403 protein-coding genes, 15 tRNA genes, 3 rRNA genes, 11 pseudogenes and 1 riboswitch (2 of these 433 only partly in view) are annotated in these 461373 nt (G+C 41.7%); of the genes and pseudogenes, 180 read left to right on the forward strand and 252 right to left on the reverse strand.

The genetic code is table 11. The features are described from left to right. Positions 1 to 293: the 5' portion of a SulP family inorganic anion transporter gene (locus tag AC4MC0_RS14335; RefSeq protein WP_201953845.1), read on the reverse strand. It extends 1162 nt beyond the left edge of the window; 293 of the gene's 1455 nt are visible here — the first part of the coding sequence; its start codon is at positions 291 to 293; the stop codon falls past the left edge of the window. A gap of 405 nt (positions 294 to 698) precedes the next feature. On the opposite strand from AC4MC0_RS14335, the pseudogene AC4MC0_RS14340 reads away from it, so the two are divergent. After that, positions 699 to 2033: pseudogene (locus AC4MC0_RS14340) on the forward strand (ISNCY family transposase). 203 nt (positions 2034 to 2236) lie between these two features. Here the strand turns inward: AC4MC0_RS14340 and AC4MC0_RS14345 are convergent. Beyond that, positions 2237 to 3217, reverse strand: a complete 981-nt coding sequence (locus AC4MC0_RS14345) for a YagK/YfjJ domain-containing protein (protein ID WP_491887135.1) — start codon at positions 3215 to 3217, stop codon at positions 2237 to 2239. Between the two features lie 73 nt (positions 3218 to 3290). On the opposite strand from AC4MC0_RS14345, the gene AC4MC0_RS14350 reads away from it, so the two are divergent. Beyond that, positions 3291 to 3686 (forward strand): transposase family protein, encoded by a 396-nt coding sequence (locus AC4MC0_RS14350; protein WP_205667034.1) that lies wholly within the window; start codon positions 3291 to 3293, stop codon positions 3684 to 3686. Then, entirely contained in the window at positions 3634 to 4104 is a 471-nt protein-coding gene (locus AC4MC0_RS14355; RefSeq protein WP_005399975.1) for an IS5/IS1182 family transposase, read from the forward strand. Before AC4MC0_RS14350 ends, AC4MC0_RS14355 begins: the two co-directional genes overlap by 53 nt. Positions 4105 to 4372: 268 nt before the next feature. Here AC4MC0_RS14355 and AC4MC0_RS14360 read toward each other — a convergent pair whose 3' ends face one another. Continuing rightward, positions 4373 to 5830 (reverse strand): hypothetical protein, encoded by a 1458-nt coding sequence (locus AC4MC0_RS14360; RefSeq protein WP_335997744.1) that lies wholly within the window; start codon positions 5828 to 5830, stop codon positions 4373 to 4375. Between the two features lie 191 nt (positions 5831 to 6021). Here AC4MC0_RS14360 and AC4MC0_RS14365 point away from each other — a divergent pair, with 191 nt between their 5' ends. The 4 genes from AC4MC0_RS14365 to AC4MC0_RS14380 all read left to right on the forward strand — a co-directional run bounded on the left by AC4MC0_RS14365 (position 6022) and on the right by AC4MC0_RS14380 (position 8573). Further along, complete coding sequence (locus AC4MC0_RS14365) at positions 6022 to 6402, forward strand: hypothetical protein (protein WP_335997742.1); 381 nt, start codon at positions 6022 to 6024, stop codon at positions 6400 to 6402. 484 nt (positions 6403 to 6886) lie between these two features. Next, entirely contained in the window at positions 6887 to 7276 is a 390-nt protein-coding gene (locus AC4MC0_RS14370; protein WP_335997740.1) for a hypothetical protein, read from the forward strand. Positions 7277 to 7294: 18 nt separating this feature from the next. Next, positions 7295 to 8263 carry a hypothetical protein gene (locus AC4MC0_RS14375; protein ID WP_201953634.1) on the forward strand — a complete coding sequence of 323 codons (969 nt, stop codon included), beginning with the start codon at positions 7295 to 7297 and terminating at the stop codon, positions 8261 to 8263. A 37-nt stretch (positions 8264 to 8300) separates the two neighbouring features. Beyond that, the gene (locus tag AC4MC0_RS14380; protein WP_183173548.1) at positions 8301 to 8573 is read left to right on the forward strand and encodes a pyocin activator PrtN family protein; all 273 of its coding nucleotides are present in this window, start codon (positions 8301 to 8303) and stop codon (positions 8571 to 8573) included. Here AC4MC0_RS14380 and AC4MC0_RS14385 read toward each other — a convergent pair. Then, positions 8557 to 9705 carry a site-specific integrase gene (locus AC4MC0_RS14385; protein ID WP_201953631.1) on the reverse strand — a complete coding sequence of 383 codons (1149 nt, stop codon included), beginning with the start codon at positions 9703 to 9705 and terminating at the stop codon, positions 8557 to 8559. The genes AC4MC0_RS14380 and AC4MC0_RS14385 overlap by 17 nt on opposite strands. A 133-nt stretch (positions 9706 to 9838) precedes the next feature. Here AC4MC0_RS14385 and dusA point away from each other — a divergent pair, with 133 nt between their 5' ends. Continuing rightward, positions 9839 to 10861, forward strand: a complete 1023-nt coding sequence (dusA, locus tag AC4MC0_RS14390; protein WP_418655259.1) for a tRNA dihydrouridine(20/20a) synthase DusA — start codon at positions 9839 to 9841, stop codon at positions 10859 to 10861. A 62-nt stretch (positions 10862 to 10923) separates the two neighbouring features. On the opposite strand, the gene AC4MC0_RS14395 is transcribed toward dusA, so the two are convergent. The 11 genes from AC4MC0_RS14395 to AC4MC0_RS14445 all read right to left on the reverse strand — a co-directional run bounded on the left by AC4MC0_RS14395 (position 10924) and on the right by AC4MC0_RS14445 (position 24679). Further along, positions 10924 to 11433, reverse strand: coding sequence for a hypothetical protein (locus tag AC4MC0_RS14395; RefSeq protein WP_126038156.1), 510 nt, complete (start codon positions 11431 to 11433; stop codon positions 10924 to 10926). A gap of 64 nt (positions 11434 to 11497) precedes the next feature. Further along, complete coding sequence (locus AC4MC0_RS14400; RefSeq protein ID WP_335997735.1) at positions 11498 to 12607, reverse strand: DUF695 domain-containing protein; 1110 nt, start codon at positions 12605 to 12607, stop codon at positions 11498 to 11500. A gap of 94 nt (positions 12608 to 12701) precedes the next feature. Next, the gene (locus tag AC4MC0_RS14405) at positions 12702 to 13469 is read right to left on the reverse strand and encodes a tRNA threonylcarbamoyladenosine dehydratase (protein WP_335997734.1); all 768 of its coding nucleotides are present in this window, start codon (positions 13467 to 13469) and stop codon (positions 12702 to 12704) included. Positions 13470 to 13598: 129 nt separating this feature from the next. Continuing rightward, positions 13599 to 16352, reverse strand: coding sequence for an aconitate hydratase AcnA (gene acnA, locus AC4MC0_RS14410; protein WP_335997732.1), 2754 nt, complete (start codon positions 16350 to 16352; stop codon positions 13599 to 13601). Positions 16353 to 16479: 127 nt separating this feature from the next. After that, positions 16480 to 17295: a TatD family hydrolase gene (locus tag AC4MC0_RS14415; RefSeq protein WP_335997755.1), complete on the reverse strand. Its 816-nt coding sequence runs from the start codon at positions 17293 to 17295 to the stop codon at positions 16480 to 16482. 12 nt (positions 17296 to 17307) lie between these two features. After that, entirely contained in the window at positions 17308 to 18258 is a 951-nt protein-coding gene (locus AC4MC0_RS14420) for an RsiV family protein (protein ID WP_335997730.1), read from the reverse strand. A gap of 47 nt (positions 18259 to 18305) precedes the next feature. After that, positions 18306 to 19124 (reverse strand): hypothetical protein, encoded by an 819-nt coding sequence (locus tag AC4MC0_RS14425; protein WP_491887136.1) that lies wholly within the window; start codon positions 19122 to 19124, stop codon positions 18306 to 18308. Positions 19125 to 19215: 91 nt separating this feature from the next. Then, the gene (locus tag AC4MC0_RS14430; RefSeq protein WP_005400798.1) at positions 19216 to 20805 is read right to left on the reverse strand and encodes a peptide chain release factor 3; all 1590 of its coding nucleotides are present in this window, start codon (positions 20803 to 20805) and stop codon (positions 19216 to 19218) included. Positions 20806 to 21026: 221 nt separating this feature from the next. Next, positions 21027 to 22988 (reverse strand): DUF3732 domain-containing protein, encoded by a 1962-nt coding sequence (locus tag AC4MC0_RS14435; RefSeq protein WP_286431964.1) that lies wholly within the window; start codon positions 22986 to 22988, stop codon positions 21027 to 21029. After that, positions 22985 to 23470, reverse strand: a complete 486-nt coding sequence (locus tag AC4MC0_RS14440) for a three component ABC system middle component (protein WP_286431966.1) — start codon at positions 23468 to 23470, stop codon at positions 22985 to 22987. The genes AC4MC0_RS14435 and AC4MC0_RS14440 overlap by 4 nt, the downstream gene beginning before the upstream one ends. After that, positions 23471 to 24679: an ABC-three component system protein gene (locus AC4MC0_RS14445; protein ID WP_286431968.1), complete on the reverse strand. Its 1209-nt coding sequence runs from the start codon at positions 24677 to 24679 to the stop codon at positions 23471 to 23473. Positions 24680 to 24944: 265 nt separating this feature from the next. Between AC4MC0_RS14445 and AC4MC0_RS14450 the strand changes: the two genes are divergently transcribed. From AC4MC0_RS14450 to AC4MC0_RS14460, 3 genes are all read left to right on the forward strand, one after another. Next, positions 24945 to 25029 (forward strand) — tRNA-OTHER (locus AC4MC0_RS14450). Between the two features lie 9 nt (positions 25030 to 25038). Next, positions 25039 to 25806: a hypothetical protein gene (locus AC4MC0_RS14455; RefSeq protein ID WP_286431970.1), complete on the forward strand. Its 768-nt coding sequence runs from the start codon at positions 25039 to 25041 to the stop codon at positions 25804 to 25806. Between the two features lie 51 nt (positions 25807 to 25857). Beyond that, complete coding sequence (locus AC4MC0_RS14460) at positions 25858 to 28560, forward strand: ATP-dependent DNA helicase (RefSeq protein WP_286431972.1); 2703 nt, start codon at positions 25858 to 25860, stop codon at positions 28558 to 28560. Positions 28561 to 28607: 47 nt separating this feature from the next. Here the strand turns inward: AC4MC0_RS14460 and AC4MC0_RS14465 are convergent. Continuing rightward, positions 28608 to 29072, reverse strand: a pseudogene (locus AC4MC0_RS14465) (recombination directionality factor); the annotation flags it as partial. Between the two features lie 156 nt (positions 29073 to 29228). Here AC4MC0_RS14465 and AC4MC0_RS14470 point away from each other — a divergent pair. Continuing rightward, positions 29229 to 30008, forward strand: coding sequence for a TorF family putative porin (locus AC4MC0_RS14470; RefSeq protein ID WP_010115581.1), 780 nt, complete (start codon positions 29229 to 29231; stop codon positions 30006 to 30008). A 45-nt stretch (positions 30009 to 30053) separates the two neighbouring features. Here the strand turns inward: AC4MC0_RS14470 and AC4MC0_RS14475 are convergent, their stop codons facing one another. Further along, positions 30054 to 30269 (reverse strand): hypothetical protein, encoded by a 216-nt coding sequence (locus AC4MC0_RS14475; protein ID WP_004733097.1) that lies wholly within the window; start codon positions 30267 to 30269, stop codon positions 30054 to 30056. 10 nt (positions 30270 to 30279) lie between these two features. Next, positions 30280 to 31695 (reverse strand): glutamine synthetase family protein, encoded by a 1416-nt coding sequence (locus tag AC4MC0_RS14480; protein WP_286431975.1) that lies wholly within the window; start codon positions 31693 to 31695, stop codon positions 30280 to 30282. A gap of 331 nt (positions 31696 to 32026) precedes the next feature. Here AC4MC0_RS14480 and AC4MC0_RS14485 point away from each other — a divergent pair, with 331 nt between their 5' ends. Together AC4MC0_RS14485 and AC4MC0_RS14490 are read left to right on the forward strand one after the other, a co-directional pair. Beyond that, the gene (locus tag AC4MC0_RS14485; protein ID WP_286432002.1) at positions 32027 to 32341 is read left to right on the forward strand and encodes a transposase family protein; all 315 of its coding nucleotides are present in this window, start codon (positions 32027 to 32029) and stop codon (positions 32339 to 32341) included. Positions 32342 to 32447: 106 nt separating this feature from the next. Continuing rightward, positions 32448 to 32759, forward strand: coding sequence for a transposase family protein (locus AC4MC0_RS14490; RefSeq protein ID WP_491887137.1), 312 nt, complete (start codon positions 32448 to 32450; stop codon positions 32757 to 32759). 50 nt (positions 32760 to 32809) lie between these two features. Here AC4MC0_RS14490 and AC4MC0_RS14495 read toward each other — a convergent pair whose 3' ends face one another. From AC4MC0_RS14495 to kdpA, 5 genes are all read right to left on the reverse strand, one after another. Continuing rightward, positions 32810 to 33523 (reverse strand): response regulator, encoded by a 714-nt coding sequence (locus AC4MC0_RS14495; protein WP_010115588.1) that lies wholly within the window; start codon positions 33521 to 33523, stop codon positions 32810 to 32812. A gap of 27 nt (positions 33524 to 33550) precedes the next feature. Further along, a complete protein-coding gene (locus AC4MC0_RS14500; protein ID WP_286431979.1) occupies positions 33551 to 36199 on the reverse strand; it encodes an ATP-binding protein in 2649 nt (882 codons plus the stop codon). A gap of 206 nt (positions 36200 to 36405) precedes the next feature. Next, complete coding sequence (gene kdpC / locus AC4MC0_RS14505; protein ID WP_374956031.1) at positions 36406 to 37008, reverse strand: potassium-transporting ATPase subunit KdpC; 603 nt, start codon at positions 37006 to 37008, stop codon at positions 36406 to 36408. A 19-nt stretch (positions 37009 to 37027) separates the two neighbouring features. After that, the gene (gene kdpB / locus AC4MC0_RS14510) at positions 37028 to 39070 is read right to left on the reverse strand and encodes a potassium-transporting ATPase subunit KdpB (RefSeq protein ID WP_004281624.1); all 2043 of its coding nucleotides are present in this window, start codon (positions 39068 to 39070) and stop codon (positions 37028 to 37030) included. Positions 39071 to 39081: 11 nt separating this feature from the next. Next, on the reverse strand, positions 39082 to 40806 hold the full coding sequence (gene kdpA, locus AC4MC0_RS14515) for a potassium-transporting ATPase subunit KdpA (RefSeq protein WP_286431982.1): 1725 nt from the start codon (positions 40804 to 40806) through the stop codon (positions 39082 to 39084). A gap of 313 nt (positions 40807 to 41119) precedes the next feature. Between kdpA and AC4MC0_RS14520 the strand changes: the two genes are divergently transcribed. Next, positions 41120 to 41917, forward strand: a complete 798-nt coding sequence (locus tag AC4MC0_RS14520; protein ID WP_491887138.1) for an undecaprenyl-diphosphate phosphatase — start codon at positions 41120 to 41122, stop codon at positions 41915 to 41917. 55 nt (positions 41918 to 41972) lie between these two features. Here AC4MC0_RS14520 and AC4MC0_RS14525 read toward each other — a convergent pair whose 3' ends face one another. The 14 genes and pseudogenes from AC4MC0_RS14525 to AC4MC0_RS14590 form a co-directional block, all read right to left on the reverse strand. Then, complete coding sequence (locus AC4MC0_RS14525) at positions 41973 to 42908, reverse strand: recombination directionality factor (RefSeq protein WP_286431984.1); 936 nt, start codon at positions 42906 to 42908, stop codon at positions 41973 to 41975. Positions 42909 to 43103: 195 nt separating this feature from the next. Further along, a complete protein-coding gene (locus AC4MC0_RS14530; protein ID WP_286431985.1) occupies positions 43104 to 44162 on the reverse strand; it encodes a YqaJ viral recombinase family nuclease in 1059 nt (352 codons plus the stop codon). 206 nt (positions 44163 to 44368) lie between these two features. Continuing rightward, the gene (locus AC4MC0_RS14535) at positions 44369 to 45400 is read right to left on the reverse strand and encodes a DUF932 domain-containing protein (protein ID WP_286431987.1); all 1032 of its coding nucleotides are present in this window, start codon (positions 45398 to 45400) and stop codon (positions 44369 to 44371) included. 20 nt (positions 45401 to 45420) lie between these two features. Next, complete coding sequence (locus AC4MC0_RS14540) at positions 45421 to 45699, reverse strand: hypothetical protein (RefSeq protein ID WP_286431989.1); 279 nt, start codon at positions 45697 to 45699, stop codon at positions 45421 to 45423. Positions 45700 to 45799: 100 nt separating this feature from the next. Further along, complete coding sequence (locus tag AC4MC0_RS14545) at positions 45800 to 46138, reverse strand: hypothetical protein (protein WP_148334566.1); 339 nt, start codon at positions 46136 to 46138, stop codon at positions 45800 to 45802. A 16-nt stretch (positions 46139 to 46154) separates the two neighbouring features. Then, a complete protein-coding gene (locus AC4MC0_RS14550; RefSeq protein ID WP_286431991.1) occupies positions 46155 to 47096 on the reverse strand; it encodes a YagK/YfjJ domain-containing protein in 942 nt (313 codons plus the stop codon). A 262-nt stretch (positions 47097 to 47358) separates the two neighbouring features. Continuing rightward, positions 47359 to 48003, reverse strand: a complete 645-nt coding sequence (locus tag AC4MC0_RS14555) for a hypothetical protein (protein WP_491887139.1) — start codon at positions 48001 to 48003, stop codon at positions 47359 to 47361. Continuing rightward, entirely contained in the window at positions 48000 to 48905 is a 906-nt protein-coding gene (locus AC4MC0_RS14560; protein ID WP_491887140.1) for a hypothetical protein, read from the reverse strand. The genes AC4MC0_RS14555 and AC4MC0_RS14560 overlap by 4 nt, the downstream gene beginning before the upstream one ends. 181 nt (positions 48906 to 49086) lie before the next feature. Then, positions 49087 to 49287, reverse strand: a pseudogene (locus tag AC4MC0_RS14565) (tyrosine-type recombinase/integrase); the annotation flags it as partial. 32 nt (positions 49288 to 49319) lie between these two features. Further along, positions 49320 to 50489 (reverse strand): hypothetical protein, encoded by a 1170-nt coding sequence (locus AC4MC0_RS14570; protein ID WP_286431995.1) that lies wholly within the window; start codon positions 50487 to 50489, stop codon positions 49320 to 49322. A 300-nt stretch (positions 50490 to 50789) separates the two neighbouring features. Continuing rightward, positions 50790 to 51992 (reverse strand): tyrosine-type recombinase/integrase, encoded by a 1203-nt coding sequence (locus AC4MC0_RS14575; RefSeq protein ID WP_491887141.1) that lies wholly within the window; start codon positions 51990 to 51992, stop codon positions 50790 to 50792. Positions 51993 to 52208: 216 nt separating this feature from the next. Further along, positions 52209 to 52277: pseudogene (locus tag AC4MC0_RS14580) on the reverse strand (hypothetical protein); the annotation flags it as partial. 167 nt (positions 52278 to 52444) lie between these two features. Beyond that, the gene (locus AC4MC0_RS14585; RefSeq protein WP_151835550.1) at positions 52445 to 54523 is read right to left on the reverse strand and encodes a bifunctional diguanylate cyclase/phosphodiesterase; all 2079 of its coding nucleotides are present in this window, start codon (positions 54521 to 54523) and stop codon (positions 52445 to 52447) included. 263 nt (positions 54524 to 54786) lie between these two features. Then, a complete protein-coding gene (locus AC4MC0_RS14590) occupies positions 54787 to 56982 on the reverse strand; it encodes a carboxy terminal-processing peptidase (RefSeq protein ID WP_151835549.1) in 2196 nt (731 codons plus the stop codon). A gap of 241 nt (positions 56983 to 57223) precedes the next feature. On the opposite strand from AC4MC0_RS14590, the gene nagZ reads away from it, so the two are divergent. Then, positions 57224 to 58240, forward strand: coding sequence for a beta-N-acetylhexosaminidase (nagZ, locus tag AC4MC0_RS14595; protein WP_176537144.1), 1017 nt, complete (start codon positions 57224 to 57226; stop codon positions 58238 to 58240). Positions 58241 to 58398: 158 nt separating this feature from the next. After that, complete coding sequence (locus AC4MC0_RS14600; RefSeq protein WP_178928675.1) at positions 58399 to 59274, forward strand: class I SAM-dependent methyltransferase; 876 nt, start codon at positions 58399 to 58401, stop codon at positions 59272 to 59274. A 57-nt stretch (positions 59275 to 59331) separates the two neighbouring features. On the opposite strand, the gene AC4MC0_RS14605 is transcribed toward AC4MC0_RS14600, so the two are convergent. Further along, positions 59332 to 60663, reverse strand: coding sequence for an alpha/beta fold hydrolase (locus AC4MC0_RS14605; RefSeq protein WP_279734939.1), 1332 nt, complete (start codon positions 60661 to 60663; stop codon positions 59332 to 59334). Positions 60664 to 60970: 307 nt separating this feature from the next. Here AC4MC0_RS14605 and AC4MC0_RS14610 point away from each other — a divergent pair, with 307 nt between their 5' ends. The 3 genes from AC4MC0_RS14610 (at position 60971) to pta (ending at position 66129) form a co-directional block, all read left to right on the forward strand. Then, positions 60971 to 62236 (forward strand): glutamate-5-semialdehyde dehydrogenase, encoded by a 1266-nt coding sequence (locus tag AC4MC0_RS14610; RefSeq protein ID WP_168158291.1) that lies wholly within the window; start codon positions 60971 to 60973, stop codon positions 62234 to 62236. A gap of 478 nt (positions 62237 to 62714) precedes the next feature. After that, positions 62715 to 63932 carry an acetate/propionate family kinase gene (locus AC4MC0_RS14615; protein WP_004979078.1) on the forward strand — a complete coding sequence of 406 codons (1218 nt, stop codon included), beginning with the start codon at positions 62715 to 62717 and terminating at the stop codon, positions 63930 to 63932. 55 nt (positions 63933 to 63987) lie between these two features. After that, on the forward strand, positions 63988 to 66129 hold the full coding sequence (gene pta, locus AC4MC0_RS14620) for a phosphate acetyltransferase (RefSeq protein WP_335997723.1): 2142 nt from the start codon (positions 63988 to 63990) through the stop codon (positions 66127 to 66129). Positions 66130 to 66623: 494 nt separating this feature from the next. Here the strand turns inward: pta and AC4MC0_RS14625 are convergent, their stop codons facing one another. Next, positions 66624 to 67121 (reverse strand): MreC domain-containing protein, encoded by a 498-nt coding sequence (locus tag AC4MC0_RS14625; RefSeq protein WP_171455640.1) that lies wholly within the window; start codon positions 67119 to 67121, stop codon positions 66624 to 66626. 354 nt (positions 67122 to 67475) lie between these two features. On the opposite strand from AC4MC0_RS14625, the gene AC4MC0_RS14630 reads away from it, so the two are divergent. Further along, positions 67476 to 68507 (forward strand): PM1805 family lipoprotein, encoded by a 1032-nt coding sequence (locus AC4MC0_RS14630; protein WP_335997719.1) that lies wholly within the window; start codon positions 67476 to 67478, stop codon positions 68505 to 68507. Positions 68508 to 68562: 55 nt separating this feature from the next. Here AC4MC0_RS14630 and AC4MC0_RS14635 read toward each other — a convergent pair whose 3' ends face one another. Together AC4MC0_RS14635 and AC4MC0_RS14640 are read right to left on the reverse strand one after the other, a co-directional pair. Further along, positions 68563 to 69072, reverse strand: coding sequence for a DinB family protein (locus AC4MC0_RS14635; RefSeq protein ID WP_058868915.1), 510 nt, complete (start codon positions 69070 to 69072; stop codon positions 68563 to 68565). 109 nt (positions 69073 to 69181) lie between these two features. Then, complete coding sequence (locus tag AC4MC0_RS14640; protein ID WP_279665010.1) at positions 69182 to 70087, reverse strand: DMT family transporter; 906 nt, start codon at positions 70085 to 70087, stop codon at positions 69182 to 69184. 179 nt (positions 70088 to 70266) lie between these two features. Between AC4MC0_RS14640 and AC4MC0_RS14645 the strand changes: the two genes are divergently transcribed. Continuing rightward, positions 70267 to 71136 carry a helix-turn-helix transcriptional regulator gene (locus AC4MC0_RS14645; protein ID WP_279693379.1) on the forward strand — a complete coding sequence of 290 codons (870 nt, stop codon included), beginning with the start codon at positions 70267 to 70269 and terminating at the stop codon, positions 71134 to 71136. A 22-nt stretch (positions 71137 to 71158) separates the two neighbouring features. Here the strand turns inward: AC4MC0_RS14645 and AC4MC0_RS14650 are convergent, their stop codons facing one another. Next, positions 71159 to 71464 carry a hypothetical protein gene (locus AC4MC0_RS14650; protein ID WP_227509185.1) on the reverse strand — a complete coding sequence of 102 codons (306 nt, stop codon included), beginning with the start codon at positions 71462 to 71464 and terminating at the stop codon, positions 71159 to 71161. Between the two features lie 770 nt (positions 71465 to 72234). Between AC4MC0_RS14650 and AC4MC0_RS14655 the strand changes: the two genes are divergently transcribed. Then, positions 72235 to 73761: a fumarate hydratase gene (locus tag AC4MC0_RS14655; protein ID WP_279693352.1), complete on the forward strand. Its 1527-nt coding sequence runs from the start codon at positions 72235 to 72237 to the stop codon at positions 73759 to 73761. A 102-nt stretch (positions 73762 to 73863) separates the two neighbouring features. Next, a complete protein-coding gene (locus tag AC4MC0_RS14660; RefSeq protein ID WP_125273927.1) occupies positions 73864 to 74412 on the forward strand; it encodes a DUF2059 domain-containing protein in 549 nt (182 codons plus the stop codon). Positions 74413 to 74417: 5 nt separating this feature from the next. Here AC4MC0_RS14660 and AC4MC0_RS14665 read toward each other — a convergent pair whose 3' ends face one another. From AC4MC0_RS14665 to tig, 4 genes are all read right to left on the reverse strand, one after another. Continuing rightward, positions 74418 to 75134, reverse strand: coding sequence for a DUF2846 domain-containing protein (locus AC4MC0_RS14665; protein WP_104222100.1), 717 nt, complete (start codon positions 75132 to 75134; stop codon positions 74418 to 74420). Positions 75135 to 75292: 158 nt separating this feature from the next. Then, positions 75293 to 76603: an ATP-dependent protease ATP-binding subunit ClpX gene (gene clpX / locus AC4MC0_RS14670; protein ID WP_058868910.1), complete on the reverse strand. Its 1311-nt coding sequence runs from the start codon at positions 76601 to 76603 to the stop codon at positions 75293 to 75295. Between the two features lie 28 nt (positions 76604 to 76631). Continuing rightward, positions 76632 to 77237 (reverse strand): ATP-dependent Clp endopeptidase proteolytic subunit ClpP, encoded by a 606-nt coding sequence (gene clpP, locus AC4MC0_RS14675; RefSeq protein WP_004692427.1) that lies wholly within the window; start codon positions 77235 to 77237, stop codon positions 76632 to 76634. Between the two features lie 192 nt (positions 77238 to 77429). Then, a complete protein-coding gene (gene tig, locus AC4MC0_RS14680) occupies positions 77430 to 78761 on the reverse strand; it encodes a trigger factor (protein ID WP_004979052.1) in 1332 nt (443 codons plus the stop codon). Between the two features lie 275 nt (positions 78762 to 79036). On the opposite strand from tig, the gene AC4MC0_RS14685 reads away from it, so the two are divergent. The 9 genes from AC4MC0_RS14685 to rdgB all read left to right on the forward strand — a co-directional run bounded on the left by AC4MC0_RS14685 (position 79037) and on the right by rdgB (position 91053). Further along, positions 79037 to 81313, forward strand: a complete 2277-nt coding sequence (locus tag AC4MC0_RS14685) for a TonB-dependent receptor domain-containing protein (protein WP_335997707.1) — start codon at positions 79037 to 79039, stop codon at positions 81311 to 81313. Positions 81314 to 81643: 330 nt separating this feature from the next. Continuing rightward, positions 81644 to 83869, forward strand: a complete 2226-nt coding sequence (locus tag AC4MC0_RS14690; RefSeq protein WP_335997705.1) for a TonB-dependent receptor — start codon at positions 81644 to 81646, stop codon at positions 83867 to 83869. Positions 83870 to 83985: 116 nt separating this feature from the next. After that, a complete protein-coding gene (locus tag AC4MC0_RS14695) occupies positions 83986 to 84669 on the forward strand; it encodes a Fe2+-dependent dioxygenase (RefSeq protein WP_205667206.1) in 684 nt (227 codons plus the stop codon). 49 nt (positions 84670 to 84718) lie between these two features. Further along, complete coding sequence (locus tag AC4MC0_RS14700) at positions 84719 to 85825, forward strand: alpha-hydroxy acid oxidase (protein WP_205667207.1); 1107 nt, start codon at positions 84719 to 84721, stop codon at positions 85823 to 85825. Between the two features lie 357 nt (positions 85826 to 86182). Next, the gene (gene leuA / locus AC4MC0_RS14705; RefSeq protein WP_335997701.1) at positions 86183 to 87880 is read left to right on the forward strand and encodes a 2-isopropylmalate synthase; all 1698 of its coding nucleotides are present in this window, start codon (positions 86183 to 86185) and stop codon (positions 87878 to 87880) included. A gap of 101 nt (positions 87881 to 87981) precedes the next feature. Next, the gene (gene metX / locus AC4MC0_RS14710; protein ID WP_125273957.1) at positions 87982 to 89142 is read left to right on the forward strand and encodes a homoserine O-succinyltransferase MetX; all 1161 of its coding nucleotides are present in this window, start codon (positions 87982 to 87984) and stop codon (positions 89140 to 89142) included. Then, positions 89142 to 89735 carry a methionine biosynthesis protein MetW gene (gene metW, locus AC4MC0_RS14715; protein ID WP_004979039.1) on the forward strand — a complete coding sequence of 198 codons (594 nt, stop codon included), beginning with the start codon at positions 89142 to 89144 and terminating at the stop codon, positions 89733 to 89735. Before metX ends, metW begins: the two co-directional genes overlap by 1 nt. After that, positions 89732 to 90322: a tetratricopeptide repeat protein gene (locus tag AC4MC0_RS14720; RefSeq protein WP_004692440.1), complete on the forward strand. Its 591-nt coding sequence runs from the start codon at positions 89732 to 89734 to the stop codon at positions 90320 to 90322. The genes metW and AC4MC0_RS14720 overlap by 4 nt, the downstream gene beginning before the upstream one ends. A gap of 104 nt (positions 90323 to 90426) precedes the next feature. Further along, positions 90427 to 91053, forward strand: a complete 627-nt coding sequence (rdgB, locus tag AC4MC0_RS14725) for an RdgB/HAM1 family non-canonical purine NTP pyrophosphatase (RefSeq protein ID WP_126038238.1) — start codon at positions 90427 to 90429, stop codon at positions 91051 to 91053. 119 nt (positions 91054 to 91172) lie between these two features. Here the strand turns inward: rdgB and AC4MC0_RS14730 are convergent, their stop codons facing one another. After that, the gene (locus tag AC4MC0_RS14730; RefSeq protein WP_335997697.1) at positions 91173 to 92057 is read right to left on the reverse strand and encodes an AEC family transporter; all 885 of its coding nucleotides are present in this window, start codon (positions 92055 to 92057) and stop codon (positions 91173 to 91175) included. Between the two features lie 158 nt (positions 92058 to 92215). Between AC4MC0_RS14730 and tatA the strand changes: the two genes are divergently transcribed. The 4 genes and pseudogenes from tatA (at position 92216) to AC4MC0_RS14750 (ending at position 96157) form a co-directional block, all read left to right on the forward strand. Further along, positions 92216 to 92440 carry a Sec-independent protein translocase subunit TatA gene (tatA, locus tag AC4MC0_RS14735; protein ID WP_005400828.1) on the forward strand — a complete coding sequence of 75 codons (225 nt, stop codon included), beginning with the start codon at positions 92216 to 92218 and terminating at the stop codon, positions 92438 to 92440. An 18-nt stretch (positions 92441 to 92458) separates the two neighbouring features. After that, positions 92459 to 92708, forward strand: a pseudogene (gene tatB, locus AC4MC0_RS14740) (Sec-independent protein translocase protein TatB); the annotation flags it as partial. Positions 92709 to 92916: 208 nt separating this feature from the next. After that, on the forward strand, positions 92917 to 93702 hold the full coding sequence (tatC, locus tag AC4MC0_RS14745; RefSeq protein WP_335997696.1) for a twin-arginine translocase subunit TatC: 786 nt from the start codon (positions 92917 to 92919) through the stop codon (positions 93700 to 93702). A 196-nt stretch (positions 93703 to 93898) separates the two neighbouring features. Beyond that, positions 93899 to 96157 carry a PhoX family protein gene (locus AC4MC0_RS14750; RefSeq protein ID WP_335997694.1) on the forward strand — a complete coding sequence of 753 codons (2259 nt, stop codon included), beginning with the start codon at positions 93899 to 93901 and terminating at the stop codon, positions 96155 to 96157. A 42-nt stretch (positions 96158 to 96199) separates the two neighbouring features. On the opposite strand, the gene AC4MC0_RS14755 is transcribed toward AC4MC0_RS14750, so the two are convergent. Further along, a complete protein-coding gene (locus AC4MC0_RS14755; RefSeq protein ID WP_335997692.1) occupies positions 96200 to 96982 on the reverse strand; it encodes an NRDE family protein in 783 nt (260 codons plus the stop codon). Positions 96983 to 97075: 93 nt separating this feature from the next. On the opposite strand from AC4MC0_RS14755, the gene lgt reads away from it, so the two are divergent. The 3 genes from lgt (at position 97076) to AC4MC0_RS14770 (ending at position 98744) form a co-directional block, all read left to right on the forward strand. Then, complete coding sequence (lgt, locus tag AC4MC0_RS14760) at positions 97076 to 97888, forward strand: prolipoprotein diacylglyceryl transferase (protein WP_004979021.1); 813 nt, start codon at positions 97076 to 97078, stop codon at positions 97886 to 97888. Between the two features lie 100 nt (positions 97889 to 97988). After that, positions 97989 to 98372, forward strand: a complete 384-nt coding sequence (locus AC4MC0_RS14765; RefSeq protein ID WP_335997689.1) for an AzlD domain-containing protein — start codon at positions 97989 to 97991, stop codon at positions 98370 to 98372. Between the two features lie 3 nt (positions 98373 to 98375). Further along, positions 98376 to 98744, forward strand: coding sequence for a hypothetical protein (locus AC4MC0_RS14770; protein WP_151835538.1), 369 nt, complete (start codon positions 98376 to 98378; stop codon positions 98742 to 98744). A gap of 39 nt (positions 98745 to 98783) precedes the next feature. Here the strand turns inward: AC4MC0_RS14770 and AC4MC0_RS14775 are convergent, their stop codons facing one another. Beyond that, positions 98784 to 99293, reverse strand: a complete 510-nt coding sequence (locus AC4MC0_RS14775; RefSeq protein WP_087011366.1) for a CHAP domain-containing protein — start codon at positions 99291 to 99293, stop codon at positions 98784 to 98786. Between the two features lie 527 nt (positions 99294 to 99820). Here AC4MC0_RS14775 and thyA point away from each other — a divergent pair. The 5 genes from thyA to msrA all read left to right on the forward strand — a co-directional run bounded on the left by thyA (position 99821) and on the right by msrA (position 103567). Beyond that, the gene (thyA, locus tag AC4MC0_RS14780) at positions 99821 to 100663 is read left to right on the forward strand and encodes a thymidylate synthase (RefSeq protein ID WP_004692464.1); all 843 of its coding nucleotides are present in this window, start codon (positions 99821 to 99823) and stop codon (positions 100661 to 100663) included. Between the two features lie 116 nt (positions 100664 to 100779). Beyond that, the gene (locus AC4MC0_RS14785) at positions 100780 to 101292 is read left to right on the forward strand and encodes a dihydrofolate reductase (RefSeq protein WP_058868893.1); all 513 of its coding nucleotides are present in this window, start codon (positions 100780 to 100782) and stop codon (positions 101290 to 101292) included. Between the two features lie 26 nt (positions 101293 to 101318). Further along, a complete protein-coding gene (locus AC4MC0_RS14790) occupies positions 101319 to 102371 on the forward strand; it encodes an Lnb N-terminal periplasmic domain-containing protein (RefSeq protein ID WP_335997682.1) in 1053 nt (350 codons plus the stop codon). A 95-nt stretch (positions 102372 to 102466) separates the two neighbouring features. Beyond that, positions 102467 to 102925, forward strand: a complete 459-nt coding sequence (locus AC4MC0_RS14795) for an META domain-containing protein (RefSeq protein WP_335997680.1) — start codon at positions 102467 to 102469, stop codon at positions 102923 to 102925. Positions 102926 to 103039: 114 nt separating this feature from the next. Continuing rightward, entirely contained in the window at positions 103040 to 103567 is a 528-nt protein-coding gene (msrA, locus tag AC4MC0_RS14800; protein WP_005400840.1) for a peptide-methionine (S)-S-oxide reductase MsrA, read from the forward strand. A gap of 57 nt (positions 103568 to 103624) precedes the next feature. Here msrA and AC4MC0_RS14805 read toward each other — a convergent pair whose 3' ends face one another. The 5 genes from AC4MC0_RS14805 to AC4MC0_RS14825 form a co-directional block, all read right to left on the reverse strand. Continuing rightward, positions 103625 to 104029, reverse strand: a complete 405-nt coding sequence (locus AC4MC0_RS14805; RefSeq protein WP_004692473.1) for an ExbD/TolR family protein — start codon at positions 104027 to 104029, stop codon at positions 103625 to 103627. After that, on the reverse strand, positions 104029 to 104652 hold the full coding sequence (locus AC4MC0_RS14810) for a MotA/TolQ/ExbB proton channel family protein (RefSeq protein WP_004692475.1): 624 nt from the start codon (positions 104650 to 104652) through the stop codon (positions 104029 to 104031). The genes AC4MC0_RS14805 and AC4MC0_RS14810 overlap by 1 nt, the downstream gene beginning before the upstream one ends. Positions 104653 to 104671: 19 nt before the next feature. Beyond that, positions 104672 to 105439, reverse strand: coding sequence for an energy transducer TonB (locus tag AC4MC0_RS14815; RefSeq protein ID WP_005400841.1), 768 nt, complete (start codon positions 105437 to 105439; stop codon positions 104672 to 104674). Between the two features lie 215 nt (positions 105440 to 105654). After that, a complete protein-coding gene (gene purU, locus AC4MC0_RS14820; RefSeq protein WP_004692478.1) occupies positions 105655 to 106521 on the reverse strand; it encodes a formyltetrahydrofolate deformylase in 867 nt (288 codons plus the stop codon). A 71-nt stretch (positions 106522 to 106592) separates the two neighbouring features. Beyond that, complete coding sequence (locus tag AC4MC0_RS14825; RefSeq protein ID WP_335997676.1) at positions 106593 to 107294, reverse strand: TetR/AcrR family transcriptional regulator; 702 nt, start codon at positions 107292 to 107294, stop codon at positions 106593 to 106595. Positions 107295 to 107410: 116 nt separating this feature from the next. On the opposite strand from AC4MC0_RS14825, the gene AC4MC0_RS14830 reads away from it, so the two are divergent. The 4 genes from AC4MC0_RS14830 (at position 107411) to AC4MC0_RS14845 (ending at position 111283) form a co-directional block, all read left to right on the forward strand. Then, positions 107411 to 108859: a coniferyl aldehyde dehydrogenase gene (locus AC4MC0_RS14830; protein ID WP_335997674.1), complete on the forward strand. Its 1449-nt coding sequence runs from the start codon at positions 107411 to 107413 to the stop codon at positions 108857 to 108859. A gap of 159 nt (positions 108860 to 109018) precedes the next feature. Continuing rightward, entirely contained in the window at positions 109019 to 109255 is a 237-nt protein-coding gene (rpmB, locus tag AC4MC0_RS14835; protein ID WP_000048256.1) for a 50S ribosomal protein L28, read from the forward strand. Positions 109256 to 109267: 12 nt separating this feature from the next. Further along, the gene (rpmG, locus tag AC4MC0_RS14840; protein WP_003654787.1) at positions 109268 to 109423 is read left to right on the forward strand and encodes a 50S ribosomal protein L33; all 156 of its coding nucleotides are present in this window, start codon (positions 109268 to 109270) and stop codon (positions 109421 to 109423) included. A gap of 144 nt (positions 109424 to 109567) precedes the next feature. Further along, the gene (locus AC4MC0_RS14845) at positions 109568 to 111283 is read left to right on the forward strand and encodes a cation:proton antiporter (protein ID WP_004692484.1); all 1716 of its coding nucleotides are present in this window, start codon (positions 109568 to 109570) and stop codon (positions 111281 to 111283) included. A 58-nt stretch (positions 111284 to 111341) separates the two neighbouring features. Here AC4MC0_RS14845 and AC4MC0_RS14850 read toward each other — a convergent pair whose 3' ends face one another. From AC4MC0_RS14850 to AC4MC0_RS14870, 5 genes are all read right to left on the reverse strand, one after another. After that, positions 111342 to 111620 (reverse strand): hypothetical protein, encoded by a 279-nt coding sequence (locus AC4MC0_RS14850; protein WP_004692486.1) that lies wholly within the window; start codon positions 111618 to 111620, stop codon positions 111342 to 111344. Between the two features lie 105 nt (positions 111621 to 111725). After that, positions 111726 to 112229 carry a DUF6586 family protein gene (locus tag AC4MC0_RS14855; RefSeq protein ID WP_159127131.1) on the reverse strand — a complete coding sequence of 168 codons (504 nt, stop codon included), beginning with the start codon at positions 112227 to 112229 and terminating at the stop codon, positions 111726 to 111728. A gap of 210 nt (positions 112230 to 112439) precedes the next feature. After that, on the reverse strand, positions 112440 to 112700 hold the full coding sequence (locus tag AC4MC0_RS14860) for an RNA recognition motif domain-containing protein (protein ID WP_004692489.1): 261 nt from the start codon (positions 112698 to 112700) through the stop codon (positions 112440 to 112442). Positions 112701 to 112798: 98 nt separating this feature from the next. Then, positions 112799 to 114787: an ATP-dependent helicase gene (locus tag AC4MC0_RS14865; protein ID WP_335997669.1), complete on the reverse strand. Its 1989-nt coding sequence runs from the start codon at positions 114785 to 114787 to the stop codon at positions 112799 to 112801. A gap of 155 nt (positions 114788 to 114942) precedes the next feature. Beyond that, positions 114943 to 116097 (reverse strand): glycerate kinase, encoded by a 1155-nt coding sequence (locus AC4MC0_RS14870; RefSeq protein WP_201707129.1) that lies wholly within the window; start codon positions 116095 to 116097, stop codon positions 114943 to 114945. A gap of 303 nt (positions 116098 to 116400) precedes the next feature. Here AC4MC0_RS14870 and AC4MC0_RS14875 point away from each other — a divergent pair, with 303 nt between their 5' ends. Then, on the forward strand, positions 116401 to 116850 hold the full coding sequence (locus tag AC4MC0_RS14875) for a carboxymuconolactone decarboxylase family protein (RefSeq protein ID WP_004692501.1): 450 nt from the start codon (positions 116401 to 116403) through the stop codon (positions 116848 to 116850). 82 nt (positions 116851 to 116932) lie between these two features. On the opposite strand, the gene AC4MC0_RS14880 is transcribed toward AC4MC0_RS14875, so the two are convergent. The 7 genes from AC4MC0_RS14880 to AC4MC0_RS14910 all read right to left on the reverse strand — a co-directional run bounded on the left by AC4MC0_RS14880 (position 116933) and on the right by AC4MC0_RS14910 (position 123584). Beyond that, complete coding sequence (locus AC4MC0_RS14880; protein ID WP_201707128.1) at positions 116933 to 117502, reverse strand: HdeD family acid-resistance protein; 570 nt, start codon at positions 117500 to 117502, stop codon at positions 116933 to 116935. Positions 117503 to 117621: 119 nt separating this feature from the next. Then, positions 117622 to 118380 (reverse strand): hypothetical protein, encoded by a 759-nt coding sequence (locus tag AC4MC0_RS14885; RefSeq protein ID WP_335997664.1) that lies wholly within the window; start codon positions 118378 to 118380, stop codon positions 117622 to 117624. 47 nt (positions 118381 to 118427) lie between these two features. Next, positions 118428 to 118874: an NUDIX hydrolase gene (locus AC4MC0_RS14890; RefSeq protein ID WP_004692506.1), complete on the reverse strand. Its 447-nt coding sequence runs from the start codon at positions 118872 to 118874 to the stop codon at positions 118428 to 118430. Between the two features lie 96 nt (positions 118875 to 118970). After that, positions 118971 to 121613: a type I DNA topoisomerase gene (gene topA, locus AC4MC0_RS14895; protein WP_114836436.1), complete on the reverse strand. Its 2643-nt coding sequence runs from the start codon at positions 121611 to 121613 to the stop codon at positions 118971 to 118973. A 36-nt stretch (positions 121614 to 121649) separates the two neighbouring features. After that, the gene (locus tag AC4MC0_RS14900) at positions 121650 to 122099 is read right to left on the reverse strand and encodes an ammonium transporter (protein ID WP_114836437.1); all 450 of its coding nucleotides are present in this window, start codon (positions 122097 to 122099) and stop codon (positions 121650 to 121652) included. 70 nt (positions 122100 to 122169) lie between these two features. Beyond that, entirely contained in the window at positions 122170 to 123159 is a 990-nt protein-coding gene (locus tag AC4MC0_RS14905; protein ID WP_335997658.1) for a hypothetical protein, read from the reverse strand. Between the two features lie 179 nt (positions 123160 to 123338). Further along, on the reverse strand, positions 123339 to 123584 hold the full coding sequence (locus AC4MC0_RS14910) for a SlyX family protein (RefSeq protein ID WP_104221822.1): 246 nt from the start codon (positions 123582 to 123584) through the stop codon (positions 123339 to 123341). Between the two features lie 35 nt (positions 123585 to 123619). Between AC4MC0_RS14910 and AC4MC0_RS14915 the strand changes: the two genes are divergently transcribed. Both AC4MC0_RS14915 and AC4MC0_RS14920 read left to right on the forward strand, forming a co-directional pair. Continuing rightward, positions 123620 to 125506, forward strand: coding sequence for an ATP-binding cassette domain-containing protein (locus tag AC4MC0_RS14915; RefSeq protein ID WP_279739424.1), 1887 nt, complete (start codon positions 123620 to 123622; stop codon positions 125504 to 125506). 245 nt (positions 125507 to 125751) lie between these two features. Beyond that, entirely contained in the window at positions 125752 to 126690 is a 939-nt protein-coding gene (locus tag AC4MC0_RS14920; protein ID WP_279739425.1) for an LpxL/LpxP family acyltransferase, read from the forward strand. 290 nt (positions 126691 to 126980) lie between these two features. Here the strand turns inward: AC4MC0_RS14920 and AC4MC0_RS14925 are convergent, their stop codons facing one another. Continuing rightward, on the reverse strand, positions 126981 to 128090 hold the full coding sequence (locus tag AC4MC0_RS14925; RefSeq protein ID WP_201707123.1) for an endonuclease/exonuclease/phosphatase family protein: 1110 nt from the start codon (positions 128088 to 128090) through the stop codon (positions 126981 to 126983). A 185-nt stretch (positions 128091 to 128275) separates the two neighbouring features. On the opposite strand from AC4MC0_RS14925, the gene asd reads away from it, so the two are divergent. From asd to truA, 5 genes are all read left to right on the forward strand, one after another. Next, complete coding sequence (gene asd, locus AC4MC0_RS14930) at positions 128276 to 129394, forward strand: aspartate-semialdehyde dehydrogenase (protein ID WP_004692521.1); 1119 nt, start codon at positions 128276 to 128278, stop codon at positions 129392 to 129394. A 141-nt stretch (positions 129395 to 129535) separates the two neighbouring features. Next, positions 129536 to 130903 (forward strand): type IV pilus assembly protein FimV, encoded by a 1368-nt coding sequence (locus tag AC4MC0_RS14935; protein WP_058868878.1) that lies wholly within the window; start codon positions 129536 to 129538, stop codon positions 130901 to 130903. A 65-nt stretch (positions 130904 to 130968) separates the two neighbouring features. After that, entirely contained in the window at positions 130969 to 132261 is a 1293-nt protein-coding gene (fimV, locus tag AC4MC0_RS14940) for a T4P machinery localization factor FimV (RefSeq protein WP_335997650.1), read from the forward strand. Positions 132262 to 132310: 49 nt separating this feature from the next. Beyond that, positions 132311 to 133279: an asparaginase gene (locus AC4MC0_RS14945; protein ID WP_335997648.1), complete on the forward strand. Its 969-nt coding sequence runs from the start codon at positions 132311 to 132313 to the stop codon at positions 133277 to 133279. Positions 133280 to 133291: 12 nt separating this feature from the next. Beyond that, positions 133292 to 134089 carry a tRNA pseudouridine(38-40) synthase TruA gene (truA, locus tag AC4MC0_RS14950; protein ID WP_335997646.1) on the forward strand — a complete coding sequence of 266 codons (798 nt, stop codon included), beginning with the start codon at positions 133292 to 133294 and terminating at the stop codon, positions 134087 to 134089. Between the two features lie 57 nt (positions 134090 to 134146). Here truA and AC4MC0_RS14955 read toward each other — a convergent pair whose 3' ends face one another. Further along, complete coding sequence (locus AC4MC0_RS14955; RefSeq protein WP_335997644.1) at positions 134147 to 135154, reverse strand: AraC family transcriptional regulator; 1008 nt, start codon at positions 135152 to 135154, stop codon at positions 134147 to 134149. Between the two features lie 230 nt (positions 135155 to 135384). Between AC4MC0_RS14955 and infA the strand changes: the two genes are divergently transcribed. The 3 genes from infA to AC4MC0_RS14970 all read left to right on the forward strand — a co-directional run bounded on the left by infA (position 135385) and on the right by AC4MC0_RS14970 (position 136684). Next, entirely contained in the window at positions 135385 to 135606 is a 222-nt protein-coding gene (infA, locus tag AC4MC0_RS14960; RefSeq protein ID WP_004692529.1) for a translation initiation factor IF-1, read from the forward strand. 142 nt (positions 135607 to 135748) lie between these two features. Beyond that, on the forward strand, positions 135749 to 136138 hold the full coding sequence (locus AC4MC0_RS14965; RefSeq protein ID WP_335997642.1) for a hypothetical protein: 390 nt from the start codon (positions 135749 to 135751) through the stop codon (positions 136136 to 136138). A 117-nt stretch (positions 136139 to 136255) separates the two neighbouring features. Continuing rightward, positions 136256 to 136684 carry a hypothetical protein gene (locus AC4MC0_RS14970; RefSeq protein WP_234304101.1) on the forward strand — a complete coding sequence of 143 codons (429 nt, stop codon included), beginning with the start codon at positions 136256 to 136258 and terminating at the stop codon, positions 136682 to 136684. A 54-nt stretch (positions 136685 to 136738) separates the two neighbouring features. On the opposite strand, the gene leuB is transcribed toward AC4MC0_RS14970, so the two are convergent. From leuB to leuC, 4 genes are all read right to left on the reverse strand, one after another. After that, complete coding sequence (gene leuB, locus AC4MC0_RS14975) at positions 136739 to 137818, reverse strand: 3-isopropylmalate dehydrogenase (RefSeq protein ID WP_125280802.1); 1080 nt, start codon at positions 137816 to 137818, stop codon at positions 136739 to 136741. A gap of 37 nt (positions 137819 to 137855) precedes the next feature. Further along, positions 137856 to 138416 carry a hypothetical protein gene (locus tag AC4MC0_RS14980; RefSeq protein WP_335997639.1) on the reverse strand — a complete coding sequence of 187 codons (561 nt, stop codon included), beginning with the start codon at positions 138414 to 138416 and terminating at the stop codon, positions 137856 to 137858. Between the two features lie 99 nt (positions 138417 to 138515). Beyond that, positions 138516 to 139166, reverse strand: coding sequence for a 3-isopropylmalate dehydratase small subunit (leuD, locus tag AC4MC0_RS14985; RefSeq protein ID WP_335997637.1), 651 nt, complete (start codon positions 139164 to 139166; stop codon positions 138516 to 138518). A 21-nt stretch (positions 139167 to 139187) separates the two neighbouring features. Then, on the reverse strand, positions 139188 to 140621 hold the full coding sequence (leuC, locus tag AC4MC0_RS14990; RefSeq protein ID WP_148826790.1) for a 3-isopropylmalate dehydratase large subunit: 1434 nt from the start codon (positions 140619 to 140621) through the stop codon (positions 139188 to 139190). Between the two features lie 495 nt (positions 140622 to 141116). Between leuC and AC4MC0_RS14995 the strand changes: the two genes are divergently transcribed. Together AC4MC0_RS14995 and AC4MC0_RS15000 are read left to right on the forward strand one after the other, a co-directional pair. Beyond that, positions 141117 to 141353: a DUF2061 domain-containing protein gene (locus AC4MC0_RS14995; protein WP_004692541.1), complete on the forward strand. Its 237-nt coding sequence runs from the start codon at positions 141117 to 141119 to the stop codon at positions 141351 to 141353. Between the two features lie 159 nt (positions 141354 to 141512). Next, complete coding sequence (locus AC4MC0_RS15000; protein ID WP_004692542.1) at positions 141513 to 142370, forward strand: LysR family transcriptional regulator; 858 nt, start codon at positions 141513 to 141515, stop codon at positions 142368 to 142370. A gap of 58 nt (positions 142371 to 142428) precedes the next feature. Here the strand turns inward: AC4MC0_RS15000 and AC4MC0_RS15005 are convergent, their stop codons facing one another. From AC4MC0_RS15005 to AC4MC0_RS15015, 3 genes are all read right to left on the reverse strand, one after another. Beyond that, positions 142429 to 142935: a DUF2628 domain-containing protein gene (locus AC4MC0_RS15005; RefSeq protein WP_176537100.1), complete on the reverse strand. Its 507-nt coding sequence runs from the start codon at positions 142933 to 142935 to the stop codon at positions 142429 to 142431. A gap of 70 nt (positions 142936 to 143005) precedes the next feature. Beyond that, positions 143006 to 143251 carry a DUF2789 family protein gene (locus tag AC4MC0_RS15010; protein ID WP_004978928.1) on the reverse strand — a complete coding sequence of 82 codons (246 nt, stop codon included), beginning with the start codon at positions 143249 to 143251 and terminating at the stop codon, positions 143006 to 143008. 212 nt (positions 143252 to 143463) lie between these two features. Continuing rightward, entirely contained in the window at positions 143464 to 144114 is a 651-nt protein-coding gene (locus AC4MC0_RS15015) for an HAD family hydrolase (protein ID WP_005400870.1), read from the reverse strand. Positions 144115 to 144296: 182 nt separating this feature from the next. Here AC4MC0_RS15015 and AC4MC0_RS15020 point away from each other — a divergent pair, with 182 nt between their 5' ends. Further along, on the forward strand, positions 144297 to 144779 hold the full coding sequence (locus AC4MC0_RS15020; RefSeq protein ID WP_004692547.1) for an RNA pyrophosphohydrolase: 483 nt from the start codon (positions 144297 to 144299) through the stop codon (positions 144777 to 144779). Positions 144780 to 144860: 81 nt separating this feature from the next. After that, positions 144861 to 147158 carry a phosphoenolpyruvate--protein phosphotransferase gene (gene ptsP, locus AC4MC0_RS15025; protein ID WP_004978924.1) on the forward strand — a complete coding sequence of 766 codons (2298 nt, stop codon included), beginning with the start codon at positions 144861 to 144863 and terminating at the stop codon, positions 147156 to 147158. 6 nt (positions 147159 to 147164) lie between these two features. Here the strand turns inward: ptsP and AC4MC0_RS15030 are convergent, their stop codons facing one another. After that, positions 147165 to 147353, reverse strand: a complete 189-nt coding sequence (locus AC4MC0_RS15030; RefSeq protein ID WP_004649914.1) for a DUF7230 family protein — start codon at positions 147351 to 147353, stop codon at positions 147165 to 147167. Positions 147354 to 147541: 188 nt separating this feature from the next. After that, positions 147542 to 148156, reverse strand: coding sequence for a LysE family translocator (locus AC4MC0_RS15035; RefSeq protein ID WP_005400871.1), 615 nt, complete (start codon positions 148154 to 148156; stop codon positions 147542 to 147544). A 150-nt stretch (positions 148157 to 148306) separates the two neighbouring features. On the opposite strand from AC4MC0_RS15035, the gene AC4MC0_RS15040 reads away from it, so the two are divergent. Together AC4MC0_RS15040 and AC4MC0_RS15045 are read left to right on the forward strand one after the other, a co-directional pair. Then, positions 148307 to 148759: an Lrp/AsnC family transcriptional regulator gene (locus tag AC4MC0_RS15040; RefSeq protein ID WP_005400872.1), complete on the forward strand. Its 453-nt coding sequence runs from the start codon at positions 148307 to 148309 to the stop codon at positions 148757 to 148759. A 282-nt stretch (positions 148760 to 149041) separates the two neighbouring features. Next, positions 149042 to 150178 (forward strand): DUF389 domain-containing protein, encoded by a 1137-nt coding sequence (locus tag AC4MC0_RS15045; protein WP_335997628.1) that lies wholly within the window; start codon positions 149042 to 149044, stop codon positions 150176 to 150178. A 6-nt stretch (positions 150179 to 150184) separates the two neighbouring features. On the opposite strand, the gene AC4MC0_RS15050 is transcribed toward AC4MC0_RS15045, so the two are convergent. Further along, the gene (locus AC4MC0_RS15050; protein ID WP_335997626.1) at positions 150185 to 151837 is read right to left on the reverse strand and encodes an acyl-CoA dehydrogenase family protein; all 1653 of its coding nucleotides are present in this window, start codon (positions 151835 to 151837) and stop codon (positions 150185 to 150187) included. A 78-nt stretch (positions 151838 to 151915) separates the two neighbouring features. On the opposite strand from AC4MC0_RS15050, the gene AC4MC0_RS15055 reads away from it, so the two are divergent. The 4 genes and pseudogenes from AC4MC0_RS15055 to AC4MC0_RS15070 all read left to right on the forward strand — a co-directional run bounded on the left by AC4MC0_RS15055 (position 151916) and on the right by AC4MC0_RS15070 (position 154340). After that, positions 151916 to 152536 carry a TetR/AcrR family transcriptional regulator gene (locus tag AC4MC0_RS15055; protein WP_335997624.1) on the forward strand — a complete coding sequence of 207 codons (621 nt, stop codon included), beginning with the start codon at positions 151916 to 151918 and terminating at the stop codon, positions 152534 to 152536. 194 nt (positions 152537 to 152730) lie between these two features. Beyond that, positions 152731 to 153254 (forward strand): annotated as a pseudogene (locus AC4MC0_RS15060) (PAAR domain-containing protein). Further along, the gene (locus tag AC4MC0_RS15065) at positions 153244 to 153942 is read left to right on the forward strand and encodes a hypothetical protein (protein WP_004692561.1); all 699 of its coding nucleotides are present in this window, start codon (positions 153244 to 153246) and stop codon (positions 153940 to 153942) included. The pseudogene AC4MC0_RS15060 and the gene AC4MC0_RS15065 overlap by 11 nt, the downstream one beginning before the upstream one ends. Further along, positions 153939 to 154340, forward strand: coding sequence for an NF045616 family extracytoplasmic (lipo)protein (locus AC4MC0_RS15070; RefSeq protein WP_335343051.1), 402 nt, complete (start codon positions 153939 to 153941; stop codon positions 154338 to 154340). Before AC4MC0_RS15065 ends, AC4MC0_RS15070 begins: the two co-directional genes overlap by 4 nt. A gap of 137 nt (positions 154341 to 154477) precedes the next feature. Here the strand turns inward: AC4MC0_RS15070 and katG are convergent. The 3 genes and pseudogenes from katG to AC4MC0_RS15085 all read right to left on the reverse strand — a co-directional run bounded on the left by katG (position 154478) and on the right by AC4MC0_RS15085 (position 159172). Then, positions 154478 to 156670 (reverse strand): annotated as a pseudogene (gene katG, locus AC4MC0_RS15075) (catalase/peroxidase HPI). Between the two features lie 437 nt (positions 156671 to 157107). Beyond that, complete coding sequence (locus AC4MC0_RS15080; RefSeq protein WP_078425250.1) at positions 157108 to 158163, reverse strand: MBL fold metallo-hydrolase; 1056 nt, start codon at positions 158161 to 158163, stop codon at positions 157108 to 157110. 70 nt (positions 158164 to 158233) lie between these two features. Next, the gene (locus AC4MC0_RS15085) at positions 158234 to 159172 is read right to left on the reverse strand and encodes a cation diffusion facilitator family transporter (RefSeq protein ID WP_335997619.1); all 939 of its coding nucleotides are present in this window, start codon (positions 159170 to 159172) and stop codon (positions 158234 to 158236) included. 318 nt (positions 159173 to 159490) lie between these two features. Here AC4MC0_RS15085 and hcaR point away from each other — a divergent pair, with 318 nt between their 5' ends. Then, positions 159491 to 160390: a DNA-binding transcriptional regulator HcaR gene (hcaR, locus tag AC4MC0_RS15090; protein ID WP_335997617.1), complete on the forward strand. Its 900-nt coding sequence runs from the start codon at positions 159491 to 159493 to the stop codon at positions 160388 to 160390. A 302-nt stretch (positions 160391 to 160692) separates the two neighbouring features. Then, the gene (locus AC4MC0_RS15095) at positions 160693 to 161370 is read left to right on the forward strand and encodes a DUF1345 domain-containing protein (protein WP_078390414.1); all 678 of its coding nucleotides are present in this window, start codon (positions 160693 to 160695) and stop codon (positions 161368 to 161370) included. A gap of 260 nt (positions 161371 to 161630) precedes the next feature. On the opposite strand, the gene AC4MC0_RS15100 is transcribed toward AC4MC0_RS15095, so the two are convergent. Both AC4MC0_RS15100 and AC4MC0_RS15105 read right to left on the reverse strand, forming a co-directional pair. Next, positions 161631 to 162299, reverse strand: coding sequence for an HAD-IA family hydrolase (locus tag AC4MC0_RS15100; RefSeq protein WP_333654998.1), 669 nt, complete (start codon positions 162297 to 162299; stop codon positions 161631 to 161633). A gap of 180 nt (positions 162300 to 162479) precedes the next feature. Next, the gene (locus AC4MC0_RS15105; protein ID WP_078388580.1) at positions 162480 to 163418 is read right to left on the reverse strand and encodes an RluA family pseudouridine synthase; all 939 of its coding nucleotides are present in this window, start codon (positions 163416 to 163418) and stop codon (positions 162480 to 162482) included. A 757-nt stretch (positions 163419 to 164175) separates the two neighbouring features. On the opposite strand from AC4MC0_RS15105, the gene AC4MC0_RS15110 reads away from it, so the two are divergent. The 5 genes from AC4MC0_RS15110 to AC4MC0_RS15130 all read left to right on the forward strand — a co-directional run bounded on the left by AC4MC0_RS15110 (position 164176) and on the right by AC4MC0_RS15130 (position 170152). After that, positions 164176 to 167661: an Rne/Rng family ribonuclease gene (locus AC4MC0_RS15110; protein ID WP_335997613.1), complete on the forward strand. Its 3486-nt coding sequence runs from the start codon at positions 164176 to 164178 to the stop codon at positions 167659 to 167661. 170 nt (positions 167662 to 167831) lie between these two features. Beyond that, positions 167832 to 169673, forward strand: a complete 1842-nt coding sequence (locus AC4MC0_RS15115) for a long-chain-acyl-CoA synthetase (RefSeq protein WP_335997610.1) — start codon at positions 167832 to 167834, stop codon at positions 169671 to 169673. A gap of 130 nt (positions 169674 to 169803) precedes the next feature. Continuing rightward, positions 169804 to 169879, forward strand: a tRNA-Lys gene (locus AC4MC0_RS15120). Between the two features lie 19 nt (positions 169880 to 169898). Continuing rightward, positions 169899 to 169974: transfer RNA gene (locus AC4MC0_RS15125), tRNA-Lys, on the forward strand. A 102-nt stretch (positions 169975 to 170076) separates the two neighbouring features. After that, a tRNA-Lys gene (locus AC4MC0_RS15130) sits at positions 170077 to 170152 on the forward strand. 143 nt (positions 170153 to 170295) lie between these two features. On the opposite strand, the gene AC4MC0_RS15135 is transcribed toward AC4MC0_RS15130, so the two are convergent. Then, positions 170296 to 170940: a hypothetical protein gene (locus tag AC4MC0_RS15135; protein WP_335997608.1), complete on the reverse strand. Its 645-nt coding sequence runs from the start codon at positions 170938 to 170940 to the stop codon at positions 170296 to 170298. A 284-nt stretch (positions 170941 to 171224) separates the two neighbouring features. On the opposite strand from AC4MC0_RS15135, the gene AC4MC0_RS15140 reads away from it, so the two are divergent. After that, positions 171225 to 171500, forward strand: coding sequence for a PspC domain-containing protein (locus AC4MC0_RS15140; protein ID WP_004692583.1), 276 nt, complete (start codon positions 171225 to 171227; stop codon positions 171498 to 171500). Positions 171501 to 171594: 94 nt separating this feature from the next. On the opposite strand, the gene AC4MC0_RS15145 is transcribed toward AC4MC0_RS15140, so the two are convergent. Beyond that, positions 171595 to 172692 (reverse strand): HPP family protein, encoded by a 1098-nt coding sequence (locus AC4MC0_RS15145; RefSeq protein ID WP_058868850.1) that lies wholly within the window; start codon positions 172690 to 172692, stop codon positions 171595 to 171597. A gap of 172 nt (positions 172693 to 172864) precedes the next feature. On the opposite strand from AC4MC0_RS15145, the gene AC4MC0_RS15150 reads away from it, so the two are divergent. The 4 genes from AC4MC0_RS15150 to glyS all read left to right on the forward strand — a co-directional run bounded on the left by AC4MC0_RS15150 (position 172865) and on the right by glyS (position 176623). Continuing rightward, a complete protein-coding gene (locus AC4MC0_RS15150; RefSeq protein WP_058868849.1) occupies positions 172865 to 173155 on the forward strand; it encodes a hypothetical protein in 291 nt (96 codons plus the stop codon). A 19-nt stretch (positions 173156 to 173174) separates the two neighbouring features. After that, on the forward strand, positions 173175 to 173459 hold the full coding sequence (locus AC4MC0_RS15155; RefSeq protein ID WP_126038396.1) for a hypothetical protein: 285 nt from the start codon (positions 173175 to 173177) through the stop codon (positions 173457 to 173459). Positions 173460 to 173564: 105 nt separating this feature from the next. Beyond that, positions 173565 to 174554, forward strand: coding sequence for a glycine--tRNA ligase subunit alpha (glyQ, locus tag AC4MC0_RS15160; protein WP_004978878.1), 990 nt, complete (start codon positions 173565 to 173567; stop codon positions 174552 to 174554). Then, a complete protein-coding gene (gene glyS, locus AC4MC0_RS15165) occupies positions 174554 to 176623 on the forward strand; it encodes a glycine--tRNA ligase subunit beta (RefSeq protein WP_335997602.1) in 2070 nt (689 codons plus the stop codon). Before glyQ ends, glyS begins: the two co-directional genes overlap by 1 nt. A 45-nt stretch (positions 176624 to 176668) precedes the next feature. On the opposite strand, the gene AC4MC0_RS15170 is transcribed toward glyS, so the two are convergent. Further along, the gene (locus AC4MC0_RS15170; RefSeq protein ID WP_335997600.1) at positions 176669 to 178477 is read right to left on the reverse strand and encodes an AAA family ATPase; all 1809 of its coding nucleotides are present in this window, start codon (positions 178475 to 178477) and stop codon (positions 176669 to 176671) included. A 212-nt stretch (positions 178478 to 178689) separates the two neighbouring features. Between AC4MC0_RS15170 and AC4MC0_RS15175 the strand changes: the two genes are divergently transcribed. The 3 genes from AC4MC0_RS15175 to AC4MC0_RS15185 all read left to right on the forward strand — a co-directional run bounded on the left by AC4MC0_RS15175 (position 178690) and on the right by AC4MC0_RS15185 (position 180630). Further along, the gene (locus tag AC4MC0_RS15175; protein WP_004978867.1) at positions 178690 to 179079 is read left to right on the forward strand and encodes a hypothetical protein; all 390 of its coding nucleotides are present in this window, start codon (positions 178690 to 178692) and stop codon (positions 179077 to 179079) included. A gap of 299 nt (positions 179080 to 179378) precedes the next feature. Next, positions 179379 to 179900, forward strand: coding sequence for a hypothetical protein (locus AC4MC0_RS15180; RefSeq protein ID WP_201707112.1), 522 nt, complete (start codon positions 179379 to 179381; stop codon positions 179898 to 179900). Positions 179901 to 180066: 166 nt separating this feature from the next. Further along, a complete protein-coding gene (locus AC4MC0_RS15185) occupies positions 180067 to 180630 on the forward strand; it encodes a hypothetical protein (protein ID WP_201707111.1) in 564 nt (187 codons plus the stop codon). 50 nt (positions 180631 to 180680) lie between these two features. Here the strand turns inward: AC4MC0_RS15185 and AC4MC0_RS15190 are convergent, their stop codons facing one another. The 3 genes from AC4MC0_RS15190 to AC4MC0_RS15200 form a co-directional block, all read right to left on the reverse strand. Next, the gene (locus AC4MC0_RS15190; RefSeq protein WP_335997596.1) at positions 180681 to 181637 is read right to left on the reverse strand and encodes a 2-hydroxyacid dehydrogenase; all 957 of its coding nucleotides are present in this window, start codon (positions 181635 to 181637) and stop codon (positions 180681 to 180683) included. Positions 181638 to 181760: 123 nt separating this feature from the next. Then, a complete protein-coding gene (locus AC4MC0_RS15195) occupies positions 181761 to 181955 on the reverse strand; it encodes a hypothetical protein (RefSeq protein WP_004692607.1) in 195 nt (64 codons plus the stop codon). 133 nt (positions 181956 to 182088) lie between these two features. After that, on the reverse strand, positions 182089 to 183375 hold the full coding sequence (locus tag AC4MC0_RS15200; RefSeq protein ID WP_335997593.1) for a hypothetical protein: 1287 nt from the start codon (positions 183373 to 183375) through the stop codon (positions 182089 to 182091). Positions 183376 to 183497: 122 nt separating this feature from the next. On the opposite strand from AC4MC0_RS15200, the gene AC4MC0_RS15205 reads away from it, so the two are divergent. Beyond that, positions 183498 to 184277, forward strand: a complete 780-nt coding sequence (locus AC4MC0_RS15205) for a class I SAM-dependent methyltransferase (protein ID WP_335997591.1) — start codon at positions 183498 to 183500, stop codon at positions 184275 to 184277. Between the two features lie 12 nt (positions 184278 to 184289). Beyond that, a complete protein-coding gene (locus AC4MC0_RS15210; RefSeq protein ID WP_335997589.1) occupies positions 184290 to 184850 on the forward strand; it encodes a hypothetical protein in 561 nt (186 codons plus the stop codon). A gap of 58 nt (positions 184851 to 184908) precedes the next feature. Here the strand turns inward: AC4MC0_RS15210 and AC4MC0_RS15215 are convergent, their stop codons facing one another. From AC4MC0_RS15215 to AC4MC0_RS15225, 3 genes are read right to left on the reverse strand one after another with little or no spacing between them, the layout of a single operon-like run. Next, positions 184909 to 185319: a GFA family protein gene (locus AC4MC0_RS15215; RefSeq protein WP_004978849.1), complete on the reverse strand. Its 411-nt coding sequence runs from the start codon at positions 185317 to 185319 to the stop codon at positions 184909 to 184911. A 58-nt stretch (positions 185320 to 185377) separates the two neighbouring features. After that, entirely contained in the window at positions 185378 to 186589 is a 1212-nt protein-coding gene (locus AC4MC0_RS15220) for a TIGR03862 family flavoprotein (RefSeq protein ID WP_335997587.1), read from the reverse strand. A gap of 3 nt (positions 186590 to 186592) precedes the next feature. Next, a complete protein-coding gene (locus AC4MC0_RS15225) occupies positions 186593 to 187252 on the reverse strand; it encodes a class I SAM-dependent methyltransferase (RefSeq protein ID WP_171263841.1) in 660 nt (219 codons plus the stop codon). An 86-nt stretch (positions 187253 to 187338) separates the two neighbouring features. Here AC4MC0_RS15225 and AC4MC0_RS15230 point away from each other — a divergent pair, with 86 nt between their 5' ends. Together AC4MC0_RS15230 and AC4MC0_RS15235 are read left to right on the forward strand one after the other, a co-directional pair. Then, positions 187339 to 187512: a DNA gyrase inhibitor YacG gene (locus tag AC4MC0_RS15230; RefSeq protein WP_004692619.1), complete on the forward strand. Its 174-nt coding sequence runs from the start codon at positions 187339 to 187341 to the stop codon at positions 187510 to 187512. A 165-nt stretch (positions 187513 to 187677) separates the two neighbouring features. After that, positions 187678 to 187857, forward strand: coding sequence for a hypothetical protein (locus AC4MC0_RS15235; protein WP_005400904.1), 180 nt, complete (start codon positions 187678 to 187680; stop codon positions 187855 to 187857). Between the two features lie 51 nt (positions 187858 to 187908). Here AC4MC0_RS15235 and AC4MC0_RS15240 read toward each other — a convergent pair whose 3' ends face one another. The 5 genes from AC4MC0_RS15240 to AC4MC0_RS15260 form a co-directional block, all read right to left on the reverse strand. Continuing rightward, positions 187909 to 188553, reverse strand: a complete 645-nt coding sequence (locus tag AC4MC0_RS15240; RefSeq protein WP_078388563.1) for an MBL fold metallo-hydrolase — start codon at positions 188551 to 188553, stop codon at positions 187909 to 187911. Between the two features lie 12 nt (positions 188554 to 188565). Further along, the gene (gene hemH / locus AC4MC0_RS15245; RefSeq protein ID WP_335997582.1) at positions 188566 to 189588 is read right to left on the reverse strand and encodes a ferrochelatase; all 1023 of its coding nucleotides are present in this window, start codon (positions 189586 to 189588) and stop codon (positions 188566 to 188568) included. Between the two features lie 69 nt (positions 189589 to 189657). After that, on the reverse strand, positions 189658 to 190683 hold the full coding sequence (locus AC4MC0_RS15250; RefSeq protein WP_087011252.1) for a DUF4062 domain-containing protein: 1026 nt from the start codon (positions 190681 to 190683) through the stop codon (positions 189658 to 189660). 131 nt (positions 190684 to 190814) lie between these two features. Beyond that, positions 190815 to 191684, reverse strand: coding sequence for a glutamate racemase (murI, locus tag AC4MC0_RS15255; protein WP_279697794.1), 870 nt, complete (start codon positions 191682 to 191684; stop codon positions 190815 to 190817). 47 nt (positions 191685 to 191731) lie between these two features. Beyond that, a complete protein-coding gene (locus AC4MC0_RS15260) occupies positions 191732 to 192343 on the reverse strand; it encodes a DUF1285 domain-containing protein (protein WP_335997578.1) in 612 nt (203 codons plus the stop codon). A gap of 191 nt (positions 192344 to 192534) precedes the next feature. Between AC4MC0_RS15260 and AC4MC0_RS15265 the strand changes: the two genes are divergently transcribed. Then, complete coding sequence (locus AC4MC0_RS15265) at positions 192535 to 194247, forward strand: electron transfer flavoprotein-ubiquinone oxidoreductase (RefSeq protein WP_242760003.1); 1713 nt, start codon at positions 192535 to 192537, stop codon at positions 194245 to 194247. Positions 194248 to 194409: 162 nt separating this feature from the next. Here the strand turns inward: AC4MC0_RS15265 and AC4MC0_RS15270 are convergent, their stop codons facing one another. After that, entirely contained in the window at positions 194410 to 194853 is a 444-nt protein-coding gene (locus tag AC4MC0_RS15270; RefSeq protein ID WP_335997575.1) for a hypothetical protein, read from the reverse strand. Positions 194854 to 195246: 393 nt separating this feature from the next. After that, a pseudogene (locus AC4MC0_RS15275) lies at positions 195247 to 196326 on the reverse strand (Imm71 family immunity protein). Positions 196327 to 196371: 45 nt separating this feature from the next. On the opposite strand from AC4MC0_RS15275, the pseudogene AC4MC0_RS15280 reads away from it, so the two are divergent. Continuing rightward, positions 196372 to 196729 (forward strand): annotated as a pseudogene (locus AC4MC0_RS15280) (4Fe-4S dicluster domain-containing protein); the annotation flags it as partial. Positions 196730 to 196864: 135 nt separating this feature from the next. Here the strand turns inward: AC4MC0_RS15280 and AC4MC0_RS15285 are convergent. The 7 genes from AC4MC0_RS15285 to tusA form a co-directional block, all read right to left on the reverse strand. Beyond that, positions 196865 to 197797, reverse strand: a complete 933-nt coding sequence (locus AC4MC0_RS15285) for an IS5 family transposase (RefSeq protein ID WP_114392660.1) — start codon at positions 197795 to 197797, stop codon at positions 196865 to 196867. A 185-nt stretch (positions 197798 to 197982) separates the two neighbouring features. After that, positions 197983 to 198255, reverse strand: a complete 273-nt coding sequence (locus AC4MC0_RS15290; protein WP_336000906.1) for a hypothetical protein — start codon at positions 198253 to 198255, stop codon at positions 197983 to 197985. A 1059-nt stretch (positions 198256 to 199314) separates the two neighbouring features. After that, positions 199315 to 199491 (reverse strand): hypothetical protein, encoded by a 177-nt coding sequence (locus AC4MC0_RS15295; protein ID WP_491887142.1) that lies wholly within the window; start codon positions 199489 to 199491, stop codon positions 199315 to 199317. 55 nt (positions 199492 to 199546) lie between these two features. Further along, a complete protein-coding gene (locus AC4MC0_RS15300) occupies positions 199547 to 199918 on the reverse strand; it encodes a hypothetical protein (protein WP_491887143.1) in 372 nt (123 codons plus the stop codon). A 91-nt stretch (positions 199919 to 200009) separates the two neighbouring features. Next, positions 200010 to 200780, reverse strand: coding sequence for a hypothetical protein (locus tag AC4MC0_RS15305; RefSeq protein WP_301437043.1), 771 nt, complete (start codon positions 200778 to 200780; stop codon positions 200010 to 200012). Between the two features lie 3 nt (positions 200781 to 200783). Further along, complete coding sequence (locus tag AC4MC0_RS15310; protein WP_491887144.1) at positions 200784 to 203579, reverse strand: type VI secretion system Vgr family protein; 2796 nt, start codon at positions 203577 to 203579, stop codon at positions 200784 to 200786. 171 nt (positions 203580 to 203750) lie between these two features. After that, entirely contained in the window at positions 203751 to 204008 is a 258-nt protein-coding gene (gene tusA / locus AC4MC0_RS15315) for a sulfurtransferase TusA (protein WP_004692640.1), read from the reverse strand. 212 nt (positions 204009 to 204220) lie between these two features. Here tusA and AC4MC0_RS15320 point away from each other — a divergent pair, with 212 nt between their 5' ends. After that, complete coding sequence (locus tag AC4MC0_RS15320; protein ID WP_004978829.1) at positions 204221 to 205060, forward strand: CorC family transporter; 840 nt, start codon at positions 204221 to 204223, stop codon at positions 205058 to 205060. Further along, complete coding sequence (gene lnt, locus AC4MC0_RS15325; RefSeq protein WP_335998370.1) at positions 205057 to 206616, forward strand: apolipoprotein N-acyltransferase; 1560 nt, start codon at positions 205057 to 205059, stop codon at positions 206614 to 206616. The genes AC4MC0_RS15320 and lnt overlap by 4 nt, the downstream gene beginning before the upstream one ends. Before the next feature lie 66 nt (positions 206617 to 206682). On the opposite strand, the gene AC4MC0_RS15330 is transcribed toward lnt, so the two are convergent. From AC4MC0_RS15330 to gspF, 4 genes are all read right to left on the reverse strand, one after another. Further along, a complete protein-coding gene (locus AC4MC0_RS15330) occupies positions 206683 to 207021 on the reverse strand; it encodes a tRNA-binding protein (protein ID WP_281963779.1) in 339 nt (112 codons plus the stop codon). Between the two features lie 159 nt (positions 207022 to 207180). Then, entirely contained in the window at positions 207181 to 207516 is a 336-nt protein-coding gene (locus AC4MC0_RS15335) for a hypothetical protein (protein WP_004978824.1), read from the reverse strand. Positions 207517 to 207799: 283 nt separating this feature from the next. Then, positions 207800 to 208237, reverse strand: coding sequence for a type II secretion system major pseudopilin GspG (gene gspG / locus AC4MC0_RS15340; protein ID WP_058868821.1), 438 nt, complete (start codon positions 208235 to 208237; stop codon positions 207800 to 207802). Between the two features lie 33 nt (positions 208238 to 208270). Next, entirely contained in the window at positions 208271 to 209476 is a 1206-nt protein-coding gene (gene gspF, locus AC4MC0_RS15345; RefSeq protein WP_151835666.1) for a type II secretion system inner membrane protein GspF, read from the reverse strand. Between the two features lie 152 nt (positions 209477 to 209628). Here gspF and AC4MC0_RS15350 point away from each other — a divergent pair, with 152 nt between their 5' ends. From AC4MC0_RS15350 to AC4MC0_RS15380, 7 genes are all read left to right on the forward strand, one after another. After that, positions 209629 to 211851 carry a primosomal protein N' gene (locus AC4MC0_RS15350; protein WP_010325795.1) on the forward strand — a complete coding sequence of 741 codons (2223 nt, stop codon included), beginning with the start codon at positions 209629 to 209631 and terminating at the stop codon, positions 211849 to 211851. Positions 211852 to 211933: 82 nt separating this feature from the next. Then, on the forward strand, positions 211934 to 213775 hold the full coding sequence (locus AC4MC0_RS15355; protein ID WP_491887145.1) for a monovalent cation:proton antiporter-2 (CPA2) family protein: 1842 nt from the start codon (positions 211934 to 211936) through the stop codon (positions 213773 to 213775). 50 nt (positions 213776 to 213825) lie between these two features. Continuing rightward, a complete protein-coding gene (gene hslO, locus AC4MC0_RS15360; protein WP_004978815.1) occupies positions 213826 to 214701 on the forward strand; it encodes an Hsp33 family molecular chaperone HslO in 876 nt (291 codons plus the stop codon). A 199-nt stretch (positions 214702 to 214900) separates the two neighbouring features. Beyond that, positions 214901 to 215353 carry a DUF2147 domain-containing protein gene (locus AC4MC0_RS15365; RefSeq protein ID WP_058868816.1) on the forward strand — a complete coding sequence of 151 codons (453 nt, stop codon included), beginning with the start codon at positions 214901 to 214903 and terminating at the stop codon, positions 215351 to 215353. 143 nt (positions 215354 to 215496) lie between these two features. Next, on the forward strand, positions 215497 to 216450 hold the full coding sequence (locus AC4MC0_RS15370) for a DnaJ C-terminal domain-containing protein (RefSeq protein WP_078388551.1): 954 nt from the start codon (positions 215497 to 215499) through the stop codon (positions 216448 to 216450). Between the two features lie 10 nt (positions 216451 to 216460). Then, positions 216461 to 216817 carry a chaperone modulator CbpM gene (locus AC4MC0_RS15375; protein ID WP_004978810.1) on the forward strand — a complete coding sequence of 119 codons (357 nt, stop codon included), beginning with the start codon at positions 216461 to 216463 and terminating at the stop codon, positions 216815 to 216817. A 73-nt stretch (positions 216818 to 216890) separates the two neighbouring features. Next, positions 216891 to 217151 carry an HP1242/YdcH family protein gene (locus AC4MC0_RS15380; protein WP_004692664.1) on the forward strand — a complete coding sequence of 87 codons (261 nt, stop codon included), beginning with the start codon at positions 216891 to 216893 and terminating at the stop codon, positions 217149 to 217151. Positions 217152 to 217271: 120 nt separating this feature from the next. Here AC4MC0_RS15380 and AC4MC0_RS15385 read toward each other — a convergent pair whose 3' ends face one another. The 3 genes from AC4MC0_RS15385 to rpsO form a co-directional block, all read right to left on the reverse strand. Next, on the reverse strand, positions 217272 to 218507 hold the full coding sequence (locus AC4MC0_RS15385) for a magnesium transporter CorA family protein (protein ID WP_335998379.1): 1236 nt from the start codon (positions 218505 to 218507) through the stop codon (positions 217272 to 217274). A gap of 142 nt (positions 218508 to 218649) precedes the next feature. Further along, the gene (gene pnp, locus AC4MC0_RS15390; RefSeq protein ID WP_171355061.1) at positions 218650 to 220737 is read right to left on the reverse strand and encodes a polyribonucleotide nucleotidyltransferase; all 2088 of its coding nucleotides are present in this window, start codon (positions 220735 to 220737) and stop codon (positions 218650 to 218652) included. A gap of 260 nt (positions 220738 to 220997) precedes the next feature. Next, positions 220998 to 221267 (reverse strand): 30S ribosomal protein S15, encoded by a 270-nt coding sequence (rpsO, locus tag AC4MC0_RS15395; RefSeq protein WP_004692669.1) that lies wholly within the window; start codon positions 221265 to 221267, stop codon positions 220998 to 221000. A gap of 251 nt (positions 221268 to 221518) precedes the next feature. Here rpsO and AC4MC0_RS15400 point away from each other — a divergent pair, with 251 nt between their 5' ends. Then, positions 221519 to 222817, forward strand: coding sequence for a serine hydrolase domain-containing protein (locus AC4MC0_RS15400; protein ID WP_335998382.1), 1299 nt, complete (start codon positions 221519 to 221521; stop codon positions 222815 to 222817). A 688-nt stretch (positions 222818 to 223505) separates the two neighbouring features. On the opposite strand, the gene recD is transcribed toward AC4MC0_RS15400, so the two are convergent. The 3 genes from recD to AC4MC0_RS15415 are packed head-to-tail and all read right to left on the reverse strand — an operon-like array spanning position 223506 to position 232766. Further along, positions 223506 to 225290, reverse strand: a complete 1785-nt coding sequence (gene recD / locus AC4MC0_RS15405) for an exodeoxyribonuclease V subunit alpha (RefSeq protein WP_335998416.1) — start codon at positions 225288 to 225290, stop codon at positions 223506 to 223508. Positions 225291 to 225329: 39 nt separating this feature from the next. After that, positions 225330 to 229082 (reverse strand): UvrD-helicase domain-containing protein, encoded by a 3753-nt coding sequence (locus AC4MC0_RS15410; RefSeq protein WP_335998384.1) that lies wholly within the window; start codon positions 229080 to 229082, stop codon positions 225330 to 225332. A 3-nt stretch (positions 229083 to 229085) separates the two neighbouring features. Beyond that, positions 229086 to 232766, reverse strand: coding sequence for an exodeoxyribonuclease V subunit gamma (locus tag AC4MC0_RS15415; RefSeq protein WP_335998386.1), 3681 nt, complete (start codon positions 232764 to 232766; stop codon positions 229086 to 229088). Positions 232767 to 232944: 178 nt separating this feature from the next. Between AC4MC0_RS15415 and AC4MC0_RS15420 the strand changes: the two genes are divergently transcribed. Further along, positions 232945 to 233487 carry a hypothetical protein gene (locus tag AC4MC0_RS15420; RefSeq protein ID WP_335998387.1) on the forward strand — a complete coding sequence of 181 codons (543 nt, stop codon included), beginning with the start codon at positions 232945 to 232947 and terminating at the stop codon, positions 233485 to 233487. 55 nt (positions 233488 to 233542) lie between these two features. On the opposite strand, the gene pap is transcribed toward AC4MC0_RS15420, so the two are convergent. Next, positions 233543 to 234970, reverse strand: a complete 1428-nt coding sequence (gene pap / locus AC4MC0_RS15425) for a polyphosphate:AMP phosphotransferase (protein ID WP_335998388.1) — start codon at positions 234968 to 234970, stop codon at positions 233543 to 233545. Between the two features lie 195 nt (positions 234971 to 235165). On the opposite strand from pap, the gene AC4MC0_RS15430 reads away from it, so the two are divergent. From AC4MC0_RS15430 to AC4MC0_RS15500, 15 genes are all read left to right on the forward strand, one after another. After that, positions 235166 to 235870 (forward strand): DUF8198 family protein, encoded by a 705-nt coding sequence (locus AC4MC0_RS15430; protein WP_058868808.1) that lies wholly within the window; start codon positions 235166 to 235168, stop codon positions 235868 to 235870. 167 nt (positions 235871 to 236037) lie between these two features. Beyond that, positions 236038 to 236982, forward strand: a complete 945-nt coding sequence (gene ubiE / locus AC4MC0_RS15435) for a bifunctional demethylmenaquinone methyltransferase/2-methoxy-6-polyprenyl-1,4-benzoquinol methylase UbiE (protein ID WP_335998389.1) — start codon at positions 236038 to 236040, stop codon at positions 236980 to 236982. Between the two features lie 23 nt (positions 236983 to 237005). Beyond that, positions 237006 to 237677 carry a ubiquinone biosynthesis accessory factor UbiJ gene (locus AC4MC0_RS15440; RefSeq protein WP_335998390.1) on the forward strand — a complete coding sequence of 224 codons (672 nt, stop codon included), beginning with the start codon at positions 237006 to 237008 and terminating at the stop codon, positions 237675 to 237677. Positions 237678 to 237689: 12 nt separating this feature from the next. Further along, positions 237690 to 239309, forward strand: coding sequence for an ABC1 kinase family protein (locus AC4MC0_RS15445; protein WP_004692684.1), 1620 nt, complete (start codon positions 237690 to 237692; stop codon positions 239307 to 239309). A gap of 162 nt (positions 239310 to 239471) precedes the next feature. Continuing rightward, complete coding sequence (locus AC4MC0_RS15450; protein WP_335998391.1) at positions 239472 to 240548, forward strand: patatin-like phospholipase family protein; 1077 nt, start codon at positions 239472 to 239474, stop codon at positions 240546 to 240548. Between the two features lie 261 nt (positions 240549 to 240809). Beyond that, positions 240810 to 242096 carry an FAD-dependent oxidoreductase gene (locus AC4MC0_RS15455; protein WP_491887146.1) on the forward strand — a complete coding sequence of 429 codons (1287 nt, stop codon included), beginning with the start codon at positions 240810 to 240812 and terminating at the stop codon, positions 242094 to 242096. Positions 242097 to 242284: 188 nt separating this feature from the next. Further along, positions 242285 to 243067: a bifunctional phosphoribosyl-AMP cyclohydrolase/phosphoribosyl-ATP diphosphatase HisIE gene (hisIE, locus tag AC4MC0_RS15460; RefSeq protein WP_004978775.1), complete on the forward strand. Its 783-nt coding sequence runs from the start codon at positions 242285 to 242287 to the stop codon at positions 243065 to 243067. 11 nt (positions 243068 to 243078) lie between these two features. Then, entirely contained in the window at positions 243079 to 244581 is a 1503-nt protein-coding gene (locus AC4MC0_RS15465; RefSeq protein ID WP_078388536.1) for an AAA family ATPase, read from the forward strand. 38 nt (positions 244582 to 244619) lie between these two features. After that, positions 244620 to 245984, forward strand: coding sequence for an ATP-binding protein (locus AC4MC0_RS15470; RefSeq protein WP_279689897.1), 1365 nt, complete (start codon positions 244620 to 244622; stop codon positions 245982 to 245984). Positions 245985 to 246346: 362 nt separating this feature from the next. Continuing rightward, positions 246347 to 249187 carry a monovalent cation/H+ antiporter subunit A gene (locus tag AC4MC0_RS15475; RefSeq protein WP_078388534.1) on the forward strand — a complete coding sequence of 947 codons (2841 nt, stop codon included), beginning with the start codon at positions 246347 to 246349 and terminating at the stop codon, positions 249185 to 249187. Between the two features lies 1 nt (position 249188). Then, positions 249189 to 249554, forward strand: coding sequence for a Na+/H+ antiporter subunit C (locus tag AC4MC0_RS15480; RefSeq protein WP_004692695.1), 366 nt, complete (start codon positions 249189 to 249191; stop codon positions 249552 to 249554). Further along, a complete protein-coding gene (locus tag AC4MC0_RS15485; RefSeq protein WP_078388533.1) occupies positions 249554 to 251362 on the forward strand; it encodes a monovalent cation/H+ antiporter subunit D in 1809 nt (602 codons plus the stop codon). Before AC4MC0_RS15480 ends, AC4MC0_RS15485 begins: the two co-directional genes overlap by 1 nt. 2 nt (positions 251363 to 251364) lie before the next feature. Continuing rightward, on the forward strand, positions 251365 to 251886 hold the full coding sequence (locus AC4MC0_RS15490) for a Na+/H+ antiporter subunit E (protein WP_005400935.1): 522 nt from the start codon (positions 251365 to 251367) through the stop codon (positions 251884 to 251886). Next, positions 251883 to 252158 carry a monovalent cation/H+ antiporter subunit F gene (locus AC4MC0_RS15495; RefSeq protein WP_004692700.1) on the forward strand — a complete coding sequence of 92 codons (276 nt, stop codon included), beginning with the start codon at positions 251883 to 251885 and terminating at the stop codon, positions 252156 to 252158. Before AC4MC0_RS15490 ends, AC4MC0_RS15495 begins: the two co-directional genes overlap by 4 nt. Before the next feature lie 11 nt (positions 252159 to 252169). After that, positions 252170 to 252568: a Na+/H+ antiporter subunit G gene (locus AC4MC0_RS15500; protein ID WP_078388531.1), complete on the forward strand. Its 399-nt coding sequence runs from the start codon at positions 252170 to 252172 to the stop codon at positions 252566 to 252568. A 46-nt stretch (positions 252569 to 252614) separates the two neighbouring features. Here AC4MC0_RS15500 and AC4MC0_RS15505 read toward each other — a convergent pair whose 3' ends face one another. The 11 genes from AC4MC0_RS15505 to tpiA form a co-directional block, all read right to left on the reverse strand. Next, positions 252615 to 253106: an 8-oxoguanine DNA glycosylase OGG fold protein gene (locus tag AC4MC0_RS15505; RefSeq protein WP_279739486.1), complete on the reverse strand. Its 492-nt coding sequence runs from the start codon at positions 253104 to 253106 to the stop codon at positions 252615 to 252617. A gap of 192 nt (positions 253107 to 253298) precedes the next feature. Beyond that, complete coding sequence (locus AC4MC0_RS15510) at positions 253299 to 253703, reverse strand: ribosome-binding factor A (RefSeq protein WP_004978763.1); 405 nt, start codon at positions 253701 to 253703, stop codon at positions 253299 to 253301. Next, a complete protein-coding gene (gene infB / locus AC4MC0_RS15515; RefSeq protein WP_335998393.1) occupies positions 253703 to 256402 on the reverse strand; it encodes a translation initiation factor IF-2 in 2700 nt (899 codons plus the stop codon). The genes AC4MC0_RS15510 and infB overlap by 1 nt, the downstream gene beginning before the upstream one ends. Before the next feature lie 9 nt (positions 256403 to 256411). Then, positions 256412 to 257896 carry a transcription termination factor NusA gene (nusA, locus tag AC4MC0_RS15520; protein ID WP_004692706.1) on the reverse strand — a complete coding sequence of 495 codons (1485 nt, stop codon included), beginning with the start codon at positions 257894 to 257896 and terminating at the stop codon, positions 256412 to 256414. Between the two features lie 39 nt (positions 257897 to 257935). Beyond that, positions 257936 to 258460 carry a ribosome maturation factor RimP gene (rimP, locus tag AC4MC0_RS15525; RefSeq protein WP_004692708.1) on the reverse strand — a complete coding sequence of 175 codons (525 nt, stop codon included), beginning with the start codon at positions 258458 to 258460 and terminating at the stop codon, positions 257936 to 257938. Between the two features lie 228 nt (positions 258461 to 258688). Further along, positions 258689 to 258765, reverse strand: a tRNA-Met gene (locus AC4MC0_RS15530). Positions 258766 to 258854: 89 nt separating this feature from the next. Beyond that, a tRNA-Met gene (locus AC4MC0_RS15535) sits at positions 258855 to 258931 on the reverse strand. Between the two features lie 73 nt (positions 258932 to 259004). Further along, positions 259005 to 259081, reverse strand: a tRNA-Met gene (locus tag AC4MC0_RS15540). A gap of 49 nt (positions 259082 to 259130) precedes the next feature. Continuing rightward, a tRNA-Leu gene (locus AC4MC0_RS15545) sits at positions 259131 to 259215 on the reverse strand. Positions 259216 to 259268: 53 nt separating this feature from the next. Further along, entirely contained in the window at positions 259269 to 259598 is a 330-nt protein-coding gene (gene secG / locus AC4MC0_RS15550) for a preprotein translocase subunit SecG (protein WP_004692710.1), read from the reverse strand. Between the two features lie 13 nt (positions 259599 to 259611). Continuing rightward, positions 259612 to 260403 (reverse strand): triose-phosphate isomerase, encoded by a 792-nt coding sequence (gene tpiA / locus AC4MC0_RS15555; RefSeq protein WP_335998395.1) that lies wholly within the window; start codon positions 260401 to 260403, stop codon positions 259612 to 259614. A 280-nt stretch (positions 260404 to 260683) separates the two neighbouring features. On the opposite strand from tpiA, the gene pilB reads away from it, so the two are divergent. Genes pilB through coaE form a run of 4 tightly spaced genes read left to right on the forward strand, consistent with a single transcriptional unit; the run spans position 260684 to position 265119 of the window. Beyond that, on the forward strand, positions 260684 to 262396 hold the full coding sequence (gene pilB / locus AC4MC0_RS15560) for a type IV-A pilus assembly ATPase PilB (RefSeq protein WP_234304143.1): 1713 nt from the start codon (positions 260684 to 260686) through the stop codon (positions 262394 to 262396). 30 nt (positions 262397 to 262426) lie between these two features. Continuing rightward, the gene (locus AC4MC0_RS15565) at positions 262427 to 263653 is read left to right on the forward strand and encodes a type II secretion system F family protein (protein ID WP_335998396.1); all 1227 of its coding nucleotides are present in this window, start codon (positions 262427 to 262429) and stop codon (positions 263651 to 263653) included. After that, positions 263653 to 264513 (forward strand): prepilin peptidase, encoded by an 861-nt coding sequence (locus tag AC4MC0_RS15570; RefSeq protein WP_335998397.1) that lies wholly within the window; start codon positions 263653 to 263655, stop codon positions 264511 to 264513. Before AC4MC0_RS15565 ends, AC4MC0_RS15570 begins: the two co-directional genes overlap by 1 nt. Positions 264514 to 264519: 6 nt before the next feature. Further along, positions 264520 to 265119 carry a dephospho-CoA kinase gene (gene coaE / locus AC4MC0_RS15575; protein WP_335998398.1) on the forward strand — a complete coding sequence of 200 codons (600 nt, stop codon included), beginning with the start codon at positions 264520 to 264522 and terminating at the stop codon, positions 265117 to 265119. Between the two features lie 13 nt (positions 265120 to 265132). On the opposite strand, the gene AC4MC0_RS15580 is transcribed toward coaE, so the two are convergent. The 3 genes from AC4MC0_RS15580 to ppnP form a co-directional block, all read right to left on the reverse strand. Beyond that, positions 265133 to 266050, reverse strand: coding sequence for a DMT family transporter (locus AC4MC0_RS15580; RefSeq protein WP_335998399.1), 918 nt, complete (start codon positions 266048 to 266050; stop codon positions 265133 to 265135). Between the two features lie 32 nt (positions 266051 to 266082). Next, a complete protein-coding gene (gene rlmB, locus AC4MC0_RS15585; protein ID WP_335998400.1) occupies positions 266083 to 266832 on the reverse strand; it encodes a 23S rRNA (guanosine(2251)-2'-O)-methyltransferase RlmB in 750 nt (249 codons plus the stop codon). Between the two features lie 142 nt (positions 266833 to 266974). Continuing rightward, positions 266975 to 267298, reverse strand: coding sequence for a pyrimidine/purine nucleoside phosphorylase (gene ppnP / locus AC4MC0_RS15590; RefSeq protein WP_125280995.1), 324 nt, complete (start codon positions 267296 to 267298; stop codon positions 266975 to 266977). 391 nt (positions 267299 to 267689) lie between these two features. Between ppnP and recN the strand changes: the two genes are divergently transcribed. The 3 genes from recN (at position 267690) to ruvX (ending at position 270454) form a co-directional block, all read left to right on the forward strand. Further along, positions 267690 to 269351, forward strand: a complete 1662-nt coding sequence (recN, locus tag AC4MC0_RS15595; RefSeq protein WP_279681118.1) for a DNA repair protein RecN — start codon at positions 267690 to 267692, stop codon at positions 269349 to 269351. A 112-nt stretch (positions 269352 to 269463) separates the two neighbouring features. Beyond that, a complete protein-coding gene (locus AC4MC0_RS15600; protein ID WP_004692720.1) occupies positions 269464 to 270018 on the forward strand; it encodes a YqgE/AlgH family protein in 555 nt (184 codons plus the stop codon). Next, on the forward strand, positions 270011 to 270454 hold the full coding sequence (gene ruvX, locus AC4MC0_RS15605) for a Holliday junction resolvase RuvX (RefSeq protein ID WP_062035179.1): 444 nt from the start codon (positions 270011 to 270013) through the stop codon (positions 270452 to 270454). The genes AC4MC0_RS15600 and ruvX overlap by 8 nt, the downstream gene beginning before the upstream one ends. 123 nt (positions 270455 to 270577) lie before the next feature. Here ruvX and AC4MC0_RS15610 read toward each other — a convergent pair whose 3' ends face one another. From AC4MC0_RS15610 to AC4MC0_RS15620, 3 genes are read right to left on the reverse strand one after another with little or no spacing between them, the layout of a single operon-like run. After that, positions 270578 to 271585, reverse strand: coding sequence for an HlyD family secretion protein (locus AC4MC0_RS15610; protein ID WP_279734003.1), 1008 nt, complete (start codon positions 271583 to 271585; stop codon positions 270578 to 270580). A 35-nt stretch (positions 271586 to 271620) separates the two neighbouring features. Beyond that, positions 271621 to 271827: a DUF1656 domain-containing protein gene (locus tag AC4MC0_RS15615; protein ID WP_004978737.1), complete on the reverse strand. Its 207-nt coding sequence runs from the start codon at positions 271825 to 271827 to the stop codon at positions 271621 to 271623. A 2-nt stretch (positions 271828 to 271829) separates the two neighbouring features. Next, on the reverse strand, positions 271830 to 273911 hold the full coding sequence (locus AC4MC0_RS15620; protein WP_279734009.1) for an FUSC family protein: 2082 nt from the start codon (positions 273909 to 273911) through the stop codon (positions 271830 to 271832). A 448-nt stretch (positions 273912 to 274359) separates the two neighbouring features. Here AC4MC0_RS15620 and AC4MC0_RS15625 point away from each other — a divergent pair, with 448 nt between their 5' ends. Further along, positions 274360 to 275130: an IclR family transcriptional regulator gene (locus AC4MC0_RS15625; RefSeq protein WP_004692725.1), complete on the forward strand. Its 771-nt coding sequence runs from the start codon at positions 274360 to 274362 to the stop codon at positions 275128 to 275130. A 6-nt stretch (positions 275131 to 275136) separates the two neighbouring features. Here the strand turns inward: AC4MC0_RS15625 and AC4MC0_RS15630 are convergent, their stop codons facing one another. Then, on the reverse strand, positions 275137 to 275769 hold the full coding sequence (locus tag AC4MC0_RS15630; protein ID WP_125273383.1) for an alpha-ketoglutarate-dependent dioxygenase AlkB family protein: 633 nt from the start codon (positions 275767 to 275769) through the stop codon (positions 275137 to 275139). A 128-nt stretch (positions 275770 to 275897) separates the two neighbouring features. Here AC4MC0_RS15630 and AC4MC0_RS15635 point away from each other — a divergent pair, with 128 nt between their 5' ends. Further along, positions 275898 to 277700, forward strand: a complete 1803-nt coding sequence (locus AC4MC0_RS15635) for an ABC transporter ATP-binding protein (RefSeq protein WP_335998401.1) — start codon at positions 275898 to 275900, stop codon at positions 277698 to 277700. A 53-nt stretch (positions 277701 to 277753) separates the two neighbouring features. Then, positions 277754 to 278164, forward strand: a complete 411-nt coding sequence (locus AC4MC0_RS15640; protein WP_125273384.1) for a hypothetical protein — start codon at positions 277754 to 277756, stop codon at positions 278162 to 278164. A 107-nt stretch (positions 278165 to 278271) separates the two neighbouring features. On the opposite strand, the gene pgsA is transcribed toward AC4MC0_RS15640, so the two are convergent. From pgsA to lpxO, 6 genes are all read right to left on the reverse strand, one after another. Next, complete coding sequence (pgsA, locus tag AC4MC0_RS15645; RefSeq protein WP_004692729.1) at positions 278272 to 278859, reverse strand: CDP-diacylglycerol--glycerol-3-phosphate 3-phosphatidyltransferase; 588 nt, start codon at positions 278857 to 278859, stop codon at positions 278272 to 278274. Positions 278860 to 278965: 106 nt separating this feature from the next. Beyond that, positions 278966 to 279760, reverse strand: coding sequence for a thioesterase family protein (locus tag AC4MC0_RS15650; RefSeq protein WP_004692730.1), 795 nt, complete (start codon positions 279758 to 279760; stop codon positions 278966 to 278968). A 113-nt stretch (positions 279761 to 279873) separates the two neighbouring features. After that, positions 279874 to 281673: an excinuclease ABC subunit UvrC gene (uvrC, locus tag AC4MC0_RS15655; RefSeq protein WP_151835698.1), complete on the reverse strand. Its 1800-nt coding sequence runs from the start codon at positions 281671 to 281673 to the stop codon at positions 279874 to 279876. 161 nt (positions 281674 to 281834) lie between these two features. Then, positions 281835 to 282179, reverse strand: a complete 345-nt coding sequence (locus tag AC4MC0_RS15660) for a DUF2185 domain-containing protein (RefSeq protein ID WP_125273386.1) — start codon at positions 282177 to 282179, stop codon at positions 281835 to 281837. 155 nt (positions 282180 to 282334) lie between these two features. Further along, positions 282335 to 282742, reverse strand: coding sequence for a PH domain-containing protein (locus tag AC4MC0_RS15665; protein WP_058868779.1), 408 nt, complete (start codon positions 282740 to 282742; stop codon positions 282335 to 282337). A gap of 218 nt (positions 282743 to 282960) precedes the next feature. Then, on the reverse strand, positions 282961 to 283875 hold the full coding sequence (gene lpxO, locus AC4MC0_RS15670) for a lipid A hydroxylase LpxO (RefSeq protein ID WP_335998402.1): 915 nt from the start codon (positions 283873 to 283875) through the stop codon (positions 282961 to 282963). Between the two features lie 479 nt (positions 283876 to 284354). Between lpxO and fadB the strand changes: the two genes are divergently transcribed. Together fadB and fadA are read left to right on the forward strand one after the other, a co-directional pair. Next, complete coding sequence (gene fadB / locus AC4MC0_RS15675; protein ID WP_335998403.1) at positions 284355 to 286508, forward strand: fatty acid oxidation complex subunit alpha FadB; 2154 nt, start codon at positions 284355 to 284357, stop codon at positions 286506 to 286508. A gap of 12 nt (positions 286509 to 286520) precedes the next feature. Further along, on the forward strand, positions 286521 to 287693 hold the full coding sequence (fadA, locus tag AC4MC0_RS15680; RefSeq protein ID WP_004692736.1) for an acetyl-CoA C-acyltransferase FadA: 1173 nt from the start codon (positions 286521 to 286523) through the stop codon (positions 287691 to 287693). A 51-nt stretch (positions 287694 to 287744) separates the two neighbouring features. Here the strand turns inward: fadA and AC4MC0_RS15685 are convergent, their stop codons facing one another. The 3 genes from AC4MC0_RS15685 to tehB form a co-directional block, all read right to left on the reverse strand. Beyond that, entirely contained in the window at positions 287745 to 289157 is a 1413-nt protein-coding gene (locus AC4MC0_RS15685) for a VWA domain-containing protein (RefSeq protein ID WP_335998404.1), read from the reverse strand. Beyond that, positions 289145 to 290632, reverse strand: coding sequence for an AAA family ATPase (locus AC4MC0_RS15690; protein ID WP_335998405.1), 1488 nt, complete (start codon positions 290630 to 290632; stop codon positions 289145 to 289147). Before AC4MC0_RS15690 ends, AC4MC0_RS15685 begins: the two co-directional genes overlap by 13 nt. A gap of 131 nt (positions 290633 to 290763) precedes the next feature. Then, positions 290764 to 291636 (reverse strand): SAM-dependent methyltransferase TehB, encoded by an 873-nt coding sequence (gene tehB, locus AC4MC0_RS15695; protein WP_335998406.1) that lies wholly within the window; start codon positions 291634 to 291636, stop codon positions 290764 to 290766. Positions 291637 to 291918: 282 nt separating this feature from the next. Between tehB and AC4MC0_RS15700 the strand changes: the two genes are divergently transcribed. Continuing rightward, positions 291919 to 292617 (forward strand): YidX family protein, encoded by a 699-nt coding sequence (locus tag AC4MC0_RS15700; protein ID WP_335998407.1) that lies wholly within the window; start codon positions 291919 to 291921, stop codon positions 292615 to 292617. Positions 292618 to 292674: 57 nt separating this feature from the next. On the opposite strand, the gene AC4MC0_RS15705 is transcribed toward AC4MC0_RS15700, so the two are convergent. The 3 genes from AC4MC0_RS15705 to AC4MC0_RS15715 form a co-directional block, all read right to left on the reverse strand. Beyond that, the gene (locus AC4MC0_RS15705) at positions 292675 to 292947 is read right to left on the reverse strand and encodes a hypothetical protein (protein ID WP_005400961.1); all 273 of its coding nucleotides are present in this window, start codon (positions 292945 to 292947) and stop codon (positions 292675 to 292677) included. Positions 292948 to 293059: 112 nt separating this feature from the next. Next, a complete protein-coding gene (locus tag AC4MC0_RS15710; protein ID WP_335998408.1) occupies positions 293060 to 293809 on the reverse strand; it encodes a hypothetical protein in 750 nt (249 codons plus the stop codon). A 147-nt stretch (positions 293810 to 293956) separates the two neighbouring features. Beyond that, positions 293957 to 294472 carry a hypothetical protein gene (locus AC4MC0_RS15715; protein ID WP_004692745.1) on the reverse strand — a complete coding sequence of 172 codons (516 nt, stop codon included), beginning with the start codon at positions 294470 to 294472 and terminating at the stop codon, positions 293957 to 293959. Positions 294473 to 294708: 236 nt separating this feature from the next. On the opposite strand from AC4MC0_RS15715, the gene AC4MC0_RS15720 reads away from it, so the two are divergent. Further along, entirely contained in the window at positions 294709 to 295392 is a 684-nt protein-coding gene (locus tag AC4MC0_RS15720) for a DsbA family oxidoreductase (protein WP_004978697.1), read from the forward strand. 104 nt (positions 295393 to 295496) lie between these two features. Here AC4MC0_RS15720 and AC4MC0_RS15725 read toward each other — a convergent pair whose 3' ends face one another. Next, a complete protein-coding gene (locus AC4MC0_RS15725; protein ID WP_004978694.1) occupies positions 295497 to 295697 on the reverse strand; it encodes a dodecin family protein in 201 nt (66 codons plus the stop codon). 459 nt (positions 295698 to 296156) lie between these two features. On the opposite strand from AC4MC0_RS15725, the gene AC4MC0_RS15730 reads away from it, so the two are divergent. From AC4MC0_RS15730 to AC4MC0_RS15745, 4 genes are all read left to right on the forward strand, one after another. After that, positions 296157 to 296318 carry a hypothetical protein gene (locus AC4MC0_RS15730; RefSeq protein WP_004692748.1) on the forward strand — a complete coding sequence of 54 codons (162 nt, stop codon included), beginning with the start codon at positions 296157 to 296159 and terminating at the stop codon, positions 296316 to 296318. Between the two features lie 276 nt (positions 296319 to 296594). Then, entirely contained in the window at positions 296595 to 296774 is a 180-nt protein-coding gene (locus tag AC4MC0_RS15735; protein ID WP_017397192.1) for a hypothetical protein, read from the forward strand. A 10-nt stretch (positions 296775 to 296784) separates the two neighbouring features. Further along, positions 296785 to 298869: a hypothetical protein gene (locus AC4MC0_RS15740; RefSeq protein WP_491887147.1), complete on the forward strand. Its 2085-nt coding sequence runs from the start codon at positions 296785 to 296787 to the stop codon at positions 298867 to 298869. 77 nt (positions 298870 to 298946) lie between these two features. After that, positions 298947 to 300098 carry a hypothetical protein gene (locus tag AC4MC0_RS15745; protein ID WP_335998410.1) on the forward strand — a complete coding sequence of 384 codons (1152 nt, stop codon included), beginning with the start codon at positions 298947 to 298949 and terminating at the stop codon, positions 300096 to 300098. A gap of 181 nt (positions 300099 to 300279) precedes the next feature. On the opposite strand, the gene htpG is transcribed toward AC4MC0_RS15745, so the two are convergent. The 5 genes from htpG to AC4MC0_RS15770 all read right to left on the reverse strand — a co-directional run bounded on the left by htpG (position 300280) and on the right by AC4MC0_RS15770 (position 306062). Beyond that, complete coding sequence (htpG, locus tag AC4MC0_RS15750) at positions 300280 to 302199, reverse strand: molecular chaperone HtpG (protein WP_335998411.1); 1920 nt, start codon at positions 302197 to 302199, stop codon at positions 300280 to 300282. Positions 302200 to 302297: 98 nt separating this feature from the next. Next, the gene (locus AC4MC0_RS15755; protein ID WP_259234692.1) at positions 302298 to 302642 is read right to left on the reverse strand and encodes a lysozyme inhibitor LprI family protein; all 345 of its coding nucleotides are present in this window, start codon (positions 302640 to 302642) and stop codon (positions 302298 to 302300) included. 160 nt (positions 302643 to 302802) lie between these two features. Continuing rightward, entirely contained in the window at positions 302803 to 303387 is a 585-nt protein-coding gene (locus AC4MC0_RS15760; RefSeq protein WP_078425774.1) for an OmpW/AlkL family protein, read from the reverse strand. A gap of 318 nt (positions 303388 to 303705) precedes the next feature. Then, complete coding sequence (locus AC4MC0_RS15765; protein ID WP_004978663.1) at positions 303706 to 305076, reverse strand: Na+/H+ antiporter family protein; 1371 nt, start codon at positions 305074 to 305076, stop codon at positions 303706 to 303708. Between the two features lie 101 nt (positions 305077 to 305177). Next, positions 305178 to 306062: an alpha/beta fold hydrolase gene (locus tag AC4MC0_RS15770; protein WP_335998412.1), complete on the reverse strand. Its 885-nt coding sequence runs from the start codon at positions 306060 to 306062 to the stop codon at positions 305178 to 305180. Positions 306063 to 306178: 116 nt separating this feature from the next. Between AC4MC0_RS15770 and AC4MC0_RS15775 the strand changes: the two genes are divergently transcribed. Then, the gene (locus tag AC4MC0_RS15775) at positions 306179 to 306664 is read left to right on the forward strand and encodes a DUF4442 domain-containing protein (RefSeq protein ID WP_004978660.1); all 486 of its coding nucleotides are present in this window, start codon (positions 306179 to 306181) and stop codon (positions 306662 to 306664) included. 47 nt (positions 306665 to 306711) lie between these two features. Here AC4MC0_RS15775 and AC4MC0_RS15780 read toward each other — a convergent pair whose 3' ends face one another. Together AC4MC0_RS15780 and AC4MC0_RS15785 are read right to left on the reverse strand one after the other, a co-directional pair. Further along, entirely contained in the window at positions 306712 to 307068 is a 357-nt protein-coding gene (locus AC4MC0_RS15780) for a DNA transfer protein p32 (protein ID WP_058868762.1), read from the reverse strand. A gap of 149 nt (positions 307069 to 307217) precedes the next feature. Next, positions 307218 to 307757 carry a hypothetical protein gene (locus tag AC4MC0_RS15785; RefSeq protein ID WP_335998413.1) on the reverse strand — a complete coding sequence of 180 codons (540 nt, stop codon included), beginning with the start codon at positions 307755 to 307757 and terminating at the stop codon, positions 307218 to 307220. Positions 307758 to 307905: 148 nt separating this feature from the next. On the opposite strand from AC4MC0_RS15785, the gene AC4MC0_RS15790 reads away from it, so the two are divergent. Further along, a complete protein-coding gene (locus AC4MC0_RS15790; RefSeq protein ID WP_335998414.1) occupies positions 307906 to 308769 on the forward strand; it encodes an IS982 family transposase in 864 nt (287 codons plus the stop codon). A 297-nt stretch (positions 308770 to 309066) separates the two neighbouring features. On the opposite strand, the gene AC4MC0_RS15795 is transcribed toward AC4MC0_RS15790, so the two are convergent. From AC4MC0_RS15795 to AC4MC0_RS15935, 29 genes are all read right to left on the reverse strand, one after another. After that, positions 309067 to 309627 carry a hypothetical protein gene (locus tag AC4MC0_RS15795; RefSeq protein WP_491887148.1) on the reverse strand — a complete coding sequence of 187 codons (561 nt, stop codon included), beginning with the start codon at positions 309625 to 309627 and terminating at the stop codon, positions 309067 to 309069. Between the two features lie 81 nt (positions 309628 to 309708). Beyond that, positions 309709 to 313908, reverse strand: coding sequence for a DNA-directed RNA polymerase subunit beta' (gene rpoC / locus AC4MC0_RS15800; RefSeq protein ID WP_010325734.1), 4200 nt, complete (start codon positions 313906 to 313908; stop codon positions 309709 to 309711). A 141-nt stretch (positions 313909 to 314049) separates the two neighbouring features. Further along, positions 314050 to 318138 (reverse strand): DNA-directed RNA polymerase subunit beta, encoded by a 4089-nt coding sequence (gene rpoB, locus AC4MC0_RS15805; RefSeq protein ID WP_078425779.1) that lies wholly within the window; start codon positions 318136 to 318138, stop codon positions 314050 to 314052. A gap of 301 nt (positions 318139 to 318439) precedes the next feature. Further along, complete coding sequence (gene rplL / locus AC4MC0_RS15810; RefSeq protein WP_004692767.1) at positions 318440 to 318805, reverse strand: 50S ribosomal protein L7/L12; 366 nt, start codon at positions 318803 to 318805, stop codon at positions 318440 to 318442. Between the two features lie 48 nt (positions 318806 to 318853). Next, complete coding sequence (gene rplJ, locus AC4MC0_RS15815) at positions 318854 to 319360, reverse strand: 50S ribosomal protein L10 (RefSeq protein WP_004692769.1); 507 nt, start codon at positions 319358 to 319360, stop codon at positions 318854 to 318856. Between the two features lie 301 nt (positions 319361 to 319661). Then, complete coding sequence (rplA, locus tag AC4MC0_RS15820) at positions 319662 to 320357, reverse strand: 50S ribosomal protein L1 (protein ID WP_010325731.1); 696 nt, start codon at positions 320355 to 320357, stop codon at positions 319662 to 319664. A gap of 3 nt (positions 320358 to 320360) precedes the next feature. Then, positions 320361 to 320789 carry a 50S ribosomal protein L11 gene (gene rplK, locus AC4MC0_RS15825; protein WP_004668262.1) on the reverse strand — a complete coding sequence of 143 codons (429 nt, stop codon included), beginning with the start codon at positions 320787 to 320789 and terminating at the stop codon, positions 320361 to 320363. 118 nt (positions 320790 to 320907) lie between these two features. Beyond that, a complete protein-coding gene (nusG, locus tag AC4MC0_RS15830; protein WP_004692772.1) occupies positions 320908 to 321441 on the reverse strand; it encodes a transcription termination/antitermination protein NusG in 534 nt (177 codons plus the stop codon). Positions 321442 to 321448: 7 nt separating this feature from the next. Further along, positions 321449 to 321889: a preprotein translocase subunit SecE gene (gene secE / locus AC4MC0_RS15835; protein ID WP_004692774.1), complete on the reverse strand. Its 441-nt coding sequence runs from the start codon at positions 321887 to 321889 to the stop codon at positions 321449 to 321451. A gap of 76 nt (positions 321890 to 321965) precedes the next feature. Next, positions 321966 to 322041, reverse strand: a tRNA-Trp gene (locus AC4MC0_RS15840). 48 nt (positions 322042 to 322089) lie between these two features. Then, positions 322090 to 323280: an elongation factor Tu gene (gene tuf / locus AC4MC0_RS15845; RefSeq protein ID WP_004692776.1), complete on the reverse strand. Its 1191-nt coding sequence runs from the start codon at positions 323278 to 323280 to the stop codon at positions 322090 to 322092. A gap of 146 nt (positions 323281 to 323426) precedes the next feature. Further along, positions 323427 to 323501, reverse strand: a tRNA-Thr gene (locus AC4MC0_RS15850). A gap of 17 nt (positions 323502 to 323518) precedes the next feature. Continuing rightward, positions 323519 to 323594: transfer RNA gene (locus AC4MC0_RS15855), tRNA-Gly, on the reverse strand. 41 nt (positions 323595 to 323635) lie between these two features. Next, a tRNA-Tyr gene (locus AC4MC0_RS15860) sits at positions 323636 to 323719 on the reverse strand. Between the two features lie 54 nt (positions 323720 to 323773). Continuing rightward, positions 323774 to 323849, reverse strand: a tRNA-Thr gene (locus AC4MC0_RS15865). A gap of 98 nt (positions 323850 to 323947) precedes the next feature. Next, on the reverse strand, positions 323948 to 325441 hold the full coding sequence (gene trpE / locus AC4MC0_RS15870) for an anthranilate synthase component I (RefSeq protein ID WP_336000124.1): 1494 nt from the start codon (positions 325439 to 325441) through the stop codon (positions 323948 to 323950). A 111-nt stretch (positions 325442 to 325552) separates the two neighbouring features. Then, positions 325553 to 326221 carry an HAD-IA family hydrolase gene (locus AC4MC0_RS15875; protein WP_336000122.1) on the reverse strand — a complete coding sequence of 223 codons (669 nt, stop codon included), beginning with the start codon at positions 326219 to 326221 and terminating at the stop codon, positions 325553 to 325555. An 85-nt stretch (positions 326222 to 326306) separates the two neighbouring features. After that, entirely contained in the window at positions 326307 to 327050 is a 744-nt protein-coding gene (locus tag AC4MC0_RS15880) for an FHA domain-containing protein (protein ID WP_114837594.1), read from the reverse strand. An 87-nt stretch (positions 327051 to 327137) separates the two neighbouring features. After that, complete coding sequence (gspD, locus tag AC4MC0_RS15885) at positions 327138 to 329495, reverse strand: type II secretion system secretin GspD (protein ID WP_336000118.1); 2358 nt, start codon at positions 329493 to 329495, stop codon at positions 327138 to 327140. Positions 329496 to 329534: 39 nt separating this feature from the next. Continuing rightward, complete coding sequence (locus AC4MC0_RS15890) at positions 329535 to 330359, reverse strand: type II secretion system protein N (protein WP_336000116.1); 825 nt, start codon at positions 330357 to 330359, stop codon at positions 329535 to 329537. Further along, the gene (gene gspN, locus AC4MC0_RS15895; protein WP_336000126.1) at positions 330359 to 331069 is read right to left on the reverse strand and encodes a type II secretion system protein N; all 711 of its coding nucleotides are present in this window, start codon (positions 331067 to 331069) and stop codon (positions 330359 to 330361) included. Before gspN ends, AC4MC0_RS15890 begins: the two co-directional genes overlap by 1 nt. Before the next feature lie 197 nt (positions 331070 to 331266). Further along, entirely contained in the window at positions 331267 to 331590 is a 324-nt protein-coding gene (locus tag AC4MC0_RS15900; protein WP_004692786.1) for an H-NS histone family protein, read from the reverse strand. 151 nt (positions 331591 to 331741) lie between these two features. Then, the gene (locus AC4MC0_RS15905; protein WP_159153593.1) at positions 331742 to 332170 is read right to left on the reverse strand and encodes an acyl-CoA thioesterase; all 429 of its coding nucleotides are present in this window, start codon (positions 332168 to 332170) and stop codon (positions 331742 to 331744) included. Positions 332171 to 332177: 7 nt separating this feature from the next. Beyond that, the gene (locus tag AC4MC0_RS15910) at positions 332178 to 333371 is read right to left on the reverse strand and encodes a heme biosynthesis protein HemY (protein ID WP_336000111.1); all 1194 of its coding nucleotides are present in this window, start codon (positions 333369 to 333371) and stop codon (positions 332178 to 332180) included. Between the two features lie 4 nt (positions 333372 to 333375). Next, a complete protein-coding gene (locus AC4MC0_RS15915; protein WP_336000109.1) occupies positions 333376 to 334218 on the reverse strand; it encodes a hypothetical protein in 843 nt (280 codons plus the stop codon). Continuing rightward, a complete protein-coding gene (locus AC4MC0_RS15920; protein WP_336000107.1) occupies positions 334215 to 334994 on the reverse strand; it encodes a uroporphyrinogen-III synthase in 780 nt (259 codons plus the stop codon). The genes AC4MC0_RS15915 and AC4MC0_RS15920 overlap by 4 nt, the downstream gene beginning before the upstream one ends. Positions 334995 to 335006: 12 nt before the next feature. After that, positions 335007 to 335927, reverse strand: a complete 921-nt coding sequence (hemC, locus tag AC4MC0_RS15925; protein WP_336000104.1) for a hydroxymethylbilane synthase — start codon at positions 335925 to 335927, stop codon at positions 335007 to 335009. Positions 335928 to 336047: 120 nt separating this feature from the next. After that, positions 336048 to 336788 carry a LytR/AlgR family response regulator transcription factor gene (locus tag AC4MC0_RS15930; RefSeq protein WP_010325718.1) on the reverse strand — a complete coding sequence of 247 codons (741 nt, stop codon included), beginning with the start codon at positions 336786 to 336788 and terminating at the stop codon, positions 336048 to 336050. Positions 336789 to 336839: 51 nt separating this feature from the next. Next, a complete protein-coding gene (locus AC4MC0_RS15935) occupies positions 336840 to 337994 on the reverse strand; it encodes a sensor histidine kinase (RefSeq protein ID WP_336000101.1) in 1155 nt (384 codons plus the stop codon). Here AC4MC0_RS15935 and argH point away from each other — a divergent pair. Beyond that, complete coding sequence (argH, locus tag AC4MC0_RS15940) at positions 337985 to 339418, forward strand: argininosuccinate lyase (protein WP_058868743.1); 1434 nt, start codon at positions 337985 to 337987, stop codon at positions 339416 to 339418. The genes AC4MC0_RS15935 and argH overlap by 10 nt on opposite strands. A gap of 12 nt (positions 339419 to 339430) precedes the next feature. After that, a complete protein-coding gene (locus AC4MC0_RS15945) occupies positions 339431 to 339703 on the forward strand; it encodes an oxidative damage protection protein (protein ID WP_004692798.1) in 273 nt (90 codons plus the stop codon). 402 nt (positions 339704 to 340105) lie between these two features. Here AC4MC0_RS15945 and phoU read toward each other — a convergent pair whose 3' ends face one another. Together phoU and abuO are read right to left on the reverse strand one after the other, a co-directional pair. Further along, the gene (phoU, locus tag AC4MC0_RS15950; RefSeq protein WP_004692799.1) at positions 340106 to 340822 is read right to left on the reverse strand and encodes a phosphate signaling complex protein PhoU; all 717 of its coding nucleotides are present in this window, start codon (positions 340820 to 340822) and stop codon (positions 340106 to 340108) included. Positions 340823 to 340912: 90 nt separating this feature from the next. After that, on the reverse strand, positions 340913 to 342241 hold the full coding sequence (abuO, locus tag AC4MC0_RS15955; RefSeq protein WP_336000097.1) for a multidrug efflux outer membrane protein AbuO: 1329 nt from the start codon (positions 342239 to 342241) through the stop codon (positions 340913 to 340915). 280 nt (positions 342242 to 342521) lie between these two features. Between abuO and AC4MC0_RS15960 the strand changes: the two genes are divergently transcribed. The 6 genes from AC4MC0_RS15960 (at position 342522) to gluQRS (ending at position 348984) form a co-directional block, all read left to right on the forward strand. Further along, the gene (locus tag AC4MC0_RS15960; RefSeq protein ID WP_279677175.1) at positions 342522 to 343574 is read left to right on the forward strand and encodes a hypothetical protein; all 1053 of its coding nucleotides are present in this window, start codon (positions 342522 to 342524) and stop codon (positions 343572 to 343574) included. Between the two features lie 69 nt (positions 343575 to 343643). Continuing rightward, positions 343644 to 343771, forward strand: a riboswitch (TPP riboswitch). 144 nt (positions 343772 to 343915) lie between these two features. After that, positions 343916 to 345808, forward strand: a complete 1893-nt coding sequence (gene thiC / locus AC4MC0_RS15965; protein WP_183174223.1) for a phosphomethylpyrimidine synthase ThiC — start codon at positions 343916 to 343918, stop codon at positions 345806 to 345808. A gap of 75 nt (positions 345809 to 345883) precedes the next feature. Beyond that, on the forward strand, positions 345884 to 346504 hold the full coding sequence (locus AC4MC0_RS15970) for an NUDIX domain-containing protein (protein WP_336000092.1): 621 nt from the start codon (positions 345884 to 345886) through the stop codon (positions 346502 to 346504). Between the two features lie 10 nt (positions 346505 to 346514). After that, positions 346515 to 347312, forward strand: a complete 798-nt coding sequence (gene cpdA, locus AC4MC0_RS15975) for a 3',5'-cyclic-AMP phosphodiesterase (protein ID WP_491887149.1) — start codon at positions 346515 to 346517, stop codon at positions 347310 to 347312. 209 nt (positions 347313 to 347521) lie between these two features. Beyond that, a complete protein-coding gene (gene dksA, locus AC4MC0_RS15980; protein ID WP_004692816.1) occupies positions 347522 to 348049 on the forward strand; it encodes an RNA polymerase-binding protein DksA in 528 nt (175 codons plus the stop codon). 2 nt (positions 348050 to 348051) lie between these two features. Further along, the gene (gene gluQRS, locus AC4MC0_RS15985) at positions 348052 to 348984 is read left to right on the forward strand and encodes a tRNA glutamyl-Q(34) synthetase GluQRS (protein WP_336000089.1); all 933 of its coding nucleotides are present in this window, start codon (positions 348052 to 348054) and stop codon (positions 348982 to 348984) included. Between the two features lie 216 nt (positions 348985 to 349200). On the opposite strand, the gene ftsW is transcribed toward gluQRS, so the two are convergent. The 5 genes from ftsW to AC4MC0_RS16010 all read right to left on the reverse strand — a co-directional run bounded on the left by ftsW (position 349201) and on the right by AC4MC0_RS16010 (position 354318). Then, entirely contained in the window at positions 349201 to 350397 is a 1197-nt protein-coding gene (gene ftsW, locus AC4MC0_RS15990; protein ID WP_004692818.1) for a putative lipid II flippase FtsW, read from the reverse strand. Positions 350398 to 350416: 19 nt separating this feature from the next. After that, positions 350417 to 351763, reverse strand: a complete 1347-nt coding sequence (gene murD / locus AC4MC0_RS15995) for a UDP-N-acetylmuramoyl-L-alanine--D-glutamate ligase (protein ID WP_336000087.1) — start codon at positions 351761 to 351763, stop codon at positions 350417 to 350419. 159 nt (positions 351764 to 351922) lie between these two features. Continuing rightward, a complete protein-coding gene (locus tag AC4MC0_RS16000) occupies positions 351923 to 352174 on the reverse strand; it encodes a DUF6587 family protein (RefSeq protein WP_336000085.1) in 252 nt (83 codons plus the stop codon). Between the two features lie 27 nt (positions 352175 to 352201). After that, positions 352202 to 354061 (reverse strand): ferrous iron transporter B, encoded by a 1860-nt coding sequence (feoB, locus tag AC4MC0_RS16005; protein WP_279697266.1) that lies wholly within the window; start codon positions 354059 to 354061, stop codon positions 352202 to 352204. Then, positions 354058 to 354318, reverse strand: coding sequence for a FeoA family protein (locus tag AC4MC0_RS16010; protein ID WP_010325703.1), 261 nt, complete (start codon positions 354316 to 354318; stop codon positions 354058 to 354060). Before AC4MC0_RS16010 ends, feoB begins: the two co-directional genes overlap by 4 nt. Positions 354319 to 354497: 179 nt before the next feature. Here AC4MC0_RS16010 and xerD point away from each other — a divergent pair, with 179 nt between their 5' ends. The 4 genes from xerD to thrC all read left to right on the forward strand — a co-directional run bounded on the left by xerD (position 354498) and on the right by thrC (position 358990). Further along, positions 354498 to 355415 carry a site-specific tyrosine recombinase XerD gene (gene xerD / locus AC4MC0_RS16015; RefSeq protein ID WP_336000082.1) on the forward strand — a complete coding sequence of 306 codons (918 nt, stop codon included), beginning with the start codon at positions 354498 to 354500 and terminating at the stop codon, positions 355413 to 355415. A gap of 126 nt (positions 355416 to 355541) precedes the next feature. Continuing rightward, positions 355542 to 356351 (forward strand): DsbC family protein, encoded by an 810-nt coding sequence (locus AC4MC0_RS16020; protein ID WP_004692830.1) that lies wholly within the window; start codon positions 355542 to 355544, stop codon positions 356349 to 356351. 129 nt (positions 356352 to 356480) lie between these two features. Beyond that, positions 356481 to 357785 carry a homoserine dehydrogenase gene (locus AC4MC0_RS16025; RefSeq protein ID WP_010325700.1) on the forward strand — a complete coding sequence of 435 codons (1305 nt, stop codon included), beginning with the start codon at positions 356481 to 356483 and terminating at the stop codon, positions 357783 to 357785. A gap of 65 nt (positions 357786 to 357850) precedes the next feature. Then, the gene (gene thrC / locus AC4MC0_RS16030; protein ID WP_004692833.1) at positions 357851 to 358990 is read left to right on the forward strand and encodes a threonine synthase; all 1140 of its coding nucleotides are present in this window, start codon (positions 357851 to 357853) and stop codon (positions 358988 to 358990) included. A gap of 86 nt (positions 358991 to 359076) precedes the next feature. Here thrC and AC4MC0_RS16035 read toward each other — a convergent pair whose 3' ends face one another. Further along, a complete protein-coding gene (locus AC4MC0_RS16035; RefSeq protein WP_131772994.1) occupies positions 359077 to 360132 on the reverse strand; it encodes a serine hydrolase family protein in 1056 nt (351 codons plus the stop codon). Between the two features lie 215 nt (positions 360133 to 360347). On the opposite strand from AC4MC0_RS16035, the gene gacA reads away from it, so the two are divergent. The 3 genes from gacA to AC4MC0_RS16050 all read left to right on the forward strand — a co-directional run bounded on the left by gacA (position 360348) and on the right by AC4MC0_RS16050 (position 364010). Next, a complete protein-coding gene (gene gacA / locus AC4MC0_RS16040) occupies positions 360348 to 360983 on the forward strand; it encodes a response regulator transcription factor GacA (RefSeq protein WP_004692836.1) in 636 nt (211 codons plus the stop codon). A 21-nt stretch (positions 360984 to 361004) separates the two neighbouring features. Next, positions 361005 to 362573, forward strand: a complete 1569-nt coding sequence (locus AC4MC0_RS16045; protein ID WP_335999463.1) for a sensor histidine kinase — start codon at positions 361005 to 361007, stop codon at positions 362571 to 362573. A 72-nt stretch (positions 362574 to 362645) separates the two neighbouring features. After that, on the forward strand, positions 362646 to 364010 hold the full coding sequence (locus AC4MC0_RS16050) for a sigma-54-dependent transcriptional regulator (RefSeq protein WP_418655270.1): 1365 nt from the start codon (positions 362646 to 362648) through the stop codon (positions 364008 to 364010). A gap of 4 nt (positions 364011 to 364014) precedes the next feature. Here the strand turns inward: AC4MC0_RS16050 and AC4MC0_RS16055 are convergent, their stop codons facing one another. The 4 genes from AC4MC0_RS16055 to lptF all read right to left on the reverse strand — a co-directional run bounded on the left by AC4MC0_RS16055 (position 364015) and on the right by lptF (position 369053). Continuing rightward, positions 364015 to 365190 carry a S41 family peptidase gene (locus AC4MC0_RS16055; RefSeq protein WP_335999467.1) on the reverse strand — a complete coding sequence of 392 codons (1176 nt, stop codon included), beginning with the start codon at positions 365188 to 365190 and terminating at the stop codon, positions 364015 to 364017. A gap of 18 nt (positions 365191 to 365208) precedes the next feature. After that, entirely contained in the window at positions 365209 to 366756 is a 1548-nt protein-coding gene (gpmI, locus tag AC4MC0_RS16060; protein ID WP_279043183.1) for a 2,3-bisphosphoglycerate-independent phosphoglycerate mutase, read from the reverse strand. Between the two features lie 123 nt (positions 366757 to 366879). Further along, entirely contained in the window at positions 366880 to 367950 is a 1071-nt protein-coding gene (gene lptG, locus AC4MC0_RS16065) for an LPS export ABC transporter permease LptG (protein WP_131229848.1), read from the reverse strand. A gap of 2 nt (positions 367951 to 367952) precedes the next feature. Beyond that, positions 367953 to 369053, reverse strand: coding sequence for an LPS export ABC transporter permease LptF (gene lptF / locus AC4MC0_RS16070; protein ID WP_010325691.1), 1101 nt, complete (start codon positions 369051 to 369053; stop codon positions 367953 to 367955). Between the two features lie 158 nt (positions 369054 to 369211). On the opposite strand from lptF, the gene AC4MC0_RS16075 reads away from it, so the two are divergent. Genes AC4MC0_RS16075 through blhA form a run of 3 tightly spaced genes read left to right on the forward strand, consistent with a single transcriptional unit; the run spans position 369212 to position 371727 of the window. Beyond that, a complete protein-coding gene (locus tag AC4MC0_RS16075; RefSeq protein WP_335999472.1) occupies positions 369212 to 370660 on the forward strand; it encodes a leucyl aminopeptidase in 1449 nt (482 codons plus the stop codon). Continuing rightward, positions 370653 to 371060, forward strand: a complete 408-nt coding sequence (locus AC4MC0_RS16080) for a DNA polymerase III subunit chi (protein ID WP_078425943.1) — start codon at positions 370653 to 370655, stop codon at positions 371058 to 371060. Before AC4MC0_RS16075 ends, AC4MC0_RS16080 begins: the two co-directional genes overlap by 8 nt. 31 nt (positions 371061 to 371091) lie before the next feature. Continuing rightward, positions 371092 to 371727 (forward strand): cell division protein BlhA, encoded by a 636-nt coding sequence (blhA, locus tag AC4MC0_RS16085; RefSeq protein WP_335999475.1) that lies wholly within the window; start codon positions 371092 to 371094, stop codon positions 371725 to 371727. Between the two features lie 85 nt (positions 371728 to 371812). Here the strand turns inward: blhA and AC4MC0_RS16090 are convergent, their stop codons facing one another. The 7 genes from AC4MC0_RS16090 to glnK form a co-directional block, all read right to left on the reverse strand. After that, entirely contained in the window at positions 371813 to 372361 is a 549-nt protein-coding gene (locus tag AC4MC0_RS16090; RefSeq protein WP_004692848.1) for a VTT domain-containing protein, read from the reverse strand. 145 nt (positions 372362 to 372506) lie between these two features. Next, positions 372507 to 373166: a riboflavin synthase gene (locus tag AC4MC0_RS16095; RefSeq protein WP_335999477.1), complete on the reverse strand. Its 660-nt coding sequence runs from the start codon at positions 373164 to 373166 to the stop codon at positions 372507 to 372509. Positions 373167 to 373189: 23 nt separating this feature from the next. After that, the gene (locus AC4MC0_RS16100) at positions 373190 to 374488 is read right to left on the reverse strand and encodes a DNA adenine methylase (protein ID WP_004692850.1); all 1299 of its coding nucleotides are present in this window, start codon (positions 374486 to 374488) and stop codon (positions 373190 to 373192) included. Then, positions 374485 to 375588: a bifunctional diaminohydroxyphosphoribosylaminopyrimidine deaminase/5-amino-6-(5-phosphoribosylamino)uracil reductase RibD gene (ribD, locus tag AC4MC0_RS16105; RefSeq protein WP_335999480.1), complete on the reverse strand. Its 1104-nt coding sequence runs from the start codon at positions 375586 to 375588 to the stop codon at positions 374485 to 374487. Before ribD ends, AC4MC0_RS16100 begins: the two co-directional genes overlap by 4 nt. A gap of 14 nt (positions 375589 to 375602) precedes the next feature. Continuing rightward, positions 375603 to 376061 carry a transcriptional regulator NrdR gene (gene nrdR, locus AC4MC0_RS16110; RefSeq protein WP_004692852.1) on the reverse strand — a complete coding sequence of 153 codons (459 nt, stop codon included), beginning with the start codon at positions 376059 to 376061 and terminating at the stop codon, positions 375603 to 375605. A gap of 151 nt (positions 376062 to 376212) precedes the next feature. After that, positions 376213 to 377616 (reverse strand): ammonium transporter, encoded by a 1404-nt coding sequence (locus tag AC4MC0_RS16115; protein ID WP_183174236.1) that lies wholly within the window; start codon positions 377614 to 377616, stop codon positions 376213 to 376215. A 59-nt stretch (positions 377617 to 377675) separates the two neighbouring features. After that, on the reverse strand, positions 377676 to 378014 hold the full coding sequence (gene glnK / locus AC4MC0_RS16120) for a P-II family nitrogen regulator (RefSeq protein ID WP_004281042.1): 339 nt from the start codon (positions 378012 to 378014) through the stop codon (positions 377676 to 377678). A gap of 275 nt (positions 378015 to 378289) precedes the next feature. Between glnK and AC4MC0_RS16125 the strand changes: the two genes are divergently transcribed. The 7 genes and pseudogenes from AC4MC0_RS16125 (at position 378290) to AC4MC0_RS16155 (ending at position 385229) form a co-directional block, all read left to right on the forward strand. Further along, positions 378290 to 378517: an accessory factor UbiK family protein gene (locus AC4MC0_RS16125; protein WP_004692854.1), complete on the forward strand. Its 228-nt coding sequence runs from the start codon at positions 378290 to 378292 to the stop codon at positions 378515 to 378517. Positions 378518 to 378582: 65 nt separating this feature from the next. Continuing rightward, positions 378583 to 379422: pseudogene (locus AC4MC0_RS16130) on the forward strand (YifB family Mg chelatase-like AAA ATPase); the annotation flags it as partial. 256 nt (positions 379423 to 379678) lie between these two features. Beyond that, positions 379679 to 380512, forward strand: coding sequence for a vWA domain-containing protein (locus AC4MC0_RS16135; protein ID WP_068557572.1), 834 nt, complete (start codon positions 379679 to 379681; stop codon positions 380510 to 380512). Next, a complete protein-coding gene (locus AC4MC0_RS16140) occupies positions 380512 to 381240 on the forward strand; it encodes a hypothetical protein (RefSeq protein WP_068557570.1) in 729 nt (242 codons plus the stop codon). Before AC4MC0_RS16135 ends, AC4MC0_RS16140 begins: the two co-directional genes overlap by 1 nt. A gap of 9 nt (positions 381241 to 381249) precedes the next feature. Then, a complete protein-coding gene (locus AC4MC0_RS16145; RefSeq protein WP_068557568.1) occupies positions 381250 to 382968 on the forward strand; it encodes a hypothetical protein in 1719 nt (572 codons plus the stop codon). A gap of 81 nt (positions 382969 to 383049) precedes the next feature. Next, positions 383050 to 384084 carry a hypothetical protein gene (locus AC4MC0_RS16150; RefSeq protein WP_068557566.1) on the forward strand — a complete coding sequence of 345 codons (1035 nt, stop codon included), beginning with the start codon at positions 383050 to 383052 and terminating at the stop codon, positions 384082 to 384084. 359 nt (positions 384085 to 384443) lie between these two features. After that, on the forward strand, positions 384444 to 385229 hold the full coding sequence (locus tag AC4MC0_RS16155; RefSeq protein ID WP_068557564.1) for an AcrVA2 family anti-CRISPR protein: 786 nt from the start codon (positions 384444 to 384446) through the stop codon (positions 385227 to 385229). A gap of 457 nt (positions 385230 to 385686) precedes the next feature. On the opposite strand, the gene AC4MC0_RS16160 is transcribed toward AC4MC0_RS16155, so the two are convergent. The 14 genes from AC4MC0_RS16160 to AC4MC0_RS16225 all read right to left on the reverse strand — a co-directional run bounded on the left by AC4MC0_RS16160 (position 385687) and on the right by AC4MC0_RS16225 (position 405610). After that, positions 385687 to 387033 (reverse strand): hypothetical protein, encoded by a 1347-nt coding sequence (locus AC4MC0_RS16160; RefSeq protein WP_068557562.1) that lies wholly within the window; start codon positions 387031 to 387033, stop codon positions 385687 to 385689. Continuing rightward, positions 387033 to 391925, reverse strand: a complete 4893-nt coding sequence (locus tag AC4MC0_RS16165) for an AAA domain-containing protein (RefSeq protein ID WP_068557560.1) — start codon at positions 391923 to 391925, stop codon at positions 387033 to 387035. Before AC4MC0_RS16165 ends, AC4MC0_RS16160 begins: the two co-directional genes overlap by 1 nt. 884 nt (positions 391926 to 392809) lie before the next feature. Beyond that, positions 392810 to 394102 (reverse strand): type VI immunity family protein, encoded by a 1293-nt coding sequence (locus AC4MC0_RS16170; RefSeq protein ID WP_068557583.1) that lies wholly within the window; start codon positions 394100 to 394102, stop codon positions 392810 to 392812. Between the two features lie 18 nt (positions 394103 to 394120). Continuing rightward, positions 394121 to 395134: a nuclease gene (locus AC4MC0_RS16175; RefSeq protein ID WP_068557558.1), complete on the reverse strand. Its 1014-nt coding sequence runs from the start codon at positions 395132 to 395134 to the stop codon at positions 394121 to 394123. A 15-nt stretch (positions 395135 to 395149) separates the two neighbouring features. Beyond that, positions 395150 to 395674: a PAAR domain-containing protein gene (locus tag AC4MC0_RS16180; RefSeq protein ID WP_227541503.1), complete on the reverse strand. Its 525-nt coding sequence runs from the start codon at positions 395672 to 395674 to the stop codon at positions 395150 to 395152. 59 nt (positions 395675 to 395733) lie between these two features. Further along, positions 395734 to 395898, reverse strand: a complete 165-nt coding sequence (locus tag AC4MC0_RS16185; RefSeq protein ID WP_164743260.1) for a hypothetical protein — start codon at positions 395896 to 395898, stop codon at positions 395734 to 395736. A gap of 266 nt (positions 395899 to 396164) precedes the next feature. Next, entirely contained in the window at positions 396165 to 396773 is a 609-nt protein-coding gene (locus tag AC4MC0_RS16190) for a sortase family protein (RefSeq protein ID WP_068557554.1), read from the reverse strand. 723 nt (positions 396774 to 397496) lie between these two features. Further along, complete coding sequence (locus tag AC4MC0_RS16195; RefSeq protein WP_068557550.1) at positions 397497 to 398027, reverse strand: hypothetical protein; 531 nt, start codon at positions 398025 to 398027, stop codon at positions 397497 to 397499. After that, complete coding sequence (locus tag AC4MC0_RS16200; RefSeq protein ID WP_068557548.1) at positions 398020 to 399306, reverse strand: AAA family ATPase; 1287 nt, start codon at positions 399304 to 399306, stop codon at positions 398020 to 398022. The genes AC4MC0_RS16195 and AC4MC0_RS16200 overlap by 8 nt, the downstream gene beginning before the upstream one ends. A 402-nt stretch (positions 399307 to 399708) precedes the next feature. Further along, positions 399709 to 401106, reverse strand: a complete 1398-nt coding sequence (locus AC4MC0_RS16205) for a hypothetical protein (protein ID WP_068557546.1) — start codon at positions 401104 to 401106, stop codon at positions 399709 to 399711. Then, complete coding sequence (locus AC4MC0_RS16210) at positions 401103 to 402185, reverse strand: TniQ family protein (RefSeq protein WP_068557544.1); 1083 nt, start codon at positions 402183 to 402185, stop codon at positions 401103 to 401105. The genes AC4MC0_RS16205 and AC4MC0_RS16210 overlap by 4 nt, the downstream gene beginning before the upstream one ends. Beyond that, entirely contained in the window at positions 402182 to 403066 is an 885-nt protein-coding gene (locus tag AC4MC0_RS16215) for a TniB family NTP-binding protein (RefSeq protein ID WP_068557542.1), read from the reverse strand. Before AC4MC0_RS16215 ends, AC4MC0_RS16210 begins: the two co-directional genes overlap by 4 nt. Then, a complete protein-coding gene (locus AC4MC0_RS16220) occupies positions 403063 to 404973 on the reverse strand; it encodes a TnsB C-terminal domain-containing protein (protein WP_068557539.1) in 1911 nt (636 codons plus the stop codon). Before AC4MC0_RS16220 ends, AC4MC0_RS16215 begins: the two co-directional genes overlap by 4 nt. Beyond that, complete coding sequence (locus AC4MC0_RS16225) at positions 404963 to 405610, reverse strand: TnsA endonuclease N-terminal domain-containing protein (RefSeq protein WP_491887150.1); 648 nt, start codon at positions 405608 to 405610, stop codon at positions 404963 to 404965. The genes AC4MC0_RS16220 and AC4MC0_RS16225 overlap by 11 nt, the downstream gene beginning before the upstream one ends. A 206-nt stretch (positions 405611 to 405816) precedes the next feature. On the opposite strand from AC4MC0_RS16225, the pseudogene AC4MC0_RS16230 reads away from it, so the two are divergent. After that, a pseudogene (locus AC4MC0_RS16230) lies at positions 405817 to 406467 on the forward strand (ATP-binding protein); the annotation flags it as partial. 70 nt (positions 406468 to 406537) lie between these two features. Here the strand turns inward: AC4MC0_RS16230 and AC4MC0_RS16235 are convergent. Together AC4MC0_RS16235 and AC4MC0_RS16240 are read right to left on the reverse strand one after the other, a co-directional pair. Then, entirely contained in the window at positions 406538 to 407308 is a 771-nt protein-coding gene (locus tag AC4MC0_RS16235) for a TorF family putative porin (protein WP_201953254.1), read from the reverse strand. A gap of 346 nt (positions 407309 to 407654) precedes the next feature. Continuing rightward, positions 407655 to 408425, reverse strand: a complete 771-nt coding sequence (locus AC4MC0_RS16240; protein WP_058868714.1) for a TorF family putative porin — start codon at positions 408423 to 408425, stop codon at positions 407655 to 407657. A gap of 459 nt (positions 408426 to 408884) precedes the next feature. Between AC4MC0_RS16240 and AC4MC0_RS16245 the strand changes: the two genes are divergently transcribed. Continuing rightward, entirely contained in the window at positions 408885 to 410210 is a 1326-nt protein-coding gene (locus AC4MC0_RS16245) for an OprD family outer membrane porin (RefSeq protein ID WP_010325681.1), read from the forward strand. Positions 410211 to 410312: 102 nt separating this feature from the next. On the opposite strand, the gene ppa is transcribed toward AC4MC0_RS16245, so the two are convergent. Both ppa and AC4MC0_RS16255 read right to left on the reverse strand, forming a co-directional pair. Then, entirely contained in the window at positions 410313 to 410840 is a 528-nt protein-coding gene (ppa, locus tag AC4MC0_RS16250; RefSeq protein ID WP_058868713.1) for an inorganic diphosphatase, read from the reverse strand. Between the two features lie 118 nt (positions 410841 to 410958). Next, on the reverse strand, positions 410959 to 411363 hold the full coding sequence (locus AC4MC0_RS16255; RefSeq protein WP_005401007.1) for an MAPEG family protein: 405 nt from the start codon (positions 411361 to 411363) through the stop codon (positions 410959 to 410961). 107 nt (positions 411364 to 411470) lie between these two features. Here AC4MC0_RS16255 and AC4MC0_RS16260 point away from each other — a divergent pair, with 107 nt between their 5' ends. Beyond that, entirely contained in the window at positions 411471 to 411851 is a 381-nt protein-coding gene (locus AC4MC0_RS16260) for a hypothetical protein (protein WP_058868712.1), read from the forward strand. Between the two features lie 47 nt (positions 411852 to 411898). Here AC4MC0_RS16260 and AC4MC0_RS16265 read toward each other — a convergent pair whose 3' ends face one another. The 6 genes from AC4MC0_RS16265 to AC4MC0_RS16290 all read right to left on the reverse strand — a co-directional run bounded on the left by AC4MC0_RS16265 (position 411899) and on the right by AC4MC0_RS16290 (position 420726). Beyond that, positions 411899 to 413578, reverse strand: coding sequence for an AMP-binding protein (locus tag AC4MC0_RS16265; protein WP_004692881.1), 1680 nt, complete (start codon positions 413576 to 413578; stop codon positions 411899 to 411901). 148 nt (positions 413579 to 413726) lie between these two features. After that, the gene (gene parC, locus AC4MC0_RS16270; protein WP_058868710.1) at positions 413727 to 415946 is read right to left on the reverse strand and encodes a DNA topoisomerase IV subunit A; all 2220 of its coding nucleotides are present in this window, start codon (positions 415944 to 415946) and stop codon (positions 413727 to 413729) included. A 535-nt stretch (positions 415947 to 416481) separates the two neighbouring features. Beyond that, the gene (gene niaP / locus AC4MC0_RS16275) at positions 416482 to 417801 is read right to left on the reverse strand and encodes a niacin transporter NiaP (RefSeq protein WP_279701669.1); all 1320 of its coding nucleotides are present in this window, start codon (positions 417799 to 417801) and stop codon (positions 416482 to 416484) included. A gap of 102 nt (positions 417802 to 417903) precedes the next feature. Next, a complete protein-coding gene (locus AC4MC0_RS16280) occupies positions 417904 to 418548 on the reverse strand; it encodes a trimeric intracellular cation channel family protein (RefSeq protein WP_004692884.1) in 645 nt (214 codons plus the stop codon). A gap of 59 nt (positions 418549 to 418607) precedes the next feature. Then, positions 418608 to 419075, reverse strand: a complete 468-nt coding sequence (locus tag AC4MC0_RS16285) for a YchJ family protein (protein ID WP_335999507.1) — start codon at positions 419073 to 419075, stop codon at positions 418608 to 418610. 70 nt (positions 419076 to 419145) lie between these two features. Beyond that, on the reverse strand, positions 419146 to 420726 hold the full coding sequence (locus AC4MC0_RS16290; protein WP_004692886.1) for a TerC family protein: 1581 nt from the start codon (positions 420724 to 420726) through the stop codon (positions 419146 to 419148). A gap of 335 nt (positions 420727 to 421061) precedes the next feature. Between AC4MC0_RS16290 and AC4MC0_RS16295 the strand changes: the two genes are divergently transcribed. Then, positions 421062 to 421682 carry an LOG family protein gene (locus tag AC4MC0_RS16295; RefSeq protein WP_491887151.1) on the forward strand — a complete coding sequence of 207 codons (621 nt, stop codon included), beginning with the start codon at positions 421062 to 421064 and terminating at the stop codon, positions 421680 to 421682. Positions 421683 to 421741: 59 nt separating this feature from the next. On the opposite strand, the gene AC4MC0_RS16300 is transcribed toward AC4MC0_RS16295, so the two are convergent. After that, complete coding sequence (locus AC4MC0_RS16300; protein WP_004692891.1) at positions 421742 to 422716, reverse strand: hypothetical protein; 975 nt, start codon at positions 422714 to 422716, stop codon at positions 421742 to 421744. A 166-nt stretch (positions 422717 to 422882) separates the two neighbouring features. Continuing rightward, positions 422883 to 424787 (reverse strand): choice-of-anchor I family protein, encoded by a 1905-nt coding sequence (locus AC4MC0_RS16305; RefSeq protein ID WP_491887152.1) that lies wholly within the window; start codon positions 424785 to 424787, stop codon positions 422883 to 422885. A gap of 163 nt (positions 424788 to 424950) precedes the next feature. Between AC4MC0_RS16305 and mdtD the strand changes: the two genes are divergently transcribed. The 4 genes from mdtD (at position 424951) to AC4MC0_RS16325 (ending at position 429310) form a co-directional block, all read left to right on the forward strand. After that, complete coding sequence (gene mdtD / locus AC4MC0_RS16310) at positions 424951 to 426345, forward strand: multidrug transporter subunit MdtD (protein WP_005401015.1); 1395 nt, start codon at positions 424951 to 424953, stop codon at positions 426343 to 426345. 98 nt (positions 426346 to 426443) lie between these two features. Next, complete coding sequence (locus AC4MC0_RS16315; protein WP_373863446.1) at positions 426444 to 427229, forward strand: glycoside hydrolase family 25 protein; 786 nt, start codon at positions 426444 to 426446, stop codon at positions 427227 to 427229. 134 nt (positions 427230 to 427363) lie between these two features. After that, complete coding sequence (gene dinB / locus AC4MC0_RS16320; protein ID WP_335999514.1) at positions 427364 to 428425, forward strand: DNA polymerase IV; 1062 nt, start codon at positions 427364 to 427366, stop codon at positions 428423 to 428425. A gap of 528 nt (positions 428426 to 428953) precedes the next feature. Next, positions 428954 to 429310 (forward strand): RidA family protein, encoded by a 357-nt coding sequence (locus tag AC4MC0_RS16325; protein ID WP_335999516.1) that lies wholly within the window; start codon positions 428954 to 428956, stop codon positions 429308 to 429310. Between the two features lie 62 nt (positions 429311 to 429372). Here the strand turns inward: AC4MC0_RS16325 and AC4MC0_RS16330 are convergent, their stop codons facing one another. Next, positions 429373 to 429915, reverse strand: coding sequence for a DUF2726 domain-containing protein (locus AC4MC0_RS16330; protein WP_010325668.1), 543 nt, complete (start codon positions 429913 to 429915; stop codon positions 429373 to 429375). Between the two features lie 382 nt (positions 429916 to 430297). Further along, positions 430298 to 432703 (reverse strand): YgiQ family radical SAM protein, encoded by a 2406-nt coding sequence (locus AC4MC0_RS16335; RefSeq protein ID WP_335999519.1) that lies wholly within the window; start codon positions 432701 to 432703, stop codon positions 430298 to 430300. On the opposite strand from AC4MC0_RS16335, the gene AC4MC0_RS16340 reads away from it, so the two are divergent. Then, entirely contained in the window at positions 432702 to 432929 is a 228-nt protein-coding gene (locus AC4MC0_RS16340; RefSeq protein WP_335999521.1) for a hypothetical protein, read from the forward strand. The genes AC4MC0_RS16335 and AC4MC0_RS16340 overlap by 2 nt on opposite strands. A gap of 271 nt (positions 432930 to 433200) precedes the next feature. Here AC4MC0_RS16340 and AC4MC0_RS16345 read toward each other — a convergent pair whose 3' ends face one another. The 9 genes from AC4MC0_RS16345 to def all read right to left on the reverse strand — a co-directional run bounded on the left by AC4MC0_RS16345 (position 433201) and on the right by def (position 444030). Further along, entirely contained in the window at positions 433201 to 434493 is a 1293-nt protein-coding gene (locus AC4MC0_RS16345) for a M20/M25/M40 family metallo-hydrolase (RefSeq protein ID WP_224217055.1), read from the reverse strand. A 243-nt stretch (positions 434494 to 434736) separates the two neighbouring features. Then, positions 434737 to 434851: ribosomal RNA gene (gene rrf / locus AC4MC0_RS16350) — 5S ribosomal RNA — on the reverse strand. Positions 434852 to 435026: 175 nt separating this feature from the next. After that, positions 435027 to 437920: ribosomal RNA gene (locus AC4MC0_RS16355) — 23S ribosomal RNA — on the reverse strand. A 420-nt stretch (positions 437921 to 438340) separates the two neighbouring features. Further along, positions 438341 to 438416 (reverse strand) — tRNA-Ala (locus tag AC4MC0_RS16360). A 68-nt stretch (positions 438417 to 438484) separates the two neighbouring features. Further along, positions 438485 to 438561 (reverse strand) — tRNA-Ile (locus tag AC4MC0_RS16365). A 61-nt stretch (positions 438562 to 438622) separates the two neighbouring features. Continuing rightward, a 16S ribosomal RNA gene (locus AC4MC0_RS16370) occupies positions 438623 to 440160 on the reverse strand. The 16S, 23S and 5S rRNA genes sit together here with 2 tRNA genes alongside, the layout of an rRNA operon. 714 nt (positions 440161 to 440874) lie before the next feature. Beyond that, complete coding sequence (locus AC4MC0_RS16375; RefSeq protein WP_335999895.1) at positions 440875 to 442896, reverse strand: TonB-dependent copper receptor; 2022 nt, start codon at positions 442894 to 442896, stop codon at positions 440875 to 440877. A 72-nt stretch (positions 442897 to 442968) separates the two neighbouring features. Beyond that, positions 442969 to 443406, reverse strand: a complete 438-nt coding sequence (locus tag AC4MC0_RS16380) for a DUF2946 family protein (protein ID WP_078389804.1) — start codon at positions 443404 to 443406, stop codon at positions 442969 to 442971. A gap of 90 nt (positions 443407 to 443496) precedes the next feature. Then, a complete protein-coding gene (gene def, locus AC4MC0_RS16385; protein WP_205667332.1) occupies positions 443497 to 444030 on the reverse strand; it encodes a peptide deformylase in 534 nt (177 codons plus the stop codon). 120 nt (positions 444031 to 444150) lie between these two features. On the opposite strand from def, the gene AC4MC0_RS16390 reads away from it, so the two are divergent. Genes AC4MC0_RS16390 through tsaC form a run of 3 tightly spaced genes read left to right on the forward strand, consistent with a single transcriptional unit; the run spans position 444151 to position 447076 of the window. Next, on the forward strand, positions 444151 to 445305 hold the full coding sequence (locus AC4MC0_RS16390; protein ID WP_335999890.1) for a LysM peptidoglycan-binding domain-containing protein: 1155 nt from the start codon (positions 444151 to 444153) through the stop codon (positions 445303 to 445305). Positions 445306 to 445327: 22 nt separating this feature from the next. Continuing rightward, positions 445328 to 446461, forward strand: a complete 1134-nt coding sequence (gene dprA, locus AC4MC0_RS16395; RefSeq protein ID WP_335999888.1) for a DNA-processing protein DprA — start codon at positions 445328 to 445330, stop codon at positions 446459 to 446461. A 45-nt stretch (positions 446462 to 446506) separates the two neighbouring features. Continuing rightward, positions 446507 to 447076, forward strand: coding sequence for an L-threonylcarbamoyladenylate synthase type 1 TsaC (gene tsaC, locus AC4MC0_RS16400; RefSeq protein WP_335999886.1), 570 nt, complete (start codon positions 446507 to 446509; stop codon positions 447074 to 447076). A gap of 399 nt (positions 447077 to 447475) precedes the next feature. Here the strand turns inward: tsaC and AC4MC0_RS16405 are convergent, their stop codons facing one another. Further along, positions 447476 to 448396 (reverse strand): DMT family transporter, encoded by a 921-nt coding sequence (locus AC4MC0_RS16405; RefSeq protein ID WP_335999884.1) that lies wholly within the window; start codon positions 448394 to 448396, stop codon positions 447476 to 447478. A 336-nt stretch (positions 448397 to 448732) separates the two neighbouring features. Between AC4MC0_RS16405 and AC4MC0_RS16410 the strand changes: the two genes are divergently transcribed. The 6 genes from AC4MC0_RS16410 (at position 448733) to AC4MC0_RS16435 (ending at position 452815) form a co-directional block, all read left to right on the forward strand. Then, positions 448733 to 449287: a PM1805 family lipoprotein gene (locus AC4MC0_RS16410; RefSeq protein WP_078426304.1), complete on the forward strand. Its 555-nt coding sequence runs from the start codon at positions 448733 to 448735 to the stop codon at positions 449285 to 449287. A gap of 123 nt (positions 449288 to 449410) precedes the next feature. Further along, positions 449411 to 449956 (forward strand): glutathione peroxidase, encoded by a 546-nt coding sequence (locus tag AC4MC0_RS16415; RefSeq protein ID WP_004984048.1) that lies wholly within the window; start codon positions 449411 to 449413, stop codon positions 449954 to 449956. 198 nt (positions 449957 to 450154) lie between these two features. After that, positions 450155 to 450538 (forward strand): RcnB family protein, encoded by a 384-nt coding sequence (locus AC4MC0_RS16420; protein ID WP_078426311.1) that lies wholly within the window; start codon positions 450155 to 450157, stop codon positions 450536 to 450538. A gap of 135 nt (positions 450539 to 450673) precedes the next feature. Further along, on the forward strand, positions 450674 to 451264 hold the full coding sequence (locus AC4MC0_RS16425; RefSeq protein ID WP_335999880.1) for a PM1805 family lipoprotein: 591 nt from the start codon (positions 450674 to 450676) through the stop codon (positions 451262 to 451264). 90 nt (positions 451265 to 451354) lie between these two features. Further along, complete coding sequence (locus AC4MC0_RS16430) at positions 451355 to 451798, forward strand: AAA family ATPase (protein ID WP_335999878.1); 444 nt, start codon at positions 451355 to 451357, stop codon at positions 451796 to 451798. A gap of 81 nt (positions 451799 to 451879) precedes the next feature. Further along, entirely contained in the window at positions 451880 to 452815 is a 936-nt protein-coding gene (locus tag AC4MC0_RS16435) for a hypothetical protein (protein WP_335999876.1), read from the forward strand. Positions 452816 to 452846: 31 nt separating this feature from the next. Here AC4MC0_RS16435 and AC4MC0_RS16440 read toward each other — a convergent pair whose 3' ends face one another. The 11 genes from AC4MC0_RS16440 to AC4MC0_RS16490 form a co-directional block, all read right to left on the reverse strand. Further along, entirely contained in the window at positions 452847 to 453167 is a 321-nt protein-coding gene (locus AC4MC0_RS16440; protein WP_168159508.1) for a hypothetical protein, read from the reverse strand. Between the two features lie 357 nt (positions 453168 to 453524). Beyond that, the gene (locus tag AC4MC0_RS16445; RefSeq protein ID WP_058868679.1) at positions 453525 to 453944 is read right to left on the reverse strand and encodes a F0F1 ATP synthase subunit epsilon; all 420 of its coding nucleotides are present in this window, start codon (positions 453942 to 453944) and stop codon (positions 453525 to 453527) included. Positions 453945 to 453970: 26 nt separating this feature from the next. After that, on the reverse strand, positions 453971 to 455365 hold the full coding sequence (gene atpD, locus AC4MC0_RS16450) for a F0F1 ATP synthase subunit beta (RefSeq protein ID WP_004684425.1): 1395 nt from the start codon (positions 455363 to 455365) through the stop codon (positions 453971 to 453973). 26 nt (positions 455366 to 455391) lie between these two features. Continuing rightward, a complete protein-coding gene (gene atpG / locus AC4MC0_RS16455) occupies positions 455392 to 456261 on the reverse strand; it encodes a F0F1 ATP synthase subunit gamma (RefSeq protein WP_201702154.1) in 870 nt (289 codons plus the stop codon). 88 nt (positions 456262 to 456349) lie between these two features. Continuing rightward, positions 456350 to 457894 carry a F0F1 ATP synthase subunit alpha gene (atpA, locus tag AC4MC0_RS16460; protein ID WP_004684423.1) on the reverse strand — a complete coding sequence of 515 codons (1545 nt, stop codon included), beginning with the start codon at positions 457892 to 457894 and terminating at the stop codon, positions 456350 to 456352. A gap of 44 nt (positions 457895 to 457938) precedes the next feature. After that, positions 457939 to 458475 carry a F0F1 ATP synthase subunit delta gene (locus AC4MC0_RS16465; RefSeq protein WP_201702152.1) on the reverse strand — a complete coding sequence of 179 codons (537 nt, stop codon included), beginning with the start codon at positions 458473 to 458475 and terminating at the stop codon, positions 457939 to 457941. Positions 458476 to 458487: 12 nt separating this feature from the next. After that, positions 458488 to 458958, reverse strand: coding sequence for a F0F1 ATP synthase subunit B (locus AC4MC0_RS16470; RefSeq protein WP_004684420.1), 471 nt, complete (start codon positions 458956 to 458958; stop codon positions 458488 to 458490). A gap of 38 nt (positions 458959 to 458996) precedes the next feature. Then, positions 458997 to 459242 carry a F0F1 ATP synthase subunit C gene (atpE, locus tag AC4MC0_RS16475; RefSeq protein ID WP_000424060.1) on the reverse strand — a complete coding sequence of 82 codons (246 nt, stop codon included), beginning with the start codon at positions 459240 to 459242 and terminating at the stop codon, positions 458997 to 458999. An 84-nt stretch (positions 459243 to 459326) separates the two neighbouring features. Beyond that, positions 459327 to 460202, reverse strand: a complete 876-nt coding sequence (gene atpB / locus AC4MC0_RS16480) for a F0F1 ATP synthase subunit A (protein ID WP_004684418.1) — start codon at positions 460200 to 460202, stop codon at positions 459327 to 459329. A 107-nt stretch (positions 460203 to 460309) separates the two neighbouring features. Next, on the reverse strand, positions 460310 to 460708 hold the full coding sequence (locus AC4MC0_RS16485; protein WP_004684416.1) for an ATP synthase subunit I: 399 nt from the start codon (positions 460706 to 460708) through the stop codon (positions 460310 to 460312). A gap of 171 nt (positions 460709 to 460879) precedes the next feature. Then, positions 460880 to 461373, reverse strand: partial view of a metal ABC transporter solute-binding protein, Zn/Mn family gene (locus AC4MC0_RS16490; RefSeq protein ID WP_201702150.1) — the 3' portion only. The gene runs 346 nt beyond the window's last position; only the last 494 of its 840 coding nucleotides appear in the window; the start codon falls outside the window, past its right edge; the stop codon is at positions 460880 to 460882.

The following is a 461373-nucleotide window of genomic DNA, read 5'->3' on the forward strand; positions in this document are numbered from 1 at the left end:
ACACCAGTTAAAATCGTTGCAGCAAGCAGATATTCAAGCCCATGTTCTTTGACCAATGTGACCATAAGCAGTGCCATCGCACCTGTGGCTGCTGAAATCATAGCTGGACGACCGCCAACAAAAGAAATAACGACAGCAATACAGAAGGATGCGTATAAACCTACTTTAGGATCTACACCTGCAATAATTGAAAATGCGATAGCTTCAGGGATTAATGCAAGACCGACAACAAGTCCTGCAAGCACATCTCCACGGATGTTAGAGAACCATTGTTCTCGTACATTAGATAACATAAACATAGCCTGTTTTTTAATTTTTCAGATAGGCTAGTGATGTGATATATACAACACACAAGCGACTACACCACATCACTAGACAGTGATGAGTTATTTACTGATTAAAGAGGTAAATAAACTTAAGGTGGCGTAAGTGTCATAAATTCAGTGCATTGTTTGAGAGAAAATATCAGAGCAAGGATAACAGCTCGGTATCATTATATCTACCCTAACCATTTTGTAGAAGCTGCTTATTCAGCTAAGAAAGTTGTCAATTTGCATTCTAAAAAACTGTGCATTTAACATAATAGAGCTTATACGAAGTACTGATGTTAGAACCCATTTAAAGTGTCTATATTCTCACCAATAAAAATGTCTAGTTTATGATGGTTTTTATCACCATGGACTGGATATAAAATATAGATGCTGATCACTATGTCTGACAAAGAAATTCAACGTCTTGCAGTTCTGCAAGACGTTCGAGATCATCGTATTACCCAAGTCCGTGCTGCTGAAATCCTGAATCTTTCTACCCGTCAAATTACCCGGTTATTACAGAAGCTCAATCAAGATGGTGTTTCAGGCATGACTCATGCAAGTCGTGGTCAACCGGGCCATCATCGCCATGATGATTTATTAAAATCGCAATGTCTTTCAATTATTTCTGAACATCTGCTTGGATTTGGACCCACCTTGGCCCATGAGAAGCTCAGTAGCATGTTTGATCTGAATATCCCGATAGAAACAGTTCGGCGCTGGATGACGGCCAATGGGCTCTGGATTCCGCGATCCAAACGAATGAAACGTCCATACCAACCACGCTATAACCGTGATTGCTTCGGTGAACTGATCCAGATTGATGGCTCATATCATGACTGGTTTGAAGGCTGTTCCGCCAAATGCTGCTTGCTGGTTTATATCGATGATGCCACTGGAAGGTTGTTGCATTTGCGCTTTTGTGAGGCGGAAACGACCTTTGACTATATGCTTTCCACTAGAGCCTACATTGAGTAATATGGCAAGCCTTTGGCCTTTTACAGCGATAAACACTCGGTATTCCGAGTGAATCAGAAATCGAGCCAAGACAGCAAGATCACGCAATTTGGGCGGATTCTGAATGAGTTAAACATTGATATTATCTTCGCCAACTCACCGCAAGCCAAAGGTCGCGTAGAACGTGCCAATAGAACCCTTCAGGACCGTCTGATCAAGGAGATGCGCCTGGAAGGCATCGGTTCGATTGCCGAAGCAAATGCCTGGCTGCCCTGCTTTATTGAGCATTTCAATCAGAAGTTCGCCAAGTGTGCGAGAAACTCGAAGAACTTGCATCGCCCTTTAACGGAATCTGATGCTGAACTAGATGATATTTTTACCTGGCAGGAACCACGTAAGGTCACCAAGAATCTGACCCTGACCTATGACAAATGTATTTATATGCTTGAACCGGCTGAATTGAACCAGAAATTAGTTGGGCAATACATTTCATTTCTGGAGTATCCGGATGGGACTGTGGCTCTCATGCATGAAGGACGAAAGCTCAACTACAGCATTTTCAATAAATTGGCTGGGCTACAGCAAAATGAAGTGGTTGAGAATAAACGATTAGGTTCAGTCCTGGCGCATATCCAGCAACAACACGAAGAGTTAGAAAAACAGAATAAACGTTCCCGGGCCAAGAAAAGTATGCCGAGTCGTAAAGCTCAGAAAGCTATCATTGAACAAAGAAATTTAAATCCTGTGCTTGACTCTTGTGGTTAAAAACAGGACATTTTAAATGGTTTATCGCATAGACATTTTAATTGGTGAATAACAACTGATGCTTATGATGCTATTTCACGAGAAATTTTCTACATCAAAGACTGGCTTTTTATTTCAATCCGCAATTTAAACACAAGCTTATCAAACTAATTCATTCTACATAGCATGTGTAATGCTGTAATACATTACACATGCATTCTGTATCAAGGGTATGCTTCACATAGTTTGAAACCAACACATTCCTTTAAAACGTTTACGGTACAGCCTCGACGTTTATCAATCTCATACTGCCCTTTACCAAAGCTACGCATTCTCTGTGTTTTAACTCGTAAATGCTGCTGGTCTTTTTCTGGATTGACCAGATACATTGCAGCATTAATTGCATTTTGTACCTGTTCAGGCTTGTTACGGTGGATCATACCAATGCCTAAAATGCCTTTTTGATTAAAGCGTTCTTTGTATTCAGGAGAGTTTGAAGTAAAGACGTAACCTTTACTCTCTGTTATCTTAGTCCAACATTGCCCAACCTGTATGGCCATACCGAAATCTTTTTGGTGTTTATGTCCGTCGTAGATAAGCAATACATGGCAGTGATACCCCTTTTTCTCACCCTGCTCTATTGCCCATGCGTAACCCTGTAAGTCTTTAAAGCAAGTATCTTGATTCTGTACACGGTTAATGAAGATGCGTAGGTAATGATTAAACTGTTCTATACCAACTTCATGCTGATGATCTAGTGCTATACTTAAATCAATGCGTATAAACAGCAATTTCGAGTAGTGTTTAGTCAGTTGAATTAGGTACTCTTCTAAACCATTACGATTTCTTTTTTCTTGATTCTTAAACCCTAGTAACTCTAAATTAACATCCTGAGAATAAGCTAAAGCATTGTTCCATAAGTAACGCAATTCGAAATTACTTAAATCATCAATGCCCTTATGTCCTAACAATATTTTATCTAATGAACATACCATTCTCTTAAAGACACAGATACTCTCACTGTACTTCAAATGAAGTTTATAAACTGCTTTGAACTTAGGAACTAGATCATTCAATATATTCTTAAATAAAGTTTCATTAAGTTCATTTTTATAGATTGACTGTATAAACTGATCTACATCAATCAAGACTTTTGATTCGTTATCATTTGATAGCATTAAGCACATATAATAGATCTCTTTCATAAATCAAAATACGACCTATCTATTGCTGATTATTTGTACCGAAGAATCTTAAACATTCAGGCATAATCTTTGAATGAAATACATCTATTCAAAGAAGCTTTCTGAAACACAGTTTAAGCGATATACCGGCATCTCATGGTCAACCTTTAATTTAATGGTTGAGCAATTGAAAAAGCATGTTCCTGCCAAAGGTAGACCATCTAAATTAAGCCTAGAAGATCAGATTCTCTTATGCTTAAGCTATTGGCGTGAATACCGAACATTATTCCATGTCGCAACAAGTTATGGCGTGTCAGAGCCCACTGCTTCAAGAATCGTACACCATGTAGAGGACTGCCTCATCAAGTCCAATTTATTTAATTTACCAAAGCATTTGCCTGAAGGCGAAGGTATTGACTGGAATGTGGTGATCGTAGATGCCACAGAAATTCCAATACAAAGGCCTAAAAAAACAGAAGAAAAGCTATAGTGGTAAGAAGAAGGCACATACTTTCAAAGTTCAAGCCATTGTTCATTATAAAACTCAGCAAATTCTGAGTTTATGCACAAGTCGTGGTGCTGTACATGATTTCGAACTTTTCAAACGCAATTTGAATCAGATTCCTGCAAGTGCCTTTATACTTGCAGATAAGGGTTATCAAGGAATTTACACAGTGTATCGAAATAGCCTATTGCCATTAAAAGCAAAAAAACGCTGCAAACTAGATCCTGAGCTAAAGCTTTACAATCGAGAAATTAACAAAAGAAGAATTGGCATTGAGCATGTATTTGGCAGTTTGAAAACCTTCAAAATCCTTGCTGAGCGATATCGCAATCGAGGAAAAAGATTGGGATTGAGGTTCAATCTAATTGCTGGGATCTATAATTTGGAACTGAGTAAAAAATGATTTATGAAAGAGGTCTAATATCCTAGTGAATGTTTAACACATATCACTAGGCATTAAGTTATCTTTTACATACAAATAAATGGTATGTAATAAACCTAAGTGGTTAATATAATAAATATACCAATGCTAAGATATATATTTCATTATATTAAAAACCCACTAAGAACAATAAAATAAAGTACACTTATCTATGAAAACCAAAGATTGTATATCTCTGTGTATTGCATAGAATCCAAGCTAACAACACAAGCTAAAGTTACGTGAGCCTTCACCCAATAGACCTGCCAAAGATAGCTGTAAATATAGCTCCCACACCTAGGGGAGTATGGCTTTCAGCTACCTTCCTACAATTTTCATAATCAATATAATATGCGCTAAGCTTTGACTTGATTTTACCTTTAAAATCTTTTAAAGGTAATTCATAACATAATCCTGAATCTCTGTGCGTGATTCTTAAATGTGTGAATTTGCTTGTTGAGCTTTCTAATACTTTAACAAATTCGCAGCTAAGATCTTCCTTTTCATTTAGAATTGAAATTATTTTATCTTTCAGACTTGATATTTTATAATTTGGTTTGTTTTTAAAAAACTCTGCCTTGTCACTTTCTATCTGTCTTTTTATTTTAAGCATTTCATCATCATTTTTTTCTTCACCCATTGAGACATTACTAATTTCAAAAATATTGTATTCTTGGATTGTTTGACTATCTAAATCATCTAATTTAAAATCTAAAACATCATCAATATATATCAAACTAATCAATGCACTGACAACCTCATCAGCTCTACTTAATGTAAAACCATAATTTTGGTTTTCAAATCTATCAATCTGAATTAATAGGCTATCCAATATTTTATGTAACTTCACTTGATCTGATGTATATTTTATCTTCTCATTTTTCCCTTTTCTAAGATAATCAATTCTCATAGCTGGAAAATCCAACAAAAAACTCTTTATAATTTTTAAAAAGTTGCTCGAGTCTTCCATTAAACTTATATTAAATGAAAGATATTGTGGATCAAAATCACATTGTTCTAAATTTTTAAAATTACTTCCTCTTGTTCTAGGTACTGGCTTTTTATAATTATTGATTTCTCTAATACTATTAGCAATATCTTCAACACTTGGTTGATTATAACTATTTTTATTTTCAATCTTATTTGAACTATTTTCATATAAATGATAATTGATAAATAAAACCACATAGTCTCGCAATAATTCGTCAATAGTCCAATCAGGTAATAGATTTGGTAAATACCATCCTTGCTCATTTAACAATTTTCTTAACATATCTTGAAAAAATAAGATCTCTATATTTTCTGAATAGTCATCCACTGCTCCCCAAAAGTCGTCTCGGAATTCTTCAAATTTCGATTTTAATTGATCCTTTGTCAAAATATCAGGGCACAAATATATATCAAATGATTTAAGCTCATTCGTCTGAATGAAATCCAATAACAGATCTATTAACTTACGATCAAACAATATAGTTTTTACATCTTGCAGTAGCTCTTTGTCCGTTTCGTATTTTTTATTTATTTCTAATGCATCTTTTATAACTAAACCTAGATTATGTATTAATCCAGCGACAATCTGTTTAAGCCTTGGATAAAAATGTGGGAAACACATTTGAAATCTTTTAATTTCAAATGCTTGAATCACCAATTGGGTAACCATAGGATGCCCAATACTATAAATTGGATGTCTAAAAGTAGCCTCGTCCATAAAAGTCCCTTAAAAAATTCCGAATTGTTTTCCTTAAAAAAGAATTATAACCAAATCACAATTCGGGGATAGATCATAAGTATGCCAGCCAGAATTCAATTACTGTCATTAGTCTCAATATTGAATTTAACCTGAGGACTTCTTTTGATTTAATTTTTCTGGAAGCATTCTTAGAATCCATATCTAAGATATTGAAATTAAATATTAAGCAAAAGGTTATAGAAGTGAATCTGAATAAGATAGTTCAAAAACGTAACATCAAAAGTATTATTGCTGTTGACTCAAAAAATACTTTTGCATTAAAGCCTTTCACATTAGAGAAATTCCTTGATGCTTTTGAAAAGCAGCATGGCGATACATCCTTAATCGACAAAAACCACCATACAGCAAGACTTTCAGATACTCAGATTTCTTATGATGTTGATTTGCAGCGCCAATACTTATTGCCCGAAAACGCTCAATTGTTTTTGATTTTTCGATGTTTTCGTCTCGTCAACTATATTAAAACCATGAATTTGGCTTGTGCTTATCTTGAAGACATACCCAGTACAGGCGATTCAGCGAAAACCTAGATGGGTTGTAAATGATTGCACATTCCTCAGACTACTTAAGGAAATTATTACTCTAATTCTAGAATCAAAAAACACTCAATATGTATGCATACATTATTCATGTGTAATGGCTACTTTCGAGAGGTTCAGGCCTTATTTATCAGAGTTTTTAATTTTCTGGAATACACCTGCCGTACCTATCACAATCGATAGCAGCGAAAAAAAAAGTCTTGCTGAGTTACTCAACACAGTCACTAGGGAATTAAGTGAACAAATACAGAGTGACACATTTAAGACATCTATCAAACAAAATACGAGAGGGGCTGAAGGTCGGATTAAAAGTGCACAAAAGTACTTACCAACTTTGCGAAACGAAAACCTGAGCTTAATCGTGATATGCGCAGATTTGATAATCGACTCAAAAGTTAACGAAGGACATATTGATGAATCGAATAATGTTTTTGATCTATTTAAGCGTGCCTTAGGAAGGACTAAACGACTTAGTATGATAGGTTTTATTTGGAAGTTAGAGCGTGGCTTTGACAATAACTTTTACTATCACTGTATTTTCTTTTTAGAAGTGAATAAGGACATGACAGCACTTCAAATGACAGAAATGATTATTGAGCTATGGAATAAAAAGCTTCGTGACCAAGGCTACATCCCACTGTTATCTAGCCAACTATCGCATTTCAAAGATCTTGCGGTTGGGCATGTCGACTCTAGTGATGATTATACCTATGAACAATTGTTCAACCTTATACGTTATCACTGCAAGAAAGACCAGTTCATCGTACATAAAAGTATGTCAGGTAAACCAACCTTTGATACAGGACGCTCACGCTCAATACGCCTACATTTAGGTCGTCGAGCACGCATTTATAAATTTAATTAATTTTATTAGGTATTAAAAATGAACGCAATGAACTCACCCAAGATTCAAAATTTTGAGCTTCACATGCAAAGCTATTTTAGCTTGCAATCAGCGAATCTAGGCTCACCTATAAAGCATGCTTTTATCGAATTGGTTAAAGATGTAAAAGCAATAGAAAGTGATAAATTTAAGCTATTTACAGACAGGCATCAAAAGCTGCTTAATCCAAGAGTCAATACATTTTTGGCTAATCTACATGTATTTTCTCAACAGTCTGCTTTATCCGATTTTGCATTCGCCAAAAACCCATATTTACAAGTTCTATTGGATGAAAGCCATAATCACATTCACCCTGCTTTCTGGAGCAGCCAAATGCCCAATATGACACCTAAAGACTACTTCATTGGTTTATTAAACCGCATAGGTGAAGACATCAGAAAAAATAAATGTGCTTTGAAATGCGCTTCTTGGAAAAAAGAACTCGCTATTCAAACCAATCAGCAAAAAACTAATGTTGATAAATTGCTTAAAAAGCACAAGCAAATGAAGTGTGAATATATTGAACTTCCCTTTGTTCCAGATCGCACTCTATGCGTTAACCTTACTCCAGAACAAAAGGAAGCCTCTTATCCCACCGTATTAAAATCATTCTTAAAAATGTGTCATGGAGCTGAAGGACTTCAGGGCAAATTATGTGAACTGCAATGGCGTTTTGTTAAAGGCTTAGATGGTGTACCAACTGCTCATATTCTTATGTATGTGGTTGGGGACGATATTAATTACGCACCTCTTCTAAGTAACAACTGGAACAAAGTCTGTATTGAAAAAGGTCTTTGTACTCACTCCTCACAAATTCAGATTCGAAGCATTCATTGTTATCAAGGTAATGGTCTTGCTAGTAAACACTGGAAAAACTTAATTGATTCTTGCCAAGCCCCCCTAGAGTTTTACCGTTACAAGGCAAATGGTTTGAGCCATGTCTGGAAGTCCTATACGGGAAATATCTGAAATTTAAATAACCTAATATTTTTCAAGGAATTGATTAATGGGAGTTTTGAAAATTGATACATCAGACTATCTATTTATGAAGTATCGCTCTATGACCATTGAACTGATGACAATTGTTGCAGACTATTATCCTCATCTTAGTAAAGCTGAAGCACTGAGAAAGGCGAATAATCAAGAGTTCCCTTTCTCAGTTTTTAAAATAGATCAAAGTAAACGTGCACCTTTTTTAGTGCACATTAAAGATCTGGCAGATATTTTAGACAGTAAGTATTCAGAAGCTTCAAAAGATTTTGCTACGTTTCATCGATGAGGCGTAGCACCTCTTCTAACTGCATAGTATTTCTTCTTGCCTTCACTGACACATAACGCTGTAAACTACTCCAAGAGTCATGCAAGCTCACCTTCTGAATCTCAGGAATAGTAAAGCTCTGTTCGGCTAAGCGTGTACAGCCTTCATGTCTCAAGTCATGAAAGCGTAAATCATCAATACCCAACATTTTACAAGCATCTCTGAACTCTTTACCCAAACTTTTAGGATTTAAAGGTAATAGTAAGTTTTCATCATGCCCAAGCTTCAACATCCGTTCACGAACTTCTGACTGCTTTAACCTTTTAATCATTTCCTTACAAGGATCAAGGACATCAAATAATTTATGATTGCCTTTGGAGCCATTGGGATTCTTTAGATCATGTACTTTCCATGTAGAATGATGTGAATCATAATCCCGCAGATGCAGTCGTGTTAATTCAGCTTCACGTCTGCATGAAAAAATAGCAAACCACATAATCAAATGCATTGGATATTTAGATCCATAACGGTTTAGCTTCCATCGTTCTGTAAAATACTTAGTCAATGCAATCAGCTCATCGGTCGAAGGGAGTCGGTCTCTTTTTTGACTGGAGGAAATTTGACGTGTTTTTCTTAACTGAGCTGTAGCCTTATCAAAGCCATTTAAATCAATATCCATTTCCCACATAACAGCAGCATGAGAAAGCACACCACGGATATGTAAAAGCTCATGTTGCTGCGTACTAGTCGCAATAGGCTCAAGTTCCAGATGAGGAACTCCTCCCTTCCTTAAAGCAACATGCTCGGCCAAATGTACTGATTTTATTTTTGTGATAATATTGCGCGCAATTGGTAGCTTCTTAATTAAGAGCAGAGAATAGCGTTTCGTCCTTCCGTACTCGCTCCCGACTTCATCCAAATATTTATCTATGGCATCTGATAAAGTCAGATCAATCAGCTTTTCTTTGCCAAGTAAAATATCAGGATTTTCTTGAATTTCGACTTCTCGTTTTTTAACCCAGTTTTCAGCCAACTTCTTTGAGTGAAATGTTTTACTTTCAGAGAAAGTAGGAAAGCCCTTTCGATTGACTCGAATCGCAGCACGATAGTTAACTTTACCATCTGCACCTTTCCTTGCTGTAATTGACCCCATAATTTACACCACAACCTGTTTTTCTGATTATGGTGTAAAATTTGGTGTAAATGCAAACCGATTAACCCACCTAAACACAGGTTAAGACAGATTCGCGCAGGTTGCGAAACATAGATTAAAGGTATGATTTTTAATGACTATTATCAAAAACATTGAAAACACTCAATCTCCGCGAATCAGTGTTGCACCGATGATGGATTGGACGACCAAAGACTATCGTTTCTTTGCGCGTTTATTTAACCCGAATGTCATCCTTTATACCGAAATGGTGACCACTGGCGCGATTCTGTTTGGCGGTGCAAATCGACATCTCGATTACAACAATGAAGAACACCCGATCGTTTTACAACTCGGTGGCTCAAACCCTAAAGACTTAGCCACTTGTACCAAAATGGCACAAGACTGGGGCTATGATGAAGTCAACTTAAATGTCGGCTGTCCAAGTGACCGTGTACAAAACAATAAAATTGGTGCATGCCTCATGGCAGAACCGGACCTCGTTGCAGAATGTATCGCTGAAATGCAAAATGCCGTCGATATTCCAGTGACGGTAAAGCACCGTATCGGCATTGATGATATGCAGTCTTATGAAGAGATGCTGCATTTTGTCGATACCGTAGCCAAAACAGGCTGTAATAATTTTATTGTACATGCACGTATTGCATTACTTCAGGGACTTTCTCCTAAAGAAAATCGTGACGTTCCGCCACTGCGTTATGACGATGTCTATCGTTTAAAGCAAGAACGTCCAAACCTACTGATTGAAATTAATGGTGGAATTAAAACTTTTGCAGAAACACAAGCACATTTAGAACATGTCGATGGTGTGATGATTGGTCGTGAGGCCTATCATAATCCCTACCTTTTGGCTGAACTTGGTCAATTGTGGAATTTGGATCTACCTGATCGTTTTGAAATTATCGACCAAATGCTGCCGTATATTGCAAAGCGTATGGCTGAGGGTGCGCCATTATCGATTATCACGCGCCATATTCTTGGGCTATTCCAAAACCTTCCGGGCGCTCGCAAGTGGCGTCAGGCTTTAAGTGGTGGTAATGCCAAGACTTTTGCCGATGTTGAAAATGCAATTCTTAACATTAAAGACGCGATGCAACGCACCGAAGATTATTTAAAAGAACACACTCTAGCCCAGTAATTTAGAACGTTGATCTAAAAGAAAAAAGCGAAGCATCTGCTTCGCTTTTTTATGTTTCATCGTTATAGCCGAGTGCACGCTTTCGCTAAAGCACGCTTTTGTATATTGGTGACACATTTTATTTTTTCAGTTTTAAAATCATAATAATAGGAAATATATTTTCCTGAAAGATACTCACTAACAATTGGCTCTTTTCTAAAATAAGCCGTGGTTATACAGTGGTGTAAATCAGGCGTGGCATTTACTTTGATCTGTTCAACAAATTGACTTTGCTGAAGAATTTTATCCTGTAATTTTAAAATACGATTCATATTTTGGAACTCTGCGGACTGAGCCATCTGTTGTATATTTTTAAAATGACAAGCCTTCGTGACATCATCATGATGCTGATGCATTGACCAAACCAATAATGACTGTATATCACTCATCATTTCTTTGGCTTCATTGACCTGATTTAAAACATAAAAATGACGAACGGTTGAATAAATAGCATATACAACACCGCAACTCAAAATGATCCCTAAAGCCACTATTTTAACATCAAGTTTGGAATGCCCTGAAAGATCAGTCATTGAGTTACTTTATCCCATTATATTTTAAAAGTGCTTCAGGCGAACTCGTCTTTTATATAAGAGATTAACCCGTAAATTTACTCAGAGCACGCCAGTATTTGTCTTTAAACAGACTGACCTCTATTTCAAAGTTGCCTTTATATTTTTCAATTACTTGATCAATGACTTTGGATGGCTTTCTAAACTCTTTACACGCAAAATATATGGTTCTTAAGTGATTACCCGTTTCACGGCCTATATTTAAATAGCCATCCACATCTTTCAACTCTTGTAATAATGCGTCTTCTATCAAATTCAGTAGTTCATAATCTGTAGACGCAGGCATGCCATTTGAATACTGACCATCATAGGAGATTTCAATCAACATCATCCATGGATGTGAGGCTTTTTGATCCCATGTTAAAAGTGTACGATTTAAAGTCGCCAGCAACGGTAGACCTTCATTGGTTTCACCTTCCAAACTGACAAATTCATCGGCATCCGTATTTGAACGGGTAATTTTGTCTAATCTTGAAATTTCACTACTTTTTAAAATTAAAATGTTTTTGAGCAAGTGAATCGGTAGCAATTCGTTTTCGGCATCTTGCTTAGACTGGACAGAAACATTGTCCAATTTGGTGACCGCATCGTACTCACCCAAATAGTTATCGAGGAAAATATACACAGCCTGTAAAAACGCATCGTTTTCAGCTGCATTATATTCATCATGTACTACAACCAGATCTATCTCATCGGGATACTCGGCTTGCTGATTAAAATAAAAAGATAAAGTCTGCTGACTAAACTCATAACCATGCATATTAATCCCGACTTGATGAATATCGCTTTCAGGTTTAAGCGCAGTAAACTTCCACCCTGCAATCTCAGGTGCAGCAGCAATCAGCTCTTCCACAAAGACAATATTTGGAATGATGCCATCAGGGGTAAGAATTAATTCAGCTGTTTGTGGGGTTAACATGCCCGTCAGAAAAAAGATGCCGCAATGGACTTTTTCCAATTCAGGCGTCAATCGATCAAAGAAATCTCGCTCGATTTCAGTTTTACTGCCTTGATTCACAATGTGGTGAAAATGCTGTTGATGCTGCTGAAACGATTGCCAAAATGCAGTATATGCATTTTCATTCGCAGGCGTTTTTTGTTTTTGAGAACCCCATAATTTTTTTAAAAAACTCATTTTTTCTCTTTTTTCTATTGGTTTCAATATTTTTGTGGTCTACGGACTGTATCAATATATCGATTTATACAGTCCAATTAAACCTAAAACAGTCTTATTGTTTCGCTTTCATTCCATCTAATTTTTTCAGTACTTCCGCCACTGCCACCATCGCAAAGCTTGAAGTCACCACCACCGCAGAACCATAGCCACCACAGCGTAGGCCTGCACTTGGACACACATCTGCACTGGAAAATGGATTATCAATCGAATACACACAGCTAATGCCGAACTTTTCTTTTGGTTTTTTACAAATCCCCATGCCACGCAACTGGGTTCGAAGCTTTGCCAACATGGGATCTTGTTCGGTTTTAGACAAATCAGCCACTCGGATTTTCAATGGGTCGAGCTTACCACCCGCTCCCCCTGAAACAATTAATGGAATTTTATTAAAACGACAGTGCAACATCAGTGCTAATTTAGCTTTGACGTCATCAATACAATCTAAAATTAAGTCTGGTCGATGTTCTAAAATTTCTTTGACGTTTTCTGGAGTCAAATAGTCATCGATCAAATTGATTTTGATCCGTGGATTGATGGATCGACAACGCTCGGCCATCACTTCAATTTTTTCATGGCCCAAGGTTGAGCTCATGGCTGGCAGTTGACGGTTAACATTCGAAGCCGCAATCGAGTCCATATCAACCAGTGTTAATTCACCGACTCCTGTACGCGCTAAAGCCTCGACTGCCCACGAACCTACACCACCAATCCCGATCACCATCACATGACTTTTTTCATAATATGAAAAGACTTCGTCTCCATAAATTTTGGCTACACCAGCAAAACGGCGGTCATATTCATCATGTTGCAGATCAGTCATGCGTACATCTATATCGGTAAAATCGTGTTCATTTTACCTGAATACGACCTTGGATTGAATGTAGGCTGAAAGATTTCATCGCTACAAATAAGAAAGCCCTGCTACTGACAGGGCTTTATTTCATTGAGATTAGGCTGCAATTAAATTACGCAGTACATAATGCAAAATGCCGCCAGCTTTAAAGTATTCCACCTCATTCAAGGTATCAATACGGCACAACACTGTAAATTGGTCTTGGCTGCCATCTTCTCGAAGCACCTGAATATCCAAAGTTTGATGCGGCTGAATATCATCCGACAGTCCATGAATCGAAAGTACTTCACGACCTGCTAAATTTAAGGATTGGCGCGTTTGTCCATCGACAAATTGCAATGGCAATACTCCCATACCAACCAAATTCGAACGGTGAATTCGTTCAAAACTTTCGGCAATCACCGCTTTAACCCCCAATAAGTTCGTGCCTTTGGCAGCCCAGTCACGTGATGAGCCTGTGCCATACTCTTTCCCAGCAATAATGATTAACGGCGTATGTTGCTGCTGATAAAACATAGAGGCATCATAAATCGGCAAGGTTTCTCCTGTTGGAATATAGATCGTGTTTCCACCTTCTTCTCCACCGAGCATTTCATTTTTAATGCGGATATTGGCAAAAGTGCCTCGCATCATCACCTCATGGTTCCCACGTCGAGACCCGTAAGAGTTGAAGTCTTTGGGTTCAACCCCTTGCTGTTGCAAATAGCGTCCTGCGGGGCTGTCTTTCTTGATATTACCCGCTGGGGAAATATGATCGGTGGTGACCGAGTCTCCAAGCACAGCCAAAATACGTGCCTGTTCAATATTGGTAATCGGTTTCGGTGGCTGACCAATCTCTTCAAAAAATGGCGGGTGGCGAATATAGGTTGAATTCTCTTGCCAAGCATAGGTCTGACTTTGAGGAATCTGAATCTCCTGCCATGCTGCATCACCATCAAATACTGCGGCATATTCTTTATGGAACATCGCGGTATTTACGCTCTGTAGCGCATGATCAATTTCAGCCTGACTCGGCCAAATATCCTTCAAGTAGACTGCTTGCCCATCTTTGCCGAGGCCAATCGGTTGCGTGGTCAGATCTGTACGGATATTGCCCGTCAAACCATAAGCCACCACCAAAGGCGGCGAAGCCAACCAGTTGGTTTTCACCAGAGGATGCACACGCCCTTCAAAGTTACGGTTGCCTGAAAGCACTGAAGCGACATTGAGATCATGGCACTGAATGGCTTCTTCAATCGGTTCAGGCAGTGGTCCAGAGTTGCCGATACACGTGGTACAGCCATAGCCAACCAAGTTATAACCCAACTCATCCAAATACGGTGTTAAACCTGCCGCAGCCAAATAGTCGGTCACTACTTTAGAACCAGGTGCAAGCGAACTTTTCACCCACGGTTTACGCTGTAGGCCTTTTTCAATGGCTTTTTTGGCAAGAAGTCCCGCGGCTAACATCACGCTGGGATTGGACGTATTGGTGCATGAGGTAATGGCTGAAATGACCACATCACCATGGTTCAAGGGATAAGATTTTCCATCAATAGTGCAAGATGGCTCCTCATGCGGTAGATTGGCTTTTTTAGCTTCAACAGCTGTGCCACCGCCTTCATTTTCTAAACGCTCTTTGGCCTCTTTAGCTGGCTTGAGATTTAGTTCCATCAAATCATGAAAAGTTTTAGGTACATCTGCTAGCAAGACACGATCTTGCGGACGTTTAGGGCCTGCCAAACTGGCCTGCACTGTACTCATGTCCAAGCTCAAAGTATCGGTAAAAACGGGTTCATCACCTGCATTTCGCCATAAGCCCTGCGCTTTACTATACGCTTCAACCAAATCAATCCGTTGTTGCTCACGACCCGTCAACGCTAAATAGGCCAAGGTCACGTCATCAATGGGGAAGAAACCACAGGTTGCACCATATTCAGGAGCCATATTGGCAATAGTTGCGCGGTCAGCCAAAGGCAAGTCAGCCAAACCATCGCCATAAAATTCGACAAATTTACCAACCACGCCTTTTTGGCGTAGCATTTGTGTGATGGTTAAAACCAAATCCGTTGCGGTAATACCTTCATTGAGTTTCCCTATGAGTTTGAAACCGATGACTTCAGGAATCAACATGGATACAGGCTGCCCGAGCATCGCCGCTTCAGCTTCAATCCCGCCAACACCCCAACCGAGCACGCCTAAGCCATTGATCATGGTAGTATGCGAATCTGTTCCCACCAAGGTATCAGGGAACGCAAAAGTTTGTCCCTCATCCTCCCCCAGCCATACCGCTTGAGCCAAATACTCTAAATTGACTTGGTGGCAAATTCCTGTACCGGGCGGGACAACGCTAAAGTTATTAAAGGCCGATTGTCCCCAACGCAGAAATTGATAGCGCTCACCATTGCGTTGCATTTCAATTTCGACATTTTCAGCAAAGGCATCTTTATCCGCAAAATGATCGACCATCACGGAATGGTCAATCACCAAATCGACAGGGGACAAGGGATTTATCAAATTCGGATCGCCACCCGCTTGTGCCATTGCGGCACGCATGGCAGCCAAGTCAACCACGGCAGGAACCCCTGTGAAATCCTGCATCAGCACACGTGCAGGCCGATATTGAATTTCTTGATCAGAGCTTCTGGTTTTTTGCCAATCGACTAGGGCTTGAATATGCTCTACTTTTACACTTTTTTGATCTTCAAAACGGAGTAAATTTTCGAGTAAGACCTTTAAAGACTTGGGTAATTGATCAATATTACCCAATGTTTGGGCGGCTTGAGGGAGGTTAAAAATTTGATAGGATTTTTCACCCACCGTGAGTGTTTGTAATGCATTGAAACTATTGATTTTGCTATATCTGGCCATTCTGTTGCCCTCCCAGTATTGGCGAATTTATTTATTATGATGTTCTTTCTTTAATGTAAGCCTGTTTAGAAAAGAATGTGTTCCCTTTTGGTTATCTTATTTTTATCGAGATTATTGTCTTATTCTTCTAAAATTTTAAATGCAATGCAGCCAATGAGTTTTGCCAGAGTTGAGCTGCTAGCGAGCGCTCAGACTGATCCAGTGTCTGTGCGAGACTCTCCAAAACATAAGGTAAATTCACTGGCGTATTGCGGGTACGGTGCTCAGTCGATGTTTGACAACACAACGGCGTCATATCAGGACAGTCCGTTTCAATCACCAAATGTTCACTACCAAGTGCTTGCACCACTTGATGCAATTTTTTGGCGTTTGGATTAGTGATTTGCCCTGTCACCCCAATTTTAAAACCGAGTTTGACCAAGGCCTTGGCTTCTTCCACCCCACCACTAAAGGCATGAGCGATACCACCAAATTTGAATTTTTGGGCTTTTAAAATGGCAATGCTTTCTGCATGTGCTTTGCGAATATGTAATAACACTGGCTTTTGATATTGCTGAGCAAGTTCCAGTTGTTCAGAAAAATAAGATTGCTGCTTGGCGAAAAGTGCAGGCTGTTTATGCTCTTTTAAAAAGGTGTCTAAACCAATTTCCCCCACAGCCACACAGTCCTGCTGCTGCAGGACCTGCTCTAAACGTTGTAAGTGTTCAGTCTGATGCTGTTCGATATAAAACGGATGTAAACCTGGGGCAAGATAAGAGCATGGAACATTCTCCCAGCTTTTGAGTTGCTGATGGGTCTGAATCAGCGCATCAAATCGCGATTCAAGAAAACCAATAAGGACCAGTGCCTCTACCCCAACACATTTTGCTTGCTCGGCCAAATGCTGCCGATCAGTATCAAAATCGGCAACATCAAAATGAGTATGAGTGTCGAACAGAGGCAAGCTCATGCTTGATTAGCTCTTGGCTTCTGAAGCAGCCTGTGCGCTCTGTTTGGCTTTGGGTAAATACTCAGGCTTTAAAATTTTCTGGAGTTGATCATAGCCAAGAGTTAAGCGCGGTAAACCCACCACATAAGGGCCAATTTCATACTCGCCATATTGCAAAATCAGACCTTCAGTGCCCAAGTAATAATTGTTACTCAAGCTAAACTTCCACGCTTGCTCATATTCATCGACATTGGTCGCTAACTTAGAGTCGACGACCCAAGTACGAAAGGCTTCATGCGCTACTCTATTTAACGCTGCCTTCTGATTCGGCAACAATAGATCATCCAAACTCACCAGCTTTTGCTGCTTCAAGTCAAAATTATAATAATGCTGTGACGATGAACCATGTGCACCGCCTAAGTAGCTGCTGGTGTTCAATACCACCGTGGCCAAAGGGTCTTTGGCATTTAAAATTTTCGGCTTAATCATCAAACTAATTTGATGGTTAGAACTTAAGGCTTTCAACTCTTGGTCTAAACCCAGAAAAGCAGCCAAATAAGGTTGAACTTGTTTCTCTAGTTTCAGTTTAGGGGTGATGACTTGGCCCACTACTGCAGGTTCAGAACTTGCCGCCACCGCACTTGATGCCGTGCTATCAGAACTGCTATGCATCGGCGAAATATCAATAATCTGCGAGAGATCTTTCACAATTTGTTGATCAATAAAATCATCAATAAACGCTTGATTACTTTGTAAACGATCAATGTTTAATTCTGGGCAAGCATTGCCATCACATTCAGGTAATTCGAATTGTAATTTTTCAGTGTCACCGACCAGCTTTAAGGCTGTTTCTGCCTCTGAAGCTGCTGTTGTTTGCGTTGCAGGAGTTTGAGGCTCTTTATCTTTTGGTTGGCAGGCTGTCAAACTGATGGCAGCTGCAAGTACGCTGATTGTAAATATTGTTTTGCTTTTTAACATAAATAACCTATTACCTTGTGAAGCCAGCTCTTGCTTTGGCCAATGCACTAAAACAACTGGGTATAGACATCGGCTTTTAATGCCTGTTGAGTTTGTGCTTTCGTCAAATAAATATCAAGCTGAGTGCCATCTTTTACAATCTCATGAGTCCGATAGTGTAAACCAATGCCCTCTTGGTCAAAAAACCAATCTGCTTGCCCCCAGTACAACTTCGCTGGTGCAGATTTTCGCACTTCAAGTTCTTGTTTCTTCAACCAGTCTTGATACGCTTTTTGCACTAACACATTCATCGCCAGTTGCTGTTTCGGATGAATTAAATCTAATAATGCCACCGTTTTTTGGTTTTTACGATCTGCAACAAAGAAATAATAACGTTCCTTAACATTTACATTCTCTTGATTGGTATCAACCCCAATTTGCATGAGCACAAACTGATTGCGCTGATACGGTATACGCGTATACATCGCCAAGCTATAAGCCTTGTTACCCTTGAATTCAGCTTGCCATGTATCCGACTTTTTCACATAGGCATTAATGGCCTGCTGTAAGTTCATGTCTTGTTTTAAGCCAATTTGATCTTGAATCACTCGAGCCTGACTTTTGGCAATCCATTGGTTTAACCACGGATCTGCCGTTGTTAAACTTTGCAGATCTAATTCAATACAATTCTTGGTTTCACAAAATGGCTGTGCAATATCAGCCGCTTGTTGCTGAATATTTAAATATGGTAACACTTCAGCCCGCTCTGTTTTAAATACCGAGCCTTTGGCATCTGTGTCTGTTTCAGATTGTTTAGAGGAGTCACATGCCGTCAATAAGACAGTCAAACTCACCAATATTGTATAAATAGCCTGTTTCTGCAACATGCGTCTTCCATGAAATTCATGATTAAAATTAAAGTATCTTGCATAATAAAACAGCTTCACGAAGAAGCTGTTTTATTTTTTAACATCCCGATTAGTGTTCGCGGGTATTGCGGAACACGATGTCTGGATAACGCTCTTGCATCAGTTGTAAGTTCACACGACTCGGTGCCAAGTAGGTCAAGTGACCACCACCATCTACCGATAATTGGTCATGTGCTTTTTTCTTAAATTCATTGAATTTTTTGTCATCGTCACATGACACCCAACGCACAGTGTTAATGCTCACAGGCTCGTAGACGCAGTCGACTTTGTATTCTTCTTTCAAACGGTATGCCACCACTTCAAACTGAAGCACACCTACCGCACCGACAATCAAGTCATTGCTGTTTTGCGGCATGAAGACCTGTGTTGCACCTTCTTCCGAAAGTTCTTTTAAGCCTTTTTGTAACTGCTTCGATTTCAATGGATCTTTCAAACGTACACGGCGGAACATTTCAGGGGCGAAGTGCGGAATACCCGTAAATTGCAATTTTTCACCTGAGGTGAAGGTATCACCAATTTGAATCGTACCGTGGTTATGTAAACCAATAATGTCGCCCGGCCATGCTTCTTCTAGATGCTGGCGATCACCAGCTAAGAAAGTCAAAGCATCACTAATACGCACATCTTTATCCAGACGCACATGCTTCATTTTCAAACCTTTTTCATATTTGCCTGAACAAATACGCATAAAGGCAATACGGTCACGGTGTTTCGGGTCCATATTGGCTTGAATTTTAAAAACAAAGCCAGTAAAACCTTCTTCAGTCGCTTCAACCAAACGATTTTCTGTTGGGTGTGCTTTAGGTTCAGGCGCATAGTTGCTAAATGCATCTAACACATGGTCTACACCAAAGTTACCTAATGCTGTACCAAACAATACAGGCGTTTGACGACCCGCAAGGAACTCTGTGCGGTCTAAAGGCTCATTGGCCATTTGCACCAACTCTAGAGACTCTTCAAATGCCGCCCAAGCCAGCTCACCGACTTTTTCACGTAAGTCTGGATAGTCATAACCATCACGGACTTCGATTTCGGTAATGGTTGAACCAAAACCTGCTTTATACACATAAAACTTTTCTTCGATCAGGTTAAACACCCCAGCGAAGTCGCGACCGGTACCGAGCGGCCAAGTGATCGGCACACATTTAATTTTGAGAACGTTTTCAATTTCATCCAACAGCTCTAAAGGCTCACGGATTTCACGGTCCATTTTGTTCACAAATGAAATGATCGGTGTGTCACGCATACGACACACTTCCATCAGTTTCACGGTACGATCTTCAACACCTTTTGCACCATCGATTACCATCAAAGCTGAATCGACTGCCGTTAAGGTACGATACGTATCTTCCGAGAAGTCTTCGTGTCCCGGCGTATCCAGCAGGTTGATCATCTTGTCTTTAAATGGAAACTGCATCACAGAGGTCGTGATCGAAATACCACGTTCTTTTTCCATTTCCATCCAGTCCGAAGTGGCTGCACGGTCCGATTTACGGCTTTTCACCATACCTGCAATCTGAATGGCCTGTCCCCACAACAGCAATTTTTCTGTCATGGTGGTCTTACCAGCATCGGGGTGGGAAATAATAGCAAAAGTTCTGCGAGCCGCTACTTCTCTAGCTAATTGATCTTTAAACATAAGGGAAATCTTCAATATGTACACAGTTTTGTACACACTTCTAAATGTGTATCAAGCCAGTGAAGTGATAACTTAAAATTGGCGCAATTGTAGCAGATTTCAGCTGATAATCATTAACTCACTACGAACCCTATTCCCAGATATTTTTAATATAAACGATCAATTAACTTTGTCTCCTCTAAGCTTAGCTACTACAGTGAAATTTAAAAACGATTAATCTATTATTTCTTTAAATCTTTCCTAACTGCCCAGTCCAGGGGGATTAAAGCTCTGTGCGATCCTCTCCCCCATCGTTCCTTCGTTGCATCTACATATTTTTTATCTTTTGAAAAATAAGCATGTTCAAGTAAAATAACCTGCAATCCTTTTATTTTTGCAGTTTCATTAAAAATAAATTCAATATGTTTCTCTAGAGCATTAATATCTTCATCATTGTCACTCCCGAATATCACATTTTCATCTTTTAGTGTCGAAGGGAAATAAGGTCGACTGATTTGATCTAAGAATAAGACACCAGGCACTGAGGTTTTTTGTGTTTCAAAATACTTATGCAGTGCAAAAGCTAGAGAAATATGAATTGCTAAGTAATTTTGATCTGAACCTAAATCTGACATTTTAAGGATAGATTCTGTTTCATTTTCTATTATACTAATTTCAGGTTTTAAGGCATTAAAATCTAACTCAGCATTTACACATGGTGCAACTGTTGGTAGTAATTGAAAATTTTCGGTGGCAAATTTAGAAATCTTTAATTCAGCTCTTCTCAATTTTATTTCTTTGGAGCTTTTATCAATTTGTGCTTCAATTTCTTGAATCTCTGCAGATAATACATCTAAATCAACTCCTTCCTGTATATCCTCTTGAAAGGTCTCTAAAAAATATGATATCCGCCCTCTGAGATGTGCTTGTTGTTTAGAATGGTCATCATATTGTCTCATCTCTTCTGTCTGTCTATACCAAGACTGAATTTTTGAATCGACATGAGATAACATAGCATTTAAATCATTTAATTTATCATTTAAATTATTTTCTAAAAGAATCAGCTTAGGCTCGACTCTTTTAATTGAAATATTCTCATCTCTAATTTGCATTAGAGTAGATTTTAAATGCTCCGCCATTGAAATTCCAATCTTTGACTCAGACTTACAAACCGGACATTGTTCAGGAATATTAGAAAGATTAAAGTGATTTACTAATTCCAACTTATTTAATTGTCTTGCTACTGTTCCTTTATAACCTGATGCCTCAAGAATAACTTTTTTTGTAGCATTTAATTTACTATATAGCTCGGTTATTTCATCAAGGAGAGCTTTCCTTTTAATATTTAGTAATGATATCTCACTATTATCGGGGTAATTAATAAATTGAGTTTCAACTTTTAAAATTTCTCTGAGATTTTCTATGATGTCGCTTAGACTGTTTTCATCACTTGTGAAAACATTTAAACCTAATCTTTTTGCTTCTTCTAAAAAATTTCTTGCTTTACTTATTGAGTCTTCTTGCGACCTTAAAGTCAAATTTTTCTTATTCTTCTCTAATTCTAAACGACTTTTTAGTTTTTTTAGTTGTTGTTCAAGATAAATACTTTCTTCATTCGATATATTAAGATAATAAGGCAAAGCTGCTAAAAAATCTTTAGACTTTTCAGCATCATCCATGCTATGAAATAGAAGTGACTCACTATCAATAACTTCTTTCGTGATCAGTAAAAATGGCGTTATATTTCGAATTGAGGCCTTACCAAGAGTTTTTCCAGTAAAGTTATTTTTTCTTTGGATATCACCTATTCCGAATACCTTTTCTATATAGTCCTTCGCTGAATCAAGTGTACACGCGCCATCTAAATCTTTATATTTTTTAGATATCTCCAAATTTCGCCCTGATCTCACAAACATTTTTGAACTTGTCTTTTGCCCAACCGGTGGTATTACTCTGGCTGTAATAAGTTCTTCAGCACCTGCTACCCATTTAACTCCTACACAAATACTTCGTCTACGAATATGAGCAGCTAGTTCACAAGTGCTAGATCCTAAACAATAATCAAGAGCTTTAATAACTGCTGTTTTACCTGTACCGGATGCACCAGTAATAATATTTACAGTATTTAAATCAAAATCTATTTCTCTAATTTCTTCGCCATTTGAATTAAAAAAGAAAATTTTACTAATATTCCAACGATTCAAACTGTTAACCCCATAATATCAAAGACTGCCTTAGTTGAACCTGCCTCTGCAAACCAACATCCCAACCTCTCAGCGCACTTAACTACTCTCAACAAATCACTATCAATTTTCCTGATTTTTGATTTTTTAAAACTATTAAACCCAAGTGATAATTGAGCCTTTTCAGTAAGCTCTAAATATCCAGAAAAACATCCAAATTGAAGTGCTTCAGTAACAATATCTAAACTACCATTCAAGCGAATATGAATATCAAGATCGTAGTTCGGACTTCTTTTTAACCACTCTCTTAAACCAGTTGTCTTATTGGTACCATCAAATAAAAGAATATAATCATCTGATAATAAAAGGGGTAAGGCCACATACACTAATGGCAGATCAGGAGACCTATTTACTGTACGGATATAAGCATCAACAAAAGTTTCAAGAAGTAACGCACAAAACGCAGGATTCATCTCCGCATAAATATCATGTGAAATTTTCATTTATTTACTTAAATTTTTCATATATTCAGGATGCCATCCTACAGTTAAATTTATAGCTAACACTTGATAAGAGCCACGAATATAATATGCAGCAGACCAACTTTCAGCAAACGGTCTTATTAAATTTGGGGCGTCATTATGTGTCCACCGTAACAAGTTTAATCCTTCATTACATTTTTCATTATCATCACTATTTTCAGAGTCTTCGCACATTGTAGTGTGTTTATCTTCCCAATACTCTTGTAATAGAACATCGTATTCATGAATTCTAGATGACATACCTGGATTTGATCTAACCCATTTAGAACGCTGTTCTCTAGCCCTCCACTCTTCACGAATTGCTTTGGTTTTATCAGATTGTCGACCTTTTACTAAATCAATTTGAGCTATTAATCTTGTATTAGGAATATGCCCATCAGGTACCTCACTTCGCTCAAATTCAGGTAACAGTTTTTCATGTTCAATTTCAGCTGAAATTTCCATAATTTTTGATTGCAATTCATTTCTTAAAATATATCTTTCCCGAATACCACTTAAAGAGTAAATGACTTGTCTATCCCACCACTCTACTAATTTTTCTACAATATTTTTTTTATATAAGGATGGAAAAAGCGTCAGCTTTTCTTCTATCGATGTTTCGATTTGATTAATATTTGGTGATCTTGATATTACCATGACACGATCAAATAGATTTTTCCTTTGCCCACCTGTTAAGCTTAAGAAAGCTTCACAACCATCCTTACGATCTGCATGCGGTAAAGTTTTTTTCTTTTGTTTTTGTGCTATTTCCCTTTCTGTTACAACTCTTGTAGCTTCTTGTTCTAAAGCATTCAAAAGGCTATTTCTGTTTTGTGTCAAATCAATTAATACATTTAATGGATCCGTTTTACTGATTCCACTTACTACAACTAGATGAAACTTTGTTTCGGATAAAGAAATCTTCGGAAGAATATCCACCCAAGCTTTTATCGTCTTCCATAAGGACTTTGATTTAATAGTTAAAGCTGGTGGATTCGATTTAATAGAATGTTTTAACTGGTACAGTAAATTTTGACCATTTTCATCTAATTGAATGTCATCCAAAGTTTCAATAGAGATAGCGGCATTATCTGTTGATAAGTTTAGTAAAGTATCTAATGCATACAAAGATTGATAGAAAAAACCCAAAGCCGATGCTTCTGCCGAATGATCAGCATTTTTAATACTCATTCATCGCCCCATCAATATCAATAAAAACTTTGAAAAAAAGTATCTTAACACTTGTAAAGCATATTTATTAACCACCTATAGTCTAAAAGTTAAAATTCATGTTTCTTCTAGTTGTATATTTCTACTGAATTTTCTTATATTTCTTTGTTTTTTTTACTATCATTAATAGAAAAATATTGCTCCGCTATTAGCTTTGAAGTATAAATAGCTAAAGAGCTTACACTCATACCGTGTTTAAAAAGAACGTAAAATATCAAAGGATTATGTGCAGAAGTTAATGGTTAAACGCCGGCCGATTAAAGCAGTACTCTTAAAGCCGGAGTCTGGGTTCGATTCCTAGCTGTACACCAATTAAGCTTATGAAAACACCAGCCTATAAGCCGTTTATCGACTCAGTTGGAAAAACTGTTCACCATCTTAATACTATAGCAGTAGGTCTATCCGGTGTTGAAGTGGGTAAGTGTACCAAACCTGAAGAACTTAATATTTCTTGGAATCCTTCAAATATAAAACATTCGAGCCGCGATGCTCGCCAATTTACTTTAAAAGCAACAATTGTATTTGTTGCAGAAGAACTATGCACCTATAACTCTCTAATTATAGGATCTCCTAATATTGGCAATATAACTCTACCTAAAGATGCTGATAGAAGCCAAAAACACTTAGCACTGACTGAACATCTCAAGATTAACGATCCTGCTTTACAGTTGGGTCCATTACTTTTGATTCACTGGCGAAATAGAATTATTCATAGAAAATCTACAGCATCTCTCACAGCATCTCAAATTATGGCTTTAAAAGATGCTAATAATCAAATTAAAGACAATTATAAACATCTATGTAGTTATAAATTATTAGAAGATTTTAATATTGGTCTTCCTACATTAAAAGACGTTTCTTCATTAATTGCAATGACGATCAATTATGTACATGCTGTCGAAAACCATATACCAGAACCAGAATCTAAGGAAGATTTAGAAAATTGGCTAAAAAACTTAGATTTATATAATGAATATGAAAGAGCTCAAAGAGTTGCATTAAGCAAACATAATCCTTTAGGTTATATGACAAATTTCTTTAATACTCAATGCCCTAAATTATTAACAGCCTACAAATTATTTTGTTAATTTTTTAAAATCTTATAACAAAACTTTTTAAAATTTTAAAGGGGTATTAAAATGTCGTCTGTTTTATTACAAATACAAAATGCTGATACGGTAATTTGCCAAAATATTGAAGCATTAAAAGATCAAAGAAAGATACTTTCACAGAACATTCTTTCACAACTTAGAAACTTAATTGAAGGCATTGCGGTAGCATTACAATCTAATTCTCTAAATACTGAATTTAGTTATCCTTTAATTGAGTCAGGATTATCTTTTGTTAAAGGGCAATCTAAATATAATTTTCTTGGAAAATTTCATAAACTACTTCAAATAAGTGCTTCACACTATACGTTAGATGGTGATTCTTCAGAAAGACTGATGTTAAAGTATTATGAGTATCTTTATAGAATAAGAAGCTTATTAAATCAAAAATTCAATGTTTCAATACTTAGAAATTTAGAGCTATTTCCTGTTGATTTAGATCCATCTCTTCGTGAATATCATGAAAAAATTTCGGAAAAAATTAATTATATTAATCAAACAAAATCTAAAGCTTATAGAGTAGATAAATATTATATTCATAAGACACGCCCATTTTATATTAATGGGTCTGTCTATTATGAAGTAACTTTTTACCGCGCTTTTAATAAAGTTAATAAGCATGATCGAATAATTGCTTTTACAAGCATCGATATTTCTAAAGATTATGCTTGTAATTTAGCACTTCAAAATGAATCAATTGAAGTACTGGGATATAATATGCCAATTATAATTATTCGTAATTGGGAAATATCAATTCGACAATGCGAATTTAACAACTATGCAAAGATTCTAGGATCAAGAATACAAGTCAATACCAAATCTAATGAATATAGATTTTTAATGGCTTGGCTAACCGAAAGATCAGGAAATTTATTAGACTTAATCGAATTAAATGAAAACTTATATAATCAAATTAAATCACAAGCACTAAATAATGATTTAAATAATATTCAAATTTTTAGAATAATAGACAAGGTGAGAATTTTATATACAAACCAATCACCTGGTTGTAAAACCCTTAGATATTTAATGTTCAAAATGAATAATCAGATAATAAAATCTCAACATGATTCTCGTGGATGCCCATTATTATCAAATCTAAATTTATCTTATAGTTGTATTCCTTTTGAGAAAATGCCTTTTTGTACATCATTAAGAGGGCATAATCCTAAATTAATAGATTTAATAGAAAGCTTAGATTTTAGTGCATGCCAAGAAGAATTTCTAGCAAGACGTATAAAAAATAATATTGAACAAAAAGGTATACTTTACACTCCTTTAGAGGATATACAAAATTTTAATCTGATTGACGATTTAATTAAAAAATACAACAATCAACTCTACTACAAACATAGAGAAAATAGAAAAATAATAACTGATAAAGGTCATATTTTTATTAATCAATATGAAAATGACACCTACACTATTGTAAATAAGCTTCAAGAGTTTTCTAAAGAAGGTATTGCCGGTTATACTCAGGCTGTCGATCGATGGCTAAGTTCTACACCGATTTCGATCGATGATCCTGTAAAAGTTGATACATTAAAACAATTATTTGGTGACTCTAAAGTAGCTATTATTTATGGTGCTGCGGGTACTGGCAAATCAACTATGGTTGACCATATAGCTCATTACTTTAATGATAAGAAAAAACTATTTTTAGCGCATACAAACCCAGCTATAGACAATCTAAAACGTAAAATAAGTGCTCAAAATTCAGAATTTAGCACCATTAGAAGCCATATCAGTAAGCAGAGTTCTTCTACAGAATATGATCTACTTATTATTGATGAATGCAGCACTGTAAGTAATACCGATATCTTAGATGTTTTAAATAAAACCTCTTTTAAACTCTTAATATTAGTCGGTGATGTATATCAAATTGAATCAATTCAATTTGGCAATTGGTTCAGCACTATTAGATCATTTATACATAAAAAATCTGTTTTTGAATTAATTACCCCTTATAGAACATCAAATCAAAACCTATTAAGTTTTTGGGGAAAAGTAAGAAATATTGAAGATGATATTGCTGAATTAATGGTACGTAATCAATATACAACCATATTAGATAATAATTTATTCGAAAAACATTTTCATGATGAAATTATCTTATGCCTTAATTATGATGGACTATATGGCATTAACAATATTAATCGCTTTCTTCAGAGTAGTAATCCAGGAAAATCAGTTACATGGGGCATAACCACTTATAAAGTTGGTGATCCTATTTTATTCTCTGAGACTGAAAGATTTAGACCTGTTATCTATAATAATTTAAAAGGAAAAATTATTGATATTGTAGAAATTAATAGTGGAATTCAATTTGATATTGAATTAGATAGACCATTAACTGAGTTCGATGTCTATGGAACCGAGCTTGAATGGCTTAGAGATTCAATTGTACGTTTTTCAGTATTTCTCTCTGACAATAGTGATGATGATGATGATTCACTTAATACTATTATTCCATTTCAAGTAGCTTATGCTGTTTCAATTCATAAAGCACAAGGGCTTGAATATGATTCTGTAAAAGTTGTTATAACTGATGCAAATGAAGATGAAATAACACATAGTATTTTCTACACAGCTATAACTCGTGCTCGTGAAAACTTAAAGATTTTTTGGACCCCTGAAACACAGCACAATGTTCTGAAAAAACTATGTCGCACTAATAATGCTAAAGATGTTCATTTACTTGCAAGTCGAAAAAAATTAACAACTATTAATTAAATTTATTTTAAGAGTTAGAGGAGAGACTAGTCTCTCCTCTATACATATTAAATTAAAGCCGTCACTGATCCTTTCAATCCCTGCTGAATATTAAATTCAGTCTGAGTTTCCTCAATCTGCTGATCAAACTCTTCAACCACCTCCGAGCCTTCCTCCATGTCTACGTCCATCCTTCCATTCCCAAAGCCCTTCCTTGCAGTAAAGTCCAAAGCCTCCTGATAAAACCCTGCCTGCTTACTCTGCTCATCCATTTGCTTCGCCTGCATAATCGCTTCATTCAAGCTAATCCCTTCTCTTAAAGTCAGATCCACGTAATAGACTGGCTGACGATAGCTCTGTGTCGTACTCTTACCACGCAATATCAACTGCAATGGGAGGCAAGATAACAAACCATTAGACGCTGCATGGTAATAACTCAGTCGCGCAGCCAAAGTCCGAATACTGTTAAAGCCTGTGGTTCTAAAAATAAAGGGGTCAAATTCATCTAACTTATTAAAGTTCATATGCAAACGTCTTTTAGACAATATGAATACTGATTTTTATTACTTTAAAAAATATTCATCTTAAATTTTATACTTATTTTACGCAAAATTTACGATAATTTTATTATATATCAATAAATTAAACCATAACATACATTACTTCAATGACTACTAATTTAAAGTGTTATGAAAAAATTATACCATCTACTTTTTAGCCTTATACCGCTCTATTCAAGTTATGCTTTTGCTACGGGAGATGAAAGCTCTCCCGCTTTAAGCTTTTCAGGTAATGTATCATTGGCCAGCGACTACCGCTGGCGCGGCCAAACGCAAACCCAGAATGATCCGGCCTTGCAGGGAAACTTTGTTTTAAGCCATGCTTCAGGATTTTATCTTGCTGCATTTGCATCGAATGTTGATTTTGATGACGAAGTAAATTTAGAACTGGATCCCCAGATCGGCTATACAGCGCCAATCGCGCTAGGTTCAATCCATCCTGCAGTTGATCTTGGCATGCTGCGCTACAATTACATCGGCAACAGCGATTTAAATTATAATGAATACTATTTCAAAATGATCTTTAATGCGTTGCTGCATCAGAACGATAGCTTTACACCAAGCATAAGCTATACCTATAACTATGGCGGCAAAGCTGCCAGTGACAGTATAGGTAAAGATATCTCAAATTGGTATTTTAATGTCTTATATGCTACACCGATTGCTCAAACTAATTTTGGCACAAATGTTAGCTTAGGTTATTCCAAAGCAAATCAGGACATTTATGGTTCTGAAGCAAAAGACCATTTTTTTGATTGGAAAATTGGTGCAACTTACCGCTATAACCCAATGGGAATAAATGCAGAATTAGCAGCGGTTGGTAGTAATTTAAAAACCAAAGACTTTACAAGTCAAAATAAAAAAGGGGTAAAAACTGAAGCAGTATTCACCCTGACTAAATCTTTTTAAAAGTTAAATGCCAATAGTATCAGCAATACTATTGGCATAATTATTTTACTTGAGTAATTTCAATATATGATCTATCTCACTTCGATTAAAACCTCTTTCTTTAAAAATAGTATGAATTATTTTTTTCATACTTTTTGACGCATACTGGTATTTCTTTACTAAAATGTCAGAATCAATTTCCTGTAAACTATACTTCAAATATAATTCTTCATTGAGCTTCTGATTTCTAGCATCATCTTCATTATTTATCGTGTTATACATTTTTAAGCAGTTAAATATCCCAATGTTGTTCGATCAAAGTAATTTGGCTGTACATATACTGATGCTCAGCACGTTTAACTGCACACCATAATTCCATAAATCTTTTGCCGAGATATTTTTGCAAAACAGTATTCCGGTGAAAACATGTTAAAGCATCCAGCTGATTCGTACTTAAAAAGTGTGGCTGATGTTTATTTTTTATCTGAGTGGCTTGCTGTGGAATTTCCAGATTCTGTGTCAACCCATGCAGTGTGCCGATCAAAATCAGGGCTGCAGTTAAATAAGGATTGCAATCCGCACCTGCAACACGATATTCCAAGCGTTGATTTTCATTGTCCGAACATGGTATGCGAATGGCCACATTGCGGTTATTCACGCCCCAATTAGCTTCTAAGGGCACATGGTTTCCAGCTTTAAACCGGCGGAATGAGTTTACATTCGGGGCAAGCACGGCCATGGACGGCGGCAGCAAGACTATCAGCCCGCTGATCGCCTTTAATAATTGCCGTGACGGTAAAGGATTCTGCTTCATGCTGAAAATATTCTGCTGGTCTTGATTTAACAAACTCATGTGAAAGTGCATGCCGCTGCCCGCTTTATTCAGATCAGGCTTAGCCAAAAAGCTTGCATGTAACCCATGTTCTACAGCGACTTGCTTAATGGTGCGCTTTAGCATCATGATCTGATCGCATAGCTTCAAAATATCACCGCTATGCTGAATATTAATTTCGTATTGCCCGGAAGATGATTCCGAGACTAAGCCTGTAATCTGAATCCCCTGCAAAAGGGCAATCCGTTCAATTTCATCCAGAACGTCTTGATATTTATCTTGCACATTCACATCAAAACATTGATTTAAATAAATCTGATTGGAGCCAGATTTTTCATTGCTGTCAAATAAATAAAACTCCAATTCTGCGGCCATGCAAGGATAAAAGTTTTGATCATGCAGCGCTCTTAAACTTTTTTTTAAAATATTGCGCGGTTCAACTTCGCAATCTTGATGATTGTCATCTTTCATGGTTAGGAATAACTGTGCATTGGACTCTGGATTTAAAGCGCAGGGCTGCAGGCTTCCCAATATAGGTTTACATAAATAATCCGGCTCACCGATCGATTTTCCTAAACCCGATTCTTCAATCACTTCTCCATCAAGACTCATGGCATAAATAGACATTGGGAAATAACAGCCTTGTGCAATATTTTTTAGACCGACAATATCTATGCGCTTGCCGCGGACATGACCATTCAAATCGTGCAGGCAAATCTCAACATGACGGGTATTGGGATAGCGCTGCAGATAGTTTTCGATTTCTTCTGAAAATAGAATATCTTCAATATCGCAGCATTGACGCGCAGATGGCATGGATTCAGGGACCGCTTCTTCGTCAGCTATATTATGTCTAACCATGAGTAAATTACTCATTATTTTGTCCTGTTAAATATTAACAATGATCAAAATAAAACAAGTTCTACCGAATGTAACGTAAATAAACCGTAAAAAAGCACCCAACTAATATGATTATTTTTTAAACTATTAAAACCACGAAAAAGCTAATTTAAAATAAGTTAAAACATAAAAATAACAATAGATCTTTTTCATAAATCAAAAAACGATCTTCTTTTTGGTTAATATTTGCACTCCGGATTTCTTAGCATTCGTGCATAATCTGCGGATGAAATACATCGATTCAAACAAGCTTTCTGATCCTCAGTTCAAGCGATAGACAGGCATCTCATGGTCAACTTTCTATTTGATGGTTGAGCAATTGCAGAAGCATGTCTCTGCCAAAGGCAGACCGCCCAAGTTAAGCCTGGAGGATCAGGTTCTGCTCTGTCTGAGCTATTGGCGGGAATACCGAACCTTATTTCACGTTGCGACGAGTTACGGGGTTTCAGAGCCCACAGCCTCAAGAATTGTCCGTCATGTTGAAGACTGCCTGATTCGGTCCGATCTGTTTAATTTATCCAAAGATTTACCCGAGGGCAAAGGCATCGACTGGAATGTTGTGATCGTGGATGCCACGGAAATTCCAATCCAAAGGCCTAAAAAAACAGAACAAAAGCTATAGCGGCAAGAAAAAGACCCATACCTTTAAAGTACAGGCCATGATTCACTACAAAACTCAGTAAATTCTGAGTTTATGTACCAGTCGCGGTGCAGTGCATGATTTCGAGTTGTTCAAACGCAATTTAAACCAGATTCCTTTTGGGGCTTTTATCCTTGCAGATAAAGGCTATCAGGGGATTTATGTGTTGTATCCGAATAGCCTGTTGCCATTAAAAGCCAAAAGACACTGTAAACTGGATCCTGAATTGAAAATCTATAATCAAGAAATCAATAAAAGAAGAATCGGAATTGAGCATGTATTTGGCAGCCTGAAAACCTTCAAAATCCTTGCTGAGTGTTATCGAAATAGAGGTAAAAGGCTTGGTTTGAGATTCAATTTAATCGCTGGAATCTACAACTTGGAACTGTGCAAAAAATGATTTATGAAAGAGGTCTAATTACTCATGTAAAATAAATGACATATTTAATATTAATAAATCTTCAAAAATCGCAAACCCACTCCCGGTTCAGTAATAATATATTTAGGCTGCACAGCATTATCATTTAACTTCACTCTTAATTTAGCAACCAGAATCCTTAAATAATGCGTATCTTCTTGGTGCGTTGGCCCCCACAGCTCTTTCAGTATTTGCGGCTGGGTAATCAATTGGCCTTTATTTTTCGCCAATAAATTCAGCAGCTGATATTCTTTGCGCGTTAAGGAGAGCAATTGTTGATTTAAAAAAACCTGCCGTTTGGAAAAATCGATTTTTAATACGCCATCATCAAAAATTGTCGTATAAACAGTACTATGCTGATGCTGCCTAAGCAGTACACGAATGCGCGCCATCAGCTCCTGAACACTAAACGGCTTGGTCACATAATCATTTGCGCCAGCATCCAGAAGCTTCACTTTTTCTTCTTCATTTGCCCGCACAGACAGCACTATCACTGGAACGTGCGACCATGTGCGAAGCTCAGACAAAACCTCATAACCATCCAAATCTGGCAAACCCAAATCGAGGATCACTAAATCCGCACCTTGCAAAGCTAGGAGTTCCAAGCCCTTTTGGCCATTTTCAGCCAAAAGCGTTTTATAGCCTTGCGCTCTGAGTGCTATATCCAAGAATTTTCGAATCTGATTTTCGTCATCAATAATCAAGACATTGGTCATGGAGCTGGCTGATTCATTCTGTTCTGGCATTTTCCCACCTAAAAGCTGCTAGATGCTTTAAGTAATTTGCTGAATAGGAAGCTGTATGCGGATACATGTTCCTTGATTGTTCTTGCCTGATGATGCCATGATTTTCCCCATATGCGCACCCACAATCGCTTTCACAATCGTCAAGCCCAATCCTGTACCATATTGCCCGCGGTCACCGCGCTGCATGGTATAAAACATGTCAAAAATGCGTTCCCGCTCACCTTCCGGGATACCCTGCCCCTTATCAGTTATGGCAATTTCGATCTCATTTTCATTCACCTGCTGCACCTCAATCATCACAGCTTTATTCTCTGGTGAAAATTTTGCGGCATTTTCCAGCACATTAAAAATGGCCTGTTCAATCAAGGCGGCATGTACAAATAAACTCAAAGATTCTTGAGGCGCACGCACTTCAACCAATGCATCTGGCATATAACGGTTTAAACGGCGCACTGCTGAACCGATCAGTTCATCAACTCCAATCCAGTCCCGCTTCAAGCTTAAGCCTTCATGGCCTAAACGGGTCATATCCAGTAGGTTTTGAATATAGCGGTCTAAACGCTCCCCCTCTAAATGAATCGCTTCCAGCAAGCTGTCCTGATCATTTTCATTCATGGAATGGCGGTAAGTGCTCAAAGTATCCGCTGCTCCAATCATCGACGCCAAAGGCGAGCGTAAATCGTGCGATACGGATGATAATAATGCCGAGCGCAATTTTTCCGTTTCAGAATTCACATTGGCTATTTCCAAAGCCTTGGTCAGCTGGGTGCGGAAAATCGCCTGCGCAAGATACTCTACCATGAGTTCAGCGAGCTGTTTTTGCTCCGTATTGATTACTGCTTGCACATCTTTAAGTTTCAACCCCACCACGCCTAAGCATTGCTTGGAAGCCAATAAGGGCAAAAACCACCACTCATTTTCCGTCAAGGTTTGGGTAAAGCGACCGGACGGTTGATGGTTTTTGAATGTCCAATCGGCTGAAATTTTTTCTTTATTACTCATGATAGTGGATGATGCTTGAGTTGCTGCAGTATCTGGGAAATACAGCCAGACATCTGCATTGAGATTTTTACTCAGGCTATGTTCAGCAATCTCCTTGATTTGTGCCAAATCTAATGCTGTGGACAGCTTCTGCCCTAAATCCTGCATAATGCTGTTATAACTGTTCGCCGTTTTGAGTGCAGTCACCTGCTCTTTCAAACGTGACGCTAATCGGCTCGAAATTAAAGCCGCGCCCAAAAATGCAATCACGGTGACAATCCCCTGATGTGCAGAAATTTGAAATGTAAATTGCGGGGAAATAAAGAAAAAATTATAAGCTAGAAAGAATAGGATGGCTGAAAAAGCTGCAGCCAGCATCCGTGTTTTTGATGCCACAAAAACCACAGCGGTGATAAAAATCACCGAAAGATCTTCAATCCCTAAATACTTTTCCCCTAAGCTTGCAATCACAATGCTGATGACCGTGGTGGCTAGTACGTACTGTATTTCTCTTAGCGACAAGAATGCCCTTTGAGTGAAAAAGGACAGATGCTTATTCTCTGCAATAATCGGCACAATACTGAGTTCAAAACTGGGCCGGTATTGCAACAACTGATCAATCAAATTGAGCCTTAAATTCAGAGAAAACTTTTGCGGAGCCGCTTGCGCTAAAACTAAGGTTGAAATGCCGCGGTCCATCACATAATCAAATAAAGTTTTAGCATGTTGCTGGCCGTGAAGGACTTCTGTCATTCCGCCCATTTGACGCGTTAAGTTTAAAGCCCGTTCTATTTCACGGCTTTGCGAGTTTTCCTGTTTATTCATGATTTGCGTATCATGAGAAAAAGCAACAACCGTCCAGTTTGCCACACGATGCTCGGCAATACGACATCCAGTCCGAACTAAAGCTTCAGAATGCCCTTTACCATCAATCATAATTAAGACATGATTTTTTAAGGGGATTTGAGCAAGTCCTTGTATGGCGAAATTTTCGCGTACATCATTATCAACATAATTGGCAACGGTTTGCATTGCCAGTTCACGCAGTGCCGTTAAGTTGGAGCTGTTGAAAAATCGCTGTAAGGCCTGTTCCGCTTGCTCAGGCACATAAACCTTCCCCTGGTTTAAGCGCTCCAACAGCTCATTCACAGGCAAATCAATTAAGCGGATATCTCGAATCCGTTCGAACACTCGGTCTGGCACGGTTTCAGTGACACGAATCCCAGTGATTTGATATACCACATCATTCAAACTTTCCAAATGCTGAATGTTCATGGTGGTAAAAACATCAATACCAGCATCTAATAATTCATTGATGTCTTGCCAGCGTTTTTCATGACGGCTGCCGGGCATATTAGTGTGGGCAAATTCATCCACCAAAACAATACTGGGCTTTTTATCCAAAACGGCATCTAGATTCATTTCCTCCAGATGCTGCCCTTGATATTCAATAGCCTTTCGCGGAATTATATCTAAACCAGAAATTAAATTTTCAGTTTCTCTACGGCCATGCGTTTCTACATAGCCAATGACGATATTAATGCCCTGCAGCGCCAGTTCATGCGCACGAACCAGCATGGCAAAGGTCTTTCCCACGCCCGGAGCTGCGCCTAAAAAAATCGTCAGCCGCCCAGACTGATAACGCTGTGTATGTTGCAGCAAAACATCGGCTTTATTGGTTCGTTGATCAGTCATAGAAGTAATCTTTATTTATTGCTTTAAAAAAATGTTTTTAAATTCATTTAAATGCGTCTAAAGTCAGCTTGGCTATTGCTGGGCAATATGGATGCCACCGTTGGGCGGAGGTATAGAACATCCCCTCGCCCAACAATCGTATGTAACTTAATTCAAATTATTTAATAGCGTTCAATCACTATATTTTAATCTTCAAGCCATTCATATCACTTCCCGCCCCGATCCAAAGCCAAATTCAATTCAAGCACATTGATACGTGCCTGCCCTAAAATCCCAAAAATCGGCTGAACCGTATGCGACTGAATCAGTTTTTCGACATTCTGTTCAGGCATATGCCGTGCATGGGCAATCCGCTTCACTTGAATCATGGCTGATTGCACGCTAATTTCAGGGTCGATGCCGCTGCCTGAAGCGGTGACCAGATCCGCAGGAATTTTAGATTTTTCAATCTGTTCCTTCGCTGCGATTCGATTCAGCCGTTCCTCTATGGCTTTCTGCAGTTCAGGATTGGTTCTCGCCATGTTGCTTCCGGCCATCGCCATAGGATCATAATTTGCGGCAGATGGACGCGGATGGAAATATTGAACTTGGGCAAAAGGCTGTGCCACTAAGCGTGAACCGATCACTTGATTATTTTCGACAATCAAGCTGCCGTTGGCTTGTTTTGGAAAGAGCATTTGTCCTAAGCCGGTTGCAGCAGCACTATATACAAAGCCGCATAAGCCTAGAGCAATGATGGTCATTCCAAACGAAGCGCGCAGTTTCTCACCCCATGATGAGTCTGCCAATTGATGATTTTGCATATTCACTTTGTCATCCTCAAAAAATTTATAGGGCCAAGATTGGACTGATCAGCAGATCAATCGCTTTAATGGCAATAAACGGTAGCAGCACCCCGCCCACACCATAAATCAGCATGTTGCGGCGCAATAATTGGGTAGATGTCGAAGGTTTGAATTTCACACCGCGCAGTGCAATTGGAATCAGCAGAGGAATAATGATCGCATTAAAGATCAGCGCAGACAGGATGGCACTTTCAGAACTGCCTAGTTGCATGACATTTAACACATGCATTTGCGGAATTGCCGCGACGAATAATGCCGGCAAAATTGCAAAATACTTTGATACATCATTCGCCAAGGAAAAGGTGGTTAATGCACCGCGAGTAATCAGCTGCTGTTTGCCTATTTCAACCACAGATAGCAATTTGGTTGGATCAGAATCTAAGTCCACCATATTGCCTGCTTCTTTGGCTGCTTGCGTTCCCGAGTTCATGGCTAAGCCAATATCTGCTTGGGCCAACGCCGGTGCATCATTAGTACCGTCACCGACCATCGCTACCAAATGTCCTTTGTTTTGCTCGGTTCGAATGCATGTGAGTTTATCTTCTGGTTTCGCTTCAGCGATATAATCATCCACACCAGCCTCTGCTGCGATGGCCGCTGCTGTGAGCGGATTATCTCCGGTCACCATCACAGTTTTAATGCCCATTTCACGTAAGCGCGCAAATTTTTCTTTAATGCCTTGCTTAATCACGTCTGATAGTTCAATGACACCCAACAAATTCTGGTCTTTAGCCACGACCAGTGGCGTTGCCCCTTTTGAAGCTATTTGTTCTACGCGCGCTTTCAGTTCGGCATGATTTTCAAGGTTTTGCGAAGCGAATTTAAGAATGGCATCCATAGCGCCTTTACGCACTTGATGACCATCCGCCAAGTTAAGGCCTGAAATGCGTGTGGACGCATTAAAAGCGATAAATTCAGCCTGTTCAGGCTCGGCCACTCTTTCACCTTGCTCTTTGGCCAAAGCAACCACCGATTTACCTTCTGGCGTTGGATCGGCCAAAGAAGTCAGTACCGCCGCTTGGCGAAGTTCAGACTCCGTCACTCCTGTTAAGGGATAAAAAGCAGTCGCCTGACGGTCACCGTAAGTAATAGTTCCGGTTTTATCGAGTAGTAAAACATCTATATCGCCTGCAACTTCAACCGCCTTGCCTGATTTGGCAATCACATTGGCTTTGAGCGCTCTGTTCATCCCTGCAATTCCAATAGCTGGCAATAAGCCGCCGATGGTGGTTGGAATCAAGCAGACCAATAGCGCCACCAATAAAATCGGGCTGATTTCAATATGCAGGAAATGTCCAATCAACGGCAGGCTGACCACGACGATGATAAAAGTCACAGTCATCACGGTCAGTAAAATACCTAAGGCAATTTCATTCGGTGTTTTTTGACGGTTTGAGCCTTCGACTAAAGCAATCATTCGGTCGAGAAAGCTATTTCCCGCCTCTGCGGTCACTTGCACGATGATCCGGTCGGTTAAGACTTTGGTTCCGCCAATCACCCCAGATTTATCTGTGCCCGCTTCACGGAGTACCGGCGCAGATTCACCTGTTACTGCAGCTTCATTGATCGTAGCAAAGCCCTGAATTATTTCACCATCTGCGGGAATCAATTCCCCTGCACGCACTTCAATCAAGTCATGCATGTTCAATTCAGCCGCTGAAATCTGCACCCCATCCATATCATCTTTAGAATGGATCCGGCGCGCCGTCAAATTCTGACGCGCTTGACGCAGGGATGACGCCTGTCCGCGGCCTTTGGCTTCAGCAACCGCTTCGGCATAATTGGCAAAGAGAACCGTCACAAATAAAATCAACGTCACCAATAAGCCAAAAACCAAACTAGATTGACCTAGAATTGTACTAACCAGTGTAATCAGCGTCCCAAGCCAAACGATGGCCATCACCGGATTTTTAATCACATGCTGCGGCAGCAGTTTAATAAAGGCATTTTTCCATGCTTCAGCTTGAAATAAGGTTGAAGCTATGGTGTTTTGCTGTGTTTGAACAGTGTGTTTTGAATGATTCATTGTACTCACCCTTAACCTTGAACCAATAACAGATGATCAGCAATTGGCCCCAAGACCAGGGCTGGCATAAATTGCAATAAGGTCAACATCACCACAATGGCAATTAAAGTCAGTGCGAATGTTGGCGTTTCGACTTTTAAACTGCCGCTGCTTTCAGGTGCTTGGCGTTTAGCAGCTAAACGTGTAGCGATGATTAAAGGAATAATTAATGTCGGGAAACGGCCGAGCAATAAAGCAATACCGCATGTGACATTCCACCACACGGTATTGTCTGATAGCCCTTCAAAGCCTGAGCCATTGTTGGCAAATGCAGACACATATTCGTACAGCACTTGAGAAATGCCGTGGTATTGCGGATTACTGTTGCCCGTCAATTCAGGAAAAAATACAGTTATTGCTGTTAAACCAAGAATGACGATGGGTTGGATCAAAATCACAACAGCGAGCAGCTTGATTTCACCGGCTTCAATTTTGCGGCCAAACAATTCTGGGGTGCGGCCGGTCATTAAGCCTGCAATAAAGACTGCTAAAAACAGATAAATAATGAATTGCTGTAAACCACAGCCAATCCCGCCCCAAATGGCATTGATCAGCATATTGGACAATTGCACCATACCTGTGAGCGGTGCAGATGAATCATGCATCATATCCACTGAGCCGTTATTGACTTGGGTGGTGACCGCTGACCACAAAGCAGATGATGCCTCGCCAAAACGCACTTCTTTACCTTCCATGGCGGAAAGCAATGTCGAAGTCGATGAAAGGCTTTCTGACCAGATAGCGCTAGTCGCAGAAATGATCGACATCAGCAGCATTGAAGCAAAGACCAAGCCTGCGAATTTGGCGCGTTTGGTGAAAAAGCCCAGCATAAAAATCACCGAAACAGGGATCAGTAAAATCGCAAGCATTTCCAGAAAGTTTGACAATGGTGTCGGATTTTCCAAAGGTACACTGCTGTTCGGACCATACCAGCCACCACCATTACTGCCCAATTGCTTAATTGCTACCATGGGCGCAACAGGGCCTAAAGGTATTTTTTGCGTTGTTAAGTCGCTGCTTTGGTCGATGACTTGAACTTCTGGGCCGCCTTGAAAAGTCGATGGTACGCCTTGGCTAGTGAGCAATAATGACCAAACCATGCATAAAGGAATCAGAAAGCGGAACGTCGGACGAATCACATCGGCCCAATAGTTGCCGACATTAATTTGTTGCACTTTATGCTTAAAGCTGGTCTGTTGATCGGTTTCAGAAAGTGCATTGGATTGTTTGTAGAACAGTGCTCGAACTGTAGCCACCACCATCGCCAGGCCCATCATCGGCGTGATGATCTGCAAGCCGACAATGCCGACCATTTGCGATAAATATGACAGTTGCGCCTGTCCTGAATAGTGCTGCTGGTTGGTATTGGTCAGAAACGAAATCATGGTATGCAGCGCCAAATCCCATGACATATTCGGTGCATGGTTTGGGTTCAACGGCAGGCTGGCTTGAACCATAAATAGAGTCCAAGTCACCAAACCGATCACTGCACAGCTCATGATAAAATTGAATGAATAGGTTTTGACATTCATCCCCCGTTTGGGATTGATTCCTAAAACCGCGTAAATGGGCTTTTCAATCCAATTGAATAGAGGATCAATTTTCATATCGCGGTTGTGCATAATTGCTGCGAGGTATTTACCCAAGGGATAAGCCAGAACAAAGACAATGGCTAAAAGCAAAGCAAACTCTAACATGGCATTTCACTCCTATGTTTCAGAGCTGAAATCTGCTTAAAGAAGTTGAAATAAGATATATTTTGATTGTTTTGTACAACGCAATTTTTTTGATGCTGTACCTGCTGATGCGCGTGAATGACCGCACTCATGTTTTTCATCCTAAGTATTGGGATATTCCACTATCTAGTATGAAAAATAAAACCGTAAAGTCTCTATCCATAACTTTGGATGCCGCGTAAAGAAAGCGTAAAAATTTGGCTCAGTGAATTTATAAATGCAGAAAAATATCTTAAAAGTGATGGCTATTATTATTCTGTGACTCACTTTATTTATGGATATAATTTCAGTACTTAAAGCCTTATTTTTAGGTTTTATAGAAGGTTTAACGGAGTTTTTACCCATTTCCAGTACTGGTCATTTAATTTTATTTGGCCATTTAATTGATTTTCATTCAGACTCAGGCCGTGTCTTTGAAGTTGTCATTCAACTGGGCGCAATCTTAGCCGTTTGTTGGCTCTACCGTAAAAAAATTATTAATCTACTACATGGTTTTATATCAGGTGATTACCATGCGAGACGTTTTGCGATAAATGTCTTCATTGCATTTATTCCTGCAGTAGTGATCGGAGTTATAGCTGTTGATTTTATTAAACAAGTTTTATTCAGTCCTTCGGTTGTTGCATATGCACTGATTATTGGTGCACTGTTAATTTTTGCTGTAGAAGCTAAAAATTTTAAAGTCCAAACCATTGAGGCAACCAATATTGGATTCAAACAGGCCATTGTTATTGGTTTGGTTCAATGTCTTGCGATGATTCCGGGGACTTCACGGTCTGGTGCAACCATTATTGGGGGGATATTGGCGGGTTTATCACGTAAAGCAGCTACTGAATTTTCTTTTTTCCTTGCCATACCAACAATGCTTGGTGCCGCTACTTATGACATATTTCGCAACGTTGATGTTTTAACTTCAGAAAATTTATTGAATATTTCCGTAGGCTTTGTAACCGCATTCATCGCAGCTTTGCTTGTGGTAAAAGCCATGGTTAAATTTGTAGAAAAACATACTTTAAAAGTTTTTGCTTGGTATCGTTTGGTATTAGGTTCAATCATCTTATTTATTTTTTAATACAAGCAAAAAAATAAATAAATTAAAGAGAACTCGCTGTTCTCTTTAAGTTTTTTTAATTTACAACCCGTACATTCTGCTGCAAGCTTTTCTGAATCTCTTGTACAACACCCTCTCCCTGATGGAACTTAGGCCCTGATTTAGATCCCTTTTTGGTTCTAGTTTGCAGGGGTTCAGATTCAATAAGTTCATCTATATCAAACTCCTTAACTACCTCCAAGCCTTCCTCTATATCGACCTCCATCCTTCCATTCGCAAAACCCTTCCTTGCCGTAAAGTCCAAAGCCTCCTGATAAAACCCAGCCTGCTTACTCTGCTCATCAATTTGCTTCGCCTGAATAATGGCTTCATTCAAACTAATCCCCTCCCTTAAAGTTAGATCCACGTAATACACCGGCTGACGATAGCTTTGTGTCGTACTCTTACCTCTTAAAATGAGTTGCAACGGCAGGCAAGACAGCAAACCATTTGATGCCGCATGGTAATAACTCAGCCGTGCAGCCAAAGTACGGATACTGTTAAAGCCTGTAGTTCTAAAGATGAAGGTGCCAAACTCATCCGATTCATCTAAGTTCACATGCACACGACCATAGGGCTTGCAGTTCCCTCCTTGAGCCAATGGACATAAATCAGGGGATGGACAGGGAAGTTGCTCCACGCCTTGATTGGTTAAACGTTGGCAGGTTTCTCCATTACCGACACAGACAGGTCTTCCAGTCTGTCGGTCAAACAGGCTGTATTCTGCACGCAGGTTTAAATCAGGATCATTAAAGATCATTCTGACAGGGATTGAACGTAGCTTCTGATTCGGAGCATTCGCTCGCAGCTGATCATCCAGTGGATGTCTAACCCAGCCTTCTTTGCTTTGAATCTGGGAAGTAATGGTGAACTGGTCATCCTTTTCCGGTAGGCGTTTGCCATTCTTCTCGATCATCCGACCGATACTGATCCGTCCAAGTATTGGAGGAGTAATTGCTAAACCTTTAATCATGTTGATATTCCTTAATGTATTACCTTACAAATTTGGGTCTATGTATGTAGGTCAGAACAAGGACCAAATAAGTTACCCAAAGAATGTAGAGCCAGATAAAGTGCTACAGAGATCGCGACCGATTTGCTCTCTACCGAAGGGTAGAGAGCGGGGAGCGATTTTTGTGAATTTTTGATTTGGTGCTGTAGATAGGACTTAGTCGGTATAGATGTTAAATCGACGACTGCCTTGCTTTTGAAGTGGATAAAGCTCTATGAGTTCAGGCTGGTGCTGAAGCAATGCCTTGGTATTGAGACTGATAGAATCCTTGGCTTTCTTCCAGACTACTGAGCCATGAGTAAAGACAGCCCTTTCCTTGTCTTGCATCATCATCTGAATTTCATGTTTAAGTTGGTCAAAGCGTTCCTGTTGATGCTGAATCTCTTCCTTCATTTTGATGAGCTGGTCGAACATCAAATTGGCATTTGGATTCTGAGACAGATCCTCTACGGTTAAAGGTACATGCGCTGGATAAAGTTGTTGAATCGCTTTAGCTGCGGATTCACTTGCATCCACGGATGGTGGTGTATCCTTTTCAACGCATTCCCAGAAATATCGTTCTGCTTGAACAATATGTTCAATCACGGATTCTGATCGTGTCACTTTGAAGATCTTGGTTTCATGCCCACAGATCAAGACACAAACATGCGCTGCCTGTTTACCAGTCACCGCCAGTTGATGTTGTACCTGACAAAGCACATATAAAGGCACACCATCACGCCACAATTTTGCTCCATGCTCACCTGCTGTTTTGCATTCAAGAATCTGAACTTCGTCGCTTCCTACAACATAGTAATCCAAGTTTGCTAACATGAAATACTTATCAGGATCAGGGTGCTGTAATACAGCATTGACTCGACGAACTTTATTATTGGTGTGCATGCTGTAATACTCAGCCACTAAAGGTTCGAGCTGTTTGCCCCAATACAGAGGTGCTATACCTGAGCTTTCATCTTCTATGGATTGAGTCTGACGACCTGTTTTGATCAGCCAAAGCTCTAACATGGACATGTAGGGATTTAAGCCACATGCTGTTGCTGCATCACTGCTGCCAATGCCTTGTTTACGGACTTCAAGCCAATCTTGATACGCCATATCTTTGGTGTTGACTAAGCGTTTTGCAGAACTAGCTCGTTTAGGTGTAGTTAATGGATTTAATGCAGTTTGAACACCTGCCTGTACATTCTGATTTGAAATCGGTGCGATTTGATTCATGGTTCTATCCTTATAAATTTCAGTTTTTGTAAAAAAGAAGCGCATAAAAAAGCCATACCCGACACGAGGTCGGGTATGGCGATATGCATGCTGATTCAGATTATTGAGATTATTGATTATGAGTAGTAAGTAGAGAGAGTTACGTGTGTGCTGTACTCAGCGATTGTTGAGACTTGCGGGGTTAAGATTGGATGGATTACATGAGCTTAGGCTATCAAAGATAAAGCCTGTTCCAGTCCACGTTGCTTAAGACCTGCGCCTGCACCAAACCAAGCTGAATCAAGACGATGATCGGTACTCATGGCACGTCGTTCATGATCCACAAATTCTGTAATCGAACACAGTAAACCATACGCCGTATCTTTAGCTGATGACAATTCAGCACCACGTCCTTGCCCATTGAACATGTCCAAAGCTTTATTCATGGCACGACCATTTGGTTCAGGCTTTTTCTCTTGAGCTTGCTGCGCGACATTACGATAAAACTGAATGATGTTTTCTTCAGGATCGGAAACTGACATGGTGCTGTTGTTGAATACGGCATCAAAATAAGATTTAGCTTCCTGCTGACTCACCTTACGCTGTGTGAGCTGTTTCATTTCATACATGTGCTCATCCCATACACGAACTGAAATACCCAATTGCTGTTTCACTTTCTCTGCATCAAACTTGGTACTATGTGGGACCTTCACTACTCCAGCACTACTGCTCTGCCCACGTAGCGCAATAGCTAAAGTGTTGTTACAGACTACTCGGATACTGGTGAACTGTGCTGTCGTTGCCAAAGTGCCATCACACGCAGTAGCCAGCAGGATATAACCATTACTGACATCCTTAGACTTTAAAGCGGAACTTTGACCTGTACGTGCCAAAGCCCAGAACTTCTTCCCACCTTTCAAAACCCCTGCGGTTTCTAACTCAAAGCCAGATTGCTCAGTCAGATCCCGGTAGAACTCCAGAATCTCTTTAGGCTGAACTTCCTGATAACGCTGACTGACTACAGATAAAGGCGCATATGTATCTGAGCGATACAAGACACGCTGCTCTTCAAAAGGCATGATGATGCTCTGACCACGTTCATTTTGTGCCATGTAGCTGACATTGGAGGATTCAATCCGCCAGTCCATCCCGGCTTGCTGTGCCCAAACTTCCAGTGGTTGATTCGGACTTAGCTGATTGCCTAGACCATGCCAAGGGGTTTCGCCAACATAGGCGATTTGTTCGATTTGATGTGCCATCGTTTTTATCTCCTAGATTATTAGCGAAAGTTCTGCTGACAGTGGTTGCAATGGTAATAGGTCATAGTGATCGGCTTTTTAGGCTCATCAAACATGCTACTAAATAGGCCACCAATGACTGCACCTGCAATACCACCAATGAATGGAGATACAGGCAGTGGCAAACTCTTTGAAATGGATGCACCAATGGTTGCGAATGAAGCTGATGCTGCTAGACCTGTAGAATCAGATCCACTCACCTGCTGATTGACAACCTGAATGACTTGATTCGATAAGCAATAAGGGCAATTTAAACTCATAATATATACCTCTAGAAATGACAAAGGCTCACCGATGGGCAAGCCTTGCAAAGTTAAAAAAACTCGTTTTCATCTAGATAATGTATATCTGAGATTATTTTCAGATCAGATTATATAGGATCTCTAATCTTTGCTTTTTATAGATATTAAAGGCAACATTGAAACCAGTCTTTACTTCCTCCTCCGCTTCCTCATAAGTACAGTCTCTTGAAATATAAAAAAGCTCGATCAATTGCTCTAGATCCAAAGAAAGAGTGAAAGCCTCCTTATCATTGAATGTGTCTTTGCCAGGAACCCATAATTTTTTGATTTGCTCGATATGACCTATAGTTAAATATTTCAGCTTATGTGTTTTCATTTCACTTTTGAGGATAATAGGGAAAATCCAATTATCCTCAAAAGGATTATCATTACAATAGCTTATATTCCGTTTTAGCATTTAATCAGCGGAATGACTATTCACTTTTCCATTTTAGTCGTTCTAATGTCTTATCTACCCCTCGTCTCGAAGGTTTATAGAATTTGCCATGACCAAAGGTCTGCATATTCTTTACTTTTATCCTGAGATATTGTTCAATTTTAGCTGGCTCAGTAAAATAACGTACTATTTTTAGAACATTAGCTCGTTTTCCCTCATCCTGTCTATTTACACGACCAAGAGCATCATTGCCCGTAGCCTTGTAACTGTCACGATTTTTGGCAGTATTACAGTTATACCCTATTCCAGTCTCATCTGTGATCTTCTTCCAAGTATCAATAATACAGTCTGCAACGTAACGATCTGCTTGTACTTTATTACCATCATAGAACAACAGGAAGTGAGCGTGATATCCTTTTTCAGTGCCTTGTTCTAGGGCATAGATATATCCCTGTAAATCATTGAAATGGCGATCCCCATCCTGTAATCGATCCAATAGTTTTCGAATATCTTTTCTGAAATCTGATATATCAATAAAGGTACGTTTATCCTGTCTGTAAGAAAGATCAACACGAATAATAGCCAACTTAGAATAATGCTCCAGTAACATTTCCGTGTACTCTAGAGCTTTACTTCGATTTCTTAACTCATCTTGTTTAAATCTCTGTACCTCCCGTTGATGCCTTTTTTCAAACTTATCAAAAACAGACTGAACATCATAAAAACTCAGCTCAGCTAATATTGAGCTATCTATAACATCTGATTCCAAATTTTGTTCTAATTCCAACATGAGTTCGATCATAGCTTCGTTATAGGCTGAATATCTTAAATCTGGATTATATTGGTCTTGCAGTTCTTTGAGTAAATCACCTAATCCAGACCAGTAACCATCCCATGGTTCTGTACGATTAATAGTATCCTCTACAAAGTTCTCAATTGCAGTAATAAGAGGTGAATGATTGATTCGAGTTTGTTCCATTGCTATGTACCTGTAGTTATTACATAGCAATAGGGCTAATTAATAAGAAATTACATATAGGCTTAAATTAGATAAGAGCTCTATATAATTAATATGTATATAAGTCCATATATTTAATAGATATTATTATATAGCTTTATATTACCCACTAAGACTTCATCTACAAATGCAGTGATTCATTAGGCTTTCATAGTCATATTTCTATTCGTGTACACGTTTTGCCGATCATATTGTGAAGCGACAACTTTTTATACCCATCTTCTCAAATTTCTGTATCAAACTTTCGCGTGCCTCTGCTAAATCTACTTCGAATTTCTTCATCATCAGTAAGTTCTAAAAATTCCTGATATACAAAAAAAGGTAATATTTTCTTTTCAAATACGTTCCATCCATCACGATCATTTACTTCAAGTAATATCTGAGAAGGTAAATCTAAATGTCTCATTAATGGAACTGGCTGTATTTCAATTTCAGGCAATTTTTCATTTTCAAAGATTAATCTTCCTCTATGTTCTATTAATTCAGCAGCATAATTTTTAAATTCTTGCCTAATATTTCGAATACTACCATTAATTTTGCTTTCACCTACTTGTAGCAAAGTATCGCTATCTATTATCAATACAATATCTTGGAACCATTGATCATCATGTTTATCCCAAAAATAAAAAAAGTTTAAATATCCTTCAAAACCTGCCACAGGCTTACTTGCCTTCTTATTTAGTTCACTAAAAAAATCTTTAAATTGATCTAGGGTAATTTTGTGGTTCTCAGCACTCAAAAAAATTTGAAATCTATAGAGAGTAATATTACTAGATCTATAGCTTTTAAAATAAGTAATAGCTTCTTGTAATTTTTTCGAATACTTATTAACGGCTATCTTGAAATTTTCAGCATTTATTCCGCTCACAGTATCATTAAAAGATTTTTTCTGCTTGACATCGATAATTGAAATGTTGGTCGCTTATCAAATTCTCCTTTACTTATTGCATTTTTAAGATCACACACAATATCATTAAGTTCGTTTAGAGGTTTAAAGTAAATTTCCTGATTTAGTAAATTACGTTCCCGCCCAGTATGCCTGTCACGTGAAAATTTATAATCTTCCATAAATTTTAAGAATAATTGAATATGTGAGGACAGGTATCTCCCTCCATTCATTGCACGTATAGTGTTTAGATTCTCAAATAAGTACAGTAATTCATAACCTAAAGCTGTTATACGCTTTTGGACCTTTTCCAATGGCTCCCTATCCAAATCTTCTGCACTTTCATCATCAAACATATAAGCTGGTGTGGCGTTATAAGCTAATACTAGTACAAATCGTTCAAGGCGAGAAAGCAATCTAACAATATCATTTTGGTCACTTAATATCCCGCGTATTATTTCTACGTACGTATTATTAGGGCTATCCGTTTTATAAAAATCTTTACCAAGTTCAGCCTGTAGCTCAGTATAAATAAGCTCAATCACATTCAAATACTGTTGAGCAAATTTTACTTTTTGACTTAACTGTAAAGGTTTTCTATTAGGATCAATTAAATCTCGTATCTTTTGAAATTGTCTTGAAGGATGATCCTTTTCATCTTTGATTGATCGCCTGTTCTCAATGCGATGACTCGTCTCCTTTAAGCTTGCTAATACTTTATCAAAACGACTATCTAATAAAATTTTGTCCACTAGTAACGATGCAAGATTGTCAATTTTATCATCAAGAGCTATAACAAAATTTTCGTCTTCGCAACTATCTAATTCATCAACTGTATCTATTACGTCATTTTCAGTATCGTTATTAACTTGCTCTAATTCCATATGCTTTTAAGTAAATTACTACTTTCACCCCTGATCAGACCCTTTAAAATAGCACTTCAATTCCTAGATTACAAACCATTAATTCCTAATAATTTTTACCCCGATTCCTAGGTTTTTCACTATAAATTCCCAGCCCAAAATTAAATATCAGGTAAAAAAAAAACCACGCTCAAAGGCGTGGCTATACAATCCATTCTTTCACTTGTTTCTCATACAACTTCAGCAACCTTACTTTCTCATCCCAGTATTGCGCTCGGTTATATGCCGAGCAAATTCTATTCTTTGGCGCATGAGCAAGCTGGCGTTCAATGACATCTGAATTAAACAGATTCGAATCATTTACAACTGGACTGAATAGCACTCTCAAATAGTGTTTGTTCATTCAACCTGTATAAATAAGCATGCTCTAATATTTTAAAGTTTAGCCTTAGCTGCTTGTAACTGCTTCTTAAAGAATGCATTAGAATTTGGATTATAGTAAAAATCATGAATGAACACTCTTTCATTCATTCCATACATTTTTTCTTCAACCAAGCACTCTACAGTTATACGTATAAGCGTGTAAATGTCATAGACACGATCGTAGCAGTCAAATATAGTTTTTTCAGACACAGAGAAACCAAAGTCAGCTAATTTTTTTCTTGCGAGCTTGGTACATGAGATATCCGAATCTAAAATATATTGAGGGGACTCTTTGAACAATGGCTTATCGAGATTATTACCTTTCTTAAGGATTAAATGCCATGCACTAATTAAGGCAATCCAATTAGCCAAGCTATCTGAGAAAATGGGATTATGTCCTAATCGCTCTTCAATATTTATAAGAAACTTTTTCAGATCATTCTTAGTCTTTAAAGTATGAAATCCCTTATATTCAATTCCCTTTAATGAATTAGCTTTCCCCCTAGCCTTAATAGCAGCTGCTACTTTTTCATAATCTTCTAAAGCATTTAAGTTAATAGTCTGCTCTTCGAAGGAATACTCTGCAATCAAGTTATTTTTAAAAACTTCAAATTCTAAAAATAACATTGCCCGATAGAAAAGTTTATTTAAAAAACTATCATTGATGACTTTATTCTTTTTTTGATATTTAGCTAATATTAAAAAATTAAAATCTAGAAATTTACTAAGTACCCCTATAGTTATATTATCGTACTCAAAATATAGAACTTGACTAACAATTTTAAAAGCAGCAGCACTAGTAATTGACTGGATTGGAGTTTGGATTAATATTTCATTTAAATCTTGCTTATAATGATCTATTTTAAAACCCACAAACTCTATTTGTTGAATTAGGTAGGCACGATATTTTTCTTGCATTTGAACATAGATATCATCTTCAATTAATTTACCCTTTCCAAAAGTTAACTCAAAATCTACTCCGATCAATAATAAATGTTTGTAATGTTCCCTTATCAAAACGCCCTCAGACCTACGATAAGCCAATGAATCAATAGTAGCTAATAATTTACTATATATACTTAACTTCTCTTCTGAGAAGCCCTGCATGGCTACAACATCATGAAAATATAAATAATCTAATAGTCTGACTGTGCTGTTTTGAAAATCGTTAAGTTTTGGCATAAGTGTGTATTCTTAAAAAAGTTCCCCTTATTTTAGAATTATTACCCATTTCATCTTATTTACAATGATTTCAATTTATTTCATTGGTAATTAAAAATGTCGTACCTGACGTCCAAACAAGTGCGTGAAAGATTTAATATCAAAGCAGCTGCTACATTATGGAGATGGCAACAGCCAACCCAAAAAATGTTTGCAGAGCCATTCCCTCAACCGATAAAAGCAGTAAAGGGCTCTACAAGTCTTTGGGACCGAAAGCAAATAGAAATATGGGAAGCTAAATTTTTCAGAAATAACGAAAGCCTAACTAGTTAGGCTTTCCAATTTTTCCCACCATTGCTTATAAGCTATACCCATCTCTTTTTGATAATCGTGATAATCATAAGTCCCTTGCTCTCCAGGCATGGTATGGCCAACCATTAACTCTGCAATATCACGCGATGTGAAACGACTAAAATGAGTACGAGCGGTACGTCTTAAATCATGCATAGACCAATGCTTCATCTCAACACCATATTGTCTTCTTGCATATTGCATGACATTATACGGAAGCTTACCTGGGCCATTTTGCCCAAACATCTCTCTAGTCCCATTATTCACAAACATATAGATGGAATTATTCAGCTCCATAGCTTGCTTAATGAAAGGCTCAATCTCAGGCAAAATCGGTCTAAGAAGAGGTCGATTCGTATACTTACCTGTTTTATGATTTTCAGGTGGCACAGTCCAAATTTTGCGTTCAAAATCGAAGTCTGTTTTTTTCGCCATCCTCAGTTCACTATACCTATTCGCATAGAAGAGACAGATTTTGATAAACAGCGCATTCTTCAATGCCATTCTAGATTTATCACAAATTTTCCAGATTAGTGCTACCTCATTATCTTCAAGAATTCGGTCTACTTTATTCTTTTTAATATTAAGATCACGTTTGCCTGTTATATGACGTATCGGGTTATTCTCAATCAGCCTACGATTTACACCCCAGTCTAAACACTGTTTTGTATTTGTTAATAGTCGATCAGTAATTGATGCAGACTTCTCAAAATGGTCTTCTAGTAACTCTAACCACATATGTAGTGTGATTTGATTTGCTGGCAAAGATCCATATTTAGGAAAGACATACAGCTCAAAAGACCGCAATTGTTGTTGTGCATTTTTCTTATTCGCCCTGCAGTATTTTTCATGCCATTCTAAATAGAGCTCCTTAAAAGTTAGTGCATTAGTCAACTTATGAACTTCTAATTTTTTATGTACTCTTGGATCATGTCCTGCCTCTAGAACACCTTTCATTTTTTGCAACTCTTGCCTAGCTTGCAATAATGTAAGGTTTGGGTAAGAGCCTAAGTCTAGGCGAGCTTGCTTACCCTCATATCTGAAGCGCATTTGAAAAGTGATCTTGCCTTTAGGTGAGACACGTACACTCAAGCCATCCCTATCAGGTTCGATATGTTGCTCAGCCCTAGCCTTACCTAAATTCTTTTTAAGCCATGTGTCCGTAAGTGGCATTTCACACCTGTGTACAAAATTTTGAATCAGAAAAAATAATATTAAATATGTACACATTCATGTACACATAACTTCTGAATAAACTTAATGCAACTTGAAATGTCATGCAATGGGTATAAAAAATAAATTTAATTAAAATACTGTAAATTATAGAAATATTGAATTATTTTCGAATGCTTTTGAAATGGGTTGGAATAAGATGAATTATAGTGTGTTATTTGGGTGGGAAATAATCGCAAAGGTGCGACGCTGCGCAACTTGCGCGGCTAATTCATTTTTAAACATAAATTAAATCTGCAATTGATCATAGCCTTCATGATCGATACGACCACAAAGCCCTATAAAAGAAATTCTAAATTGGGCTAATTGTATCCGAATACCGCTTGAGCTTCTATTGTCTTTTATCAAGCGAAGCGAGAAAGCACCTCACGCCAAAGCGTTTCAATGAACGGTTAATTGAAATAAGTTGATGATGTGTACTCAAACTCTTCTAAGCGCTTAACATCCATAGGCATACCCAACAAATAGCCTTGTAATTGCTGACAGCCTAACCGTGATAAAATTTCCATTTGCAGAGGACTTTCAACACCTTCTGCCGTCACGACTAAACCCAAACGAATCGCCAGATGAACAATACTTTCTAAGATCATTTCATCTTTTGAACCAACGGTCAGCTCATGAATAAAGCCACGATCAATCTTCAACTCATCCACAGGAAGGTTTTTTAAATATAAAAAGCTGGAATGTCCTGTCCCAAAGTCATCAATCGCCAAACGAATCCCCATTTCACGTAAACGCTGTAAGGTACGAATGCTGCCTTCGATATGGTGCATGGCCGTACTTTCAGTGATTTCAATAATTAAATGATTTGGGTTGACTTTATACTTATCAAAAAGATGCTCAAGATTATTAAATAAATGCTTATGCTCAAACTGCACCGCCGATAAATTCACGGCAATCGGATACAGTTCAATTTTCTCTCGTTCCCAAATTTGTAGTTGCTTACATGCTTGCTCCAGAGCCCAATATCCCATTTGGATGATCAACCCCGTTTTCTCTGCGCCTTTAATAAACATATTGGGGGTCAGCAAGCCTAAAGTCGGATGCTTCCAGCGAATCAACGCCTCGACTCCACAAATCCGTTGATCTTGGATGGTAAATTTAGGCTGGTAATACAAAACAAACTGTTGTTCTTCTACGGCTTTATATAAGTCATTGATTAGCTTAGTTTGGCTTTTCGCTTCTTGTTGGTCAAAACTGTAGTTAAAAATAGAATAGGTATTTCTTCCCTGATATTTTGAGGTCAGCATCGCTGCATCGGCATTAATCAGTAAATCCTGCAAATTACTACCATGTTCAGGATACATCGCAATACCAATACTCGCAGACACATTAATTTCTTTACCCGCAATCAAAAAGCTATCTTGAATCAACTCCAGCACGTGCTCCGCCATTTGGCACGCTTGCTCATGCGTCGCCTGTTCCAGCACCATCAGAAACTCGTCCCCACCAATTCTGAGAATTTTTTCATTTTTACTTAAGTGGCGATGAATCCGAGTGGTTAGTTGAACCAATAATTGATCCCCAACATGATGCCCAAAGACATCATTTACGGCTTTAAAACGGTCTAAGTCGATATATAAAAAGGCAATGCTTTCATTGCGGAAGCGTTGATCTGTAAACAAAAAATGGGCATATTCCGCCAAATACAATCGATTGGGCAGCTTGGTTAAATTATCCTGTACCGCCTGATTTGCCAACTCTTTATTGGCCAGAGAAAGTTGAATATTGCGCTCTTCTAAACGCTGCTCCAACACCGCAACAACAAATGCCGCCACCAAAATCAAACAGGTAATAAAGATAACAACAAATAAAACAATGCTTTGACCTGCTTCAAGGGGCATCACCAGCTTGTCACTATGGGTTGGATAGAACGAGACTGCTAGCATACCGGTATAATGCATACTCACGATGGTCAAGGCCATCATCCCTGCAACATACCATTGGTACAACAGTTTCTTACTGACTGCACTTTTATATTTAAAGATCAGCCAAAAGCTTAAACCCGAGCCACTAATCGCAATTAAGATAGAGAAAACTGTCAGCAAGGGATCGTAAACACTCTGATAGCCCTCAATAATCAGCCCCATCATGCCAGTATAATGCATGCCCGAAATACCAAGCCCCATCAATACCGACCCCAAAACCAATCTTAAAAAAGGTAAGGTCTGACGCGTGGTCAACCAAATTGAAAAAACAGATGCAATAAAAGCAATAAAAAAAGAAAGAATTGTCAGTGCAGGGTCAAAATAACTATGCGTCGGCAAATCACAAGCCAACATACCCACAAAATGCATGGCCCAAATGGCACAGCCTAAGAAAAAACTACTGAGTAAAATGAGCACTGTTTGAAATTTTTTACGCCAAGTACGAAATAATAAGCGTTCGGTCGACACTGCAAAAAAACACGCCAACAATGCCACAACTATTGAACCTAATACCAAACTAAAATCGTAATGCACATGCATCATATAAAATGTCCGTATTAATTTCTCTTTTTCTTCATTTATATCCTTTTTATCAAAGGCGAAAAGCATTGCTACCCGATTAAGAATCTTATACAAACAGGTTCAGGTCAAGAAAAAAACATAGAAATCTTATTAGAATTTATAGATTTATTTTACCTTGAAGATCGGTTTGGTAACCCGCCAAACCCGCATTTGTGTTTTGAATCACAATTTAAATAAAAAGCCAGTCGAAACTGGCTTTTTAATACATTGCGTCAGAGATTAAACTATTTTGCAGTGCCTTTTTGCAACTTGGCATAATCTAATAAGACATTTGCAGATTCAGTCACAAATGCTTCCTCTTCAGGCAATGCAGGACGCTGATTCGCTTTCATTTTAGCGCGTGCTTCAACCAAAGCTTCCATAGAAGCTTGATAGCTTTCCCAGTTTGCATAAGGCTTTTGCCCTGCAATCTGACGGCGCTTGTTTTCCGAGTCTAAAGTCTGTTTTTCCAGTGCCAACAATTCAGCTTTACGTTGATCAATATCTAAAACCACACGTTTTTGATCTTCGGTCTTTTTCGAGATGTCTTTACGCTGTTCAAGATAGTTAAACTGCGGGTCGACTTTAACACGTGCTTGCGACAGCTCACCTAAACGTTTTACATACGGTGCAATACTGCCTTCACGTTTAAATGGTGCGGTTGGAATAGTGTCCCACTCAAGCGCATTTTTCGCTTTACGCTCACCAAACTCTTCATTGTAAATGTCTACCAATTTCACGTCTGGAATTACGCCTTTGTTTTGCGTACTGCCACCCGTTACACGGTAAAACTTACGTTGCGTTAGTGTCGCTTGACCATGCGCCAAGTTATCGAGCTGAACTTGTGCAGTTCCTTTACCTGTGGTGGTGCTACCAATCACAATGCCACGTTCATAGTCTTGAATCGCAGCAGAATAAATTTCACTTGCAGACGCAGATGCTAAATTCACCATCACTGCCAGCGGACCCGCATAGGTTTGCGCACCATTGTCATCGTCTTCGAAAACGCTCACATTGCCGTTACCATCTCGAATTTGCACCACAGGACCTGACTTAATCACCTGTCCAAGCATACGCGCCACTTCTTCAAGTGATCCCCCTGGGTTATTACGTAAGTCGATAATAATCCCTGATACATTCTTGGCCGCTAAAGTTTTCAGCGCATTGTTGGTATCTTCAGATACAGAACGATATTCTGTGCCCGCACGACGTGCACGATAGTTCAAATAAAAAGACGGAATTTCAATCACACCAAAGGTGTATTGTTGTCCATCACGCGTTACATTCACGGTACGTGAACGTACCCCAGCATCTTCTTCTTGAATGACGTCACGGGTAATGGTCACATTACGCGCTTGGCTCATCGACGCACCCGAGCCGAGTAAACGTATGGTGACTTTGGTACCACGTTTACCACGGATTAAGCCCACAATTTCATTGCTCGGCCAACCGATGACATCCACCATTTTTTCACCATCTTGCGCTACACCAATGATGCGGTCGCCCGACTTCACCTGTCCAGACTTGCTTGCTGGACCACCTTCCACAATGGTTTCGATTTTGGTGTAGTCTTCATTGCCCCGTTCAGGTCGAATCGACACCCCAATCCCTTCAAGTTGCAAAGTCGTCTGACGATTCAATTCCATTGCATCGACAGGCGGGAAATAGTTACTGTGCGGATCATAGGTAAGCGTCATCGCATTGAGTGTTTTGTCTAACACATCATCGCTTTTCACTCGTGAAATACGTTCTAACTGGCGCGTATAACGCTTAGTTAAAGTCTGTACTGGGGTTAAATCTTCCGAGCTAGTGAGATCTTGTCCATTGGCCAATTCTGGGTTGGCTTTAAGCGCTTTTTGCTTCGCCAACTCTTCTTCTTTACTGATGGTCAAATTAATCAGCTGCGAAACCAACATTTTGTTCCAATGCTGACGTTGCGCCGCTTCATTGGCAAAATACGGTGCCTTTTCACGATCCGTTTCGATATAAACGTTGGCTTGTTTTAAATTCTGCGGCTTTTTCAGCTCATCCAGCATATAGGTATAAAACTGGGTCAAACGATCTCGATACTGTGCATGAATCGTATACGGTCCACTTAAGTCACCTGCTTTTAAAGCCGCACCTAAGTTTGAGCCATATTTACGCTTATAACTCTCTACTTCAGAGGCAAGAAACAGCGAATGGTCTGGATCTAAACTGTCCAGATAGAAATCGAGAATACGCGCCGATGTTTTCGCATCTAAACGTTGATTGAGATAATGTTGACGGTCAACCAAGGTCGCCAGTTGACGAGACACCAAAGCCTGCTCCTGCGACGGAACAATAGCTTGTTTGGTTACAGCGGTAGTTTCAGTCGCTGCAATGGCTTCATTAATGGCATGAGTGAAAAAAAATCCACCCGTTGCAATTGCAACCGCACAAGCAATGGTTTGAAGTTTCATAAATAATTCTTAGTTCCTTGGTTTTTGACCAAAATTACAATGTCATTTTTCGACATGAATTGAGAATATTCAAAATCTTAAACAACTTAATCTGTTTATGTCGTGTAGTTTTATCATAATCTGTGCTGACAAAATGTAGCAAATCATTGCAAAATTCGGGTATTGTTTTCGACGACCTGTTTCGCTCACCTTTCAGAGCCAAAACAGTCACTGACCAAAAAATCAAATACGGACACCCAATATGATTGGCGCATTGATGCTCGACATCGCAGGCACAGAACTTACTCAAGAAGATATTGCACTATTACAAGCACCGCAAGTCGGTGGCATGATTTTATTTGGACGAAATATTGAGTCTCCTGCACAAGTTCGCGCCCTAACCGACCACATGCGCCGAATTCGTCCTGATATTTTGATTGCTGTCGATCAAGAAGGCGGACGTGTGCAACGCTTAAAACAGGGCTTTAGCCTACTTCCAGCCATGGGTAAGTTTGGCGAGCTATTCTTAAGCGAACCTGAAAAAGCCTTAAGCTTGGCAGAACAATCTGGCTGGTTGATGGCGACAGAAGTGCTTGCAGTCGGTATCGACTTTAGCTTTGCCCCTGTACTCGATTTAAATGACATCAGTGATGTGATTGGTGACCGTGGCTTTGCCAAAAATATTCAAGACATCGTACCGCTGGCCAGTGCGTTCCTAAAAGGGATGAAAGCCGCAGGCATGGCATCGACAGGCAAACATTTCCCCGGCCATGGTTCAGTCAAAGCAGACTCGCATGTCGCAGCAGCCATCGACTCACGCACATATGATGAAATTTATGCCAAAGATATGCAGACCTTTATCAAACTGATGCCACAGTTGGATGCACTCATGCCTGCCCATGTAATTTATAACCAAGTCGATCCAAATCCAGCAGGTTTTTCACCGTATTGGATTCAAACCGTTCTACGTCAACAACTGGGCTTTGATGGTGTCTTATTCTCAGATGATTTAAGCATGCAAGCCGCATGTGTTGCAGGCGGTGCAGATGCACGCATTCAAGCCGCACTCCATGCAGGCTGTGACATGGGACTGGTATGTAATGACCGAGCAGCCGCATGTGTAGCCTTGGAGGGGATCAGCCAACTGGCGCTGCCAAACCAAGCTCGCTTAGAACGCATGCGTGGTCAGATTCCAAATATCAGCGTTCAGTCGAAGCTGTATTTAGGTGAAGATTGGGCCAAAGTACGCGACCAAGTGGAACTGTTTAGATTAAGTTAAGCACTTCATCTTTGACCATTTCAACCACGATATTTCGGACAAAGGGACATCACAAGATGTCCTTTTTTCATTATGATAAACTCAAAATAAATCAACAGGCTTGCTCTGCATTGCCCAAACAACAACGCTAAAATAACAAAATATCAGGTACGGATACCATGACAGATGCTTTATCGGCTCATCGCCACATCTCTTTTACTGCGCACTATACAGGCTATATTTGGTATAGCATGGGCATCTCACATCCTGTATTTGCCACCCGCAAAGGGAAGTTACTGGCCAAACTAGTGCATCCACTCGAAAGCTGGGCTGAGAAATATGTCGGTGGCAGTATGCGCACGACCTTAAAACAGCGTCATCAAATGATTGATGATCACCTCAGCACACTAATCCAGCAGCATCCAAACTTACAAGTTTTAGAAATTGCCAGTGGCCTGTCCCCACGCGGCTGGAGCTTTCGCCAACAGTATCCTGAGATTGACTATCGTGAACTCGACTTACCAGACATGGCACAAATGAAAACTCAGGCCTTAAAACAGATCGATCAGACCAGTCCAACGGTTCTCTCCGCCGACTTATTTAGCGCAGATTTTGCCCGTGCCTTTGAGGTGTTTGACCCAAACCGCCCTTTGGTGGTGGTGAGTGAAGGTCTGATCAACTACTTTAGCAAAAACATGCTCGCTCAACTTTTACAAGGCATTGTCCAATACGGACAGCAGTCTGATCAGTTATATTATCTGACTGACCTCTACCCTGAACCTGTGAAAAATAAGCTGGCTAATTTTATCTGGAGCAGTAGCAAGCTTTTAAAATGGATGTCTCGTAGCGCCTTTGGCTTTCACTTTGTCAGTCCGCCTGAAGCGGCTCAGTTTTTCAAACAAGTAGGCTTCCACACTGTTACCGTTCACCAACCCACTTTAGCTTTCAATAGCACTCAGTCTGACACTTCAAACTTAGATCAGCAGGATCACTTAGGCGACTTGGTCTGGTTGATACATAGCCAATGGCAAAAGCCCAATCAACCCGAGCAATAAACTTAGTCCCCATAAAAAACAGCGATGACACGCTGTTTTTTTATTTTTGACTTTCACTTAACTCACGGCTTCGAGCAACGTCTGTTCTTGTTTCTGACGCCCCACAAAGCGAAGCAGTCGCTCCGCGAGTTCAAAACTGCCATGTTTAAATAAGGCACGAAGGTGCGGTCCATCTTCGGCAAAAATTAAACATTCAATCTGAAACTCGCCTTCGTCATCGCTCAAGTGCAAAGCTAAATCACGCGGATATTTAGCCGCCACAGCAGCCAAGTCTGACTCAAAACGTAAAAGCACCCCAAAGTAGTTCAAATCCATCACTTCTGTCGCAATCACCAAATCCGAATGGCGATAGCTTAAAAAGGTTTCAGGGTGTTGAATCTGAACCCGCTCTTCACCACGGCGCTCCATTTCCAACATTTGTGCTCGACTAAAGGGGATAATCCCGTCTAAGTGTTGAATGGACTCGTCCTTCAGAAACGTCGCAAACAAATGCATGGTTTCTTTACGGCGTTGTAGCTGTGGCACATGGTCTGCATTGGCAATTTGCGCATATTCCATGTCAGGACATTGCAATGCAAAATTGGCATTTTCATGTGGCAAAGTAAAACTGTCATATTGTCCACAGGCCACCAAGACTTTACACTGTGGAATCGGCACATCGGTGAGGCGAAGCAAACGATTGCAGTTGATTTCATAGCGCTCTTGTTCTGTTGCGGTAAACTCCGCCATCTGTCTGAAGAACAAACGCTTGGCTGTGGGTGACATTCTGGTTTTATCCATTTTGGCATGATTGACCAAATACAAAATCACGGCCTGACCAAATTCATCCATGCGTTGTTCACGCATTAAATGTAACGACTCTTCCAGCAACATCCGCCAACTTTTACGGGTCTTTTGCATCACTCCCATTAAAATCATACGATCAATCAGCTCTGGTCGTTGATCGGCCAGACAAGACGCCACCACTGAACCCAGTGACATGCCCATCACTGAAACTTTGTCTAATCCTTCAATATCTAACCAAACACCGAGCATTTTCGCAAGATCACCCAGTTCTAAAGTGCCCGCAGACAAGCCTGTATCGATATTACGAATTTGTTGATTGGCACCCATTGAAGGCAGATCAATCAGGACAATCGGACCGGCATCGAGCAGTTGCTCAACACAGTATTTGTAGGAATTAAAGTTTTGAAATGCCCCGCCGATAATCACGATAGGCGTGCGATGGAATGACTCTGGCCGAGCAATCGCCATGTATTCGACTTTCCAGCCCTCAATCCATGTGCTTCGTGCAGGTTCTTTAAAGCTGTTACGATGGTAAACATCAAAAAAACCTAAGCGTAAATTCGCATCATCTAGCTCGGCATCCATTTGAATCATAGAATTCATGTTCTTTCCCTCTACTCTTGCCTATACTTTTTGTTTTGCAAGAAATGTACGATCACACCTGTCAACGGCAACAGGGTGTTCAGTGTTGTAATAATTATGCAAGGACTTCATGTCCTAAAATTCATTCTATACAGAGCACTGTTTTACACGCAACAGATTGTGTAACCGCTCATCATGTTTTAGATAAAAAACAATTTCAAAAATATGTATAAGTCCGCCTCTACACTGGATTTTTCATGTAGAGACTATGCGGTCGAGTGTTAGGCTGTTACTATCTTCTGTGAAATTTCTAAGTGATCAAACCGCTATGCAAGAGTCGATTGAACAATATATGCAAACGGTAGGACAGCAAGCACGTCAAGCTTCTCGTATTTTGGCGCGTGCCTCTACCGAAACTAAAAACAATGCGTTGTCAGCTATTTATACTGCTTTAGTCAACAGTGAGCCCACTATTTTAGCGGCGAACCAAGCAGATATGAACAAAGCGCACAGCAACAATTTAGACAGTGCTTTACTTGATCGCTTAGAACTGTCTCCCGCACGCTTTAAAGGCATGTTGCAAGGCTTAAAAGATGTGATTGGCCTCAAAGATCCTGTCGGTGAAATCACCGACATGGCCTATCGTCCGTCAGGAATCCAGCTCGGTAAGATGCGCGTTCCTTTAGGCGTGGTTGGCATGATTTACGAGTCTCGCCCAAATGTGACCTTAGAAGCCGCCTCTTTAGCACTGAAGTCGGGTAATGCCATTATTTTACGTGGTGGTTCTGAAGCGCTCGAATCCAATAAAGCCATTGCTGAAGCCATCCAACGCGGTTTAAAACTGGCGGGTTTACCTGAACATGCGGTTCAAGTCATTAACACCGCAGACCGCGCAGCCGTGGGGCAACTGATTACACTCACTGAATTTGTCGATGTGATTGTTCCACGTGGAGGCAAAGGCCTGATTGAACGTATCAGCAATGAAGCCCGCGTCCCTGTGATTAAACACTTGGACGGGAACTGTCACGTTTATGTTGAAGCACAAGCTGACCTACAAAAAGCCCTACCGATTGCGCTCAATGCAAAAACTCACCGTTATGGCGTGTGTAATGCAATGGAAACCTTGCTGGTCGATGAAAAAGTCGCAGATGAGTTTTTACCGCGTGTCGCTGAGCTCTACACTGAAAAACAAGTGGAGTTGCGCGGCTGTGCTGAAACTCAGCGCATTTTAGGTGCGGCAGTCAAAACGGCAACCGAAGAAGATTGGTACACCGAATACCTCGGTCCAATTTTAGCAGTGAAAGTGGTGTCTGGTATGGAAGAAGCGATTGAGCATATCAACAAATATGGCTCACACCATACTGATTCGATCATTACAGAAAACTACTCTCTAGCTCGCGAGTTCTTGGCTGCTGTTGATTCGAGTTCTGTCATGATCAATGCCTCGACCCGTTTTGCCGATGGTTTTGAATATGGCTTAGGTGCAGAAATTGGCATCTCAACCGATAAAATCCATGCCCGTGGCCCAGTCGGCTTAGAGGGCCTGACTTCACAAAAATGGATTGTGTTTGGTGATGGTCAAATTCGCCAATAGCGCGTCCAACTCATTTTAAAGCATGATGCTCAGCCCTCTTAAGAGGGCTGAGCATTTTTTATATATAAACATTCTCTGCCTCTGCGAATCCTTAAAATCTAGAGGAAATCATGCTTTTTTTGATGGTCACATTGATTGTGCATGTGATTATGTGTGGGTCTAAAATGAAATATCAAAAATAAACAGGAACGCCACAATATATTCAGCTCTTTTCAGCAGATAGCGTGTTATTTTTAAAGGGTTAAAGCTGATGAATAATTCAGCATCATTTCATGAATAAATGAAAATCATGAACCGATAAATTTTAATTATTATTCATCAGACGGTCGATAGTGCTTAAGTCTAATCACCTAAAGTCTATCTTGGACTAAAAATATACACATGATACAACATAAAAAATGATCAAGATTGCATAAGAACGTACTGCATGAAGATCAGTTCTAGGACGGATAATTCAATTAGAATCAGGTATTAAAACGTGTCTACATCAGTATTAGTAATTAACTGCGGATCTTCATCAATCAAATATGCGCTCGTTTCTGAACGTCGTGAAGATCGTATTTTCGGTTTAGCTGAGAACTTAGGTTCTGCTGACGCTCGTATCAAAGGCATTACTGCGGGTGGTCAACCCCTTGAATTGTCTATTCCACATGCCGATCATGAAAAAGCATTGGAAACCATCTTAGAACGCCTTTCACATTATAACCCTCAAGCCATTGGTCACCGCGTAGTACACGGCGGTACATTGACCAAAGCTGAGCTTTTAACAGAAGAAATTGTCGAACGCATTCGTGCAGCAACACCACTCGCTCCATTACACAACCCTGCACACTTGGTTGGGATTGACGCCACGATGCGTTTATTCCCAGAACTACCACAAGTGGCGGTATTTGATACAGCATTCCACCAAACCATGCCTGCACATGCTTATCGCTATGCTGTGCCAAAATTTTTATACACTGAACACAATGTCCGTCGCTATGGCTTCCACGGTACAAGCCATGCTTATGTGTCTGAACGCGGTTCAGAACTGGCAGGTAGCTTCAAACAAGGGGGCTGGTTAACTGCACACTTGGGTAATGGTAGCTCTACTTGTGCAATTTGGAATGGACAAAGTGTCGACACCTCAATGGGCTTAACTCCACTTGAAGGTGTCGTGATGGGCACACGCAGTGGTGATGTCGATCCAAGCTTACATAGTTTCCTTGCCAACAACTTAGGTTGGGATATTTATAAAATTGATAAAATGTTGAATAGCCAATCGGGCTTACTCGGCCTGTCTGATCTATCAAATGACATGCGTACTTTGATTGAAGCCTCTGAACAAGGCAATGAAGATGCGACTTTAGCTATTGAAGTGTTCTGCTACCGCCTCGCAAAATCATTGGCTGCACTGAGCTGCGGTCTACCACGTCTTGATGGCTTGTTCTTCACGGGTGGTATTGGCGAGAATTCGGCATATATTCGTGAAAAAACAGTCGCTTTCCTACCGCACTTTGGTTTTAACTTGAGTAAAGAAGCCAATGACAGTTTAAAACGCGGTACCGAAGGTCGTATTGATACAGGTACAGGTCCACAAATTTGGGTTGTGCCGACTGATGAAGAAGGCCGTATTGCCAAAGAAACTGCATCCGTGGCCGATGAGGTGATTCAAACTGCTGCAAAAAAGTCTGAAGACAATGTAGCGATCGCTTAAGCGGTCGTTACATTCCCTCAAGTCTGTTTTAAATTATTGTATGACGAATAAATATATGAAAACGATTTTACTTGTGCCCACTGGGGAAGGCGTCGGCTTAACATCCGCTTGTCTGGGTTTGGTTTATGCGCTGGAATGCCAAGGTGTTAAGGCTGGATTTTTAAAACCTTTTTCTCAAGAACTGACCACAGGTGCAGACCGTACCACAGCGCTCTATCACCATGTTTCAAAAAATGAAACCGTTGAACCAATTAGCTATCACACCATTTTGCAACAACTCAGTGCAGGTGAAAATGATGAGTTGCTTGAGGATGCGGTTCGTTTGCACCGCGCTATTGCGCGTAAGCATGACCTGATTATTGTTGAAGGCTTAGTCCCGAATAGCCGAGATTCTTTTGCCTCTGAGCTAAATGCACAACTTGCGCAAGCACTCGATGCCAAAGTTATTATTGTCAGCAATGCAGACATTAATAAACCAAGTGCGACGGCTGAAAAAGTCGATAGCCAACTACGCTACTTTGGCGGTGCCAGTTCTGAGCGAACTGCGGGTGTGTTATTGATGCGCACCAAAGGTTTACCCGATGACTCAGCACACATTCCAGTGACGTTTGACCCTAGTCTGCGTTTAATCAGCGATACTAATAAATTTATTATTGAACTCCAAAAAACCCATCCAAAGCTCGGATCAGACAAACTCCCTGTAATCGGCTTGGTTCCATTTAGCAACACACTCAGCGTACCACGCATGTCGGATTTGGCCTCACACATTCAGGCGGAATGGATCAATCAAGGCGATGCGACCCAACGTCGTGTGTTACATAGCAGTTTGATTGCATCGAACATTGAGCATGAACTACATAAGTTTGTCGCAGGCGAGCTGATCATTAGTGCATCAGATCGTATCGATGTGCTATTAGCTTCAAGCTTAGCCAGCAGTAACGGTATACCATTGGCAGGGCTGGTACTGACCGAGCACCATACGCCAAACGAGCAGGTGCTTGCGTTCTGCCAAACAGCGATTAAACAAGGCTTACCAATTTTACATACAACGCTCAGCACGTTCGACACGGCGCAGAGCTTAGCCAATCTCAGCAATGAAATTCCGGTCGATGATACGGAACGCGCTGAACAAGTCACTCGTTTTGTGTCGAGCCATATCAATGAAGAATGGCTAAAGGCAATGTTGAATGGCTCATACCAACCTCGTCTCTCACCTTCGGCTTTCCGCCATGAATTGGTCCAAAAGTCGATTGCTGCGAAAAAGCGGATTGTTCTACCTGAAGGCGATGAGCCACGCACAGTTCAAGCGGCGGCTATTTGCCAATCTCGTGGCATTGCACACTGTATTTTATTGGCGAAACCTGAAGCTGTAGTAGAAGTGGCAAAAGCACGTGGCATCGAGCTTCCACATGACTTAGAAATTATCGATCCAGATTTAATTCGTGAAAACTATGTCGAAAAAATGGTGGAACTGCGTAAAGGGAAACTGAACGAGCTGCAAGCGCGTGAACAGCTGCAAGACACTGTCGTTCTAGGCACCATGATGTTGGCACTCGATCAAGTCGACGGTTTGGTTTCAGGCGCAGTACACACCACAGCCAATACTGTACGCCCAGCCTTCCAACTGATTAAAACAGCGCCTGAGTACTCACTGGTCTCTTCCGTGTTCTTTATGCTATTACCCGATGAAGTCTATGTTTATGGCGACTGTGCGATTAACCCAGACCCAAATACCGAAGAGCTCGCTGAAATTGCGATTCAATCGGCTGACTCGGCAAAGGCCTTCGGTTTAGACCCACGTATTGCAATGATTTCATACTCTACGGGTACCTCTGGTGCTGGAGCTGAAGTTGAAAAAGTCGCTGAGGCAACACGTATAGCGAAAGAACGCCGTCCTGATCTGTTGATTGATGGGCCGCTTCAGTACGATGCAGCATCGGTTGAAAGTGTCGGACGCTCGAAAGCACCTGATTCTAAAGTTGCAGGTCGTGCCAATGTGTTTATTTTCCCAGACCTAAACACAGGTAATACCACTTATAAAGCCGTGCAACGCTCTGCTAATGTCGTAAGTGTCGGACCAATGTTGCAAGGTTTGAATAAACCTGTAAATGACTTGTCTCGCGGGGCTTTGGTCGATGATATTGTGTTTACGATTGCACTCACTGCAATTCAAGCAGAACAACAAGCAACAGCTTAAAGTAACTTGATGTGATCCAAACCATCCAACGGAAAAGTTGGGTGGTTTTTTTATTCTATAGCGCTCTATTCAACGAAATAAACGTTTAGAAAAAGCCAAACACCTTCACAATTATTTATCAATCTATTAGGCTAAAAATCTACTTCCTCACTTAAAATAACAACCCAATAAAAAAGAGGAATACACCTAAAATTGGAATGTAAATCCAGTTTTTTCTTATCCATTGACTGATCTTAAAATCAATAATCCATCCACGGTCACCTTTCCTCATCATCTCTTGATACTACTCATTTGATTTTTTTGATAAAGGAAATAAATTTGCTGTGTAAATTGGAAGTAATAACCCACCAACTATCAATAAACAACCAACTATTGAAAGAAATGAAAGCTCCATTATTTTCTTCTCTTGAACTGTCTTAAATTATAATTTTGCGATCGCTACAGTAATCACCTCAATCAATACAGGATTTGAGACCTTCTCATCTTTTATCCTGCTATCGGTCCAGTTTTTCTTTAAGCCTCGCTTGATATCTTTCGTATTCTTCAATTTGTTTTTCATATTCATTATATTTTCTGATTTTTTCCTGATCTTCTTCATTTTTCTTAATTTTATCTTGATATTCCTTATATTTTTGGGAGTGCCAATATAAAAGATAACCAATGAATACAAGCGCAGGAAAAGTAAAAAGTAATCCAATACCTGCGGTAAATATAGTGCCTATAACAACCAATAACGCAAATATGATTTTGGAGATATGTACCAGAAACATGCCTCTGACTTCTTCATTAAATATCCAATATAAATTGAGAGCTAGGTAACAAAAAAAAGCCAAACCAACCAGAAGTCCTAGAAAAAGCTCAAGTGACTCTGAATTAAAATAAGAGCCAACAAGCCCTGGGATCAGCATAACAAACATAAAAGCTATTGATACTGAAATCGAAATGGATAGACATAAAATAAACCTGAACAATTTATTGATATTTGATTTCACTTTCCCCACTCCCAAATGGTGCAAAATGATCTTGCATTTTTACTTATTAATTTTTCTAAAATAAATTAATTTTCTTTTTAAATTAAGATCTTCGTTAGAGACCTATTTCAGATTTTAGGGTGATTCTACAAGTTGCAAATAGACCTGTAAATGACCACGCATGCCTCTTTGGTCAATGACATCATACTCACAGTTATACTAGAAACTTAAGCTAATTGAGTGGTCTGCCTAATGCTCAACTAATGCATACTTACGCATATCCCAAACACAGATAAAACAGTAAGATTTTACTTTTCAGACACTTAAACAATATACTCAAGAGATATAATTAAATTATAAATCATTGGTCTCATAATGAATAAAAAATTGCTTCCAATTCTAATAGTGACAACATTTTCACTGACAGCATGTAATGAATCTAAGCAGCACCAAACACCGTCAGACTCAACCACAGCATATAAAAACTTAAGTACAGCATATAAAAACTTAAGTACAGCTAATCCAGCTGACATTAAAGCGGATCTTGATGCCCTAGATCAGATTTCGAATAAAAACTCTCAAGCCATTTTGAACGTACAAGATGCACTTAAAGCGGCTCGTCAAAATAAAGAAGTCGATACCATCCCCGCCCTGCTAGAACAACTGAAAACCCATTCTCTTGCGTTTAATACTGCACTAGATGCAACAAACTTCAAAAGCCAAGAAGGCGCTGCGTTACGTGAAAAATTTAAGCAAGTCCATTTACTTGGTGTTGAGCTTGCACAAGAAGATACTAAAAATCCACCACAGATGGATCGCATCACCGGATTAGAAGCGCAAATCAGCGTCATACAACAAAGTTCTGTCAGTGAAATGAGAGCCTTACAACAGATGGTGTACCCTCAACTGAATTCAGGGGCATTAGACAACACACGACAACAACCAAAACCAAATACCGAACCCCATGTCGCGGCTCGTACTGCACCGCAGACCACCTCACATCTGAGTCAAGATAATGCAGCAGACATCAAACATGACCTCATTGCGCTCGGGGCACAATCAAGTGCAGCTAAACAAGAAGCAGAAAACTCAATATGGGAGATAAAACATGCGATGGAAAAAAAAGATCTGCGTGCTCTAAAAACTGCAATTGAAAAATCAAACAAGCGCATTCAAAGTCTGAATCAAAATTACGATATGGTGTCTCTCAAAAGCTCAGAAGTAGCCGCAGCCCGTGAGAAGCTCAAAAAAGACAATAATCTTCAAATTGAAATGGGTGAAATTATCTTATCCACCTCGCCAGATAAACAAAAGTTTGAGGAGTTGCAAAAGAAACGATCCAATTCTCAAAAAATGGTTGAGATTGAGATGGAAGCGCTTCGGATTAAAGCCAATACAGCATCATGATTGGGGCATCGTATCAGCTCGATTCCATTATTTTACAAAACCAACCGCAGCTCTCTTAAACGGGCAGATTTTCTTCTATCAACATATATACCATGTCAATCTCTGGGCATGGATAACCCATTGAAGTTAAAGCCGCTGTCACTTGCCCCCTGTGATGCGTTCCATGATTAAACACATGCAATAATGTAGCAGCATAGGGCAGACTCATTTCTTGTCCGGCTGATGTTTTGTACTGTAAATCATGTCCAAATTTTTCCACATCAACATGTTTTAAAAAATCTATCCAGTTGTAAGCCCTGCTCTCTAACTCAAACATGAGTTTATCTTTATCCCTTTCTACGATGGTATTTAACTTCAATGTAGGAGATGGTTTCGATGAAAACCGAGGAAACCATAGATAATGCTCACCAACAAGCAAGTGATTCAACGTTCCAGAAATACTTTTGAAGAAAAGTCCACATTCAGCATTGAAATCTTCATCAGAGACATTTTTTAAAACTTGGTTTAATTTTTGAGTAGACCACACGTTGTAACGAGCGAATAATTTAAACATTTTTAAATCCATTTATAAAGCCCTGCATGAAGCTCTCTAAAATGAGCATAATACAAAGGATGAAAAACACCTAAATCTTTCATTTCTAAGGCAGAATCGCTTTTGATTTTCTTGCGCACACTCAGCTTCGCTTCAACATTTGACTGAATTTCAACTTGGGCGCTTGAATAAAGAAAATTGCATTACCACATAAAATCAAAATCACCCCAATGACCGCATTGATATGCCATTGATAGCCTTCCCAGATAGTCGAAATCACCAAAGCCACCAACGGAAATAATAAGGTACTATAAGCAGCCTTGCCTGCCCCAATCCGTCCAACCAAATAGAAGTAGGCGGTAAAGCCAATCACTGAACCCAAAATAGCCAAATACAATAAAGCACTCACCGCACTGAATTCCATAGCGGGGAAAAACTCGTCTTGTTTAAATCCAGCAATCAACGCCATCAGGATTGAACCATACAACATGCCATAAGCATTGGTGGTAAAAATATCCAATCCGTTTTTCTGATGACGCGCACTGATCATATTGCCCAATGAAAAACCATAGGTTCCCAACACACAAAGACCAATCCCCATCAGCGTATGATTATTTAAGGTACTCCCTATCACATCATGCCAAAACAAGGCGATGATCCCCAGTCCACCCAACAAAGCCGCAGGATAAAAACGGGTAGAAACCTGTTGTCCAAAGAACAGTTTAGCGTTGAGGGTATTAAAAATGACCGCCATCGAAAAAATAACAGCCTCCAAACCGCTGCTGATATATTGAACCGCATAATAGAAACAAACAAAGTTAAAACCAAAAATACAGCACGCTTGCAACATACAAAATAGATGGTCTTTTACAGCCAGCTTTTGCAGTTTTCGGCACAACACAACAAAAGTAAACAACACCAGAGCCGAAATAAAGAAGCGCCAAAACACGGCTACATTGGTCGATATTCCACTTTGTTGTTGCAGACTTATCGCAATCCATGTCGTTCCCCAAATCACCACAACCAAAGCATATAACAGCGCATTCATACTCTTTAAACCAAACTCAAACCACTCACGCTATTGTGCTTGGTTTAGGTTTCTCATTTCTTGCACCTTCTTGTGGTCACTATCATAAACTTGTGATTTTTTACTGATTTTCGGATATAGATGACAAAATGAAATCAAAGTCCTACACTAAATCTTCCATTTGGCACTGCGTATAGATGATGAAATATCAGATTCTAGATCAATTACAACAACATAAAGCTCAACTCCTCGACTCGGTCGAACTGGGTTCGGGCATGCAGTTGGCCATGTGGCAAAACAACCAAGACCGCGTCAGTGTTTGTAGTAACCACCATACCCTTAGTATGTACATTCAAGGGGGATATCACAGTTATCAAAAGACAGCTCAAGGTTGTCATAATGGCGGTGGGCCAGATCATATGTGCTTGATGCCACAGGACTTTGAGTCAACATGGGATCTGCGCGACCCACTGACTTTTGTGCATCTGTACTACACCGAGCAACATTTACAACGTGTCGCCGAACAGGTGTGGGATCGTGAGCCGAGCCAAATTACTTTAAATCCGCAAAGTTTCGTGGCCGACCCACAGATTGCCATGATCTATCGACATTTTTTACTCAATGGGGCTTGGCAAAACAGGGAAAATCACTTGCAGATGAGTACTGCCACCACGCTGCTGCTCAACCATTTGATTAAAAATTATAGCCATACCGAATGGCAAGTCCCTGAAGTTAAAGGTGGGCTGTCCCCATATAGCCTGAAGCAGTTATTAGAATGGATTGATCAGCATATTCAGCAAAGCTTGACCTTATCAGATTTGGCCGAGCAAACTCAGCTCAGTGAATACCATTTTGCTCATATGTTTAAGCAATCCATGCACATGCCACCGCACCAATATGTGATGCAACGTCGACTTGAACTGGCACACCAAGCTCTACAGCACACATCTGCCAATATGACGGACATTTCGGAACAGTATGGATTTAGCTCCAGCAGCCATTTCAGTCATCGCTTTAAAAAGTACTTTGGCTACTCTCCATCCCAAATGCGGAAAAGTGAGAAAAATTAGATCGGATAAACTCACATTCAGCTTATTTATCTAACATCAAAATAAAGCCCATCATTAAACTCGACATTAAAAAACCGAAAAAAGCACTCATCAAATAAGCTTTCCGACGCTCTTGAGCAGATTGGCTCAGGACTTGATGGCGCATTTCCATATGTTGCTTTTCTTCAAAAATCGTCATCTCGACATCATTTTTAGGCGGAGCTTTTTTCAAAAGCAAAGGCAACATTGCAAGCATCATGCAGTAAAAATTAAATTTAAATATATCTTCGACAATGACATTGCCTGCATGCTTTTGAGCCATTAAATAAAACAGGAAAATAGACCACAAGAAAAAGCATCCGATAAATAGCAAGGCTGAAGTAGAGGAATAGTATTTCATTGTATTTTTTTAAGATTTTAAACTGGAATCTTAAGGCGTTAAACAATTTTTAGCTAGTTGAAGATTTGAAGATTTGAAGATTTGAAGATTTGAAGATTTGAAGATTTGAAGATTTGAAGATTTGAAGATTTGAAGATTTGAAGATTTGAAGATTTGAAGATTTGAAGATTTGAAGATTTGAAGATTTGAAGATTTGAAGATTTGAAGATTTGAAGATTTGAAGATTTGAAGATTTGAAGATTTGAAGATTTGAAGATTTGAAGATTTGAAGAAAGCTTAAAACAAAAAAAAAGAAGATAAAGCTTAAGCCTGATCTTCTTTTTGACCGTACATCCAAGTCGCTGCGATATATACACAAAAGCCCGCAGCCATCACTAAACCTGTCAACATGTTCGATGTCCTATTGTTTGATGAATGCATTATGCGAAAGTTTTATGACAACTTTATGACAGAGTTGTCATATTTAAAATATTATTATTTTTCCAATATATTCAAAATCTTAAATAATAAATCATATTCACGAACCGAATTTAGACATGAAATATTTCATTAAATTCAAGCTTTTTTGTCATATTTACCACCGTTTATAACCTCATTTTCTCATCAATTTTGTTCAACTATTAAACTTTCGCCCAAAGGCTTCGCAAAACATCCACAACCTCGGCATTTTGTCTTATAATTTAGCCCGCTAGCTATCAGCCCGCTCAAGAGATATTTGTATGACCACTATTATCAAGCAAGATGATTTGATCACATCGGTCAAAGATGCGCTTCAGTTCATTTCTTATTATCACCCACAAGACTTCATCCAAGCGATGAGCCGTGCGTATGATCGTGAAGAGAACAAAGCCGCTAAGGATGCGATCGCACAAATCTTAATTAACTCGCGTATGTGCGCAGAGGGTCACCGCCCAATCTGTCAAGATACAGGTATCGTCAATGTATTCGTTGAAGTGGGCATGGATGTTAAATTTGATTTAACTATGAGCTTAGACGATGCAATCAACGAAGGTGTACGTCAGGGTTACTTAGAAAACTCAAACGTACTGCGTGCTTCTGTATTGGCTGACCCAGCTTTTGGTCGTAAAAATACCAAAGACAACACCCCTGCTGTGATCTATCACAAACTTGTTCCAGGCAACAAAGTGGATATTACCGTTGCGGCAAAAGGTGGCGGTTCAGAAAACAAATCTAAACTGGCTATGTTAAACCCATCTGACTCAATCGTGGATTGGGTACTTAAAACTGTTCCAACTATGGGTGCTGGCTGGTGTCCACCAGGTATGTTGGGTATTGGTATTGGTGGTACTGCTGAAAAAGCCATGATGCTTGCGAAAGAATCGCTCATGGAAGAAATCAACATGGACGAATTACTTCGTCGTGGCCCTGAAAATAAAATCGAAGAACTTCGTATGGAAATCTTCGAAAAAGTAAACGCACTGGGTATTGGCGCGCAAGGCCTAGGTGGCTTAACCACAGTTCTAGATATTAAAATTAAAGATTACCCATGTCACGCTGCGGGCAAACCAGTGGGTATGATTCCAAACTGTGCAGCGACTCGTCACGCACACTTCCAACTTGATGGTACAGGTATTGCACACATTCAAGCACCAAAACTTGAAGACTATCCATCAGTCACTTGGGATTCATCAACCTCTAAGCGCGTTGACCTCGACACCATTACCCAAGAAGAAATGAACGCTTGGCAACCAGGCGACACTTTGCTTCTAAACGGTACAATTTATACGGGTCGTGATGCTGCACACAAACGCATGGTAGACATGTTAAACAATGGTGAAGAGCTTCCTGTCGACTTAAAAGGTAAATTCATTTACTACGTGGGGCCTGTAGATCCAGTCGGTGATGAAGTGGTTGGTCCTGCTGGCCCAACAACAGCAACACGTATGGACAAGTTCACACGTCAAGTGCTTGAAGCAACAGGTATGTTCGGCATGATCGGTAAAGCGGACCGTGGTCCTGCAGCGGTTGAAGCAATCAAAGACAATAAAGCGACTTACTTGATGGCAGTGGGCGGCGCAGCTTACCTTGTGTCTAAAGCAATTCGTGAAGCTGAAGTGGTTGCTTTTGCTGACTTAGGTATGGAAGCGATTTACAAATTTGTAGTGAAAGATATGCCTGTATCGGTCGCAGTTGATGTAAATGGCACATCTATTCACGCGACAGCACCAAAAATCTGGCAAGCGAAAATTGGTAAAATTCCAGTAGTCGATGCAGCAGCGGGCTAAAACTTAAGTTTTACTTTTTTGGATACCCTTAACATGCTAAGGTCATGTTAAGGGTATTTTTTACCTACTTTTATAGACTTAATCAAAAAATATAGACCAACAATGAAAAAATTAAATCACATCCTTTGCAGTATTACCTTATGTGTCCTCAGCACAGCTTCTTTTGCCAAACCCGCGACCGAAGCATCGGTAGAGAAGGCGCTCAAACTGGGCGATATTAAAGGCACATTAGCACAGTCTCAGCAAGAAATGCGCCCCATTTATGACCAGCAAGCCGAAGAAATCATTAAGAATATTTTTAAAACATCTACACTCAATAATGAACAACAAAAAGCAGCCAAGCAAATCGCTGAAATCACGGCATCGTTTAGCAGTAAATTGATTTCTGATCCGAAATTTATGCAAATGCTTAAAAATGTATATATGCAGACCTTTACCGAAGAGGAAGTGTTGGCCAACATTCAGTTTCTTGAAACACCTCTAGGCCAGTCTATCAATAAAAAAAGCAGCAAAATGATGAGTGAAATCATGCGCAATAGCATCGCCATGTCTGCTGAAATGATGCAAGATCCAGCTATTCAGCTGGAAATGAATCGTCAAATTGAAAAGACCCTGATACCCTTATTTGAACAAGCCAAAAAAGCACAATAGCTCACTTACCAGGTTAAAGGATTCCACAGCTTAAAGGGTTTCATCAGCTGAACCTCTTCACTTGGGTCATATTTGGCAGGTTTAAGTTTTTGCGCTTTCTTTCGTAACTCACCCGTGTGTTGATCTTCCGCGACAAAGTTGTAGCTGTTGGACTTTAACTGGGTAAATGCAATCTCTTGAATCGCAATTTTTTCAGGTATGACCGCCAAAGGCCCCGAAACATCATGGCGTGTGGATAAGTTCTCTTCATCATACTTGATGAAATAAGACTGCCCTGCTTCTACGCTAAAATCGATATATTTCGGCTTTTGAAAATGGTTAATGCCCAAAGGCCGACTACTGGATAAACGATAAGTCCCTGCGGGCAATTCGACCCAATAATAATGATTGTTCAGCAAGCTTGGAATGCGTTCTTTATTGATAAATAAACTCGAGGCCACAATTTCTTGTCGATTCCATTTTGAGTCTGGACGATACAGATAAACCATCGCCGCTTGTTCATGCTGGGGTTGGACACGCTGAAAACGCTGTCCTAATTTTTGATTGACCCACCCACCTACGCTAAACACCCCGATGCGATACTGCTCAATCATGCCTGGGTCATGTTCAAAATCGACCTCATGGCTGAGAGTTGATGTTAATTCAGGTTGTTCAACTGTCGCTTTTCCATGACAACCCAATAAAATTAAACTGCTTAAAAGCGTAATCGTCATTGCACGCATGACTATTCCTCACGACGTATTTTTTATTTTGATACTGAATTTTTAGTTTTAATCTAGGCATCCCAGCCTATGATGCAGAGTAGCATTCCCTCTTTTTTTTGAATATAAAAAAACGTGTGAAAACACTCGATTTTCACACGTTTCAGATGAATAACAACTTAAGCGGACTTTGAATTAATCACTTTTAAATCAACTTTAGCTGCATCTTTCTGTTCGATTCTTGGTAAACGCTCTGGCTTAAAAAATGGTGCAGCCGTACCGTTAATCACGTCTTCATTCACCACAACTGTGCCAACATCAGTACGACTTGGTAAATCATACATGGTTTCAAGCAGCGTATTTTCTAAAATAGAACGTAAGCCACGTGCACCCGTGTTACGATCCAAAGCTTTTTTCGCCACAGCGCGCAGTGCTGAGTCTTCAAAAACCAGATCAACGTTTTCCATATCAAACAAATGTTGATATTGACGGGTCAATGCATTCTTCGGTTCAGTCAGAATTTGCATCAAAGCTTCTTCGTCTAACTCTTCCAAAGTCGCAATTACAGGCAAACGACCAATAAACTCTGGAATCAGACCAAATTTCACCAAATCTGTCGCTTCAACTTGACGGAACAAATCAGACAATTTCTTGCCTTCATCTTTCTTCTTCACTTCAGCCGTGAAACCGATTCCACCCTTTTCTTGGCGCTGTTGTACGATTTTCTCAAGACCCGAGAATGCTCCACCACAGATAAACAAGATATTTGAAGTATCAATTTGAATGAATTCTTGCTGCGGATGCTTACGACCACCTTGAGGTGGAATAGAGGCAACCGTACCTTCGATCATTTTCAGTAACGCTTGCTGTACACCTTCACCCGACACATCACGCGTGATCGATGGGTTTTCAGACTTACGGGTAATCTTGTCGATTTCGTCGATATAGATGATACCTTTTTGCGCTTTTTCTACATCGTAGTCTGCTTTTTGTAGAAGCTTTTGTACAATGTTTTCAACATCTTCACCGACATAGCCGGCTTCGGTAAGTGTCGTTGCATCAGCCATAGCAAAAGGAACATCGAGAAGACGCGCCATGGTTTGCGCAAGTAAGGTTTTACCCGAACCCGTTGGTCCTACTAATAAAATATTACTTTTCGCAATTTCAACCGCATCGTCGTGTGTATGTCCACCATGTGTCGCTTTAAGACGTTTATAGTGGTTATAGACAGCAACTGACAAGGTTTTCTTTGCCACATCTTGACCAATGACATATTGATCTAATGCCGCACGAATTTCGTGAGGTTTAGGCAAGGGTTTTGCAGCCCAGTCACCCGACTCAACTTGTTGACTGGTTTGCACCAAGTCTAAGCATACGTCCACACATTCATTACAGATGTACGCGTCCTCGCCTGCTATCAGTTTCCCAACTTCAGACTGCGTTTTACCGCAAAATGAACAATGCTTTTGTCCTTGAGGATGTTCGGACATATTCACTCCAATTCTAAACTTTTAAAACTTATGGACGTTTAGATAACACTTCGTCCACGAGACCATATTCTTTTGCAGCTTGCGCTGTCATAAAGTTATCACGGTCAGTATCACGTGCCACAGTTTCATAGTCTTGACCACTGTGCTCTGCCATTAAACGGTTTAAACGTTCTTTAATGAACAGAATTTCACGTGCATGAATTTCAATATCAGATGCCTGACCACGGAAACCACCTAACGGTTGATGGATCATGACACGTGCATTTTCAAGACAATAACGTTTACCCTTTGCACCTGCATTCAGCAAGAAAGCACCCATTGATGCTGCTTGCCCCATACAGTAAGTCACAACATCTGGTTTAATAAATTGCATGGTATCGTAAATCGCCATACCAGCAGTCACCGAACCACCTGGTGAGTTAATGTAAAGATGAATATCTTTATCTGGGTTTTCCGCTTCTAAAAACAACATTTGCGCGACAATCAAATTCGCCATGTTATCTTCAACTTCACCAGTCATAAAAATGACGCGTTCACGCAAAAGACGTGAATAAATGTCAAATGAACGTTCACCGCGAGATGACTGTTCTACAACCATTGGAACTAAGGCATTATCGATAGTTGGAATATACATACGTTTACTTATTCCTAAATTTTTTGTTACTCAACTCATAGTCACAATATGAGGGATAATTGCTGAAAATGCAAAATATTCCCAAGTAAATAACAGATATTTTTTGCATAAGCTTTGTGAACGCAAGGCCTTTTACAAACCTAGATCACAATAAAAAAGGCGCTCAAAGCGCCTTTTTTACTTTAGCTAAACTTAGCCTTGTTGACGAGCTTGTTGCTCTTTCAATAAGTCTTCGTAGCTTACAGCAGTATCCGTTACTTTAGCAGACGCTAAGATGTGATCAACCACTTGGTCTTCTAACACAACAGCTTCGATTTGCGAACGTTGTTGTTTGTCATTTTTGAAGTATTCGATCACTTCAGCTGGATCTTCATAAGAAGAAGCCATGTCTTCGATGTAAGCATCAACACGTGCTTGATCTACCTCAATTTTAGCATCAGCTAAAACTTTGCTTACCAGTACGCCTAATTTTACAGATTTTTCAGCTTGTTCTTTGAACAATTCATCTGGAAGCATGCTTGAGTCAAATGCTTTCGCACCTTGAGCACCAAACTGCTGAGTGAACTGTTGGATCATTTGTTGACGTTGACGGTCAACTTCTTGAGCAACCATAGACGCAGGAAGTTCAACTTCGTTTGCAGCTACAAGCGCATCAAAAGCTGCACCTTTCACTTGATTACGCAAACCATTTTTCACTTCACGTTCCATGTTTTTACGAACGTCAGCTTTTAACTTCTCAATGCCTTCTTCTTCAGTTAGACCGAAGATTTTAAGGAATTCAGCGTCAACTTCTGGAAGTTTTTGTTTTTCAACAAGCTTCACAGTGATTTTGAATTGAGCTGATTTACCAGCAAGGTTTTCAGCTTGGTAGTCTTCAGGGAAAGTTACATCGATAACTTTCTCTTCGCCTTTCTTCATACCAACGATACCGTCTTCGAAGCCAGGGATCATACGACCTGAACCTAAAACAAGTTTAAAGTCTTCTGCAGAACCACCTTCAAACTTTTCACCGTCTACTGAACCTTCAAAGTCGAAAGTAACTTGCATGTCTTTTTTAGCCATGCCTTTCGTTTCAGCCCAAGAAGCACGTTGCTTCTGAAGGTTTTCGATCATTTGATCAACATCTTTGTCGTTTACTTCAGATGCTTTACGTTCAACTTCTAAACCATCAAATTTCACGTTAACTTCTGGATAAACTTCAACAGTCGCTTCGTATACAAGCGCGTCGTCTTTTAATTCAGATTTTTCAATGTTTGGCATGCCAACAGCATTGATTTTTTCTTGTTGGATCGCTTCAAATACTGTGTCACGAATAATGTCGCTTACGACTTCTTGGTAGATACCCGCGCCATATTCACGACGAACAACATTTACTGGCACTTTACCTGGACGGAAGCCGTTGATCTTCACAGTTTTAGCAGTGCGTTTTAAGCGAGCTTCGAACTGCTCGTTAACACGGCTCGTCGGTACAGATACATTTAAACGACGGGTAACACCCGAAACCGCTTCAGAAGTTACTTGCATGGCTTCCTCAATCTTTTGGTAAGAACAATTTTAAAAAGTGCCACATTATATGACAACATTGAACGATATACAAAACACCCGATTGAAACCACATATTTTTTTCTTCATTTATCGTTTTTTATTTTGAATATTTTTAAATCGCTACTGATTAAGCGCAAAGTATTATATTTTTTATGTCTTTTTGTTGCAAATGATAAATATTACCATTAATATTCGCGCTAACTTTTTGATCGTTTTTTTCAATTTTTTTCTCGTCCATCATTGGAACTCTAGTTATGAGTAAGTTTAATCTACACCCTCTTTCATTGGCATTGCTTGGGGCAATCACCGCTCCTGTTTTCGCAGAAACAACAACTGAAGATTCATCGCCACATCAGCTTTCCACCATTGTGGTTTCAGCTGCGGGTTTTGAACAAGATATTAAAAATGCACCTGCGTCTATTACTGTATTAAATCAAGAAGATCTCAAATCCAAACGCGTGAACTCATTAGCAGATGCTTTACGTGGTGTAGAAGGTGTAGATGTTAGCCCTACTGCAGGTAAGACAGGAACACTCAATATTCGTATGCGTGGTATGCCACCTGAATACACTTTAATTTTAATCGATGGTAAGCGCCAAAATAGTGTAGGAAACATTACACCGAATGGTTTTAGCGAATCTAATAATAATTTTATTCCACCAATTTCAGCTATTGAGCGAATTGAAGTCATTCGCGGCCCAATGTCAACTTTATATGGTTCAGACGCTATGGGCGGCGTTATCAATATCATTACTAAAAAAGTGTCTAATGAGTGGACTGGCTCTCTAAACTTAAACGGCACTGTCCTACCAAATAGCTCAGAGTTTGGTAACCAATACGCTGCCGAAATATTTACATCAGGCCCACTAGTAAAAGATTTGGTTGGTTTACAAATCCGCGCACGGAAAGCTGAACGCCAACAATCATATATTAAAGTCCCAGCTGCAAATAGCGAGATCAATACGTTAGCTCAAGGAAATAGTCCGACAAAATCAGATATTGAAACATTTGGTGGCCGCTTAACTTTTACACCACATCCTGATCATAGTTTTGCACTTGACGTTGAAAACACTCAACAATGGTTTGATAACAGTCGTGGACAACTTGGTACATACCTAGATAATAATGGTAAGCCACTAGCGCCCAATAGCACTCAAGGCTATGGACCTAGTCAAGAATATGAACGCACCAAAGCCTATATCTCTCATGAATGGCAAACAATTTTTGGTCGTTTAGAAAGCAGTATTTCTCATGTAGAAACAGAAACTGTTGGACGGCTTTTACCCGCGGGCATGTTAACGACACCAGAAAACCAAAAATTCGTTAATCGTGAATTAAAAAGTGAAGATATCTATTTTGATACTAAATTCACCACGCAAAACATTGAAAATCACAACATTACCATTGGTGGTCAATGGTGGGATGCCAGCCAAAAAGATGGTATTCGTCGTGCCAACCCTGAACTAACTTTTGAGCAATATGGTCTATTTATTGAAGACACGTGGTCTATTTTACCAAACTTAAATTTAACCTTAGGTGGCCGTTTCGATGATCACAGTGCTTTTGGTGATTTCTTTACCCCACGCGCATATTTAGTTTGGAATATGAATGATCAGTGGACTGCTAAAGGTGGTTATGCTGAAGGATATAAAGTTCCGCGCTTAGAACAACTTACCCAAGGTTTATCCAACATTGCTGGTCAAGGACGCACACCAGTTTTAGGTAATATTAATTTGCAGCCTGAAACGAGTGAAAGTACAGAGTTAGGCATTTATTTTGATAACCAACAAGGCTTTAATGCGAACCTAACATTATTCCAAAATAAGACCAAAGATAAAATTACAACATCGGGTGCAAACTATGCACTTACTTTTATTCGACAAAGTGATGTAGACCGGCTGACCAATGATGGTACTTATGTACCTGGTGTCAGCTATGATGGTCGTCCGATCGAGTTTGACTGTACAGGTAATGAAGCAGCCTGTGATGCCAAGTTAAAAGAATGGGGCGTAGACTGGACAACTGCAAAAAATCGTAACTTAACACTTGCACGCCCTTACAACGCAGAAGAAGCTGAGTCACATGGTATTGAAGTTGGTGCCTCATACCAAATTAATAACCAATGGCAAGTTTCTGGCAATTATACATGGACAGAAGGTGAACTAACTGATGCGACAGGTCGTACCATTGATGATGCAGATAATGCTGAACACATGGCTAACCTCTTAGTTAATTACCAACCTGCTGATAATGCATCACTTTGGTTACGTGGTGAATATCGCAGTAGTCAAATCCGAGAAGATGGTAACGTTAAAAACACTTTAGGTGACTATAAAGGCTATACACAATGGCATCTTGGAACCAACTATATAGTGAATGACAATATCGAAGTTGGTGTCGCACTTTATAATATTTTTGATGTCAATTTTGTTGATTATCAATATGTTTCCACTGAAGATGCTTATTATAACCGCTATACAAACACCCAAGAAGGACGACGCGTTCAGCTAAGTACGACCTTTAAGTTCTAAGCTGCATCCAAAACCCTGCTTCGGCAGGGTTTTCTTCGTACATAGCTAATATAGATCCAACATAATTTATACACATTCACTTGAGAAACACCTTCAAACTTAGCTTAAAAATAATGGATTCTAAATTCCAATAATATTATAAAAACATAATCTAATTTTCCAATTTAAATAAAAATCAAAAACTTATATTAAATTCATTACATTATTACATTTATTTTTTCTACACAAATATATCTAAGCATCGACAATTCCAATGTAATAGTTATGCTACAAAAAATAAGAATCATTATTATTCGCATACTAATTTACAACGCTAGAACTAGATTCGTTATGGCCTTCATCAAAACACGTAAAAAGCTGGTTTCTTCAGCAATCGCTTCAACACTCTCTGTGGTTGCAGTCAATGCTGTTGCGCAAGATCAAATCGCGCAATTAGAAACAATTCACACGGAAGCGGCAGCAGAACAAAGTTTGAAAGTAGACAAATCTGCAAACAGCAAGTTCGTTGCTCCCCTACTCGACACACCAAAGTCTGTGTCGGTTATTTCTAAGCAGTTGATTGAAGACACTCAAGTTACAACTTTAAGCGATGCTTTACGCACAGTACCTGGTATCACACTTGGTGCAGGTGAAGGCGGCAACCCAAATGGCGACCGTCCATTTATCCGTGGTTATAACTCTGAAAGCTCCATGTTTGTAGATGGTGTACGCAACTCGACGTCTCAAAACCGTGAAATGTTTGCAGTAGAGCAAGTTGAAGTAATCAAAGGTTCTGCTTCTTCTCTTGGTGGAGCTGGCTCTGTTGGTGGCAGTGTTAACATGATTTCTAAAGTTGCTAAAAAAGGCGATGCTTTAGAAGGTTCTGTTGCTGCAGGTACAGATAACTACCAACGTATTACTTTAGATAGCAATAAAGACTTTGGTAATGGTATTGCAGCTCGTGTTGCTGTAATGGGACACCAGAATGAAAAAGCTGGGCAACATGACGGTGCTGAATACAAACGTGCAGGTATTGCGCCAAGTATTACTTTTGGCTTAGACAGTGATACACGTGCAACATTAAGCTATTACTATTTAAAATCTGATGATACACCTGACTCAGGTGTGCCTTACAATTATGATGCTACAAAGAAAGCAACTGTAGGCAAACCTGTAGATGTAAAACAAGGCATATACTACGGCTTACATGATCGTGATTTCCAAAAACAAGAAAATCAAATTGGTACAATCAAATTAGAACACGATATTAATGATAATTTAACCATCACGAATACTGCTGTTTATAACAAGTCGACAAATGATTACCTTTGGACTCAACCAGACGACTCTAAAGGTAATGTATTAAATGACAAAGTATGGCGCCGTATCAACTCACGTATTACAGATACCGACATCTTTACAGATCAACTTGCGTTAACTGGTAAGTTTAATACGGGTACAATTAAACATAAATTTAATGTGGGTGCAGAATATAGCGACCAAGAGTCTAACAAAGGTAGCTATACAACAACTTACCCAGGTTATGCTGGTACAACAACTGGTGGCTTCAATAGTGATTGTAAAATTAATGATGCATGGTGTACTTCTTTAACTAATCCTAGTTCTAAAGAAGAATGGTTAGGTACAGCTGTAGCGAATCGTAATACGACAACTACCACGACCAAAGTTACTTCAGTTTATTTACTGGATAATATCGAGTTCAATCCACAATGGTTATTGGATTTAGGACTTCGTTGGGATAAGTTCGATACAGAACAAGTGACTAATGCTACAGGTGCTAAGCTTGAAAATAATAAAGACTTTTTCACCTATCAAGCTGGTTTAACCTTCAAGCCTGTTGAAAATGGTTCAATTTATGCAAGTTATGCAACCTCTGCAAACCCTGTAGGTGTCGATGGTGGTGATGGCTCAGAAGCAATTGGCCAAGCCTACATGGATTTAAAACCTGAAGAAGCACGTACTATTGAACTAGGTACGAAATGGGATCTTTTCAATGACCGCTTAAACCTTACTGCTGCTATTTTCCGTACCGAAAAACAAAATACACGTATCCAACTTGATGCTGGCACGTATACCAACGGTGGGGAAAGCAAGGTTGATGGTATTGAGCTTACCGCGACAGGTAAAATTACGGATAAATGGGATATTACTGCTGGATATTCTTACTTAGATACAGAAATGACCAATCCAGGTCCGTCATGTACACGTGCAGGCGTATGTACATATCCTAACCCAGCGAAGGGTAAACAATTACCAAATGTTCCAGAAAATAGTGCAACTCTCTGGACGACTTACAAAGTATTGCCAGAATTAACTTTAGGCGCTGGTGCAATTGCAATGGACAAAGTCTATGGTGATGCTGCAAATACTAAATTTGTTCCAGGTTATGTACGTTACGATGCAATGGCGCGTTATAACGTGAACAAGAATGTGGATCTACAGTTAAATGTCAACAACTTGGCTGATACACGTTATTTCACTAAAGCTTACGCATCTCACTATGCAACTGAAGCTGAAGGTCGTAGCGCAGTACTGTCTCTAAACTTCAAATACTAAGTTTATAACTAAAATCTCTCTTCATCCTGAGATTTGATAAAAATAGCCTCTCATTGAGGCTATTTTTATATATGCTTAAAGACTAAATAGATCTTTCATTTTCAGCAGGTCGTGTTGTGATCCATCATATTCCCAATGTATTAAGCAAAGAACAGGTACAATACTTTCGCCGTGAAATGGCAAAAGTCGAGTGGATTGATGGTAAAAAAACCACAGGATCACTCTCAAAAAATGTAAAACAAAATCAACAGCTCCCCGAAGATCACCCTCTCACTCAACACTTAGGCAATATCATCTTAGAAGCGCTTGGACAACATCCGCTCTTTATGTCCGCGGCCCTACCTTTAGATATTTTGCCACCGTATTTTAACCGCTATGAACAGGGCGAAACTTTTGGCTTCCATGTAGACAATGCCATTCGCTGGGTAGCCGGAAGCAAAGATCGGATTCGTACCGATGTATCCTGCACTGTTTTTCTAAGCGAACCTGACGAATATGAAGGTGGCGATTTGGTAGTAGAAGACACCTATGGCTATCATGAAGTGAAATTACCTGCGGGTGATATGATTTTATATCCATCTACTAGCGTGCATGAGGTAACACCAGTGACCTCAGGCTGCCGTGTCGCTTCGTTCTTTTGGGTTCAAAGTATGATTCGAGATGATGCTGACCGTCATATCTTATTTAATCTTGATCAAACCATTCAGAACCTACGTGTACAACTCGGTGATCAACATCAAGAAGTGGTAAAGCTCACCAGTCTGTATCATAACCTGATGCGCAAATGGGCTGAACTGTAAAACAATCATCCTAGCTCAACGTTAACTACTGTAGCAACTGGATCGTTCCATGACATCAAAAACTTTTTTGCCACCACTCACCCAAATTCCTGTCTCATTGCAAACGATTGCTGACTATGAAATTGAAGCAGAAAAGCATCTGCCTGAGATGGTCTGGCACTATTTGCAAGGTGGTGCTATGGATGAGATCAGTGTTCGGAATAACCTCGCTCAGTTCCAAAACCTGCACTTGATACCACGCATGTTAAGAGATCTCACTCAAGGCAATACGAGCTGTGAAATCTTAGGGCAAAGCTTTCCACATCCTATTTTTGTCGCACCGATTGGACATCAACAGCAGTTTCATCCTGAAGCAGAAGCAGCAACTGCACTGGCAGCTGAAGTACTCGGTAGCAATATGATTTTGAGTACTTTTACCAACACGGACATGCGAACATTCAAACCTGAGAATCCTTACAAATGGTTCCAACTGTACTGGCAAGGTGACCGTGATAAATCTTTGGCTTTGCTGAAGCTCGCTGAGGCACAAAACTTCACCGCTATTGTCATTACTGTGGACTCTCCACATACAGGCATCCGTGACCGTGAACGTCGTGCTTTCTTTCACCTCCCTGAAAACATGCAGCATCCGCACACTCCTGCCCATATTCCACTGCCTGAACTGCAAGAAGGTGATCATCCCGTGTTTAATGGGCTAATGAAAATTGCTCCGACGTGGGACGACATCGCATGGATGGTTCAACAGACTGATTTACCCATCCTGTTAAAAGGCATCGTCAGTCCACTCGATGCACAACTGGCCATTCAACATGGCGTACAAGGCTTAATTGTGTCTAACCACGGCGGTCGTGTTTTAGATACCTGTATTCCTCCACTCAAAGCCTTGCAACTCATCAAAAAAGCCGTTCCGCATGACTTCCCTCTTTTATATGATGGGGGTGTGCGTCGCGGCTCAGATGTGTTTAAGGCTATTGCCTTGGGAGCTTCCGCGGTTTTAGTTGGGCGACCATGTATTTATGGTCTTGCCACTGCGGGTGCATTGGGCGTTGCCCATGTGCTTAAAATCTTAAAAGAAGAGTTTGAGATCACCATGGCGTTGATGGGCACTGCAACACTTGCAGATATACAGCCCGATATGGTCATAGAGTTCTCATAACCTCTTCAACAAAGCGAATGAAATGAATCAAATTCGTAAAATGAAGAAAAAGATCAAACACATCTCAAAAATACACGGAAATATTTCCCCTAAATACCAAATTAAAGGGAAATATTTTTTCAGACACGACTAAAAGCCATAAAAAAAGAAAAATCTTTTCGACCGAACTGGATTAAACTCTTAAATATAACGTTACAAGGTTACTCACGGTAAATCTAAGTCGTATCAAATATTTACGTTTACAAACACCCTGAAGACTCCCTTGTAAATAGAGACCATAGACACAATCTATATAAATAGTAGGTTGCTTTTTATTACCCACTCAAATGCAACCCGTACTATGTAAGGAGTTACCTCATGATGTTGGCTGATCCAAGTAAGAAATATCGTCGCATGTATCAACGTGTTGACTTGCCAGACCGTCAATGGCCAAACAACGAAATTACAAAAGCGCCTATTTGGATGAGTACTGACCTACGTGATGGTAACCAAGCCATTTTTGAACCGATGGATATGGAACAAAAATTTAAAATGTTCCAAATGTTGGTCAAAATTGGTTTCAAACACATCGAGATCGGTTTCCCTTCTGCATCTCAAATTGACTTTGACTTTACTCGTAAATTGATCGAAGAAAATCACATTCCAGACGATGTCTATATCGAAGTTTTGGTTCAAGCACGTGATCATTTGATCCAACGTACTTTTGAGTCTTTAGCGGGCGCAAAACGTGCCATCGTACATATCTATAATTCAAATGCCCCAACTTTCCGCCAAAAAGTCTTAAATGTCGATGTTGCAGGTGCGAAACAATTAGCAGTCAATGCAGCCAGCAAAGTCAAAGAATATGCAGCGCAATATCCTGAAACCGAGTGGGTGTTCCAGTACAGCCCAGAGTGTTTCTCTGCAACCGAATTAGAAGTTGCAAAAGATGTATGTGATGCAGTTACCGAAATTTGGGAAGCGTCACCAAGCAATAAAGTGATTTTAAACCTACCTGCTACGGTTGAAGTTTCGACACCGAATGTTTATGCAGACCAAGTCGAATGGATGCACCGCAACATTGCTCGTCGTGATGGCGTGATTATTTCTGTGCACTGTCACAACGACCGTGGCTGCGGGATTGCTGCCTCAGAATTGGCGATTATGGCCGGTGCAGACCGTGTCGAAGGCTGTGTGTTTGGTAATGGCGAACGTACAGGTAACGTCGATGTCGCTGCGATTGCTTTGAATATGTACTCTCAAGGTGTTGCGCCAAACTTAGATTTCTCAAATATCAATGAAATCATTGCAACGGTAGAAGAATGTACAGGTTTGCCTGTTCACCCTCGCCACCCTTATGCAGGTGACTTGGTCTTCACAGCATTCTCTGGTTCGCATCAAGATGCCATTAAAAAAGGTTTCGAGTTCCAAAAGAACGAAGAAATTTGGGATATGCCATACTTACCAATCGACCCGAAAGACTTGGGTCGCGACTATGATGCTGTAATCCGCGTCAACTCACAGTCAGGTAAAGGTGGTATTGCTTACTTGTTAGAAGCAAATTACAACGTGGTCTTGCCACGTCGTATCCAAATTGAATTCTCTCAAACCGTACAAAAACGTACCGATGAAGAAGGCACTGAAATTACCGCACAAGAAATTTGGAAATTATTCAAAGAAACTTATGTGGACACCAAAGATACGCATTACTCGACTAAGAACTACCGTTTGTATGACAACAACGGCAAACAAGTGGTTGAGCTTGAAATTGAAGTGAATGGTGAAACGCAGCAATTACGTGGCGAAGGCAATGGTCCAATCTCTGCAATGTTGGATGCTTTACAGTTACCAATTGACGTCTTGAGCTACGAAGAGCGTGGTATTAGCTCTGGAGCAAATGCAAAAGCCTTGGCTTTGGTTGAGTTACAAGTCAAAGGCACTGGCAAATCAGCCTTCGGTGCGGGTATTCACGACAACATTGTGACCTCATCGATTGAAGCGATTATTGCGTGTACCAACCGCTTAATTGATCAAGGTGTGTTAAGCACAGATCAAGTGATTGCTGCTGCGGTATAAGTATTAGCAATAATAATTAGCACTAAAATGACTTTAGAAGGATACCCTCAAGTGGTATCCTTTTGTTTATTAATCCCAAAGATTTAAGGCGTATTATTCCTGTGTCTTTTCCTGCTGACTCCGTGGGTATCGTTACTCCACAAAAGTTTACTTTTGAAGAGCCCTTAGAGCTCGAATGCGGTCGTATTCTTCCTCGTTATGAATTGATGGTTGAAACCTATGGGGAACTCAATGCAGATAAATCCAATGCGATTTTAATTTGCCATGCACTATCAGGTCATCATCATGCTGCGGGTTACCATCATGCTGACGATAAAAAACCGGGTTGGTGGGATGCTTGTATTGGCCCAGGCAAAGCGATTGATACTTCAAAGTTTTTCGTGGTTGCACTGAACAATATTGGGGGTTGTAGCGGTTCAACAGGGCCAACTTCGCCAAACCCTGAAAATGATAACCGTCCTTATGGTCCTGACTTTCCTTTAGTCACCGTTCGTGACTGGGTTAAAACCCAAGCTATTTTATCCGATCATCTGGGTATTCAAATCTGGAGCGCGGTAATTGGCGGTTCGCTAGGTGGTATGCAAGCCTTGCAATGGTCGGTTGATTATCCTGACCGTTTGCAAAAATGCGTGATTATTGCCAGTGCTCCGAAACTGTCTGCTCAGAATATTGCCTTTAACGAAGTCGCACGTCAGTCAATTTTGTCTGATCCAGACTTCCATGATGGTCGCTATCTTGAAAATGACAGCTATCCAAAACGTGGCCTAATTTTGGCACGTATGGTCGGTCATATTACCTACTTATCTGAAGAAGCCATGAAGCAGAAATTTGGTCGTGACCTAAAGTCAGGCAAATTTATGTATGGTTTCGATGTCGAGTTCCAAGTCGAAAGCTATTTGCGTTATCAAGGTGAGCAATTTAGCCGTAACTTTGATGCCAACACTTATCTGATTATGACCAAAGCTTTGGATTATTTTGATCCTGCGCGTGAATATGAGCAGTCTTTAGTTAAAGCCATGTCACAGACCAAATGTCAGTTCCTTGTGGTGTCCTTTACCACCGACTGGCGTTTTACCCCACAACGTTCACAAGAAATTGTGGATGCACTGATCACCAACCACAAACCGGTGAGCTATTTAGATATCGACGCTGAACAAGGCCATGACTCATTCCTGTTCCCGATTCCTTTGTATGTAAAAGCATTACGTGCATTTTTGGGTGGTTCTGAACACCTTCAAGCAACATCTCAGGAGGCTGTGTAATGCGTATTGATCATCAACTGGCAGAAAAATGGATCAAACCTGATTCCAGCGTACTCGATTTAGGTTGTGGTGACGGTGAATTACTGGCCCATATGAGCAAAAAGCACAATATTCGTGCATATGGACTGGAAATTGATCAAGAAAAGATTGCAATTGCGGTCGGTCGCGGGTTAAATATTATCCAACAAGACTTAAACTTGGGTTTAAGCCGCTTTGCAGACCAGTCTTTTGACTATGTCGTTATGGCACAAGCCTTGCAAGCGGTAGATGCACCAGATGTTTTATTACGTGATATGGTGCGCGTAGGGAAACAGGCGATCATTACTTTTCCTAACTTTGCCCATTGGAAGACCCGTTCTTTCTTGGCACTGAAAGGAATGATGCCCGTTTCTGAAGCTTTGCCGTACATGTGGTATAACACACCCAATATCCACTTATGTACTTTCCGTGATTTTGAAGCACTTTGTGCGGAAAATAACATCAGAATTATTAATCGACTCGCTGTAAATGGGGATCAACAAGATAGTTTACTCAGTAAACGTCTCCCGAATTTGTTTGGTGAAGTCGCAATTTATCGAGTGAGCGCTCTATGAAAAAACTATTCTTAAGCACGACACTATTGGTTGGACTTTTGAGCATTCAAGCTCATGCAGATTATGTTTCCCCAACCACGTCTGTTGCGAGTCAAGCTGCACAATATTCTGTTATGGATATCAATAGCTTAATTAAAGCAGCAAAAGCGGGTCAGCCTGCTGCGCAGTTCTATCTTGCAACCAAGTATCAACAAGGTAAAGACATCTCTGCAGATGAACGACAGGCCTTTGCTTGGTACAAAGCAGCTGCAGATCAAGGTCTTTCGGCCGCTCAGCTAAATGTTGGTCGTATGCTTGCAGATGGCTTAGGCACTAAAAAAGATGAATCTTTAGCACGTCAATACTTTGAAAAAGCAGCCAGCCGTGGTGATAACCGCGCAAGCTTTAACTTAGCCATGATGGAAGAGCAAAAGAAAAACTACATGGGTGCTTATCAATGGTATGAGCTTTCAACCCGTGATGGCATGCTCGATAATAAAGTGATTACGCTTTCTGAAGGCAAGAAAACAGCCTTGGCGGCAAACTTAACACAAGATCAAATTCGTCAAGCACGTGACCGTGCAGACAAGTGGATTCAAGCTCAATAAGCTTTTATTTCGATACTCAGCACCTTCGGGTGCTTTTTTATTGCCTATCCATGAGTCGGACTTGTTAAAATAACCGCATAATTTTTAAAGCATGGATCTTTCACATGGCATCAACTGATTGGTTATCTCAAGGTACGTTAGTCCTCGCAAGCAATAACAAAGGCAAAATTGCGGAATTTGAAAAATTATTTGCAGAGCTCAACTTACCTGTTGAAGTGATTGCTCAAGGTAAATTGAATATTGAAGATGCCATTGAAGATGGTTTGAGCTTTGTCGAAAATGCGATTATTAAGGCACGTCATGCATCTAGAATTTCTGGAAAACCAGCCATTGCAGATGACTCTGGGATTTGTGTCCCAGTTTTAGGTGGTGCACCGGGGATTTACTCTGCGCGTTATGCAGGTGAACACGGCGATGATGCTGCCAATAACCAAAAACTCTTAGCTGAACTCAAGCCACTGCGTAAAGACGGTCAAGCAATTGAAGGCATGTTTGTATGTGTTTTAGCGTTAGTACAACATGCCGATGATCCTCTGCCGCAAATTTTCCAAGGCATTTGGAAAGGTGAAGTACTCGAGGCTGCACGTGGTGAAAATGGTTTTGGTTATGACCCGCTGTTCTGGTTACCGGAGTTAGGGCTTTCAAGTGCAGAAATGAGCAAAGAAGAAAAAAATAAAATCAGCCATCGTGGTCAGGCGATGCAACTGTTTAAAGCCAGTTTAGAACAATAAAAACCAAGCTGCGCAATGTTACCCATTCTCCCCTCGGGGAGGACGACGGCGAAAGATTTTTCATATTCTCCTCTATCGCCCTTGCGCAGCACTACGCATCTCCAGCTAAAAGTGAGTGCTTAGATCACAGCAAATACATGCAGCAATAAACCATAAATACTCACCACGACACAGCTGATGATCGTACCTGAAGCAATGTATTTTGCCGATGTGCCTGTACCCTGATAATGCGTTTCCAAAGCCACAATATTGGCTGCTGGCGGTAAACAAAACAATAAGAACATGACCCCAATATATTGTTCAATATTAGGAATAGCGAGATAACGATAACTTAACCCACACAGCACCACGCCGCATGCCAATTTTAATAAAGCCGTTTGACTACTTTGCCACAGATCCGCTTTCTCAACTTTGGTGTGCCTCAACCACATGCCCAATACACACATGCCAGAGAAGCTCATACCAAATTTGGCTGCACTATAAATCACATCAATCAGATCATGCTGTGACCAATGTTGCACCCCAACGAAACGAAAAATAAGGGCCAAAATCAAAGCAATCACGGGTGGAGCAAAGAGCACTTTTTTTAAAATAAATGAAAAAGGTAACGGTGTTTGGCTCACAGCCGTAACTGCCCAGAGATTGCCAAAAATAGAGCCACCGATGTATAGCGCCACCATTGCTGGACTAATTTCTGTGCCAAACAACGCAATCGCAAAAGGAAAGCCTAACCATGCCATATTGACATAACTAAAACATAGGGCGCTTAATTTATTCTTTGAAAAGTATAAGAAAAAGTAAAATAAGAGCACTGCCACGACAAAACTGAATAACATCAGACTAATGCTACCAGCCTGATAAAACACCATGTTGTAGACAATAACAATCGGAATAAAGCAACGCGCTAAAAGACTTGAAAAGCCTGTTTTCAACCGTGTTGCCAATGGGGTGGATGCAAGGAATAAACCACTAAGAAAAGCCAACAGAGGGAGCAGCAACGTCACTTCAATATCCTTGAAATTTCACCGAATCATCATACACTGCTTTTTCTCAAAATCTGTGCAAATCGATCGTTTTGTCTTGAAATTGAAACATCATCGTCACCGCAATGTCACACAAGCCTGTTGATATAGGGAAAACGAAAAATGATGAGGATCTACCCATGGCGGGACTATCAATTTGGCACGTACTCATTTTTGCAATTGTGGTTATTCTTCTTTTTGGTACAGCCAAACTTAAGAACTTAGGTAAAGATGTGGGTGGCGCGGTCAAAGATTTTAAAAAATCAATAAAAGATGATGAGGCGGAAGCGGCGCAACTCAAAGAACCTCGTACGATTGAACATCAAGCCAATAGCAGTGATGTCAATTCGACAGTAAAACACTAAGGCTGAGGGTTTGAGATTATGCTCAATATTGGAATGACAGAACTGCTGATTTTCGGCATCATTGCATTATTGGTGCTGGGTCCTGAGAAACTTCCAGAAGCTGCGCGTTTTGTTGGAAAGTGGTATGGCAAAGTAAAACGTATGGTCAGCAATGTTCAAAACGACATCGACCGTGAATTGCGTTTATCTGAATTACGTGAACAAATGCAGCAAGAAATGGCACGTATTCAAGAGCTTGAAGCAAAAATGCAGGCTCAGATGTCTGAAATGAAAAATGAAAAAATCTTTGATGATGCAAAATCATCGACAGACTCAAAACAGGCATCTTTAAACAACTTACAACAGCAGTTTTATCAACCTGTTGAAAATACAGAAAAACAGTGCATGGTACGCATCCCTAAAGCGCCAGTACGGACTGCATCAGCATCTATCTCCCCCATTCAAAATACAATATATACTGAAATGAAGGTCGCGGTATGAGTCAGCCCAATTCTACTCAGCTTCCTCATTTAGCGGTGAAGTCTGAGCAACCTGCATTAGAAGAAATGCCAATTACCAAGCACCTGATGGTGCTGCGTAAGCATCTTTTTAAAATTGTCGGGTTAATTATTGCCTTATTCTTTTGTTTATTGCCTTTTGCCAATCATAGCTACCAAATGCTATCTGAACCCTTACGAGCACAACTTCCAATTAGCTCATCTATGATTGCAACGGATGTTACTGCCACCTTTATGGCGCCATTTAAACTGAACTTTTTTGTGGCGTTGCTGATAGCGATGCCATTTATTTTTTATCAGCTTTGGGCATTCGTAAAACCTGCACTATATGAGAAAGAAAAAAGTTTGGCCTTACCTTTGTTGATTGGCAGTATTTGTCTGTTTTATACTGGCATCAGCTTTGCCTATTTTGTTGCACTGCCGTCAATTTTGCATTTTTTCATCAGTGTGTCGCCGGAAACGGTTGCCCCGATGACGGATATTAATAGCTATCTGACCTTTTGTTTGAAGCTGTTTTTGGTGTTCGGGTTTACCTTTGAAATTCCAATTATTACCCTATTACTGATTTTAATTGGTGTGGTCAGTACCCAGCAGCTGGTCGAGAAACGCCGCTTTATTATTGTGGGTTGCTTCTTTGTGGCAATGTTTGTAACACCCCCGGATGCCCTATCAATGATCATGCTGGCTGTCCCGATGTGGCTGCTGTTTGAACTGGGTTTACTGGCAGGAAAACTGATTGAGAAACGTCGTTTAAAGACTGAATAACAATAACCAGCCAAAACAAAAAAATATCGATTTACTCAGGCAGCTCTGGCTGTCTTTTTGTTTTTTAAATTTAAATAAAATACTAATTTATTTAACTTTAATGAAATATTTTCTTAGGATTACTGTCATATCCCAAGCTTAAAGTATTGAAAACCTCTACACCACCAAGCACTTATTTTTAAATTGGGACTTTTAAATGAACAACTATGAAATGATTCCGTGTCAGGATCTGACCCAAGATTGTAACACTTCAAATAATACGCATTTTCAAACGATTCTTGATCAACATATGAATCGTCGTGGTTTTATTGCAAAAACTACAAGTGGGGCAATGGCATTAGCATTTGCAGCAACAGTAAGTGGTTGTTCAGATGATGATACTGATTCTGGTACTCCTGACGGTAATCCAACTACACCGCCAGACACCACTAACCCAGATCAACATGCATGGAGCGATCTAAAAGCACGTCCGAATAAATTAACCTTTGAACCTGTGAGAAAAAATATAGCGAACTTCTTCAGTGTTCCTGCAGGCTACCAGCTGAAAGTGTTATATGCAGTAGGTGATCCTATTGTAAATGACCCTGCTTATCCAGAAAAAACCGATGCTGTACTACCATCAGGTGCATCTTATCAATTCCGTGCCGGCGATAACCATGATGGTATGAGCTTCTTCGGTATGCATCCAACCAATAAAAATTATGCTGCCAAAGAATCAACACAAGGTTTACTTGTTCTAAACCACGAATACCTACAACTATCTCAGCTCCATACACCAGAAGGTACAAAAGTCATCAATGGCGTACGTCCAGAAGATCAGGTACTCCGTGAAGTGAATGCGCATGGTGTTTCTGTTATTGAGATCAGCAAAGATGCAAATACACAAGACGTTAAAATCAACTTAAATTCTAAATTTAACCGTCGTATTACTGCCGCAACTGAAATGGAAATCCGTGGTCCAGCGCGCGGTTCTGATCTGGTTAAAACCCGATTCTCTCAAGACGGTACTTTAACACGTGGTACCTTTGCCAACTGTGGTAATGGTTATACGCCATGGGGAACTTACTTAACGGCTGAAGAAAACTGGGACGGTTATTTCGCTCGTCAAGCCAATGACACACGTGCCATTGCAAAAGAAGAAATTGCCTTATCACGTTATGGTCGTGGTGGTGCTGATGCCCTTTCTTCGCAATATTTATGGAATACTCCAATTGCCGAGTTAACTGGTGACAAAGATCTGTATGATCGTTGGGATATTTCAGTTAAAGGTGAAAACGCGCTAGCAGACTACCGTAATGTCATGAATACGTGTGGCTTCATTGTAGAGATTGATCCATTTAGCGCGACTACACGTCCAGTTAAACGTACTGCACTGGGTCGTTTTGCACACGAAGATTGCCGCTGTAGTAACCCTATTCCGGGTCAGCCATTAGCGTTCTATATGGGTGATGATGCGACCGGCGAATATATCTATAAATTTGTTTCTGAAGCAGTCTGGGATCCGAAAGACGTCAATGGTGGTTATACCGCTGGTGATAAATATATGGATAAAGGGACATTATATGTCGCTAAATTCAATGATGACGGTACAGGTGAATGGTTAGAACTGACTCATGGCAAAAATGGTTTAACTGCTGCCAATGAAATCTATCCATTTGCAGGCCAAGATGACATCGTCATCAATGCCCGTCTTGCGGCTGACCATGTTGGTGCGACCAAAATGGACCGTCCAGAATGGGTTGCAGTGAATCCCGAAAATGGTGAAGTCTATGTGACGCTTACCAACAACAGTAACCGTGGACGTGCTTACCCAACCGATGCAGCCAACCCACGTAGCTACATCGACTTTATAGGCCCGTCAGCTAGCACCTCAGGAAACAGGAATGGTCATATCATTCGTTTCAGTGAAGCTAAAAACACAGTTAGAGCGACAAGTTTTGCTTGGGATATTTTCCTGTTCGGTGCAGAAGCACGTGCTGCCTCTAACATCAACCTGTCAGGTCTGGATGATTTAAATGACTTCTCCAGCCCGGACGGCATGTGGTTCGATCCGCGCGGGATTCTGTGGATTCAGACCGATGATGGTCAGTACACCGATGAAACCAACTGCATGATGTTAGCAGCACTTCCGGGTAAAGTCGGTGATGGTACTAAAGCAATTGCTTCCAGTACCAAAGCTGAAGGTCAGGAAACCTTTGTCGGTGCCAAGCTGAATAATGATCGGGTTCGCCGTTTCCTTACAGGCCCTTCAGGCTGTGAAATTACCGGTGTGACCATGACACCAGACTACAAAGCGATTTTCGTAAATGTCCAGCATCCAGGGGGCGCATGGCCCGCCAACCAAAGCGATCGTTATAGCCGCTTAGGTAAAGTACCTCGTTCTGCAACCGTAGTCATCACCCGTAAAGATGGTGGTGTAATCGCTGGCGAAGCATTAGAAACAGCAAAAGCATAATCTAGCGACAATAAAAAATGCCGACACCATGTCGGCATTTTTTTATAGCTTAAAGAATACCGTCTGTTCCGTGATTTTTCCTTTACACTCACCCTGTTGCTGCTTTTCAAGCCAAGACCATTGTTCATGGGTCATGCGCAGGAAGTTAGAACAGCGTGTCCCATAAATAGGGCTTTGAATAAAGGTCGGAGACAGTAATTCTTCCATATCCTGACTGATTCCAGTTTGCGGCAACAAGTCTGGAATAATCTTGCGTTCATCCTCCAAAATATCCCAAGCCGTTGTCTCTAAATCACTTTGTAAGATATGGGATTGTTGCAACATCGGTAAGAACTCTTGGGTAAAGCGCTTACGTAAATGTTTGGTTTTTTCCCAATGTTCAGTCATCAAACCATTCGACACCACATACACGCCTTTCGGAAGAACCTGTGGTGCTTCACCTCGATTGCTCATGTAGACCGCCTGATGCCGATCCCCCATAAAAAGATTAAAGCCCGCATAGTCGCATTGTTTTTTCTCTAAAGCTTGTGCAAAACGAATCGGGGTTTGTTCAGACTCCAAAAAGGATTGAATCAAATGTCCACGAGACGTTGGATAGCTGGTTTGATCCTTTCCATCGCGAAAGTTAGTTAAAACTGCCCAACGTCCTGTTGGCGTTATCCCCATCCATGTGCCGCCAGACTGCAAATCTTGCCCTGCAATAATCGGGCTATTTTCCCATTGCTTTAAATGGCTCGAAGGGCGCTGATAGAACTCATCTCGATTTGAAATCAAACACAATGGCATCTCATCCAAGACCTGCCATGCTATTGCCACAATACACATAAACGATACTCATCATCTTTACACATTGAATGTACAACATTTTTCATCTCTTTCAGCTAAAATCTGTTCAAAACATAATGACTAGGAATATGCATGCTGACCTATCCAAATATTGACCCCGTTGCAATAGCACTTGGCCCTTTACAAGTCCATTGGTACGGACTGATGTATTTATTGGCCTTTTTGTTTGCTTGGGGACTTGCAAGCTACCGCGCGAAAGAACGTGGTTGGACACCTGATATGGTCTCCGATTTGATCTTTTATGGCGCTCTAGGTGTGGTTATTGGTGGTCGTGTCGGTTACGTCTTCTTTTATGGCTTTGAGCAATTCCTTGCCAACCCAATTTGGCTGTTCCAAGTCTGGACAGGCGGCATGAGTTTCCACGGCGGCTTCTTGGGTGTAATGCTTGCCATGCTGTTCTGGTGTAAGAAATACAAAATGACTTGGTTCCAAACCCTCGACTTTATTGCGCCATGTGTCCCTACAGGGCTCATGTTTGGTCGTATTGGTAACTTCATTGGCGGAGAGCTTTACGGTCGCCCTGTTGCAGATCCAAACTTTGCACTGGGTATGATTTTCCCAACTGACCCGCTACAGCTAATTCGCCATCCCTCTCAGCTCTATCAGGCTTTTTTTGAAGGGTTATTGTTATTCATCGTACTGTGGTGGTTCAGTTCAAAGCCACGTCCTCGCATGGCGGTTTCAGCGTTATTCCTGATCGGTTATGGTATGGCCCGCTTCATCGTCGAGTTCTTCCGTGAACCTGACAACGGACAGCTGTTCATCGCATGGATGAGTAAAGGTCAATTCCTCAGTCTGCCAATGATTTTGGTCGGCGCGTGGATGATGTGGTATGCCTATCAAAAGAAAATCTATGATTGGGGTCCACAAAAGAATAATGGCTAATCCGATGAGCGGATAAAATATTGGGGGCTTCATTGCCCCCTTTTTTAGGACCAAATTATGCTAAAGTGACATATGTTTGGTTTTTAAATGCATCATTCCCATGCTCGAATTTTGGTTTAATCCCTCAATTTCTATTCTTAAAAAATTACTTATTTTTATCGCAATTGCTGTTGTAACAGGTGTGTTGTATTGGATGGAACCCCTGAGCCTCAATTCCATTTTAATGTTCTTGGGTACTGGGATTGTTTTTCTGATTTGTCGTTACTGCAAAATTCACTTTGCGGCCAAAAATACTACAGGTTTTTTATATCGTCTACTGACTTGGATTCCAATTGCCCTACTTTTGGCACTGATTTTTATGAATATTAAAGATGGTGAGCTGCTGATTCCAGGTGCACAAGGGATTGGTTTTATGGCGCTGGGGATTTGCCTATTTTCCCCTCTATCTCTTTTGCATAGCAATACTCAGCCTGAGTCCAAATAAACCATGTTGAACTTTTGGTATTCTGAACGCTGTAGCCGTCAAATTAAACTCATCGTTTGTATTGCCACTTGCGTGATGATTTTTATGGCAGCACAAGTTCAACAGCTTGGCGCGATTTTTATTGGTTTGAGTCTAGTGATTGGCATTGCAACGCATCTGCTACGCGGTGTGCAATTGAAGATTGCTCAGGACAATCCGTATCGTGAAGGCTTTTCGCGTTTGGTTATTTTTATGCCCCTAATTGCCCTGATTTGTTTGCTCGGCTATTTACCCGCTCAAGATAAAATTGCGCTTGCGCTCCAGTGTATCGGCTTTAGTGGAATTGGTTTATTTTTAGTCTCGATTCACGCGCAGCGTGAAAAAAGAGTTTAATCGGGATGCGGAGTTGCTCTACATCCCGTCAACATCTGCTTAATCCATTCGATAATAGCTGTAGTTCACATTTTGGTTACGATAAACCGCATAACCACTTTGTTTAAAATCAGAAACCCAGCCATTGCCTGAATAAGCGGCAATATGTCCATAACGGTTCTTTGCAGTACGGTCGATAATATAAATATCGCCTTTTTTAGGCTGATCAAAAGATAAGTTGATTTTACGATAACCAATGCTGGTTAAGGTCTTCCCCCAATCTGCCGCAGCCACAGGATGGCTCTTGAAGCGTGCACCCGCAGACTCTAATCCAATGCGAATACTTTTAGCACATTTTTGGGTGCTGGTTTGACGGGTAATATTTCTTAAGAAACCTGTAAATTTTTCAAGATCCACACGCTGATGGTTGCTAATGGCCCTTTCTCGTGCCTGCTTCGAGCTTAAAATATCCGAAGCGGTGACATTTCGCTCTGACTGAGAACGTATTATGATATTGGTTTGCGCAGGCGCATAGACGTCATTCATATTTACGTTTTGATCATAAGGCATACTAAAACCAACTCTCCTCCCAATCATTAGGGGTGTGCAACTTTTCGAGTTCGAAATACTAACCGCTCAGCATTGAACTTTCATGTCGTAAATGTAATATTTTTTTTCAAAATGCAACACAACCTTTCTAAAGTTTTCTTTTCTCTGTACTTTTTGAAACTTAAATTAACTAAAAAAATTTACCCCTTACCCAAGTCCTTTTTCGGCTTAAGCTCAAATTTTTCAACATTGGCTAATGAAGTCCTTAGATATGGAATGGATTGCCCATCTAAACGGCTATCTATTTAGATTCGATACAACTCAATTATTGCAGTTTAAATCCTGCACAAAACCACTTTAACCTGGTTCTCTGTAATAGCTTTCACATAACTTTTATATGAGTAATCATCTTGCCTGACTTACTAATCTCGGGTGCGCAATAAGGCACAATTCAGTATAATCATCCGCAGATTTTATAATTTAGAGTGGAAAGAACAGGCACTTCTATTAAGAGGTCTGTTCCCCCAAAGTGTTTATTTGAGAGTTTTATGAAAACGTATTTAGACCTGCTACAACACATCCTCGATCACGGCGGTGATAAAGGCGACCGTACTGGTACAGGTACGCGCTCAGTATTTGGTCATCAAATGCGCTTTGATCTTTCTCAAGGCTTCCCTTTATTAACCACTAAGAAAGTGCACTTTCGTTCAATCGTGATTGAACTGTTGTGGTTCTTAAAAGGCGATACCAATGTGCAATATTTACAAGATAACAAAGTCAGCATTTGGGACGAATGGTCAACTGCAGAACAAACTGCGCGTTTTGGTCGCCCAGAAGGTGAACTGGGGCCGGTGTACGGACATCAATGGCGTAACTTTGGCGCAACCAAAAAAGCCGATGGTTTGTATGAAAAAGATGGTTTTGACCAAATTGCTTGGTTAGTCAATGAAATTAAAACCAATCCAAACTCACGCCGTCTGATTGTATCGGGTTGGAATCCACAAGAAGCTGGGCAAGTCGCCCTTCCTCCGTGCCACACCCTCTTCCAGTTTTTTGTCCATAACGGCAAACTGTCTTGTCAGCTCTATCAACGCAGTGCCGATGTTTTTCTAGGTGTGCCTTTTAATATTGCCAGTTATGCGCTACTCACGCATATGATCGCGCAAGTCTGCGGTTTAGGCGTGGGTGACTTTGTCTGGACGGGTGGTGATACGCATTTATATGCCAACCATTTTGAGCAAGCAAAGCTTCAGTTAAGCCGTGAACCTTTAGGGCTGTGCCAACTGAAACTCAATCCAGCGGTTAATGATATTTTCGACTTTAAATTTGAAGATATCGAAATCGTGGGTTATGAATCACATCCCGGGATTAAAGCACCGGTTGCTGTTTAAAGCAGATAAAGCCGAATTCAATCTCGCCTTGAATCAGCGGGATTAAGGTTTACCCATAGATATTCTTCCTCTCCTTGAGGAAGAATAAGAAATATGACCCAACATTTGAGCGCGTTATGGCCTTTCAAAACTTAGAAGTTGTACATGTAGTGGCAATGGATCAGCAACACTGTATTGGTAAAGGCAATGACCTACCTTGGCATATTTCAGCCGATCTAAAACACTTTAAAGCCATCACCCAAGGTGGTGTGGTCATTATGGGCCGTAAAACGCTGGAATCGATGGGCCGTACTTTACCCAAGCGTGTCAATTGGGTCATTACTCGCGACACTTCTTGGACTTTTGACGGTACAAAGGTGGCTTACAGCATCGAAGAAGCTTTAGCGCAAGCTGTTGCCGATGTTCAAGCTTCAGAAAAACCAAACAGTATTTTTATCATTGGTGGCGGTGAAATTTTTAAACAGACCATCGACATTGCGGACCGTTTAGAACTCACGCATGTTGAACTCGATGTGCAAGGTGATGCGCATTACCCTGCCATTCCAGCAGCATTCAAAAAAGTCGCATCAGAACAACATATTGATGACAAAACTGGAATTGCTTTTGAGTTCGCAACCTATCAAAAATAAAGCATATTCTTTTTGCTAAAAGCACGATGCACAACATGATCAAAATAGAATTTTGGCGGACACTGGGCTTTGGATTACTCCACACCCTGTTTAGTATTTTTGTCTTGTTCAGTTCAATTTGGCTGTGTTTTGCATTGTGGATTCAAGAGCCTTTGGGCTGGTTGGTCAGCCGTATTTTTATTGGGATCTGGATTGCTTTTGCACTCAGCATTTTGGGTATCTATATCACCCAAAGCTTTTTTGGTCGTCGCCTCGATATCATTCTTTATCTCCTTGGCTTTTTACTGGCGTTGTCTTGGTATTTTAGTTTAGATGCTCGCCAAGACCGCGACTGGCAACCTGAAGTAGCAAAAATCTTGCATTATGAAAAACAAGGCGACCATGTCACCCTTCATAATGTCCGCAATTTCACATGGCACCCTGACGGCTCCTATACTGAACATTGGGATACCCGCTCTTTCGATCTAAATCAAATCACTGGGGTCAATATCATTACCTCATACTGGATGGGGCCACAAATCGCGCATACTTTGGTCAGTTTTGATTTTGCCAATACCGCACCGCTGACCTTTTCCATTGAAATTCGCAAAGAGAAAAATGAAGAATTTTCAGCGATTGGTGGTTTTTTTAGAAAATATGAGCTGAGTTTAGTGGCCTCAGACGAACATGATATTGTCTATACCCGTAGCAATATTCGTCATGAACAAGTCTATTTCTTTCCTGTTCGCCTCGGACAGGCTGAAAGTAAAGCACTGTTTGTAGAGTATTTACATAAGGCAGACGAGCTCGCCAAGCATCCTAAGTGGTATAACACCCTCACCAGTAATTGCACCACCTTGGTGTTTGATATGGTTCAAGCCGTTTCACATGACGCTTTACCAACCGACTATCGTATTTTAGCCTCAGGTTATTTGCCGAATTATTTGTATGATTTAGGCGCGATTAGCCCACAGTGGAATATGAAAACATGGTATCAAAAAGCCTATATCAACCCACGTGTAAGCAAAGAAACAGAGTTAACCAGTCGTGAGTATTCACAGCTCATTCGTCAGGGCCTACCCGTTGACCAAACACGCTAAAGTCTGCAACGAAAAGCTGCAAGTTAAAACTGGCAATCAAGGACAAAATTTGCTTTGATAGTTCAGACGATACATCACAATAAGAGTCTGATCCCATGTTAAAAAAACTGATTGCGAGCAGTCTTTTAGCGAGTAGCTTAATCATGACTGGCTGCCAAACTACACCACCTCCATCCGACACCATTGAAATGGCCAACATTCAACAACTCCAGCAACGGACTTGGATTTTGACGCAAATGGGCAATACCGAAATTAAAACAGCACCCAATGAACGTAATATTCCAAGCCTTCAGTTTTCAGCTGATAACCGCATCAGTGGTGCAGATGGCTGTAACCGCATTATGGGCAGTTATACCGTCGGACGCGATACGCTCACCTTGAGCCAGCTCGCAACCACCCGAATGGCCTGTATCAATAACAGTGCTGTCCCGCAACAGTTCCAAGAAACGCTGGCAAAAGTGACGCATTACCAAGTATTTGGTAAAACTCTGAAACTGCTCGATCGACATGGTAATTTGCTGCTACAGTTTGGCTCTGCCATTCAACCACGTTAAATTGTTTCTATAAAAAGCCTGTAATCACAGGCTTTTTTAATCTGTAACAGACAACATTGTACTGAACAAATCAGCCCTTATATAAACAGATATAAACACAATTAGGATTTTAAAATGCAACAAGCACTCTTTGGTGGTGGATGTTTTTGGTGTGTAGAAGCGGTTTATTTAGAGCTTCAGGGCATACATAAAGTGACCAGTGGTTATGCAGGTGGAGATACCGACAACCCAACGTATGAAGACATTTGTCGTGGCGATACCAACCACGCCGAAGTTATTTTAATTGATTTTGATGAAGCTCAAATCAGCTATGCTCAGCTGCTCGATGTGTTTTTTGCCACTCATGATCCTACGACACTCAACCGTCAAGGCAATGATGTCGGAACACAGTATCGTTCAGTCATTTACTATTTTAATGATGCACAACGTGCTGACGCAGAGCAAGCGATTGCCGACTTAAAGGCAGAAGGTCTCGATATTGTGACCGAACTCAGTCCTGTACCGACGTTCTATTCGGCTGAAGACTATCACCAGAACTTTTACGCTCGTAACCCATCTCAAGGCTATTGCAACTTTGCCATTCCGCCAAAACTAATGAAGCTGCGCTCTAAGTTTCAGGCTTTATTGAAAGACAGCAAATAACTCAATAATTCACCATAAAAAAAAGCGACTTCAAGAGTCGCTTTTTTTAACATCAACTTAGTTATCGCTTACGAAAGCAATATCCGCCAGTCCAGCTTCACTCGCACGAGACATGACTTGTGCGACCATATCGTAACGAGATTCTTTATCTGCACGAAGTTGAACCGTTGGCTTGGTTTCCAACTCACCCGCTTCATTAAAACGCGTTTGTAGTTCTTCCAAGCTAATCACTTGATTATCCCAAGCCACTTCGCCTTTTGCATTAATGCTTACCGTAATGGCTTTAGGTGGAGGATCTACAATATCAGCTGTCGTTTTTGGTAAAGTTAATGGAATTGATGGGTTGGCAACGGTCGCTGTCACCAAAAAGATGATCATCAAAACCAGCATAATATCGATCAGCGGAATGAGGTTCATCTCATTCATGCCAGCATCGTTATCGTCACCCAATTGAAAAGCCATTAAGCTTGACCTCCAACTAAACCTTGTTGAGTCGCTTTACTTTCTACTGCCGCAGGTGCTGAGTCTTGTTGCAACATGGTATCAATGAGCAAGCCGTGTGCTTGGTCTTGAAGCTCATGTGCCAAAGTACGGTTCACACGTGCACAGATGTTATATGCTAACACCGCAGGAATCGCGACAGCCAAACCTAAACCCGTCATGATCAATGCTTCACCCACAGGAGTTGCAACTTGCGCTAAGCCTGCTTGACCACTTTTGCCAACAGCAACAAGGGCATGGAAAATTCCCCATACTGTACCGAACAAACCAACGAACGGTGCAAGCGATGCAATGGTACCTAGAACTGAAACACCTTTCTCAGCATTCGCTTTTTCAGCAGAAATTTGACGAAGGAGTGCTTGTTCTGCAACTGCTTTACGTTGTTCAAAGTTCAGTACAGCAAACTTTGATTTTAACTTAGCTAAAGCTTGTGAAAGTTGAGCATAAGCTTGTTGTTTCAATTGACGTGTACCCATGATACGTAAAACAAAGATGGTCCACGTTGCAATCGACATTGCCAACAAGATGAAATACAGTGTTTTACTGACTGCATCAGCATGTTGCCAATAAACTGAAAAGTTCATACTCGAACTCCTGATAAAGTTAGCGTTTTGTATTCAATTCTAAATCAAATGGTTGCTCAGCCCGAATTGGATAAGCCACACCATTTTCTTTATAAGGTTTAAATTTAGCGCCTTTGACAGCTCTTAAAATCTTTTCATCTAAAGCAGGCACACCACTTGAGCGCGTAATACGGGCATTCACAATCGACCCTTTTTCATTCGCCTCAATCAGCACCACGACTCGACGGTTTTCACCTTGTAAATCTTGATTACTATAAACTGGTTTTGGAGAGCGGCTCCATTGCACACCTGAACCACCAATCGACACCGACTTCGGTGAAGTATCGGCAGGTTCAGCTTGAGTAACAGGTTTCGCTTGCTCTGGTTGCACGACAGGTTTTTCGACTTTTTTCTCTGTAATCGTCGTGGTGACTGTCGGTTTTACTGGAGTTTCGGTTGGTTTAACAACCGGTTTAACCACTTCTGCTTTTTTAACTTGTTGAACCTTTTCTACCTTTTTCGGTGGGGTCGGTTGTGGTTTTTCCACAATCTTCACTTCCTTCGGCTTAGTCGGTTCCTTTTTCGGTTCTTCCTTCGGCTTAGGCGGTAGCGGTTTTGGTGGTTCTTGAATTTTAACGAAGCGAACCTTCAATGGTTCTTTTTCAATCGGTTTGAGTTCAGGAGCTTTCATGTGGTTCACTGCCCACAATACGCCCATATGGCCCACGACAACCGCGATCAAAGCAGCAAGAACTTTCTTTTTCATCGGGTTGGGAGTCTGCATAGGAGAAATAACTGTTGAACTCATTAAAATCGGTGACCTAATTTAAGCGAAGTGGCCACTGGGTTGGTTTCCACTATAACGCTTATCGGTTAGTACAATAAAGTAGCGCAATGATAAATGAGAAGTGTTTTCATTTGCAACTATTAATTTGTCACTTTTTATGGTTTTTTCTAATCATACCTAAACAAAAAAGGCATACTTAATGTATGCCTTTTTCAATCGTGCTTGCAACCAATTTTTTATTGGAAAACGACTGTTTTGTTACCATCAACAATAATACGGTCTTCTAAGTGCCACTTCACTGCACGTGCCAAGACATTACGTTCAACATCCTGACCCAATTCACGTAATTGATCAACCGTAAAGTCATGGTTCACACGCTCTACATCCTGCTCAATGATCGGACCTTGATCCAGATCCGCAGTGACATAGTGCGCAGTTGCACCAATGAGTTTTACACCTTTTTCATGCGCTTGCTTATATGGGTTTGCGCCAACAAAAGCAGGGAGGAATGAATGGTGAATGTTGATCACTTTCATTTCCCACTTCTCGACAAATGCTTCATCTAGAATTTGCATGTAACGCGCAAGTACCAATAAATCATTGCCTTGCATTAATTCATCAATTTCAGCATAAGCTTCGCGTTTGTTGTCCTTCGTTACAGGGACAACTTCAAACGGAATGCCAAAGTTCTCAACCGCTTCACGTAAAGTTTCGTGGTTAGAAATCACTTTGGTAATTTCGCACGGCAAACCACCACGCGCATGACGCCATAACAACTCAAGTAAAGCATGATCTACTTTAGACACCAAAATCCCGACTTTTTTCACGTCGCTGACCAGCGCCAAACGCCATTGCATTTCATAACGCTCTGCTACATTTGCAGCAAAAGTTTGAGTGATGCTTTCTTTACGAGACTGTAAATTGTCTAGTTCAAACTCAACACGCATAAAGTAACGTCCGCCCTGAGCTTCAGTCGCGTATTGATCAAGCGCAGTAATATTCGCGCCTTGATGATACAAAAAGCTCGATACAGCTTGCACGATCCCTGGCTTATCTTCACAAGTAATCAGTAAACGTGCCGTGTTAGCAGTTGTCATATTCATGTCAGTTTAAATCAGTAAAATGAAAATCAAGCCGAGTATTCTAGCGCTTTTTACTCAGCTGTCAAAATACCTTATGGCTTATCATCCGATTTAAATGACGCCAAGCTCGAAAACAGTTCAGATGACCCCATCGTATCCAACAAGCGCTCATACGTCTCACGACTTTCACCACGCAAATAAGCCCCTTCTAAGAACACCATTTGACGGAGTGCCTGCCAAACCCACTTTTCTTCTAATGTATTGGAGTCAGTGATATGACCCGACATATAAAGGAAGTTGGTCCAGTTGGTCAGTACAATCCATAAATTGATAATCAGAGCTTCAATTTCAGACGACGTCATTTGCATCAGACCTGCATCAACAAAGGCCTGATAAATTTTTTGCCCTTGTTGCATCACTTGCCCTGCAAAACGCGGATACATCTTACGGAAGTCTTCATTGTTTTCGACCAAATGATAGACATCACGGTGTAAAAAGCGATAAGCCCATAACTGGCTGCTCAGCACCTGAAAATAACGAATTTTATCATTGGCATCTAACAGACGGTCATCTGGCAAAGCCAGCATCTGTAGCGTTTCGCCTTGATACTGTTCCATGAGCTCTTTGATAATTTCACTTTTATTGCGAAAGTGATAATACAAATTGCCCGGACTCATATTCAATTCAGCGGCAATATGATTGGTCGTAACAGAACGTTCTCCACGCTCGTTAAAAAGCTGCAAACTGAGTTGCAAAATACGTTCTTTGGTTTTCAACGTTTTAGTTTGAGACATCCTAAAATAACCATTCATTCAGTGCATTAGAAGACTAACACATAAAGTAACTTGACTAATTAGAGTAATTACTCTAAAAATTAAACATAAATTGAAATTTGAAATGGTAGTGCGGCATGAACAGTCAAACAAAAACAACTTCATTGACACCACATTCTTATGATATTCAGCACCTACATGATGTGCTTGAACAGCAAAAGCACGCTTATTTACGTTATCCATTGCCAACCGCAAAAGAGCGTATTGACCGTTTGGCACGACTTAAGCGTATCTTAGTTAAGTATCAAGATCAATTTGCAGAGGCAATTAATCAAGACTACGGCAACCGTTCCACCAGTGAAACCAAAATTGGGGAATTACTCACCTGCCTTGAACACATCAAATATTATAGCAAGCATTTAACCACGTGGATGAAACCCTCGAAACGTCACGTTTCCATCATTCACCAGCCAGCTAAAGCATGGGTGCAATATCAACCTTTAGGTGTGATCGGCATTATTACCCCATGGAACTATCCTTTATTACTCTCGATTGGCCCCCTGATTTGTGCTTTGGCGGCAGGCAACCATGCCATGATCAAGATTTCTAGTTCATCAGGCAACTTTGGTCGCATCCTTGAAAAAGCGCTCTCTGAAGCCTTTCCTCAAGAGTTAGTTTCCGTGACCAATGGCGGTGGCGCGATCTCGGATGCCTTTTGTCGTTTGGCTTTTGACAAACTGATTTTCACAGGTTCAACCAACGTCGGTAAAACCGTTATGGCTGCTGCGGCAGAGAACCTCGTTCCACTGATCCTCGAACTTGGCGGAAAATCACCAGTATTAGTACATCCTTCTATTCATTTACGGGATGTTGCGCAGCGGATTGCCGCAGGGAAACTATGGAATGCAGGTCAAACCTGTGTTGCACCTGACTATATGTTCTTGCCTAAAGGTAAAACTGCCGAGTTCATTGAGCACTTCCGCGAGTGTGTGGAAGAGATGTATCCCGACATTCTGCATAATCCAGACTACACCTCGATTATTAATGACCGCCAATACAACCGCTTACAAGGTTATCTCGAAAATGCACGTGAGCATGGAGCACAGGTGGTTGAAATCAACCCAGCCCATGAAACCTTCTCCGATACACGTAAAGTGCCCCCTACACTGTTAACTGGCGTCACGCCTGACATGCGTATTATGCAAGACGAAATCTTTGGACCACTGCTGCCGATCATGGAATATGATCAAATAGACGATGTTATCGAGTTTATTAATAGCCGTCCGCGTCCACTTGCATTATACTACTTCGACTTTGATCAGGCGCGTGCAGATTATGTTGCACAGCGTACTCATTCAGGGCATTTCGGACAAAACACGGTTTTGACCCATGTCGCACAAGACGATTTACCATTTGGTGGCGTTGGTGCATCAGGTATGGGGAAATATCATGGTCCAGAAGGTTTCTTCAGTTTGTCGCATGAACGGTCAGTGATGTCGAATCCCAAGTTATATAGCTTGAAATTCATTCTCCCACCGTTTAACAAACCAATTCACAAGTTGATTTCAAAGACCCTTCTTCGCTAAATGATCAAGGCATGACCTATCGCACGGGTTCATGCCTAGTTTTAATGAAAATCGCTTGTCTTTTAAGCGCATTTTTGGTATAAAACGCCCCTTGAATGATTTCATCCGTTTACTTAATAACTAGCGCACAATCGGTGCTGTCTAGCAATGGAGTTCACCATGTCTAAGGTTTGCCAAGTTACCGGCAAGCGTCCAGTCGTTGGCAACAACGTCTCGCACGCCAATAACAAAACCAAACGCCGGTTCGAGCCGAACCTGCATCACCACCGTTTCTGGTTAGAAAGCGAAAAACGTTTCGTACGTCTTCGTCTAACTACAAAAGGTATGCGTATTATCGACAAATTGGGCATCGAGAAGGTTGTTGCTGACCTACGTGCTCAAGGTCAAAAGATCTAAGGAGTCTGAACCATGCGTGATAAAATTCGCCTAGTTTCTACTGCTGGTACAGGTTATTTCTATACCACAACTAAGAACAAACGTACTATGCCGGAAAAAATGGAAATCAAAAAATTTGATCCAAAAATCCGTCAACACGTAATCTTCAAAGAAGCTAAAATTAAATAATTTTAGTTTTTTGGAAAAAACGACCTGCTTTAGGTCGTTTTTTTTTGCTTTTTTTTCGTTCGACTTGTTAAACTTTTAATCTCTTTTGGCACCATTTGTGCTTTGCTTCTTTTTCACCCTTAACTTTTGCTTAAGGAGTTTTTAGTGCCTCATGACGTAGATCTCATTATATTACTTGCTGTCGGTTTTGGGCTTGCGCTCATTTTCGGCTATCTTGCCGTACGCTTACGCCTTCCCCCACTGATTGGTTATCTGATTGCGGGTATCATTATTAGTCCCAATACCCCTGGTATTGTCGCGGACATTCATCTGGCGAACCAATTGGCTGAACTTGGGGTCATGTTCCTCATGTTTGGTGTGGGCATGCATTTTTCCCTCAATGACTTATTACAAGTTCGCCGCATCGCATTGCCTGGTGCTATTTTACAAATTGCTGTCGCGACCCTGCTCGGAATAGGCGTCAGTATGATCTGGGGATGGAGTTTTGGCTCTGCCTTGGTCTTCGGCTTAAGCCTGTCTTGTGCCAGTACAGTGGTATTACTCAAAGCACTGGGAGACCGTGGTCTACTCAATTCAGTCAACGGTAAAATTGCCGTAGGTTGGCTCTTAGTTGAAGATCTGGTCATGGTCTTGGTACTGGTACTCTTACCCGCAACAGCAGCTCTACTCGGTGGAGAAGCCCTTACAGGCAGTACTGATGACAACATTTGGCTTACCTTAGGCATCACCTTACTTAAAGTCGTAGGCTTCATCGCTTTTATGCTGATCATCGGGAAACGTCTCGTTCCAATGATCATGCAATTTGTCGCTCGCCTTGGTTCGCGTGAACTATTTACCTTAACCGTGGTGGCTGCTGCGGTCTCAATCGCCTTTGGCGCGTACAAAATTTTCGGTGTTTCCATGGCACTGGGCGCTTTCTTTGCCGGGATGGTCGTTAAAGAGTCTGACTTTAGCCATCGAGCCGAAGAAGAGACTCTCCCTCTACGTGAAATTTTTGCCATTTTGTTCTTTGTTGCAGTTGGCATGTTATTTGACCCACGCATCTTAGTGGAACAACCTGTGCATGTGCTTGCAGTCGTTGCAATTATTATGGTCGGCAAAACCATTGCCGCTATGGCACTGGTGCTCTTTTTCCGCTACCCCATCAATACGGCACTCACCGTCGGTGCTTCACTGGCACAGATTGGTGAGTTTTCCTTCATCTTAGCGACACTCGGGGTTTCACTTAAACTCTTGTCCCTAGAAGGGCAAAACCTAATTTTGGCAGGAGCACTCATCTCCATCACCTTAAACAGCTTTGTGTTCTCCGCAATTGAGCCTGTACAACGCTGGATTCGTGAGCGCTCGCATCTAGCACGCTTACTGGAGCGTAGTGGTGACCCACTGGCAATGCTGCCGGATGAAGTTTCACAAGACTACTTACGTGATCAAGTGGTAATAGTTGGGCATGGTGAAGTGGGGCGTCGAATTACCAAACAATTGATGGCCGAAGACATTAAAGTGGTGATTGCGGAAGAAAACCGTGAAATTGTAGAAAACCTGCGTGAAAAAGGCATTGCGGCTGTTTCTGGGATGGCGACAGACCCTGGCGTACTGATTCAAGCCCATATTCAACATGCGCGCCTGTTGGTACTTTCCCCGATGGATATTTTAGATATTCATAAAATCGTGGATATTGCCAAAACCCTCAATCCTGAGATTCAGGTCTTAGTATGTGCTGAAAGCAAAGAAGAAGCCGAAGTGATTCGCCGCGATCAAATTGGTGAAGTTTATTTTGCAAAAGAGGAAATGGCGAAAAATATGAGCAATCATATTTTAAATCAAATTCAGATTGCACATCATCAAGCACCCACCCACTAACCAACCAACACTGGATACAAAAAAACGCACTGTTCAGTGCGTTTTTTTCTTATTCAGCTTAACTAAAGAACTGTGGCTTTTCATCCACAACTTCCGCTTGCCATTCGCCCACTTGTTTTTCAAGTAAGCCGTATAAAGCCGCTTGCACCATCTGCTGAGCAACGACTGTTGTCTGGTCGCCCAATAATGCTTTGAGCTCTTCATTAAACTGGATCGTGACTAAAGGCGCACTCTCCGAACCTGCGTTACGTAGTGCGAGCTCACCACCTTCAAGTTGAACCAATTCTAAAATGGCTTCTTGATTTCCAAATAATTCTTTCAATTGTTCTATAGACATATTTCCTCCATGTTCAACATGGTGGCAAAGGCAGTTGCACTTTGCTTCGCTTAGACTTATTGATATAAGGACAAATTTTCAAACTTCAAGCGTTGGTCATCGCTTTTAGAATTCAACCATCTCATTCCGAAAGCCATCGATCAACGCCGTTAAGTCTCGATGCCACTCACGTAAAATTTTGGTATCGGGTAACCATGCCTGAGGGGTTTGAGTCACTTTGATGATCAGATTCGATGAAGTTTCTGACTCAGGTTCAGGTGTACTCGGCTCTGGCGCATACTGACACAAGCGATAAGCACGTTTTAACTCGGCAATGAAACCTTCTTTCGATAGTTGTTGCATCACAGTCACTTCAGGCGAGACTTGGCCTTTAGCTGCCATATGCTCTTCTATGGACTTCAAGGTTGGGTTAACGTCATTTAAGCGGTAGTAACGGACCAACTCTTGTAGAAACGCAAGCACCGCGCCATGCAAGTGAAACACAGCAGCCTCACGGTAAGCCTGAGCTTGTTGCACATGATCAATTTGTTCTGCTTGTTGACATGAAAGTCGAGCAAAGTAGAGTTTTTGGTTAGTGCGATCAGCATGGTAACGGGCAACACGAGTCATGAAGGGTGTTCCTAAAACTTGATTGTTGTAACAGTTTTCAAGAGTAAACCGAAATTGAAACAATGCACAATCAAAAAATGCATGAACGATGTCAAAGAAATAGATTTCTCTTTCATCACATTTGAGAAAAAAGTTTTATACAACGTATTTAGACAATGGTTTTACAGAGATTTCATGCTAAAAAAAGGAGCATCAATTGCTCCTTTTTACTTATGCTTCTGGCTTCTCAGGCTTATCTTCCGCCTGTTTGACGCGAATACCAGTGCCATGCAAACGTAGTGTATTAAGCCCTTTAATGGCTTTAATCGCTTCACGTGCATGCGGCATTTCAACAAAAGCAAAACCTTTCGATTTACCTGTTGCTGCATCAAGGATTAAATTACATGACGCAACTGTGCCATATTGCTTAAATAATTCAAGCAGTTCAGCTTCAGCCACTGTACGCTCTAAATTACGAACTAAAATTTTCATCTTACAACCTTCAAAAATAGGCAAAATCATCAAAAAGCAATCGCCTACGCTACTTTCTGAACATTGCACAACAAATACCACAATGTAATCTGTTTAGTTTAATCGAGATTAATCCCAAAATCTAAATTAATCGATTGGCGCTCAATTAAAGCACTCTTTACGGTTTGCTGACGAGGCTTATGATGGGTTTCCATGCTACACAAATTTCGGGTCAAATCATTTAAAAAGTAGCTTTCAACTTTACGCCCTTGCTCATCAATCACGTCTCGTGCCCACAGACTTAAATTTTGCTTGGTTAAAATCAGCTCATTCTGAGCACGGGTCAGTGCCACATACAAGACCCGACGCTCTTCTTCGACATCATTAAAATCACCTTGGGCACGTGCATGCGGATATTGCCCCGGGGTGACATTGACGACATAACAGACTTTTTGCTCTGTACCTTTGGCCGAGTGAATGGTAATCAGAGTGACGACATCACTATCTGACTGGCGTTCGATTTCAGAAATCGACACAGGATCAAGCACATATTCCTCTAGAAACTCACTCAATTGGGTATGTTTAGAAGCCAATTGTTTAACCAGTTCAAAGTCACCTTGGCGGCGGTTCCAGTCTTTTTTATAATTTTCAGCCAATTGTGCTTCAATCGCTTGAATACCCAAACCGACGCAAGCCTGTACTTCCTGTTTCAGTACCGTCATTTGCTTCATGATCAACAATGTTTCAGCAGGAATCCGTCCAAATTTTTCTAATTTATCAAAGATCAAATCAAACTCAGGCTCCAGTAAAAGTTGCTGAGCAAGACGGCTTGCACCTACATCTCCCACCCCATTCCACAGAGTGAGAAAACGCATCCATGCAATATCATCGAGAGGATTGGCAATCACGCGCAGCAAACTGAGCAAATCTTTCACATGCGCGGTTTCAAGCAGTTTCATACCCCCAATAAATCGATAGGGGACATTGGCTGCAATACATGCTGCCTCAATATGCCGTGCTGCAAAGCTAGAACGCACCAAGACCATATGATCCGACCATTTACTGCCTTGTAAGTAATGGCGCTCTTTAATGTCGATCGCGATCCATTTTGCTTCATCAAACTCATTTGGGAAAATGTGCATGCGAGGCTTCACGCCCTCACCCCGATGAGCATCTAGGCGTTTGTTATATTGAATCTCAGATTGATCGAGCAGCCAATTTGAAAGGTCTAAAATTTCTTGGGTTGAACGATAGTTTTGCTCCAATTTAAACACCTGAGCATTCGGCACACGGTCTTTAAAATGGTGAATATTTTCAAAATCTGCTCCACGGAAACCATAAATCGACTGTGCATCATCACCGACACAGAACAGGCTCACTTTGTCTTTAAGGGGCTCAAGCAAGGCCCACTGCAAAGGATTGGTGTCCTGCATTTCATCGACCAGCATGTGTTTGCAGAGCGATGCCACATAGTCGGCTAAACCATCTGACTGGTCGAGTGCTGAGACCACGATCGCAAGAATATCGTCATAATCTAAAAAGCTACGCGCACGCTTACGTGTCTCGTACTCTTTCATGATTTCCGCAATTTGATCTTTAAAGGCCAGATGCTCAGGATGCTGTTTTTCTAAGGCATCACTCAACTTTTGACGCGTATTTCGTGCAAAAGAATACAGATCACACAGTTCTTGCGGTTTAGGCAGCTGATTAGGATTTTTCTTGTCATCTTTTCCACGAATCAGGCGGAACATCATCAGTTGATCATCACGATCAATAATTGAAAACTGTTCTAAACCAAAGGCTTTTGGTACACGGCGCAGCAGATACATACAAAAAGTATGAAAAGTCGATGCGCGCAGCCCTTTGGCTTGCTCACCCAAAGCCAGCTCCACTCGCGCCACGATCTCGCTGGCTGAACGACGGGTAAAGGTTAAAATTTGAATTTGGTTGGCAGGAATCCCTTGATCAATTAGGTATGCAGCACGTGCCACAATGGTTTTCGTCTTGCCACAGCCAGCCCCTGCGAGCACCAGACTGTGTTGCGACTCAGTCGTGGCAGCTTGTTTTTGTTGCGGGTTTAATTCATCAATTAGGCTGGCTAAACTCATAATCACTCATCAATTCGTGGATGCTCCTAGTCTAACAAATCTATGACGTCAATATGTGGCTACAGCAACGATTATCCATTTCTGTCTGAAATACACCTTCAAATCTGGGGCTAAGACCTTAGGCTCGAACCGCTTACTGCCTCAAAAATTTAAAATTAAGCTTGCTCAGTATGATTTAAAAGCAAAAGTCGAGTGATGTCCTCACAACTGTTTTGCAAATGCTGTTCTGCATTTTTCAATGCTATTGCTAAATCACAGTCGGGTTCATTGATCGAAACAATTTGACTAAACCCTTCATCAAATAATGACTCAACATCCTCTCCGACACGTCCAGCAAAGGCAATCACTGGTTTATTCAACTGCTTGGCTAACTGAGCCACTGCCCACGGCGTTTTGCCAAACTTGGTTTGGAAGTCGATACTGCCTTCACCCGTAAACACATAATCGGCTTGCTTTATTTTCTCCGCCAGTTGAGTTTGCTCAATCACCCACTTCGCGCCAGACTGAAGCTTAGCGCCTGTAAAGGCCATTAGACCAAAACCTAGCCCTCCTGCGGCGCCTGCCCCCGCAATATTACGTACCTGTGGATTAAGCTGTGTTTCCACCACATCTGCAAAATGACTCAAGTTTTGATCCAACTGCTCAACCATCTCTGCGCTCGCCCCTTTTTGCGGGCCAAACACATGCGATGCACCCTGTGCTCCACACAGCGGATTAGTGACATCGGAGGCAATTAAAACTTGAATCTTTTGCAAGCGTGATTCTAAAGCCTGCATATCGATCCGTTCAATATCTCGTAAATGACCACCACCAACGGGCACGTCCCGCCCTTGTGCATCTAAAAAGCGTACTCCAAGCGCCTGTGCCATACCACTACCTGCATCATTAGTGACACTGCCTCCAAGTGCCAAAATAATTTTGGACACGCCTAGATCCAATGCATGCCGAATCATTTGCCCCGTTCCCAAAGTTGTGGTCAGCAATGGATTTCGCTGTGCGGGCTCAAGCAGATGAATACCATTAGCTTTGGCCATTTCAATAACAGCCGTTTGCCCGCCATCAAATAAGCCCCAATACGTTTTCACTCGTTGTGATGGCAAGGGCCCTGTCACCTCACATTCGACTTTTTGGCCAGCTAAAGATGTTAATAAAGCATCGACTGTGCCTTCGCCGCCATCTGCCATGGGTACATGTATACATACAGCATCAGGGATTATGTTTTGAATTCCGCGCTGCATCGCCGCACAGACCTGCTCTGCAGTCATACTTTCTTTGAATGAATCGGGCGCTAAAATAAAAGTTGTCATCATCCATAATTTTTTTAGAAAATTTAATTTATTAATAACACGATTTATAAATTTCCCGCCCGCATTTTTCTCTTTTCATTGTCCTTGGCACAGTTCTTTGTGATTGAAACTGAATACATCTCGATAAAGACAAAATAGCCTCAATAATTTTTTAATTTTAGCCATCTCTGAATTTTACTGTACGCGTCACCAAAATGGCCACCATAGTCCATTTGGTTTTAATGCATAAATTAAACAAAGTGCGAATCAATTAGCCGATAAAATCATCACTAAACATTCAACGCTCTTTAAAAAAATAGGTGATGTATGCAACGAATCAACTTGGGAAAAGCCGCACCTGAACTGTATAAAACAGTATTAGAACTCGAAAACTTATCCATGCAAAAAGTCCAACAAGCAGGTCTTGAGATTGGGTTTTCACACTTGCTGAAACTAAGAGCCTCACAGATTAACCAATGCGCGTTCTGTGTGCGTATGCATACACAAGATGCCATGAAAGCAGGTGAATCAATGGAACGGATTGCCCTCATCAGTGTATGGCAAGAAAGTGGATATTTTTCCGAAAAAGAACGCGCCGCGCTGATTTTAATTGAAGAAATCACACTCATTGCTCAGCAACATTTCCCCGACTCGGCGTATCAAAAGGCAACAAAAATATTATCCGATGCAGAAGTTTCCGCTATTGAATGGATCGCAATTGTGATTAATACGTGGAATCGTATTGCGATTTCAAGTCAATATGCCGTCAATCCGTAAACCTGCCATTCAGCTTTGCACATGATATAAAGCACACAAAAAAAGGGAGCCTGCATGAGGCTCCCCTTTTTTTAATCATGCTTTATTCAGATTGGCTTGCTGGTGGAATCTGCTTAATGGCTGCCGCCAGAGTCAGATAATTAATCCCTTGGAATAAAATATCAAAAGCAAGGAATAAGCCCAGCACCCAAAATGGAGCATCTGGTGTGGTTAAAATCATAATACCTGCCAGTAGGGTTAAAACACCAGAGAAAAGTGTCCAGCCCCAACCTTGGAATGCTCGAAATAAGATTGCATTAAAGATACGAATGACCCCTGCAATAATCAGGAAAACCGCTAAAACACTGGTCAAGACAATGGCTGTTTTCACAGGTGTGCTAAATGCATAATAGCCCGCGACCAAATACAACACACCAAACAGTGCCCATAGCCAGCGGAAGCCACCCTCAAAAATCTTAAAAGCGGCGATGAAGTGTAGAACACCACCTATCATCATGAGCACGCCAAAGATAAACACCACAGATAAGGTGGCAAAAGGCAAAGCGGCCAAAAGGACGAAACCAAACAACACCAATAAAATCCCTAAAGCCAAATACCATTTACGATTTTCATGGAGTTGATGGCGAACTAAATCATTACCGACTGTTTTCATCTTCTTCTCAAGTTTGATTTTCGTTCACTTAGTTTTAACATGTTTTGCAGCGAACTTGTAGGTTTGAGCTTATCCACACAATCAATCCATGCTGTGGATAAACTCAACATTATCCACAGTTACTTTTTCCACCCAATTTCAATCGCAGTGATCTCATTCACCAATGTTTCATCAATCGACTCAGGCATTTTACTCTGTGTTTGTGAGGTTGGAATGTGCCCAGCCATTAATTCAGCTTTGGTTTGAGGGAACAGCGGTTGTTGATTTGGATATGCATAACCCGCAGGATACATCGGCTGTCCTGTGGCTAAGTCGTATTTATCACTAGCACCAAAGGCATGTAAAAGCTCATGTGCAAGCACGACTTTGTTTTGCTCGGTTTGCTTGGTCGATGCAAATAAATTCACTGAACCGATGCGACCTTTTTGCAAAGCTGTCGAGTGTTTAAGCTCTTTAGTCAGTGCTGGGTCATAATAGTTCAAATACAAAGTAACAGTTGGTGCACCATCTGAACCTTGATGGTTTTTCCATGCATAATAACGGAACTTTAAACTCCACAAGACCGTATCCAATAAACTTGCCTGTTCAGGCACTTTCGGCGGTAGCTGTTTGAGTTCGCGCCCAAGTTGGAAATAAATCGCAATCGGTTGGCCGCGATATGTCGCCGACATCTGCTCTAAATAACCCTGTACCCCTTTTAAGTTTGCAGGCGTCAATTGCTGTATATATTGCTGAGTTGTACCTTGTCCATCAGCATTAACTGGATGGAGTAATACAATAATAGGCTTGCTCCAATCTTGGTTCTGATCCCGATAAGCATTCAAAGCGACCACCAATAAAATCAGCAGTAAGATTAAAATACGAAGTTTTTTCCACATCTTTGATCCCCAATTTTTAATAATTTTTTATCACAATGATCAGCACATTACGTAATTTCTAAATGTATTATAGGTTGTTGTAATACAAAGTTTTCCCAAATAAAGTCGTATAATTTTCTTTGATTTGAAAATATAGCCAAAGTTTTAGCTTCAGATAAGCTGCACCACCGATATTCAGTATGCTCATGATTCAATAGAACAGATTGGTTTTCAGCACAGAAGCCAACAAATGCGGGAATCATTTCAATCACATTCAAGCTTGGCTCATAAAACTGCTCGATGTAATCTGCACTAAATAAACGTTGAGGCTGAATGGCTGTTTCTTCTTTGATTTCGCGAAGTATCGCTTGGCTGGCGGTCTCATTTTCTTCAACCTTTCCTGCGACATGGCACCAATAATCACCTTTAACACGCTTCATCAATAACAGTTTAATTTCACTCTCAATTTTTGACAGTAAAACTGCGGATACAACAACAGAGCGAATAGGAATCATACATTAACCAGAATCTTTTTTTATTTATAGATGTGCATCATATAAAAAATGCCCACCAAAGTGAGCATTTCTTGATTATTTCTAAGCAATTAGAACTTAAGCTTCAACCCATTTTCCATCATTGAACACCAATGACCACTTGGTTTGCTTACCTTCAGGCGTTTCAGAACCAATATATTGCGCTTGATTCTTACGGCTAAATTTGACCAAAGTTGGATTCCCTTCAGGGTCAACATCAGGTGCTTGCAAAATAAACTGATACTTCGGATCAAGCTGATCGGCAACACTACGAAGTTCCGAAACTTTAGGTGCACGTGTTTCACGTACTTTCGGGAACTTACTTGCCGCCAAGAATAAACCAGCCGCCCCATCACGTAATACAAAAAAGTCATCATGCTTGGTTGAACGTAAATGTTCCATCTTAATCGGGTCTACACGCGGAGGTGCAGGCTGACCACTTTTTAAGACTTTACGTGTGTTATCACAGCTTGAGCAAGCAAAATAAGGACCAAAACGACCCGTCTTCAGCTGCATTTCCCCGTCACACTTGTCACATGGAATGGTTGGGCCATCATAACCTTTGATTTTGAACTCACCTTCTTCAAGCTCAAAACCAGCACAGTCGGGGTTATTACCACAGACATGTAGCTTACGACCACCATCGATCACATAACTGTCCATCGCAGTTTCACAGATTGGACAGCGTTTTTTCGACATCAAATCTGCTGTTTCTGCTGCATCATCATCAGAAAGTGCGGCAAGTGATTCAACAGGCGTTAAGTTCAACGTGCCTTTACAACGCTCTTTCGGCGGTAAGTTATAGCCAGAACACCCTAAGAAGACACCTGTGGTTCCCGTACGAATCTGCATTGGGCGGTCACATTCTTTACAGTGAACTGCTCCCACCTCTACTGGTTGATTGCGGCGCATGCCGCCTTCACCTTGCGCATTGGTCAGGCGTTTTTTAAAGTCGCCATAGAAACTGTCAAGCAACTCTTTCCAATTGCGTTCGCCATCAGCCACTTTATCGAGCTGACCTTCTAAGTCCGCGGTAAAGTCATAGTTCATGAGGTTATTGAAACTTTCATCTAAACGATCAGTAACAATCTCACCCATTTTTTCAGCAAATAGACGACGGTTTTCCAGTTTGACATAACCACGGTCTTGAATGGTCGAGATAATCGCCGCATAGGTCGATGGTCGACCTATGCCCTTTTTCTCAAGCTCTTTCACCAATGATGCTTCAGTAAAACGTGCAGGTGGCTTGGTAAAGTGTTGCGATGGATCTAATTTTTCAAGCTTCAGGATTTCACCGACTTTGACCGCAGGCAATAATACATCATCATCTGACTTGTTTTGACCACGGACTTTAGTGAAACCATCAAAGACTAAGGTACGACCTTTGGCTTTAAGTTCAACACCGTTGGCATCCACTAAAATAGTCGATGACAAGTATTCGGCTGATGTCATTTGACACGCGACGAATTGACGCCAAATCAAATCATACAAACGTTGTGCATCACGTTCCACACCCACCAAGCTGTCGCCTTTTAATGCCACATTCGATGGACGAATCGCTTCGTGGGCTTCTTGTGCACCCGCTTTGTTACCATAGCGGTTCGGCTTAGCAGGCAGATATTTCGCACCAAACTCGGTCTCAATATGATGACGCACCATATTCACCGCATCGTCACTCAAAAAGGTCGAGTCGGTACGCATATAGGTAATAAAACCCGCTTCATACAAACGCTGCGCCAACATCATGGTTTTCTTCACAGAGAAACCCAGACGTGTACTGGCTGCTTGTTGTAAAGTCGAGGTGATATATGGCGCGCTCGGATTCACCTTGGTTGGTTTATCTTCACGTGCTGAAACTTTGTAATCTGCGTCTTTAATGAGCTTCAGTAAAGCATCGGTATCGGCTTTATTACGTAGCTTTAAGGCTTTACCTGCTTGTTTGACGGCTTCTAAACGAATCTCATCGGTCTGTGACTTAGTGTCTGCAAAAACTTGCCAGTATTCTTCGGGAATAAACGCACGAATTTCACGCTCACGCTCAACCACCAGTTTAACTGCGACAGACTGAACACGACCTGCCGATAAACCACGGGCAATTTTTTCCCAAAGTAATGGCGAAATCATAAAGCCAACAACACGATCTAAAAAGCGGCGTGCTTGTTGCGCATTAACTTTATCGATATCAAGCCGTGCTGGATGCTTAAATGCATCTTGGATGGCATTTTTGGTGATTTCGTTGAACACCACACGTTGATAACGTGAGTCATCGCCACCAATCACTTCTTTTAAATGCCAAGCAATTGCCTCTCCTTCACGGTCCAAGTCCGTTGCGAGATAGACCTCGTCAACTTGCGAAGCAAGCTTTTTCAGTTCAGCAACCACATGCTCTTTGCCTGGAAGCACTTCATAATGTGCTTTCCAGTCATGCTCAGGATCAACCCCCATACGATTGACCAGTGCATTTTGTGCTTTTTCAGCTTTCTGAGCATCGGTCAGTTTGGTTCGTGTTGCTGGCTTCTTTTCTGCAGTCTTACTAGAACCACCTGTAGGTAAATCACGCACGTGACCCACAGACGACTTCACAATGTAATTCGAGCCTAAATATTTATTGATTGTTTTCGCTTTTGCAGGCGACTCCACAATCACTAAAGCACGCTTTTTCCCAGCCTCAGGAGAATCTGCTGTAGTACTTTTGGATGTGGACCGAGGAGCTTTCGCCATATTAACCGTTAATCCTGTTTCAATGGGTCTGTAAAATTAAAGTTCAGCCAAAGACTGTAAATATGCTTTCATGGCATCTAACTGGGTTGCTCTTAAGTCAGAATGCTCATCCCAATAGAGTCCCACGCAGTTTGCTTGCATATCAATAGCATAAATACCCTTTAATTCAATGGGTAAATGTTTAAACTTGTCATCACCTATAATGAGCTCAAGCTGCTGATCAACAACGCGAGCGCGCATTAAAGGTAGGCGTGCTTCTGGAATCAGGACACTGTAGTACGCCACCATGCTGGCACGGTTTTCCGAAGCCATTGGTATTTTCGTCCAGTCAGGTGCTGCGACTAAACGCGGGTGTAAACCCATCTTGCGCGCTTTATCACGCATTTCACCTAAAGCTTTTTCTCTTGGACTTACACGAAGTCCAAAAATCGAGCCGAGGATGAATAAGATGATAAATCCGACAACCCAAATTCCAGTATTTTCCATAGCACAACCTTTTTATTCCTTTATTAGAGTTGCATAAGCACAATATAAAACGCAAGTTTGAACGATAAAATTAATTTAAGAACATTTCATGACTATATAGAACTTCGTGTCCATTCCAGTAAATATAGCCTTTATCGAGTAACTCTTTCAGTAACATACGCACATCTGACTTCGGAAACATTTGCTCAAGCAAATCACGTAGCGCATAGATATCTTTGGGTTTATTGGTTTTTAACTCACGCAGTTTTCGTGCGACCTCAAGCTGTACAGGGTCAATCTGTGCAAAGTTTTTAAACAACTCTTGTTGTGCGGACTGCGTATCTACAGTTGGTTCAAGCTTATCCACGACACTGTCTTTTTGCAGTTGCTGTAGCGCTTGTTGCATGCTTTGCGGCTGTGTAATTGGGTCTTGTTCATTCAAATTCAGTGCCAACCACTGCTTCAACACTTTTTTACGAAAGCGAATCTGCTCATCATAGCGTTTGATGATTTTGAGATTAATCAACATCCCTACCACCCGCTGCGTCTTTTCAGGTACGAGTTGCAAAATATTACTTATTGAATTTTTTAGACCGTCCAATGTGTTCGGCTTACCTGACATTTCCCCCAAAGCATCACAATATTTTTTGACCATTTTTAAATAAGGCTGATTTTTGATGCTGTCTAAACTGGGAAGATGACGTTGACTTGGTAACGTTTCAGACTGAATGAAGATCAAATTGCTCTGAATATCCGAAGATTGCATTAAGTCCAAAAGTATTTCTGCTGTATTGACCGCAGAGATAATTTCAACCTGCGTTTCTGGCTCAAGCAAAGCCATTAACTGCCCCACCACCACGGCATATTCGAACTCTTTTTGCTCGGCTTTGGGCGTATCTAAAATCACCACTTGACCACTACTGATCCAAGCAGCCAGTTCCGTCAAATCTTGCATTGCATACTCAAATTGACCTTGGCAATGAAACAAATACAAAGTCGGATAATGCTCCACAATCTCGCGCAACAATTTGGCCGTTGGAACATTATTTTCAAGGTCAAGAAGAACAACTTTTTGAGTCATAGGACAGTTTTTATGGGATGCACCAGAAAGCGGGTATTAGAGTAGGAACTGCATCAAAGGTCAAATGATTTCGTCAGTCAAATTGGGCTTTGAGTTGGGTAAAACAAAAAAAGAGACAAGACTCAGCAATATCTTCACCCCACATCACAGCATTTTTTAGCCCCAGACAGCAAATGAACTTAATAATGTGGCGGACGATCAGCCATCGGGTCAAATGTTGCAATTCCATCAGACAAATCTGAAGATTCAACACGTTGATACAAAAATTGCATTTGTTTTTTTAAATCAGCAATTTCCAGTCCTTGAATCACCAATTGTTCATTGAGCTGTTCAACTAAATCATCTAAAAATGCAATTCGGACTTGCAAATCTTCAATGGGTGCGGACAATGGCGCTTGATTATCAATATTTTGTTGTTTAGACACTTCAAGTCCTCATTTGAGATTTTTCAGGAAACATTATGGCCTATATTACTTTAAGGGATGTCCAACTTGCGTTTGGTGGACCTGCCTTGCTCGACGGCGCGAACTTTTCATTGGAGCGCGGTGAACGAGTGTGTTTAATTGGTCGTAATGGTGAAGGTAAGTCTACTTTACTTAAACTGATCGAGGGAAGTTTATTACCCGATTCTGGTGAAGTTTCTCTGCAAAACGGCATCACCATTTCCATGTTGGCGCAAGATGTGCCGATGGACTCGGGTAAAGTGGCGGATATCGTGGCAGACGGCGCAGGTGAAGCTGCAGATGTGCTCAGAGCCTATCATGAAGCCAGTGATGCTTGTGTATTGGGTGATATGGATGCATGCGACCGTATGGGTAACTTGCAACATAAAATGGATATGTTAGATGGCTGGGCTTTAGAAACCAAAGTCAATTCCATTTTAAGCAAAATGGGCCTAGACCCAGATGCTGATTTGGCTGATTTATCGGGTGGTCGTAAGCGTCGTGTGCTGCTTGCTCGTGCACTCCTCACCCAACCCGATGTGCTATTACTAGACGAACCAACCAACCATTTGGACGTTGAAAGTATTGAATGGTTAGAAAAATTTCTACTCGATCAAAATAATTTAACTTTACTGTTCATCTCGCATGACCGTTCATTTGTTGACAGTATTGCAACTCGTATTGTAGAGCTCGACCGTGGCACTTTGCGCAGTTACGAGGGTAACTATTCACGCTACCTCGAACTAAAAGCAATGCAGATGGAAGCAGAAGAAAAGCAAAATGCTCTTTTTGATAAGCGCTTAGCTGAAGAAGAAGTATGGATTCGCCAAGGGATTAAAGCTCGTCGTACCCGTAACGAAGGTCGTGTTCGCGCCCTAAAAGAATTACGTGAACAATCTAAAGCACGCCGTTCACAACAAGGCAAAGTCAGCATGGCAACGCAAGATGCCAATCGCTCAGGTAAATTGGTCTTCGATATTGAACATCTCAGTGTGGCTTTTGGCAATCAAGAACCTATTATCAAAGACTTCTCTGCATTGGTGCTTCGTGGCGATCGTATTGGTCTCGTCGGTGACAACGGTGTCGGTAAAACTACGCTCATCAAAGCTATTTTGGGTGAGATTGAGCATGGCGGATCAGTCAAAACAGGTACACAGCTTGAAGTGGCTTATTTTGACCAATTACGTAATGCACTTGATCTTGAAAAATCAGTGAAAGATAACGTCTCTGAAGGTTCAGATTTTGTCGATGTCAATGGTAACCGTCGCCACATCTACAGCTATTTACAAGATTTTTTATTCTCACCAGAACGTGCACGTACCCCAGTCAAAGCCTTGTCAGGTGGTGAACGCAACCGTATCTTACTTGCAAAATTATTGCTTAAGCCATCAAATTTAATCGTGATGGATGAGCCGACCAATGACTTAGATATGGTGACTTTAGAGCTTCTTGAAGAAATGCTCGGTGGCTACAAAGGTACATTGTTGTTGATCTCGCATGACCGTGCCTTTATGGACAATGTCGTCACATCAACTTGGGTGTTTGATGGTAAAGGTCATATTGATGAATACATTGGTGGTTATCAAGATTATCTTGAACAGCGTCCAGATGACAAAGTAGTCGATCAAAAAAGTGATGTGAAAAAAGCACTTGCAAAAGCAGATGCTGCGCCTAAAAAAGCCAAACTCAGCTATAAAGATCAGCGTGCGCTTGAACAACTACCTGCCGAAATGGAAGCGCTGGAAAAAGAGCAAGCGGAAATCAATGCCTCACTTGCAGATGGTTCATTATTTATTTCAGATGCAGACAAGGCCATGACGTTGTCAAATCGTTTGACTGAAATTGATGAGCTATTGCTGGAAAAACTGGAACGTTGGGAAGAACTTGAAAATTTAACCAAATAATTTTTCATGAGCTCCATAAAATACTCCGCGCAATGCGGAGTTTTTTATGGAGCTCAGCTGAGGGTGCCCACCACCATCGAGAAGATGTCCATCTCTTCCATTTGGGTACGTTCGTCTACATCATCCAAGCCTGTATAACATCACATTTGAAGAGTTCGAACATCGGGTTGATTCTGAACATTGACCCTTCATTCTTGCTTCATGCTAAACTCGAAACATTCTTTTTTTAGCCTTTATCGCAATTTATGAGTTCGAAGCCAGACTATCAACCCGGTGAATTTCAGTGGTCTTTTCTACATCCCAAATATTGGGGCGTTTGGATTGGTATCGTCTTTCTCATGATATTGGCGATTCTTCCATGGGCAATTCAACACCGACTGGCAACCCTCTTAGGCAACCTCAGTTTTAAATATCTGAAGTCGCGACGTAAAACCACCGTTCGTAATCTGGAGGTGTGTTTCCCTGAATGGCCGGCCCAAGAAGTCCTTGAAAATGCGCGTCTGGTTTTTGTCGATCAAATGCTGGGGGTCTTTGAAACGCTGAATGCGTGGTATAGCCCAAAGTGGTTTACCGGCCGTGTCAGTATTGAAGGTTTAGAACATATTCAAAAAGCACAAGCAGAAGGTAAAGGTGCACTGCTTTTAGGAACCCACTCTACTTTGCTCGATGCGGGTGGTTATCTATGCGCGCAGTATTTTGAACCAGATGTGGTGTATCGCCCACAAAATAATCCGCTGCTGGATATGCTCATCTACCGTTGTCGTGCCACCATTTATGCACATCAAATTGATCATGATGACATGCGTGGCTTGGTCCGAAACTTAAAAAATGGCCATGCCATTTGGTATAGTCCAGATCAAGACTTTGGTTTAAAACAAGGTGTTATGGCGCCATTTTTTGGCATTCCCGCAGCGACCGTTACAGCACACCGTCGTTTATTGAAAATGACCAAAGCCGCAGCCATTCCTCTGTATTTTTATCGTGATGGGGACATTAAAAACCCACAATACAAAGTGTTGATTGAACCTGCGGTCGAAAACTTACCCAGTGAAGATGAAGTCGATGATGCGACACGCGTGAATCAAATTATTGAAAATCAACTCCGTATTGCTCCGACTCAATATATGTGGTTCCACCGTCGCTTCAAAACTCGCCCTGCAGGCTATGACAAGATTTATTCTTAACAAAAAAAGAGCTGCTTAAAAAGTAGAACCCGAGTTCTGCGTCCTGCAAAACTCGGGTACATGAGGTTGTGCTTTCAACGTAATTTTTGTTTTATTCGGTGGCATTCCATACCTACATCATATCCATGATGATTTCCATCAGCTTCAACTTCCATACTGGGATGATCCATTCCCGCTCCATCTGCTGATGAGACTAGAATACGGGGATACCAAATGACTAACCATTCGTCAGATTCCCAAATCCCTGTAAGCCATATCCTACACTGATGAAATCCGAGCGCCCCGTATGTTTACTGGTAATCTTTGGCAATTTTATCTGTAACCTGCTTACCTTCTCGTTCCGCTTTCTCAATTCCATCTTCAATCGCCTCCTGCGCCTCTTGCTCATCGGCTTCGGTTTGCTCTAGCTCTTCTTGTACTTGCTCAAACACCCGACCGGTTTGTAGCACCACATATACGGGGAAATGATCTGAACCAATATGGGATAAACGCTGCATCTGCACTAAGGCAAAATCCGTACTGTGAAAAACATGATCCAGTGACCAGCGCAACAAAGGATAGTCGGCATGAAAAGTGTTAACAAAATGTCGTCCAACTCGGGGGTCTAGCAGCCCACTGATCCGTTGAAAAAGTCGTGTCGTACGCGACCACGCCACGTCATTCAAATCCCCCATCACAATGCAACTTTCATCCAAATCTTTAATCTGATCACCAACTATCAATAATTCAGCATCACGTAAAGTAGAGTCTTTGGCTTCGGTCGGACTTGGCGGTTTCGGGTGTAAGCAGTACAGTTGCACTGCTTGTCCTGACCTTAAAATGACCGTGGCATGAATCGAAGGAATTTCATCGCTCAAAATAAACTTAACGTCAATATCTTTAAGCGCTAAACGACTATACAAATGCATGCCATACAGATTATCCAAAGGCACTGCAACCCGATAGGGATAGTCATCTTCCAGTACACTCAAGGCTTGTTCCCAATGTGCATCCGACTCTAAAGTCAAAATTAAGTCTGGTTGATGTTGACGAATCTGTTGCAGCAATAAGTGATATTGAGTATTGGGCGTTAGTACATTCGACACAATTAAAGAAATCTGGCGTTCTGGCTGTAACTCTGTTTTGGCAACCGTTTTGACCTGCTTTTTCCACACAAAGGTATAAGGCAACACCATTTTGAGTTGATAGGCCACTGCCGCAATTAATCCCAGCAAAATGACTTCACGCATCCAATCCCAAGGTGCATCCCAAATCAACATCAAGATAAATGCAATCAACCCCAACGCCAAAATCTGTAAGCGTGGAAAATCTGCACCTCGAAACCACCATTCATCTCGTGGAATCAGTGACCAGAAGCTTAACCAAATCACAACACATGCCAGCAACTCAACCCAGATCATAGATAGCCACTCTTATATTCTTAATTTTTTGTAGATTCATAAATTAATATCAATTTTGCATGTAACATAAACAAGATATATTGCACAATATAATTGCTGTTTTCATTGTGTAGTGCTTGCAGTTAAGCGCTCTTTTGATACACTCGAATCCCCTTTTAATTTTTAACGCACCGAGGCAAAGTGACATGAAAGTAGGTCTGGTCGGTTGGCGCGGGATGGTTGGTTCCGTCCTTATGCAACGTATGGTTGAAGAGAATGATTTTGCTCATTTCGAGCCATTTTATTTCTCTACCAGTAATGCAGGTGGTGAAGCGCCTGCGTTTGGCGGTAAAACTGCCCCAGCACTTATGGATGCATCAGACATTAACAGTCTGAAGCAAATGGATGTCATTATTACCTGCCAAGGTGGCGACTATACCTCAGAAGTTTTCCCGAAGCTCAAAGCGGAAAACTGGACAGGCTATTGGATTGATGCGGCATCTACACTTCGTATGGAAGATGAAGCCATTATCGTACTTGACCCTGTCAACATGAACGTGATTAAAGATGGTTTAGTGAACGGTACCAAAACATTCGTGGGCGGTAACTGTACAGTTTCACTGATGCTGATGGGCTTAGGCGGTTTATTCCAAAACAATTTAGTGGAATGGGCAACCTCGATGACTTATCAAGCAGCGTCAGGTGCTGGTGCGCAAAATATGCGTGAACTGATCTCTGGTATGGGCTATTTGTACAACAATACCAAAGATTTGTTAGATGACCCACGCTCTCCAATTCTAGATATCGACTCTAAAATTGCGGAATTACAACGTGGCGAAGGTTTCCCTTCAGCAAACTTTGGCGTGCCATTAGCAGGCTCACTCATTCCTTATATCGACAAACAATTAGACAGCGGTCAGTCGAAAGAAGAATGGAAAGGCCAAGTTGAAACCAACAAGATCTTGGGCAACCAGCAAATCGTTCCGATTGACGGTCATTGTGTGCGTATTGGTGCGATGCGTTGTCACTCTCAAGCTTTAACATTAAAGCTGAAGAAAGACGTGCCTCTCGATGAAATCGAAGATATGTTACGTAGCGCAAACCAATGGGCAAAAGTGGTTCCAAATACCCGTGAAGCGTCTATGACTGACTTAACACCTGTGGCTGTAACAGGCACATTAACTGTTCCTGTTGGTCGTCTACGCAAATTGAATATGGGCAAAGAGTACTTAGGTGCTTTCACTGTCGGTGATCAATTGCTTTGGGGTGCTGCAGAACCCTTACGTCGTATGCTCCGCATCCTGATTGACTACAAAAATACTTAAGCATTTACCCGCTAAAGTATTAAGCCGATCACACTTGATCGGCTTTTTTTTGTAACCCTGATGTTAACGTTTTACAAATAACACACAACTCGCTAATCTATAATTTTCGCTTTGCGATCTGTGACCGAGCTAAAGATTAAGATGACCGTAAATAACAAATTAAAGATAGCCATTTTAGCCATTATTGCTTCGCAAAATGTGAATGCGATCACTATTGATCCTATTCAAATTCAGTCTGCATCTGGGGAACTGTTGTATGCAGAATTGAACTTTCACGATGCCGATCCGAATGCTCCCATTCAAGCCAGTCTAGCCAGCGCAGAAGATTTGATGTCTCTTGGTGTCATGCATCAGCCACCCAGTAATCTGAACTTTTTTACCCGTCGTACCAGCGCCAGTACCGGTGTGATTACGATTACTTCTTCACGCCCTTTAACTGAAGCAGAACTGAACATTGTCGTCAAAATCAAAGAAGGCAATGCGGCACGGCTACAACATATTAAAACAGCCAATAAACGCTCAGCAGCACTTCAAGCACGCGCGAATAATAATGAAAAAGCCTTAAAACCGGTGGTGATTGTCAACGAAAAAGATATTGCGCTGAACTTACCTGTCAGCACACAATTCAATAGCTTAAAAACAACAGCTGCGCCGACGACAAACACGACGCCCCTCAAACTCAATAACCATACTCCACCAAGCATGAGTGCGACCGCTATTGCAGCACCAACGCAAGTTATTTCAGTAGCCTCTGCACAAATTGCAGCAGCGGCTCAAACTTCAGCTCCACGTGTTGAACCGATTACGCAAGCAAAAAAATCAGCAGATCCGTTGGTGCAAAAGTATGCAGATTCAGTTCAAAAATCAGATGCACCAATTTCTGCACAGGCCAGCCCACAACCTAGTCCATCGACAGCAAAAACAACACCTGCTGCACCTGCAACTACTGCACGCCAAGCCGCACCTCAAAGTGCCCATGTAGTTCGGTCGAATGAATCTCTCTGGGGCATTGCATCGCGTATTGCTGCTGAAGAAAACCTTCCTGTCGGTGAAGTCATGCAACAAATTAAAGCCAAGAATGAACATGCCTTTATTCAAGGTGACATAAACCGTTTACGTCGTGGTGCTAACCTCAATTTAACGGGCCTACAAACAGCAAAATCAGAGCAAAAAGTCTCCGTTTCATCACTTCCAAAACAAAGCTCACAGCAATCTGGCAAGGCGAAATACCGCCTCAATCAAGCCGAGATGAGCTTGGTGGCAGAGAAAGAGCAAGATTCAAGTCACGGTTCTGCCAAGAAGTCGACAGAAAAGAATCAAACATCAAACGAGTTGTCATTAAAAGTTATGACATCTCGTGAAAAAACCGTTAAATTACAGAGAAACGTAACACAATTAGAAGTGGCACTTAATCAGAAAGATCAGAGAATTCAATTACTAAACGCTCGTCTTGCACAATTGCAACAACAATTGAAAGCACAACAAACTGAGAAAAAGCCAACACACTAAAGTGTTATTTTGATTATTTGATTTTGGATGAACTTGCACAAAGACAAGTTCAAAAGGGGTAAAACATGCTTATTTATGTGATTCCATTTATCTTACTATTGGTTGTTGCCATAGTCTTAAAAAAGCGTGAGGCGAGTAAAGAAGCAGAACCAAAAACTCAAAAAACGGTTGCTGCAAAAAATAAAGCCAAAAAAACCAGTTCGTCTAAAAAATCCCCGCAACAAACTCAAGTCGTTAAAGATGTTGTTGCTAAAAAAGCCACAACACCACTTGCTACAGATCTACGTAATAAAATTGAAGGGCAAATTCGCGACCGTAATTTCTTCTCAGCTGAAGCACAAATCAACCAAGCCCTAAATAAAGATAATTCACAACACGAATTATATTTACTGCTGCTCGATATTCACTTGCTCCAAAAAGATGAGTTTGCCATCAGCCAATTGCTGAATCATTTACGTTCTTTAGAACTAGATGATATTTTGGCGCAAGCAGAAGCCAAAAAATCGGATTACGATCAATTACATCAAAATAGCTCTGACACGATTGAGTTTAAACCAACTGAAATTGCACCATCTGCACCAAAACCTGTAGAAGCAACTAATACTGCTGACTTCGATGCCCTGATGTCATCAAATAATCCTGTGCAGGCTTCTGTTATTGAACCGGTTCAAAACATTAAACCGCTTGATTTTGATGCCTCAGCATTTATCACTACAACAACAGCCGCACCTGAACCGAGCATCGAAGTTCAAAGCTTAGATTTTGATATCTCTAGTTTAAATACTCCAAAAGCAGAACCAGCCAAACCTGCTGAAGAACTTAAACCGCTCGATTTTGGTTCACTCTCTTTAGAAAGCACACCTGCTCAACCAGCAGAAACAGCTGCAGCTGACATCCAACCTTTAGATTTTTCGTTCAATCTCGACACAGCGCCGACAACAGCACCAGAAGCAGAAATTTCGCCGCCTGCTGTAGATGAGCGTCCTGAATTTACATTTGATTTTTCAAGCGAATCTACGACTGAAGCAGCAAAAGACATCCCTGCTTTTTCTTTCGATACGGTTAGTCCAAGTGAAGCGATAATAGAAGAAAAACCAGCAGTTGTTACGCCAAGCCTCAGTTTTAGTCTAGAGTCTACTGCACCTGCCAATACGACGGATCAAAGCGATCCTCTGGTGCAGTCTTTCCCTCAACTGAACGAAGTCAATGAAATACACTTAAACCTTGAATTGGCTGAGCAATACATTCAACTTGGCGCTTTCGAAGCTGCACGTGAAATTTTGGTTGAACAAGAACCAAATTACTCTACGGAACAACGTCAGCAAGTCGAACAGTTGCTGAGTCGCATAGCATCCTAAGCCATTTCGTTTTAAACTAAAGCAGTCATCACCGACTGCTTTTTTTATAATGAAAAAAATTGCGCTTATCTATATGGGTGGAACCTTTGGCTGTATTGGCGAACCCTTACAACCAATGCCTGCCGAAAACTTTATTCCCAAGCTCACACATGTCTTGCCGATTCATCTCGACATTGAATGTTTTATTGCACCTGTCATTAAAGACAGTAGCGCCTGTACGGCTGCAGACTGGTTATTGCTGATTCAGCAGATTCAACAATTGCAACTGCAACAATTCCAGCATTTTGTCGTGATTCATGGCACAGATACCTTAAGCTATGCCAGTGCTGTCGCGGCACACTTTATTGCAGATTCCGCACGTGTGGTTTTCACAGGTAGCCAATATCCATTGCTGAATGTTCAAGGCACAGATACCCGTGAATTTAGCGATGCGATTAGTAATTTGAATTTTGCCTTAGATGCAGTGATGAAAGATCCTGTCGGAGTGTATCTAGCTTTCCATCAACAGGTATTGCATGCGCAAACCGCGTTAAAACGACATACCACAGAACTGGATGCTTTTACAGGCGTCATGGCTGAACAGCCGATTCCACATAGCTTAAAAACACACATAGTACAAACAGGTGATGTAGAACAATCCCACCAGTTCAATTGCCTCAACCTGATGATGCAACCTGTTGCCTTAGCGCAACAATTGCAGAATTTGAAAAACCTGCTTACAGCCCCACCACATTTCCTCATTTTGCAAGGTTTTGGAACGGGTAATTTAGCTGTGAATGCCAAGTTGATAGCACTTTTCGATGAATTTTACGCACAAGGCTGTGTTGCTATCTTAAGCACCCAAGTCCCTTTCGGCCGTACTGATCAGCGTTATGCAGTTGCCGCGTGGACAACTCAGGCCAAAATAATTGTTAGTGATTGCCTCGGGCACGCAGATCTGTATGCCAAAGCCCTTAAAATGTATTTACAATACCCCACCGCTGAAGCACGCTTCGGCCATTGGCATGATTTGGGTTAATTTGAGGTACATATGCAACGTTTTGCGATCGGCATTGAGTTTTGTGGAACACACTATCGTGGTTGGCAATCCCAGCAAACAGGTGTGATCAGCGTACAAGAGACGATTGAAAAAGTACTCTCTAAAATTGCCAATGAACCGATTAGCTTACATGGTGCAGGTCGTACCGATGCTGGCGTCCATGCCACCAATATGGTGGCGCATTTTGATAGCTCGGCACTTCGTTCAGAGCGCGGTTGGTTGATGGGTAGCAACAGCCAACTGCCAAAAGATATCTCGATCCAATGGATTAAAGCGATGGATCAAGACTTTCATGCACGCTTCAAAGCGCAGGCACGTCGTTATCGTTATGTGGTCTATAACCACCCGCAACGCCCTGCTCTTATGTATAAACAAGTCACACATGCCTATTATGCGCTAGATGTGGCAAAGATGATGCAAGCCGCGCAAAAGTTCGAAGGCACGCATAACTTTGAAAGCTTCCGTGCAGCCGCATGCCAATCCAATCAACCTGTGCGCCATGTCAGCCATTGTCGCTTAATTCAACATGGTCCATATTTGGTACTCGACATTCAGGCCGATGGCTTCTTGCACCATATGGTCCGCAATATCATGGGCTGCTTACTGGAAATTGGTCAAGGTATGTATGAAGTCGAGCATATTGAAGCTATTTTCGCAGCAGAAGACCGCAAAGCCGCAGGCATTACAGCCCCTCCTGATGGGCTGTATTTCATTCATGCCGACTATCCAGTACAGTTTGAGCTACCAAAGCAGCCGCTTGGGCCGCACTGGCTCAATATGCCTGAATAATTTATTTTTGAATCCTCCCCCTAGCCTGCTTTTTCAAAGAAGGCTAGGGGGGATTTCTTAACGCTGCTTACGCTTGCGATATTCCACTGGGGTTTCATTGGTCCAGCGTTTAAATGCACGATAGAAGGTACTTGGCTCAGAAAAGCCCGTCAAATACACGATACGCTCTACACTTTCAGCCGTATTGGCCAAAAGTTTTTTCGCCAACCGGCAGCGATAATCAGACAAAATTTGCTGGAAGCTAGTATTCGCCTCACTAAGCTGTGTGCGTAAACGTCTTGGGGTAATACTGAGCTGAGAAGCCACTGTTTCAAGTGTGGTTTCGCCACTTTCTAAGGTTGAACCTATCGCGCGACGCACCTCACCCACCAAATCATAGCGGGCTAATTCTTGAAGTTTTTCAATCGCTAACTGCTCATGCAGTTGCAATAATTCAGGTTCCGCCTGCCACAACGGATAAGCCAAAATACTTGGGTCAAAATATAAGCGGGTTTCTTTTTGCCCTAGACTAACAGGGCACTCATATACGCGGAAATACTCATCATCAAACGCGCCTTTACTGAAGTTAAAATCAATATAGATCGGTTCAAAGCGCCCTTCAGTAATAAATTTAAAGAACCGTAAAATACCGGACATTGCACATTCAGAAAAATGTCGATTGACCAAATTTTCAGCCCAAGGTTGTTCCCCATTGGTCAAATAACACCGGTCATCTTCAATCACCAACTTGGCATGAAAGGCATCACTGATCAAGCGCTGATAAGCCAAAGCGCGTTTCAAACCCTCACCAAAGTTTTCCGATGAAATAAACAAATGCTCAATCACTTGGCCACGGTATAAAGGCAGATTTTCACCCAAATGTAGACCGATGTCTGGATCTCGGCTCACCTCTTCTGCCGCCACCCAAAAAGCGTATTGTGCGCTCAAAGGCGTACGCTCATTGGTTTCCATCTGATTTAATGCAACACCAGCCTTTGTTAAAATTTCTTCTGTTGGCAACCCTGAACGACGAATCGCTTGGTAGCCTAATCGCAAGACAATCGATGCATCAGTTAGCTGACCCACGCTAGAACCTTCCTTGTATGTTCTTCATTTATACATAAAACATTAAAATTAGATTAACTGCGATTGACCGAACTGACAACAACTTATACAGTTTTTTTGTTGAAAATATTTATTCCTCTTGTTCGCTTATTTTACTGACAGATGATCAGGCAACCGCCCATTCCGCCTTGTTTTATGCAAAAAAATTGACTATAATTTGCGCCTTTCCAATTTATTCATTCAGGTAGGCTATGGCCAATAAAGAGGAACTCATCGAGTTCGAAGGCGTTGTCACCGAGACGCTTCCTAATACTATGTTTCGTGTACGTTTAGAAAACGGTCATGAAGTGATTGCTCACATCTCTGGTAAAATGCGTAAACACTATATTCGTATTTTGACTGGCGACAGTGTTAAAGTAGAAATGACACCTTATGATTTGTCTAAGGGTCGTATCACTTATCGTGCGCGCTAAGTTTTAGCGAAGCGAAAAAGCCACTTTTTAAGTGGCTTTTTTAATGTCTGCGCTCAGACTAAAACGTTATGAATCAACTATATTCCAAGCAAAAATCAAACTATAATTAAATGAGATAACAACCTAATACGCCAAAACAATAATGAAGACGACTTCAACGAAGCTCGCTATTTTACTGTTCCCAATGCTATGTGTTGCTTGCGCCACAACAAGCCAAACTCAGCTCAACCAAACCTTACAACACTATATCGGACAATCGTCAGATCAAGTTCAAAACCAATTCAACCTCAATAGCATGGGCTATAAAGTGCTCGGTGCTCCTGTACATACCCCAGAGAAACTGACCTACACTCTGTTACGTAATATGCCTATTCCGATGGGAACCCCCAACCTTGGAACCAGTGTCAGTATGGGTGCGCCCATTCCAACACCTTCCAGCGGTAGCCTGAATATTGAAATGAAATGTAAAATTGAGTTCAGACTGCATGATGATCTTGTGGAATCTATTCACTACATCGGCAAAGCGTGTTAACGGCTGCGTTATGTTGAGTCGCCTACATACCGTTTATCTCAAATTACTCGAAACATACTCAAACGAACGTTCAGATATACAATACTAAAAGGGTCTTTCTCTGCTTAGGGGATGATCATGAAGCCCTTTATTGTCAGTTGTTTTAGTTCCATATGTTTCTTACTCCTTCAAGCTTGTAGCAGCTCTCCAGCACAACACCAGACCGTCGTTTCACCCGCTAAAATTGCGCTCCCCGACTATTTAGAACAATATATCGGCCAAGATGTATCGAGCATTCGGCGCGAACTCAACTTACGTCAGCTCGGTTATGAAACCTTAGGTGCGCCGATTCAAACACCAAACCAACTGAGTTATACCATTGTCAGACGGATTCAAATTCCAACCCCTATGCCCACTATGCGTAGTGACAGCAGTGTCGGTGCGATTCCTATTCCCACACATACACCATTTTATGATGTTCAGTTAGAGTGCCAAGTCCACTTTTTATTAAAAGATAATATTGCACAATCAATTCAATATCGAGGCAAAGCCTGCAAAGGTTATTAAATTTTGGGCATAAAAAAACGCAGCGGATGGCTGCGTTTTCAAATTATTTTTGGCTTACTTCAGTGCAGCCACAACCGCCTGCCCCATTTCCGCAGTACCCACTTTGCTCATGCCTTCAGACATGATATCAGCGGTACGCAAGCCTTGATCTAGGACATTGCCTACTGCATCTTCAATCGCTTGAGCAGCAGCTTCTTCACGGAAGGTATAACGCAACATCATAGCTACCGAAAGAATAGTGGCTAATGGGTTGGCAATATTTTGTCCTGCGATATCGGGCGCCGAACCATGACATGGCTCATACATCCCTTTCGCATTTTCATCTAAGGATGCTGATGGCAACATTCCAATTGAACCTGTCAACATCGCGGCTTCATCAGACAAGATGTCACCAAATAAGTTACCTGTCACAATCACGTCAAACTGTTTAGGCGCACGCACCAACTGCATTGCAGCATTGTCGACATACATATGCGACAAGTTAATGTTTGGATAGTCAGCTTCTTTCATCGCCGTTACGGTTTGCTTCCAAAGTTCAGTCACTTCAAGGACGTTGGCTTTATCAACAGAACAGACTTTTCCGCCACGTAAACTGGCCATTTCAAAAGCTACTTTCGCAATACGCTTAATTTCAGACTCAGCATAAACGTCGGTGTTAAAACCTTGTTTTTCACCATTCTCAAGTTCACGAATCCCCCGTGGCTGACCGAAATAAATCCCGCCAGTTAATTCACGAACGATGAGAATATCAAGACCTGCTACAATTTCAGGCTTCAAGCTTGATGCATCTGCCAATTGCGGATACAAAATAGCTGGACGTAAGTTCGCGAATAAATTTAATTCACTACGAATTTTTAACAAACCACGCTCTGGACGGATCGAACGCTCAATGTTGTCCCACTTCGGACCACCCACTGCACCGAGTAAAATCGCATCTGCATTTTTGGCTTGTGCCGCAGTCACATCTGGATAAGGTGAACCGTGTGCATCAATGGCAGCCCCACCGAGTAGGCCCTGTTCCCACGTTAAACCTAAATTGAATTGATCATTAACTCGTGTAAGTACCTGTTCTGCGGCTTTTACAATTTCAGGACCAATGCCGTCACCAGCCAAAATCAAAATATGTTTAGACATGAAATATTCCATTGTTGGTGAGTTCTGACTCACACGATTAAAGTTTTTGTTCTACAAACTCGCCCAAGCCATTTAAGACATTGTAAGGTTTGCAAAAACGACGAATTGTTCTTTGGTTTTGCTTTAAATCGACACATAAAGGGTCAGGTGCAGACATATTCAACAAGCTTCCCTGATGTCGACTGCGTGCACGGAACATTCTAAAGGTGTAGCGTTCCGCAGGCTTAAAACGATGAATGACATGCAGCGTTTCAGCGCGATCGACCGAAACAGGATAGAAGCGAATCACCAGTTCATGTTGCCCCGCTGGCACTGACAGAAACAAGGCATTCGCTTCATTCAAATCATCTCGTTTTAGACGCACGACCTGCTCTCGAATGGCCTCACGGCTAACACGATGATTGTCTGCATCCACAATTTTGATCTGATTCCATCGTTCAAATTCGCAGCTCACCGTACCAGTACAGTAAAGCTGCGCATTATTTTTACTCGCTGGGGTATCCTGAATCCGCTTTATGCTTGCCGTATTCATACTTTGGCAGGCAGTTAATGTTCCCACCAACGCCAGTAGAGCGATACGACTGTAACTCGTCACCATTGTTCAAGCCCAACCTTTACCAGTAGCAAAACGTTTAAAATTCTTTTGCTCGATATTAACAAGAGATGGCCCCAAGCACTAGATGCATCGAATTTTCAATTAAGCATGAATTTCAGCAAACACCCACGGACGTGATGCTTTGGTCTTTTCTTCATAGGCTTTGATGTCATCTGCAACCTGTAAAGTTAACCCAATATCATCCAAACCATTTAACAAACAGTGCTTACGAAATGGATCGACTTCAAATGTGAAGGCTTCACCCGATGGTGTACGCACTTCTTGCGCGCCCAAATCAATCGTTAGCTGATAACCTTCTGTCTCTGCACATTCTTTGAAAAGTTGATCAACAATCTCTTCAGACAAAATCACAGGCAACATGCCATTTTTGAAACTATTATTAAAGAAAATGTCGGCATAGCTGGGTGCAATCACAGTACGGAAACCATATTCTTCCAATGCCCACGGCGCATGTTCGCGGCTTGAACCACAACCAAAGTTCGCACGAGAAATTAAGATGCTGGCCCCTTGGTAACGTGGCTGATTCAATGCAAAATCAGGGTTTTTAGGACGTTTGGAATTGTCTTGTCCCAAAAAACCTTCATCTAAATAACGCAATTCATCAAATAAGTTTTCACCAAAACCCGTTCGTTTAATGGATTTCAAAAACTGTTTTGGAATGATCAAGTCTGTATCGACATTGGCACGGTCTAAAGGTGCAACGATACCCTGTTCAACGGTATATTTTTTCATGTCTATGCTCCCAAGCCCGAATTAAAATGAACGCACATCGACAAAGTGACCTGCAATCGCTGCTGCGGCTGCCATTGCTGGGCTCACCAAATGCGTACGCCCGCCATTGCCCTGACGACCTTCGAAGTTACGGTTAGAGGTCGATGCACAGTGCTCACCGGGTTGTAATTTGTCTGCATTCATGGCTAAACACATTGAACAACCTGGCTCACGCCATTCAAAGCCAGCTTCAATCAAAACTTTGTCTAAGCCTTCAGCTTCTGCTTGAGCTTTGACTAAACCAGACCCTGGAACCACCATGGCTTGTTTAATGGTACTTGCCACTTTTTTGCCTTTGGCAACTTCAGCCGCGGCACGAATATCTTCAATTCGAGAGTTGGTACATGAACCAATAAAAACACGGTCTAACTGAATATCTGCCAACGCCTGACCTGCGGTTAAACCCATGTAGCTATAAGCACGCGTCCAATCATTGCGTTGCACTTCATCTTTGGCTTGTTCTAAAGTTGGTACAGCTTGAGTCACTGGAATCACCATTTCAGGCGATGTACCCCAAGACACTTGTGGCTCAATCTCTTCACCTTGCAATACAACTACTGTGTCAAAATGCGCATCTGCATCCGAATGTAAGGTATTCCAATACGCAACTGCAGCATCCCACTGTGCGCCCTGTGGTGCATATGGACGGTCTTTAACATAGGCAATGGTTTTGTCATCGACAGCGACCATACCCACACGTGCGCCGCCTTCAATCGCCATATTACACACCGTCATACGACCTTCGATCGACATATCACGGAAGACTTGACCACCAAATTCGATCGCGTGACCTGTACCACCCGCAGTACCAATTTTACCAATGATGGCTAAAACCACATCTTTCGGTGTTACGCCCTGACCCAATTGACCATCAACACGCACCAACATGTTTTTCATCTTCTTTTGAACCAAGCATTGGGTTGCCAATACATGCTCCACTTCAGATGTCCCAATCCCGTGCGCTAAACAGCCAAATGCACCATGTGTTGCCGTATGAGAGTCTCCACACACCACCGTCATACCCGGTAAAGTCAAACCTTGCTCAGGCCCGACCACGTGTGCAATTCCTTGACGGACATCATTAATGTCAAACTGCACCACATTAAAGGTTTTACAGTTGTCGTCTAAGGTTTGAACTTGGATACGTGAAGTATCATCTTCAATACCTGCGATTCCTTCCGAACGCTCTTTGGTCGATGTTGGAACGTTATGATCAGGGGTTGCCACATTCGCACTTAAACGCCATGGTTTACGACCCGCAAGTTGTAAACCTTCAAAGGCTTGCGGAGAAGTCACTTCATGTAATAAATGACGGTCGATATAGAGTAAAGCCGAGCCATCGTCGCGTTGTTTTACTAAGTGGTCATCCCACAATTTGTCATACAATGTTTTTGCTTGTTGGTTTTCGCCTGCCATGTCGATTGACTCCACTGGACTGGGTAATTCTTTCATTAAAATCGATTATAGCGACGATTTCACATAAATCTAATTTATCATTTTTATTAATTTAGAAACTTTTTGGAATTATTTTAAATTCATACCTCTTTGTTTCAATCCCTTTGATGACAAGCCCTCACCGCTGGTTTTAATTCAAGCGCTATAGCCTAATTATCAACCTATTGTAGGCCTCGCAGTATATGTCTCTGCTCAGCCATGCAAGGTTTATCCCCTCTAGACCGATGCTTTTGAAGTCCCCCTTCGTTGATGTGAATAGAAAGACAGCGACCTATGCATAGACTAAAGAGTGAAATCTACAGAAGCTTGTTTTCTCAAGTCAAACATCCCAAACAATCTACTCCGTCTCCTTGCATTCAAAAGCCCAATCACGAGCAATTAAAATTTCATTTTGACTTTATTAATGATAATAATTACTATTTACAAATGAAAAGCATTATTGAGAGGGTATTTATCATGGCGAACATTCAGAAATTTGTAGCGAACAATCAGCGCATATTCAAAAAAACCCTAAGCTATTACATCATGCACATTACTGTGGCCATGATTGTGGCTTACTTTGTCACAGGTAACTTATGGATGGCGGTCACCCTCAGCTTATTAGAACCAACCGTTCAAGCCTTCGCATTCTTTTTCCATGAACGTATTTGGGAGAAAAAGAACCGTACTACCGAAGAAAATATTCCTGCTTAAGCCCTTATATCAAGCGCCCTCTCAACTCTCCAAAAGATCACATCAAGTGATCTTTTTTATTTCAGTTCAGATCCAATAAGCTCCCGTTCATTTTAAAGATCGCAATTCATATAAAATTATTTTATAATTTAATTATACTTTCATAACTAGATTATCCTTATGAATCTTGCAGCCTTCGAAGCTTTTGTAAAAGTCATGGAAACCGGCTCTATTTCTTTAGCCGCAGATCAACTCTTCATTACGCAACCTGCTGTAACCAAACGTATTCATAGTTTAGAAGAATATTTTGGTGTGAAACTTTTTGAGTCTGCTGGTCGTGGTGTACAAGCCACACATGCCGCGCATTCACTGCTGCCTAAAGTCAAAAACTGGCTCAATGAACTGGGTGACATTCATCACACCTTGAGTCATGAACAAGGCATGGTCCAAGGCAAACTCAAAATTGGCACCAGTCACCATATTGGTTTACATCACTTGCCGAGCCATTTGCGTAGCTATGTGCAAAGCTTTCCAAATGTCACCTTAGATGTGCACTTTGTCGACTCCGAGCAAGCGCATGAAAAAGTACTGGCTGGCGACTTAGAATTGGCTTTTTTAACGCTTCCACCCAAACTCGATGAACGTTTGCAGTACGTCACCATTTGGGAAGATCCTTTAGTTTTTGTAGCAGCGCCATTTCATCCGCTGGCACAAATGCAAAACTTACAACTCGAAGACCTGATTCAGTACCCAAGTTTATTGCCTGCATCACAAACCTATACCAGCCAAATCACACTAGCAGAGTTTGAAAAACAAGGGCTGAAACCTAAAATCACCATGAGCAATAATCCACTCGAATCGATTCGTATGTTGGCATCGATTGGACTGGGTTGGTCAGTGCTTCCAAAAACGATGATTAACCAAGACCTACAGCAGTTGAATGTGAAGTTCGAAATGAACCGTCAACTTGGTATGGTTTGGCATCCGGGCAGAACCCAATCTCGTGCGGTGCAAGAGCTGATTGCAATGATGAACTAAGCTTTACAAGCATTAAAAAACCATCCACAAGGATGGTTTTTTATTTTGCGCGGGCGAATTAAGAAGCACTAATAGCCAGTGCAACCAGCCCAAGCCAAATCACCAGCAAGATCGAACCTGCTACGATATTTGTACCCCCACGATTTTCTAATTCCGTATTGACGTTGCTATTTCCAAATTGGCGAATTTTGGCAATCTGCTGATCGACATGATGCTTATACAAGGTCTTCCCAAACATTCCAAATGCTACGGCCAAGCCAATATTTGCACCAGAACTTTCAATCCCCAAAAGTATTTCAACCATCCCTATGACCACAATCAAACCAATGGCCATAAAGCCATAACTGTAGATTTTTCGATAAAATAACCAGACCACACCTAAGAAAAAGTCGGCAATATTAAAACCTGCATATTGTTTCCTTGGCGTGATTTTTTCAAATTGAGCTTGATAGTAAGACTCATATTTCACACCTATAAACAGGGCACGATCTTGTTCCAATTGATTAACTGAAGCTACAGAATCTAAAGACGTAGAGTCAGGAAAAGCTTGATGATCGAGAGACATAAATTTCTACTTTTATCTTATTTTTATCAAGAGAGGCAAAGCTTTGATGCTCAGCCTCTTTGAGTTCTACTTATTTTTGGATCAGTGAATCTTCATGCAGGGATTCATTCAACTGGTCTACAATAATGGCCCATTCACCGTCCGATTTAATTTTTTCTGCCAAAAACTGACGTTGCGCTTCAGTCCAATACTCTGCGTCAACAATCGTGGTTTGTGCATTGAGCTGATGCGTTACAATAAACAAGGCGATGGCCTCTTCACTCGCATCTAAACCGAGTTGCTCAAACAGGTGGGTCATTCTTGGTCGTACACTCATATTTTTCTCCACGCTTATGTTCTAATTTTTCATAGTCAAAATAGTTTTAGCCAAGGTTCAACATAGCATATTTGGTTAATTTGCCAAGATCAGCCCACCTATAGCCCGATATTTTATTATCGCTTTACGCACTTTTCATTTTTGACATCGATGCCTTTCAAATAAAAAAGACTGCCCGAAAGCAGCCTTTTCAAACAACTAAAGACAGATACTTAAATCGACCAGTCTTGGATTTCCCATGCCTGCTCTTTAGCCAATGCTTCTAGGCGGTCATCTGGATTGACGGCAATGGCATGGTCAGCATATTCAAGTAAAAAGCGATCATTGATGGAATCTGAATACGCCCAAGACTCGCTAACATCACGCCCTGCAAGCCATTGATCTAAACGCGTCAATTTGCCTTTTTGATAGCATGGTGTATTGATCACTTTGCCCGTGTATTTACCCTCAACCACTTCAGCATTGGTCGCAATAATTTCACTAATCCCAAACTCACGGAAAATTGGTGCGGTAATAAAATCAGAGGTTGCGGTAATGCCAACCAAAGCATGTCCAGCATCGCGGTGCTTTTCAATGGCTGCAAAACCTTCGGGACGCATTTGCGGGCGAATCACTTTGTGCATGAATAGTTCATGCAGTTCAGTCAGGTAGGTATTGTCATGTTGAGTTAAAAATTCAAATACAAATTCATTATAGGCAATCGGGTCGAGCTGCCCTGCTTTGTAGTCTTCATAAAATTTATCGTTCATGGCGCGATGGCGAACTGGGTCGACCAAGCCTTCATTCACCAAAAACTCTCCCCAAGAATGATCTGAATCAGTGTTTAACAAGGTGTGATCGAGATCAAATAGCGCCAATTTCATGAAAATACTCGTAAAAACTGAAATTTAAGAAAAAATTTGTAAATCTATCTCCGCTAGTCGATAGAAATTCGTTAAGATCATAGCAATTTTAACATTTTTAAACTTTGCTTTTTTCGAGTTGGATACAGAAATAAAAATCCCCGATCGCAAAGTCATAAATTACACAATATTTAGGTAGCCAAATGATCGATTCGGAAGGTTTCCGACCCAATGTCGGGATCATTTTGGCAAACGAGTTTGGACAAGTTTTATGGGCAAAACGCATTGGACACAATGCTTGGCAATTTCCACAAGGAGGTATCCAATATGGAGAAACCCCTGAACAGGCACTTTATCGTGAGCTGAGAGAAGAAGTTGGCTTACTGCCCGAACACGTCCAAATTGTAGCGCAAACTAAAGGTTGGCTGCGTTATCGTTTGCCGCACCGATACATTCGTACAGATTCCGATCCCGTATGTATTGGACAAAAACAAAAGTGGTTTTTACTCAAACTCACTGCTCCCGCTCAGAACATTCGTTTGAATTTGTCTGATCCGCCTGAGTTTGACCAATGGCAGTGGGTCAGTTATTGGTACCCGCTGGGACAAGTTGTAAATTTTAAACGCGATGTATACCGCAAAGCGATGGTGGAGCTGTGCAATCAGCTCCCTCAAAAAAAGCCTTAAAAAATCTAGACGTCCTACAGATTTTTTAAGGATCTCTTGTTATAAATAAGTTGGACGCACATTATTTTTGGAGTAGACGCGATGTCGAATATGCAACTGGATACCCTTCGACGCATTGTACAAGAAATCAATGCGTCCACCAGTTTGCATGAATCACTCGACATTATGGTCAACCATGTGGCGGAAGCCATGCATGTTGACGTTTGTTCCATCTATTTACTAGACGAACGCAATCAACGTTATTTATTGATGGCATCGAAAGGTTTGAACCCCGATTCGGTCGGCCATGTTTCACTGCATACCAGTGAAGGCTTGGTCGGTCTGGTGGGACAACGTGAAGAAATCGTCAACCTTGACAATGCACCGAAACATGAACGTTTTATGTACTTACCTGAAACAGGTGAGGAAATTTATAACTCGTTTCTCGGTGTACCGGTCATGTACCGCCGTAAAGTCATGGGCGTGCTCGTGGTGCAAAACAAAGAGTCGCAAGACTTTAGTGAAGCTGCGGAATCATTCCTCGTCACGCTCTGTGCTCAGCTTTCAGGGGTCATTGCGCATGCGCATGCGGTGGGCAATATCGATGTATTTCGTAAACCCAGCAATCTACCTGCCTATAAAACCTTCCAAGGTGTCCCGGGTTCAGGTGGAATTGCATTAGGGCGTGCCGTCATTCTCTATCCCCCTGCGGATTTGGCGGCTGTCCCTGACCGTGAAGCCGATGACATCAGTGAGGAATTAGAACTGCTTGATCGTGCCCTGACCTCAGTGCGTGATGAAATCAAATCACTTGATGACAAAATGCAAGATGCCCTCATGGCGGAAGAGCGCGCCTTGTTTAGCGTGTTCTTACGCATGTTGGATGAAAATGCGCTGCCAGCGGAAATTAAAGAACAAATTCGTGATGGTAACTGGGCACAAGGTGCGGTGCGTATCGTCATCGATAATCACATCGATCTGTTTGAACAGATGGAAGATGACTATCTCCGTGAACGTGCCGCGGACTTAAAAGATCTCGGGCGACGGATTTTGGCCTATTTGCAAGAAGCCGACTCCAGCCACCGTGAACTTACCGATGAAAGTATTCTGATTGGAGAAGAAATCTCAACCGCAGCCTTGGTTGAACTGCCAGTCGATAAAATTGCAGCCATCGTAACTACCGAAGGCGCCATGAACTCGCATATGGTGATTGTAGCGCGCGCACTCGGTATTCCAACCGTTGTTGGTGTCACTGAACTGCCAATTAATACCCTCGATGATGTGGAAATGATAGTCGATGCGCACCAAGGGCGTGTGTTCATTAATCCACCTCGCCGTTTACGTAGTCGCTATAAAGAAATTCAAAAAGAAGAAGAACTGATTGCCAAAGATTTAAAACAGTATGAAACTAAAGATGCCATCACCCCTGATGGTGTCGCAGTCAAACTGTTCGTCAATACTGGCTTGATGATTGATGTGGTCCGTGGTGTACAACGCGGTGCCAAAGGTGTTGGTCTATATCGCTCTGAAATTCCGTTCATGCTGCGTGATCGCTTCCCAGGTGAAGAAGAACAGCGTGCGATTTATCGTCAACAGTTGAGCCACTTTGCCAACAAACCTGTGGTGATGCGTACCCTCGATATCGGTGCAGATAAGGACTTGCCTTATTTTTCAATTGAGGAAGAAAACTCCGCATTGGGCTGGCGCGGCATTCGCTTTACGCTCGACCACCCTGAAATTTTTTCTTCACAAATTCGTGCCATGCTCAAAGCCAGTATTGGTCTTAACAACCTACACATTCTTCTGCCAATGGTGACCAGTGTCAGCGAAGTAGAAGAAGCCTTGTACTTACTGGAGCGTGACTGGGTCGCGGTGCAAGAAGAAGAACAGGTCAAAATCACCAAACCAAAAATCGGGATCATGGTCGAAGTACCAAGTGTCTTATTGCAGATTGAAGAATTTGCCGAGTTGGTTGACTTTTTCTCGGTGGGTTCAAACGACCTAACGCAATATTTACTGGCCGTTGACCGTAATAATCCACGTGTTGCTAATGTCTACTCACATTTCCACCCTGCGGTTTTACGTGCGCTCACCCGCTTAGTCAAAGAGTGTCATAAGTACAACAAACCAGTCAGTATTTGTGGGGAAATGGCGGGCGATCCTTTGTCTGCGATCTTATTGATGGCGATGGGCTTCAATACCCTATCAATGAGCTCAAGCAACATTCTGCGTGTACGCAAAGCCATTTGTCATGTCCCAATGCCAGATGCGGTCGAATTGCTAGAGCGTGCCTTGAAAATGAGTAATCCACTCATTGTGAAAAGTCAGATGGAATATTATTTTAAAACCCATGGTTTGGCCGATATGGTCAAATCCGCAACACGTATTGTGACGGCTTAAAGGTCTTTAAACCCAAAGAAGAGGCATTAAAAAAGGGAGATAATCATCTGAATATCTCCCTTTTTTGTGCTTGTCATAGCCTCGTTTTGCATTTTTCTTTCGGTCTACAAAGACTTGGCTTTGGTTGACTTCATGCATATGTTTAGCCACGAAGTTGTGAATCACAACTTTTGGCTCAGCTTTCTTCTTTGCCATTTTTTTCACCTTGTTGATGTGATCATCTCACTGATGATGCGCTAGAAATTTTACGCCTTTTTGAACGTATTACAAGCGATTTTGGCTGAACCTATATCACCAACTCATCCGCTATTTTCCAATTCAATTACAGGTTATGGCAATGCTTTATTTTGCACTGCCTTTGATCCATATACTTAAAATGTCGCTTAGCCATAAAGCTGCTCTAACAATAAAATCATCGCAATCAACATCATCAATGCCCCTGACACTCGACTGACCACCCTAGCAGCCTGTGGGCGTGTGCCCAAAACTTTCTGCGCACTAAATCCAACCAAGAAATAAACAGCCGCACAACTCATAAGGTGAATTCCCGCCAATAAAACAATTTGAGAGGTGGGCGACAAAGCCGCTTGCGGGTCGATAAAGGGCGGCAATAAAGCCAAAAATAACAGCAGGACTTTCGGGTTTAATCCACTCAAGTAAACGCCTCGAATGTACCATGACTTTGAAGATGCAATGGCAACCTGATCACTGCTAATACTTGCAGGACGCATCGACAGACTCAGCCCCATCCACAGCAAATAAACAGCCCCAACGCCCGTGAGTACTTGAAGCAATACGGGCTGACTGGTCACCAATGTGCCCACACCCGCTGCAACAATCAGTGCCGCCATCAAATGCCCTGTTAATAACCCGGTTACCGCAGGCAAGACTCTTTTGCCCTGTATTCCCGACGAAATAGCATAGGCCCAATCTATACCTGGTGTCATCACAAACAGGATCGAAACACCCCAAAATGCAATCATAATATTCAGTGACATCCCTTTCCTCTCTTATCCATCACCGTTTTGAGGTTTAATCCAATCAAAACATGATCTGTATCAAATAATTTTGAAAGGATATCCTTTAGGCTCTAAAATGTGCTTTCAAATATTTGTGCAATAACACCTAAAAAGGGGAGATTCTTCCACATGGATAAAATTGATAAGAAGATTCTTGCTGAACTACAAGCCGATGGTCGTTTATCTGTTACGGAGTTGGCGCATAAGGTAGGGCTTAGCCTCTCTCCCTGTCACCGTAGAGTCAAAGCCTTAGAAGATACAGGTATTATCAAAGGCTATCGCGCACAGTTGGATATCTCCCAGCTTGGCTTGAATTTCTCCACCATTGTTTTTGTGACGCTCAAAAATGGCGATAAAGATTCGGTACAAAGTCTTGAAGACGCGATTCTTAAGGTTCCTCAAATTGTGAAAGCGCAGCGACTTTTTGGTGACCCCGACTATTTGCTGCATGTCGTGACCTATGACTTAGAAAGTTATCAAAAACTCTATGATGAGCACTTGTCAGCACTGCCAAATGTGCAACGTCTCATCTCTACCATGGTGATGAAAAATATTATTTCCAATCGTAGCGTCTTGTTCTAACAAGAATATGCTCTAGGGTCAGCTAAATACCTGTAATTGATCTGTCTTTTTCTGAATGGCCTCGCGATTTCAAGAAAATCTGTCCTGCTCGGTGCTAAAAAGTCCTTGTTAATGAATGATGTTCAACAAAATCGAGAAGCCTCGCTTCAATAAAAAGAAAGTGGCTAGAACATATTTTAAATTGAAGCGTGAATCATATTATTTCTCACCATTTTTTTGTTTGCTTCCCTTGATAAAAACGCTAGATTAAATCTTAATCACAGACAAAATAAGAGCATCGCCATGCCACTCGGAAAAGACAAAGATGCAACCATTGTGGTCAAAGATACGCCAGACCAAGAAAAGTATGAGTTTCTAAAAGAAAAAATTCGTTATAAGCAGGCCTTGCGCGAAAACTCCAAAAAAATTGACCACCAAAAAGTCCGATTAAACATCCAAGCGGATGCACTGCCAAGCAAAACCTTTTTTATTATGAATGCCTTGGCTGCCGTTATTGCAGGCTATGGACTGCTGTCCAACTCTGCTGCGGTGGTGATTGGCGCGATGTTGGTTGCCATGATGCTGGGGCCGATTTCAGGCATTGCCTTGGCTTTAATTGATAACCGATGGCTGCTGTTTAAAACCGCGTTGTCGACCTTGTTACTTGGCGTTGCAATGATTTATAGCATTGGGATCATTTTAGGGCTGGTGAACTATGACCTACCTATGACCAATGAAATTTTATCGCGCACGCAGCCAACCATTTTGGATTTGATGATTGCTTTAGCAGGAGGTGCCGCAGGTGCTTTTGCCTCAGTATCCCCTCGCCTATCTGTGGCCGTAGTGGGCGTCGCCGTTGCGACAGCCTTAGTTCCACCCTTGGTGGCCAGCGGGATTTTATTTGCACATATGGAATGGAAAAACTCAGCCAATGCGTTTTTACTGGCGGTGACCAATATCTTCGCCATTCAGATTAGCTCATCTTTAGTCCTTTGGATCGCAGGCTTTAGACGCGGTTCCAGCGAAGAAGTGCAAAGCACAGTCAAAGAATTCCTCAAACGTAATACTGTCAGCTTAATGTTCTTGGCACTTTTGGGTATTTATTTATCGTTTAACTTTTATTCTATGCTCAATGCGCGGCTGTACGAAAGCAATACCGAGGCGACCATTAGCACAGAACTCAACCACGCCAATAATATTATTGATACCATCCAATACGATAAAAGAGATGATTTCACTTTAGTCCGTGTCTCTATCCGTGGAGATATTCCGCCTAGCCCAGCGCAAATTGCAGCACTCAATCAAAAGCTATTGCCAGACTTGAACGATAACCCAAGCATTGTTCAAGTCCGCTTTATTCCGATTGATATTATTCAGGCTGAAGACAGCCCCAACGTCAAACTCGAACAAGATGAAGCACAAAAGCTTTCCGTACAATAACATGCTTTAAGCTGCAAATGCTCTATGCAGTAGTCGTTCTACGTCGGGTTGTTTCATCTCAAGCATCCCGACAACCCGACCATGAAATGGACTATAACGGCTTTGAATAAAGCCATCAGCCACATAGTCTGGTACATGCCGTTTCAGTAGGACTGCTTGTGCCAAAATCACCAAACGGCTGACCAAACTGCGCCCCATAAATTGTAGTTCTTCAGGTGCCTGCTGGAACAACTGAAATAGATTTTGCAGCTCTTGTTTCAACTGTTCATCTTGCATAGCCGTGGTGGCCAAATCTTGAAACAGGATTTCAATCGACTCTACATCACGGCTGATAGCACGCAGCACATCCAAACACATGACATTGCCTGAGCCTTCCCAAATGGTATTGACTGGCGCTTCTTTAAAAATACGCGCCATGATGCCGTTGTCGACATAGCCATTGCCGCCAAAAACCTCCATCATTTCCCCTGTCAGCTCAACCGCACGTTTGCATATCCAGAACTTCGACGCTGGGGTCATAATACGTTTCCACGCCACAGACAGCGCATCATCCGTTTCATAGCAGTGTGCCAAGTGGAAACTGAGTTGCATTGCCGCTTCCGTTTCTAAGACTAAATCTGCCAGTACGGCGCGCATCAGTGGTTGTTCAACCAGAAGCTTACCAAAGGCTTTACGCTGACGGGTATAGGCAATGCATTGCACCAAGGCTTGTCTGAGCATGGCAGTACTGCCCACTGAGCAGGTTAAACGGGTGTAATTCGCCATTTCTATAATGGTGGGAATACCGCGCCCAGCGTCCCCAATCATGATGCCCCACGCCTCTTTAAATTCGACTTCCGAGCTAGAGTTACTTCGGTTGCCGACTTTTTCTTTTAAGCGTTGCACATGAATTGGATTCTTGGTGCCATCCTCCAGCCAGCGCGGTACAAAGAAACAGGCCAAACCATCTTGTTCCGTCTTTGCCACCACCAAATGCGCATCACACATCGGTGCAGAGAAAAACCATTTATGCCCTGTCAGCAAATAGGCTTGACCGCGTCCCGACTCTGCGACTGGTACAGCAATGGTTTCATTGGCACGCACATCTGAACCACCTTGCTTTTCAGTCATGCCCATGCCTAGCCAAATCGATTTTTTCTGGCTAATCGGTACATCACGTTCATCGTATTCTGTCGAAAGTAACTTATCGCCGATTTTAGCCCACAGTTCAGGTTCGCGTTGAATCAGTGGAATACTGCCTAAGGTCATCGAATTTGGGCACAAGTTTCCACACTCCACCTGCCCTGCCAAATAAAAACGCGCTGCCCACTCGACCCATTTTGAGGATGAATTGGGCTGATTAAACGGATGTGCATGAGTATCGAACTGACGATTTAACCCCATCCATTTATGCCATGCAGGATGAAACTCGATAAAGTCTTTACGGCGTCCGCGAGCATCAAAGGCGTGTAAAATAGGCGTATGCCTATTGGCGAGATCGGCATAGTCATAATATTCCGCTGAACCAACAACTTTGCCCATCTCTGTGAGTCTTGCCTGATCCTGACTACCATAACGAGTGAGAATTTCTTTTAAAACGGTATCGGTTTCAAACAAGTTGTAATTTTCCAGTTCATCAAATTGATTGCTGATTTGATGGGTCATCCATGCGGTATTCATATCACTTTGCTCTTGTTATGCTGTGCTTTTCATTTCAGTATAGAGAAAAATTGTGTCTGCCATGTTCAGCTTTGTGCTATGAAGAATCCTGAGATCCAAGTCCGCCGTAGACCGCGCCAGTCGCGAGCCAAGCTCACCCAAGAAGCTTTGCAAGAAAGTTTTGTTCGGCTTTTGCATGAGCGCCATGCGCACGAAATTACCATTCGGGAAATTACCGATGTGGCGGGTGTCGGTTTGGGTACCTTTTATGAGTACTTTTCAAAGAAGGAAGATTTGGTTGCATTGACCATTCACCAGCATGTGAAAACTAATGCGGAGCAGCTAAAAAGTTATGCACAAAGCCTGATGGAGTTATCCACAAAATTAACTTTTGAGGACTATTTACAGCAAATTATTCACTTTCAGCTTGAGCAGATTCAGGCTCGACAGTTTCTTTGGGCACAGACTTTTTTGCTGGAACGGCAGATTTCAAATATTGAAAGTTACCGTAAAAGCTATGCCATGATGGTACAAATGTGGCGCAGCATTTTAGAGCCGTCTATACAAGATGATGAACAGCTCAAGCATATGGCTTTAAATATGCAACGAGTGTGTTATGGCTTTGTGTCGCAGACTTTGCTAGTTGAGCCTGAGTTTGAGGAGTGGAAGGAACTTGAAAAGGATATTGTTCAAAGTTTAGGAAAACTTAAGTTTGAATAAAAATAGGCATTCTATTCATTTTTGCGCTTACATTTAAGTTTTAAATAATTGATATATATAACAATATTAAAATTAGGATCGTGTAAGCCCTATAATCTAAAATGGAATCAATATTTCAGGGTATTCCTTGGAATTTTGTATCATTTAATTCTTATGGTTTAATAACAATATCGTTAAAAAATTATAAAAAATAAATGAAAGCATTAATCACAGTAGGTTGTAAAACAGATCATGGTGGAATCATTGTTTTAGGTGACTCATCTTTTTTAGTCGAAGGTAAGGCAGTACATCTTGATGGTATGACTCATTTTGCCCTAAATGTAAAGTTCAATCACGTGCAATAGCTTCTAATCAAGGTTTTATGATCGTGGGTGGAAAAAGCATTGTTGCTGTTGGTGATACCTCTAGTTGTGGATCAAAATATTTAAAAATTTCTGATTTAGCTGTGATGAGTAGTGGGGCTAGTAGTCCAAAAATTGTATCTAATAATACTAATAGTTTTGTAGCTGAACCTAATTTTAAATACGGACAAAAATTTGTACTACAGGATGAGTTAACAGGAGAACCTTTAGCTAATGTATGTTATGAAATATACATGAATGGTGAAACTTTCCACGGTAAAACGGATAAAGAAGGGTTTACTCATTTTATTACTAGTGAAACAGAAGAAGAACTAGAAATAAGAATAATTTTAGAGGATCATGAACATGGCGAATAGAGTAACAGGCAGAGGAAATCCTAAAAATACTGTTTTAAAGAGTATAACTTCTAAATTACAAAAAATAGATGCAGAGATGAAAAATCAAGCTGCTACTATTATTAAAGTCGGAAGTAAAAGACAGTTAACTTCTGGTGAAATAGCTATGTCTCGCCTGATTTTTAAAGATGCAATTGATTACTCTAAGGTCTGGATACATTTAGGTGGCTTAATACATACAAAAACAGGTAATGCCATGACGCCTGCTGGGGAAATCTATTTACCGAAAGATGATTACTTAAAAACACCTGACTATAGCAAAGCTACAGGTGAAAACCGTCATTGGTTTATTCATGAAATGGTACATGTTTGGCAATATCAAATGGGGACATCAACTGGTTGGCTTGGGATAAAACAATTATGTAAAGGAGGATATACTTCGGAGGTCAATTCTGTTGACTCGGACAATGAGTTAGAAGCCTATGACACGGACTTAGGAGGTCGAGATTTAAATAAAAAATTTCAAGATTTTAACTTTGAACAACAAGGTAGAATTATTGAGTTTTGGTTTGATGCTTGTTATTTACAAAAAGTTAATCCCAAACGGGATCATCATCAAAAAAGTTTACAATTATTAGGCTATGTTGAGAAAATATTAAGAGATTTTTTACTTAACCCCTCAAATAAAAATTTATTACCGAAATCGTGATTATGAAAAAAATAATATATAGTTTTGTAGCAATGGTGCTTATAGGTTGTAATCAGCAGAGTCGAGATCTTAATACAAAAATTATTAATGATAATTTATGTCTTTTCACGAATGAATCTAAAGATTATGGAAAAGATAATTTTCTAGTTCATTTTGCAAAAATTGACTTTTCTAAAGAATATCAAAGTGAATATGAAAAATCTTACTCAAAAACAGACTTACCTATTAGTGAAAAAAATTGTATAGCTATCCCATTAGATAAGTTAGAAAAAAATTTAGCTTATACAATTACTTTAAGCACTATTAATAAGTCATTTAACTCTCAAATTTGTATTTTAGAAAATAACAGCGGTATTAGTATTAAACAGGTAGAGGCTGGAAAAAGCACATGTGAATAACTCCTATCGCATTAATCCACTTTAAAATTAACACAATACACACCATACAAAAATAAACTTATAAATCAAATAATATCAGCATCTCATGATCTATAAAAAAACCGCTCTTTCGAGCGGTTTTTTTATTCCAGTGAAAACTACTTCACATCAAAACGGTCTGCATTCATCACTTTCACCCAAGCGGCAACAAAGTCTTTTACAAACTTCTCTTTGTTGTCATCTTGCGCATACACTTCTGCATATGAACGTAAAATCGAGTTTGAACCAAACACTAAATCTACACGTGTCGCCGTCCATTTGGTTGCCCCTGTCGCACGGTCTACAATTTCATAACGGTTTTTACCCACGGGTTTCCAGTTATATTTCATATCCGTTAAGTTCACAAAGAAGTCATTGCTGAGTACACCCACACGAGCCGTCAACATGCCTTCTGGTGTACCTGCATAGTTTGTGCCGAGTACACGCATACCACCAACCAACACCGTCATTTCAGGCGCAGTTAAACCGAGTAATTGTGCACGGTCTAACAACATTTCTTCAGGCTGTACGCTGTAATCTTCTTTGACCCAATTACGGAAACCATCATGTTTCGGGAGTAAATCTTCAAAAGAATAGACATCTGTTTGCTCTTGAGTCGCATCACCTCGTCCTGCAAGGAACGGAACTTTGATATTCACACCCGCAGCATGCGCCGCTTTTTCAACCGCTGCCGTACCGCCCAGTACAATCAAATCCGCAATACTGACTTTTTTCGCAAGGCCCGCCTGAATTTCTTCAAGCTTCGCCAAAACTTTGGCTAAACGCTCAGGCTCATTGCCCACCCAGTCTTTTTGTGGCGCAAGACGGATACGCGCCCCATTGGCGCCACCACGGTAGTCTGAACCACGGAAAGTCCGCGCACTGTCCCAAGCGGTATTAATCAATTCAACCGAAGTTAAACCACTATTCAGCAACTTCGCTTTTAACTCTTCAATTTCAGCTTCAGACAAAACGTAATCGACCGATGGAATTGGATCTTGCCAAATTAGATCATCATTCGGCACATCTGCACCTAAGTAGCGGGATTTTGGTCCCATGTCACGGTGAGTCAGCTTGTACCAAGCACGTGCAAACACTTCAGATAAATAAGCTGGATCTGCATAAAAACGCTCTGAAATTTTGCGGTATTCAGGGTCCATTTTGAGTGCCATATCGGCATCAGTCATCATTGGATTACGACGGACATTGGGGTTATGTGCATCAACAGGTTTGTCTTCCTCTTTGATGTTAATCGGTTCCCATTGTTTCGCACCCGTAGGACTAGTAGTTTTTTCCCATTCATAAGTGAACAGCAGATAGAAAAATTCGTTATCCCATTTGGTCGGGTGTGTGGTCCAAGCCCCTTCTAAACCACTGACCATGGTGTTCGCGCCATTGCCTGTACCTTCAGAGTTATGCCAACCGAGACCTTGAAACTCCACATCAGCGCTTTCGACATCTGCCCCTAAGTTTTGAGCTTTACCATTTCCGTGCGCTTTACCTACGGTGTGACCACCCGCAGTGAGTGCTACAGTTTCTTCATCATCCATTCCCATACGGTCAAAAGTGACACGCATGTCTTGTGCAGTACGAAGTGGATCTTGGACGCCATCAACCCCTTCTGGATTGACGTAGATTAATCCCATTTGTACCGCAGCTAATGGATTTTCAAGCGATTTACGGTCTTGGTCATTGGCATAACGGTTTGCCGTTGGTGCCAGCCATTGACGCTCTTCACCCCAGTAAATGTCTTTTTCGGGTGCCCAAATATCTAGACGACCACCACCAAAGCCAAAGGTTTTCAGACCTGCTTCTTCATAAGCCACGGTCCCTGCAAGAACGATTAAATCGCCCCATGAAATTTTGTTACCATATTTACGTTTGATTGGTCAAAGTAGGCGACGGCCTTTATCGGTGTTGACGTTATCAGGCCAGCTGTTGAGAGGTGCAAAACGTTGGTTCCCTGTGTTGGCACCGCCACGTCCATCTTGTTTACGGTAAGAACCCGCCAAGTGCCATGCGGTACGTACAAACATTCCAATGTAACTACCATAGTCAGATGGCCACCATTCTTGGCTGCTGTTGATGAGTTCACGGAGATCTTGTTTCACCGCTTCTAAATCCAATGATTTGAATGCAGCTGCATAGTCAAAATCAGGATCCATCGGGTTGGTTTTTTTATCATGTTGCGACAGGATGTCGAGATTGAGCGCATTCGGCCACCAATCAGAATTATTGGTGCTGGCTAAACTCGTTTGTCCACCATCTTTCTGGTGAAATGGACAGCCTGATGCTTGCATATTCTGTGTCATGTCGAGCTCCAAATTTGATCATCAAATTATGATTATCATGAACCGTTTAAAGTAATTATTACTGTTCTAACATAGCCTCTTTTGATGACAATCGAAAGCGAGTTTTACGAATAAAAATAATCGGATTCTTCCATGTAAACATTTAAGAAAAAAAGAATTTTAATTTTTCAACAAGATAAGACCCGAGGAAAACACAGCAAAAAGAAAGCATTTTTATACGAGTTTGATGGACATTTTCAATTGAGTTTATCGATCAAAACTCAGACAAACCTTACCAGCAATGTGCGCGGCTCAGATTGAGCAAAAATTAAACAAAAAAGAGGCATACTTTCGGCTTTTTTGATTTTATTTGAAAGATATTTTGGTGATGTCCTTATGGTCTCGGTGATGACTGTTTTTGTCCCAGCCATCACCTAATCTTACATATAAAGCGCCCATTACACGCTTAAACGTCGACCTTCTCTTAAACAGACAAACGGATTCATCAGCTTCGAGCTATTTTTCATCGCCACTTTCAAGTCAATTTCAGGTTGTTCACGGCTTTCATCGGTTAGCTGAAAGGTACGATAGTGAATGGCCATCGAGCATTTGGCATGCAGGTCTTTATGTGCCTGAAAGGCATCTTGCGGATTCATATGCATATAGCGCATCAGCTCACGCGGTTCATACGCCCCGATGGGCAGTAACGCAATTCGCGGTGCGCCAAAACGCTGATGCAGCTCTTTAAAGTGCGGTGAATAGCCCGTATCGCCCGCAAAATAAGCATAGTCAGCGCCACAGTGAATATTAAACCCACCCCATAACGCACGGTTTTGATCACGCAGCCCACGGCCAGAACCATGCTGTGCTGGGGTATAGACCAGTTTTAAATCATGCAGACGCGCCGACTGCCACCAATCCATTTCCAATACTTGTAAGTGCTTGGGTAAATACCATCCATTGCCTAGCCCTGTGTAAATGGGCATGGCGAAACGCTCATACAACCAGTTCAGACTGGCAATATCCATATGGTCATAGTGGTTGTGGCTCAAGAGCACCGCATGGATGGTCGGTAAATCTTCCAAGGCAATGCCAGCAGGCATAACACGGCGAGGTCCCCGCCCTTGCTTCGGGCTGACATGTTCCGCCCATACAGGATCGGTCAATAAGTTATAGGGCCCAATTTGAAGTAATACCGTGGCATGACCCACAAACCACACCTGCCAATCCTTTAAATCGGCATGGGGCCGATCTTGCGGCAAGCTTTTTTTATCGGCATGAAAGTGTGCATACTCTTGCGCCAAATCCACATTCCATGTCGAAGATTTACGCTTAATCAACCATTTCAGCAAGTCGCCTCGGCTACGGCCCTCAGGTCGACGAACCGAATTGACAAAGCGAGTCCCGTTATAATGGTCGGAGTGTAGAAACTGAAATTCGGGCTGTCGCCATGTATGGGACATGGTATTTTCAGTCGGAATTTGATAATGGAGTTCAGTTGATTTTGGCTTCATTTAATGTCGTTATCTTTATTGCAATACACCAGTAACAGGACCAGTTTTGAAAACTGACCTCTACCTTAACCTATTCCAAGCGTCCTTGCATTCGCTCTAACCACACTTTTTTTGATTGTGGCTTCACAAAGAGTGCCACAATTTCAGGATGTTTTTGTTTAATTTTTACTTCAATGCGATTAACACACGCTTCTATCTCATCGGTAGTGAGGTGATCTTCAAATTCTACACTCAACGAGGCCAAAACCTGTTTAGCACCCATTTGCTCGGTCAGTAAGCCATTGGCCGACAGTACGCCTTCATCGTCTTGGGCAATTTTTAAGATATTTTGCCGTACATGCAGGTCTGCGGTCTCACCGAGCAGCAAACCTTTGGTTTCTCGTGCCAGCAGAAAAGCAGACACCGCCAGAACCAGCCCAATCAGAATAGATGCCACCCCATCCAGTGCAGGCATATTTAAACGATGTGTCAAATAAATACCCAGAAAGGCAATCAACAGACCAATTAATGCAGCAGAGTCTTCAAATAGAACTGTAAACGTGGTGGGGTCTTTACTGCGACGAAAGGCCTCAAAATAACCTTGCTGACCTTTCGCCTTACGAAACACTTTCAGAGCAACACACCATGAAATACCTTCACTTACAAATGCAAAGCCAAGTACAACATAATTGATGGTCGGGTTTAAAATGGGTTCAGGATGCAAAATGTGCATGATCCCATTGTACATAGACACCAATGCCCCTAAGGCAAAGACCATAAGAGATACAATGAAGGCCCAAAAATATAGCTCTCGCCCGTAGCCAAAAGGATGATTAAAATTGGCAGGTTTATTTGACTTCTTCAATCCATATAACAGTAAAATTTCGTTTAAGGTATCCACAACAGAGTGAATCGCTTCACTCAACATGGCAGAGCTGTTGGTCAAATAAGCCGCAATAAATTTTACCAGCGCAATGGCTAAATTCCCCAACAGCGCGGCATAGACCACCAGTTTATTTGAATCTGCCATATCGATTTTTAGCCCATATGTTCAATTAAATTATATTTATGTTTTTATCATATCCAATTTCAGCAAAACGCAATTGTATTTTTATGTAGTTCACCTCACCCGATTTTCAGGTGATTGGAATGAACTATTTTCAATATTTAATTAATACCTTTTAGCAATTATTAAACCTGTTATTTCATATACGAAAATCTCAAAAATCAACCCAAGATCATTTATTTTCTCAATAATTGAATCATCTTCACGACATCGTTGTTTATCGATTATACTTTACCTCAGTCATAGTAAGACATTTTTTGGATTAGTCAGTGGGTTATTTATATGGAACTTAGACACCTTCGCTATTTCATTACTGTTGCTGAAGAACTGAACTTTAGTAAAGCAGCACTGAAACTTTATACCGCCCAACCCTCTTTAAGTCAGCAAATCAAAGACCTTGAAGAAGATGTCGGTGTGCAGTTATTGTATCGAACCAAGCGAAAAGTTGAACTCACGGAAGAAGGCGCTGTTTTCCTTGAACAAGCACGTCTAACCCTAGCTCAGGCAGACAAAGCGGTTGCTATGGCACGCCAAGTGTCACAAGCCAAACAGCAGATGCTGCGCATTGGTTTTGTTCCTGTTGCGGAAATGAAAATTTTTCCTTATGTCCTGCCCAATTTACGAGTGCAAAACCCAGAGTTAAAAATTGAGTTATTCAGTATGAACAATACTGAGCAATTGCGTTTGCTGAAAAAAGGGGAGTTGGACATTAGCTTTACACGAAATAATGTCCATAGTGATGAAATCGAAAGCCAGTTTGTACTGCGTGAACCACTCATTTTCCTGTTGCCGAAAGACCATCCTTTGGCCCAATACGAGCGAATTCCGGTTAAAGCATTAAATGGCATTGATTTTATTATTCCCGCAGCCGAGCAGTCACAGACTTTGCACCAGACCATTTTGGAATTTGCCAAAGTGCACAATATCGAATTCAATATTGTGCAAAAAGCCGATAACATTCTATTCAATATCAACGCGATTGGCTTAGGGCTCGGCTGTACAATTTTACCCGGTTACATTGCGCCACTTAGCTTGAACAACACGGTAATTCGTCCACTTGAGGTTGAGCTGCCGTATTTGGATCTGTATGTGAACTATCGTAAACATAACAGCTCCCTAGCAGTGATTAAATTTATAGAATTACTGACTCGGGTATTTTATTTGGATATTAACCGCGAATAAGTCTGCAGTGAGTTCTAATTACTCATCTCATTCGGCGCGCCACTATTTTCTGAATAAATAATTACGCGCCTTTCTCATAGAACTATACTCTGTAAGACAAGCGTATTTTCACCCTTTTGTTTTTAAGCGATGTCGATGACATCTCGCTTTTTCATTTGTATTCTTTTTAAGCTAGGATAGGCTAATAAAAACTGGCTTTTGTCAGGTTCCCTACAACTGAAGTCCGAACACAGACAGGTACTGAAGTAGATCTTGCGACTTTAGCTGCACGAAAAAATAATAAAACAGAGAAGGAGAAGATTATGCCAATGCCCACTTTGCAGCGTTTAAAAACAGCAATGAAATTTCGCCCCTTCTTTTTCATTAGTTTTTTGCTGACTGCTGTTTTTTTTACGCTGCTGAATACATTTACCGACTGGTCTTGGTCGACCAATTTATTGATCAGTTGGAATATTGCCGTCTCAAGTTATTTAATTAAAACCATGACCACCCTGTGGTCCGTTGATCATCGACACATTCTGCAACATGCACAACAGCAAGATGCCAGTAAATGGATCATTCTACTGTTGGTGATCATGACTTTGCTCATGTGCTTAATTGCGATTGTATTGGAGTTGACTCACCTTCCGAATGATCCAACCATCAAATATGGGCACTTAGCGCTGTCCTTACTCACCATTATTAGCGCATGGTTCTTTATGCATACCGTGTTTGCCATTCATTATGCACATGACTATTATCTCGCTCTCGCAGACCAACAAGATGCAGGCTTAGACTTTCCCAAAACGGCTCAACCGACCTATCCCGACTTTTTATATTTTAGTTATGTGATTGGCACTTCTGCGCAAACCGCGGATGTTTCCATTACCTCACGTTCGATGCGTATTCTCAATATTCTGCACATTATTTTAGCTTATGGTTTTAATACCTCTATTCTCGCTATTAGCATCAATGTTGCGGCAGGTTTTATCACGCTCTAAGTACCCTGTTTTTCATTTTTTTGTCATCCGCTCAAATGACAACCATCCAATATAAAGACGATGATTGAAGTCCTTTCGACGAAACCTCACAAAAAAAGCTCCCAATGAAAGAGCTTTTTCAAATCAGAAATCCAACAATTCAATCAACCGTTCATTCGCCTTAAAACATACTAAAGACAAAAGATTTGAAGATGATCGACCTAAAACTGGCAGGCTCACTCAGACCATCTTCCACAGGCTATATATTTAGACGACTCAAGTTAAATCACTTGTTTAAGGTCAACATATTGCAATAAATGCTGCTGCAAGCTCGGCACATCATCCGCGATGGCCAAAGGTTGATATTGTCTGAGCGTTTCAGGTGTATGCACCCCATAACTCACCCCGATTCTCGGCATGGCAATATTACGCGCCATTTCTAGATCATAACTGGTATCACCGACCATAATCGCGCGTTCAGCAGACACACCCGTTTCAGTTAAAATCTCTTCCAACATTAAAGGATGCGGTTTAGATTTAGTCTCACTGGCAGCACGCGTTGTCACAAATAGTGTTTGGCTCTGTGTTTGAGCCAATACTCGATCTAAGCCTTTACGACTTTTACCTGTCGCCACCGCCAACTGTAAACCCGCTTCACGTAAGCCATTCAACATATCGGCTACGCCGTCGAACCAGACATCACCTTTCGAGTTCGCCACATAATGCTCGGCATAGCATTGCAAAATCTCAGTATGTAACTCAGGCACTTGAGGAAATAATCGCTGCGCGACTTCTGGCAAACCTAAACCAATAATACTTTTTGCTGCATCAGCAGTTAAAGGCTGTGCAAATTGCTGCGCGGCAAACAGTAAACTCGCCACAATCTGCCCCACTGAATCAAATAATGTCCCATCCCAATCAAAGATAATCAGTTCTACAGGTTTGTTCATTCTGGGGTTCCAATATTTACTTTTATAAAGTCAATTTACACGATGCATTTGCTACACAATGGCGACAAGGATGTCACCGTTGAGCTGACTTGCATTTCGCTTTAAATCAGTGCTTAAAGCGCGTACAAGACATTCCGTCAACTCAACAAAAGCCATGTCTTAAAATGAAAGGGAAAAGAATTAATCCTTCTTCTGCGCTCTTAACTGCGCCACAATACTCTGCATATCTTCAGGCAAAGGCGCTTCAATCGGTACATAACCAGGGATGTCTAAACGCATTGCATGCAGACATAAACGACGTGGCTTCGGCCCTTTATATTCTGTTTCATGACCATATTTATCGTCACCCACCAGTGGATGACCAATGCTTAAACCATGCACACGAATTTGATGGGTACGCCCTGAAAGTGGTGATGCATAAACTAAGGTTGCATGCATAAAACGCTCAGCCACATTCCACTGCGTTTTAGACTCTTTACCTTCGCTCGATACACGCACACGACGCTCACCATTGGCCAGTTCATAACGGTGCAAAGGCGCATCAATTAACTGCTTGTCTAAACTCACCACACCTTTGACTACAGCAGCGTAAGTTTTCTTAATTTTGTGTTCACGCAACATGTCTTGCAAACTTTTTAACACACTACGCTTTTTAGAAATCATCACCAAACCTGAGGTATCACGGTCAATACGATGAATCAGTTCTAAGTATTTTTTACCTGTTGCCGCACGTAAGCCTTCAATCAGACCATAAGCCACACCACTGCCACCATGCACGGCAATGCCAGATGGTTTATTGACAACCATCAAGCCCTCATCTTCATACACCACACGGCTCAGTAAACTCTGTGCCACTTTGTCAGAAACAGGTGCCGCATTTTCATCTTTTTGTTCATAGCGAATCGGGGCCACACGAATCTGGTCACCAATAGACAACTTAGTTTCTGCTTTTATACGCTTTTTATTCACGCGAACCTGACCTTCACGAATCAGGCGATAAATACGACTTTTAGGCACACCTTTTAAACGGCTAAATAAAAAGTTATCAATCCGTTGCCCTGCTTGATGCTCGTCCACTTCAAACCACGTCACGTTTTGCCATTGTTGGGTAGAATTCATACAGTTACTGCGACCTAAAAAATACGGAATTTGAATAAAAAATGACCATTTAGGCTATGCTTTACACAAGAAAGACTAGCTTAGCCCATAGGCAGATGGTACAAGGTTTGATATAGTCAGCGCACGGATACCACCATAAGTGAGTCAAAAGCTTAATCATTTCAATTTTAAATTGAATAGTTAAGAAAATAACTCAACTCAGCTTGGAACGGTCCCAAAAGAATTATGCCGACGCCGAAGGCTTATTATATCGGCAAAACAGCAAACTGTTAGGTTTAATTGTGCATCTGCACATAAATCAGTTTGCCCCAAAAAAATATGTGACCAACGAAGGTTGGTTTTTAAACGTAAACTGATATACATCAGATTAGTCGCTCCCTGATGTCGTATTCAGGCCACAGCGTTGATGCATATGGATCTGTTCAGTTGTAAAGGTACGATGATAATTCCGTATCAAGACACCCTATCCAAAAAGAAGGGTTGCTCTTCGAGCAAATGTGACAGTGAAAGTTACTTACATCCAATGCACCGCTTGTCCGCCAGTGAAACGCGCAGGAGACTTTAATCGTTTAAAGATTGAAGCCGTATTGCCATCATCAATATGTGAATCAAAACCGAAGCCGATCAAAAAGGCAGGTAATAAAACTCAGACCACAATCGGTTTATTTGAGATCTGAGCAAAATTGGTCCGTGATGTTTGATGTTCGCTACGTGTTTAGCGATAGTTTGCTGTGTATCACTATTAGGTGTTACACCCATGAAACGTATGTTGATTAATGCAACACATGCAGAAGAGATTCGCGTTGCACTTGTCACTGGGCAGCGTCTTTACGATTTTGACTTAGAGAATCGTACCCGTGAACAAAAAAAATCCAATATCTATAAAGGTCACGTGACTCGCGTTGAGCCTTCTTTAGAAGCCGTCTTTGTTGAATATGGTGCGGGACGTCAAGGCTTCTTGTCTATGCGCGAAATCGCAAATTCATATTACCAAGCAGACCCACGCCAAACTTCAAACATTCGCGAATTGATCACTGAAGGCACAGAGCTTCTGGTTCAAGTTGAAAAAGAAGAACGTGGTAACAAAGGCGCTGCCCTCTCTACCTTCATTTCTTTAGCTGGTCGCTATTTGGTACTTATGCCAAATAACCCGAAAGGTGGTGGTATTAGCCGTCAAATTTCAGGTTCAGTACGTGAAGAATTGAAAAAAATGTTGGCGTCGTTAAATGTACCTCGTGGCATGAGCGTGATTGTACGTACTGCGGGTATTGGCCGTTCTCAAGAAGAATTACAACTCGACCTACAGCACTTACTTGATCTTTGGGCGCAAATCCAAAATACAGCAAGTTCTGGTCCATCACCAATGTTGGTTCACCAAGAAGCGGGGGTGGTGACGCGTGCGATTCGTGATTATTTACGTGATGATGTTGCTGAAATCTTAATTGATTCAGAGCAAGCCTATAACGAAGCCTATAACTTCGTAAAAGCAGTCATGCCTCGTCAAATCGACAAGCTAAAAACTTATACGCTAAATGAGCCATTATTTGCTCATTTTGGTATTGAAAGCCAAATTCAAACCGCTTATGAACGTGAAGTTAAACTTCCTTCAGGCGGTTCAATCGTTATTGACCAAACCGAAGCATTAGTGTCAATCGACATTAACTCTGCAAAATCAACCCGTGGTAGTGATGTTGAAGATACAGCGCTCAATACCAACCTTGAAGCAGCGGAAGAAATTGCACGTCAACTGCGTTTACGTGACATTGGTGGTTTGGTCGTGATCGACTTTATCGACATGACCAAAGACCGCAACCAACGTATGGTTGAGGCGAAACTTCGCGAAGCAACACAAAGCGACCGTGCCCGTATCCAATTCGGTCAATTGTCTCGTTTTGGCTTGATGGAAATGAGCCGTCAACGTCTACGCCCTTCGCTTGAAGAAGCAACAGGTTATGTCTGCCCGCGCTGTCATGGCACAGGTATGGTTCGTGACTTACGCTCATTATCGCTTTCAATCATGCGTAAAGTAGAAGAAATTGCGCTGCGTGAACGTCATGGTGAAGTTCAAGTACAGGTTCCTGTTGAAATTGCAGCCTTCTTATTGAATGAAAAGCGTCACACGTTGGTTTACCTCGAACAAACCTCAGGTGTTCGTGTGACTGTGCTTCCGCACCCACACTTAGAAACTCCGCATTACGAAATTTCGTATAACCCTGAAGGCTTTGCACCAACCAGCTATGAACGTACAGAAGCAACACGTTCAAGCGAAAAAGAGTTGGGTTACGAGTCATCAGAATGGCATTTAGATGGTGCAGATCATGTGCATCAACATGCCGCTCCTGCGCCTGCACAACAAGAAAAAGGCAACAAAAAACCTCGTAACAACGCGCCACAACAACAAGTCGCTCAACAAACCCCTGCTCAGACTGCACCTTCAAGCAGCCCATGTGCATGGTTAGAAAACTTGTTTGTGCAAAAACAAGCTGCGACTGTCGATCAATCACGTTCTGCAAATAATGCTGCTGCAGCCATTGAGCAAATGGTGAATGGTGGTGCAGTGAGTCGTGGTCAGTTTGGTCAAGTTGGCACGCCTGCTGCGGCACCAGTTGCACCAAGCAACAATGTCTACATAAGCGCTGCACCTGTTCATGCAAAATCTGAACACCGTGAAGATAAGCATGTAGAGAAAGAAGAACGTGGCACACGCCACAACAAAAAGCGCCCTAATAAGCACAAAGAGTCACGTGAGCAAAATGCGCAACATGACAACCAAGTTCATGAAGAAATTGTGCAGGTCTCTCGTCAAGATCAACAACGCCAAGATCGTTATGAACAACGTCCTGAACGCAATGAACCACAACGCCAAGACCGTCATGAACAACGTTCTGAGCGCGGTGAACAACAACGTCAAGACCGTCCAGAGCGCAGTGAACAGCAACGTCAGGAACCGCGTGAAAACAAGCGTTCATCATCACGTCGCCAACACGGTGAGCAACAGCAAAACACTGATGTTCAAAACGAACAGCAAAATGCAATGCCACGTCGTGACCGCCGTAACCAACCTCGTCCAGAGCGCCCAAATCGCCACCGCGACCCAAGTGTACTGAATGAGCAAGCGACTGAAGCAGCGCCAGCTGTGGTTCAAGAACCTCAAGTTAAAGTTGAGTTGATTGAAGCGCCGCGTCAAGAAATGATCACAACAGCCCATGTGGTCAATGTCGATCAAGCGCAAAGTGAAATCGTGGCATTAACTCCGCCTGCACACACTGCAACCGAAACCAAGCCTCAGCAAGCGGCTGTTGCGAAAGCAGAAGTTGAAGTAAAAGCTGAGAAAGTGGTACAGGAGAAAGCAACTGAAGTTGTAGCAGCACCTGCTGAACAACAAGCAGAGCAAAAACCACGTGAAAGCGTAAAACGTGCCAGCAATGATCCACGCCAACGCCGTCGCCAACAACGCGCTGCACACACACAGCAAACTGAAACACCTAAACTCACACCTTCACAGGTGCCAACTTTAGGTCAGTACACCATCAGCAGCTTGATTCGCCATGTCTATGGTGAAGACTGTTCAGTGCTGATTGAGCAGTTTGGTTTAATTCCAACCTTCAACCGTGCCCTTCAGAAATTTACTGAAGAGTATGCAGCAACGTTAAGCAAAACTGTGACAACGCCTGCTGTTGAAGCAGAGAAAAAACCGGTCACCCGTGATGTTGAAATCACAAAAGCGCAGCCTGAAGCAGAGCCAGTTCCAGTATTGGACCTGACACCGCCTGCACCTGTGTCTGAACAACGTGTTGCAAATGACCCGCGTGAGCGTCGTCGTCTAGCTAAACTTGCTGCTGAACAAGCCAAACAAGCACGTGAAACAGCACCTGTTGCTGAATCGTCAGCGCCTGAAACAGCGATTGTTGCAGAAACGCCTGCTGCTGAAGCTGCACCTGCTGTAACTCCAGAGGAAAACGAGCCTGCCCTTGTAACAGAAAGCGAAGCGCCTATTGCCGTTGAAAGCAGTGAAGTGAAAAGCATGGCTGATGTAGCTGCGGTTGAAGAAGTGGAAGTTGTTGTTGCTCCAGTTCAAGCCAAAGCGCCTAGAGCATCAAAGCAAGCTGAAAAAGTAGAAGTGACTGAAACTGTAGCGGAAACAGCTGCGGACGAGTCGGATAAATCAGACTCGGACAAGCCAGTTCGCCCACGTCGTCCACGTGGTCGTCCACCGAAAAAAGCGAGCCCGACTGAGTCGTAATTCGCCCTAGAGTTGTCAATTTAAAAAACCTAGTCATGTCAGTGGCTAGGTTTTTTTGTTATTTTCGTCAGATTAGGTTGATTGCACTAGACCGAAACGATTAAAAGAACAAGTGTAGAAACTGAGCACTATTCAAACGCATTGGATTGCATAAAATAATTAGGATTCATATGAGCCAACACCCATCACATGACCTCATTGGTATTACTGACGTTGCAGCAAAACTTCCTCAATTCATCAGTAAAGTTCCCAACTTACTCAGTGGATTAAAGCAAGCATATTTACGTACCCCAAACACCCCAGCAGGCCTCGGGATTGCTTTTGAAAAAGCAGTGAAGCGCAACCCTCACGGTATGGCCCTGCTTTTTGAAGAGCAAAAATTTAGCTACCAAGCCCTCAACGAATGGGCAAACCAAATCGGGCATTATTTTTTATCCATCGGGGCAAAAAAGGGTGATGTCATCACAGTGATGATTGAAAACCGTCCTGAATTGGTTGCAACCGTGATTGCACTTGCCAAAATTGGCGTTACTGCAGCTTTAGTCAATACCTCTCAAGTCGGTAAAGTGCTGGCGCATAGTATTAATCTAGTCAAACCCATCGCAGTCATCGTGGGTGAAGAATGTCGTGCCGCAGTTGATGAAATCCGTCATGATTTAAATCTATCTACGGATCGTTTCTATTGGTTTGCCGACCAAGAAACCCAAAAAGATGCAGGCCTTGCGCCACAAGGTTTTAGTAATCTTGCTGAAAAAATTGATGCCTTTGCCAAGTTCAATACCCCAACCACACATAGTGTGCTGGGTAAAGATGGCTTGTTTTATATTTATACCTCAGGCACAACCGGTCTACCTAAAGCCGTTATTTTCACACATAGCCGCTGGACGTTGGCTTATGGAACCTACGGGCACGTACTCAACCTCGGCAAAGACGATGTGATGTATGTCACCTTGCCGCTGTACCATGCAACAGGTATTGTGGTGTGTTGGTGTGGCGTGATTGCAGGTGCTGGCACCTTGGCTTTACGCCGTAAATACTCCACTTCTGCTTTTTGGAAAGATGTGCAAAAGTTCGATGCCTCTGCCATAGGCTATGTGGGTGAGTTATGTCGCTACCTCATGGATGCATCACCTTCAGATTTAGAAAAAGGCCACCGTGTCACCAAAATGATCGGCAATGGCATGCGTCCGAATATTTGGGACAAATTCAAACAGCGGTTTGGTATTGAAGAAATTTTAGAGCTTTATGCATCGAGCGAAGGCAATGTCGGCTTTAGCAATGTATTTAACTTTGACAACACTGTCGGCTTTTCACCTACGCCTTATGCCATTATCCAGTTTGATAAAGAAAAAAATGCACCTGTTTATGATGCCAAGGGTGGCTGTATCAAGGTCAAAAAAGGCGAAGTTGGTTTATTGATTGGTAAAATTACTCGCCGCTCCCCTTTTGATGGCTATACCGACCCTGAAAAAAATAAATCGGTGATTCTTAAAGATGTCTTCAAGTCCGGCGATGCTTATTTCAACACAGGGGACTTAGTCCGTGACATTGGTTTCCGTCATGCCCAATTCGTCGACCGCTTAGGCGACACTTTCCGCTGGAAAGGCGAAAATGTGTCCACGACTGAAGTTGAAAACATGGTTAGTGAATATGACAAAATCACCGAAGCCGTGGTTTATGGTGTCGAAATTCCGAACACCAATGGCCGAGCGGGGATGGCTGCGATTACACTGGCAGACGGCGCTGAATTGAATGAGCAGGATTTAGCCCAAATGCTCGTGAGCTTTAAAAAATGTCTGCCTGCCTATGCTGTACCCGTTTTCTTACGCGTACAAAAGCAAGTTGAAACTACAGGAACGTTTAAATACCAAAAGAACAAGCTCAAAGAACAAGCCTTTGACCCGAAAAAAACGGATGAACGCTTGCTGGTCCTGTTACCCAACAGCAGTGCCTATGCAGATTTAACGCAACAAGTCTTTGATAACATTCAAGCCTATCAATATCGCTTCTAAACTCGAATTGCTTGTTTTTTAGCTACCTAATCACAAATTTGTTGTATTTATAATCAAACATCAACAAGTTTGCGATTTTTTACTTGCGCTCGATGCATATCTTGCTACAATACGCTCCATCAAATGATATGGGTCGTTAGCTCAGCTGGTAGAGCAGCGGACTTTTAATCCGTTGGTCCCGCGTTCGAATCGCGGACGACCCACCATTCCTTTGATACCCTTGATGGGTCGTTAGCTCAGCTGGTAGAGCAGCGGACTTTTAATCCGTTGGTCCCGCGTTCGAATCGCGGACGACCCACCATCTTTCTTGTAAAATCTAATTTTACAAACCTGCTCAGGTTCGAATGCTTTAAAAATTTCTTTTTTAAACTTTCAGCGAATACTCTTTCGCACACCTTGCTCAGGGTCGTTAGCTCAGCTGGTAGAGCAGCGGACTTTTAATCCGTTGGTCCCGCGTTCGAATCGCGGACGACCCACCATTTATTTAAATCCTCTTTAATTGTATTCATATGACATTTATTTAGCGAAATGCTATTTAATTCATAAAATTCGCACTCTGTTCATTTCTTCACTATTTTTATTCTTCAGTCTTATTCTGTTGCTTTACCCAATTCCATTTTAACTATGAATTAGGCTCACGCTTTAACGTATACGCACGCTCTAATTTCGGAAAACCTCGCGCATACAATTTTTGGTTAGTGGCATCTAGATTATTACTTTTATCCAAATCCATTTGCAGCGTTTGCGAATCCACCACGCGATAATAAAAATTAATCCCCTCTTTACGATGGACAATCAACTCTGTTCGCTCTTTATTCATGGTCCATGTATCACGGCGATAACTTAAGTTTGAAAAGCCAGGGCGTTGTTTTTCTGAAAAGACCTTACCCAAACGCACAATGCTGCGATGCACCGTACCATCAGGTAAAAAATTGAGAATAAAATCAGCCTTCCCCGTTTCACAAGGGAAAAAATAACCATCACATTGAATTTGTGTGCGATAACGCCCAATGAACTGCTGTTCACGAATATCAAGCGTACGAGGTGCATACTCCGAATCATCTTGCATGGTGGCCCGTCCTGCCACCTCAGTCAGCTTCTTCCCCGACTCAGATGAAACATCCACGTCCTCTACCGTACTATTTTCATGTTGTTGTGACGCTTCCGAGAGCCCACCATCACAGCCAGCTAACGATACACCAATTAGCGCCACCGCTCCTTGCAGTAATACGCCAATCAAACCCTGATGTTTTCGTTTCAACTTCATTCCACACTCACTTCCTGCACGTGATTAATCTCCATAACCATCACGAATATTCCATCCTGACCCCTGGTGTTTTCTCGGATTCAAATGACTTGCTGACTTTAAGCAGCTAGCTCAACGCCAAATAGAGCACATTTTAGTCCTGATCAAAACCCTAGCTTTTATCTCTTTACATAACTTTACTTTTTAATCGACTCCGTCACCTTTAAAAACGTAATTCCATCTCCATTTTTAAACTATAAGTGCAAAAAGCCACTTATTAGATTTTAATTTTTAAGGAGACCTAGATGGCCAATGTTGGTTTATATCGCTCAAACCGCTCAAACATGATTGCTGGTGTGATGGGCGGTATTGCTGAACGTTTTGGTTGGAACGCAAATTTGCTTCGTATTGTTTTCATCACCATTTCACTGTTAAGTGCAGCATTCCCCGGAATTTTGGTTTACCTGATTCTTTGGTTGGTGATGCCAAAACAAAAAGACCAAATCGAGCATTCTCCACAGGCCCGATCTGGTTATAGCAATACAATGCGTACCGTTAATCCAGATCATCGCAACCCATAAGCGCACATCTTTCGTCTCAAAAAGTTTCTTTTTATGCTACGACAACTTCCCCCAAAGTGTCGTAGCTTTTTTTTGCCTACGACACTCACATGACTTAACGATGTTGTAACAGACGATACAAGGCTGCAATCATATCGGCACGGCTAATGATACCGACCAAAGCCTTGTTTTCAACCACAGGAATATAGTTAAAAGAACGTTCAACAAAGTATGGGATCAGATCTTGCAGTTCTTGATCTGGCTGTACCGTGACTACCTGACGCTTCATAATATGTTTGACTTGATCTTGCCAAGAAGTACGTAAATCCGTTGCCTTTTGGAACCACTCGACCACTTCATATAAAGCCAAGGTGCCGCATACTTGTTCAGCTCGATTTAACACAGGTAAACTCATCAGATTGACCTGTTTAAATTTTTCCACAGCGACTTGAATGTCTTCATCTTCATATAAACACAGGACATCTTTACTCATAATGTCCCGACAGCGTAGGTCTATATGAAAGCGAGTATCGGCCTGTGCTTGGGCTTTTAAAATCAGTTTTTGTAAATCATATTCACTGATGTCAAGCAACTGTGTTTCTTGGGCTAAAACTTGATGAATATCTTCAGGTTGAATTGTGACCTTCTGGGTGGGGGTCGGGTCGGTGCTACGCGTATTGACTTGCGCCACGGTTGGGTATTGTTTCCCGAGCAATCGGTTGAACGCAATCGCAATCACGAGAAGCAGGATCGAGTTAAGTAGAACAGGATAAAACACAAATTGATACCCTAACTCGTGTACCGTATCTCCTCCCAGTACCGCTGTAATTGCCACTGCACCACTTGGTGGATGCAAAGAATCTGTCGTCATCATCAAAATAATCGACAAAGCCACAGCAACACTAAATGCTTCTGTTAAGTTGGAAATATAGAGTGCACAGGTCACCCCAATCACAGCTGCAATCGTATTCCCAATCACAATATTCCATGGCTGAGCCAAAGGACTAGCTGGTACGGCAAAAAGCAACACCGAGGACGCACCCATCGGGGCGATATACCATGCATTGATCCCACCCAAAAGCCACCAACTTATGAGTGAAGACAGTGCTAATCCCAACAATGCACCCAAACCACAGAGCATTCTTTCCTTTAGCGGTAACACTTTAAAATTCGGTTTTAAGGTATTTAACCATTCAAGTTGCATATGAAACACAGCCGCCCTTCTACTTTTGCGCACTTAACCAGTGCAAAATTATACGCGGTCTCACCAATAAGATGCATCTATTTTACATCTTAGAGATATCAATTTTGTTATTTCAATTGTTATCAGCAAAGTCTATATTTAGCGCAAGAGTTTCATTTTTATAAGAAGAAAGGTACACGTCTTGGGAAAATTCAAATATGAAGATCACCTTGAAACTTTAGGTTTATGTGAATGCTTAATTGCCCTGATTCAATTTGAAGTGAAACAAGGCAACAAAATCTCTGGTTACGATACTCATGCAAAATGGCCTAAAGAAGAGAGCCATTTGATTTATCTAAAACAATCTCTGCATTTAAAAAATCTTAATTTTCCCCAACACCCGAATGTTCAAGCTCAGGTTAATCGAGATATGCATTCTAATTGGCATACAGATGCTTACTGCACCATGCATCATCACCTTATTATTGGATAATTTATGAAAAGAATAAAAAATGACTGAAAAACTTGAAATCTGCGACTGCTTAAATGAATTATTAACACTTGAATTGTCACTTGGAAATTCAGTTTCTCACTTTGACAATCATGCCAAATGGCCTTATCCCGAGACCCATTTTGTTATGTTAGCCCATGATCTTCATACTCATTTAGAAACATTGGCATACTCAAAAAATATTTCCCACCAAATATGCAAAGATATTCATTATGGTTGGCATGATGAATGTTTATGCGAAATTCATCACGACTTACTGTGTGCAGGTCGTACTAAGCCATTTTAGCAAATATAAAATTAAGTGCTGAAAAATAAATAGAGCCTTTGCCACTCCCCTGCAAAATCCTTATACTTAGAAACAATTTTTTCTTATATTTATAATGGATGCTGCATGAGTCGCGCCATATCGCATATTGATACATTCCAAGGCTTAATTCTTGCCTTACAAAACTACTGGGCTGAACAAGGTTGTGTCATTTTACAACCTTACGATATGGAAATGGGTGCAGGGACATTCCACACTGCAACATTCTTACGCGCACTTGGGCCTGAAACTTGGAACGCAGCATACGTTCAACCCTCACGCCGCCCTAAAGATGGTCGTTATGGTGAAAACCCAAACCGTTTGCAACACTACTACCAATTCCAAGTGGTATTGAAACCAAACCCAGATAATATCCAACAACTTTACCTAGACTCCTTAGAAGCGATTGGTATCGATACCCTTACTCACGATATTCGTTTCGTAGAAGACAACTGGGAATCTCCAACACTCGGCGCTTGGGGCTTAGGTTGGGAAGTTTGGCTCAATGGTATGGAAGTGACTCAGTTTACTTACTTCCAACAAGTTGGTGGTGTTGAATGTTACCCAGTAACAGGTGAAATCACTTACGGTCTTGAACGTTTAGCCATGTACCTACAAGGTGTCGACTCTGTTTACGATCTTGTTTGGACCAAAGGTCAGTTTGGTACTGTGACTTATGGCGATGTATTCCATCAAAATGAAGTTGAGCAATCAACTTATAACTTTGAATATGCCAACGTTGAAAAAATGTTTGAATTGTTCGATTTCTATGAAGCGGAAGCAACTCGCTTAATGGAAGCTGAACTTCCACTTCCTGCCTATGAGCAAGTAATCAAAGCATCACACAGCTTTAACTTGCTCGATGCACGTGGGGCGATTTCTGTGACTGAGCGTCAACGTTATATTTTACGTGTACGTACTTTGGCTCGTTCAATTGCACAAAGTTATGTGGCGGCTCGTGCCAAACTTGGTTTCCCAATGGCAGAACCACATTTACGTGATGAAGTTTTAGCGCAATTGAAAGCTCAGGTTGAAGCGGAAGCGGCTCAAGCCGAAAAATCAGCGGAGAACAAATAATGTCTAAACATACCGTTTTATTTGAACTTGGCTGTGAAGAACTTCCACCCAAAAACTTAAAAACTTTACGTGATGCATTGCAAGCTGAAACTGTAAAAGGCTTAAAAGATGCAGGTTTGGCTTTTGAAGCAATTGAAGCTTATGCAGCACCTCGTCGTTTGGCATTGAAAATTATCAATGTCGATGGTGCTCAAGCAGATACTCAAAAACGTTTTGACGGTCCTGCTGTACAAGCTGCTTATGATGCAGAAGGCAAACCAACCAAAGCACTTGAAGGCTTTATGCGTGGTCAAGGCATTACTGCGGATCAAGTTTCAACTTTCCAAGCAGGTAAAGTTGAAAAAGTTTGCTACTTAAAAGATGTGCAAGGTCAAAGCCTTGACGCTTTACTGCCACAAATTTTACAAACTGCTTTGGATAACCTTCCAATCGCAAAACGTATGCGTTCTGCGGCAAGCCGTACTGAATTCGTTCGTCCTGTAAAATGGGTTGTATTGTTAAAAGACAACGATGTTGTTGATGCAACTATTCAGGATCACAAAGCCGGCAATGTGACTTATGGTCACCGTTTCCATGCACCTGAAGCGATTACTTTAACCAATGCAGATACATATTTAGATGCGCTTCGTGCTGCAAAAGTTGTCGCGAATTTTGAAGAGCGCCAAGCGATCATTGATCAACAAGTGAAAGCTTTGGCTGATGAAGTCAATGCGATTGCGATCGTTCCTGCTGATTTACGTGATGAAGTGACGGCATTGGTTGAATGGCCTGTTGCGCTTCGTGCAAGCTTTGAAGAACGTTTCCTTGCTGTGCCTCAAGAAGCGTTAATCACGACCATGCAAGACAACCAAAAGTATTTTTGTTTGGTGAATGCTGACAATAAACTTCAACCTTACTTTATTACTGTTTCAAATATTGAGTCTAAAGATTCAACTCAAATCATTGAAGGGAATGAGAAAGTTGTACGCCCTCGTTTGTCTGATGCTGAATTCTTCTTCTTACAAGATCAAAAGCAACCGCTTGCATCTCGTAAAGAAAAATTAGCCAATATGGTTTTCCAAGCACAGTTAGGTACGCTTTGGAATAAATCTGAACGTATTGCTAAATTGGCTGTGGCTTTATCTGCAATCACAGGTGCGAATCCTGCCGATGCTGAAAAAGCAGCACTTCTTGCAAAGTGTGATTTAACTTCTGAATTGGTTGGCGAATTCCCTGAACTTCAAGGGATTGCGGGCACTTACTATGCACGTATTGAAGGCGAGAATGATGAAGTTGCGGAAGCTTTAGGTGAGCAATATTTACCTAAGTTTGCTGGCGATGTTCTACCGAAAACCAAAACGGGTACGACGATTGCCCTTGCTGATCGTTTAGATACGTTGACTGGTATTTTCGGTATTGGTCAAGCGCCTACAGGTTCTAAAGACCCGTTTGCTTTACGTCGTTCTGCGATTGGTATTTTGCGTTTAGTGACTGAAAACAATCTTGATGTTTCAATTGAAGAGTTGATCAAGCTTGCTTTGGCTGCTTATGGCGATGTATTGAAAGACCACAACAATACTTTGGCGGATGCTGTTGCATTCCTTGAAGGTCGTTATCGTGCGAAGTATGAAGACCAAGGCGTTGCAGTTGATGTGATTCAAGCGGTTCAAGCGCTTTCACCAAAATCACCTCTTGATTTTGATAAGCGTGTGACTGCGGTGAATCATTTCCGTAGCCTGCCCGAAGCTGCTGCTTTGGCTGCTGCGAATAAACGTGTTGCGAATATCTTGGCGAAAGAAGCTGCACCTACGGGTGAAATTGTCGAATCTAAATTGCTTGAAGATGCTGAAAAAGCACTTTATGCAGAGATTCAAAATATCTTGCCTGTGGTTCAACCGCTTTTAGCTGCAAAAGACTACACTTCTGCACTTTCTAAGTTAGCTGCGCTGCGTGCACCAATTGATGCGTTCTTTGATGGCGTCATGGTGATGGCAGATGATGCTGAATTGAAAGCGAACCGTTTACGTTTACTGGCTCAGTTACGTGATTTGTTTACAAGTGTTGCGGATATTTCAGTGTTGCAGCACTAAGCTGAATGATTGAAATAAAAACCCGCTTTAAAGCGGGTTTTTTATCTAAGATACTAAGAAATCTTCAATTATAGGAAATACTAATTCCTCGTATTTATCAAATACAGTTGGATCATTAATGTTTTCATAAATGTAATCACAAAATTTATTTTTATCAAAAGACCGCTTGGTGTTAGATCCTCCATAGGCATCTGGTATTTCACGTACTGAATAAAATTCATCGGTAAATAATTCTTCTTTTAATAAGTTTTCAGAACCTTTTCTGACTTTGGAGTTTCCCATATTGAGTGGTACTTTGTTTTTAACTACTGAACCAACAACCTCTTTATTAATACTTGTATCACAATCATATAAAAATAAAACTTTACGAGTAATTGCATTCAGATTATGTTTTAAAAAATCAAAACCTTTTTCTAAACTACTATCCCCTCCAAATTTAACTTGTCCATTTTCTTGTGTTATACCAATTTCATCAATTTCATCAATTTCAATATTTTCCAACCAACCAGTTTTTCCTTTCAACTCAAAAGCTTTTTTTAGAAATTTTATATCTGTTTTACCTTCAACTAAAATTAATGGCTTTTGCGTTTCTTGGATTTTTCGATGCAAAGTTTCTTCAAATTTTGCTGTATTTTTATAGAAGTTAAAGGATTCTTCAAACTCACCGAATCGCTCAGAAGTGATATTCATTCCTGATGGCAGATCAATCAACTGAATATTTTCCGCTCCAAACTCTTTTTCCATTCCTAATACAAAAAGTGGAGAGTGTGACGTTACAATAAATTGAATTTTTGGAAATAATTTCATTAATTTAGGTAGAATTTCACTTTGATGTTTACTATGTAAATGAGCATCTATTTCATCAACAACAATCATTCCCTCTATATTTTCCAAAAGAATACTGTTATTTATATTTGTATAGTCAGCATGACGAATAATAGTAAAAAATAAATTAAGTAAAATTAATTGACCAGTCGAAAGTTGTTCTAACGTTGGAATAACAATTCCACTTCTATTACTTAAAGACAGCCGAGATAAAGAATTATTTCTCCAACCTGTTTTCAAATATAGCTCATCATTATCTAGAACCGTCTGAAATATCTTATTTATATTACGATATGAGTTATTGATTGCATTCTTATCTTGTATGGCTTGTTTTCTTTCCTCCTCATTCAAAAAATCCAATTCGGCCGGCAAAATAGCTGAATCTAAAATAACATCAAGCATCCATTGAATATTTTTTTTAAATGTGTCTATACACATTATTTCTTTATCTAAGTTCCCTCCAAACTTTTGTTCAATATCAAATATTTCTTGTATTTGCGCATCTACATTCAACCAATGTGGAACAATTTTTCTAAAGCTAGGAAAAAATGCAATTGTATTTAAAAAAAGTTCCTTAATATCTTCTTTTGAAGCCAAAATTTTTTTTTGATTCCCACTTCCTCGATCAATATCATTAATTTTATTGGTGTATAAATTCATTAAATCTTGAGCTGAATCGATACTTCCTATTTTCTCACAATAGTGTACTTCTTTATGATTTTGGTCATTTGTAAACTTTAAATATGCTGCTGCACTTTGACTCTGAGTTTTAGTATTAATATCCCTTGGTGAAATCATTCTAAAATAGGGTGAATCCATACTCGCCGTCTTTGAAACTACATCACTAAATTCTTTTTTTGCTATTTCAAAGAAAGCATCTGCAATATACGAAAGAGTATACGTTTTCCCTGAGCCATTTTTTCCTACTAAAATAATAGGCTTCGGGTTCGAATTTTCTTGCAGCTCAAATTCAAGATCTAACGTCTCAAGTGGCCCAATATTTCTGATGTGAAGGTTTCTTAAGTACATGAATTATCCTCTATTTTTATATTCACATATTAACAAAATATAATTAAAGCCTAAATAATTTACTTATTAGAATCATCTCAATATTTAAGCCTCCTCCAAAGAATTGATCATCAATGACATACATAGCACCAAACTTACATTATAAAACCTATAGGATTTTTACTTTCATTTCCCTATACTCAACCTAACAACTCGCAACAAGAACGAACCTTATGAAATTAAAAACTGTACTTTTCGCTACTTTTGCTGCCCTTTCTATTACAGCATGTACATCTCAACCCACAATTCCACAGTTGACAGCGGGTGTATTACAAGAAGTCCAAGACATTGAAGTCTATCCAGACACAACCAACAACAAAGCAAAACTGACCAAATTTGAAGACAAATGCGTCATCGAATTTACTGGCAACCTCAAAGCAGGCAAAGTCGTAGAACAGTGGGCGTTCCGTGACTACACCCTCATTACAGGTGGCTCAGCAACCTTTGCACTCGATGGCACCAGCACAGCAACCAAATTTGAATTACACGATGCAGAAGTACAGAAAAACTTCCTCGCACTACGTAATCACTTTGCAAAAGAAGCCTTAGCGCAATGTAACTAAGCAAATCGTCATCACTGATGCAACATCAGTGATGACTTTCTCTCAAATGCCTTTCGCTTCGTGTCCTTTACTTCAATACCAGTCTCCATATTCTTTACATTTAAAACAACGACCACGCATAAACTTACATAATTTTAATGAATTAACTGAACGACACAATTTTCAGCCCATTGTTCATGCGCTGTTGCCGCATTGTGCGACTTTCATATCAAACGCTATTTTTGAGCTCATTTCTGTCTATGATGACTGCTGTTCTGAACTCCTCATCGGGTTCTGTCATAAGAGGTAGAAAATCAAAGATGAAAGTTTTAACAAAGACACTCACCGCTTCGGCTTTAACCACTGCACTTTTAGCTTCCACTTCCCTATTTGCAAATACCACAGCCAATACATCGGCCAATGTTCAAGTTCAAACCTCGCAGCCAAGCGTATTGCAAAACTTAAAACATGATGTCAAACATGCCGCACATGCTACAGGAGAAACGGTTGAGCATGGTGTCGACAAAACCAAAGCATTCAGCAAAGAAAAATGGCAAGACACCAAAGAATTTTCAGCTGAAAAATCTGCTGTCGTAAAAGATAAGGCTGGTGACGTTAAACACTCTGTTGAGCATAACACCAAAAAAAGTGGTCACTATATAGCGGATAAAGCGAAACAAGGCCAACAAGCGACCAAACAAAAATGGCAGGAAACTAAGCAGGCTGTCAGTGGTCAACCCAAACGTGCAGACATAAATGGGCAGGCTCAAGTGGAACTAGATACACCTGTTGCTAAAGCCAAAGTCGGTTCATCTGCGGATGCCGCTGTTGGCGCGAAGTAGAAGTTAAACTCCTCCAGAGTTGAAAGAGTCCACATGCTGGGCTCTTTTTTAGCTATATACGTTTGCACACTACGCTTGTTTACAACCAAGCACATGAAATTCACACAAAGAGGCTTTATGCTAAAACGCTGATTTATGCACGATAGCCCAAGAGGTACACTGCTCTATGAACATGATGAAAACAACACTCTTCTGCACTCTTTTAATGACAACAGCAGGTGTATGGGCACAAACAGAAACCACTACTCAGCAAGCGCAAAAGCCAATTACGCCTTATGGTAAAAACCCCAACATCTTTCACGTTTGGGCTTATAAAACTCAAGAAGGTGTGATTAACACGGCGGAAAAAGTCGGGACTGCAACAGAAAAAGGCATCCAAAAAATTCGCCCTTCTGCACACCAAGCCTTGGACAGTGCAAAAACCATCACCAACAACACCGCAGAACAAGCCAAAGAAACAGGACAGCAAGTTACCCAAAATGTGAATAAAAAGCTGCATGAAACCAAGCAAGTGATTACTGGTCAAACAGATCAACCCGCCCCCATTTACCAAGGCAGATTGAGTCAACCGTCATCTGCACCCGTAGATGCTCCTGCGGTTCAAGCGCCTTCAGTCTCATCTCTACAGCCTGTCGCACCACAAACAGTAAATGAGCCCACGATTACACAAGCACCGTCTTCCTTTACACCTGCTCAAGCAGAAGAAGAAATTAAAGTGACTAAGCTTTAATAGCAAAAAAGCACATCACTCGACGGGCTTTTTCGTTGTCATCATTTGTTTTAATTCACCCGACGGATTGGCTGCCCTGCTTGAAAAGCTTGAGCATTTTCCACCAACTGCTGCACCATGCGTTGACGTGCATCGACACTGCCCCACGCACTGTGTGGCGTAATGATTAAATTCGGCAGACAAGCCTCCAATAAAACATTACCCTCTTTAGGTGGCTCAACGGTCAATACATCAGTTGCAGCGCCCGCAATTTCACCCTGTTTTAACGCGTCTGCTAAGGCTGCTTCATTCACAATTCCACCACGTGCACAATTAATTAAAAAGGTACTTTTTTTCATTTTTTTGAAAGCTTCGGCATCAATCAGGTCGCGAGTATCATCGGTTAATGGACAATGCAGACTGACAAAATCTGATTGCGCCAGCAAGTCGTCAAAGCCCACTCGTGTTGAGTCAGCATGTGGACGGTTCGGCAAATTTCCCACTAAAACTCGCATGCCAAATGCTTCAGCGAGTTTAGCCACCGCCTGCCCCAATTCCCCATACCCTAAAATGCCCAATGTCTTGCCAGAAAGTTCGATAATTGGGTAGTCCAGTAGGCAAAACTGCGAAGCTTTATTCCATTCACCCTGCTGCACCGCACGCTCATATTGCAAGCAGGAGGTTGCAAGGTTGAGCATCAACATCAAAGTGTGCTGTGCCACCGCTGCCGTGCCATAACCCTGACAATTACACACCACAACACCTTGCGCTTTGGCTTGCTGCAAATCGATGTTATTGGTGCCTGTGGCAGAGATTAAAATCAACTTTAACTGAGAGCATTGTTTTAGGGTATCGGCATCCACCATTACTTTATTGCTAATAATCACATCTGCATCTTGCACACGCGCAACAAGCGTCTCAGCATCGGTACTTGGGTAAAGGATCAGTTCATCAAAAACAGCATGCAGTGCTTGAAAGTCCAAATCATTTTTATCTAAGGATGCACAATCTAAAAATACGGCTTTCATTGCTCACGTCCAGTTGTTCTGCATAATGATAGAGCGCTTATTTAAACTAACTCAGCTTCTTTTTTCAACGTAAACACTGTCTTCACCACTTAAAAATAGCCGCAACACACAGAAAAAAGCCCGCTATTTAACGGGCTTATTACGATGAATACGAATAGAAATACTGATCTGTTTAATCACATAAAACGTCAGGATCAGCAGGAGAATGAGACCACCACCGAATGTCAGATAAGCTGGGTCTAAACTTTGTGCCAGTACGCTTTGTGATGTTGAAATAAACAGTAATGTTATAAATACAGCCGACCAATGTCTTTGCATTGCTTCCACCCTATTTGATCTTTATCCGTATTGTTTAAAAGATAAACAATACTTTCATATTAAACCAAATAGGCCGGAAAACAAGAGCTTGGCTTTAGACCAAAGCCCTATAGGGATAAATCAAATGAACATATCATAGAAACACATCTGACTCAGCATCGCTTGGCACCAAAAACTGCGCCGTTTCAGGAATCTCTTCGACTAAATCAAAGCCACCATATTCATCACAGCTAAAGTTAAACTGCTTATAACTAATCAGATAATAATCACTGTATTTTTTCATTAATAATGGATGCATCCCAGCGCTCAATTCGGCTTGTTCATGCACCAACTTCATAATCTGACGGTCATTCATCACCACGGTATAGCGCATGTCATTATAGTAAATGTGGACCAGTCCGTTGCCCTTGGCAAAGATCGGCAACAGAAACTTATGATTCAGTGCAATAGCATCTGGTGCATAGCTTTCAATCTTCTGACTGATCATATTGAACACTAAACCATGTCCAAAACTATCCATTAACTGACAGCTATTTTCTTGCGGCAAGTTGACCTGAATGCCCAATTTCAACAGATCGGTCTGGCTCACTTGTCGATTGCTGAGTAACTCGCGGATAATGCTTTGTTTGAGTTTGCTATCAAAAAATTGACCGTCTAACTCAAGCTCATTATTTTTCAGAATTCGCCCCAAAGAAAAGCGGTGACGTGGCAACAAGTTTTCGATCACTTTCCGGTAATAAAACTTGCTATTCTTTTTCACTTCACGAATTTTTTTATAAAAATACGGCGCATCAAACTCATGACGTAAAAAATCGTGCAATAAATCTGAACTGGCTAAAACCGCAATCGCATCATGCCCTGTAAAAGGTAAGTTCAGGGTATTCAGATTCGGCACGACCGTTTGTAATTTTTCATAATGCGCACGGTCTTCAGGGCAGTAAGGGTCATAAATAACAATGTATTCACACTCTGCCGAGACATCCTTCGGCTGTACCTGCATGTCATGGTTCAGCTCAGGCTGATAGAACATGTTATAGCGGTTATCCGTCACCTGTTCAGGGTCAATCGAATACTGCGGCACCAAGGCCACTACGCGCTTAAACTGAAGCAGCTTAGAGTATTTAATCGCAGCATAACCGCCCATTGACCCTGCATAGGCAATACGGTTTTGAAAGGGTGCAATCCAAGCGCGAATTGCATCCAACATGGCCAACATCGAAGACTCTGGAAACCATGACTTTTGTTTTGGCATAATGCCAACCACATTAAAGCCAAACTTCGTTAGTGACTTTTCTGCATTGATCGACGTTCCCTTGGCACGAGTAATCAGATCGCCAAAAGAGAAAATAAGTTCGTCCGATGAACCCTGTAAAAAAATGACACGAATCTGTTCGTCTTCAAAAATAATTTGTTTCGCCATGTCCATGCTGAGAGATTTCATTCCTATAAAGTGAGGTCATGTTCGTTCCATACAGCATAAGCGATTTCATCGAACCAAATGTGTTATTTTATAGATGCAGAGCAGATAAAAAAGCGCAAAATATGACACAATTACTCCATCCTGCGGCACAACACGGGTTTAGTGCAGCTGCTGAACTTTATCAACAAGTGCGTCCAAGTTATCCACAAGAGATCCATGCGTGGCTCACCGAGCAGTTGCATTTAAACGTAGATTCTCATGTGATTGATCTTGCCTCGGGCACAGGTAAGTTTCTGCCTTATCTGATTCCACATAGTGGACAACTCACTGCCATCGAACCTGTCACCGAAATGTTGGCTCAGCTTAAACTGGCTTACCCACTGGTGGAAAATTTACAAGCCTTTAGTGACCATATTCCCCTGCCATCGCAAAGTATCGATGCAGTTTTATCTGCGCAGGCCTTCCACTGGTTTGCCAACATGGACAGTTTAAAAGAAATCCATCGTGTCCTAAAACCGCAAGGGCATTTGGGCTTGGTCTGGAATCAACGCGACACTCAAGTCGACTGGGTCAATGCTCTGGCAGAACGGCTCGCTCCTTTAGAAGGAGAGACTCCGCGTTATCATAGTGGACTATGGCAAAAAATCTTTGAACATCAACCCTTATTTCAACTCAAAAGCCTGCATCAGTTTGCACAGCAGCAAACAGGTACCGTAGAACAAGTGGTCTCAAAACGTCTCCTTTCGACCAGCTTTATTGCCGCAATGCCACTCGAACAACAGCAGGAGTTAAAACATCAGTTTGAACAAATTGTGCAGCAGTACACGGGCAAACAGCCACAAGACGAAATCAGTTTTCCTTACATCACCTATGCCTATCACTTTCAAAAAATAGCAGAATAATAGGACACCGATATGAACCCACATACTCTTTCATTGAAACAGGTTCTACTGCCGCTTCTTTTAGGTGGCAGCTTAATCCTCACAGGCTGTAATAAAGCCAATGAACGTGCTGAGCAAGATACGCTTTCAAGCGATGATAAAATTCTGCAAGAACTGAGCTCCGAACCCGTCAAAAGTTTTGCTAAAACAACCAATGATCCACACGATATTGCGCTCTTGGTCGACTATGACCAGCGCTTTAGTAGCATGAGTGATGAAATGGAAGATGAACTCATGAAAATGCGTGAGGCAGGCACGCTCACGGATGAATTTGCAAAAACACGTCAACAAGACAATATTCAGTCTGCACTGAATATGCTGAAAGCACTGGATTTAAAAACAGAACAAGGGCGCTACATTCAAACTTTGATGTACCAATATTGGGATAACCAAGCCAAAATCATCCAAAATAAAGCCGCAGCACCACATGACAACGTGAAAGGCCTCGGTGAGCTCATCCATGCCCAAGAGCAGCTTGAACACTGGCAGTCGCAGTATCCTAAGGCTCAAGATACGATGTCGACAGGCTACTAACCTAATGACGGACAAAGAAAAGGGATCCGATGATCCCTTTTACTTATATATATTCTAACTATGGGCGTTCAGCATATTGTGGTAATGCATCACAAATGTTGTCCCACTCGGCTTGGGATGCTACAAAAATATGCTGCGTCGGCTTTTGCTGTAACGGGGTATCTAAAGTTCCAATACGCAAACGGTAAAACTCAGGTGTTTCAGCTTTAATACTGACAAGAGGTGAACCACAGTTGCCACAGAAACAACGCTCTGTGCCTGCACTCGATGCATATTTTTTCACAACGTCTTGACCAGAGGTCAGTTTAAAATCCGCCTTAGCAATCGGTGCATTTGTTGCATATGCCGTTCCATTGGCCTTGCGACATTTTTGACAATGGCATTGAATAATATCGCCAATCGGCCCATCAATTTGATAAGTCACTGCACCGCATAGGCAGCTGCCCACATACTGCTGAAGATCCGACATCATGATGCTCCTTGAATTTTTTATTCAAATTAGCACAGCTGATTTTCAGTTGCATCGCTTATGGCGAATTTTTTGCCACATTCAAATACTGCATCACACCCTCACCCGCAGCACGTCCGGTTGCAAAACATGCAGTGAGTAAGTAGCCCCCTGTGGGTGCATCCCAGTCCAACATTTCCCCACATAAAAAAACGGTGGGATTGGATTTTAATTGTAGCTGCGAGCTTAGGCCTTCACGGTGCACACCGCCAGCACAACTAATCGCTTCTTCAATCGGACGAAAACCAGTTAAAGGAATCTGTAATTGCTTCACCTGCTGCGCCAGTTGTTCAGGGCGATTCCAGTGTTCTTTTGCAACCAACTCTCGCACTAAACTTGCCTTAGCTGCATCTAAACCAGCTTTACGCCAAACATTACTTAAAGACTGTTTTTTTGTGGGTTTCAGACGCACAGCCAATTCTTGAACAGTGACATCTGGCAGTAAATCAAGCGTTAACACTAAAGGTTGGAGCTGTTTTTGCTGCGCACGCAGCGCTCGACCTTGCTTATAGACCAAACCACTTTCTAGTCCATAATGGGTGATGACGATATCACCCATACTTTTTTCGGCATCGCCCACCCATGCAGCGATACGTTTCAGTGGCTGCCCAAAGATGGGTTGCATATAGGTAGACCATTCATGTTCTACCCCAGCATTGCTGGCTTGAAAAGGCTCAATTTCATCGGCCTCCAACCAGTTTTGCCATGCGCCATCACTACCGAGCTGAGACCATGACACCGCTCCGCAAGCCAAGACGATCGCATCATAGCTCTGACTATGCGCTTGATCGCTAAGCAAAGATTTAATTTCAAGCGTATGCTCTTTGAGGCTGAGGCATTGATGACGATAGTAAAACTTGACGCCTGACTCAACCAAGCGTTTCAACCATGCACGTAATAAAGGCGCAGCTTTCATTTCAATCGGGAAAATACGCCCAGACGTTCCGACATAGGACTCAATGCCTAAACCTTTCATCCATGCCTGAATCCAGTTGGCATCCCACTTACGAATCCAAGGTGCTAGCCATTCAGCTTGATCATAACGACCTATAAACTGCTCCACAGGTTCTGCATGAGAGATATTCAGTCCTGTTTTACCCGCCATCAGGAACTTACGTGCAGCAGATGGTTTTTGTTCAAACACATCGACCTGAACATCATATTGGCTCAACACTTCTGCCGCCATCAAACCTGCTGGGCCCGCCCCAATAATTGCAATACGCTTTGGCATGATTTATTCAGCTTGATCCGAAGATTGCACCTGTGGGGTCTGACCTTGCAAAGCCTGAAACGCGTCAAAGCGCGTGCGATAACCTTCAGGTTTGGTGATGATCAACTGTTGGCAGAGCTCGCCTCGTTCTAAGTATTTAATTTCAAAATGCGTCCTCGCAGAACTATCCGCGATGCGCTCTTTTACAAACGGTAACTTCCACACCTCAATCAACTGTTGCTGTGCTTCTTCGATATATTCAGGAATATTGCTGGCTAAAGTAATTTGTCCACCCACTTGTAAACGTGAAATCAGAAACTCAAAAAACGGCATATTCAACCAGCGCTGTGCAGGATTATGCGGTTCAGGGTTGGGATAAAGAATAAAGAACTGTTCAACTTGCTGCGGTTGCAAGGCATGTACCACCCACGGCAAGGCATCGGCATGTACCAGCTGTAAATTCTGCTGACCTTCTAAGCCATGTTGTTTCTGCATCGCCACAAACTTTTCACGGGTACGCTCAACCGCAATCAGCTTTTTCTCAGGATGATTGGCCGTAAACAATAAAGCATGTTTACCCTTGCCCGCCCCAATTTCCACACACAGTGGATCAGGACTGATCATTTGAAAATCACGAGGCGCATGCATACGCTGGGCTTGAAATTGACGAATCGGCATAATCAGATCAAACTAAGAAAAAAACCGCATCAGTCTAACAACTGCCAACGTTTTTGCCTATTTCAATCCGAAAATTTTATCTGGAGTCGACCATGCCACACACTTTCCCTTGTCCCCGTTGTGGAGAAATGAGTCAATGGGAAGACAACGCCTTTCGTCCTTTTTGTTCTGAACGCTGCAAACTGATCGACTTAGGTGCATGGGCCAATGATGAATATCGCCTCCCAACGCAAGATGCACCGCAAGCAGAAAACTCAGAAGAATAATATGTTTAATTTCATGATATTTTTCATATTTTAAGAGAAATTGTTCATTATTTAATATCTTAATATTCGCTTAAAAGGATAATTCGTCGACTATACTCCCCCAAAAATTGGTACATGCTCACAGCATGATCAAGTCACAAAAATAACATCCTAAAGGGGGATAAGATGAACATCCTGAGTAAGACTATTGTTTTAATTGGCGTTTTACTCGCGATCTGTCTATTCAGTTTTGGCATCTATATGCAAGATCTGTTGATCCTCTCGGTTGGACTATTAGTGGCCTTATTCTCTATCGTGTTTGCTCTAGAAACCCAACACATTTTGAATAATCCATTTCGCAAATAAAAAGTCAGCAGCTGCTGACTTTTTTTATTTTTCAATAAGACCACAAAGCGCTTAGCCTGCTTTTCCTGCCACAAAGGGGTTATGTTGTTTTTCAAAACCAATGGTACTGATTGGGCCATGTCCTGAAATGAACTGCGTCTCATCGGGTAAGCTAAAGCATTCACGCTGAATAGAGTCAATCAGCTGCTGATGATTGCCACGCGGAAAGTCGGTACGACCAATGGAGCCTTTAAACAACACATCGCCGGTCCACAGCAGACCATAGTTTTTGTTATAAAACATCACATGACCCGGAGTATGTCCAGGGGCAAAACGTACTTCAAACGCTTCATCTCCCAGTTTAAGGACTTCACCGCCTTCAAGCCATGTCGTGACATCTACCTTTTCAGGAATAGGAAAACCATAACGCTGCGAGACTTCTTGGATCATATCCAACCAAAAGGCATCTTCTTTATGCGGGCCAATCACAGGGACATCCCACAGTTTTTTTAATGCCCCAACTGCTCCAGCATGATCTAAATGCCCATGCGTCAACCACAACGCTTTGACTGTCAAACCCAACTCTTCAATTTCTGCTTTAAGCTTCTCAGGCTCCCCACCTGCATCAATTAAAATTGCTTCTTTACTGTCACTGTCCCAAACAATGGAACAGTTCTGTTGAAATGCCGTTACAGGCACAATTTTAACTTGCAACATAGAGTGTCAACCTCAATTCGTTTTGCTGGCTAATGTCTGTTTTAAGGCATCAAGATTAGCCTGAACCAGCGTATTGAGCAATTGCAAATGATCTCCGCGGCTGTTCAAGGCTGGAATATATTGATACCGCTCTCCACCTTGAGACAAAAACAATTCAGCATTCTGAATCGCCAGTTCCTCTAAAGTTTCTAAGCAATCCGCTGAAAACGCCGGACTCATAATTTGTACCGATTTCACCCCCTGCGCCGCCCATTCGGCCAGTAAGGCATCGGTATACGGTTTCACCCACTCTTGTTTCCCAAAACGAGACTGGAAACTGATTGCCCATTCATCTTCCGCTAGGCCCAATTCGGCTGCCACCAACTGTCCTGTGATACGGCAACGGTCGGCATAGGGATCACCTTTATCGGCATAAGGCTGTGGAATACCATGGAAAGACATTAACAGCTTTTCACTCACCCCATGTTCAGCACGGAAATCGCGCACACTTTGCGCCAATGCCTGAATGTATAAAGGGTGCTGATAATAATCACGAATAATGCTCAGCCCCGGCAAATTACGCTGCTTTGGAATCCACTTCGCGAAAGCATCATATAAGGGCGCGCTAGATGTCGCAGAGTACTGCGGAAACAAAGGAAAAAGGACGATGTGATCTTGCGGCTTTTGACTCAACTCAGCAAGCAAGGGCTGAATGCCTGGATTACCATAGGTCATCGCAGGGACGATATTCAGCTCAAACTCAGGGTATTGCAAAATCAACTGCTGTTGTAACGCGGCCACTTGAGTCAGCAAAATTTCTCGCATTGGAGAATCACTGCCCCACACCATCTCATAAGCATGGGCAACGCGTTTAGGGCGAAACGGCAAAATAAATAAACGGAGAATAATCTGCCAAAGCGGTTTGGGAATTTCAATCACTCGCTGGTCTGACAAAAACTGATCCAAAAAGCGACGCACTGCTGAAGCTGTCGGTGCATCAGGCGTTCCCAAATTTGCCAAAATAACAGTAACTTTTGCTTTTATTGCAGTAGACATTCAGCCCTCGTGGCTCGTTTTCGAATGTCTCTACTGTAACAGTTTTCAGTTCATTCTCTAAATGGATAACTACGAAGATTGAAATTGAAAAGGCCGATCCTTTTCCAATAAATTACTCTCCAAAAGTTTAGTCGCCTTCGGTGTCAACTGCCAAAGCATGCGCTGACGATCATCTCGACCCGACTGAACAATCCAATCATTTTGACGCATTTGCATTTTGATACTGTGCAAAGCACGAATATTAATTTGCGAGCGCGCAACAGCATGGGCACGAGGCATTTCTAGACGTGCATCATTCAAACCAGTTTCGTTTAAATACTCATTTATGCGTTTGGAGAAATACTCTTCAGGAGTGGGGTGAATAAAGGTTGTCCCCAAAACCGAGAGTAATTGCGCCCAAGTCATCTGCTTTTGAATTTTCAGCTCTTTAAAATTGCCATCTTGATAGGCATGCATCCGATAATCAAATGCAAAAAATTCATGCATAGCCACTTTGGGTAAAGACAAAAATGGATCGACTTCACGTTTACCCGCTTCAGTTTCCAATTGCACCAATTTGGCTTTGAGTTTATCAATTTCGTCATGCAACACTTGGGTGTTCTGCGGACGTACCCAACCCGATACAGGATAGCGCTCTAGCATTTGCGTCATATTCAAGCGAACGGCCATTTCCAAGTCACGCATGGTGCGATAAGTGAAAACCTGATCGACTTCGTTTTGGAGTAGTTTTCTAAACTCTTTGAATTTTTCACGCAGCTCAGCTTTGTCGTCATGTAAACATAACTCACGGGCATCAGGATCATCATGCATAAATACAATAATCGGCTTTTGTTTGGTGACCGCATAAATGTATTCGAGATGCATATATCCCACCCCTGACACGGACTGTTCGCCATATTTGCTGCCCAGCAACAATATGACGTAGTCACAGTCATCAATCTGACGACGTGCAAAAGCCGTTGAAAGTGGTGTCCGTTGTTCTAATCCCCAAGAAAAAAATCCCATGCCCACTAAAGTTTGAGCCAAAATGATCCGCTCTGGTTGCATCTCGCTTCCAGAAGTAGTTATAAACACTTGATAACGCTTATCGAGCATCGGTTATCCTCATTATTCTTCGCAGCATCCCATCCCCCAAATTCCATTAGATAGACACTGCGACTAACTCAAGCATATTAGGTTGCAATTTTTGACTATATATCAAAATACTCGACTTATTTGTTTAAAAATTAATCAGATATGTTTGAAATAGTCCAATTTAGTTCTGGTTCAAGCAAAAGTTGTAAGATAGGTCTCAAACTTTCTGCATTATTTCCACTGACATAACATTCAATTCGAACATCACTTTCATGATTTTGTTCAAATAATAACTCATTTTTGATTAAAATACGGGCTGTTTGTCGTGCAACTGCCAGTCCAGAGTCAATTAATGTCAGTTTCTGACCAAAAATAGATTGTATCGCTATTTTCAAAAAAGGGTAATGGGTACAGCCTAAAACTAAGTAATCTGCACCCTGATCAACAACCGGTTGTAAAATATCTTTTAACGTGGCTAAACATGCTGCACTCATCTGTGCGCCGCTCTCAACAAAAGGCACTAAATCTAAGCAGGTCACTGGAATCACCGTGACTCCCGAAGGCTGTGCAAACTTATCAACGACGTCTTTAATCAGTTGCCCGCGAAAGGTCGCAGGGGTCGCTAGAACAGCCACAGTCTTGGATTTGCTTTGCAATACCGCAGGTTTTAGGGCAGGAACAAGGCCGATAATCGGGAAGTTGTCGCCATAGTGCTCGCGTAAATAATCCAAACTAAAGGCTGAAGCGGTATTACACGCCACAACTGCAACCTTACAGCCTTGGCGGTAAAGCCACTCAATCGCTTGTGCAGTCAATTCTCGGATATTTTGATCATCGCGCGGCCCATAAGGCACATGCGCTGTATCGGCAAAATAAATAAATCGTTCATGCGGTAAATGCTTGGCAATTTCTTGAGCGATGGATAAGCCGCCTATCCCCGAATCAAATATCCCGATTGGCGCATTGGCTGTCGCTTTTGGCATAGGATTGATCAGAGGAAATAAGGGCTGAATGGCACTCATGGGGACTCGTTGCAGTATAAAGTTAAAAGATCAATCAAGCTTAAACCTCAGGTGCCTAATTGCAATAGCAAATCACCACTTTGTAAGCTCAGTTTGGCTTCACCTTCCGCATCGTCGCTTAGCTCACCCATTTCCACCAAATGAAAAAAAGTAGCACGCTGAATCAGTGCATTGATGCCAAAGCGAACATGCACATAAGGACGTAGCTCCCCTTGGAAAGCACGCATAAAAATGGGATGGTCCTCATCAACGATCACCACATCATGCGTGGTCGTGGTCAGCTGTAGGTAGATTTTTCCTGCAATTTCGACTTGATCGACCTGATTGACAAATAAAGGCTCATCTTCAACCTCGATTTCAATCTGCTCGACCGGGGTTTTGAGATAAAATTTTCCGTCCTCTTTCCAAAGTACCGTTGCAAACAGCTCAATCATGGCTTGGCGTTTGATCAATTGACCTTCGTGCCACCATTCTCCATTGGCTAAAACCTTCAAATCCATTGCGCCACAATGCTTTGGGTGCCATTGATCTAAAGGGGGGATTGACCTTTTGTGACCGGACTGTCCATCTTTTATGTATTGTGCAATATCGGTTAAGTTTTTATTATCAGCAATAGGTACTTTTTTCGTCGGATTTGCTGAGTTGTGCTGCTTATCCATAAAATTCATGCCTGTCTGACGGAAAAATAATATGATTCAGCCAATTGGCTAGAACTCGGTTTAAACCTATACTAGCTCACAATATAAAAGACACGATGATAAATTTTGTGTCTGGGAACTAAGAACACTCATGGCAGCACCGTTCTTTTAGTCAAAACGGTTGCCACCTTTAACCATATGAGGAGTCCTACATGGAACACATCGAACGTGAATCGATGGAGTTTGACGTAGTCATCGTTGGCGCAGGCCCTGCTGGCCTTTCTGCTGCGATTAAAATTCGTCAACTTGCAATTGAAAACAACCTTAATGATCTGTCCGTTTGTGTCGTAGAAAAAGGCTCTGAAGTTGGTGCGCATATCCTTTCAGGTGCTGTGCTCGAACCGCGTGCGATCAATGAGTTGTTCCCAAACTGGAAAGAAGAAGGTGCGCCTTTAAATGTGCCAGTAACTGAAGATAAAACGTATTTCTTAATGTCTGCTGAAAAGTCACAAGAAGCGCCGCACTGGATGGTTCCTAAAACCATGCATAATGATGGCAACTATGTGATTTCACTTGGTAACGTGGTGCGTTGGTTAGGCCAAAAAGCTGAAGAATTAGAAGTTTCTATTTTCCCAGGTTTTGCTGCATCTGAAATTCTTTATCATGCTGATGGTACCGTTAAAGGCATCCAAACCGGTGATATGGGGATTGGTAAAGATGGTGAACCAACACATAACTTTACCCCGGGCTATGAACTACATGCCAAATACACGATTTTTGCGGAAGGCTGTCGTGGTCATTTAGGTAAGCGCCTGATTGCCAAGTTTGATCTCGATAAAGATGCAGACCCTCAACACTATGGTATCGGCATCAAAGAACTATGGGAAATTGACCCTGCAAAACACAAACCAGGTTTGGTGATGCACGGTGCAGGTTGGCCTCTAGCTGAAACCGGTTCTTCTGGTGGTTGGTGGTTATATCACGCTGAAAACAACCAAGTTACTTTGGGTATGATCGTAGATTTATCTTACGAAAACCCACACATGTATCCATTTGCAGAAATGCAACGCTGGAAAACGCATCCACTGATTAAGCAATATCTTGAAGGCGGTAAGCGTATTTCTTATGGCGCACGTGCTGTTGTCAAAGGCGGTTTCAACTCTCTGCCGAAGTTCACCTTCCCAGGTGGTTCTTTAATTGGTGATGATGCAGGCTTCCTAAACTTCGCTAAAATTAAAGGCTCTCACACTGCCATGAAATCGGGCATGTTGTGTGGCGAAGCGGTATTCGAAGCGATTCAAGCTGGCGTTGAAAAAGGTGGTGACCTTGCCATTGCACGTGTGCTTGAAGGTGAAGACTTCTTTGCAAAAGAGTTAACCGCTTACACAGACAAATTCAACAACAGCTGGTTAAAAGAAGAGTTATATCGTTCTCGTAACTTTGGTCCAGCAATGCATAAATTTGGCACGTTCGGTGGTGGTGCATTTAACTTCATCGATCAAAATGTGTTTAAAGTCCCGTTTACACTGCATGACTTAGTGCCTGACTTCAGTACACTAAAAACTGCGGATGCGGCAACATTTAAGCCAAACTATCCAAAACCAGATGGTAAGTTGACTTTTGACCGTTTATCTTCAGTATTTGTATCAAATACTGTGCATGAAGAAAATCAGCCAGCACACTTGAAACTGACTGATGCTTCTATTCCTGTAAATGTAAACTTACCTAAATGGGACGAGCCAGCTCAGCGCTACTGCCCTGCTGGTGTTTATGAAATCATGGAAGAGAACGATGGTTCGAAGCGTTTCCAAATTAACGCGGCTAACTGTGTGCACTGTAAAACGTGTGATATTAAAGATCCATCTCAGAACATTACTTGGGTAACTCCTGAGGGTGGTGGTGGTCCGAATTACCCGAATATGTAAATTGAAAAACCCGCTTCGGCGGGTTTTTTCATCATTTATATTCAATTTATTCAAAATTAATGTCCACCAATTTGCCTAGCTTTAATTTATAAAAGTTATTTGGTCAACTAAAATACATAGTATTCCCGCATGTATTTATTTTAAAGTCTTAAATTTTTTATATTAACGAATATCTTTCTCTGCATTTAAGATTTGATTCTTGCTTATTTCAAATCGGTTAGAAATAATCATTTTTGGTTTAGTCATACCACCAAAAACAACTTCACAATTCAAATTCATTTTAATTCTAGCTTGAAAAGCTTCGATACTTTTAATACAAGATTCACTATTAGCATCGTCTTCTGGGCAAATTTTCATTAAAAAAGTTGAATTAAAATTACTCTGCTCTTTTTTTTCTCCTTTCACTTTCAAGTAGGCATAAGGTTTAAATTCATTAAACTCATCGCACTCAATACGAGCAAAATCAAATTGTTTCTCTACCAATATTTTTTTTAAGGAAACCGAACTAATTAAACTACCTAAAACTGCTAAAGTTGGTTTTTCATTAGACCCAATAATACTGTAATTAAATTTAGGTGCAGGACTAACGACTATTCTTTTCTCCAAGCTTTGCTGATTAGAATTTTGACAACCTGCAAAAAAATACCAAATATAGTTAGATAAACAAACTTCATCTCCCCTCCTACTAGGTCTTTAAAGTTGCAACATAATTACCAAACAAGCAGATAAATAAATTCATTATTAAAACCATTTTTTAATTATTTTAATGCTTCTAAAGTTAGGTCATATTTTTTCGCCCCAAACTACATCCAGCTGTTGTGAAATATGTCGATTGCGATAATCATAAGGCAGGTTCTGCATAAACAGTTCAAGTGCATTTTTTGCTGTATCCAACATATGCTTAAAAGCATCTACTAATACTTTAAAATAATCAGCAGAACTATAGCGTTTAAGTCGGTAAATTTTCTGCGGACGAATTTCAAATGGTGACAGTATTTGTTATTCACCATCAAACTGCCAATACACTTCCCCCCAGTTCTGATTTTTGATCTCAGGTAAAACTTCACCTTGTTTAAAAAACTGTCGTGTGTTTTCTTGTGCTACTGTAAACTAATAGCCTGTTTTAGGACAAACCTGACCTGCCTTTATACTTATTTTCTCGGTGGCTTCTGTGTTTCTATTAGCTTTGATACCAATATTTTCAATATCAAAAACATAAACTTTTTCTTCTTCTGGAATCGTTCCATCTAAATAACGTTTATCTTCCCAAATTAAATGCCATTTAGTAAATTTGGATTGATGTATATCGCCCTTACTATATTTAGGTGCAATAGTTCCTTGATAAAAATAATTAGGGCAGCCTCGCTCCCCATTATCTAGTTTTGCCTCATAAATACCAGTTATATTTATTTCCTGTTCTGTTTCTATTACAATTTCATCACAACTCTTATTCTCAAATGAATAATTCAGTTGATTTATAATATTTTCTTTATATAAAGGCCAACAACTTAATTTAAAAATTGATTCAAAATTCCATTTTTGAAATAATTTATCTAAACTTTTAGGTAAAAAATATTGTGCATATTTATAATCTGATGAAACTGTAATCTTCGCTATATCTAACATTTCAGATGCTATGAGAAGTTTTTTAATAGCCCCAATATGATAGGGTTCTTCAAATAGACTACCATCTCTTCCACGCATACCTAATTCAATATAGAGTGGATCATTAGCTAAATCTCTCTCATCCCCATAACGCCCAAATACTACACTTTTTATTCCATCTTCAAAAAATAATGGATATATTTCATTTTTATATGGCGTTTTAAAAAAAAGTTCTAATGCTTTTTCTTGATTATTCAATACATTCAAATACATTATGTACTGTTTCTCATAATTTTCACTATAATTTTCTTTAATCTCATCTGTAGGGTTTCTTAAAAAGTGCTCAAAAGTACTAACAAAATCAGCGTGCATTTCATATATTTCTTTCAAAAAAGAATAGCTTGAATACATTTCATTCAATTTCAATGCTTGACTTCTATGAAGATTATTTTCCACGTTTTTTTGACTCCTCATTTCGATTATTTGCGCGCCCAGTAGTTGAAGTGCTTCTCGCTGCTTGGCCTTGCGATGCATAAGTTTGGTCCATGGATGGGTGGTGCATTTAACTTCATCGACCAAAATGTGTTTAAAGTCCCGTTTACACTGCATGACTTAGCACCTGACTTCAGCACACTTGAATCTGACTGATGCTTCTATTCCTGTAAATGTAAACTTACCAAAATGGGACGAGCCAGCTCAGCGCTACTGCCCTGCTGGTGTTTATGAAATTATGGAAGAGAACGATGGTTCGAAGCGTTTCCAAATTAACTCGGCTAACTGTGTGCACTGTAAAACGTGTGATATTAAAGATCCATCTCAGAACATTACTTGGGTAACTCCTGAGGGTGGTGGTGGTCCTAACTACCCGAATATGTAAATTGAAAATCCGCTTCGGCGGGTTTTTTTATCATCAAAAACTTAATTTCCTGAATTTCTTAAGCTTCTCATTGCAATCTAATCGGCTTTGTTGCACAAAGATTTGAAATGCAAAGCACCCCTAATTGAGCTAAATTTAAGGCGTAACTTGGGTAAGTGGTCGACCTAATTCCGTAAATCTGTTAAGGACTGCTACACGTGCATGGATTTCATTCACTTGGCTATCAAAACTCCTTGCACTGAGTTTATCGCCTAATAATTTGATGCAATGCATCTTAGTTTCAACCAAACTTCGCCGATGATAGCCTGACCATTTTTTCCATAGTGTCCTGCCTAAACGTTTAATTGTTCGAAGTAATTCATTTCGCTCTAGCGAGCTACTCTTTGTATCTTTCCATTGTTTCGCATTTTTTCTAGGTGGAATCACCGCATGCCCTTGCCGATCTGCAATGACCTGACGGCATTGCTTGGTGTCATAAGCTCCATCGGTATAAACAGAGTCAATCCGCTCATCTTGTGGAATCTGATTAAGTAAATCACCAAGCACCTGTGAATCACTGACATTATTGGTTGTAAGCTGAACTGCTCGTATTTGTAGGGTTTTAGCATCTATACCAATATGAAGTTTACGCCATTGGCGACGATATTCAGGTCCATGTTTCTTGCGTTTCCATTCGCCCTCACCTAGAAACTTCATGCCTGTAGAGTCCATGAGTAGATGCAGCCCATCGCTACTTTTTTGGTAGCTGATTACAATATCAATATGCTTTTGTCTTCTACAAAGCGTGGTGTAATCTGGAGCTATCCAATTTAATCCGCAAAGTTTAATCAGACTTTGCACAAAGCCAGTGACCATACGTAAAGACAGACGGAATAAGGATTTAATCATTAAGCAGCATTGGATGGCTGCGTCGGAGTAGGTTTGATTTCGCCCTTGTTTGCCTTTTGATGGCGCATACCATTGCGTAGCAGGATCAAACCAAATGGCAATATTTCCGCGACTCATAAGTGCTCGGTTATATGCGGGCCAATTGGTTGTGCGGTAGATTTTGTGTGTAGGCTTCTTCATTTGAAAATTATATCGCTGAAAAAGCCTTTACAGATAGGTTTGTGCAACAAAGCCAATCTAATCTACAAATTAAACTCTTGGATTTAATGTTATTTTATTATTAACACCTTTATTCTATTGATAGAAATCACTCACCTTTCTAATACTATCCAAATCAGTTTATTTTTACGTAAAATCATTATGTTTTATTTTGTAATGACATCATATTTTTTCTTAAAATTAGTCATCCCACCAAAAGCCCCACCTCTAAAATTACCATCTAATAAAATATAATAATTACCTTTAACTTTAGGTACTCCATATATTCTTATAGAATTTTGATAAAGAAAGTCATTCTCCCCTACTTTTTCTATATTAATACCTGAGTTATCAGCTAAATCTGTTTTAATAACAAGTTCACCAAATATATTTAGCTTCTCAATTTCTATTCTATTATTATATTTCTCGCCATACTTCATTTCTGGCAAATTATTAGTTTCAATCTTTATTTGATGACTGCAACCTAAAATAAAAAAATACTAACAAGACACCCAGAGTAAAAAAACTTTTTTATATTTTCCTCACTATCCAAATAAAGCCCATCCAAACTCCCTTGATAGTTAGCTATTTTATTATTGGCTTCAAATGATTGTTTTCCAAACACTCTCGTTTCAGACTCGAAGTAAAAGACTTTCCAGCCATTCTTATTTAATTGCTTTACAATTCCCTCTTAAGAAAAAAATTATTTTTTCATTATTTTTTTTAGATTTTATATTACTAATATCAAAACCTATGTCTGTAACGCCTTGTTTTGGATAATTAGCATCTGAGACAAAAACCAAATTTTCTAAATTATTAAAAACTAAAACTGTGTGGTCATATCCATATTTTAAATTTAGTTTACTTTCTTCATTTACATTTAAGTTTTGTCGTATAAATCCAACACTTACACCTAAACTATATTGTGAAAAAACTTAGCATTACTATTAATTAAATTTTCACTAGGGTTGCCAGCCACAACGCTAATAACATAATCAGCTTCATTCATTTCTTGTTCATGTTTGCTCATCGTCTCAGATGACGAATTACAAGCGGCTAAAATCGATAACAATGTGATTACCAAAAATCTAATAATTTTCTTTAAAATCATCCTGTATCTCGACTTTAATTATTAGATTTTTCAGTCATTTTAACCTTACTAATACAACTAAATTATTTTCAATACAACCATAGAATTTTCATACAGCATACTAAAAAATATTAATAAATACACATGACGGCTTTATCTTAACTAATTGAATAACTTAGCTTTATAAAAATCAATTGCATAATTAAACATGTTTCCCTTTATCCAATAATTAATAGTGACTTGATTTAAACAACCATATTAAGATTATTTAAAAAAAATACATTACTTAAAAAACCCACTTAATTTTATTTACTGCAAAACAATCAAATCATATTTTTTTCTAAAATTAATATTACCACCATATGCATTTCTAGTCTGCCCCTCTAATATAATTTAATATTTTCCATTTTTAATGGGGGGTCCCTTTAACTTCAATTGTATTATCACTATAAGGAGGCTCTCCAACACCAGTATTTAAAACCAAACCAGAATCATTAGTGATATTGCTATCAACAAATAAGTCATCAACCAATATAACTTTCTCTATTTCAATTTTTTCATTGTATATTTGGTCAACATGCCCCACAGGCAACTCATTTGGTGAAATAGAAGGGGCATTGCTACATCCAACAAAAGCGAAGCTACTCAACAATATTATATTTTTTATACAGAATATTCTTAACATTAGCAGGAACAGTTTTATCCTCATCAATAATACTTTTAATATCATTCTTATTTAAATTTATCTTTTTTAAAATTTCTGGCAGCATCATACTATCGATTGCCTCTACCTCTGATGGCTGTTTACTTATTTCCGGATTTTGTTCTTTAAAATCCAAACCCAAATCTCCGACCACATTAAAATATACTAAAACTCTTGTATTTAGAGAATCACTATCATTATATAATACTGTACCTTTAGGCAGTACATAATATCCTCCCTGACCTGATTCTTCACTAAGTGAATTAACCAAAATAGGTTTTTCTAATACATGTATCTCTTTCTTATCCATAAATAAATTTCCATTAAACAATAAAAAGGATAAAATCGTTCCTAATAAAAAGGTCAAACTATAACTAAATATTTTTTTGAAAAATAGCATTTCATCTTCTCATTCTCTCTGATGGTAATTTTGGCTGATTTTTTGCATGATAAAATTTTTTAACATTTACCTTAATAGCTACATCTTGGCTTTCAAGATAATCTTTAAGATTATCCGGTAAATACAAATAATTTGGTTCTTGATATTTTGCTTTCATTGCGGTTGACAACATTCGTCCAAGCACTTTTGTTGAATCAATATATTTACTAGAATTTTTGGTAAAATTTCTCAACCCTACATTCATTGCATTTAAACTTAATGTAGTGCAATTAGGTCCTAAAGCAAAATATGGATCAACCAATTTATATGTTGTCCTAATATCTGAAGTGTTTAACCTAATGCCCTGATCAGTTAATTTTTTAAAAAAATTCATAATATTAAGAACACTTTGCGGCTGAACATAATAAATATACTCATAAGTTGTTCTTGTTTTGCTTGTTCCATAGCCACAAGCATTTTCACCTTGAATATATCTAGAAAAGCTCCACCATAATCTTAAAATCCCCTCGCCTCTGGGGCTACTAGCGCCATTCAAAGTGATTCCTAACCCCAACTCTTCTGAGTAAGTCTTACCATATCTGCCAAAGTCATAGACAATGACTGGTACATCTTTATTTTCCGTAAATATTGCTACAGCCGTATGTCCATAAGGGGATTCATGCTCACCATCACCATATGAACTACCGATTAATAACGATATCTGATAAAGCCCGATAGGAACTTGATATTGTGGATCACTTTCAAAAGGAACTGTACGAATGGTCTTACTCACCCCCTACTCTCCCTTTATTTTTTCCAAAATTTCATCAACTTCATCATTTCCGATTAGCACTTCTAAATCGGTATCTTCCGTAGTTGTTATAATTTCTGTTAAACCATCAATATTAGTGATGCCTTGAAGGATTTCATTTGTTGTTTTATTTTTAACCCTATATTTGTAATAGCTTAATGGCTGACTAGAAATTTCATCGTGAAATAAAAAATGCCTATGAAATTTTTTACTTCTAAGATCTGGTAAAATCATAAAACTATCTTCTATTCTACCCCCACCCAAAAACTGATGCTGCCCAGCCTTACTCTCAAACATTCCAGCCGTTGTCGGTAATACCCCAGCACCACTAATCTCAATTTGACTACCGCCCGCAGTTAGCACGATTTTCTTATTGGCCTTAATTTCAATTTGCTCTTCCGTGGAAATAATTTGAATGCCTTTCCGTGCAATAACATCGAGTGCATCTCCTTGCGCTTGGATTTCAACCTTGCCCTTGCCTGCATAGGCTCTTAGCCCACCCTGTGCTGCAAAGAGGCTGATCTTGTCACTGGCATGTGCAATCAACGATTTCTGCGTAGAAAGGTTAATACTCTCCCCTGCACTTTGGCTGATTTGACCATCGGCTGAGAGATAAAGGTCTTCATTACTGCTCACAGCTATGGAGCTTGGTGCAGAGAGAATCATGATGGCTTGTTTAAATGCATCTGCCTTGTTTTGATCTTGTTGTTCAATCAGTTCTAAGAAGCCTTTTAAGTTTTCTAAAACTTCAAGTGGATCCGTCTGTTGGTTCTTTGCCACTTCACTTAACGCTTGGCTATTATTTAAAGTCCCTTCAAGTTGTTGTTTGGCAGGTTGAGCATCCAGATGTGTACCGGCAGCGCGATCTTGTTTATGGCTACTAAGCAGTAAACCGTCACCTGCTCGAATCGCGCCCCATTGATCAGTTCGAAGCTCGAAGCCTTCTCCTCGTCCCTCACTTGTCTCTCTTTCTTTGGGATGGCTGAGGTTGCCAAGGTTCAACTGAGTTGCACCATGACTACTTTGTAGTTGAGTCGAGATTTGACCCGTGGTGTCATCGAAACGGAGTTGGTTATAACCTTCACCCCCTACTTCTTTAGAGCGAATCCCAGCTAGTTTCTTGGTTTCTGGCAATTGACCTTTCTGATCAAATTTCGTTGGGCTGCGCTGCGCTTCATGAATCCGCCCAACCACAAAGGGACGGTCAAGATTGCCGTCAAAGAAATCAATCACCACGATTTCACCAATGCGTGGTAAAAAGCGTGTGCCATAGCCCTCACCCGCCCATGGGGTCAAGACATCAACCCATGCCGAGTCTGTATCATTGTCATTGGTGCCTGCACCACCATCATGACTGTGGTCATCGTTGCGGGTAAAGAGGAAGCGAACTTTGATCCGCCCCCATTCATCCACATGAATTTCTTCGCCACTTGGTCCCACGACTTTGGCACGCTGTGGGTGTGTGGCTGGTCGGTGCTCTATCGGGTTATAAACTGGAACGGTCGTGATGTGACGACGCTGTAAACTCAAGTGGTTGGCTTGGCGTTCACTTGGCACTGTGCTGGTTTTGAGTGACCATTGGCTTTGTTTCAGCAAATGCTGAATTTGCTCACTCAAATCTTTGGGCAAGTTGTTTTGATTATAGAAAGTCTTGGTCGTGATCAGAAATTCTTTGTCTGCGTCACTGTGTTGATCAAGTTCAGGATGTTCATGTAACTCAAACCAATACCCTACTTGGGCATCACGTACGGTGCTCTGTGCAGTGAATTGTTTCGCCTGTTGGTTGTAGACATTACTCAGGGTTTGATTGAGTTTTTCAATTTGGCTGTTTGATGCTGTGGTCGCCTGATCTTCTCCATTTAAATCTTGCATCCATGCAGGGCTAACATGCCACGCTTGTTCTAAACTGAGGCTAGCATTGTCTTGTTGTGTACTGTGTTGATGTTGGCTTTGGACTGAACCTGCACCTTCTTCTTGACTCAGGTGGTCGGCTTGCCAACGTTGGATATGGACTGCAGTCGGTTGTAGGCTGCGCTGCGCACTCAGACTGATGATGCTATCCTGTTGTTCGGTAGCACTAGAACGATGAAAACGAATCTGTCGACGCTTTAAGGCTTGAAACTGACTGTTGTCATCCAAGAGTCTAAGTTTTTGGGCTTGAATTGGATGACTAGTATGAGGCACATAGAGTTCAGCTTCATCAATCAGCCAGTTGATGCCTTCACTGCGCCAGAGCCGTGTTAGAAAGTCATAATCGGTTTCATTTGACTGCATGATGAAGGGACGAACATCAATCTCTGTATTTAAACCAGAAAGGTCAAGACTGAGGCTTGCAGCAAATAGCGGACTTTTGCTCTGCCATTCCTTGAAGAGTATTTCACTGACATCTCGCACACTTTTATTCATAAACACTCGGCTGTTGCGACGTTTATGCCAAAGTGCCGTTGCATCTTCTAAGCGAAGTTTATACAAGGTCAGTGCACCATCACTTTGTCCTTGTTCGGCTTGGGTGATGATCCCTGTGCTGCGAAATAATGTGCCTTGATCTGTGACCTGATCGACCGCGACTTGCACTCCGATAAATTGTTTCAGTGGAATCAGGGCATTGGTTGAGAGGCAGATCAATTCAACATTTAAACCCTGGTTTAATGCATGGGTGCCTTCAACATGCTGTAAAAAGATGTCATGATTTAATGCAGCAGGTGAAAATTGTGCATGAATGGCACGTTTTTGTGCACTTAACCCCAATTGCTCAAGCACTTGAGTGATTGTATTTATCATCGTCTATATTTTTAAAAAGTAAGTTTCAGTCATAATCGATCGCAAACAGCGATCATAAATTAGGCGCCATTATAGCCAGATCAATCCGACAAATGAGCAGAGTTTTATTCTTATTATGTAAACAACAAAATGCCCCGAGCAGCTACGGAGCATTTTTATGGAAAATAGGATTTAACCCTTTTTAACCAAATAATGAAATTCTTTATTGCCGTTTTCGTCTAAGCGCTCTTCTTGCAGCAAAAGTTCATGCCCAAGATGCATACAAAATTTCGGAATATCCCATGAAGTGGAGTTGTCCGTTGCAAACACCTCCACTACATCTCCCGATTTAGACTTGCGAATGGCTTGATGCAACATCATCACAGGTTCTGGACAGCGTAAACCACGGGTGTTTAATTGGATGCTAGGGCTCACTTCCAAATCAGACATATATAAACTCAAAAATTTAAAAACTTGCCAATTTTAACACAACAGCCCATTTCGCATATCTGTTTGCATAGCTTGATGGCAGATGAACCTCGTATTTAAAAGTATTGATCTAATCATTCATGCAATCCTTGCTTAATTACAATAGACAACTGTGTTTTCTACGGTATGATAAAATTAAGTTTTTTAGATATTAAGAGTCTTTAGGAAAGATCATGCACGAGGAATCAGGCCCGTCGTGGGGAATGCGTGGCTTACGCAAATGGTTAGGTACCGCGCCAGAAACTCGCGATGAACTGTTAAAGTTAGTTCAAGATTCACGTCGTTTTTTAGAACCCGATACTGTTGCGATGTTAGAAGGCGTATTAGACCTTCCAGCAACCAAAGTCCGCGAGGTCATGACACCGCGTACATCGATGATCAGCCTACAAGAAGATGATGAGTTACTCGACATTTTGCATACTCTGGTTGAGTCAGCACATTCACGTTTCCCTGTCTTTTCATCAGATCAACCAGACAATGTCGTTGGCATTTTATTGGCCAAAGACTTATTGCCTTTTTTGACTGAACCAAACAATAAAGTGGATATACGTGCGCTGATGCGTCAACCTTTATATGTACCTGAAAGCGCACGCTCAGACCAAGTGCTTCGCATGTTGAAAAATACCCAAACGCACATTGCGGTGGTGATTGATGAATATGGCACGACCTCAGGTTTAGTGACGTTAGAAGATATTTTGGAAGAAATTGTCGGTGAAATTGAAGATGAACACGACAAGATCGATGAGGAAGCTGAATATATTATTCCCGACAATGACCCAACGACCGCAAATACATGGCTGGTTCAAGCACTTACACCAATCGAACACTTTAACAATCTTTTAGATGCAGACTTTTCTGATGATGAGGTTGAAACTGTGGGCGGTTTATTGCTTCAAGAAATTGGTTTAGTGAGTGATTTACAAGGTCAGGTGATTGATCTTGAAAATTGGGAATTTACCATTGTAGAAGCAGATGCACGTTCTATTCATCTGATTCGAGCCGTTCGTAAATGAGAGCTTACTTTGACAAACTGTTAACCCCCAATCCACAACAAAAACAGTTACCTTTAATTTATCCGCTTCTAATTGCCTTATTTTCAGGGGCTGTCTTTAGTTTTGCACTCGCCCCTTATCATTATTGGTGGTTGGCAATCTTATCCCCTGCACTGCTCTACGCCACTTTACGCAGGCGCAGTGCAAAGCAGGCCTTTGGTATTGGTTGGGCCTATGGTTTTGGCCTATGGTTCGTGGGGGCTTTTTGGCTCTACACTTCCATCCATGTCTATGGCGATACCAATAGTGCCTTAAGTGTCGGCATGATCGGCATTATGGCCTTGGTCATGGGTTTATTCACGGCAGTGCAAAGCTTTATTTACCGCCGTTTTTTCCCTGAAACGCCACTAACCTTCGCTCCGCTTTGGGTGCTTTTTGAATGGGCGAAAACCTGGGTCTTCACCGGCTTCCCTTGGCTGTTTGCAGGCTATGCCTTTACCGAACGTTTACTGGATGGTTATGCGCCATTATTTGGTATCTTCGGGGTGTCGTTTGTAGTATTGGTCTTAGCCTGCGCACTGGTCGAAGTTTTAAACCGCCGTGTCTTTTGGGTCATTCCTTCTGCCTTATTGGTACTTGGTGCATGGGGCGCATCAAAGATTGAATTCGTCTCCGCAAAAAATACGCCGCCATTATCGGTTTCTTTAATTCAAGGCAATATCCCACAAGACTTAAAATGGCTCACTGAGTATCAACTGAAAACACTTGGAATCTATGCGGATTTAACCAAAACAGAATGGGGACGAGACCTCATTGTTTGGCCTGAATCCTCTATTCCGATGTTCCAAAGTGATATCGAGCCCTTTTTAGCTGCAATGAGGGCACAAGCCAAGAAAAGCAACACGGCTTGGGTCACCGGTATTCCATACTGGGATATTTCAGGCTCTGAAGCGGCAGGTCGGCCACTATACTACAACAGCATTATGGCCAATGGTGCTGAAGCCGAAGGACTCTATAAAAAGCAACGTTTAGTGCCTTTTGGTGAATATATTCCACTATCTGGTTTACTGAAATGGGTCTTGCCTGCCATGCAGAATGATCCATCGATGAGTGGTTTTTCGCGTGGTGAACAACAGCAAAAACCGCTTTCTATTCATCAGCAGCATTTAGGCGCAGCCATTTGCTATGAAGTGGCTTATCCGAACTTGACGCGTCGTAATGCCAGCCAAAGTGATTTCTTGGTGACGGTTTCCAATGACGCATGGTTTACGGGAACTGCAGGCCCTTTACAGCATTTACAAATGGTTCAAATGCGTGCCAAAGAAAATGGACGCTGGTTTATCCGTGCCACCAATACAGGTGTGACCGCATTTATTGACCATCAAGGGCATATCGTAAAACGTGCTCCGCAAGATGTGGCAACCGTGCTTCGCGGCGAACTGCCTGCTATGCAAGGTCAAACGCTATATACCCGTTTAAGTGACTGGCCAATTTTAGGTTTTTCAGTCTTTTTACTGATCTTGGGTTGGATCTATCGTCCACGTAAAGTCGATGTATCGTTTAAGTCTCGTCGATAGTTGCTATTGTTAGATCAGATTGCTCCAAAGAAAAACCCAAGCTGAGCTTGGGTTTTTCTTTTTCAATTATAGTAGCTTGGTACCTACTGGAACATCTGTATCAGGCACACACAGCACCACGCCTGCATCTGAATCATGAAAGCCTGTCACTAAGCACTCAGACTGGATGGGACCAATTTGTTTGTTTGGAAAGTTAACCACCGCCACTACCAATTTACCCAACAACAGTTCAGGTTGATAACGCTCAGTAATCTGCGCACTCGATTTCTTAATGCCAATGTCATGGCCAAAGTCGACATGTAAAATATAAGCGGGCTTACGTGCTTGCTCAAAGACTTCGGCCTGAATAATACGCCCGACTCGGAGCTCGACTTTTAAAAAATCCGTCCAATCAATCTGTTCCATATTTCACTCTATATTTATATTTTCTACAGTATAGGGAGCGAACACTAGGATTATATACAACGAAACAGACAAGCGATCTTATCTTTCCGCCATTCTTCATGACGCAATAAAAAACCGAGCGTATGTGCTCGGTTTTTATCACAACTATAAATGTCAGAATTAAATTTGACTGACCAAATAGGACACCATACCAGCTAAAAAGAGCATCGGGGTATAACGGTAGAACATGACCACTTTTTGTTCTAATGCTGTAATCTGTACTTGATCGAGTGTGAGTACGGTTGCTTTTAACGCAGACCAAAAGCTCAAAACCGCCCATGTGCTGAACAGACTGATTGCAAAGAAACCCACCATGATTTGGCTGCTGCCTTCAGTCGACTGCCAGACACTTAAAACACCTTGAGCAACAGGAAGCATACTCAAAATCAAAAGAACAGATTTGAGCATCGACCAATGGAATTGGCTCATTTCATCCAACAAGGTTAATGCTTTCATTCTATTCTCCTCAGGCAAATCAGTTGCCATTGAGAACATTATGCAAGGATTTAAATAAATAAAAAGCCTATTTTTATCCATAATTTACATTATTTGTAATCAACAAATATGGGAATAATTCTTATTATAAATCTCAGCTGATGCTTATTATATTTAATAATTTAAAATCATAATCTTAGATATTAATTTTAAATTAAGATGTATTATCATTACAGTCCATATTGACATAACCTATGCACTGTAATGATATATTCAATTAAACCCAATATATAATAATTCTCAATTAAGGTTGATACTGAATATCAGCATCGGTTTCTTCACCACCTTGCTGTCCATCTGCGCCAAAAGAATATAAATCAAATGGTCGTCCATCAGTCCCAGGTGCAACATATTGAATGTCATTATCCCAACTGTCTTTCGGATATCCACCTTTCACATAACCGCCGGGCAACCAATTTTTTGCAGACTCAGGCTTATTCACCAAAGCGTCGAGTCCACCCTCTTGCATCGAAGGATATTTATCATTGTCCAATTTATATTGATCCAATGCCGCAGCAACCCCTTTAAGGGTAATGACAGTGGTATCAACTTTGGCTTTTTCACCGCGTCCCATCACATTGGGTACAATTAAGGCTGCCAACACACCTAAAATAACAATCACCACCATGACTTCAATTAAGGTAAAGCCTGAAGCTTGGCGTCTATAGATTTTTGATTGCATGTGAATTTTCTCTTCCATCTTATATTTTTAAAATTAAATCATGTTGTTCATGTTGACGATCGGCAGCATCACGGCGATCACAATCACCAAGACAATGCTTGCCATCAGAACCAACATCAGTGGCTCAAGTAAAGCCAGCAAGGTCGATATGAGCGTTGTCACCTCTCGGTCTTGCATGGTCGATGCGCGCTCCAACATCCGATCCAATTCACCCGACGTTTCACCACTTTTAATCATTTGTACCATCATCGGTGGGAAATAACCACTGCGCTCCAACTGGGTCGCAAGGTTTCCACCTTCAGTCACTTTTTCTGCCGCATGATTGACCGCATCGCGAATCACCCAGTTATTACTCACCGCCGCGCCAATTTTTAACGCATCCACCAAGGGCACACCTGACTGGGTCAAAATCGATAAGGTACTGGCAAAGCGTGCGGCATTTATACCACGTGAAAGTTTACCGAATAATGGCAGTTTGAGCGTTAAACGATCAAAGGCATAATGCCCTGCTGTGGTTCTTAAAAATCGCAGTAATAAGCCGATGCCTAGTACACTGCCCACCAATAAAAATGGCCATGCCACTCGAATAAAATCGCTGGCTTTCATCAAGGCAACGGTAATCCATGGCAAGGCATCTTTGCTTTGGTCAAAGGTTTTGACAATGTCAGGCACCACATAGGTCATAAGTCCCATCACGATGGCAAAAGACATCAGCATTAAAATAATCGGGTAAATCATCGCGCCTTGGATTTTCTTTTGCATTGCAAAACGATTTTCGGTGTAGTCTGCCAGCTGATCTAAAATTAAGTCCAAATGTCCTGAACGCTCGCCAGCGGCAATCGTGGCAATGTACAACTCTGGAAAACGTCCAGATTGCTGTAAGCCTTGCGCCAATGAATGACCTTCCAATACTTTAGAACGCACTGACATCAATAAATTTTGTACATGTGTTTTTTCTGACTGCTTTCCAACCGCACGAATGGCTTCTTCCAACGGAATGGCCGCCGCCACAAGTACAGCAAGTTGACGTGTCAATAAAGCCAAATCATAGGCGGTAATTTGTTTTTGAAACCATGTTTTACTGCTGTGCTTATCTTTTTGTTCAACAGGATCAATCGAGACTGGAATCAGCGCTTTATCACGAAGTTGTTGCCGAATTTGACGTGCTGAATCCCCTTCGAGCACGCCTTTTTGCTGCTTTCCTGCGGCATCGAGTGCGGTAAATTGATATGCTGGCATGTTTACGCTTTCTAATTGTCCATTTAGTCATTTGGCGCTGTTGCATGTCGGCACCAAAATCATTCATATTCTAAGTTATAAATTATGTCATCACTCTAACACAACTCATTCATCGCACAACGACAATTTCATCAGGACATTTTGAGCTTCTTATGCCAGAAAATACACTTTCCACCACACCAAGCTACCGTATCCGCGTGGCTGTTCCCGTTTATCTATATGACTGTTTTGACTATAGTTTAACGGCTGAACAATACCACCAAGCTGAAGTGGGTGCACGTGTGGCTGTCTCATTTGGGCGCCAAAATGTGGTCGGTGTCATTGTTGAGAAACTCACTGATGAGAAACCACTCGATTTAGGCTTTAAACTTAAAGCCATAACTGAGTTGCTCGATGACAACGCTATTCTAGATACTAAAGTTTTAAGTTTATTGACATGGTCAGCGCAATATTACCAATTTCCCATTGGTGAAGTGATGCATGCTGCTTTGCCCAGCTTTTTACGCCAAGGCAAACCTTATAACCTACTGGCGCGAATGTGGAAGCTGATTGATGATCATGCCGAAGACAAATTAAAACGTTCAGAAAAACAACAAGATGCCTATAAAATTTTAAAGCTGCATCCCACCGGAACGTCTGAAAACATTTTAAATTTGGCTGGTATTGAAACTGCGACCTTAAAAGCCTTAGAAAAAAAGCAAATCACCCAGTGCATACTTGAAGCTCAAGACTTTAAACCCCAAGCCATGACACTGGCGCAAATGCCTCTCACGCCCAATGATGAACAAAAGCGTGCCATTCAAAACATTCTCAAAGTTCGTCATAGCTACCACGCTTTCTTACTGGATGGTTTAACCGGTAGTGGCAAAACTGAAGTCTATTTGCAAGTCATGCAAGAGGTTTTAAAACAAGGCAAACAAGTCTTGGTATTAGTGCCTGAAATTGGCCTCACCCCACAAACAGTGAGCCGTTTTCAGTCACGTTTTCACTGTCATATTGCGCTACTACATTCAGGTTTAAATGATTCTAAGCGCCTGCAAGCCTGGCAAAGCGCACAAACGGGCAAAGCTTCGATTGTGATTGGCACACGTTCTGCCATCTATACGCCCCTTCCGCATTTGGGTTTGATTGTCTTAGATGAAGAGCATGACTTATCTTTCAAGCAACAAGAGGGCTTCCGTTACCATGCTCGTGATGTGGCTTTATACCGTGCACACTTAGAAAACTGTCCGATTATCCTCGGTTCGGCAACGCCAAGTATCGACAGTTATGCATTGGTTGAACAAGGTAAAATGACCCGTTTGGAGTTGGACCAACGTGCAGGTGTGGCCGTGATGCCGAAAATGCATGTGATCGATCTGAAAGTGGCACAAAAACAAAATGGCATCAGCCAACAGCTGATTCATGAAGTACAAAAGCGCTTAGACAAAAAAGAACAGGTGCTGATTTTCTTAAATCGTCGCGGCTATGCGCCTGTGTTGATTTGTGAAAGTTGTGGCTGGCAGGCCAAGTGCCCCCACTGCGATGCCAATTTTACCGTGCATCGACAGCCCTACCAGCATTTGCACTGTCACCACTGCGGCACCATCCACCGCATGCCTGAACATTGTCCGCAATGTCAGCATAGCGAACTGAAACCAATTGGTTTAGGCACCGCAAAAGTTGAAGAAAACCTACAAGCACTGTTCCCCAACTTTGACGTAATTCGGGTTGATCGTGACTCGACCAGTCGGGTCGGCAGCTGGCAAAAAATCTATAACAAGATTCAGAAAAGTGAACCCATCATTTTGCTCGGCACCCAAATGCTGGCCAAAGGACATCACTTTCCTTATGTGACTTTGGTGGCGATTTTAGACATTGACTCAGGCTTACTCAGTGTTGACTTTCGTGCCACAGAACGTACTGCACAGCTCATCATCCAAGTCGCTGGACGTGCTGGGCGCGGCGAGAAAAAAGGCGAAGTCTATTTACAAACTCTACGTCCAGATCATCCTTTGCTGAATACCCTGCTGGAATCAGGCTATCGCAGCTTTGCCAAGCAAACGTTGAAAGAGCGTAAAGCTGCATGGATGCCACCTTATCGCTATGCGGCTTTATTGCGCTGTGAATCCAAAGACCAAGAACTGAACCAAAACTTTTTACAAGAGCATGCGCAAGCACTGCGCCAAGCCTCCGAAAACAGTATTGATATTTGGGGGCCCATTCCTGCGCCGATGGAACGTAAAGCAGGCCGCTATCAAGCGCATATGGTACTACTGTCCAAAGACCGTGCGCGGATGCATTTTTACATTCGTCAGTGGTGGCAAAATGTCTGGCACAACAAACCGCATGGTATGAAATTGAGCCTTGATATTGATCCACAAGAGTTAAGTTAAGACTTGACGTGAATAAGGTTTAGACCTGAGTCGCGTTCTCCCTTAAACTTCCAACATAAAGAAAAAAATTTAGGACAGGGCAATGTCTCTACTGCTTCAAATCACCCTCTTTTTGGCTGCGGCACTGATGATCGTTCCGTTGGCAAAACGGCTGGGGATTGCCACGGTACTCGGCTATTTATTCACGGGTATCTTACTCGGCCCCAGTGTATTAAATGTCGTCCATGACCCTGAAGACATTCATAAACTCGCTGAATACGGCGTGATTTTCTTGATGTTCATTATTGGACTAGAACTTCGCCCGCAACGTTTATGGGAAATGCGTAAATCCATTTTTGTGATGGGCAGTTTACAAGTAACACTCTGTGGCGTGCTACTGGCGTGCATCGTCTTTTTTGCCCTGCAGCAACAGATTTCGGCCAGTGTTGTGATTGGTTTTGCCCTTGCCCTATCCTCCACCGCATTTGTGTTGCAACTGCTCAGCGAAAAACAGCAACTTAATACCACTTTTGGTCAGCAGTCCTTTTCCATTTTACTCTTTCAAGATATTGCCGCGATTCCGCTGATTGCGATTATCCCCCTGCTTGCGGGAACAAACTCAACCCATCATGGCGTGGCCTACTTTGCAGCAATTGTGGCCACCTTTACAGGCTTGTTTTTATTTAGCCGCTATCTCATGCGCCCTTTTTTCCGCTTTGTGGCCAAAAGTGGCGCACATGAACTGATTACCGCAGTCGGTTTGTTTATTGTCTTAGGCGTGGTCGCGCTGATGGATGTCTTAGGCATCAGTACCACCTTGGGCGCATTTTTAACTGGGGTACTTCTAGCTGACTCTGAATTCCGTCATGAACTGGAAGCCAGTATTGCACCATTTAAAGGTCTACTTCTCGGTCTATTCTTCATGACCGTCGGGATGAGCACACAAGTTTCGCTCCTGTGGGAAAGCCCAAGTCTGATTATTGGCGGTGCGTTATTGCTGATGTTGGTCAAACTGCTGGCCTTAACGGCCATCGCTCGCTACTTCGAGTTTTCATGGCGCAATAGTTTGATGTTGGCCACTTGTTTGGCACAAGGTGGTGAATTTGCTTTTGTGGTGCTCAATGTTGCCATGAGTGAACACATGATCACACAGGCCATTTTAGAACCGATCAATTTGATCGTGACGTTGTCGATGATTCTGACGCCTATTCTATACTGGCTGATGAGTTCGTGGGTGGTGCCTCTATTCGAGAAAGAAACTACACCTGTCTATGATGAGATTCCTGAACAGCATAACCCGATGATCATTGCTGGCTTTGGCCGTGTCGGCCAAATTGTGGCACGACTGGTTCACTTACAGCACCAAACCTTCACGGCGATTGACAGCAATATCGACAAGGTCGATTTCGTTCGCAACTATGGTGGCAAACTCTACTATGGTGATGCCACTCAACCCGATATCCTGCGTGCAGCCGGTATCGAACATGCCAAAGTGTTTGTATTAGCCATTGATGATATTGAAGACTCCATGAATGTGGCACGGCATATTCGACTCAATTATCCAGATTTAAACTTGCTGGTCCGTGCCCGTGACCGACATCATGTGCATTTGTTACGTGACTTGGGGGTAGAGCATATTTGGCGTGAAACCTATTTATCGTCTTTAGGAATGGCCTATTTTGCCCTACGTAATTTAGGCATTGCAGAACAAGATGCCTATAAGAGCATTGAGTTATTTCGCGATTATGATGAAAAACTACTCGCACAGCAGCAAAGTATTTATAACGATGAACAGAAGGTCTATGAAACACATCGTAATGCTCTAGCCGAATTAGAACACTTATTTGAAAGTGATACGCAGCTCCGTCAAAGCCCTGTGGGTGTTGACCTACAACGTGAGTTACAACATGACCGAATAGATGTCACACGGGATGAAGTAAAATGACTTGTGTTTTACAATATCGTCACCATTAAGACAGGATATTGGAGAAATTTATGTCTGATTTGCGTCAACGCTTTTATATTGAAGATAGTCCTGTTCGTGGTGAAGTGGTTCATCTAGAAGAAACCCTACAAACCATCTTGGCGCAGCGTGATTATGCACCTGCAGTCCAAGTGCTGTTAGGTGAAATGCTTAGTGCCACGGCATTACTTGCCAGTACTTTAAAAATTAAAGGCCGTATTAGTTTACAAATTCAGGCTTCAGGTAGTTTCAAATGGGCCATGGCTGAATGTAATCACCTTGGTGAAGTACGTGCCTTGGCGGATTATGAAGCAGATCCTCGCTTTAATGCTGCCGACAGCAGCAGTACGGTATTGAGCACCCTCATTAGCCCTGTACTATTTATTAATATTGAGCCAGAATTTGGTGAGCGTTATCAAGGGATTGTGGCTTTAGACAAGCCAAATCTTGCGGGTTGTTTAATGCAGTACTATGACCTGTCTGCCCAAATTCCAACACGTATCGTTTTGGCCAGTTCAGCCCAGCGTGCTGGCGGTTTACTTATTCAGCTGTTACCACGTAACAGTGAAGAGGAACAAGAACGTGTTGATCAAGACTTATGGCCACGTCTGACCATGTTGACTGAAACGCTCAAAATCGAAGAGTTAACCGATTTAGAATCCAGTGAAATTCTTTACCGTTTATACAACGAAGAAGAAGTACGCTTACCTGAAGTTGAAGTACTGAAATTTGGCTGTACCTGTTCGAAAGAACGTTGTGCTCAAGCGCTTGAACAAATTGGCGCTGAAGCCGTTCGTGAAACGCTAGAACATCAAAACCCGATTACCATGGACTGCCAGTTCTGTAACACGCAATATAGCTTTAGTGCAGAAGAAGCCTTGGGTTTATTTGGTGAACACTTAAGCTAAGCGCGTCATGTGCAATAAAAAAAGAGCAACTAAATTGCTCTTTTTTTATGCCTTTGTTCTCATAAAAATAAGATAATTCAAATGATTCATCACTTTTATTCATAGATATTTCACTGGTCACACCGCTTAAATTTCGTTATAAATAAACCCATAATTTTTATATGTCTTTATTTTTCTCTTCCATTGGGGTTTTATCATCATGAAATTTTCTTGCAGTCTTTTCGTACTCAGCAGTTTATGTGCCTTCTCCAGTTTTGCAGCAACTGATCCTTTGGTCGGAAAATGGAAAACTATCGATGATAAAACAGGATACTCTCTCAGTGACGTCATGATTGAAAAAGACAAAAACAATAGCTATAAAGCAGTCATCGTAAGTACGCGTGAAATTCCAGGTGCGGTAAAAATAGAAAACTGTAGCAAGTGTGATGGGGTCAATAAAAATCAACCCATCGTCGGCATGACAACGCTCAGCCATTTGCAGTTAGACAATGCCAAAGATTCGACCTATAGCCATGAACAGTTCCTCGACCCTTTCACAGGGCTACGTTATGACGCATATGCACGACTCAGCAACAATGGTAAGCACTTACGAATTCGAGGAACGTCGACCGAAAATGGCGGTGGGCGCAACATCACATGGGTCAAATACTAAGTATCCCTCATCCATCAAAGCCCCTTTCATCGGGGCTTTTTTCTTGTCATGTTTTGAAACAATAAGGAACATATCTTTACTGTTGAAATCTGCTGAAAGGCTGAATAATGATTGAAACTTAATCAATTTATTTAATCTTATTTATGCCGAAGAACCATTATGAAATACTCGGTTTAACGCGAGATGCGACCGCCGAACAAATTAAAAAAGCCTATCGAAAATTGGCACGTAAGTATCATCCCGATGTCAGTAAGGAGCCTGATGCTGAAGCACGTATGCAAGAATTGAATGTCGCCTATGACACCTTAAGTGATGAAACGAAAAAAGCAGAATATGACTTTGAACTCGATCATCCGCAAGGCTCACAGCAATTCAACCCCAATGCAGGCTTTGGCGGTTTTGAAGATGCATTTCGGAATGCCCAAGGTGGGCAACAGGCACATGATTTTTCAGGATTTGAAGACTTATTTGGCCGTTTTGGTTCAGGTTTTGGAGGATCAAACTATCAATATCAACGCCAAAATAGCACACGCCATAAAGGCGAAGACCAACATGCGCGTTTAGAGGTCGATCTTGAGGTTGGATTCCACGGTACCACCCAAACTATTACCTTACAAATTCCTACTTTAAATGCCTATGGTGAAGCGGAAATTCAGCGCAAAACGCTGGAAGTTAAAATTCCCAAAGGCATGAAAGAAGGGCAACAAATTCGCTTAAGTGGTCAAGGACAGTCAGGTATTCAGGGTGGTGAAAATGGCGACCTGTATATCGAAATTTATTACAAAGATACGGAGACCACACGCGTTGAAGGAGTTGATGTCTATCACCAACTGAATATCAGTCCTTGGGAAGCCGCTTTGGGGCAAAGCATCACCGCCGCGCTCCCTAATGGTCGGACATTACAAATTCAAATTCCGAAAAATGCCAAAACGGGGCAGCAACTCCGTTTAAAAGATCAGGGGATTCCAGCCAAAAAGGCAGGACATTTATATTTAATTTTAAACATTGTTCAACCTCCTGCGCAGAGTGAGCAAGAACAGCAAGCCTACCAAGCCTTTGCTGAAGCCTTCCCTCACTTTAAGCCGCGTCAGTCTTAAGGAGAAAGTTATGACGACTATTCAATATCGTGAAATTATTTTAGACGGATGTCGACACGCTGAAATTGTTGATGAACAACATAGCTTTGATTTAAAGCATTTTGCTGAAGCCTGCGGACAAAGTCCTGAATGGGTTTTACAGCTGTTGGAATATGACATTCTGCCTAACCGACCCGATAACCGCATTCACCAATTTTTTGGTGATGATGTCTCACGTGCACGGCGAGCCTATCGCTTACAACGTGACTTTGATGCCAGCTTTACTGCAGTCGCAATGATGCTGGATTTGATTGAGGAAGTTCAAAAACTTCGTCGTGAAGTAAAACATTTACATCTCACTGACCCAGTTCAAACGACTCAACACTAGTTCTATAAAGAAAGATGGGCGCATGCCTTTCTTTCTTTTTTTTATTTTTGAATAAGAGGATTAGACGGCAACCATGAAACTCAAAGTTTGTAATAAAAAGACTAAGCTCATGTTTCCTGAATACCGTGACATGATTCAACAGCTTAGAGAAGACAATCCGCATTTTTCTAAAATGTTTGACGACCATGAAGCTCTCGATCAGGAAATTTGTTTACTCGAACAAGACCCTGTCAGGATTCATCGTGGAGAGATTGAGCCCCTCAAACGCAAAAAGTTGTTCATTAAAGATCAGCTTTATCGGATTTTAAAAGGAGCCCAGTTAAAAACCTCTTAAATTAAATCTCCCTGCGACGCCCACATATCCGAATAATAAATTGAACAAGGATAGCGTCGGCATGTAAAGAAACACCTTAAAGCCCATTTGCTTTAATGGCCTATGTGGAAAATCACCGAATTATTTTAATTTGGTGATTTTCTCTAAATCTTTAATGGTGCCCTTCACGGTTTGCTTGATCGGCTCATAATCGATAAACCAAAACAAATTCATATGTTGATCCGCATGCTGTTGTGCCAACATATCAATGACACTTTTTTCGCCACGCCCGACCAAATGACGTCGATAAAAATAATACAGCAGAATCAATGTCGTCATTAACATGATACCCAACATGATCCAAAACCCTGTGGGGGACTTCAGCCCCGGAATAAACTCGAAGTTCATACCATACACCCCTGTCAGTAAGGTCAGTGGTGCAAAAATCGCAGTAATAATGGCTAAAATCCGCATATTTTCATTGGTTTGATTGGCTATGGCAGAAAAATGCAAATCGATAGCTGCTTGCACTGCATTTCTCAAGCGAATGGTATGCTTTTGAATACGTTCAATATGACTGGTTAAATCATCGACACGTACCAGCATGATGTCTTGTTTTTCACTACGCTTTTTCCCTTTCAAGTGCGAATAATTATCGACAATTTCATCGCGTAATTCCTGCAAAGTTTCGATTTGTTCTTCGCACAAATTTTCCACTTGTTGGAAAGCCATATTCTCTTGCAATATTTGATGCCACTTGGTAAAACGGCGATGGCCTTGTAAAAGCTCTTGCTGCCAAAACTCCACTCGACGCGTCAGCGGAACACGTAAATCGAGATAACCATCCACCATGTTATTGAGCAGTCTCAAGGTCAAATCTAAAGGTGTTGCGGGTAGTTTTCGTGGCTTATTATGTTCTTCAATCGGACGGCTCAACACCGTTTCCATACGCTGAATATAGCTTTCAACTTCTTTATTGCCCTGCTCTCTAACCGTAATCAAAACTTGCGGCGTAAGCATAAAGCTAATCGGGGTCGTCGCCAGACCAAAGACCCGTTCATGTTTTTCAGTCGCTTGCGTATCAAGCTTGATTTGATCATCAGGTGTGATCAGCTTACGAAAGATCAGCAAGTCGTAATCTTCCAAAGTGTCAAAGGCACAAGGATGTTCTAAATTGAGAATGTCACGCAGATGATATTCATTCATCCACAGTCCCGTTGCCGCATAAATGTCCTGCTGCCAATGTTCTGCCCGATTGACCACATCGTCACGGCTACACTCCACCCAAATAAACTCAGCTTCCTGCTCTGCAATCGGCTGTTTCTGCACATAAGTATGCTGTGCGGTGGGATGTTGATAGAAATAATAGCTTTGCATATCTCATTTATTATTGTTTGTCTTAGCCAGCATGATGCCATAAAAAAAGCCCTGAGCAAGCCAAAGTTTAAATTGGCCAAGCTCAAGGCTTTTCTAAGACAGCTCAATTCACATGGCAAACACCATGTGAATTGACAAGAGATTAAACTTGTTCGATGTCTTTCATCGTCAATTTGATACGACCACGGTTGTCTACATCCGCAACTTGTACCTTAATTTCTTGACCTTCTTTCAACACATCTGCCACGTTTGCAATACGCTCGTTCGAGATTTGTGAAATGTGAAGTAAGCCATCAGTACCTGGAAGGATGTTTACAAACGCACCGAATTCAACGATACGAATGACTTTACCAACGTAAATTGTACCTGGTTCAATTTCAGCAGTCAGTGCTTGGATTTTTGCAACTGCAGCAGCAGCAGCAGCTTTGGTTTCACCAAATACGCGTACTGTACCGTTGTCTTCAATATCAATTGCAGCTTTGGTTTCTTCAGTAATGGCACGGATGGTCGCACCACCTTTACCAATCACGTCACGGATCTTGTCTGGGTTGATGTTGATCACTTGGAATGTCGGTGCATGCATTGAAATTTCAGGGCGAGCACGTGAAATCACTTGGTTCATTTCATTCAAGATATGCATACGGCCTGCATACGCTTGGTTCAATGCCGCTTCCATGATCTCTTCAGTGATACCTTCAATTTTGATATCCATTTGAAGCGCGGTAATACCGTTCGCAGAACCAGCTACTTTAAAGTCCATGTCACCTAAGTGATCTTCGTCACCTAAGATGTCAGAAAGAACTGCGAAACGCTCGCCTTCTTTCACTAGACCCATTGCGATACCTGCAACTGGCGCTTTCAATGGAACACCTGCATCCATAAGTGATAATGAAGCACCACATACAGAAGCCATTGAAGATGAACCGTTTGATTCAGTAATGTCCGATACGATACGAATCACGTACGGGAAGCGATCAGCCGCAGGAAGAACTGCTTGAACACCACGACGTGCCAAACGACCGTGACCAATTTCACGACGCTTAGGACCAGATTCACGACCTGTTTCACCGACAGAGTATGCAGGGAAGTTGTAGTGCAACATGAAGTTGTCAGTTTTAGTACCGGCTAGGGTATCAACCATCAACGCATCACGGGTATTACCTAAAGTGGTAGTTACCAATGCTTGAGTTTCACCACGTGTGAATAATGCAGAACCGTGTGCACGGCCTAATACGCCCACTTGAACATCAATGGCACGAACAGTTTTCGTGTCACGACCATCAATACGTGGTTTACCAGACAAGATGTTGTCACGTACCGTACGGTATTTCAAGTCTTCGAATAATTCGTCAACTTCAGCAGCAATACCAGTTTCATCTTCTTCAGGAACAAACTGAGCAACAGCTTCAGCATGAAGCGCATCTAATGCTGCATAACGGTCTTGCTTAACAGCAATTGTGTATGCTTCAGAGATTTTCGCTTCGAATGCTTCTTTCAATTTACCAAGAAGTTCTTCATTTTTAACTGGCGCAACCCAAGTAGATTTAACTGCGCCCGCAGCTGCAGCAAACTCTTTAATTGCTTGAATTGCGATTTGCATTTCGTCATGACCGAAAAGTACAGCGCCTAACATTTGGTCTTCAGAAAGTTCTTTCGCTTCAGATTCAACCATCAATACAGCAGCTTCAGTACCTGCAACCACAAGGTCAAGATCAGATTCTTTAAGCTGTTCTAAAGTTGGGTTAAGGATGTATTCACCGTTGATTAAACCAACACGTGCGCCTGCGATTGGGCCTGCAAATGGAACACCAGCAATAGACATCGCAGCTGAAGCACCCAACATTGCAGCGATATCGCCTTCCATGGTTTTGTCAGAAGATATAACAGTCGCTGTTACTTGGATTTCATTGTAGAAACCTTCTGGGAACAATGGACGGATTGGACGGTCAATAAGACGTGAAATTAAAGTTTCAGCTTCAGACTGACGACCTTCACGCTTACCGTAACCACCTGGGATACGACCTGCAGCATATTGTTTTTCTTGGTAGTTAACAGTCAACGGGAAGAAGTCTTGGCCTGCTTTTGCTTTTGGTTGAGCAACAATTGCAACAAGAACCTGTACACCACCCATGGTGATCACAACAGTGTTTGCTTGACGAGCAACACGACCAGTTTCTAAAACAACCGTGTGTTGACCATACTGGAATTCTTTACGAATAATATTAAACATAGACATGTATTTTTCTTTCCTGATTTTTATTCTAGTGGAGACCCCTAAGGTTTGGCATTCACATCGCCATTTCAGGCAACTGTATAAATGACAAAGCTTAGAAGCCGACCTCACCAGAGACTAAAAATATGATTTTAAGACACAAAGAAGGAGCGAAACATTCGCCCCTTCCCCATTACCTCACAGAAGCAAGGTAGACTTTCTTTTCCAGTAATAAAGCATTCAAAATGCGATAGTCCGAAAATAAAAGTTTAATCGAATTAACGACGTAAACCTAAAGCAGCAATCAAGTCGCTGTAACGAGTAGCGTCTTTACCTTTAAGGTAATCAAGAAGCTTACGACGTTGGTTAACCATACGGATAAGACCGCGACGGCTATGGTGGTCGTGTTTGTGCTCTTTGAAGTGACCTTGTAAATCATTGATTTGAGCAGTTAAAAGAGCTACTTGAACTTCTGGTGAACCAGTGTCGTTTTCAGCGCGAGCAAATTTAGCAATGATCTCTGCGCGATCTGCGTTTGTTAAAGCCATTCGATTTCTCCGAGATGCTTATAAGTTACATTTGATACAAATCAAATTGATTCTTCAAAACCAAGTTGACTGCCGTGCATCACTACAGCAAAGCATTATTTTAAGGGATCTAGCGCTATATTGCAAAAATGTTTTATGTTCGCAGTCAATTCAGCAACTGACGGCTTTGCACAAATCATGCACAATCATGACAATTCTGATTTTCAATATCAGACTCAAATCCAATAAAAACGAAAAATAGAGAGAAATTTGTGAAAATTTTATCTGCCAATACCTGTTATGTCCCCCATGACCTCAACCACGTGATTCGTTCTAAGGATGAGGTCTCCGCTACCTTGGGTGGCATGAATGACGCACAAATTCAAAGCATTTGGGCCAGTGTAGAGTCCCTATATAAAACAGGAAACTACCCTTTCATCAGCCTCTGTTTACGTCGTCAGGGACAAATATTGTTAAATCGCAGCATTGGTTATGCGCAAGGCAACTCACCCGATGGTTTAGCGGCAGATGCGAAAATTGGCACACCTGATACCCCAGTTTGCTTATTTTCCGCCTCTAAAATCGTTACAGCCATGCTGATTCATATGTTGGATGAACGCGGTGATCTGAATTTACTCGATCCGATTAGCCACTATATTCCCGAATATGGCGTAAACGGTAAACGTCGTGCCACCATTTTCCATTTACTCGCTCATCGTGGTGGCATTCCTCGCATTGACAATAAAGTCACGCCTGAACTGTTGTTTAATCAAGATCAAATTTTAGAACGTCTTTATGCTGCACAACCCGTTTCAGCCTCAGGCACACATCTGGCGTATCACGCCGTGACGTCAGGTTATATTTTAGGGGAAATTATCAAGCGGGTAACAGGTCAAACGGCCCGTGAATTTCTTGCCGAAAATATCGAAAAACCCATGGGCTTAGATTACTTTAACTATGGCCTAAAACCTGAGTATCGGGCGGATGTCGCTTTAAACTATGCCACAGGTCTACATCCACGTTTAGGCACAGACCATTATCTTAATCGGGTACTGGGCGGTGGTTTACAGTTGGCGGTCGATGTGACCAATGATGCGCGTTTTATGGACACGATTTGCCCAGCAGGCAACATTTATACCAGTGCGGAACAAGCTGGACGTTTCTTTGAAATGCTCTTGAGTGGTGGCGAATACCAAGGCAAACAAATCATGAGTGCCCAAACGGTATTTCGCTCGACCTTGGCCACGTCAGGAGTTAGTTTAGATCGGACATTATTAGTCCCGATGCGTTATGCCTTAGGCCCAATGTTAGGGAGTAATCCTATTGGGTTATTTGGACCCATGACTGGGCAAGCCTTTGGACATCTCGGGTTTTCCAATATTCTCTGCTGGGCCGATCCAGAACGTGATATTAGCGTATCGCTATTAACCACAGGAAAATCTGTCGTCGGGACCCACTTACCTGCTTTAGCGAAAACGCTTTATCAAATCTCGAAGCATTGTCCCAAAATCTTAAGGCACCAACGTCGCTCATTATTTGCAACCGATCGAAGCGAAACAGATGTAGTCTGAGCATAAAAAAAAGCCCAAGTAAACTTGGGCTTTTTTGCGCTGTAGTGTTCTTTTATTTTTGTTCTTGTTGTTTTGGTTATCATTATAATAATGCGCTTTTCCGCGTCTTGTATTAAACATTCCATGTTTAATTATTTACGTCCTTATGTGACACATTTTGCCACACAGAGCTAAAGAGAAAAGTCGCATTTTGCTCATCTCCATGTAAGCGATTGCTTACATTAAACCCTCAATTTCTCCACAATTGAACCTAAATCACATTCTAAAATTCAATAAATTACACTTAAATAAATAAAAAACAGATACTTAATAAATTAATTAAAAGTTACAAACCACAATATATTGCGCCAATATCTACCCAACCGTTCATATATTAATGTATTTGTGTTTCGATAAATGATTGGCTATTTTTTGTCATATTATGCCAATTCAGCAGATATAAAAAAGCCTTGTAGTCTCTCCCAAAACTACAAGGCTTAGCGGCTGTAAGTTTCCTCTTTCACCTACTTCACTGTAAGTTCGCTGTCTACTGACGTTATTATTATCTTTTTGCGATTATACTCAACATTCCGTGTTGAGCTCTTTATGTGAAGCCATCTTCTCAAAATCCTCAGCAAAGCTCTATGCGCAAATCTCCTGAATCCCTGTAAGCCATTTCGTACAAAGCTCCTATTTGTTTATTAAATCTTCACAATTGAATATGTTGATTAATTTTTCTTGATAGACCACTTTCTCGGGTGGTTCGAGTCACCATAGCATGTACGAATGCATCGGCATCGACCAGTAAACTGACCACTTTTTTTGCCCGCGTAATTGCGGTATAAATCAACTCTTTACTGAGTAATTTTTCAGCCTGCCGATCTAACACCACCGCGGTATGGGTGAACTCAGAGCCTTGAGATTTGTGAATAGTCAGCGCAAAAGCCGTTTCAATATTTTTGGGTAATCGTGTCGCAGCTACCCATTTATCCAAGCTGGGGAAATACACCTCAAACTGCAACTTACCTTGTTGTATACGATGTAAACACAGGCCAATATCGCCATTCGACACCCCCAACTGATAGTCGTTATAGGTCATCATCACAGGACGGCCCAAGTACCACTCACCCTGCTTGATTTGTTTTGATTGTTCTAATAGACGTTGCTCGATTTGCAGATTGAGCTGTTTTAAGCCGAAATGGCCGTGACGTATGGCGGCTAAAATACGGTAATCATCAAAATGATGAATCACTTTGGGCACGAGAGACTCATTAGGATTTTGCTGATATTGCTTTAAAGCCTCGACATAGCCCTGAAAGCCGAGCATCAGCAGATCATAATAATGTTGTAACTGCTCTGCAGATAAAGCCTGCTCAGGCAACAATTCAAGTTGTAGATAATCGACCTTGACCTGATCCAACTCAACCGCCTTCAACGTCGTGGCATTTACTACTTGCTGTTGAAAAGTATGCAATACTCTCTGTTTTTCGGCAGGATGCGTCGTTAAGTCAAAACAAGATTGCTGTTGAATAAATTGTGCCAACTTTCCAATCCGTGCATCTGATTTGAAACGACGGCTATTGACCAAATTGACTCTATTTTCAGCCAAAGCTGGAACCTGTTGTAGATCGGCGAGCACAGAGCCGACATCGACCGAAGCCAACTGATCAGCATCGCCCAATAAAATCAAACGAGCTTGATTCGGCATGGCAGCAAAGAGCATCTGTGCCAAATTTAAATCTAGCATTGACGCTTCATCAACGACAATCACATCATAAGGTAAAGGTTGTCTGCTATGAAAACGCGGTTGCTGCGTATTCCCAAGACCCAAAAGTCGATGTAGCGTCACAGGGTTTAAGTTTTTCAAATCTGGGGTAATGAAATCTTGTAACTTTTCATCTTGAAAAGAGTTCTGAAGGGCTTCTTTCATGCGCTGCGCCGCCTTACCTGTCGGTGCAGCCATCGCAATACGAATATCAGGCAGACTTTGTTTGAGCACCGCAATAATACGCGCCAAGGTATAGGTTTTCCCTGTGCCTGGACCACCTGTAATGATCGCGAGCGCCTGCTCAGCCACCATAGCCAAAGCCTGTTTTTGGTGTGGATCTTCAAGTAAATGAGCATAAGCTGAAATATCCACTTGCGTTAAGTCTTGCAGTTTTAACCGCGCCACTTGCTGGGCTAAGGACTGCTCTAAAGCCCAATAACGATACAGATATAATTGCTGCTGATCGTAAACAAACGGGGCTTTTTGTTGCTGTGCCTGCTGTTCATCCATCACCAAATCATCTAAGACTGTGACGGCTTCAGCTGCAACCGAGATACAACTCTCACCGCGTAGCATGGCTTCAAGAACCTGTTGAATCATTTCACTACGTGCTTCGGTGAACCCTGTTTTACTCAGTGGTGACTGCTGAATAAACTGACTCCAACGCGTTAACCATGTATTTATCTCGGCAGCCTGATCAATACTGGCTTTATGAACATTTTCCACACGGTTATCCTCAAAGTTATCCACAATTTAATTCTTTGTTTATGAGTGACTAATTCCACTTAATTCAGAAGTTTTACCTACATGATTTTCAGTAGAATTATCCTCAGCAAAATGACCCAAAATCGCATCTAATCTTAAAATAAACTCTGGGCTGGCACGCCAACTTAAACCCCCTTGATCGGGCTGCCCATTCATCCCTCTCAAATAAAGATAACTCGCCTGACCCAGATGTTCTTCAATGTCATAGTCCAGCAAATTCACTTTTAAATAACGATGCAAAGCCACCAAATATAAGCCCGCCTGCAACCAATAACTGGCATGTGACATATTCAATTGGATTGCATCATGATTGTAGCTCTGCTGATCCGCCCCTAAGAAGTTACTTTTATAATCGGCGATGTGATAACGCTGACCATCAAAATAAACCAAGTCTATCGAACCTGTCAGATAACGAGCAGAATTGGCTTCATTTAAGTCGAGCAGATCAATGCCGTATTCTTGAAATAATGTTTGTATGCGTTTAATCGCGAGCACATGATCGGACAATGACAAATAAAAAGGAAACTCAGCCAAGTGTTCATCGGCTTTGAGTTGCTTCAACTGAAAACCTGCATGCAAAGGCGTTTCTAGCACATCTGCTAACCACGCTTGCATCCACTGTACCAATTGAGTTTCATCATCCTGTCCAAACTCGTTTTGATATTTGCCCAATAACTCTTGCCACAGTAAGGGACTATCATTTTTAAAACGACGATGAATTTCCAGTCCCCAGTCACGCGAGTCCTGGAAATCAATGTGCTCGAAAATTTCGTGCAGGAAGGTTCCCGCAGCCGTCCCCATTGGAAACTGCCGTTTAATCCACGCCAAAGGCTGACTCAGTTCCACATCCTCAAGCACAGGATGATTAATCTCGTCATCCGCACTGCCCGCTTTCTCGCTCAAAACCGCTAAGGCATCTATTGCCTCTTTACGACTCAAATGCTGTGCCAACGCACTAAAACTGGTTTTGGAACGTGGATAAAAACGCTGTTCAGGAAAGGCCAAAGCTTGCAGTTGAATGATCTCTTGCTGCTCCGCTGGCTGTAAACGAATCGGCTTTTCGGCCAATAACGCTTCATCACCACTGGCAGGATGTTCAAATAGATTACCTGCTTGGCCACGCCAAAATGCTAATGCCGTATTTGATTTATATTCCTGATCTTGCAGCAAGGCATACACGCGGTGGCTGGCGCGAGTCAGTGCGACGTACCATAAGCGATGCTGTTCTGCTTCGGCTCGCTCATTGTGTTGATCAATCGCGGCTGGGTCTAACAGATTGGCATCATTTACTGCCACGATACGCTGTAACTCGCTCTGCCCTGTCGTCGGATTGATCTGTTCTAGCGTTGAAAAGTTTAAGGTTTTATTTATTTCCTTAAAGTCTTTGTCGGCACCCAGCAAAAACACAATTTTAAACTCTAGACCTTTGGACTGATGAATAGTCATCAACTGTACGCCTGTGGCATTGGAGTGTTTGCGTTCCAACTCCGACTCACGTTCCGCAGGCAAATGTAACTGTTTGAGATACCAATGATACAGTTTCTGCGCGCCTTGGAACTGCTCACTATGTTGGCTCAACAACTCAGTCAAATGCCGAAGATTAACCACAGTCCGTTCGTTGTCTCGGCTTTGGTAAGCCACCAAGTTTTTCCAGACTTTAAACAGATTTAAAGCGTACTGCCATGCACTTAAAAAGCCTTTATTGATCCACATGTCGCGGATGTCATCAAAATCCGCCATAAACTGGCTTAAACCGTTGGCTTGCTTTTCCAGTTCTAGTAACTGTTTTAAATCAATCGCCAACAGCCGGCTCAAAAGCGCACGGCGAACTTTGGCTTCATCAAAAGGATGCATCATTGCGGTCAATAACGCACCGACATCTTTCGCGACCTGACTTTCAAACACACTGCGTTTAGACGGACGGTTGACCAAAATTCCCAAACGCTCTAGTTCAAACTGAACTTTGTCCAAGCCATCATGGTTTTTCGACAACACCGCGATATCATTTGCCCCTATAAACTGTAGCGGATCATCTGCCACATACAGTTGCTGTTGAATGCCTTGGTTGATTAAATCACGAATTTTCCATGCCACTTGTTGAGCTTCATTTTTTTTGTCTTCAAGTAATAGCCAGCGCAGCGGTATATGGTTTTCACCCTGTGCATCGACCAAAGCGGGATGTGGTCGAGTCCCTGCTTCTACAGGCTGGTAATAGACCTGCTCACCAAAGTCCTGTTGGCGTTGAAATAAAGCATCCACCACCTGTACCAGCTTTTGCACAGAGCGATGATTATATTTCAAACTATACTGCCGACCTTGCTTTGCCAAAACATCTAAACGTGCCTTGTTATAGGTCAGCATGTCCCCGCCACGAAAGCCATAAATAGCTTGTTTTGGGTCACCGACCATAATCATACAGCCTTGAGGATAACGCTGTGCATCACGCCAAATCCGCGCCAACATATCATCTTGGTCTTGGTTGGTGTCTTGAAACTCATCCACTAAAATGAGTGGATAGCGTGCTTGTACAAACTGGGCAAAGCGCCGGCCTTGTTCGCCCTGTAAGGCTTCTGACAAGGTACGGATTTGCTGAGCAAAGGTCGTTTCACTCTTTTGCTGCAAGACTTGTGGTAATCGCTTTTTCACCTCAGAACTTAAGTGATATTTCAAATACGCATCCAACACATCCAAATTAAGCTCTAGCTCTGCCAACGCGTCTAAGAAACTGCGGACCTGTCGCCACACAGGATGCTGCTCAAACTGTTCTAGTACATCTACAGCACATTTGTTTAAGACTTTTTTCGTCGCAAGGTCAGTCAGATGTTTTAAGGTTTTTTCAAAATGTGGCGCGAATAAAGCATAAGCTCGTTGCTCTTTCAGTGCGGTCAAAAAAGCAGGTAAATCCTGACATAGAATACGCTGCATCAAAGCATCGGTACGCCACTTTTTCCCCAGCACTGCATGGTATTGCCCTTCGGGTGCATAATAGTCTTTCAAGCTTTCAATCTGCGCCACATCCAGCGCGGTAAATTGATCAATGGCCTGCTCAAATTGCGTCAAATCAAGCACAGGTTTTTCTACCTGTTGAAACTGTGCCGACGCAAAGTTCAGACTATTTTCAACAATTGGCACATAAGCCTGTTCGGTTTTTAATTTTTGTTTTAACAGTAAATAATTCACCACAGGCTGTGGCTGTGCCTGAATCCACTCGCGTAACACATCATGAATGAGCTGCTGAGTATAACTCTGCGCATCATCGGTGATATCTGCACGCTCAATCTTGCCACTTTCAAAAGAAAACTCACGCAGTAACTTTTGACTAAAACTGTCCAGTGTCCCGACAAATAACTCATCTAACTGGTCAATCACCAACTTCAAACGCTCTTGGGCAAAACCGACCCGCTGTGCGTAGTCCGTGAGCACCTTGATAAAAAGCGGATCTTGTTCAACAGCTATTTTGGCCTGTATTTCTCGCTCGGTCAGACTCTGACAACCTTCAAAATAACGTAAAGTTTCAATCAAACGTGCCCGAACGCGACTTTTCAGCTCCGCAGCGGCAGCACGGGTGAAGGTGGTTGCAATGACCTGATTCGGCAAATAGGCCCCGAGAAAAATACGCACCATCAAACTGGATAAAGTAAAAGTCTTGCCTGTGCCTGCTGAAGCTTCAATCCAATGTAAGCCCTGAAAGCTCATATCGGCAATGGGTTGATAAGATATGTTCGATGTAGGGCCCTGAGACTGTGCTTTCATGACTTAGTCCTCAAGGCTTTGCTGATGCAAAAATATCGGATGATATAGTTCATAGGAAAACTGCTCACAGGCATGGGCAAGTAATGCTTTGGCATCCTGCTCTTGTAAAATAAACTGCCAGTCGCGGTGTGCTTTATTGGCTTCATTTTCAGTCATTGAAAACCCACTAAAGCGACCATCTTCTTCCCACACTTTATAAATGGCGTCCATGTCCGCAATCACCATCTGTTCCTGATCATTCAGTTGCCATTCATGCGTTTTATCTTTTTCTGCAATTTTCAGTAACAAGGCCGCAGGTAAAACCAAAGGCTGAGTTTGTGCATACTCCCATGCTTTCAACCAAGGTTTGAGCCATTCACGCGCCTGATTTGAACTCACACCAGTACATAAAATGGTTCGGTCACTAAACACCACGATGCGTTGATATTGCTGTCCGCCCTCTCCCAAATTGACATAAGCCAACCACAGTAAATACTCTAACCAAACTTTGGCACGGCGCTTTGCTCTGGCACTGGATGCTTCTACACTGACCCATTTTTCAGCACTGTATTTGGCTAAAGTAACATTGATCTGTAAATGTTCATTCACCTTCCAGACTTGTTGGGTCGTGGCTGTAGCCTCGGGTGCATAGCGTTGTAAACGTGTCAGCAAGCGCTGCTGCTCAAGCACGCTCATTTGCCAGACCCCATCTTGGACTTTACCAATCGGCAGTTGATCCATCAAAAGATTGGCATCTGCCGCTGCCTCATGTTGTTGTAAAAAATGACGAATGGCATAACGTCCTAAACCATCGAGCAGTAACGGTTCTTGCGTTGCAGGAATCTCTTCTGGTTTTAAGTTTTCCACGCCTAAAGTCTTGAGATACAGCCTTGCAGGGAAAGTGATGTCCTGAATCCACTGCTGACTATCAAGAACTTGAATATCTTGCTCTAATTTTGGATAAGGCGTGTTAACCCAACTACTCCGTTGCCCCGATGCATACTGTAGTTGTTTCGCGACCTGAAACCATTGATCCTGAAAACGAATACTGTGCTCAGACTCAAAACCACGCGGATCAAAAGGTAATAAAGGATGGACATGATACAGCGATGCCAACTGTGCAGGGACAGTCACACCATGCTGATCAACCATTGCATTGACACTCTTGCTTTGTGTGTCAGGCTGCACAATAAAGGCCATATGCTGAATCAGTTCTTGCAATACCGTAGACGGATCACGGACTTCACCATCGTTGATATCAAAGCCATTATAAAATAACCATAAGTTCTCTTGTGCCAACAACAGCGCATCTAGAAAAGCCCCTTGATCATCTTCCAAACGGGAACGATCCCCCAGTTGTGGCTTCAGCAAGTCCATCAGGTCAAAAGGCAAATGCGCACTGCGGTTGGGAAACTTGCCACTGTCCAAGCCCAACATCACGATCAACTTATACGGCACAGGTCGAATCTGGCCAATTTGACTAAACGTGATCTGCCCCGTGGGTTCTGCATAGTCCAGTTGCGCTTCTAAGGTCTTTTGGATTTCTTCTAATACATAAGGCAAAGGTAAACTTAAACTGCGCAGTGCATGATGATCGTGTTCGTCATAGAAACTCGCCAAGGTCAGCATACGTTCTTGTTTTTTGACCATCTTATACACTGCGGCCAAAGACTCGACACCTGCGGCTTCAAACTCGCGAATATCTTCCATCAAACGATTCAGCCAAGTTTCCGCCGTCGTCCGCTGTCCGATTTCATGCGCGATCATCCACTCCGAGCGGTGTTTAAAATCCTGATAAATTTCAATCAAAACACCAATCAGCTCAAAATCACTCAACTGGACTTGGGCATAGCTCAAGGTCTCATGAAACAGCACATGTTCTGGTACAGCGATGCCTAAAGCCAAACGATCTAAAGCAAATTTCAGACTATAACGATAGTCTTCATCTCCTTCGGCCAAACTACGTTTTAAATGTTCAGCATCCAATCCACGCTTAAAGCCTGCGTTGATCAACAGCTCCGTCATCCGCTCAATCATATTCATGTCTAAGCCATAACGTTGCTGCGTTGCATTTAAACTGAGCCAATCGGCAAAGTCTTCAATACTGAAACGCCCCCGCACCAAGACCATCCGTCCTAGCACAGCACGCCAGCCATTTAAGGCATCGAGTTGAGTCACGCCGGCCAGCTTAATCGGCAGATAAATACTGTCTTTACTCAGTTGGTGGCCCTTTTGCAAAGCCTCACGCTCATGCGGAGGAGGCGCAAAAACACTGCGAATAAAAGGCTCTAGCTCAGTCAAACTGGGCGTCAACACCAAAATATCACTTGGACGTCGTGGTGCTTCGGCCGTGCCCTGAGCCAACCAATGCGTCAGTTGATCTTTGAGGACTTCAAGCTGTCTGAGGCTGGAGTGACAGACATGAATCTGTATCGAATCATCTTGTTCAGCCAAGGCATACTGATGCTGCGCAGGTTCTACCAAATACAGTACATCAGACTGAATTTTACCAAGTAAAGTTTCTGGATATTCATCAACAAAGATATCGGCCCACACCCCATCCTCACCTGAAGAAAGGCTAGAAAGTAAAGAGAAATGGTCGCGCGCTTGTTTACCAAATCGGGTCAGTAAAGGATGGCGAGACTCTCGGGTTTCTGCATTAAAATTGAGGGTAAACTCATCAAAAAACTGCTGAATCTCGGCATCATTGGCATTTGGATGTTTTTCAATAAAACGCTGCTTCACCCGTGCGTCATAACGCGCTTTCCAGTTGGGATCGACACTGTCCGCCCAGTATTCTTGTGAAGGGTTATAGTGAAAAATAAAGATCTCGAGATATTGCCCCAATCGATGTAAAAACTCCAATTGTTTTGGTGGTAAATCTAAAACCGTAAACACCACCAGCTGAGCAGGTAACTTTTTAAGCGCAGCGTCTCGGGTCTCGGCTTGATCGAGTAAGTCCCAAAATGCAGTATCAATACGCTGAATTTGTTCAAAGTCAGCATGGAACACCACTTGCCAGAGCCAACGCTGCCATGCTTCCAATTCATGCGCTTGATTAAGCTGAAAAGCACTAAGTTCTTGCTGAGTTTTAAAGAACATCTGCTCCAAATCGAGCGGCTGATTCTTGCCCCACGCTTGTAACCAATTCGTCTGGCAACGACAATTTTGCGGTGGACAACCTTTAGTGCAATGCCCACGATAATCCATATAAAAACTAAATAACCGTGAAACCTGCTCCGCCACCCAATACAACATGCTTTGCTTTTTGAGCTGTTTATCAATGCCTTGTTGCAACCGGTCAGCGCTGGCATAGATCCGCTGAATAATCGGATACAACGGATGAGCAACCTCTAAAGGATTCAGCTCGGCTTGTATAAATTCTTTTAAGGCTTGGAAGACGCGCCATTTAATAATCAGTCGCGGAATATTGGCTTTACGGACTTCATCTTTTTGATCGACCAAAACCCACTGATAAGCCGACCATTGAAAACCACGAATACGATGATGAAACTGCGTGTTGGCACTAATGCCCTGCTGCTCCGCCAACTTTTGTGTTAGCCAAGCCTCAACCGCAGGTGAAGGTACAATAAAGTGCTGTGCTTGCAACACTTGAAAGGCATTTTTGGCTGGTTTAAAGACGGTTTTTTGCATGGCCTGCAACAGAACATCAATACGCTGACTTTGTATTACGTGTATCGCCATGTTTCCTCTCAAATAACCATCTTATGAAAAATCTACAAAAGTACACAGATTATTGACTATACTTCTGGTTCTGTCTATGTCACTTTGATGACATATTTCTATTTAAAATTTGCTTTAAAATACGTACTTTAAGCAAAACTAGAATCAATGTGAATCAGGATATTTTAGGATTTAGAAAATGAAATTAGAGCATATTCCAGAAAAAATTGATCCCTCTTTAAATTTAGAACAAATCCGTGAAGAGTGTTTGGATTTAGTCAAAAAGCGCGCCTATTTTTCCGCAGGTGCAGCGGTTATTCCAGTCCCTTTCCTTGATGTGGTGATTGATGTGGGCATATTGTCGCAGTTGATTCCCGAAATTAACGCCCGCTTTGGCCTAACCCCTGAGCAAGTCAGTGTTTACGACCCAGAAACCAAGCAAATACATTGGTCAGAACTGCGTAAACGTGGCGTGGAGTTCTCTGGACTGGTGGTGGCACGTACAGCCGTGAAGAAATCCCTCAATAACATGGCAGCCAAATACATCACCAAACAAGTCACTAAATTCATTCCTCTTGGTGGACAGATGATTGCGGCTAGCTTGGGTTATGTCGTGATGAAAAAAATTGCGGAAACTCATGTGGAAGAGTCGTATAAGCTCGCCAAAGGCATTCAACTGAAACAAGCCGCTGAACAAGGTGTGCCTGTTGCAGCGCCAGTGACCCAAATTCCTTTGCGTTAATGATTAGAAATGAATTTATCCCTAAAAAACGGTCAAATGACCGTTTTTAAGCTTTTTAATCTGTATCGCGATCCGCTTTGAGCTGTTTTAAAATTGCCCTTAAGACTTCAATTCGGGCCTGTTGTTTATCATTGGTGGAAATAATATACCAAGGCGCATAACCTGTATCGGTATGTGCAAACATATCCGCGGCTGCCTTTAAATAGTCATCCCATTTGTCGCGATTGCGCCAATCTTCTTCGGTAATTTTAAAGCGTTTATGCGGAGTACTTTCGCGGGCTTTAAAACGCGCTGCTTGCTCATCTTTATCAATCGCCAGCCAAAACTTAATCAGCACGGTTTGGCTGTTACTGAGGTTTTTTTCAAAACGATTGATTTCCGCATAAGCGCGTTGCCACTCTACCTCGGTTGCGAAGCCTTCTACCCGCTCGACTAAAACGCGTCCATACCACGTCCGATCAAAAATAGTGATGTCATCCGACTGCAATTTGCTCCAAAAACGCCACAGATAAGGACGGCGTAACTCATATTTTTCAGGTGCGGCAATGGTATGAATTTCATATTCTCGTGGGTCGAGCTTTTTCACAATACGCTTAATCGCCCCCCCTTTACCCGCAGCATCCATACCTTCAAAAGCAATCACCACTTTACGGTCATCACAGCGCATGGCATCGGCCACTTGTTTGGTGAGTTTTTTCAATTCTGATTTATAGTTCGCATCCTCAGCTTGAGGGACTTCAAACTGAGTCAGAATATCTGGTATTGGTGCTTGCTGCCATTTTAGCGCGGCCTTTTTTTCATGCTCTGGACAGTGACGCAGCGCTGTTAAAATTGCTTGTGCAAAATTGTGATTACGCAAATCCTCATCTTCACCATCAATGATTTGCCAGTCATCGGTGAAGCGCGTACGTAGCTTTTGTAAGGTGTCATATTGTTTTTTATTGCGCCAGTCTAGCCCATGCAACTTATGCCAATGCACTTCGCTCGGGTCCATGTCATCCAGACGCTTTTGCAAAGACTTCCACGACAAATCGAACCAAACTTTTAAGACATCTACGTTGTTGTTTTTTAAGTCCTGTTCAAAAGCCCGCATATTGCTAATGTATTCATCAAATAAAGTGTCGTCTAAAGGTTTTGAAGCATGCATGGCCGTAGCCAACAAGTCCCCATACCAGTTACCAAACCACACCATAATTTGCCCTTCGGCAGGTACAAATCGAGTATAGGGCTGCCAAAAAGGCTGCTTCAGATTAAACAGATGCGGTGGATCGGCTTTGACATATAAAAAACGCGGATCGACCCATTCACGCAGCTGTTTTACCGCTTCGCCTTTACCCGCAAGTTCAATTCCACTGACCAAAATCACCAAACTTTTTGCATTGCTCTGATCACGGGTATTCATCAACGCATATTGCGCTTCAATTAAGTCCAGTGAAAGCTGTTCTTCGTTCAGCACTATACTGGCGATCGTTTCTGTATCCATTGCCCCTCCTTTTTTCTATTTAATCAAATCACTAGATCCTAAAAAATGATGGTCTAGATGATTTTCATATGTATCTTTTGACTACTTCTACATCAAACTGACCACAAATAAATAGTTTTTTTGTCACTTTGTCATAGCGAGTTCCATCATCACGCACTAAGATTTAGCTATCTTTAAATAGAACTGAGACAGCAAATGTCCAAACTCGCCGCCCTCGATGAGCTTTTAGAACAGTATTACCAATTGCATTATCATCAAGATTCGGTGCTCTTCCAACGTTTACAAGATGTGCAAACTTGGCAAAAACAGCGAATGCAGCGTACCCACAACAAAACTTTCACAGAAAAGCAAAATCTGTTGATGGCCGAGTATTTTATCAATCGTTTATATGGTGGCCCAGATTTTGATGCTTTGGCGGGACAAATTGCGCGCTTGAGCAAATATGCGCACAAAGCAGAGAAATTAATTCCTGAAAATGCCATTAAAACCGGTACCTCTGGGGTTGAGTTGGCGATTTTGGCGGTGCGACTGGATGAACAAGTAGCAATGCAATTGCTGAAAGATCACCATCCCTATGAACCCTTAACCGATGATTTGATGCGCCAAGCCTACTTAAAACTAGAACAAGGCGAAGAACGCTTGAAACAGCTATATTTACTCGATCAATTGGGTAAGAACCTCGATAAATACATGCGCTCTTTTATGGTCTATACCGCTTTTAAGATGTGTAAAGGGACGGCCAACAAATATAACTTCAATATCATGTATGATTTTATGCAAGATGGCTTTTTGGCCATGAAACCGCTAAAGTCGGCGGAGAAATTTGTGAAAGACTTTACTGCGGTGGAACGTCAAATTATTGATAAAGTACATTCGGGTCATCTATACCCATTTCAGTAAATTTCAGATTATTCCTTGATAAAAATAAGGCAGTAGCTGCATAGCTCTGCTGTTTTTCTGTATATTATTCAGCACAATTGCATGATGGTTACTGTACAACGTCCTAGAATCTGTCATCATGCATGCACTGCAACATTTACCCTATTGCTATGTTAGGAGTGACTCCCATGTCGAATGAAAATCAAACGCCTACCGCTACTCAAGAGTCGGCACAAAACACAGACAAAGTGAGTCCATTTTTAACTGAACCATTACCCCAAGGTACGGCGCAAGGTCAGCAAAAATCATTACAACAACAGTTGACTGATACGCCAGTAACTGGTTCTGTACCTAAATACAATCTTCCTCGCGGTGCCAACACAGGTAACGTCGGCAGTACCACACACTTTGGTTACCAAACTGTCAGCAGTGAAGATAAAGCGCAAAAAGTGGCGGAAGTTTTCCACTCGGTTGCCAGCAAATACGACATTATGAATGACTTGATGTCTTTTGGTATTCACCGTCTATGGAAACGCTTTGCGATCAATATGTCAGGGGTACGTCGTGGTCAACGCGTACTAGATATTGCTGGGGGGACAGGCGACTTGGCTAAAGTGTTTAGTCGTGAAGTCGGCCCTACTGGTCATGTAGTACTTTCAGACATTAACGAATCCATGCTCAATGTTGGCCGTGACCGCCTGATTGATGCTGGCTGTACCAATGTTGATTTCGTATTAGCCAATGCTGAAACCTTAGAGCCATTTGAAGACAACAGCTTTGACCTACTCACGATCTCGTTTGGTCTACGTAATGTGACCGATAAAGATGCAGCACTTGCTGCGATGTATCGCGTGCTTAAGCCAGGTGGTCGCCTACTGGTATTAGAATTTTCCAAACCTGTATTTGAACCGTTTTCAAAACTGTACGACCTATACTCGTTCACCGCACTGCCAATCATGGGCAAAATTATTGCCAATGACTTAGAAAGCTATAAATATTTAGCCGAGTCCATTCGTATGCACCCAGACCAACGCACGCTAAAAGGCATGATGGAAAATGCAGGCTTCCAAAACTGTGACTATCATAACCTGACAGGTGGTATCGTTGCTGTACACCGTGGTTTTAAACTTTAAAATTAAACGTTTAAGGGCAAATTATGTGGTCGATTCTGGCACTCGGTGCAATTGAACGATTAATTCATCATGTGATTAATTTGGATGCGATCACTCGCATCCAGCTCAATGAACTACAAGGCAAGATGTTACGTGTGGTGATCGCGTCCCCGCAACTGTCTGTAGATGTGTTCTTTGACCAAGCTAAAGTGCGCTTAGAGCCTACCGTTACAGGGCATAGTGAAACAGCGTCCATTTTTGAACAACGCCCTTTTGACCAAGCTCAATCTCACCCCCCAGCAACCGCAACTTTAACGGTGGCCAATGTGGTTGAGCTGCTCAAGCTATTACTGGCGGATGATGTCGGCAATATCCCGCTCCAAGGTGATTATCACCTTCTACAAGATATTCAACGGATAATGCAACAAGCTGAGCCTGACTTGGCTGCGCATCTAAGCCCGTGGATTGGCCCAAGTTTGGCGCATGAATTGGCTAAAATTCAAATAACACCAAAGCACATCAAACAGGCCTTACAAAGTCATTTGTTCTTTGCTGAAGATGCCTTGAAAGAAGACAGTGGTCTATTTGCCCCGCGTTGGCAAATGGATGATCTGCATCAAGACACCCGCATTTTTAATCAAAACTTAGATCGTGCCGAAGCCAAAATTCAACAGCTTCAAGCACAGATTGACACTCAAGACTCAACTCAAAACTAGGTATTTACATATATGATTCCGCACGTTTCACGTTTACTCGAACTTTGGCGCATTGCCGCGCACTATAGACTCGACACGTTGTTTCCTGCGGAAGAATTGCCTGAAAAAGCACGCCATGCATTGGGTGTAATTCGTATGCACCCTGCGGCATGGTCCAGTCGTGAACGAAAAAATCCACTGAAGCTCAAACAAGCTTTAGAGGAAATGGGACCACTAGCGATTAAAATGGGACAGTTGCTGTCTACTCGTCGTGACCTAATTCCACCTGAAGTACTACAGCAACTGGTTTTACTCCAAGACCGTGTCAAACCGTTTGGTTCTGATGTGGCGAAAATGCGCATTCAAGACTCACTGAAAGCCGATGTAAACACGCTGTTTGCTCGCTTCGACGAACAACCCTTGGCAGCAGCCTCGATTGCTCAAGTACATACGGCCGCTTTACATGATGGTCGCGAAGTGGTGGTGAAAGTCACCCGTCCCGCTATTCGTAGTCAAATTTTACAAGACTTTGAAATTTTAGAATGGCTAGGTGATTTTCTAGAAAAACGCCTAGAAGCCGCGCGTGCACTGCACTTATCTGAAATTATTCAGGACTATCGTCAAGTCATTTTAAATGAACTGGATTTGACCTTAGAAGCCGACAATACCCGTCGTATGCGTCATTACTTTACAGGCTCAAGCATGATGTATGTGCCTGAAGTCTATATGGACAGCAAAGACGTGATGGTGGCCGAACGCATTACCGGCGTTCCCATTTCAGACATTGAAACCTTCGAAAAGCTGGGAATGGATCGTAAAGATCTGGCGGAAAAAGGCTTAACCATTTTCTTTACCCAAGTCTTCCGTGACAACTTTTTCCATGCCGACATGCATCCGGGCAATGTCTTCGTTGAAACCCTAAACCCAAGCCAACCCCGCTATATTGCGCTGGACTGTGCCATTATGGGTGAGTTGTCGAAGCATGACCAAATGACCGTGGCACGTATGCTGCTTGCGGTCATGAACAGCGACTTTATGCAACTGATTCAAATCGTGCATCAAGCTGGTTGGATTCCACCGGGCACAGACCAAGATGCACTAGCACGTGAAATGCGTCGCACGGTCGGGCCAATGGTGTCCAAACCTATGCATGAATTGGACTTCGCGGGCATTTTGATTCAAGTGATGGATATTGCACGACGCTTCCATTTGGAAATTCCACCACAGCTGATGCTGCTGCTTAAAACCCTCGTGCATGTTGAGGGTTTAGGGACAGACCTTTACCCAGAGCTGGACATTTGGAGTTTGGCAAAGCCAATCCTGACCGATTGGATCAAAGCGCAAATGAATCCACAGAAGAACCTAAAAGAGCTGGGACAAAAAATTCCGGACTTACTTTTAGGGGCACAAGACTTCCCGACGCTGTTGGTCGATAGCTTAAATGGTCTCAAAAACCAATCAGCTTGGCATGCTAAACAGCTCAATGAACTGCAAAGTATGCGCCTACAAATGGAGCATCAGCAAAAACGCAGTTGGATTTTTGGTAGTCTCATGGCCATTTTGCTGTCGATTGCGATTATCTCACCTTGGTTTATTTCAGTGATCTTAATTGTACTCACCAGCTTACTGGCAGTATGGCGCGTGTTTAAATAGATGCTTCCTGCTGTATTAAAAGCCTGAGTCTCTCAGGCTTTTTTTATGTTTAACTTCTATGTAGGAAGTGACTCCCAAGTCATTATTGGATCACTTTCGCCAATGTGCTCGTTCTCTCGCCAGTTAAAATGACAATACATATTGTCTTTTTGAATGATCACGATGACTCAAATCCTGCAGAAAAACCCTCCAGCTTTAAGCATTCGTGCAGGTAAATTAGCACGTCAACTGATTCAAAGCGAAGGCTTACAAGCGGAACAGGTCGATATTGTGCCCGGTGCCGCAGGTGGGCCCAAAGGTATCGGGATTCAAGGTTTAGACCAAGCTATTTTTGGTGAATTCTTTGCTCGTGCACCGCAAAGACGGACTTTGATTGGTTCGTCCATTGGCAGTTGGCGCTTTGCCAGCATCTTAGCGCACGGTGCAAAAGCAGGTACCGAACGTTTAGGTGAACTCTATACCAACCTGTATTTTGACAAAAAAATGCAGCGTCAAGAAGTCAGTGATATTTGCCGTGGCATGCTGCTCGATTTGGTGCAGGGCAAAGAAGTGGAATTGGTCAAGCATCCCGATTACCACCTCGCGGTACTGTCGATTAAGGCTCAACACATCTTCCAAAGTGACCAAGTTCTGCCGCTCTTGGCCTCTGTGGCAGGTATCATCGGCACAACCGCTGTTGCGCGAAAGCATAGTCGCCACTTTATGCAACGGGTGATTAGTCAGCCCAGTAATGGTAAACAATTTAAAGTGGAAGATGATTTTCCCACTCATTACCACAGTCTCACCGCTGCAAACGTTCTGCCTTGGCTGATTGCCTCAGCTTCTATTCCAGGTGTGATGGCCGCAATTCGCGATATTCCAGATGCACCACAAGGTAGTTATCGTGATGGTGGTCTGATTGATTATCACATCGATCTGCCTTTTGAGAGTCAAGGCATTGTGCTTTATCCACACTTTACGGACAGCATTACGCCGGGGTGGTTTGATAAGCTGTTTAAACGTCACGCCAATCCTGAAAATCAAGCCCGTACGCTACTCTTGTCTCCGTCCCAAGACTATTTACAGAGCTTACCTTTAGGACGCCTGCCCGATCGTAAAGATTTCACCCTCAAAGGGCTCGACCAAAAACAGCGCATTCAAATGTGGAACCAATGTATTTCTGAAAGTCAGCGCTTAGGTGATGAGTTCTTGGAAATGGTGGAAAAACAGCATTTTGCACAGGTCATACAAGATTTATAAACAAAATTTGCGCATGAATGTAATCTTGTTTAATCTGACCAAATAAAGAAAAATCGAGATTACATTTTTTTCTATGCTAACAATAATTTTAAGTGAACAAAAAAAATATGGTCAAGTCATTGAATTACAAAATAAATCGTGGGAAAAAATGTGATTGCAAGCTCGTTAGAAGATTTCATTTAAATCAACATCTACCAGTTAAAAAAACCTGACGATATTCGTTACGCATTCATTTTAGATAATGGTTAAATCATTCGATCTATGATTTCTAATCACTCCCCCCACTTCGCCATCATCGGTGCAGGAACAGCAGGATTAGCCACTGCGATTTTACTGGCTCGGCAAAATATTCAAGTCAGTATTTTAGAGAAAGCCACAGAAATTGAACCTGTCGGAGCAGGACTGTTACTACAGCCCTCTGGTTTAGCTGTTTTTGAGCATTTAGGCCTTTTAGATGAAGTTTTAAGACTGGGTGCAAAAGTCACTGGGCTTAAAGGTCAGTTACCGAGTGGAAATTTATTGGTGAATAGCCATTATAAACAAGCGCATCCTGATTTTTATGGGGTAGGTATTCATCGAGCAACTCTATGCCATGTTTTAGAAAATAAATGCCGTGAATATCCTGAACTCATTACATGGTATATGAATACCAACATTCAAAAATTAGAAGAAACATCCAATCAAGTCCGAGTTTTGGGTACAAAAGATGGTGAATCATTTGATCAAGCTTTTGATGCTGTGATCATTGCCAATGGCGCACGCAGCCTTTTAAGACCCCAAAAATGGGTGAAGGTTGATCAAGCTTATCCTTGGGGAGCTAAATGGACGATTGTTCCCGAATGTCTTGGATTAGATACAGAAATTTTACATCAGTTTCATGATTGCTCTAAAATCATGATGGGAATCTTACCGACAGGTACAGTGCCACATGAACCCAAGCAAAGACTGTCAAGTGTGTTTTGGAGTCTTCCAAGCCATCAGCTAAATAACTTTCTACACAATTCACAAGCTCACTCAGATTGGTTAAACCAAGTGTCTAAGCGTTGGAAACCTGCTGCGGATTGGTTAGAACAAGTCATTGCCCAGCCTGAACAAAAATCACAATGGTTGACTGCAAATTATCGTGATGTAGTACTGTCTAAGTTTGGTGAGGGTCGTATTGGTGTCATGGGGGATGCAGCACATGCGATGAGTCCACAACTGGGGCAAGGTGCAAATATGGCCCTTTTAGATGCATGGGCTTTGGGACAAGCGGTTCAAAGCGCAAGAAAAAATGCAGCCCTTGATTATGTTCAACTCTGGCAAACGTACCATCAACACCGTCAAAGTTCGACGGCGTTCTATCAATTTTTAAGTCGTTTACTCACACCACTTTACCAATCTGACCTATGGTGGGCAGGTGGTTTACGTGATTTAAGCTTTGCTTGGATGTATCGAATTCCCTATTTCCGTAAAGAAATGGCGGTGACGATTTCAGGTTTAAAATTAGGCATGTTCAGTCAAATGAACTATCGGGATATTGCAAAACAAAACAATCATTCTGTATAGAATGCGATGACAATCATCTTCATTCGCTTTGGATGGGTGAGTGATAGACGAGTTTCTAAAATACATTATTAAGCCACTGTAAGATAACTGTAGAAAGTTTCTCCTCTATTCTGTTTAAATCACGTAGACTATAGCGCGCTACGTTAACATCGTAACACTCTCAATATTTATTCGCTTGGTGAAATCTTATGAACAATTTGCAATGGCTCGATGAAGTAAAATTTAACGAACAAGGTTTAGTCCCTGCCATTGCACAGCATCACCAAACGGGACGTGTCTTGATGGTTGCATGGATGAACCGTGAAGCTTTGGCTTTGACGGCTGAGAAAAACCAAGCCGTATATTTCTCTCGTTCACGCAACAAGTTATGGCACAAAGGCGAAGAGTCTGGGCATTTTCAAACCGTACATGAAATTCGTCTCGACTGCGATGCCGATGTAATTGTGCTGCAAATTGAACAGCACGGTGGAATTGCCTGTCACACAGGGCGTGAATCATGCTTCTACCGTAAACTCACGCCAAATGGCTGGGAAATTGTGGATGCACAGCTCAAAGACCCGAACGCGATTTATGGCGAAAAATCGAAAAATCCACATACATTGGCAATGAATGCCTCAACGGCTCAGTCTGAGCAAGTTGAAGTTTTGTCCTACCTCGGTCAAATGATGGCCGAGCGTAAAGCAGCAGATCCAGACTCGTCTTATGTCGCGAAGCTGTACCACAAAGGTCTCAACAAAATTTTAGAAAAAGTCGGCGAAGAAGCGGTTGAAACCATTATCGCGGCTAAGGATTTTAAATCTGAAGCCAATGAAGACCATAAAAATGATTTGATCTATGAAGTGGCAGATCTTTGGTTCCATACGATTGTGGTTTTAGGCTATTTCGACTTAGACCCTCAAGTGGTTCTTAATGAATTGGCACGTCGTCAAGGGCTTTCTGGTTTGCTTGAAAAAGCCAACCGCAGCCACTAAGTTTATTGCCTGTGTCGAATATCATCAAACCGAGCGCGACTTATGAGCAAGCTATTGCCATTGATAACGCGCGTCTGGGTAAATCGTTTAAAGTAATTGCTTATGCAGGCACAGGTAAAACCACCACACTGCAAATGATTAGTGATGCCATGCCACAAAGACGTGGCATGTATTTAGCGTTCAACAAAGCCATTGCCAGCGAAGCGCAAACGAAGTTTCATGGCAATGTCGACTGCCGAACCTTTCACTCGCTTGCTTTTCGCAGTGTTCCACGTGGAGTGACGGACAAACTTCGTCTGCCTCGTTTAAGTCCGAGTTTTATTGCCAAAGAATACCGCCTTGAACCCATCACCCTAAGACGGATGATGGGCGGACGTTATGAAAAATATGTGTTGATGCCATCACGCTTGGCCAGCCTTGTGGCCAATGCTGTGAGTCACTTCTGTTCAACCAGTTCTCAGTATCCTGCACCGCGACATTTGCAAGCACCGAGCTGGTTACATCCCGATGATATCGATTCACTACAAAAGCACCTCTACCCTGCCATTGAACGACGTTGGTTAGAGTCGATTGATCCCAACCATCAGGCTGGGATTGGTCACGATATTTATTTAAAACTGTGGGCGCTGTCTGAACCCAATATCCCAAGTGACTATGTGTTGTTTGATGAGGCACAAGATGCTGACCCACTGATGTTGGGCATCTTACTGAAGCAGCGTAATACACAAGTGATCTATGTCGGAGATGCACACCAACAAATTTATGCATGGCGCGGCGCAGTCAATGCTATGCAACAACTGCCTTTGCCTGAGTCACGCCTCACCACCTCATTCCGTTTTGGTGAAGAGATTGCATTGCATGCCAATGCCATTTTAGGCGCCTTGAATGAAACCGTACCGCTCATGGGCAACCCTCTGCTCAACTCCAAAGTGGTCAACAAACCCCATACCAAAATGCGCGATGCGATTTTATGTCGCACCAATGCGCGCGCTATGGAACTGTTGCTCTCAGGATTGGTCCATGGCGACAAAGTCAGCTTACAAGCCGACCATGTCAAACTGAACCGCTTTGTCGATGCCGCAGCGATGCTTAAACAAGGTAAGCGCGTCACCGATGTGCCGGAACTGGCCTGGTTTAATTCTTGGCATGATGTACATGAATATTGCGAAACCAATGACGGCAGTGACATCAAGCCTTTAGTAAAATTGGTAGATGATCATGGCACCGATCCACTCAAAAAAGCCCTCGCGAAGATTACGCCGATTGAACAAGCGGATTATATTATTTCCACCGCACACAAAGCCAAAGGCTTAGAGTGGAACCGCGTTCACATCGAAGATGATTATCAGTTTAAGGTCAACGACAAAGACCATAAAATTAGTGATGAAGAGTTAAGACTGCTTTACGTGGCCTGTACACGTGCTAAAGTAAGTTTAAATATCCATCACATTTACGATCTGATGCAACAGCTGAAAAAACAAATGCCAAGCTCATTACGTAAAGTTGCTGGATAGTCGAATGTAAAAATAGTCACAACCGCTGCGGGTGTTCTATGAAAATTCAATCGATTCACCTGAAACACATCCTGCATTTTGCTGACATTAAAGTCGATTTTTCTTATCACGATAAACCCGTCACTTTAATTTTAGGCGATCAAGCCTCAGGCAAGACCTCAATCTTACGTTTTAGCTATCAGGCTCTGACTTGGTTTGCGGCCCGTTATAAAGATTTACGCTCTGCAGGTGTGGTGATGTTAGATCACGACATTATGCTGAACCGCCTACAGTCCAAAATTGATATTCAAGTTGCTGTGCCCGCTGAGTTATATGCTCTCAAACCTACGGCAGCCGATGTTGCGACCAAACCCTATACATGGCAACTCTACAAAACCTTAAACCAACAAGGCATTGGCATCAGTCGAGTTGAAACATTAGAACTCGAACAACTGGTCAATCTATATCAGCAGGCAACGTTACAAGATCCGTTGCAAGGTTTGCCGTTGATTGCATATTATCCTGCGGAACGTTTTGTCAATGAGATGAATATTCTCAGCAAGAACAATCCCCTGATTTTCCAACATGCACATGCCTATGAAATTTCAGCTATTCCCTATACCACCTTTGCGCGTTTCTTTGAGTGGTTTCGTGAAATCAGCGATATTGAAAATGCGCAAACTGCGCAGTTTTTACAAACGATATTGCATCAGCCTACAAGCATGCCACCCGATATACCCTTAAGCTATAAACTGGCTCAGGCTCAAGCACACATCCAGTCACCCAGCCTACAAGCGCTCAAGCAAGCGTTAGCAACTGTTCTGCCCGAAATAGAAGATCTTTATCTGCAATATCATCCCAAGTTACAACTGATGGTGCGCTACCATGGCAACAGCATGCTCTATCAACAGCTGTCCAATAGTATTCGCAACTGGGTGGCACTTGTTGGCGATATTGTGCGACGTTTATGCCTACTCAATCCTGAAAGTCTGTTCCCTTGTTTAGAAGGTGACGGCGTACTATTGATTGATGCAATTGATCATCAATTGGATCAAAATATGGCACAAGTCATTTTAAAACATTTAAATCAGGCTTTTCCTCGACTACAAATTATCGCCTCAGGCAACCGAAGTGAGTTGCTGGAACAAGCCAGTGAGTTTCAATGCCTCAAACTGGAAAATAAGCAATTAAGTTCTATCCAACTCGAACCACTGCAACATCAGTTCGATGTAATTTACCAAAACCTTGCCAATCATGAAGCGACGAGTGGAAGCACCGAACCGATTGCGGCTGAACCCCAAGATTTAAGTGTGGCTGAATTATTCGCACAAATACAGCAGCAACTCTCTCCCGAACAGCAACAGCATTTGATTGCTTTACTCAGTGCTGAGGATGATGCTTCATCGGCAAATCCATTAACTTAGCCTGCTGCATAAGCATATCTATTTTAACCCTCAAAAACAGGCGACCAATGGTCGCTTTTTTTACATTTCTTGCACTGAGAAAGTGCCTGTCATCCACCAAGAAACGACCATCACGCGTATAATGTTTTGCGTCAGCGCAAAAAAGATTGATGTTGTTTTAGTCATGTTATATGATCGGTTTTACTTGCAAATTTCTAACTGAAATCGGATTTTGCTATAACGCTTCATGAGTTGCGCAACACAACTTCATTATTTTTAAATTTCACATTGGCTTTCAAGATTGAGACTCTTGGGCTGCTCTTTGCAGTCCTGTAATCCTTGAAAGATGAGATTCACCAATAGGTTTTGACCTATTCACGACAATGGAAACGAGTGTGCTACCGATTATTATATTGTTACCGTTAATACTTGGCACAACCCTTGTCTCATTACTGAAGCAGAGCTCACGTAGGCTAACCGCCTTCGCAGCTGTTGGGGTCAGTATGACAAGTTTAGGCTTATTACTGACCCAAGCACGAGAGGTGTTTAATGGCGCTGTCATTACGCAGTCGTGGTCATGGTTGCCGCAGCTTGGAATTGACTTCAGCTTCCGTCTAGACGCATTAGGCCTACTCTTTGCCTTACTCATTAGTGGCATCGGGACGCTCATTTATATTTATGCCTATTTTTATTTAGGCCCAAAAAATTCTCTCAACAAACTCTATCTACTGCTCATGTTGTTCATGGCAGCCATGCTCGGGATTTCACTCTCCAATAATTTAATTTTACTCCTCGTTTTTTGGGAGTTGACCAGTATCTCCTCTTTTCTGTTGGTCGGTTATTGGAGCAATTACGACGCGGCGCAACGTGGCTCACGAATGGCATTGACCATTACGGGTATGGGCGGATTAGCCATGCTAGGTGGTTTCATCTTACTCGGCCAAATCACAGGTACCTACGAGATTGATCAAATCTTGACGATGACAGCACAAATTCAAAGTCATGCTTTATTTGTTCCTACGTTGCTGCTGATTTTACTCGGTGCTTTTACCAAAAGTGCACAATTTCCATTCCATTTTTGGTTGCCCAACGCGATGGCAGCCCCAACCCCCGTGTCTGCTTATTTACACTCAGCAACCATGGTAAAAGCGGGTATTTTCTTGGTGGCACGACTGTTACCAATTTTTGCAGGTGCAGCACTGTTCCATAATTTGGTCACCTTTATTGGCCTGTTTACTCTGTGTATGGCTGCATTTTTTGCCATCTTTAAAGAAGACCTGAAAGGTTTATTGGCCTATTCAACCATCAGTCATCTCGGCTTGATCATGTGTCTCTTGGGGATCGGATCACCATTGGCTGTGGCTGCGGCTATTTTCCATATTATTAACCATGCCACCTTTAAAGCAGCGCTGTTCATGATCGCAGGTATTATCGATCATGAGTCAGGCACACGTGATTTACGTAAGCTTAGTGGCTTATGGCAACTGCTACCTTATACGGCCACTTTGACGATGGTCACTGCAGCGTCGATGGCCGGCGTGCCCTTGACCAACGGTTTCTTATCTAAGGAAATGTTCTTTACTGAGCTGCTTAGCAATCTATCTGGCCCTGTGCTCATCTGCTCGGCAATTGTCGCGACACTGGCGGGGATTTTTGCAGTGGCTTACTCTGTGCGTTTGGTGCATGGGGTTTTCTTCGATGGCCCAGTAGGCAAGCAAGTTCCCAACAAAGATGCGCATGAACCGCCGTTTGGCATGCGTGCACCGGCCACTTTACTGGCGATTTTGTGTATTTTAGTCGGCTTATTTCCTGCCCTATTGGTTGAAAACATCGTCAACAGTACAGCACGCGCCAGCACCCAAGTGATGGACTTTGAAGGCGCACATCTTGCCCTATGGCATGGTTTTAACATGCCATTATTGATGAGCGTGATTGCATCGATTGGCGGTCTGATTTTCTATTTCAGTCTCGCGAAGGGTGGCAAAATTCGAGAAATTGATCTCGATCCATACCTAGGTCGTCTACAAGGTCGAGTTGCCTTTGACTTATTCCTTAAGTCACTCCTGCTCAACTCGCGCAAATTTAAACGATTGACTGAAAACGGTAAATTACAAAGCTATATTCTTTGGATTGTGATCTTCAGTATTGCCATAGTCTCACTTCCATTTTTAGGACAAGGGCTGACCACAGGTACCCGTGAACTCACCCATGCCCCTGCTTTAGCAGTCGTACTATGGCTACTGTTATTCTCTTCGTGCTGGATGATGTTGTGGTTCCATCACGAACGAATTAAAGCGGTATTGATCAGTGGCGCGATTGGTTTAGTCGTGACTATGGTCTTTATCTGCTTCTCTGCACCTGATTTGGCCTTGACACAAATCACCGTCGATGTGGTCACCACCGTACTGTTATTGATGAGTTTATCGCTCTTACCTCAGCTCACTCCCTATGAGTCGAGTGTCTCACGCCGTTGGCGAGATGCCCTGATTGCGATTGGCGGCGGGCTCGGCATTGCATGGATCACATGGCTCATCTTGACCCGTGATCACAACTCCATTTCATGGTTCTTCATGCAGCAGTCGATTCCATTAGGCGGCGGTACCAACGTGGTCAACGTGATTTTGGTCGATTTCCGTGGTTTCGATACCTTCGGTGAAATTACAGTCCTCGGCATTGCAGGCATTGGCGCACTGTGCTTAATGGATGGTATGCGTACCCACGGCACCACCATGACCAAAGGTCTTAGTTACCGTTTTAATCCATCGCCGTTGATGCTTCGTATCACTGCATCTTGGATATTACCGATTGCCTTGGTGGTTAGCCTGTATATCTTCTTACGTGGACATAATCTGCCTGGGGGCGGGTTTATCGCGGGTTTGATTACCGCTTTGGCCTTGATTATTCAGTACATGGCACTCGGTCAAGATCATGCAGAACAGCTGCTCAAAGCCAAGTCTGGTCGTTTGTATGAAATCTGGATTGGAACAGGTCTGGTCATTGCAGGATTAACAGGCTTAGGCGCATGGTTCTGGGGACGCCCCTTCCTCACCAGTGCACACTTTTATGTGTCGCCACCGATCTTAGGCGAAATGCACCTAGCGACAGCTGCACTGTTCGATGTCGGGGTTTATATCACGGTCGTAGGTGCAACCATGCTACTTATTTCAGTACTTGGGGACTCACGTCACTCGAGTATGTCTGGTCCAGTACCAAAGGGGGATTAATATGATTAGTTTAGAACTGTTACTTGCCTCCGCTATTGGTCTGTTGACTGCCACAGGCATCTATCTGATTTTGCGTGCCCGTACCTTCCCTGTGGTACTTGGCTTGGCCATGATTGGTTATGCCGTCAATTTATTTTTATTTGCCATGGGGCGACTTCAACTTAATGCACCAGCGGTACTCACTGAAGCCAGCAAAGCCACTGACCCTTTGCCACAAGCCTTGGTTTTAACCGCGATTGTGATTGGCTTTGCCACCACAGCATTTATTGTACAACTGGCTTTACGCAGTCGTTATGAAACAGGAACCGACCACGTTGACTCTAAAGAAGAAATACCACAAATTGACCCACGTGAGGATGAGCCATAATGAATGACTTCATCCAATTTTGGACCGAACACACCCCAATTTTTAGTATTTTAATTCCTGCCATTACCGCCTTTATTTTGGTATTACTGGGTAATCCAGGATCAGGTTCTTTAGCACAAGACTGGCGACAACCTTGGCGTCGAGGCATCAGTTATACCTCTGGTCTGTTGGGCTTATTTACAGCGGTCAACTATCTAATCTTTGCCAGCTCTGGGCAAATCAGTGTTTATAACCTGAGTGAATGGGCTGCACCGTTTGGTATTGTTTTGGTCCTCGACCAACTGTCTGCCCTGATGCTGGTTTTAACCTACGGCTTAGCTGTTCCAGTGATGTGGTTTGCCAGCAAAGAATGGGATGAACGTGGGCGTTACTTCCATGCCATGTGCCATTTCCTACTGATGGGTTTAACCGGCGCCTTCCTGACAGGCGACTTATTTAACCTTTTCGTATTCTTTGAAATTTTGTTGATGGCTTCCTATGTCCTGTTACTGCATGGTCAAGGCAAAGCCCGTTTTCAACTTGGCATTCACTATGTCACCATTAACTTGTTGGCATCAGCCCTGTTTCTGATTGGCCTTGGCATGATTTACGGCAGCGTCGGCAGCCTCAATATGGCGGATGTTGCACGTTTGATGCCTCTATTAGAAGGCGATCAACATCGTATTGCTGTTGCTGGTGGGCTGTTGTTGTTTACAGTCTTTGGCATTAAAGCAGCCATGCTACCTGTCGGTTTTTGGCTACCAAAAACCTATGCGGTCGCGACCACTCCTGTGGCGGCACTGTTCACCATCATGACCAAAGTCGGTATTTATGCCATTTTACGTGTTAATGGCACCGTATTTGACGATGCAATTAGCCGTGAAATCCTGCAATACATTTTATTGCCGATTGGTTTAATTACCTCAGTCTATGGTGTGATTGGTGCAATGGGTGCAGAACGCTTACGTCGTTTCATTGGCTTTATGATTTTGTCTTCTGTGGGCACGATTTTAATCGCTATTTCCCTGTTCAATACCTTGGCATGGGCAGCGGCACTGTATTATTTGGTGCACAGTACCATTATTGCGGCAGCTTTCTATATTTTAAGTGGTTGGATTACCTCTCAACGTGGTGAGTTTAAAGACCACTTTAAAATTGCACCGCAAATGAAACAGCATAAGGTAGTGGCGTTAACCTATTTCACCATTGCCTTGATGATGGCAGGTTTACCACCCTTTAGTGGTTTCTTAGGCAAAGTATTTATTCTCCAAGCCACCGCACACTCACCGTATCAATTGCTGATTATTGTGACAATTTTAGTGGTGAGTTTATTGAGTATAATCGCGTTTACACGTGTGGGTTTCGTGATTTTTTGGCGCGCAACCAAACCTGAAGATAATCCTGATGAAGCAGCTTATGCCGCTTACCAAGCTTTGCCTGAACAAGCACCGAAGCGCAATGACAAAACCATTTATCTCTTGTTGGTCGGTTTAATGGCTTATATGGTGTTTGCAGGTCCGATTCAAAAGTACACTTACCAAACGGCTGAGCAAATCCAAAATAATGCGCTCTATGAACAGACTTTGCTCAAAACTGATGAGCATGGACAAACCATTAGCGTACAACCTTTCGACAGTGAAAATTTACCTGAAACCAAATATGGTGGCGAGCGAGTAGATCCGAATGCACATTTGATTCCATATTTAATTTCAGAAGAAACACTGGAAGGCGAACATATTTCCGAATACAAAAAACGCCAAATGCAACAGCAACAACAGGCTGAAGTGAATCCCGATGCTGAAAGCCTACAACCGATGGTGGAGCCTTAAACATGAAAAAAACGTCGTTTTTGGAACGTTGGTTACCCCACCCTTTTGTCTCGGTGATTGTTGCGCTGAGCTGGGTGATGTTGGCACATAGTGTCGATGCAGCCAGCTTAGTGATGGCATTTTTACTGGCCATTTTTATTCCGCGTCTGATCAGACCATTCATTACTTACACTCCAAATATTGAATGGAAAGCGGCGGTGAAACTATTTTTTGTGGTGTTATACGACATCGTGGTGTCGAATATTCAAGTGGCTAAATTGGTCCTCGGCCCAATTGATCGTCTACAACCCAAATGGTTTCGCGTTCCGCTGGAAACACAACATGAGGAAGTAAACACCTTACTGGCGATGATTATTACCACCACACCAGGCACTGTTTCAGCAGGCATCGATCAAGATCGTGGGGACATTTTAGTTCACGCCCTCAGCACCGATGATGAAAATGCCGAGATTGAAAATATCAAAGCGCGTTATGAAAAACCGTTGATGCAAATTTTTGGTGTCGAAGCAGGAGACAAAGCATGACCATTTTGCCTTATGCCCTCGGGATTTGTTTAATCGCTGTCACCATTTCAATGTTGCTGTGCTTAATTCGCTTAATCATCGGCCCATCGATTGTAGATAGACTCTTAGCACTCGATACACTCTTTTTAAATGCAATCTGCCTCATTATTATTTTAGGCATTTACTGGGCCAGCACTTCATTATTTGAAGGTGCTCTTTTGGTTGCGATGCTCGGCTTTGTCTCTACAGCCGCTTTAGCACGCTACTTCACCTCAGGTCATGTGATTGACTAGGAGCAAGATCGATGCAACTTACGATGGAAATTTTAGTCTCCATTTTTCTCATGATCGGTACTTTCTTCATGCTGGTCGGAGGAATTGGAATGGTGCGTCTGCCCGATTTATTCATGCGCCTGCATGCCCCAACCAAGTCCAGCACCTTAGGCTTAGGGAGCTTCTTGATCGCCGGAATGATCTATTCTGCATTCCAAGGACGCTTTGGTTTTGCTGAGCTGTTATTAACACTGTTTGCCTTCTTAACCGCACCCGTATCAGCGAATTTGATGGCGCAAGCGGCGCTACATTTACGCTTACGTTCACTCAGTGGTGACGTTCCAGAAGCGCTAAATCGTCCACTGCCTTGGCAACGCACCCGCCGCAGAGCTTTTAGCAATAAGCATGAAGACACTGAACATCGTCTCTAAACGCTTGTATCCTTAAGGATATAAAAATAAATACATTTCTAGCGCTTCAGCACTGACATGGTGGTGTTGCGCTAATTTGCACATTGTACTGATGATAAGGTTCAAACTTATTGGATGGTGTCACCTCGATTAAATTCACTAGTGTTTCTGGACAAGTCAGTTTAATTAAGGCTCTAGCCACCCGAATATCAAAAATTAAACAATAATCCGAGTGTTCCAAAGCACGAGTTGAAAAATAGAGCAATTTAGAAATATAGCTAATATTCAAACCATTAATTAACTTCAATGTTCTATAGGCTTGTTGAATATTCTTCCTTTTTACATGCGTGAACGCCAACTCCATGAGCTCCATATTCTCTGAAGTATAATATTTATTCGTCCTAAATGTACCATAACCAATATCAGCAAAATCCCAAATCATCGTCAGTACAAAAGGTAACTCCACACTAACTTTGCAATCAAAATAATCCCTAAAACATTTAATGACCTGTTCTCTTGAAATATCATCATCACAATAGTCCTTTGTAATACTTTTCAAGTTCTGATCCAAACTCAGCCATCGAGTAGAATTATACTTAAATTTAGATTCTCTCAACGGATCCAGACTCCGGATCTCTAATAATTGAGGCTCGCTCAGATACAACATTTTTAAAATCTCCATCTATTTTTATCTATATACAATTATAAAAAAAGCCACCCGAAGGTGGCTTTTTGATTCAGTTAGACTGAATTATTCATCATCTTTGTTTGCTTCGTCAGCGGGTAAATCCTTCACTGCTTCAGCAATCAGGCCAAACATATAGTTACCATATGCATTGGTTTTATCGTAATGGAAACGCAAACGCGGTGTAATACGTGTCTTAATACGACGGCCGAGTTCGTGACGCAAGAAACCAGATGCTTTGTTCAGCACATCTAGCGTTTCTTTATTGGCTGCTTCACTTTGCTCATCGCCAAGCTCACGGCCCATCACAGTCACATATACTTCAGCATAACCTAAGTCTGGACTAACCTTCACCGCAGAGATGGTCACGAGACCACCTAAGCGTGGATCTTTCAACTCTTGACGAATCAGTTCAGACAACTCACGTTGTACTGTATCCGCCATGCGCTTAAGACGTTGACTACCCGCCATTAAAGACTCCGTTTGATCAATTGAACATCATAGACTTCGATCTTGTCTTTTTCTTTGATGTCTTTATAACCTTTAACCGCAAGACCACATTCCATACCTGCACGAACTTCTTCAACCACTTCTTTATAGCGACGAAGTGACTCAAGCTCACCTTGGAACACAACCACGTCATCACGAAGGATACGAATTGGTTTATTGCGATGTAACATACCCTCAAGTACCATACAGCCTGCTGCTGCACCAAACTTACTTGAGTGGAACACTTCACGTACTTCAGCCACACCCAGAATTGTTTCACGGTGTTCTGGAGCAAGCTTACCGCTCATCGCTGCTTTCACATCATCAATCAATTGATAGATGATTGAGTAGTAACGAATATCGATGCCGTCAGCATCCGCTTTTTGACGCGCTGCGTTATCCGCACGTACGTTAAAGCCAAGAAGAACTGCTTCAGAAGATTCAGCTAGTGTCACGTCAGATTCAGTGATCGCACCAACACCTGAGCCAATGATACGAACTTTAACTTCGTCTGTTGCAAGGTCAGCAAGAGCAACATGTAATGCTTCCAATGTACCACGTACATCAGTTTTCAATACCACATTGACGATAGGCACATCTTTCTTGCCCATAGACGCCATGATATTTTCAAGACGCATTGCACTTTGACGCTCAAGACGTTTTTGACGTTCACGATCCATACGCGCATCAGCAACTTCACGTGCTTTCTTCTCATCGCTTACAACAAGAACTTCATCACCCGCCATTGGCGCTTCAGGTAGACCTAAAATTTCAACTGGAATCGAAGGACCTGCAGATTGAATACGTTTACCGTTTTCATCTGTCATTGCACGAACGCGACCGTAAGATGCACCCGCAAGAACCAGGTCACCTACTTTCAATGTACCGTTTTGAACAAGGATAGACGTTACCGCACCACGGCTGTTGTCTACACGTGCTTCAATCACGACACCTTGTGCAGCACCCTCTTCAGATGCTTTCAATTCAAGCAATTCAGCTTGGATTGAAATCAAATCTAGAAGCTCATCGATACCTTGACCAGAATGTGCTGAAACCATTGCAACAGGTACATCACCGCCCCATTGTTCTGGCACGATTTCTTTTACTGTCAATTCGTTCAATACGCGATCTGGATCAGCCGATTCTTTATCCATTTTGTTGATTGCAACAATAATTGGTGTACCAGCTGCACGTGCATGATCAATTGCTTCCGCAGTTTGTGGCATAACACCATCATCTGCTGCTACAACAAGAACCACGATATCAGTCGCTTTCGCACCACGTGAACGCATTGCAGTAAATGCAGCATGTCCAGGGGTATCAAGGAAAGTGATCATACCTTTGTTAGTTGTAACGTGGTACGCACCGATATGCTGTGTGATACCACCCGCTTCACCAGCTGCAACTTTCGCACGACGAATACGATCAAGAAGCGATGTTTTACCATGGTCAACGTGCCCCATGATGGTCACCACTGGTGCACGTGTAGATTGAGCACCACGCGCGCCTTCAGCTGCTTCAAGTAAGTTATCTTCAGCTTGCGTATCCGATACAAGAACAGGGTTATGACCCATTTCTTCTACGATCAATGCAGCAATTTCTTGCTCAATCGCTTGGTTCTGAGTAACCAGCTCACCCATTTTCATGAGTGATTTAATTACTTCACGTACTTTAATCGCCATTTTTGCTGCAAGATCTGCAACAACAATAGTTTCGCCAATTTCAACATCATAAACTTGTTTCTTAACTGGTTTTTCAAAACCATGTTTACCAGCCTGACTTGTTTTCAGACCACGTTTAGGTTGCTTGCTGAAACTTTGCTCTTCCTGACCACGACGACCACCTTTTTTCGGTGCACGTGTACTTGGTGTATTGGTACCACGTTTGATGTCACGGTCTTCTTTCGCAAATGAATCTTCATATGCTTGGCCAACTAGACCCGCAGCAAGTGGAGAATCATCCACAACACGAATGGTCGCAGTTGCATCTTCGTTAGAATACTTAGATGCCATTTGACGCATTTGTTCAAGTGTACGTTGCTGCGCTTCTTCAGCTGCCTTACGACGTGCTGCTTCTTCGGTCGCTTTTAATTGAGCGGCTTGAGCTTCACGTGCTTTTTTCTGTTCAGGTGTTTCAACAACTTTAACTTGTGCTTTAACCACAGGCTTATTGTTTGATTTACGCTTCACAACTACCGCAGCTTTCGCAACTTCTTGCTTCGTCGTTTCTTGCTTTGCAGCAGCACGCATTGCTTCAAAGTTTGCAGCTGCTTTATTTACTGCTGGAGTTTCAGCTTTAGGTTCAACCATAGCTTGAACGTTCGCACGAGCTTGTTGCTCAGCTTGCGCTTTTGCCAAAGCTTCCGCTTTAATTTGTTCTGGATCTGGCTTGGTAAATGTATGTTTCTTGCGAACTTCTACATTAATCGTTTTTGCCTTACCTGATGTACTCGCTACTTTAGCGGTACTGGTCGTTTTACGTTTCAACGTGATTTTTCCTGCCTGACCATCGTCTTGACCATGAATTTTCTTCAAATGGTGCACGAGGGCATCTTGTTGTTCAGTAGAGATTATATCGTCCGATTTACGCTGTGGTAAACCAGCATCACGAACCTGCTCTAGGAGCTTCTCAACAGGGCGGTTCACACTGAGAGCTAACTCTTGTATCGTCTTATCCGTCATGTAGATCTCCTAGTTAAACCATGATTCGCGCGCTTTCATAATAAGTTGACCCGCTTTCTCTGTACCCAGACCTTCAATATCAGCAATATCGTCAGTCGCTTGGTCAGCCAAGTCATCAATTGTGATGACACCACGTGCTGCAAGTGCATAAGCAATCTCTTGCGTCATCCCTTCCATTGCAACGAGTTCCGCGCTTGGATCTTGGATGTTTTCTTGCTGCTGTAATGCATCAGCCAATGCAACTTCTTTGGCACGACTTTGAAGTAATTCAACAACTTCAGCATCTAGCTCGATTTCGTCAAATGTTTCAGCTGGAACATAAGCAATCTCTTCTAAAGAAGTAAAGCCCATTTCAACCAATGCCATTGCCAAATCTTCTTCAATATCTAGACGCGATACAAACAGGTCTAAGTATTGTTGTGCTTCATTTTGCTGACGAGCATGATACTCATCTTCAAGCATCATGTTGAGTTTGTAGCCTGTAAGTTCAGAAGCTAAACGTACGTTTTGACCTTGTGAACCAATCGCACGCGCTAATTGATCGCTAGTTGCGAAAATAATATCCGCTGTACGTTCTTCTTCATCAATCACAATACCCGATACATCTGCTGGCTCTAAAGCACTTGCAATGTACTGTGCAGGATCATCAGACCATACAACAACATCAATACGCTCACCGTTCAATTCTTGCTGAACTGCTTGGATACGTGTACCACGCATACCAATACATGCACCCACTGGATCAATACGATGATCATTGGTTTTCACAGCAATTTTAGCACGAACACCAGGTTGACGCGCTGCCGCTTTAATCTCAATAATTTCTTCAGAAATTTCAGGAATTTCTTTCTTCATCAAAGCGATGAGCATTTCAGGCTTGGCACGTGACAATTGTAATTGTGCACCACGACCTTCACGGTTCACATTAAACAAAATCGCATTTACACGTTGTTTCGGACGCAAAATTTCTTTTGCAATCATTTCTTCACGTGCAAGATACGCTTCTGCGTTATCGCCAAGGTCAATGATAAAGCCATCTTTGGTTTGCTTTTTCACTTCACCGTAGATCAACTCACCCACTTTAGACTCGTAGGCATCTGCAATCAGCGCACGTTCAGCTTCGCGAATCTTTTGAACAATGACTTGCTTTGCAATTTGCGCCGCAATACGACCGAAGTCAATTGAAGGCACTTCAAGCTCACGAATATCACCAATCGACCATTGTGCAGGATCAACATCTGAAATCGCATCTTGACATGCTGGCATCTCATGATCTTCATCCGCAACCACTTCCCATTGACGGAAAGTGCTGTATTCACCCGTTTTACGATCAATCTCTACACGAAGCTGAGCTTCTTCAGAGTTTGTTCCTTCGTAAAATTTCTTTTTAGTCGCAGCAACAAGCGCTTGTTCTAAGGCTTCGAAAATCGCTTCACGAGGTACACCTTTTTCATTACTAACCGTTTCAACTACGGTAAGAATTTCACGTGCCATAAGCCACCTATTCGTTCAGATTCTTATTTATTAAATGAATTAATCTTGATAGACCAAATTGGCTTTATCAATATTATTACTATCGATTTCAAGCACCTGTTGCTTTTCCACTTCGACTTGAATCATTTCAGCTTCAAGATCTACAGCAACCAATTTAGCTTGGAATTTACGACGGTTATCGACCGCACTGATCAAACGGAAAGCGATCTGTTGACCAATATATGCAGGTAATTGTTCAAGTTGGAAAAATGGACGATCCCAACCCGGAGATGACACTTCAAGTGCATATTCACCTGAAATTGGATCATGGACATCCATCATTGCGCCGACTTGCTGGGTCACGCGTACACAGTCTTGTACGCCGATGCCACGGCCCTGCTCTTCTTCACCATCTTCATTGATGATGGGTTCTGCATTTTCGTCGACAGCTTTGTCGATATAAATGCGCAATAAAGAACGTTTTCCTTGAGGAAGGAATTCAATCCCCCAAAGATCAACACCACAGGCTTGCACTGCAGGAGCAATTAAGTCTTGGAGTGCTTGAGTTTTATTTGATAGCTTCATTTACTCTCGTCATTTTTGTGCGATTCAATGGCCGAAACAGACCACTACAAGCCAATACAAACTATAGTAGTAGTGGAACATGACACTTTGACTTTCACCGTATCCGGCTCACATCGACACTACACGATAGCCAATAAAAAAGGGCGTAATCGCCCCAATTATTGCACAGAAAATTAATATCCACTGTGCAAAAAGGCCCACCTTGTTGTGAGCCTCTTTTTAGAAACTTGGTAGCGGGAGCTGGATTTGAACCAACGACCTTCGGGTTATGAGCCCGACGAGCTACCAGACTGCTCCATCCCGCATCAACGTGCAAAAATTATATACAAATATGAATTATTTTTCAATCTAAATACTTCATACTTGCTCTGATTTAGTTGCACCTAAATCAAATTGGTAGCGGGAGCTGGATTTGAACCAACGACCTTCGGGTTATGAGCCCGACGAGCTACCAGACTGCTCCATCCCGCAACAAAACGCAAAAATATTCTTAACTTAATCACTTAAGTTACTCACTTTAGTTTGCTTCTAAAATAAGATTGATTGGTAGCGGGAGCTGGATTTGAACCAACGACCTTCGGGTTATGAGCCCGACGAGCTACCAGACTGCTCCATCCCGCATCAACAGAATTTGCTGCATACACCAACTTAATCTTCTGGATTCATAAGTTGGTGCGGAAGGGGGGACTTGAACCCCCACGCCCGAAAGCACTACCACCTCAAGGTAGCGTGTCTACCAATTCCACCACCACCGCAGCTGTGACGCATTCTAGTAGCATCGTCACAAAAAAGAAAGGACTAATTCCAATTATTCGCTTGTTTTAGGTGCAGCTGGCGAAGTTTCAGTCGATTGTGCAGGTGCAGAACTTGTCGTTTGCACTGACTTTAAGCTATAGGCATCTGTGGTTTGCTTTTTGGCAAACACAGCAAGTGACAAACTGGTGATAAAAAACAAGGCCGTCAAAACCGCAGTCAATCGGGTTAAGAAATTACCTGAACCTGATGCACCAAATACAGTCGCAGCACCGCCACCACCAAACGAAGCACCAGCATCTGCACCTTTGCCATGCTGGACCAAAATCAGCACGATCATCAACACAGCTAAGATAATATGTACTACCAGCACAAAAGTTTGCATGCTGAACTCCTAATTATTTTGTATTTGCAAATGCTTCGACAATTTTATAAAACGACGTTGCATTTAAAGATGCCCCACCGACGAGTGCACCATTGATATCTGGACAAGCCGCTAACTCTACTGCATTTTCAGCTTTTACACTACCACCATATAAAATGGCCATGTTCGCGCCATGGCTGGTAATTTGGGTGAGGCCTTCACGGATTTTAGCATGCATGGTTTGCGCGTCTTCTGGTGAAGCGGTTTTTCCTGTACCAATGGCCCAAATCGGCTCGTAGGCAATCACAATATGAGGCCACTGCTCTGCCGTTACCACACTGGCTAAATCGCAAATTTGTTGTAAAACCACTACTTCTGCCTGACCAGACTCACGCTGCTCTAAACTTTCACCTACACAGTAAATGACGTTTAAACCCGCATTTAAGGAATTTTGAGCTTTCGCATTTAAAATTGCTGCACTTTCAGCAAAATATTCACGACGTTCTGAGTGACCAATTAAAACATATTCAATTTGACTATCTTTAAGCAGCTCTGCACTCACCTCACCGGTATATGCACCCATGTTGCCAAAACGCGAAACATCTTGCGCCACAGTAAAAACTGAACGTGCAGCATTCGCCAATTCAGCCTGCGTTGAAGTCAAAGCCAGCGTTACAGGCGCAAGTCCAATATTACATTTTTCTTCTGTTATTTCATTCTCTTGCAAGAGCTGTTTAAATTCTTGAAGCAATTGCTTGGCATCTGCCTGCATTGGGTTCATCTTCCAATTGCCGACAACCCATGGCTTAATCGTCGAACCCGACATACAGCACCCTATTCAAAACAGTTCATTAAAACGGCCTCATTCTACACGGTATTTATTTTTCAAAGATAGTTTTCTTCTAGAATTTCTTCGGCAATCAAAATAACACGAATGAAAATAAAGACATCTTTTTGTAAAAAAAATCGCCTGCTATCACGACCAGTTCATGCTTTTAATCGATATTAAGGTGGTGACAACACTTTCAGATATGGTATTTTTGTGCAACAAAAGTATAATTTTACGATACCAATTATAAACAATTGAGAAGTTAAGGATCTGGGGAATGTCAGTATCAAATGGTTTGCCTAAGTTCACAGGCTTCATTCGACGCTTAGTCGAAGACGGGCGCATGACTGCTGAAAATATGCAGCAGGCAATGCTCTCTGCAAAAAAGGCTCAGCAAGACATTGTTCCTTATCTAATTGAAAATTATAAACTCTCCTCACAAATGATCGCTGAGACGATTTCTTTGGAGTTTGGAGAGCCTGTTTTTGACTTAAGTGTCTATGATTCGGTACAAATTCTACGGGATCTGGTCGAAGACAAACTCATCACCAAGCATCGTGTGTTGCCGATTTACCGTCGTGGCAATATCCTCTATATCGCCACCAGCAATCCAACCAACATGGATGCGATGGACGCGATTCGCTTCAATTCTAAAATGAACATTGAAGCGATTATTGTTGAACATCCCCAGCTTGAAAAACTGATCGAACAAAATTTTGCACAAGCCGATAGTTTTGAATTTTCTGATGAAGATATTGATTTAGACTTAGAGCAAGACCATCAGAACTCAAATGACGAAGAAGATGACTCACCTCAAGGGGATGAAGCTCCGATCGTCAAATACATCAATAAATTACTGATCGATGCGATTCGTATGGGCGCCTCAGACTTACACTTTGAGCCTTATGAAAAGGCTTACCGTGTTCGTTATCGTGTAGATGGGGTTCTGCGTCATATTGCCAGCCCACCACTACAACTGGCGACTCGTCTTGCTTCACGTTTAAAAGTTATGTCACAAATGGACATCTCTGAAAAGCGCGTCCCGCAAGATGGCCGGATTAAATTAAAGCTGTCAAAAAGTAAAGCCATCGACTTTCGTGTCAACTCACTTCCAACCTTGTTTGGTGAAAAACTGGTTCTGCGTATTCTCGATCCATCCAGTGCTATGCTGGGAATTGATGCTTTAGGTTATGAACCAGACCAAAAAGACCTATTTATGCAGGCTTTAGACAAACCCCAAGGCATGTTGTTAATTACTGGCCCGACAGGTTCTGGTAAAACGGTATCGCTATATACAGGTTTGAATATTCTAAATAAAGAAGACACCAATATTTCAACTGCGGAAGACCCTGTTGAGATTAACTTAGAAGGTATTAATCAGGTCAATGTGAACAATAAAGTCGGCCTCACCTTCTCTGCTGCGCTGAAGTCATTCTTACGTCAAGATCCTGATATTGTGATGGTGGGTGAGATTCGTGACCTTGAAACAGCTGAAATCGCGATTAAAGCCGCGCAGACAGGTCATATGGTCATGTCGACACTCCACACCAATAGTGCACCTGAAACTCTGACCCGCTTACGCAATATGGGGGTTCCCTCTTTTAACATTGCGACCTCGGTCAATTTGGTGATTGCACAACGTTTAGCACGCCGCTTATGCAGCCAATGCAAAGCCGCTGTCGATATTCCTGAACAAAGCTTGCTCGAAATGGGCTTTACTTCCACAGATATCAAAGATCCAGATTTCAAAGTTTATCAACCGGTGGGGTGTGCTGAGTGCCGTGAAGGCTATAAAGGACGTGTTGGTATTTATGAAGTCATGAAAGTCACGCCAGAAATTTCAAAAATTATTATGGAAGATGGCAATGCCTTACAGATTGCGGAAGCATCTGCAAAATTAGGATTTAACAATTTACGTCGTTCAGGTTTACTCAAGGTTATGCAGGGGGTCACTTCCTTACAAGAAGTGAATCGTGTAACCAGCGAATAGTTGAAATATTGAAAGAATAAGGATAAATGCATGGCTGTCAAAAAAGCACAGATGATGCCAACCTTCAATTATGAAGGGATTGATCGTAAAGGGGCAAAAATTAAAGGGGAATTGCCTGCACGTAATCTCGCCCTCGCCAAAGTTACTTTGCGCAAACAAGGGATTACCATCAAGAGTATTCGAGAAAAGAAAAAGAATATTCTTGAAGGGATAATGAAGAAAAAAGTGACCACACTGGACATCACGATTTTCACTCGACAGCTCGCAACCATGATGAAAGCGGGTGTACCGCTGGTTCAAGGTTTTGAAATTGTGGCTGAAGGCCTAGAAAACCCATCTATGCGTGAAGTTGTCCTCGGCATTAAAGGTGAAGTTGAAGGTGGTAATACCTTTGCGGGAGCACTCAAAAAATATCCGCAATATTTTGACAACTTATTCTGTTCATTGGTTGAATCCGGCGAACAATCAGGTGCTCTGGAGACCATGCTGGATCGTGTGGCGGTCTATAAAGAAAAAAGTGAATTGTTAAAGCAAAAAATTAAAAAGGCCATGAAATATCCAGCCGCTGTCGTTGTGGTTGCAGTGATCGTGACCATTATTTTGATGGTCAAAGTTGTCCCTGTTTTCCAAGAACTCTTTAGCTCCTTTGGTGCAGACTTACCTGCATTCACTCAAATGGTGGTGAATATGTCTGATTGGATGCAGAAATACTGGTTCATTTTGATTATTGTGATCGGTGTTGTGATTACCGCTCTACTTGAAACCAAAAAGCGGAGTAAAAGGTTTCGTGACATGCTGGATAAAGCCGCGCTAAAAGCCCCAATTTTCGGTGATTTAGTCTATAAAGCGATTATCGCGCGCTATAGCCGTACCCTATCGACAACTTTTGCTGCGGGTGTACCCTTAATTGATGCCCTCGAGTCTACCGCGGGTGCAACCAACAATGTAGTCTATGAAGAAGCTGTGATGAAGATCCGTGAAGATGTCGCAACCGGGCAACAACTTCAATTCGCAATGCGTGCTACCAATAAATTTCCATCAATGGCCGTGCAAATGGTAGCCATTGGTGAAGAGTCTGGTGCGCTCGATGCCATGCTGGATAAAGTGGCCACTCACTATGAAAACGAAGTCGATAATGCGGTGGATGGCTTGACCTCAATGATGGAGCCTCTCATCATGGCGGTCTTGGGTGTACTTGTGGGTGGTCTAGTAATTGCCATGTATCTACCAATCTTCCAAATGGGTTCTGTGGTTTAATGCAAGAAATAATTTCCTATCTGATCAATACTCCAATGGCGCTTTATTTCGCCGTTGGAGTTTTTAGTTTGTGCATCGGTAGTTTTCTGAATGTGGTGATCTATCGCACTCCAAAAATGATGGAACAAGAATGGCGTACCGATTGCCAACTTCTGCTTCATCCTGAGCAGCCAATTATTGATGAAACGAAGCTCACATTGAGTAAGCCTGCCTCAACCTGTCCAAAATGTAAAAGTGTCATACACTGGTATCAAAATATCCCTGTGATTAGTTGGTTCCTGCTACGAGGAAAGTGTGGCACTTGCCATAACCCGATCAGCATTCGCTACCCTGCGATTGAACTCCTGACCGCCATTTGTGCTTTGGTCGTGGTTGCAGTATTTGGCCCAACAATCCAAATGCTGTTCGGTCTCGTGCTCACTTATATTTTAATCGCCTTAACCTTTATTGATTTTGACACTCAGCTTTTACCTGATCGCTATACCCTCACCCTTGCAGCTCTGGGTTTAGGGGTCAATAGTTATGCGATTTACACCACACCGACAGCGGCCATTTGGGGTTACATCATTGGCTTTTTATGCTTATGGATTGTCTACTATCTGTTTAAGCTCATCACAGGCAAGGAAGGTATGGGTTATGGCGACTTTAAGTTACTTGCTGCTTTAGGCGCATGGATGGGCCCTTTGCTGCTGCCACTGATTGTGCTACTTTCTTCTTTCGTAGGCGCCATTATCGGCATCATCCTGCTCAAAGTGCGTAAAGAAAATCAGCCTTTTGCTTTTGGCCCATATATTGCCATCGCAGGATGGATTGCCTTTTTGTGGGGTGAGCAAATTATGAAAATATATTTAGGCAATTAAAATAATATGTCATTTATTTTAGGTCTAACAGGCGGGATTGGCAGTGGAAAATCTGCGGCAAGTCACTGGTTTGAACAACAAGGCATTCAAGTGGTCGATGCCGATGTCGTTGCTCGAGAAATTGTTGCTGTAGGTCAGCCTGCACTTCAGCAAATTCGAAGCAGCTTCGGCGAGTGGGCCTTAATGGACAATGGCGAACTGAATCGACGCGCTTTACGTGAACACATTTTTCAGGACCCGTCTGCCCGTAAGCAATTGGAAAAGATCACCCACCCTGCAATTCGTCAGTCCATCATGCAACAATTACAAGCTGCGACCAGCCCTTATGCGATTTTGGTTTCACCGCTACTTTTTGAAACCAATCAGCATGAACTGACGCAACATACGCTTCTGATCGATGCTTCAATTGATATCCAGGTTCTTCGTGCTTCGCAGCGCGACCATCAAACCATTGAGCAAATTCAAACCATCATTGAAACGCAAATGTCCCGTGAACAAAAACAAGCGTTAGCTGATGATATTGTGGTAAATGATGGACACTTGGAACACTTATACGCACAGCTCAGACCATTGCATTTAAAGTATTTGGCCCATTCAGAAGTCTAAAAAAAGCAGTCTATTATGACTGCTTTTTTTGTTGTGCGAGTTGGGCTTTCAAACTGTCCTGCCGTATCCAACGCCATGGCTGCAAGGCCCCTATCCCCATTCCTACAAGACCACATAAAATCGCAACACTCAAAGGTTCATTGAGCAAAGGAACCGCAATAATCGCAGCAATAAAAGGCGCCAACGTCACAATACTGCCTGTTTTAAATGCCCCCAAACGCTTAATGGCTTCCACATAAGTGAGTGTCGCCACGATGACCACGAACACACCATGAAATACCACCTGAGCAATCAATTGCACAGGTTGCACATGCGCTATGGTTTTGGGTAGGAATAAAACATAAATCGGCACAAAAATAATCGCAGCCCAAATCGCAACACCTGCCATGGAGTGCCATGCCGACAGTTTCCATTGTCTCAATAAATCGGTAAATGTTCCCCACAGCACAGCACTGAGAAAAAACAAGCCATCACCTAAACTAAAAGCAATACCTGTTTCTTGATACATCAGCCCACTCATGGCCGTCAGTGCGAGCAACATAATACTGAGACTGAGCCAAGTATGCCGGTCAAACGGTTGTCGAAATAGCAGATAAGCTGCAACAGCTGTGCAAAGCGGAATGCAGCCATTGAGAAAGATCGCAGCATGTGCCGCAGGCACATAATGAAAAGCGCTATAAGCGGTGATGCAGTAACACACCCCACCAATCATCGCCAAAATAAAAGGCTCTTTCTTCCACAAAAAGGCGGTATCTTTTTTATAGATCAAGATTGGCATTAAGATGCAAAACGCCAAGAGAAAACGTAAGGCGGTAATATCCCACGCACCAATACCCCAATTGGCACTGAGCCGCGCCGTTAAGGTAAATCCCCCCCAAATACACATGGTGATGGCAATAAATACATAGCCTTGTTTTTGAGGGGTCATCATTGTGCTTACATTGAATCAGGAATTAAAAAATCTTAGACATTACGTTGACGGCATGCTTCATACAAAGCCATACCCGTTGCTACACTGACATTCAAACTTTGTAGATTTCCTGCCATCGGAATATAAACCGTTTGATCGCATTGAGACTGGGTAATTGGACGCAGACCAGTATCTTCAGCACCCATCACCACACATACAGCCGTTCCAGTAAAATCGAAATGTTGTAGCGGCAAGGCTTTTTCATCCAACATGGTACCGACCACACGCACATTAAACTCATCTTTAATTTGCGCTAAAGTCCGAGCCAAATTGGTCACTTGGATAAATTTAACTTTTTCAGCACCACCTGCCGCAACTTTGCGCGCGGTCGGGGTCAAACTTGCAGAACGATCACGAGGCACAATCACGGCCTCAACGCCCATTGCAGCCGCGGTACGGATACATGCGCCGAGGTTATGCGGATCGGTGACTTGGTCTAAACCCAGCAATAAACAATTTGGCGATTGTTTCAGTAAGGCTTCTAAATCTTTTTCATTGAAAACTGGATTAGGACGGACCGCAGCCACAACCCCTTGGTGAAATGGCAAGCCCGCCATTTTTTCTAATCGATCACGACCGGTTTGTTGTACGCTAATACCAAACGGTTCAGCCAACTCAAGCACACGCTTTAAACGCTGATCATCACGCCCTTTTAAGGTAAAAAGTGTCAGTACACGTTCAGGTTCAAGTTCCAACAATGACTCCACCGAATGAACGCCATAGAAATATTCAGGTTTAGCCATGTAGGACCTCTAAAAGATAAATGACCATCGACACGATGTGCCAAAAATAAAAATCCTGTAAAGCTGACTTTACAGGATTGCTGTGCAACAGATAGTTTAACCGATTTCGCTTGAAATTACTTGGCGAGTATCAGTTGAAGGCTTAGCCTTCTAAATGGCACACGTAGTCCAACACGTCGTCAGTTTCAATTTTAAAACGACTATTGCCAGGCACATAAAAAGACTGACCTGCGCGGAACAATTCACTCTCTTCGCTGTCTGCAATTTGTACACGACATTCGCCTGAAATAATTTCCATACGCTCTGCCACATGTGTTTCAAACGTCAAAGCTTGCTCTGTCGGAAGAATAACCCCTAACGTTTTTTTGGTGCCATCTTCAAATTGCACAGTATGACTGATGCATAAACCGCCAAAATAAACATTGGATTTTTTAATGACAGAGACATGGTCGAACTGAGTTGACATGCGTACACTCCAGATAATGCGCATTTATATTCGTATTGATTCGCTAGTTTAAAGATGTGCGATTAACTAATCAATCGATGTTTTATTCCCCTCAACCAATATTTTGTTAAAGTCCGACCATCGTACAATTGCCTCAATTTCTAGCCCATTTTGGCGTGTTTTTTGCCGATGCGACCCGTTCCCTGAGTCGTACTCTTTCTGTATACACCGCATACCCACATGTTTGTGCTGTGTTTGCTATAACAGTCGGATTTAAAAAATCTGCTAGGTCGACTTTCAGATTCACGCTAAAATAAGCCGACTTTGCACAAAACGAATAGCGTTGCCGTCTTGTCGGCTGAATAAAACTTCACTATCTTAAACTAAAACTTTTCGCAGCTCGGATGCGTTTATGCTGACACATTTAACTTTAATTAATTTTGCTTTAGCCGATCACTTAGCACTTGATATCGATCAAGGTTTTAATGTCCTGACTGGGGAAACAGGTGCAGGTAAATCATTATTGCTAGATGCACTGTCCGCCTGTCTGGGAGAACGTACCGATACCAACTATGTCCGTTTCGGTTCAGATAAAGCCGATGTCACGGCTATTTTCAGCTATCAAGAGCACAGTCCTGAAGCCTTATGGTTAAAGGCACATGAGTTAGATGATGAGTCCGGAGAGATTCATTTAAGACGGGTTATTTTTGCCACTGGTCGTAGCAAAGCATGGATTAATGGTCGTCCAAGCAGCTTAGCTGAATTGAAAGAAATCGGGCGCTTGCTGGTACAGCTGTATAGCCAACACAGTCAGCAACAGCTATTAGAACCACCTTATCCAAGACGCTGGTTAGACCTCTATCATAACTTCTACCCAGAAGCGCAAGCTGTGCGTGAAGCCTATAGCACATGGCAAAAAGACATTCGCCAGCACCAAGCGGCATTGGATGCTCAAGCCACGCGTAAACAGCGTATGGATACCTTGAGTTTACAATTAGAAGAACTCGAAGATGTGGTGCAAATCGACTATAAAGAGATTGAACAAGAGTTCGATCGTTTGTCCCATCATGAAAACATCATGCAGGACTGTAGTTATGCCGTTACGGCCTTAGATGATGCTGAACAAAATATTAATCAAGAAATTTCCAGTATTATTCGCCGCTTAGAATCACATGCAGGACGCAGTGAGCAATTGGCTGAGATTCATACGTCTCTGCTGAATGCACAAAGTGAGCTTGACGATGCCACGGCCAATCTACGTCAGTTTATTGACCGTCAAAGTTATGACCCAGAACGCATGGAAGAGTTGAACACCCAGCTTGAGATGTTCCACCGTTTTGCCCGTAAGTACCGCACGCAGCCAGAACACTTAAAACAAGAGCATGAACAATGGCAATCTGAACTGGCACAACTCCATTTATTAGAAGATCCAGAAACGCTTGCCGAGCAAGTTGAAGTCTCGCATCAGGACCTGTTAAATAAAGCCCAGTACCTTGACCAAATTCGTCGCGATGCAGCCGCACCATTGGCAAAACATTTAACCGAACAGGTCAAACAATTGGCTCTGCCTGAAGCGCACTTTGAGTTTAAGTTTGAACTAATGGAGCAGGTTTCTAGTGAAGGCCTAAGTTTTATCCAATTACTGTTCACCGCCAACAAAGGCATTCCACCGCAACCATTAGCCAAAGTTGCCTCAGGGGGAGAGTTGTCACGTATCGCGTTGGTGATGCAAGTGATGAATGCTGAAAAAACTGAAGCTGAAGTTTTAGTCTTCGATGAAATTGACGTCGGTATTAGCGGTGGCACGGCAGAAATTGTCGGTCGTCTCTTGGCCGACTTGGGTTCGCATGTGCAAATTTTGTGTATTACCCACCAAGCTCAAGTTGCAGCACAGTCCGACCAGCACTTGTTGGTGAAAAAACGTCAGACCGACCCTGCCAGTAGCACCATTTTAAACTTAGAAGAAGATGAGCGTATCGATGAGCTCGCACGCATGACAGGCGGCGTTGAAATTAATGACACCACGCTACAACATGCCAAGCAGTTACGTCAGTTGAAGTTTCAATCTGCCTAATTTATGTAGACTGGATCACAAAAAAAGATTTGGAGAAAGTGCATTAGTCTAGTAACGTGGTAGATAACAACATTTGACTAGAAGCATTTTAATTTCAAGGAGAAGCCTTTAGGTGAGCAAACAATATCTGACGCATCGCTGTCTCATTGCCCCACCCGATATGGCAGATGAAGTCTTTGCCCATACCGTGATTTATTTGGCCCGACACGATGAGGAAGGTGCTCAAGGCATCATCATCAACCGCCCTTCAGGACTTTCAGTCAAAGAACTGCTCAATGATCTTGAAATTGAAGCCGATCACGTCCGACCACACGATGTTCTCCAAGGTGGGCCTTTGCGTCCAGAAGCTGGCTTTGTCTTACATACGGGCCAGCCGACATGGCACTCTTCCATTGCAGTCGGCGAAAATATCTGTATCACCACGTCTAAAGATATTTTAGATGCGATTGCGCATAATGAAGGTGTGGGTCGCTATCAAATTGCTTTGGGTTATACCAGTTGGACCAAAAACCAATTGGAAGATGAGCTGTCTCGCGGTGATTGGTTAGTCTGCGATGCTGATATGGATTTGATTTTTAATATTCCTTATGACGACCGTTGGGACGCAGCCTATAAAAAGCTCGGGCTGGACCGAACCTGGTTGTCTTCTGAGATTGGACATGCCTGATTTAAACACACCCCAAATGATTATGGCATTTGATTTTGGTACACAAAAAATGGGCATGGCAGTCGGTCAAGCACTGATTGAAAGTGCAACGCCTTTGGCTTTGTTTCCGATGAAAGATGGCATCCCCAATTGGGATGAACTGCATAAAATTATTAAGCAATATCAACCCAATGTATTTTTAGTTGGTTTACCGCTGAATATGGATGATAGCGAGTCGGAATTATCTGCTCGAGCACGTAAGTTCGCACGTCGTTTACGTCATCAAACCAATATTGAAACATGGATGGTAGATGAACGCTTAAGTACTCGTGCAGCCCGTGATGAGCTGAGCCATTATCATGCGCAAGGACGAGGCAAAAAACTTTCTGCTGATAGCCTTGCCGCAACATTGTTTATTGAAAGCTGGTATCGCGATCCTGAGGGTCTTACACCTTAAGTAAGACTTTCTTAAAACAAATGACATGGGCTTTATGATTGATACTGTCCTCAACACATCAAATAGCGTTCAAAAAAAAGCATCCTCATTGGATGCTTTTTTTTGAAATGAACAGAGCTCAATTTAGTGCTGTGACTCGGTAATATGTACTGTCACGGTTCGCCCCGCGACAAAGGCCAATTCATTTTTCGGAATATCATCCAGTGCAATTTTCACAGGAACGCGCTGCGCTAAACGCACCCAACTAAAGGTTGGGTTTACATTGGCCAACAAACCTGTACTTGTAGTTCGTTCACGATCTTCAATGCCTGAAGCAATCCCCTGTACATGCCCTTTTAAGATGTTTGAGTCGCCCATCAACTGTACAGTCGCGGGCGCACCCAAATATATTTTATTTAACTTGGTTTCTTCAAAATAACCGACCACATAAAGCTGCGAGCGATCTAATAGCGCCGCTACCGCTTGCCCTACTTTGACATAATTCCCTGCTTTCATCTCAAAATTAGACAGTGTGCCATCGGCTGGTGCTACGACTTCGGAGCGGTTCAGGTTTAATTCAGCCAAATGTAAATGACTGGTGGCTACATCGATTAACGCCTGTTGCTGCGCAATATTGGCTTTGGCCTGCTGAATCGCCGCTTGCATTTGTTCATATTCGGCATGCGATTGATCTCGTACGGCAAACATCTGATCTTGTTCTTGCTTTGATATAGCACCATCCATCAAATTGGCATAGCGTTCTGCATTTTTATCGGCCAAGTGACTATTGGCTTGTGATTTGGTCAAATTGGCTTTGCTTTGAAACAACTCCGCTTCGGTGGCGGCCAAACTGGCTTTGGCTTTAGCCAAGTCTGATTTGGCTTGTTCCACATCAAGCGCCTGACGCGCCACATCAATTTTAAACAGCACCTGCCCTTGTTTGACGCTTTGATTATCATGCACTAAAACTTCCGTGACTAAGCCTGATACATCGGAAGACACTTGAATCACATCGCCACGAACCCGCCCATCACGTGTCCACGGTTCAGCATTATAATAATGCCAAAGATGCACGAGCACTGCGATCGCGATACCCGCAATCAGCACTAAAGTGATGGGACGGCTCAGTTTACGCCAATCAAAGGATGCCATTTCTTTTACCTCATTCATTTCAATCAGATGTGTGCTTAGGCAAAGCTCACGATAAAACCCCAATGGACCATGCCAAGCACTGTAATGTAGAGGCATAAATAAAAAATACTGGGTAAAAAAATCCAGCCTTTGTCGACCCAAGGATCGATCATCCGCATGAGTAACCGTAATACGATGTAAGCCAATACCGCCTGAATGACCAAAACTGGCACATACACACCATAGATATTAAGTTCACCCATCGTTATGCTCCCAGCAAACGGACTTGAGACATTTCGTCCCATGTCGCATGACAGAGACTGCTTTGAATATTATTCAGTGAAACTTGCAAACGCCGAGCAATGCTTAGGTCTTGCAGCTGTATAAGCTCGGCCTGAATGATCTGAATTTTGTCCAAAATGTGTTGTCTGACCTGTAGGTCGCTATGGTCTAATTCTTTAGCGTGAAAATAAGCATCCATTTGGCTTTGTAGTTCTTGTAGATACAGCGTGATAGAGGCCTGCATAGGCATTTTTTCAATAAGTTCTTGCACCCGAGTTAAATCAATCACTGCACTGGATTCAATCAGGGCCAAATTGATTTTTTGCTTCAAGCGATCGGACTGTACTAACTTGGTATTCAGTACGCCTATCCGATCCAACATACTGCGTAAATGCACTCTAAACTCCACCCCATAAGGTAGATAAAGCGCTTGTCGTATCGCTTTATAATGTAAAGACAGGATTCGCTTGGCGGTAATGTCCGGCGACATCGCACGCACCAAGTGAATCACATAGACAGAAATGATGGGGCCAAGCACCGTCCCAATCGATGCATCAAAAAACATCACTTGATCAAGGTGATAACGGTTTTGTAGGTTTAAGCCCATGACCACACCCATTATCAAAGGTAGCGCTAAACCTGTGAGTGGTGGGTGTAAAAACAGCATCAGACAGTACATACAAAAAGGGGCCAACACCACAGCCAACATCCAAAAAGCGCTAATGTGCGGAAAGATGCCATAAGCATAAATAAAGACAATAATCGCAGCATACAGACTGGCACGGATAAAGATTTTTAAGGCAGGAACAGGATTGTCCATACTGGTCAGAATACAGGCACAAATAGCGGCCATCTCTGCCATCATAAAACCCGCTTTCCAACCACTGACAATCCAAAAGCCAGTCGCCACAAGCACCACAATAAAAGCTGAAATGCCGCCACGCACGGCTACGCCATGATCTCGATGTAAATTGGGATAGTTTGTACTAATCGGGGTCACGATTGCGGGTAAGTTGTCATCCCCCTGTTGGATACGCTGCCAAATCAGCTTAATGGCACGTATATTTTGGGTGAAATGACGCACATCCATTTTTAAACTGGCCAACATGACTTGCTGCTGTGGCAAGGCACTGTCAAATACAGCTTGGAAACTCGACTCAAATTGTTCAGGCAAATGATTTAGTTCTTGTTCTAAAATGGCTTGATCGCCTTGCAAAAACTCGACGATCTGCACATGGACTTTTTCTAAAGCTGGACGGTAGCGTGAGTCAATGTGATCTAACTGCTGAATTCGCTCGGCCATGGCCACCAAGTTTGTCACCAACATACTGAGTTGATGCAGCATTTCTTGGAGCGGTTTGGTCATGCCCTGCAAGGTCGATTTTTCATAGCTCAAGTGCACGGCCATCACATGAATATCGGCAATATCCCGCGTGATATGACTAAGCGTAGTGCTGTAATTAATGGCCTTAACATCATCTGTCAGGATCTGATCAAAAACTGCTCGGGTGTCTTGAAAAGTCTGTGAAACACGGGTTTTGACTACGGGACCAATATGCATGGGAAACAGTACCGCATTCACCACTGCACTACACAGTACTCCCACCGTGATTTCAATACAGCGACCAATCGCCATATCAAACATGGAGGTGGTTTCAATGTTATAGACAATGTTGTAGCAAATAATGACCGTAGTATAGCCAGCCAACATAAAAATATAGCTACGCGGCGTCCGATCCAACAATGAAAAATATAGACAAAACCCGACCCATGTGGCTAAAAATAATGTGAACAATTCAGGAGTGTTGATCAGGTTTGGCGTGACTGCAATCGAAACAATCGCTCCCAGCAACGTTCCCAACACCCGATAAAGACTTTTTGAGGAGGTCATACCCGCATATGGGTTTGCGATGACGAAGACCGTTCCAATCGCCCAAATGGGATAAGCCAAATCTAATGAAAATGCGACATAAAGTGAAAGCATGCCTGCCAAAAAGGTTTTCGTCGCAAAAATCCAGTCCAATTTATTTGGACGGAATGCGAGTAACTGTTTGGTGAGGAACATAAATTCATCTCTAAATGCGCTGAATGACAACATTTAAACAACTCTTCAACACAGCATTGCTCAGACAAACAGCATCACTTCGTCCTCACCTCATGCGAAGACGGATGAAAAAATGATTCAAATAAATGAAGTCTTTTACAGACATGGTCAAAGACAGCGCCATGTTGAAAGGAAAGAAAATAGCTCAATAAATAACAAAATCATTATTCATTAAAAGACATTTATAATGACAATCTTTCCAAAAATATGGATTTTTGTCAATTAAAATATCTTAATATGATAATTTACATGTTTTTAAGATCATATTTCACCCTTTTTATTGCGTTGCAAATGCTGATAAAAGTCCACGAAAGCCATGTGTCCAGAACGAAAGCCATGTCGAGTCTAGGGTTTTTGTTATATAGTAACTGTCGTTCAAATGGCATTTATTTTGACTAAGTAGGTTCTTATGGCACTTTCAAGTTTCGGTAAAATTCTCACTGTCTTAGACCTCTTTTCTGTGTCACGCCCGATTATCAATGTCGATATCATCAGTGCCGAACTGGGGCTATCACAGCCCACCAGTTACCGTTATTTAAAGGAATTGGTATCCGCAGGACTTTTACAGCGCTTAAGCGGTACCAGCGGTGACTATACTTTAGGCTCTCAAATTGCTGTTTTGGACTATATCTCTCGAACCACAGACCCACTCTTACAAATCAGCATTCCTTTTATGCAAGACATCGTTGAGCGAACGGAGTTTTGCTGTATCCTCACCCAGCTCAACGCAGAGCACTGTATTGACCTATATGGTGAAGTCTTTAAAGACCTTGAGTTATTTTCTTATGGGCGTGGTTGCCCACGTCCCGTATATTTAGGTTCATCGCCTAAAGTGGTGATTTCACAGCTCAGCAAAGCTAAAATTATTGAATATTATCAAAAATTTTCGGCTCAGCTGGCCGAAGTCAATTTTGCTGCGAGCCAAGATGAATTTTTACAGAAAATGAAAGCCATTAAGAAACAGGGCTATTATTTTTCCAATGGCGAGTTTGACCCCAACCTAGCCAGTCTGTCTGTACCAGTCAAATTTTCACCCAAAGATACACCGTTGGCACTGACCTTATTGGCTTCGAAAAACCGGTTTGAATTTGTGGATCTGAAAAAAATGGTTGAAATATTAAGACATAGCGCCTTACAGATCGAACAGAAATGCCATCTATTGCATAATATTGAAGCTTAATTTTACTTAGCGTTGAAGCATTGGATAGAAATAGCGAAAGGTTAAATTCAGACGCGGCTCAGTGATTTTGCTGGATTTCATCAAAGCATGTTTCCAGTAGCGCTGGGTCTGTCCACGCATCACGATCAATTGCCCGCTGTGCAACATCAGCCCGACTTTTTCCTGTTTAAACTTGTGCTTAAAGCAAAACTTACGGGTTGCGCCAAAACTGAGTGAGGCAATCACCACATTTTCTTGCTGCGGTGAACGTAGTGAAGGCTCATCATCACTATGCCAGCCGACGGCTTGGCTGCCATTTTCATATAAATTAGCTAGGCATGAGTTAAATGGATGTCCCACCAATTGCTCAATATGTTGTTTTAAACGAAACAAAGCTGGATTCCATAACCGTGCTTGCTTGGCACTGCCCGAATAGTGATATTCATACTCGGCATCGCCATACCACACCACTTTTCGCTCCGTGACATAACGTTTGCCATACAGTACGACCTCGTCAGGTTGCCATGCCAAATGTGCTAAAAAATAATCCAAATATTTCGCACTTTGCTTCGCAGTTAAAATCAAGCCCAAGTCCTGCACCTGCCCATCGAATGGGAGCAAGTTTGCTTGCGGTTCAGGACTAAACAGATTTAAGGTCATGACTTTTCCTCCTCTGCAAACAGTTTAACTGAATTTAGAACGACACAAATCAAAACAAAGTCACAGCTTGTCGCCTAGCCTCCTTATGCATACACTCATGTGAACTTTCACAATAAAAAGAAGCATGTATGAACCTTTGGCAGTTGTTTCAAAAGCTTCACCCCTTTGTCCGTCCCTATCGGATATTGGTGATTGCGACCTTGATCCTGACGCTGATTGGTTCCTTCACCGCGCAGGTTAATGCTCTGACTTTGCAATATGCCGTCGACAGTATCAACCGTCTGGTCGAACAAGGCCAAGGACTGACCGAAGGCCTCCATATTTTGATCACCATTTCTATGATTTTACTCAGTAAAGAAATCATCAGTGCCTTGGTGCAGTTTGGTCAAAAGTTTTATGGGGAAAAGCTCCGCATTCTGGTATCGCAAGACTTGGCGCAAAGTATTATCGAAAAATTCCTTAGCTACCGTTTGGCTTTTTTTAATGCCGATCAAAACCAAGCGGGTAAGCTACAAACGCGAATTGACCGTGGCATTGGTTCACTGACCCGTCTGGTACAAATCTTTTTTATCGATATTTTGCCACTTTTTAGCAGTGCCATTGTGGCACTGGGGCTGATGTACTATGCCAACTTCTACGTCGGTTTGGTGGCGACCAGTATTATCCCAATTTACTTTTGGCTGACCTTCCAACAAGCTAAGAAACTGGGCGGATGGCGGCGCAACCTGCGTGATGGCCGTGAAAAAAAGAGCCAAGGCATTCTCAGTATTATCCAGTCGATTAGCGTGATTAAGTCCTTTAACCGAGAGTCCATTGAATCGACTAAACAACTGAAACTACAAAAAGCACTGACCGATAACCAGATGCAAACGCGTCAACTCAGCTTTTTATTTGATGGCTTAAAGACCTTTATTGAACAAATCGGGATTGTGTTAATCATCATCCTCACGGCGTACTTTGTGCTCGATGGACAAATGAGCATTGGCATGATCATGTTTCATATTTTGCTGTTTAATAATGTCTCTGCGCCAATTCGTTCATTGCACCGTATTTATGATGAAGTCAATGATGCAATGATTTACGCGGAAAGCTTTTTTAAAATTTTAGAAGCAGATGATGAAATCGAGCAAAGTGGTGCGCTCAAACCCACAATTCAGGGTAAATTCACCTTAAAGAATGTCGATTTTTTCTACCCCAATGGTCATCACGCATTAAAACAAATCAACATGGAAATTCGACCCAACAAAATCACGGCTTTGGTGGGCTTATCTGGTGCAGGAAAATCCACTTTAATTAGCCTATTAGATAAATTTTATCAGCCTGATGCAGGAAAAATTGAGCTCGATGGAATTGATTTACAAGACATCGACACCGCCTATTTACGCGATCACATTGGCCTCGTCTTACAGAAAAATCACATTTTCCAAGGCAGTATTTTAGACAATATTCGCTATGGAAAAATCAATGCCAGTGATGAAGAGGTCTATGCTGCCGCAGAAAAAGCCTCTATTCATGAACAAATTTTGCAGTTACCCGCAGCTTACCAATCCGATGCACTGATGCTTTCAGGCGGGCAACAACAACGCATTGCGCTGGCACGGATGTTCCTCAAGAACCCACCGATTATTTTTCTGGATGAACCAACCGCCAGCCTCGATGCGATTGCTAGCGAGCAAATTAAACAGAGCCTCGATGAGATCAAACAAGGGCGAACGGTGATTATTATTTCGCATAGTTTGTCACAAATTATCGATGCCGATTATACCTATGTCATGAAGGAAGGTTGTATTGCTGAACATGGGGAACATGAAGCGCTGTACCGTCAGGATGGAGTCTATAAAGAAATTTTTGATGCCATGGCCAAGAGCCTCAATATTGAAAAAATTGCCAAGACTTTTGAAGATGATACTGAGGAAGAAACGCATAGTTAGTTCTGGCACAATTTTTTAGAACTAGGATAAGCTTATTAAATAAAGAGTTAAATATGAAAACCGATTTCGAAAAACTATTAGAGAGCAAACATATGCTTGAATTTTTATCTCCCAACCCCTTTGAAGAGATTTTAAGTTCAGTTACTAACATGTTTATCCAGCAATCTCCAAGTGTCCAACTGCTTCAATTTAAAATCACTGGTGACCCTGATTGGTTAAGTGGTGCAAAACCAGCTGACCATCAAAATGATGTGATTTTAGTTCGAACAGGTTTTGCCGTCATGTGTGACTTTTCACTTCAAGATAATGATGGAATTTATGATTTAAAGGGTGTATTTACTTGGGTCGGTGCAAATTTAGATGAGACACCCATCACTAAAATGTGGATGGATCTGGATGGTCATTTAAACGAATTTGGAAAAGATGGGAAACTTCAAGCAAGAATCTACGAACTGGATGCATAAATAACTGATCAAAATGCGGCTATAAGTAAAATTTTTACATTGATATATGCCAAATCATCAAACCAAAACTCCAGCAATTTTGCTGGAGTTTTAAATATAAAAAATGCTTAAGGCTGTTTTAAGTAAGGCCAAGCCGCTTTGAGATAAATAAACATCGACCATAAAGTCAAAATTACCGCGGTATACAACAATGCATAAGCCAACATTTCAAGCGGCTGCCAATTCAGTAAGAACACAGTAATCGCAATCATTTGAAAAGCGGTTTTATATTTCCCAACCGTAGACACGGCTACATTGGTACGCGCACCTAATTCCGCCATCCATTCACGCAGTGCTGACACCGTAATTTCACGGGAAATAATCACAATCGCCGCAAATGCCATCGAAATTTCAGGTTTCCACTGTACCAACACAATCAGTGCTGCTGCCACCATCAATTTATCCGCAACTGGATCTAAGAAACGCCCAAATGCAGAGGTCTGATTTAAAGTCCGCGCCAAATAACCATCGAACCAATCTGTCACCGCTGCAACGACAAAAATAGACGTCAACAAAATATGACGAGACATACTTACCGCTTGTTCAGCGATACCCATTACAGGGGGCCAATAGGCCACCAACAAAAAGACCGGAATTAAGGCAATACGCGCCAAGGTCAAGATATTAGGAATATTCAGGATGCGACCTGTAGTCATAAACACCGCCCGTTGTTTCCCTCATGTACGATGAAAATGCACACTTTTTTGAGGTTTAATCCATCGTTAATAGCGCCCACTTTATACGAATTGACCTAAGGTGTCACTAGGCAAACACGGTAACTGTTTGACGTGAAATTGCAATTAAACGATTCTGATCATCCCACAAATAGGCGGCTTCGGTGGAATATCCATCCGCAGCATATTGCGTTTCAACGCGGTACTTCATCCAATCGTGTAACTGATTTTTCAGCGGATGCACATAGGTCAAATGCCATGTTAGCGAACTGGCAGGTGCCATACTTTTAAACATCGGTAGCACCCCTGGTGGCCAAATGTCCATCGACACCATGAGGTCGGCTACAGTCATGTCTCGATTTTCATGTAAGTCTGGATTAAACCGATACCAGCCAGAAAAGTCAGGCTTTGGGCTGGCTGTACATGGATACTGCCCTGTCACCCAAACCATATCTAGCTGCTTAAAGCACTCAGGCGCAAGCGGATGATGCGGTGCTACTGTGAGACCATCAACCGATGGAAACGCTGGTGCTACAGGTTCTTGATGCACATGGATACTTGATTCACGCTGTGTCCCAAAGCTTGCCACTAAAATGCTTTGAACTGCATCATCTTGCCATAAACGTACTTCCAAGGTCGTAACCGACTTACCTTGACGTAGAATCTCGTTGGTTAAACGAACTTTGGCCTGCTGTACTGGGCCAACAAAAGTCACGCTACAACTGAGTAAATGCTTCGTGTCATCGGCAAGAGTCAACAATGCTTTTTGCATCATTAAACCTGCGACCAGTCCCCCATAAATCGTGCGTCCTTGTAACCAACCTGTAGGAATATCAATCCATTCTTGTTCTGCTAAAGCTTGATAACTGTGTTGAAGTGACATGTGGCATCCTTGTTTTAAATTCCGTCCATATCTTTACAACACAATTCAACCAATGTGAATGATCAATGACCCATGCGTCAATGAGCACTTTTGCCATCGCAGTAGGTGCGGTTCTATTCATGCAAGACTTTATAAATAGTACGGGCCATCACTTCGCCCAAACCGGGGACTCCAGTTAAGTCTTTCTCGGAGGCCTTTAACACCCCTTGAATCCCGCCAAAATGCGTCAACAAATCGCGGCGGCGTTTCGGCCCCAAACCCGGAATTACTTCCAAAATCGATGAACCCCGTTTTTTATCGCGTTTGGCTCGGTGCTTGGTTATCGCAAAGCGATGCGCCTCATCACGCACCTGTTGAATCAAATGCAACGCTTTATGATCTTCAGGCAACTGAATTTTAGTTCCATCGGTAAAGTGTAGGGTTTCAAGGCCCGGTTTACGACCTTCACCTTTTGACACCCCGACCATAAAGGCCTCTAAACCCAGCTCTTGCATGACGTCCATCGCCATATGCAACTGCCCTTTGCCACCATCAATCAGCAGTAAATCAGGCAGCATGGCTTTTTTATAACGACGGGTCAGCGCTTGGCGCATTGCGGCATAGTCATCACCAGCAGTAATGTCTTGAATTGAAAACTGACGATAATCGCGCTTACGAATGCCGCCACTGTCGAATACCACACAGGAAGCAACGGTTTCTTCACCCATGGTATGTGAGATGTCAAAACATTCGATCCGATCAATCGGATGTCCCACCACTTGTTCTAGTTGATGGAAACGCTCATTCAGCTCAAAGTGATTGGCCAATTGCCCTTTGATCGCATGCTGTACATTCATCTGTGCCAGCTCTAACCATTCTGCACGTGTCTCACGCACGCTATGTTTAATCTGTACTTTCTTATCAAACTGTTGTTGTAACGCTTGTTCCAGTTCTTTTCGATCGGGCAATTCGACATTTACAATCACCTCACTGGGTACTTCATCTGCCACTTGGAAATAAAAGTTCGCTATGAAGTCAGCCAGCATTTGCCCCAAACCCTCTCCGAGCATATCTGGAAAATAACTTTTTCCTCCGAGCATTTTCCCGTTGCGCACATGCATAATCTGCACACAGGTCACTCCTGCCTGATAGGCAATCGCTAAAATATCTGCCTCACCTTTGAGCTTATAAATGGCTTGTTGAGACTGGACATCCCGCAGCAACGCCATACGGTCACGGTAAAACACTGCTTTTTCAAATTCTAAGGCTTCGGCCGCTTGCTCCATTTTTGCAATCAGTTCTTGATTCAGCTCTTTGGTGTCCCCTTGTAAAAAACGAATCGAGTTATCGACATCATTTTTATACTCTTCAGGGCTAATGAGTCCTACACACGGCGCTGAACAACGCTTGATTTGATACTGCAAACAAGGACGCTTACGCTGTGAAAAATAGCTATTTTCACACTGGCGAACATTAAACAGCTTTTGCAAAACCAACAAAGTATCCCGTGCATTATAAGCACTCGGATACGGCCCAAAGAACTTCCCAACTTGGTGTTTGCCTTTGCCTCGACCCGATGCAATCCGTGGATAAGGTTTGTCGGCAGAGACAAAGATATACACATAGGATTTATCGTCCCTGAGCATAATGTTATACGGAGGACGGTGCAGCTTAATCAGGTTTTGTTCAAGCAGCAGTGCTTCAGTTTCGGAACGAACGACTAAGGTTTCGATGTCATAAATACGCGCCACCAAAGCCTGCGTCTTCGGGTGCTCAATGGTTTTGACAAAATAACTCGAGACACGATTTTTTAAATTTTTCGCTTTACCCACATACAGCAGTTCACCGTCTTTGCCGAGCATGCGATAAACGCCCGGCAGTGTGGTCATATTGGCTAAAATTTTTTCGATATGTTCTCGTGCGTTTTCGTTCACAGGATTCCCTAATTTTCTCGGCTCGCCGTCAACTGTTCTGCTTAGGCTTAGCCTTTGATCTGTCTTTTAGATTGGGCAGGTCTGACGCATTTCAAGCTCATTGCTAGTGCGTTTCACAACCAGTCTGGCTGGCAAAAGACATTGATACTGAGATTGAAGGCTTATTCCAGATCCATCTCTTCAAAATCGATCCGTTCAAACACACCTTGTTCATTGCGGGCAAAGTGACTTCCCGCAGGCGCATTTAAGTGAGCAATGATGTCCGCATCATAGTTGGCAATCACATTGACCTCATAAAGGCCTAAATTTTCAGGGTCTTCAATATAGTCATCCCCTTCTTCACCCGATAAAAACACCCAACCACTTTCATCGCTAGATTGTGCTTCTTCACGGTACATATAAGCCACTTTTAGGCCTTGCACCGTAATCATATCTGATGCAATACAACTCCCCATATGCGGCACTAAAGTTTGAATTTGTGTCGGACTCAATTGATACGGCTTCATAAGCATATCCTTCAACGGCAAGTAGACGTTTTGCATGTGGAGGTTTGTGGGATGAACAGAACTCAAGTTTATTTTACTTTAGTCTTCACGGCATATTTGAGCAAGGCTTTCACTCGCTTAGGCCCGTAAAGCATACAACTTGCCTAAGACTGTATTTATGACAATTTTAACGCAGCTTTAAACGCTACTTTGTCTTTCGGTGACACCAAAATAGTTTTGGGTTGGCCCTGTTTCAGGTATTCAATCTTTAGACGATCTAAGGACAAGGCTGGTGAACTGATGGAATTATCTGTTTCAGAAACAGACTGTATCGCAGTCAAGGGAATGATCCATTTAAAACAGAGACTGCGAATTGTCAGTTGCTCCTGATCAACCACATAGCGGGTACTCCACAGCGGCCACCACAGTAAAACAATAGTCAAAGCATAGACCACAACGAACAAAAGATTTTGCATCAAAATGCCTTTGCCATAGGTGGTCAAAATCAATTGGGCTAACAGGCCTGACATAGCAATAATAAACCCCAAAAACCACCAGTCCATCTTCGAACGAAACTTTTGCACCTTGAAACCTCATGCTTTATCTAAGTTATAAGTTGCGATCTTAAAAATGACACAGATACGCGCTCATGTTGTTTTTAGTTTTAACTGGATAAAGCATAAAGCCATACGTGGTTCGAATCCACTGTGAGCCTTGAAATAAATAGAAAAATCAAAAGGGCAGATAGGCCTCCCCCTTTTCTGCCCAAATAAAAAACGCCCCTCAGGGCGCTTAATGTGCTTTAAAACACATAAGGTTGAACAAAGATCAAAAAGAAAATTCCGAGCATCAGGAACCACTTTAAGAAGTAGTACAGTTGACGGTTGGTTTTCTTCAAAGCTTTGGCTTTGATCCGCACTTGATAGACATAACCAAAGACTTTATTCAGCCCACCCGTTTGATCCCCAGCTTCATTTGGAGAGCTGGCAGCGGTCATCACTTTTTTACCAAACCAGTGATTGAAACGTTCCATAAAGCGTGTCTTTAATGGACGCTCGACATCGGCAAAGAAAATAATGCGGTTTTGATCAGTGGTGTTTTCGGCATAGTGAATATAAGTTTCATCAAAGACCACACTTTCACCATCACGCCATGAATAGCGCTGACCATCCACATCAATAAAGCAGCGGTCATCATTCGGTGTGATCAGCCCCAAGTGATAACGCAATGAACCCGCATAAGGGTCACGATGACGAACCAAACGGCTGTCTGGTGCCAGTTCAGTAAACATCGCGGCTTTAATGGTCGGCAAGGTTTTCAGCAACGCCGTCGTTTTTGGACAAAGTTCAGCAGCTGACGGATGCGCAGAGTCATACCATTTCAGATAAAAACGCTTCCAACCCGTTTTGAAAAAGGAATTAAACCCTAAGTCATCATAACTGCTCGATGCTTTAATTCCGCCTTTTTCATATAAAGCTTTGGCTTCATCACGAATCATTTCCCAGTTTTCATCCAACACTTTTAAGTCTTGAAAATGCTGGGTATCGATATATGGCTGATTCGGCACCTTTGAAAACATGTACATGAGGTAGTTAATCGGTGCAAGAATCGTTGAATGATCGAAAAATTGACGATAAAACGAGTGACGAACCTTCCCACGTTGCTGAATATAAAGTGCAGAAAGAATAAAAATCGCCAGAATGATCCACTTCATCATATGAAAACCTGGAAACCAAAGAAAACGAAATAAAAGAAAAAGACCGGTATTCGGTCTAGACTGCGAATTGTAACATAGGCTGCAAAGTACGTCCTATTTCCAGCTTTTCATCACAAGTTTTCATTCTGTTTGAGTTTACCTGCAAGTGCAGCATTGACTAAATTGCCAAAATCGGCACAAAGATTGACTTGAAATATAAGTACGCCGTCTAATCATTTTTTGAACACTCATCCATAAAAAATCTTAAATGAAACAAAAACTTCACTCTATTTAAGCCGCATCATTCAAAAATACATCACGCAAGCACACGAAATAATTGAATAAAAATAGATGACCCTTGCGTCACGGCTTGATACAACTTGTTATGTTCTTTTTCGATATAGTTATCGTAAGATTGGCGGAGCATAGATGTACGTAGGAATGACGTACTCGCTTCACAACATCAACTTAGAAGTCCTCCAAAATAAAGGAGATCAGGCATGATCCACGCTGGCAATGCCATTACCGTCCAAATGCTTTCGGACGGAATTGCAGAATTCCGCTTTGACTTACAAGGTGAGTCGGTCAACAAATTTAACCGTGCAACGATTGAAGATTTCAAAGCTGCAATTGACGCTGTTAAAGCAAACGGTGACATCAAAGGCTTAATCGTTACTTCGGCTAAATCTACATTTATCGTTGGCGCAGATATTACTGAATTTGGTGCAAACTTCGCTCAAGGCGAACAAGCGATTGTGGATTGGGCATTGCCTGTTCACGACATTTTCAACGCATTTGAAGATTTAGAGATTCCTAAAGTTGCAGCGATCAATGGTATGGCATTGGGCGGCGGCTTTGAAATGTGCCTCGTGTGTGACTATCGTGTGATGTCAGAAGCGGCTCAAGTCGGTCTTCCTGAAATCAAACTGGGCATCTTCCCTGGTTTCGGTGGTACGGTTCGTTTAAGCCGTGTGATCGGTATCGACAATGCAGTTGAATGGATGGCCATGGCTAATCCTAAAAAACCAGCTGCTGCACTGAAAGATGGTGCGGTTGATGCAGTGGTTGCTGCCGACAAACTCCAAGACGCTGCAATTGACTTGGTTAAACAAGCCCTTGCTGGCCGTGTAGACTGGAAAGCAAAACGCCAAGAAAAACTTGACCCAGTTAAATTGAACCCAATCGAACAAATGATGGCGTTCAACTCGGCGAAAGGTGCGGTTCTTGCAAAAGCAAATCCTGCTCAATACCCTGCACCTAAACTTCTTCTTGACTCATTACAAGCTGGTGCAAGCCTTCCACGTAATGAAGCACTGCAAGCTGAAGCGGCTGGTTTTGCAAAAGCAGCGATTACACCACAAGCAGGTGCATTGATTGGTCTATTCATCAATGACCAAGTGGTGAAGAAAACTTCGAAGAAATATGAAAAAGGTGCGCACCCTGTAAACCAAGCGGCTGTATTAGGCGCGGGTATCATGGGTGGCGGTATTGCTTACCAAGCGGCAAGCAAAGGCACACCAATCATCATGAAAGACATTGGTAACCCGCAACTTGCTTTGGGTATGAAAGAAGCCAATGGCTTACTCACCAAACAAGTTGAACGTAAGAAGATGAAACCTGCTCAAATGGGTGAAACTCTTGCGCGCATCCGTCCAACTTTAAGCTATGACGAGTTTAAAGAAGTGGACATCGTGATTGAAGCGGTGACTGAAAATCCAAAAGTAAAAGGCATTGTACTGGCTGAAACTGAGAAAAATGTTCGTGACAACACGATCATTGCTTCAAATACTTCAACCATTTCAATCACACGTTTGGCTGAAAACCTACAACGTCCTGAAAACTTTGTCGGTATGCACTTCTTTAACCCAGTACACATGATGCCATTGGTAGAAGTGATCCGTGGTGAGAAGACTTCGGCTGAAGCAATTGCGACCACGGTTGTTCTTGCTCAGAAAATGGGTAAAACACCAATCGTAGTAAACGACTGCCCAGGTTTCCTTGTAAACCGCGTATTGTTCCCTTACTTCGGTGCATTTGACCTTCTATTGAAAGACGGTGCTGACTTCCAACAAGTCGACAAAGTCATGGAAAAATTCGGCTGGCCTATGGGTCCTGCTTACCTAATCGACGTTGTTGGTATCGACACGGGCGTTCACGGTGCAGAAGTCATGGCTGAAGGTTTCCCTGACCGTATGAAGCCAGACTTCAAAGGTTCAATCGAAATCATGTACGAAAACAAACGTTTGGGTCAAAAGAACGACGTTGGTTTCTACAAATACGAACTTGACCGTAAAGGCAAAAAAGCCAAAGTGGTTGATCCAACTGCGTATGAGCTTGTTGCTACTGTGGCAACTGCGGAAAAACGCGAGTTTGATGCTCAAGAAATCATTGACCGTATGATGCTTGCTTTCTGTAACGAAACTGTTCGTTGCCTAGAAGACAACATCGTCGCGACTGCTTCTGAAGCAGATATGGCGATGATTATGGGTGTAGGTTTCCCTCCATTCCGTGGTGGTCCATGCCGTTACATCGACCAAACAGGTGTTGCTGAATACGTTGCACTTTGCGACAAATACGCACACTTAGGTAAGGCTTATGAAGCGCCACAAATGTTGCGTGACATGGCTGCTAACAACAAAAAATTCTACGGTTAAGGAGCAACGTGAATGGCTACTTTAAATCCACGTGACGTTGTCATCGTTGATGGCGTACGTTCAGCAATGGGTAAAACCAAAAACGGTATGTTCCGCAATGTACGTGCTGACAGCTTATCGGCTGAATTGGTTCGTGCTTTAGTTGCTCGTAACCAGTTTGACACCAATGAAGTTGAAGACCTGATCTGGGGCTGTGTAAACCAGACTTTAGAACAAGGTATGAACATTGGCCGTAACATTGGTTTATTGGCTGACCTTCCAAAAACTGTGGCAGGTCAAACGGTTAACCGTCTTTGTGGTTCATCTATGCAAGCGCTACACACCGCTGCTGCACAGATTGCAACGAACCAAGGTGATATCTTCATCATCGGTGGTGTAGAGCACATGGGTCACGTAGGGATGATGCACGGCATCGACCTCAACCCAGAAGCATCTAAACACTATGCAAAAGCGTCTAACATGATGGGCTTAACTGCTGAAATGTTAGGTCGTATGAACGGCATTACACGTGAAGAACAAGATGCGTTCGGTGTTGAGTCTCACCGCCGCGCTTGGGCTGCAACGCAAGAAGGTCGTTTCAAAAACGAAATCGTGGGTGTTGAAGGTCATGATGCCAATGGCTTCAAAATCCTATGCGATATCGACGAAGTGATTCGTCCAGATGCAAACCTTGAAGCATTCAAAGGTTTACGTCCTGTATTTGACCCGAAAGGCGGTACAGTAACAGCTGCGACTTCTTCAGCTTTGTCTGATGGTGCTTCTGCAATGCTACTGATGTCTGCTGAACGTGCTCAAGCTTTAGGTCTTAAGCCACGTGCTGTAATTCGCTCTATGGCGGTTGCAGGCTGTGATGCTGCGATCATGGGTTATGGTCCTGTACCTGCAACTCAAAAAGCACTTAAACGTGCTGGCTTAAGCATGGCGGATATCCAAACCATCGAGTTAAACGAAGCATTTGCTGCTCAAGGCTTATCAGTGATGAAAGGCTTAGGTGTTTATGAGAAGCAAGACATCATTAACTTAAATGGTGGCGCGATTGCACTGGGTCACCCATTGGGCTGTTCTGGTTCGCGTATTACAACGACGTTGTTGAACGTGATGGAACAACAAGATACGCAAATTGGTCTTGCGACTATGTGTATCGGTCTGGGTCAAGGTATCGCAACGATTATCGAACGTGTTTAATTCTTAATTAAATGCTGAGATAAAAGAAACCCCGCTTATTGCGGGGTTTTTTTATTTAATTAAATTCACTATTTCTGTAACAGAACTATTTCTAGGATTAAATAGCCATTCTCTATCAAAGTAATCTCGAGAAAATTCATTAATTGGAGAATACCCTATTACTAATGAAAAAAATTGATTTTTATTTTCCTTAACTAATTTAATCTTATTATGAATTTTTGTATCTAAAGATGCCATTATAAAATCTGATACTACAAGAATATCTGCTTTTTTATAATTTTCTTTTTCAACTAGTTGCAATGCATAAGCTAAAGCAGGTGCAACGTCTGTTCCACCATAGAAAGACATTTTTAGAAAATCTATAACACTTTTTAATCCATTGTCACTTGTTAATTCTAATGTCTTAATTGATGTCGAAAAATTAATTAAAAAACATTTTCGTTTTTCTTTCATTGCTTGAGTTGCAAAATATAAAGCCGTTGCTTTAGCAATATATTCTGGCATGCCATTCATCGAACCACTCGTATCTATACATAAGATCATCGGTCCTTTCGAATCATCAGATACCTCTACATCCTGTTCAATAGTATCTTTATAAGGTTGCAATCCTTGCATCTCAAAACACATCAGATTGGATTCTATAAATTTTAAATCAAACAAAATTTCAGTTTCAGGATCTGACAATAATGCCAATTCAGAAGGCAAAATAAACTCTAAATCCTTAGCTAATTTTGTTCCTATAATTTCTTCTCTAGAATTTATATCAGGAATATATGTTTCAATACTCAAAGACTGTGAAATAACTTTTTTATCTTCTGCAATTTTAGCACTTTGAATTTTACCTAATACATTTAAAACCTCTGCCAATGAAGCATTGTTTCGGAGATATTCCGCCCATTGTTTAAACTGAACAATATCTTGTGGTATTAAATTTCCTTTGGAATAGTCTAAAAAAGTACCTGTTTCCAAGCCTAAACTGTCCGTCAGTTTTTTTAACTCTTCTAAATCCTGTAATTGCTTTATAAACTCTTCAATAAACTTTTTTCTCAGCTCATCAATCTTTTTTAAATTCCATTCAGCAATTTGTTGATCTAAATTTTTCTTCCAATCACCTAATAAGTGAGACATCAACTTTTGTTGGTTCACTTTAGGCTTTTCAAGCTCTTTTTGCCAATACGCAGTAGAGTCAGGCAAACCTGAAAATTTTAAGAATTCACTATACTGCTGAACAGCGCCATTTACTTTAGACAAATTATTTTGAGCAATATCTTCATATTGCTCTTGATACAAATAATATGGATTATCTAAGAAAAGTTGTCGCTCAGTATTTTTAGACCAAACTTTGACTTGCATGTCTAAACGATGACTAATCTTTTCATGCTCAAGCCACTGTGATAATGAATTTTCTTTCGTGGCTTGTTGCACTGCTTCTTTAGTATCATCAAATAAATTTAGCTGATACATAAGGATTTTAGTCTCTCACTATCCTGAATATTTAATTCAAAATTTTGTATCTGCTTTTCAAGACTACTCACTAAAAAATCTTTTTCTTTTAAAGAAATAAATAATGAGTCAAATTCATCTAAAAGTTCATTCTTTCTATTTGTAACTTGCAATAATGCCTGTTCAAAATCCTTTTGGATACTACCTACCTCATCGTGTAAAGCTTTAATTAGCCTTTTATTTATATCTTCCTTTTTAGAACCTTTCGTATATTTCACTTGTGGAGTAAACTTTTTATTCATATTGTGAAAATTACAACTACCATTATTTTGAAAATTATATTCATAATTTAAATCATTTCCATTGATATCTTTTGCATAAAACCATTCATCAGTTCCTACATGACTCACATTAATATAAACTTCAATTTCATTTCTGTAAGTTTGAAGAGTAAATGGATAGTATTCTTCAGTACCAATTTGCACTGTGTCATAAACATCATCCGAATAATACAGCTCTGTTTTAATTTCATTTTCTAAGCGTTGCTTTTCTGATATGGAATTCTCTTGATCAATACCACTATCTAAACCATTATTCTTTAAGCATTGCTCTACAATATTATCAATGTCTTTAAAATTTTCTGATTTACTCCATAAACAATATTTCAGCAAAAATATTTCACTTAAAATGACTTCTTGACGCCCATTAAAAAATGCAGCGGCTTTAAGTAAATAAGCAGCTCTTTGCCAACGACGATCTGAAACATAAATTTTTTTATCTTTAGGTAAATCAGATATCATTTGACGAATCATCAATATGATATCTGATACTTCCTTGCTAAATTTCACCTCATGAATGTCTTTTTGCCATTTTTGCCATTCATCTTTTTTAATTAATAACTGCTTATCTAAATTTATCTCGATCTCAGTTGGTTTAGAGCAAATTAAATTTAAGAAATTTTCATTATTTTTAATCGGCTCAACTATTAGGCGTAAAATGAAACGATCATATAAAGCATCCAAACCTTGATTTTCAGCAGGGATTTCATTTGAAGCTGAAATTAAAGCCTTTAATGGTACATGAAGAATTTCATCACCATTTTTAAATAATTTTTCATTTACCAATGTGAGTAAAGCATTCAAAATTGCAGGACTAGATTTCCAAATTTCATCTAAAAAAGCAAAGTCTGCATTTGGTAAATAGCTTTCAATTTTACGTGTATAACGATCTTCTTTTAACGCTTTGATAGAAACAGGACCAAAAACTTCTTCAGGTGTACTAAAGCGATTCATCAAATATTCAAAATACTTTGGCTGCTCGAAAGCCTGTGCAATTTTTCTTGAAATTAAGCTTTTAGCAGTACCTGGAGAACCAAGTAAAAAAGTATTTGTACCTGATAAAGCACCTAACAAAGTTAATGCAATAATATGTTCTCTTTCATACATATTGTCAGATAAATGATTTAAAATTTTTTCAATTCTTTGGTTTATGTTCATATACGCCGTAAGTAAATATAAGTTATTAATTAAAAATAAATATTTCAAATAATAAACTTATCACTACTCTTTAATTTTTTCTATGAAAAATCATTTAATTTCCTCAGTTTATAGTAAAAAAATATTTATTCTTATAAATCATCTATCCGCTGCGCCAATAACGTCGCAAAATGCTGCTTAATCCGATTACCCTGCTTATCAACCCGATGTAACTCACCTACATCTTCATTGTATTTCACAATGTTCCAGCCATCATATAGCGCACTTAACTCTCCTGCTTTAAACGCAAATGGAAAGTCAGGCTGCGCAGGAATATCATCGGTATCCATCGCACAGACGATCAAGTTAAATCCATTTACATTTGTGGCTTGTTGCATCTGCGCAATCAATGGTTTCACAGTTGGCGCTTCTAAAAACATCATCACCACCGTACAGCAAATAAAGTCGTATCTGCCAGTAATGCTTGGGTCAGCATTGAGGTCACGCTGTTGCACATGAATCTTTTGAATACCTTCGGCATCTATTATTTGCTGTAATTTTTGCAAACTTTGCGGATTCACATCCCAAGCATCTACCTCAAAACCCTGCTGATTTAAGTACAGCGAATTTCGCCCTTGTCCACAGCCGACATCCAAAGCCCGACCACCGTGTAAATACGGCATAGCCGCCAAAATTTCTGAATGTGTGGGTGAAAGCTGATATTTCTTATAAAAATAATCCTGCGAGGTACAGTAAAATTGCAGCTGACACTCTATGTCGTCACTGGTCGAAACAATTTTGTGCCATGCTTGAGGCTGAATAAATGGTGGCTGTTGCTCAGCTGTAAACAGATGTTCAGATTGCACTTGACCTGCCTCATCTAGAAAAGCAAAACTCAGCTCACCTTGATAAATCTTTAGCTTTGCCCACGTGCCCGCTTTGGTATTGTGTTGATTTTTAAACCCTTGCGGAATGGTCTGCGCAGTCCACACAGGCAGTTCTTTATAACAAATCAAGTTTTGCATCAGCCTATTTCCCACCTTGTTATGACGTATTCGCCAGTCCATAATTTTTTATCAAGCGCCTGCATGATCATAGCCAGTTCCTACTCAAATGAACATTCATTCGTTATCTAGAAACAGCAGATGGATAAAAAATAAAATCTGTTGCCACGGCATTGAGCGACTCCTAGAACGTTCATGACTTTAAAATTTTGAGCTTTGGCGACTTTTTGAACATTTTAATGATAGGCTTAAAGACAATAAAAATTCAGCTTAACTATATTTCAAATGAGTCGGAGTCTATCGATGTTTGCATCACCTTTAAAAACCATCATTTGCTTAGGCGTCATGGGAACATTATTCACAGGCTGTGCCACCAAAACCCTGATGACCAAAGACAATAAAACCTATACCCGTACCAGCAAAGTGACCTTAATCGAAGACCAAGTGGTGGCTTTTGGCAAACCTGCTCAGCCTCTACCGAATTTACCTGTGCATAGTTTAGTGATTGCAGGGCAACAAAAAAGTTATGTATTGACCCAAGGTGGACCTCAATTTGTCAGCTTGATTGGCAAACTGGAGCCGAAAAATATTCAAGTCACCCGAGAACTGGGTTTCTATTCAGAAAAGAATGATGGTCATTTTACAGGGACATTACCTCTGTCCTATGTGAAGCTCAAAGAAGATATCAGTAAGAAAGATCTGGAATTTTTTATTGAAAATGGCGCGAAGGAATGTTCAAGTTCCAGTGATGAACGCATGTTTGCACAACGTTTCTGTTTCGAGATCAAACTGGCAGGTGTGGTTTACCCTGCGGCGAACAATTTAGCCTCCCTAAAAGCCTTGAGTAAGCCTTATCAGGTGAGCATTTATACCCATCAAGAGGAAAGTTATAAATCGAAGTCAGGCATGAATCCTTTTGAAAAATTAGTGTTACTGCCCTTTGCTGTGGCAATCGACGTGGTCAGCCTACCGTTTCAAGCAGCCGATAAAATTTTTGATTAATTCAACACAAGCACAGCGCCTAGAACGGATCAGGCGCTGTGCTGTTTTGTGAAAGATTTAAATTAAGAGTTCGCCCATCAACCAAGCCATATACTTTTCTTTGTCCATAAAGTCAGGCGCGCTGCCCGTATCTAGACTGAAGTACTGTTGGTTAAACTGAATCACGATTTGTTCGGTGTGGTGCCAGTCTTCGATCATTTTGAAATATTGGTTGAAGAAAAAACGATTCTTCCCCCAGTTGCTTAAACGTTCTAATTTTGGATAGTTTTTATTTTCTACAAACTCACTATACACATGCTGAATATCATCAAAAACGTGTATGGTTCTCATGACTCACCTGCCTGCACTGAAAAGTCGTCATCGTTGTGATGCTTTTACTCTAGCAGCCAATTTTGAACAACAGATGACAGTCCGCTTACAAGACTGTCATCTTTGCACTGTGTTATAACTTCTGTTCTACCTCTTTTTGGGTCTGTTTTTCGACCTGCTGCATCTGGCTATTCAGTGCCAAAATCTCTTTATACAGCGCATTAAACTGCTGTAGTGGTGCATCTTCATAAAACATAAAGGTGTTATTTTTCTTTTCCCATTGGTTATTTTTCAGCACCAAGAAGATTTGATCTGCCTTGGCTAAATTTTGCTGTTCAAGACTAAACAGGCGGGTGGCTTCATGGCTTTTTTCACTGGCTTTCATGCTGTCGGTCAGTTGATGGCGGAACCGTGAAGATATTGCTAAATCTTTGGCCTGAGCAATGGCCTCTTTCTGACGTTGTTCAACCTGCTGTGCGTAGCTCTCAACAACGGCATGTACGTCTTTCAGCATTTGCTCCGTTTCAGCATAATTGTTCTTTTTGTCTTTGCTTAATCGGTCAATATTTAAAAATTGATCCCAATTTAAGGCTTTTAAATCTCGCAGATATTGATTACGCGCTTCGGCATTTTGCAGCATATGACTGAGCACAAACTCCGCCATAATTTGATAGTCACCTGTCAGACGTGGGTCTTTCACATCGACTTGAATCGGTGTGGTCCAATCTTGAGCTTGTTTGTAAATTTGTTCAGTCTTTTCATACAGCACCGTTTCATAGCGTTGTAGCTGCTGCTGCTCTTTTTGTTGTTGAGAATACTGATAATACATCCAACCAAAAACGGCACTGGTCGCAAGAACTAAAATCAACACGATACGTCGCATGTTCAGCTTCCTCTTCATTTCTTTTCATCATAGCAAATAAAGGCACATGATCAATATTTCAACATGTTATCGATATTTGAGGACGCTCAGGCCGTACCCTCCCCAAGTGGATGAGGAATGTACTGGCGATAAATGAATTAGGAAGTATTACTTCGCTGGAGCTGTTCTCGGTTGCTGACTATTCTGTTGAATCCCTTGCATAAAATTCCGATCAATCTGCCCAATCGAAATTTGTTCACGGGCAATTTGTACATTGGTCGCATTACGGTCAATGCCAAACGGCTGCAACATGATATACAAACCTTCAGTTGGATTAGACGACTGCAAACCAGCGGCGATGTTTAAGACATGCTCACGTAACAAAGGTGGCACAGAATTTAGATCTGCTGTGACCGCAGGGGGCAAGATATCGATGTTTTGAGTGATAGTCGGATCGACCACAAAAGACTGTGCATCATCCTGCAACTGAACAATACGGTGCTGCAAGGCTTTACGAATATTTTCATCCTGTTGATAAGGAATCACACCCGTTTCAGCACGTAGCTCTGATTCCGCCATAGTTTTAAAAGTCGGTAGACTCACAATCTCACCATTGGCCTGCAGCAAAGTCGGCATAAAAAGAAGAGCGTAACAAAAAACCGGAAGAGAATTTAAAAATTTCATAAAACAATCCCAAACGCTAAGAGATATAAAAAGGCATGCTCAAACTGAGCGCCTTCACCCTATTGTATATTTTTCGATCTTTGTGTTGCGTAGTTGTCAGATAAGCGGTAAAGCCCAGAAGATTCAACTGATTGAATACATAGCGAAACCGCTTTTTTTAATGGACCTGCTTTAAATTTTATAACTCATCCCCATCATTTCCTTAATTGCTCTTTTTACTATTTTTGAGAAATCCCATGCGTGTAGATATTTGGTCAGATGTTGTTTGTCCTTTTTGTTATATTGGCAAAAAACGTTTAGAAGCGGCAGCTGAACAGGCTGGTGTTGAATTGGAAGTGCACTGGCACAGTTTTGAACTGGATCCAGATGCGCCAGTTCGCCAAGAAATTTCGAACTCAGAACGTCTCGCACTAAAATATGGTCGCACGGTCGCTGAAGTTGAAGAGATGCAACGTAATATTGCCAAAATGGCTGCGGAAGAAGGCATTGAATTTAACTGGGAAAATGCCAACTCAGGCAACAGTTTCAATGCACACCGTATTATCCACCTTGCTCAAAGCCATGGTTTAGGCAATGAAGCTGAAGAAGCCTTTTTCTTTAGTTATATGACGCAAGGTTTACCGATTGGTGAACGTGAAACCATTGAAGATGTGGCCTCTCGTATTGGCTTAAACCCAGTTGAGGTAGATGATGTGTTGGATTCTGACGAATATGCAGATTTCGTGAAGTTTGACCAAGAAGTGGCGCGTGAACAACTGAAAGTAACGGGTGTGCCATTCTTTGTTTTCGATCAGCGTGTGGCTTTAGCGGGTGCACAGCCACGTGAAGTCTTTCTACAAGTCCTTGAAAAAGCACAAATGCCAACAGAAGAAAATAATGCGGCACAGTGTTCCGATGAGTCTTGTGAAACACCCAAATAATCATAAGGATACTGGTTTCAGACCTTAACTGAGCCCTATCTATAGATGAGAAAATCCCCGGCCTGCGGGGATTTTTTTATAGGTTAAAAAAAATGGATTTATGTTTAATCGACCAAGAAACTAATTTTAAGATTGACCCGATATTCTACAATTTGGTTGTCCTTAATCACCACTTTTTGTTCATTGATCCAAGCACCTTGAACATTCTTCACCGTCTCAGTGACTTTTGCGATCCCTGTCTGAATCGCATCTTCAAAACTTTTCGCACTGCTTGAATTGACTTCTACCACTTTTGCAATGGCCATCTGTTTGTCCTCAGCTATTGTTGTTTTTGCCTGTTCATCTTAGGTGAATTTTTAATCAAAAATAGATAACTTAAACATTCCACAGCAAAAACTTACACAGTATGCACAATCAAAAGACTTCAAAATGATGAATATTTAAACAATTAATCATGTAACTCCAAGTCCTTTTTCAGGTCTCATTTCAGACAAAAAAGTCCTACTTTCAAGCTTCATTTCAAACTTGAAAATCTAAATTTTCACTTTAAATTTAAACAGCTTAGCACTGGAGTAAAAACTCTATACCAGACTAGAGTATTTATTCTAATTAATTGTTTTTTAACAATAAATGAACTCGCCATTCATCTTTTAATGGCCTAAACCAGCGCTTAAATCGATCATTTTTTGATATTATTCATGCGAAATTTATCTTTTTAAAACTCCCAGTCTCCTTAGTGAGACCTCCTTTTTAGAGGAAATATCATGAACGCTGTTAAATATGCTTTGGCTGTCGCTGTAATGGCTCTTTCTGCAACTGTTTCTGCACAAGTTGTTTTTGTTCCAGATTTTCCTGTAAAAAAACCAGCAGATACTCAAACGGCAACGGCTGATGCTCCTGCGGCTGCACCACATCAAGAAGCGTAATTTGCGCTGACTTGGTCAAAAATAGGCAATGTTGATTGCCTATTTTTTTTGCCCAAAATTGCAAAGAACTGACAAAAAATTTCCGCTATGAACCCTCTAGGGCAAAAATATTTAATTCAATCTGTGCTGAGATCGAAATTATCTACATTTTTCACCACCCTTTTCTCGTATCAAGAGCAGAATAATTTTTGCCTATTTATTCTTTTCTAATTATGATCAAACAAGAAGACTGAACTCCAAAACCAATAAATTAAATGCACTCAATAGCACATGCCTATGCAAAATTTACAAGCCCTGATCCAAGGCCGTATTACGCCCCAAGCCATTGACCTTGATCAATTGATTGCGTTTGCACAGCAGTATACGCAGCCGACTTCAGCCGAATATAAATTACTTGAACTGGCCATTAATATGGTTTTGGCAAGCTACTTGGAACAAGCACAAAAGCAACTTTAGAGTTCAGCGCATGAAAGCAATCGAAAAAGCACTGCTGATCAAAGAACTGCATCAATTGATTGATGGTTTGGAGCATCAACCTCTGTCTTTTTTTGAAATTGCGCGCTCGAAAAAACGCATTCGCGAAATTTTTGCACTCTGTGATGAACCCATTTTCCAAAAACAACTCGAAGCCTATAAGGCGCTGACTCAGCCTCAAGCTGCGGCTGAACGCTGGATACAACAAAGCCCCTATCAACATGCCTATATTGGACTATTTCAATATGAGTCTTCTTTAACTGATGCCTTAAAACAGCAGGCGGCTTTCGCATGGGGTGTTTTATATAAATCAGGTTTAGGTTGGCAAATTGTTTTTCAAAACACCCCAGCTACAGTGCATAGCAGCCCATGGCACATAAAGTTTGAGCACGCTTACCAAGGGTTTTTGAGCCATGCACAAAGTACTCAACAACCCGAGAACGTACCTTTTCTCACAACATCTGAAACATCCATAGAAGTTGCAGAAGTTGCAGAAGTTGCAGAAGTTGCAGAAGTTGCAGAAGTTGCAGAAGTTGCAGAAGTTGCAGAAGTTGCAGAAGTTGCAGAAGTTGCAGAAGTTGCAGAAGTTGCAGAAGTTGCAGAAGTTGCAGAAGTTGCACGAGACCAGTTTATCCCGCCCGTTACAACCATATCCCATAAAAAAACTGACATAGGGCATGCACAGGACAATGTGTTTACTGACGCTTTTGTTTTCACGGGTATTGAGCTTTTAAGCATTGCTACAGATGATACATCGGCTGAACGAATCCAAGAGTCTGAGTCAGACTTCCCCGAAGTCCGTCCTGAGTCTAGTCTGCTTTTATCTAAGGCTGAAGCAGCGCTTCATTTCAATACGGAAATACAACCTACATTCGACAGCAACCTAAATGCAACTCAAATTGAAGAATCCAAACTCAGGTCTTTTAAACAAGACGCTGTAGAAGATGTCGTCTCAATCAATCCTATTAAACTAAGTATCAAACAAGATAAGGAACCTGAAAATCAGGTCGATATCGTACAAAAAGATTTAGATCTTCAACCTGAAGTATTAGCAGAAAATCATTTGATTCTCAGCAATCAGCCTCTTTTAAGTGATGGGCTATGTCCCCCTCAGGAAGAATTTATCATTGAGGCCGCTGCACCCATTCGATTTGACCTCAAGCCAAGTGCGTCTATTTCAACGCTTGCCATTCAGGATTTTATCCAAAGGCGATCGATCTTGGCTGAACCACCAGATACAGACATTTCATCTGAATTTCAACAGCAAGATCCACTTGAAAGCGAGGTGACAGCACCATGCCCTGTTTTGCAGGATAGCCATACAGAAAATTCAGAAGCATCAGCTACTGCTGCGCAACCCATACTGCCCACACAGATTCATTTGGGGCAATATCAAGCGAAATTGTGCACGCTGCATCAACCAAATTTAGATCCTAAGCTCTATGGCCTCGACATTTCAGGGCACACCGAGATCGGTCAAAATATCGATTTTCTGATCCACAGCGACCAACTCGATCACTGGTTGGACTATCCCATCTATTTGGCAGAACAGACCCAGCAGCACGGAGAGTTTATTAAGTATTTGGCTCTATTCGGTGCTGACAGTCCCACGGAAGCCATTCGCCTGAGCCAACAATTTGCCCAGAGTTGTCAGCATCAAGTCGCAGCCATCCGCGAAATTGAATGGGACCAGCTACAGGGTCATATGCATGATGCATTTTCGATTTTTCAGCTGTATACCCAACAGGCCAAACTGGTATGGCATATTGAAGACTATCATCCATTTATTCTGGCCGATCTACTCAATAGCCGTAAATTCATCCAGTTTGAAGAAAGCTCCGCGGACGCAAATACGCCCATTTTAGTGTTAAAAGAACGACAAAAAATTCGAGTAATTCATGGTCAAAAGCGGGTTGAACTCTCACGTACCGAGATCGCGTATCCGTGCTTGGTCTTAGACCGACAGCACGGCATCAGTTGGCAACTGATTCAAAATACGATTTCTACTTTGCCTGAACCTATCACTGTGTTTCAATTATTTGATTCTATTCAAAAACAACTGGGCAGCGAGTTGTAGAGTTTTGTATTTTCTACTTGTGTTCTTATGTGAAATTTACAACACTAAAACATCGAAGAACAATAAAGTACGAAAGCATGCTAAGAACTCAACATGTGGGATCCATCTCTTTATTTTTCTGCCTAAGTTTAGGTACATACGTCAACGTGGCTTGGGCGGAAAGCAATACCAACAGCACACAACATTTTGTGCCACCTCACGACGTGGCTGAAATTGACCAAATCGCATCGCCCCCCAAAGGTAGTGGACTTTTATATCAAATTCCACAGTGGATTGACTCACTTCCAACCGTTCTACCTGAAGAATCGGACGAGCTGATTGTGCCCACGACTGACCTCACTGAAGAGCGCACCTGGGTCGACCGCCAGCAAAAAGAAGTTCGAAACTGGGCAGACCGAACAGCCGCCAAAATGGACAATTGGTTTGGTGAAACCGATCCTAAAAAACCAGCTACAGCCACATTACGTGTCTTGGTTGATAACCGCTGGAATAAACATGATGAATACGATGTAAAACCACGTATTCGAGGTCGAGTCAAACTTCCAACCTTAGAACATAAGCTCAGTGTCGTGTTTGGGGATGATTCTTTAGATAACGAACTACAAAACAATGTCGCGATTACCAATGAAAATCCACCCAGTGCGAATAACGATAAAACATTTGACCGCCGCCAAACCCGTGATGCCAATAGCTCACTGGCTTTAAGATGGTCGCAACTGTCAGATCGTCTGCCTTTTGAAACTGATTTCGACTTGGGGGTCCGTTCAGGGGATGATATCTATGCGCGGATCGAGTTATCGAAAGAGTGGAAACTCGACAATGATTTTCGTGCTTATGCTGAACAGATTTACCGTTATGGTATCGACAGTGAAAATTACTTACGTACCAACCTAGAGCTGACGCATGCACGACCCAATCAGCCATTTTTATCCAATCAGTTCAGTCTGACCTATGCAGACGATCAGGATGATGATCTGCTCTGGGATAACTATAGCTTTAGACAACACCAATTCTTTCATGGCAATCGTTTTAACTACGGCATTTACACTGGTGGTTTCTACAACGACGACGACCTGCGTTTGAACCGTTGGGGGCCTTTTGTCTCGTGGCGTCAACCGTTCTTAAGAGAGTGGTTTTATATCCAAGGTGATTTAAATTATTTTAACGATCACCGTGAAGACCGTAGTCATTACGTCAGTGCCTTGGTGCGTTTTGAGGCTTTATTTTAAAGCCGTGGTGAATCTTTAGGCTGAACTGTGGATAAGTTTTCACTTATCCACGGATATCCACATCAGGTTCTTTTTCGCCTATTTAATCAATGCGTTCAAAAGACATTAAGGTTCTTCATCCAATTAGATGAAATAAAAAAAGCCTATTTTAGAGATAGGCTTTTTTTAAAAATATCATGGTTTATTGAAGCAATAAGCTGTTAATGCGTTTGATATATTCGGCAGGATCATCAGGTAAGCCGCCTTCAGCAATCACCGCTTGGTCAAAAATTACATTGGCCAAGTCATCAAACTGTGCCGAATTTTCTAATTTTCTCACCAATGGATGCTCTGGGTTAATTTCCAAAATTGGCTTGCTTTCAGGTACAGCCTGACCCGCTTGTTGCAGCATACGAATCAATTGTGGTGAAAGCTCTCCCTCACCTGTCACCAAGCATGCAGGTGAATCGACCAAACGTGTGGTCACCCGTACTTCTTTGGTCTTGGCTTTCAATGAGTCAGACAGTTTTTCAACCACAGGTTTAAACTGCTCTGCAGCTGCCTCAAGTGCCTTCTTCTCTTCGGCATCTTGTAAATCACCTAAATCGACTGCACCTTTCGCCACGTTCTGCATTGGTGTGCCATCAAACTCATGGACAAATTCCATTGCCCATTCATCGACACGGTCTGCCATGAGTAAGACTTCAATGCCTTTTTTCTTAAATAACTCAAGTTGTGGCGAGTTCTTCGCAGCATTGAGACTGTCTGCAGTCACATAGTAAATCGCTTTTTGCCCATCAGGCATACGCGCTTTATAGTCCTGCAAAGAAGTGCTCACCGCATCATTGTTTGAAGTTGAGAAGCGTAAAAGTTTTAAAATACGCTCACGGTTACCCAAGTCTTCGCCCAAACCTTCTTTCAACACTGAACCAAATTCACGGTAGAAGATTTTGAACTTCTCTTGATCATTTTCATCTTCCGATTTGGCTAAAGCATCCAGCATGGTCAATACACGGCGTGCATTCCCTTCACGAATGGTTTTCACATCACGGCTTTCTTGTAACAACTCACGACTGACGTTTAATGGTAAATCGGCACTATCGACCACCCCTTGAACAAAGCGTAAATAGTTTGGAATCAAATTATCCGCGTCATCCATAATGAAGACCCGTTTTACATAGAGCTTAATTCCTGCTTTGGCTTCACGGGTAAAGATATTCGCAGCAGCTTTACACGGTACATACAACAACTGCGTATATTCGGTACTGCCTTCAACACGGTTATGCGCCCATGCCAGTGGGGCTTCAAAGTCATGGCTGAGATTCTTATAGAACTCGACGTACTGCTCTTCGGTCACTTCATTTTTATTACGTGTCCACAGAGCGCTGGCTGAATTAATCGCTTCCCACTCACCCGTTTTCACATACTGACCTGGTTTTGGCTCTTCACCTTCGACCGCTTCTTCTTGCTGCCAAACCTCTTTTTGCATCTCAATCGGCAGACTAATGTGATCTGAGTATTTATTGATAATTTGCTTCACTTTATGCGACTGTAAATAGTCCAACGCATCTTCACGCAAATGTAAAATAATATCGGTACCACGGCTGTCTTTGTGGATCTGCTCGACTTCGAACTCGCCAGTGCCCGCACTGACCCAACGTACTGCCTGATCAGCACCCACACCTGCACGGCGTGATTCTACGGTAATTTTGTCAGCCACAATAAAGCCTGAGTAGAAACCGACACCAAACTGACCAATCAGTTGTGCATCTGATTTCTGGTCACCTGTGAGCTTAGACATAAAGTCCTTGGTTCCAGACTTAGCAATCGTCCCTAAGTGATCAATCGCTTCTTGTTCAGTTAAACCAATCCCATTATCTGAAATAGTTAGTGTTTGATTGGCTTCATCAAAGCTGACGCGCACATGTAAGTCTGGGTCATTTTCATAATATTCAGGATGATTAATGCCTTCAAAACGCAATTTATCGCAGGCATCGGATGCATTTGAGATCAATTCACGTAGGAAAATGTCAGGATTTGAATACAGTGAGTGCGTCACTAAATGTAATAGCTGAGCCACTTCAGCTTGGAAACTATGTTTATGTGCGTTTTGCTCGCTCATCAATCGCTCCTTAATGTATTAAGTCTTATAGAGAATGCTTAATGAATTGGAGTGAGCGATACGTTTTTCAATAGCAATCGCAAGTTTTTTTGCTTTTTTTAAAATGGGCCCTGACGGTAAATACGATCTAGCTGTAGTTCTAACTGCTGTTGGCGCATTTTATACACATCCATAAGGCAACTTTGTGAAGCACCACAGCGGTCACGGAGGCTCAACCACTTCACTTGCTCATCCTGAATCATGCCACGTGTCCCCATCGGAACAAGACGTTTTAAAATGGTATAGGTCGTGGCCATTTTCACATCAGCATCGTTGATTTGGCGATGTTCACAGATCGCGTGCTCCGTCGTCGTTTTCGCTTTATCACAATTAAAACTTGCCGCTTGAGCATGCATGCTCCACGCCAAACCACAGACTAAACCAATTCCGAGCATAGATTTCATTTTTATCACTCTCTTATTCTGTTTCTATCCATTCTATAGACGATTTTCTTTTAATACTGAATCATCGTGATTTATTTCAGCGTTGACCACTATTCAACTTTAGTCTTTGCATAAAAAAACCCCATCATTAATGAGGTTCTTAAAAAGCTACTTTTGATTATTAAAATTTGTAGCTATAACCGAGGGTATAGATCACTGGATCGATATCTAATTTAAACTTCGTTGTACCATCTACATTTACTTCTGGATTTAAGTCTGCATAACGGACATCTGCAAACACGCCCCAGTTTTTCGCATCGGCAGGTTGGAAGTTAAAACCAATTTGCGCAGCATAACCAAAATCTTCTTTTACGCTTTTCACACCCTCCTCATCCCATGCAATAAAAGCTGTTGCACCGACACCAATATAAGGCGTGAAACCTGTTGAGTTTTTAAAGTTATATTTTGCAGTTAATGTTGGCGGTAAATGTTTAATTTTTACTGCTTCTGCACCATTAATGAGTATATCGTGGCTAATTGGCGTTGCTAGCAGTAACTCTGCAGAAATATTGTCATTAAAGAAATATTCAACCGATGGCGTAAACGCAAGTTCGCTATCTGCTTCAACCGTTAATGTACCATTCGCAATTTTCGTGTCCTGCGTTGGTGCAACTGCAGATCCACCGACTTTGACTTGCCATTGACCTGCCATTGCAGCAGATGCAGAAAGACCCATTAATGTAATTAGAGCAATTTGCTTCAACATTTCAAATAACCTCTGTTTGTAAAATAATTAATATAAAAATCAACATTAACTCATCATAAACAAGAGTGTAATTAATATGCAATTATAATAATAATGTATTTTAAATGCTATTTTTAAGCTATTGTTTTAAATTAATTTAAATATTAAATAGATCATTTTAGTTGGTTTTAAATTAATAATATACAAGCAAAATAAATATATTTTAATTCCAACCTTTTTAATCCGAATTAACATTATAAACCCGATTATTTTAATCTGAATAAATAATAAAAAAGGCGATTTTAAAATCGCCTTTTTATAATAATTTGGGGGGTTAAATTACAACACCATGGCAGCAATCCAACCGAAAATCATGAGCGGAATATTAAAGTGAATAAAGGTCGGGATCACACTGTCTTTCATGTGATCATGCTGACCATCCATATTCAAACCCGAAGTCGGTCCCAAAGTGGAGTCAGAAGCTGGAGAACCCGCATCACCGAGTGCCGCAGCCGTACCAATAATCGCAATGGTTGCCGCTGGACTGAAACCAAACTGGATACACAAAGGCACATAAATAATTGCTAAAATTGGAATGGTAGAGAACGAAGAACCAATGCCTAAAGTAATCAGTAAGCCAATCAATAGCATCCAAAATGCAGCGAGTCCTTGGCTAGAACCAATCCATTGCACTGATGCTTCTACCAATGCTGGCACTTGATTGGTCGCAGAAATAACAGATGCAAAACCTTGTGCTGCAATCATAATGAAACCAACTAATGCCATCATTCGCATACCGCTAATAATCACATCATCTGCTTCTTTCCATTTAAAAATGCCTGCACAGCTCAAAATCGCAACACCAACCAGACCAGCTAAAATCATGGAATCTGATGCAATTTGTACCCAAAGCGTAGCAACTACCGCAATGAGAGCCATAGATAACGTAAACTTTGAAATTTCAGGCTTAGACTTCTCACCCGTGATATCAAGTTCAGAAGAAATACTTTGCTGCACTGGTTCCACATGTACTTCTTCGTATACACGTTTCTTACGGTAACTAAAGAATACAGCAACCAATAAACCAACAAACATGCCAAAAACAGGAATGGCCATTGCTGAAGGGATATCGGCATAATTGATTTTAAAGCCGTAGGGTTGCCCGAAAGTATTAATATTTTGACCTAAGATGTCATTCAGGAAAATCGCACCAAATCCAAATGGTACCAGCATATAAGTGGCAACCAAGCCAAAGGTTAGAACACAAGCAATTAGTCGACGATCTAACTGAAGATGGTTAAACACACTTAATAAAGGAGGAATCAGGACTGGAATAAACGCAATATGCACAGGAATGACGTTTTGTGAACAAATGGCTGCTAACGCGACGGTTATAAAAATCAGATATTTAACCCGATTTTGTGCCTTTTCATTGCTCGAACCTTTCAATGTTTTAATAAGCTTATAAGCCAACAAGTCAGGTAAACCTGAGCGTGCCAAAGCCAAAGCAAATGCACCTAAAACCCCGTAAGCCAACGCAATTTTTGCGCCGCCCCCAAGTCCATTGTTAAATGCTTCGAGGGTACCGTGTAGCCCTAAACCAGCCAATAAACCACCTGTGACAGCACCAATAATTAATGCAAATACTACAGGCACACGAGCTAATGAAAGTCCAAACATGACCCCAATAGCGGCAAGAATTGCGAACATAGTGAAAAGAGTGACTTGGAAGAAAGGCGCATTTTATCAGAAAATAACCAAAAAATTCTGCCCTTACAGGTCGCTAGCGCCTTTCTCTTTCACAGATCATTTCAGCTGGCTTCAACACAACGCCAGTTTTGAACAAACCTTTTGATTTCTTTAGCAATTACCTCAGGCTGGCTCAAGATTGCCCAGTGGTTGGCATTTACATTCACCCGTTTAAAATCCTCGACCCACTTCGGCATTTCATCGATTAACGCTGGACTCACAAACTGATCTTGCTCCAACACAATCGCTAGTACGGGACAAATTGCAAAGCGTTCCCGAGGTTTCGTCAGGCGTGGGATAAAGTTCGCGCGGTAGAGCGCAACCCCGTGCTTACCATCGGCAGCAATGTGATGATTCAGCGGTAAGTCTGAGCGTCCTTCTAAACGCGATAAAACTTTGCCCCAATGCTCAGGACTAAAAAACTGCCATACGGTCGGTGCCAAAAAAGGCAACTGAAAGGCCGCAATGTACCAAGACTTCGTTAACTGCTTAAAAAATTGAGGCTTATGTTGTATGAACTGTTCACGCATCCAAAATGCGGCATGGTCTAAGCATGGGCCTGAAATAGTGGTAAATGACAGCATACGCTCTCTAAATTTTGGCTCAGTCGCAGACTCCCATGACTGAATCGACCCCCAGTCATGCGCAACCAGATGAAAGCTACGCTGTGGGATCACACTATTCACCACACTTTCCAAATCTAGCGATAGCTGAGGCAAGGCATAGGCCCGTGTACAACGCGGCACACTCGACATCCCTGCACCGCGAACGTCATAGGTCACAATATAATAATCTTGCACCAGATGCCCAATCACAGGCTCCCAGACCTCTTGATTATCTGGATAGCCATGCACCAAGACCAGCACAGGATTGTTCGCATTGCCCCATGTTTTCACATAAAGTCTTTGCTGATCTGTAGTTTGTACCCAGTAACTTTGCTGCTCCATATTCAGCCCCTTATTGTTATTGACTGTTTTTTATACTTTACTGGCAAAACGATCAATGCCAATTGATCTCATCTTCTCTAGTATGGATAGAAGTTCATCAGATACCATTGACCGAAATGAGCATTTTAAAAAAACTTGTGACACAGCCGATTGTCGCGAAATACTTTCTCAATCATTTTGCCCCCTTTAAAGGTGCAGGGATTCAAATTGAAAAATTTGACCTTAAACACTACCATATTCGCGTCAAAATGCCCCTCACTCGACAAAACCGAAATATTGTCGGCGTACATTTTGGCGGGAGCTTATATGCGATGGTCGACCCTTTTTATATGACCCTGCTGATGCACCACTTAGGTAATAAGTATATTGTTTGGGACAAAGCAGCCTCTATCCAATTTCTCAGCCCAGGGCGCAGTACAGTCTATGCAGACTTTCACCTCGATGCCCAAGAAATCGCGACCGTGAAACAACTGGCCGACAACTATGCCCCCGTACATCGTATTTATACCTTAAATATTTATGATGAAGCTGGCATTCGAATTGCCGAAGTGGAAAAGACTTTATATATCCGTCGTAAAAAACCTAAACCGGCACAGCTATAAAAAAAGCACTTTCATGAAGTGCTTTTTGAAAATCTGAACTTAAAACATTATTTACGTTCTTCAATTGCAGCGCCTGCACCACCGCCGATGGCACCACCAATGGCTGCGCCGGTATTACCACCAAACACGCTTTTACCCACTGCTGAACCAATCGCACCGCCAACACCACTGTAGGTTGCATTACGGTTTGAGCCACCTTGAGCTTTACTGCCCACAGCCGCACCAGCACCACCACCAACGGCTGCACCTACACCGCCACCGAGGCTATTCCCCGCAGCACCACCTACTGCACCGCCTAAAGCCGCTGTCCCAATACGTTGCTCAGAAGCGCTCATATTTTCACAACCTGCCAATAGCATCGTCGAAAGAGATGCCACTGCAATAATGCTCATATACTTTTTCATGAGATTTGTCCTTATTGGCTATTTCTTACAGCATAAAAGATCAGTATGAACTTAAAACCCGTGAAATGTTACGGTTACAGGTGCTATTGCTGAAAATTTGTAAGTAAGAAGCCCTCCTTAGAGGGCCTCATACCGTATTCAACTCAAGCTTATTCAGGCTCTTTCACCACAACCACATCTTTGGTGGTGGTGCCATTTTCTTGGAGCACCGCACGTGTCACACTTTCTTTACTGTTCGGATCTTTCACTTGATCTAGTTTCAGCTCCTTACGTACAGGTTCCTGCCCTTTCTTAAACTCAACCCCTTGTGCATCAACTTGCTTACCTTCTGCAAGGACTACACCACCTTGACTCAAGGTCGATTTCACTTCAACTTTGGATGTCGGAACAATCACGCTACCTTTTTGCACAATCGGTGCAGACATTTTTTTATCTGAAAATTGGCTGGCATTTTCTTCGAGAACCACTTCACGCGCCACAATATCTTTACCACCATTTTTCACTTCAAAAATAATCGCTTCGGTCGTCCGCACAGGGTCTTGACCTGCGACACTGCGAATAATCTGTGTTTTGACAATCGGTACAACCGCTTTATCCTCCACGGTGATGGTATTCGGCATCGGCGCTGCCATCGTTTGGCTCACAAATGCGAAGATGCTTAAGCCCAATAGTTTTGATATCAATTTCATGTGGAACCACCTCTATTTTTTAATCGTTAGTGAAGTAAGGAGATTTGTGTACTTAACCTGAGTTCGATATAAAAAAGAGTAGAAAAAAAGCCCTGAATTTATAACATATTGGTTCTCAATACAAAATGTTATAAAACAAGGCTTCTCGATGGATCATATTACCGAATTATTTTGTATTTTGGACGATTTCTGCAAAACATTTAATGAATCTTTAGAAAAAGCTTTAATTTCTGATCAAAAATCCAAGCTGAAAAAGTCAGCCTTGAGCTTGTCTGAAGCAATGACCATTGTCATTTTATTTCATCAATCCGGTTTTAGATTCTTCAAATATTTTTATTGCCAAATGATCGTTCCATTCTGGAAATCTGCTTTTACTAAACTGCTTAGCTACAACCGATTTATTGAAATCATGCCCCGTTGTTTGCAAGCTCTGAGTAGTTTCTTCCACCAGGTGAAAGGAAAAGATACGGGAATCAGTATCATTGACTCCACTAAATTGGTAGTTTGCCATAATCTTCGGATTAAAAGGCATCGTGTATTTAAAGGCTTGGCCGGCCGTGGAAAAAGTAGTACGGGTTGGTTTTATGGTTTTAAATTACATGTCGTTATCAATAATTTAGGTGAAATTATTAATTTCAAACTGACATCGGGAAATGTTCATGATGTTGCTATATTAGAATCTTTAACTCAAGAATTAAAAGGAATCCTACTCGGAGACAAAGGCTATTTGAGCAAAGCAAAAGCCGAAGCTTTAGCAGCAAGAGGACTGAAAATATTGACCCCATCACGTCGGAATATGAAAAATAAACCCATCCAAACTGAAGAAGAAAAACAATTACTTTGCAGAAGAGGATTGATCGAAACCGTGAATGATCAATTAAAAAATTTACATCAACTTGAACATTCACGTCATCGTTCGGTAAATAACTTCATGGTGAATATCATGGCTGCTGTAGTGGCTTATTGTTTGAATCCCAATAAGCCAACTTTCCAAAATATGCTAAAAGGCTAAGCAGATTTCGTCGAACTCAGGTTACTTATATTTTTAATATAGGAAAAATGTGAAATTTATAAAAGCTTAAATCCTCTTTTGTAACAAAAGGACAAAAAAAAAGCCACCTGAAGGTGGCTAAATCAACGAAATGGGTTTGGTGAAATTTTGACTTTGACAGCATCTTTACCTGTTATAAAGTGCCCTAATCAATGATCCATAGCCGATTTAAACGCATTTCATTTTTCTACATTGGATTTATATAAACTTTCTTTCACATTAACTCCAAAAGCTTAGATTTTAATCCGCGCAGTGATTTTACTGGCCATATCTTAATTGTTCTCTCATAAAATCATACGCCCCATAGCCTGATATGAAGATTGCTAACTGACTAAATATCAATAAAAAACTAAAAAATAACTCACCGAAAACAATGCCTAGTTTATATTGATATAAATTCTGAAACAGGTAACTACTCCGACCTAATCCCACAGTCATATCGTGTTTAGAAAAATGCCATTGCATCATCGAAAAGCTAAAATAAATCAGCCCAATGAACAATATTCCTATAATTAAGCCATCCCAAAACTTAAATTTCGCAATACGGGGAATATTTTCACGCTCTTCTTGCCAAATCATCCAGAATAAAACCGCTGCCCAGATTGTACTAAATACAGAAAAATAAGCAGTAAGCGCTACGGTATAAAAGGGAAATGGCCCAGAAATACCCGTCTTAATATTTAGTTCTTGTGTGATGAAGTGCCATACCGTATGTTGCCAGTGCATTTCAGGCTGTGGAGCTAAAAACATCATAAGCAAAGCTGGAAGGAACATAACTGTCAGTAAAACAATTACGATCTGTCTAATTTGAAATACCATTTCTAATATGTATAGTCTTAATTATCATCAGTATATAAAAAAGCCACCCGAAGGTGGCTTTTTATTCATTTAAAGGGCTAATTACAGACCGTTAAACTCATCGCTAAATGCTTGGCTTAATGCTTGATCCACATCAGAGAAGTCATTTACAAGCTCATGCTCTGCAGCTTCAGCTTCTTGACGACGACGTTCTAAGTGATACGCAAGACCAGTACCTGCAGGAATCAAACGACCTACAACTACGTTCTCTTTCAAGCCACGTAAATCATCTTCTTTACCAGTTACAGCCGCTTCAGTTAACACACGAGTGGTTTCCTGGAACGATGCAGCAGAGATGAACGAGTCAGTAGAAAGCGATGCTTTAGTAATACCCATCAATTGACGTTCAAACTTCGCAGGGAACTTGTTTTGCGCAAGAACAGCTTGGTTCTCTTGCATCACGCGGATGTAATCCACTTGTTCGCCTTTGATGAAGCTTGTATCACCGCCATCAGTGATATCAACTTTACGCAACATTTGACGTACGATCACTTCAATGTGCTTGTCATTGATTTTTACACCTTGCAAACGGTATACGTCTTGAACTTCGTTCACGATGTAGTTGGTCAGCGCAACTTCGCCTTTCAAGCGTAAGATGTCATGTGGGTTCTGTGGACCGTCAGAAACAGTCTCACCACGGTTCACATGTTCGCCTTCGAACACGTTCATGGTACGCCATTTTGGAATCAGTTCTTCATAAATCTCAGAACCATCATCTGGAGTAATCACTAAACGGTTCTTACCTTTAGTCTCTTTACCAAAGCTTACAACACCTGAAATTTCAGCAAGAATCGCATGCTCTTTCGGTTTACGTGCTTCGAACAAGTCAGCTACACGCGGTAGACCACCGGTAATGTCACGCGTACGTGAAGTTTCTTGTGGTACACGACCAATAACGTCACCCACACCAATTGTTTCGCCATCACGGACAGAAAGAATCGTGTTTTGTGGTAGGAAGTAGAACTGCTCACCACCATCAGTCGTATCAAGAACAACCGCAGGACGTAAATCTTTACCAGACGCAGGACGTGCAGTCACAGGTAAGATTTCAATCGTCGTCATACCCGTTGCATCATCAGTTTTAGAGGTAACAGTTACGCCATCAGCGATTTGGCTGAAACGTACTTTACCTGCAACTTCTGTTACAAGTGGGTGGGTGTGCGGATCCCAAGTCGCCACAATACCGCCAGCTTCTACAGCTTCGCCATCTTTCAACAAGATAGACGCACCGTATGGCAGTTTATAACGCTCACGCTCACGACCTAAATCATCCGCAATACCGATTTCGCCTGAACGAGAAGTCGATACCAAGTGTCCTTTGGCATGTTGTACTGTTTTCACATTGTGGAAACGTACAGTACCTTTGTTACGTACTTGTACGCTGTTTGCAGCAGACGTTCGGCTTGCAGCACCACCTACGTGGAAGGTACGCATTGTTAACTGTGTACCTGGCTCACCAATCGATTGTGCAGCCATAACACCCACAGACTCACCAGGGTTCACCTGATGACCACGTGCAAGGTCACGACCATAACATTTCGCACATACGCCGAATGTAGATTCACACGCAACCACTGAACGTACTTTAACTTCATCGACACCTTGCTCTTCTAGGAAGTTTGCAAGTTTCTCATCAATCAAAGTGTTACGTGGCAGGATAACGTCGTCAGAACCGGCTTTCTTCACATCTTCAGCAACAACACGGCCCAGTACTCGAGTACCTAAGTTCTCGATTACGTCACCGCCTTGAATGAACGGAGTCATTACAAGACCGCCCAAAGTACCACAGTCAGGCTCAGTAATAACCAAGTCTTGCGCTACGTCTACAAGACGACGTGTCAAGTAACCAGAGTTTGCTGTTTTCAGTGCTGTATCAGCCAAACCTTTACGTGCACCGTGTGTTGAAATGAAGTACTGAAGTACGGTCAAACCTTCACGGAAGTTCGCTTTAATTGGAGTTTCAATGATCGAACCATCTGGTTTCGCCATCAAACCACGCATACCCGCTAACTGACGAATCTGAGCTGCCGAACCACGGGCACCTGAGTCAGACATCATATAGATCGAGTTGAATGATTTTTGCTTCTCATCTTCACCCTGTTTGTTTTTAACAGTGGTAAAAGACAAGTTGTCCATCATCGCTTTCGCTACTTGGTCGTTGGTACGAGCCCAAATATCGACAACTTTGTTATAACGTTCGCCCGCAGTTACGAAACCTTGTTCGAACTGTTGCTCAATTTCACGAACTTCAACTTCCGCTTTTTCAATAATTGAGTACTTCGCAGGTGGAATCACCATGTCTTCCATACCGACCGATACGCCTGAACGTGTCGCTTGACGGAAACCTAAGTACATCAATTGGTCAGCAAAGATCACTGTATCTTTAAGACCTAATTTACGGTAGCAAGAGTTAATCAATTTAGAGATGTTTTTCTTGGTCATCTCAACGTTGATTTGTTGGAAATCCATACCTTCTGGCACAACTTCCCAAAGTAAGCAGCGACCTGGTGTTGTATCCACAACAATGGTTTGTTGTTCACGGTTACCATTTTCGTCAATCACAGTCTGGTGTACACGTGCTTTTACGCGAGCGTGTAAATTTACCTGACCTGTTGCAAGTGCACGGTTAACTTCGTGAGTATCTGCAAACACCATGCCTTCACCTTTGGCATTGATCGCATCACGAGTGATGTAATACAAGCCTAAGACAACGTCCTGAGACGGTACGATGATTGGCTCACCGTTCGCTGGAGACAAGATGTTGTTGGTCGACATCATTAACGCACGCGCTTCTAACTGCGCTTCAAGTGTTAATGGTACGTGTACCGCCATTTGGTCACCGTCGAAGTCGGCGTTAAACGCAGCACAAACGAGCGGGTGAAGACGGATCGCTTTACCTTCAATCAGAATCGGTTCAAATGCTTGAAGACCCAAACGGTGAAGTGTAGGCGCACGGTTCAACATCACAGGGTGTTGACGAATCACGTGAGCAAGAACGTCCCAAACTTCTGGCGTTTCGCGCTCAACCATTTTCTTCGCAGCTTTGATGGTTGTTGCTTGGCCAGATGCTTGTAGTTTTGCGAAAATGAATGGCTTGAATAATTCAAGTGCCATTTTCTTCGGAAGACCACATTGGTGCAAACGTAAAGTAGGACCTACAGTAATTACCGAACGACCTGAATAGTCAACACGCTTACCAAGTAAGTTTTGACGGAAACGGCCTTGTTTACCTTTGATCATGTCAGCCAAAGATTTCAATGGACGCTTGTTCGAACCCGTGATTGCACGACCACGACGACCGTTGTCTAACAATGCATCGACAGACTCTTGTAACATACGTTTTTCATTACGTACGATAATGTCTGGCGCTGCAAGGTCAAGAAGACGCTTTAAACGGTTGTTACGGTTGATCACACGACGGTAAAGGTCGTTCAAATCAGAAGTCGCGAAACGACCACCTTCAAGTGGTACTAACGGACGAAGATCTGGTGGAAGTACTGGAAGTACATTCATCACCATCCATTCTGGCTTGTTGTTTGACTCTTTAAACGCTTCCATCAACTTCAAACGCTTAGACGCTTTTTTAAGCTTCGTCTCAGACGTTGTGTTTGGAATTTCTTCACGTAAACGTGAAATTTCGTTTTCAAGATCGATGTCTTTCAACAAGTCTTGAACAGCTTCTGCACCCATTTTCGCAGTGAATTCATCACCGTGTTCTTCTAAAGCGTTGAAGTATTCTTCATCGTTTAAAAGTTGGTATTTCTCAAATGGAGTCATACCTGGGTCAGTTACTACGTAAGATTCGAAATACAATACACGTTCGATATCACGTAAAGTCATGTCTAATAATAGACCGATACGGCTCGGAAGTGATTTTAAGAACCAAATATGTGCAACTGGAGAAGCCAGCTCGATGTGACCCATACGCTCACGACGAACTTTCGCAGTTGTTACTTCAACGCCACATTTTTCACAAATGACGCCTTTGTATTTCATACGCTTGTATTTACCACACAAGCATTCGTAATCTTTGACTGGACCAAAAATTTTGGCACAGAATAAACCATCACGTTCTGGTTTGAACGTACGATAGTTAATGGTTTCAGGCTTTTTAACTTCACCATGAGACCATGACTTAATCATTTCTGGTGACGCAAGACCAATACGGATGCGATCAAACTCAACTGGAGCATGACCGTCTGAATCCGTCTTTTTGCGCATGATATCGAGCAAGTCTTTCAATTTTTTTCTCCGTGTGTTGTGGAGACTTTCACTACACAACTGGGTCACAAATATTGTTTTTTAACTGAGAAATCTCCCCGCTTCCCTTTCGAGGAAGTCTCTCTTTGAACAAGAGAGGTTGGGGAGATTCAATGGAGAAACTTAGTCACCATTTTTCAGTTCAATGTTGATACCTAAAGAACGGATCTCTTTGGTCAATACGTTGAACGATTCAGGCATACCTGGGTCCATATAATGGTTACCATCTACAATGTTCTTATAGATACGGGTACGACCTTCAACGTCATCCGACTTAACAGTAAGCATTTCTTGAAGCGTGTAAGCTGCGCCATATGCTTCAAGCGCCCAGACTTCCATCTCACCGAAACGCTGACCACCGAATTGTGCTTTACCACCAAGCGGCTGTTGAGTTACTAATGAGTAAGAACCAGTAGAACGCGCGTGCATCTTGTCGTCTACCAAGTGGTTCAGTTTCAACATGTACATGTAACCTACAGTTACAGGACGGTCAAACTGTTCACCTGTACGACCATCATACAATACTGTTTGACCAGTACGTGAAATGTTCGCAAGCTCTAACAAGTCTTTAATTTGTGATTCTTCAGCACCATCGAATACTGGCGTTGCAAGTGGAACACCCGTACGTAAGTTACCCGAAAGCACCAAAATTTCATCATCAGTTAAGCTATCAAGATCTTCTTGCTCGCCACCAACTTTGTTATAAATCTTGTCTAAGAATCCACGAAGCTCAAGTACAGTACGTTGCGCTTTTAACATCTTGTCGATTTCTTCGCCAAGACCTTTCGCTGCCATACCTAAGTGAGTCTCTAGAATCTGACCCACGTTCATACGTGACGGTACACCCAGTGGGTTCAATACGATGTCGACTGGAACACCATTGGCATCGTGCGGCATGTCTTCAACAGGTAAGATGTTAGAAACAACACCCTTGTTACCGTGACGACCTGCCATCTTATCACCCGGTTGGATGCGACGTTTAACAGCCAAGTAAACCTTAACAACTTTCAATACACCTGTTGTTAATTCATCACCTGTAGAAAGTTTGCGTTTTTTCTCTGCAAACTTCTCATCAATTTCAAAGCTCTTCTCTTTCAAGAACACTTGAATTTGAGTTAAACGCTCTGCAATAGCTTCATCAGTCGGTTGGATTTCAAGTAAATCAACCAACTCTAAACCAGACAATACGTCTGCAGAAAGTTTATCGCCACGCTTAGTTGTACCACCACCGTTAGACTCTTGACCTGTCAACAAACGAACAATACGTTCACGTGCTGCTTCTTCGAAGATTTTGTATTCTTCTTTCAAGTCTTTACGATATGAATCAAGCTGAGCTTTTTCAATTGCTTGCGCACGTTCGTCTTTCTCAAGACCGTCACGTGTAAACACTTGAACGTCAATCACTGTACCTTTGGTACCTGATGGAACACGTAAAGATGAGTCTTTTACGTCAGCTGCTTTTTCACCGAAGATTGCACGAAGCAATTTTTCTTCTGGTGTTAACTGCGTTTCACCTTTAGGCGTTACTTTACCTACAAGGATATCACCAGCAGTCACTTCAGCACCGATATATACGATACCTGATTCATCAAGCTTAGACAGTGCAGCTTCACCCACATTCGGGATATCCGCTGTGATCTCTTCCGCACCCAATTTCGTATCACGAGCAACACACGACAATTCTTGAATGTGAATTGACGTTAAACGGTCTTCTTGAAGTACGCGCTCTGAAAGTAAGATCGAGTCTTCATAGTTGTAACCATTCCACGTCATGAACGCAACGCGCATGTTTTGACCGAGTGCAAGCTCACCGCCATCTGTTGATGGACCGTCAGCCAATACATCGCCACGACCGACTTTATCACCAAGTTTCACAAGAACTTTTTGGTTAATACAAGTGTTTTGGTTCGAACGTGTATATTTGATCAGGTTATAGATATCTACACCTGCCTCGCCTGCAACCATTTCGTCTTCGTTGACACGAATCACGACACGTGAAGCATCGACAAACTCGATACGACCACCACGACCCGCAATCACACACACACCAGAGTCATGCGCTACATTTGCTTCCATGCCTGTACCTACAAGCGGTTTGTCAGCAATCAATGTAGGCACAGCTTGACGCTGCATGTTTGAACCCATCAATGCACGGTTGGCGTCATCGTGTTCAAGGAATGGAATTAGTGATGCAGCAACAGAAACAACCTGCTGTGCAGAAACGTCCATATGCGTCACTTTTTCAGGCGGCATACGTACGAAATCACCTTGGTGACGTACAGAAACAAATTCTTCTGTTAAGTTACCGTCTTTATCTACGCCAGAATCGGCCTGTGCAATCACAGTACCTACTTCTTCAATGGCAGATAAATACTCAACTTCATCCGTTACACGACCATCAACCACTTTACGGTATGGAGTTTCTAAGAAACCGAAATTGTTACATTTCGCATAAACAGAAAGCGAGTTGATCAAACCAATGTTTGGACCTTCAGGCGTTTCAATTGGACATACACGACCGTAGTGAGTTTGATGTACGTCACGTACTTCAAAGCCCGCACGTTCACGTGTCAAACCACCAGGACCAAGCGCCGATACACGACGTTTGTGCGTAATCTCAGACAATGGGTTGTTTTGGTCCATGAACTGAGATAATTGGCTTGAACCAAAGAATTCTTTGATTGCAGCAGCCACTGGTTTCGCATTGATCAAATCTTGCGGAGACAAGTTATCTGTTTCAGCTTGGCTTAAACGCTCTTTAACAGCACGTTCTACACGAACTAGACCAACACGGAATTGGTTTTCAGTCATTTCGCCGACTGAACGCACGCGACGGTTACCCAAGTGGTCGATATCGTCGACTTCACCTTTACCGTTACGGATTTCAACCAATGTTTTGAGTACATCAGTGATATCTTCGTTCGACAAAATGCCTTCAACTTCACGAGACTTCTGATCCGTACCCACTTCGTAAGGACGACCCAAACGACGGTTGAACTTCATACGACCCACTGGAGAGAGGTCATAACGTTCTGAAGAGAAGAACAAGTTATTGAATAAGTTTTCAGCCGCTTCTTTCGTTGGTGGCTCGCCTGGACGCATTACTTTGTAGATTTCTACCAATGCTTCTTCACGACCTGTCGTGGTGTCTGCACGTAAAGTATCTGCAACGAATGAACCACGGTCGATGTCATTGGTGAATAGAATGTTAAATTGTTTAACACCACCTTCAGCCAATTTCACCATAATTTCATGACTTAACAAGGTATTAGCTGCAATCACATCACCATCTTTAAGTGGAATGTCTTCTGCAGTAATACGCTCGTACAAGTACTCATCAGGCACAGAAAGCTTTTCTAGGCCAGCAGCTTCCATTTGACGCACATGACGCGCGTTGATACGCTTGCCTTGCTCAACAATGGTTTTGCCATCATTATCTACGATGTCAAATTGTGCCATTTCGCCACGTAAGCGTTCTGGAACAAGGTCAATCTGGTAGCTACCCATGTCTAGATACACAGGCACTTTTTCATAGAACAAGTCTAAGATTTGCGCATTGTTATAACCCAAAGCACGAAGAACCACTGTCGCAAGTAATTTACGACGACGGTCAATACGAACAAATACAAGGTCTTTTGCGTCAAATTCAAAGTCTAACCATGAACCACGGTAAGGAATAATACGCGCAGAATAAAGCACTTTACCACTAGAGTGGGTTTTGCCTTTATCGTGGTCAAAGAATACGCCCGGTGAACGGTGTAATTGAGATACGATTACACGCTCAGTACCATTAATAACGAATGTACCGTTATCGGTCATGAGTGGCATTTCACCCATGTACACTTCTTGCTCGCGCACATCTTTAATTGATTTAGTTTCGCGATCTTTTAAGATCAAACGAATTTTTACGCGCATTGGTGCTGCATAAGTTGAGCCACGAAGAATACATTCGCGTACATCAAACTCAGGCTTACCAAGACTATACTCAACAAATTCTAAAGCAGCATTGCCAGAATAACTTTCTATAGGAAAAACTGAACGAAACGCGGCTTGCAGACCGATATCTTCGCGGTTTTTTGGTGATTTGCCATCTTGTAAAAATGTTCTGTACGAGTCGACTTGAATCGCGAGCAAGTACGGAGCATCCATAACACTAGGCAATTTACCAAAATTCTTACGGATCCGTTTCTTTTCGGTATATGAGTATGCCATCTGGAGTCCTCGGAAAGTAAACCGAGCCCGCCTGCAGAACGGGCTCAGAAGGAATTACGCAGGCCGATATGGCCACCACTTTTTACAAATGCTGCAATTTTCAGTGGTATTGAAACGCTTACCAATATTTTTAAATTTGAAAAATATTGGTAAGCGTTTGATTCTTTTCTTTATTTTAATTTGATGGATTTTCCACCAAGCAAACAAAAATCGAGCCGATTATTGTAACGCAAAAAGGCTGATGACCCAAGAGCCATCAGCCAATTTTTGGGGTGAAATTAATATTCCCCCCCTGGTAACATTACTTAATAGTAATAGTAGCACCAGTTTCTTCAAGTTTTTTCTTAAGTTCTTCAGCTTCTTCTTTAGAAACTGCTTCTTTAAGAACTGAAGGAGCGCCTTCAACCATGTCTTTAGCTTCTTTCAAGCCAAGACCAGTGATTTCACGAACTGCTTTAATCACAGCTACTTTGTTCGCGCCGAAAGAAGTCAACTCAACGTTGAATTCTGATTGCTCTTCAGCAGCAGCAGCAGCAGGACCTGCAGCTACAGCTACAGCAGCAGCAGATACGTTGAATTTTTCTTCGAAAGCAGAAATAAGTTCAACAAGTTCAAGAACAGTTTTTTCAGCAACTGCGTTTAAGATTTCTTCGTTTGTTAAAGCCATGAGAGTAACTCCAAATGGGTATTGAATGATGTGTGTTTAAGTTTGAGCTTATGCAGCTTCTGACTCGTTTTTCTCTTGAAGCGCTGTAAGTAAGCGACCCAATTTCGAAATAGGAGCTTGAAGAACGCTTGCAAGCATAGTAAGCGCTTTCTCTTGGTTTGGAAGATTCGCGATAACGCTAACTTCTTCGCCTTGATAAAGTTTGCCTTCAAATGCAGCAGCTTTAAGTTCAAATGCTTTGTTAGTTTTCGCAAATTCTTCGAATAAGCGTGCCGCAGCACCCATATCATCTGCAGAAGTTGAGAAAGCTAAAATTGTTGGGCCAACAAGGTTGTCGTTCAAGATATTGAATGGAGTATCTTGAAGAGCGCGTTTAGCCAAAGTATTACGTACAACACGTGTAGCAACACCTAACTTACGAGCTTCAACACGAAGAGCAGTTAATTGCTCAACAGTTAAACCTTGGTAGTCAGCAACAACAGCAGCAAACGCAGTAGAAGCAACTTCAGTTACTTCAGCAACGATCTGTTTTTTGCCTTCGATAAGAAGAGCCATTGTAAAACCTCCTAACGGTGATTTATGTACTTACGCGAAGTACACTCCCAATTCGCAAGTTCATCACTGAACTTACACGCGGAGGATGAACAAATCACACCACCGCGTCTACTCAGGCTGGGAAATTAAGAAAGTAATCGAAATTACTCTCGCCTGAGGTCTTTGACGCTGATAAATCTACATTTACCAATTCAAAGTTTGCCTAAGTTTGCAAGTAGTCCGAAACCGGTTTCTCTTGCGTAATATTTGAAGGAGTGCTTCAAATATTACTCAGGGCTTCAAAATTCTGTCTAAGTTAAACTCAGTTAGAAACGTTGTTTACATCAACAACAAGACCAGGACCCATAGTTGAGCTCAAAGTGATCTTTTTGATGTATACACCTTTAGATGTCGCAGGCTTTAACTTTTTCAAGTCTGCAATCAAAGTTTCAACGTTTTGACGAACAGCTTCAGCAGAGAAATCTACTTGACCGATCGCAGCGTGGATAATACCCGCTTTGTCTACACGGTAACGTGCTTGACCAGCTTTTGCATTTTTAACTGCACCAGCTACGTCAGGAGTTACAGTACCCACTTTAGGGTTTGGCATTAAGCCACGTGGACCAAGAATCGTACCCAACTTACCCACAACGCGCATTGCATCAGGAGCAGCAATTACTACGTCAAAGTCAAGGTTACCCGCTTGGATGCTTTCAGCAAGGTCATCAAAACCAACTACGTCCGCGCCTTCAGCTTTAGCAGCTTCAGCAGCAGCGCCTTGAGCAAACACAGCTACACGTACAGTTTTACCAGTACCTGCAGGAAGTGTAGTCGCGCCACGAACAACTTGGTCAGATTTACGAGGGTCAACACCTAGGTTTACCGCAACATCCAAAGATTCTTTGAATTTCGCAGCAGGAAGACCAGCAAGAACAGCTACGGCTTCTTCTAAAGTGTAAACTTTGTTTGCTTCAATAGCAGCAGCAATGGCTTTTTGACGTTTAGTTAACTTTGCCATGTCTTATAGCTCCACTTCCAAGCCCATAGAACGTGCAGAACCAGCGATGGTACGAACACGTGCGTCTAAATCAGCACCAGTTAAATCTGGTTCTTTAGTAGTCGCGATTTCTTCCAATTGAGCACGAGTCAACTTACCAACTTTAGTTTTGTTAGGTACAGCAGAACCCTTTTGGATACCAGCAGCTTTCTTAAGAAGAATAGATGCAGGAGGAGTTTTCATGATGAATGTGAACGACTTGTCGTTGTACACAGTGATCACGACTGGAATTGGTAAACCAACTTCAAGTTTTTGTGTCGCAGCATTGAATTCTTTACAGAATGCCATGATGTTAACACCACGTTGACCCAATGCAGGACCAATCGGTGGAGATGGATTCGCTTTACCAGCTGGAACTTGCAGCTTGATATAGCCGTCAATCTTCTTAGCCATTTCAAATTACCTCTGGGTACAAACGCCGATGAAGGCTCCCCAATTTCTAAGTAACGATACCGTTACAACAACAATGCCTGACTTATCAATAAGCCAGGCGTTTTTCAACCAGTTCTAATTAAACTGATTTTTCGACTTGGCGAAATTCCAGCTCAACCTGAGTTGGTCGATTAAATACATTAATGGTCAACGTTAAACGTGACTTTTCGTATAGAACTTCTTCCACCACACCTTTAAAGTCTGTGAATGGACCGTCAATTACGAGTAATTCTTCGCCTGGTTCAAACATCGTCTTCGGACGTGGTGCTTCACCAGTATTGCGTACACGAGCAAGAATCGCATCTGCTTCACGTTGGGTAATTGGCGCCGGTTTCTCAGCCGTACCACCAATAAAACCTAAAACTTTTGGACATTCTTTAACAATGTGCCAAGTTTCATCATTCATTTCCATTTCGACCAATACATAGCCTGGAAAGAACTTACGCTCAGATTTACGTTTCTTACCATCCTTCATTTCCACCACTTCTTCGGTAGGAACAAGGACTTCACCAAAGCTATCGGCTACAGCGCTACGCTGGATTCGATCATTAAGTGAACGCATCACTTGTTTTTCATAACCTGAATAGGCATGAATAATGTACCAACGTTTCATAGCTCTCTTACCCGATAATAAACTTCATTAACCAGCCCAAAATGTAGTCAAAACACCATAATAAAATGGATGCAACAACTACAACCGCAAGCACCTGCCAAGATGTGGTCATGGTCTCTTGCTTCGTTGGCCAAGTCACTCGACGCAGCTCAATTCGTGAATCTTTCAACAAACGAGCAAAGCCTTTGCCTTGATGGGTGGCGTATAATAAACCGAATGCCACGATGATACAAGCCAAAATTACCCCAACGCGCACCCAGATATCGTTGGCTGGTGCCCAATACGCTGGTAGGTGTTGATTCACCATGGTCGCACCAATTAATAAAATCAATGCGATAATCCATAAGACGACGTCCAGGGGAGAACCAGATTTAACTACTTCAGCAGAATTATTTCTTTGAGGGATTGCCGCGTCGCTTTGTGCGTCGCGTAATTTTTCATTCGACATTTTTGTACTCGTCGTAGGTTTCGCGACTTATTATATGACCAGTTTTGCCGACATCAAGCGTCTTTTATAAAAAAGTTGGCAGGCCAGGAGGGACTCGAACCCCCAACATTCGGTTTTGGAGACCGACGCTCTACCAATTGAACTACTGACCTGAAAAACAAATTGGAGCCGAAACCCCAATTTGTAATTTTATTTTATAATTATGCAGTTACTTTAGCAACTACACCAGCACCAACTGTACGACCACCTTCACGGATCGCAAAACGTAGACCTGGGTCCATTGCGATTGGGTGAATTAATTCTACTGACATTTCTACGTTGTCACCAGGCATAACCATTTCAACGCCATCTTGTAATTTGATCGCGCCAGTTACGTCAGTTGTACGGAAGTAGAACTGTGGACGGTAACCATTAAGGAATGGAGTGTGACGACCACCTTCTTCTTTAGAAAGTACGTATACTTCTGCATCGAATTTAGTGTGCGGCTTGATTGCACCTGGTTTAGCAAGTACTTGACCACGTTGTACGTCTTCACGCTTAGTACCACGTAGAAGAACACCACAGTTCTCGCCCGCACGACCTTCGTCTAGAAGTTTACGGAACATTTCTACACCAGTAACTGTAGTTACTTGAGTATCACGGATACCAACGATTTCAACTGATTCGCCTACTTTCACAATACCAGTTTCTACACGGCCAGTTACTACTGTACCACGACCAGAAATAGAGAATACGTCTTCGATTGGCATTAAGAATGCTTGGTCGATTGCACGTACTGGCTCTGGAATGTAAGTGTCAAGCGCGTCAACAAGCGCAACAACAGCTTCTTCGCCATACTGACCAGCGTCACCGTTAAGTGCAAGAAGAGCTGAACCACGGATAACTGGAGTGTCATCACCTGGGAAGTCATAAGTAGAAAGAAGTTCACGAACTTCCATTTCTACTAATTCAAGAAGTTCTTCATCATCAACAAGGTCACACTTGTTAAGGAATACAAGAATGTAAGGTACACCAACCTGACGAGAAAGAAGGATGTGTTCACGAGTCTGTGGCATTGGACCATCAGTCGCAGCACATACAAGGATCGCGCCGTCCATCTGAGCAGCACCAGTAATCATGTTTTTAACATAATCGGCGTGGCCCGGGCAGTCTACGTGTGCGTAGTGACGAGTTGGAGAATCGTATTCTACGTGTGAAGTATTAATTGTAATACCACGTGCTTTTTCTTCTGGTGCAGAGTCAATTGCAGCGTAGTCTTTCGCTTCGCCACCGAATTTCTTCGCACATACAGTTGCAATTGCAGCTGTTAAAGTTGTTTTACCATGGTCAACGTGACCGATTGTGCCCACGTTAACGTGTGGCTTATTACGTTCAAACTTAGCCTTAGCCATGTTCATCTTCCTCGTTTACGTCGAACACAGGTATAAACAACTCAGTATCGACACATCGCCTAAAAAATCAAACACCAAATACTTGAAAAGCAGACTAATAAGCCTGCTTCTTTAAAAATTTGTAGAAATTCTACTAAACTGTAATCTGGAGCTCTTATCGAGATTTGAACTCGAGACCTCTCCCTTACCAAGGGAGTGCTCTACCACTGAGCTATAAGAGCAAATATAAAACTTCAAATGGAGCGGGAGACGAGGGTCGAACTCGCGACATGTAGCTTGGAAGGCTACCGCTCTACCAACTGAGCTACTCCCGCACGATGTTGGTACAAAGACCACTTTCTTGAAGTCTTAAAATTGGTGGTGAGGGAAGGATTCGAACCTTCGAAACTTTCGTAGCGGAGTTACAGTCCGCCCCCTTTGACCGCTCGGGAACCTCACCATTTTACACTTACTTCAGTGTCGTTCTTTACTTAACCCACTCAACTCTCTAAGATGGTGCCGGCACACGGATTCGAACTGTGGACCTACTGATTACAAGTCAGTTGCTCTACCAACTGAGCTATGCCGGCGTTTCTTAGTGTTTCGTACGTTTCGTATCGGAACGGTGTGCAGTTTAGCAAAACTCAAAATCCTTGCAAGTGTTTTTTTCAAAAAAAACGTCAAAAACTCACAAAATCAATCCGTTTGACGATAATTCAACCGCTTTGATCACTGCGCGAGCTTTTATTTGGGTTTCATTCCACTCAGATTCAGGATTTGAGTCATAAACAAGCCCCGCTCCTGCCTGAACATACACCTTATTTTCACGAATAACGCAGGTACGAATTGCAATCGACATGTCCATTTCGCCATGCCAGCCTAAATAACCAACAGCACCACCAAAAATTCCACGTTTTACGGGCTCAACTTGATCAATAATTTCCATCGCACGAATTTTTGGTGCACCTGAAAGTGTACCTGCTGGGAAAGTTGCTTTAAAAACATCCAAGGCATCTACATCATCACGAACTTCGCCTTGCACATTGGAAACAATATGCATGACATGCGAATAACGTTCGATCACCATTTGATCAGTCACTTGCACTTTGCCAATTTTCGAGACACGACCAACATCATTTCGACCCAAGTCAATCAGCATTAAATGTTCAGCAATCTCTTTTTCATCCGACAGCAAGTCTTGTTCTAACGCCAAATCTTCTTCTTTGGTTTTACCACGTGGACGCGTTCCTGCCAGCGGACGTACGGTTGCAATCCCATTTTCAAGGCGAGATAAAATTTCAGGGGAAGAACCGACAATATGAAAAGGTTGATTATTTTCTAAAGTTTGCCCTTGCACCAAGAACAAATAAGGCGATGGGTTCAAATGACGTAGTGCCCGATAGACTTGTAAAGGTTCACCATCAAAGTCAGAGACCATACGATGACCTGGCACCACCTGCATCACATCGCCCGCACGAATATACTCTTTCACCGTTTCAATCGATTCTAAGAATTTGGCTTTGCCTGTGAGTGACTCAAAATGCGGTGCAGTATGCGGCGTGGCTTTTAAACTAATTGGCGTTGCGAGCAAATCTTCCAAAGCATCCAGTTGCTGCTGGGCTTGGCTATATGCATCCTCGTCAACCACATCGGCATGTACGATCAGGAATAAAGTATCTTTTAAGTTATCAAACACAATCACTGTTTTAGACAACATCATCCAAATATCAGGCAAACCCACTGGGTCTGCTTCTGGCGCGTTGTTTAAACGCGGCTCAATATAACGTACCGCATCATAACCAAAGTAGCCCACCAAACCACCGGTAAAGCTTGGCAAAGCAGGCAAATCAGCTTGAGTAGGTACTTTATATTTCGATTGAAAATCTCGGATGAATTGGAACGGATCTGTACAAGGTTGTTTTTCTATAGTGCCGTCAGCTTGTTGAATAGTCAGCTCACCCGCGTTGCATGAGAACACAGTAGATTCACCTAAACCAATAATAGAATAGCGTGCCCAGTTCTCCCCACCTTCCACAGATTCAAACAAATAGGCTTGCTTATGCTCTTTTAGGCGCGCAAAAACCGACAATGGTGTCTCAGTATCGGCTAAGCGCTGACGATAGACTGGAATCAGGTTATAACCCGCTGTTTTGAGTTGATCGAATTGAGTTTGCGTTGTCATGAGTGTTCTCTATTTTTTCAATATGGCGTGATCAGTTTTTAAAATTAGTGCTTTGAGTTTCGCCATCGAAAAGTCATATGTTTACTCATGTTCATTCCTTCGTTTGCAAAGTTACCCGATCAGATCACACAGATTATCCACCACTTGCTGTGGCTGACAGTCTAAAATATTTTCACCATGATTATAGCCATAGCTGACCACAACACAATCAATACCCGCACGACGTGCAGCCTCAACATCATTAGATGAATCCCCAATCATTAAGACCTGATCTTTGCTTTGTGCATATTGTTCAACACAATGTAACAATTGGCGCGGATGCGGTTTGCGCTCTTCGAAACGATCGCCGCCGATGACATCAGCAAAATAATGATTCATGCCTAACTGATCGACAATAGCGCGCGCAGGTGCTTCAGGTTTATTGGTCACGCAAATCATGGTTTTCTTTTGTGCCAAGCCCCATTCTAAAAACTCAAGAATGCCATCAAAAGGCTGAGTTTCCACACATGGGTCGGCATTATAAATTTTTAAAAACGTATCCAATAATAGTTGTTGCTGAGCAGGATCAACATTACCTGTTAAATGTTGCAAGGTACTTTGACAAAACAGCGCTGTTCCCTTCCCAACCCAGACCCGCACCTGCGCTTCAGTAACTGTAGGCAGCTGCAACGCATTCAGGCTCATATTCATGGCACGATGCAAATCTGTTGCTGAATCCACCAAAGTTCCATCTAGATCGAAAAGTAAAACCTCTCGCTGTGCCACATTTGCAATATTCATTCACCCTCACCCATTTTTATCATGTACTGCCCAAAAACAATCAAGGCATGCTTGTGCATGCCTTGATTGTAGTGTGATCTGCGTTTTATTTGAACATCAGCCAAGCAATAATCGCTAAAATAATCAAGACAATAATCGAGATTAGCCCTAGCGAGGCATTTTTCTGAGTTTCAGCCTCTTGTTCAACCTGTACTTTTGGAGCCTCGTTGTTCTCAACCTGAGGCACGTTAGGCGCAGTCAAATCCACCCCTGCTGGAATAGGAGCAGGTTTCGGAATACCGACATTTTGCGGCATCCCGTCACGCGTTAAACTCACATTACCATCGCGTTCTTTTAACTCAGGCATGCCCTGATCGCTCATATGCTGTGCTGCCGTTTTCGGCTGTTCTGGCTCAACAACAGGTGCATCAGCACTCACTTCCGCTTGGGCCGTTTCTGAAGCAGCTACTGCTTCAGATGGCTGGCTAATCGGTGCTTCAACCACAGCTGCGCCCAAAGTTGCCGCCTCTACCGATTCCACCACATCCTCTAACGCTTTAGCAGGCTCAAAGACCGAAAACTTTAAGCTTGCAAACTGGACGATATCACCCTGCGTCAACAACGTTTCTGCCGCAATTTGCACATCATTCACATACGTGCCATTTGAAGAACCCAAGTCTTGTAGCCACAAAGCCTGTTCTTTCAGTAAAAAGGCCGCATGTTTACGCGAAATTTCAGATTGTTGTAATAAAATATCCGCTGCTTGATGACGACCGACCAACATATCACGGTCAATGCTAATTTCCTGACCCGTTAATTCGCCAGTAATTGCTTGTATTTTCCAAGTCATGACTTATCTCTCTATGTGCTGATTTATGATAACACAGAGAATATTCTTTACCATTTCACCTTCCCTCACAGATGAATGGCTGGACAGCTAGGCTGAACCTATCGAGACATTCTCAGTGTATCGCTCAGGGATGGAATAGCTTGTCGATACCGCCTGTGCCATGTGTGCCATTCGACCACCTTGAACATTTTCCATTAGGTTCAAGCCAATATAAGGATGACCCGTTGGGTATAACTGACGCGAGGTGGTATTTTTAGGAACATTAGCAATCGACTGTTTACGAATCGCAGGTTCAATAGCCACAGGCGTTGTTTCAACCATCGGTTGCGTTGTGGTTGGACTGCTTGGCACCTGTTGATACGATTGTGGCAAGGTCGGCTTGGTTGGTGTCACAGGCAAACGCTGTTGGAAGACATCATCGACATTTTCAGGCAACTTAGCAAAGCTACCATCTTTATCCATGGCCAACTGCAAACTATAAAGCTGACTGTAGCGCTGCTGAGAAAGGCGACGTGCGGACTCCCCATCCCCCACAATCGTCGGATGAATGAAAACCAGCAAATTGCGTTTCTGATCCGACTTACCATCTGAGCGGAACAAACGCCCCAATCCCGGTATTGCACCAAGGCCTGGAATCGATTGGCGTGAATAAGCCGTGTTATCCGAAATCAAGCCACCTAAAACGATGGTATTGCCATGTTCCGCCAAGACTGAAGTTTTAATCGCACGCTTACTGGTGACCAAATCCTGCGCTTGACCTTTATTGGCTTTGACATCCGAGACTTCTTGTTCAATCTCTAAGCGGATGGTTCCACCTTCACCAATATGTGGCACCACCTTCAGCGTTACACCTACATCTTTACGCTCAATGGTGGTGTAAGGGTTGGCTGTACCTGAAGAGGTGGTAGAAACTGAGCCTGTTACAAAGGGCACATTTTCACCCACGACGATATAAGCCTCTTCATTGTCCATGGTGACAATCGATGGGGTAGACAGCAGATTCGACTTGGTATTACTTTTTAATGCTTGGATCATCGCGCCATATAACTGACGCGAGCCATCACTGCCTTCTTTATAATCCCCAAGGATTAACGAACCACCCGCGCCAATTGCACTTGCCGCCCCCGCACCGCCACCCGTTAAATAATTTGCAGCAATACTTTTGAGACTCGAACCAATATTGTCAAAATTGATAATCCCAACACCACTACTTAAATCCCCCATCGCCCATTGCACGCCCAACTGGTCGGCATCATTGCCTTCCACCTCGAGAATAGTCGCCTCAATCAGGACTTGCTGGCGACGCGTATCCAACTGTTGAATAGCAGACTCAATTTCACGCATCAATTGAGGGTCAGCCTTGACCACCAACGCATTTTGCGAACTATCGGCAATAATACTGACCCCATTACTGTTAAAGCTGGTGATGTTATTCTGATTGCGATTGGACTGGCTGTTTAAGTTAATACTTGGGGTGGAAATCTGTGAAGATGAACCTTCACTCGAACTATTATTTTGGTTATAGCTGGAATTGCTATTGTTATTGCTGTCGTTAGACTGGCTAGAATTAACAGCCTGCCCTGAGACCAAACCTTGTAAAATTTCGGATAAGCTTTTAGCGCTGGCATATTTTAAGCGGAACACTTTCAATCCGCCTAGACGCTCCGCAGCAGGTACATCCAGCATCTCGATCATTTGGCGAATACGTTTACGCGTCGCGGTATCCCCTTTTAGAATAATCCGATTGGTCCGGTTATCTGCAATGATTCGTATTCTGGAACCCTTTAAATCTTTGATCGAGCCTGTTCCGCTCATACTTTCTAGTAATCCAATCATTTCTTCAGCCTGACTCGATTGCAACGACACCGCTTCGATGTCATTTTGTCCCGTCCCATCCAAGTTACGAATAATCGTCTCAAGCTGATAAATGTTGCTGGCGCGATCAGATACAATCAGTGCATTGGTGCCATTCACCGCAGATAAATGCGCAAACTGCGGCATCAATGGACGTAGTGCAGGAATCAAGTCATTGGCATTGGTGTTTTCCAGCCAAATCACCCGCGTCACAACCTGATCGCCTGTGGCACGGTGACGAACATCATAGGGAATGCCTGAACTTTTGACATTACTGTCAGGCACAATTTTAATGGTCCGTCCAGAAGGAATCGCAACCACACCATTGACATTCAAGACCCCTAAGAACAAGTCGTAGACTTCCTGCTTATTCAACGCTTTGTTTGAAATCACCGTGACATTGCCGCGTACCCGTGGATCAACTGCAAAGTTTTTCCCCGTAATATCTGCAACTTCATTAATAAATGCAGTTAAGTCTGCATCGCGCAGATTAATTTTCCACGTTTGTGCATAGCTGGCTGTACTCACCATGGCAAGCAAAGGCGCTGCGATTGTCAGTGCCCAAACAGGGCGGTGATTCAATAAAGCCATAAATCCAAGTCATTCCTAACTAATATTGGTGATGTTCGATCACTGAAAATTCTGTTGTACCGTAATGATACGATCACCACGTTTCACTTCTATTTTTACTTGTCCTTCACGGCGCGCACGTTCTAACAACTGCGCGTCGTTTTGCCCCTGTCCGATCGTTTGACCATTTAAAGACATAATTTGATCCCCAGCCTGCAAGCCTAAACGGCTTCGCAGTGCAGCTGGTGTTTGCTCAGTGACTTGATAACCCTGCCCTGTGTTATTGGTATTTACACCCAAATCTTTTAAATATTGCTCACGATCTTGTTGTAAGTTCTGTACTGCCTGGCCTAATGCTTGCTGCTCTTGACTCACAGCAGGCGCTGCAACGGGTGCTGTTGCTGGGGGCACAATTTGCTGATCTAAATTATCAATCCCTTGAAAAAACAATTCACGGGTTTGCCCACTGTTATTTTTGAGAATCGCGCGATCCCAATACACCTCTGACAAATAATAAGCGCTGCCTTCGATGTTTTCCCCCACCCGATAGCGCTCTGCTACATTATTTACCTTAATCACGGCAGATGAGAACTGACTGGGTTGCCCAACCACCACACCTTGTAGCTGTAAATTGAGCTGATCATCTGCGGGATTCTTACTTTGCTCTGCAAATAACGCAAAATTGGTAATATTCGGAACTTGGGGTTGCTGTGAACCCAATTCAACGCGTGGCATTTGCATGACTTGTGGTGGCGCCACCCAAAGCCAAAATAAGCCAGCCAACTTCCAGCATAGTGCCAAGATCAAAAGCATTAAGCACAATGGTGCTATACGTTCAAACTGTTTGAGATTCAGCTCTGGTAATTTTTGCAGATCAAAACCCATTAAAAGCCCCCACTAAGTAAAGGCTGACGTGAACTCACCACATAACTATCTAGACCTGCTTTGCCTTGATATGACGGGACATTCAACATGAGACGCTGGGTTAATTGCACATCTAACATCAGACTTGGGTCGATGGTCAGGTTCATCAGTTTTTGTTGTCGTTGATCGCGTAAATCGACCATCAGCTTATTTTGCTCCTGCGACAAACGACCCGCCAACGATGGAATCTGCATTTGTTGTGGGCGCTGCGCAAAGATATACATGAGTTCGCCGCCTGCCCATTGTATCCCCCCATCCACTTGATCAAATCCTTGCTCTTTTTTATAGTTAAAATCAATTTCTTGTAACTGAATCGCATTACTCGGCCATTGCCAATTGGCCAACGACTTTAACGTTTCGGGTGCAATTTGTCCGTTTAAATCACGCACCATTATTTTTTTTCCAAACCCATAGGCCAAAACGCCTTCAAGCTTGGTATTGGCACTATAAATTTCGAGATTGACCCCTGCACGAAGGAGCAGTAAATCTAAAGGTCGGGTGGTCCAAAGCACAGTTCCACGCAATTTTCCAGTTTGCCAATCGGCCTGTCCATGCCAAATATTACCGCTGACGTTATGTAAAACTTGGTTGTTTTTATAAAATTTTGCAATGAGCCATGCCGCAGGAATTTGCAGCAAAACAAAAATTAAAAAGGCAACGACTGCAAACATCCACCACGTGATGTATTTAGGTTTTGTGATTCTCCCACCACGAACTTTCAATTATTCTTCCTTGCTTCATTTCTTGTCTTTCTTTGATAGACATTATGCATAATTTTACAACAACACCAAACTTTAACTATAAAAAAAACCAAGCAGATGATGCTTGGTTTTTTGAGCTTATGTCACATCTGTGACAAGGTGATGACTTAGATTAGAAAATCTTCAAGCTTCGCACCTTTTTCTAATTGAGCCACTAACCAACGTGGTTGCTTACCACGGCCAGTCCATGTCTCAGCAGCATTGCCTTTGTTACGGTAACGCGGTTCAACCGACTTACGTGTGCCTTTTTTACGCTTGGTCGCGCCAAACTCTAAAATTTGTTCAATGCTTAAGCCTACATTTTCCGCAATCGCATTAATTTGAGTATAAGCATCTTCAATTGCTTGATCTTTTTTAGATGCAATTAAAGCTTCCGCTTCGATTTGTAGACGCTTTAACTCTTCTACGGATAAATTACTAATATCTGGCATTACATTAACTCCATTAACCAACATTTTATTTACTGAGTCTATTTAATAATATTTTGATTAGACCAAAGACTCAACTCATCCATGACTTAAACAACAATACTTAGACAATATTTATATAGTCTAACGACTTTTAAAATAAATAAAAAGAGATTTATATTTGGTGACCGACGGTTAACTCAAATTCTTTGAGTTTTTGACGCACCAGTTCAGGAATTAATGTTTTCTGCATATTGGTTTTATCGACACAAACAATGACCGCTTCTGCTTCCGCAACTAACGCTTGTTGCTGTTCACTCCATAATAAATAATGCATACGAAATGCACTATTTCTGAGTTCTTCAATACGCGCACTAATTTTTAATTGGTCTGGATAAAATACTGGTTTTAAATATTTGCACTGATTTGATGCAACAACAGTTAGTACATCCGCAGATAAAATACCCGTATGTTCAATATAAGCCAAACGCGCACTTTCAACATAACGATAATACATGACATTATTAACATGACCAAAGGCATCCATATCTCCCCAAGCCACGTGTTGAGTATAAACCAATGGGTAATCTAAGACGCTCTGCATTATGCACCTATATTTTCATTTCTACAAAATTTGCATTATTTTCAAAAATTAAATTTAACTGTTTAATTAAATCTTCATCACCATTTAAAGTCGATTTGATTCTTAAATAGTTCATTAATACATTATCGGGATATAAACTTAATAACGCATCTGCCTGCTCTTGCATGCCTAAAGCAGTATAAATATGCCACTTGGCAAAACTCAAAACCGGCACACTCGTATACTTCGCTTCCCATGCTTCAATGTGTTGCTGCAAGTCCACATAATCGGGTTGCTGTTTCAAAAGTTGCTGCTGGAACCACAAATAAAATACTTCCGAATTAAACTGCTGATTGAGTAAATAAATCGACAAGTATTCATGCTGTTCACTCATGTCTGGCATACGTGCTAATAACTTAAGCCACAACAGTTGAACATCATAACTGTGGCTGAAAATCTGATCAGACAAGTCCAAATAACGTTGTTTTAAATCCTCTAAATTTTCATAATTGGCTTGATCAAATTTTATCAACAAGCGTTTCAGCCATGCTTTTTTCACATCTTGATCTAAATGACCATATTGGGTTGAGCGTAAATAAAGCCATGGAAACTGAATCGCAAAACGCCCCCATAGCTCTTTTAAGCATGCTTCATAAGCGCTTTGCACGTCTTTAAGCCAAGGTGACAGTTCATGTTGATTGAGAAACTCTAGATGAGTTAAGGCTTGTTCTGCTTCTTCTTGTGCTAAAAACAGTTCAATACGTTGTAGTTCAGCCAACTCAAAGGCCATGGCATTGCTTTGGCTCAAGGCGCTTAAAGCTTCAGGGAATTGCTCCTGCATCAAATATAAACGTGCATCAATAATACTTTTGAGCAAGCCCGACTGCGCGAAAGCATTTTGAATAAAGGCTTGTTGATCTCGACCTGCATCCAACAGCCAAATCACAGCCAGTTGTTCATAAGGATGCAAATTTTTAAAATCAAAAACGGTTTCCGCTTTACGTTTTTCTCGACTGAGATAGCGTTTTAGCCCCAACCAAACCAAATGCAAGCTAAAACTGAGCAACGCTAGCGCAATAAATACGATCCAGAGATTGGTTTGTAACTGCCAGTCATGCCAAAACACGTAGACATAACCCGCACCATGCCCATAACTCAAGACACTCAACGCAGCAATTGCAATTAAACTCACCAAACCATAAGCAATCAGTATTTGTTTCATTCCATTACCCCAACAACGCACGCGTAGTTAAAATAGGCGTTGGGACAACCACCAATGTTTTCAGCTTATTCAGCTGTTTCAGCAGCTCTTTGGCTTTAGGGTCTGGAAGTTGCTGGATCAACAGCATTACTTCGGTTAAGTCTTTTTGATATTCGGTATATTGCCCTGCAGCTAAGGCTTGGCGTGCTAACAATAAGCGCAACTGTGCTTCTTTAAGCACGATTTGTCGTTGCATTAACGCTGTTGCAGGTGCTTGCACAGGTTCGAGCCTTAACCATTGCTTCCAAAAGGATTCGGACGTATCGCGCGTGGTGTTTAACTGAGGTTGTTGTATTTCCCGACTTAAAGCCTGATCAATCTGTTGCAGCTGACGGTTAATCAGCGCTTGCTGCTCATTGCGCTCAGCCACAAATTTCTGAATGGTTTGCATATCTCGCGCTATCACCTGATGCAAACTTTGCTTCAACGCCACAGCCAAGTTATATTTTTCCAGCTGCATATCTAAATAGGCCAGCTTATCGGTGGCCACCACATACTGCTGTTGCTTTAAGGCAAACTCAACCAAGTCCAGCTGTTGCTTGATAAACAAAATTGGATCAATGCCCTCAACCACCAATTCGGCGGGTTGGCTACTCGTCACCTTCGCTGCTGTTGGGTCTTGTTTCAAAGTTTCTTTTTGACGCTGCATAGCCACGACTTGATCGTTCAAGTTGGCGCTGCGCTGTTCGATTTGGTGCATTTCATTGAGCAAAGTGGCTTGCTGCGTACTCAGCCCCCACACGTCATAACTTAGCTTCGCAATCCACGCTAATGCAGCCATCAATACAATTATAAGAATCTTCTTCATGCGTTCCCTTGCTCACTTTGTAACAACTGTACAATCGTGGCTGTCTTTAAATCTTTCAGTACACTCATTTTAAATGACACATGCATTTGCTGTTGATACTGCTTCAAAATCTGCGCCAAACGCTCACCCAACACCAAAAAGTGTCCTTGTTGCAGGAGCTGAATATTTGAGTCCAGCAGAGCTAACCAATTCAGCCAACTGGCCTCACTGCTGATCAGTGCGACGTAGTGATTATGTTCTGATAAACATTGAACCAATTCAGCCTGTTGCTGCATCGTTTCATTTGGACAATGACGCTCATACAAAACAAAGTTCAGTATAAGACGCCCATGTTGCATTAGGGTGTCCATCATAAACTGACGCCCACCTTCTCCTCGCCAAAATGCAATGCTCGCATCACTGACCATGTTCTGCAAAACAGGCAGTTGTAACATCCCTTCAGAGGTTTCCACCTCAGGCACCACACTGTCCAAACCATATTCAGCCAAAGCCTGTGCTGTTTTCTGTCCGACTGCAATCCATTGAATATGCTGTAAATCGGACACCGTTAAACCGCTTTGCAGCAAATGTGCCATACCAAACTGCACAGCACTGGGGCTAACCACCACAATCACTTGGGTGTGCGCTAACTGCTGATACAAGCGTGCTAGATCATGATCCCATGCTCTAGGCAACAACTCCAGTAACGGCAATGCATAGACCTCAACGGCCCGTTGCTCTAGTGCCATCGTGAGGCTTGCCGCGCGATCAACAGGGCGCGTATTAATAAACAGCATCGTTAAGACATATTAGTGATAAAAGGCTTTGAGTAAATCACCTGCACCTTGAGCCAATAGCTCTTGTGCAAGGACAACGCCCAAATGCTCGGCTTCAGCTGCATTGCCCGCCACTTGTGCTTTGAGGAGCGTTTGCCCATCGACACTCCCCACACGCCCTTCGATATGGATGCGGTTGTCTGCTAAAGTGGCATAGCCTGCAATAGGTACCTGACATCCACCTTCAAGATAAGCATTGAAAGCACGTTCAGCCCGTACACAGGTATCAGTTTCTACATGCAATAAAGGATGGATTAAATCCAATACCGTTTGATCATTTGCACGGCACTCTAGCCCTAAAGCGCCCTGCCCCACGGCAGGTAAACTCAACTCTGGGCGAATGGTATGACGGATACGTTCTGCCAAACCCAAACGTTTTAATCCCGCACTGGCCAAAATAATGGCATCGTACTGATCTGCATCCAATTTAGATAAACGTGTTCCCACGTTGCCACGTAAATCGATAATCTCTAGGTCAGGTCGTTGTTTTAAGATTTGGCATTTACGGCGTAAACTCGAAGTGCCGACCTTTGCTCCTTGTGGCAAGGCATCAAAACTTGCATAACTATTCGACACAAAAGCATCTAAAGGATCTTCACGCTCACAAATGACGGCTAGTGATAACCCCTCTGGCAGAGCCATCGGAACATCTTTCATCGAATGCACCGCTAAATCAGCACGACCATCCAATAACGCTGCTTCAAGCTCTTTGACAAATAAACCTTTGCCACCAATTTTTGCCAATGGGGTATCTAAAATTTTGTCCCCTTGGGTAACAAAAGTCACCAACTCTACTGTGAGCCCCGCATGCAGTGCTTCTAAACGAGCACGGATATGTTCAGCTTGCCAAAGAGCAAGCGGGCTTTGTCGAGTAGCGATCTTTAGGGTTTTCATAAATTTTAGTATGTGCCAATAAGAATGAAACTATCTTAAACTGAATTTCCCCCATTGGAAATGTATTCAGCCCAAAGCGTCCCATCTCATCATCAGCAGTAGAATAATTACATTAGCCTGCTAAAGCCTATGTAAGCGCTCGCGCAAGCCCGGCAAATGCCGTCGACTCACCGCCAAGCGCTCGTCTAACTCACGGCAACGCACTTGATACTGCCCAGAGTTGACCACTTCAAGCCCTTCTAAAAAGTGAACAGAAACCAAGGCATTACGGTGGATACGAATAAAGGCATCCCCAAACTCATGTTCTAAGTCTTTTAAGGTTTCATCAATTAATACACTGCCATTTTTATGGCGTACCGTGACATATTTTTGATCCGCCAAAAAATAGTAAATATTTTCAATGGGCACCAATTCCACACCACGATAGGTTTTCGCTGCGATTTGATGTCGCTTTACGTTAAATTCGTCCATATTTTCTTTTTGTTTTATCTCGCTCATTTGAGCTTGGGTTAATTTAGTGAGGTGACCAAGCACCTGTTGCAATTCCTGTTGCATCACTGGTTTTAATAAATAACCTTCAGCATGTGACTTAAATGCATCGAGCGCATGTTCATCATAAGCCGTACAAAACACCAAAGCAGGCATCGGCTCAAGCTGACGCAAATAATGCGCACAGGTCAACCCATCCATTTCTGGCATTTGAATATCTAAAAGTACCACATCTGGTTCATATTGTTGAGTTAATTCAATTGCTTGTTGACCATGTGAGGCTATTGCCACCACTTGATGTCCGAGCTGACTCACCAATCTAGACAAACGTTCGATTGCTAAAGGCTCATCATCACAAATTAGGATGTCCATTTATCTCCTCCCCAACAGTCACCTTGTTTATTTTTATAGGTTCACTGCGGCTTATTTATATTGATACTGCACAACAGTGGTATACATTCCCTCCCCTGCATAGGTTTGAAAGCTCACAGTTCGCCCAAAATATGCCTCTAGACGCTGCTTCACATTTTCAATAGCAATACCATGTCCTTGTCGTTTATGAATTGTTTCCTTTGTAAATGGGTTAGTTATGACGATATTAACTTGATTTTGCAATATTTCAATCAGTACACTTATCGTACTCTTAGTTAAAAATTTTTCAACACCATGAAAAATACTATTTTCAAGTAAAGGTTGTAAAGTTAAGAGCGGAATTTGTACCTGCTGACACAATTCGGCATGCTCGATTTTCCATTCAACCTGTAAACGATCCCCCAAACGAATTTGCTCAATCGCCAAATAACGCTGACACAACTCAATTTCATCACTGAGCTTGACCAGTTTTAACTCTTGGAAACTGGCTCTAAACAGACGCGATAGATTGAGCAACATCTGTTCGGCTTTATCTGGGTCAATCGCGATCAAGCTAATCACATTGTTTAAACTATTAAACAAAAAATGCGGGTGGATACGGGCTTGCATGGCCTGCACCCGCGCATTAAGCTCACTATGCTGCTGTCTAAACCACTGCTCTCTTAAATATAAATAACGAAAGCAAAAACTTCCCAACAGCAAGCCATAACCCAAATGTAGCATTACATCTTCGAATAAAGTCGGTGCAGTCAAACCTTTGAAACTAAAATTAGCTCCAAAGAAGATCAGTATATTAAGGCTGAGCGTGGTCACCAACACAATGATCTGCAATAGAAAAAAGCCTGACAATAAAGTCATACCCAGACCCAAATTCTGCAACTTTTTTTGCCCATATTGCATTAGCGCAGCAAAAGACAGTAAAACCCAATTGATGTAAAGCATATAACCGAGTACATGCTCAAACACCAAGTTTGACCAAGACTGCGCCTCGGCCAAAGCCAACAGCATGGCCAACAAATTTCCACCAACAAATAATTCCAACAAATGCGGCCATTGCACGATTTTACTAAATAAATAAGAGATATTTGGCTTAGCCATGCTGGAAGTTAAACTTTGCGCATCTTGAACTTCGGCAAGTTGTCTTGAATTTGTTATACTCATGCGAGTTCTACCGCTTTTTATCTTATTGAGCCGACATGACCACATCTTCTAATTCCTCAAATCCGTCACAAGCCCAAACTTCGGGTATGTGGGGCGGTCGTTTCTCTGAAGCTACTGATGCCTTTGTTGCTGAATTTACAGCATCTGTACAATTTGACCAACGCTTTTATAAACAAGATATTGCAGGTTCTATTGCTCATGCGACCATGCTTGCAAAAGTTGGCGTTCTGACTGAACAAGAACGCGATGACATCATCAATGGCTTAAACACCATTCAAGCTGAAATCGAAGCGGGTCAGTTCGAATGGCGTATTGACCTAGAAGATGTGCACATGAACATTGAGTCGCGTTTAACTCAACGTATTGGCATCACAGGTAAAAAGCTCCATACCGGTCGTAGCCGTAATGACCAAGTGGCAACCGATATTCGCCTCTATGTCCGCGATGAGATCGATGCCATTTTAGAATTACTAAAAAAATTACAAAAAGGTATTTTGAGTATTGCTGCGCAAAACACACATACCATTATGCCGGGCTTCACCCACTTACAAACGGCACAGCCCGTGACTTTTGGTCACCATCTGTTGGCATGGTTTGAAATGTTAGTACGTGACTCTGAGCGTCTCATTGACTGTCGTAAACGTACTAACCGTATGCCTTTAGGTTCAGCAGCACTTGCGGGTACCACTTACCCAATCGACCGCGCATTTACAGCAGAGTTACTGGGTTTTGAAGCTGTTTCTGAAAACTCACTCGATGCAGTATCTGATCGCGACTTCGGTATTGAATTCAATGCTGCGGCTTCTCTGATCATGATGCACTTATCACGCATGTCAGAAGAACTGATTCTGTGGACGTCTGCACAGTTTAAGTTCGTAAACATTCCGGACCGTTTCTGTACTGGCTCTTCAATCATGCCACAAAAGAAAAATCCAGATGTTCCAGAGTTAGTGCGCGGTAAAACAGGTCGTGTCTATGGCGACCTGATGAGCTTATTAACACTGATGAAAGGTCAACCGTTGGCGTATAACAAAGACAACCAAGAAGACAAAGAACCTTTGTTTGATGCGATTGATACCGTGCGTGGCTCGCTCATGGCTTTTGCAGACATGATTCCTGCTTTGGTTCCAAACATTGAAATCATGCGTGAAGCAGCGCTGCGTGGTTTCTCAACCGCAACGGACTTGGCTGATTATCTTGTAAAAAATGGCGTAGCTTTCCGTGATGCACATGAAATTGTGGGTAAAGCCGTTGCTTTAGGTGTACAAGAATCAAAAGATCTTTCTGAATTAACTTTAGAACAACTTCAACAGTTCTCTGACTTAATTCAAGCGGATGTATTTGAAAAAGCACTAACCCTTGAAGCGTCAGTCAATGCACGTAACCACATTGGTGGAACTGCACCTGCGCAAGTCGAAGCTGCCATTGAACGTGCCCATGCGCGTTTAGAAAAACTTTATGCTCAATAAGGACGTCTAGATATGACTCGACAAGTTTTTTGCCGTAAATATCAAACAGAAATGGAAGGTTTAGACTTTGCACCGTTTCCTGGTGCAAAAGGCCAAGAACTTTTTGAAAACATCTCCAAGCAAGCTTGGGGAGAATGGTTAAAGCACCAAACCACTTTAATCAATGAAAAACGCTTAAATGTGTTTGAACCTGATGCGAAAAAGTTTCTTGAAGAACAACGTGAGAAGTTCTTTAACAATGATGAAAGCTTAGAAAAAGCAGAAGGCTTAAAGCCTGAGGCGTGATAAAGCGTTGCACATTTGAAAAGCTCCGACATCGGGGCTTTTCTTTTTATTCATACAATGTTCTATCCAAGCACAGGGATGACCAAACCCCAAATAGATGACATATTAATGACTCAATCAGACTATAGAACAGCTATTTGTATCTAAATAATTAAGTGTAAACATAGCGCTACACAACCATTGCAAAACTCAACATTACACTACAAGAACCTACATGACGCAGAAAAACATCTTTCCTATAATGGCATTCAAGGATAGAGGGAAACCTCTTATCGATAACGATAAATATCCCCGATTTTAGTCTCAGATTTCCCCCAAAGTCTGAGATTTTTTTTATCTAAAAATTAAGCAACCATTAAAAAGCACAACCGAAGTTGTGCTTGAAAAATAAGATACGCTTTTTTATTTTTGGATATGTTTTTCAACTTCTTCAAAACTGGTATGACGCACATCCAAACCTTTCACCATGTAAATCACTTGCTCAGAAATGTTACGCGCATGATCGCCAATACGCTCTAATGAACGTAATACCCACATCACATTAATCACACGCGCAATATGACGCGGGTCTTCAATCATATAAGTCATCAAAGTACGCGTTGCAGATTGATATTCACGATCAATATCAGCATCGGCCATCATCACACGTAGCGCTTGTTCTGCATCTAAACGTGCAAAAGCGTCTAGGGCATCATGAATCATGACACGGACTTGGTTACCAATATGACGCGTTTCCATATAACCGCGCGGGGATTCGCCATCTTCACATAAGCTTTGCGCAATACGAGCAATTTTCGCCGCTTCATCACCAATACGCTCTAGGTCGGTATTGGCTTTCGACATCGCAATCACCATACGCAAATCAATCGCAGCAGGATGACGACGCGCCAAAATCAAGGTCAAGGCTTCATCAATTTCACGTTCGAGCTGATTCACCGCATTGTCTTTAAACTGGACATCGACCGCTAAGTTGGCATCAGTGTCGAGTAGCGCATGAATTGCATTTGCCACTTGTTGCTCTACCAAACCACCCATGGTCATAAATTTGGTGTTCACATCCTGCAAATCTTCGTTGAATTGCGAAGAAATGTGATGGTTTAAAACAGGACTATTTGGCAAAGGACGTACTCCACAGCAACATCATGAGGGACTAAAGATTGAGCGATATTAAAGCATATCAATTATGAAGATTTGATGACAACGCCCATTTTATAAGCGTGCTTTGTCCACCAACCATGCATTCATTTCTTGAATATCTTGTTCAGTCAACTTACCCACAGATGCCTTTAAATGCAAGACATTGATCAGATAGTCATACTTAGCATTGACATAGTCCTGCTTGGCCGAAAAGGCATTGCGCTGTGCCAATAAAACATCGACCATGGTTTTTAAGCCTTCTTGATACTGCGCTTGTGAGGCACGAGAGACGAGGCTGGATGATTCCATGGCAGCTTTACGTGCTTGCAACTTGGCTTGGTCTGTTTCCACTTGCAAATAAGACTTTTTCACCTCGGTGTTGGCTTTACGGATAGCGGCATCCAATTCGGCCTCAGATTTTTTGACGTTAACAGCGGCTTTTTGAATCGACTTCTTGGTTCGCCCCCCCGTATAGACATTCCAATTCATCTCAATACCAATCTGATCAAAGTTGCCTTTGGCCGACATAATATTCTCAGGCGTCTGCTCACTATAACCATAGCTTCCTACGGCTTCAATTTGCGGATACAACGCAGCTTGTTCAACCCGTTTTTGATCTTCAGCATAGCGCTGTTGTAAGCGTGCCTGCTGAATGCCTAGGTTCTGTGCGAGAGCTAAATTGGTCCATGCCGAAAGCTCTGCTGGATAAGGTTTTTGAAACTGAAAGTCTTCACGTAGCACTGCCAAGTTTTCTTGATAAGGCCCAATAATTTGCGCCAGTTGTTCCTGCGCCAAGACCAGTTGTACATGCGTCGCAATGCGGTTAGCCTGTGCGCTTTGGTACTGTGCATTAGCTTCACTCACATCACTTTTTGCCACCAAGCCCTCTCTAAGTTTAGCATTCATCATATTCAGTTGCTCAAGTAGAGCCTGTTCTTCTTGTAAATTGGCTGCGGTTAAACTTTGTTGGCGCAGTACATTAAAATAGGCTTCCGTCACCTCTAAAATGTGTTGCTGCCGCTGTAGCTGTAAATTGACTTCACTTAAACTGAGGGAAGTCTTGACTTGTTTCAATCCTTCCCACGCATCCCAACGAAAAAGGGGTTGGCGCGCCGTAATCGCCACTTGTTTGGTGGTGGTCGTATCGGGCATGGAAAGAACCGAACTCACCTGCCCAATGGGTTGATTTTTTCGAGTCACATTACCAGACAGACTAATGGTAGGTAGTAAGTTACCTTGAGCAATGCCTAAATTGAGTTGATCGGCTTCATATTGGAGTAAATTGGCTTGCCAGTTAGGATCATTGACTTTGGCGCGTTGTAAAGCGTCGACCAAATCCAAGGCATGACTCCACGGCGTGAAAAACAACACACAGCTGGCTAGGACACATTTAATCTTCATTGTTTTTGGTCCACCTTTCCGCCTCACTGGCCTCGTTCTGAGCAACGCTATACTAAAACGGGTTGTCATTTTTTTCGTATATTTTTTATTGCACTGGTTACAATAGCGCGCACTAATCTGTTTATTATGAAGTAAATATTGAATAGTGTCATAGCCCGTTCAACAAACTCATTCACAATACTACACATTAAAAATTCCATTCCCCCTATAAAATGAGCCATGGAGAAAAGGAGTTTCTCTACTGTGTTGTCGCTGAACTGAGTTTTTTGATCGAGTCGCTGTGAATCATTCCTCTTTATTTTCGCTTAAACCTTATGCACTGATTTTCATGTACGCGCTGTTGGCTGCCTGTCAGAAACCTGAACCTGTCAGCTTTCAAGAGCCCGCACAAATAGAAGCGTCTTCGACTCAAACCTTGGACTTAACCGACTTGTGCCAAAAAATTGACAAAAACATGTCGGAAATAGATGCACAACGTACGACTTTTGCTTTAGAGCAAATCAATCAAGATCTTAAGCTGTGTTTGCCTTTACTCGGTTTTCAACAACAAAAGCATTTATTGAGCTTATCCAATAAAATGTACCATGACTTTTTGGCGGTTGAACGTACGCCACAACAGCAGCGCGCTTTTGAAAGCTATGCCCTAGAAATGGCGCAACATCCGACCATTCAACAAAGTCTTTTTGAGCAACTCACCATTCGCGACCAATACCTCATCAAACACCAAGGGCAGTCTTATGTCGAGTTGTTTGATGCAGGCGAAGGACAAGTGCATTACCGCCGTAGCCCTGAATATTTAGCCAAAATTTTTGCGCCTTATCTACCTGTCGCAGAGCAAGCGTTTATTGAACATCTGGCAACACAAAATCAATACCCAGCCGTGATTGGGAGTCAGGTCAAAATTGACGCCAAAGAAATTGCGGATCGTGCGCTATATTGGGAAAACTATTTACAACAGTACCCGAAAAGTAGCTACCACCAAGATGCACGTCATCTGTTGAATCTATACAGCACCCTCTTGTTTATCGGACTGGATACTCAACGCGTTTACGACGGCTATACCGTGCAAAGCAACTATTTGGAAGAAATTGAGCGCCTAGCCGCTTTAAAAAATTCAATTGTGACGGATCAAGCGCACTTATTTTTAAAGTTCGTGGAGCTCAGCCCTGAACAAAGAGCGGCTCAAATCATCTTGCCTGCTTCCGCTCATGTGCAGCGCCTCGGTGCAGATCAACTCTTACAAAGACAATTGGCGCATTTTATCCAATTGCGTATGGTCCAACCCGATCAAGGCAAAGACTGCTTAAGCGATGCCATTTGCTTAGAACGTTGAACACATTTCCCTTTCACACTTTGAATAAAAAGGTCGCTGTTTTTAACAACAGTGCATGTTAAGATGATGCATCGCTTGACGGAGCGCGAGTAATTACTCGCTGAGATCAGCTAAGACTTTTCAATAAAGTTTTGAAGCTGAGTACCGTTGAACCTGATCAGGTTAAGACCTGCGTAGGAATCAAGCCATCTAAAAACTGAACGCCTTTCATTGAACTGTTTCCAGTAGAAATACATCCGTTGCATTTGTACCCGCAAATCAACAACACACAGAAATAGCTTCAATTGCCATCGTTTTTGGTCGTGCTTGATTCGTTGATGTCATTCATAAGGATCATTGCAATGAACCAGTTAACGAATCTTTCCGCTGAAATTTCAGCACAACATGAACAAGATGCCAAAGATCTGACCCGTATCTTGCCTGCTTCTAAAAAAGTTTATATCCAAGGTTCACGCCCAGACATTCAAGTCCCCATGCGTGAGATTGAACTGACCGAAACCCCAACAGGCTTAGGCGGTGAATACAATCCACCAGTGATGGTGTATGACACCTCTGGTGTGTATACCGATACCAATGTCAGTATTGATCTAAACAAAGGTCTACCGAATGTCCGCGAAAGCTGGATTGAAGAGCGCAACGATACCGAAATGTTAGACAGCCTCAGCTCAAGCTTTGGTCAAGAGCGTTTACGGGATATTCGTACCGCTGATATTCGCTTTGCGCATATTCAAAAACCACGTCGGGCCAAAGTAGGTCACAATGTCACGCAGATGCATTATGCCAAACAAGGCATCATTACTCCTGAAATGGAATACATCGCTATTCGTGAAAATCAGCGTCAACGTGAAGGAGTCGATGCACGTCAGCACGCGGGGCAAAACTTTGGTGCGCATAACCTGATGGAAATCACGCCTGAATTTGTGCGCAAAGAAGTGGCTGAAGGGCGTGCGATTATCCCTGCCAATATTAACCACCCTGAAATTGAACCCATGATCATTGGCCGAAACTTCTTGGTAAAAATCAATGCCAATATTGGTAACTCGGCTCTCGGCTCTTCAATCGATGAAGAAGTCGCAAAAATGACGTGGGCAACTCGTTGGGGTGCAGACACTATCATGGACCTCTCCACAGGGAAGAACATCCATGAAACCCGCGAATGGATTATCCGTAACTCACCTGTTCCGATTGGTACCGTACCTATCTATCAAGCTTTAGAAAAAGTAGATGGGGTGGCGGAAGACCTGACATGGGAAATCTTCAAAGACACGCTGATCGAACAAGCTGAGCAAGGCGTAGACTATTTCACCATTCATGCGGGTGTCTTATTACGTTATGTACCGATGACAGCAAATCGTCTCACTGGTATCGTCTCTCGTGGCGGCTCAATCATGGCGCAGTGGTGTTTGGCCCATCATCAAGAAAACTTCCTCTATACACATTTCGATGAAATCTGCGAAATCATGAAAGCCTATGACGTGTCATTCAGTCTCGGTGATGGTCTACGTCCAGGGTGTATCCAAGATGCCAATGACGAAGCACAGTTCTCTGAATTACGCACTTTAGGCGAGCTGACCCATCGCGCATGGAAACATGATGTGCAAGTAATGATTGAAGGTCCGGGGCATGTGCCAATGCATATGATCAAAGAAAATATGGATCTACAGCTTGAAGTCTGTCAAGAAGCACCCTTCTACACTTTAGGGCCATTGACCACCGATATTGCCCCAGGTTATGACCATATTACTTCTGCGATTGGTGCGGCGATGATTGGTTGGTATGGGACTGCCATGTTGTGCTATGTCACGCCTAAAGAACACTTGGGCTTGCCGAACAAAAAAGACGTCAAAGATGGCATCATCACCTATAAAATTGCAGCACATGCAGCAGATTTGGCCAAAGGTCATCCGGGTGCGCAAGTCCGTGACAATGCCCTGTCTAAAGCACGTTTTGAATTCCGCTGGGAAGATCAGTTTAATCTCAGCCTTGATCCAGACACGGCGCGTAGCATGCATGATGAAACCATGCCGAAGGAGGCGCACAAATCTGCGCACTTCTGTTCGATGTGCGGTCCTAAGTTTTGCTCGATGAAAATCACCCAAAACGTGCGTGATTATGCACAAAACCAGCAAAACGCTACACTGAATAAAATTCAGCAAGAAGAGGTCGAAACTGGTCTCGATAGCATGAAAAAACAATTCCATGCAAGCGGACAAAACTTGTACCAAAAAGTGTAAGTTGATAAAAAACCTTTTGTAATCATGTGATTCTCAGTTAGGATGAAATGATAAATTTCATCCTGATTGCGCTTTATGAACATAATTAAGCAAGCTACATATCATCGTGAAGATGTCCAAATTGTAGACAGAGCCTTTGTTTTTCAGGGTTTTGTTCAAGTAGAAAAAGTAAATTTACGTCATCGCCTTTTTAATCAAACTGAGTACACTTCTGTGATTTCACGTGAGCTCATTCAGCGTCCTGAAGCTGCGGGTGTCTTGATTTATGATGATGCACAACAAAAATTTGCCTTGATTGAACAATTTCGTATTGGTGCTATGGATGATCAAGATTCAGCTTGGCAGCTGGAGATTATTGCGGGAGTACTCGATGGTGATGAATCACCTGAAAGCTGTATTCGCCGTGAAGCATTAGAAGAATCAGGCTGTCAGATTGAACACTTACAACATCTGTTTAGCTTTTATCCTTCGGCAGGTGCCTGTGCGGAACTGTTTCATCTGTATAGTGCTGCGGCCGATTTACCCGAACAAGGTGGTGTATTTGGTATGCCCGATGAAGGTGAAAATATTTTATTACACCTGATTGATTATGCGCAGATCGAGACATTACTTTCCAATGGTCGGCTCAGAAATGCGCCTGTCATAATGGCCTTGCAATGGCTACAACAACAGATTAAAACGACAAGGAATGTCTAAGGGGTCAGGCATGACTTTAAATAATGAAAAAAATTGTACTATTATCCAAATTTCAGATACGCACTTGATGGATCAAGATCATCTGGAGTTTGTACGTATGAATCCAGAGCAAAGCTTTCATCATGTGATGCAACACATTGTGGAACGTCATCCACAAATTGATGCCTTCGTCCATACGGGCGACTTGGCACAAGTACCTGTGCCTCGAACCTATCAACGCTATTTAGACTTTATGCAGAGTTTAAAGACGCCGTTTTATCAGGTTCCGGGCAATCATGACAATGCCGAGCACTTCCCTTTTCATCAGCAGCAAAACAAAGTTCATGTGATTCACTTTGGTCCTTGGAGCATGGTTTTACTCAATAGTGCCGTCAAAGGTAAAATCGATGGCTGGGTCGATGAAGCACAATTGAACCAACTGGAACAAATCCTACAAGAATTTGCCCAGCAACACATTGTGATTGCCTGTCATCATCATCCTTTTGAAATGCAGTCAAAATGGATTGATCAACATAAACTCAAGAACACCCAAGACCTCACTGCGGTTCTTGCGAAATACCACAATGTCAAAATTGTGCTGTCGGGACATGTCCATCAAGAATCATGGCGTGAATGGCATGGTATTCAGTTTTACTCGACGCCGTCTACCAGTGTCCAATTTAAGCCTTTAAGTGATCATTTTGCCTTAGATGAGCAAGCACCAGGTTATCGTATTTTACAATTAAACGCAGATGGCAGCCATGAAACCCACGTAGAACGTGTCTTACACGCACAGCAAAAAATAAATGTTGAAATTTCAGGTTATTAACTTTTCATTTTTATCGTTTTCAATTACCTTAGTTGCTCTTACGAAAAAGTGATCAATTTAATCCAAACATCAAAGACTATCAAAATACTTAAAAAGTCTATATGATGACGACCCCCGAGGGTTAATCTCCTCGAGGGTGGATAAAAACACTTGCATATCACCATATTTTTTGCGTATTAAAGATACGTATATGATGAGGATTGCCCTAAATGGCGAATGACAACCAAAATACTGTCTTAGACGAACAAACTGATGTTGTAGATGAAAAATCTACAAAACGTGTGCGCAAAACTAAGCCTAAAGCGACTGACGGTGGTTCTACTGCAAGCTTATTTGGTATTGAACCTTATCAGCCGAAAAAAAATGAAGAATACATGTCTGAAGGTCAACTTGAGCACTTCCGCCAAATTTTGTTGGCATGGAAAGCAGAGTTGATGTCAGAAGTTGACCGCACACTCAACACCATGCAAGACGAGAACACCGCTTTGCCTGATGTGAATGACCGCGCGACACAAGAAGAAGAGTTTGCAATTGAACTACGTACACGTGACCGTGAACGTAAACTCATCCGCAAAATCGAACAATCAATTGAAGCGATTAAAAACGATGACTATGGTTTCTGTGAAACCTGTGGTATCGAAATTGGTCTGCGCCGTTTAGAGGCTCGTCCAACTGCGACTTTATGTATTGACTGCAAAACACTGGCAGAAATCAAAGAGAAGCAAAATAACGGTTAATTGTGACTGTTGATAACTCTCCAGCCAAGCATCGCTTGGCTCTTGCGCAGCGGCGAAACGATGTTTCGCTGACTCGCTACTCAGGTCGGTTTGCGCCATCGCCAACCGGCCCTTTGCATTTTGGGTCACTCATCACAGCCGTTGCCAGTTATTGCGAAGCAAAAGCACATCAAGGCACATGGTTGGTTCGTATCGAAGATACCGATATCCCGCGTATTTACCCTGGCAGTGAAAGCCATATCTTGCGTTGTATCGAAGCTTTCGGCTTTCAGCCCGATGCAGAGATCATTTTCCAAAAAGATCGTCTCGATATATACGAAGACGTGATTCAACAACTGCATCAACTCAAACTGGTCTATGCCTGTCAGTGCACCCGCAAAATCCTTGGTTCTAACCATATTTATGCAGGTACCTGCCGTGACCTTGCTCTGCCTTTTGAGCAACAAGCCATTCGCGTCAAAGTGGAAGATGTCGAGATTTGTTTTAATGATGCTCTGCAAGGCAAACACTGCTCACAACTGGCACATGAGCTCGGTGACTTTGTGCTGAAACGCCGCGATGGCATTATCAACTATCAATTAGCGGTCGTGGTAGATGACTACCTACAAGGCATCACCCATGTGGTTCGTGGTGCAGATCTCTTAGATAATACCGAGCGTCAAATTTATTTAGGTCAGCTGCTAGATTATCCGCGCCTGAGCTATATGCATCTGCCTTTGGCCATGAATGATCAAGGGCAAAAGCTATCTAAACAAAATATGGCACAGGCGCTGGATCTTAACCAAGCACCAGCTCTACTCGCTCAAGCGATACATGCTCTAAATCAGCCATCTGTCGAACTAGACACCCCTGAACGAATGTTGCAACAAGCCATCGCACAATGGGATGTTTCGCTGATTCCACACGGTACTACCCTGCACGGTACCTATTTATAGCAAAACAATTGCGGCAGAAACTCAATACTACGCATAGCGCTCAACGTTTCAATTGAAGCAAATTCAAAAAATTTAGACCATTACAGTCACATTCATCATGAAAGAAGATGGATAGATGTGCTGATGAGAAACACAATTTAGGAAGGGCTCAAACGCTATCCGCATAACGAAAAGTGAGTTTAGTTATGCGAATAGTACGATGAAAGAGCAGCCCGCTTAGAAGCTGGATTCTTCTTTGGTTGGATTGGCACTTTGTGTGGTTGCATCAATTTTCAAAATCAAACTGATCATCACTGCGCACATAATCAGTGATGAACCGCCATAACTAATAAAAGGTAACGTCAAACCTTTGGTTGGCAGCATACCCATGTTCATACCTGCGTTTACCAAAATTTGCAGTAAGAAAATAATCGATACCCCATAAGCCAAATAACCCGCACGCAGGTACTGATTCTTCAGCGCACGATGACCCACTTTGATACAGCACAGCAACATGGTAAAGGACAGAATTAAGACCGTAGTGATGCCGAAAAAGCCAAACTCTTCACCTAAAATGGCCAACATGAAGTCGGTATGGGCTTCAGGCAAGTAGGCCATTTTCTGTACACTGTGGCCAAGTCCTACACCAAACCATTCACCACGCCCAAAAGCCATCAAGGCATTGGAAAGCTGGTAACCAGTACCTAGCGGATCTTCCCAAGGGTTTGAGAAAGACATTAGACGTTCAAAACGGTAAGGCTCAAATACAATCAAAAAGACAAAGGCCGCAAAAATCGCACCAAAAGCCATGCCAAACTGAATCAACGGCGCGCCAGCAAGGAAGAATATACCGAGCATCATCAAACTAATCACCACGGTTGCACCCAAGTCGGGCTCCGCAATAATCAAACCCACCGTCAATAGCATAATGATGCCGAGACGAATCAAGCCTTTGATATTATTTCTTACTTCTTCGGCACGGCGTACCACATAGTCGGCTGTGAAAATCGCCATCATCACTTTGGCAACCTCAGAAGCCTGCAAGGTGAAGCCCGCAACACGAATCCAGCGGGTCGAACCATTGACCTCCGTACCGACGACCAACACAGCGGCCAGCAGTAAAATGGTCAAAATCCACAGCGGAAAGGTGTTATTGAACCAAACATTGAGCGGAACTCGGTATACCGCATAGGCCAAAACGCCAGCCACCGCAATTGAAATCCCGTGACGAAGGACATAGTGAAATGAATTCTCATGAAGGCGTTCAGCATAAGGCATCGACGCAGATGCAACCATGATTGAACCTAAACACAACAACGCAACGACGCAGAAGATCAACACATTACGTGGTGTCACTTCGCTGGGTACACGCGGCGCCCAACGGCTATAAAACTGATTCATTTTATTGATCGTTGTCTGAGCAAACTCAGCCATCTCAATTTCCTTATTATTTTTAGTGGAGTTCTTGCACACAAGCGACAAACTGATGTCCGCGCTGTGGGTAACCACTGAACATATCAAAACTTGCACATGCAGGTGACAATAACACGACATCATGGGCTTGGGTATTGGTTTGGCAAAGTGCAACCGCCTGCTCTAAAGTCTTAGCATGCAGTAAGGTGGTTGTTCCTGCCACGGCTTGTTCAATCAACGCCGCATCTTCACCAATCAACACAGCCACCTTCACGTATTTGCTCAAAGCCTCACGTAAAGCACTAAAGTCTTGCCCTTTGCCTTGACCACCTAAAATGATCGCGACTTTGCCGCCTTGGGCTTCAATCGCAGCACCTAGACCATCAATTGCAGCCAGTGTTGCGCCTACGTTGGTGCCCTTAGAGTCATTATAGTAACGAACCCCCTCAACGTCTTTCACAAACTCACAGCGATGCTCTAAGCCTTTAAAGCTTTTCAGCGTTTCCAACATCGACTCAAGCGGAAGATTGATTGCCTCACCTAAAGCCAAGCAGGCCAATGCATTGGCCACATTGTGTGTGCCTTGAATATACATCTCTGCACTGTTCAATAAACGTGTGCGGCCACGGGCCAACCAGATCGTACCGTCGTCATCTCTTAATACACCGTACTGATTCATATCAGGTGCATTTAAACCAAAGCTTTGCATTGGCGTAGCATCAGGGACCAAAGGACGCGTAAGTGAATCATCACGGTTATGAACGACTTTTTTCACGCCTTGGAAAATGCGATGCTTCGCGGTGTGATAGCCCATCATATCGCCATGACGATCAAGATGGTCTTCACTCATATTCAGCACCACCGCAACTTCAGCTTGTAAATTTGAAGTAGTTTCTAACTGAAAGCTAGATAGTTCTAAAATGTATAAATCTGGCTCATCTTTGGTTAAATCCAAGGCTGGGCGACCAAGGTTACCGCCTACCGCGACTTTCACGCCTGCATGTTCGGCCATCAGACCAATCAAGGTCGTCACGGTACTTTTTGCATTAGACCCAGTAATGGCCATGATCGGCTTATCCGTTGCACGGCGTAAAATCTGAATCTCACTCACCACGGGTATGCCTTTGGCAATTGCAGCTTGAATTTCAGGTAGTTTCGGATCGAGCCCAGGACTAATAATGATTTCTTCAGCAGACAACAACAGTTCTGCGTCAAACTGACCAAAACTGGTTTGTACCTCTGCTGGAATTTGGTCATGACCGGGCGGGGTCGATCGAGAGTCCGTTACTGCAACGCGGTAGCCTTGGTTATGTAAAAAATTGACCGCTGCAACACCAGAAATGCCGAGCCCTGCAACGACCTTAAGTCCACCACGTTGTATTAACATTTTCGCCCCATGCTTGGTCTGAGATTTATCTGCGGAAATGTTAGCACTTTGCTGTTTTGAATGCTTTTTCTGTTTTGACTTTCCTGCACTTTTTTTGTGTCAGTGCGTAAAAAAGCCGTCCCTCTTGGACGGCTTTTTTATTTGTGAGCAAAAATCGTTTTATTTCCACTTCACCGCTTGAACTTCAGGCTTTTTCGCATTGCTGTCTTCTGTTGCTGGGCAGGCACAGTTTCCGCCACACCCGCCAGCCATTGACGGCTTTAACCACGTCGCTAAACGGGTCCAACCGCGAGCCTCACACAGCGCAGACAAAGACATGAAAACTGAACCCGATGTCTTAGGAAATACTTTCTTAAATACCACCACTGCACTCCAGATCACTAGAGCAACAACAATTAGAATTTCAATCATCTCAATCTCCTCGCCTATTTACGCCGATTAGCCCAAATAGTGCGTTGCAATTTGATAGGTCAGGAATGACATTAAATAAGCCAAACCAAACAAGTAAATGGTCATAAAACTCACGGTTTTCCATGAACCTGTTTCACGTTTGACCGTCGCTAAAGTCGCCAAACAGTGCGGTGCATAAATAAACCACACCAATAAAGACAGACCAGTCGCTACCGACCAGCCGAGCTCACCGCCACTACTGATGAGTGAAGCCAAACCTTGTGACATGGCATCTTCATCAACAGCGGATAAGGCATATACCGTACCTAAAGCTGCCACCACCACTTCACGAGCAGCCATGGCTGGAATCAAGGCAATACAAATCTGCCAGTTGAAGCCCAGCGGTGCAAAAATCGGTTGCAGTAAATGACCGAGCATACCGGCAAATGAATAATCAATTTCAGGTAAAGTCGCGCCTTCAGGAGCTTGCGGGAAGGTACATAAGAACCACAGCAAAATAGACAACGCGAAAATGATGCCACCCACGCGACGCAAGAAGATCTTGGCACGGTCAAGTAAACCAATCCAAATATTCTTTAAGTCAGGGAAACGATAGCTTGGTAACTCCATCATCAACATATGTTGTGACTTGTCTTTATGGAAGAATTTCAGAACGAAAGATACACACAGTGCACTGACAATCCCGGCCATATATAAAGCAAACAACACCAAACCTTGCAGATTGAAGATCCCCCAAACAGTTTGTTCAGGAATAAAAGCAGCAATTAACAAGGCATATACAGGTAAACGTGCAGAACACGTCATTAACGGTGCCACAAAAATCGTAGTCAAACGGTCACGCGGATCACTAATGGTACGCGATGCCATGATGCCTGGAATTGCACAGGCAAAGCTAGACAACAATGGAATAAAGGCACGCCCAGAAAGACCTGCTTTAAACATCAGCTTATCTAGCAAAAACGCGGCACGTGGTAAATAACCCGACTCTTCCAATACCAAGATAAAGAAGAACAAAATTAAAATCTGCGGCAAGAACACCACAACACCGCCCGCACCCGCAATAATCCCGTCTACCACCAAACTGTTAAGTAAAGGATGGCTAATAGACCCACCGATGGTTTCACCCAGCCAGCCAAAGAAGGTTTCAATCCCATCCATAAACGGCGCTGCCCAAGAAAAAACGGCTTGGAAGACAATAAACATCATGACTGCAAGGCTAACTAGACCCAAAACTGGATGTAGGAAAATCTTATCCAGAAAATCAGTTCGCTTGTCTTCTTCATCGACGTACTGCACAGCGTCATGTAATAAATTTTCTACTTTCTCATGTGCAGTGTCGCCTTTTAAACCCGTCAGCTCGGTATAAGGCACGGCATATTTGCCCTGCTCTAAAGCGCTAAGCAGGCTTTCAATACCCGAATTACGCACCGCAACCGTTTCAACGATCGGCACACCCAAGCGCTCAGAAAGCTTTTGGGTATTGATTTGCATGCCACGGCGACGTGCTTCATCCATCATGTTTAAAACGATTAACATTGGACGGCCCAATGCAATCAGTTCAATCACTAAACCAAGGTGAAGTTTGAGGTTGGTTGCATCAACCACACATAAAAAAGCATCTTGCTGACCTTCGTCTGCAATTTTCCCCATCACCACGTCGCGGGTAATCATTTCATCAGGGCTGGTCGCATCTAAGCTATACGTCCCTGGCAAATCCAGCACGCGAACTGCTTGACCTGAAGGAAGAGTAAATTGACCAACTTTACGCTCAACCGTTACACCCGCATAGTTACCTACTTTTTGGCGTGTTCCAGTGAGATGGTTAAATAACGAAGTTTTACCGCAGTTTGGATTACCTACAAGGGCAACACGCAAGGCATCACTCATCTAGGTGCTCCTTCGACTTGAATTTCAATTTTTTCAGCTTCAACTTTTCTTAAGGCGAAACGTGTAAAACCCACTTGGATTAAAATTGGATCGCCACCAAAAACACCTTTGGTAATCACCTGTACTTTTGTACCTGCGACAAAGCCTAATGTTTCAAGACGACTAGCCACCAAATCAGTCTGAGCTTCGCCATCCAAAGTATGATTCACTTTGTTAATGATGGCAGTTTGTTTGACTTTTAAATCAGATAAACGCACCGCATCCAACCCTTTAATATTTTGAACAGTATACAAACAAATGAGAATAATTACCAAATCAGATTCGATAATGATTCGCATCTGTTATAACACATCGACAAGCGAGAATGATTACACTACATTGAATAAAACCCCTATTCCTTGTTTTTGTCTTTCCGTGATGATGTGCTTGAGAGCTTATGTTAAATAAAAAACCGCGTGTGCCTGCGCCTGTTCAAATTCCAACTCAGCTCAGTTTTTTACACGGCTTTAAAGATTATCTCATTGCACAAACCGTCAGCCCACACACCCGAAATGCTTATCTCTCTGACTTATTGCAGTGCAGCGAGTGCAGTCAGGTGAGCATGCCCGAATGGAGCAGTGACGATGTCGCCGATGTTCTGCTGACCCTCACCAAGCAAGGCAAAAGCCCGCGCTCCATTGCGCGCTGTCTGTCTGCTCTGCGTTCTTTTTTTAAATTTCTACGGGAACAAAAACTGCGTTCAGACAACCCTGTTGCGCTACATAAAACACCCAAAATTGGCCGCGCACTGCCTAAAGATTTGTCTGAGCAAGACGTGGATGCCTTAATTCAAGCTCCAAATATTGAAACTGCTCTCGGACTCCGTGATCGTGCCATGTTTGAAGTGTTGTATGCCTGTGGTTTACGTGTATCTGAGCTACTGAACTTACGCCTAGACTTAATCAATTTAAAACAAGGCTATTTAAGAATTACAGGTAAGGGCAATAAAGAACGCTTGGTACCTTTGGGGCAAATCGCAGTGGAGTGGGTCGAAAAATACTTAATTGAATCACGTCCGCAATTATATAAATCTGCAACTGACTATCTGTTTCTCACCCAACATGGTGGCATCATGAGTCGACAAAACTTTTGGTATGCCATTAAGCGTTATGCCTTACAAGCAGGAATTCAAGCAGAACTTTCTCCACATACCTTACGACATGCTTTTGCAACGCATTTACTCAATCACGGCGCCGACTTGCGTGTGGTACAAATGTTATTGGGACATAGTGATCTGTCCACGACACAAATTTATACCCATGTCGCACAAGTGCGTATGCAACAACTGCATGCCAGCCATCACCCAAGAGCTTAAGGTCTTGATCATCCATAACTTAAGGCTGTTTTTAGCACGAAGACTACGAAGTATTACCGAGTCCTGTACTTTTTTTGCTATGCTTGGCGCTCTGTTTTTATAAAGTCAAAAGAAAAAGGGTTATCTATGTTATTTACCCGTAAACCATTGTTCATTGCCTGTGCCATTGCTTCAAGTGTTCTATTTACAGCATGTTCAAATAACACTGAAGAAAAAAAACAAGACTCTTTAACAGCAAGCGCACCAGCCACAGGTGAAGCGTCGACCTTGACGGAACGTAATGCAAAACAACGTTTAATTGATACCCTTCAAAAGCATTTCAAAACAGCCAATATCAATGCCAAAATCATCGATATCAAAACCACTGAAGTGCCAAATTTATTTTGGGTCAATCTTGAAGGGATGAGCTCGGTTTATACCACGGCAGATGGTAAATATATTATCCAAGGTGATGTGATTCGCTTGGGCGATAAAACACTCCACAACGTCAGCGATAACCTGCAAGCTGAAGCCAACAAAAAGCTTCTAGCAGGGCTCAAAACTGAAGACCTACTGGTTTATAAAGCCAAAGGCAAGACCAAGCATGTGGTTTATGTCTTTACCGATGCCAGCTGCCCTTACTGCCATAAACTGCACGAGCATATCCCTGAAATCACGGCCCAAGGCATTGAAGTGCGTTACATTGCATGGCCGCGTGGCGAACAGTTTATGCCAGCCATGGAAAGTGTGTGGTGTAGCGCAGACCGTCAAGCTGCCTTTGATCAAGCGATTTCAGGTGCTCAACTTCCACCGGCGACCTGTAAAAACCCAGTGCGAGATCAATACCAGTTGGGTCTGAACATGGGCGTAAATGGGACACCTGCGATCTACAATGAAGATGGTGAATATCTCGGTGGCTATTTGGCCCCAAGTGAATTATTAAATCGCCTTAAATAACTAATTTTTATTTGTTATTTAACTAATATTTATAGTTGAACATAAAATGATTTCTTTCCTAGAGTCTCACAGTTTTTTTAGCTATGATCTAGGCTTGGTTCAATATATATAAGTAAATTGGAGTGTGACGTGAAACCAGTTCGTCTGGCAATCCTCGGTCTTGGTACTGTGGGTGGTGGTGCCCTTAAACTACTAAAAGAAAATGCTGCTGAGATTAAACGTCGCACCGGTCGTGAAATTCAAATTACCTATGTCGGCACACGCCGCCCTCGTCCAGACTTAGATTTAGGCGATGAGGTCAAGCAAAGTGCTGACTTACTCGACATTGTGCGTCAGCCTGATGTCGATGTTGTGGTTGAAGTGATGGGTGGCATCCATCCTGCATATGAAGTGATTAAAGAAGCCATTTTGCATGGCAAACAAGTCGTCACCGCGAACAAAGCTTTACTTGCTGAACATGGTAATGAGCTGTTCAAACTGGCGGATGACAATGCCGTGCAAATCGCCTATGAAGCTGCGGTTGCAGGGGGCATTCCCATCATTAAAGTGATGCGCGAAGGTCTAGCGGCAAACAAGATTAATTGGTTAGCGGGTATCATCAATGGTACAGGCAACTTTATTCTGACTGAAATGCGTGAAAAAGGTCGTGCCTTTGCCGACGTATTAAAAGAAGCACAAGAACTGGGTTATGCCGAAGCTGATCCAACTTTTGATGTCGAAGGCATTGATGCTGCACATAAACTCACGATTTTAGCATCGTGTGCTTTTGGTATTCCGCTACAGTTTGACAAAGTCTATACCGAAGGCATCAGTAAAATCACAGCGCAAGACGTGAAGTATGCTGAAGAACTGGGTTTCCGTATTAAGCACTTGGGGATTGCGCGTCGTGCGGCGAATGGCATCGAACTTCGTGTTCACCCAACGCTGATTCCTGCGGAAGAACTGATTGCCAATGTCAACGGCGTTAAAAATGCTGTCTTGGTACAAGCACATGCTGTCGGCCCAACCTTGTACTATGGAGCAGGCGCAGGCGCAGGTCCAACGGCTTCTGCGGTCGTTGCAGATGTCATTGATATCGTCCGTGATATCTCGTATACCGAAGATGGCGCTGGAACGATTCCACAATTGGCCTTCGAAGCACTGACCAATGTGCCCATTTTAAGCCGTGAAGAAATGACTACAGGTTATTACATCCGGATTAATGCTGAAGATCAAACTGGCGTCTTGGCCGATGTAACTACGATTCTGAGCCGTGCAGGCATCAGTATCGATGCCATCATGCAGCAACCACGCTTAAAAGACCTTATTCCAATCGTGATTTTGACTGATCCAGTCGTTGAATCAAAAATGGACGAGGCACTTGCTCAAATTCAAGCCTTACCCGTCATTCATGGCGAAATCGTGCGAATTCGTTTAGAATCGCTTGATAATTAATCGGGTTGAGGAAAAGAACGCTCTTCTCTTCCTCTCCAAGCTCTACACACAATTGGAACATCATCATGTCGAATGCCAATCGTTATACTGGTTTAGTTGACCGTTATCGCGACCGTTTACCAGTGTCTGCAACTACTCGCGCTATTTCTTTGGGTGAAGGTAATACGCCACTGATTAAACTCGAGAACATTCCACGTTTAATTGGCAAAAATGTTGAAATTTATGTGAAGTACGAGGGCTTAAACCCGACTGGTTCATTTAAAGACCGTGGTATGACCATGGCGGTTACTAAAGCCGTTGAAGAAGGCTCAAAAGCGATTATCTGTGCCTCTACAGGTAATACCTCAGCTGCGGCTGCGGCTTATGCAGCACGTGCAGGCATTAAAGCGTTTGTGTTAATCCCAGAAGGCAAAATTGCCATGGGTAAAATGGCGCAAGCAATGATGTATGGTGCCATCACCATGCAAATCCGCGGTAACTTCGATGACGGTATGCGTCTGGTCAAAGAAATTGCAGATAAAGCCCCTGTAACGATCGTAAACTCAATCAACCCATACCGTTTGCAAGGTCAAAAAACCATTGCTTACGAAATTGTAGATGAGTTAGGCCGTGCACCAGATTATCACTGCCTACCAGTGGGTAATGCAGGGAACATCACGGCACACTGGATGGGTTATACCGAAGCAGTTGCCAACCAACCGGCAGATCAATTTGAGCAAGTGATTTACGACGCTGAAACAGATCAATTCACAGGTCCTAAACCTGAAGGCTTACCAACCATGGTTGGTTACCAAGCAGCAGGTGCTGCGCCATTCTTACGTGGTGCACCCGTTGAGAACCCTGAAACAGTTGCAACAGCAATCCGTATTGGTAATCCACAAAGCTGGAACCATGCTAAAGCGGTGGTCCGTGACTCTCAAGGTTGGTTCGATGAACTGACTGATGCTGAAATCTTAGAAGCACAGCGTTTGCTTTCAATGTATGAAGGTGTCTTTGTAGAACCCGCTTCTGCAGCATCGATTGGCGGTGCAATCCGTGACATCAAAGCAGGTAAAATTGCGGAAGGTTCTGTGATTGTCTGTACCGTGACAGGTAATGGTCTAAAAGACCCTGATACTGCGATCAAACAATGTTCTGATGCTGTCATGCTGTCAATCGATGCAACTTTAGAACAAGTTCGCGATTCCATTCTTTCAAACATGTAATTGAGAGAAGACAAAAAAAGCCCTGCATATGCAGGGCTTTTTTATGACTCAATTTTTGTTGTTGAGTGAACAAAAACAAAGTCGGGTTAAATACGTTTTGGTAATTGGCTTGCCCAGTTCATTAGGCGCGTTGCATCATTGGTACGTGCTGCAGATGAGTCCGCGCCCAATAACACCACCACTGCTGGACGGTTATTTAAAGTGGTATGCATCACCACACAGCGACCGGCTTCATTAATGAAACCTGTTTTTGAAATATTAATATTCCAACCACCATTACGAACCAAGGCATTGGTATTGTTTGATTTTAATACACGATAGCCCAAGTTAAAGTCATAGCTTGCTGTGGTTGAGAACTGACGAATCAAACCATACTGAGACGCAGCATTGACCAAAATACCCAAGTCACGTGCTGAAGCGACATTGCCTGGATGCAGACCAGTCGATTCCATATAATGGGTTGAATTCATACCCAAAGATTTTGCTTTGGCATTCATCGCCGAAACAAAGGCTGAGCGACCACCCGGATACGTCCGTGCAAGCGCTGATGCTGCTGGGTTTTCTGACTTCATTAATGCAAATAACAATGCCTCTGCACGGTTCATACTATCCCCTGCACGCAGTGACGAGCTTGAACTTTTACAACCCGAACACGAAAAGTCCGCTTGCTGTAAAGTAATGTTTTCAGACATATTTAAACGCGCATCTGAAATCACCACCGCCGTCATCAGTTTAGTAATCGAGGCAATCGGCAGCGCGGTATTACTGTTTTTACTGTACAGTACTTCACCTGTATTGCCATCCATCACCAGTGCTGCACGAGCATTGACACTAGGTTGGTTGGAATATTTCGAGGTATCGAAAATTTGTACTGTTTTCGAGGTACTGTTGTTCGTTACCACACCATTGGAACTGCGAATACTGGTAGTGACTTTTGTTGAACCCTGAGGAGCGTACTCTTCAGGATCTTCCATTAGATCATCATTCAGAAGCTGTTCTGCATCTGCTGCAGACCAGCTCATGCTTGCTTGGCTAGGGCCCGAGCCCGGATTCATCACCAAGTCTGCAAAGCTATGGGTACTGACCGTCATTGCAATCGACCATCCCAATAGATGCATTAAAAATTTATTTGATTTTTTCACTTTTCTTCACTCAACTTCATAACCCATAAGATACATTTGCGTATTCACGCCAATATGCCTTACATTTGTACACAATGCGAACAGCATTGCCGTCGACAGCGTGCATATCTTTTCAAATAAGCCTAAGAATAGGATTGCTAATTTTGTCGTTTCATTGCAAGCTTATTTTGCTTTATGTAACAAAAAATATGGTTTTTATAGTGAGGAAGAGCTAGGTGATCACAGTTTTAGTGGTAGATGACCATGAGTTAGTACGTACAGGGATTTGTCGAATGCTCGAGGACCATGCCGATGTTCAAGTCATTGGCCAAGCTGAATCTGGTGAAGAAGCAATTAATCTCGTCCGTCAACATCACCCGAATGTGGTTCTGTTAGATGTCAACATGCCAGGGATTGGTGGCGTTGAAACCACACGCCGCTTACTGCAAACCGCACCCGAAACCAAAGTACTGGCAGTCAGTGGCCTAGCTGAAGAACCGTATCCTTCCCTGTTACTCAAGGCAGGCGCCAAAGGCTACATTACCAAAGGTGCACCTGTGACCGAAATGGTACGTGCCATTAATAAAGTGATGCAAGGCGGCAAATATTTCAGCGCTGATATTGCTGAACAACTGGCCAGTTCTTATCTATCGGATACACAAACCTCGCCTTTTGATGCTCTGTCTGAACGTGAAATGCAGGTGGCGATGATGGTCGTGAATTGCATCAGTGCACAGGAAATTTCTGACAAGCTTTTTGTCAGCGTAAAAACGGTCAATACTTATCGTTACCGAATTTTTGAAAAGCTCAACATCGACAGTGATGTGAAGCTGACTCACCTTGCTATTCGTTATGGTTTAATTAAACCCTGATGCAAGCTGACTAACACCCGCATGCTGCAATACTCAACCAATATTCAGTTAAATCAATACCGTCTAGGTGTTTGGTATGCGTCTTATCGACTGTTTATTGGCTGTTGTTTGTTGTTGGTTTATCTACTGACCTATGAGCAGTTGTTTTCAAATTATCAATATCCAGTATTGTATCGTTCTGTCCTGATTGGCTTTATTTTTATCAGTGCCTTTCAGCTATTGAGCCTCAAGCATGTGCGCAAGCGCATACCACTTCAGCTCACTTTGCTGTTTATTGTCGATGTCATTAGCCTCAGTTTACTCACTTTTGCCACCGATGGTCCAAACTTACAGTTAAGCTTATTGTTTGTGATCACGATCTTTGCCGCTTGTGTATTGGTCGATAAACAAAAAGCGCTCATCATTACCTTGATTGCTGTAATTACACTGGTTTATCAGCACTTTATTGGAACGCTATTTTCAATCAGTTCACTGAATACCATTGGCAACAGTGCCGTGCTCGCCTTTTTGTTCTTTGTGGTTTATGGGTCTGGACAAATTGCAGTACGGCGCTTTCAAGTTCTTGAAAATCTAAACTTCTATCAGTCCCAAGAACTGGACCAACTGCAAAACATTAACCGTTATATTTTAGAGCAAACCGAGCTTGGCTATTTGGTTCTCGATGAAAACTGCCACATGGTGCTGAGTAATCCTGCCGCCTGTGCATTATTGGGCATCTCCCCGATTTATGCCTATGACAAATATCCCTTATATAAGGCACAGCCTGATTTATTTGAACTACTCAAATTCGACCAACTGAAGAATGGGGAAAAATTCCAATTTACATCCCAACTGAGCCGCTTTCAAATTCAGATCGAAATTCAAAAACTACAGGTACCGAATCAGACACTCACCTTATTCGTCCTGCAAGATGCACAAAAAATTAATCAACGGGTACAACAACTCAAGCTGGCTGCACTGGGTCAACTTTCTGCCAGCATTGCACATGAAATTCGCAATCCACTGGCAGCCATCACTCAAGCCAATGAGTTGATGCAAGCCAGTGATCCACAACAAGAGCTGTTGCAGAACATGATCGCCAAACAAGCCTCAAGGATTGATAAAATTATTGGCGATACACTGAGCATGGCACGCAGTAAAGAAACCTATCCGACCTTGATTGATGTCGCCGCTTTTTTAGAACGTTTTATCGTAGAAGATTTGCCCGATGTCAAAGATCAAATTGATTATCGCATTTCCGATCAAGCTCAGATTCAGTTTGATGAACAACAACTGAGGCAAGTGCTGATCAACCTGATTCGAAACGCCATTCGGCATAATGCGGATGAAGCCGAGCACATTCAAATTCGTGTCTATAGCTACAAAAACCTCGTCCATATTGAGGTCCGCGATTTTGGTGAAGGGGTCGCCACTCAGGATCAAAGCACCCTGTTTCAACCGTTTTTTAGTACCTCAATCAATGGAACTGGGTTAGGATTATATTTATCCCATAGTTTCTGCGAAGCCAACCAAGCTAAGCTATACTATGTAGAACAAAAAATAGGGGCATGCTTTCGGATTGAATGCCCTCGTATAAACAATGACGTGTAATTTTTGGGGTTAACCGTGGAAAAAAAACCACTTGTTTTATTGGTGGATGACGAACAAGACTTATGTACACTGATGCAAATGTCTTTAAGTCGGATGGGAATTGATACACATATTGCCTATCGTTTACAAGAGGCGGTTCAAGCCCTGAAAATGCATCAATATGATGCCTGTCTAACCGATCTGAATTTACCCGATGGTAATGGTCTGAGCTTGGTCGATTTTATTGCTCAAAATTATCCTAATTTGCCTGTTGCAGTGCTGACTGCTTACGGCAATATGGATATTGCGATTGCAGCACTCAAAGCTGGTGCTTTTGATTTTGTCAGCAAACCGATCAACCAAAAACATTTAGAGCAACTTTTAGAAAAAGCCTTTAATCAACCCATCAATCAGCTGCATATCCAAGAAGATACGCTTGAACATCGTCTGCTGATTGGTCAGTCCCTTCCTATTCAGCAGCTACGTATCACCTTAAAGAAAATTGCACGCTCGCAAGCCCCTGTCTTTATTACGGGTGAATCAGGCACTGGCAAAGAAGTGGTGGCGAATCTGGTACATCGCCTGAGTAATCGTAATGAAGGGCCATTTATTGCCATTAACTGCGGCGCCATACCGACTGAACTGATGGAAAGTGAATTGTTTGGACACCGTAAGGGTAGCTTTACAGGAGCGACTCAAGACAAACAAGGGCTAATTCTGTCTGCGCATGGCGGCAGTTTATTTTTAGATGAAATTGCTGAGTTACCGCTCACTATGCAGGTGAAACTATTGCGCGCGGTACAAGAAAAACGCATTCGCCCAATTGGGAGTGACACGGAAATTGATGTCGATTTCCGTGTGATTAGTGCCAGCCATCAAGACCTAGAAGCACTGGTGCAACAAGGCAAGTTCCGTCAGGATTTATACTTCCGCATCCATGTCATGGACATTGTGCTGCCTGCCCTACGTGAGCGTGGCAATGACATTATTCTTTTGGCACAACATTTCATTCAGAAAATCTGCCAAGAATGGGACATCCCAGTCAAACCACTGAGTGAACGTGCACGTGAATTTTTATTGGCCCAATATTATCCAGGCAATGTGCGTGAATTACGCAACATGATGGAACGTGCCATCACTTTAAGTGATGAAAGCAGTATCGACTTACCACACTTGCAAACAGCCCCACTGCGACCGATTGCTCAGACCAATTATGCCAATGCCACGCAACAAGGTGCTGTTGGCAATGATCAGCTCAGTCATGTGCCTTCGCGTAAATTGCCCGAAGAGGGTTTAGAGCTGTATTTAGAAAAAATTGAAAAAGAAATTTTGATGAATGCGCTCAATCTCACCCATTGGAACCGAACACTGGCGGCTAAAAAGCTCGGCATGTCTTTCCGTTCTTTACGTTATCGCTTGAAGAAATTCGGACTAGATGGCGAAGACGATTCCGTTTAAAGACTTAACGACGGTTAATTAGAATCTCTGCCACATGTTCAACATAGCTTTCGTCTTTGAGTTCATGTGGCATTGGATACACTTGATTCGGTGCAATCCCCACCCCTTCAATCATCCGACCACTTGGGGTGTAATAGTGAGATACCGTCATTTGCAAAGCTGCGCCATTCGATAACGTAAATAATTTTTGTACCACACCCTTACCATAACTTTTTTCACCAATCACCCACGCCCGTCCATGCTCCTTCAGCGCAGCGGTAAACACCTCCGCGGCCGATGCAGAACGGTCATTAATCAGAATCCCCACTTTTAAATTTTGAAACTCTAGACTTGGTAAAGCTTGGAACTGCTGATCCCCTTCGGAACGGCTTTGAGTTGAAACAATCACCCCTTGGTTTAAGAATAAATCGGCAGATTCAACTGCGGCAGACAACAGCCCCCCGGGATTATTTCTGAGGTCTATCAAGACCGCTTTTAAACGCGAAGACTGATGCTCTTCAATCAACTGCTGAATTTCATTGGCCGTATCCTGTTGGAACACCCGCACCTTGAGCACCAAAACTTGGTTATTCAACAGTTGCGCCTGAATATCGGTTTCAACCTTTTTGGTTCGAACTAAATTGATCGGCGTTGAATTGGCTTTTAACTGTAGGCTGATGGTACTACCAATCGCACCACTGAGTAATTCATTGACTTGAGCATGGTTGAGCTTGCGTAGCTCTTGATCATCCACTTTAAAAACGGAGATCCCATTTTTTAAGCCCAGTTTGCTGGAATCTGAGTCAGGTTTTAATCCACGAATCAGCCATTGTTGTAAGCGAGAATCAAACTCTAAGCTGAAGTCAACTGAAGCCAAATCCCCTTCGGTATATTGCACCAGTTGTTTATATTCTTGAGGAGATAAATAGCGAGAATAACGGTCTAAGCCACTGACTAAACCTTTAATGGCCTGTTGAAATAGTGCTTCATCACTACGTTCAGCCACATAATTGTCTTTGACTAAACCGTAGATTTGCACAAATTGTTGAATGGATTCAATCGGAACCTCAACATAACCTTGTTCCAATTCATCATCAAAAGCGGGTGCTGCCGCTGTTTTTGCAACAGCCCCCATCGGGTGGATCAGACTCAGACCTAAAGCAATCACTACACCTATTGAAGTCCACGATGCTTTTGCCATTTACCCACCCAAATTGATTTATACGTCTAATGTAATTAAGTTACGACCTTGCATGTCTGCTGGAACAGGAAGATGCATCAAGCTTAACAAGGTTGGTGCGACATCGGCCAGTACGCCCCCCTCAGCAATAGTAGCTTGAGTTGGGCCGACATAGATAAAAGGCACCAATTCTGTCGTATGCTGGGTATGCACCTGACCACTGTGATAATCCTGCATTTGTTCAACATTACCATGGTCAGCCGTAATTAACATATGGCCTTTTTGTGCCATCACCGCCTCATAGACACGGCCTAAGCATAAATCAACAGCTTCCACTGCTTTCACAGCTGCATTAAACACGCCCGTATGACCCACCATATCGCCATTGGCATAGTTCACCACCAATAGATCAAACTCACCAGAGTTAATCGCAGCCACCAATTCATCGGTTACTTCATAGGCGCTCATTTCTGGCTTGAGGTCATAAGTAGCCACATTCGGTGATGGAATCAAAATACGTTTTTCACCCGGATATTCATCTTCACGACCACCACTGAAGAAGAACGTCACATGCGCGTATTTCTCAGTTTCAGCAATACGTAATTGGGTTTTACCAAGGTCTGAAAGATATTCACCAATCGAGTTTTTTAATGCTTCAGGCATATACGCCACAGGTGCATCAATACTGGCTTGGTAGCGTGTCAACATCACAAACTTAGATAGGTTTGGTACAACTTTACGCTCAAAGCCTGCAAAATCTTTTTCAACAAACGCTTTGGTAATTTCACGCGCACGATCCGCACGGAAATTCATAAAGACGATGCTGTCACCATCTTGAACTTTCACGGCATCGCCAATGCGTGTTGCTTTGACAAACTCATCAGATTCGTCTGCGGCATAAGCCAATGCTAAACCTTCAACTGCTGTAGCTGCAGTACGTGTTGCTTCAGACTCTGTGAGTAAACGATAGGCTTGTTCCACACGGTCCCAACGGTTATCTCGATCCATCGCAAAATAACGACCAATCAGACTCACAATACGACCTTGATTTGGATATTGAGCAAACAATGCATCTAATTTTTCTAAAGAAGGCTGTGCACTGCGTGGTGGGGTATCGCGACCATCTAAGAAGGCATGAAGGTATACAGTTGCACCGCGTTTTAACGCAAGTTCAGCCATGGCAACAATATGATCTTCGTGTGAATGCACCCCACCTTCAGACAATAGTCCCATGATGTGCAACGCACCACCCGCGGCTTTGGCTTTTTCAACGGCATCAACCAAAACTTCATGTTTGAAAAAAGCACCCGTACGAATGTCTTTGGTGATTCGGGTAAAGTCTTGATAGAGCACACGACCTGCGCCCAAGTTCATATGGCCCACTTCAGAATTGCCCATTTGGCCATCTGGCAAGCCCACGTCTTCACCAGAACCTGAAATTAAGCTATGCGGATGCTTTGCTTCAATCGCTGTTAAATTCGGTCGATTCGCTGCTAAAAATGCATTGTCTTCGATCGCTTCACGGTGTCCCACACCATCCATAATGACCAGTACGTGAGGGATTTTGCCAGCAGTTGCATCCGCCATAATAAGCACTCTTTTTTTGTCTACAAATTCATCGCTCTATCTTACCGAATTTTCGGTCAAGACTCTATGCAGGCATGATGGTTTAACACCATCATCCGCATTGTTTTCTTCAATATCGTACAGTTATCGCGCACGTTGTAATAAATAACCACCTGCGACAAACATCAGTAAAATCGGCACAAAAACGAACCATGCGGGTGAAGGTGAATAAACCAAACTTGCATAACCCAAGAAGTCTTGCAGGTAAAAGAAACCTAGGCCTGTAAACAGTGCAATCACCAAACGAAAGCCCATCGATTGTTGGCGCAGTGGGCCAAAAATAAAGGAACAGGCAATCAACACCAAAGCAATCAAGGCAAATGGAGACGCCACTTTCTGCCAAAAAGCCAACTGATAAGTTTTAGGCACTTGGCTGTATTCATGCATATAGCTCATGAAACTGACCAATTGACTCGGTGAAAGGTCTTCAGGGTCAATCGTCACCATGTGCACATATTTCGGCTGCAGTGCCAGTGCCAAAGGCATTTCAGCGGCCTTTTGTGCCGTAGCATTGCCTGTTGGCAGCAAATCAACTTGGGCAGTATTTTCTAAAATCCAACGACCATCTTGCACAAACTGACCTTGCTCAGCATTTAAAACGCCTTTCAAACGAGCATTATTGTCAAAGTCGACCACTTGCACATTTTTCAGCTGACCTTGAGAGTTGGCATAATCGACATAAATAAAACGCTGCCCTTCTCGTGTCCAGTAACCACGTACTTCACCAAGTTCAGCCGCAGTTCGATGGCTTTTCACACCTTTGGCTTGCTCATTGGTATAAGGAATCACCCATTCACTTAAAGCGAATGACAGTACCACCAAAATTAAAGCCGAACGAATCACCCAGCCGACGATTCGCCAGAGACTCACCCCCACCGAGCGCATCACAATCAGTTCACTGTTTGAAGCCAAAGTGCCCAGTCCCAGTACCGAGCCAATTAACGCGGCAATCGGTAGAATCTCATAGAGATATTGCGGTGCTCCCCACAGTACGTAACGTAAAGCATCCCAAGCGCCATAACCTTCTTTAAGGGAGCCTAGCTCACCCAAGTAGGTAAACAAAATTTGCAAGACCGATAAAATAGCGGTAGCACCCAGCATCGCCATCGCGGTGGTTTTGGTCACATGTTTTGCGACTATACGACGTGCGAACATGATTAAGACCCCGCTCGTTGTAATGTTTTCTTAATTTTCGGGGCCAGCTTTTGTTTACGCGAAAACAAAGCCGCTGCTATCGCATAGATCACCAAGATCATTGGATAAGCCCAAATCCCCATTTCTTCTTTACTGACTCGGGTTTTAATGGCCATCAACGCCACGATTAAACTGGCAAAAATAAGCAATGCAGGGAACAGCTTTAAGTAACGGCCTTGGCGTGGACTCACTTCAGATAAAGCCACAGCGAGGAGCAACGCCACTACAATGGCAAACGGTACAAAAATACGCCAGCCCAACTCACTCGCCACGACAGGATCATTACGATTATCCCAAAGTTTCATGGTGGACAATGCTTCAACATCGGCACTTTCAAACTTTGCTTCTTTATCATTTTCTAAACGTAGGCGATAAGACTGAAACTCGGCTTGGCTATAACGCGGCTGCCCCGGATAGATTTCATAACGGCGACCTTGCACCAAATCCACCACATTGGCTGGATCATTTTCAATTTCAACCCGCGTGGCTTCTTTGGCCAAAATCATCACATCAGGCTTACCTTCTGCTTCAGCGCGTTGATAGAAGAAGATATCTTTGAGGTTTTTACGGTCTTCGGATAAGTCACCCGCATAAATGGTATAAGGCCCCGATGAAATAAACTCTTTGGGTCGAACCAAATCAAAACCAGTACGCACCGCCTGACTAGTGGTGAGCTGCTCAAACTGACGGACACCCCACGGCGCCATCCAAAGCATCAGCACGGCTTGAACGGCAAGAAACACCACGGTCATAGGAATCAGCAGTCGCCCCAATTGGTTACGACTGACGCCACTGCCATTGAGTACTGCCATTTCATGATCGACATACAAACGACCAAAAACCAGCATCAGCCCAATAAAAAAGCCTAGAGGAAGAATCAGCGTTAAAAATTCAGGCAAACGATAGCCAATAATGCTAAATAAAATACCTGCATCTAAGCGACCCTGCGCGGCTACGCCAAAATACTTGATCAAACGACCGCCCATCATGATCAAGGTCAATAAGGCGATCACAACCAAGGATGTCGACACCACTTGTTTGACCAGATAACGCCGAATAATCAAATTAATTCTTCCAAAAATAGGTGAATAAAAACTAGCGCTAGTTTACCCGAATAGTGAAAATATAAAACCTGTACTCTTGTTGCACTTTGCAACTCTATTCATGTTAATGTTTCAGTGGTTTAATCATTTTCAAACTTTATAAGGCTTAAATAAAACTTATGAAACTCTCTATTAATACGTCATTCACAGAGAATACGTCTAGCCAATTTTTGTTGATATTAGTAGATTCTGAAAACACGCAACACCTTGCAAATGCTTATCAAATTAATGATTTAAACAACTTAATTGAAGCGACTCAGTTTAAAGCTGCGTTCAATGAAACCTTGAGCCTCATTGGTCAAATTCCAACAAGCCCCAATGCAGCCTTGGTCGGTGTCGGTAAAGCAGCTGAATTACACGCGGCAAAGCTGGTGAAAATTGCTCAAACCATTATTAAAGCTTCACAAAAAAAATTCAAACATATCAGCCTTGACCTTTCAGCCCTTCCAGCTGAGCTCCATTATTTATTTGCCCTCAGTTTGACGCAAGCGGCATATGCATTTGATGAATTCAAATCAAAAAAAGCCGACAAAGTGCTTGAACAGATCTGCCTGATTGCCGCTGAGTCGCCGCTGAATGCTGCACAACTTAAACTGATTGAAGCCGTGCAATCAGGTCAAAGCTTTGCTCGTGACTTAGGCAACCGTCCGGGCAATATCTGTTTCCCTGAATATTTGGCAGAGCAAGCCTTAGAACTGGCAGCTCAATATCCTGACCTACTCCGTGTTAATGTGCTTGATGAGCAGCAAATGGCGGATCTGGGCATGCATTCCTTCCTTGCGGTGAGCAAAGGTTCAGACCGCCCAGGCCGTATTATTACCCTTGAGTATCAAGCTGAACGTACTGAAGCCCCAGTGGTCTTGGTCGGTAAAGGAATCACCTTTGATACAGGTGGCATTTCATTGAAGCCGGGTGCTGGTATGGATGAAATGAAATACGACATGTGTGGTGCAGCATCGGTTCTAGGGACGCTCCGTGCCCTGTGTGAATCACGTTTAGCCATTCATGTCGTAGGTACGATTGCGGCAGCTGAAAATATGCCGTCAGGTAAGGCTACGCGTCCAGGTGACATCGTGAGCACCATGAGTGGTCAAACCGTTGAAATTTTAAATACCGATGCAGAAGGTCGTTTGGTGCTGTGCGATACATTGACCTATGTGAAGCGCTTTAACCCTGAACTGGTCATTGATATTGCAACCTTAACGGGCGCCTGTGTCGTGGCACTCGGTTCAGTCTTAACGGGTATGTTTACCCCAGATGACAAACTGGCGGCCGAACTATCTGAAGCAGGTCAAAATAGCTTTGACCGCGTCTGGCGCATGCCTGTGATTGATGACTATCAAGAACAGTTAGACTCTCCATTTGCCGATATTGCCAACATTGGCGGGCCTAAAGCTGGTGCTGTGACTGCGGCTTGCTTCTTGCAACGCTTCACCCGTGATTACCGCTGGGCGCATTTGGACATCGCAGGTACAGCATGGAACTCGGGTGCCAATAAAGGGGCAACCGGTCGTCCAGTACCCTTATTGATGCAATTCTTAGCTCATCGTGCGCAGTCTAATGGCTAATATTAGCTTTTATCTGTTTGAACAAAGTCCTGAACGACAAGTCGAAAGTGCTTGTCGTTTATGTCGAAAAATCTTGCGTCAGCCAGAGCGAATCTGGTTGTATGCAAGCGACACTGAACTACAACAGCAACTAGATGAACGTTTGTGGAGTTTTGATGACACGAGCTTTATTCCGCATGGCATTGATCAAATCGATGCGCGCATTTGTATCTCAGCCCAACTGCCTGAGCAATCCGATTGGATTGTGTTCAATTTTAACGATCAAGCTCTTGAACAGTTCGAAAAATTTAGCCACATTATAGAAATTATTGAAAATAACGAATCGGCCAAACAACAAGGTCGTGAAAAATTTAAACAATATAGACGTCTCGGGGTTGAAGCTCGAACCTTCAAGCTTTAAATGATTCCCCGTCTAAATAAGGAGATGCGTAGTGGCATTGAATGTTGGTCCAGATTTTAAACAGCGCTGGTTAAATGTACCTGATGCTGTTCGTCAGGCCTTTATTGATGACCTGAGTCGCGTCTGCGATGTACTCAAACCTGAAACAGGTTTACACAGTTGGATTGAACAAGACCAACGTGCTCAAGCTGTCTCGACCCAACGAATTGAACAAGCGTATGCCGATCTGAAAGCACAGCTGATTGAAGAAGCGCGAATTCGTAAACAACAAGCGTTGGAAAAATCACTGGCAGACAAACGCGCAGCTCAGGAAGCTTATGCGGAAAGCCTCAAAAAAGACGAAATCCGTCAGTTCAATGAGCAAACCCAAGCTTTAAATGTGATGCGTCAAAGTGTCGATCAGGAAATTTTGAGCTACACCGCACGCTATGAGAAAACGCCTGAACAAGCTCTGGACTATGCCAAAGGTAAATTTGGCATTGATGACTCAAAAATTTTGTCTGAGTTAGAAAGTGTCCGTTTACGTTTAGAGCTTGAAGCGGAAACCTTAATTGAAGAGTCCGTAGCCAGCTATCGCAGTAAGCTACAAGCCGCGGCTCAAGAGGAAATTGACTATATTCTAAAAAATTCAAACTTTTCTGATGAAGTGGTTTCTAACTCTGCTTAACAGACCTTGACTTCCACTTAAACTCACTTCGGTGAGTTTTTTTATGCCCGCTTGTTTTGCTCGGCTGATGTAGTCTGTCTCGATCTCAAACCAATACATCAACCATAAACGATAAGGTATTACCCACACCATAACCAATCGCCAACAAACTACCAATCCAAATCAGACCACCGGTCACGTTGTACCACATAAAAGTCGCCAAGCTCATATGCCCTGCGCCCGCAGCAAAAGGCGCGAAAGAACGTACAAAAGGAATAAAACGTGCCACTAAAATGGTTTTACCACCATGCTTTAAGAAATATTGATTGGTCTTCATCATATATTCGGGTTTCAGCCAACGCGAATGCTGATGGGCAAATTTAAAGCCCAGCTTCTGACCAGTATAATAATTGACGATATAACCCAATACCGCAGCAATCATCATCAAAATACCCATGGTATGGATATGAATTAAATCCGAGCTGGAACATAAGGCACCAATGGCAATCAGTAAACTGTCACCCGGCAAAAAGAACATAAAAACGAAGCCCGTTTCTGCAAAAATAATCAGAAAAAGAATCGCATAAATCCAAAGGCCGTATTCTGCAAGCAGTACGGGCAATAATTGTTCTAGATGGAGAAAAAAATCAATCATTGTCACCTATCCGTGCAATGAACTGCGTACTATCTTTCATCATACTCAATTGCTTACCTATTCATTTCAAAAGAAAAACTCCCTCATTTTGGGCAAATAGGGAGCTCATCTTTTGTCTATTCTTGCTGCAATCTAAACGATTTTTCTATTTCAAGAAACCATTTTGTGCCAAAAAGTCTAAACTAATTTTAGATTGTGGGGTCGTTTCCGCAGCTTTGTCACCCATCATCAGACGTTCAATGTAGCGTGCTAACACATCCACTTCAAGGTTCACTTGACTCCCTACCTTCCACGTTCCAATGTTGGTTCGTTCAGCCGTATGCGGAATTAAATTGAGGCTTAAAATACGCCCACGCAAATGATTAATGGTTAAACTGATCCCATCAACCGTGATCGAGCCTTTTTCTGCTAAGTAACGTGCAATCTCAGCTGGCGCAGTCACTTCAAAATAAAGCGAACGTGCATCTTCACGCACAACGGTGATTTCACCCACAGCATCAACATGACCTGACACAATGTGTCCACCAAAACGTGTGGTGGGCAACATCGCCTTTTCCACATTTACACGTTGGCCAACTTTCCAGTGGGTCAGTGTGGTTCGGTTTAAACTTTCACGTGAGACATCGGCAGCATACCAGTGCTCACCCCAGTCAATCACTGTGAGGCAAATGCCATTGGTGGCAATCGAGTCACCCAAATGTACATCTGACATATCCAGATCCGTACCAATGCGTAACCGCACATCGCCACCGACATTTTGTACGCTTTCAACTGTGCCCAGACTTTCGATGATCCCTGTAAACATTTCTGATTTCTACCTCTATATTTTTACCACAGCGCCAACTGTGTCGTGACCCCAGATGTATCGACCCCACCCAATTCGGCATAATGATACAACTGCCCAAGCAACTGACGAATTGGCGGACCTGACTTGGCATGGGTATCAGTGATCACAATAAACTCTAACACACGCGCACGCTCAGACTGACGCTGTTTACTCACGCGATAACGCGGTACATCCTGCGTTAATAAAGTCACGCGACCTCGCTCCAAATTGGCTTTGAGCAAGTCCCCCGCTTCAATATTACCATCGGTTGAATAACTGGTCAGAATGTAACGTGCATTGATGGTGGACAGTAATTTCTCGTATGCTTCTTTAGCATACTTTGACGAGTTATAAGGACTCGGACGCTCTTTGCGCCACGCACGGTCAATTCCGCTTTTAAAGCCTTTGGTGTCTGGTGTCGGCAAATCCACCTGATCCCATAGTGTTAAAGCATTTAAAACATGATAGTTACTGCTGTAGGCATGTTGGTTATAGGGTGGATCTAGATAAGCTACATCGACCTCAAAACTGCTCATTTGATTTGCCAAATGCTGTGCATCGACACACCACATTTCAGCCATCGGATTCTTTTGCTTATTATCACCCACTTCACTAAAACGACTTGGAGTTAACCACAACAAGGATTCAATCCGCTCTAGCGCTGTTTGGGTTTTACCGCCCCAACCGTGGTGGAAACTTTTAAAGACGCCGGAAGTATTGCTGACAAAACTGGCTGAATAAAGTAAAGGTGCCAGTAAAGCAGACATCTCTACATCATCGATTGCACCTTGTGCCTGCCATGTGGCAATTTGCTGACGAATCGCATCGATACGCATGCCGTTGCGACGTTTGAAGAACAAACGATCTCGGCTTGGATCATAGATCTCATCATTTCGCGGACACAGATTATGCGTTACCCAGCCCTTAACTTCAGGCAAGCGGTTTAAATAATCAATGGCTTTTTGATAACCACCCAACTCTTTAAATGCAGGCGCTTCGGTACAAGCCAAAATGGCATGGTTCAGCGCATGGCTATACGGTTCCCAGTCATTGGCAATCACGCGATAACCATTTTGACGTGCCAAACGCGAGACCACGCCCGAACCTGCAAAGAAATCAGCAAAAATAGGCGCACGACCATCTGCACGGTTTAAAGTCCCTGTACTCTCAAGCGCTTCTAAAATCAGATGCAACAAACGGCGCTTATTCCCCAAATAAGGAACAAGTTGATGAAATAGATATTCATCGGTGGTACGTGCCGCGTGACGACGTTTATGATAAACCGTAGACTCTGAACTCATAATGACTCTTGAGATGGGATAAGCGTTAAGCGCACATCATCACCCAATTGTGTGACATCCATGAGCTTAAAGCGGAGTTGCTCTGCCATCTGAGAAAACTCAGCATTGAACATTGCACGTGCAGACTGACCCAATAAGGTCGGTGCTACATAACTAATCATTTCATCGACCAACTTCTCTTGTAAAAAAGCCGTCGATAACGTTGCACCTGCTTCAACCATGACATCGTAAATCTGATGCGATTGAACCAACTGCTTTAATAACTGATCTAAAGGCTGAACAGCAAACTGTAGCACGCCTACATCGGCCAATGCTTGGCGATAAGGCCCCATTACCATCACGGTATCCGGCTGCTGTAAAATTTGAGCCGTCAGAGGCAATCGGCCTTGACGGTCTAACACCAGACGTTTTGGTTGTACAACTGTTGTCAGATCCGTAACACGCTGAAGCTGTCTGACATTGAGCTGCGGATCATCGGCCAGCACCGTTTCAATCCCAGTGATCACGACGCCAGAAATGGCACGAAAATGCTGAACATCTAAACGTGCGTCTGAGCCTGTAATCCATTTTGACTCACCCGAAGCCATTGCCGTTCGACCATCTAAACTAGAAGCAACTTTTAAACGTACATAAGGCATGCCAGTAGCCATGGCTTTTAAAAAACCAGCATTCAACTGATGCGCTTCGGTTTGGCAAATACCGACATCAACCTCAATGCCTGCTTCTTTTAAAATTTGTACCCCTTTACCGGCCACCAAGGGGTTGGGGTCTGGACAGGCAATCACAACACGCGCCACACCTGCCTCGACCAAACCTTTGGCACACGGCGGTGTACGCCCATAATGTGCACAAGGTTCTAAAGTGACATAAGCCGTTGCGCCTTGGGTCTGTTCGCCCGCTTCGCGCATCGCAAAAACTTCTGCATGTGGCTGACCCGCTTTAGGGTGATAACCTGTCCCCAGCAACAGCCCATCTTTGACAATGACACAGCCTACATTTGGATTTGGCTTGGTGCTGTATTGACCTTGCAGTGCTAAAGCAATCGCTTGTTTCATCCAAGCTTGGTCGGCGTGTAAAGCACTGGACTGTAATTCAGACATGGATGCCAACTCGCTTAATGTTCACGTTGTTGCATTTGTTCAATTTGGTGACGAAAGGCGTCGACATCTTGAAAGTCTTGATAGACCGATGCAAAACGCACATACGCAACATGATCTAACGAAAATAAAGATTGCATGACAATTTCACCAATGGTACGTGATTTCACATCACGCTCACCTAAACGGCGGATTTGCAGCTGAATATCACTCAAGACGGTTTCAATTTGCTCTTGCGTCACGGGACGTTTTTGTAAAGCATGCATCAAGGAACGACGCAATTTTGCTTCATCAAAAGGTTCACTTTTGCCATCCGACTTGATCACACGAGGCATGACCACTTCATAACTTTCAAAGGTTGTGAATCGTTCACCACAACTAATACATTCACGACGACGACGAATTTGACAACCTTCAGCGGCCAAACGTGAGTCAATCACTTTACTGTCTTCAGCGTTGCAAAATGGACAATGCATAGTGGTTAAATTGAACAAATTTGAATGGTTTTAGAGTGTAGCAAAAATTCGGTGTTTTGTAGAGTTTTACGCTAGATATAGAAAAAAAACAGCCCTTTCGGGCTGTTTCACACAATATATTGATTATACTGTTTATTTATTATTCTATTGATTAGTCCACACGTTCGCCATGTTGGCTCAAGTCTAGGCCCATACGTTCATCATCAGATTCAACGCGAATTCCAATCACTAGATCAATCACTTTTAAGATAATGAAGGTTAATATTGCTGAGTATGCGATCGTTGCCAATACCCCTTCAACTTGAACCCAAAGTTGATGCATTACATCACTTGGTGCTTTGTCGCCCATGATGAAATCGCTTGCAAAGAATGCTGTTAAGATTGCACCGACAATACCACCAACGCCGTGTAAACCAAACGCATCTAAAGAGTCATCGGCTTTTAAAGCACGTTTCAAGGCACTGATACCCCAGAAGCACACCACACCACCGATTAAACCCATCGCCAATGCACCGCCGACAGTCACAAACCCTGCTGCTGGTGTAATCACTACCAGACCAGCAACCGCGCCAGATGCAGCACCAAGTACTGAACCTTTACCACGTGCAACTTTTTCAGTAATTAACCAAGAGATTGCCGCTGCTGCTGCTGCTACTTGAGTCACAAGTAATGCATAACCTGCTGAGCCGTTTGCGCCCAATGCAGAACCACCATTGAAACCAAACCAGCCGACCCACAGTAAGCTTGCACCCACAACGGTTAATGCCAAGTTGTGTGGAGCCATTGATTCACGGCCTAAGCCCATACGTTTGCCGAGCATATATGCAGCAACCAAACCCGCCACACCTGAGTTGATGTGTACAACGGTACCGCCAGCAAAGTCGAGTGCGCCATCATTTGCTAACCAACCACCGCCCCATACCCAGTGAGTAATTGGTGCATAGACCACGACTACCCAAATCGAGATAAAAGCGATAAATGCGCCGAATTTCATCCGTTCTGCAATTGAACCACTAATAATGGCAACTGTAATGATGGCAAAGGTCATTTGGAAAATAACGAATAGAACTTCAGGAATTGTCCCCGTTAACGCATCGGTAGTAATGCCTGTCAACATGAACTTATCTAAACCACCGATAAAGGCATTGCCTTCACCAAATGCTAAAGTATAGCCAATGATAACCCATGCAATACTCACCACTGCTGCAGCAACAAAGCTATGTGCCATAGTGCTTAAAACGTTTTTCTTACGAACCATACCGCCGTAAAATAACGCTAAACCTGGAATGGTCATTAATAAAACTAGTGCTGTGGAGACTAAAATCCACGCCGTATCACCTGTATCTAATGTTGGTTCTTCTTCTGCAGGTGCGGGTGCTTCTACTGGAGCAGCAACGGCTTCAACCGCTTGTACCGCTGGAGCAGCCACATCCGTTGTTTCAACCACTGTGACTTGTTCTGATGAAGTTGGCGCTGTTGCTGCTTCTTCAGCCCAAGCAACAGAACCACCTAAAAGTGCGCCAGATAAGCTCAGCGCGAATAGCATTTTTTTCATTCGTATCCCCCAACCTAATTTGTGCGAGTTATGTGTTACTCAGCAAACTTCATGCCAAATTAAACGGCATCGGCACCTGTTTCACCTGTACGGATACGGATGACTTGCTCTAAATTTGTGACGAAAATTTTACCGTCGCCAATTTTTCCGGTACTAGCCACACGTGTGATTGACTCAATCACCGCGTCGACCATTTCATCACTGATCGCGATTTCGATTTTTACTTTTGGTAAGAAATCAACAACATATTCAGCGCCACGATAAAGTTCAGTATGACCTTTTTGACGACCAAAGCCTTTGACTTCAGTTACCGTGATCCCTTGAACACCAATTTCAGACAGTGCTTCACGCACATCATCCAATTTAAACGGTTTTACAATTGCAGTTACGAGCTTCATGTTTGTTTTCCTTCGGCTTATTTCACCAGTAAGGTTTTATGTTCAAATTTCATGCCAAAAATTCTTAGGTTGGGGGGAAAAGAAAGTCTGACATGAGTTTTCTTTATACCCTATTCTATACATTTAAATGCGTTTTGAGCTTCAAAATTCAGGTTTTTTAGTCGAAGATTTATGATTTTTTTACAATCGATGAAATCATATTTCATCTGAAAGGCTATAGAGTCAGAAGCAGCAATGGTACACTGCTGTCACGTCTCCAACTGTTGGATATAGAAATGATTGAAACTTTATTACAAGCCATACTGGAACAAGTCGAACAACCTAAACAAGACTTAGAACATAATTTACGCGCACTGCTCAATGAAGCAGTCACCAAGATGGATTTGGTTTCCAAAGATGAAATTGAACGTCAACGTACTGCACTGAATAATGCCAATTTGCGTTTAAATGACTTATTGAAACAAGTGGAAGCTTTAGAGTTACGCATTCAGAACAAAAAATGAGCACCTGTTTGGTGCAACAAAAGACGCATAACGAATTAAAATAATGCACTATAATGGAACAAAAGATGTCTTTTGCCAAAATTTACACTCGAGCTTTGCTCGGTTTACACGCACCTTCGGTTGAAGTTGAAGTTCATCTGAGCCAAGGACTACCCTCTTTAACCATTGTGGGGCTTCCTGAAGCAGCCGTTCGGGAAAGTAAAGATCGGGTACGCTCCGCCATTATCAATAGTGGCTTTCAGTTTCCGACTAAACGCCTCACTATCAACCTTGCGCCCGCAGATCTGCCCAAAGACAGCTCACGACTGGATTTGCCTATTGCACTGGGTATTTTAATTGCCTCTGGTCAGCTCCCTGAGCAAGGAACTGAAAATTTTGAATTTATAGGTGAGTTGGCACTTGATGGGCAACTGCGACCAATTTCAGGTACTTTAAGTATTGCGATTGCCTGCCAGCAAGCTGGACATCAACTGATTTTACCTGAGGCCAATGCGCAAGAAGCCTCTCAACTGCCCAATTTTCAAGTATTTGCAGCGCAACATTTAAAACAAGTCTGTGAGCATCTGTCGCAAAACCATCTCATCCAACAGTTTCAACCCACGGCGCTAAAAGCCTCCCAACATTACAAATTTGATTTGGCCGATGTTAAAGGTCAACTACGTCCGAGACGTGCCTTAGAGATTGCGGCAGCAGGTGGTCATTCTTTGCTATTTAAAGGACCGCCAGGAACAGGGAAAACCCTATTGGCTTCACGTTTAGCCAGTATTTTACCCCCCTTGAACACGCAAGAGAATTTGGAAGTGGCGAGTATTTACTCGGTGGCCAATCATCAACATCCTTTTGGGCAGCGGCCATTTCGTGCACCGCACCATACAGCTTCTGCAGTTGCCCTAGTCGGTGGCGGGTGTGAAAATCAGAAATAAATGAAACAAATCAGAAATAGATGAAACAAAATTTTTAATTAGCAAAGTTTAGAACAAAGTTGGTTATAGCAATTTCTGATGATGAAATTTTCTTTATAGAATATATGGTTAAGATAAATAATTAACAAATAAAATTTATTTGTTTAAATCTCTCCGAAAATCACGCTAGAATAATTTTCAAATAAGGTTTCAAAAAACCTATCATGAGTAAATCTAAAAATTTAAAAAAGAGGGAATAATGTCGCACGAAGCTCAAATTAGTAGGACATCTCCAACAGCCTTTTTGTTCTTGGTTGATCAATCAGGTTCTATGATGGATAAGATGTCATCTGGAAAGACTAAAGCAGAATTTGTTTCAGATGTTCTTAATAAAACTCTAATGGACTTAATTACGAGATGTTCTAAATCAGAAGGTATTCGAGATTACTTTGATATTGGTGTTTTAGGATATGGGCATCAAGGCGTAAGTAATGGATTTAGTGGTACTTTAGGCAATCAAGTAATGAACCCTATCTCATTACTAGAACAAAACCCGCTTAGAATCGAAGATCGTAAACGTAAAATGGACGATGGCGCAGGTGGAATACTAGAAGTTGCAGTTAAATTTCCAATGTGGTTTGAGCCAACAGCAAATGGTGGAACACCTATGCGAGCAGCGTTAACAAAAGCTGCTGAAGAATTGGCAAATTGGTGTGATGCCCATCCTGATAGTTATCCACCAACAATCTTACATGTTACGGATGGTGAGTCGAATGATGGTGATCCAGAGGAAATCGCTAATCATCTTGCCCAGATAGGTACAAATGATGGATCTGTATTGATCTATAATTTACATGTAAGTGCATTAAGTAATTCCCCTATCATTTTACCTTCTAGTGAGCATGTTTTGCCCGATGCATATTCTAAAATGTTATTTAGAATGTCTAGCGAGTTACCAGTTCATCTTGTCGGTTATGCACAAGATAAAGGCTTTAAGGTGAGTGGAGAATCACGGGGCTTTATTTTTAATGCAGAAGCTTCTGATATTGTTGATTTCTTTGACATTGGTACGAGAGCTTCTCAATTACGCTAATGAAAATAATTTTTCAAGGAACTCACCCAAAAGAAATTGGACAAGAAAAAGCAAATGAGGATTCTTTTGCTTTTTCTGAAGATTTAACCAAGTTCATTCTATGTGATGGGGCTAGCGAATCATATAATTCTCAATTGTGGGCCAAAATTATTTGTAACTCTTTCATTAATGATGATGATATTGATGAAAACTGGTTAAATGATGCAGTGAAAAAGTATGTCTCAGAGCATGACTTTAATACTATGAGTTGGTCTCAATTATCTGCTTACCAACGTGGTAGTTTTTCTACGTTTACTAGCATTAGCGTTGATTCAATAAATAAAAAAATTATTACGAGATTGTTTGGCGATAGTTTTATATTTTTCTTTAAAAAAATTAAAGGTAACTATGAATATTTTCCAACCTTTAATATTCCAGATTTTCATTTAAACCCAACTCTACTGTCTACAAAAATTGAGTTAAATAAAGGTATTGATTTAAACAAGGTAAATAGTAAACATTATTTAGAGATACCAATTTTAAAAAATGATGAACCTATAATTGCAATCTGCGCAACAGATGCTCTAGCTGATTGGTTTTGTAGAGCTATGTCAATTATTAATCACAATAAATTGGTTAATATATTTTTGACTATAAATGATAGGAAATTCAATAAATTGGTTAATTTCAGTCGTAACAGAGGAAGTTTAAAAGTGGATGATACTACTTTGGTTATTCTAGAGATATGATATACAGTTATGAGCTATCCATCTTTTGAAAAATATAATGAGGCATTTCAGCTCCATAGCAAATTATTAAATGACCCAGAATTAGCAAAAGGTATTGTCAAAAAGACAGGGCTTGGTGTTCCTTTAGCTATTAGTGGTGGATTTGCTTTAACTTATACAATTGAGTGCATTTCAAAAAAATATGCCGTAAGGTGTTTTCATAAAGAGTCTAAATCTCTAGAACTACGTTATCTTGAAATTTCTAAAAAAATCAAAAATCTCTCTTCTGCTTTTTTCCTAGATTTTGAATTTCAGCCTAAAGGTATTGTAGTAGATGGTCATGCGTATCCTATTATTAAAATGGCATGGGCTGTCGGAACTACACTTGGTGAATTTTTTGAAGATAATTATGATAATCAAGAATATATAGTCAATTTATCTGATGCCTTAATAAAGCTATCAGAATATTTAGAGAGTAATTCAATTGCTCATGGTGATATACAAACTGGTAATTTAATGATCTCAAATGCAGGATCTTCAATCCAATTAATCGATTACGATGGAATGTATATCGATTCTTTAGCACAGTTGGGTAGTTCTGAATTAGGTCATATCAATTTCCAACATCCTTATAGAGCCAAAATAAATCCTTATAATAATAAGATAGATAGATTCTCCTTGATATTATTATGGTTAGCATGCAAAGCATTGGAAACGGATTCTAAAATTTGGGATAAAACACAGTCAGATATGGATTCTGTGATATTTCGTTCGACAGATTTTACTAATCCAAACTCATCTCAAACATTTGCATTGCTAAGTTCATATCCAAGTTTAAAGGAACATACTAAAAATTTTGCAGCAATATGCAGCACTAATAAATTAGAAAATATACCAAGTTTAAGTGATTTCATTAAAGGATTAAATATTCCTAGCTTAAGCAATATCAATATTGTTTCTAAGAATGTTAGTCGTGCTGTAGTTGTTAATGAATATATTAGTCCCTACCCTATTATCTCAGCTTTGGATTACAATGCTTGTTTAAAGCAGACTGGTAATCAGGTTGAAGTTATCGGTAAAGTTGTAAGTATAAAGAGTAGTCGTGCTAGGAATGGTAAGCCTTATATCTTCATAAACTTTGGAGACTGGCGAGGGAATATATTCAAAATTACAATTTGGAGTGAGGGGTTAGCTATCATTGCTAACAAGCCAGATAGCTCTTGGATTGGAAAATGGTTAAGTATTAAAGGTTTAATGGAATCACCTTATCGAAATGAAAAATTTAAATGCTCTTCCATATCTATTACTGTATCAAAAAAAGGTCAATTGTTTACAATAAATGAGGTTGAAGCAAAAAAACGATTAGCCGCTAAACAACAATCTGTTTCTGTAAGTAATTTCTCACAAAAAGTATCCAACCAAGATATTTTAGCTAAAATAGCTGGACAAAAGCCTTCTACGAAAAACAGTCAACCAATAGGCTCTATTCCACCAAATACTACTAACTCATCTAACCAAGCTATTTTAAATAAAATTCATGCTACAACTAGCAATACTGGCAACTTGTCAAATCAGAGACAAAATATTTCACCACCTAAAGCTCAACAGAGTACCGCCAACCACAATATGTTAGGAAATCAAAAAAACATTCCAAAAAATAGAACGAGAAATCCTATTAACATAGATCAGGTAATTAAATGGACTGTCGCAATTATAATTATCTTAGCAATTCTAAAAACTTGTAGTTAAGCCCATGATATTTATTACTTATTAGCTATTTTTTTGAATCAGAGATAGATGAGACAAAAATCTACTTGGATAAATCAGTGAATGCAACAGAAACTTCAACTCCCTTTTCCATTTATTAATTATGAACGAGACCACTTTCCTTATAATTTTGAAAAACTGAAACTAGGCACATCCTATATCGTTTGGTGGTATGGGGGTATTTTAAGAGAACAATCTCATAAATCTATACGGGTTTTCTATCAGGTCATTCTTCGTGAAGTTAAAAAGACTGAAAATGAACTTATTTTTGGAGAGTACATAACTGAAAACTTACCAATCGATCCATATCTCACTTATTTTAATCTGAATCATATATTCCAGATAAGTGAAACTCATACTGCTACAATTAATAGTTCGATTACTTCCACAGTTTTTTCTCTAATAACTTCTTTTAATGAATCGAATTGGTGCATTATTGATGTTAATGAACAAAAACTTATAAATCCAGATATTCAATCTTTTCTTGAAGCATATCCCCTTCCCCCTGATGTTAGGGATAACAGTAAGCTCTTACAACTAACACTAAAAAACAATCAGAAATTATTTCTAAATAATATAGATTTTCTTGCCCAAAGTTATAAGCAAGTTGAATGTCTTATGCTCTATCCTTATGAGTCACCACATCCTTCAGTTGATACAATAAAAAATTTATTGATTAAATCCAGAAAAATACCTACATCTGATAAGAATTGGCAAGTTTTTACAGAATTTGAATCAGATTGTGTCTTCTTAGGACATTTGAAATATGATCCTTACACTCAAAAAGTAATAAAAAAATTAACAAATCAAAGAATTAAAGCATGGTTAAATACAAAATCAGGTGAAGCATCTTCTGTTTTTTATCCTTCTATTCAACCTTGGTATACAGATAATGAAGTCGAGATAAAAGTAAAAGGATTCTTATGTAATGGAAATATCATTGGACTAAATATTCTCCATATTTCAGACCCAAAAGGGTCGACTATTGAGTGGTATGGTACTACACGAAAGATTGGCAAAGCTTCTACCTCAATAGCCCGTATAGTACATGGAGAACTATTACTAAATAAACAGCTAACCCTGCCTTTCGATGATTAGAATTATTATTTTAGCATCTTAATTTCATTGGGATGAGTTATGTTATTGTTTCTTCCAAGGATCAGCTGTTTCTGGTTTAGACTCACTGAATCACCACTAATTTTGTAGACACCATTAAGTTAGATAATGGACTGCCACCACTCTCCTAGACAATCATTACAAACATATTGATATTTCAATAGACAAATGGAATTTACAGGCTCAGAAACCTATAATTACCGTCTAAACAAAGAAATACAATTAACTAGTAAAATACTAGCTACATCATAGCTAGATTAATGTTTTTATATTTTCAGATCGTATGTGACTATTGATATACTCTATCATAATTTATCTACAAAGCTTTTATAAGGAGTTAAATGAATACAAACTATTGTGCTGAGTTAATTGACTCTCTTACACATAAACATCATGTTAATTCCACCTTATATTGTGCTGAGATAAACCAAGCAATTAAATTTAGACTTCCCGATAACGGTAGGATTTGCGAAGTTAAAGCTCAAGATAATTGGGAAACAACATTTCAACCTTACATCCCTATTTTGAAACTACCATTTGATACTCTTTGTCTTGAGTTAAAATTACAATTTGAAAGTCCAAAAAATAACGAAGATTGTGAAACAATCCCAGCTGTGATTTTATGCAAACAATTAGATGAAGGAATTGGTTTCTATCCTTTTCTAGGTCCACATACAAATGGCAATTCAGCATGGATTTGTTATACAGAAAAGCCTTGCTTGCTTAGGGGGCAATGGGGTGAAAACCCATCACTACAAGTAGGCCCTAAAGAGCAGGGACAGTCAGAATTTATTTCGATAATTATGAAGGTTATTTTGAGCTTTTTAGCTGCACTAAATTGCTCAAATGCAGAGTCAGTTGATGATATTTTACCACCTGAAAAACTAAACAAATCAAGAATCAAAAAGGGGAAAACGCCGTTCTTTAGTTATAAAGTTCTCACTATTAACTCACAAAAAGGCAACGCACCTTCCAATTCAAACTCAAAAGGAAGCCACAGTTCACCAAGAATACATTTACGCCGTGGGCATATCAGAAAACTAGAATCCAAAACAGTGTGGGTCAATGCATGTGTTGTCGGAGATAAAAAAAAGGGGGCGGTTAATAAAGACTACCAAGTTATCTAAACAGTCGTTAAGCAAAGTAATCCTAGTGTATAAACCCAAATTAAATTAGCCCAACTTAATCAATGAAAACATATTAAAGTGTCAAAGTTAAGTGAGAATGTGTGTCCAAGTAATTGTTGATTTTGCACTATACCAGTAAAACCAAATAGCAATAAAGATTTACCAATTAATTTGAACGCTATCTAGCTGTTCAAAAAATTCATCATCAATATCAAATATGAGATCGTGTAGGCATAGCTTTACAAATAAAATGGACTGCCTCTCAATACATATAAACAAATTTAATAAACAGCTAGTCTTGTTTACGGATGATTAAATCACTGTAAAGTAACAAATAAGTATTTTATTTAAACATGCTTGAGGAGCCTTGAGTAGATGCTCAAGACTCTTTAAGCTGCAAAATAGATTAAAAATATGAATTCAATAAAACATACAATCTATTTAGGAAATTAGTGAATCATTTAACAGTGATAACACCATAGCATGGTCCTCGTTCTTCATCCGCTTGTTGCTTCGATTTAGCGAATACATCGGCAAAACCATTCACTACATTTAAATCAAGTGTTAACTCGCCAATTGGTACAGCTGTCAGGACAGGTGCATCACTGTCATGTACATGGGCAATCACAATACAAAACTTGTTTTTAACAACAAGTATCTCAAAATCACTATTAAATAAGCCACTTTCATCTAATGCAAGAAACTTCCCACTACAGAATAGAGGGCGTTCAATATGATTATTCTCCCATGGTGCATTCTTCAAAGATGTGCATGGAAGAAACATTTTTAAATCATAGCTTTCAGAAGTAATTAGTTTATTCAAGAAATTCTTAAAATTTGTTGATTGACCAAAAAAAGGATTTGATGGTGTTAACCAATATAAATCTTGAACACTTTTATCTTCAGCACATCGTTCAAGTAAATTTAGGAATTTTTCTTGATTACTTGGCTCATAAATAGGTCCTATAATTTGGTGTTCTGTTCGTTGGGCTAAGCACGTTAGATCGAGTTTTTCATTTTTAAAAAAATTCTTAATCTTCAATGACTCAAGCATTGGATTATGTGCCAACTCGGCTTGAATTGATTCGATATTATCCACTTTTATGCTTTGTAAAGTTGAATTAACCATTTCAGTAAGGATGGTTGTACTGCTAGGTAGGTGACTAAAACAGCTTTCAACGTCATGAACATCAGTAGTTAATTGATCACCTTGTAATTTAAGTGACAAATCAAGATTTACTCGATTAAAGAGTTGGCGGTCTTTAATAACTTTATCAACTTTATAAAGTTGGGGGTGATCTTGATAAAATGTAAGTATGCCATGCTCAACATAGCTATAAAATTTTTTTTGGAATGCAGCCTTAGCAATTTTTTCTGATTCAGAGAGCTGATCTTGATCAGCTTGGATCTGTATACCATTATGACCTGAATATTCATAAGATAAAACTGGATCAAATCCAATCAAATCATATATTACTGAAACTGTACGATCTGAGATTTGCTCAACTTGAGGAATATCTGAGACAGATTTAAAGTAACGCTTGGCTGATTCAGATAACTCAAATAAATCATTTTCAGTTGACTTAATTTCATTCTTGGCAAGTAACTCATTTAAAAGTATAGTAATTTCGTTTTGATCTAGATTTAAAAAGCTGGCCAATTGGACCGAGCTACATGGACCCAAACGCAGAGTACGTAAAAGTATAGAATGAACAAAGTCTAAGGGCTTTTTACCTGAAAAACTAAAATCAATCAAAAATTTTTGCGCAGGTAGTAATACATCAACATCATGATAATTCAACATTATTTTTCTCCTTGTACGTTTTCATTACGACGTTTCAGTATTTTGTATTCTGGTTGGCTCAAACGTTTTTTGATGTAAGCCAAAGTTTTATATAATGGGCTATTTGAATTCTTCTCATGCTCCCACATCTCCATAGCACCAAAAATCACCAAGCGATCCATAGAGCGGGATAATGCAACATTCACACGATTTTCTGAAGCTAAGAATGCACTAGAGAAGTCTGGAGTATTTCGTGTCACAGAGAACACAACAATACGGTTTTCTTTACCTTGATAACTATCGACAGTATCAATTTTTACTGAATTTTGAAGTAATGTAGAAAAGTTGCCAGCAGCAAAACGTTTTATAAGCTGTTTCTTCTGCTCTGCATAGGCACAGATAATTCCAATAGCAGCTTCATCTTTTTTAACGTTTTGATTCACACGCTCTAATAACGCAGGATCAGAGTCTATACGACGAAGGAAATTCATAATTTCGTTTAATTCATGAGGATTATATAAGCTTGTTTTTTCATCTGAAATTTTTTGATGAAATGCTCCCTTACCACCTGTATCGACCCAAGTAACAGTTGATTGTAGCTCTTTCACTTTATTTGAGTGATAAATCGAAGGGACTACACGTTTTGAATTATCCTTTTTATCAAAAGGCGGTTCACAGACAGCAGTTTGTAATTTACCCTCATAGAAGCAATCAGATACTAAATTCCCAATAGCTGGAGCCATACGATATTGTTGTAATAATTGGGCACTAATTCTTTTACCATAAGGTGAATTAAAAACATGTTCAAAATCGCTTTTTAAAACATCGTCTAACTCTTTATGGTTTGAAATGCCTAACTTCTTTTTCAATAAATTGCTATGTTCACTAGTATATAAAGGTGGTAATTGTTTGTGATCCCCTACTAATACAATGCGTTTACCAGTTTGCATTGCAATTGCAAGTTCAGATGAAGTTGAACGTGCTGCTTCATCAATAATTACAAAATCGAAAACCTGATTCGAAATATCGACACTGTTATTAGCAATACCTACACATGTACCGCAAACAATCTGACGTGTTTGGGCTAAAAAACGTTCATAATGAGCATAAGGAGCATCTATTAAAGTTTCACAATCTTTGGCTAAGCGAATTAAAGCTTGTGCTTTTGCTGAATTTTCTGGATCAACTGCATATTCTTCAGCTAAAGCATTCATCACAGCATTTTCAATAACTTCCCAAAAAGCCTCACTTGTTATATCCAAACCAAGATCATCAGTATCTAGTTCATATATTTTATGAAGACTTTCTAATTTATATAAAACAAATTGCTTAAAAGCAGCTGGTGATACAGTACCAGCATCCTCTTCATCACTAATCTTAGAACGTGTTTGTTTAACTTTTTCGAAGATTTCAACTTTTACGCGAATCAAATCAGTTAAGTAATCTTCTTTGAGCTTAAGATGAGAACCTAAAGTTAAAATACGATGTATTAAGGTTTCTTGGAAAAATGCCTGCTGTGATTCAATGATTGAACCAGAATAGGTATCTAACAAATCCTTTGATACAAGTTCAGCCTTATTACTAATGCGCACAATACTGACATCTTGTTTATGACTAGTGAAACGTTGACGAATCCGCTCTACAGTTGTGTTTACTGCTTCATGTGATTGACTTACTACTAAGATATTTTTTACCAAGCGATGATGGAATAAGTAATGAACAAATGCTGAAATGAACTCTGTTTTACCTGTCCCTGGAGGACCTTGTAATACATTTACTGGGCCACTAGTAATAATCTGTTCAAATGCTTGGCGTTGTGTTGCATTTAGAGCAATAGTTTTACCCTCTCTAGTTGTCGAGTTATAGTAATCAAGTTGTTGATCACAAAAATCTACATCATATTTAGCCACTTCAGCACTGCTATTTTTTTCGAAATATTCAATCAGATTTGGAATGACTGACCGATTTTTTAGGATATTATCAATAGCTATCTTACGCCTACGATTAGAAGATTGTTCTGCTATATTCTGCAAAGTAAGACGACTCCCTTCATTTAATCGTGTTAACTTACAGTTTTTAATGTAAAGTGCCCCTCTGGTCGATTTGATCATATCAACTTCACCAACAAGTTTAGTCTCAAATTCACCATCTCTATTTTCAGTAACTAAAAGAGCTTGAACCTTATCTTTTTTCTGAAAGCGATCTAACACATCATTACTTTCAACCGGATCATAATTAGCTTTGTAATAGTTAATATAATGATTAGAACGAATTGGTTTTAGAACATCAGTAAGCTCAACAATAGGTAATGCTTCTTCTTCAGTATCTTTAATTAAACGCCACAATGCTTTAGTCGACATTTCATTAGAATCAAGAATATCAACGACTTCTTCAGAGAACTCAACATACTCTTTAGATGAATTTTCTTCTGTCTTGAACTCCTGTAGAGCATGATTAAAGTCATCATTTTGGATTAAAAAATCACTTAACCATGGAAGAGTACTTCTGTAAAAGCTTCGTTCATCTTCAACTTTAATACGGATGTTTAATTCAAATACGGAATTATCAATAAATTTTTTATTAATAAAGGATTTTTGTTGTACATATCTAGGTCTCAAGCCCGGATTTTGTTGGTAGTCAGTATAAAAGAAACTTACTTTTCCACCTACGCCCCAAAGCTCAACTTCTAGATCCCTCCCTGATTGTTGTTTAATATGCCCATAAATTTTTCCGTTATCGGGCAGAATATAATTAAAGTTATTTGGACTAGAATCGTCATCACCATTAGACCAACCTGCCCCATTGACGATCAGAGTAGGCACTTGTTCTTCTTGACCTTCTACCAACAGCGTATCGAGAAAACGACTTAAATCGAGATATTTACCTTGTTTTTGTTCAAACTCAAGCAAAAATGCTTCACATAACCAATCAAAATCCTCATATTCAAGTTCCTCCCTAAATAGAGCGTTCAACATTTGTAGTACAGCATAATTATCACGCTGTTGTACTGTTGGCATATCCACGTCACTTGGATCAAGCGAACCTTGATGTGCTGGTTCAGGTTCGAGTACATTACTTAACTTAATGGTTAAATCAGCCAAATCAACATGAACTGTCTCACCAGAAAGTTGACCATAGCCATATTGTAAATGATGATAATGCTGTAAAGCCTTAATCAAGTTCACTGCAAGTTGTTTTTTATCTTCAAAGCATAAACTCCCTAAGTCACAATCATTCCATCTAGGTGTATTAATAGACTGAATTACAGAAAAAAATATTTTCTGATTATCTTGATCAATAATCCCAAAAGCAGTAATTTCAGGTATATAACTTTTTACTCCTTGATTCTTAAGAATATCTAGTTTGTCTAGTTTCGCTTTATAATATAAACAATCATAAGAAGACAATGGATTTGGAAGTGTTTCAAAGACAATATTTGAATACTGCTCTAGACTCTCATTCCTAATATAAGAACTCAAAATCTCGGGTGATACCTGATGTTCAATATCTGAGGGAGGGCGTGAGTTTAAGAATGCTGCTAAAAAATCTGATGCATCTGTATATGCAAAATTAGCAGCTTGACTGAATAAGTCAGTCAGCCAGTCAGAATGATTTAATGCTTTAAATGCACTAATACTGTGAGGAGTAACCTTAAGACCCTCAATGATATGCCAAGCAAGACAAGCAATCCAAAAAACATCTTTCGTATACGGTGTTAATGAATATTCATCAAAGATATTTTGATTGAGTAATGGCAAAATAGTACGTACAGCATTATCGACTTTGAAATCAGGGTTAAATGCCGATGTAAATTGTGAAAGCTTAATTTTATTAGTACTATCAACCCAAATGCTGAATGAATTCAAGTCACCATGAGCAATCCCAAGCTTATGTAACTCACTAACTACATAGATCATAGACTGAATTAAGTCTAATTTTTTTGTTGTTAAACCTTTTGGACACGTTTCTAAATATGATTTTAGTGTTATATGGTTGGTATCCGGTAATTCGATGACTTCATCATAGTATTGATCTACATTGTCTTGGGGATTTGTTTCTAAAGAGATAAGGCATTTTTCGTAAAGTTGGGGGTTTTTAATTTTGATACTATTTACGGTATTAATCCCATTATTAATAATAGCTTTACGATATTTATCAGTTACCGTATGAGAGAAAAAATCCCATTGCTTAATTACAGCATTATCATTACCCATAGATTCAGCACTATAGACTTTATAAAGCTTACGAGAATGCATGATTAATAGTGAGCCTAGTTCATAACCTTCTATAGATTGTGATGTTATTGGTTCCATATTGTGAGTTAATATTTTAGTCAAAACATCAAAATCACGATTAAGTTGCTTTGCATTCATTGGTAATGGTTTTTTGCTTTTAGAAAAATGAAGATAAAAATCTTCATTAGGAATTAATTGACAAAAATCTTCAAATGATAAAATACGATCTACAAATGGTATCCCATTAAGTGCAGACCAATCTGCCTTACCTGTCATTACTACTAAATTCAAAACTTTAGGTAAAAAATGGGGGTTTTTTACTAACTGATCAGCATTATGGAGTTGATGTTTAATAGCTTCGATTTCTGTTGTTAATTTACGAGCTTTTTTTCCTCCAATAGTTAGAGGTGAAGGACTAAGACGTTCGTTATTTACCCACCAGTTATTATATTGGTCAGATGTAATCTGGCCATTAACGTTACAGAATTCTACGCATAAAATATTTGCATTCGTTAAAAGCACTAAGTCATATTGTTGCTTTTGATTACCAAAAGAACGAGCAAAGAAAGAGAATCCTTGCCATTGCTTGTTTTTAGGTTGTTTTTGAATTTCTATATTGAGTTTAGAAATTAAATTTTTTTGCTGTGCTGACAAATTTGATGCATTGATTTTAATCATGATTTTACCTAAATAAATCAATAATTTATAAATAAAATATATAGAACATAGAAATCCAATGATCTATAGACTTAAGTACGCTTTCTTTTGAAATTTTTTTTAAGATTCAATGATCTTAATGTGCCAATAGAATGTAATATTAATGACATTAGTAATTTGTCATTTTCAATCAAGCATTAACTACGGCTTGGTCAAGTTGTTTATTTTTTCAGGTTGCCCTCTATTTGATCTACATATATAAGACTTTACGCCCAGATAGTTATTTTATCAAGACAAGAATTCAATATTTTAGCCTAAATCTTTAAAATCACTAAAACCCCTTTCAACCAAACCCACAACAAACAGTTAAAAATCAATATCTTGAAATCAAATAGGAATGAAAAATCTAAGTATATATTTTCTCCAAATACATCATCAAATAGTTCATTCGGCCAAGATAATGATTATACACTTAGGTAATTTTTAGTATTGCCTAGATAAAATCTCCAATCATCAGAAGTTAATTAGATCTTTAGCGTTAGTCAAAATTTGAGCAGGCACGACCTTTGATTTATAAGGTATTATATAACGTCCAAATGATTAAAAAACTTACTTTCGCAAGAGGTTTAGGGAATAAACATACGTGAGATACTCCTAATACTATCGAAGTATCTAGTCAGTGGTGGGGCCATCTGGTTTTAAAGGAGTGATGTAATGGGACGATTGCCACCAAAGCTACTGTGTAACACTTCAACCTTGCTAAAATTTTTTGATTCGTTTAGCAATTTGTATCTCAGTTAAGTTACTTTGAGACTTAGCCATTAAAAAGCCTAGCATACTTTTTCAAAGCAGCACGTCTAGGCTTATTGTAGTTAAAATTATTATTTCTGATCGTAGATAGCAGCCTATTTGACCTTAACTGTCTCATATACCAAATGCCATTTAATTTTCTTGGCTTGTTTTAAAATCGCATGGTCATAGAACTCAAGAAAACGTGGGGCAATATCACCTTTGCGTAAAACCACATGTTGTCGATAGTCATTAACATCATTTGGTTTGTATTCATTGCGATCTGCGTAACCAACATATACTGGTTGACCATCCAAATCGACTTGTTCATCATAACGATAGATACCTTCTATTTCACAAGGTCGGCCAGATTCCAAATAGATATTCTTTTTTGGTGGCTCTCTTTCTTCATAATGCCCACGATCAGGAAAAACATCTGGAGCATCTAATCGACAAATCCACTTACGGCTTGCTTCTACATCCAAGACTTTATAGTTATTTCCAACATCATAACTAATTGACCAATATGATCCGTTTCTTAATGGGCGTAATGCCTTGTTCAGATTAAAGTAGCTCTCTAAAACTGGGAGATTACTTGGAAGCAATTGCGGGTAATCTTCCAGTTGAAACAAGAATCCATGTTCCTGCTGTTGAGGATGTAAATTAAAATGTTCACAATATTGGGGAAAGGTTTTAGGCTCACAAATCCGCTGTACCAAGGTATTGTTGATATAGGTAAGCCAATCAATACTTTTAATTCCATCCTGAATTCTGCTAGTTTCTCTAATACCTGCCCCTTGGTAGATTCCCCAAAATCGTTCACCTTGAGCAAGCGAATAATCACCTACACCCATTGGTCTATAAGGTAATGCTCCTTGAAACCCTGCTACCGCATGATATACCCCAAGTTTATCAATACACGTCTGAATTAAAGACATCAAAATCTGTTTGTGTCCCTGATCAAATATGAGTTTATTTGGCACACGAAAAGTAAGAGCTGAGCAATCAAGAAGATGTCCCTCCCAACCTCTATTGGTAAAGGCTGAAAGCATATATTCTGGGGCTTCATCACGATCACCTGATGCACATCGCCATTCAATTTGGTCATCAGGATGTGGATTTTTTGCAATGACTTCCCGAATGGTTGGCATCTCTGCCATATCGGTATAATGAACTTTACCTTGTTCATCAAAATTAAGCCCCCAAGTAAAGTATTCAGCATAATGGCGATTATATTCTTCAATACATTCTGCCAATGCTTGGCGTTTTTCTGGAGTATGACCTGCAAAATAAAGGAAGTGTGCTTGAAACTCTGCCCCTGCAATAAACAATGAAGCTTGGTCTTTACGATGTTCAGTCCACTGGAAATCTTTAAAATATGGATCTAAATCTTCATAACTTTTAATAATCACGTTTTCTATCCTAATTTATGAATGTGCCAAAGTTGCAAAGCCTGTAATCAATAGACCTCCACCCACTGCTTCAGCAGCACCACCAATTGCACCTGCGGTTGCAACAGCCCCGCCTGTTACTGCGCCTGCCAAAACTACTGTTCCACAGATAAATACGCCTGCGATGCCCACACTGGCAGCAATAGGAATCATCATATTGTGATACTCCTTTAAAGGAACTAATTTTCGATAAAAAATCACTTTTGGCGATGGTGGTGCAATCATGTGACCTAACCCCCCCAACATAGGTATTCCTTTTTTGGGAGCTAAACTGAGCGTGGTAGGACGAAAGATCGCACTTTTATATGGAGTCGGATTTTTAATTGGTGGGTAAACAGGAACAGGTACACCACCATTTGGTGGTTTCCGTGTCTCACAACTACAATCTTTATCTGATACTTCTCTTACCTTGTCTGGCGCTATCTGCTCATAAGCTCTATATTGTCCCTCAGCCCATTCATCTTTACCAAATTTAATTTCAACCAGACGTTCAATATTATTTCTTTCAGGATAAAAGCGTTTCCAGTCAATTGTACCCGACATTCGCATTTCAATAATTTCTGCGGCCTTAATGGTTAAAATCGTGACGTCAGGAATACGAAAGTCACCTTTAGATAATTGTTCAATCTGCTTTTGCGCTGCGCCCAAAGGAAAGCTAGAAGGTCGGTGCATCCGTTCTGGTTTTTCACTCATAAGTGGTTTGGGAGGGCGCATACGCATGTTATAGCCGACCTCTGCTAGATATGCCCATACTCCGAAATTTGCCTCAGCCTCCGCTTGAATTGCTGTTGTGACGGTGCGCTGATAAAGATTTTGTCCTGCCTTACCGATTTTAGGGCTTTTATTGGCCGCACAAATATGGGCACATAAGTATGTCTTATTTGTTCCGGTTTCCAGTTTAATAACAGTACCTTTGGTACTGGTTTTAGTTTCTGATTGTCCTGCTTTTTGTTCACTGGAACTACCTGAACCTGATTGATTCCGAGCCATTATTATTATCCGAAGTTACTTGTCTGTAATATGGTAATTGTCAAACTCTGTTTCTTCCTCATCATCAATAACCTCAAAATTGACAGGAAGTTTTTCATGTGTCCAGAGATGATCTGTTTGCCCCTGTGCATTGGTATACCCCTCAATGATAGAACCATCGTCAGCAGATAATCTGTATTTCTGGTTCACTACAGGTTTGTTTTCATCATCAAGTAGGGTAAAAAACTCATGATGTTTTTGGGGTTTTGACATGACCTCTTCTGGAACATCTGAACTACAATTCCCATCAGACCATCCCATCAGGTTTTGACTGGCAACCACTTTATGACCACAGCTTAGTAAGCACCCATCATAGGCAATTTGTTTGCCATGATCGAGATGCCCAGCCCAACCTTGCAAAATTGTTTGTGGCCGATTACAGCAGATGGCCTTCATTCCCATGGACGCAACTGGTCGCCCTAAAATAATCGTCTGAATATTACCCTCAATTACAACGCCTCCACCTGTCGTTCGATCACCAAGGCAAACGTAGTATTTCATCACTTTTATCCCTATACCGCTTGTCTAAGTTTTAGTTATTAAAATTAGAAAAATTAAAGTTAATTCTTAATTGGATAATATTCATCTTCATAAGCTTCAATCAGTGTGACTAAAGTCTCCATTTCCTCAGCTTCAGGCGTACCTTTATCTGCTTGAAAAATACTTTCTAAGCGAATAAAAGCATTAGTAAGATCATCATCATTTCTAATGAATTTAATATTCACTGACATATCCTTATTCGTAAAATACCCTCCAATTCCTAATATCCAAAAATAGGAGGATAGGCATTAATATAACCACAATATTATAAGATTATTATTTCTGTTTTGTATAATAATCCTCGCCATGCAGATTATAGTCATAACGTGAAGTTCGATTGATCTTGATAATACGGTTATTATCATTCACCAGAACCGCAACATCCCGCCATGTGGACAGATGGCATAATTTCTTTTGAAATCCTCAAGTTTTACTACCTTTCTAATATTTATTATTGATAATGATCAGCCGAGAGTAACTGGCGGATTTCACTTGCCATTTGAGGACTACGCCAAGGGAATAACACTTTTAGGCTATAGTTAGGTTTGAATTGATCTCTTGTCCCAATATTGACTTGGAACTCTCGCTTCATCGGTGTTCTATGCTCACGCTGATTAATATGTGTTCCCATCATCGGGTTACTAATCACTGTAGTTGTGGTTCTGAAGCGATCTTCGACCAAATTGTAATGGCCTACAGAGGTAATATAGTCAAAAGGATATTTGACTAGGCGTTGATCAGGCTGATCAAACAGGATGATGGTCTTATCCTGACTGTTAATCCATACTCCACGATTTTGATAATTAAAGGTTTCACCCTGACGTTTCAGTTGTTCGGTCATCCCATCGAAGTAGGTATTTCCGTATTGATAGAGGTAGTAAATGATCACAAACCAGAATAGGTCAAAGCCAAAGAAGATATAGGCGAAAGCGCCAAAGGAAAAAATTTTGGCGACAATGAGAAAAATCACAATTGGCAAGACCACACACTTTAAAAATAGCTTAGATTTCTGAGGACGGTTTTCGATTGGGATGATTTTTGGTTTAGTTAATTCAGTCATAGTTATTCCCACACATGTTCAATGTAACACTTCACAATCACAAGGGGGATAAAAGAGTAAATTTTTTATAGGCGTGACTTAGCCATCCACCTTATGAATTGTTCTATTTAAAAATGGTGCTTTTATACAGTTAATTAAGAATTAGCTCTGTATTCCCCATTGTCTGAAAGAACGAGGCTGAGCATGTGGCGAGGCACAGATGAGAAAAAATGAATGAGACATGATAAATTCCTATATGCAAATAAAGGTTCTACCAAATCACTGCTAAATGAGGGTGGCAGAACAAAGAGGGGGTTAGCAGACTGGGCATATAGAACCAGCACGCACGAAGCGTCCCCCTCCCGTTCTACCGCAAAGGGGGAACACGAGGGTTTCGCACATAAACCCACACTTCGAAAAGTATGAATCAGGTACGCTATACGCCACGGTCTGCTAAAACCGACTGACAATTTAGGTCAGCAGAGGGATGATAAATTTAATTACCCCCTCAGTCAATTACCCTAGAGTCAAAAAATTAAGTAATTTCCTTTCATATTTGAAGCTAAAAACTATTCACTTTAAATAATGATTATTAAAAAAATCCAGAATAGTTAACCGATCTTATAAACTATAGAGATTTAAATCAGATACCACATTAATTTTTAAAGTAGTCTACCACGTAAAACGGTAGACCAAACTAAAGTATCTCGACAAATAAGCTAATATAGATTCTTCAAAAAGCCTTTAACAGTCTAACTCTGCAAACTCTTCTTTATAAAATTCAACTGGTTCAGTTATTATTTTTGAATAAAAATGACCTAACTCCTCATTCTTTTCTTCCAAACCAAATTTAGGAATATTTGACTCTATGGCATAAGGGTTGAAATATCTGGCTCTAGGTTTTTTATATACAACACAGAAAATATACTCAACATCTTTAGGGTAGAAACCATTTAGTAACTCCTCTTTTAATATCTTTGTCCCGCTTTCAAACTTACGTTTCATTTGAGATTTATCAATATCTGAAGGATTTTGATTTTTAAACTCTATAAAATAAAGCTTTTTATTTCCAACATAGATAGCATCAGGAGATGCAGGCAAGAGCCTTTGGTCAAAATTTTGACGTACGTAACTATCAAAATCATAAATAACTCTTAATTTTTCATCTTCACATAAATACTCATTGTTTGTTTTATCAAAGCTTGTTTCTTTTAATGTTGACTCATGACTTTCTAAAGTATTAGATAAAAATTCTTTGATACAATATTTATTCATCTTTTAAAATTTCTCTATCCATTTTTCTAAATACTTCAAATGGCTCAGATAAAACCTGAAATATTTCTTCAAGTTTATCTTTGTTTTGAATTGAATTCTCTTTGGCTAAGTAAAAGCTTGATTCTTTTTCTAAACCTGCTAAATCCGAATATCTTTTAAGCGCCTCTATCATATATGGACTATGTGAAGAAACAAGAATATAAACTCCTTGCTCAGCAAGGTCTATTAAAATTTCAGCTAGTTTTAATTGCCATTTTGGGTGTAAATGATTTTCAGGTTCATCAAAGACCAACAATGACTTTTTATTAATAAAATCATTACTAGATAACAATTGAAGAATACCAAATACTTTAATCCCACTAGCTGTATTTCTTATTGGGACTGAGCTTCCTTGATCTTTCTTAAAAATAAAGTCTTTCTCTCTATTGTCATAAATAATTTCACCATTTACAACTTCACGTAATTTTCTTTCAACTAATTTATTTATATTCGTATCAAATAAATCTCCAAATGGAGGTTCTATTAGTTTATCGAATAAATCTTTTGTATGAAATGTTGTATATGGAATTCCTAAATGAGATAGAGTTCGTTTTTTTAAATTAAAAGCCGATTTACTTCTAATTAATAAATCATGATTATTTAGAATTAAAGGAGTTTCAATAAATGTTGCATCCTCTAAAACAATAGGCTCCACATTATTAACTAAATGTATTTTATTTTTAAATATTTTAACTTCAATTAACTTTATGTTTTGCTCATAGAGTCCAATAAAGCCTTCATCCTCGCCATCTAATAGTATACGAGAATCGAATTCGGCTACAAAAACCTTATTTAAAGCATTTTCCATTAGTTCACGAGTATCCTCTGGCTTTTCTATCATTGCCAAAATTTTATCTCGTAGATTAATGAATTGATGTAAAGTTTCAGTCTCAAGAAAAGAATTTTTTAACTCATCAATAATTTGATTTAATGCATCTATTTTAGTACTAAAATCATATTCAGAACTTTGTAATGTACGTAGAGTATCGCTTTTAAATTCATAACGCTCATTAGACAAAGTTCTTAAAAAGAAAAATACATTTCTGAACTCTTCTTCTATTCGATATTCTTTCGACTCTTCCAAATCTTCTCTATATCTATTGATGGCTTTTACAAGACAGAATATAACCTTACCAACAGTACTTTTACCATTATCATTTTCACCAGCAATTAAGCTTAATCTAGATAGCTCAAGCTCCGCATCCTTAAGCAATCCTATATTTTTTAATATTAATTTCATTCAATTAAACCCTATTGGTTATACAACATACTTAGTTAGTTATTTCTACTATGGTTAAATATAGTTTTCTTTATACATATCTACATTTACCAATCTGTTCAAAACAAAATCAACCAAGAGATGTCTCCAAATTAAAGATTTATGTACTAGGATACTTTTGAGAGGCTATACCACATCAAAACTACTCGAAATTAAGAAAAGTATTTTCTAGAGGAAAAAGTTAATAATATTAACTCACTCTTCGTCTAGACTTAATTCTATATGGAACAATCAATAACATGATTACATCATCATGTACATTCCATAATTTCAGAATCTTTCCTAAACAAATTTAGAGTAAAAGTTTACACTAAAGATATGAGGTTTAATAGGAATTCCGTTAACAAAAATAAGTAATATCAACTATTGTAACCAAGGTAGAACATACGTTTTACCATCTTGCAACACTGTACACTGATCTTGATTCACCTCAAATTTGCTTGAAGTCTTGTAAGAACAATCATGAAAATACCGCATGGAAAGCCTAATCCAATCAATAATATGGATTGAATTCTGTTCTTCCCTACTTTTGATAATAAAAACAATCATCTCATTTTCTAGATTCTTCTGTTTTCGTTGTTGAGCCTGAATCTTTTCTTTTTCACTATGTCCACAAATTAAGTTCAAATCATAATTTTTGTTCAGATAGTTGATGAACCCTGTTAAAGCGGCTCGTTGACCTGATCTCTCTGCCAAATACATCCCAACCTCAGATTGAGTCGGTATCTGGTTTATTCTCTGCAATAGTAGACCAACAGCAGGTTGTAGAGCCAATCTCACTGATTTTAACGTAGTTCTGCCTGCATAAAGTCTTGTCATAAGTTCAGCCCGATAACCTTGTAATAGTTCACAGGCAATAGGTTGATCAGCAATCTTGGCAAATAAGGCATCTATCCTACTCTCTTCAGCCAAATCTGTTTTTTTAGAATCCTGAATATTTCCTTGATAAAGGATATGTAACCATTGTTTCACTTTGAGGTATTTTCTCAATCCTTTCGGCTTAAAGTGATGAAGTATCACCTCGTATGAAGGTAATTTATTCCAGTATCGAGTAATTTCTACAAAAAAAGGCACATACAGCTCAATAGTCAATGCGGCTTTATGATTACCAACATCCTGTAATAGCCATTTAGAGAACTCAATAAAAGCTGCTCTTATCTGTTCAGCAGGAATGGTAAATTTTAGTAGATGGACTCTTTGCATGAACCGCTTTAACCAACTACAGGAGTCACAGATACTCCCCATCCCAGCAGGCATCTTTATTCCACAGGTCTGGCAATTAATCAATCCAACTTCATGGCATTTCTTACACATCTTGCCATGTTCTGTTTCTATTAAGAGGCGATTCTTATGACATTGGGGACAAGTTTCATAACCTTTCTCTTTTCGATAGCATTTAGGACAGATTGAAAGACCCGTACCATTCTTTTCAGTTTTGGTTAATTTTGAGGACAGCACACCACAATAACCGCAAGGCTTTTTCTCCCTGAAATATGGGCTGCATGAGTTACAGACAGGCCCATACGCTGTGATTTTCCCTATTTCATACCCTTCCTTACCACATCGGATACAAGGTTTGTTATGACGACAAGCCTCACAAATTGCTTGTTCTTCCTTATAATAAAGTCGATGAATCTCACCACATTTTGAGCATGGCAGCAGCTTAAACACACGAACATAGCAAGTATGGCAATATCCCTCACCCTTATAAATACGATGATATTTAATAACGGATTTGCCGCACTGACTACAATCTTTCATGAGGCTACAATCCTCTGAACTTTACGCTGTAATCTTGCCCACTTCCGCATAACACTCTTCTCAGAAGCAGGCTCATTTCCAAGCTGGCGTTTTGAGTAATTCTTGCTTTGCAGTTCTAAACTGTTCACCAAAGGAAATAGTGTTTTGGGTAACTTATCCTGCGGAACAACATTTAGAATTGCATTGGCGGTGAGTGAATGCGATTGAGCAACTGCTATAAACGTTTCTAGAGGCTGTCGCAATAAGGTGTAGCAATCCCTTAATAAACCATGTCTCTCAGCAATTGGAAGCCATTCAAACGTTCCTACAGTCCTAGGTAAAACTAATTTCTCTATACAAATACCTAAATCAGCAAAGATATTGGCAAAGCGGCCATCCTGATGTGCAGCAGCTTTCCTTAACAACAGAACAAAGACTTTTGCGACAGAGAACCATTCAGCTGTTAATAAAGAGGTATTCCCATAGTTGGCATAGCCCTGTTGAATTGCAGCTTGAGCCGCCTTCTGGAATGCAGAGTTTCCTTGTATACCTTTACTGGTTCGCAGATCAAAACCACAGTGATGGCAGATAGACAATACTTGTTCCAAGCCTTTCAATTTATGCGGTGAGAAATAGAAACCACATTCAGGGCAGGAATCCTGCAACAGCACCTGATGTTTGGTACACACTGTCGCCCATGCCATTCTCCATTCCTTGCGTAGATAAGGCGTACCTTCCGCAAGACAATGCGAGCAATACTGCTGACCTACTGATTTCTTACGATTCCTGTTACCCTGACACAATACCCATGACCAAATCGCACTCTCAGTATTAAAATCATGAACACATTTCTTTGCCTGATGAATGAGTAGCATTTCATTCAGTACATCAATTCCCAGACCTGTTGCCTTGGACAATGCAAATAGATGCTCATACGGTAAATTCCGTTCAAAATCTATCGTCCAGATTCGGTACTTGTCCCAGATACGCCACGACAAAACCATAGGATCACAACCTTGGTACAAAGCTGAACGAACCAACCAAGAACTTAAGGTTTCATCCACAATTAAATGTGGGGTGCGCAATATGGAAATTTTCATACCCGCCCCCTTGTAGTGGAAAGGAAATCTTTCTGTGCATTGATTAAATCAAGGTCAATGATTTCTGAACCATTGCGTATTGCCTTAATCGCACACCTTGCCAGAAGGTTACTGATATTCCCCAGATTACCCTCAGACTTGTAATAAATGGCTTGTGCCACACTAGGCTCATGTAGATTAGATTTATGTTTCAGTGGCAGAATCTGTTCAAACGACATCAACATTCGTTGAAAATCAGCATTTAACGGCCACACAGGGAGTTCCGCTACCTCAAACCGACTGGCAAACTGCTTATCGGTAAAAAGGATATTGACCGCATTTCCAGTTCCGACACCAACAATCGGTATTTGTAGCTCATTACATAGTCTTTTTAGGGCATTCATCATCTCTCGTTGTTTACGTGCTGTTCCCGTAAACATCGAATGAAACTCATCAATAATGAGCATTTTTACACTGTAGGTACGCATTAAATGCAAAGCCTGCGTATACAGGATTTCAGTAGAAGCCGTTTGCCGATACGGTGCAGCCATTTTCTCTAGGATAGAAATATACAATGCCTTTTCATTTGCGGTACTGGGAGCTTCAATCAGTATGATGGGAATGACCAACTCTAAATCTTCAGTTTCATAGGGTTCTTTATATTTTTCATAGAAATGCTGAATCAGAGTGGTTTTACCGTTATTGGATTCGCCTACAATCATTAAATTGGGCATTCTTGGTCTTTTGGGAAAAATAAATAAATCCTCCAAACGCTGCAAAATATCCTTTGCAGACTGATAACCAATCCAACGTGCCGTATTAATAAATTCAATTCTTTCAGCATCGGATAAAACCGCAATGTGCTGAAACTTTGGATGAATATGTGTGAAGTTCTGCATCATTGAATATCCTCAAATGGCTGAATAACATCAGCATCCAATAATCCATCCATTTTAGGTGTGACTACATTTTCAGGACGTTGCTGTTTTTCAATAGGTTGAACTGGCGTAATATTTTTTTGATGGATTTTGCTCCGTTGTCTGATACGTCTCATTTTTTTAGTTTGTGCCTCAGCATTCTCAACAAGCTGTTGCATTTCAATCAGCGTTTCAATGATTTGATGTTCGTTGTAGTCCTTGAGGCCACGTTCTTTTAACCGTTTTTTACTCGCACGTAACTGCCATAGACTGGTGGATGGCAAGTTCTGATTAGCTACAGGAATTGGAATATAGTTTTTCGTATCAGGATTTAAGAAATAAATAATGGAAATATCACGGGGATCTCTACGGAAGATATACTTACGTGCCTTACCATCCTCTCCCTGTAACCCAATATAAGGAGCAAGTATAAAATCAAAGTATCGAACCCCATCCCAAGTCACACCTGTATTCTGGATAGTACGCTCTTCAAATGGCATAAAATCCAACATCACAGTTTTAGGATTAGCAGGTACATGTGGCAGACCGCAGCCTATCTCATCACCAGTTCCAAAAATTCCATCACGCCATTTACTGGTAGGTGACATAGCCAAGGCAGAGTGGATCTCTTTATGATAGATCATCACAATTTGTTTCAGAATCCACCTTTCAGCTTCATCGAATGTCATGCAGGCATATTTTTCAGAATCATATTCAGCCCGTTCCTTAATGTTAGAAAAGGTTGTACCTTTTAATCTATGAACTTTTTCCATGAAAGTTCCGACCAAACGCTCAATATGCCCACCATAATTAGGCACTTTAACTGGTCTAAACTCTAAGGTGATGTCATATTCCAGACATGCTCGCCTCAAGGTTTCTGTGCGAAAATCTGGCCCATTATCTACATGAATCTTTTTAGGAATTCCCCAAACTCTCCATTCACCATCTATCTCTTTCGCTGCCAACCACTCCTCTTTGGGTAAAACAGCATGTGCTATACACATCGCAACTGAGGTTTCAGATGGCGCATCAAGAGATAGGTAATAACCAAGAATCATGCGGCTATACACATCAATAGCAAAAGTAACCCAAGGTCGCCCTATCGACTGTCTATTCACATCATCAACCAACATCAAGTCTACTGGTGTATGATCTATTTGAATCACATCAAGCGGATAGAATACGTTCGGAAACTTACCTGCTTTCGGGGAAAATTTATCTTTGGCCTTTTTAGGCTGCCCACGGCCGTATAAAACAGCCTTAGCTGATAATTCTAGTATTCGCTTACGAACAGAGTTTTGCGTAGGTCTTGGAATATTATTTTGGCTACAGACAATTTTTACCTGTTTAAACACTTCTTGTTGAGATAATCTCTGAGACGATAAATAATATTCCTGAATGGCATCATTAATAATTTTGTCTTGTTCGGGCGTTAAACGTGAATTACCTTCTTGCCACCCTCGTTGTTTCGGTATTAAAGAAGTTACAGCACCTGTTGCCTTATAAACTCTGAACCATCGATATAAAGTCACATATCCTAGACCTTTTTCTTTTGCATATTCCTCAATCTCTTTTCGCCCCGAAACCGCCCTATTCAGTAGAGGCAAAATCAGGTTATACCTACGTTCTGCTTCTTTCCAAGCATTAGGCTCAATATTGTTTAAGTCTGGATAATTCATCTCTACTGGATAATTTGCTTTTGCCAGAGATAGGAGGGGTAAAACCTCTACCCTACCAGTCTCGGCGCACTGGCATTCAATATATGAAAAATCAATCTGCCGTTTAATTTTATAAGTCTTACCACTGGGTATATGAATGACTGATGCCCCAACAGAGAAATCTAATTGTTCCCGATTAAGGGAAATCGGAGTGTCTTTAGAATTATTTTCCATAGCCACTTACCTCAATCATTGAATTCTTATTTAGAGGTAAGGATAAGTCTGTCACCAATATCCTTTTTGCCAGAAGCTGCCATAGCAGTTGGGACTGTCTAGTATGTTGAGCAACAGGAAACTGAACCAAATAATCTGCAACTGAGATCATTCCTGAACCATGAATAAAGTCATAAGCTTTCTGCATTTCCTGTTCATTAAAAGCAGTTTTTTTAAAACTATTCAGGATTTTAATATTTTCTAGTTCTTGTCCACGAATTCTAGACTCATCATAGATATGGAATAAAAAATTGCGTTCCTTTGCCCATCGAGCTGCCGCTTTCCATTTCGTGCGCCAAATTCGCCAATGCTCTCGCCATTCTTCTTCTGGTTTTACTTCAACCAACATCCCACTTTTGGTGCAACTCTGAAATAGCACCAAATAATCTGGATGATATTGATAGTTGCACCCATTCAGGGTAAATGGAATTGAAACTGGCTGTGAGATAATTTCAACCACATTGTCATCAAATTCATGAAGCATAACAAAGTCACGCTCCAAAGATGATTCATAAGGAATAGAAGCTGTGTTTCTAAAAGAGTAGTATCCTGAAACACTACGTCTGGTTGGGCCAATTTTTCTAACAGATTTATACATGGCTCTCTCTTTCTGCTTATTTTTTACACAGAATAGCACCTTTTTTCTTATAAAAATGCAGTTTTAACAATGTTTCACTTATTTCTGGTATTTTTTAACGATGTTTCATTTATTTCGGGTATTTTTGTTTCATCTATTTCTTAACTATTAACTAAAAATAAGGCTTTGAGATAGTTTTTGTTTCATTTATTTCTGATTCTCACAGCGGGTCACAACCCAAACCCGGTGAAATTACTTTGGCACATAAAGGCGTGCTGTTTTTAGATGAGCTACCAGAGTTTGACCGCAAGGTGTTGGAGGTTTTAAGACAGCCGATTGAAGCCAAAGAGATTGTGATTTCGCGTGCTTCACGGCAGATCACCTTTCCAGCCAATTTCCAACTGATTGCCGCAATGAACCCGTGTCCCTGTGGTTATGCTTTTAATCAAGATAGCCGTTGCCAGTGCTCAGCCGAGGCGATTAAACGCTACCAAAACCGCATTTCAGGGCCTTTGCTGGATCGGATTGATTTACATATTGATGTACCACCCTTGCATGCTTCTGAATTGCAGGACACACAAGTCGTAGAAGACTCGGCAACTGTACGTGAGCGCGTGATTCAAGCTTATCAATGGCAAATGCAGCGCCAAGCTTGTCTCAATATGGCTTTATCACCCAAACAACTCGAACAATTCGCACCGCTAGATGGACAAGCGGCTTTAATCTTTGAAAAAGCACAACAGCGTTTAAATTTGTCTGCTCGGGGCTATCATCGGATTTTAAGGGTGGCCAGAACCATTGCAGATTTAGCTCAGTCAGAGCACATCCAAACAGGACATTTGACCGAAGCTCTCTCCTACCGACAGCAAAACGCCTAAAATCGCTAAATTCCACATAGAAAAACCCCTCTAGTCCTAAGGGCTAGAGGGGTTTTGAAAATGCTAAAACTTAGAAAGTTTTAGTTAAAGTAAATACTGCACCTGTTTCTACACCACGTGCTGTCACATGATCCAGATTATCAGTATCAATATTGGTTCCTACTGCTGCCAATTCTGCTGTTGCACCAGGAATAGACTGGAATGCATAGGTCACACCTACTTTCCAATCGACATAATTGTCATCATCACCAAATGAATATTTATCTTCATCACTGACCACGGTATAACCCACATTCGCAACGCCACCAAAGCCCGTTGAACCAAATGGAATCGCATAACCAGTATTGATGTTCCAGCTGTCTGTATCTGCTGCAACATAGTCATTGGTATAGTTTACATTGGTCAGTAGACTGTCTCCTTCAGTGAAGACACTCGCAAAGGTTAATTTGCCATAAAACTCTAACCAGTTCAGATCATCTGCACTTGGATAGTTGTAGTACACCATACCCACATCAAGCACTGGCTTGCTGGCAAAGCTTTCTAATGTTGTTGCAAAACCAATCGATGGATCGAGCTCTAAGCTTGGTGAACCTTCACCAAAGTCAACATTTGAACCCCAAAGACCCAAATACAAGCCTGAGTCATGTGCCAAAGTAAAGCCCGCTTGTACCGCTGGATCATTTTGGGTTTGAGTTAAACCACGGAAACGATAGTCGGTTGTTACAGCAGCACTTCCGCTAAAAGAGAAACCAAACGGTAATGCTGGCTCGTCATCTGCGAAAGTGAATGTAGAAGCTGAAGCCACCACAGCTAAAGATAATGCTTTAAGTGCAAATTTCATTGTTTGATTCCCCCACATCGTATCCGACGTTTTTTGGTTATTTCGATAAACTCATGTAGGTAGTAGCAATAGCTATGCCACATTCAATTCAACACCAGATCTATTTTTCAAAAAATCATACTAAGAATTTGTTTTTATTAAATTTATATTAAATATAAAAAAATTAACTCGCACTCAGCTTGATCGTTAAACATCTTCGCGGTGAATTGAAGCCAAGCCCATCAAGCAAACATAATTGTTTACAATATGCGCTATTTTGAGACTCATCTTTGGAACGTACGTTTTTAAGTGCATAAAAAAAGTGCATCCCCAACCGATCTGGATGCACTTTTCATATCTACAGAATTTAGAAGTTGTAAGTTAAACCCAGCACTAGATAGTCTTCTAAATCCTCGCCCATACGGTTATGTACACCATAAATATAATCCGCAGACATCTCGATCCCTGTCTCTGCAAAGGGCCTACTCAGGCCTAAGCGAACTTCATTAACAGTAAAGTTCTTCTCTGTAGTGAGTATGGCATCATCATGCTGCCGATAAATCGATGCACCAATTGAACTATTGAATTGAAAGTGTTGTGGAAGAGCATAATGATGTGCAAGGCTTAAATAAGTATCGCCCGCGTTGGCATAGCTCACATCCACTAAAGCCACCGTGACGCCTACATCAAAGTCTTTATAGCTCAGACTATTTACAAATTCCGCTCCAGTTGTACTTCGGCGTTCTGTGCGATCCTCACTATAGACCGAGCCGCCATCATTATATAAATAAGTCACAATATGCGAGCGGTAGCTTACATCTGGACTGAGTGTGCCTGCATAACCCATATAAAAGTCATGCTCAACACCGTGATCTTTGCTGATATCTGCTGCATCATAATTCAGTGTTGAAGCCCAATAACCAGCATATAGGCCAGATGCATGTTCATATTCAAGCCCTGCTTGCAAGGTAGGCTGATCATTTTCAATCCCCCCACGATAAATATACTGACTGAGCACAGCAAGGCTTCCACTGAGCACACCTTTTGAGCTTTGTTGCTGGGGCTCGCTTGCGTTGACCGACACACTGCCAGTGAAAAAAATTAAAAATAGTGCAGTTTTATGTGAATTTTTATGCATTTAAGCTCTCAAAATCTCTTTAGACATGAATCATTTACTGATTCCATACCCATAAATCTTAAAGCTATTTTTTAACAATAGGTCAATTTTATCTAGGCAACTGCTGTGTAATTCATCATTTTCCAATCTGGGTATAGGTTATTCTGAACCGATTCCAGACGACTAGAAATGACTGAACACTTTGATTCATAAGCTAAAATGACCTCACAGTCTATATATTATTTTCTGCAATACATAGCAAAAAACAGAATTAAGAGGAGAAAAATAATTCAATGTTTTATAAAGGTTTATTTTATCAAACCGAATATTTTAACCAAAATTAAAATATTTCAAACATATCACTTACAAAAAAATGCATTACTTTAGTTGAATATGTTAAATAAAAATGAAAATTTTTCAGCGATTACTTATACAATTGCTGTTCTCTTTCCATCCAATTTGTATAAGGTTCGCTCCCCAATGCAAAACACAAAAAAATTAGCATTAGCAGTTTTAGTACAAACTGCACTTATATCAACAGCTTTTGCGAGTGAGCAAAGTGAATCTAAAGGTTTCGTTGAAGGCGCTGAAGGATCAGTGCTATTCCGCACAGGCTTTTTAAATCGTGATAAAAAAGACGGTTTAACAAATGATACAAGCTCAACTGCTCAAACTGCCATTTTTGATCTTCAATCAGGCTTTACAAAGGGTATTGTTGGCTTTGGTGTTGGCGTAGTAGGTGATGCATCTTTCAAGCTTGGTGCGAATAATAATACGGGTAATCAAATGATTCCTGTAGATGATCGTGGATTTGCTTATGATCATTGGGCTCGTGGTGGTGCCAATGTGAAAGCACGTATTTCCAACACAACCGTGACTTATGGTACACAGGTGTCAACACTTCCTGTCATGGCAAGTAATCAAGCCCGTTTAGTGCCTGAGTATTACACAGGTGTTTTCATTGAAAGTAATGAAATTCCAAATCTAAATGTGGTTGCAGGTAAATTCACAAAAAACCAAATGTCAAACCAAATTAGTACCGATAAAGATGTGACAGGTCAAGGACTTGATCGTGCAGTAGTTTGGGGTGCTAAATATAAATTTAATGATCAACTCAATTCATCGTATTATGGCTTAGATGTTCAAGATAAGCTAGAACGTCATTATGCCAATGTAAACTTTACCCAAAGCTTAAAAGACAAGAGTACCTTAACACTTGATGCCATGGGTTATCATACAAAATGGGATAAAGATGCGCTCACTGATTCACATACCACAGATGATCTAGCAAACCGCAAAAACTCGATTTGGGCTGTTTCAGTGGGCTATGGCAAAGATGTACATAATGTCATGCTTTCTTATCAAGATAACACAGGTAATACTGGGTATGACTATGGCTATAATGCTGATGGTTTACAAAGTATCTATGTCCCTAATTCCTATTTAGGTGACTTTAATGGTAATGATGAAAAATCTGTCGGGCTACAATATAACTACAACTTCAAAAATCACGGTTTACCTGGTCTAAACTGGACAACTGCATTTGTTTATGGTTGGGATATTGATATCGCTAAAATAACAGATCGCTCAAAAATCATTGACCAAGCCGAAGAACATGAGTTCTTTAACCAAGTCAAATATACAGTTCAAACAGGTGCATTGAAAGATGCAAGCCTACGTGTTCGCTATTCTTACTTACGTTCAAGTGATACCTATAATAATGTTTCTGGTCAATATGTCAGCAATGTCATTGGCTCAACCAATGAATGGCGTTTATTCCTTGATATTCCTGTGAAACTGTTCTAATTCACTTTAGATCAATTCATAAAAAACCGCCATTCAATTGAATGGCGGTTTTTTTATGAGCCTGATTTTAGGGTAATAAAATCAGGCTTTATTTTTTCAAAATTATTTTTTAGCAGCTTCGATTGCTTTCAACACTTCTTGCTTAGCAACTTCAGAACCTTCCCAACCTGTTAATTTAACCCACTTCCCTGGCTCTAAGTCTTTATAGTGCGCGAAGAAGTGTTCAACTTGTTGAATCAGTAAAGGTGGAAGATCGGTATATTCTTTCACGTCTTTATAAATTGGCGTTAACTTGTCGTGTGGAACTGCGATTAATTTCGCATCGATACCACCGTCATCTTCCATGTTCAATTTACCCACAGGACGGCAACGAATCACTGAACCTGGTTCAACTGGATGCGGCGTTACAACAAGTACATCTAATGGGTCACCATCTTCAGACAAGGTGTTTGGTACATAACCATAGTTCGCTGGGTAGAACATTGCTGTACCCATGAAACGATCTACAAAAAGTGCATCCGAATCTTTATCAATTTCATATTTGATTGGTGCTGCATTTGCAGGAATTTCGATGATCACGTAGATATCGTTCGGTGCATCTTTACCCGCAGGGATATTGCTGTAGCTCATAACATCACTCTTTAACAAGTTAAATCTTTTAAAAAACCGCATCGATTATAACGGTTTTTGAGAAAAAAATATTTCTGCGATTATACATCCACTGGGTGAAAATATGTATGTTTCGCACTTAGCCCATCGTCAGTCGAATGACCAACAATAATAAACAAATAGGACAAAGCAGTGACAACAGCCAAACGATCGATCGAAGCGTCGACCAGTTGGCCAAATAGCAAATACCATACACCACACGAAAGACAAGATAGGCAATACCAAACGTCATGGTGACCACTTGCGGAATCACCATATATTCAGCCATTAAGATAGCGGCAATAAATAAGGGTAAACTCTCAAAGCTATTTTGCTGTGCCGCATTGGCACGTGCTGCCAGACCAGTCGTCTTGGCGAGAAATTCACGCGGATGCTGATTATCTTTGGCGCGAAATCCTGCTGTTTTTTTAGCAATGATTGTAAATACGTAAGGCAGTAAACAAGCAATTAAAATGAGATAAATAATCCCGCTAATGCTTTGCATTGGTTTTTTCTCATCAAGATCATTTCGACGGCTATCATAGCATGGCATTCCGAGGATAAATTTGGTTAAATTATAGTGTTTTTATAATTTCCCAATGAGACTCCTGCATGGCTAGCCCTGATCAAAAAGAAATGTTCGACGTGCTCGAAATTCAGCGCCAACATCAACGCCAAGTAGATCGTGTTTTAAAGATTGTGCTTCCTGTTACTGCATTTTTATTGGCGGTCATTTGTGCCAATATGAATATTGGTTCGACTCTTGGCACACTGGTCATGCTGATCATTGCATTTTGGATGGTCGGGATTAAACGTCAAAATCTATGGACTTGGTTGCTTGCAGTAGCGGTCTATTGTCTGATCGATAATATACTGAGTTTTGGTAGTTTTGCTTTCCCAGCCTTTAGTCGTCAGTGCGGTACGATGCTGACCTTTGTTGGCATCTTGGGCATTGGCCGTCCCTACATTGATCGCTGGTTAATGAAAAATTAAATGCGAACATGAAAAAAAGCGCCTGACGGCGCTTTTTTTATTTGAACTTAAGCTGTTTTACGTAAATCTTTACGTAGGATTTTACCTACGTTTGATTTTGGCAATTCATCCAAAAATTCAACATAACGCGGACGTTTGTAACCCGTTAAGTTCTCTTTCGCAAAGGCCAAGACTTCTTCTGTAGTTAAAGATGGATCTTTCTTCACCACAAACAGTTTTGGTACTTCACCTGATTTTTCATCAGGTACACCAATGGCAGCGACTTCCAATACTTTAGGATGTTTTGAAACCACTTCTTCAATTTCTGAAGGGTAAACGTTAAAGCCTGACACCAAAATCATGTCTTTCTTACGGTCTACAATTTTCACATAGCCGCGAGGGTCCATGACACCAATGTCACCCGTACGGAAGAAACCATCTTCAGTCATCACTTTAGCCGTTTCATCTGGACGGTTCCAATAGCCACGCATTACTTGTGGACCACGGATTGAAATCTCACCTTGTTCACCCAGTGCAACTTCCTTACCGTCATCATCCAAAATTGCAACTTCAGTTAATGGCAATGGAATACCAATCGTGCCACTGAACTCTTCTGACGCTGGCGGATTTGCCGTTGCCACAGGTGAAGTTTCAGATAAGCCGTAACCTTCAATGATGTTGGTTCCAGTAATTCGCTTCCACGCTTCTGCTGTAGAAGGAAGCACAGCCATACCACCGCCCATCGCCATTTTCAATTTGCTGTGGTCGAGTTGCTTAAACTCTTCATTGTTCACTAAAGCATTGAATAGTGTATTCACTGCTGGGAAGAATGACGGTTGGTATTTACGTAACTCTTTCATCACCGCAGGTAAGTCACGCGGGTTTGGAATCAAAACGTTGGCTTGGCCTTTGTACATGCCGTACATCGCACAAACCATGAACGCAAAAATATGATATAGCGGTAATGCACAGAAAATGCGGTCATCAGGTTGACCATCTTGTGCACCAAATTTACTTTGGAAAATACCGTCACACTGCAACATGTTCGCCACAAGGTTGCGATGCGTCAGTTCTGCACCTTTAGATACCCCTGTAGTGCCGCCAGTATACTGAAGCACTGCTGTGTCACTTAACGTTAAGTTCGGACGCTTATAATTGCTCGCGCTGACTTTCGACATTGCTGCGTTAAAGCGAATATGACCAGGAATATTCCATGCTGGAATTTGCTTACGCACTGAACGTAATACGAAGTTTACCAGTGTGCCTTTTAATGCACCCAACATGTCACCTACAGAGGCAATCACGACATGTTTAACTGGCGTTTTACCATTAATCGCTTGATAAACAGAGGCAAAGTTTTCGATGATCACCAAAACTTCTGAACCCGAGTCATTTAACTGATGTTCAAGTTCGCGCGCGGTATACAGTGGATTGACGTTAACCAGTACTAAACCTGCACGGAATACACCCAAAGCAACGATAGGATACTGAAGAACGTTCGGCATCATCACAGCGACACGTGAGCCTTTTGCTAGGCCCAGACTTTGTAAATACGTTGCAAATTTACGGCTTGCTTCCTCTAACTCACTAAAAGTGAGCACTTTATCCATAAAAATAAAAGCATCACGAGAGCCAAATTTTTGGAAATTTCGTTCAAAAACATCGACTAATGACGTGTTTTCTGGTGGCAATTCTACAGTTTCTGGAATCCCCGTTTTTTGGTATTCTGCGAACCAAATTTTTTCCATATCGCCCGATTCTCCTATCAGTAATCCTTAAATTTCAACTATTGTTCTCAATATTAAGCGCTCTTTATTTAACTTGTGTTGCTTAATACTGCATCCATTTCCCGCATACATACCATATATAACGTATTTTGATCAATGGATGCTAGTTTTATCTCTGAACTAACAGTTTATTTGCTTTTTGATAACCACGTGGTAATAACTGCCCTTTTGATGCTCTTTTGCCTATGTATTTTTGCAAGTCATCACCCTTTAATTTTAATTGCTGCTGCCCTGCAACGACTTGCAGTATTTCATCTAGCGTTAATCTTGTCATGAATACAATTTGATCTTTCTCTTCAAGTTGTATCAATTTATTACCTTTACCTTTATTCAAAACAGGCAACTCTGACAACTCTAAAATCAACAAACGACCCGTTGAAGTCAATAACGCCAAATGGGTGGCTTGATCAACACTGGTTAACGGCATGACTGTGGCTTTTTCAGGTAAAGTCAGGAAAGCCTTACCTGCTTTTGCATTGGTATCTAACTGTTTTGCCTGTGTTTTAAAACCGTACCCTTTGCTGCTCAGCGCCACGACTTCGGTTTCATCATCAGCAATAAAGACTTGTTTAAAACCAATACCACTGGCTGGGGACAATTTTGAACTCAACGGTTCTCCCAGACCACGCGCGGACGGTAGGCTATTAATGGCTAGGGCATAACTACGTCCTGACTCATCCAGTACATACACGCGCTGATTCGATTTGCCTTGCGCATGACTGAGGTATTGATCGCCCGCACGAAAGTTCAGGTTTTCGGCATCAACTTCATGACCTTTGGCTGAGCGAATCCACCCTGCTTCAGACAAGACCACGGTCACAGGATCAGCAGGCATGAAATCTTGCTCACTCATCGCCGTCGCTTCTGCTCGATGCACGATTGGTGAACGACGGTCATCGCCATATTTTTTCGCATCATCTTTGAGTTCATTGATGATTAAAGTCTTTAAAGACTCAGGATTGGCCAACTGTTCACGAATCAGTGCAGCTTTGGCCTCTAACTCTTCTTGCTCACGGCGCATTTCCATTTCTTCAAGTCGGGCCAAATGACGCAACTTGAGTTCTAAAATGGCTTCGGCCTGAATATCATCAATATTAAAACGTGACATCAACTCCGCTTTGGGCTGTTCTTCTTCACGAATAATACGAATCACTTCATCAATATTTAAATAGGCAATAATCAAACCGCCCAAAATATGTAAACGTTTTTCAATTTTATTCAGGTGATATTGCAGACGACGGGTAACAGTTTCCTTTCGAATTTCAATCCACTCCAGCAAAATACGACGAATCGATTTCACTTGTGGACGGCCATCCGCACCAATCATGTTCATATTGACCCGATAGCTCGACTCAAGATCGGTGGTGGCAAAAAGGTGACTCATCACCGCTTCAGCATCAATCCGATTTGAGCGCAGTACAATTACCAAACGGGTTGGGTTTTGATGATCCGATTCATCTCGTACATCGCTCACCAAAGGCAGTTTTTTCGCCTGCATTTGATCTGCAATTTGCGAAATAACTTTCGAACCTGAAACTTGATAAGGCAAGTCCGTGATCACAATTTCATTTTTTTCGATGCGATACACCGAACGCATACGGTAACTGCCCCGACCTGTACTTTGTATTTTTAATAACTCTTCAGGCGGCGTAATAATTTCTGCTTTGGTCGGCAAATCGGGTGCAGGAATATATTCTGCGACTTTTTCGTCGCTTAAATTTGGATTGCGAATTAAGGCAATGGTACCTTTCACGACTTCACGCAGGTTGTGTGGTGGAATGTCCGTAGCCATACCAACTGCGATGCCTGTGGTGCCATTTAACAATATATTCGGGATACGCGCAGGTAAAGTCACAGGCTCTTTCATCGAACCATCAAAGTTGTCCTGCCAGTCACAAGTCCCCTGTCCCAGTTCAGACAAAAGCACTTCACTATACTGAGATAATTTGGCTTCGGTATAACGCATCGCCGCGAACGATTTTGGATCATCGGGAGAACCCCAGTTACCTTGACCTTCAATAAATGGATAACGATAACTAAAAGGCTGCGCCATCAGCACCATCGCTTCATAGCAGGCCGAATCACCATGCGGGTGATACTTACCGAGCACATCGCCAACGGTACGCGCAGATTTTTTGGGTTTACCGCTGTGTTTCAGGCCCAACTCACTCATGGCATATACAATACGGCGTTGTACAGGTTTTAAACCATCGCTGATATGCGGTAGGGCACGATCCATGATCACGTACATGGCGTAGTTGAGATATGCTTGTTCAGTAAATTCTGCTACGGAACGGTTTTCTGTCGCTTGATGCGCAAGGTTCGTCATAACAACCTGTCATCCTAATTAATCGTTTTTTGTTTAAGTTCTTATGCTATGTCGCAGGCTCTGCCTATACAAGTGAAAGCGTACACCACTACGACAAATTGCGTCTTTAGATGTTCCTAGTGTCGTAAAATTATCCATTTTTTTTAAAATGAGCAACTAATTATTTTGAAGTTCAGTTCCTATGTTCATCTCTGCTCATCAATGAAAATGGTTAAGCAACTTCAGTCTTCTCAACTTGATCGATACGATCGACAAAAAATCTGCCCATCCTCGTCCAAAATGCGACACAACCAATTGGATAGATTGCATCAATCAAGTCGCAGCTATTTAAATAGCCTCATCATGCACGGGGCTAACTTTTATCAAAATGCAATGTTGAGAAGCCACATTTCAGCCGAGCAGATTGAATTTTTTATTGCTGAGTTGGATCTTGTTATTGGTTATTTTCAGATCCATCATCTAGATTTTATCTTGAGATTTACTGGAGACTGAGAGTCTCAGCACATCAGACGCTCAATCTTCAGCGCGAACTAAATTACAGTCCAATTTCTTCCAATGTTTTGCCTTTGGTCTCTTCACCCAAAATCAAAATTACCGCTGCCACCGCAAGCAATACTGCGGTAAACATCATGAAAATCGCACTAAATCCATTGCTCTGTACCATCATATGTGTCACCACCATCGGTGCGACAATGCCGCCCATACGGCCAATGGCTGATGCCCAGCCCGAACCAAAAGCCCGGATATTGGTTGGATATTGCTCTGGGGTATAGGTATACAACACCCCCCATGCACCGAGGTTAAAGAATGACATCAAACAACCCCAGAACATGATCATGCTCACAGTATCGGCTTGACCAAAGAAATACGCGGAAACTGCACACATGCCAATAAAACCAGCCAAGGTTACTTTACGTCCCAGCTTTTCGACCAGCCATGCTGCGGCCACATAGCCTGGCAGCTGTGCCAAAATCATCACCAAGACATATTCAAAAGACTGAACAATGCTATACCCCTGCTTCACCAGCAAACTGGGTAACCATGTAAAAATGCCATAATATGAGTAGACAATACCAAACCAAATCAACCACAACATCAAGGTTCTACGTGCAAATGCCCCCGACCAGAGCTGGGTAAAAGACACGGTCTTTTTTTCTGCCACTGGTTTAACGATGATATGTTCAATCACTTCCACACCGCATTGGCGTTCAATCTGCTGCACCAAAGCGTGCGCTTCCACAATGCGGCCACGGTTGATGAGATAAGGAATTGACTCAGGCACTTTGAACCAAATCACAATGGCGTACAGTGCAGGAATCCCACCGATTAAGAAGGCCATATGCCAGTCAAATTTTGGAATCACAAAATACGCCACCAATGCAGCGCAGAGCCAACCTAAGCCCCAAAAGCTTTCTAGCAGCACGATAAAACGCCCACGCACCTGCGCAGGAATGTATTCACTGACCAAGGTCACCGCTACTGGCAACTGTCCACCTAAGCCTAAACCCACAATAAAACGAAACACCAACAACCACGTTAAGTTCGGGGCAAAGGCACAGGCTGCCGTCGCTAAACTGTAAATCACTAGTGTCGCGGCAAAAACTGTTTTACGCCCAATACGATCGGCTAGACCACCTGAGCACACCGCACCAATCGCCATTCCGACAAAGCCAATGGAGACCACCCAACCTTTCTCGGTTGGGGGCATGTGCCAGTCTTCGGCCATTTTTGCCAAAATAAAAGAAATCAGCCCCGTGTCCATGGCATCGAACATCCAGCCCAAGCCAATGACCCACAACAGGGTGTAGTGAAATTTACCGATCGGTAAGCGTTGTATGCGAGAAACTAAATCCATAGCTCGGCCTCTAAAGCGGGAAAAGATAGCGGGCTGCTTTCTCAACAGGCTTTATCATTATGTGCTTTTTTATACAAATAAGGCGGTCAAATCGCCGTTATTTTAGCTCGCATCTTTCGAGGAAGCCGATTGCTCATCATCATCTTGATAAATGAATTTCGGCATTTCTAAGCCGAAGTAAATCGCGATTAAACGTAAACTAAAGCCAAAGATCAAAGTCGAAATCACAGTCAGCTCAAGTGATAAACCGAGCTGAATGCAGCCCCAATAGAAAATCACCGCGACAAAAGAAATACTGGCATACAGTTCACGGCGGAAGACCAAAGGGACGTCATTACACAAAATATCACGTAAGATACCGCCCGATACCCCTGTCAGAACTCCTGCGACCGCAGACACCACAAAACCATGTCCCATTTCTAAGGCAATTTGACAGCCAATGATGGTAAAACCGATCAGGCCCAGAGCATCGAGGACCAAGAAAATGTTGCGTAAATGGCGCATCCACTTAGCAATCAAAATCGTCATAAAAGCGGCAAAACACGTCAGCATCAGATATTCAGGATGCTTGACCCAAGTCAGCGGATAATGTCCCAATAACACATCGCGGACAGAACCTCCGCCCAGTGCTGTGACACAGGCAATAATCACCACACCAAACCAATCCATACTACGCCGACCCGCCGACAGTGCACCTGTCATTGCCTCTGCTGTGATCGCTATAATATAAATAATAGTGAGTAACATCGCCTGGATTCCATATAGGCTAATTGATGCGCGCTATTCTAAGCCAAATTTGCTTAAAATTATAAAAATTGTGCACAACATTGTTTAAATTTTTTCCCTGAACCGCAGACGCACGCTTGTTTGATTGTGATTTGCATTTCAGTGGTTGGATCTAAAAAATACCATGCTTCTGCATGTTTCACAAAATGTGAAATTTCATGATGTATCTGTGGCGATGTGCCATCATGATAATGGGCTTTGAACTCGACCATGGCATGGTTTTTATCGAGTTTTTCATTGGCCTGTACGACGTCTAACTTCAACCATTTGTTGCTTCGACTCCACTCTGCAATTGCTGCAACATCTAGAGCCTGTTGCTGCCCCAAAGCTGTGGTTTGCACAATGTAATCAATTTGCTGTTTGGCAAAAGCACTATAACGTGAGCGCATAAGTTGAGCAGCACTCTGTGCACGGCTTTGTCCCAAGTGCAAAGGCTGACAGCACTGCTTATATTCACCCTGCCCACACGGACACTCAACATTACTCATGATTTTTCCATAAAAAATAGCTCGACATTGCGAGCTATTTTAACCTGTTCAAACCAGATTAAGGTTTGTTTTAAGATGATTCCTTGTGCAGATCCGACTTTGGAATCACATGCACTTTTTCAATTTTGTGCCCATCCATCGTCACCACTTCAAAAATACAGCCATCTGCTTCAAGGCTAGAGCCATTTTCAGGTAAACGACCTAAATGAAAGAGGATATAGCCTGACAAGGTTGAGTACTGATCAGACTCGTCGACCAAATCACGATCCAACAATAACGACACATGACGAATATCGGTTGAGCCATCGAGCATCAAGCTGCCATCTTCTAAGCTTTCAGCCACATTGTCTTCAGCATCTTCATCAGGGAACTCCCCTGCAATCGCCTCTAATACATCAATCGGCGTGGCAATCCCTTCAATCGAGCCGTATTCATTCAAGACCAAAGCCATTTGTAACGGTGCTTGACGCAGTTGTTCCATTACCATCAGGACTTGTGCATTTTCATGCACAATCACAGGCTCACGTAAATGTTTATCAAAATCGAGTACACCCGTTTCAATATATTCATTCAAAACTTTATGGGTCAGTACCACACCAGCGATGTTGTCTAACTCGCCCCGTGCCACGATTAAACGTGAATGCGTAATACTGAGTAGTTGTGATTTGATTGAAGCTTCTTCATCCTCTAAATCAATCCACTCCAACTCTGGACGTGGGGTCATCACGGACTTCACAGGACGCTCGGACAAACCCAGCACCCCTTGCACCAAGACACTATGATAGACCCCATTTTCAGGATCAAATACTTCATCCGCATAGGCGCGAGTTGCCAGTACATCTTCAGGCTCAGAGGCATGATCACTACTTTTACCGCCCAACATTCGCAGCACCGCAGATGCAGTTTTATAGCGAAGGTCTGTGGTGGTGACCATTTTTTCTTGATTACGGCGCATGGTTTGGTTGATGAATTCAACAATCACCGAGAAACCAATCGCGGCATATAAGTAACCTTTTGGAATATGGAAACCAAAGCCTTCTACAATCAATGAGAAACCGATCATCATCAAGAAGCCGAGACACAAAATCACCACGGTCGGATGTTTGTTGACAAATTCCATTAAGGCTTTCGATGCCCACAGCATAATGCCCACGGCGATAACCACCGCAATCATCATCACAGACAGGTGTTTAACCATACCGACTGCGGTAATCACCGAGTCTAAGGAAAACACAGCATCCAATACCACAATCTGAACGATCACCATCCAAAACACAGCATTGGCTGGACTTTCTTCTTTCTGAACCACTTTGGCGTCAATACGTTCATGCAGTTCCATGGTGCCTTTAAACAGTAAGAACACCCCACCAAACAGAAGAATCAAATCCCGTCCTGAGAAAGGATGATCGAAGATATGGAACAGCGGCTCGGTCAGTGTCACCACCCAAGCAATTGAGGCCAACAGCACCAAACGCATTAAGAGCGCAAGGATCAAACCAACAACACGGGCCGTATTACGTTGTTCTGGTGGAAGTTTCTCCGCCAAAATCGCAATAAAAACCAAGTTATCAATCCCCAGCACAATTTCCAGCACCACTAAGGTGAGTAACCCCACCCACGCAGAAGGATCAGACATCCATTCAAATATCATGTGATCTGCTCCTGTCGAGGGGAAATATATGGTGCATAACGCAACTTAAGCGGATGAAAAGGAGGATTCAGCACCAATGGCTGTAATTTTTTTTCGGAAAACTGAAGATGTCTTGAGCGACAACTACCACTACCCATGTTCGTTCTTGTGTTGTAAAACAGGAAATAAGTATAGGCAAGATCTACATGAAATTCATCTTTTTTTCAAAAGCGCACTGTTTTAAAAGATTTAACAAATTATTACCCGATTGTTAGATTAAATACAGCTTGCCGTCACATTTCTTGCTTAAACTAAGAGAGAAAAAGTAGATAAAGCAAAAGGTAAAAACATACGCCATGAATAGTGAATTAAAAATATCCTCTCTCAACACTCAAGTAAATGTTCAAACCACTCAACCTCTGATCGCACTTTATTGCGGTTCTCGTTCAGGCAATAAACCGATTTATCAAGAAAAAGCGATTGCACTGGCACAAGGTTTAGCTAAACAGGGTTTTGGTCTGGTTTATGGGGGGGCCAGCATTGGTCTCATGGGACAAGTGGCCGATGCCATGATTAGCCACGGCGGTGAAGCAGTCGGCGTCATTCCAGAATTTATGCTGGATTATGAAATTGCGCATCACCAACTAACCGAATTACATATTGTACAAACCATGCATGAGCGCAAAGCCTTAATGGCCGAACGCGCAAGCGCCTTTGTCGCACTACCCGGCGGTTTAGGCACTTTTGAAGAAATTTTAGAAGTGGCAACCTGGGGGCAACTGAACCAACACCAAAAACCGATGATGATTTATAACGTCAATGGCTTCTATGACGCACTGATTACACAGTTGGATCATGCAGTAGAAGAAGGTTTTCTACCGCCACAGCACCGCGCAAAACTGATTGTGTGCAACCATGCTGAACAGATTTATTCAGCCATTGCCAACCTCGGCAGTCCAGCACACTTTGCCATTTAAACCCTTTTCTTAATGCCATAAAAAAGCGAGCCTAGGGCTCGCTTTTTTAACATATACAGTTATTGCCCATAATGAGTAACAAAGTTATAGAACCACGGCAGTGTGGTCGCCAAAATCACGGACATGGCTAAACCAAACATCAATTTCATCGCATCTTTACTGACGTTACGCGAAGTGCGATGTTTGTTTACTTCATCAAAAATCATCGACATTGCAAACTCACGACCTGCAAGTAAACCTAAGAATACCCATGTGGTACTCATTGGAATGTTACTCCACTCTTTGAATACCAACAAAATCAGGGCATACATAAAGTCAATAATAGTCGCTGCACGAATATCAGTAACACCTGTTTTGGTATCGACAATCTTCTGAATCGCACCACCGCGTTGGTACAAAATCACCGCCAACAACACCACAAAGACCGTGATGGCAAACAGTAAAAATGAAAACGGCACTTGACGGGGTACATAGACGAAAATATTGGCCAAATCTTGAATCAGCCACTGACTCCACAGAAAAGCCGTAGAGACCCACTGTAGTCCGATCCAAATATGCGACGGTTCTTGATTACGGGTTTTCGCAAAATACTTTGCGACTTGGCGCATCACAAAACGATAGACAATAATCGCAACCACAAAAGCCACCGCATAGCCCATCATCGATTTCACCATCATCGAGCCTAAACTTGCAGGCGAGAAAATGGTTAAAACCAAGAAAGTGGTACTGACGGGAATTCCGTATTTGGTTAAAAATAGCAGTAAAATCGGTGGCACAATATATAGCCACGTGACCCCACCCTCAGGAAAAGGGATCGTTTCTAAACGACCATATGATGCATCTCCCACACCAGATGCATACCAACCATAAATCAACACCACCACCAAAATGGTGCTGATAAAGAGCCAAAGCACCCACCATGGACGATGTGCATTGGATGAAATAAACGTACCTAATGTCTGTGGCACATCATTTCCGACGATAGAATAAGCGGCTAAACAGAAGCCTATCACCATCAAAATTTCGATTGTCATAAAACCAACCTTTTGAATAATTTATTCCAAGACAGTGCCTTTGGACGTTTGCCAAAGATTATGACGGTTTTATTTCATTTTCATGACATCCTTGTCATATATTTTTTGTAGCGCCATAAAAAAGAACACCGTAGTGCTCTTTTTTCAAAGTCAAAACTCAGTTTTTTTAATTGAGTTTGACTTCATAAACCGCTGTACTACCACTGACTTCATTTCCCACCACCAACAGCGGGCGACCATTGGGTGAATTCTTCGCCGCGATGAAAATCAAACCTTCTGGGCCTAAGTCACCTTGCTTCGTGACTTCTGTTTCATTGGTATTGCGATGGTTCAGATACTGAACAAATTTAGCCTGATTCGGGTTACTAATGTCATACACTATGATGCCACTGGCACGCTCAAGTCCAATAAAAGCAAAGGTCTTTGCACCAATTTTACCCAATGTCATGCCTTCAGGTTCAGGGCCTTTATTGTCACTACGGTCATCAAATTTAAATGCTTCATGATTGCTATTAAATTGATGTGGAAATAACTCCGCAATTTTTCGCTCAAACTCACTCCCCGAGTCCCATACAATCTGCTTGGTTTCAGGGTCGACAATACTCACCGAACGACCACCATAGGTGTATAATTTGTCATAAGTCAGACGACCATTTTCATCTAGCTTCGGTAGACCTGTTAGTGGATCTTTTTGATAACCTTGCGTCCAACTAATGGTCAAACGTCCAATTTGTGAATCTTTAATTAAATTATCCGCGCAGACTTCTGTTGCGTCAGCCGTTTGACAAGGTTTAAACACCTCTGGGTTTAATTTCGCTCCTTTTACGCCCGGTGCAAGCTGACGTAAATGCGCGGCATAATCACCTTTGGCATCAAAACCTGCTTTTTTAAACAAATGTTTGATGCGTATCTCTTCTGCATAACCAGCATTTAAGTCCCCGCCTTCAAAGTATTTGGGTGCATCCTTTAGCCATTCACGGGCATCCCCTTCATTGGCCGTGACCAAATAGGTTTTGCCATTGGCTTGATATTGTGCAATAGCATCGGGCATATACATGCCATATAGCCCTGGCCAAGAGCGAATATTAATCATGCCTGCATCTTTTGCACATTCTGTAATACTACGTCCCAAAGAGTCTTGACCAATAGCACAGTCACGGTCACTTCCATCCAAGGCATTTTCAGGTAAGCTATGGTCCTTGTAGCCCATCGGGAAAAGGTCAAAAAATTGATTTTTTTCTAGGTCTAAAACTCCAATCGCATTGTTTTCCTGCAAACTAACCCATGCTTTTTTACCATCAGCACTGACTGCGATGTACTCAGGCTCTAGGTCTTGTGCAACGGTGGTCGTTTGAATACCTACGTTAGCAACATTTGGGTATTGACTGATGTCTGGGCCAAAAATTCGAATGCCTGCATCTAATAAGTCTTGTTTACGGTCATTCCATGCGTGGAAGCCCGCAATAGTTGCTGTTGGTTTTTGAATATCTGAAATATCAATAATGCTGACGGAACCTTCGGGATCGACTTGATACCCTTCATTCGGTTCCGCTTCATTCGCTACCAGTACTTTTCGACCATCAGGCGTGAAGATCAACATATCTGGCAAAGCTCCCACGTTGACTTGGCTGATAAAAGAGAGATCCTGTGCTTTAAAGAAAGCCACAATACCGGTTTGGGTTTTATCCTCAGCCTGAACCGCCAGTGCCACGATGCCATTATGCACCGCGACACTATTCACTTCGGAATTCGCTAAATAAGTTTTGGCATCCAAAGATTGGATATATGTGGGTTGCGCTGGTTGGGAGAAATCTAAAACATCGACCATGCCTTTTTGTGCATTCACCACGAACAGGCGCTTACTCGCAGCATCATAGGCAGGGATTTCAGCTGCACTCTGTCCAAATATCCCCGATTCATAACTTGCAAGATGAACCAGTTCAATACTATTCGGGGTGGCTTCCTCTACCACAGGCGGTGGTGTGATGGTTTGCGCATCATCACTGTCATTACATCCCGCTAAGCCCAACCCCATGCATGCTAAAAAAACGGCACTATATGTTTTATTCATTATGATCTAAATATCGGTTCAAATTTAATCAATGTATGACGCACGCGTTGCAAACACATGACGTAGAGATGTCAATTTGATGGCATGTGATAAATGCACATTCGCAACAACAGTCCAACTTAAATTAAGCTAAACTGTTTAAAAATTTCACTTTGTTGTATCTATGAACCAAACGCCGACCCATCAAGCACTCGCTCCTGAGTACCGTCTTTTGGTACTTCTGGTTTCGATTGGCTTTTTTATGCAAGGCTTAGATACCACCATTGTGAATACCGCTCTACCGGCTATGGCAGCCAGTCTGAATGAAGACCCGCTGCAAATGCATAGCGTGGTAGTGGCCTATGTGCTTGCCGTTGCTGCCTGTATTCCCTTGAGTGGCTGGCTCGCCGACCGTTTTGGAGTGCGCAATACCTATTTCAGTGCCATTATCATTTTTACCCTTGCCTCGCTGGGCTGTGGCTTTTCTGAAAGTTTAAATGAATTATTGTTCTATCGCGTGCTACAAGGCATCGGTGGTGCATTATTGCTCCCTGTTGGCCGTTTAGCCATGCTCAAGGTCATTCCGCGGACGCAGTTCTTATCGGCCATGAGTTTGATGAGTCTCGCGGGACTGATTGGCCCACTGATCGGTCCAACACTCGGGGGCTGGTTGGTCGAAGTCAGTACATGGCATTGGATTTTCCTGATTAACCTCCCCATGGGACTGTTAGGGGTTCTGATTAGCTTTAAAGCCATGCCGAATGTCACCGAGCAGAATGTGCAGCGTTTTGACTTTTGGGGTTTTATCCTGTTGGTGATCACCATGGCAGGACTATCTTTAGGGATTGAAAATTTTGCCAGTCCGCACCTGACTTTATGGTGGAGTATTGGGCTGATTGTACTGAGCTTGGCGACTGCGCTTTGGTATGCCTATCATGCACATACACATCAAAATGCGCTATTTCGCAGTAAACTGTTTCGTAACCGCATTTATGCCGTGGGTATTTTAGGTAACTTCTTTGCTCGCCTCGGTGGCAATGCCATGCCCTTTTTAATGCCACTCATGCTCCAAGTGGCTTTCGGCTTTGAACCTTTTGTGACGGGACTCTTGATGATTCCGACCGTGTTGGGTTCACTGGCCTCCAAACCCATCATTCGTCACTTGATTCAGCGCTTTGGTTATCGCCATGTGCTTTTGGTTAACACCTTATTGGTCGGTGTATGTATCGCCAGTTTTGCCCTCAATACCGCAGACACCCCAACCTGGCTGCGCGCGCTGCATTTCTTTGTTTTTGGTATGCTGAACTCACTGCAATTTGTATCTATGAATACCCTCACGCTGAAAGATCTGCCACAACAAGATGCCAGCAGTGGCAACAGTTTCTTGTCGATGATCATGATGGTGTCGATGAGTATTGGTGTGGCTCTGGCAGGTACTTTGGTTAATGTCTTTACGGCATATTGGGGCACAGATCACATCGTCATGGCATTCCATAACACCTTAATTGTTTTGGGCTGTATTAACCTAATTACCGCAGCCATTTTCTGGTACATCCCTAAAGATACCGTGGATGAATAACAGATACAAAGTACCGCTATTCACTGACCATAATCATCATGGTCAGTTCCGCAAATTCGAGCTATGATGATGAGCTAAAAACCAATACCTGCAAAAGCATGTCCGCAAGAAAAAAAGTTTCCACGCCGTCAAAAACCTCATATCCCTATTACATACTTGCCTGTGTAGTGATGCTATGTGTCGGACTGGGGATCACCTATTTTTTCTTACAGAACAATGTCGCATCTGCCCAAGAGTATCCAGTAAAAGGCTTTGATGTGTCTCATCATCAGGGCGACATCCAATGGCAATCTATTTCTCCCCAAGAGTTTAAATTCGTTTATTTAAAAGCCACTGAAGGGGGCGATTTCAAAGACCGTAAATTTCAGGACAATTGGCTCAAAGCTCGTGAACAAGGCTTTTTGGTCGGGGCTTATCATTTTTATCGTTTATGCCGTGATGGTCAGATTCAAGCGCAGAACTTTATCGAAACTGTGCCGAAGAAAACCGATAGTTTGCCACCTGTGATTGACTTGGAATATGACAGCACTTGTATCAACACCTATACCAGAGAACAGTTGCTCAAAGAAATTCAGGTCATGCACGACCAACTCTATCAACACTATGGTTTGCAACCCATTTTTTATACCTCTAAAGCATTTTATAATATTGTTTTGGTTGATGAATTTAAACAAACTCCTCTTTGGATTCGTGAATATCAAGGCCAGCCTGAGCTCAAAGGCAATCCGAAATGGACTTTTTGGCAACACACCAGCCAAGGTCAAATTAAAGGCATACCAACCTTGGTGGATCTCAATGTATTTCAAGGCTCAGAGCAAGATTGGATCAGTTTTTTAGAGCGCCAAGGGCTTTATCAACTGCCACAAAACTTACCGATCAAGTAGAGCAGTTTCAAGCTCATCTTTGAAGTTCAACTACAAACCACCAAGTCAAACTATGTCGCTTATGCCGCATACAGGACTACGCAATCGATCTGAATAGTGCAATACTGACTTAGGCTTCAATATTAAAATTCAGCATGCGAAAAATCATTCACATCGATATGGATGCCTTCTATGCCTCGGTGGAGTTACTTGATCGTCCCGACTTAAAACATTTACCTGTGGTGATTTCTTCACACCATCCTCGTGCCGTCATTGCTGCCGCATCCTACCCTGCACGTAGCTACGGACTCCGCTCGGCCATGTCGATGACTCAAGCCAAAAAACGCTGTCCTCAAGTGGTAGTGATTGAACCTAATTTCTCTAAATATCGTGCGGTCTCAGAGCAAATTCATACAATTTTTCAGCGTTATACCACACTCATTGAACCGCTTTCCTTAGATGAAGCTTATTTAGATGTGACGGAAAATTTACAACAACTGGCCAGCGCCACAGAGGTTGCTGAACGCATCCGTGCTGATATTTTTCAGAGTACAGGACTGACCGCCTCTGCGGGTGTTGCACCGAATAAGTTTCTAGCCAAAGTTGCTTCGGACTGGAATAAACCCAATGGTATCTGCGTGATTAAACCCTCACAAGTTCAGCAGTTTATTCAGCACTTGCCGCTTAAAAAAATCCCCGGAGTGGGTAAAGTCATGCAAGAAAAATTACATGCGCTCAAACTTGAAACTTTAGGTGATTTACAGCATGTGGATGAAAATATCCTGATTCATCATTTTGGCAAATATGGCAAACAGCTCTATCTATATGCACAAGGGATTGATGAGCGTCCTGTACAAGCGGAACGAGAACGTCAGCAAATTTCAAAAGAAACAACTTTTGATGATGATTTAACCATTGAACAATGTCTCCAATTTTGGCCCAAGTTGATTGCACAAGTCTGGCAAAGCTTAGAGAAAAAGCATCTGTATGCCCGTGGTGTCACCGTCAAACTGAAACTGAAAAACTTTCAAACCCTACAGCACAGTAAAAGCTTCAAAATGCCATTAAAGCATCAAACTGAACTGCAAATGACCTTAGATATCTTACTCAAAGAAATGCAAATCACACCGGATCAACAATTTCGTCTTATCGGTGTTGGGGTCTATGCTCTTTCGACTCAAGAGCCTTTACCCCAGCTCTCTTTATGGTCTGACTAATTGCTCAATCAGTCATTTTTTAACCAAAAGAACAAAAATAATGCAATTTAGCATTCACAAACTGTGTTTTTAGAGTAATCTAATGACGCGCTGCATTTATCCATGTAACCGCTGAGATGCTAAAACTTACCTTTACTTTTAGCATACGTCCTGTGATTGGCGTGACGATCAAATCCGAAGATTACAGGACATCTCTGATATTTATCATGGTATTCCCCCCTATATTGCAGAGCAGCGCTCTAGCATCAGAATAATCCAATATTTAAAAATATACTGTTATAAAGCCCGCATAAGATTGACCTATTAATCGTGTTCCTTCATCTTTTGTAATTCCCACGTCGAGATATTGAATCCATCCTCTGTTCACATGTACTTACAGCAAGAGATAGAATCCTTCACGCTGTAAAATTCTGCACCTGATTGAAAGCCAAGAGATCACAGCCATCTGTCATACATGAGTTTGTGGTAGGCTATTGAGCTACATTATTATGTTCTATTTTTATACTCATAACACAGGATGCATACATCATGACGGTTCAACGTTTGCATGTCTCAAATCGTTTTTCTGAAGTTGCGATTGCTGGCAACCTCGTTCATTTGGCAGGTCAACTGGCATCTGACTTTGATCTCGATATTAAAGGTCAAACCCAACAAACATTCGACATGATCGACCAATTTCTTGCCGATGCAGGCACAGATAAAAGTCATATTTTATCGGTGACGATTTATTTAAAAGACATTGAAAATGACTATGCAGCGTTCAATGAAGTTTGGGATGCTTGGGTTGCAGACATTGATGCCTTACCCCGTACCTGTGTTGAAGCTAAACTTTATGATCCACGAGTATTGGTAGAGTTAACCGTTGTTGCAGTGAAACCTACATAAAAAATACACTCATCATAAAAACATGAGTTTTCATGTTTTTTATGATGGATGCTGAGATTCAGTTAGCCGATCAGACGTAATTTTCGAGTTTGTGCTGCATTATAGTAATCATATTTTTTGGCTACACGCGTATCTTTAGTCAAACGCGACGAAGCATAGAGATCGCCATAAAAATCTTCACGTAACTGATGATAGTCAGGCACTTCTTCATAACGAATCACTTTATAGCCAGCCATATCGAGGATCGCATCCTGAAACTGTGCCTTTTGTGGACGTTTCAGTGAAAGCGGATCTTCTAAAGCAACCACTGCCAAAACTTGTTGTGCACTATCCACAATGACAAAATCAGCCACCAAATTGCGGTATTTATTTCGTGTACGCGAAAATTTTGTAGTGAGTAAGGCATCATAAGATACATGTGCCAGAACAGTATGATGCGGTAAAATTTCTTTCAAACGAGTATAAGTCAGTTGCTCATGCATACTAAAAATAGCACGTTGTCTTAATGCACTATCTTGCTGCTTGGTCTTAGGGATCAACGCTTTACTCGCTAAAATCATGACTAGTATCAACAACACGCTACCAATTACCATATAAGTTGTCATATTTGCATCCTTTTGATCTTTATTATAATTTTCGGTATCACAACCATTTTTATTCGATCAGTATAACCTACTGACCATTTATCCAAACCACGCAATAAAAAAACTAAAGCTAAAATCAAACAAACGCTGATAAAACTAAACAATTTTTTGCAATGTCATTCGTTGTAACACGTTTTGTTTTAATCTAAATGAAATTTTGGCTCTTTAGCCTATCTACACTGTAATAGAGTGATCCATTCACGTGCAATATGATTCTTTGGACTGACCCAATTTTCCAGACGTATGGCAGAAAAGCCAATCTTTGAGTTATTTTTCTAACGCAATAAAAAAGATCAATCCTAAAAAAGGATGCCGTAGCATCCTTTTTTATATTCAATTGCGATTAAGCACGTGACTTAGACTTTGGTTTTGACTTTGAATGTCCAAATGGCTTCTTGGCATCACCTGCTTCACGCGGTGGTAAACCTGTATGCTGCGTTAAAATCTGACCGCGCTCAGGACGCTTTTTGGTATTTGATGGACGCGATTGATTTTTCGCTTGTTGGTTACGGCTATCACCATTACGTTTTTGCGAATCGCCATCCACGGTTGAGTTTTTCTTCCGAGCAGACTGATACTGACCTTCTGTCCCTTGCGGTTGATAGGTTGGAATCAAATGCTGTTTCGAGTTACCAATCAAGTCTTGGCGGCCCATCTCTTTTAGAGCTTCACGTAATAATGGCCAGTTGTTTGGATCATGATAACGCAAGAAGGCTTTGTGCAGACGACGACGCTTCTCACCTTTCACAATATCCACATCTTCAGTATATCGCGCCACTTTGGCTAATGGGTTTTTACCCGTGTGATACATGGTGGTCGCTGTTGCCATTGGCGATGGATAGAAAGTCTGCACCTGATCGGCACGGAAACCATTTTTCTTCAGCCAAATCGCCAAATTCATCATGTCATATTCAGTCGTACCCGGATGCGCTGCAATAAAGTACGGAATCAGATACTGTTCTTTACCTGCTTCCTTACTGAAACGATCAAACATTTGCTTGAAACGATCATAGGTCCCGATGCCCGGTTTCATCATCTTAGACAATGGACCTTTTTCGGTATGTTCAGGCGCAATTTTTAAATAACCACCAACATGATGCTGTACCAATTCTTTGACATATTCAGGGTTTAACACCGCCAAGTCATAGCGCAAGCCTGAACCAATCAGAATCTTTTTGATGCCTTTAATGGCACGTGCTTTACGATATAGCTGCGTTAAAGGTGCATGATCAGTATGTAGGTTTTGACAAACACCCGGATAAACACACGATGGTTTACGACAGTTCTTTTCAATTTCAGGGTCTTTACAATGCAAACGATACATGTTTGCTGTAGGCCCACCCAAATCAGAAATGATGCCGGTAAAACCTGGTGCAGTATCGCGAATCTTTTCAACTTCACGTAAAATTGATTCTTCTGAACGGTTTTGAATGATGCGTCCTTCATGTTCTGTAATCGAACAGAAGGTACAACCCCCAAAACAGCCACGCATAATGTTGACAGAAAATTTGATCATATCAAATGCAGGGAAACGCGCATCAGCATAGACAGGATGCGGTAGACGTGCATAAGGTAAATCAAACACATAGTCCATTTCTTCCGTCGTTAACGGAATCGGTGGAGCATTTAACCAAACATCACGCTCGCCATGCTTTTGTACCAAAGCACGTGCATTTCCCGGATTGGTTTCAAGGTGCAAAATACGGTTGGCATGTGCATATAAAACGGGATCATCTGCCACTGCTTCAAATGCAGGCAAACGAATCACAGCCAGTTCACGCGGCGGTAATTTATGTTTAATTGCCTTTGAAGACGGCTGTAATTGCACAATTTGTGTATCAGGATCGAGTTTATCCCCTTCACGAACAATTTGATTCGTCACAATTTCTTTTTGGAAATTTTGGTATTGGGTTAAAGAATTGCCCTTATCTTTTTCAATTTCACAGCCATCTAAATCTTCAGTCATCACATAAGGATTGATGATCGGATCAACACGGCCAATGGCATCCACATCATTCGATGCGATTTCCACAAACTTGGCTTTAGATGGACGGTTTAATTTATTCACGATAAATGCCGTGCCACGAACATCGGTAATTTCGTGAATTTTTTCGCCTTTGGCTAAGCGATGTATCACTTCAGTAATTGAACGCTCACCATTACCATACATCAAAAGATCGGCTTTTGAGTCCATCAACACTGAACGACGGACTTTGTCTGACCAATAGTCATAATGTGCAATACGACGTAAAGACGCTTCTATTCCACCTAACAATACAGGTACATCTGGAAATGCTTCACGCACACGTTGGCAATATACGGTTGCTGCACGGTCTGGACGTTTATTGGGTAAATTATCTGGCGAGTAGGCATCATCAGAACGGATTTTACGATCAGCCGTATAACGGTTGATCATCGAATCCATATTCCCAGCGGTCACACCCCAAGCGATATTTGGCTTACCCAAAACTCGAAATGCTTCAACATTCGTCCAATCAGGTTGTGCAATAATCCCGACACGGAAACCTTGTGCTTCTAACGTACGGCCAATAATGCCCGAACAAAATGATGGATGGTCGATATACGCATCACCACAGACCAAAATAAAGTCACAACTATCCCAACCGAGTTGGTCCATTTCCTCGCGCGACATCGGCAAAAATGGCGCAGGTTCAAAACATGACGCCCAATATTTGTCGTAATCAAACAACGCTTTAGGCGCGGTCTGCATAGTATAAGCAGTAGACATGGCTAGCAATTCTCGGCTGGCAGATGAAAGATCTCAAATAAAGATCAAAGATGAAAGCCGATCATTTTACCATGAATTACATTCAGCTTGCTTGGTTAAAAAAGCATCATATACAGCACGTTATCATTTATTTTTTTATGCAAACGTAATTTCGAAGTTTTTATTTAAATTGAAACAATTCGACAGTGAAGAGCCAAAAGCTGGCCCTTCATTCCTTAAAGAATAAAGACCAAGGTCCAATCACTTGGAACAGCAAGCAATACATCGAGACCCAACTGACTCAGCTGAATTATGCAGCAAAGAATGAAAAATTAACATCAACTATAGCTATGCCGATCTCTCAGAATATCCCTCACTTTATATAGTTTTTATTTAAGATCTCACCCATTTCCTTTTAAGATTCTAATATTTAGATTAATGAAAGATGCTACTAAAAATAAACACCATCTTTCATCATGTAAAAACTCAATCAGTTGAGTTCTTTCATACCAACTTTATTATTTTTGAGCGGTCGATAAGTCCATAATCAACTTTGTCGCTAAATATAAACGCGGCACAATACTTTCGACCAGAATATATTCAGCATTATTCGAATGTGCACCATCACCAGATAAGCCCATGCCTTCTAAAATCGCTGCTTTCGAATTTAAGCCAGCAAATGCGGCATCTGTACCACCACCTGTTGCTTCAGCTAAGACCTTCATTGGTAAGTTAAAATCATTTTTGTAAATAAGCTGTGCTTGTTCAGCCAATTTTTTTGCCTGTGGGTTTGCCATTAAAGGTGGGCGACGCATTTCAAACTTTAACTTAACTTCACTATCAGCTAACTTTTTACGTTTAATCCTTTCCTGTAATACACGTTCCACTTGCTGAAAATCTTTAACTTGCAACGCACGAACATCTGCTTGTGCAGTCGCAAGGTCTGGAATCACGTTACGCACTTTACCTGCACTCGCTACAGTCCAGTTTAATTTCAACCCTGTTTTAGGATTCGATAAATCTTGTAACTGTAAGATTTGATGTGACAATTCTGTCAGTGCATTTATGCCTGCTTCAGGCTTAACACCTGCATGTGCAGATTTCCCGTGAACCTCTAAATATGCTGCACCAATCCCACTGGTGGCTAATCGTAAACTGCCATCTTTACCACCACCTTCAAATGACAAAACCACATCTTGGTCTTGTGCAGTTTCAGTAATCAGTTTGCGTGAACCTGGCGAACTGATCTCCTCATCGGAGTTAAGTAAGACTGTGATCGTGCCATAATCTTGATAATTCAACTTTTTCAAAAGATCAAGCGTATGAATAATCGCAGCAACTCCCTGTTTATCATCTAAAATTCCAAGACCAAAAACTTTATCTCCTTCCATTTTAAAAGGTTGGTCTTTCAACATTCCTGTTAAATACACCGTATCCATATGAGCAATTAGCATAATTTTACTGCTGCCTTTACCCTTTAAAACAGCTTTTACCATTGGACCAGTCTGTTGGGGCGTATCATCCATACGATATATATCTTTAGCTTCTACAATACTGACCTCAGCACCTGTCATTTTTAATTGTTCGGCGACATATTTAGCGATCTTATTCACGCCGACAAGATCTTTACTCCCCGACTCAATATTGACTAAAGCCTCTAGAGTATTTAAATAATTCTTTTTTTCTGACTCAACCAGATGTTTAACCTGATCATTAGATACAGCATGTACTTGCCCAAAAGCTAAACAGCTCAACAACGCACATGAGATTAAAGGAAGTTTTTTCAGTTGATATTGAATTTTATTAGACATACTCATTATTCCATTTAAAGATATTGCTAACAAACTATGAGCATTTGATCGACTATCCAATTTTTTAAAAATTTTAAAACAAAAATGTTGGGTAGATTAAATGTCATGATCGATAAATAAGTAAATCAGTATGTAGAAACCTGTCCTAAATCTCAATTAGACGATTGATTCGTTCATTTTTTATTATTTCACACATAAAAAAATCCCCCTCAGCGATTAGCGGAGGGGGATTTAGAATTAATGAGCTGGCGATGACTTACTCTCACATGGATAACTCCACACTACCATCAGCGCTAAGAGGTTTCACTTCTGAGTTCGGGAAGGGATCAGGTGGTTCACTCTTGCTATTGTCGCCAGCACAACTGTTTATGACTATTCGTTGGGTCTAACCTCAGAGCAGTGCTCTTCGTGCCTAACTTTCATCAAATGAGTTATTAACAGGTATATTTGAGTTGGATATTTTATCTAGCTTTATAACTAAATCAAGTTGTTTGCAGTGATTTGAACCACAACACCAACTGTTTGGGTGTTGTATAGTCAAGCCTCACGAGCAATTAGTATTGGTCAGCTTCACATATCACTATGCTTCCACATCCAACCTATCAACGTCGTAGTCTTCAACGGCTCTTTAGAGGACATAAAGTCCTAGGGAAATCTTATCTTGAGGTAGGCTTCCCGCTTAGATGCTTTCAGCGGTTATCCCTTCCGAACATAGCTACCCGGCGATGCGACTGGCGTCACAACCGGTACACCAGAGGTTCGTCCACTCTGGTCCTCTCGTACTAGGAGCAGATCCTCTCAAATTTCCAACGCCCACGGTAGATAGGGACCGAACTGTCTCACGACGTTCTAAACCCAGCTCGCGTACCTCTTTAAATGGCGAACAGCCATACCCTTGGGACCTGCTTCAGCCCCAGGATGAGATGAGCCGACATCGAGGTGCCAAACACCGCCGTCGATATGAACTCTTGGGCGGTATCAGCCTGTTATCCCCAGAGTACCTTTTATCCGTTGAGCGATGGCCCTTCCATACAGAACCACCGGATCACTAAGACCTACTTTCGTACCTGCTCGACTTGTGGGTCTCGCAGTTAAGCGCGCTTTTGCCTTTATACTCTACGCGTGATTTCCGACCACGCTGAGCGCACCTTCGTACTCCTCCGTTACTCTTTAGGAGGAGACCGCCCCAGTCAAACTACCCACCAGACATGGTCCTCGTCCCGGATAACGGGACAGAGTTAGAACCTCAATATTACCAGGGTGGTATTTCAAGATTGGCTCCACCGAAACTAGCGTCTCGGTTTCAAAGCCTCCCACCTATCCTACACAAGTAAGATCAAAGTTCAATGTCAAGCTGCAGTAAAGGTTCACGGGGTCTTTCCGTCTAGCCGCGGGTACACCGCATCTTCACGGCGAATTCGATTTCACTGAGTCTCTGCTGGAGACAGCGCCCCCATCATTATGCCATTCGTGCAGGTCGGAACTTACCCGACAAGGAATTTCGCTACCTTAGGACCGTTATAGTTACGGCCGCCGTTTACTGGGGCTTCGATCAAGAGCTTCGCTTACGCTAACCCCATCAATTAACCTTCCAGCACCGGGCAGGCATCACACCCTATACGTCCACTTTCGTGTTTGCAGAGTGCTATGTTTTTAATAAACAGTTGCAGGGGCCTGGTTTCTGTGGCTGCCAATAGCTCAAGGAGTAAATCCTATCACCGTCGGCAGCGTACCTTCTCCCGAAGTTACGGTACCATTTTGCCTAGTTCCTTCAGCAGAGTTCTCTCAAGCGCTTTGGTCTACTCGACCTGACCACCTGTGTCGGTTTCGGGTACGATTCCTATGTAACTGAAGCTTAGAGACTTTTCCTGGAAGCATGGTATCAGCCACTTCACTGTACAAGTACAGCTTGCTATCAGTTCTCAGCATAGAGTACCCCGGATTTGCCTAAGATACATGCCTACAACCTTCCACCTGGACAACCAACGCCAGGCTGACTTAACCTTCTCCGTCCTCTCATCGCATTACATAGAAGTATTGGAATATTAACCAATTTCCCATCGACTACGCCTCTCGGCCTCGCCTTAGGGGTCGACTCACCCAGCCCCGATTAACGTTGGACTGGAACCCTTGGTCTTTCAGCGTGCGAGTTTTTCACTCGCATTGTCGTTACTCACGTCAGCATTCGCACTTCTGATACCTCCAGCATACTTCTCAATACACCTTCATCGGCTTACAGAACGCTCCCCTACCACTTGCAATAAATTGCAAATCCGCAGCTTCGGCATATAGTTTTAGCCCCGTTACATCTTCCGCGCAGGCCGACTCGACTAGTGAGCTATTACGCTTTCTTTAAAGGGTGGCTGCTTCTAAGCCAACCTCCTAGCTGTCTATGCCTTCCCACATCGTTTCCCACTTAACTATAATTTTGGGGCCTTAGCTGGCGGTCTGGATTGTTTTCCTCTTGACTACGGACGTTAGCACCCGCAGTCTGTCTCCCGGATAGTACTCATTGGTATTCGGAGTTTGCATCGGTTTGGTAAGTCGGGATGACCCCCTAGCCGAAACAGTGCTCTACCCCCAATGGTATTCGTCCGAGGCGCTACCTAAATAGCTTTCGGGGAGAACCAGCTATCACCGAGTTTGATTAGCCTTTCACCCCTATCCACAAGTCATCCCCTGGCTTTTCAACGACAGTGGGTTCGGTCCTCCAGTTAGTGTTACCCAACCTTCAACCTGCTCATGGATAGATCACCCGGTTTCGGGTCTACACCCAGCAACTAAACGCCCTATTAAGACTCGATTTCTCTACGGCTCCCCTATGCGGTTAACCTCGCTACTGAATGTAAGTCGCTGACCCATTATACAAAAGGTACGCAGTCACCGAACAAGTCGGCTCCCACTGCTTGTATGCATGCGGTTTCAGGATCTATTTCACTCCCCTCACAGGGGTTCTTTTCGCCTTTCCCTCACGGTACTGGTTCACTATCGGTCAGTCAGGAGTATTTAGCCTTGGAGGATGGTCCCCCCATATTCAGACAAGGTTTCACGTGCCCCGCCCTACTCGACATCATCATATCAGCCCTTTCGTGTACAGGACTATCACCCACTATGGTTGCACTTCCCAGAGCATTCCACTAAAACTGATATGACTTAATGGGCTTTTCCCCGTTCGCTCGCCGCTACTGAGGGAATCTCAATTGATTTCTTTTCCTAAGGGTACTGAGATGTTTCACTTCCCCTCGTTCGCCTCGTATGACTATGTATTCATCATACGATACCTGCCTTATGACAGGTGGGTTTCCCCATTCAGAAATCTCCGGATCACAGGATATTTGCCGCCTCCCCGGAGCTTATCGCAGGCTATTACGTCTTTCATCGCCTCTGACTGCCAAGGCATCCACCACATGCACTTAATTACTTGACTATACAACCCCAAACAGTCGTTAATCCCTACAAGTAGGATTAAGACAGTCTATGATGATTTCTCATCACTTCCTTACAGTTTGTTGCTCTGTGTACTTAAACACTGTACAGCTTCAATTCAATTCACATACCAAAACGCTTGATTCAGTTAATTTCGCTAGTAACTCATTTCTTCAACCTTCATCAATCAGTAATAAATCACTGTTAATGTCGATCTTAAAAACGAGTATGAACAAATTATTTCAACTCAAATATATTCTGTTAATGATTTTTCCAGCCTTCGTCAGGTCAGGAAACTGTGATAAATCACAGAAGTTAATAAGTTATCTACTTACTAATTTCTGTAATCCAACCTATCTGCGCGAAGCATAGCTTCTTGCTTAAATTTCAAGGAAAAGCATGCTTTTCTTGTCTTGAAATTTGGTGGAGACTAGGAGAGTCGAACTCCTGACCTCCTGCGTGCAAAGCAGGCGCTCTACCAACTAAGCTAAGTCCCCAGCTTATCAATAAGTCAATGTCTCTGTTTTTCTGTATTCAGCATTTAATAATGCTTGTTAGTCAGATTTGGTGGGTCTGACAAGACTTGAACTTGTGACCCCACGCTTATCAAGCGTGTGCTCTAACCAACTGAGCTACAGACCCTCAGATACATCGTCATGAAGAACAACTTGTTGTGGATTCTTACCAATCGTCAATCTTTCGTTAAGGAGGTGATCCAGCCGCAGGTTCCCCTACGGCTACCTTGTTACGACTTCACCCCAGTCATCGGCCACACCGTGGTAAGCGTCCTCCTTGCGGTTAGACTACCTACTTCTGGTGCAACAAATTCCCATGGTGTGACGGGCGGTGTGTACAAGGCCCGGGAACGTATTCACCGCGGCATTCTGATCCGCGATTACTAGCGATTCCGACTTCATGGAGTCGAGTTGCAGACTCCAATCCGGACTACGATCGGCTTTTTGAGATTAGCATCCTATCGCTAGGTAGCAACCCTTTGTACCGACCATTGTAGCACGTGTGTAGCCCTGGTCGTAAGGGCCATGATGACTTGACGTCGTCCCCGCCTTCCTCCAGTTTGTCACTGGCAGTATCCTTAAAGTTCCCGGCTTAACCCGCTGGCAAATAAGGAAAAGGGTTGCGCTCGTTGCGGGACTTAACCCAACATCTCACGACACGAGCTGACGACAGCCATGCAGCACCTGTATGTAAGTTCCCGAAGGCACCAATCCATCTCTGGAAAGTTCTTACTATGTCAAGACCAGGTAAGGTTCTTCGCGTTGCATCGAATTAAACCACATGCTCCACCGCTTGTGCGGGCCCCCGTCAATTCATTTGAGTTTTAGTCTTGCGACCGTACTCCCCAGGCGGTCTACTTATCGCGTTAGCTGCGCCACTAAAGCCTCAAAGGCCCCAACGGCTAGTAGACATCGTTTACGGCATGGACTACCAGGGTATCTAATCCTGTTTGCTCCCCATGCTTTCGTACCTCAGCGTCAGTATTAGGCCAGATGGCTGCCTTCGCCATCGGTATTCCTCCAGATCTCTACGCATTTCACCGCTACACCTGGAATTCTACCATCCTCTCCCATACTCTAGCTTCCCAGTATCGAATGCAATTCCTAAGTTAAGCTCAGGGATTTCACATCCGACTTAAGAAGCCGCCTACGCACGCTTTACGCCCAGTAAATCCGATTAACGCTCGCACCCTCTGTATTACCGCGGCTGCTGGCACAGAGTTAGCCGGTGCTTATTCTGCGAGTAACGTCCACTATCCTAGAGTATTAATCTAAGTAGCCTCCTCCTCGCTTAAAGTGCTTTACAACCAAAAGGCCTTCTTCACACACGCGGCATGGCTGGATCAGGCTTTCGCCCATTGTCCAATATTCCCCACTGCTGCCTCCCGTAGGAGTCTGGGCCGTGTCTCAGTCCCAGTGTGGCGGATCATCCTCTCAGACCCGCTACAGATCGTCGCCTTGGTAGGCCTTTACCCCACCAACTAGCTAATCTGACTTAGGCTCATCTATTAGCGCAAGGTCCGAAGATCCCCTGCTTTCCCCCGTAGGGCGTATGCGGTATTAGCATTCCTTTCGGAATGTTGTCCCCCACTAATAGGCAGATTCCTAAGCATTACTCACCCGTCCGCCGCTAGGTCAGGTAGCAAGCTACCCTTCCCCGCTCGACTTGCATGTGTTAAGCCTGCCGCCAGCGTTCAATCTGAGCCATGATCAAACTCTTCAGTTAAAAATCATTAGTAGCTTATGGCTACAAATCTTGGCTCATCAATTTTCTGACAAATATTTCTCAAATAAACTTCGAGTAATTTTTACCATTCAATCAATGAAATATTTTCGATCGATCAATCAGTAAAAATCCACACAAGTTGTTCTTCATAATCTCTTAATGATCTTCTTACTGATTCGTCATCAGCAAGCTAGGTCGGCCATACTACTCTCTTTCAAGAAGAAGTCAACTGATTTTGTTAATTATTTTTAAACTTATTCAATACTTTCAGATTCTACCGCTTGGGCTAAATCCTTGTTTCTCAACAAGTTTTAATCAACATCACCGCCGATGGATGTGCATTCTACAGCATTTCTAATCCCTTGCAACACCTTTTCTCAATAAATATTTCTGCATGTTTATTTTTCAAACTCATAAAGATATAAGTATTTGTTATTTATGTAAAATATTTTTTAATAAATTTACCTACTTCCTAGTTAGCGCAATAAACCGCACCATCACATTCGCATAAATTAAACTTAATATATTGTTTTAATTCATTTAAATAAAAATATATCGAAATAATATTTAAATATTTTATTTAAATCGCTGTTTCTTTCTACTTTTTATGGTGAATATCCACTCACAATGCTGTTTTCTCAGTCAATTTCTATCTTAGAACCCAAAACAGCCATTCTATTTCTAGAATAGCTGTTTCCAATCACCAGAATATATTTAGAACTTCATACTGATACGCACCCAATAATTACGTCCAATATTGTTGAATTGTTCTGTTGCAGCATAACCAAAGCCTGAACTTCCAAGTTTATTCAAATGCTCGGCATAGTTTTTATTCAGCACATTATCTATTCCGACTGAAAGGTCTAGATCTTTTTGGATATTATAAGTCCCATTTAAAGACAAAGTTCCAAAACCTTTACTGTCTTCTAAATCGTATCCAATGATATTGCCTTCTCGATAGCTGGTACGATCTTGTGCTGCCACCACACGCCATAACAAACCGAGATTATATTTCTCTTGCACATAGCGTAGATTGAAACGCCCTTCTAATGGTGCAATTTGCGGTAAAGCGGTGTGATCCGTTATATTTTCACCCCACGCATACATGGCACTGATGTCCGCTTGAATTTGATCCGTCAACTGGTAAGCCACACCTGCTTCAGCACCTGCAATGGTTGCATCGACATTTCGGCTTTTGGCTTCCAACCGCCCCATTGAACCTGTCGGAGTATATGCCACCAATATATAGTCTTGAATCAAACCTGCATAAACTGAAGCCCATGATTTAAATGCACCCTGTTCATATTGATAACCTGCATCAAACTGCGCGGTTTTTTCATTCTCTAAATCAGCAAAGGTCGTACCTGTACTTTGATGGTATTTGGTACTAAACAATTCCCAATAATCAGGCACACGCTCTACATAACCCAAACCTGCGTAAGTTTTAACATGTTCCGCAAGTTCACTTTCAATTCGAACAAAACCACTTGGCAGGGTTTCTTTACGTTCTGTATCAGTGGCTAAGTTATCGATCTTCGCTTGATCGACGCGTGCACCTGTCACCAGTTTATGCTGATCATTGAATGCATAACTCAGCTCACCGAAAGCCCCATAAGACTCAAAATCCATATCTCCGACACGAGCTTTATTTTGATAAGGAGACATTAAGCTGCCACTACGTTTAGTATGCTCATTTTTTTGACTATCAATACCTGAAATAAGTTGCAATTTCCCCCAGTCCTGCGTCATAGCAACCCGTGCATTTAAAGTCCTACGAGCAACATTTGAAGCCATCGGCATTGACATACCATCTGCGGGATTAAATTTTCGCAAACTAAAATTATCCATGACATGATCGTTATAGCTATAGTCCACTTGCGCTTCGACTTTCTTGATCACCTCACTAATGTTTTTCTTTTCAACATGTAAACCTAGACTTTCACGAGCAAACTTAGAACCATCCATGCTACGTCCAGCATAAACAGCCTCACCATCACTCTTCCCACCTTTCAGCTCTACCCATGTGTCCTCATTTGGAGTCCAGCCCAGCGCGAGATCTGCATTCCACTTTTCCCAATCGGACGGAACCGTATTGCCAGCTCCATCTTGATAACTATCTGCAATCGAACGGTTGGCATTTAAACGTGCGTATTTCGTTTCATCACCAACAGCGGCTTCAACATTCTGATCCAAACGACCGTAAGAGCCAAGCATGACACTGGCTTGCCCACGATAAGGTTTCGCCGAAGTGAGCTGCTCAGGCTCACGTTCAAAAATAACGGTTGCGGCTGAACCGGTATGCGCATACTGAACAGTTTGCGGCCCTCTTACGACCGTGATTTTGTCGTAGCTTTCAGGAGAAACATAAGAAGCTGGATTATCCATACGGCTTGGGCATGCACCTAAATTTTCCGTACCATCTGTGAGAATTTTAATACGTGAGCCAAACATACCGCGAAAGGTGACATCACCATTCGCCCCACCATTTTTGATTTGGTTAAAACCCACAATACTTTGTAGGTAAGCTGCACCATCAACCGCAGGAATCGGCTGAGTGGGTTGTTTAGGGTCGGCATGTACAATCAGACCATGGGCATCATTGCCCTGCTGAGCTGTCACCACGATAGGCGCTAAAATGTGTGTGCTGTCTGCGTCAGCGGCAAATACTACGCTTGAAAAACAAGCAAGAGAAATCGCAGCCGCAAGAGACTGTAAAAAGAATGTAGGCTGAGCCATTTTTATTCTCACTGAATCTATAAATACAACTAGGCTAGAGTCCGTTAAGACCCGAAAAATATATGTCTAGGTTTATACAAACAGTGGCGGTGCTCGCCCTTGAGGCAGTAAGAAGAGTTGTTGCAGTGCAAACCAAACATGCGCAAAGGCTTTTTGGAATGCAATTAAACGGACTTGAATACGGTCAAGTACCGCTTTTAACTCTAAATCAGGCGGCAACACGAGATTGCCATATACCGTACAGTATTGGCATTGATGACTTGCATCATGATGATTGTGTTCAGCAGGTTGTGAACTGAGTTCATGCTGAGCCTGCATTTCATGATGATGTGTGGAATGCTTTTCAGCATGAGAACTGAGATGTTCAACTGGTTTGAGTAAAAGCGCACGCGAAATAGTTTCACAGACCGGCGCAATTTGATATTGCGTCGGTAGTAAAGGCTGTAAAAAAACAGCAATCTGTAAAAACACGGCTACACAAGACAGTAGCAACGCAGCTCTAAAAAACAATCCATTCCATCCGAATTGAGAACGCGGCCAGTATAACAAAGCCCAATCGAAATTGGGCTCACTTTAAAGATGATTTTTAAGCAAAAAAACTTAACCGCGTTTCACAGCCACTTTGTCTTTTTGGCGCTGACGGGTCAATTTTTCCACTTTCTCACGTGCACGTTGACGCTTCAGTGGTGACAAATAGTCGACGAACAATTTGCCATTTAAGTGATCCATTTCATGTTGAATGCAAACAGCGAGAAGTTCGTCAGCTTCGAGCTCAAATGCTTGACCTTCAAGGTTAATTGCTTCGATCTTTACGCGTGACGGGCGCTCAACTTTGTCGTATATTTGGGGAACTGATAGGCAGCCTTCTTCATAGGGCTGCGTTTCTTCAGTCAATGGGGTAACTTTGGGGTTAATGAATACCAAAGGTTGATCTTTATGTTCAGATAAGTCCATGACAATCAGCTGAATATGGCGATCAACTTGTGTCGCGGCAAGTCCAATGCCTGGCGCTTCATACATGGTTTCAAACATATCTGCAGCCAGCTGACGAATTTCATCAGTAACTTCTTCGACGGGTTCTGCAATGGTACGAAGACGGGGATCAGGAAAACTTAAAATAGGTAATAAGGCCATACTGCGTCCTCAATTATGCCATTGATCAAAAAACCAAATGAAGGGAATGCTTGATCAAAAAAATGTGTGTAATATCGTTATTATAACGCAACTACATACATAATTTTAGGAATTATGATAATGAAAAAGGTTTTTATGGGCATGCCATCTTTTAGTGCCTTGGGGTTTAAGCAACACATGTTAGCACTTGCGGTTTGCGTAAGTGTTGGCGCAGGCGTCATTTCAACAGCTCAAGCGGCGCCTACACGAAATTACAATCCACCTGCTTTAAAAGCCAATGCACCGAATGTTTATGTGGTGAAAAAAGGCGATACCCTGTGGGATATTTCTAAACGTTTCCTAAACAATCCTGTGCGTTGGCCTGAAATTTGGGCCAGCAATAGACACGTCAAAAATCCGCATTGGATTTTCCCAGGTGACCGTTTACTGATGTGTACTCATGAAGGCCGTCCAATTATTGGTAAAGATGAAGGTGATGGCTGTGAAGGGATTATTCGTCGTTATACAGGCGGCACTAAACTTCAACCTCAAGCACGCGTTGAGTCTTTAAACAATGCCATTCCTGTCATTCCACTGGAATACATTAAAAACTGGCTTGAACACAGCACTATTCTTTCAGAGGAATCTTTGGAAGGTACACCGTATATCGTTGGTGCTGCCGATCAGCGTGTGATTGCAGGTAAAGGTCAAACCGTTTATGCACGTGGCCAAGGCATTGAAGTCGGTCAACGCTACGCGATTTACCGTGAAGGCGAACCATACATTGTGACGGATGCAGAGGGCAAAAAACAAAATCTAGGTCTAGAATTGACTCAGGTTGCTTCAGCCATTGCCATTCGTGGTGAAAATGACATGTCCACTTTAGAAATCACAGATTCGTATACTTCTGAAGTACGTCGTGGTTATCGCGTACTGCCTGAATACGACGCCATGCTTCCAACCTTGTTCTACCCAACACATGCACAAGATGTGACTGGGGGTGGACAAGTGATTCGTGTTCAAGGTTCGATTGGTCTAGCTGCGAAGCATTCAGTTGTAACCATTGACCGTGGCACAGTGGATGGCGTTCAATCGGGTTATGTGTTCTCGGTTAATCAAAAAGGTCAAGAAATTCGTGATCCAAAAACCAATGAAAAACTGACCCTTCCAACGGAGCGTATCGGCAACATCATGGTATTTAAAACCTTTGACCGTGTCAGCTATGCTTATGTGCTCGACAGCGAACTACCAATGAACTTGGGCGCGAAACTTTCTCCCACTGTAGTGGATGAATAATCCGTTGCCTTAAGGTGTATATATGCTGAACTCTTTATCACATGAACAGATTGCAACAATCACCCTGTGGTATTTAGTTCAGCATTCTTTATCGAGCTTTCAAAAACTACAGCAACATTTTGGCACAAGCACAAAAGCTGTTGCTGCCTCCAATCTTCAGATCTGGCCAAATCTCGGCTTACACAAAAGCCATCTACAACGTGTCGCAGAAATCCAAACACCTGCTGGACAAACCAAATTACAAACTTTATTGCATGACGTCCAAGCCAGTTGTGATTTTATTTTGCTTGATAGTGAAAGTCATTATCCCTCGCAGCTGCTGCCCTATGCTGACCGACCACCGATTTTATTTGGTCAGGGCAATCCACAAAGTTTACTCCAACCTCAAGTTGCTATCGTCGGTAGTCGAAAACCCAGTCCGCACGGCAAACAAGTGGCTTATGACTTTGCTTATTACCTCGCCGAAAAAGGCTTTTATATTTGCAGTGGTTTAGCTGAAGGCATTGATGCAGCGGCACATCAGGGCGGCTTAAAACATCAACGCACTATTGCGGTGATGGGCACGGGCTTAGATCTCACTTACCCCTCCCAACATCAAACACTGCGTACGCAAATATTAGAAAATAATGGCTGTATCATTACTGAATTTTTACCACATACACCGCCTTTACAGCATAATTTTCCACGGCGCAACCGCATCGTCAGTGCATTGAGTTTAGGGGTTGTGGTTGCAGAAGCCGCACTCAAAAGTGGCTCTCTTGGTACAGCCAAATCTGCTGCTGAACAAGGGAAAACCATTTTTGCGATTCCCGGTCATATTTACAGTGAACACCATCAAGGTTGTCATCAACTAATCCGAGAAGGGGCGATTTTAGTCGATCATCCTGAACAAATCATTGAAGACTTGGCACTCCCCACTCAATGGCATAGCCAATCCCAGTCACAAGAAACCACCCCAAGCGCTAGTATTGAGATCCCATCTAATTTACTCGAACTTTATAATCAACTGGATTGGGTGGGACAAAATATGGATCAACTTAATTTCAAACTTAACACCGATATTGCTACACTCACTAGCCAGTTAATGGAACTGGAAATTTTGGGGCTCGCACAACAACAGGCTGGTAATTATCTGCGTTGCCGTTCCAACCAATAAGGTTCACAATAACCCTTTATGAATCAATAAAAGGTACTAAGTGTAATGATTACCACCTCTGTGACTGAAGCGGCGCAATGTTTAAAACAAGGTCAAGTTTTAGCATATCCAACAGAAGCAGTATGGGGTTTAGGCTGTGATCCGTATAACGAACAGGCCTTTCTAGATATTTTGCATATTAAGCAACGCCCGATTGAAAAAGGGGTAATTTTACTGGCAGGGCAAATTGCTCAAGTTGAACCGCTTTTAGAACATTTAGATCCCCACATCCGTCAACGAGTGATCGAGAGCTGGAGCGATCGCAGTCCATCAGAACGCGCAACCACGTGGTTGCTACCTACAAATGAACATATTCCAACATGGATTAAAGGCAATCATCCTAAAGTTGCTGTACGGGTAACCACGCATCCGATTTGTGTGGCGCTTTGCAATGCCTTTCAAGGCTTCATAGTCTCCACCAGTGCCAACCCCGCTGGATTGCCACCTGCCCGCTCATTACAAGATGCCAACCAATACTTTGCGCAACAAGTGAATTATCTAAATGGTGACCTAGGCTTGAGCCAAGAACCGAGTCGCATACTCGATGCCGAAACTGGAGCAGTGGTTCGTGCCTAAAAGCGTGCTATTTATCAGGATTTTTACTGAAAAATAGATAAAAAAAAGCTCAGCCATATAGGGATGGCTGAGCATGAAAAAGGATGTGTAATCACATCCAGAGGGTCTGAAAACTGATGAGCAAACACTTAATGTCCGTTTTGACATTCGCCTAAGTTTGCAGTGGACGTATTATGTAACAAATTACTTTTCTAAACAAATAGATTTTTTATATTAGAAACAGCGTTAAAACGCTGATTAATGAAGATAATTAAATTATAATTCAAATTATCTACCTATTTTTAATCAGCTTTTATATACATTAAATACATTAATCATCTAAAATAGCATTAATAAATTAACTTATTAATGAATTATTCTATTAAAAAAATAATTTAAATGATCGATTTTCAACCAAAATTAATCCATCGAGTTTACTAAAGGTGCCTTTTTTAAAGCTGTTTTACGCTGTGCCAGTAAAATGCCACAGATAATGACCACACCACCGACCGTATGATAAACCGTCCACGCCTCTTTCAACCAGACATAGGCAATCACTGCGGTAAAGACTGGCATCAAGTTCATGAAAATACTGGTTCGATTCGGCCCTAAATGGGTAATGGCCAACATCCACAGTAAAGGCGCAACCAAAGAAGGGAAAATGCTGGCATACATAACACTTGCCGCATTTTGACTATTGATTGAATCGAGACCGAAATAGGCAATAAAAGGTAAATGGTAAAGCAGTGCAAAAAAGATCTGCACATAGAGGCTCAACATCAAGGGAATTTGCAATTGCCACTTTTTCAAAAATACCCCATAAAAGGCATAGAAGAATACCGCAACCACCATCAGGACATCTCCCAAATGCCCGCCCGATTGAACTAGCCCTGCAAGATTGCCCTGCCCAATGATATAAACCAAACCTGCAAAAGATAAAATACTACCAATCATCGCAAAACGATTTGGAATATCTTTTAAAATCAGCAGTGAAACAAAAATGGTGAAGATCGGAATAAAGGCATTAATCAATCCCATATTGGTCGCAGTCGTATAGTGCGCTGCGGTGTAGGCTAAGCCCTGATACAACACCAGACCAAATGCACTTAGCACTGCCAACTGACCCAAATGCACTCGAATTAATGCCCACTGCCGACATAAAGGTCGCACGACAAAAGGTGTTAACAGAATGAAGGCAAAGAACCACCGATAAAAACTAATACTGACTGGCGAAATGAAATCAGCTACATAACGTGTAACGACAATATTGATCGACCAAATGAGTACGGCAATGATAGGGAGACTCAAAGCCCAATACATACGTTGTGTTGTGGTACTCATTCTTTTTCCCGTTTAGCTTTTGTTTGCAAAATTTAAATGAATGGTAAAACATTTTTATGATTTATTCGAATATCATTTTGGTATCACACATAATTGATACATTTATCTTAAAATATAAAATTCATAAAAAACATAATATTAATGCAACATAAAACTATACATTTCAACAAATTGATGCATTTCAGCAGCTTCACTCTACAAAAACACCATAGAACAATGTCAACGATCTCTGCATCGTATTGATGCTGTTCTAGCGAACGTATTTTTTTAATTGATTGGTCATTGCTCTTAGACTCTGGCCTACAAAAACATATTTCCCGATAGAAGGATGTCGTTATGAAAAAGTTACTTTTAACCACAGTTTGTATGGCCACACTTACTTTGGCTGCGTGCGAAAAAAAAGGAACTGAGCCAGCCGTTGAACAAACGACGTCTGCATCTGAAGCGACCTCAACCGAAGCAACTACTATCGTTGCTAATCATAGCAATAACAATATTGCCGATATTCAAGCCGATTTGTTAGCCGTACAAACGCTATCGAATGCCAAAGCTCAAGAAGCCACCGCGTTTCAAAAAGAAGTGAGTGCAACCTTAGAGAAAAAGGATCCCGCTCAAATTAAAAGTATGGTTGAAAAAACAGAAACCTATGTGAAGCAATTTAATGATGAATTGGATGCCTTAACCTTAAAAAGTGCTGAAGTAGATGCTTTACGTGAAAAAATGCAGGACGCCAATGATCTGGGTGTCGAGCTCACCAAAGAAAGTACAAAAACAACGCCAGATAGCGCGAAAATCACCGAACTTCAAAACAAAGCCACTGAATTGCAGAAATCGATCATTGCTGACGTAACGGCTTTAGAAGCGAAAGTCAAAGCAGCTCCAGCATCTTAATGACCTCCCTACTCTTTAAAGCAAGCCTCGGCTTGCTTTTTTGTTGCGATCAACCCGCAAATGGGCGTGACTTTGTCGAACGCTTCCAACACAATAAAATGCACATCGTATAAGGACACGCAAATGAGCACTTCGATTTATAACATTCCTGTCAAATCCATTCAGGGCGAAGACATCAACTTAAACCAATACCAAGGTAAAGTTCTCTTGGTGGTGAATGTGGCATCTAAATGTGGCCTCACACCGCAGTACGAAGGTTTAGAAAAACTCTATCAAGACAAAAAATCACAGGGTTTAGAGATTCTAGGTTTTCCTGCCAACAATTTCTTGGCTCAAGAACCGGGTTCAGATGCTGAAATTCAAGAATTCTGCTCCTTAAACTATCAAGTAGATTTCCCGCTTTTTTCAAAAATCTCGGTCGCAGGGGATGATAAGCATCCGTTATATGAAACGCTCACCCAAGCGGTGCCTGAACGTATTGGTGAAGGCCCTTGGTGGAAAGACTTGGTGGACTATGGTTTAACACCGAACGAACCACCTGAAGTGCTGTGGAACTTTGAGAAATTCTTAATCAATAAAAATGGCGAAGTGGTTGCGCGTTTTGCACCGGACATTACGGCCAATGATCCGCGTATTGTCGATGCCATCAATGCCGAATTGGCCAAATAAGCCTGAAGCTGTTTATAAGCAGTCGAATTTAACGGCTGCTTATATTTTATTTTTTTAAATGAGTAATGACACTCGAATCGGTTCGATCTTCATGATTTCTTCTTTATTTTGATGATTTTACAACACTTCATTCACGATCAATCAAATACTTCACTCTATGATGCATCTATCCGCTCAAGACAACCAAAAGTGAAGCTCATGAATACCTTTATAAAAGCAGCTATTTTATCTATCTCAACGGCATTGATTGCCCTTCCTACACTAGCAGCACCACAAGAACAACATCAGCAACATCAGCAACATCACGCAGCTCAGTCACACGGACATGCGCAACAGCAGACATCAAATGGACATCAACAGCCAACTCAAGCCACTGTAAAGAAAGCCAACCGTCCATCTCAAGACTGGAAAGCAGGTCAAAAACTCCCAAGCGCTTACCATAGCAATGCCTATAAAGTAGATCACCAAAAATACAAAAAACTCAGCAAACCGGCTAAAAACCAACAGTGGATTAAAGTGAATGGCGACTATGTACTGACAGACATTCGTAATCATTCCATTATTAAAATCATTGCTGGTTAAACTGCTGTAAATGAAGAGTGCTCAGGCACTCTTTTTTTTGTTTTAAAAAGTTTTGTTATGACTTTGAAAACCAGCATTTTATCTACACATTTTGCCCTTATATTAAAAAACACATAGCCCAATATTGATTTGATGATGAAAAAGCTTTTACAAAACTTAGTTCTTCCTTTTGCACTGTTTAGTTCAGGCATCCTACTCATTGGCTGTGAGCAAGCAACAGAGCCGAATCAGCAAGACATCCAGACTGAGACCTCTGAGCAAAACCAATCTGCGAGTACACAAAACCCTGACAAAGCTGAACTGAAAAGTGGCAACATGCTCTATATCGTGCGTGATGTGGCGGATATGCAATTAAAAGCAGGTGAATACGTCACTCAGCTGCAAGAAACCCAAAGTGACTTGCAGGCCGCAATTGAACAGCATGATCAACAACAGTTGCAAGAAGCCGCGACAGCTTTACAACAACAGCTTACAGGTTTCAATAATGCCTTGAATGGCCTGAATCTTAAAACCCGAGAAATCAATGATATCCGTGAAAAATTACTGTCTGCTAACCAACAAGTTTTAGCTTCGCCTTTTTTAAATGGACAAGTGGATTTTAGCCAAGTCGACTTTAAAAAGATACAACAGCAAATGGGCACGATCCAATCTGAAATGTTGAAACTGGCTTCAATGATGATTCCGCAACAAGCTGAGAATGATAGCTCAAACACAAACCAATCTTAAAATATGTAAATATTGGTGCTTTCAGCAATAGAGTAGGAGAAAATGACTACAACCGTTTTCTCCTACTTTGATTGAGGCACGATTTCACACATGCAGCTGATTATTTTTATGGGCATCCAAGCTTCGGGAAAATCGAGCTATTATCTGCTGAATTTGGCACATAGCCATTTGCGCATCAACCTTGATATGCTGAAAACACGGCATCGTGAAAAAATCATTTTTGAAGCAGGACTGGCCTCAAAAACCAAAATGGTGATTGATAATACCAACCCTACGCCAGCCGATCGTGCGCGTTATATTGCCAGTGCTCAGGCCGCAGGCTTTGAAATTGTTGGCTATTTCTTTGAGACTGAGCTTAAAGGTGCACTGGAACGCAACCACTTACGTGAAGGCAAAGCCTGCATTCCTGAAGTCGGAATCAGAGCCACCGCTCAAAAATTTGAACCTCCACACTACGCTGAAGGCTTTGATGCACTGTATAAAGTTCGTATTCTTGGGCAAGGTGAATTTTCAATTTCACCCATACAGATTTGAAGCTTTAATGATAAAACATTAACTATTTCTCATTTTTAGGCTACCATGTACAAATAAGAAACACAGAAAAACATTTTTATAATGAAAAAAGTCATTCTTGTGATCGCCTGTTTAGCAATCATCGTCTTTGGCGGGATGCACTTTTTAATGCCTGAAAAAACCACGCCACACTTAACCCAGTTTTTTTCTAAAGAGCATAAAGAGGTTCAACGTATTCAGGACTGGCTCAAATACAAACAACAACAGCAGTTACTTTTGGTCGATGTTGTAAGCCCTGTCAGCCCCAAACAACAAGGTGCTTATGCTGAATACATCAAACAAAAAATTGAGTTCAACCAGCAAAATATTCAGCGCCTGCAGCTCAGCCGCTATCAAAGCAAAGCGTTTAAAGAGCTACAACAGCTCGAAATTCATGCGCTAGAGCAATGGAATACCTTATTTCAAACGCATATTGTAGATGCTTTCGTCGAACAGCAACATTTCACTGAAATTCCAGCCGAAGAATACCAACAATTTGATGCTGAAGCGCGCTATGCCTTACAAAAGCAAGAAGTTTTGGTTCTCGAACACTTACAACAATTGCTGCAACACAACAGCCCATATCTGTCTGACATCGATCATAGCCTGCTCAGTGATTGGCTTTATTACCAACTGATGCAACATGAAATTCATCCGGTTATCTCTGAATGGTTGGAAGTCGAAACAGATATGCCTGATCGAAGCCGTCAAGATGCAATGCAAGACCTGAGACTATATAAGCGGTTTAACCCCAATACCGATGAATATAAGTACATCATGTCACTCGAAACACAGCTTTGGCATGCCGAACACCCATCTTCAAATTTGCTTGCACAGCCGTCCAATACCATGTCCAATTCGGATATCGAAATCGACCCAGAGATTGTGATTCCTGAAGATGAACCTCAAGTTGAGCAAATCAAAAAGTTGATTGAGACTCAACACAATAGCGTTAGCCGCATGATGTTCAGCCAATTGCGTCAAAGCTTTTTGAAATAAATTTAAAATAATGCTTTGAGCTCACACCTCATCAAAACGAAGACTGTTCCTGAGTTTTGCTCTGTGCTAACCATTCTTTAAAAGCCTTTTGCATGGCGTGACGCTCATATGGCTTGGCTAAACGTGCTTCCATCATTGAAAAATCACCCTTATAAGCTGCCTCAATCATGACTTTGGTCAGCTCCTGAATACTCGCGCGACCCCGATGTTCATATTGTAATATTTCTTCTGAAGTCAGTACCAAGTCCCAACACGACACCACTGAACTCATATCGACTGCGATACTCAGATAATAATGCTCAAAATCTTGGTAAAGTTCCCAAAAGTGGGATTCATGCGCAATCAGGTTCATCTTCATCTTCGCTTACAGAGAAGCTTTCAAAATATAACGTCTGTTGAATAAAAGATATGCAACTTTAGATAGCTACGTCCTTGCTTAACGAAATATATCAAGCATAGGAGCATTGATTCAGATGAATTTTAAAAATTGTGTATTCAAAATATTCTACAAGCCAGCGTACAGTTAAAAAACGAAGCACTATCATGCAAAACAAAGATTGCATGTATGCAGCAGACCAATCCAGTCCATTTGAACAATGACAACTAAGAAACCAACAAACTCATCATGAAATAAGCAATTAACGCCTTTTTATCAACAGACATAAAAAAAGCCACCTTTCGGTGGCTTTTTTTAATCTCAAACCGTCTCTTATTGAGCGCGGTTTTTGATTTTGCGGATGGTTTCCAACTGAGCAGCAGTTTCTGCAAGAGCAGCCAAAGCAGCAGCAGAGTCCAAGTCGCTCTTTTGATTTGCAAGCAATTGTTCAGCGTGTTTACGCGCTTCAAGAATTGCTGCTTCATCTAAGTTTTCTGCACGGACTGCAGTATCTGCAAGAACCGTAACAACATGCGGTTGAACTTCTAAAACACCACCAGATACATAGATTAACTCTTCTGTACCGTTTTCAAGCAGAACACGGATTGTACCCGGCTTGAGTAAAGTTACTAGTGGCGCGTGACCAGGCATAATACCCAATTCACCACCAGCACCTTTAGCAATTAGCATCGTTACAGTGCCAGAGTACAAAGACTCTTGGACACTTACAACATCACACTGCATAGTCGACATGAGAATCTCCTAAATTAGGTAACTAATTAAAGTTTCTCAGCTTTAGCAATTACTTCGTCAATACCACCAACCATATAGAACGCTTGTTCTGGAATGTGGTCATATTCACCAGCTAAAAGACCTTTAAAGCCACGAATCGTTTCTTTAAGCGGTACAAGTTTACCAGGAGCACCAGTAAACACTTCAGCTACGTGGAACGGTTGAGAGAAGAAACGTTGGATTTTACGCGCACGGTAAACAGTCAACTTATCTTCTTCTGCAAGTTCGTCCATACCAAGAATCGCGATGATGTCTTTCAATTCTTTATAACGTTGAAGAACGTTTTGAACTGAACGAGCGATCTCGTAATGCTCAGCACCCACTACTAGTGGATCTAACTGACGTGAAGTTGAGTCAAGTGGATCGATCGCTGGGTAAATACCAGAAGATGCGATGTCACGGCTCAATACTACAGTTGCGTCTAAGTGAGCAAACGTAGTTGCAGGCGATGGATCTGTTAAGTCATCGGCAGGTACGTATACCGCTTGGATTGACGTAATCGAACCAGACTTAGTCGATGTAATACGTTCTTGAAGAACACCCATCTCTTCTGCAAGTGTCGGTTGGTAACCTACTGCAGACGGCATACGACCTAGAAGTGCTGATACTTCAGTACCTGCTAGTGTATAACGGTAGATGTTGTCTACGAACAATAGTACGTCACGGCCTTTGCCGTTTTCGTCTTTCTCGTCACGGAAGTACTCAGCCATCGTCAAACCAGTCAACGCTACGCGTAAACGGTTACCCGGTGGCTCGTTCATCTGACCGTAGACCATTGCTACTTTGTCTAGAACGTTTGAGTCTTTCATCTCGTGATAGAAGTCATTACCTTCACGAGTACGCTCACCAACACCAGCGAACACAGATAAACCTGAGTGCGCTTTAGCGATGTTGTTGATCAACTCCATCATGTTTACAGTTTTACCAACACCGGCACCACCGAACAGACCAACTTTACCACCTTTAGCAAACGGGCATAGTAAGTCGATGACTTTAATACCAGTTTCTAAAAGGTCAGTAGAAGCTGCTTGTTCAGCATAAGAAGGTGCTTGACGGTGAATCGGCAAACGCGCTTCAGTCGCAACTGGACCAGCTTCGTCGATTGGGCGACCAAGAACGTCCATGATACGACCCAAAGTCGCTGTACCCACTGGTACAGAGATTGGAGCGTTAGTATTCGTTACGTTCAAACCACGCTTAAGGCCTTCAGTAGAACCCATTGCAATAGTACGAACTACGCCATCACCAAGTTGTTGCTGAACTTCTAATGTAGTTTCAGTGCCATCAACGTGGAGAGCGTCATAGATCTTAGGAACGCTGTTACGTTCAAACTCGACGTCGATAACCGCGCCGATGATCTGAATGATACGACCGCTACTCATTGCTGTCTCCTCAATTCAAAATAATGTTAAACGGCAGCGGCACCACCAACGATCTCAGAAATTTCCTGAGTAATCGCGGCTTGACGCAGCTTGTTATAAATAAGTTGTAGGCTCTTGATCAAATCACCTGCGTTGTCCGTTGCAGCTTTCATTGCAACCATACGAGCTGACTGCTCACACGCGATGTTTTCGATCACGCCTTGATATACCACAGACTCGATATAACGAACCAATAAGCCATTTAAAAGCTGTTCAGCTTCAGGCTCATAGAGATAATCCCAACCGTATTGACGATTAAGGGTCTTGTTTTCTTCAGCAGTTGCTAAAGGAACAAGTTGTTCGATTTTTTGATTTTGAGTCATGGCATTGACAAAGCCGTTTGACACAAGATAAATACGATCTAACTCGCCTTTATCAAACGCGTCTAACATCACCTGTACAGAACCAGATAACTGTTCAAGGCTTGGTGTATCACCGACATTTGTCGTAGCACCCAGCACTTTACCGCCGTAGTTTTTAAAAAACGAAACCGCTTTTTGACCAATTAAAGCAAATTGAACTTCAATTGACTGCTCTTGTTGCTGTTGTACGTGTTTAACCACTTTTTTGAACAAGTTAATGTTCAAACCACCAGCAAGGCCACGATCTGAAGACACAATGATATAGCCAACGCGCTTAACCGGGCGTTCAACCATATAACGGTGTTTGTATTCAGGATTCGCTTGAACCAAGTGAGCAATTACACGGTGCATATTTTCGGCATACGGACGGCCTTGAGCCATGCGCTCTTGCGCACGACGCATCTTAGAAGCTGCTACCATCTGCATCGCGCGAGTAATTTTCTGCGTGCTTTTGATACTAGCTACTTTGGCGCGAATTTCTTTTAAATTTGCCATACGCTTAACCTAGTATTCGAAGGCCCTTTCGAGCCCTCGAAGGTTGATCCGTGAACCAAACCAAAACTAAATCCAACTGAAGTTGAAATTAGTAAGTTTGAGTCGCTTTAAAGCTTTCAATACCTGCTTTGATTGCAGCTTCGATGTCTTTGTTGTAATCACCAGTTTCATCGATGTTTTGCATTAACGCAGCATTTTCTGAACGGAAGTAAGAGATTAACGCAGCATCAAAGTCTACGATTTTCTTCACTTCAACGTCAGCCATATAGCCTTCGTTAGATGCATAAATTGAAACAGCTTGGTCAGCAATTGAATATGGAGCATATTGTTTTTGCTTCATTAATTCAGTTACACGTTGACCATGTTCAAGTTGCTTACGAGTTGCTTCATCAAGGTCAGAAGCGAACTGAGCAAACGCTGCCAATTCACGGTATTGCGCCAAAGCAGTACGGATACCACCAGACAATTTTTTGATGATCTTAGTCTGCGCTGAACCACCAACACGAGATACAGAGATACCCGCGTTCACAGCAGGACGAATACCTGCGTTGAATAATGATGTTTCAAGGAAGATCTGACCGTCAGTGATCGAAATTACGTTCGTTGGTACGAATGCAGATACGTCACCCGCTTGAGTTTCAATGATTGGTAATGCAGTTAATGAACCAGTTTGGCCTTTAACTTCACCATTCGTGAATTTCTCAACGTAGTCAGCAGAAACGCGCGAAGCACGCTCAAGAAGACGAGAGTGAAGATAGAATACGTCACCTGGATACGCTTCACGACCTGGTGGACGACGTAATAACAATGAAATTTGACGGTAAGCAACAGCTTGCTTAGACAAATCATCATAAATGATTAGTGCATCTTCACCGCGGTCACGGAAGTATTCACCCATTGTACAGCCAGAGTATGGAGCCAAGTACAACATTGCTGCTGGATCGGCTGCAGCTGCTGCTACAACAGTGGTATACGCCATAGCGCCAGTTTCTTCTAGCTTGCGCACAACGTTAGCAATAGTCGATTGTTTTTGACCAATAGCTACGTATACACATTTAATGCCAGAGTTTTTCTGCGCGATGATCGCATCGATCGCCATAGCTGTTTTACCAGTTTGACGGTCACCAATGATCAACTCACGCTGACCACGGCCTACAGGGATCATTGTATCTACTGATTTATAACCAGTTTGTACAGGTTGATCCACTGATTGACGCCAAATTACGCCTGGTGCTACTTTTTCAACAGCATCAGTTAATTTTGCATCAATTGGGCCTTTACCATCAATTGGGTTACCCAAAGCATCTACTACACGGCCTAAAAGTTCTGGACCAACCGGAACTTCTAATACACGACCTGTGCAACGCGCTTTTTGACCTTCTTGAAGGCTTAAGTAGTTACCTAAAACAACGACGCCCACTGAATCCTGTTCTAGGTTCAGTGCCATACCGTATAAGCCGCCGTCGAATTCGATCATTTCACCGTACATTGCATCAGCAAGGCCGTGAATACGCACAATACCGTCGGAAACCATAACAATGGTCCCTTCGTTTTTAGCGGTCGCGCTGGTGTCCAGATCGCCGATACGCTGTTTAATGAGCGCACTGATCTCGGATGGATTCAGTTGTTGCATTGCGCTATACCTCAATCTTTTTAAAGTTCAGTCTTCATATGCAATTAAGCAAGAAGACGAGTCCGCATTTTTTCTAGCTTGTTAAGCGCAGAATCATCTATCACTTGGTCGCCTGCACGAATAACAACACCAGCAATAAGCTCTGGTTTAACTTCTACAGAAACATTTACCGCAGCTTCGAATTTTTTCTCTAAAGCATGTGCAAGTAGTTGTTCTTGTACAGAAGTCAATGGGAATGCAGATTCAATCACTACATCCACAGTATTGTTATTCTGTGATTTGAGCTGCTCGTATTCAGCAGAAATTTCAGGAAGAAGCGCCAAACGGTTGTTTTCAGCAAGCAATGTCAAGAAGTTTGACACCGCTACAGTTTGGTCTTCGCCTAATACTTTTGCAAAAAGACTTACCTGCTCAGCAGGAGTAAGCTCAGGGCGAGTTAAGAAAGCTGAAAATGCTTCGTCTTGCACCGCAGCACTGAGCAAGTTCAATGCAGATGACCAAGAGTCAGTTGCATTTTGCTCAGAAGCGTAAGCAAATGCTGCTTTAGCGTACGGGCGTGCCAACGTCAAGAGTTCAGCCATAATCCGCCTCTCTTAAAGTTTAGCAGCCAGCTGAGTCAGCATGGCATTGTGAGCTTCAGCATCAACTTTTTGGCTAAGAATTTTCTCAGCACCTGTTACTGCAAGATCAGCAACTTGTTGACGTAATTCTTCACGAGCAGAATTGATTTCTGTATCAACAGCTTCTTTTGCTTGTTGACGAATACGCTCACCTTCAGCTGACGCTTGAGTACGAGCTTCTTCTACCAATTGTGCACCGCGACGGTTCGCTTGTTCGATCAATTGAGCCGCTTGCGCTTTCGCTGCATCTAATTCAGCTTTCACTTGAGCTTGCGCATCCGCAAGATCAGCTTTTGCTTTTTCAGCAGCGTTTAAGCCATCAGCGATTTTACGCTGACGCTCACTAATCGCATTGATTAGTGGTGGCCATACAAATTTCATGCAGAATGCGACAAACATCGCAAATGCAATCGCTTGGCCAATCAATGTGAGGTTGATATTCATTGCTATTCCTCAATAGTTTAATTTAGGAATTAAGCTGATTAACCTACAAATGGATTAGCAAAGATGAAGAACAAGCCAATACCAACACCGATCATAGGCACAGCATCAAGAAGACCCGCGATTAAGAACATACGAGTTTGAAGTTGTGGAGCCAATTCTGGTTGACGTGCAACAGCTTCAAGGAAGCGACCGCCTAAAAGACCAAAACCAATCGCAGTACCTAAAGCACCAAAAGCGATCAAGATAGCAGATGCAATTGCAACTAGACCTAAAGTGAGTTCCATGATAATTCCTCAGAGGTTAGGTTTATACCAAATTAAATTAAAAAATTATGCGCCCAACCATCCAGTGATAGTTGGGCATTACCATTAATGCTTTTCGCTTGCCATGCTCAAGTATACGATAGTCAGCATCATAAAGATGAATGCTTGTAGCGTGATAACAAGAATGTGGAAGATCGCCCAAGGCACAGACAACGCCCATTGGATCCAGAACGGTAATAATGCGATAAGGATGAAGATTAACTCACCTGCATACATGTTACCGAAAAGTCGTAGAGCCAATGAAACTGGACGTGCAAGGAATGTTACTAATTCAAGAATTAAGTTCACTGGAATCAATAACGCTTTTGCAACTGGGTTACTTGGGTTAAATGGGTTAAGTGCTAATTCGCCAACGAAACCACCAATCCCCTTTTCGCGAATACTGTAGAACAAGATCAATACAAATACAGATAAAGACATACCTAGGGTAATGTTTGGATCTGTAGAAGGTACAACCTTGAAGTAAACGTGATGAGGATCCATACCAAATACACTTGCACCAATCAGTTGAGCTGTATACGGAATAAAGTCAACTGGGATTAAGTCCATTGCGTTCATGAGGAAAATCCACACGAAAATGGTCAATGCAAGTGGCGCAATTAAGCGTGATTTGCCATGGAAAGTGTCGCGAACACTTGAGTCCACAAACTCAATGATCATTTCAATTGCAGACTGGAACTTGGTTGGAACACCAGAGTTTGCAGCTTTCGCTACGCACCAGAACAACAAACAGAAAATCACACCAAGAGTGATAGACCAACCCATTGAATCCAAGTGAATAGCAGTGAACCCCATCTGTTGAGCTTCTTCAGCAGTCTCAGCCAACTTCCATGAACCGTCTGGCATTTTGCCATAAGTCATATTCGTCAAGTGATGCTTGATATACTCGGTCGAAGTAAGGGCATGTTCTTCAGCAGCCATAAATCACACCTGGTCAATGTCAAATACAAATAGAGAGAACGAACATCGCGTGCTGCTTGATATCTCGTCCATCTCCTAAAAAACTTTTCAATTTTTTGTAGTGCTTATTAAACTCGTTTTTGTTGACGCGACACCCAAAATGGAGCAACCCACGTCATGGTTTGAACGAGCATAAAACCACAAAACAACGCCACCGCTGACAACGGTTTGACATTGCTTAAAATTAAAATGAAACCAACAATCACAATTGCAAACTTACCCATCATGCCTTTATACATGTTCGCAAGAACTTGTTTAGAAGCGCGAGCTCCTGCAGCTCGAAACGACTGCCATGAAAAATAGCAAGTCGCAAGCCAACACACGAGCGCACCTAATGCTGCACTCAGGGCTGCGGTTGAGTCTTTCACGACCCAGCCGATCAAGGCTGAAACAGGAATCATACATGCTTGTAAGAGGACTAAAGCTTTCGCTAATCGTCGGTCAATCAAGCGACTAGTTCGGCTCATTATTTATTCACTCACAACAATCATGCTTGACAAGTTTAGCTGATGATTATTTTTAATCGCTGGCATTATAGAGTTACACCCCTGAACATGCAATCTTTTCCCGACCTAAGTCGAGTTTTTTTCTATGTTTAAATTGCTTTTAAACTAATCAATTATTGTTTAATTTTTGCGTCACTTTCGGGTGTTTAGCACACATTTATGCACATGATCGGCCAATTGCTTCCACGCGCTGACAAAATCCCCTGCCCCAGTCATGCTTTCATCAACCGCTTGGAAAACCAATGGGTTCAACTTTTGATATTGTGCTTGACTAGCATGCACTTCAGCCAAAAGGCACATCTTTGAATAAGGGCGGCTGTCATTTAAGTATTTGATTTGCGCAACCGTAGGCGCAATATGTGGATCATCTGTCAATGCGCCTGCAAAGCGTAAGTTTAAAGGTCGCTCCAGGTATTGATAGGCATCATGAAAAGACCAATATGGGCGAGCTTGGGTACTTTGACTATATATAGCTGAAGCTTGCAACATTTTCTGAGCAAAGATTTTGGCATTGTTCCAGTAGCGCTCCTTATACTCAGGCATCTGCTGTGAACGCAGGCCTGCAATAAAGAAACCGATGCGTACCGCATTGTTTGGGTCAAGCCAAACATGGGTATCGATGGTAT

The sequence above is a fragment of the Acinetobacter sp. CAU_H_S139_7 genome (assembly GCF_058599305.1).

What these genes read in the sequence shown, in the direction of transcription:
- AC4MC0_RS14850 (WP_004692486.1), bottom strand. Translation starts at nt 111,620, where the DNA reads ATGTCTATAGAACAATTGAAAGAATTATTTGGAAATCAAGAAGCCATT.
- AC4MC0_RS14660 (WP_125273927.1), top strand. Translation starts at nt 73,864, where the DNA reads ATGAAAAAATTAAATCACATCCTTTGCAGTATTACCTTATGTGTCCTC.
- AC4MC0_RS14855 (WP_159127131.1), bottom strand. Translation starts at nt 112,229, where the DNA reads ATGACTCGTGTTGCCCGTTACCATGCTGATCGCACTAACCAAAAACTC.
- ppnP (WP_125280995.1), bottom strand. Translation starts at nt 267,298, where the DNA reads ATGTCAACTCAGTTCGACCATGTCTCTGTCATTAAAAAATCCAATGTT.
- AC4MC0_RS16075 (WP_335999472.1), top strand. Translation starts at nt 369,212, where the DNA reads ATGAAACTCTCTATTAATACGTCATTCACAGAGAATACGTCTAGCCAA.
- AC4MC0_RS15495 (WP_004692700.1), top strand. Translation starts at nt 251,883, where the DNA reads ATGACCATTTTGCCTTATGCCCTCGGGATTTGTTTAATCGCTGTCACC.
- AC4MC0_RS16425 (WP_335999880.1), top strand. Translation starts at nt 450,674, where the DNA reads ATGAAAAAGCTTTTACAAAACTTAGTTCTTCCTTTTGCACTGTTTAGT.
- AC4MC0_RS15470 (WP_279689897.1), top strand. Translation starts at nt 244,620, where the DNA reads ATGAAAATTCAATCGATTCACCTGAAACACATCCTGCATTTTGCTGAC.
- AC4MC0_RS15235 (WP_005400904.1), top strand. Translation starts at nt 187,678, where the DNA reads ATGAACATCCTGAGTAAGACTATTGTTTTAATTGGCGTTTTACTCGCG.
- AC4MC0_RS15880 (WP_114837594.1), bottom strand. Translation starts at nt 327,050, where the DNA reads ATGACTTGGAAAATACAAGCAATTACTGGCGAATTAACGGGTCAGGAA.
- rpsO (WP_004692669.1), bottom strand. Translation starts at nt 221,267, where the DNA reads ATGGCTTTAACAAACGCAGATCGCGCAGAGATCATTGCTAAATTTGCT.
- AC4MC0_RS15615 (WP_004978737.1), bottom strand. Translation starts at nt 271,827, where the DNA reads ATGGGTGAACTTAATATCTATGGTGTGTATGTGCCAGTTTTGGTCATT.
- pgsA (WP_004692729.1), bottom strand. Translation starts at nt 278,859, where the DNA reads ATGACTACAGGTCGCATCCTGAATATTCCTAATATCTTGACCTTGGCG.
- AC4MC0_RS15170 (WP_335997600.1), bottom strand. Translation starts at nt 178,477, where the DNA reads ATGTACTTAAGAAACCTTCACATCAGAAATATTGGGCCACTTGAGACG.
- AC4MC0_RS16055 (WP_335999467.1), bottom strand. Translation starts at nt 365,190, where the DNA reads ATGGCAAAAGCATCGTGGACTTCAATAGGTGTAGTGATTGCTTTAGGT.
- AC4MC0_RS16340 (WP_335999521.1), top strand. Translation starts at nt 432,702, where the DNA reads ATGGCTAGCAATTCTCGGCTGGCAGATGAAAGATCTCAAATAAAGATC.
- AC4MC0_RS16485 (WP_004684416.1), bottom strand. Translation starts at nt 460,708, where the DNA reads ATGAGCCGAACTAGTCGCTTGATTGACCGACGATTAGCGAAAGCTTTA.
- AC4MC0_RS16375 (WP_335999895.1), bottom strand. Translation starts at nt 442,896, where the DNA reads ATGGCTCAGCCTACATTCTTTTTACAGTCTCTTGCGGCTGCGATTTCT.
- pilB (WP_234304143.1), top strand. Translation starts at nt 260,684, where the DNA reads ATGTCAGTATCAAATGGTTTGCCTAAGTTCACAGGCTTCATTCGACGC.
- dinB (WP_335999514.1), top strand. Translation starts at nt 427,364, where the DNA reads ATGCGAAAAATCATTCACATCGATATGGATGCCTTCTATGCCTCGGTG.
- AC4MC0_RS15050 (WP_335997626.1), bottom strand. Translation starts at nt 151,837, where the DNA reads ATGAATACCGCATGGATGACCCATCAAATCAGCAATCAATTTGATGAA.
- AC4MC0_RS15765 (WP_004978663.1), bottom strand. Translation starts at nt 305,076, where the DNA reads ATGTTCGCAATTCTTGCCGCTATTGGGGTCATGTTTGGACTTTCATTA.
- AC4MC0_RS16345 (WP_224217055.1), bottom strand. Translation starts at nt 434,493, where the DNA reads ATGTCTAATAAAATTCAATATCAACTGAAAAAACTTCCTTTAATCTCA.
- AC4MC0_RS14880 (WP_201707128.1), bottom strand. Translation starts at nt 117,502, where the DNA reads ATGAAAACAGTCGGTAATGATTTAGTTCGCCATCAACTCCATGAAAAT.
- AC4MC0_RS16285 (WP_335999507.1), bottom strand. Translation starts at nt 419,075, where the DNA reads ATGAGTAATGTTGAGTGTCCGTGTGGGCAGGGTGAATATAAGCAGTGC.
- AC4MC0_RS14445 (WP_286431968.1), bottom strand. Translation starts at nt 24,679, where the DNA reads ATGAGTATTAAAAATGCTGATCATTCGGCAGAAGCATCGGCTTTGGGT.
- AC4MC0_RS15420 (WP_335998387.1), top strand. Translation starts at nt 232,945, where the DNA reads ATGAAATTAGAGCATATTCCAGAAAAAATTGATCCCTCTTTAAATTTA.
- AC4MC0_RS14935 (WP_058868878.1), top strand. Translation starts at nt 129,536, where the DNA reads ATGACCGTAAATAACAAATTAAAGATAGCCATTTTAGCCATTATTGCT.
- AC4MC0_RS14865 (WP_335997669.1), bottom strand. Translation starts at nt 114,787, where the DNA reads ATGAGTTTAGCCAGCCTAATTGATGAATTAAACCCGCAACAAAAACAA.
- AC4MC0_RS16195 (WP_068557550.1), bottom strand. Translation starts at nt 398,027, where the DNA reads ATGAATAAATATTGTATCAAAGAATTTTTATCTAATACTTTAGAAAGT.
- AC4MC0_RS15705 (WP_005400961.1), bottom strand. Translation starts at nt 292,947, where the DNA reads ATGAGAACCATACACGTTTTTGATGATATTCAGCATGTGTATAGTGAG.
- AC4MC0_RS14770 (WP_151835538.1), top strand. Translation starts at nt 98,376, where the DNA reads ATGTTGAACTTTTGGTATTCTGAACGCTGTAGCCGTCAAATTAAACTC.
- lnt (WP_335998370.1), top strand. Translation starts at nt 205,057, where the DNA reads ATGAGAGCTTACTTTGACAAACTGTTAACCCCCAATCCACAACAAAAA.
- AC4MC0_RS16300 (WP_004692891.1), bottom strand. Translation starts at nt 422,716, where the DNA reads ATGACAATCGAAATTTTGATGGTGATAGGCTTCTGTTTAGCCGCTTAT.
- AC4MC0_RS15475 (WP_078388534.1), top strand. Translation starts at nt 246,347, where the DNA reads ATGGAAACGAGTGTGCTACCGATTATTATATTGTTACCGTTAATACTT.
- AC4MC0_RS15290 (WP_336000906.1), bottom strand. Translation starts at nt 198,255, where the DNA reads ATGAAGTATGGCGAGAAATATAATAATAGAATAGAAATTGAGAAGCTA.
- dprA (WP_335999888.1), top strand. Translation starts at nt 445,328, where the DNA reads ATGCTGAACTCTTTATCACATGAACAGATTGCAACAATCACCCTGTGG.
- AC4MC0_RS16325 (WP_335999516.1), top strand. Translation starts at nt 428,954, where the DNA reads ATGACGGTTCAACGTTTGCATGTCTCAAATCGTTTTTCTGAAGTTGCG.
- AC4MC0_RS16315 (WP_373863446.1), top strand. Translation starts at nt 426,444, where the DNA reads ATGTCCGCAAGAAAAAAAGTTTCCACGCCGTCAAAAACCTCATATCCC.
- AC4MC0_RS15730 (WP_004692748.1), top strand. Translation starts at nt 296,157, where the DNA reads ATGAACGCTGTTAAATATGCTTTGGCTGTCGCTGTAATGGCTCTTTCT.
- AC4MC0_RS14610 (WP_168158291.1), top strand. Translation starts at nt 60,971, where the DNA reads ATGCAAGAGTCGATTGAACAATATATGCAAACGGTAGGACAGCAAGCA.
- AC4MC0_RS15135 (WP_335997608.1), bottom strand. Translation starts at nt 170,940, where the DNA reads ATGAAGTTGAAACGAAAACATCAGGGTTTGATTGGCGTATTACTGCAA.
- AC4MC0_RS16020 (WP_004692830.1), top strand. Translation starts at nt 355,542, where the DNA reads ATGTTATTTACCCGTAAACCATTGTTCATTGCCTGTGCCATTGCTTCA.
- AC4MC0_RS14560 (WP_491887140.1), bottom strand. Translation starts at nt 48,905, where the DNA reads ATGGAATTAGAGCAAGTTAATAACGATACTGAAAATGACGTAATAGAT.
- AC4MC0_RS15080 (WP_078425250.1), bottom strand. Translation starts at nt 158,163, where the DNA reads ATGAAGCCAAAATCAACTGAACTCCATTATCAAATTCCGACTGAAAAT.
- glyQ (WP_004978878.1), top strand. Translation starts at nt 173,565, where the DNA reads ATGAGTCGCGCCATATCGCATATTGATACATTCCAAGGCTTAATTCTT.
- AC4MC0_RS15570 (WP_335998397.1), top strand. Translation starts at nt 263,653, where the DNA reads ATGCAAGAAATAATTTCCTATCTGATCAATACTCCAATGGCGCTTTAT.
- AC4MC0_RS14690 (WP_335997705.1), top strand. Translation starts at nt 81,644, where the DNA reads ATGGCCTTCATCAAAACACGTAAAAAGCTGGTTTCTTCAGCAATCGCT.
- infB (WP_335998393.1), bottom strand. Translation starts at nt 256,402, where the DNA reads ATGACGGATAAGACGATACAAGAGTTAGCTCTCAGTGTGAACCGCCCT.
- rpmG (WP_003654787.1), top strand. Translation starts at nt 109,268, where the DNA reads ATGCGTGATAAAATTCGCCTAGTTTCTACTGCTGGTACAGGTTATTTC.
- ptsP (WP_004978924.1), top strand. Translation starts at nt 144,861, where the DNA reads ATGTCGAATATGCAACTGGATACCCTTCGACGCATTGTACAAGAAATC.
- AC4MC0_RS14570 (WP_286431995.1), bottom strand. Translation starts at nt 50,489, where the DNA reads ATGCCAAAACTTAACGATTTTCAAAACAGCACAGTCAGACTATTAGAT.
- AC4MC0_RS15365 (WP_058868816.1), top strand. Translation starts at nt 214,901, where the DNA reads ATGAAATTTTCTTGCAGTCTTTTCGTACTCAGCAGTTTATGTGCCTTC.
- recN (WP_279681118.1), top strand. Translation starts at nt 267,690, where the DNA reads ATGCTGACACATTTAACTTTAATTAATTTTGCTTTAGCCGATCACTTA.
- AC4MC0_RS16440 (WP_168159508.1), bottom strand. Translation starts at nt 453,167, where the DNA reads ATGAACCTGATTGCGCATGAATCCCACTTTTGGGAACTTTACCAAGAT.
- thiC (WP_183174223.1), top strand. Translation starts at nt 343,916, where the DNA reads ATGAACCAGTTAACGAATCTTTCCGCTGAAATTTCAGCACAACATGAA.
- AC4MC0_RS16260 (WP_058868712.1), top strand. Translation starts at nt 411,471, where the DNA reads ATGGCTAGCCCTGATCAAAAAGAAATGTTCGACGTGCTCGAAATTCAG.
- gpmI (WP_279043183.1), bottom strand. Translation starts at nt 366,756, where the DNA reads ATGGCGGATGCAACTGCTGGCAAAATCCCTCACGTACTGGTCATTATG.
- AC4MC0_RS15320 (WP_004978829.1), top strand. Translation starts at nt 204,221, where the DNA reads ATGCACGAGGAATCAGGCCCGTCGTGGGGAATGCGTGGCTTACGCAAA.
- AC4MC0_RS15195 (WP_004692607.1), bottom strand. Translation starts at nt 181,955, where the DNA reads ATGCAAAGACATTGGTCGGCTGTATTTATAACATTACTGTTTATTTCA.
- leuB (WP_125280802.1), bottom strand. Translation starts at nt 137,818, where the DNA reads ATGTCTAAACATATTTTGATTTTGGCTGGTGACGGCATTGGTCCTGAA.
- AC4MC0_RS14355 (WP_005399975.1), top strand. Translation starts at nt 3,634, where the DNA reads ATGCCACAGAAATTCCAATACAAAGGCCTAAAAAAACAGAAGAAAAGC.
- AC4MC0_RS15445 (WP_004692684.1), top strand. Translation starts at nt 237,690, where the DNA reads ATGATTCCGCACGTTTCACGTTTACTCGAACTTTGGCGCATTGCCGCG.
- AC4MC0_RS14395 (WP_126038156.1), bottom strand. Translation starts at nt 11,433, where the DNA reads ATGACTGATCTTTCAGGGCATTCCAAACTTGATGTTAAAATAGTGGCT.
- AC4MC0_RS15385 (WP_335998379.1), bottom strand. Translation starts at nt 218,507, where the DNA reads ATGCAAAGCTATTATTTCTATCAACATCCCACCGCACAGCATACTTAT.
- AC4MC0_RS15180 (WP_201707112.1), top strand. Translation starts at nt 179,379, where the DNA reads ATGAAAGTTTTAACAAAGACACTCACCGCTTCGGCTTTAACCACTGCA.
- def (WP_205667332.1), bottom strand. Translation starts at nt 444,030, where the DNA reads ATGGCCTTATTACCTATTTTAAGTTTTCCTGATCCCCGTCTTCGTACC.
- dusA (WP_418655259.1), top strand. Translation starts at nt 9,839, where the DNA reads ATGACTATTATCAAAAACATTGAAAACACTCAATCTCCGCGAATCAGT.
- niaP (WP_279701669.1), bottom strand. Translation starts at nt 417,801, where the DNA reads ATGGATTTAGTTTCTCGCATACAACGCTTACCGATCGGTAAATTTCAC.
- AC4MC0_RS15215 (WP_004978849.1), bottom strand. Translation starts at nt 185,319, where the DNA reads ATGTCGGATCTTCAGCAGTATGTGGGCAGCTGCCTATGCGGTGCAGTG.
- AC4MC0_RS14810 (WP_004692475.1), bottom strand. Translation starts at nt 104,652, where the DNA reads ATGAACTTTTCAGTTTATTGGCAACATGCTGATGCAGTCAGTAAAACA.
- AC4MC0_RS14775 (WP_087011366.1), bottom strand. Translation starts at nt 99,293, where the DNA reads ATGCCTTATGATCAAAACGTAAATATGAATGACGTCTATGCGCCTGCG.
- AC4MC0_RS14540 (WP_286431989.1), bottom strand. Translation starts at nt 45,699, where the DNA reads ATGAGTTTAAATTGCCCTTATTGCTTATCGAATCAAGTCATTCAGGTT.
- AC4MC0_RS14370 (WP_335997740.1), top strand. Translation starts at nt 6,887, where the DNA reads ATGATAGGTTTTATTTGGAAGTTAGAGCGTGGCTTTGACAATAACTTT.
- AC4MC0_RS15140 (WP_004692583.1), top strand. Translation starts at nt 171,225, where the DNA reads ATGGCCAATGTTGGTTTATATCGCTCAAACCGCTCAAACATGATTGCT.
- AC4MC0_RS14475 (WP_004733097.1), bottom strand. Translation starts at nt 30,269, where the DNA reads ATGTATAACACGATAAATAATGAAGATGATGCTAGAAATCAGAAGCTC.
- truA (WP_335997646.1), top strand. Translation starts at nt 133,292, where the DNA reads ATGCAACGTTTTGCGATCGGCATTGAGTTTTGTGGAACACACTATCGT.
- AC4MC0_RS16215 (WP_068557542.1), bottom strand. Translation starts at nt 403,066, where the DNA reads ATGATGCAGAACTTCACACATATTCATCCAAAGTTTCAGCACATTGCG.
- AC4MC0_RS14430 (WP_005400798.1), bottom strand. Translation starts at nt 20,805, where the DNA reads ATGTTTAAAGATCAATTAGCTAGAGAAGTAGCGGCTCGCAGAACTTTT.
- AC4MC0_RS16100 (WP_004692850.1), bottom strand. Translation starts at nt 374,488, where the DNA reads ATGAGTTCAGAGTCTACGGTTTATCATAAACGTCGTCACGCGGCACGT.
- AC4MC0_RS15875 (WP_336000122.1), bottom strand. Translation starts at nt 326,221, where the DNA reads ATGAATATTGCAAATGTGGCACAGCGAGAGGTTTTACTTTTCGATCTA.
- AC4MC0_RS15900 (WP_004692786.1), bottom strand. Translation starts at nt 331,590, where the DNA reads ATGCCAGATATTAGTAATTTATCCGTAGAAGAGTTAAAGCGTCTACAA.
- AC4MC0_RS16135 (WP_068557572.1), top strand. Translation starts at nt 379,679, where the DNA reads ATGTCGCACGAAGCTCAAATTAGTAGGACATCTCCAACAGCCTTTTTG.
- AC4MC0_RS14915 (WP_279739424.1), top strand. Translation starts at nt 123,620, where the DNA reads ATGGCCTATATTACTTTAAGGGATGTCCAACTTGCGTTTGGTGGACCT.
- AC4MC0_RS14530 (WP_286431985.1), bottom strand. Translation starts at nt 44,162, where the DNA reads ATGAATCAAATCGCACCGATTTCAAATCAGAATGTACAGGCAGGTGTT.
- tatA (WP_005400828.1), top strand. Translation starts at nt 92,216, where the DNA reads ATGGCGGGACTATCAATTTGGCACGTACTCATTTTTGCAATTGTGGTT.
- kdpA (WP_286431982.1), bottom strand. Translation starts at nt 40,806, where the DNA reads ATGTTAGAGTTTGCTTTGCTTTTAGCCATTGTCTTTGTTCTGGCTTAT.
- AC4MC0_RS14825 (WP_335997676.1), bottom strand. Translation starts at nt 107,294, where the DNA reads ATGTCTCAAACTAAAACGTTGAAAACCAAAGAACGTATTTTGCAACTC.
- lpxO (WP_335998402.1), bottom strand. Translation starts at nt 283,875, where the DNA reads ATGATGAAGTGGATCATTCTGGCGATTTTTATTCTTTCTGCACTTTAT.
- AC4MC0_RS15700 (WP_335998407.1), top strand. Translation starts at nt 291,919, where the DNA reads ATGTTTGCATCACCTTTAAAAACCATCATTTGCTTAGGCGTCATGGGA.
- glnK (WP_004281042.1), bottom strand. Translation starts at nt 378,014, where the DNA reads ATGAAGCTCGTAACTGCAATTGTAAAACCGTTTAAATTGGATGATGTG.
- AC4MC0_RS15185 (WP_201707111.1), top strand. Translation starts at nt 180,067, where the DNA reads ATGAACATGATGAAAACAACACTCTTCTGCACTCTTTTAATGACAACA.
- hslO (WP_004978815.1), top strand. Translation starts at nt 213,826, where the DNA reads ATGTCTGATTTGCGTCAACGCTTTTATATTGAAGATAGTCCTGTTCGT.
- AC4MC0_RS15285 (WP_114392660.1), bottom strand. Translation starts at nt 197,797, where the DNA reads ATGAAGAAGCCTACACACAAAATCTACCGCACAACCAATTGGCCCGCA.
- AC4MC0_RS14685 (WP_335997707.1), top strand. Translation starts at nt 79,037, where the DNA reads ATGAGTAAGTTTAATCTACACCCTCTTTCATTGGCATTGCTTGGGGCA.
- AC4MC0_RS14545 (WP_148334566.1), bottom strand. Translation starts at nt 46,138, where the DNA reads ATGCTAAAACGGAATATAAGCTATTGTAATGATAATCCTTTTGAGGAT.
- AC4MC0_RS15105 (WP_078388580.1), bottom strand. Translation starts at nt 163,418, where the DNA reads ATGAATTCTACCCAACAATGGCAAAACGTGACGTGGTTTGAAGTGGAC.
- AC4MC0_RS15740 (WP_491887147.1), top strand. Translation starts at nt 296,785, where the DNA reads ATGAAAGCAATCGAAAAAGCACTGCTGATCAAAGAACTGCATCAATTG.
- AC4MC0_RS15760 (WP_078425774.1), bottom strand. Translation starts at nt 303,387, where the DNA reads ATGTTGAAGCAAATTGCTCTAATTACATTAATGGGTCTTTCTGCATCT.
- gspD (WP_336000118.1), bottom strand. Translation starts at nt 329,495, where the DNA reads ATGGCTTTATTGAATCACCGCCCTGTTTGGGCACTGACAATCGCAGCG.
- AC4MC0_RS15500 (WP_078388531.1), top strand. Translation starts at nt 252,170, where the DNA reads ATGCAACTTACGATGGAAATTTTAGTCTCCATTTTTCTCATGATCGGT.
- rpoB (WP_078425779.1), bottom strand. Translation starts at nt 318,138, where the DNA reads ATGGCATACTCATATACCGAAAAGAAACGGATCCGTAAGAATTTTGGT.
- AC4MC0_RS15635 (WP_335998401.1), top strand. Translation starts at nt 275,898, where the DNA reads ATGAACCTTTGGCAGTTGTTTCAAAAGCTTCACCCCTTTGTCCGTCCC.
- AC4MC0_RS16465 (WP_201702152.1), bottom strand. Translation starts at nt 458,475, where the DNA reads ATGGCTGAACTCTTGACGTTGGCACGCCCGTACGCTAAAGCAGCATTT.
- leuD (WP_335997637.1), bottom strand. Translation starts at nt 139,166, where the DNA reads ATGAAAAAATATACCGTTGAACAGGGTATCGTTGCACCTTTAGACCGT.
- AC4MC0_RS15580 (WP_335998399.1), bottom strand. Translation starts at nt 266,050, where the DNA reads ATGATGACCCCTCAAAAACAAGGCTATGTATTTATTGCCATCACCATG.
- lptG (WP_131229848.1), bottom strand. Translation starts at nt 367,950, where the DNA reads ATGTTCGCACGTCGTATAGTCGCAAAACATGTGACCAAAACCACCGCG.
- AC4MC0_RS15630 (WP_125273383.1), bottom strand. Translation starts at nt 275,769, where the DNA reads ATGACCTTAAATCTGTTTAGTCCTGAACCGCAAGCAAACTTGCTCCCA.
- AC4MC0_RS15265 (WP_242760003.1), top strand. Translation starts at nt 192,535, where the DNA reads ATGGAACACATCGAACGTGAATCGATGGAGTTTGACGTAGTCATCGTT.
- AC4MC0_RS15480 (WP_004692695.1), top strand. Translation starts at nt 249,189, where the DNA reads ATGATTAGTTTAGAACTGTTACTTGCCTCCGCTATTGGTCTGTTGACT.
- fadB (WP_335998403.1), top strand. Translation starts at nt 284,355, where the DNA reads ATGATCCACGCTGGCAATGCCATTACCGTCCAAATGCTTTCGGACGGA.
- AC4MC0_RS16415 (WP_004984048.1), top strand. Translation starts at nt 449,411, where the DNA reads ATGAGCACTTCGATTTATAACATTCCTGTCAAATCCATTCAGGGCGAA.
- AC4MC0_RS16435 (WP_335999876.1), top strand. Translation starts at nt 451,880, where the DNA reads ATGAAAAAAGTCATTCTTGTGATCGCCTGTTTAGCAATCATCGTCTTT.
- thyA (WP_004692464.1), top strand. Translation starts at nt 99,821, where the DNA reads ATGAAAACGTATTTAGACCTGCTACAACACATCCTCGATCACGGCGGT.
- AC4MC0_RS14700 (WP_205667207.1), top strand. Translation starts at nt 84,719, where the DNA reads ATGACATCAAAAACTTTTTTGCCACCACTCACCCAAATTCCTGTCTCA.
- AC4MC0_RS16405 (WP_335999884.1), bottom strand. Translation starts at nt 448,396, where the DNA reads ATGAGTACCACAACACAACGTATGTATTGGGCTTTGAGTCTCCCTATC.
- secG (WP_004692710.1), bottom strand. Translation starts at nt 259,598, where the DNA reads ATGCAAACTTTTGTGCTGGTAGTACATATTATCTTAGCTGTGTTGATG.
- AC4MC0_RS14535 (WP_286431987.1), bottom strand. Translation starts at nt 45,400, where the DNA reads ATGGCACATCAAATCGAACAAATCGCCTATGTTGGCGAAACCCCTTGG.
- AC4MC0_RS16255 (WP_005401007.1), bottom strand. Translation starts at nt 411,363, where the DNA reads ATGCAAAGCATTAGCGGGATTATTTATCTCATTTTAATTGCTTGTTTA.
- AC4MC0_RS15650 (WP_004692730.1), bottom strand. Translation starts at nt 279,760, where the DNA reads ATGTCACTTCAACACAGTTATCAAGCTTTAGCAGAACAAGAATGGATT.
- AC4MC0_RS15710 (WP_335998408.1), bottom strand. Translation starts at nt 293,809, where the DNA reads ATGCGACGTATCGTGTTGATTTTAGTTCTTGCGACCAGTGCCGTTTTT.
- rplA (WP_010325731.1), bottom strand. Translation starts at nt 320,357, where the DNA reads ATGGCAAAGTTAACTAAACGTCAAAAAGCCATTGCTGCTGCTATTGAA.
- hcaR (WP_335997617.1), top strand. Translation starts at nt 159,491, where the DNA reads ATGGAACTTAGACACCTTCGCTATTTCATTACTGTTGCTGAAGAACTG.
- AC4MC0_RS15930 (WP_010325718.1), bottom strand. Translation starts at nt 336,788, where the DNA reads ATGGACATCCTAATTTGTGATGATGAGCCTTTAGCAATCGAACGTTTG.
- AC4MC0_RS15220 (WP_335997587.1), bottom strand. Translation starts at nt 186,589, where the DNA reads ATGCCAAAGCGTATTGCAATTATTGGGGCGGGCCCAGCAGGTTTGATG.
- AC4MC0_RS14635 (WP_058868915.1), bottom strand. Translation starts at nt 69,072, where the DNA reads ATGGATTTAAAAATGTTTAAATTATTCGCTCGTTACAACGTGTGGTCT.
- rdgB (WP_126038238.1), top strand. Translation starts at nt 90,427, where the DNA reads ATGGCATCAACTGATTGGTTATCTCAAGGTACGTTAGTCCTCGCAAGC.
- AC4MC0_RS15770 (WP_335998412.1), bottom strand. Translation starts at nt 306,062, where the DNA reads ATGGAGCAGCAAAGTTACTGGGTACAAACTACAGATCAGCAAAGACTT.
- AC4MC0_RS14350 (WP_205667034.1), top strand. Translation starts at nt 3,291, where the DNA reads ATGAAATACATCTATTCAAAGAAGCTTTCTGAAACACAGTTTAAGCGA.
- AC4MC0_RS15430 (WP_058868808.1), top strand. Translation starts at nt 235,166, where the DNA reads ATGTCCAAACTCGCCGCCCTCGATGAGCTTTTAGAACAGTATTACCAA.
- AC4MC0_RS14345 (WP_491887135.1), bottom strand. Translation starts at nt 3,217, where the DNA reads ATGAAAGAGATCTATTATATGTGCTTAATGCTATCAAATGATAACGAA.
- pta (WP_335997723.1), top strand. Translation starts at nt 63,988, where the DNA reads ATGAAAACGATTTTACTTGTGCCCACTGGGGAAGGCGTCGGCTTAACA.
- AC4MC0_RS16295 (WP_491887151.1), top strand. Translation starts at nt 421,062, where the DNA reads ATGAATAGTGAATTAAAAATATCCTCTCTCAACACTCAAGTAAATGTT.
- AC4MC0_RS15945 (WP_004692798.1), top strand. Translation starts at nt 339,431, where the DNA reads ATGACTCGACAAGTTTTTTGCCGTAAATATCAAACAGAAATGGAAGGT.
- metW (WP_004979039.1), top strand. Translation starts at nt 89,142, where the DNA reads ATGCGTATTGATCATCAACTGGCAGAAAAATGGATCAAACCTGATTCC.
- AC4MC0_RS16045 (WP_335999463.1), top strand. Translation starts at nt 361,005, where the DNA reads ATGCTGCAATACTCAACCAATATTCAGTTAAATCAATACCGTCTAGGT.
- leuA (WP_335997701.1), top strand. Translation starts at nt 86,183, where the DNA reads ATGATGTTGGCTGATCCAAGTAAGAAATATCGTCGCATGTATCAACGT.
- AC4MC0_RS15370 (WP_078388551.1), top strand. Translation starts at nt 215,497, where the DNA reads ATGCCGAAGAACCATTATGAAATACTCGGTTTAACGCGAGATGCGACC.
- AC4MC0_RS14945 (WP_335997648.1), top strand. Translation starts at nt 132,311, where the DNA reads ATGAAAAAAATTGCGCTTATCTATATGGGTGGAACCTTTGGCTGTATT.
- AC4MC0_RS15175 (WP_004978867.1), top strand. Translation starts at nt 178,690, where the DNA reads ATGAAATTAAAAACTGTACTTTTCGCTACTTTTGCTGCCCTTTCTATT.
- hisIE (WP_004978775.1), top strand. Translation starts at nt 242,285, where the DNA reads ATGAACAATTTGCAATGGCTCGATGAAGTAAAATTTAACGAACAAGGT.
- AC4MC0_RS16095 (WP_335999477.1), bottom strand. Translation starts at nt 373,166, where the DNA reads ATGTTTACAGGGATCATCGAAAGTCTGGGCACAGTTGAAAGCGTACAA.
- murI (WP_279697794.1), bottom strand. Translation starts at nt 191,684, where the DNA reads ATGAGTGCCATTCAGCCCTTATTTCCTCTGATCAATCCTATGCCAAAA.
- AC4MC0_RS15620 (WP_279734009.1), bottom strand. Translation starts at nt 273,911, where the DNA reads ATGTTCCTCACCAAACAGTTACTCGCATTCCGTCCAAATAAATTGGAC.
- AC4MC0_RS14630 (WP_335997719.1), top strand. Translation starts at nt 67,476, where the DNA reads ATGAATAAAAAATTGCTTCCAATTCTAATAGTGACAACATTTTCACTG.
- nagZ (WP_176537144.1), top strand. Translation starts at nt 57,224, where the DNA reads ATGATTGGCGCATTGATGCTCGACATCGCAGGCACAGAACTTACTCAA.
- AC4MC0_RS16430 (WP_335999878.1), top strand. Translation starts at nt 451,355, where the DNA reads ATGCAGCTGATTATTTTTATGGGCATCCAAGCTTCGGGAAAATCGAGC.
- asd (WP_004692521.1), top strand. Translation starts at nt 128,276, where the DNA reads ATGAAAGTAGGTCTGGTCGGTTGGCGCGGGATGGTTGGTTCCGTCCTT.
- AC4MC0_RS14790 (WP_335997682.1), top strand. Translation starts at nt 101,319, where the DNA reads ATGCACAACATGATCAAAATAGAATTTTGGCGGACACTGGGCTTTGGA.
- tpiA (WP_335998395.1), bottom strand. Translation starts at nt 260,403, where the DNA reads ATGTCGGGTTCGACGATTAAGCCATGGGTTGTCGGCAATTGGAAGATG.
- dksA (WP_004692816.1), top strand. Translation starts at nt 347,522, where the DNA reads ATGGCGAATGACAACCAAAATACTGTCTTAGACGAACAAACTGATGTT.
- AC4MC0_RS16225 (WP_491887150.1), bottom strand. Translation starts at nt 405,610, where the DNA reads ATGTATAAATCTGTTAGAAAAATTGGCCCAACCAGACGTAGTGTTTCA.
- AC4MC0_RS15890 (WP_336000116.1), bottom strand. Translation starts at nt 330,359, where the DNA reads ATGGGTTTTGATCTGCAAAAATTACCAGAGCTGAATCTCAAACAGTTT.
- atpE (WP_000424060.1), bottom strand. Translation starts at nt 459,242, where the DNA reads ATGGAACTCACTTTAGGTCTAGTTGCAATTGCATCTGCTATCTTGATC.
- AC4MC0_RS15230 (WP_004692619.1), top strand. Translation starts at nt 187,339, where the DNA reads ATGCCACACACTTTCCCTTGTCCCCGTTGTGGAGAAATGAGTCAATGG.
- tig (WP_004979052.1), bottom strand. Translation starts at nt 78,761, where the DNA reads ATGCAAGTAACTTCTGAAGCGGTTTCGGGTGTTACCCGTCGTTTAAAT.
- AC4MC0_RS15915 (WP_336000109.1), bottom strand. Translation starts at nt 334,218, where the DNA reads ATGAAGAAGATTCTTATAATTGTATTGATGGCTGCATTAGCGTGGATT.
- AC4MC0_RS14460 (WP_286431972.1), top strand. Translation starts at nt 25,858, where the DNA reads ATGTCGTCTGTTTTATTACAAATACAAAATGCTGATACGGTAATTTGC.
- abuO (WP_336000097.1), bottom strand. Translation starts at nt 342,241, where the DNA reads ATGAAGATTAAATGTGTCCTAGCCAGCTGTGTGTTGTTTTTCACGCCG.
- AC4MC0_RS14470 (WP_010115581.1), top strand. Translation starts at nt 29,229, where the DNA reads ATGAAAAAATTATACCATCTACTTTTTAGCCTTATACCGCTCTATTCA.
- AC4MC0_RS15335 (WP_004978824.1), bottom strand. Translation starts at nt 207,516, where the DNA reads ATGAAAGCATTAACCTTGTTGGATGAAATGAGCCAATTCCATTGGTCG.
- AC4MC0_RS14400 (WP_335997735.1), bottom strand. Translation starts at nt 12,607, where the DNA reads ATGAGTTTTTTAAAAAAATTATGGGGTTCTCAAAAACAAAAAACGCCT.
- AC4MC0_RS15715 (WP_004692745.1), bottom strand. Translation starts at nt 294,472, where the DNA reads ATGAAATTTTTAAATTCTCTTCCGGTTTTTTGTTACGCTCTTCTTTTT.
- AC4MC0_RS14875 (WP_004692501.1), top strand. Translation starts at nt 116,401, where the DNA reads ATGCAACGAATCAACTTGGGAAAAGCCGCACCTGAACTGTATAAAACA.
- AC4MC0_RS15610 (WP_279734003.1), bottom strand. Translation starts at nt 271,585, where the DNA reads ATGGCATCCTTTGATTGGCGTAAACTGAGCCGTCCCATCACTTTAGTG.
- AC4MC0_RS15095 (WP_078390414.1), top strand. Translation starts at nt 160,693, where the DNA reads ATGCCAATGCCCACTTTGCAGCGTTTAAAAACAGCAATGAAATTTCGC.
- AC4MC0_RS14980 (WP_335997639.1), bottom strand. Translation starts at nt 138,416, where the DNA reads ATGGTGACGAGTTACAGTCGTATCGCTCTACTGGCGTTGGTGGGAACA.
- ribD (WP_335999480.1), bottom strand. Translation starts at nt 375,588, where the DNA reads ATGTCTGAATTACAGTCCAGTGCTTTACACGCCGACCAAGCTTGGATG.
- AC4MC0_RS16160 (WP_068557562.1), bottom strand. Translation starts at nt 387,033, where the DNA reads ATGTTGAATTATCATGATGTTGATGTATTACTACCTGCGCAAAAATTT.
- AC4MC0_RS14380 (WP_183173548.1), top strand. Translation starts at nt 8,301, where the DNA reads ATGGGAGTTTTGAAAATTGATACATCAGACTATCTATTTATGAAGTAT.
- AC4MC0_RS16205 (WP_068557546.1), bottom strand. Translation starts at nt 401,106, where the DNA reads ATGAAAGATTGTAGTCAGTGCGGCAAATCCGTTATTAAATATCATCGT.
- AC4MC0_RS15005 (WP_176537100.1), bottom strand. Translation starts at nt 142,935, where the DNA reads ATGTCTCTCGATCATCAAGCTTTTCCTGACTCTACGTCTTTAGATTCT.
- AC4MC0_RS14830 (WP_335997674.1), top strand. Translation starts at nt 107,411, where the DNA reads ATGAACAGTCAAACAAAAACAACTTCATTGACACCACATTCTTATGAT.
- feoB (WP_279697266.1), bottom strand. Translation starts at nt 354,061, where the DNA reads ATGAGTGATGCCTTGCGTGTTGCCCTTGTAGGTAATCCAAACTGCGGT.
- AC4MC0_RS14905 (WP_335997658.1), bottom strand. Translation starts at nt 123,159, where the DNA reads ATGACTCAAAAAGTTGTTCTTCTTGACCTTGAAAATAATGTTCCAACG.
- nusA (WP_004692706.1), bottom strand. Translation starts at nt 257,896, where the DNA reads ATGGCACGTGAAATTCTTACCGTAGTTGAAACGGTTAGTAATGAAAAA.
- AC4MC0_RS15565 (WP_335998396.1), top strand. Translation starts at nt 262,427, where the DNA reads ATGGCTGTCAAAAAAGCACAGATGATGCCAACCTTCAATTATGAAGGG.
- clpX (WP_058868910.1), bottom strand. Translation starts at nt 76,603, where the DNA reads ATGTCCGAACATCCTCAAGGACAAAAGCATTGTTCATTTTGCGGTAAA.
- AC4MC0_RS14495 (WP_010115588.1), bottom strand. Translation starts at nt 33,523, where the DNA reads ATGCCAGAACAGAATGAATCAGCCAGCTCCATGACCAATGTCTTGATT.
- AC4MC0_RS15260 (WP_335997578.1), bottom strand. Translation starts at nt 192,343, where the DNA reads ATGGATAAGCAGCACAACTCAGCAAATCCGACGAAAAAAGTACCTATT.
- AC4MC0_RS15375 (WP_004978810.1), top strand. Translation starts at nt 216,461, where the DNA reads ATGACGACTATTCAATATCGTGAAATTATTTTAGACGGATGTCGACAC.
- AC4MC0_RS16220 (WP_068557539.1), bottom strand. Translation starts at nt 404,973, where the DNA reads ATGGAAAATAATTCTAAAGACACTCCGATTTCCCTTAATCGGGAACAA.
- hemH (WP_335997582.1), bottom strand. Translation starts at nt 189,588, where the DNA reads ATGTCTACTGCAATAAAAGCAAAAGTTACTGTTATTTTGGCAAATTTG.
- rplJ (WP_004692769.1), bottom strand. Translation starts at nt 319,360, where the DNA reads ATGGCTCTTCTTATCGAAGGCAAAAAACAGATCGTTGCTGAAGTAACT.
- AC4MC0_RS14550 (WP_286431991.1), bottom strand. Translation starts at nt 47,096, where the DNA reads ATGGAACAAACTCGAATCAATCATTCACCTCTTATTACTGCAATTGAG.
- AC4MC0_RS15085 (WP_335997619.1), bottom strand. Translation starts at nt 159,172, where the DNA reads ATGGCAGATTCAAATAAACTGGTGGTCTATGCCGCGCTGTTGGGGAAT.
- AC4MC0_RS16265 (WP_004692881.1), bottom strand. Translation starts at nt 413,578, where the DNA reads ATGGAAAAAATTTGGTTCGCAGAATACCAAAAAACGGGGATTCCAGAA.
- AC4MC0_RS14795 (WP_335997680.1), top strand. Translation starts at nt 102,467, where the DNA reads ATGTTAAAAAAACTGATTGCGAGCAGTCTTTTAGCGAGTAGCTTAATC.
- infA (WP_004692529.1), top strand. Translation starts at nt 135,385, where the DNA reads ATGGCCAATAAAGAGGAACTCATCGAGTTCGAAGGCGTTGTCACCGAG.
- AC4MC0_RS15190 (WP_335997596.1), bottom strand. Translation starts at nt 181,637, where the DNA reads ATGAAAGCCGTATTTTTAGATTGTGCATCCTTAGATAAAAATGATTTG.
- AC4MC0_RS14995 (WP_004692541.1), top strand. Translation starts at nt 141,117, where the DNA reads ATGGCGAACATTCAGAAATTTGTAGCGAACAATCAGCGCATATTCAAA.
- AC4MC0_RS14755 (WP_335997692.1), bottom strand. Translation starts at nt 96,982, where the DNA reads ATGTGTATTGTGGCAATAGCATGGCAGGTCTTGGATGAGATGCCATTG.
- AC4MC0_RS16290 (WP_004692886.1), bottom strand. Translation starts at nt 420,726, where the DNA reads ATGATATTTGAATGGATGTCTGATCCTTCTGCGTGGGTGGGGTTACTC.
- trpE (WP_336000124.1), bottom strand. Translation starts at nt 325,441, where the DNA reads ATGACAACGCAAACTCAATTCGATCAACTCAAAACAGCGGGTTATAAC.
- AC4MC0_RS15330 (WP_281963779.1), bottom strand. Translation starts at nt 207,021, where the DNA reads ATGGAACAGATTGATTGGACGGATTTTTTAAAAGTCGAGCTCCGAGTC.
- AC4MC0_RS15210 (WP_335997589.1), top strand. Translation starts at nt 184,290, where the DNA reads ATGAACCCACATACTCTTTCATTGAAACAGGTTCTACTGCCGCTTCTT.
- AC4MC0_RS14455 (WP_286431970.1), top strand. Translation starts at nt 25,039, where the DNA reads ATGAAAACACCAGCCTATAAGCCGTTTATCGACTCAGTTGGAAAAACT.
- AC4MC0_RS14925 (WP_201707123.1), bottom strand. Translation starts at nt 128,090, where the DNA reads ATGATCTGGGTTGAGTTGCTGGCATGTGTTGTGATTTGGTTAAGCTTC.
- AC4MC0_RS14420 (WP_335997730.1), bottom strand. Translation starts at nt 18,258, where the DNA reads ATGTTAAAAAGCAAAACAATATTTACAATCAGCGTACTTGCAGCTGCC.
- AC4MC0_RS15785 (WP_335998413.1), bottom strand. Translation starts at nt 307,757, where the DNA reads ATGAAATTGATATCAAAACTATTGGGCTTAAGCATCTTCGCATTTGTG.
- AC4MC0_RS16470 (WP_004684420.1), bottom strand. Translation starts at nt 458,958, where the DNA reads ATGAATATCAACCTCACATTGATTGGCCAAGCGATTGCATTTGCGATG.
- AC4MC0_RS14720 (WP_004692440.1), top strand. Translation starts at nt 89,732, where the DNA reads ATGAAAAAACTATTCTTAAGCACGACACTATTGGTTGGACTTTTGAGC.
- lgt (WP_004979021.1), top strand. Translation starts at nt 97,076, where the DNA reads ATGCTGACCTATCCAAATATTGACCCCGTTGCAATAGCACTTGGCCCT.
- topA (WP_114836436.1), bottom strand. Translation starts at nt 121,613, where the DNA reads ATGGCGAAAGCTCCTCGGTCCACATCCAAAAGTACTACAGCAGATTCT.
- atpA (WP_004684423.1), bottom strand. Translation starts at nt 457,894, where the DNA reads ATGCAACAACTGAATCCATCCGAGATCAGTGCGCTCATTAAACAGCGT.
- AC4MC0_RS15055 (WP_335997624.1), top strand. Translation starts at nt 151,916, where the DNA reads ATGAAGAATCCTGAGATCCAAGTCCGCCGTAGACCGCGCCAGTCGCGA.
- AC4MC0_RS14645 (WP_279693379.1), top strand. Translation starts at nt 70,267, where the DNA reads ATGAAATATCAGATTCTAGATCAATTACAACAACATAAAGCTCAACTC.
- AC4MC0_RS14385 (WP_201953631.1), bottom strand. Translation starts at nt 9,705, where the DNA reads ATGGGGTCAATTACAGCAAGGAAAGGTGCAGATGGTAAAGTTAACTAT.
- AC4MC0_RS16125 (WP_004692854.1), top strand. Translation starts at nt 378,290, where the DNA reads ATGATTGAAACTTTATTACAAGCCATACTGGAACAAGTCGAACAACCT.
- AC4MC0_RS15450 (WP_335998391.1), top strand. Translation starts at nt 239,472, where the DNA reads ATGACTCAAATCCTGCAGAAAAACCCTCCAGCTTTAAGCATTCGTGCA.
- AC4MC0_RS15775 (WP_004978660.1), top strand. Translation starts at nt 306,179, where the DNA reads ATGAGCATTTTAAAAAAACTTGTGACACAGCCGATTGTCGCGAAATAC.
- AC4MC0_RS14805 (WP_004692473.1), bottom strand. Translation starts at nt 104,029, where the DNA reads ATGGCTTTTCAATTGGGTGACGATAACGATGCTGGCATGAATGAGATG.
- AC4MC0_RS15755 (WP_259234692.1), bottom strand. Translation starts at nt 302,642, where the DNA reads ATGAAATCTATGCTCGGAATTGGTTTAGTCTGTGGTTTGGCGTGGAGC.
- AC4MC0_RS15015 (WP_005400870.1), bottom strand. Translation starts at nt 144,114, where the DNA reads ATGAAATTGGCGCTATTTGATCTCGATCACACCTTGTTAAACACTGAT.
- AC4MC0_RS15000 (WP_004692542.1), top strand. Translation starts at nt 141,513, where the DNA reads ATGAATCTTGCAGCCTTCGAAGCTTTTGTAAAAGTCATGGAAACCGGC.
- ubiE (WP_335998389.1), top strand. Translation starts at nt 236,038, where the DNA reads ATGTCGAATGAAAATCAAACGCCTACCGCTACTCAAGAGTCGGCACAA.
- AC4MC0_RS15725 (WP_004978694.1), bottom strand. Translation starts at nt 295,697, where the DNA reads ATGGCCATTGCAAAAGTGGTAGAAGTCAATTCAAGCAGTGCGAAAAGT.
- AC4MC0_RS15690 (WP_335998405.1), bottom strand. Translation starts at nt 290,632, where the DNA reads ATGAACATAAACCAAAGAATTGAAAAAATTTTAAATCATTTATCTGAC.
- xerD (WP_336000082.1), top strand. Translation starts at nt 354,498, where the DNA reads ATGTTAAATAAAAAACCGCGTGTGCCTGCGCCTGTTCAAATTCCAACT.
- AC4MC0_RS14585 (WP_151835550.1), bottom strand. Translation starts at nt 54,523, where the DNA reads ATGATGCATGTGCATTACGATTTTAGTTTGGTATTAGGTTCAATAGTT.
- AC4MC0_RS14785 (WP_058868893.1), top strand. Translation starts at nt 100,780, where the DNA reads ATGGCCTTTCAAAACTTAGAAGTTGTACATGTAGTGGCAATGGATCAG.
- AC4MC0_RS15380 (WP_004692664.1), top strand. Translation starts at nt 216,891, where the DNA reads ATGAAACTCAAAGTTTGTAATAAAAAGACTAAGCTCATGTTTCCTGAA.
- AC4MC0_RS15020 (WP_004692547.1), top strand. Translation starts at nt 144,297, where the DNA reads ATGATCGATTCGGAAGGTTTCCGACCCAATGTCGGGATCATTTTGGCA.
- AC4MC0_RS15110 (WP_335997613.1), top strand. Translation starts at nt 164,176, where the DNA reads ATGAAACGTATGTTGATTAATGCAACACATGCAGAAGAGATTCGCGTT.
- AC4MC0_RS14525 (WP_286431984.1), bottom strand. Translation starts at nt 42,908, where the DNA reads ATGATTAAAGGTTTAGCAATTACTCCTCCAATACTTGGACGGATCAGT.
- AC4MC0_RS15040 (WP_005400872.1), top strand. Translation starts at nt 148,307, where the DNA reads ATGGATAAAATTGATAAGAAGATTCTTGCTGAACTACAAGCCGATGGT.
- AC4MC0_RS15935 (WP_336000101.1), bottom strand. Translation starts at nt 337,994, where the DNA reads ATGTGGTCATGTCGGCTCAATAAGATAAAAAGCGGTAGAACTCGCATG.
- AC4MC0_RS16140 (WP_068557570.1), top strand. Translation starts at nt 380,512, where the DNA reads ATGAAAATAATTTTTCAAGGAACTCACCCAAAAGAAATTGGACAAGAA.
- glyS (WP_335997602.1), top strand. Translation starts at nt 174,554, where the DNA reads ATGTCTAAACATACCGTTTTATTTGAACTTGGCTGTGAAGAACTTCCA.
- purU (WP_004692478.1), bottom strand. Translation starts at nt 106,521, where the DNA reads ATGAATATGACAACTGCTAACACGGCACGTTTACTGATTACTTGTGAA.
- AC4MC0_RS16235 (WP_201953254.1), bottom strand. Translation starts at nt 407,308, where the DNA reads ATGAAATTTGCACTTAAAGCATTATCTTTAGCTGTGGTGGCTTCAGCT.
- AC4MC0_RS16050 (WP_418655270.1), top strand. Translation starts at nt 362,646, where the DNA reads ATGCAAATGTCTTTAAGTCGGATGGGAATTGATACACATATTGCCTAT.
- AC4MC0_RS16240 (WP_058868714.1), bottom strand. Translation starts at nt 408,425, where the DNA reads ATGCATAAAAATTCACATAAAACTGCACTATTTTTAATTTTTTTCACT.
- AC4MC0_RS15300 (WP_491887143.1), bottom strand. Translation starts at nt 199,918, where the DNA reads ATGGATAAGAAAGAGATACATGTATTAGAAAAACCTATTTTGGTTAAT.
- AC4MC0_RS16390 (WP_335999890.1), top strand. Translation starts at nt 444,151, where the DNA reads ATGAAAAAGGTTTTTATGGGCATGCCATCTTTTAGTGCCTTGGGGTTT.
- AC4MC0_RS16155 (WP_068557564.1), top strand. Translation starts at nt 384,444, where the DNA reads ATGAATACAAACTATTGTGCTGAGTTAATTGACTCTCTTACACATAAA.
- rplK (WP_004668262.1), bottom strand. Translation starts at nt 320,789, where the DNA reads ATGGCTAAGAAGATTGACGGCTATATCAAGCTGCAAGTTCCAGCTGGT.
- AC4MC0_RS15910 (WP_336000111.1), bottom strand. Translation starts at nt 333,371, where the DNA reads ATGAAACAAATACTGATTGCTTATGGTTTGGTGAGTTTAATTGCAATT.
- AC4MC0_RS15355 (WP_491887145.1), top strand. Translation starts at nt 211,934, where the DNA reads ATGTCTCTACTGCTTCAAATCACCCTCTTTTTGGCTGCGGCACTGATG.
- gspN (WP_336000126.1), bottom strand. Translation starts at nt 331,069, where the DNA reads ATGTTTGCAGTCGTTGCCTTTTTAATTTTTGTTTTGCTGCAAATTCCT.
- AC4MC0_RS14970 (WP_234304101.1), top strand. Translation starts at nt 136,256, where the DNA reads ATGAAGCCCTTTATTGTCAGTTGTTTTAGTTCCATATGTTTCTTACTC.
- AC4MC0_RS15100 (WP_333654998.1), bottom strand. Translation starts at nt 162,299, where the DNA reads ATGAACAAACCTGTAGAACTGATTATCTTTGATTGGGATGGGACATTA.
- AC4MC0_RS15310 (WP_491887144.1), bottom strand. Translation starts at nt 203,579, where the DNA reads ATGATAAATACAATCACTCAAGTGCTTGAGCAATTGGGGTTAAGTGCA.
- AC4MC0_RS14920 (WP_279739425.1), top strand. Translation starts at nt 125,752, where the DNA reads ATGAGTTCGAAGCCAGACTATCAACCCGGTGAATTTCAGTGGTCTTTT.
- AC4MC0_RS14480 (WP_286431975.1), bottom strand. Translation starts at nt 31,695, where the DNA reads ATGAGTAATTTACTCATGGTTAGACATAATATAGCTGACGAAGAAGCG.
- msrA (WP_005400840.1), top strand. Translation starts at nt 103,040, where the DNA reads ATGCAACAAGCACTCTTTGGTGGTGGATGTTTTTGGTGTGTAGAAGCG.
- AC4MC0_RS14605 (WP_279734939.1), bottom strand. Translation starts at nt 60,663, where the DNA reads ATGAATTCTATGATTCAAATGGATGCCGAGCTAGATGATGCGAATTTA.
- AC4MC0_RS16080 (WP_078425943.1), top strand. Translation starts at nt 370,653, where the DNA reads ATGGCTAATATTAGCTTTTATCTGTTTGAACAAAGTCCTGAACGACAA.
- AC4MC0_RS15660 (WP_125273386.1), bottom strand. Translation starts at nt 282,179, where the DNA reads ATGAAGCCGTATCAATTGAGTCCGACACAAATTCAAACTTTAGTGCCG.
- rplL (WP_004692767.1), bottom strand. Translation starts at nt 318,805, where the DNA reads ATGGCTTTAACAAACGAAGAAATCTTAAACGCAGTTGCTGAAAAAACT.
- clpP (WP_004692427.1), bottom strand. Translation starts at nt 77,237, where the DNA reads ATGTATATTCCAACTATCGATAATGCCTTAGTTCCAATGGTTGTAGAA.
- AC4MC0_RS14890 (WP_004692506.1), bottom strand. Translation starts at nt 118,874, where the DNA reads ATGATTCCTATTCGCTCTGTTGTTGTATCCGCAGTTTTACTGTCAAAA.
- AC4MC0_RS15790 (WP_335998414.1), top strand. Translation starts at nt 307,906, where the DNA reads ATGGATCATATTACCGAATTATTTTGTATTTTGGACGATTTCTGCAAA.
- pap (WP_335998388.1), bottom strand. Translation starts at nt 234,970, where the DNA reads ATGGATACAGAAACGATCGCCAGTATAGTGCTGAACGAAGAACAGCTT.
- AC4MC0_RS15905 (WP_159153593.1), bottom strand. Translation starts at nt 332,170, where the DNA reads ATGCAGAGCGTCTTAGATTACCCATTGGTTTATACTCAACACGTGGCT.
- AC4MC0_RS14885 (WP_335997664.1), bottom strand. Translation starts at nt 118,380, where the DNA reads ATGTGGAAAAAACTTCGTATTTTAATCTTACTGCTGATTTTATTGGTG.
- AC4MC0_RS15240 (WP_078388563.1), bottom strand. Translation starts at nt 188,553, where the DNA reads ATGTTGCAAGTTAAAATTGTGCCTGTAACGGCATTTCAACAGAACTGT.
- AC4MC0_RS14665 (WP_104222100.1), bottom strand. Translation starts at nt 75,134, where the DNA reads ATGCGTGCAATGACGATTACGCTTTTAAGCAGTTTAATTTTATTGGGT.
- AC4MC0_RS14440 (WP_286431966.1), bottom strand. Translation starts at nt 23,470, where the DNA reads ATGAAAATTTCACATGATATTTATGCGGAGATGAATCCTGCGTTTTGT.
- AC4MC0_RS15455 (WP_491887146.1), top strand. Translation starts at nt 240,810, where the DNA reads ATGATTTCTAATCACTCCCCCCACTTCGCCATCATCGGTGCAGGAACA.
- cpdA (WP_491887149.1), top strand. Translation starts at nt 346,515, where the DNA reads ATGACTTTAAATAATGAAAAAAATTGTACTATTATCCAAATTTCAGAT.
- AC4MC0_RS14485 (WP_286432002.1), top strand. Translation starts at nt 32,027, where the DNA reads ATGGTTGAGCAATTGCAGAAGCATGTCTCTGCCAAAGGCAGACCGCCC.
- AC4MC0_RS15970 (WP_336000092.1), top strand. Translation starts at nt 345,884, where the DNA reads ATGAACATAATTAAGCAAGCTACATATCATCGTGAAGATGTCCAAATT.
- AC4MC0_RS15735 (WP_017397192.1), top strand. Translation starts at nt 296,595, where the DNA reads ATGCAAAATTTACAAGCCCTGATCCAAGGCCGTATTACGCCCCAAGCC.
- kdpB (WP_004281624.1), bottom strand. Translation starts at nt 39,070, where the DNA reads ATGAATCATTCAAAACACACTGTTCAAACACAGCAAAACACCATAGCT.
- thrC (WP_004692833.1), top strand. Translation starts at nt 357,851, where the DNA reads ATGTCGAATGCCAATCGTTATACTGGTTTAGTTGACCGTTATCGCGAC.
- AC4MC0_RS15350 (WP_010325795.1), top strand. Translation starts at nt 209,629, where the DNA reads ATGCCAGAAAATACACTTTCCACCACACCAAGCTACCGTATCCGCGTG.
- tsaC (WP_335999886.1), top strand. Translation starts at nt 446,507, where the DNA reads ATGATTACCACCTCTGTGACTGAAGCGGCGCAATGTTTAAAACAAGGT.
- coaE (WP_335998398.1), top strand. Translation starts at nt 264,520, where the DNA reads ATGTCATTTATTTTAGGTCTAACAGGCGGGATTGGCAGTGGAAAATCT.
- AC4MC0_RS15440 (WP_335998390.1), top strand. Translation starts at nt 237,006, where the DNA reads ATGTGGTCGATTCTGGCACTCGGTGCAATTGAACGATTAATTCATCAT.
- AC4MC0_RS15045 (WP_335997628.1), top strand. Translation starts at nt 149,042, where the DNA reads ATGCCACTCGGAAAAGACAAAGATGCAACCATTGTGGTCAAAGATACG.
- htpG (WP_335998411.1), bottom strand. Translation starts at nt 302,199, where the DNA reads ATGAGCGAGCAAAACGCACATAAACATAGTTTCCAAGCTGAAGTGGCT.
- AC4MC0_RS16305 (WP_491887152.1), bottom strand. Translation starts at nt 424,787, where the DNA reads ATGAATAAAACATATAGTGCCGTTTTTTTAGCATGCATGGGGTTGGGC.
- acnA (WP_335997732.1), bottom strand. Translation starts at nt 16,352, where the DNA reads ATGGCCAGATATAGCAAAATCAATAGTTTCAATGCATTACAAACACTC.
- fadA (WP_004692736.1), top strand. Translation starts at nt 286,521, where the DNA reads ATGGCTACTTTAAATCCACGTGACGTTGTCATCGTTGATGGCGTACGT.
- AC4MC0_RS15745 (WP_335998410.1), top strand. Translation starts at nt 298,947, where the DNA reads ATGCTAAGAACTCAACATGTGGGATCCATCTCTTTATTTTTCTGCCTA.
- rlmB (WP_335998400.1), bottom strand. Translation starts at nt 266,832, where the DNA reads ATGGCTAAACCTGAATATTTCTATGGCGTTCATTCGGTGGAGTCATTG.
- AC4MC0_RS16145 (WP_068557568.1), top strand. Translation starts at nt 381,250, where the DNA reads ATGAGCTATCCATCTTTTGAAAAATATAATGAGGCATTTCAGCTCCAT.
- parC (WP_058868710.1), bottom strand. Translation starts at nt 415,946, where the DNA reads ATGACGAACCTTGCGCATCAAGCGACAGAAAACCGTTCCGTAGCAGAA.
- AC4MC0_RS16190 (WP_068557554.1), bottom strand. Translation starts at nt 396,773, where the DNA reads ATGACTGAATTAACTAAACCAAAAATCATCCCAATCGAAAACCGTCCT.
- AC4MC0_RS16175 (WP_068557558.1), bottom strand. Translation starts at nt 395,134, where the DNA reads ATGGCTCGGAATCAATCAGGTTCAGGTAGTTCCAGTGAACAAAAAGCA.
- AC4MC0_RS16335 (WP_335999519.1), bottom strand. Translation starts at nt 432,703, where the DNA reads ATGTCTACTGCTTATACTATGCAGACCGCGCCTAAAGCGTTGTTTGAT.
- AC4MC0_RS15200 (WP_335997593.1), bottom strand. Translation starts at nt 183,375, where the DNA reads ATGGCGAAACAAATTATTTTTGAAGACGAACAGATTCGTGTCATTTTT.
- AC4MC0_RS15030 (WP_004649914.1), bottom strand. Translation starts at nt 147,353, where the DNA reads ATGGCAAAGAAGAAAGCTGAGCCAAAAGTTGTGATTCACAACTTCGTG.
- AC4MC0_RS14870 (WP_201707129.1), bottom strand. Translation starts at nt 116,097, where the DNA reads ATGATGACAACTTTTATTTTAGCGCCCGATTCATTCAAAGAAAGTATG.
- tuf (WP_004692776.1), bottom strand. Translation starts at nt 323,280, where the DNA reads ATGGCTAAGGCTAAGTTTGAACGTAATAAGCCACACGTTAACGTGGGC.
- AC4MC0_RS14600 (WP_178928675.1), top strand. Translation starts at nt 58,399, where the DNA reads ATGACAGATGCTTTATCGGCTCATCGCCACATCTCTTTTACTGCGCAC.
- AC4MC0_RS15795 (WP_491887148.1), bottom strand. Translation starts at nt 309,627, where the DNA reads ATGGTATTTCAAATTAGACAGATCGTAATTGTTTTACTGACAGTTATG.
- AC4MC0_RS16115 (WP_183174236.1), bottom strand. Translation starts at nt 377,616, where the DNA reads ATGAAAAAAATGCTATTCGCGCTGAGCTTATCTGGCGCACTTTTAGGT.
- atpG (WP_201702154.1), bottom strand. Translation starts at nt 456,261, where the DNA reads ATGGCAAATTTAAAAGAAATTCGCGCCAAAGTAGCTAGTATCAAAAGC.
- AC4MC0_RS15250 (WP_087011252.1), bottom strand. Translation starts at nt 190,683, where the DNA reads ATGCTCGATAAGCGTTATCAAGTGTTTATAACTACTTCTGGAAGCGAG.
- leuC (WP_148826790.1), bottom strand. Translation starts at nt 140,621, where the DNA reads ATGGCAGGCGAAAACCAACAAGCAAAAACATTGTATGACAAATTGTGG.
- AC4MC0_RS15490 (WP_005400935.1), top strand. Translation starts at nt 251,365, where the DNA reads ATGAAAAAAACGTCGTTTTTGGAACGTTGGTTACCCCACCCTTTTGTC.
- AC4MC0_RS14765 (WP_335997689.1), top strand. Translation starts at nt 97,989, where the DNA reads ATGCTCGAATTTTGGTTTAATCCCTCAATTTCTATTCTTAAAAAATTA.
- fimV (WP_335997650.1), top strand. Translation starts at nt 130,969, where the DNA reads ATGCTTATTTATGTGATTCCATTTATCTTACTATTGGTTGTTGCCATA.
- AC4MC0_RS15205 (WP_335997591.1), top strand. Translation starts at nt 183,498, where the DNA reads ATGACACAATTACTCCATCCTGCGGCACAACACGGGTTTAGTGCAGCT.
- AC4MC0_RS16180 (WP_227541503.1), bottom strand. Translation starts at nt 395,674, where the DNA reads ATGAAATACTACGTTTGCCTTGGTGATCGAACGACAGGTGGAGGCGTT.
- gspF (WP_151835666.1), bottom strand. Translation starts at nt 209,476, where the DNA reads ATGCCAGCATATCAATTTACCGCACTCGATGCCGCAGGAAAGCAGCAA.
- AC4MC0_RS14500 (WP_286431979.1), bottom strand. Translation starts at nt 36,199, where the DNA reads ATGACTGATCAACGAACCAATAAAGCCGATGTTTTGCTGCAACATACA.
- AC4MC0_RS14360 (WP_335997744.1), bottom strand. Translation starts at nt 5,830, where the DNA reads ATGGACGAGGCTACTTTTAGACATCCAATTTATAGTATTGGGCATCCT.
- AC4MC0_RS14815 (WP_005400841.1), bottom strand. Translation starts at nt 105,439, where the DNA reads ATGAGTTCAACAGTTATTTCTCCTATGCAGACTCCCAACCCGATGAAA.
- AC4MC0_RS16090 (WP_004692848.1), bottom strand. Translation starts at nt 372,361, where the DNA reads ATGATTGATTTTTTTCTCCATCTAGAACAATTATTGCCCGTACTGCTT.
- AC4MC0_RS14405 (WP_335997734.1), bottom strand. Translation starts at nt 13,469, where the DNA reads ATGACTGATCTGCAACATGATGAATATGACCGCCGTTTTGCTGGTGTA.
- AC4MC0_RS16330 (WP_010325668.1), bottom strand. Translation starts at nt 429,915, where the DNA reads ATGACAACTTATATGGTAATTGGTAGCGTGTTGTTGATACTAGTCATG.
- AC4MC0_RS14520 (WP_491887138.1), top strand. Translation starts at nt 41,120, where the DNA reads ATGGATATAATTTCAGTACTTAAAGCCTTATTTTTAGGTTTTATAGAA.
- hemC (WP_336000104.1), bottom strand. Translation starts at nt 335,927, where the DNA reads ATGAAAACCCTAAAGATCGCTACTCGACAAAGCCCGCTTGCTCTTTGG.
- AC4MC0_RS14575 (WP_491887141.1), bottom strand. Translation starts at nt 51,992, where the DNA reads ATGCCACTTACGGACACATGGCTTAAAAAGAATTTAGGTAAGGCTAGG.
- AC4MC0_RS16280 (WP_004692884.1), bottom strand. Translation starts at nt 418,548, where the DNA reads ATGTTACTCACTATTATTTATATTATAGCGATCACAGCAGAGGCAATG.
- AC4MC0_RS14640 (WP_279665010.1), bottom strand. Translation starts at nt 70,087, where the DNA reads ATGAATGCGCTGTTATATGCTTTGGTTGTGGTGATTTGGGGAACGACA.
- AC4MC0_RS15410 (WP_335998384.1), bottom strand. Translation starts at nt 229,082, where the DNA reads ATGAAAGCACAGTCTCAGGGCCCTACATCGAACATATCTTATCAACCC.
- AC4MC0_RS15065 (WP_004692561.1), top strand. Translation starts at nt 153,244, where the DNA reads ATGGCGAATAGAGTAACAGGCAGAGGAAATCCTAAAAATACTGTTTTA.
- AC4MC0_RS16245 (WP_010325681.1), top strand. Translation starts at nt 408,885, where the DNA reads ATGCAAAACACAAAAAAATTAGCATTAGCAGTTTTAGTACAAACTGCA.
- AC4MC0_RS15485 (WP_078388533.1), top strand. Translation starts at nt 249,554, where the DNA reads ATGAATGACTTCATCCAATTTTGGACCGAACACACCCCAATTTTTAGT.
- AC4MC0_RS16410 (WP_078426304.1), top strand. Translation starts at nt 448,733, where the DNA reads ATGAAAAAGTTACTTTTAACCACAGTTTGTATGGCCACACTTACTTTG.
- tehB (WP_335998406.1), bottom strand. Translation starts at nt 291,636, where the DNA reads ATGCAAAACTTGATTTGTTATAAAGAACTGCCTGTGTGGACTGCGCAG.
- atpB (WP_004684418.1), bottom strand. Translation starts at nt 460,202, where the DNA reads ATGGCTGCTGAAGAACATGCCCTTACTTCGACCGAGTATATCAAGCAT.
- AC4MC0_RS14590 (WP_151835549.1), bottom strand. Translation starts at nt 56,982, where the DNA reads ATGAAACTTCAAACCATTGCTTGTGCGGTTGCAATTGCAACGGGTGGA.
- AC4MC0_RS15625 (WP_004692725.1), top strand. Translation starts at nt 274,360, where the DNA reads ATGGCACTTTCAAGTTTCGGTAAAATTCTCACTGTCTTAGACCTCTTT.
- rimP (WP_004692708.1), bottom strand. Translation starts at nt 258,460, where the DNA reads ATGAAGCTATCAAATAAAACTCAAGCACTCCAAGACTTAATTGCTCCT.
- ppa (WP_058868713.1), bottom strand. Translation starts at nt 410,840, where the DNA reads ATGAGCTACAGCAATATCCCTGCGGGTAAAGATGCACCGAACGATATC.
- gspG (WP_058868821.1), bottom strand. Translation starts at nt 208,237, where the DNA reads ATGCAATCAAAAATCTATAGACGCCAAGCTTCAGGCTTTACCTTAATT.
- AC4MC0_RS15010 (WP_004978928.1), bottom strand. Translation starts at nt 143,251, where the DNA reads ATGAGTGTACGACCAAGAATGACCCACCTGTTTGAGCAACTCGGTTTA.
- rpmB (WP_000048256.1), top strand. Translation starts at nt 109,019, where the DNA reads ATGTCTAAGGTTTGCCAAGTTACCGGCAAGCGTCCAGTCGTTGGCAAC.
- tusA (WP_004692640.1), bottom strand. Translation starts at nt 204,008, where the DNA reads ATGTCTGATTTGGAAGTGAGCCCTAGCATCCAATTAAACACCCGTGGT.
- nusG (WP_004692772.1), bottom strand. Translation starts at nt 321,441, where the DNA reads ATGAAACGTTGGTACATTATTCATGCCTATTCAGGTTATGAAAAACAA.
- AC4MC0_RS16150 (WP_068557566.1), top strand. Translation starts at nt 383,050, where the DNA reads ATGCAACAGAAACTTCAACTCCCTTTTCCATTTATTAATTATGAACGA.
- ftsW (WP_004692818.1), bottom strand. Translation starts at nt 350,397, where the DNA reads ATGGCTGAGTTTGCTCAGACAACGATCAATAAAATGAATCAGTTTTAT.
- AC4MC0_RS15035 (WP_005400871.1), bottom strand. Translation starts at nt 148,156, where the DNA reads ATGTCACTGAATATTATGATTGCATTTTGGGGTGTTTCGATCCTGTTT.
- AC4MC0_RS14860 (WP_004692489.1), bottom strand. Translation starts at nt 112,700, where the DNA reads ATGAAAATTTTAGTTCGTAATTTAGAGCGTACAGTGGCTGAAGCTGAA.
- ruvX (WP_062035179.1), top strand. Translation starts at nt 270,011, where the DNA reads ATGCCTGATTTAAACACACCCCAAATGATTATGGCATTTGATTTTGGT.
- AC4MC0_RS16445 (WP_058868679.1), bottom strand. Translation starts at nt 453,944, where the DNA reads ATGTCGACTATGCAGTGTGATGTTGTAAGTGTCCAAGAGTCTTTGTAC.
- AC4MC0_RS15640 (WP_125273384.1), top strand. Translation starts at nt 277,754, where the DNA reads ATGAAAACCGATTTCGAAAAACTATTAGAGAGCAAACATATGCTTGAA.
- mdtD (WP_005401015.1), top strand. Translation starts at nt 424,951, where the DNA reads ATGAACCAAACGCCGACCCATCAAGCACTCGCTCCTGAGTACCGTCTT.
- pnp (WP_171355061.1), bottom strand. Translation starts at nt 220,737, where the DNA reads ATGTTTAATATTATTCGTAAAGAATTCCAGTATGGTCAACACACGGTT.
- murD (WP_336000087.1), bottom strand. Translation starts at nt 351,763, where the DNA reads ATGTTAATACAACGTGGTGGACTTAAGGTCGTTGCAGGGCTCGGCATT.
- AC4MC0_RS14900 (WP_114836437.1), bottom strand. Translation starts at nt 122,099, where the DNA reads ATGGAAAATACTGGAATTTGGGTTGTCGGATTTATCATCTTATTCATC.
- AC4MC0_RS15510 (WP_004978763.1), bottom strand. Translation starts at nt 253,703, where the DNA reads ATGGCGGGTAGTCAACGTCTTAAGCGCATGGCGGATACAGTACAACGT.
- AC4MC0_RS15720 (WP_004978697.1), top strand. Translation starts at nt 294,709, where the DNA reads ATGCGTGTAGATATTTGGTCAGATGTTGTTTGTCCTTTTTGTTATATT.
- AC4MC0_RS14655 (WP_279693352.1), top strand. Translation starts at nt 72,235, where the DNA reads ATGACCACTATTATCAAGCAAGATGATTTGATCACATCGGTCAAAGAT.
- secE (WP_004692774.1), bottom strand. Translation starts at nt 321,889, where the DNA reads ATGTCGAATGAAAAATTACGCGACGCACAAAGCGACGCGGCAATCCCT.
- AC4MC0_RS16420 (WP_078426311.1), top strand. Translation starts at nt 450,155, where the DNA reads ATGAATACCTTTATAAAAGCAGCTATTTTATCTATCTCAACGGCATTG.
- AC4MC0_RS16210 (WP_068557544.1), bottom strand. Translation starts at nt 402,185, where the DNA reads ATGAAAATTTCCATATTGCGCACCCCACATTTAATTGTGGATGAAACC.
- AC4MC0_RS14375 (WP_201953634.1), top strand. Translation starts at nt 7,295, where the DNA reads ATGAACGCAATGAACTCACCCAAGATTCAAAATTTTGAGCTTCACATG.
- AC4MC0_RS15685 (WP_335998404.1), bottom strand. Translation starts at nt 289,157, where the DNA reads ATGTATCAGCTAAATTTATTTGATGATACTAAAGAAGCAGTGCAACAA.
- nrdR (WP_004692852.1), bottom strand. Translation starts at nt 376,061, where the DNA reads ATGCATTGTCCATTTTGCAACGCTGAAGACAGTAAAGTGATTGACTCA.
- AC4MC0_RS16165 (WP_068557560.1), bottom strand. Translation starts at nt 391,925, where the DNA reads ATGATTAAAATCAATGCATCAAATTTGTCAGCACAGCAAAAAAATTTA.
- AC4MC0_RS16200 (WP_068557548.1), bottom strand. Translation starts at nt 399,306, where the DNA reads ATGAAATTAATATTAAAAAATATAGGATTGCTTAAGGATGCGGAGCTT.
- AC4MC0_RS15920 (WP_336000107.1), bottom strand. Translation starts at nt 334,994, where the DNA reads ATGCTGTTTATTAATACGCGCCCTGTTGATCGCGCGGCAAGCCTCACG.
- AC4MC0_RS15415 (WP_335998386.1), bottom strand. Translation starts at nt 232,766, where the DNA reads ATGGCGATACACGTAATACAAAGTCAGCGTATTGATGTTCTGTTGCAG.
- AC4MC0_RS14425 (WP_491887136.1), bottom strand. Translation starts at nt 19,124, where the DNA reads ATGTTGCAGAAACAGGCTATTTATACAATATTGGTGAGTTTGACTGTC.
- AC4MC0_RS15155 (WP_126038396.1), top strand. Translation starts at nt 173,175, where the DNA reads ATGACTGAAAAACTTGAAATCTGCGACTGCTTAAATGAATTATTAACA.
- AC4MC0_RS14965 (WP_335997642.1), top strand. Translation starts at nt 135,749, where the DNA reads ATGAAGACGACTTCAACGAAGCTCGCTATTTTACTGTTCCCAATGCTA.
- tatC (WP_335997696.1), top strand. Translation starts at nt 92,917, where the DNA reads ATGAGTCAGCCCAATTCTACTCAGCTTCCTCATTTAGCGGTGAAGTCT.
- argH (WP_058868743.1), top strand. Translation starts at nt 337,985, where the DNA reads ATGACCACATCTTCTAATTCCTCAAATCCGTCACAAGCCCAAACTTCG.
- atpD (WP_004684425.1), bottom strand. Translation starts at nt 455,365, where the DNA reads ATGAGTAGCGGTCGTATCATTCAGATCATCGGCGCGGTTATCGACGTC.
- AC4MC0_RS16000 (WP_336000085.1), bottom strand. Translation starts at nt 352,174, where the DNA reads ATGATTGAAATTCTAATTGTTGTTGCTCTAGTGATCTGGAGTGCAGTG.
- AC4MC0_RS15115 (WP_335997610.1), top strand. Translation starts at nt 167,832, where the DNA reads ATGAGCCAACACCCATCACATGACCTCATTGGTATTACTGACGTTGCA.
- AC4MC0_RS14750 (WP_335997694.1), top strand. Translation starts at nt 93,899, where the DNA reads ATGAACAACTATGAAATGATTCCGTGTCAGGATCTGACCCAAGATTGT.
- AC4MC0_RS15780 (WP_058868762.1), bottom strand. Translation starts at nt 307,068, where the DNA reads ATGAAAAAGTATATGAGCATTATTGCAGTGGCATCTCTTTCGACGATG.